Raw genomic sequence first — 452593 nt, 5'->3', positions numbered from 1 at the left:
CGTACGCGGCGAATACGCCATAGAGCAGCCCCACCGGCCATAGCCAGCGGGCATCCACCCCGCCGCGCCGGAACAGCCACCACAGGTAGACGATCGCAACGGCCGTCAGCGCGCCGGAAACGATCAGCGGCGTATCGAACAGCCAGGGCGTCGCGAATATCGCCAGCGCGCTGGGGATGGTGGCCTGGATCATCATGGCACCGGAAATGTTCGCCAACGCCAGGCGCTCCTTGCCCTGGCGCACCCAGATCAGCGCGTTGACGGTTTCGGGCAATTCGGTCGCCACCGGACTCAGCACCAGCGCCACCAGATGCGGCGGCAGGCCGAACGCCGTGCCGATCGATTCCAGCTGGCTGACAAACACACGCGCCGCCACCGCGATCACCGCCAGCGCCGCCACCGTCTGCGCCACCACCCAGCGCATGGCCGGCTCGGCATGGTGCGGGCGGAACTTCAGGGGGTCGAGGGATTCGTCTTCCGGGGCGCTGTCTTCGCTGCGCACTTCCCGCCACACGTACAACGCGTAGGCCACCAGAAACAGCACGCCGAGCGCCGGCTTGAAGGCGAACGCCACCAATCCCAAGCCCACCTTGACCACAAAGATCGCCAGGAACCATGACTGGTCGCGCGCAAGGCGTTGATGGTCGACCCGGATGATCCGGTCGGTCCGCCGCAACCGGTGCCGGTTGCACCACAACGCCACGCCGACGACGGCATAGGCGATCGTGGCCAGCACCAGCGGCCCGCCCATGGCGGCGCCGACGCCGATATCACGCGCCGATGGCGTCTTGCCGAATATCACGGCGACGAAAGTCACCGCACTTTCCGGCAACGCGGTACCGAAGGCCGCCAGCACCGTGCCGGTGGCCGTCGCACTCAGGTCGAGCTTGCGCCCGAACCATTCCACGCCGTTGACGAAGTATTCGCAGGCCAGGTAGATGGCCAGCGCCGAACCGAAAAACAGCACGCAGGTAAGCAGCATGGGTACCAACGAAAAGCCGGGCGAGCGGAATACCGATGGCGCAACGACACCGCTCGCCCGGCCGGGTAAGCATGTCGATGGCCAAAGGTCTCGCCGGGCAACGCCAACGCCTGGGCGGCATCAGCGGCTGTTCGCACCATGGCGCCGAAACACGACGACCAAGTCTGTTGATGCGAACGCCTCAGGGGAAAAGAGGCTGGCTACTCCCCAATGACAACGCGCGAATCCTAGCGGCAGCGCAGGAAGGGCACAAGCCCGCGGCACCTCATTGCGGTTGTCATCCGTTGCAGGATCTTATGGCGGCGAGGCGATCACGTCGTCGATCTGCCAATGGCCGGCCGGGCGGCTGCTCAGCCAGTACGCTGCCTGCAAGGCACCACGCGCGAAAATCGAGCGATCGGTCGCGCGATGGCCCAACTCCACCCGCTCGCCATGGCCGATCAACAACGCCGTGTGCTCACCCACGATGTCGCCGCCGCGCACCACCGCGAAACCGATGCTGCCTTCGGCGCGCGGACCGGTCTGGCCTTCGCGGCTGTAGACGGCGGCGTGATCGAGCGTGGTCTTGCGCGCGTCGGCAGCAGCATGGCCAAGCGCCAGCGCAGTGCCCGAGGGCGCATCCTGCTTGCGGTTGTGATGGGCCTCCACGATCTCCAGGTCCCAATCCGGCAACGCCGCGGCGGCATCGCGCAGCAAGCGCGTCAGCACCGCCACACCCAGGCTGAAATTCGCGGCACGCAACAACGCAATGCGCTCGCCGGCCTGCGCCAATCGGGCCTCCATGGCAGCGTCGAGGCCGGTGGTGCCACTGACCAGGGCGATGCCGTGGGCCAGGCAATGGGTGAGCGCGCCATCCAGTGCGGCCGGCCCGCTGAAATCGATCATCACATCCAGCGCTGGTGCTCCGGCCCAGTCGTGCGCAAAGCGCAACGCGGCACCAGGGCGGACATTCACCGGCTGCCCATCATCCGCCGAACCGGGCGCCACCACCGCATGCACCAGTTCGAACCGCGAGTCGTCGCGAAGCAGCGCGAGCAGCGCACTGCCCATGCGACCGGAAGCGCCGTTGATGGCGAGGCGGATCGGTGGCGTCGTCATGGCGAACGTCCTTGGCATGAATGAAATGAAAAGTTGAGGCGCAGCACCGGCGCCGGCTTGCGATGAACGTGATTACGAGGTCACCCGCGACCAGAACTGGCGCACGCCCTCGCCCCAGGTCTTGGCACGCGGCATGTGCTTCTCGCCATCGCCGTCGTCGAAGCTGGCTTCCAGTTGTTCCAGCAGTTCGCGTTGCTGCCGCGTCAATCGTACCGGCGTCTCCACCACGACCTTGCAGATGAGGTCGCCATGACGGCCGCTGCGTACGGACTTGACGCCGCGACCGCGCAGGCGGAACTCCTGGCCGGTCTGGGTCTCGGGCGGAATGCTGATCGGCACCTCGCCTTCCAGCGTCGGCACCGGCAGTTCAGTGCCCAGCGCCGCATGCGAGAAACGGATCGGCAGTTCGCAATACAGGTCGTTGCCTTCGCGCTGGAAAATCGCGTGTTCGCGCACGTGCACTTCCACGTACAGGTCGCCCGCGGGTGATCCGGCGGGGCCGGCTTCGCCCTGCCCGGTCAGGCGGATGCGATCGCCGTTGTCGACGCCGGCGGGGATCTGTACCGACAACGTGCGGGTCTCTTCCAGGCGGCCTTCGCCGTGGCACTTCTTGCACAGTTTCTCGATCGTCTGGCCGGTGCCGCCGCAATGCGGGCACGCCTGCTGGATCGAGAAGATGCCGTTCTGCATGCGCACGCGGCCATGGCCGCGACAGGTCTTGCACTGGCTGACCTTGCCGTCTTCCGAACCCGAGCCATTGCAGTGCTGGCAGTTGACCTGGGTGGGGATCTCGATCTGGCGACTGACGCCGAAGACGGCCTCCTCCAGATCCAGCTCCATGATGTAGCGCAAGTCGGAACCGCGTCGCGGACGGCCACGGCCGCCACCGCCAAAGATGTCGCCGAAGATGTCCCCGAAAATATCGCCCACGTCGCCGAAGCCGGCACCGCCGCGACCGCCCATGCCGCCCTCGAAGGCCGCATGGCCGTGCTGGTCGTACATCGCGCGCTTCTGTGCGTCCGACAGCACTTCGTAGGCCTCTTTGGCCTCCTTGAATTTCTCCTGCGCCGTCGGATCGTCCGGGCAGCGGTCCGGGTGGTACTTCATCGCCAGGCGGCGAAAGGATTTCTTCAGATCGCCTTCGGCGACCGTGCGCTCGACACCCAGGACCTCGTAGTAATCACGCTTGCTCATTCATCTACCCACAACCTGTTGACCTTGCGATGGCCCGCACACCGCGAACCATGTCCCTCTCAGCAAACAGCCCGCACCGCGGGAATTCCTGCGGCGCGGGCTGCGTCAATCGGCGGCGCCGACTAGCTGACGATCACTTCTTCTCGTCGTCCTTGACCTCGGTGAACTCGGCATCCACCACGTCGTCGGGCTGGGCGGAACCACCGCCCGGAGCCGTCTGGGCGCCATCGTCGGCCGCACCGCCACCCTGCGCGGCAGCCTGCAGTGCCTGCGACGCCTGCTCGAGCTTCTCGATCTTCGATTCGATCGCGGCCTTGTCGTCACCGTCCTTGGCTTTCTCCAGTTCGGACAGCGCGCCCTCGATGCTGCTGAGCTGATCCGCCGGCACCTTGCCGCCATGCTCTTTCAGCGCACTGCGGGTGGCGTGCACCAGCTGATCTGCCTTGTTGCGGGTGGCGACCAGCTCGTGGAACTTGCGGTCCTCCTCCTTGTTGGCCTCGGCGTCGGCAACCATCCGCGCGACTTCTTCATCGGACAGGCCGGAACCGGCCTTGATCTCGATCTTCTGTTCCTTGCCGGTTTTCTTGTCCTTGGCCGACACATGCAGGATGCCGTTGGCGTCGATGTCGAACGTGACCTCGATCTGCGGCATGCCGCGCGGCGCGGGGTCGATACCCTGCAGGTCGAACTTGCCCAGCGACTTGTTGACGTTGGCGCGCTCGCGCTCACCCTGCAACACGTGCACGGTCACCGCGGTCTGGTTGTCGTCGGCGGTGGAGAAGGTCTGCGAGGCCTTGGTCGGCACCGTGGTGTTCTTCTCGATCAGCTTGGTCATCACGCCGCCCATCGTCTCGATGCCGAGCGACAGCGGGGTGACGTCCAGCAGCAGCACGTCCTTGACGGTACCGCCCAGCACGCCGCCCTGGATCGCCGCGCCCACGGCGACGGCCTCATCCGGGTTGACGTCCTTGCGCGGGTCCTTGCCGAAGAAATCCTTCACTGCCTCCTGCACCTTCGGCATGCGGGTCTGGCCACCGACCAGGATCACGTCGTTGATGTCGGAAACGCGCAGGCCGGCGTCATTCAACGCAGTGCGGCACGGCTCGATGGTGCGCTTGACCAGCTCTTCCACCAGCGACTCCAGCTTGGCCCGGGTCAGCTTGATGTTGAGGTGCTTCGGGCCGGAGGCGTCGGCGGTGACGTACGGCAGGTTGACGTCGGTCTGGTGGTTGGAGGACAGCTCGATCTTGGCGCGCTCGGCCGCATCCTTCAGGCGCTGCAGCGCCAGCGGGTCCTTGCGCAGGTCGATGCCCTGCTCCTTGTTGAACTCGTCCACCAGATAGTCGATGACGCGCATGTCGAAGTCTTCGCCACCCAGGAAGGTGTCGCCGTTGGTGGCCAACACTTCGAACTGCTTCTCGCCGTCGACTTCGGCGATCTCGATGATCGACACGTCGAAGGTGCCGCCGCCCAGGTCGTAAACGGCGATCTTGCGGTCGCCGCCGCTCTTGTCCAGGCCATAGGCCAGCGCGGCCGCGGTGGGCTCGTTGATGATGCGCTTCACTTCGAGGCCGGCGATCTTGCCGGCATCCTTGGTGGCCTGGCGCTGGCTGTCATTGAAGTACGCCGGCACCGTGATCACGGCCTCGGTGATCGACTCGCCGAGATAATCCTCGGCGGTTTTCTTCATTTTCATCAGCACTTTCGCAGCGATTTCCTGCGGCGCCATTTTCTTGCCGTCGGACGTCTGCACCCAGGCATCGCCATTGTCATGGGCCACGATGCCGTACGGCACGACGTTCAGATCCTTCTGGACTTCCGCGTCGGAGAATTTGCGGCCGATAAGGCGCTTCACCGCATAGAAGGTATTTTTCGGGTTGGTCACGCTCTGGCGTTTGGCCGAGGCGCCCACGAGCACTTCGCCGTCCTTGGTGAAAGCGACGATCGACGGCGTGGTGCGGTCACCTTCCGAGTTCTCGATGACCTTGGCGGTGCCGCCGTCCATGACCGACACACACGAGTTGGTGGTGCCCAGGTCGATACCGATGATCTTGCCCATAACTATGCTCCAAATTTTTCGGCGGTCAGCCGCCGCGACTGGTTTTCAGAATGGGGTTGCAGCCTGCCGATTCAATGGCGGCTGCATCCCCGGATGTGGGGTGTTGACGATTGATCTGGCTGGCTATTCGCCCTTGGCCACCGCGACCAGCGCGGGCCGCAGCAGCCGGTCATTGAGCACATAACCCTTCTGCAGCACGTTCACCACGGTATTCGGCACCGCGCCCGGAGCGTCGACCATGCTGACGGCGTGGTGGCGTTCCGGATCCAGTGTCTGGCCCAATGGATCGACCTGCACCAGGCCGTTGTTCTCGGCGATCTTCAACAACGATTTCAACGTGAGGCTGATGCCCTCGCGCACCGACGCCACGTCGCCGGTTTGCACCGCCAGACCGCGCTCCAGTCCGTCATAAACCGGCAGCAGCTCATTCAGCAGTTTCTCATTGGCGAAACGGCGCGCCTGGTCCAGATCGCGCTGCATGCGGCGGCGCTGGTTGTCCAACTCGGCATGATCGCGCAGGTTGGCTTCGCGCAATTCGGCATTGAGCGCCTGCTGCTCGCTCAATTGCAGTTTCAGCGTCTCGATTTCGAGATTGCCGGCCTCGACATCGGGATTTTCGCCCTGCGCGTCGTGGGGTGCGTGCGGGTCGTTGTTGTGCATTTAGGAAACTCCAAAGCCTTGGCCATGGCCGGCGTGGCGGCCAGCCGTCAGTGAATTCGCGGAAAACTCCGTCCCGCAGCGGTTATAAGGTCGTGGCAGCGCGATTCAAGGCATCACTGAGCAATCCGGCGGTGGCCTTTACCACCGGGATCACCCGTTCATACGCCATCCGGGTCGGGCCGATGACGCCGACCGCCCCCAATACACGCCCCTGCGCGCCGTAACTGGCAGTGACCACGCTGCACCCGTCCAGTGCGGAAAAGCCGGATTCCTCGCCGATGAACAGCCGCACACCCGGTGCACGGGCGCACACTTCCATCAATTGCAGCAATTCGTTCTTCTGCTGGAACGCGTCGAACAGCTCGCGCAAACGCTGCAGATCGGCGAGTTCGGAGTATGCCATCAGGTTGGTCTGTCCACTCACCAGCACGTCGTCACCGCCCGCCTGCGGCGCGAAGGACGCGGCGGCCAATTCCACCGAACTGGCCAGCAGGCGGTTGAGCTCACTGCTGGTCTCGCGCAATTCGATCAGCAGCTGGGTGCGGATGTCGTCCAGCCGCAAACCGGCAAACTGGCTGTTGAGGTAATTGGCCGCCTGTTCCAGCTCATGGCTGGCCAGTGGCTTGGCCAGTTGCACGATGCGGTTCTGCACCTGATTGTCGGTAAACACCAGGATCACCAGCACCCGCGCGTCCGGCAGCGACACGAAATCGATGTGGCGCAGCGGGAAATCGGCCTGCCGCGGCACGCTGACCACACCGGCGAAACGGGTCATCGCCGACAACAGGGTCGACACGTTGCCGAGCAGGTCGCGCGTGGTGGTCGGCCCGGGCGGCAGTTCGCGCTGCAGGCGGATCATGTCCTCGTGCGGCAGCGGCTGCAGTTCGATCAGGCTGTCGACGAACAGGCGCAGTCCCCGCGGTGTCGGCACGCGGCCGGCCGAGGTATGCGGCGAGGCCACCAGCCCGGCGTCCTCCAGGTCGGCCATGATGTTGCGGATGGTCGCCGGACTCACGTCCAGCCCGGACGACCGCGACAGCGTGCGCGACCCCACCGGCTCGCCGTCGACGAGGTATTGCGCAATCAGCGTGCGCAGCAGCCGCCGCGCACGCGCATCGAGGTCGTGACCGTAAGGGTTGATCATGTGCTGTTGCAGTCCCTGAGACCGCATAGAAATAAGGTCTGCGCCCGCGCATTGCAAGAATGGCCGGGCAAGCGACCCCAAGGGAGTCGTTTGCAGGCTGGCTCCCTTTACAATCGCCTGATCCCCTTACGGCTTGGCTTATGCTCACCTCGCTCTATGTCCGCCAGTTCGCTGTCGTCGAAAAAGCCGAGATCGCATTCGGCCCCGGCCTGACCGTGGTCAGTGGCGAAACCGGCGCCGGCAAGTCGCTGCTGGTCGACGCCCTGATGCTGCTGGCTGGCGCCCGCGCCGACAGCGGCATGGTGCGCGCCGGCAGTGATCGCGCGGAGCTGGCGGCGGAGTTCGACCTGGCCGCACTACCGCTGGCGCGCGAATGGCTGCAGCGCGAAGAGCTGGACGAGGACGGCGCCTGCCAGCTGCGCCGTGTATTGCGCGCCGAAGGCAGCTCGCGGGCGTGGATCAACGGCCGCCCCGCCAACGCCCGCCAGCTGGGCGAGATCGCGGAGTTGCTGGTGGAGATCCACGGCCAGCACGAGCACCAGGCGCTGCTTTCGCGCAACCACCAGATGGCCTTGCTCGATGCGTACGCCGGCCACGACGCACTGCTGGCGCAAGTGCGTGACCGGGCCACGCAGTGGCGCGAACTGGGTGCCCGCGTGCGTCGCCTCAGCGGCGGTGAAGACCGTGACCACCGCATCGAGCTGCTGCGCCATGAAATCGGCGAACTGGAAAAGTGGGCCCTGCCCGCCGCCGCGCTGGCCGATCTCGAAACCAGCCACAAGCGGCTGGCCAATGCCGGCCGGCTGGCCGAAGGCGCCTCCGGCGTGGTGGACCTGCTCGACGGTGACGGCGAATTCGCGCTGCGCCGGGCGCTGGGCCGGGCCCAGGTGGAACTGGGCAAGCTCGCCACGCTCGACGAACGGCTGACGCCGCTGCTGGAACTGCTCGACAACGCGGAAATCCAGCTGGGCGAGGCGGTCGACGGGCTGGGCCGCTACGCGCAGGACGTCGACCTGGACCCGGACCGCTACGCCGAAGTCGATACCCATATCGCCCGCCTGCACGAACTCTCACGCAAACACCGGCTGCCCGTAGCTGAGCTGCACGACAAACTGGCCCAGATGCAGGCCGAACTGACCGAACTCGAAGGCGCGGGCGATGCGCTGGACAAGCTCGACGCACAACGCCACCAATTGCAGCGCGAATACACCGAGGCCGCCGAACAACTCAGCCACTCGCGCGCCGACGCGGCCATACGACTTGGCCAGGAAGTGGGCTCGTTGATGAGCGAGCTGGGCATGGCCGGTGGCGTGCTGCGCATCGAACTGGAGCCGGTCGCCGGCACCGACCCGGACCCGCTGGGCCAGGAGCGCTGCGAGCTGCTGGTCAGCGCCAATCCCGGGCAGCCGCCGCGGCCGCTGCGCAAGGTGGCCTCCGGCGGCGAGCTGGCGCGCATCAGCCTCGCCATCGAAGTGGCCACCCTGGGCAACGACGCCGTGGGCACCATGGTGTTCGACGAGGTCGACAGCGGCATCGGCGGCGCGGTCGCCGAGGTGGTCGGCCAGAAGCTGCGCGCGCTGGGCATGCAGCGGCAGGTGCTGTGCGTCACCCACCTGCCGCAGGTGGCTGCCCAGGGCCATGCGCATTTGCGCGTCAGCAAGCGCAGCGAGGGCGATTCGACCTATACCCACATCGAGACGCTGGATGCCGCCGGTCGTCGCGATGAGCTGGCCCGCATGCTGGGCGGCGTGGAGATCACCCGCGAAACGCGGGCGCATGCGAAACAGATGCTGGAGCGCGGGCAAGCGGTGGCGAAGTAACGTTCGCGGCGAGCTCCCATGCTGCGAAGCGGTGCACCGCGTTCAGCGCAACTGGCTGTCCTTGCTGCCACGGCGGTTGAACATCGCCGCGCTGGCCTGCTCCTTGTCGTGCAGTTCCTGGCAGGTCACACACAGGCGCACGCCGGGCACGGCCATGCGGCGCGCCTCGGGAATTTCCGCATCGCATTCCTCGCAGCGCATCAGGCCCGGCCCCTTGCGCAGTTGCCGGCGTGCCCGCGATACCGCGTCGTTGACGGTAGCGTCGATCTGATCCTGCACGGCGCCATCGCCGGCCCAACCCGTTGCCATGAGCGTCTCCGGATGACAGGGATGTACCGAGGATAGCCGCGCGGGGATGAATACGGCGGCGATCGCGCGTGAAGAACCGCTTCCCCGCCGTGGCGTCCGGAACAAACGCCTGTCACCACGGACCCGCCGTGGCGTTGGGACGATGGGTTTTCGCCTAGCTGGCGCGCACCGCGCGACGGCGCTTCCACACGTAGCTGGCACCCAGCAGCAGAAACCATATCGGGCTGGCCAGCAGCGCTTCGCGGGTATCGGTCTGCAGGGTCAGCAACACGATGACGAACGCGAAAAACGCCAGGCAGACCCAGCACATCACCACGCCGCCGGGCATCTTGTACTTCGAGGCCTGGTGCAGCTGCGGTCGCTTGCGGCGGTACGCCATGTACGCACAAAGAATCAACGACCACACGAACATGAAAAGCACCGCCGCCAGCGTGGTCACCAGCGTAAAGGCCGTGACCACGTCAGGGATCACGTAGACCAGGGTGGCGCCCAGCAGCAGGCAGAAACAGGAAAACAGCAGACCCAGCGACGGCACGGCCGCGCGCGACAGCCGCGCAAAAACGCCCGGCGCATGATCCTCCTGCGCCAGGCCGTACAGCATGCGGCTGGTCGAAAAAATGCCGCTGTTGGCCGAGGACGTGGCCGAGGTCAGCACCACGAAATTGATCAGGCTGGCGGCGGCCGGAACGCCGGCCAGCACGAACAGTTCCACGAACGGGCTCTTGCCCGCCTCCACCAGATGCCACGGCGTCACCACCATGATCGCCAGCAGCGCCATCACGTAGAAAATGATGATGCGCACGGGAATCGAGTTGATCGCCTTGGGCAGATTGCGCTCGGGGTCGGCCGTTTCAGCGGCGGTGGTGCCGACCAACTCGATGCCCACGAAGGCGAACACCGCGATCTGGAACCCCGCGAAAAACCCGCGCAGCCCTTTCGGGAAAACGCCGCCGTCATTCCACAGATTGGCCAGCGCCGCCTTGTTGCCAGTCGGCGACTCGAAGCCCCACGCCACCAGCGCAAAGCCCGTGACGATCAATGCGCAGATGGCCACGATCTTGATCAACGCGAACCAGAATTCCATCTCGCCGAACAAGCGCACCGTGGTGAGGTTCAGCGTCAGCAACAGCAGCACGCACAGCACGGCGGGAATCCACGGCGCCAGCCCCGGAAACCAGTATTGGGCATAGGCGGCAATGGCGATCACGTCTGCGATCGCGGTGATGATCCAGCAGAACCAGTAAGTCCAGCCGCAGAAAAAGCCGGCCCAAGGTCCCAGCAGGTCGGTGGAAAAGTCGATGAACGATTTGTAGCGCAGGTCCGAGAGCAGCAGCTCGCCCATCGCCCGCATCACGAAAAACAACATCACGCCGATGATCAGGTAGACCAGCACGATGGATGGCCCGGCCAGGCTGATGGTCTTGCCCGACCCCATGAACAAGCCCGTGCCAATGGCGCCGCCGATGGCGATCAATTGCAGATGCCGGTTCGACAGGCTGCGCCTCAGGTGATCGGGATGCTCCGGCAATGCGGTCATGCAGCGCGCCTCTGGCGTTCAGGATGCGCAAACATAGAAGAAACCCGGCGGCAAGGGAAATGGCGAAGCGGACATCCGCCAGCCATCGCCGCGCCTTCACGCGCGCCCCGCACACTGCGGAACATGGCCGAACCGACGTCAACCCGCCCCCGCATCCGTTTGCGCATTGGTTGTGCCGGCTGGTCGATCGCCACCGCGCAGCAACCGCTGTTCGACAGCGGTGCCAGCCTGCTCGAACGTTACGCGAGCCGTTTCGATGCGGTGGAAATCAACTCGTCGTTTTACCGCCCGCATCGACCGCAGACCTACGAACGCTGGGCCGCGGCAGTTCCGGCGGATTTCCGTTTCGCATTGAAGATGCCCAGGACCATCAGCCACCACGCCCGGCTGCGGAAAGCCGAGCCGCTGCTGGACGATTTTCTGGCCCAGGTGGCGCCGATGGGCCACAAGCTCGGCTGCCTGCTGCTGCAGTTGCCGCCCAGTCTGGCTTTCGACGGACGCGTGGCGGCCGCCTTCTTCAAGCGGTTGCGTGCTCGCTGGAATGGTGGCGTGGCCTGCGAGCCGCGCCACGCCAGCTGGTTCGCCGACCCGGCCGACGACCTGTGGCTGCGATATAGATTGGCCCGCGTCGGGGCCGATCCCGCGCCCTGCCCCGCGGCACGTCACGCCACCGGCGAACCCGCGCTGCGCTACTGGCGCCTGCATGGTTCGCCGCGGACGTACTACAGCGCCTACGACGACGATGCGCTGCGTGCCGTGGCCACGCAGGTCAGCGAGGAAACCCCCGACGGCGCCGAGGCGTGGGTCATTTTCGACAACACCGCGCATGGCCACGCCATTCCCGATGCGCTGCGGCTGCAGCAGTTGATGGCAATGCCGGAACCTGTGGAACAGACGCAACCGCGCGCCGTGCACACCCGCTCCCGCGATTGATCGGTGGCTGTAATCAACGGAACGAGGGTTTCGGCGTGCGATCGATCAGCCGATTCGACCATGCCGTAGAGGATCGAGCGCGTTGCCATCCCGCACCTTCGATCGCCTCCGTCATCAGCGCGCCCAGCCGGATCATCCGATCGGCCAGCCAGCGCGGCACGCGGCCGCCGTGCAGCGGCAGGTCAGCGCTTCCGCCGCGGTGAGTCAGCGGAAAGCCTCGTGCAAAAACGCCCTGCATCACTGCCTGGAACGTTCTGCCGCCAAGGCCAGCTGTGCGGCCGGGCAATGCAGCAACGCGGAGCGCGCCAGCCAGGCCTGTTCGGGGTAATAGGCAAACACGAACTGGCCGTCTTTCATCACGTCGATGATGGGGCGCGCCACCGCGCTGCGCAGCGCGGGGCAGCCCCAGCTGCGCCCCAATCGACCCATCGCCTTGTCGGCTGCCACGTTCACGTAATCGGCCCCATGCATCACGATGGCGCGATCCATGGCGGCATCGTTGAAACCCGGCTCCAGCCCATCCATGCGCAACGAGTAGCCGTTGCGGCCGGTGTAGGTGGCGCCGGTGACGAACAGGCCCACACTGGATGCGTGGCTGCCATCCTCATTCGAAAAATGCGTGGGCAGGTTGCCGCCCGAGCCGCTGCCGTGCGCCACCCATTCGCGGTACAGAAGCTCATGACTGCGCAGGTCGAATACCCACAACCGACGCTGCAGCGACGGCATGCTGTAATCGATCACCGCCAGGCGTTGTGCCGTCATCCCCACGCCACTGGCCCGCGCGCATTGCACCGCCGCCAGGGCCAGCGACAGCACCTGCGGATCGATCGCGGGCGCCTCGCGCGCCAGACGTTGCGTCGCGGTCAGCGGCATCGCGGCGGAAGGCATGATCTGATCGACGGCATCTGGCCGCACCGCCGCCAGCGCGACGCCGCACGCACACACGGCGATCGCCAGCATCAGCGCCGACATGAAGGTTTTCAACGACATGGGGCGCAGTCTAGCGGATACGGGTTAACCATATGTTGGGCCGTCATCGACAAAACAGCAGGCTGCCCGCCCGAACCATTCAGGCCGAACACGGACGCATGAGGGCGACACCCACCCCGGCGCTACGGCCCGATTATCCGGCCGTAGGGATTGATCGGCCTGCTTTGCCACCAGTGTTTTTCCGGACCGAGTACGCCGATCTCGAAATGCAGGTGCGGCGCATCGGCGCTGGCGTTGCCGGTGCTCCCCACGAAACCGATCGGATCGCCCCGATGCAGCATCTGTCCCTCGGCCAGCCCTGGCGCGTAGCGGTCCAGATGGGCGTAGTAGTAGACGACTTTCTGCTGCGGCCCGAACTGGTAGACGGCAAGTCCGCCGCGCACGCTGTCGAACAGCTTCACCACCTCGCCGTCGTTCACCGCCACCACCGGCGTGCCGCGCGGGGCCATGATGTCGATCGCGTCATGCACGCCCCGGACCTGGCGCGCCTGGGTGTAGGTGTCCACCAGGTCGCCGGTCTTGATGCCCACCACCGGCATCAGCAAACCGGAGATGGCGCTGGCGGGCAGGCCCGAGGTATCGGGCGCCGCTTCGATGACGGAGGCCGACGCGGCAGGCGCTGCCTCGTCATGCACGGTCGCTGTGGTTGCGGTGATCGCGGGGGGTGCAGCAACCTGCGGCTGGACGGTGGCCACCTCCGGCGGTAGTGGCGCGTCCATCGCTGCGGCGGCGCTTATCGCCTGCGGAGGGCTGTCCTGTACGACGAAGGGAATGGCCTTGCGCCCGCCCAGGCTCAGCATGGCCACCACGGCGCACACCGCGCCCAGCACAAAACCGATCAGCACTTTCATCTCAGTTCTTCAAGGTGGCGGTCATGCCGGGCTTCACCGCCTGGGCCACTTCCCGCGCGCTCCAGTTGGTGAGGCGGATGCAACCGTGCGATTCGGTCTTGCCCACTTTCGACGGCTCCGGCGTGCCGTGGATACCGTAGTGGGGCTTGGACAGGTCGATCCACACCACGCCCACCGGATTGTTGGGGCCTGCCGGCAGAATGGCCTTGGAATCGCCCGCGTCGGCATCCCAGAACAGCTTGGGGTTGTAGTGGAAGACAGGGTTTTTCGCCACGCCCTCGATCTTCCAGTCGCCGATGGGCAACGGGTCATGCCTGCTGCCGGTGGATGCGGGGTACTGCGCCACGACCTTGCCCGCCTCATCCACCAGCGAAACGGTGGCGTCGGATTTGTCCACCACCACCTTCGCCACGACGGGCAATGGCGTGGCGCTTTGCACGTTCGGTACCACCAGCGATTCGCCGGCATGGCTGAAATCCTTGCCGGGGTTCAACTGCTGAAGCAGCGCAGGGCTGGCGTGGAATTTCTCGCCCAACGCCTCCAGCGGCGAGGCGTAGCCCAGGGCATCCATCCCCGCCTTCGCCGCCGTGTCGTCAGGCACCGGGAGGAACGGTCCGGCAACGTCGCCGGGGCCAAGGGTGACCTCGACCAGCGCAGGTGCGCGATCCTGATCCAGCGCCGCCCAGGTGGGCGCGTCCATTTCGCCGGTGACGCCCAGCCCACGGCTGGCCTGGAACCCGGCAATCGCCTGGCGCAGGTTGGAACCGTAGGCGCCATCGATTTCTCCCGGCGAGAAACGGGCACGGTCCAGCAGGATCTGCGCACGCAATACGGCAGCACCCTTGTCGCCAGCACGCACCGGCGCAGCCAATGCGGCATCGTTGACTGCCGCGACGTCGAGCACGACCGGCACCGCATTCTGCTCGTCCGCAAGCGCGGGTGCGGCGATGGCAGTCAGCAGCGCGGCGAGAATCAAGCAGCGTTTTTCGATCATCGGCAAGCGACCTCCTGTGGGGAGATCAGAGCTTGCCGCAGCCTGCGTGAAGAACCGTTGGCACTACCAGCGCAACGCCAGACCGGCATCGGTCGCCGGGTTCGCGCCGACTACCGCACGTGAACGCACCGATGCGCGGAATGTCGCGTCGACGGTTGAACTATCCGAGCGGCCAATGCGCCAGCGGAATGTGACGCGTCTGGCCCAGCAGGCTGTGCACCAGCACGAACTCCTCCGCCCGCCACGCGATCGGGGCCACCGCTTCGGGAGCGACCACCCGACGGTCATACGCCAGCGTAAGGTGCGGCCTGAAACCCGTGGTTACGCAGCGGCCCAGCCCGGCCTCGCGCAAGCGCACGCCAAGCTCGACCTGAAAAGCGTGCAACGACTCGTTGCCATGATCGGCCGTCAGCACGAATGGCGACTTTTCCCGGTGCGCGTCAAAACTGGTGACCTGGTCGAAAACCACATCGAACGGCGCCGCCGTGACCTGCGCCGCCGCGGCACGGGCCGCCTCGACCACATCCAGGCGCAAGCCCACCGAATCGCCCAGATGGAACAGCGTGACGTGGAACCGGTCAGTCGCCAGCGGTTTGCCGCGCAAATCGTGACGGGCACATTGTGCGGACGCGAAGGCGGCGAGCCTTTCGGCGGTATCGCGATTCGGGAATATCGCCAGAAACAGGCGGTCGGTGGCCACGGGCTGCGCAAACCCGGGGAATGATGCTTGTTGCGACATGGTCGTCTCTTCGCCTGGCACGCAGGACGCGTGACGCGGCAATGCCTGGTCGATGGGCCGCCGAGAATAATCCATGCCGCGATAAGGCGGTACGCCCGCGCCCCCACGTCGGCCCCGCGGTATTACACTGGCGGTTCCAACGGAGACATACCTCTTGGCAAAGCCCAATTATTCATTCGAAAAGCGACAGCGCGAGCTCGCCAAGAAAAAGCAGCAGGAAGAGAAGGATGCGCGCAAGCGCCAGGCGCGCGAAGCGGAAAAAGCCGCCGTCGATGCCGAGAACAAGACTTCGCCCGACGAAGGCTGATTCACTGAATCCATGGCAGGGTTGCCGGCCGTGGACAAACTCCGCCGCCTAGCGGCGTGATCGATCAGGCCCCACAACCATCCACCGATCATGCCGGACGCGCCAGCCGAGCGTGGCGAAGCGCGCCCCCAGAAAGCCGAAGACAAAGGCGGCGGTGAGCCAGCCAAGCCCTGCCATCCCCACCGGCGCGATGACGAGAATGGCGACGGCCAGCGGCACGAAGACCGCCAGATTGATCACCCCGGCCACGGCAAGATAGCGAAGGTCGCCCGCGCCGATCAGCACGCCATCCAGCACCCACACCACGGCGCCGATGGGAACCGAAAGGCCGAGCATGACCAGGCTGGGCGGCAGCAGCGCCTGCACGCTGGCTGCGCTGGTGAACAGGCGACCCAGCACCCCATTGCCGATCACCACCAGCGCGCCGGACAACAGGCCCGCCAGCACACCCCACTCCAGGCATCGGCGCAGCACGGCCTTCACACTGGCGCGGTCGCCTGCCCCAAGATGGCGGCCGACCAGCGCTTGGGCGGCAATCGCCAACGCATCCAGCGCGAACGCCAGCGTGGCGAACAACGTCATCACGATCTGGAAGGCCGCCAGTTGCGGCGAACCCAGCCCAGTCGCCACATAGACCGCAAGCACCATCGCGATGCGCATCGTCAGCGTGCGCAGGAAAAGCCAGCCGCCCGCGGTCGCGCCCAGCAGCATGCCGGCGCGTCGCGGCCAAAGACTGGCGCCCTCGCGCCTCGCGTGGCTACTCACCACCACAAGATAAGCCGCCACCATCAGCCATTGCGCCACGATCGAACCGACCGCGGAACCGGCGATGCCCTGTCCCAGGCCGTAAATGAACCAGAAATTGAGCACGATATTGACGGCAAAGCCGACACCCGCCACGACCAGCGGCGTGCGGGTGTCCTGCAGGCCGCGAAGCAAACCGCTGGCCGCGAACACCAGCAGCATGGCCGGAATACCCGCCATCGATATGCCCAGATAAGTGACCGCCGCCGTGGATACCGCGGCATTCGCACCGAACGCCGCCACCAGCGCCGGGGTCGCCACCCAGCCCGCGCCGGCCAGGACGATACCGAGGCCCAGCGCAAACCACAGCCCATCGATACCTACCGCCACGGCACGACGACCATCCCCCGCACCCAGCCAGCGAGCCACCGCCGGCGTGGTGTTGTAGGCCAGGAAAACCATCAGCCCGATGATCGTCTGAAGGATCGCGCCGGCCAGCCCCAGACCCGCCAGCGGCTCCTCGCCCAGGTGCCCGACCATGGCCGAATCCGCCAGCAGAAACAGCGGCTCGGCCACCAGCGCACCGAACGCCGGCAGCGCCAGGCGCAGGATCTCGCGATCCATCGGTTGACGGGTGAAAACGTTGATGGGCTGGGCCTGGCCGGCAGAATCGACAGCGGGCCATCGTACAGGCCCGCACTTTCCACTGCGTGGGTGGGCGTGGAAATGATCTCCAAGCCCGCCCCCTCTTCAACTTCCCTTTCGCCGGAAGCCGCACGCTCAGCTCCCTCCCCTGCTCGCAGGGGAGGGCTGGGAAGGGGTCCGCTTTTGATCTTCCCCCAAGCGTGCAATGAACCAGCAGCCCGCCCCACTCCACGCTATCCTGTCGGCGCCCTGCGCGCCCCCGATAACCAAGGAGATCACCCCACGTGCCGCATTATTCCGGCCCACTGCTCACGCGCCCCGTCGCCGAAGCGCTATGCGCGGCGCGCGACGCGGGCTCAGACGAGTGGCAGGGCTCGCTGACGCTGGGTTTCACCCGCGACCACGCCCGGTTGTCGGCGCAAGGCTGGGAGTGGCGCGGGCAGCTTCATCCCTACCCCGGCAAGCTGAAAGACCGCACCATCTACTACCGCGATGGTGACGATTACGCGCCGGTGGCACGCTTTGCCGGTTCGCTGATCAAACTGGTGCCCACTGAATGGGGTGCACCCACGTTCGAGATCGACGGCATCAAGATGCTGCCCACGTCGAAGGAGTCGCCGTTCGAGGACGCGCGCCGCAAGGTGGCCCTGGTCGAGCCCGCCGGCAAGGTCGTGCTCGATACCTGCGGTGGCCTCGGCTACTTCGCGGCCTGCTGCCTGGAAGCCGGCGTGGCGCGTATCCATTCGTTCGAGAAGAACGCCGACGTGCTGTGGCTGCGCACGCTGAACCCGTGGTCGCCCGACCCGGACGCCGATACCAGCGCCGGCCGCCTGCTGCTGGCGCATGCCGATGTATCGCAGGCGATCGCGCAGTTCGCCGATGCCTCGGTCGACGCGGTGCTGCACGACCCACCGCGCTTCGGCATCGCGGGCGAACTCTACTCGCAGGCGTTCTACGACCAGCTCGCCCGCGTGCTGCGTCACGGCGGGCGGCTGTTCCACTACACCGGCAGCCCGAACAAACTCACCAGCGGCCGCGACGTACCGCGCGAAGTGGAGAAGCGGCTGGAGAAAGCCGGCTTCAAGGCGCAACTGGCGCTGGACGGCGTGCTGGCGGTGCGCCGCTGAAAGCGAAAAGCAGCGATGAACCGCTGCTTTTCGACTCCGACTCCCGAAGATGCTCAGTCCCCGTTCGGACGCATCCGGCTGAAGTTGACCGGCACCCACTGATAGGACGTGCCGGCCTTGCGCAGATGGCCAACGCCGGGGAACGGGATGTGCGCACCGGCGACCAGCGTCCTGTCCTTCGCCATCGCATTGAATACGCGGATGCGCGACGCCGCCGCTTCCTTCGGGTCGCTGTCGAAGGAGATGGTCACGTTCGGATGATCGAGCTGGACGGCGGGGACGTGAATGAGGTCGCCCATCACCAACAGCTTCTTCCCCTGGCTTTCGATCATGTACGAGGTGTGTCCCGCCGTGTGCCCGAAGCTGGTGTACGAGCTGACACCCGGCAGCAACGCCACGTCGCCCTTGAACGGCCGGAATTTCCCGGCCTTCACATACGGATCGACCTCGGCCATGGCGTCCTTGAAGAAGGCCTTCGAGGCGTCTGGTGCCTTGGCCAGGTTCGTCTCGCTCAACCAGTAATTCCCCTCGTCACGCTCCGCATGGACGATGGCGTTGGGAAACTGGATCACGCTGTTCTTCGCCAGGCCGCCGATGTGGTCCGGATGCATGTGGGTCAGCAGAATGTCGTCGACCTCCGCAGCGGTATAACCGGACGCTTTCAGGTTGCCCATCAGCTTGCCGAGCGTGGGCCCGAACAGGTCGCCGGCGCCGGTATCGATCAGGATCAGGCGCTTGCCGGTATTGATCAGGTAGGCGTTGTCCGAGGTTTCCTGCGGCGTCTTCTGGAAGGCGTGGTTCAGCGCAGCCACCGTTTTCGCGGCCGGCTCCTGCAGCAATTGATCCACCGGCAGATCCACCGTGCCGTCGCTGAGCGCGGTGACCTCGAAATTGCCCAGCATGAAGCGGTAATAGCCCGGCGCCGATGTCTGGGCCATCGGCGCCGCGGCGAGGGCGCTGGACGCCGTGAGGCCCAGCAGGATGGCTGCGGTGGTGGCGCGGAGGATGTTGCCGCGGAGGTGGGTACGCATGGTTTTCGCCTTGGTGGTTGAAGGTGGCGCCATGTTGGGCATTTGCGTATTTCACTACAATCAGTAAATGTGCAAGGGAGGTTTGCATTTTCAGCAACACGGGGCACCATGCTCGACGCCATCAGAACCTTTATCGACGTGGCCACCGAACGCAGCTTCACCGCCGTGGCGAAGCGCCGCGACGTGGCCGTGTCCTCGATCACCCGCAAGATCGGCACGCTGGAAACCGAGCTGGGCACGAAGCTGCTGGCGCGGCATTCGCGCGCACTGGTGCTGACGGATGCCGGCGAGCAGTTTCTGCCGCGCGCCCGCCACATCGTTTCGGAAATGGATGACGCCCGGCACAGCCTGGCGGATCTGCAGGCCGACCCGCGCGGCCTGTTGACGGTAACGGCGCCCGCCGCGTTCGGCCGGCTGCACGTCATTCCAGCGATGACCGGGTTCCTGAAGCGCTACCCGGCGATCGAGATCGACCTGCACCTCAGCGACCAGCGCGTGGACCTGCTGACCCAGCGCGTCGACGTGGCCGTCCGCATGGGCACGTTGCCCGACAGCGACTTGGTCGCCACGCGACTGGCACCGTCCCGGCGCATGGTCTGCGCAAGCCCCGAATACCTTGCCCGCCGCGGTCATCCCGCCACGCCCGAGCAACTGCTGGAGCACAACTGCCTCACCTTCGCCTCCACGCCGCCGCCCGAGTGGTGGTGCTTTTCCGGCATCAACCGGGAAGCCGCGCTTCCCGTGCGTGGGTCGTTGCGCACCGACGACGCCGAAGCCTTGCTGGGCGCCGCCGTCGCCGGCATTGGCATCGTTCACCTGGCCAGTTGGCTGGTGGGGGATCTGGTTCGTGCCGGGAAACTGGTGGTGCTGTTTCCCGATCGACCCACGCCGTCGAAGATGGCCCGATCAGCGATTCACGCCGTGCGCATGCCCGGCCGTTCGCACGCGGCGAAGGCGAAGCTTTTCATCGATCACCTAAAGAATTCATTTGGTGAGCCGCCATACTGGGATGGCTTCTGATCGCCGGCACCACATGGCTGATCAGCCACCGCCTAGCTGGAATGACGTCGTTCGGAGGTCGAGCCATGCACCGATCGCAAGCCGTTGTCGCAAGCGCATCCGGCCTTCGGTTCGGCTTCGACTGTCCTATTATCCAGCGATGATCACCACCCACCCGCCATCGATCGGGTCCCGACGCGGCAGTCTGGCGTGCGTCGGCATGGGCATGACGCTGGGCTCCCATCTCACGCCGTTGGCACGCAGCCATATCGCACAAGCCGATGTGGTGTTTGCGGGGCTTTCCGATGGTGCCGTGGAAATGTGGCTGCAACGGATGCATGCCGACGTACGCAGCCTTCAGCCGTATTACGGGGAAGGCAAATCACGAATGCAGACCTATCGGCAATGGGTCGAGTTGATGATGATCGAGCTGCGTGCAGGCAAGCGGGTCTGCGGCGTGTTCTACGGCCACCCCGGCATCTTCGCCTGGTCGCCGCACAAGGTCATCGAGGTGGCCCGCGCCGAAGGCTTCGAGGCGCACATGGAGCCTGGCATTTCCGCCGAGGATTGTCTCTATGCCGACCTGGGCATCGACCCTGGTCGTTTCGGATGCCAACATTTCGAAGCGAGCCAACTGCTTTTCTACGAGCGCAGAATCGATCCCACCGGCTATCTGGTGCTGTGGCAGGTCGGGCTGGTAGGCGATTTGTCGTTGACGCGATTTTCCACTGGCTCAGCCTACCGACAGGTGCTGGTGGATCTGCTGAGGCGGGACTATCCGCTGGATCACGAAGTGATCATTTATCGTGCCGCGACCTTGCCGATTCAGGCGCCGGAAATGCGCCGCATCGCGTTGCGTGATCTGCCGACCGCCGACCTGACAACAGAACACACCGTGGTGCTGCCACCCGCCGCGCCGCTCAAACCCTATCTCGCCATGCGTGAGCAGCTGGCGGCGCTGGATCGGGAAACCATCATGGCGTGATGCGGGATATCGCCGCACGATGCATTCGAGGCTGATGCCCGGCAATATCGAAAGCAGGGGGAGACATGTCGAACACGATCGAACTTCTGGCAACCATTGGCGGCGATGCATCACTGCGACATGCGCGGAGGCACGAGCTGGTGGGCCGGCTGCAACAGCTGGGCGCATCCGAGGCGCTCACAACCGCGGCATCATCCGGCGATGGGGCGGCGCTCTACGCGGAAATCGGGCACAGGCCGATGAAGCAACCCCAGGTCACGCATACGCCCGGGCACGAGGAGGATGAAACCGAACCCGGCGACCATGAGCCGCCATCGGTTCCCATTCCCGACCAGGGCAACCCCTGACGCACGCGGACAACGCATACCCATGCCTCCTCTGCCGATCCGCTATCGCTCATGGCCCGCCTGCGTGGGCCTGGCCATCTGCGTGATCGTCGGAACGACCCGGGCCAGCACAGCGATACCCGATCCCGCAGCGTTCCTTGCGCAAACCGACAACGCACGCACCAGCGATCACCCGCGATTCATGCGCATGCTGGCGCAGCTCCACCGCGAAGCGCCTCGCCTCAGCCCTGCCGAGCAATGGCACCTGCGTTATCTCGATGCGTGGCAAACCGGGTACCAGGGCGACTACACCAAGGCCGACGTGCAACTGCGCGCCGTCGCTGAGCACTCCGGCGATGCCACCTTGGCCGCCAGAGCTTCAGCAATGCGCCTGCTTGGGCTGGGCTTCACCCGCCGGTACGAGGAAGCCTTTGCCCTGGCCGAGCGCCTGGCGACCGACCTCCCCAACATCAAGGATCCGCTTGCGCGCTTTCAAGTCCTGATCAATCTGTCGCAATCGATGCTGTTGGCCGACAAGCGCGACCTGGCGTTGAAATACGCACGAATGGTTGAAGGCAAGCTTCCCCCCGGCGAGACCCTCTGCTCTCCTCGCACGCTGCAGATCACCATCCGATACGACAGCCCCCAGCTCACTTCGTCCAGCCCGGAGTTTCATCAAGCCATCGAGACATGCAGGGCGGCGGGGCAGCCGGTCTACGTCGAGACGCTGCATCTGGTCATGGTGGAGGCGTACCTGCGGGAGAAGCGGCCCTCGAAGGCTCTCGCCTTCCTCGACCGAATCGAGCCAGGTATCAAGAGCAACGGGTTCTACGCCCACATGGAGTCGGCCGCCATATTTCGGGCAAAAGCCCTGTTCGCGTTGGGGCGCCTTGCCGGGGCCCGTACTGCGGCTCTGACGGCACTGTCGCTCAATAATCCGAATGAAATCAGCGAGGCAAACAGGGACATTTACGAGGTGCTTTACAAGGCGGAGAAGAAGCTCGGCGACACCGCCGCTACCTTGTCGTATTTCGAGCGTTACGCGCTGCAGGACAAGGGCTACCTCGATGACGTCAGCGCCCGCGCGCTGGCTTATCAGACCGTGCAGCAGCACCTGCTGACCGGGAAGCTGGAAACCGAGAGGCTCAGCAAGCAGAACGCGGTGCTGCGGCTGCAGCAGGCGCTGGATGCCAAGGCGGTGGAAACCAGCCGGCTCTACATTCTGCTACTGCTGTTGCTGGTCGCATCCATCGCCTCCTGGCTCTATCGCCTGAAGCGTTCGCAACTGCGCTTCAAGCGGCTGTCGCATCACGACGGCCTCACCGGCATCTTCAACCACCAGCATTTCATCGGCGAAGCGGCCCGCCTGTTGCAGGCGATGAAGAAGAAGACGGAACACGCCTGCCTGATTTTCATCGACCTCGATTACTTCAAGCAGGTCAACGATACGCATGGCCACGCCATGGGTGATGCCGTGTTGAAGCAGACGGTGGCGATCTGCCAGCAGGAGCTTCGGCCCGCCGATCTGTTTGGCCGTCTGGGCGGCGAGGAATTTGGCATCCTGCTTGCCGGATGTTCCCGCCATCTGGGCATGGACATCGCCAACCGCATCCGGGTTGCGATCGGCGCCACACCGATGGGACACGACGACTGCGTGATAACGATTTCCGCCAGCGTCGGCCTGGCGTCCACCGAAGTGTCCGGCCACGACTTGCAGCGGTTGTGCATGGAAGCGGATATGGCGCTTTATCGCGCCAAGGGCAGTGGCCGCAATCGTGTCGTTGCGCATGCGGGCACGGGCGACCTGTTCAATGAGAGCACGCCTGCGCCGGGCCCGTCGTTGCGCAGCGGCGCGACCTCGAGGGGCGTTGCGGAATTCGAGTGAAGGCGAATCTGGCGCACCGGGTCGACCCGCACCGCCATGCAGGAGCGACTTCGGTCGCGACGCCCTGGCTCTGGGACGGGAGCGTCGCGGCTGAAGCCGCTCCTACAGGACGGCGGGCAATTGGAATCAGCCGCAACTGCCGCAGCAGGTGCTGCCACCGCTGATATGCACTTCGGTTTCCAGCGGCACGGCGTCGCAATCCATGGTGCGCAACACGTCCAGCACCTGGTTGCCGGTGGCGTTGGCCAGGACTTCCAGGCGGCCGCGCGGGGCATCCAGGGCAATCTGCACATTGGGGTCGAGCGGGCGCAGCGCGGCGGTGAAGGCGGCGGCGTCGTGATGACAGGTGGACAGCTGGTATTGCATGGTCTGCTCCGTAAGGGGTGGCCGTTCAATGGCTCGCCATGATGCGGAAATTCCCCGCGCCTTCCCCTGACCAGGATCAACCGCCCGGCGAACGCCTCCATCGCCGTCCTGCCATGTCACGCACCCGTGGCACTGAAACGCTCCGCCAGGAAATCGCTGAAGGCACGCACCAGCAGCGAGGATTGGCGATGCTGCGGGTAAACCACATGAACGTTGATGCCTTCGGGCCGAAATTTATCCAGCACGGGCACCAGCCGGCGATCGGCCAATGCAGCGGCCACGATGAAATCCGGCAGGCTGACAATGCCCAGGCCGGCCATCGCTGCGTCGCGCAACATCTCGCCGTTGTTGGCGCGCATCGGCCCGCTCACGGAAACCTTGCGGATGCGCCCCTCCACGCGGAACGTCCATTCACCACGACGCGCACGCCCGTAGGTCAGGCAGGCATGCGACGCCAGTTCGCCGGGTGCCGATGGCGTGCCGTGACGGCGCAGGTACCCGGGGCTGGCGCAGGTGATCAGTTGCACCGCGGCGATGCGACGCGCAACCAGGCTGGAGTCGGCCAGCGTGCCGATGCGCACGGCCATGTCGTAGCCCTCGCCGATCAGGTCGACCGCGCGGTCGTTGAGCTCCAGCTCGATTACCACCTCGGGGTGGCGCTGCATGAACGCGGGGATCACCGCCCCCAGGTGCAGCGTGGCGAACGTCATCGGCGCGCTCAGCCGCAACAGCCCGCGCGGCGCCGCGGTCTGGCTGGTGATCAACTGCTCGGCGGCATCCACCTCATCCAGGATGCGCTGGGCGCGCTCGTGGTAGGCCAGGCCCAGATCGGTAACGCGCAGCTGCCGGGTGGAACGCACCAGCAAGCGCGCGCCCAGCCGCTTCTCCAGCGCCGCAACCCGCTTGCTGACGAACTGCTTGGATAGCCCCAGCCGGTCCGCTGCCGCCGTGAAGCTTTGCGCATCGACGGTCTCCACAAAGATCCGCATGTCCTCAAGCTGGTTCAAATTGTCGCCCTCAAGTTGACAGTATTAAGCACTTCATCATCTTTATTGAACCGGATGGCGACTCTAATATCGCACTCCAGACGCAGCAACCGCCCGCTTCCGCACTTGATCGCGTGACACGCCAAAGCGGGCGACCCACGCTGCCACCCATCAACGAGGAGAGCACCATGATGCAAGTACGCAAGGCTTCCGACCGCGGCGTGGCGGAACACGGCTGGTTGAGCTCGCGCCACACGTTCTCGTTCGCCAGCTACATGGATCGCGCGCAGATGGGCTTTTCCGACCTGCGCGTGATCAACGAGGATCGCGTGGCGCCGGGCCAGGGCTTCGGCAAACACCCGCACCGCGACATGGAGATCTTTTCCTACGTGCTGGAAGGTGCGCTGGCGCACAGCGACAGCATGGGCACCGGCTCGGTGATCAAGCCCGGCGACGTGCAGTTGATGAGCGCAGGCAGCGGCGTGACCCACAGCGAGTTCAACGGGTCCGACGATGAGGGCGTGCATTTCCTGCAGATCTGGATCGCACCGGCAAAAGCCGGCGGCGAACCGGTGTACCAACAGCGCCACTTCGCAGAGGCCGACAAGCGCGGCCAGTTGCGCCTGATCATTTCGCCGGATGGCCGCGACGGGTCGCTGCGCATCCAGCAGGACGCCTCCGTTTACGCCGGCCTGTTCGACGCCGATGAAAGCGCCACGCTCACGCTGGACGACAACCGTCATGCCTACGTGCATGTGGCCCGCGGCAGCATCGAGCTCAACGGCGTGAAGCTGGAAGCGGGCGACGGTGTGCGTTTGCGCAACCCGCGCACGCTGCAACTGGGCAACGGCGGGAACGCCGAGGTGCTGGTGTTCGACCTGCGCCCGCAGGAGCTGCCGCAGATGCCGTGATGCACGGCGACGCGCCGGATGGCCAAACCGGCCATCCGGCGATGGCTGCCGTCGAGCTTCTACCGGCAACGCAATCCGGTGACAATGCGCGACCACTCCACAGGAAACCGCCCCATGATCCAGCGTTTCGATACCGGCCCGCGCATGTCCGAAATGACCATCCACAACGGCGTGGCATACCTCGCCGGCCAGGTGGCCGAAGACGCCGGCGCCGACATCGTCGGCCAGACCGAACAGGTGCTTGCCTCCATCGACGCCCTGCTGGCGCAAGCCAAGACCGACAAGCGCCACATCCTGCGGGCGGAAATCTTCCTGGCCGACATGGCCGATTTCGCTGGCATGAACGAAGCCTGGGGTCGCTGGGTACCGCAAGGCGCCACGCCTGCGCGCGCCACCGTACAGGCGCAGCTCGCCAGCCCCGGCTGGAAGGTCGAGATCGTGGTTACGGCCGCGATTCCCTGATCGACCCTAACGCCGGGCCGGTGGCGTGACCTGCAGTTGCCGCCACCACTGCCGTGCCCGAAGAACCGCCGACCTCACATGCCTGGCGAGTTGATCTGCCGAAGGCGCCGATGCCGCGGCGCCTTCGGTGGCGGGCGGCCAAACAAAGGTCGCCACGCTGCTTGGCGGCATGTCATAGGCGAAGTGCAGCGCTCCCTGGCTGACGGTCAGATGGTTGACCTTTGTATTGCCGTTGACCGCCACCAGCACCACCGAGCCATCGTCCAGATTCTGGAACGCCAGCTCGTGGATGCCGGCATTGGTGTTGCCCGACTTCACGCGGGCGGCGCCGGGCAGCACGAACCGGCTGAAATGACCGAACGCGTAGTACTCGTCATTGCGGCTGACCGCGCCGGAGGCCGAATCAATGGTGACCACGCCCTTGCATTCGTCGCAGCCGCCAGCGTGCGGGCCATGGTTCTCATCCAGCGCCAGGTTCCAGTAGACGACGCCACGCGCCCAGTTGCGCACGCTCTCCATCACGATGTTGCGTGCGAACAACAGCAACTCGCCGTTGCGGGCCGAGGGCCAGTCGCCGCCCGAACATTCGGTGAGATAGGCGTCCATTTGCGGGTAGGCGTCATGCACGGTGGATTGCGCGCTGGGGTTGCCGCGATAGCAATGCCAGGCGATGCCGGCCATGTGGCGCCTGGCGTCGGGGTCAGCCAGCACGCTGAGGGACTCGCCGGGCGTATCCCAGTTGTGATCCCAGCCGAGAATCACCGGCGCATTTTTCCGACGCGCCAGTGCGGGGCCAAGGTACTGGCCGATGAGGCGTGCACGCGCGGCGGCGGACAACTCCATCCCCGGATACGTCAGCGGCAGGAACGCCGGCTCGTTCTGCACCGTCAGCGCGAAAATGGGGATGCCGTAGCCCTGGAAGGCGTCGACGAAGCGCACCAGATAATCCGCGTAAACCGGCTCGTACTCTTCCAGCAACGCGCCGCCGATCACGTTGGCGCTGCTCTTCATCCACGCCGGCGCGCTCCACGGCGAGGCGATGATCTGCGCGTCGGGCCGGACCGCCATGATTTCCTGCAGCGCCGGGATCAGGTAGGCCTGGTTCGGGACCACGTTGAAGTGCTGCAAGCCGGGGTCGATCTCGCCAGCGGGCATGTCGTCCAGGGTGTAGTGTTGCAGCGAGAAATCGGAAGCGCCGATGGTGATGCGCAGCATGCGGAAGTTGAGCCCCGGCGGCGGCCCGAACAGCTCCCGCAACAAGGCGGCCCGCTGCGATGCGCTCATCGCGTTCCGGAGCAGCCAGGCCGACGAATCGGTCAGCGCCGCGCCGAACCCGACCATCGTCTGGTACTTGCGGCTGGGGTCGACGATCACGTCGGCCGGCGCCGTTTTGGCGTCGCCTTCGACGGCCATGACATCGAGCTGCCGCGCCAGGCGCAAACGGCGGTCGGCCGTACTCACCCACACGTGCACCATGACACCGGCCGGCTGCAGCACGCCGGCCTGGATGTTCGCGAACAGCGGCGGACGCGGCCAATGCAGCGCCAACATGGCCAGCAGCGTCAGCAGGATCACCGACAGGAACGGCGTCCAGCGCCCCACCCCCTGGTTTTCATCCATGGCCAGCGCGCTCGCCCCCGCCCATGGCCGATCGGCGCAACGCCGCCACACCGGCCATCATCGATTCATGGTTTCGCCGTACATGGCATCCATCTGCTCTGCGGCACCCGCGACGGTCAAACCACCGCGGCGGGCACCGATCGTGGGGGACTCTCATTTCGACCCATCAAGAACTCGCGTGCAAGCCCGCCAGCCTACAGCTTGTAGTTGATGCCGAACAGGATCGTGCGCCCCCAGGTATCGTAGTCCAGCGGGCGGGTCAGCGGCGCGTTGTTGGCCAGGGTGGCGACCTGCACGGTCGAATCCGCCGAATTGGTGAGGTTGGTGACCTGCAGCAGCAGCGACAGGCCGTTGAGGCTGCCGTCGGTAAACGCGTAGCCCAATTGCAGGTCGGTCTGCCGGTTGGCCCGGATCTTGGTGTAGCCCAGCTGATCGAACAGCGCCACGGCCTCGCCGGTGAACGATGAGCGGTAGCGCTCGGCCACGCGTATCGAGAAGCCGTAGCGCTCGTAGAACAGTGCCAGGTTGGCCACCTTGCGCGACAAGCCGGGCAAGGTCTTGGGGCCGCCGGGAATGGACGAGATGGACGACTTCGGAATCGAGCTGTTGGTCAGCGAGAAATTGGCCTGTGCGCCAAACCCTTCCAGTGCGCTCGCCAGCAGCCCACCTTCCAGCGCACCGGACAATTCCAGCCCGTCCATCTTGCCGCCGGTACCGTTCTGCGGCGTGGTGAACGAGCCGATGTTGCTGGTCGGCACCAGGGTGGGGTTGTCGTTGGTGTAGTTGGAAAAGTCGTAGTCCAGCACGGTCTGCTTGTAGATGTAGTTCAGCAGATTCTTGTGGAACACCGCCGCGGCCACGTAGCTGGCCTTGCCGAAATACTTCTCCCAGGACAGGTCGGTGCCGACCGCCACGTAAGGGCGCAGCTGCGGATTGCCGCCGCTCCCCGACCACAAGACCTGACCCGCGCCGGGCCCGTTGGTGATCTGCGACACATGCGCCGACGTCGCCACCTTCTCGTCGTCGATGCGACCGCGCGCCATGCTCTTGGCCAGTCCCAGCCGCAGGTACTGACGTTCGCCGATCTCCGCCACCAGGTTCAGGCTGGGCAGCACGTTGTTGTACGAGGCGCCGTCGCTGATGTTTCCCACCAGCGCATCGCCATTGGTCTGCAGCGCCCTCGACGATTGCTTGGTGCGCACGAACTGCACACCCAGGTTGCCGCGCAGCGGCACGCTGCCCAGGTGCGTGTCGAGGTTGAACTTCACGTAGGCCAGCGGCACCTTTTCCTCGACGGTGTAGTTGCGGCTCCAGTCGCCCTGCCCGTTCTTCTGCACGCGATAGAACTGGCCGCCGTACAACGCGCCCAGCACGTCGTAATTGAGGATGCCGTCGATGCCGCCGTAGCCCAGCGACGTGGGGCGATACAGCATCGCCGGGTCGACCGGCGCGCTGAGGTGCGCCTGGTACGTCTCCCTGGTGGAACCGTTGCCGTTGAGGTAGGCGAAATAGACGTCCGCATGCTTGGTCTTGGTGCGGTCCGACCAGGCCAGGCCCACGTCCATGTCGCTGAAGATCCAGCCCAGCGGATGGCTGGCCTGCAACCGGAACGCGTGGATGGTGTCGTCCTGATGGTCGAACTCGTCGCGGCCGTTGTAGCCATAGCCGGGCGGATCGCTCCACGGACTGCCGGGGTCGGTGAAAACCATCGTGGCCGGATCGGCCAGATCGACGCCGGGCGTGAAATGCGGATAGCCGAACGCGGCCGGCGTGTCGAAATCCACGCTGGTGAAGCCGCCGTCGGCCAGTCCGCTGAACAGGTAGGCGTCGTGCAATTTCACCCGCGCGCTGGATGAGGACAGGTCGGCCATCAAGGTCCAGTCGCCCAGGTACAGCTTGTTGTTCCAGCCGATGGAATAGAGCTTGTCGTGCTCGTGCGTGTATTCGTTCTGCAGGATCGGCGCCACGCCGAGGATCGTGCCGGAGGTGACGATCGGCAGCGGCTCACCCGGCGCGGTTTGCACGTTGTCATAGGACACATGGTCGTACGGGCTGCTCGACCACTGCGCGCCGTTGGTGTAGCGGCGCTTGCTGAAGGTGGAGTAGTACATGTCCAGCTTGGAGTAGTACACGTCGTTCGGCGCCCACTCCACCACGGCCATCACGCCATTGCGCTTCTGCTTCTGCGACTGCGCGCGCAGTTGCATGCCTTCCTGCGAGACCACGTTGTCGGGCATGCCGGGCGTATGCGGGCCGCCCCAGTTCTGGTCGATGCCGGCGCTGCCGTTGTCGGCGCTCCACCACCACGCCTGGTACTGCCGCTCCTGGATCGGCTGGTCGACCACGGAGACGCCCAGCGCGATGCCCAGGGTGTGGTCGAGAAACTGGTCGACGTACGAAAAGCTGGCGCGGTGTCCGCTGGTGCCCGTTCCCGTGCCGGGGTTCAGCGAGCCGTTGCTGTTGTGCGCGCCGCGCAGGTTGAACACGAACGTCCGCTTCGACAGGTCCAGCGGATTGATGGTGTGCAGGTCGACCGTACCCGACAGGCCCTGCCCGACCAGGCTGGCATCGGGCGTCTTGTAGATGGTGACGCCGTTGATCAGCTCGGCCGGGTACTGGTCGTACTCCACGCCGCGGTTCTCGCCCACCGTGGCCTGCTCGCGTCCATCCAGCGTGGTGCCGGCAAAATCGGGCGACAGGCCGCGGATGGAGATGGCGTTGGCGTGGCCGTCGGCGCGCTGGGTGGCCAGGCCTGGCACGCGCGCCAGGCTGTCGGCGATGCTGACGTCGGGCAGCTTGCCGATGTCCTCGGCCGAAATCGCCTCCACGATGTTGTTCGCGTTCTCCTTGGTCTTCATGGAACTGGCGATACTGCCGCTGATGCCGGTGACCACCACCTGGCTCATGTCGGTCACCGTTTTCGCGGGCTTCCTTACAGGCCTTGTGGACGCGGCGCTGGTGTCGCCGGTGTTCGCATCGCCGGCCTTCTGCGGCACCGGTGTGCTGGTGCCGGCGCTCGCCGTCGGCGGTGTACTCGACGTTGTCTGCGCCGATGCGCTCTCCATGCCGGTAATGGCGAGCAGGGCCGCCGCACAGGCAACGGCCAATGGACGGAAACGGGCATGCGCCAGGGATCCCTGCAATGCACAACGCGACTTCATGATGGACGCCTTCTTGTCGGTGGACCTTGTCAGCGGCGTCAAGCAGAGCTGGCGCGCGGCACCTGTTGCGCACGGCTTCGCATCCCGCATCCGGCATGCCGGCAAGTGGCGGAGCTACCCTTCCGCCAGCCACCGGGAGCGCATGCACGCGCCGCCCATGAGCAACGGCGACAAGACAGCACGAGCAATGTGGAGATTATGAAAAGAAAGGCGCCACGCCCGTCAGCGACCGAACTGCGCCACCACCGGGAAATGGTCGGAGGGATAACGCGGGCCGTCATGCGCGTCCACCGTCTGGACGTCCAAAACCCGGAATCCACGACTCAATATCCAGTCGATGCGCCGGTCCGGCGTGCCGGTGAAGTTGTGGAAAGTCCGGTCCGGGCCGGTGCGGTGCGGCGATGTCAGCCAGGCGTCCTGCAGCGTGCGGGTCAGCTCCCGATGCACCGGCGTCTCCGGCCCGCAATTGAAATCACCGGTGAGGATCACTCGCTCGTCCGCGGGAAGCCCGGCGATGCGCTGCAGGATCATGCCGGCACTCAGCATCCGCGCATGCACGTCCTCCAGCCGATACGGGAAATGCGTATTGAAATACGCGAAGCTGCCGCCGCCATCGCGAAAGCGGAACCGGGCCCAGGTGACCATGCGCGGATAAGGTTGCCCCCAGGTCTTGCTGCCGGGCACGTCAGGCGTGTCGGAAAGCCAGAAATCGCCGGAGCGCTCCACCTGCAAGCGATCGGTGCGATAGAACACACCCATGTGCTCGCCCTTGCTGCCGCCGTCGCGCCCCTGCCCGAACCAGGCGTAGCCCGGCAGATGCGCGGCCAGATACTCGCCCTGCTCCTCGGTCAGCTCCTGCGTGCCCAGCACGTCCGGCTGCTCCGCCAGGATCACCTTCACCATCAGCTCGCGCCGGTTCGCCCAGGCATTCATGCCGGTGTCCACCGGTACGCGCACGTTGAACGTCATGACCTTCAACGGCACTTCGGCGGCGACGCCCGTGTCGGCCATGCCAAGCATCGCCGTGCAGGCAAGCAGCGCAAACCAGTGGCGCAGATTCATCGCAAAACTCCGGCGTGGCGTGGGATCGAAGCGCCGAGACTAGCGCGAAAATCTGCGATGAAACATCGCGATCACACGAACGCCCAACCACTTTCGGCACGTGCATCCGCCCGCACCACCGACGTGCCGGGGAAATGCGAGCTGAAATACAGCCTGCCGTCGCGGATGGCGTCCAGCGCCCAGGCGCGCGATCGGCGCGCCTGCTCGCCATCGGCGCAGAACACGGAGTTCCAGTCCGGATGGTGCAGCTGTAGCGGGTGGTGCATCACGTCGCCGCCGAACAAGGCGCTCTCGCCGCCGGAGTTCAGGCTGACCGACATGTGGCCCACGCTGTGGCCCGGCGTGGGATGAAAGCGGAAACCCGCTTCGATCTCTCCGCCACGATCGCCCAGGCGTTGCACCAGCCCCGCGTCGATGATCGGCTGCACGCTGTCGTCGAAGATCATGCGGCGCGGCGCCGCGGCCGGCGTAGCGTAGAAATCCTCTTCCGCCTGCGCGTACACGTACCGCGCGTTCGGAAACGTCGGTTGCCAGCGGCCATCGACGAGACGCGTGTTCCAGCCGACGTGATCCACGTGCAGATGCGTGAGCAGCACGAGGTCGACATCCTCCGGGCGCACGCCCGCGTTGGCCAGCCGCTGCAGGTAGCCGGTATTAAGCCGGTCGAAGACGCGGTTGAACGGCCGCGACTTGCCGTTGCCGATGCCGGTATCGACCAGCACCACCAGCCCGTCGATGCGGATCAGCCAGCTGTGCACGCTCATGATCAGGGTCTGGTCGTCATCGGCGAGCATTTCCGGGTGCATGGCGCCGAGCCACGGGGCGACGGCGGATTCGCTCCAGTCGGGAAAGATCTTCGGCCCAGGCAACGTGGTGAGCAGGCGGTCGGTGATGCGGGTGATGTGGGCGTTGCCCACGCGATAGATCGTGCTTTCGGTCGTCATGGCGGCATCCGCGAAAGGGAGTGCACTACGATGGGGGCCCGCGCGCGATGAGCGTTAGCGCGTCGCTTGCATACCCGGTATCCAACCCATGGATATGAAACGCGCCGATATCGGCCTGTTGCTGTCGCTGGACGTGTTGCTCGATGAGCGCCACGTCAGCCGCGCCGCCGTCCGCTTGAACCTCAGCCAGTCGGCGATGAGCAGCCAGCTTGCGCGATTGCGGGAGTGGTTCGGCGACGCGTTGCTGATTCCGTCGGGCAAGGGTCGTGGCATGGTCCTGACGCCGCGCGCCGAGGCCTTGCAGGGGCCGCTTCGCGCCGCTCTCCAGACGTTGAACGAGGCCATCACAGCGAACGCGTTCGACCCGCAGCACGATGCTCGCACCTTCACCATCGCCGCCAACGACAATGCCTTTTCGGCGCTGGTACGGCCGCTGGCGCAGGCGGTGTTGCGGGAGGCGCCGAGAATCCGTCTGCGCTGCATCGCACCCGATTACGCCGACATGGCGCCGCGCATGGAGCGCGGCGACGTGGATCTCTACCTCGGGGCAGCGCGCATGGTGGCGCCCTCGTTGAAGCAACGGCTGCTGCTTCGCGACGACTTTTGCGTGGCCCGCCGCCATGACGATCCGGCGCCCATGGACATGGCCGTCTATACGTCGCGCCCGCACGTGCTGATCTCACCCGCCGGCCAGTTCTCCAGCATCATCGACGATGCGCTGGCCAACCTGCAGCAGAAGCGCCGCGTGGCCATGACGGTGGCCACGTATACGCAGGCGGCCAGCATGGTGGCCAGCTCCGACGCCGTGGCCACCTTGCCCAGCGCGTTCCTGCGCAGCCTGGGTTTCTCGCTGCGCATCGATCCCCTGCCCTTTGCGCTCGACGCGTTCGACTACGCGATGGCCTGGCATCCGCGCGTGCACGACGATCCCGCCCACCGCTGGTTGCGCGAGCGCCTCCTCGCCGGGCTGCACGACGGTCCCGGCGCATAGGCGGGAGACGAAGCCGCTTCACCTGGCGCGCCGGCATCCGTTATCGCTACGCCGTGACGGTCGCACCTTCCGCGTCGACGCGATGCAGGCCGGCGCGCATGTCCGCGCCGGTCGGCTGCTGGAACAGCGACAAGCCGAACTCGGGCAGGATCGCGATCAAATGATCGAAGATGTCGCCCTGCACGTTGTTGTGCGCCACAAAGCCGGTGTCCACGGTGTAGCCGTAGATCTGCAGCGGCAGGCCGGTGGGGCCGGGGTCCAGTTGCCGTACCGCCCAGAACAGGTCGGTGTTCACCCCGGGATGGGCCAGCACATAAGCCTGCATGTAGGCGCGGAAACTGCCGATGTTGCTGAGCCGGCGCTGGTTGATGGGCAGCTTGCCCGCCTCGCCTTCGGCGGCATTCCACTGCGCGATTTCCTCCTGCTTGCGCTCGAAATAGCCGTCCAGCAATTTGAACTGGCGCAGGTGCTCGATCTCCTCGGGCTTCAGGAACCGCACGCTGGTCAGGTCGATGTTGAGCGCCCGCCGTATCCGTCGCCCGGTGGCGTACATGTGGCGGTAATTGCGGTACGACTTGGAGATCAGGTGCCAGGTGGGCACGGTGCTGATGGTCTTGTCCCAGTTGACCACCTTGATCGTATGCAGGGCGATTTCCACCACGTCGCCGTCCACGTTGTCCTCCGGCAACGAAATCCAGTCGCCCACTTTCAGCATGTCGTTGGAGCTCAGCTGGATGCTGGCCACCACCGACATGATGGTGTCCTTGAAAATCAGCAGCAGCACCGCCGACACCGCACCCAACCCGGCCAGCAGCGACAGCGCCGAGCGATCCACCAGCACCGCGACGATCACGATGCCGCCGATCAGCCACACGAAGATCTTGACCAGCTGTACGTAGCCCTTGATCGAGCGCTCGCGCCCGCGCGGGCTGGCCTGGTAAAGATCCTCCAGCGCCGACAGCGCGGCGTTGAGCGCCAACACCACATACAGCGCGACCAGCGCCATCGTCAGCGTCGACACCAGCGTATCCACCAGCACGGGGACGCCCGGCACCCAGCCGATACCGCGATGCAGGACCAGCATTGGCGCCACCTGCGCCAGCCGGCGGAAAACGCCGCGCTTTAGCAGTGCGTCATCCCAGTGCCAGGCCGTGCGCCGACTCACCGTCGTCATCACCCGCACGAGCACATGACGCACCAGCCACGCCACCAACCAGGCCACCGCCAGCAGCGCCACGCCACCCAGCACGGTATGCACCCACGCCGGCGCCAACAAGACCTTCAAATCATCCATCAAGCCCTTCCGTCACGCTGAAAACCGCCCCCTACTGTAGGGGCATGGACCCGGAAGGCCAACGCGGCAACGCGACACTCAGGTCACGCGTTCGCCTGCCGCCACGCGAACGGCGATCACATCCGCCGGTGTCGGATGGATGGTCAAACGCAGGCGCCCGCCCGCCATCGACAAGCGCAAGCGCCGATGCCGGACCAGATAGATGACAGCCACCGCAGCCGCCGCCAACCCCGCCAGCGCGCCGACGCCCAACGCCCAGCGCGCACCGAAACGGTCGACCACCCAACCCACCAGCGGCGCCCCGATCGGCGTGCCGCCCATCACCACGGCAATGCGCAGCGCCAGCACCCGGCCGCGCATGGTGCGCTCGGTGGTGAGCTGCATCATCGAGTTGCTGGCAGTCATGAAAGTGAGCGCGGCCAGACCTACGAAAAACAGCACGATCGCGAACAGCAACGGGCTGGGCATCACTGCCGCCACTGCCACGGCGATGCCGAACGCGCCCGCGGACACCGCCATCAGCACCATGCCGGGGAACGGGCGGCTGGCGGAAAACAAGGCGCCGCACATGGTTCCCGCCGCCATCGCCGAGGTCAGCAAGCCGTACTGGCCGGCATCGCCATGGAACACGGTGACCGACATGGTCGAGATGAAGATGGCGAAGTTGAAACCGAACGTGCCCAGCAGCAAAAGCATCACCAGCACCGCGATCAGGTCGGGACGCTGGCCCACGTAGCGAAAGCCGGCCAGCAGGCTGCCACGCGTGCGCGGTGGCCGCGGCTCGACCAGCAATTCGTGCAGGCGAAGAAACCCCAGCGAGATCAGCACGGCCCCGTAGGAGCCGGCGTTGATCACAAACAACCAGCCCTCGCCCACCGCGGCGATCAACACGCCCGCCACGGCGGGGCCGAGCATGCGTGCCGCGTTGAACGAGGCCGAGTTCAGCGCCACCGCATTGGCCAGGTCGTCGTCGCTGACCAGATCCGACACGAACGCCTGCCGCGCCGGCGCGTCGAACGCCGTCACGCAACCGAGCAACAATGCAAAGCCATACACATGCCACAGCTGCACCACGCCGGTGAGGGTGACAAGCCCGAGGCCCAACGCCAGCAGGCCGGCCGCGCCCTGGGTGAGCATCAGCAGCTTGCGCCGGTCCATGTGGTCGGCGGCGAAACCGGACAACGGCAACAGCAACAGGGGCGGCCCGAACTGCAACGCCATCACCGTACCCACTGCCGTGGCGTTGTGCTGGGTGAGCACGGTAAGCACCAGCCAGTCCTGCCCGATGCGCTGCATCCAGGTACCCACGTTGGACACCAGCGCGCCAGCGGCCCACAGCCGGTAGTTGTAATTCCTCAACGAGTGGAACATGCGGTTCATTGCGTGCCTGACAACTCCATGGGCGCGTGGCCGCCGTTCAACCCGATGAAACCCGCGCCGCGAACGCACGACGAACGCCACCGACGAACGAAAGCATCGGACCCGTGAGCATGGTGTGCCCGCATGGCAGGCAGACGATGGAGCGGGGGCATGGGGACGGTTCGGGCGCAGGTGACGGCGGCAGGATCGGCCGCCATCGACAAGGTTACATGGTGTCCCCCGCAAGCTTCCCGTGCCAGACGTCGCGATGGGCAGCGGCGACGCCAGCATCCGCCGCGAACAAGCTGCTCATCCGACGCGCACTACTTCGCTGCGGCAGGCTCTTGCATCCCCGCGTTGTAGGAAGCCAGCACCGCCCCACTCGCCCGATCGAGCAAGACCATCGCGCCTCGCTGCGCGCCGAGGGTGAAATGGATCCTTGCACCGGTGACGGTGTCCTTGATGTCGACGGTCTGGTCCTGCAGCGAATCGGAGGCAAAGCTGTACAGCACGGCGTCGTCGAGCACGGTGGGGAACGCCAGCACGCCCGGCGACAGCGACTGCAGTTGGGTGAATGCGGGAGCGACGCCGGCCTGCGCCAGCGCCCACGCATACAGCGCCGCCTGCGTGTCGTAGCCCTCGGCGAACGCCACCGGATCGGCCACCCAGATCAGCTTGCCCTTGCCGTGGCGCACGACCTTCAGCGAGGCGCCGTCGTCGAACCGCATGCTTTCAATCGGCGCCTGCTGCACGCTGGCCGGATAGCTGAGCTGCAACGGATGCTCGCGACCCGGCAAGCTCAGCGTGGATTGCCGTACCGCGATGGGGAACACGTCCGCCTTCAGCTTCAGTGGGGCCAGCCGGTCGACCGCCTGCCAGTGCTCGTTGCGCTGCACCGGCCCGGACACCAGCAGGCAGCCACCGTCGGCCACGTAGTCGAGCAGGTGTTGCCATGCGTCGTCGGTCAGTGCCTGCGCCGCCGGCAGGATCACCAGTTTCGGCTGGCCGAGCTCGGCCAGCCGATTCTCGGGCAGCAACCGCGCAGGCGTGTGGGTGTCGTAGGCCAAGGCGCGCAGCGATTTTTTCTGGGTGGCCATGGCCAGGTCGCGCATGCCGCTGTAGAGCAGCGACTGCGAGGTCACCATGATGACGGCCGGCGCTTCGATGCGGGTGAAGCTCGCCGGGCTTGCCGCCACAAAACGGGCGAACCCGGCCAGCACCCGTGCCTCGGGCTTCTCGGTGCCGTCCACGCGGATCGCGCCGATCGGTGTCTCGTTGTCGTTGGCCATGCGGGCGTTGACGTTCCACACCCACTCGATGCCGCCCGCACCCTGGGCGAACGAGATCGCCATCTTGCGTTCGAGTTGCCAACCCTCGATCTGCGGGGAAAAGCGCAGCCGGTCGCGCTGGCCCAGCCGCCGCTGCTCACCCAGCTCCTGGATCAGCATCGGCTGGCCCGGCAATTTCGCCGACAGGCCCGCCCACAACGCGCTGTCGAAATCCCACCACAGATGCGTGGTGGTGAAATCCACCAGCGGCGAGAAAAACGCTGGCGACAAGCGCGTCGCCACGCCGCCCTCCTCCTGACCCACAACCACCAATTGATTGGAGCCGACGTCGCGGAGCGTGGCGCGCATGTGTTTCACCCAGTCCTTGAAGACGGACTGGGTGAACAGGTAATAGTCGTAGACCTTCAGCGGATTGGCGCCGGCGCGCACGCCATCCGGATCGAATGCACCGGCGACGGGCAAGGCGAACGGATCGGCGGCACCTGCCTCGGGCGGCGCCACGTCCGGTTTCGACTGCAGCGCCCGCCCCTTGCCGAACGACGGCTCCGACCACGCCGCCAGCAGCGCGGCCTGATCCGGGTAACGCTGCTTCAGCCAGCGCCGCCACGCCTGCTGCTCCAGAGCGTCGCCCTGCGGCAGCGTCTTCCACAAGTTGGTGTTGGCACTGGGTTCGTTGATCAGGTCCCACAGCAGAAACGGCACGTCGTGGAAGCGCTGCACCAGCGAATGGACGAAGCGATCCTGCATGGCCAGCGCGGCCGGATCGAGATAGGCATTGCCGGCGCCGAACGTCTCGGGAAGGAAGGCGAACAGGTTGAACTGCACGGGAAGGTCATTTCGCCGCGCCGTCATCAGCATGGCCTCGACCGCGCGCAGGGTCGCCTCGCTGGCCGACTTGTCCGGGTTCACCAACCGGTTCCAGGCCGACCAGATGCCGGTGCGGATCATGTTCAATCCACCGGCGCGGATCTGTTTCAGGTCCCGGTCCCACACCCACACATTGGGTTTGCGCAGGTAGTCGCGATCGACATCGCCCGCCATGTAGGTGGTGCCGACCACCGGCAGCGGCTTGCCGTCGAGCTGGAAATAATCGCCGTTGACGGTGAGCTTCGGGCCGCTGCGCAGATACGCCAGGTCGCGCATCCAGAAGCCCGAACGATACGTCCACACCGGCGCACCGTTGCGCTCCAGCGTGGCCTCGACCACATGCAGGCCCGCGCCTTCGGCCGCCTGTTTCGGCAAGGTCACGGGCTGCGTGGGATCGGCCTTGAAGCTGTAGTGCTGGGCCGCACCGGTGTCCGCATGCACGCTGACCTTGAGCGTGTCGCCGGCCTCTACCGTCGTTCCACGCGCCGGCTCGAACTGGAATTGCAGCGCTTCGCCCTGCACGAACAGCGGCATGCGCGGGCGGAACGTGAAGCGGTCATCCTGCCGCAACGCCAGCGCCTGCAGTCGCTGCAGCAAGTGGGAGTTGGCGAAGGCATCACCGTCCGGATCGCAGGCCAGGAAGATCCAGCGCCCGCCCACGAAACGATGCTGCACGTGATCGACCAGCAACGCCGGCGCCGCCAGCTTGTGACCATCGCGCGCGCCCCAGGCCAGCGTGGTCAGAAAGGCATCCTCACTGCCGTTGTTGGCCGCCGTGTCCTTGGGGTCCATCACCACCGAAAGGCGGATCACCGGACTCCACGCCTGCTTCCAGCCGAACGCTGGCAGCGCCGGCGCCACATCCGCATTCAGCTCGAACTGCAGCGCCTGCGAACCGGGCGTGGGCTGCCAACCCTGGATGAAAAGCTCCAGCGACGCCGCCACGCTGGACTCGCGCAACCGCCACTTGTTGCCGTCGCGATAAGCCGCCCGCGTGAACGGCTTGCCGCCCAGCACGATCAGGTTTCCACCGCGGTCGAGGTAACGCAGGATGGACGGCCACGCCGCCTCGGGATAGGTCGAGCCATAAGGCAGCACGAGCAGCTTCGTCTGCGCCGAGCCGAGCGCCGCCTCGAGCTGTGCCGCGTTCACCATGCGTGCGTCGGGAAATCCTGCCGCCAGCGCCGCGGTGGGCACCGGCGACGTATCGGCCGCGGGAAAACCGGGCTGCTGGAAAACCACCGTTCCGTCAGCGGCCAGCGCGGCCGGCACGATGCAGCCGCCAAGGACAACCAGCCACAGGAATCGCAGGAAGAAAGACATGGAACGTTCCCCGGAAAAGTCGGCGTCGGCCCGATCAGGAGCCTGCAAAAGGTAGCAGCGCTTGCGCAATCGCCGGACGGCCCAGCCCAACCACTTTCCGCCGCGATCATGGTAGATAACGTTACCATGCCATGACGGATCATGGGCAACGTGAAACCAGGCGTTCTCCATCGCGCCACGTTGAAGAAGACCGTGGCATCGTTGAGCCGCTTTCCCGACCGGCCTGCCCCGGCCCCACGGCATAGAAGCCCATGCATCCGAACGCGTTGTCGATGGTCGTGCGCTCGCGAATCCGCCATCTCAATCCCGGCTGCTTCGCGCTGGTGATGGCCACCGGCATCGTGTCGATCGACGTCAGCCAGCACGGCATGGCCCTGCTGGCGCAGGCGCTGTTCGGCCTGAATCTGCTGGCGTATGTCGTGCTGCTGGTGATGAGCGTGCTGCGCCTGCTGCACTTTCCGCGCGAGCTGCTGGCCGATTTCGTAAGCCCCGGCCGGGGTGCGGGTTTTCTTACCCTGGCGGCGGGTACCTGCGTGCTCGGCAGCCAATGCCTGCTGGTGGTGTCCCTGCCCCGGCTTGCCGATGGTTTGCTGGCGGTCGGCGCATTGAGCTGGATCGGCCTGGTCTACCTGTTCCTCGCCGCCACCATCACCGCGCGCATCAAGCGCGGCTTTACCCGCAGCATCAACGGCGGCTGGCTGGTGGCTGTGGTGGCAACGCAGGCGCTGGCCGTGTTGCTGGTGCTGCGCACGGCCAGCGGGTCGCCGCTCAGCCCGGCATGGTTGTTCACGGCGCTGTGCCTGTACCTGCTGGGCGCGGCGCTGTACTTGTTGATCATCACGCTGGTGGTGTATCGCCTGGTGTTTTTCCCCTTGCGTGCCCGCGATTTCACCCCGCCGTACTGGATCAACATGGGCGCGCTGGCGATCACCGCGCTGGCCGGCAGCCTGCTGGTGCGGCACATCCCGGCATCGGGTTCGCTGGCGCAGCTGTTGCCGTTCGTGAAAGGGTTCACGCTGTTCTTCTGGGCGACCGCCACCTGGTGGATACCGTTGCTGCTGCTTCTGGAAGGTTGGCGATACGCCTGGCGGCATGTGCCGCTGCGCTATGAAGCGGACGACTGGGACATCGTTTTTCCGGTGGGTATGTACACCGTGGCCACGTATGAACTGGCGCAGGCGCTGCAGCTGGATTTCCTGCAGATCATCCCGGACGCGGGCGTGTATGTGAGCCTGGCGGTGTGGTTGTTCTTCGCCGTCGCCGGCTTGCTGCGCGCTTTTCGACGCCGCGCCACACAGGCCTGACACGCGCGTATGCGGGGCCTTTTGTCGCACCGCGTGGTTTCGCCCCGAAGCAACCGGGCCCCGGCCCGCCAGACATGCTACAATCGCGCTGCAAATAACTGTAAACAAAGGAAAAAAGGAGGCACAAAATCAAAACTTCAATCATGTCACTGTTCTACCGTAGCCCACGGGCCAAGCGGTCTGGCACGACCTCTGATTCACCCGTCAATCGCGCAGTCCATCTGCCCGAGGGCTTTTTCATCCACCGCCCACACCGTCGCTCACGCATGCGCGACAGCAGCTACACCACGGGCACCTACGCCAGCCGTCCCGTCTACCGCAATGGTCTTGCGCGACAGCAGGCATTTCGCGTGATCTAGCATCACGCAGTGAACCACTCGACCTGAGCCGGTTCACCACATGTTTCATGCGGGGGATGCGAGGCGGCGCCACGGGCGGCTGACCATCGGCTGCAGAGGCACCAGCCACGCATCCCGAGGCGGATTCTCCGCATCGCGTTTCCACCACCACACACGGCTTCATCCTCGACGCAGGTGTCAGGGTGCGGCGATCGGTGCACGGGCTTGCAAAAGCGCGGCACCGAAGCCATGAGTGTCTGATCGAACACGTTGGCAGCATCCATGTTCAAGCTCATCCGAAACTGGCGCGAGCGGCGCGTCGTCGCGCAGCATCCGATTGCCGAAGACCTCTGGCGCAAGGCGCTGCAGCGCTGTGCGCCGGCACGTCGGTTGGGCGCTTCCGATCAGGCAACGCTGCGCGTGCTGGCCACGCTGTTTCTGCACCGCAAATCCATCGAGCCGGTCGAAGGGGTTGAACTGGACGACGCTGATCGCGTGCTGCTGGCAACGCACGCATGCCTGCCCATCCTGAAGCTGGGCCTGGACTGGTACGACGGCTGGCACAGCGTCATCGTGTACCCCGCCGCTTTCATCCCGCGCCACTCGCATATGGACGACGCGGGCGTGGTCCACCAATCCGATGCCGTGTTGTCGGGCGAAGCGTGGGGCCGCGGCCCGGTGATCCTGTCGTGGGAGGACGTGCTGCACATCGGGGAGACGCCCGGCCACAACGTGGTCATCCACGAAATGGCGCACAAACTCGACATGCTCAATGGCGACGCCAACGGCTTCCCGCCGATGCACCGGCGAATGGACCACCGCGTGTGGTGGAAGGTTTTCTCCAACGCCTGGGATCGCCTGAAGGATGCGCACCGCAACGGCGCCGAGTTGCCGATCGACCCGTACGCTCTGGAAAACCCGGCCGAATTCTTCGCAGTGGCCAGCGAGCAGTTCTTCGAAACGCCCGCAGCGCTGCGCCAGCACCTGCCTAAGGTGTACCGCCAGCTTGAGCTGTTCTATCGGCAGCACCCGTATTGAGCGTGAACTGTTCCTTCTCCCGCTGCGCGGGAGAAGGTGCCCGGAGGGCGGATGAGGGCGCTTTTGGCCGGTGCGGAAAGCAACAGCGCGGCTATGCCGCGCGCCCCCTTCCGCCTTCGGCACCTTCCCCCGCGCAGCGGGGGAAGGAATCAGGTAGGACGATTTATTGCGGATAACATGCACGCGAATAAATCCACGCCATCAGGACCCCACGTGCGCCGATCGATTCTCATGCTCCTGCTCGTGCTGTTCAGCACCTTCGCACACGCCGCGACCCAACCCGAACCACCCTCGATCACCTCGCGACAACCCGTCGTGCGCATCGACGATGTCGCGCGCTTCTATGCGGTCTACGACAAGGCCGAAGGCAAACCCTCGGCCGCGGCGCTCCAGGCGGGTTACCTCGACGCCGGGTCACCGGGCCTGCAGCAATTCGTGACGGCGCGGATTTCCTCCGCCCAAAAACTGGCGGATGCCATCGCCAAGTCGCCGCAGGATTTTCGCAACGCACGCCGCTGCGTACCGATGCTTCCGGCGGCGCGCGACCAGCTGCGGCAGGTGTTTTCCGAGTTGACCAAGCTCGATCCGCAGGCGACGTTTCCACCGGTGACGATCGTCATCGGCCGCAACAACACCGGCGGTACCACCACCGCGAACGGCGTCACCATAGGCCTCGAAGTGATCTGCCGATCGAACTGGCTGACCCCCGACATCACCCAGCGGCTGGTGCACCTGATCGCCCACGAATACGTGCACGTGCAGCAGCCGGCGGCGCAGGTGGCTCCGCCGGCCAATGCCACCGTGCTGTTTGCCTCGCTGGTGGAAGGCGGCGCCGAATTCATCGGCGAGCTGACCTCGGGCGAAGTTCTGAATGTCCACCTGAAGCGCTGGACGCAGGACAAGGCGTGCCGCATCGAACGCGATTTCCAGACGCACGCCATGGATACCGACATGTCCCACTGGCTGTACAACGGCCCCGGCACACCCCAAGCGCCGGGCGACCTCGGCTACTGGGTGGGTTACCGCATCGCGCGCGCATACTACGCGCACGCCAGCGACAAGCCGCGCGCGATCCAGGACATCCTCAACGTCAACAACGACAACGCGGCCAGCTTTCTCGAACGAAGCGGCTGGCGCGCGGATGAGGACTGCGCTGCTGCATCCGCTCAGTCCCGACGCGAATAATCCATGTGCTTGAGGTCGTCCATCAGGCTCGGCCCGGTCGGATGCCAGTCCAGCACGCGCCGCGTCCATGCGCTCGACGCGGACAGATCGAGGCCCACGAAGCCACCCAGCCAGCCGAAATGATCCGGCGCCTCACTGGCGTCGATCGATTTGACCGGCACATCCAGGCCCGCGCCAATCACCTGCGCAATGTCGCGAACGCAAACGCCCTCCTCGTCGACGGCGTGATAGCGCTCGCCGGGTTTGCACTTCTCGATCGCCAGCCGATACAGCCTGGCCACATCGAGCACATGCGCGGCGGGCCAGCGGTTCAGTCCCTCGCCAACGTAAGCCGACACGCCCTTCTCGCGGGCGATGTCGATCAGCGGACTGACGAGGCCCTGGCGAACGGTGTCGTGCACCTGCGGCAGCCGCATCACCGACACGGCCACGCCGGCGGCCAGCATTTCCGCACCGGCCAGTTCCGACGCCATGCGCGGGTTGGGGTGCTCCGGGTTGAAGACGTCCTCCATTGCAGGCTGGCCCGCCGCCGAGCTTCCCGCACCCGTGCCCGAGGTCAGCAACAGGGGCCGCGAGGATCCCGCCAGTGCCGAACCCAGCGCCTTGATCGCCCGCGCGTCCTTTTCGCAGTTGGCCACGAAATGGGCGAAATCATGATCGAACGCGGTATGGATCACCGCGTCGGCGGCGGCCGCACCACGCCGCAGGCTGTCCAGGTCTTCCAGCAGCCCGAAATGCGGTTCCGCGCCCGCGGCAACGAGTGCCTTGGCGCCCTCTTCCGACCGGGTCATGCCCACGACCTGATGACCGGCCGCCAGCAGTTCCGGCACGATGCGCGAACCGATGAATCCGGTGGCGCCGGTAAGAAAAATACGCATGGAATCGCCTCTTGTTGGGTTGTCAAAGCGATCCTATGCCCGAAAATATACGGGTAAAGTAGTTGCATTATCCTGGTATAAAAACCAACAGGAACGCCCATGCCCGCGACCACCGCCAATCATCTCGGCACCTATCTGAAGGATCGCCGCACCCGCCTCGACCCGGCGACGTTCGGCTTCGCGGGCGGACGCCGGCGCACGCCGGGCCTGCGCCGGGAAGAAGTCGCCCAGCGCGCCAACATTAGCCCCACCTGGTACACATGGCTGGAACAGGGGCGTGGCGGCGCACCGTCGGCCGAGGTGCTGGGCCGCATCGCGGACGGGTTGATGCTGACCGAGTCCGAACGCGAGCATCTCTTCATGCTCGGCCTCGGTCATCCGCCCGGGGTTCGCTACAAGGCCACCGAGGGCGTGACGCCACGGCTGCAACGCGTGCTGGACGCGCTGGAGGCGAGCCCGGCGATCGTCAAGACCGCGCTGTGGGATGTGGTTGCGTGGAACCGCGCCGCGGCGGCGGTGCTTACCGACTACAGCAAACTGCCTCCGTCGGAGCGCAATATCCTGCGCCTGCTCTTTTCCGATTCACGGGTACGCGCCGCGCAGCCGGACTGGCAACGCGTGGCCCGTTTCGTCGTGGGCGCCTTTCGTGCGGACGCGACCCGCGCCGGTGCGGGCGCGGAAATCGACCGGTTCGTGGACGAGATGTCCCGGCTCAGTCCCGAATTCGAAAAACTGTGGTTGGCCAACGACGTCCACGCCTATGGCGAAGGCGTGAAACGCCTGCGCCATGCGGAGCTGGGCCTGCTGGAACTCGAGTTCTCCGCCTTTGGCGTCGACGGGCGATCGGACCTGGGGATGATCGTGTTCAACCCGGTGAAGGCGAAAGATGCGCAGCGCCTGCGTGCCTACATCGAGGCCAAGGCGGCGTCGGCTTGAAGATGCGCATTCAAGCCGACGGCACCGGCTTCCGATCAATAAGCGCCGCGAATATGCTGCGCCACCTCGTTCCGGTAGAACGCGGCCAGGTCGTCATGCAAGGTCTGCGGCAGTGACGGCAACGCGCTGACCTTGGCGTTTTCGCGCACCTGCTCGGCGCGGCTGGCGCCGGGGATGATCGTGGTGACGGCGGGATGGTCAAGTATCCAGCGCATGGCCATTTGCGCCGTGGTGTACCCCTCGGGCGTCTTCGCCGTGATCGCATCGGCAAGCTGGACGCCTTTCTCGAACGGGATACCCGCAAAGGTTTCGCCCACGCTGAACGCCTGGCCATCCTTGTTGTAGTTGCGGTGATCCGTGCTGGCAAAGCGGGTGTTGCTGTTGTACTTGCCGCTCAGCATGCCGCTGGCCAGCGGAAGCCGCACGATGATGCCGATGTTCTTTTCCTGCGCCTTGGGCAACAGCTCGTCCAGCAACTTCTGCCGGAACACGTTGAAGATGACCTGCAGCGAGCTGACGTCGTCGTGCTGCGCGCAGACCAGGCCCTCTTCCACCGTCTCGACGCTGGCACCGAAGAACTTGATCAGCTTTTCCTGCTGCACGGTACGCAGCCAGTCGAAAATCTCGCCACGCTGCAACAACGCCAGCGGCACGCAATGCAGTTGCAGCAAGTCGACGCTGTCGCAGCGCAACCGATCCTGCGCGGTCCTGATCCGGTCGCGCAGGCTGGAAAGCGAATAACCGTTCGGATACGTATCCGCGGCGCGGCCGTATTTGGTGGCGATGAATGGGCGCGGCTTGCTCGCCGCCAGCCGCTCACCCAGAAAACGCTCGCTCGCCCCATCGCCGTACACATCGGCGGTGTCGAAGAAATTGATACCTGTTTCCTGCGCAGCGTCGATGATCCCGTCGACAGTGGCTTCGTTGATGGGGCCGAAATCGCCACCAAACTGCCAGCAGCCAAGGCCGACTTCACTGACGGCAAAGCCGGTGTTTCCCAGTATCCGGGTTTTCATTTACGTCTCTCTCCTTTCCTGAAAAAAAGTCGCGAACGGCATTCTCGCCGATTCGTTGCATCTCGTGCCTGCCGCGGTCACGGACGGTCCGTGGACCGGGTCGCATCCATTTGTGGTGATCCACCAGACCTTCTCACAGCGGCCGCCATATGTCGTTCGGCCACGTCGTTCTAGAGCTTAAGTCTGCGCGAACAAACACATTTTGCGATGTACGATCCGACGACGGCCGTACCTGAAGCTTCACATGACGGAGAGAAAAATCGGCGGATGCCGCTCTCCGGTCTCCGGGTGCGACCAAGCGTAAACGGGCGCTGCTCACGAACCTTCGCGTTCTACAGGTCGCCGGCGCGTGCCAATCGGCAGTGACGCGTCGCATTCCAACCAGGTACCTACGATGACGACGCACATGACGTCCGAGCCCACCGCCGTCGAGAGCGCAGAGGCGCCATCATGCTGGTTGAGCGTCATCATCCCGACCCACAACCGCCGCGAACTCACGCTGCGCGCCGTCAACTCGATACTCGAACAGCATCACCCACGCCGCATCGAGATCATCGTGGTCGACGATGGGTCCACCGATGGCCTGGCTGATGCCATCCATCAACGCTATGCCGCCAACGACAGCGTTCGCGTCATCACCACTGCGCGCGAATACACCAACGCCGCGCGCAACACCGGCTTCAGGGCTTCGTGCGGTGAGCTCGTCTGCTTTCTGGACTCTGACGATCTGTGGTTGGCGCACACGCTGACGGTGGTCGAACAGATCTTTGCGGAACACCCGGAGCTGGCCTTTCTCAGCGTCGAGGGCAGCACCCTGCCTTCACCGACTCATCCCCTGATCTCACGTGTGGTGTCGGAAGACGCGCCCGGCTGGTCGCATGCCGGCTTCCACAGCGCCCCGCTCGTCCACCGGTCATTGACCCTGGATGGCCCGCAACGCCACGCCACCCTGCTCTACGGCGATTACTTCCCGGCGATCATCCGCGGCGATCTGTTTTTGCTGAGCGGCCTGATTATTCGCCGCGACGCCATCGTGCGCGCCGGGCCGTTCACCGAGCACTTCCGGTTCTACAACGACTGGGAATTCTTCGCCCGGATGTGCCTGCAAGGTGTCGGCGGCTACATCGACTATGACGGCTTCCGGCGAGATGCCGGGCGAGGGGACCAGATATCGAGGGCACGCCCCGCCACCGCCATGCCGCGACGTCACGTGTACATTCTGCGAACGCTGGCGCGACGCTTTCCCGCGCGTTTGGCCGCCTATGCGAATCTGCACAAAGACGCTCTCAACGACGCGCAATACTGGATGGCCCGGTGCCTGCTGCACACGCACCACCGCCGTTTTGCCAAACGCCTCCTGATGCATTGCGTGCGCCAGCGTTACAAGGTGGCGCGCAGCCTGGCGCTGCTGGCCGTGGCCGACTTCATCTAGCCCCGCCAAGGCTTCTTTCACTCACCCTCGTAACGCATCCCGACCGCCTGGCGCCACGTATCAAGGGCGGCGATATTGCCGAGCGTGTCGTCCCACGTCATCGCCGGGACTTCGGTGGCACCGCTCGCCACAGCCTGGGCGACCGCGTCGGCTTCGTAGGTGTAGAGACCATGGGCAAGGTGGTCGATGGCGATTTTTTCCGGCGTGGTGTTGCCCCGCTTATGCAGCCAGATCACCTCGTCGCGGCCATCCCGCCCGGGCAGAAACGGGGTGGGTACATCGATCCAGCCGTCGGTGCCGTAGATCTGTGCGGACTGGTCGTCGAGGATCGTGGTGCCGCAGGAAAGTTCGGCCAGCACGCCGCCGGGAAAGCTCGCCACGGCGGAAGCAAACTCATCGGTTTGCGCGACGGAGTGAATCCGACCCACCCCATGGAGGGCCGTCGGGTTGGCGAAAGTCCGCCCGCTGGCCTGGCCGGCGATGAGTCGTGCGAACGACATCGGATAACAGCCGACATCGAGAATCGCACCACCACCGAGGCCCTTGTTGAACAGGCGATGGCCCGGATCGAAGTCGGCGGCAAAATTGAACGACGCGCGGATCACCCGCACTTCACCCACGTGCCCTGACCGCACCAGCTCCACGATTTTCAGCGTTTGCGGATGGAACCGGTACATGAAGGCTTCCATCAGCAACACGCCGTGTTCGCGCGCGGCCGCGATCATGCGCTGGGCATCGGTCAGGTTCAGCGCCAGCGGTTTTTCGCAGAGCACATGCTTGCCTGCGCGCGCGGCCTCGATCGCCCACTCGGCATGCCAGGGATGCAGCGTGCCAATGTAGACGGCCTGCACCTCGGGGTCGGCCAGCAGCGCTGCATAGCTGCCGTGGGCGCGGACACCATCGAACTCATTGGCAAAGGCCGCGGCATCGGCTTCATGCCGCGAAGCCACGGCCACGAGGCGATTGTTGCGGGAGGATTGAAGATCGGTGGCGAATTTCCGGGCGATGTGCCCGGCGGACAGGATGCCCCATTGCAGTGGTGTCGTGGTCATGTGCAAACAGGAAACGAAGGAATCCGCAGCCTATCCCGCCGCGCAGCCAATAGCCAAGGCGAGGCGTTCCGGACGAGGCTCCCCCGAAGCACGCGTAACCACCGCCACCGCCGCGACGAATGACAGGTAACGGAGCTGCCGCCTGACTCCCCGCCAGCGAGGTTCACCATGATTCGTCGCACTGCTTTTCGACTGGCTCCTTTTGCCGCCGCCGTAATGCTTGCCCTCAGCGCGTGCCAGGGCGCTTCCGCCACCATCACCGCCACCCGCCGACCGGCTCCCACGGTCGACGCCAGCAAGACCACCGCGCCCGGTGAGGCGACCGCGGTCATCGCCGGTGGTTGTTTCTGGGGCGTATCTTCGGTGTTCGAGCACGTCAAGGGCGTGCGCCAGGTCACCGCAGGCTACGCCGGCGGCAGCGCCGACACGGCCCGTTACAACATCGTCAGTGGAGGCGGCACCGGCCACGCCGAATCGGTGCAGGTGAAATACGACCCCAGCCAGATCACCTACGGCCAGCTGCTGCAGGTGTTCTTCTCGGTGGCCTTCGACCCCACCGAATTGAATCGGCAAGGCCCGGACAGCGGCACGCAATACCGTTCGGTCATTTTCTACAACAGCCCCGAACAGAAGAAGATCGCTACCGACTACATCGCGCAGCTGACCGCGGCCAAGTCGTATGCCGCGCCCATCGTCACCCAGGTGGTGCCGCTGAAGCACTTCTATCGCGCCGAGGCCTATCACCAGCATTACGCCGAACGGCACCCGGACAATCTGTACATCATGTACAACGATGCGCCGATGGTCCGGCACCTGAAAAAGCTGTTCCCCGATGTCTATCAGGCGCCGCAGGCGATGGTGGAAGTGCAGCTGCACTGAGCTGCGCGGCAAACCCGCGCGCATGCTCGCGCGCGAGGTCGCTCGATTTTCCACGGCGCCCACCCCAACAGTCCATGCCAGCGAAAAGAGGCCCGGCGGCTCCCGGGCCTCTCCTCTTCACCAGGCGCACCTTGGTACGCCAGGACTCACTTCGTGGCGACAGGCTCGTCGCACTTGATCTCGCCGCACTTGAAATCCACTTCGATGCCGCGGCCCACCGTCACCGGTACGTTGAGATGCTTGGCCACAGGCTGATCATCCTGCTTCAGCGTGACCGTGTACCTGCCGGGCTGCAGTTGAGCCGCGGAGTAGCGGCCGTCCGCATCCGCCTTTACCGTGCGGCCGATGCCCGTCGTATCGCTGTGCACCGTGATGCTGTAGCCCGCTGGCGCCTTGCCGAACACTTTGCCTGCCGTGGCCTGTGCGCTGGCCGTCGAGATACCGGCCACGGCGCACGCACCAACCACACCGGCCAAAGCCAGACCACGGGCGATGCGATGCAAGGCAGAACGGAACGAAAGAATGTTGTTCATGGATCATGTCCTAGGTTTGTGGGGGAGAAAAAAGCACGGGCACACCAGGGGTTTGGCCACGGCTGTGAAACGGGACGGACGAGGCCGACCCTCGCCGGCGTATAGCCGGTATTACGCGCGATCGACCGCCTACATCAGCAGCATGCTGCCGAGGGTCATCGTGCAAATCAGGACGCAGGCGCCGAACAGGCTCTGCAACAGCATGGTTTCGCGATTGAGGTTCATGGCGGCTCTCCATCGAATGAGGAATGAAGCTTTCAGGCTCGATATGGCAAACGTCGTGCCAACGCCAATACGCCTTGAAAACCACGCTGCCACGCTGTTTTCGCCCATCGCCGAAAATGAATAGCCGTCCGCGGACACTTCCCCTGCGGACATCGGACACAACGCCCGCCAGGCGCGCAGCGATGCCAGCGTCGCCATGCCTGTTGCCAGGGCCGTCTGCCCTGGTTCGAAAGCGCGCACTGTGTTCGGATGGAATACATTTCGCGCCGTTGCCCAGGTCTTCCAGGTATTCGCAGACCACGCTGGAGTCGAACAATGGCGGCGCGTCGTCGTCGATCAACACCGGCACTTTGCCAGTGGATTGAGCGCGAACATTCATCGTTTCGGGTGGGCTGCTGTCGTTCCTCGCCGCACCGGCGATGACGACCATGTGCTGGTCATGACTGCGCGGGACGTGGACGATTACGACGCGCTGATGCGACGCCTCGTCGCCGCCAACGCCAACGTAAAACGCCTCCGCACGCGCGTGGCGCTGCACGTGCTCAAGCGCGGCCTGGCTGTGCCGGTAGACGCGCTGCCCGCCTGAGGCACGCGCCGGCGCAGCAGACTGGTCGATTGGTTTCACCGCCCAGCGCTACGTTCACTGGTTCGCGCCTACGCCAATGGCGCTGCTTCGGCCACTGCCATCGGCGCTTTCCGCAAGCGCTTTACCGGCGCCGTCTCCGGCATCTGCGTGATGGCCAGCAAACCCACTGCCACCGCGCCGATCATGTACCAGGCCGGCGCCAGCGCGCTGCCGGTCAGCTGCGTGAGCCATGCCACCACGAACTGGGTGGAACCACCGAACACCGAGATCGCCACCGCATAGATCATCCCCAACCCGCCGGAGCGCACGTGAGCCGGCAACGATTCGGTCACCGCCACCAGCACGGTGCCGGTGGACAGCGTCGAGGCGATCGTCAGCACCGCCGTAATGCCGAACAACGCGATGCTGGAACGCTCGCGCCCCAGCAACCAGAACGCGGGAAAGATCGCCAGCAGCAACACCACCCACGGCACCACCATCACCGGCTTGCGGCCGATGCGGTCGGACAGCCAGCCACTGAGCGGATCGCACACCAGCCCGCACAAACCCACCATCACCGTGGCACCCAGCGCCAGGCGCTCGGGCATGCCCAGCGTGACGTTGGCATAGGTGGTCATGTAGTCGAGCACGTAATTGGTGGTGGTCGCGGCCGCCAGCATCGCCAAGCCCAGCAGGGCCACGCGCCGGTAGCCGGGCATTCGCGGGCCGGATGATGGTGCCGCAGTCGCGGCCCGAGTAGCGGCAACATCCAGCGTCTCCACCAGGCTGCGCCGCATGAACCAGCCAAACGGCACGATCACCGCGCCCAGCCCCAGCGCCACGCGCCAGCCCCACGCGTCCAGCGCCGCCGGACTGAGCCAGTGCGCCAGCAGCACGCCCACCAGCCCCGCCACCAGCACCGCCGCATCCGCGCTCATCGCCTGCATCGAGATATAGAAGCCGCGCCGCATCAGCGGCGCCGCTTCCATCAGGAACGCCGTACTCGGACCCACCTCCCCGCCCAGCGCAAAGCCCTGCAGCAACCGGAACCCCACCACCAGCACCGGCGCCCACAGGCCGATGGCCTCATACGAAGGCGTCAGCGGCAAGCCGATCACCGCGATGCCGATCAGCCCGAACGACAGCAACATCGCCGGCTTGCGCCCGCGCCGATCACCCATCCGCCCGATCACCCACGCGCCCAGCGGACGGGTCAGAAAGCCCGCACCAAACGTCGCCAGCGAAGCCAGCAGGCTGATCCCGGGTCGATCCGAGGGGAAAAACGTACGCCCGATCTGCGCGGCGAAAAAGGCGTAGGTGATGAAGTCGTAGAACTCCAGCGCATTGCCCAGCGCCACCGCGACCACATGCCGCCGGGGCAACACGCGCACAGCAGGCGGATCGAGGCCTGCGGCCTCCGCAACATGATCGGTCATCGAATTGCCCCCGGCAGCCCACGCTGCGACTGGCGCAGCATCGGGCATGGGTGGCATTCAAGGCAATCGCGAATGCGCCATTCAACTCCGCGCTGGCCGCTTCGTCGATGGATGACGAGCTTCCTCGCCAGTCAGCAGAAAGTGCTCCGCCGCTGCTAGCTCACCGGTGGCCGCGCTTCAATCGAAGTGCTCCATCTCGTCCGGCAAACCCAGCCAGGAATGCTTCCGTTCCTCGTAAACCGACACCTGCGGCGGCGGAAAGCCCGGGTCCGCAAACGCACCAACCGCCACAGTGACAAAGCCCGGCACCCCGTCGCTCTCCCAGCACACGGTGGCGCCGCAGTCGCCGCAAAACCTGAAGCGCGCGACGGCGCCGCTGTCGCCAGCCTGGACGTATTCCCTGCTCTGCCCCTCGATCGTCACCGCATCCAGTGGAAACCGCGCCTGCATACCGAACACGCTGCCCGTGCGTTTCTGGCAGGCGAGGCAATGGCAGATGGATACGCGGACCGGTTCGCCGCGGGTGTGGATGATGAGGTTTCCGCAGCGGCAGGTGGCTTGGCGGTTGGTCATGGAAGATCCTCGTGGAATTGAGCAGCAACCAGGCCGCCGAACTTATCGTTGGCTCTGCCGCGGCATGATTGCTTCGGCAATTCCCGGCGATTCAATCGCCGAATGATCGGAAGTCCCTTGCGGCGCTCAGGCGGCAAGCTTGAGGGAGAAAAATCGGGTTCCCGGAAGATGCGCCGTGTTGTAGGGCGGAATCTCGACAAAGCCAAGGCGAAGATACAGCGCGTGAGCCGCCCCCATGCTGGCCAACGTATCCAGGCGAAGCTCCTTGTAGCCTGCGCCACTCGCTATGTTTACGACGGCCTCCACGAGCCGGCGACCGAGGCCGGAGCTCCGGAAGCCCGAGCGAACATAGAGGCGCTTCATCTCCGCCACTTCCTCCGTCAATGGTCGCATGGCCACGCAGCCGGCCACCTCCGCTTCCACCCGTGCAATGAGCAACGCGCCGCGCGGCGGTATGTAAGGGCTGGGCAAAGCGGCAAGCTCTTCGGAAAACCCCTGGTACTCAAGGTCCGTGCCGATTGCCTCGGCATACTCGCGAAACAGGCCCCGAGCCATCTCGACGAGGCCCGGCGTGTCGGCTTGTCTCACTACGATGTCAGGTGTCATGACCGTCTAGCTTTGGGGCCGCAGAGTAGTGGCGCCTGCGATCACTCGCATGGTCAGAGCGAAGCCGCCCCCCGCTACCGCGCCAAGAAGTGCTCCGCGTAACCACACCGGAAAATTCAGTTGCATAGCGGCAAGGTACACAAGCCAGTAGATAACAGGTGTCAGCAACGCGATCGGTATGCTCAAGAGTGCCCTGACCGTGGGCCGCGCGACAAGTTGAGTGCGACAGCCTGCGCACTGAAAACGCGAGGACCTGATACCCGTCCCGCTTGAGGATTGGACAACGTCTTTGCATCCGCAGACTGGACAAGAGCGTTTAGCAATACACATGGGAGTTCTTCGCATAAGCCTGGACGACTACGTGACTCGTTCGCTCGCTCCGCAACAATTCAAGCGATCGTAAGTGAACCTGACCCCGCTTTTGCTCGCTCCGCAATAATTCAAGCGCTCGTAAGTGAACCTGACCCCGTTTTTGGAACGAATTGTTGGACGGCGCTTTCGCATCAATCATTGCTGAATTGATAGTAGCCATGGTGTTCGGCGTACTTATCCATTGTCTCGTGATCGTTCGGATCAACGAGCTCATAGTAGTCGGTCGGCGAATACTCCGATCTATGGGTGAAGTGATCGCCAACGCCGGCCGCCACTAGCTCTTGATACCCATTTAGTTTCAATCCGCACGCATTGCAGGCGAACTTGGTGGGGATAACACTTTCCCGGACGATGACCATGCCATCCCGGTGCTCAAGTCTCTCTCCGCCATATGTCGTGCCTTGAACAGTCGCGGTGCACTGACATGACGGGCATGCGACACGGTGGTGGCCACGATGAGAGAGCTTTTCGCTTTCTTCGTTTGACTGTTCAGCGAGAAGCGTTTTCTCACTAACGTCTTTACCCTCGAACACCTTCGCATGTGCCGCAATGGAAGACCTCACGTGTGATACGACCCCGGCCTCTGCCTTGCCTAGGATTTCCTCGGCAACGGTAGCCTCATCTACTCCGAACAGAGATGTGAGGGACTCACGCTGATGTTCCGCAAGCACCTTGCAACAGCGAAAAAAGCTGCCGATCCACGACTGCAGTGGAAACGTAGCGAACGCAGCAGCACCCGTATGGAGCTCTTCGTTTCGTCGGTTCAGCAGAGCTGATGCCGCTTTGAACTCATCCTCAGTGAAAGCGGGAACTAACGTTCTACAATGCGAAAGCACCTGGATTGTTGGTATCGACTTCGGGGCGTTGCTTGCGCTAACCCCAAGGGCGTGCAGAAGGTTGCGCTGCTCTTTATCAGGATCGGCGAGTAGCGCAGGGCTCGTCTGCGCGACTGCCGCCCTAGCTAGAAGTTCTAGGCCAAGTGATGCCCACAGCCCAAACTCGGGGCTTTCCTTGTCCTGGGCAGTCGCACGCTGCATGAACAGTACGGCTTTAGACCAAAGTGCGGCGCGATCCCAACTCATCTATTCGTTCCCCGGTAGAAGCGATAAAGCAAGCGATTGTCATCAGTGCAGCTCTCTCGGCCGTGCATCACACGCCAATTGTCAATCACCAGCGCTGTGTTCCCACGCCAGCACAAACGGTGCGAACGCTCCCCTGCCTTCAGCGTCGCTTCCTCGAACTCTAGGGCGGCAGCATTGACCGCGCGCATGCAGCACGGATCGTAGAGTGCGTTGAACTCCGTCGTATCTCCCCAAGGATGCGAGTAAACGGCGCCTTTGATGGTACTCCTCAAGAAAACTGGATTGTTACGACGAGCGCTTGCAATTAAGTCGTTCGTGTCGTTTGCGGATAGCACTCGCGTAGCACTGTGGGACATTACGCTTGAGAATAGAACGATGAACCGAGCAGGCTCAGCCCAGAACGCCGTATCCGTGTGGAGTGGAAAAGCATTGCGTCCATGCCGTCGGCTAAACGAGTTCGATTGGGTTTCCTCTATCTCTTTCGGAACAAGTCTTTGAACGCGTTGCCCGTTCAAGGGCAATAGCGGGCCAAGGCTTTCAGTGGCGGACAACGCGTGCTCAAGGCAATGGACGTCATGGAATTGCGCGTAGCCACGAGCCGTAAGTTCTGAGATTAATTCCACGATGATGTCGCCTGCGCCGCCCAACGCTTGAGTTAAGCTGCGGCAAAGCCGTCCGCCTTGAACGATTTGTTAGGCCGCATTGATGCGGTACTTGGAGATAAGAGGTTCTAGCTCTCGCGTTACAAGACTTAAACACTCATCTACTTCTTGCTCAGTCTTTGACAAGTCCACAACGTGGGCCTCCACATCTAACGCCAAGAGGTCTCGGATGAGGTCGTGACGATATAGCAAAGCACCATGAGCAATATCATTTCGCTTGTCACGGAGCTTGTTAATCCTTGACTGTAGCTCAATATTGTCATTGAGCTTTGTGAAAACATTCATAAGCTTTTCCAAAGGGAAGCGTTGAATGTCTTTATACGCGTAGCCGAAATGAACTGAACCATCCAATGACTGCTTGATTACAGCATAAGCGGTTGAAATGTACAGCTTGAGCGCGAACTCTAAAAGCTGGAATGCCCCAAGAACCCGTAACAACTGCATTTCATGTTCTGAGTGGAATTGCATGAAGTTCCCTGCGGCCTAACGCTTGAGTTAAGCGGCGCGCGGCGTTTCGCGCGTTCGCTTGGACGATTGGTTAGGTGCTTCGCTTTTCGGAGCGCACATATCCCCTTTTACGCTCGTCGAAGCACCAGACGACCAAGTGATTTCCTTACCCACGTACGGTGCGAGGCTCTGTATAGAGTCGTAGATGGCTTGGAAACCGTCCACATTATCGACAACGTGACACTCATCGAACAGTGTAGTGGAAGATGACGACCCGCTTTTGAATTTGAGCGAATAGTGCCCAAAGTCATAAACAATATAGCCCTTCCTAAGGACGGTATGAATGCATTCCGGAGGCCATTTCGTGAGCGTTCTGGCGACCCGTTTCATCTCGGCTGGAGGAATAGTTACCGTTTTGGTGATTGGTTTTTTCTTGTGCTGCTCGACCGTCACTACGGCTTTGCCGTTACTGGACAATAAGAGATTAACCGTACCAGTTCCCAGCATGATTCCGCCACCAAAGCTGTACTCAAGACTCCAAAGTTGACCGGCAGCTATCGATGTTGCGGTACAAGCCGGATTCTTTTCCCCCTCAGCTTGCGTCACCTGCTTTGCACGCGCTCCTTCCGCACAAGTGATGCTGAGTAGAATGGCTAGGATCGAAGTCACGTAAAGCATGAGCTGCGATGTCATGGTCGATTCCAAAGTCTAGCTGCCTTTTCAGATACGCCGAGGTCAGAAGCACCTAACGCTTGAGTTAAGCGGCGGCGTAGCCGTCCGCCTTGAACGAACTGTTAGCCCTCAAGCCCGTACCGCACCACCCACTCTCCATATTGCGATATCTGATACAAGATGCCGCCCGAGTCTGGATCGCCAAGGTCTCCGCCATCGAAACCTGCTTGGTAAAGGAAGCCGATAGACGATAGATTCTGAGCCTGGATTTCCTTGCGTGGCATGTTCCCCGACGAGAAGCCCCTGAGCAGATATAGGTCGTCTGTGAAGCTTCGCTCGACCATTCTTGCGAGACGGAAAAAGTCGTCTTGGGAGAAAGCTCCTTTGGCGTAAGCAACCAAGAGACGGCCCAAAACGATTGGCTTGGAGAGGTCATCTGCTCGGTCTAAGAGCACAACTACAAGACCACCAAACTCTTCAGCTTGCTCTTCATCGTGGAACTTACTTTTGAAGTCCAACCGCTCCTGATCCGTCAAGCTAGCAGTCTCACTAAGAAACCTTACCAGCTTGCGCACAAGGAACGCCTGCCTGACGTCGCGTGCGGCTCTCATTGCTCCGGTTGCGAGCCCAACGACTGGGATGCCGTCTAGGGCGCCGGAGGATATTGCTGCGTCAACAGCAGTGTCCGCGAGGCTGACCATAAGCTCAGCTACAGACTCTGACGCTATCGAAGGAACGAGCTGATTCTTTGGGTAGGTCGCCATTTTCTTGTTGAGAGCTAACGCCAAGTGGATTTCAAACTGCAGTCTAAACCCGCAGTCTATCGCCCAGGCGACCCGCTTTCGCGGCGCAAACGCGAGCTTGAAAATCAAACACTGGTTTGGCCAACGCAGCCTAACCGTGCGATGTAACCCGCAGTCAAGGTGAGAGCGGCAAAAGCTCGCTCTCACCCGGCAAGGACCCTTACCCCTCCAAACAATCAAACCGCCGATCCGCCTCAACCTCGGCGTCGTAATCCACGTCGTCGCGATCAAACCCGAACAACTTCAAGAACTCGTGCTTGTACCCCGCGTAATCGGTGATCTCGCGCAGGTTCTCGGTGGTGACGGTGGGCCAGAGGGTTTTGCAGGCGTCCTGCACCTCGTCGCGCAGTTCCCAGTCGTCCAGGCGCAGGCGGCCTTCGTCGTCGACCGGGGCGGGGGCGCCGTCGGCGCGATAGAGGCGGTCGTGGAACAGGCGGTTGGCTTGTTCGATCGGGTTTTCGTGGATGCCCTGCTCTTTCATGATCTTGAAGGCGATGGACACGTATAGCGGGATCACCGGGATGGCGGCGCTGGCCTGGGTGACGACGGATTTCATCACGCCGACGTAGGCTTCGAGGCCGGGGTGGCGGCTGCGCAGTTGCTTGGCGGTGTTGTCGAGGTGCTGCTTGGCCTGGCCCAGGGTGCCGTGCCAGTACATCGGCCAGGTGATTTCGGTGCCGATGTAGCTGTATGCGATGGTCTTGGCGTGGTCGGCGAGTACGCCGGCCTTGCTCAGCGCGTCGATCCACAGCGCCCAGTCTTCGCCGCCCATCACGGTGACGGTGTCCTTGATTTCCTGCTCGGTGGCCGGCTCGACGGTGGCTTCGATCACCGTGTCCTTGTTGGTGTCAACCGAGGTGTTGTGGAACGGCTCGCCGATGGTCTTCAGCGCGGAGCGCACGACTTCGCCGGTGTCGGGCATCTTGCGCACGGGTGAGGCCAGCGAGTAGACGACCAGGTCGATCGGGCCGCCCATGTCGTTCTTGATGATCTCGATGGCCTTGGCGCGAGTTTCGTGGGCGAAGGCGTCGCCGTTGATCGACTTGCTGTACAGGCCGGCAGCCTTGGCGGCCTTGTCGAACGCAGCGGAGTTGTACCAGCCAGCCGTGCCGGTCTTGTCGTCGCTGCTGGGCTTTTCGAAGAACACGCCCAGCGTGGCGGCGCCGTAGCCGAACGCGGCAGTGATGCGCGAGGCCAGGCCGTAGCCGGTGGAGGCACCAATCACCAGCACGCGTTTCGGCCCCTTGCTCTTGTCGTGACCCGCAGCCTTGGTGATCTCGATCTGCTCGAGCACGTTGCGCTCGCAACCGACCGGGTGAGCGGTGACACAGATGAATCCGCGGACTTTGGGCTTGATGATCACGCGATGGCTCCAGCAGTTATTTGGCAATGGGCCATAGTAACCAAGCGGGGCATCCATGCGCTGCGGTAGGGATCGCTTTGGGCTGGTGCTGCGACGCGGCTGCGGATAGTGGAGCCTTGTTGCGAGGCGCCCTTCGACTTCGCCGCGGGGCGGCTACGCTCAGGGGGAACGGGGTTGGAAGTGCGAGACTTCCGCGCTGGCTAACGCGGTGTTGCCGAAGGATCCAATGCCCGTAGGGCTTCCACCAACGCACGCACCTGTTCGACGTCGCTGCGCAGTTCGCCACCTTCCATGTCGCCCAGCGCTGGCCGCTGGTGACGCATGCCGGAAGGCCGCTGCCGCTTGGCGGAGGCGTGGAATTCTCGGGCGCCAGTGACTTGCGCCAGCGCAGCAATGTTTGGCGCGGTGATGCCGGCACCGGGCATCACCGCGATGCGCCCCGCGGCCTGGCGCACCAGGTCGCGGATCAACGCCGCGCCGTCGGGCGCGCTGGCGCAGGTGCCGGAGGTGAGGATGCGTTCGCAACCCAGCGCCACGATAGCTTCCAATGCCTGCGCGGGATCGCGGCCAAGGTCGAAGGCGCGATGGAAGGTGACGCCGAGTGTCCCTGCGGTGGCGACCAGTGCGCGGCAGCGTGCGCTGTCCACCTGCGCGTCCGCATCGAGTACGCCCAGCACCACGCCGTCGCAGCCCAGCGACACGCAGCTTTCGATGTCGCGCTGCATCGTCTCGCACTCGAGATCGGTGTAGAGAAAATCACCCGCGCGCGGACGGATCAGCACGTACAGCGGGATGCGCAGGTGGTCGCGGGCCAGCGCGATCTGCGCGTGGGATGGCGTGAGGCCACCCAGCTCCAGCGCCGTGCAAAGCTCGACGCGGTTGGCCCCGCCCTGCTGTGCGGCAAGCGCGGAAGCGAGCGAGTTGGCGGCTATTTCCAGGATCATGAATAGCTGGTGCTGTAGACGCTTTGCGCGGGAACCAGCCCATCCTGCTTCCGCGCGTCGCAGACGGCGTAGGCGAAGCCGTGCTGGATCGCGTACGCGCCGGCTTCGCCGTCGCGGTTCATCGCCAGGAAGCCGACCTGCAGCGTTTTGGAAGCTTCGCGGCGCTTGCGGACGATGCGCATCACCGCCTCCTTGCACGCCTCCTGCGGCGAGCGGCCCTGGCGCATCAGCTCCACCACCAGGAAGCTGCCGGCGTTGCGGATGACCTCCTCGCCCACGCCGGTGGAGGTGGCCGCGCCCACGTCGCCGTCCACGTACAGGCCGGCGCCGATGATCGGGCTGTCGCCCACGCGGCCGCGCAGTTTCCAGGCCATGCCGCTGGTGGTGCAGGCACCGGCCATGCGGCCGTTGGCGTCGATCGCCAGCATGCCGATGGTGTCGTGGTTGTGCGCGCCGCCGGGAAGGCCCGTGCCGTAGTCGCGCACTTCGCTGTTGATCGAAGGCTGGTATTTCGCTGTCTTCAACCACTCGCGCCAGGCCTGCTCGGCTTCGGGCGTGAGCAGATCCTGTTTGCTGAAACCCTGCTCCAGCGCGAATTGCAATGCGCCCTCGCCCACCAGCAGCACGTGCGGCGTGCGTTCCATCACCCGCCGTGCCACCGAGATGGGATGTTCGATGTGCTCGAGCGCGGCCACGGCGCCGCAACTGCCGTCGGCGTCCATGATGCTGGCGTCGAGGGTGACGTGGCCATCGCGATCGGGATAACCGCCCTTGCCCACGCTGTGGTTCTTCAGGTCCGACTCCGGCACCTGCACGCCGGTCTCGACCGCGTCCAGCGCATTGCCGCCCTTGCCCAGGATTCCCCAGGCCGCCTGGTTGGCGACGATGCCGAAATCCCAGGTGGAAACAACCCGCGCCGCGGCGGCCTTCGTACTACGGCGGGCGGGAGCCGCGCCGAGCCGACCGCCCCATGCCAGCATCGACGCCGACGCACCAAGCAGGGAGGTTTTGAGGAAGTTTCTGCGGTTGGGCATGGCGCGGTCCCGTTTGTAGGCGAGCCTGAAGAGCGACCCCTTCCCGACCCTCCCCTGCGAGCAGGGGAGGGAGAAAAGCGGCGGCGGGCTCGCGCGGAAAGAAAAAACCCCGCACAGGATGCGGGGTTTCAATCTTGCTGCACAACCCTCGCCTGCCGATCAGGCGACGGCTGGCTCGACGGCTGATGCCTGGGCGCCCTTCGGGCCCTGGGTTACTTCGAACTGCACGCGCTGGCCTTCCTGCAGGCTGCGGAAGCCCTTGGAATTGATCGCTGAAAAATGGACGAATACGTCATCCCCACCGTCCTCGGGCGCGATGAAACCGAAACCCTTGGCGTCGTTGAACCACTTGACCGTACCGAAACTCATGCGTCGACCTCTGCAATTGGGGAGTGTGGGTGGTGGAAACTTTCGAGGCGAAAAAGTGGCAGTGTGAGGACAGATTTTCGCCGTTTCGCCGACCCATGGTGGTTCCATGGGTCAAGAACCGGCGGAAATATGGACCACGCTGCCGCTTTTGCAGCCCGGAAGATTTCTACCGCCCACGCTCCTGGGGCTGGATGCACCAGATCTGTGCGCTGAACCACCGTATCCTTCGGCTCCCCGCATTGGTGCGGGGAAAAGTATCAGCGGGTTCGAGGGCAAAGCGCAACCTGCCATTCGGCCGTCCGTATGGAGCGGGCGGATATCGTCAATCTTCCAGCAGCGTTGAGAGCAGCCCGGGCACCTCGGCCGTGGCCGCCGCGAGATGGGCGAAGATTTCCTCGATGCTGATCTCGTCCTCGTCGCCGCAACCGGCGGCATGGTTGGCCACCAGCGCCAGGCAGGCGTAGTCCAGCCCCAGCTCGCGCGCCAGCACGGCCTCTGGCATGCCCGTCATGCCGACCAAGTCGCAGCCGTCGCGCTTCATGCGGGCGATCTCGGCGCGGGTTTCCAGCCGCGGCCCCTGGGTGGCACCGTAGCAGCCGCCGTCGATCACCGGTACGCCGCGCTTGCGCGCTGCCTGCAGCAGCGACTGGCGCAGGGATTCGGTGTACGGCTCGCTGAAATCGATGTGCCTGACCTCGGCGCCCTCGACATCGCAATAGCTGGTGTCGCGGCCGTGCGTGTAATCGATGAGCTGGTCGGGCACCACGATCACCCGCGGCCCCATGTCGGCGCGGATGCCACCGACGGCGTTGACACCGATTACCCGCCGCGCGCCCAGGCTGTGCAAGACCCACACGTTGGCGCGGTAGTTGACCCGGTGCGGCGGCAGGTTATGTGACTCACCGTGGCGCGCCAGGAACGCCACCCGCCGGCCCACGAAATCGCCGACCACCACGTCGCCGGACGCGGCGCCGTACGGCGTTTCCACGGCATGGCGCGTGGCGTTTTCCAGCCCGGAAAACTGGTAGAGCCCGCTGCCGCCGATGACGGCCAGGTCGATGGATGCGTGGTCGGAATGAGACATGGTGTTGTCCGTGTGGAGATGGTGGTTTTGCTCCCTCCCCTGCTTGCAGGGGAGGGTTGGGGAGGGGTGGCTTTTGATGTTCAAGTCAAACGCAAAAGCGCTACCCCTCACTGCCTCCCCTGCGACCGAAGGAAGTCCCCTTGAGGGACAAGCAGGGGATGAGTTGTCTACCGGTGGCGACGGGTCAATCGTCCTTCAGTGCATAGATCGCCGGCAGGTTGCGGCCCTGTTCGTGGTAGTCCATGCCGTAGCCGAAGACGTAGCGGTCGGGCAGCACGACGCCGTTGAAATCCGACGCGATGCCGTCGACCAGGCGATCGTGATCCTTGGTGGACAGGCTGACGATCAGCGCCTTCTTTGCGCCGCGCTGGTAGCAGTCGTCGCGCACGGCTTTCAGGGTGTGACCTTCGTCGAGGATGTCGTCGACCAGCAGCACGATGCGATCACGCAATGACACCTGCGGCTCGCGCAACCACATCAGCTCGCTGCCGGCGGTGTCGCCGCGGTAGCGGGTGGCGTGCACGTAATCGAACTCGAGGTCGGTGCGGATCGCCAGCGCCAGCTGCCCGGCAAAAACCAGCGCGCCGTTCATCACGGTGAGGAACACCGGCCGCTCGCCATCCAGCGCCACGTCGATCTGGCGACCCATGTCGGCAATCACGCTCTCCAGCGTGGCCCGCTCATAGAGCAGTTCGGCGTTGGCCAGCGCGACGGCAAGGGAAGGTACGGAAGGGCTCATAAGTGTCTCCATGGGAATCGGGGATGGTCGGTGCGGCGCGGGTTTCGCTTCTACGATTCCCCATTCCCCATTCCCGGCTCGGTATGCAAAGCAGTGATGCGCGCAACGAAGCGATCGCGCTGCGGGTTGTCGGTCAGCCCGTCCCAACCAGCGGCGATGGCGCCACGCAGGCTGGCCAGTGATGCACGGCCTGTCTCCCTGCCCTGAACCGCGGCGATGGCCTCATCGACCACGTCGGGGAAACAGGCCAGCACCAGGTCGCAGCCCGCATCCAGATGGGCCTGCACGCGCCCGCCCACGGAACCAGCCGCGCCGGCGGCGGCCATGCTGATGTCGTCGCTGACGACAACGCCGGTAAAGCCCAGTTCGCCGCGCAGGATGCGCTCGATCCAGACGCGCGAGTAGCCCGCCGGGTTCGGGTCCACCGCGGGATAGGTCACGTGCGCCATCATCACCGCTTCCACCCGCGCCTCGATGCATTCGGCGAAGGGCAGCAGATCGTCGCTGAGAATCCGTTCGAGTGGTCGCGGGTCGATCGCCGCGGCCTTGTGGGTATCGGTGGCCACCGAACCGTGGCCGGGGAAATGCTTGATGACCGCGGCCATGCCGGCCAGGTGCATGCCGCGCACATAGGCCTGCGCCAGTTCGGCGGTGACCGCCGGCTCGGCATGGAACGCGCGCAGCCCGATCGCGGCATTGCCGCGAGCCAGATCCACCACGGGTGCAAAACTGAAATCGACGCCGCTGGCGCGCAGCTCGCTGGCCATGACCCAGGCGTGCTCCTCCGCCAGGCGCACCGCCTCGTGCGGATCGTGCGCGTAGCGCTCGCCGATCGCCGACAGCGGCGGAAGCCGGGTGAAGCCGTCGCGGAAGCGTTGTACCGGACCGCCCTCCTGATCCACCGCGATCAGCATGTCGTCGCCGCCGGCCTCGCGAATCGCGTCGCACAAGGCGGACAGCTGATCGCGCGACTGGTAGTTGCGCGAAAATAACAACACACCAGCCACGCCGGGCTCGCTCAGCCAGCGCTTCTCGTGCTCGGCCAGCTCCAGCGCGGCCACGCCGATCATCAGCATGCGGCATCCTCGGCGGCACGTTCCGCCGGCGACCATTGCCGGTACGGATGCGTGATCAGGTTGACGTTGTAGTAGCGCACCAAGGAGCTCACCTCGCGACCCAGCCACGGTGGCCGGGAAAATGGCGCATCGACCGCCGGCAGTTCCACCTCCGCGACCACCAGGCCGCGATTCTCGCCTTCGAATTCATCGACCTCGAACAGTACGCCATCGACCCGCACATGGTGGCGGGTTTTCTGCAGCACGCCGTCGCACAAGGTGGCCAGCAAGGCTCGGGCATCGCCTGCCGGTATCGCGTATTCGAACTCGGCCCGCGCGATGCCTGGCGTGGCGGCCTTGATGTTGAGCCACGCCTGCTCGCCGGCCAGCCGCGCACGGACAGAGGCCCGCGCGCTGCCATCGCGCAGCGCCTGCGCGCCCACCAGATAGCCCTGCGCCATCGGCTCGCTGTGCTCGACAGCGGCGCGCCAGTCATCCGTGGCTACGAGGAATTTGCGTTCGATCTCGATCGGCATTGGAGTTGGCGTGAGTGGAGATGGAGGGAAAACACTTGGCGTGCTTCGGTTGAGGTAATGGGCAACGCATCAACCCCACCGTTCACGCTGAGCGTAGCGACCGCAGGTCGCGAAGTCGAAGCGTTCCCCAGCATCCTTCGACTTCGGGCCTGCGGGCCTACGCTCAGGGCGAGCGGCCGGGGGTGATCAGCCTCAACGTTCGAACAAGGCGATCGATTCCACGTGGGCCGTGTGCGGGAACATGTCCATCACGCCCGCCGATGCCAGCGTGAATCCATGCTGGTTGACCAGGATGCCGGCGTCACGTGCCAGCGAGGCCGGGTGGCAGGAGACATACACCACGCGTCGCGTCTTGCGATGCGGCAGGTAGGCCAGCAGTTGGTCGGCACCGGCGCGTGGCGGATCGAGCAGCACCTTGTCCCACGGCGTGCGCGCCCAGTCGCTGGCGCGCTGGTCTTCAAACAAATTGGCGACGTGGAAGGTGGCGTTGTCGATGCCGTTGCGCGCGGCGTTCTGCGCTGCCCGCTGCACCAGGCCGTGCTCGCCTTCCACGCCTACCACCTCGGCCACGCGACGGGCGATCGGCAGGGTGAAGTTGCCCAGGCCGCAGAACAGGTCCAGCACGCGGTCGGTCGGCTGCGGATCGAGCAGCGCCATTGCGTGCGCCACCATGCGCTGGTTCATGTTGGCGTTGACCTGCACGAAATCCAGCGGCTCGAACTCCAGCTCCACATCGGCGAAGCGCGCGTCGTCGCTGGCGATGCGGAACGCCAGCCGCGGCTGCGCCGGCCACAGCGGATGCACGCTGGAGTTGTTGCCGGGCTGCAGATAGATGGCCAACCCATGCTGCTGTCCGAACGCGGTCAGCGCGGCCAGATCGCCCTCGCCCAGCGGCTGCAGGTGGCGGAACACCAGCGCCATGGTGTCGTCGCCGCCGGCGAATTCGATCTGCGCGATGGCATCGACCGCGTCCAGCCCGTTGATCAGTTCGGCCAGCAGGCCCACCTTGGGGCCAATCGCCGGATGCAGCACTTCGCACTGCTGGATGTCGGCCACGAAACGCGGATTCGCCTCCTCGCGAAAGCCCACCAGCACGCGCCCCTTCTTCAGCACGTGACGCACCGACAGGCGGCCCTTGCGCCTATACGACCACGGCTCACCGGTGAGCGGCGGCAGCCATTGCTGCGGTGCGACCTTGCCGATGCGTTCGAAGTTTTCCGCTAGCACGCGCTGCTTGGCCGCGATCTGCGCTTCGGCGTCCAGGTGCTGCAGCGAGCAGCCGCTGCACTCGGCGAAATGCCGGCAGCGCGGCTCGACCCGATGCGGCGAGGGGGTGATCACTTCGACCACTTCCGCTTCGTCGAAATGGCGGTGGCGCTTGCGCAGGCGCACCATCACCTGCTCGCCCAGCAAGGCACCGCTGACGAACAACGCCTTGCCGTCCACGCGGGCGACGCCGCGGCCGTCGTGGCTCAGGTCGGTGATGGTGGCTTCGAAGGGAGTGGCAGGAACGGAGTTGGATCGGGACATGAAAACGCATCGGGCCGCAGCGGTAGGCCGCCGATTATCTCAGATCGGCGGCACCGACCGCGGCGGCTATTTCTGCTGCCAGGCGCCGGCGGCGTTCTGGTAGTACCAGCCCGCATGCGCGTGCTTGACCCAGCCCTTGGCGAAGGTGGTGCGGATCTGGTCTTGCCATTCCGGATGGCCATTGGCCTGGGCAATCTCGCGGTACAACTCGTTGCGATCGCGGTTTTCGTCAGCCACCGTGGCGTTCGCCTGCGCACGCTGGCTCAGCGGGACCTTGGCGGCATCGCGTAGTGCGACCAGGCCGTCGTTGGTAAAGCCCACGGCGCCGCTGTCGAGCAGGCCGCCCAACGCACCCTGCACGCGTGCGCGCATGCGGCCACGGATGGCCTCGGTGGTGGCGTTCTGGATCTGCAGGTTGGGCGCATCGGCGGCGTAAGCCGCGGGAATCAGCAAGTCCAGCAGCATCGCCGACGGCTGCGGGCCGTTGCCGGGGGGAGGGGTTTCCTTCTTCGGTTCGGCAGGCGCCTTTCCGGTGCCGTCGAGCACGTTGCCGATGAACTGGTCCGCCGCTTTCTGCGCCGCCGCTTCGGGGAAATACACGTTGATGGTGACGCAACCGACCAGCGCCACGGTCACGGTGGTCAGGATCAGATATACGAGCTTGCGCATGCGGCAACTCCGGCTGGGGTGTGGGGGGAAAGCATCAGCGGATTTCCGGGGCATTGCCGGCGATGGCTTCCTTCAGGCGGCGGACCAGGGTGGGCCAGTCGACCTCGGCCTGGTGGCCGATCACCTGCAATCGCGGCAAACCACTGCCTTCCACGATAGTGTATCCGCCCTGTTCGCGCTCAAGGCCGCTCATCCGGCAGACCGATCCCTGCAAGGTGCAATTGAGGCCGATGCGCTTGTAGCCGAAGGTCTTGAACAGCTTCAGCACCGCGCCCTGCAAGCCGGCGGCGATGCCACCGCCACCGACGGACGTGAGGTTGTTCACCGCGCGCTGGCTGATGCGGCCGCCGTCACCGGCCAGCAACCGTGCCTTGAAGGCTACCGGCTGCCAGTTGACCAGGCGCAGGTCGTCGATCGATCCGTCGAGCTTGCCGGTGATGCTGCCGAAGTCGAAAACGCTGGTGATGGCGCCCAGGTCGAGCTGGCTCAGCTTGATGTCGGCGGCAAGCATCGGGCTGTTGCCGAACGGCTGCTGCAGCGAAAGATCGGTGATGTCGGCAAATCCGCCAAACAAATTCACCGACAGTCCTCCGGCCAGCTCGACCCGGTCATCCACCCATTTCAGCGAGGGAATGGCGCCGCCCAAGGTGCCGGGGAATTTCGGCCAGCCCATGGCCTGGCTGAAGGCAGCCATATCGACCCCGGTCACGTTGAGCGCGGTCGAGAGCCGTTGCCCGCTGGCCGCGGCCGGGCGCCAGCTGAATTCGCCCAGATGCAACTGGCCTTGCAGCAAGGCCATGTCGATGGGCTGCTGCAGTGCCAGCGCGCCGTTGCGGCTTTGCCAGCGCGATTGCGTGCCGCCCACCGGCAGTCGATAGAACTTGAAGCCCTTCCATTGCAGTGTCGTGGCGGGACGATCGCCCGATGCGACCCAGTCCAGTCCACCGCGCAGGTCATTCACGCTGATGCGACCATCCGCCTCGGTCAGATCCAGCCCGTCGGTGGTGAAGGCGAAGGCGCGCAAGCCGTTCGCGCGCATGTCCACGCTGGCGTTCAACTGCCCGCTCAACTGCACATCGCGCAAACCCATCGTGGCCAGCCACGCACGGCCGTAGCGTTCGTAGGCGGCCGGAAACGCCGCATGCAGCCGGTCGAGCTTGAGTTGTTTCAATTCGCCCTTCGCGTCGAAAGCGAGCGCGCCCTCCAGTTGCAGGGCATCGGCGTCGTTCACGCGTAGATGCTCCAGCGCGAAGGCGCCTTGCTGGGCGGTGGCGTTCAACCCCAGTTGCACCGGATGATCCGGCAGGCTGGCGTAGATCGGCCCCAGCAGCAATTCGCCGCCGCGCAGGTTGGCGTCCAGGTCGATGCGCGAGGGCACTCTCGTCGTGTCCAACCCGAACCGGCCCGAGCCACCCAGGCCCTCGGCAGCCAGCGTGCCGGCGGGAGTGTCGAAGCCCACGCCGGCCAGGCTGAACTGGCCGGAGGATTGCAGGCCGCTATCACGCACATCCAGCGCCAGCTCGGCATCCAGCCGGCCGCCGGTGGGCCTCCCGGACCACACGGTACCCAGCAAACCCTGCAGCCAGGTGGCGGGCAACTGGGTGAGCGTGATCTGCGCGTGAGTGGGTTGATCCAGCGGCAGCGCGGCGCTGGCCTTCGCCTTGCCCTGTTCGATGTCGACCTGGATGGTGTTGGTGGTCTCGCTCGTGACCAGCCGCAGCGTGGCATCGCCCAGCGCACCACCCGGAGCGCCACGCAATTGCAGCTGGCCATCCAGAACCCAGCGCATGCGCGCGTCGCGCTGCAGGTCGCCATCCAGCGCCAGGCCAACCTTGCGCCAGCCCATGGCCGCCACATCCGCCTGCTTCGCGCTCAACTGCAGGTGGATGCCGCCATCGGCACGATCACTGAGATGCACCGTTACCGTCGACAGCTTCACCCCCGGCACGCTGATGGAACGGGCCGCGAAGACCACATCCGCACGCGCGGGCGCAGCCCAGCCGCCGGCAAGAAACAGCAGGCAAAAAACCAGCAGAAGATGGCTTGATGAAAAACACATGTCGGGCCATTCTGCCAAACTCAGCTGAACGATATGGATTTCGTCATGGCCGCCACTGTCACTCCCCCGTCTTCATTCCCGTTTCACGCCACCAGCGTGGATGTACTGGTAGCGGACGACGACCCGGCCAGCCGCCGCTTTCTGGCGGACGGCATGGGCCGGCTGGATGCCCGCGTGGTCACCTGCGCCGACGGCATCGAGGCGCTGGCGCTGGCTCGCGACCGGGCTTTCGACCTGCTGTTGCTGGATTGCCGCATGCCCGGCGCGGGGGCGCTGCAGATTCTGTCGACGCTGCGATCGGATGCGCGGGCCCGCTCGCGGCACGCCATCGCGGTGGCAAGCAGTGCCGAGATGGCGCCCAGCGAACGCTCCGCGTTGCTGATGGCCGGTTTCGCCGAGGTACTCGTCAAGCCCTGCAAGCTGGTGGACCTGCAACGGTTGCTGGGATCGCTGGCAAACCACCCGACCCCACCGCTTGACGATCAGGCCGGCCTTCTTGCCAGCGGCGACCCGGTCACCATGCAGGCGCTGCGCGGGTTGTTGCGGGGAGAACTGGAGCGGCTCAAGGACGAGCTCGCGAACATGGACGTCGACCGCATCGCGCTTGCCGAACGGCTGCATCGGTTGCGGTCCTCCTGCGGGTTTTGTGGCGCCGCCATGCTGTCGACCGAAACCGTGGCGTTGCAGGAAGCGCTCGCCCACGCGTCCATGGACATCGCGCCAAACCTGCAGCGCTTCAACCGGGCACTGGACGCGACCCTGCTGGCGCTGGATGCCTGACCCCGGCCATCAGCGCCACGAGGTGGTGCCACCGAGCACTCGCCAGGCGCGCAACTCGCCGCCACCGAGATGAAAGCGGATCACCTCGCGCATCATGCCGCGCAGCGCTTTCAGCCCTTCGTCGTCCGGCATGCGGTCGTGCGCCAGCGCCAGCAGGTCGCTGCCACGCAGGACATGCCTGCGACCCGGCAGGCACGCCACCGCGCCCTGTTCGACCCGGTATGCGTAATGCGCCTGCGGCTCCAGCAGCTCGCCCGTTTCCGCATCGTGCTCCAGCTGCAGGGCGTAACCCATCGCCTGCAGCAAGTCGCGCTCGAAGCGGCGCAGGCTCCAGGCCAGCGACTCATCCGTGGCCAGCCGCTGCAGCGCCAGTGCATAGGCATCAAACAACGCGCTCGAAGGATCCTGCCGTTCGCTGAGGCGTACCACCAGTTCGTTGAGGTAAAGCCCCGCCAGCCCGGCATTCCCGACCAGTCGCAGCGGCGTACCCGTGGTTTCCACCGACGTCAGCGTGGCCAACTCGCCGCGCAGCAGCAACCCCATCGCCAGCGGCTGGAACGGCTCCAGTTGCGCCCGGCGCAAACGCGTCTTCTCCCCCCGCACCCCACGCGCCACCACACCCAACCGCCCCTGATCACGGGTCAGGCATTCCAGCAATAGCGACGTCTCCCGGTACGGGCGCGAATGCAGGACGTAGGCGGGTTGCAGTTCGAGGCGCATGGCTTTGGGTGGGAATAGGGAATGGAGAATAGGGAATCGTTAGAGCAAAGCTTTTCCCATTCCCTATTCTCCATTCCCGATTCCCGGCCTCAATCGGTATACCCGAACTTGCGCAGCATGTTGTCGTCGTCGACCCAGCCTTCGCGCACTTTCACCCACAGCTTCAGGAACACCTTGCGTTCGAACATGCGCTCCATGTGGCGGCGGGCGCTGCTGCCGATGGACTTGAGCTGGGCGCCGCCGTTGCCGATCACGATGGCTTTCTGGCCGTCGCGTTCGACCCAGATGATGGCGTGGATTTCGGCGATGCCGTCGGGGCGATCCTCGAACCGTTCGATCTCCACCGTGGTGGCGTACGGCAGCTCCTGATCCAGCCGCAGCATCAACTGCTCGCGCACCATTTCGGCCGCCAGGAAGCGTTCGCTGCGGTCGGTGACCTCATCCTCGCCGTACACCGGCGGCTGGATCGGCAGGCGTTTCAGGATGGCCTGCTCCAGCTCCTTCAGGCCCTGCTCCTTCAGCGCGCTGACGTAATGGATTTCGTCATAGCTGTGCTTGGCCACCAGATCGGCCACGAACGGCAGCATCACGGTCTTGTCCTTGTTGAGGTCGACCTTGTTGATCACCAGCAGCCGCGGCGAGGTCTGCTCGACCAGCGCGGCGTACAGCGCTTCGTCCTCGTCGGTCCAGCGGCCGGCCTCGATCAGCTGCACCACCAGGTCGACATCGCTGATCGCCGAGCGCGCGGCGCGGTTCAAGCTGCGGTTTATGGCGCGTTTGGCGCCACGGTGCAGGCCCGGTGTATCCACGTACATGATCTGGCCCGCCTCGGTGGTGTTGATGCCGAGGATGCGGTGGCGAGTGGTCTGCGGCCGCGGGCTGATGATGGACAGCCGAAAACCGATCAGCGCGTTGAGCAAGGTGGACTTGCCCACGTTCGGCCGGCCGGCCAGGGCCACCGTGCCGCAGCGATAATTCTCGTGCGGCAGGACGGCGGCGGGATCCAGTTCGTGGTTCATGACAGAGTGCTCGGCAAGTTGGACGGCAAGTGTAATGCCTTGTCGCCAAAGGAAATGGCAGCCGCCGCCAGGCGATCGTGCGGCAGTGGAGAGGATTTTCGGGGAATGATGAAAACGTAGATCAGGCTTTGCGCTGCCCATCCAGCAATTGCGCCAGCACGATCTCGGCCGCATCCTGCTCGGCGCCGCGGCGGCTGGGGCCGGTGGTTTCGGCGACCAGCGTCATCGGCTCGCTGACGCTGCAGCGGATATCGAAGGTTTTGGCGTGGTCTTCGCCGTGGCTGGCGACGAGCTCGTAAAGCGGCAGCGGCCAGCCGCCAGCCTGCAACCATTCCTGCAGGCGCGTCTTGGCGTCCTTGGATGACCGGCGCAAGGCGGCGATGCGTTCGCCAAAAAGGCCGCGCACGGTTTCACGGCAGGCGTCGAAACCGCCGTCCATGTACACGGCGGCCACCATCGCCTCGAACGCGTCGGCAAGGATCGACTCGCGGCGGAAGCCACCCGTCTTCAACTCGCCGGTGCCCAGTTTCAACTCGTCGCCCAATGACAATTCACGCGCCACCACCGCCAACGCCTGGCCGCTGACCAGTTGCGCACGCAACCGCGACAGCTCGCCTTCGCTGGCCTTGGGGTGCGCCTCGAACAGCATTTCGGCGACGATCGCACCCAGCAAGGCGTCGCCCAGAAACTCCAGCCGCTCGTTGTTGGGCTTGCCCATGCTGCGATGGGTCAACGCCAACTCGGCCAGCGAACGATCGCGAAAACGGTAATTGAATTCCAAGGGATGCGCTGGCCGGTTACTGGTTCGGATTGCCCTGCAGCGGCACGCTCTTGTCGAAGTGCAGCAGGAAATCGATGTTGTACATGAACGGCACGACCTTTTCGTAGGCCACTCGCAACTGGGTCGGGCCGCCGTCGCGGTCGCGCACCAGGGTGATGTCGGACGGCTGGATGGTGGCGTCGTCGACGTACTGGAAGTTCATCTTGAACATCAGTTCGCGGCGAAGGTCGTCCAGCGATTTGCCATCGACGCCAGAGGTGGAGATCTGCGTCATCGCCTTCTCCACGCCCATGTATTCGCTGTACGACGGCGCCAGCCGCATCGCCATGTAACCCAGAAAGCCCACCACGGCCAGAATCACCAGGAACCCGATCAGGGTGATGCCCGATTGCCTCGATTTCATAGTCCCCTCGCTATGCCGCCTGCGCGGCTTGCCTGCCCGATATGCAGTCCGAAACCCCAATGCTCGCCGGGATCGGCGATGCCGGCGAATTCTCGCACCAATGGCACGTCCGAATCCGGGGCACCGATCAATGAATGACCGTGCCGATACGGGAAAAGTCCACGCCACCGGTACCCCAGCCCTTCCAGCTCATCCAGATCAGGAACGCCTTGCCGGCCAGGTTCTTCTCCGGCATGCAGCCCCACCAGCGGCTGTCCTCGCTGTTGTTGCGATTGTCACCCATCACCACGTAGCAACCTTCCGGCACCTTCGAGGGCACCTTGGCGTTGGGGATCGGGTTGGGAATGTTGTAGGCCGGCATGCGCGCGATCATGTGGTTGACCTTGCCCAAGTGCTCCTTCCAGACGGTGGCGCCCATGTCCAGCATCAGGCGGTCCTCCGCGCGCTGCGGGTTGCCCGTGTACGGCCCGATCTCCTCGGCCTGCACCGGCTTGCCGTTGATCAGCAGATCGGCGCCATGCACTTCGATGGAGTCGCCCGGCAGGCCCACCACGCGCTTGATCCAGTTCTGGCTGGGCACCTTCGCGTGGGGATCGCTGCAGCCCGGATCGCCACTGCGGATCAGCTTGCCGGTGCCGTCGTCACACAGGAAACCGGGGAAGCGGAACACCACCACATCACCACGTTGCGGCTCGCCCAGGTCCACGACCTTGTTGTTGAACGCAGGCAGGCGCAGGCCGTAGGCAAACTTGTTGACCAGGATGAAATCGCCCACGTCCAGCGTGGGCATCATCGAGCCGGACGGAATCCGGAACGGCTCGGCCACGAACGTGCGCAGCAGCAACACCACCAGCACCACCGGGAACAGCGAGCGCGCCCAGTCCACCGGTACCGGGTCGCTGTATTCCGTACCCGCGGCATCGAGCCGCGCCTTGCGCTGCTTGTACAAAAACAGCCGATCGAGCCCCCACACCACGCCAAACAGGACGGTGAGGCCGAGCAGGATCGCCGAGAAATCAAATTCCATGTGGGGCTCCTTGGGGAGCCGGGAATCGGGAATCGGGAATCGGGAATCGGAGCGGCAAGCTCTTGCGATTCCCGATTCCCGATTCTCCATTCCCGACCAAACTATTTATCCACTTTCAGCACGGCAAGGAAAGCTTCCTGCGGAATGTCCACCCGCCCGACCTGCTTCATGCGCTTTTTGCCTTCTTTCTGCTTTTCCAGCAATTTCTTCTTGCGGCTGACGTCGCCACCGTAGCATTTGGCCAGCACGTTCTTGCGCAGCGCCTTGACGGTGGAGCGCGCGATGATCTGCGCGCCGACGGCCGCCTGGATCGCCACGTCGAACTGCTGGCGGGGGATCAGATCCTTCATCCGCTCGACCAGCTCGCGGCCTTTGCGGTCGGCATGGCTGCGATGAAGGATCAGGCTCAGCGCATCGACACGATCGCCGTTGATCAGCACGTCGGTGCGCACGAAGGGGCCGGCCTCGAAACGCTCGAACTGATAGTCCATTGAGGCGTAGCCGCGCGAGACGGACTTCAGCCGATCGAAGAAATCCATCACCACCTCGGCCAGCGGCAGCTCGTAACTGATCTGCACCTGGGTGGCCAGGTACTGGATCGAACGCTGCACGCCGCGCTTTTCCTCGCACAGGGTGATCACGTTGCCGATGTAGTCGGGCGGGGTGAGGATGTTGGCCACGATGATCGGCTCGCGGATTTCCTGGATCAGGCTGGTGTTGGTGGGCAGCTTGGCCGGGTTGTCCAGCAGCATCGTGGTGCCGTCGCTTTTCAGCACTTCGTAGACCACGGTGGGCGCGGTGGTGATCAGGTCCAGGTCGTATTCGCGCTCCAGCCGCTCCTGCACGATTTCCATGTGCAGCATGCCGAGGAAGCCGCAGCGGAAACCGAAGCCCATCGCCTCGGACGACTCGGGCTCGAAGAACATCGCCGCGTCGTTCAGGCGCAATTTGTCCAGCGCCTCGCGCAGCGCGGGGTAGTCATCCGACGACACGGGAAACAGGCCGGCGAACACCCGCGGCTGCATGTGCTGGAAACCGGGCAATGCCTTGTCGGCGGGCTTGCCGGCATGGGTCAGGGTGTCGCCCACCGGCGCGCCGTGCACGTCCTTGATCGAGGCGTTGATCCAGCCCACTTCGCCCGCACCCAGCTTGGCCAGCTTCTTGCGCTTGGGCGTGAACACACCGACCTCGCCCACTTCATGGCTGCGCCCGGTGGACATCACCAGCAGCTTGTCGCCGGGCTTGATCTCGCCCTGCATCACGCGCACCAGCGACACCACGCCGAGGTAGTTGTCGAACCAGGAGTCGATGATCAGTGCCTGCAGCCGATCGGTGTCGCGCGGCTTGGGCGGTGGGATGCGGGCGATGATCGCCTCCAGCACCTCGACCACGTTGAGCCCCGTCTTGGCGCTGACCGCCACCGCGTCCGTGGCGTCGATGCCGATGACAGCCTCGATCTCGCCCTTCACCTTTTCCACGTCGGCCGTGGGCAGGTCGATCTTGTTCAGCACCGGAATCACTTCCAGCCCCTGCTCCACCGCGGTGTAGCAGTTGGCCACCGACTGCGCCTCGACGCCCTGCGCCGCATCGACCACCAGCAGCGCGCCCTCGCAGGCCGCCAGCGAGCGGCTGACTTCGTAGGAGAAATCGACGTGCCCGGGCGTGTCGATGAAATTCAGTTGATAGGTTTTGCCATCCCGCGCGGTGTACGGCAGCGATACCGATTGCGCCTTGATGGTGATGCCGCGTTCGCGTTCGATCGGGTTGTTGTCCAGCACCTGGGCTTCCATCTCGCGGTCGGCCAGGCCGCCACAGAGATGGATGATGCGATCGGCCAGCGTCGACTTGCCGTGATCGATGTGGGCAATGATGGAGAAGTTGCGAATCAATTCCATGGAACGCTGCTGGCCTGCCGAACGAGGGGATTTGTCGCCATGCGGGGAGCGCAGGCGCGCGTCGCCGGTATGGCGGCGCGAACCCGGCATTATCGCATGGAACCGGCATCTGCCAGCGTGGAAAACGCGACGGGCGCCACCGGTCGGATGGCGCCCGCGCGTGAAAGCGGTGGAACGTGGCGCTTATTTCCCGTCGGGCACGGTCAACCCCACAAAGTTGCTCTGCTCGCCGCGACGCACCAGCAGCAAGGCCGTGCTGCCGGGCTTCACGTCCTTGGTGGCGTCATGGAATTCGCCAACCGTGCCGATCCGTTTCTGGTTGACCATCAGGATGACGTCACCTGCACGCAACCCGGCCTGCGCCGCCACCGGACCGGTAATCTCGCCGATCACCACGCCCTGCCCCGACTTCAGCCCCAATTGCTTGCGGGTGTCGTTGTCCAGCGGCTGTACGGTCAGGCCCAGTGCCGCCGAGCCACTGCTCGCGGACGACGGGCCGCCGGTGCTTGCACCTACCGCGTTCTTGTCGCGCTCGGCCTCGCTGATGGTGACCTTGAGCGTCTGCCTCTTGCCGTTGCGCAGGATCTCCATCGGAACCGTGGTGCCCGGCTTGGTCATGCCGACCAGCGGTGGCAGATCAGCAGCCTGCTGCAGTACGTGGCCGTTGTACGTCAGGATGATGTCGCCAGGCTGCACGCCGGCCTTCTCCGCGCCACTGTCGGGCGTCACCGCCGCCACCGCCGCGCCAACGCCGTTGTCCAGCTTTAACGCCTTGACCATGTCGTCGTCGACCCGCTGCACCATCACGCCCAGCATGCCGCGCGACACGTAGCCCTTGCTCTTGATCTGCTGCACGGCGTTCATCGCCACGTCGATCGGGATCGAGAACGACACGCCCAGGTAGTCACCGGTGTTGGAATAGATCTGCGAGTTCACACCCACCACGGCGCCGGCGAGATCGAACAGCGGGCCGCCGGAATTGCCGCGGTTGATCGGCACGTCGGTCTGGATGAACGAGGTGTACGGCTGGTCGCGCTGGCCCAGGTTGCGGCCCACCGCGCTGACGATGCCTTGCGTCACGGTGTAGTCGAAGCCGAACGGCGAGCCGATCGCCAGCACCCACTGGCCGGGCTTCAGGCTGCGCGAATCACCGATGTTCACCGTCGGCAACTTGCCGCCCGCGTCGACCTTCAGCAGCGCGATGTCATACGTCGGATCGGTGCCGACGACCTTGGCGGTCAGCGTGCGCCGGTCCTGCAGCCGCACGGTGACCTTGTCCGCGCCTTCAACCACATGATTGTTGGTGAGGATGTAACCATCGCCGGAAATGATGAAGCCCGACCCCAGCGAGGTATGCCGTTGCTCCTGCGGCGACGGCATCATCGGCATGCCGAAGAAGCGCCGGAACAATTCGGCCTGCGGATCATCTGCCTGGCCCGGGCCTGGCGCCACGCCACGGCGGCGATCATTCGCGCCAGTGTATTTCGCCTCGACATGCACCACGGCGGGTGCATTCCTTTCAACGATCCCGGTGAAATCAGGCAGGCCTGCAGCAGCGGCCGGTTGCGCCTGCACCGCGAAGAACGCGGGAAAGCCGGTCAGCGCGAGGCACGCGACAACGCGCAAGATGGATCGATTCATGATTCCTCCTTGGGAGTGGGCAAACAGCTGGATACGCGACCGGTCGGGGCATGACCGGTCGCCAGCAACCGCGTCGGCCGGATCACGAACCGGCGACGCGTGAAAACAGGAAGTCCGCGGAGAGCAACACGCGGGCGCCGGTCAGCGCGGGAATGCGCGACTGTTCGCGGTATCGCGCTGTTGCTGCGGATCGAGCAACAGCAGATAGCTGCCGTCGTGGTTGTCGAGCGTGCGGTAGCGATGCATCGGCGTCCCGTCGCGGGCATATGGCACCAGATTGCCGTCGCCGGGCACACCCAGCGTGGCCGACGCGCGCTGGCTGTACAACTCGGCCGAGTTGCCGCTCAACCACGGTGGAACCGTGGCCGGCACCGCCGAGGACGGCAGCGCGGCATGCTCGGACGATGTGGTCACGCCCGCCGAATCGACCGCGGCGGTTTCGACGCGACCCGTTTCACCCGCCGGTTGCACCAGCAGCAATGCGGCCACCGCCACACTGGCGGCTATGGCGCCGCCGGCCGACCAATGCAGCCAATGGCGGCGTGCGCCTGGCGCCGGCACCGCCGAAACCGCGGCCGATTCCCGCTCGACGGCCCGCATGACACGCGCGGCAAAGCCGGCCGACGCCAGCGGCGGCATTTGCCGCCGGACGCCATCGCCGGCCAGGTGATACCGCGACCACGCCTGCGACAACGCGGCGTCATGGTCGAGGCGACGCAGCAGAAAGCGCAGCTCCTCCGCCGACAATTCGCCATCAATGGCGGCCGAGAGTTGCTCGCGGTGTTCCGGGTTCATGCCTGCCTGATTCATGTCTGGTCCTCGCGGTCCGACAACAGTGGCCGCAGTTTTTCATCGATCGCTTCACGTGCCCGAAATATGCGTGACCGCACCGTACCGATCGGACAGCCCATCGCCTCGGCGATTTCCTCGTAGCTGAGGCCATCCACTTCACGCAGTGTTATGGCGGTACGCAGCTCTTCGGGCAACGCTTGGACAGTGGAGAACACCGATTGTTCAATTTCCTGGCGCATCATTTCGCGCTCGGGCGTGGCGTTGTCGTGCATGCGCTGGGAGCCGGCCATGAACACCGCGTCATCGGCATCGATGTCGTCAGTGGGCGGTCGCCGGCCGGCGGCCACCAAGTGGTTCTTGGCGGTGTTCACCGCGATCTTGTACAGCCAGGTGTAGAACGCGCTGTCGCCGCGAAACGAGCCGATGGCGCGCCAGGCGCGGATGAACGCTTCCTGGGCGATGTCCTCGCATTCGGCATGGCTGCGCACGTAACGCGATACCAGCCCGATCAGCTTGTGCTGGTATTTGCGCACCAGCAGATCGAAGGCGGCCTTGTCCCCTTTCTGGACGCGCTCAACCAGCGCCTTGTCCAGTTCGTTTTCGCCCATGCGGGCCGTATCCATCATCAATGCCGTCATCCGCTGCGAAACTGTAGGAGCCGAACGCGCAGCTCAGACCGACGCCCGCCGCACAAGTTCAGCTTGCGCGCCGCACAGTGTAATGTCGCGCGCCGGATTGATTGTGGAAAAAACGTTGGCCCCCGCCATCCGTCCGTTCAGGCGGGCTCGGTGGCTCGCGTGCTCAGCAGCCGCTGCCGCTCGGCCAGCAGGTTGCCGAAGCTGACCGGCGTGGCCGGCCGGCAGAAAAGGTAGCCTTGCAACTCGTCGCAACCGTGGGCACGCAGGAATTCCAGGTGCTGCTCGATCTCCACGCCCTCGGCCACCACGGCACGCTTCAGCCGGTGCGCCATTTCGATGGTGGCGCGCACGATCGCCTCGTCATCCGGGTCGACGCCGATGTTGCGCACGAAGCTCTGGTCGATCTTGATCCGGTCGGCGGGCAGGCGTCGCAGGTAGTCGAGCGAAGCGGCTCCTGTACCGAAGTCGTCGATGGCGATGTGGCAGCCCAGCTCATGCAGGCCGTGCAGGTTTTCCACCAGGTTCGGCGCTTCCTTGATGCTGATGCTCTCGGTGACCTCCATCTCCAGCAGGTCGGGATCGAGCCCGGTATCCATCAGCACTTTCGCCACCGTGTCGAGCAGGCGCGGCTCCATCAACTGCACCGCCGAGAGGTTGACGCCAAGGCGCAGGCGCAAGCCGTAGCGCTCCTCCCACTCCCGTGCCTGGCGGCAGGCGGTGCGCATCACCCACTCGCCGATCGACACGATCAGGCCCGTTTCCTCGGCCAGTGGAATGAACACCGCGGGGCTGATGGTGCCCAGCTCCGGGTGCTCCCAGCGCAGCAGCGCCTCCATGCCGACGATGTCCTCGGTCTCGGTGTTCACCTGCGGCTGGTAGACCACGCGCAGCTCGCCGTTGCCCTCGGCGTGGCGCAGGCGCGTCTTCAGCGCCATGCCGTGCTCCTGCGCGTATTCCGGGCTGACTTCGTAGATCTGGAAGTTGTTGCGGCCCAGGTGCTTGGCTGCGTACATCGCCTCGTCCGCGTGCTTGAGCAGGGTCTCGGCGTCGCTGGCGTCGTCCGGGAAAAAGCTCACGCCCATCGAAACGGTAATCTGCAGCTCGGTGCCGTCGTCGAGGTACAGCGGCGTCTCCATCACCTGCACGATCTTCTCCGCCACGCGCAGCACGTCATCGTTCTTCACGATGTGGCGCAGCACCACGGTGAACTCGTCGCCGGCATAGCGCGCCACCGTATCGGACGCGCGCACGCTGCCGCACAGGCGCCGCGATACCGAGCGAAGCACGGCATCGCCGGCGGCATGGCCGTGACTGTCGTTGACGGCCTTGAAGCGGTCCAGATCCACGAACAGCACGGCGAAGCATTCGCCGTTGCGAACCGCCTCGCGGATGATGGTTTCCAGTCGGTCGTTGAACAGCAAGCGGTTCGGCAGACCGGTGAGCGCGTCGAGCAGACCTTCGCTGCGGCCCTGCTCGCGAGTCAGTCCGAGCTCCAGCATTTGCGCGAACCGCGCCGCGGCACAATGCAGTACGGGTTCGACGATGCCCGCCGCGCCAAAGCCACGACGACTGCCGGCCAGCATGGCACCCAGCACGGTATGCCGCTCGTCGTACAGCGGCATGCCGGCGAAGTCGGTCAGGCCCAGCACCTGCAGCAGTGGATCGTTGGCCACCTGGCTGCGCGCATCGTGCCTGTAGTTCACCGTGCCGCCGGCCAATACCTGGGCCAGCGAAGGCTGCGCCGCAGGCGGCGGCCAGCTTGGTTCGGGGCCGTTCCACAACTGCAGTTGCTGCACCGGTATGCCGGCGCTCCCGGAAGGCAACGACCAGACCGCGAGGTAATCGAGGCCGAGTTCATCGAACAGCAAACGCGCCGCCGCCGTTTGCGCATCGACGCCATTGGTCGAGGCAAACATGCGCGACAGCAACGACAGCGCCGCCTCGGCGCGCAGATCCGCGCGATCGCTGCGGAAAATCAACGCCACCGCATCGTGCCCGTCGTGGCTTACCAGCCGCGCGTTTGCCTGCCCGGTATCGCTGCCTTCGGCCGAACGGCGCTGGCAGGGATACCAGCGTCGATTGGCCTCGGTGATCACCTGCTCGATCGTCACGCCCTCGAAGGAAAGCACCTGCGACAGCGGACGTGCCTTCCAATGATCAGCCGGCAGGCGGCTATGCCGGATCACGGCGGAACTGACTTCGAGCAGCGGGCAGGTGGCAGACAACTCGGCGATCAGCCATTCGCTGTCGTCTTCCTGGAACGCATAACGGTCGCCAGCCGGTGCCGGCAGCGGCACCTGCGGCAACGCCGGCAAGGGCGCGCCAGCAAGGGCGCTGGCCCGGCGCCAGCGCGGCAACAGTTCCGCGGTAACGCGCGAGGCGTGCAACCAGTCCACGGTGCCAGCCGGCCAATGATCGGGATGGAGCGGTGCCTCGTCGGTCGTTATCACCATCAAGGGCACGTCGAGGGTCGCCGGCAGTTGGCGCAGCTGCCCGCAAGAGGCGCGGCCCTGCACGCCATCACCCTTGATGACGACCACCATCAACTGCAAGGGCGGGCGCCCCTCCAGCAGGATGGCCGCATGGGTGATGTCGCGTGCACTGTAGATCTGCGCGTAGCCCGCCTGGTCGAGCGCGTCGAACACCAGCCGGCGCAGCTCGCGCTGCTCGGCCACGATCAGGACACCGGCCATCATGCGCAAGCCCTCATATGAGCCAGCGACCATCGCGAAGACGCAGCCGACGCGGTGAGCTGTCGTCGCTGCGCAGGTGCACCGCCAGCGTACCCAGGTGCTCGGCCAGCGCGGGTGGCGCGTTCACCAGCACCACGCGACGCAGGTGGCCCTGCGGCATGCGTGCCAGTTGACGCAGCAAGGTGTCGTCCATCGCCGAGAGCGGCAACTCCAGGCCAACCAGCACGTACACGCCGAAATGCAGGCTTTGCTGCATGAAACGCAGCGCATTGCCCAGGCGCTGGCAATCGGGAACGCGCACGTGCGCATCACGCATACTGCCCAGGCCGGTGTCCGGCTGCCACAGGTAGACCGCCTGCCCGGTGTGGCGGGCGATCGAGCGGAACTGTTCGAGCAAGCCCGGGCAATCCTCGCTCTGCAGCAGCACCAGGCCGCTGGACGCGCCGAGGATCTGTTCGAACACCTCGGTGCCAGCCTGCGACGATGCAGTATCCATCGGCAAGATCATTGTGCCCACAGCATGCGTCTCGTCATTGATATCCCCGCCGGTGCGGCAACCAGGTCCTCCGCAAGTCTAGCCCGGTGCGCGCGCCATCGCCCAGCCACCGCACGCACTTTTTTGGATCCGTGCCGACGACAGCCGCCGCCAAAAAATTAACGTTTGACCGATCCCGCGTTCGCCCTCGCCCCTTCGTCCGGCGATGCCCGAATCGACGGGGGATGAGTCTCGCATTCACGGCGATGGAACGGTAAGGTTCGACATTCCCAAACCACGTCTGCAGATCCCATGTTCGAAGGATTACGCTTCAATCATTGGAAAGCCAACGAGGACGACAGCGGCATCGTCACCCTCGCCCTCGACCGCGCCGGCAGCAGCGTCAACGCCATTTCGGGTGCCGTGCTGGACGAGCTGGGGCAGATCGTCGAACGGCTGGCGATCGAGAACCCGGCCGGGGTGATCATTCATTCCGCCAAGCCCGCCGGCTTCGCCGTCGGTGCGGACATTACCGAGTTCAAGGATTACGCCCGGCGCGGCACGGTGCTGGAGAACATCGAGAACGGCCAGCGGATCTATGAAGCGCTGGCGCGCCTGCCCTGCCCCACGGTGGCGGCCGTGCACGGCGCCTGCATGGGCGGCGGCACCGAACTGATTCTGGCCTGCCGCCAGCGCATCGCCGTCGACGACGAGAAAACCCGCATCGCGCTGCCCGAAGTGCAACTCGGCATCCATCCCGGCTGGGGCGGCACCGCGCGCTTGCCGCGGCTGATCGGCGCGACCGACGCCTTGCCGCTGATGCTGACAGGCAAACCCTTGTCCGCCCGACGCGCCCTGAACCTGGGCGTGGTCGATCGCCTGGCCAGTGCCGACGAATTGCTGGCCGAGGCGCGTCACATGGTGCGTCGCCCCTCCGCTCGCCCGCTGGCACGACGCGCCAAGGCCTGGGCCAGCAACCTATGGCCCGTGCGCCAGATCCTGGCGCCGATGGTGCTGAAGCAGACGGCCGCGAAAGTGCGCAAGGAGCACTACCCCGCGCCGTTCGCCTTGATCGATGTATGGAAGCGCGGTGGGCCGGATATCCGCCAACGGCTGAAGCTGGAGGCACGTTCCGTCGCCAAGCTGGCCGAAACGCCGACGGCGCAAAACCTCATCCGCATCTTTTTCCTCAGCGAACGCCTCAAGAACCAGGGCGCCGGCGTCGAGCACGGCATTGAGCACGTGCACGTGGTGGGCGCGGGCGTGATGGGTGGCGACATCGCCGCGTGGGCGGCGTTGAAGGGCTTCCAGGTGACGCTGCAGGATCGCGAGATGAAATACGTGCAGCCTGCGCTGGACCGCGCCCGTGCGTTGTACGAGAAAAAGCTCAAGACGCCGGAGAAAATCGCCGCGGCCGCGCAGCGCCTGCGCGCCGACGTGGAAGGCAGCGGCGTCGCGCAAGCCGATCTGGCGATCGAGGCCATCTACGAGAACGCCGACGCCAAACGTGCGTTGTACGCCACGATGGAGCCGCAGTTCCAAAGCGATGAAATACTTGCCAGCAACACGTCCAGCCTTCCGTTGAATGAGCTGCGTGAAGGGCTGACCGCGCCGCAGCGTTTCCTGGGCCTGCATTTCTTCAACCCGGTCGCGCAGATGCCACTGGTGGAAGTGGTGCGTCACGACCGGCTCGATCCGGCGATCGAGAAGCGCGCGCTGGCGTTTTGCAAGGCGATCGGCAAATTGCCGGTGGCGGTAAAGGGCACGCCGGGCTTCCTGGTCAACCGCATCCTGATGCCGTACCTGCTCGAATCCATGCGCATGTATGCCGAGGGCGTACCCGGCCCGGTGCTGGATCGCGAGGCGAAGAAATTCGGCATGCCAATGGGCCCGATCGAACTGGCCGACACTGTAGGGCTCGATGTCTGCGCCTCGGTCGGCAAGGAGTTGGCGCCGTTCCTCGGGCTGGAACTTCCGCCCGGGCTGGATGACCGGCTCGGCGCCGGCAAGCGCGGAAAGAAGGATGGCCAGGGCCTGTATGTCTGGCAGGACGGCAAGCCGCAAAAACCCGAAGTCGACCCGGATTACGCCACCCCGCCGGACCTGCAGGAGCGCATGATCCTGCCGATGGTGAACGAGGCGATCGCCTGCCTCGACGAGGGTGTGGTCGACGACGCCGACCTGCTCGACGCGGGCGTGATCTTCGGCACCGGCTTCGCGCCGTTCCGCGGCGGCCCGATCCAGTATGCGCGCAGCGAAGGCGTGGACAAGCTCAAGCAGAAGCTGGAGCAATTGGCGCAACGCCACGGCGAACGTTTCATGCCCAAGAAAGGCTGGGACAACCCGGCCCTGGCGGTCAGTGCCAGCGCGGCACTCATGCCCGACGCATAGACTGGATTACCGGCGCGGCGCGCCGGTTGTTCCAGGCCGCTTCACCACATCAGATCGTCGGGCACGCCATCGTCGCCGACACCTGCCGCAGCGGGATCGACCAGCAGCGCCAGTTGCCTCGCGTCTACCGCCTTGACCTGCTCGGCGATGTCGCGGCTTACCAGCACGTAGCGACCACCCTGCTGCACCACGCCCAGCTCGCCCGCATTGAGCGCCGTCAGCTGCGCCGCATCGACGTAGATGCGGCGGATCTTGCCGCCATATTCGAAATTGCGTGGTTGGTCGGCATCCGCCTTGTTGAGCGCGTTCCCCGCCAGCAACTGCTGGACCTTCTGCTTCTGCTCGCGCCGCAGACGCGCCTGTTCCGCTGCCTCCTGCTCGGCACGTTTGCGCTCGCTGGCTTCGGTCTGCGCCCGCATCGCATACGCACGCGCCAGATTGATGCCGTCGGCATCGGTATCGGCGGCAGGTGAGCGGTGGCGTGGCGGCTTCGACGGCCTGCCTTTCTGCGCCGGCCTGGCGGATGGGGCAGCGGGGCGTTTTTCTTCGCGTACTTGTTTGACAATGCCGCTTTTCAGCAACTGGTCGCGCAGGGAATCGGCCATGGTCGGAAATCTCGATCGGTATCAATAATGCGGCGGTGGCGGCTCGCTATGCGGGTCCGGCGCCTGGCCCAGCCGTACCGACATCAACTCGCCGCGCAGCTCGCGCACCGCACGTTCCAGCGCCGCAATGCGCTGCGACTGATCAGCATCAGCCACCGCAAGCGCCTCGACGGTGTCGTCGATGAAGGTCAGCCGCACTTCCAGCTCGGCCAGCCGCTGCTCCAGCCCGTCGTTGCTCACTTCGCCACCTGCAGGCTGCGCCCGCGACCCATGCCGTAATACGCCAGCCCCGCCGCCTCCACCGCCGCCGGTTCATAGAGGTTGCGCCCGTCAAAAATGGCCGGGGTTTTCAGCAGGCCACGGATACGCGAAAAATCAGGGCTGCGGAAAGCCTTCCATTCGGTGACGATGGCCAGTACGTCGGCGCCTTGCAGCGCATCGTAGGCGTGCTCGCACAGGACCAGGTCGTCCCTCTCGCCGTACTGGCGAGCCGTTTCAGCCCGTGCTTCCGGATCAAACGCACGCACCTTGGCACCGACTTGCCACAACGCTTCCATCAGTCGCCGGCTCGGCGCTTCGCGCATGTCGTCCGTATTGGGTTTGAATGCCAAACCCCACAGCGCGATCGTCTTGCCCGCCAACTGGCCATCGAAGTGGCGCGAGATCAACTCGAATAGCTTGGCCTTCTGATCGTGGTTGACCGCCTCGACCGCCGCCAGCAGGCGTGCGTTGTAGCCATAGCTGCGCGAGGTCCGCTCCAGCGCCTGCACGTCCTTGGGGAAACACGAGCCACCGTAACCGGCGCCCGGGTAAATGAAATGGTGACCGATGCGCGGATCGGAGCCGATGCCCTGACGCACGAGTTCCACGTCGGCACCGACCCGCTCGGCAATATTGGCGATCTCATTCATGAAACTGATCTTGGTCGCCAGCATCGCGTTGGCGGCGTACTTGGTCAGCTCGGCCGAACGCTCGTCCATCACTACCATCCGGTCGTGACTGCGGTTGAACGGCGCGTACAAGCTGCGCAACACCGTCACTGCGCGCTCGCTTGAAGCGCCGACGATGATGCGGTCGGGTTTCAGGCAATCCTCCACCGCAGCCCCTTCCTTCAGGAACTCGGGGTTGGAAACCACGTCGAAAGGCACCTCGACGCCACGCGATTCCAATACCTGCGAAATGGTGGCGCGCACCCGGTCGGCGGTACCCACGGGAACGGTGGATTTGTTCACCACTACTGCGTACCGGTCGAGATGCGCCCCGATGGTGCGGGCGACGCTCAGCACATACTGAAGGTCGGCGCTGCCGTCCTCGTCCGGCGGCGTCCCCACCGCAATGAAAATGACTTCGCCATGGGCCACGGCGGACACCGCATCGGTGGTAAAGCCAAGCCGCCCCTCGGCGCCATTGGACCGCACGATGGGCTCCAGGCCCGGCTCGTAGATGGGAACTTCACCGCGCTGAAGGCGCTCGATTTTCGATGCGTCGATGTCGACGCATATCACTTGGTTGCCCATTTCCGCGAGGCAGGCGCCCGTTACCAGGCCTACATAGCCGGTGCCAAAAATCGTGACTTTCATCGCAAAGTTAATTCCTTGAAACCGAGCCGACTATTCTAGCCGGCTGCCGACGGCAACGTGACCCTTGTTGCCTCTCGAGAAAAGCAAAGGGCGCGAATCGCTTCGCGCCCTTGCCATGCCGCCATCGCGGGACTTGGGAGGCGATCAGCCGCCCGAGGCACCCGAACCGGCCGGCGTCGGGCCGGTCTTGACCAGCGTCACGTCGAAGATCAACGTGGCATTCGGCGGCATCGGCGGACGCGGCTCCGAGCCATAGGCCAGGGTCGAGGGGATGTACAACTTGTAATGGCCACCCGCCTGCATCAACTGCAGGCCCTCGCGGAAACCGGGGATCACGCCAGCCAGCGGAATCTTGGCGGCGCCCGGCGGGTTGTGCTTGGAAGAGGCATCGAACACCTGGCCGTCAATGAAGCTGCCGGTGTAGTTGATCTCGACCGTATCGTTCGCGCCCGGGCGCGGGCCGCTACCCTGGGTGATCACTTCGTACTGCAGGCCGGAAGCCGTGGTCTTCACACCCGGCTTGGACTTGTTCTTGGCCAGGAACGCGGCGCCTTCAGCCTTGTTCTTGGCACCGAGCTTGTCCATTTCGACCTTGTACTTGGCCTGGATCTTGGCCATGAACGCGTCGTGAACCTGCTTGGCCTCGGTGTCGGTCATGGTCGGCTTCTGGCCGAGCATGGCAGCCTTGACGGCGTTGGCAACGGCGGTCGGATCCAGCTCGTCGCGCATGATCGGCGGCACCTGCTCGCCCATCTGGTAGCCAATCACGTAGCTGGCTTTGGCCTTGTCGACCGTGCCGGCGGCGCCGGTGGCAGCCTGAGCGAACACGCTCGACGTCATGCCCAACGCAACGACCAGCGCAGTGGCGGTCAGCGTGGGACGCAGAAATTGCTTCATTCGAAACTCCCTCGTCATGGAATATGCCGGCGTCACCATCCGGGCCTCCCCGATGGAGGCAGGCCACGCATTGTGCGGTTCCTGTCCGGTCTTGGCAACGATGCAAACGTCCGACCTTCGGCAACGGTAAAGGTTCATTCGGCATGACACCGATTTCACATGCCGCCGACCGCCACCACGGTCAGGGTGTGTGTTCCGGCTTGTCGAGCGTGTCCTTCAGCGCCGCCTGCAGGCGCGCGTGCATTTGCACCAGGTTGCGCCACATCACCACCGCCAGCACCACACCCAGCAGAGCCAGGGACAGCGCCACTCCACGCGGCGGCAGGATGGTCGAACCCAACGCACTGACCAGCACCCCCAGCGCCAGCAAAGTCACCAGCGGAATGATCCGCGCCAGCACGTTGCGCATCGGCTGAGTATAGGCTCCAGTAAAGCGCTCGCTGATGCCGATTTCCGCCAGCAGCATGCCCAGCGCCTCGGCCTTGCGGTACACCGCGATCAGCATCGGCAGCGATAGGAACAATGCCGTCGCCCAAATCAGTGTGTGGCGCAATTCGCGCCCGATTCCGACCATCGAGAACCACGTCCAGTTATGCGCATTGACGTAGGCACCCAGCATGAAAAGCGTGACCACCAGCAGCACGTTGATGCCGATATGCCACAACAACCGGCGAAAGATCGCCGCCAGCGCCGCGTTCTCATTGACCGGCTTCAGGTTGGCCAGCCAGCCGCTGTAACTGGTGGCGAGCAACCGCGCCGAGCGTGGCGTTATCCCGGTCAGTCCGTTGGCGAGTTTGTCGGCCGAACGGTTCAGATAGGGCGAGACCGCCATGCACACCACCGACACCGCCACGGCGATCGGATAGATGAAGTCGCTGATCACGCCCAGCGACAAACCCAACGTGGCGATCACAAAGGAGAACTCGCCGATCTGCGCCATCCCCAGGCCGGCGCGCAGCGAGGTACGCGCATCGTGACCGACGGCGAAAATGCCCACGCTGCAGGCCAGCGTCTTGCCCAGGATCACCGCGCCGGCGATCAACAGCGCGGGCACGACGTAATGCAGCAACATCGCCGGGTCGATCTTCAGACCGATGGCCACGAAGAACAGCGCCGCGAACATGTCGCGCAACGGCTCGACCAGATGCATCACGCGGGCGACGCTGCGCGATTCCGCCACGATGGCACCCGCCAGAAACGCGCCCAGGGCCACGCTGAAACCCATCCACGCCGCCAGCAGGCTGGCACCGAAACAGATGCCCAGCACGCTGACCAGCAAGGTTTCGTCACGACCGAAACCGGCCACGTAATCCACCAGCCGCGGCAGCAACAGCAGCCCCAGGATCATGCCCACGATCACGAACAGGCCAAGGTGGCCAATCAGCGTAAACGCCGCTTCCGCCTGCACCGAGCCACCGATGGCTACGGCCGTCAGCAGGGTCAGCATGATGATCGCCAGCATGTCCTCTGCCACCAGCAAGCCCACCACCAACTGCGCAAACGGGTGGTGCCGCTGCCCACCCTCGGAAAGCATGCGGGTGGCCACCATCGTCGATGACAACGAGATGATTGCGCCCAGGAACAGCGAGTCCATGCCCTTCCAGCCAAACAACTCACCGATGCCGAAGCCGATCCACAGCATCAACCCGACCTCGGCCACCGCGACCACCAGCACGCCCACGCCCACCTGGCGCAACTTGCGCACGCTGAACTCCAGCCCCAGGGTGAACATCAGCAACACGACACCGAGGTTGGAAATGTCTTCGATCGCTCGCGGGTCCGCCACCAGCACACCCGGGGTATGCGGGCCGATCAGCACGCCGGCGAGGATGTAGCCCAGCAATACAGGCTGCCGCAGACGCTGGAACAGGATCGTGGTGGCACCGGCCACGATCATCACCATGGCCAGGTCGCGGATGAAACCGATTTCGTGCATGCCTTCTCTTCAACGCCGCGGGATTTCCCAGCTTAAACGAACACCCGCTCACTATTCGTTCGCGAAAGCACAAGCCGGAGGACCGAGTTGCCGGATGCAGTTCGCAGGGCTACGTCGATGTGAAAAAAATGCTTGACGGATATGACACTCGGACCTATTCTTCCGGGCTTCCAGCGGCGGGGCCATAGCTCAGCTGGGAGAGCGCCTGCATGGCATGCAGGAGGTCGGCGGTTCGATCCCGCCTGGCTCCACCAACTTGAATTGTCCCCATCGTCTAGAGGCCTAGGACACCACCCTTTCACGGTGGCGACCGGGGTTCGAATCCCCGTGGGGACGCCAAGTTGGCTCGCAACGCTGGAACGTACACGCTGTAAAACAAAATGTGGAGCGGTAGTTCAGTTGGTTAGAATGCTGGCCTGTCACGCCGGAGGTCGCGGGTTCGAGTCCCGTCCGCTCCGCCACTACACAACGGAAAACCCGCCTTGCGCGGGTTTTTTGTTGCGCGCGATTCGTGTGTGCGACCGTTTCGCACTCAGCCGATCGTATCCGCCGGATCGCGCTCCAGCGTACCGGTCGAATGCCCCTGCTCCGCCAGGTATTCCAGCCAGCGCGACAGGAAGCCGTTCATGCGCAGGCGATGCTGGAACACCGTATGCGCCGGAGCGAACGGACCCAGCACTTGCCACAGGTGTCGCCCGGGATGGCAATGCATCGCTTCGGCCACGTGCGCGTCGGTATACATGCGCAGCTGCGCCGATGGCGAACGCTGGCCGGTATGGGCGTCGACGAAATCGTAGGTGAGCTCCAGCTCCAGCGTGTACGGATGGCACTCCTGCACATGGAGATGCACGTTCAAGCCGTCATCCACGTTGGACAGGTAGCGGCCGGGCTCAAGTTGCTGCGGCGCGAACAGCCGCGTCAGCCGATGGTAATTTTCCGCATAAAGCCCCATCAGGAAGCCAAAGCGCCCCGGCAACAAGTTGGTTCGGCTGTCCAGTACGGCACTCATCGTTGTCACGAAACTCCTGCGTTCAAAACCCTTGCGTTCAAAACATGGTCCGCTCGATACCGAAGCGGGAAAAGATCTTGCTGGCGATTTCCTCGATCGACACGTGCGTGGTGTTGAGGCTGGGGATACCGGCCTGGCGCATCAGCCGGGCCGCCTGGTCCAGCTCCCAGCGGCATTGCTTCAAAGTCGCATATTTGCTGCCCGGACTGCGCTGCTCGCGGATCTGCGCCAACCGCGCCGGCTCGATCGTGAGGCCGAACAGCCGCGACTTGTAAGGACGCAGCAGCGCCGGCAATTCCAGCCGGTCCAGATCCTCCTCGGTCAACGGATAGTTGGCGGCACTGACACCATAGTGCAAGGCCATGTAGAGGCAGGTGGGCGTCTTGCCGGAACGCGACACGCCAATCAGGACCAGATCCGCGTCGGCATAGTTCACGTCGATGCCGTCATCGTGCGACAGCGCATAGTTGGTCGCGTTGATGCGCGCCTCGTATTTGCCGTAGTCCACCATGCCGTGCGCGCGGTTGACCGCGCCGGAGCGCTTGGCGCCCAGCTCGTCCTCCAGCGGCCCGATGAACGGCGCAAACACATCCATCATCAACGCCCCGCTGGCCGCGACGATGTCGCACAAGGCCGGCTCGGCCATCGTGTTGATCACGATCGGTCGCTGCCCGCTCTGCGCGTAATGGGTCTTGATCCGCACGGCGGCGGCCTCGGCCTTTTGCGCGTCATCCACGAACGACAGGCGATGCTTGTCGAACGTGACGCCCTCGAATTGGGTCAGGATGCTGTTGCCGATCGTCTCCGCGGTAATACCAGTGGAGTCGGATATGAAGAAAACCGTGCGTTGCATGCCTGCTCCCGGTTGGTCATGACCGCTATTACGACGCCATAAGTTGCGAGTAAATCATTGTACTTACTGCATCAAGGCTGACTGGTATGCAGTTGGAGTGGGGATCAACGGCAATGGTCTTCTTGTGCTGCACACGACCGGCAGCGGACAATACCACTCCTTTGCCGACCGTTCTGGTCAGTTTGCACCCTTCCCGTTGTCACACGAAAGCCTTCAGGAGATCCCCTTGAACGATCTGGTGCTTTGGCTCGATGCGCTGCGCATGACCGACCTTGGCAAGGTAGGCGGCAAGAATGCCTCACTTGGCGAAATGATCGGCAACCTGTCCCGATTGGGCGTGTCGGTGCCGGGCGGTTTCGCCACCACCGCCGAGGCCTTCCAGCAGTATCTGGAGAAAAGCGGCCTGGCGAAACGAATTCAGGATCGACTGACCTCGCTGGATGTCGATGACGTCGACGCGCTGGTGGTTGCCGGCAAGGAAATCCGCCAATGGATCGTGGACACCGCCCTGCCCGCCGAACTCGAGCAGGCAATCCGCGACGCGTACGCCACGCTGTGCAAGGACGCCGGCGCCAGCGACATCGCCGTGGCGGTACGTTCATCGGCCACCGCAGAGGATCTTCCGGACGCCTCGTTCGCCGGCCAGCAGGAAACCTTCCTCAACGTGGCCGGCATCAACGACGTACTGCACACGGTGAAGGAAGTCTTCGCCTCGCTGTACAACGATCGCGCCATCGCCTATCGCGTGCACCAGGGTTTCAAGCACGAGGAGGTGTTCCTCTCCGCTGGCGTGCAGTTGATGGTGCGTTCGGACGTGGGTGCGTCCGGGGTGTTGTTTACGCTGGACACTGAGTCGGGCTTCCGCGACGTGGTGTTTGTCACCGGCAGTTATGGCCTTGGCGAAATGGTCGTGCAGGGCGCGGTGAATCCGGACGAGTTCTACGTCTTCAAGCCGACGTTGAACGCCGGCAAGCCGGCCATCCTGCGCCGCAACCTCGGCGCCAAGCAATTGCGCATGGTCTATTCCGATGCGGCCGACGAACGTGTGCGCACGGAAGACACGCCTGCCGAACTGCGCAACCGGTTCTGCATCAGCGACGAGGACGTGCAGGAGCTGGCGCGGCAGGCGCTGATCATCGAGAAACACTATGACCGCCCGATGGACATCGAATGGGCGAAGGACGGTCACACCGGCAAGATCTACATCGTGCAGGCGCGCCCGGAAACCGTGAAATCACGCTCGCACGCCACCCAGCTCGAGCGCTTCCACCTGAGCGCAAAAGGCAAGGTCCTGGCCGAGGGCCGATCGATCGGCCAGAAGATCGGTGCCGGCAAGGCCCGCGTTGTGCGTTCGCTGTCCGACATGAACAAGGTGCAGCCCGGCGACGTGCTGATCGCCGACATGACCGATCCCGACTGGGAGCCGGTGATGAAGCGCGCCTCGGCCATCGTCACCAACCGCGGCGGCCGCACCTGCCATGCGGCGATCATCGCCCGCGAGCTGGGCGTGCCGGCCGTTGTCGGCACCGGCAACGCGCTGGAGCTGATCCCCGACGGTACCGACGTCACCGTGTCCTGCGCCGAAGGCGACACCGGCACGATCTACGAGGGCATCCTGAAGTTCGAACGCATCACCGCGGATCTGGGCGACATGCCCGAGGCCCCGCTGAAGATCATGATGAACGTGGCCAACCCCGAGCGCGCCTTCGATTTCGGCATGCTGCCCAACGCGGGCATCGGCCTGGCCCGCCTGGAAATGATCATCGCCAGTCACATCGGCGTGCATCCGAAGGCACTGCTGGAATATGCCAAGCAGGACGTCGAGACGAAGGCCAAGATCGACGAGCGCATCGCCGGTTATGCCGGTCCGGTCGAATTCTATGTCGACCGCTTGGCCGAAGGCATCGCCACCATCGCCGCCTCGGTCCATCCCAAGCCAGTGATCGTGCGGTTGTCCGATTTCAAGTCGAACGAATATGCGGGGCTGATCGGCGGCACGCGCTATGAGCCGCACGAAGAGAACCCGATGATCGGCTTTCGCGGCGCCAGCCGCTACGTCGATCCCAGCTTCGCCGACGCTTTCGCGCTGGAGTGCAAAGCCGTAAAGCACGTGCGCGAAGCGATGGGCCTGGACAATGTGTGGGTGATGATCCCGTTCGTGCGTACGTTGGGTGAGGGCCGCAAGGTGATCGAGGTGCTGAAGCGCAATGGATTGGTCCAGGGCGAGCACGGCCTGAAGGTCATCATGATGTGCGAAGTGCCTTCCAACGCGCTGCTCGCCGATGAATTCCTCGACATCTTCGATGGCTTCTCGATCGGCTCCAACGACCTCACCCAGCTCACCCTTGGCCTCGACCGCGATTCCAGCATCGTCGCCAGCCTGTTCGACGAGCGCGATCCGGCGGTAAAGAAACTGCTGGCGATGGCGATCAAGACCGCCCGCGCCAAGGGCAAGTACATCGGCATCTGCGGCCAGGGACCCAGTGATCACCCGGATCTCGCCGAGTGGCTGATGGAACAGGGGATCGAATCGCTGTCGCTGAACCCGGATACGGTGGTGGATACCTGGTTGCGGCTGGCGAAGAAGAAGGCGGGTTGAGTCTAGCCTTAGGCCTAGAAATCCGTTCGTCCTGAGCGTAGCGCAGCGGAGTCGAAGGACGTGCGTGGCTGGCGGAGAGGAGGGATTGTTTGGCCCATCCATGGGCCAAACCCCTCCGCGCTTCGCGCTGCGGGGCCAGCCTTCGGCTGTCCAAATTCGTTCCAGACAAATTCGTCGACTGCGTAGGCAGGACGCCAGAGCGAACATCGGCGCAGCCGATGGCCCGAAGGGTGAGGCCCAGGATGGGCCGAATAACCGGGAGGGTTCGTCCACACCTCCCTCTCCGCCAGAAACGCAAAAGGCCCCAGGTAGTGCGCAGCGCGGTTTGCATGACGTCCGCGGGGATTGTTCGACCCATCCATGGGTCGAACCCTTCCGCGCTGTGCGCTCCAGGGCCAGCCTGCGGCTGTCCAAATTCGCTCCTGGCGAATTTGTCGAACCGGGAGGGTTCGTCCACACCTCCCTCTCCGCCAGAAACGCAAAAGGCCCCGTTCGGGGCCTTTTGCGTTTCTGGCGGAGAGGGAGGGATTCGAACCCTCGGTAGGCTATTCACCTACGCCTGATTTCGAGTCAGGTACATTCGACCACTCTGCCACCTCTCCAGTGGGGCGCATGGTGGCTCATGCGAGCCGGGAATCATACGCGAGCCCATCTGTCGTGACAACACACCGCGCTTGCGGCATGCTGCGACGGCTCGCCCCCATTGAACGGCCATGATCGAATTCGGACACGCTACCCACGTCGGCCTGCGCCGCACGCGCAACGAGGACACGTATTACGCCGACGCCTCGTCGGGCCTGTTTCTGGTAGCCGATGGCATGGGTGGGCACCAGCACGGTGAGGTGGCTTCGGCGTTGGTGCGCGATGCCGTGGTCGACCTGGTCACGCGCGGGCATGGGCTCATCGAAGCCGTGCAAGGTGCCGGCGAACGATTGCTGGCGCTTACGCGTGGCAATGGCGATCGACTCCCCATGGGCACCACCATTGCCGCGTTGCGGATCATCGGCGACAACTACGAAGTTGCCTGGGTGGGCGACAGCCGCATCTATCTATGGCAACAGGGTTTGCGCCAGATCAGCCATGACCACTCGCTGGTACAGGCGCTGGTGGAAGCGGGCCAACTGGATCCCGCGCAGGCCTCGCAACATCCGCAGCGCAATGTGTTGACCCAGGCGCTGGGTGTGACGGCGGCGGATCAGCTGCACATCGGCATGAATCGCGGCACCGCCCTTCCCGGCATGGGCTTTCTGCTGTGCAGCGACGGGCTCACCGAGGATGTCACCGACGCGGCCATCGGCCGGCTGGTGGCGCGCACGGACCTGGCCGCGCAGGAATGCGTCGATCAACTGCTGCTTGGCGCGCTGGACGGCGGTGGCAGCGACAACATCACCGCGATCCTCGCACGCATCAGTTGATGCCTTGCTCGACGGTTTCGGCCTGCGGCGACGCAAGCCGGCGCCACAGGCTGCCGTCGGCTGCACTCTTGTCCAGTGCGGCAAGCCGGTTCTGGTGCGCTTCCACTTCCTCCGCTGAGGCACGGAGCACGCGCGGTCGCTCCTGCAGTGACAATGGCACGGCCACCGTTGTGCTGCGCGTATCGGCTTCGTCCTCGAAACCCAGATCGAACGCGACCTGACCCGAGGTCATGGCCAGATAGACGTCGGCCAGCAACTGCGCGTCGATCAGGCCACCGTGCAGATCGCGACGCGAGTTGTCCACGCCCAGCCGTTTGCACAAGGCATCGAGGTTGTTGCGTTGGCCGGGAAAGAGCTCCCGCGCCATCTTCAGTGTATCGAGCACGGCGCAGTGGTCGCCTACCCGCCCGGCCTGCTCGCCCAGGCGCGCCAGTTCCGCATCGAGAAAGCCGATATCGAAACTGGCGTTGTGGATGACCAGTTCGGCGCCATCGATAAACGCCAGGAATTCCTCGGCCACGTCCTCGAAGTGCGGCTTGTCCAGCAAGAACGCGTCTTCGATGCCGGTGACCATGCGCGCACCTTCATCAATGGCGCGGTCCGGGTTGAGGTAAGTCTGGTAATAACGGCCGGTGAGCCGGCGCTCGACCATCTCCACACAGGCAATTTCCACCAGCCGGTGGCCCTGGCGCACTTCCAAGCCGGTGGTTTCGGTATCGAGAACGACCTGCCTCATACGCTTACCCGCAGCAACTCGGCCTGCTCGCGCGCCGCCTGATCCACCCGTTCATTCTCGACGTGGCCGTTATGCCCACGTACCCACTTCCAGCGCACCTGGTGCGATGCCGCGGCCGCCGACAGGCGCTGCCACAGATCCTGGTTCTTCACCGGCTTCTTGTCCGCAGTGCGCCAGCCATTGGCCACCCACTTCGGCATCCACTGCTCGATGCCCTGCATCACGTAGCGCGAATCGGTGGTGAGCACGACCTGACAGGGGCGCTTCAGTGCCTCCAGCGCGCCGATCGCCGCCATCAGCTCCATGCGGTTGTTGGTGGTGGCCGGATCGCCGCCGGCAATCATGCGTTCGCTGCCTTTCGCCCTCAACAGTGCCGCCCATCCACCGGGGCCTGGATTGCCCAGGCAGGCGCCGTCCGTAAATGCTTCCACTTCGCTCATCATGGCTCGCTATGAATTGAAATCACGAAACCGCACTGCGTCGCGTGCCGGGTGAAAGCCTTCCACTGGCAACGTGCAGTCGGGTTGGGGCGGGGAGTATGCGCAATGGCGTCGCCCTGCGACACCTTTTCCGCGCCATCATCACGTAGCCACCGCCGCAGGGGTTGAACGATGCCGCATGCCCGGCCGCGTCACTGGGCCACGGCCCACCCACCCGCCGCGTCCATTCGATTTCCAGCCCGTGGCGTTCAAGCCGCCTGCCGAGTTGGCCCGGAAACCGCAGTATCCGCGTGCCACCGGATCGCCAATAGAACCAGGGCGCCCAGCCGCTCACGGGATGCACCCCGGTCACCACCAGCACGCCGCCCGGTGCCAGTACGCGCATGGCTTCGCCCAGCAGGATCGAGGGTTCAGCCACGACCTCAAGGGCATGGCGCAGCAACACCACATCGAAGGCTTCATCCAGAAAGGGCAACGGTGCGTCGATCGCGGCGCACACATCGCCGCGATAACCGCCCGCGGCGATCCACATACGGGTCCAGCCGCCGATCATCGGCAATGAGGGAACCGCGACATCGCCGGAAGCGCCCAGCGACAACGCACACGCGCCGGCACTGCGCTGGATATCCGGCAACATCGCGCGCGTCTGCTCATCGGCCAGCTGCCGCAAAGGCGCGCTGCTGTAGATCCGGTGATCGCGATGAAGCATGCGTACGTCCTGACTCATCTATCCGGGAAGTGTAGCTGCTGCCGACCATGCCGGCGGCGGAGGCCGTGGGCGCAACTGAACGGCAGAAACCGTTTAACACAAGGCTAACGAGATGCCGGCGCCGCCCCCTTATAGTCGGGCGTTTCCCGCCTCGGAAGGCTGCACGTCGGTTTCCGGATCACCCAACGCTGTGGAGTTCATCGTGCACCTGATCCCCCTACCGGCGCTTTCCGACAACTACATCTGGCTTCTGCATGACGACGCAGGCGACGCCATCGTGGTGGATCCGGGTGAGGCACAGGTGGTCGAAGACGCGCTGGTCGCGAACGGTCTGCAGTTGCGCGCGATCCTGCTGACGCATCATCACCTGGACCACATCGGCGGTGCCGCGGCGTTGGCATCGCAACATGACGTGCCCGTCTACGCCCCCGACGACGGGCGCATCACCGCGACCACGCATCCCGTCGCGGACGGCCAGCGCATTGAGCTCGCGGCGCCCCGTATCGGATTCGACACCATCGCCATTCCCGGCCACACCTTGAGCCACGTCGCCTACGTCGGCGCGGGCATCGTGTTCTGTGGCGACACCTTGTTCAGTCTCGGATGCGGCCGCCTGTTCGAGGGCACGCCCGCGCAAATGCTGGCATCCCTGGACCACTTGTCGACGCTGCCGGAAGACACCCTGGTTTGTTGCGGCCACGAATACACCCAGGGCAACGGACGTTTCGCGCATACGGTTGAACCGGCCAATGCCGCCCTCACGGCCCGATGCCAGGAAGTGGACCAGTTACGGGCGCAGGGGTTGCCCACCGTGCCGGTCTCGCTTGCCAGCGAGCTGGCCACCAATCCCTTCCTGCGGGTGGATAGCGACGACGTATCGAGCTGGTGCGAACACCATGACGGCCGCGACGACCGCGTTGCCCGCTTCGCCGCGTTGCGCCACGCCAAGAACACGTTCGCCGCATGAGTCGGCGGCTACTACCGCTCACGCTGACGCTGGTGCTGACAGCCTGCGCCACCGACCCTTCGCAGAAGACCCGTCACCCGGTGGTCACCACGCCGGTTGCCACCGATGGCAGCCGCCTGCTCCCGCCATCGGAAACCGCGCCACAAGCGCCGATCGATGTATGGCAACAACTGCGCAGCCGTTTCGAGATGGCCGATTGCGCGGCCGATCCGACGATCACCGCCTGGGCCCGTACCTACACGCGCCATCCGAAGCAGTTCGAAAGCCAATTGAGCGCGGTACTGCCACGCCTGATCTATGTGCAACAGGTCGCCGACCAGTACGACGTCGCCGGAGAGTTCGTGCTGCTGCCGTGGGTGGAGAGTCATTTCCAGCCCGTGCCGGGGCGGCACCGGAATCGGGCTGCCGGCATGTGGCAGATCATGCCGGCCACGGCGGGCGCCATGGGCCTGCGCGTGGACGACAACTACGACGGACGCCTGGACGTACCCGCGGCGACGCACGCGGTCATGAAAGAATTGCAGCGATACCACCGGCGATTCGACGATTGGCGGCTCGCCGATTATGCGTTCAACGCGGGCGAATTCGCGGTGCGCAAGCTGGTGAAGAAACACGGCGCACCCACCGAACTGCCAGCCATACCCGAGCTGCCGGTTCGTCGCGGGACTCGTGAACACCTCTCCAAACTGCTGGCCATTGCCTGCGTCGTGCGTGAACCGGCGCGATTCGGCGTGACCCTGCCGGCGCTGCCGCCCGAACGGCAGCTGGTCAAGGTGCCGGTCGATCAATCCTTGTCGATCACGGACGCGGCCAGCCACGCGGGGATGTCGGTCGATCGCTTCAAGCACCTCAACGCGGCATTCCGCAGCGACAGCATCGATGCCCAGGCGGCGTCCTACCTGGTGTTGCCTGCGAAGCACGTACGACAGTTTCGCACCGCACTGGTCAACGAGGCCTCCACCGCAGACGCGAATCGTGAACCAGCCGCATCGCTTTCGCCGGGTAGCGCAAGCACCAGCCAGCCATCGGCCGCGTCACCGCGCCACCACACCGTCCGTCCCGGCGACAGCCTCTGGGGCATTGCCCGCCACTATTCGGTCAGCGTCGACCAACTGCAGAGCTGGAACCACCTGCGCGGACAGTCAATCAAGCCCGGCCTGGTGCTGAAAGTGGGCAGCGCCCACTGAGTGGACGATCCGCAGCGTGGCTGGCCGAACGCGCAAGCCACCTCGACGGCGACCGGTACGCTCGCCAATAAACGACACCACGAAAAAGGCGGCCCATGGCCGCCTTTTCTTTTTCAACTTTGTCCACTGCCCGCCTGGCCTCGCGGCAAGGCTGCGGATCAGATTACAGGCGTTCCTTGTTGATCTTGATCTCGGTCCGCGACCGCAAAATCTCGATCAGTTCGCTCGTCGCTTCGGCACCGTAGGCCTGCGCCATCTGCTGCCGCAGCGATTCACGCTGGTCGGCTGTCACGTCGGACAGATCGCCGGGCTGCACCTTGTCCACCGCGAGCAAAGCGTAGACGCCCTTGTCCATATCGACCGAGGCGTACTGCGGCTTGCCATCGACCGGATGCGGCAAGAGGAACGCGCGGTCACGGACCGATGGCGGCAGATCCGCCTGGACGCGCAGCGCATTCTTGACGGTGGTCACATCGAGCTTCGAGGAAGCGGCTACGTCGTCCATCGAATCGCCCTTCTGCAAGCGGGCCAGCAACGCCTGCGCCTGCGTCTTCGCTTCAGCGGCGACACGTTCATCGATGATGCGATCGTGTACGTCGTCGCGCACATCGGCCAACGCCCGCGGCGTCGCCGGCAAATGTTTGTCGACGTGGATCACCACCGAGTGGTCGCCACCCAGATCGATCAAACCCGAATTATTGCCCTGGGCCAGCACGTCATCCGAGAACGCAGCGGCGACAACCTTGGGGTTGGCTGCGATGCCTTCACCACCCGTGCGGGAAAACAGGGGCGTTTCCTTGATCGGCAGCTTCAGGGCCTCGGAAGCAGGCTCCAGCGAGGACGGGTTCTGATACGTGTTGTCGGAAAGCTTGCCCGCCACTTCGTTGTACAACCGATCCTTGTCCGCCGCCGTCGCCTCCTTCACCAGCGTGTCGCGCACTTCCTCGAAAGGCTTGGCGTCTCCGCTGCGAACATCACGCAGCCAGATGATGTGGTAACCCTCTGGCGACAACACGGGCTTGGATATCTGGCCCTTGGTCATGGCGAGCATGGCCGACTCGAACGCCGGATTGGTCACACCCCGCTCCAACCAGCCCAGGTCGCCGCCCTGGCGCTTGGAGCCAAGGTCCTGCGAGTCCTTGCGGGCCAGCTCGGCAAAATCCTCGGGAGTCGCGTGGGCGGCAATATCGTTGGCCTTGGCCAGGGCGGCCTTTTGCTGCTCAGGCGTGGCGTTGGCGGGCACGTCGATGAGGATGTGCGAAACCAGGCGTTGCTCCGGCTGCACGAAGCGCTGCTTCTCATCGGCGTAGCGCTTGCGCAGTTCCTCGTCGCTGGGCGCCGATGCCGACGCGAGATCCGCACCGTTCACTTCGATGTATTTCACCGAAACACGCTCGGGGTCCGTGTAGTCGGCCAGATGCGCCTTGTAGTAGGCATCGATCTGCTCGTCAGTCACCTTGGTGTCGGAAATCGTCGGACGCGGCAACAGGAAATAGCGGACATCGCGACGCTGCATGCGCAGCGCCAGGAAACGTTCGGCGTCGGCCGCGGGAATGATGGTGCTGGCATCGATGGCGCGTGGGAGCAACTGGACGGCCAGATCGGAGCGAACCTCGGCCTCGAACATTTCGGGCGTCTTGCGCTGGCTGGCCAGCACCGCGCTGTAGGACGTCGGGTCGAAATGACCATCGACCTGGAACGCAGGGATCGATGCGATGTAATCACGCACGGCCTGGTCGGACACCCGCAGCCCGAAATCATCGTTGGCCTTGAGCAGCAACTGCTGATCGATCATCGAATTCAGCACGCGCAGTTTCATTTCCGGCTTTTCGAAAATGCTGGTATCGAACTGGTCGCCCTGCTCCACGTTGGCGCGCTGCCGCAACTGGTTCAGCCGATCCTGCATGTCGTTCTGGCTGATCTCATGTTTGCCGACCTTTGCCACCGACATGTCGCTGCTGGACGTCAGGTAGCCTTCCATGCCGAAAAACGACATGGCGAAAACGGAAATGCCCAGAAGGATGATGGCTGGCCATCCATGCATTTTGTTACGCATTGCCTGCAGCATTGGAATCTTCCCGCAACGTGGTTGTAGGCGCATGAAGCGCGATGCGAACACCAGGCTACCCCCGCATGCGATGCCACAAGAACATCGATCACACGCCGCCTGATGATCAGCCTCGCCTTGACGAAGCCTTGTGCCAAAAAACAAGGGCGCCACACGGGCGCCCTTGTGAACTGTGGCGGAGCGGACGGGACTCGAACCCGCGACCTCCGGCGTGACAGGCCAGCATTCTAACCAGCTGAACTACCGCTCCGCATTTCTGGTGGGTGCTGTAGGGATCGAACCTACGACCACCGCCTTGTAAGGGCGACGCTCTACCGCTGAGCTAAGCACCCGGAACCAAGCGTCAGCCGCTTAGTTTAGGGCATCCTTCAGGGTCTTGCCAGCCTTGAACGCCGGCACTTTGGACGCCTGGATCTGGATCATTTCGTTGGTCCGCGGGTTGCGACCCGTACGGGCAGCACGCGCGCGCACGGTGAAAGTACCGAATCCGACGACAGAAACGTCTTCGCCGCTCTTGAGCGTCTTCTGCACGGTCTCGAAGAACGCTTCGAGCGCGCGGGTTGCATCGGCCTTGGTCAGTTCGGCCTTTTCGGCGATGGCGTTGATCAGATCGGTTTTATTCATTGAGAAGCTCCTAGTTTTCGACCGGCGCGGTTCGTTTTCGACGAAACAACGCCAGCGTGGATGATTGGCTCGCGCCAGGTGCCGTGTCGCAACCGGAATCGCCGCGGTGGGCATGAAATCTGCGGTTCCGCCTTTATACCAGTGCGTTGCCGGACTTCGCAACACAAGTCACGGCAAGCGTTTTCGCGGAAATACAGCGCACGAAATGATGCGTAAAGCAAACGGCGAACGATGCCGATTCAGCATGGCCCGCCGTCTTGTCAGGTGAACAGGAGCCGGCCATGGAGACCGGCCAACAACTCAATGCGTGCGCGAATGGACCTCGGCGCCGTCCTCCGCTGGCGCGCCTTCCTTGGACGCATGAGCTTCCTCGGAATCGACCGCCTGGCTGGGCTGCAACGGACGCTCCAGCGCGATGTCGAGCACTTCGTCAATCCAGCGCACCGGATGGATCTCCAGCGACGTGGTGATGTTGGCCGGCATGTCGACAAGATCCTTCTTGTTGTCTTCGGGAATGATCACCGTGGTGATGCCGCCACGAAGCGCCGCCAGCAATTTTTCCTTCAGCCCGCCGATCGGCAGCACGCGTCCACGCAAGGTGATTTCGCCGGTCATGGCCACCTCCGAACGCACCGGTATCTTGGTGAGGGCGGATACCAGCGCGGTGCACATCGCCACGCCGGCACTCGGGCCATCCTTGGGCGTGGCGCCCTCCGGCACGTGGATGTGCACGTCGAGCTTCTGGTGGAACTCGGGATCGATGCCGAGCTGATCAACGCGCGCGCGCACCACCGACAGCGCCGCCTGGATCGACTCTTTCATGACGTCACCGAGTTGCCCGGTATTCACCAACCGCCCCTTGCCGGGAACAATCGATGCCTCGATGCTGAGCAGCTCGCCGCCGACCTGTGTCCAGGCCAGCCCGGTGACCAGGCCGATCTCGTTCTGGATTTCCTTGCGGCCGAAATCGAAACGGCGAACGCCGAGGTAATGGTCCAGATTCGCCGACGTCACTTCGACACCGGCAACGGCCTTCTTCTGGGGCTTCGCGCTTTTTGTTTTCGCCTTCCTGGCCTTGGTTACTTCACCCAGGGTCAGCTCCTTGACAACCTTGCGGCAGATCTTGGAGATCTCACGCTCAAGGTTGCGCACACCGGACTCGCGCGTGTAGTAGCGCACGATGTCCCGCAGCGCCTCCTCGTCCACCTGCAGTTCCTCGGGCTTGAGGCCGTTCGCCTTCAACTGCTTGGCAAGCAGATACCGCTGCGCGATCCCCAGCTTTTCATCCTCGGTATAACCGGGAATGCGAATGACCTCCATGCGATCGAGCAAGGGGCCGGGGATGTTCAGCGAGTTGGCGGTGGCGATCCACATCACCTCGGACAGGTCGAAATCGACTTCCAGGTAGTGGTCGTTGAAGGCGTGGTTCTGTTCCGGGTCGAGCACTTCGAGCAACGCGGACGACGGGTCGCCACGGAAGTCCATCGACATCTTGTCGATCTCGTCCAGCATGAACAGCGGATTGCGGGTGCCGACCTTGGTCAGGTTCTGCACGATGCGGCCCGGCATGGAGCCGATGTAGGTGCGCCGATGACCACGGATCTCGGCCTCGTCACGCACGCCACCCAGGCTCATTCGCACGAATTTGCGGTTGGTGGCCTTCGCGATCGACTGGCCCAGGGAGGTCTTGCCCACACCCGGCGGACCGACCAGGCACAGAATCGGGCCCTTCATCGTGGCCACGCGCTGCTGCACCGCCAGGTATTCGAGGATGCGGTCCTTGACCTTTTCCAGCCCGAAATGATCGGCGTCCAGCACTTCCTGCGCCACGCGCAGGTCCTTGTGCACCTTGCTGCGCTTCTTCCACGGCACGCCGACCAGCCAATCGAGGTAGTTGCGCACCACCGTCGCTTCCGCCGACATCGGCGACATCTGCTTCAGCTTGCCGAACTCCTGCCGCGCCTTGGCCAGCACGGCCTTGGGCATGCCGGCATTTTCGATCTTCTTCTGCAGCTCCTCGACTTCGTTGGTGCCCTCTTCGTTGTCGCCCAGCTCCTTCTGGATGGCTTTCATCTGTTCGTTGAGGTAGTACTCGCGCTGGCTCTTTTCCATCTGGGTCTTGACCCGGCCGCGGATGCGCTTCTCCACCTGCTGCAGATCCATCTCGCTGTCGACCAGGCCGATCAGCAGCTCCAGCCGCTGCGCCACGTCGGCGGTTTCAAGCACCTTCTGCTTGTCAGCCATGCGCACGGAAAGATGCGCAGCAATGGAGTCGGCGACGCGCGACGGCTCCTCGATGCCGGACAGGCTGGCCAGCACTTCGGGCGGAAGCTTGCGGCTCTGCTTGACGAGCTGCTCGAACAACGAGATCAACGTGCGCGACACCACGTCGAGCTCGCGCTCCTTGGCGTTGTACACGGGCTCAATCGTGCGCGAACGCGCCACCAGCATGCCGTCGGCTTCCCGACAGTCTTCGATAGTGACCCGTGACTGGCCTTCGACCAGCACCTTGACCGTGCCATCAGGCAGCTTGAGCAGCTGCAGCACGCCAGCCAGCGTACCGACCGTGTGCAGGTCGGCGGCTTCCGGATCATCGATATCCGGGCTCTTTTGCGCTGCCAGCAGAATCTGACGTTCGCCTTCCATCGCGCGTTCGAGCGCGCGCATCGATTTGTCGCGGCCGACAAACAATGGAATGACCATGTGCGGATACACCACCACGTCGCGCAACGGCAGCACGGGCAGCGCATCCAGCAATTCGGTTTTACGGACGGTCTTGGCCATCGAAAAATAGTTCCTGGTGAATCGACATACTGGCCCCGACACTGCGCCGGGGCCCATGACACGTCAAGTGGAGGCATCCGGCGCGATGCACAAGGTTTCCATGCCACCGTACCCAAAAAAATGGCCCCGGTAACTCACCGGGGCCGCTTTTTTTCACGGGGTATCGATCAGGCTGCGTCGTTACCGTCGCTGGCCACGCGCTGCTGCAGATTGCCACGATAAATCAGGTAGGGCTCGGCCTGGCCGTTGATCACCGCATCATCCACCACGACCTTGCTCACGTGCTCCAGCGAGGGCAGCTCGTACATGGTTTCCAGCAACACCTGTTCGAGGATGGTGCGCAAGCCACGGGCGCCGGTCTTGCGCTTGAGCGCCTTCTTGGCGATCGCCTGCAACGCCTCGGGGCGGAACTCCAGCTCCACCTCCTCCATCTCGAACAGCTTCTTGAACTGCTTGGTGACGGCGTTCTTCGGTTCGGTGAGGATCTTCACCAAAGCCGCCTCGTCCAGCTCATCGAGCGTGGCGACCACCGGAAGGCGTCCGACGAACTCGGGAATCAGGCCGAACCGCACCAGATCCTCGGGCTCGACATCCGCAAGCACCTTGCCGAGGTTTTCAGTGCGCTCCTTGCTGCGCACCTCCGCCGAGAAGCCGATACCGGTGGTCTCCGAGCGCTGCTGGATGACTTTTTCCAGCCCGGCAAAGGCACCGCCGCAAATGAACAGGATGTTCTTGGTGTCGACCTGCAGGAATTCCTGCTGCGGATGCTTGCGCCCGCCCTGCGGCGGTACCGAGGCCAGCGTGCCCTCGATCAGCTTCAGCAAGGCCTGCTGCACACCCTCACCCGAGACGTCACGGGTGATCGACGGGTTTTCGCTCTTGCGCGAGATCTTGTCGATCTCATCGATGTAGACGATGCCCGACTGCGCCTTTTCCACGTCGTAGTCGCACTTCTGCAACAACTTCTGGATGATGTTCTCGACATCCTCGCCCACATAGCCCGCTTCGGTCAGCGTGGTGGCGTCGGCGATGGTGAACGGCACATTGAGCAGCCGCGCCAGCGTTTCAGCCAGCAGCGTCTTGCCCGAGCCGGTGGGGCCGATCAACAGGATGTTGGATTTGCCCAGCTCGATGTCGTCGCTTTTCTGGCGCGACTCGATCCGCTTGTAGTGGTTGTACACCGCCACCGCCAGCGCCTTCTTGGCGCGTGACTGGCCCACCACGTACTGGTCCAGCGATTCACGGATCTCGCGCGGCTTGGGCAGCTGGGTGCGGCCCGAAGCGGCCTTTTCCTCGAGCTCCTCGCGGATGATGTCGTTGCACAGCTCGACGCATTCGTCACAGATGAATACGGATGGACCCGCGATCAGCTTGCGCACTTCATGCTGGCTCTTGCCGCAGAACGAGCAATAGAGAATCTTGCCGCTGTCGCTGGAACGCCCCTGCCGGTCGTCACTCATACTTTCGATCCCGCTGGTCAATCTGAATGCGTCGCGAGAATACCACAGGGCTCCGCGTCTGCCTGCAGACGCGGAGCCCTACCCGTGACAGTAAGGTTGGTGCTGGGAATCAGGCCGATTTCACCGTTTCGCCGGCGCGCTTTTCCAGCACTTCGTCGATCAGGCCGTAAGCCTTGGCTTCGTTCGCGTCCATGAAGCGGTCGCGCTCCATGTCCAGCTCGATTTTCGCCAGCGGCTGACCGGTATGTTCCGCGTACAACTTGTTCAGGCGTTCGCGTACATACAGGATTTCCCGCGCCTGGATCTCGATGTCGGTCGCCTGGCCCTGCGCACCGCCGGAAGGCTGATGGATCATGACGCGGGAGTTGGGAAGCGCATAACGCTTGCCCTTGGCGCCGGCCATCAACAGGAAGGAGCCCATGCTGCAGGCCTGGCCGATGCACATCGTGCTGACGCTCGGCTTGATGAACTGCATGGTGTCGTAGATCGCCAGGCCGGCGGTGACAGCGCCGCCGGGACTGTTGATGTAGAACTGGATGTCCTTGTCGGGGTTCTCGGACTCCAGGAACAGCATCTGCGCAACCAGCAGGTTGGCCACCTGGTCGTTGACCTCGCCAACCAAGAAGATCACGCGCTCTTTCAACAGGCGTGAATAGATGTCGTAGGAGCGCTCGCCACGGGCCGTCTGCTCGACGACCATCGGTACCAAATTGAGGTTCTGGATCTGATCCATGGCCATTAGCAGCTCTCCGGGTGATGTGCCTGACAGTATGGCATCCGGCCCGATACATCAGGGCCGGACTGGAACGGTACCGGTGGAATCAGGCACCTGCCGGGCGCATTACCTCGTCGAAACTCAGATCCAGGCTGGTGGTCTTGGCGTGTTCAGCCACCCACTCGGCCACCTGGTCTTCCATCACGCGATTCTGCAGCCCGGACATCAATTGGGGGTCGCCGTTGTAGAGTTCAATGACCTTTTCCGGCTCCTCGTAGGTCGAGGCAATCGCCGCCAGTTGCTCGGCGACGCGGGTACGGTCAATCTTGAGCTCCTGCTTGCGGGCGATCTCGCTCATCAGCAAGCCTGCGATCACGCGCTTGCGCGCCATCGGCATGGCCGACTCGATCAGCTGCGGTGACGGCTGCTCGCCACGCGGCACGCTGTTGGCCGCCAGGTTCTGCGCCTCCGACCGCACCAGCATCGGCGGCACGTCGAGATTGCTGTGCGCTTCGGCGACTTTCTCCGCCACCTCGGACTTCAACCGGCCCATCAACGCGGCATTCAGTTCCCGCTCGAGGTTGGCGCGCACTTCCTTGCGGAACGTCTCCAGGTTGCCGTCGGCAATGCCGAACAGCTTGGCAAACTCACCGTCGACCTCGGGCAGGTTCTGCGCCTGCACCTTGATGATCTTGAAACTGACCTTGGCGGTCTTTCCAGCCAGCATCGGGTTGCGGAAATCAGCGGGAAACGCGACATCCGCCTCGAATTCGTCGTTGGCACTGCGGCCAAGCAAGGAGTCGTCCAGCGCCTTGAACAAAGTGCCCGAACCCAGCACGCTGCCCGCCCGCTCCAGACCATCCGCCGGGAAGCGGTAATCGTCTACCGTGGCGGCATATTCGAACATCACAAAATCGCCCTCGATCGAGGCACGGGTAACGTCCTCGAAGCTGCGGCGCTGCTGGCGCAGGGTTTCCAGCATCTTGTCGATATCGGCATCGGTGACGCTGGCCACGGTGCGCGTGATCTCCAGCGCGGCCACATCGACCACCGGGAACTCGGGCATGATTTCGAACGTGGCGGTGTACGCAATCTCGCCGTTTTCCGGCACGCCAGTGGTGTCGATCGCCGGGTTCGCGATCGGCTGCAGTTTTTCCTGCGTCACCGCCTCGCGCAACGTGCTGCCGATCAGGTCGGACAGCACCTCACCACGAACCTGGCTGCCGAAGCGCTGCTTGATCACCGCGACCGGCACCTTGCCCGGACGGAAGCCCTTCAAACGCACGGTGCGGCCCATTTCCGCGATACGTGCGCTCACCTGCGAATCGAAACGCTCCGCGGGAAACTTCACCGTGAGCTTGCGCTCGAGGGTGCCGATGTTCTCAACCGAAACCTGCATGACGTCTCCTGGTACTACCTGATGTATGGGCCTGCCACAGGCACCATGGCGGCTGTGCCACCGCAAATGAAAAAAACCAGCTTGGCATGGTGCGAAAGGGGGGACTCGAACCCCCACGGGGTTAACCGCCAGAACCTAAATCTGGTGCGTCTACCAATTCCGCCACTCTCGCCTTGCCGCAACTGGCGCAACAAAAACTTTGCCCCGGCGCACCGGTCAACGTCGACCCGGATACCGCCACCACCCCTTGTCCACCGATGGCATTCAGGCGCTGGATAACGGGCCATTTTACGGTTGCCGCACCATGCAGCACAAGCGCGCCAGACCGCTTGCAGGTCGCGCCTTCGCGCCCGACGACAGCTGCGCCCGCGTCGGTCGAATTCCCTGCCATGGGCTGGACCGCATATAAAAAAACAGGCACCTACGTCGCCGTGAGGTGCCTGTTCTGATTGGTGGGCCGTGAAGGATTCGAACCTTCGACCAATTGATTAAGAGTCAACTGCTCTACCAACTGAGCTAACGGCCCATGAACTGACGTGACGCCGGAACCGGGTTTGAAACTGGGGTGGATGATGGGATTCGAACCCACGACAACCGGAATCACAATCCGGGACTCTAACCAGCTGAGCTACATCCACCATAAATCTTGCAACTGGCGCGCCAGACAGGACTCGAACCTGCAACCGTCGGCTTAGAAGGCCGATGCTCTATCCGGTTGAGCTACAGGCGCAGTCCCTATGGCAGAACGTATCGCTGGTCGGGGCAGAGGGATTCGAACCCCCGACTTTTGCGTCCCAAACGCAACGCTCTACCAGACTGAGCTATACCCCGCTTTCGAATCCCCGGCTGATCAAACACCGAAGCCTTGAATTGTTACGGGTGACGCCTCGCCCAGTCAATCCGTGTCGAAGCACACCATGACATCTGGAGCCCCTTTCAACAATCGGCAAAAGCACTTCCGTTCGTGAAAGGCACCGAGGTGCGAGCACCTCATCCAACAGTATAAAAATGGTGCGCCCGGAGAGATTCGAACTCCCGACCACCTAGTTCGTAGCCAGGTACTCTATCCAACTGAGCTACGGGCGCACTGAAAAAATTTTCATCTCACCGCTGCCGTGTTTGGGACACCGAGGCGGTGAAGCGAGAAGCGGAATTATTCAGATTCCGTCGTCTTGCGTCAACCTTTTTCGTGAATTTTTTTATTGCGCGTCATTCGACGTCGCTGAAATGGAGGCACGTCACGGCCTAAACGTGCCGAAGTTGCACAACCACGATCGTGGCGCGTGAATACCCGAGCGGGTCAGCGGGCACGCCAGCATAAGCACGCCCGTTTGGCCGTCCATTTCAATCGTCGATACCGGCCCTGTTCTGCGTCGCGGGATCGCCCACGTTGCCCACGGGTTGGCCGGCATCCCCTCTTGGCGGAGGCGGTGGCGGCGTGCTGCCGGTCGAGTTGTTCCTGCTCCAGTCCGCGGGCGGGCCGGGAATGCGCCCAGCCATGATGTCGTCGATCTGGTGGGCATCGATGGTTTCGTACTGCAGCAACGCATCGGCCATGGCGTGCAGCTTGTCCAGGTTCGCCGTGAGCAGCTCCCTGGTCCGCGCGAACGCACGGTCGAGAATGCTGCGCACGACCTCGTCGATCTTGCTGGCGGTCTCGTTGGAGATGCTCTTATGCTGGGTCACCGAACGACCGAGGAACACCTCGTCCTCGTCCTCGCCATAGGTGATCGGCCCAAGCTCGTCCGAAAGACCCCACTTGGTCGCCATGTTGCGCGCCATCTTGGTCGCGCGCTCGATGTCGTTGGAGGCACCCGTGGTGACCTTGTCCGCGCCGAAGATCAACTCCTCCGCCACGCGGCCACCGTAGAGGGAGCACAGCTGCGATTCGATCGCCACCCGGTTGATGCTGTACTTGTCCCCTTCGGGCAGGTACATGGTGACGCCCAGCGCGCGCCCGCGCGGGATGATCGTGACCTTGTAGACCGGATCGTGCTCGGGCACCAGGCGACCCACGATGGCGTGCCCGGCCTCGTGATAGGCGGTGAGCTTCTTTTCGTCCTCGCTCATCGCCATCGAGCGCCGCTCGCTGCCCATCAGGATCTTGTCGCGCGCCTTGTCCAGATGGCTCATGCGAACCTCGCGGGCGTTCTCGCGCGCCGCAAACAGGGCCGCCTCATTGACGAGGTTGGCGAGGTCGGCGCCGGAGAAGCCCGGCGTGCCACGCGCAATGGTCATGGCGTCGACGTCATTGGCGATCGGCACCTTGCGCATGTGCACCTTGAGGATCTGCTCGCGGCCGCGCACGTCGGGCAGGCCGACCACCACCTGGCGGTCGAAGCGGCCCGGACGCAGCAGCGCCGGATCGAGCACGTCGGGGCGGTTGGTGGCGGCAATCACGATGACACCCTCGGTGCCCTCGAAACCGTCCATCTCCACCAACAATTGGTTCAGCGTCTGCTCGCGCTCGTCGTGACCGCCACCCAGGCCGGCGCCGCGATGGCGACCGACGGCGTCGATCTCGTCGATGAAGATGATGCACGGAGCGTGTTTCTTGGCCTGCTCGAACATGTCGCGCACGCGGCTGGCGCCGACGCCGACGAACATCTCGACGAAATCGGAGCCGGAGATCGCGAAGAACGGCACCTTGGCCTCGCCCGCGATGGCCTTCGCCAGCAGGGTCTTGCCGGTGCCGGGCGGGCCGACCATCAGCACGCCGCGCGGAATTTTGCCGCCCAGCTTCTGGAACCGGCCCGGATCACGCAGGAACTCGACCAGCTCGCCAACCTCCTCCTTCGCCTCGTCACAACCGGCGACGTCGCTGAAGTTGACCTTGATCTGGTCCTCGCCCTGCAATTTGGCACGCGAACGACCGAAACTCATGGCGCCGCGGCCACCACCGCCGGACTGCATCTGGCGCATGAACCAGATGAACACGCCCACGATCAGCAGCACCGGCAGCCAGCTCACCAGCAAGCCGATCAGCGAGAAACCCTCAGCCGGGTCCTGGCGCACTTCCACGCCCTTGTCCTGCATCTGCTTGACCACCTCGTTGGTGGAAAAGCCCAGCATCGGCGCAACGGTGCGGAACGGGCTGCCGTCCTTCAGCTTGCCGCTGATGGTGGCGGGTTGATCGGCGCTGATCGTGGCGCTGGCCACGTTGCCGTTGTCGACGCTCTGCACGAAGCCGCTGTACGGCATTTCGGACGAGGCCGCGCCGTGCGGGCTGAAGCTCTGGAACACGGTGAACAACACCACCGCGATGATTACCCAGAGCAACACGTTTTTCGCTGTTTCATTCATGCACGGTTCTCGCCGGTGACGCTGCGGAAGGCTTGCGACCCACCGCCAGCGCGTAGACCTCGCGCGACCGGGCGCGCGAGGCTTTAGGTTTACGCATCGTTACGCGGGTGAATTCCGCGCGCAAGTTGCGCAGGTAAACGTCAAAGCCGGCTCCCTGGAACAACTTGATCAGGAACGAGCCGCCTGGCTTGAGCCATTGCTTGCTGAAATCTAGCGCCAGCTCAGCCAGAACCATGGCACGAATCTGGTCGGCCAGCGCCACACCACTCATATTGGGGGCCAGATCGCACAGTACAAGATCCAGCTTCTGCCCTTCCAGGCGCGATTCAAGCTCGCGCAGGACGGATTCCTCGCGGAAATCGCCCTGCAGGAAATCGACGCCGGCGATGCTCTGCATGGGCAGGATATCCAGCGCCAGCACCTTGCCGGTATCGCCCAGCCGGTTGCGCACCAGTTGTGACCAGCTGCCTGGCGCGGCGCCAAGATCGACCACGTTGATGCCCGGCTTGAGCAGATGGTCGCGATCGATCAATTCCTCAAGTTTGTAGACCGCGCGCGAACGCAAGCCGGCCGCCTGGGCCTTCTTCACATATTCGTCTTTGAAATGTTCGCGCAGCCAGACGGCGCTGCTCTTGCTGCGGGCCATGTCTTGAAGGGTCGCTTGTGGGCATGAGGAGGGCGCATGATACCCTTTGCGGTTCCCCCACCGCGAATCGGCCACCCCGCATGCCCCTCTCATCCTCGCAGAGCCGCTACCTGCGCAGCCTTGCGCACGACCTCAGCCCCGTGGTCCTGCTCGGCAACAAGGGAGCCACCGAAGCGGTGGTGAAGGAGCTGAACCAGGCGCTGGATATCCACGAGCTGGTCAAGGTCAAGCTGTCAGGCGGTGACAAGGACGAGCGGCAGGCGCAGATCGATGTGCTGACCGGCGGCACGCAAGCCGAAAAGATCCACCAGATCGGCCACGTCGTGGTGCTGTTCCGCCGCAACGCCGACGAGCCCAAAATCGCCCTACCCCGTTAACGCAGGAGGATCCGATGGATCTCTCGCTGGATCGCCCCGACGATTACCTTTATGTGCGCCACGTGGACGCCGGCGCCGTCACCCTGGCCGATCGGGAACTGCAGCACAGCTTCCTGCTGGCACCGAATCAGGTTGTCGAAAACTGGCCGGTGGAGAACGCCAGCGCGCTTGCGGCCGCTCACGTCGAGACCTTGCTCGCGCTGCAGCCTGAGCTGGTGCTGCTGGGCACCGGGGCGCGACAGGTCTTCCCTGCCGCCGCCTTCATGGCCGGCTTTCTGCGCAAGGGCGTGGGTATCGAGGTGATGGACAATGCCGCGGCCGCACGCACGTACAACCTGCTGGCCGGCGAAGGGCGCCGGGTGCTCGCCGCGTTCATCATCGGTGACGCCGCCACGGCTTCCTGACCACCAGCCTGGCGCCGGCGGTCATTGCGCCGGCAGATACTTCAGCGGGTCCACCGGGTTTCCGTCCTTGCGGATCTGGAACTGCAGCTCGTTGCGGCTGGCGCCAGTGGAACCCATCTCGGCAATCTGCTGGCCCGCGCTGACGTGCTGACCTTCCTTGACCAGTCGCTTGCGATTGTGGCCGTAGGCGGACAGATAGCTGTCGCTGTGCTTGATGATCACCAGCTCGCCATAGCCCACCAGCCCATTGCCGCTGTAGACCACCACGCCGCCAGCTGCCGCGCGCACGGGTTCGCCCGAATTGCCGGCGATCTCGATGCCCGGGATCGCATCGCTGGCCTTGAACCGCTTGATCACCGACCCTGATGCCGGCCAACGCCAGGTGATGCCGCCGGCCGAATGCGATGCACCCACGGCAGCAGGCGGAGCCGCCGGAGGCAGGCTGGGCGGCGCGGCCTCACCGGCGACAGGTACGGCGGCCACCGTCGCCGATTGAACCGTGCCGGCCCCAACCGCCCCCGCACTTGGCGTCGTGGCCGGCACAGGCGTGGCGGTAGCGGGCGGAATCGTCTGAAATACGGGTGCCGATGCCACAGCCGTAGCTGGCGGCGGTGACGATGGCGTGGCCGGCGCGGTGGCCCCTGCGCCTGCCGGGGGCGACAGCTTCAATGTCTGACCCGGCCAGATGGTGAACGGCGCAGCGACACCGTTCCATTGGGCCAGGTCACGAAAGTCGACGCCGCTGCGGAACGCGATCGAATACAGCGTGTCGCCATGCGCCACGACATACGTGCCACCCGGAATGGGCGTACGGGCCGGAGGCGCAACCGTCGATGCCACGGGAGCTTTGGTCGATACGGTTGGGGCTGTCGTGGGGGCCTGGCCGGCGGCCGGCTCGAACACCACCGAACTGCGCATGGTTCCGCAACCGGCCAAGGCCAGCGTCGCGAGCGAGACGAAGAACAGGTGCGGCATTCGATTCATGGTCATCAGCATAACGAGCCGTCCACTCCTTTTCATGATGCGCCGGTTCAACGCAACAACCACCATCCCAGCAATGCGGCAAGCACGATCAGCGCCGCCCAGCCGAACCACTCGATGTACTTGTGCAGAATGCGTTCGGCGCGATCGCCGAAGAAACGGATCAGCAACGCCAGCAGCCAGACCCGCTTGCCTCGCCCCAGCGCCATGCACGCCAGGAACGGCAGGATCGGCACGCCCACGATACCCGACGCCCAGGTAATGAATTTCATCGGCACCACCGGCTGCAGCGCGGCCAGGATCAGCACGCCGAACATGCCCCAGTGATGGGTTGCCATCTGGGTGCGCAACACCTCCACGCCGTGCTCGATCGGCGCAAGGAAATGCAGCGCCTCCAGCGCGGGTTTCAGGGCGTGGAAGGCCCAGTGACCCAGCAGATAGCCCACCAGCGCACCCAGCAGCGAGAACAGCAGGCTGATGTTCGCGAAATGGAACGCCCGCTGGCGCTTGCCCAACATCATCGGCGCCAGCATCACTTCCGGCGGAATCGGGAAGATGAACGCCTCGACGAAGCTCAGGCCGGAAAGGTAATAGATCGCGCGCGGCTCGCGCGCCCACACCAGCGCGCGGGCGTAAAGCTTCTCGAACAGGCGCATCAGCCGATCCCGCCAAGCAGGGGCACGAAACTCACGGCGCCCAGCTCTTCCTGGATAAAGTCGCCCTGCCCGTCGCCACGCAGGCGAATCAGCGTTTGGCTGCTGGGCGAACCCACCGGCGCCACCAGCACTCCCGTGGGGGTCAGTTGGTCGAGGATGCGGGTGGGCACGGTATCTCCTGCGGCGGTGAGGATGATCGCGTCGAACGGCGCCTCGTCGGCCCAGCCCAGTTTGCCGTCGTCATGCTTCGAGCGCACGTTGGGCAGCCCGAGCTGACGAAAGCGCCGCCGCGCCTGGCGCAGCAACTCTTCGATCCGCTCCACCGTGAACAACTGCGGTACCAGCGCCGCCAGCACCACCGCCTGGTAGCCCGAGCCGGTGCCGATCTCCAGCACCTTGCGCGGCATGCCCTCTTTGGCGTCGAACGATTCCAGCAGCGCCTCGGTCATCCGCGCCACCACCCACGGCTGCGAAATGGTCTGGCCGTGGCCGATCGGCAACGCCGTGTTCTCGTAGGCGCGCGCATGCAGCGCCTGGTCGATGAAATGATGCCGTGGCGTGTTGCGGATCACTTCGATCACGCGCGGGTCACGGATGCCGGCATCTTTCAGACTGTTGGCCAGCCGGTCACGCGCACGCTGCGAAGTCATGCCTTCGCCCTTGAAGGCCGCGGCTGGCAGAGGATAGGGATTCACCGTTCAAACAACCTCATGTTGGGTGGCGGATCCGTCCGCCAGATCATCGGTCAGTGCCTGCATCCAGCTGCTGACTTTCTCCAGCGCCTGGAACCGGGTCAGATCCACATGGATGGGCGTGACCGAGACAAAGCCACGGCGCACCGCATCGAAATCCGTCCCCGGCCCGGCATCATCAACCTCGCCCGCCGGCCCGATCCACCAGATCGGGCGGCCGCGCGGATCAGCCCGCAATACGGACGGCGCCGAACGATGGCGGCGGCCAAGCCGGGTGACCTCGAAACCGGCGATCTGCTTCCACGGCAGGTCGGGCACGTTGACGTTGAGAATGGTGTCGGCCGGCAGCGGATCGACCAGCAAGCGCTGCATCAGCAACAGCACCGCGCGCGCTGCCGACTCGTAATGGGTACCTTGGTGATCGCTGCTGACCAGTGAGACGGCGATGGCCGGCAATCCCAGGAAACGCCCCTCCATCGCCGCCGATACCGTGCCCGAATAGATCACGTCGTCGCCGAGATTGGCCGAGTTGTTGATGCCCGAAACCACGATATCGGGCTCATCATCCAACAGCCCCGACAGCGCCAGATGGACGCAATCGGTGGGCGTGCCGGCCACGCGGTAATAGCCGTCGCCCATCGGCAATACGCGCACCGGCGCGTCGAGGGTCAACGAATTGCTGGCGCCGGAGCGGTCGCGGTCCGGCGCCACCACGGTCACGGTGCCGACCGTGCCCAGGCAATCGGCCAGCACGCGGATGCCCGGTGCATCCACGCCATCATCGTTGCTTACCAGAACTCGCATGCTGATCCGTAGGAAACCGTTGAGCTGCAGCCGCCGAACCGGTGGGAGACGCGAGCCGGACAAGCTGCCAGGCCGCAAAATTTCCACCAGAAACGTTTATCCAGCGCCATGCGCTCCAAGCGTTCAAGTCTACCGTAGCGGGGCCTCGCATTCACATGGCGCCGGCCCGCGGCGCGACGCATTACCATGGCCGCATGAAACGCAAGCCTGCGCCGATCAGCGATGACGACAGCCGCCTGTTTCGCGAGGCGATCGGCGACACGCGACCGCTCGAAGCGGTGGCCGCGCCCCCGGCGGCGGCAAAGCCGGCACCCTACCCACGCATGTTCGAGGCCGACGAGGCGGCGGTGGCAGGCGATCTGCTGAAGCTCGATTTCGATCCAGCCGCCCTCGAAGTGGGCGAAGAACTGAGCTACCTGCGCGACGGCTATTCACCCAAGCTGCTGCGGCAACTCAAACGCGGCCAGTTCAGCGTGCAGGACCACATCGACCTGCACCAGATGAATGCCGCCGCAGCCCAGAGCAGCATCGTGGATTTTCTGGCCGAGGCGCGGCGGGAAGGCTGGCGCTGCGTGCGCATCGTGCACGGCAAGGGTTTGCGTTCGCGCGCAGCCGGCCCGGTATTGAAAGCGCTCACTGATCGTCTGCTGCGTCGACGGGACGACGTGATCGCCTTTGCCTCGGCGCGACCGGCGCTGGGCGGGACGGGCGCGGTGGTGGTTTTGCTTAAGCGGTAGACGGAAGCTGAAACCATCATCCGCAGCTCCTTTGCAGGAGCGGCTTCTGCGGGAGCGACTTCAGTCGCGATGCTCTTGCTGTGGAGCTCCAGAGCAGGAGCATCGCGACTGAAGTCGCTCCTACAACACAATGGCCAGTTCGCGCACCACAACGGTGGCGTAGGCGCCGGCGGGCAGCTCGAAAACCAGTTCCAGCGCTTCGTCATCCAACCAGCGCCATTTCAGATTCTGCGGCAACAATCGCAGCGGCCGGCGCTCCTGATCCATGCGCGCGGCCGTCAGGCCGTCGGCCAGATCCTGGTAGGCGGCACCGACTTCACGTTCCAGCGCGCCGGCTTCGTCCTGCGTCGGCGGTTCGCCCTGCCCCCACAGCGGGCCGGAGGGATGGATGTCGCCGCGGGCCAGGCGTTCGGCCAGCACGTCGGTAAAAGGCTCAGGCCCGAACCACGAGCGCGAGCCGGCCAGCGACCAGATCTCACCCGCCAGCGGCGTATCCCACGCCTGCCGTTCGACCCGCGCCGCCAGCACCTCGTTGAAGATCTGCGAACGCGCGGCGGACAGCAGGAACGAGCGCTTGCTGCGCTCGACCCGGCGTCCGGCAAACATCTGCCGCGCCTGCGCCAGATTGCCGCCTTCGCGCCCGAAGCGCTGCTCGCCGTAATAATTGGGCACGCCACGCACGGCGATCTGTTGCAACACCTGTTCCGCCGCATCGCGATCACCCTGCACCTCGCGCAACACCAGCACGAAGCGATTGCCGCGCAGGGCGCCGCGCTTGAGTTTGCGCGAATGCCGCGTCGCCGCCAGCACCTTCACCTCGGCATGCGGAAACGTCGACCAATCCGGATCGGGTTTGCCCGCCAGTTGCACGGAGAAGGTCTGGCGGGTGACCGCGTGGCGATCCTTCAGGCCCGCGTAGCCCACCGCGACCGGCGCCACTCCGGCAAACCGGGCCAGTTCGCGGGCCACCCAGTCGGTGTTGGCGCCGCGTTTCTCCACCCACAGCAGGACATGCTCGCCGGCGCCGTCGGCGTCATAGCCCAGGATTTCCTCCACCTGGAAATCCTCGGGGCTGGCACGCAGCCGCGCGGTCAAGGGTGGGGTGCCGCAGGCGTAAGGGAGTTCGGACATGAATATCCAGAGTGCGTGGTGCAGGCAGCGGGCGCTGCGTTACATCAGGAAAATCGAGGCCAGGCCGAGAAAGATGAAGAAGCCGCCGCTGTCGGTCATCGCGGTAATCAGCACGCTGGAACCCAGCGCCGGATCGCGTCCGAAGCGGGTCATCAGCACGGGAATGCCGACGCCCGCGAACGCGGCCAGCAACAGGTTCAACGTCATCGCGGCGGTCATCACCAGGCCCAGCGACAGGCTGTCGTAAAGCCACCACGCCACGACGCCGATCACGCCGCCCCAGATCAGTCCGTTCAGCAGCGACACGGTCAGTTCCTTGCGCCACAGGCGTTTGGCGCTTTCGGCGGTGATCTGGTTCAAGGCCAGCGCGCGCACGATCATGGTGATCGTCTGGTTGCCGGAGTTGCCGCCGATGCCGGCCACGATCGGCATCAGCGCGGCCAGCGCCACCAGCCGTTCGATCGAATTCTCGAACAGGCCGATCACGCGCGAGGCGATGAATGCGGTCACCAGGTTGATCGCCAGCCACGACCAGCGGTTGCGCAAGCTGGCCCACACCGAGGCGAAGATGTCCTCTTCCTCGCGCAGGCCGGCGCGACTCAACGCCTCGCTCTCGCCTTCCTCGCGGATCACGTCGACCATCGCGTCGATGGTGATGCGGCCGATCAGGTGGCCGTTGTCATCCACCACCGGCGCGGTCACCAGGTCGTAGCGTTCGAACGCCTGCGCCACTTCGTAGGCGTCGTTCTCCGGGTGGAAGGTGTTGACGTCGGGCGCCATCACCTCGCTCACCATCTTGTCGGGCGCGTTGACCAGCAGCCAGTGCAGCGGCAGCACGCCGGTGAGCAGGTTGTCCTGGTTGATCACGAACAGTTTGTCGGTTTGCGCCGGCAGCTCGTCCCAGCGGCGCAGGTAGCGCAACACCACTTCCAGGCTCACATCCTCACGGATGGTGACCATCTCGAAATCCATCAGCGCGCCGAGCTGGTCGTCCTCATAGGACAACGCCGACTGCACCTGCTCGCGCTGCTGCGCGTCCAGGCCCGCCATCAGCTCCGGCAGCATCGCCGTGGGCAGGTCTTCGACCAGGTCGGCCAGTTCGTCGGCGTCGAGGGTCTCGGCGGCGGCCAGGATCTCGTGGCGATCCATGTCCGCGATCAGCGATTCACGCACCGCGTCGGAGACTTCCAGCAGGATCTCGCCGTCGCGATCGGCCTTCACCAGTTGCCAGATCGCCAGGCGGTCATCCAGCGGCAGCGATTCGAGGATGAAGGCGATGTCCGCCGGATGCAGCTCGTCGAGCTGCTGGCGCAGATCCACCAGCACGTCCGCGGGCAAACGGCCGTCCGCCTCGTGCCGATGCAGCAGCTCAACGATGACGTCGAGCTGGTCGTGCAGCCGGCTGGCGGCGCTGCGGGCTTCTACCTCGGTCACGCGTGCTCCAGCAGGACGCACGCTTGCGCGGCAATCCCTTCGCCCCGGCCGCAGAAGCCGAGCTTTTCAGTGGTGGTGGCCTTGACGCTGATACGGCCGATGTCGCAGCCAAGGTCGGCGGCGAGGCATTCACGGATGGATGCCACGTGCGGGCCGACTTTCGGAGCTTCGCCGATCACGGTGACATCCGCGTTACCCAACGTGTAGCCCTGCCGTTTCATCAATTGCGCGGCATGGCGCAGGAACTGGCGGCTGTCGGCATCGCGCCAGCGCTCGTCGCGCGGCGAAAAGTGCGTACCGATGTCGCCCAGTGCCAGCGCGCCGAAAATCGCGTCACACAATGCATGGACCACCACGTCGCCGTCCGAATGCGCCACCAGCCCGCGCTCATGCGGCACGCGCACGCCGCCCAGCATGACGTGGTCGCCATCGCCAAATGCGTGCACGTCGAAACCCTGCCCGATCCTCATCGCGGCGTGCCGGGTGAAAGCGCGAAGTGCTCCATCGCGATTGCATTCATGTCACGGTCCTTGAAAGCAGGTACGCCGCCAGCGGAAAGTCCGCCGCGGTAGTGACCTTGATGTTGTCCTCGGCGCCTTCCACCAGCAATGGAGCGTAGCCCGCCAGCTCCATCGCCATCGCCTCGTCGCTGACGGCGCGGCCCTCTCTCGCCGCCGCCCGCAAAGCCGCCGCCAGTTGACCACGGCGGAACATTTGTGGCGTGAACGCGCGCCAGCGCTGGTCGCGCGGTTCCGTCTGCGCACTGCAACCGGCCGTGTCGGCGCGCTTCAACGTGTCGCGCAGCGGCGCACCCAGCAGGCCACCATCCTTCGCACATCCCCGCTCGATCAGCGCACTGATGTCGGCCAGGCGCACGCAGGGACGTGCCGCATCGTGCACCAGCACGAAATCGTCCTGCCCCACCGCGGGTGGCAACGCATCGATGCCGGCCAGTACCGAATCGCTGCGCTCGGCGCCACCCATGGCGGTCATCACTGGTTTGCCGTTGAGCTCGGTGATACCCGGCCAGTGCGCATCATCCGCGCCCAGCGTCACCAGCAGGCCGGCGATTTGCGGATGCGCGGCCAGACGCTCCAGCGTGTGTTCGATCAGCGGTCGACCGGCCAACGGCAGGTACTGCTTGGGGCAGCTGCCACCCACCCGCGTGCCGCGCCCGGCGGCCGGCACCACGCACCACAGCGGGCCGATCATTGCGCGCCCGCGGATGGCGCAGCGGGCGGCGGAGGCGGCAGCGAAACGCTGGCCGCCGTGGCCGGCCTCTCGTCCACCTGATAGAACGTCTCGCCAGGTTTGATCAGGCCCAACTCGTTGCGCGCACGCGCCTCGACCGCCTGCTCGCCATGCTTCAGATCGAGCACGTCGGCTGCCAGCGCCTGGTTGCGCTGGAGCAGCCGTGCGTTTTCGTCAGTCTGCTTCTTCAACGAAACACGCAAGGTGTCCACCTCGCGCAAGCCACCGCTGCCGGACCACAGTTTCAGCTGCAGCCCGACAAGCGTGACGATCAGGATCAGGGCAACCCAGCGCAGCATGGGATGTCGTGGCTCCCGTCAACCGGGCAGGCGCGTCAGGTTGGGGAACGCGTTGCGACCGGCATAGCGCGCGGCGCTGCCCAGGGCTTCCTCGATGCGCAGCAACTGGTTGTACTTGGCCACGCGATCGCTGCGGCACAGCGAACCGGTCTTGATCTGGGTGGCCGTGGTGGCCACCGCGATGTCGGCGATGGTGGTGTCCTCGGTTTCGCCGGAGCGGTGCGAGATCACGGCGGAGTACTTCGCCGCATCGGCCATCGCGATCGCTTCCAGGGTTTCGGACAGGGTACCGATCTGGTTTACCTTGATCAGGATCGAGTTGGCGATCTTCTTCTCGATGCCTTCCCGGAAAATCGTCGGATTGGTCACGAACAAGTCGTCGCCCACCACCTGCACGGAGTCGCCGATCCGGTCGGTCAGCAGCTTCCAGCCATCCCAGTCGCCTTCGGCCATGCCGTCCTCGATGGTGATGATCGGGTACTGCTTGGCCCAGCCGGCCAGCAGATCGACGAACTCGGCCGAGCTGTACTTCTTGCCTTCGCCGGCCAGGTCGTACTTGCCGTCCTTGTAGAACTCCGAGCTGGCCGCATCCAAGCCCAGCAGGATTTCGCTGCCCACCTTGTAGCCGGTCTTGTTGACCGCTTCGAGAATGGTGTCGAGCGCTTCGATGTTGGAGCGCAGGTTGGGTGCGAAGCCACCCTCGTCGCCGACGGCGGTGTTGAGGCCCTTGCCCTTCAGCACGCTCTTCAGCGCGTGGAAGATCTCGGCGCCGGCGCGCAGCGCCTCGGCGAAGCTGGGCAGGCCCACCGGCAGCACCATGAATTCCTGCACGTCGATGTTGTTGTCCGCGTGCTCGCCGCCGTTGATGATGTTCATCATCGGCACCGGCAGGGCACCGGGCTTGCCGTCCTTGGACAGGTACTTCCACAGCGGCTCGCCGCGCGATGCGGCCACCGCATGCGCCGCGGCCATCGAAACACCGAGCAGCGCGTTCGCACCCAGCTTGCCCTTGTTGGGCGTGCCGTCCAGTGCGATCAGCTTCGCATCCAGGCCCTTCTGGTCCGCCGCATCGAAACCCTTCAGCGTGTCGGCGATGCCGCCGTTGACGTTGGCCACCGCGTTCTTCACGCCCTTGCCGCCGTAGCGCGACTTGTCGCCATCGCGCAGCTCAACGGCCTCGCGCGAACCGGTCGAGGCGCCGCTGGGTACTGCGGCGCGACCGAAGGCGCCATCGGCGAGCGTTACTTCGGCTTCCAGCGTGGGGTTGCCACGCGAGTCGAGGATTTCACGGGCGTGGATGCGGGTGATCAGTGTGCTCATGTCAGTCCAGTTGGAGGGAAAATAGGAAGGTGGATACGTATTGCGTGTAGGAGCGCACCCTGTGCGCGATGCTTTTCGTTATTGAACGAAGAGCGATCGCGCACTTCGGTGCGCTCCTACACTGTCTGTTCCAGGAAACCGTGGCGCTTGGTGACGGCGTCGAGTTCCAGCAGGGTTTCCAGCAGCGCCTTCATCTTGTCCAGCGGCCATGCGTTGGGGCCATCGCTCAGCGCCTTGCTGGGGTCGGGGTGGGTCTCGGCAAACAGCCCGGCCACGCCCACCGCCACGGCGGCGCGCGCCAGCACCGGCACAAATTCGCGCTGACCGCCGGAGGTGGTGCCCTGCCCGCCCGGCAACTGCACCGAATGGGTGGCATCGAACACCACCGGGCAACCGGTGTCGCGCATCGCGCTGAGCGAGCGCATGTCGGAAACGAGGTTGTTGTAGCCGAAGCTGGCGCCGCGCTCGCAGACCATGATGTTGTCATTGCCGGCGGCCTTGGCCTTGGCCACCACGTGCTTCATGTCCCAGGGGGCCAGGAACTGGCCCTTCTTGATGTTCACCGGCTTGCCGGCGCGTGCCACCTTCTGGATGAAGTCGGTCTGCCGGCACAGGAAGGCCGGTGTCTGCAACACGTCGACCACCGAGGCCACTTCATCCATCGGGGTGTACTCGTGCACGTCGGTGAGCACCGGCACGCCGATCTGGCGCTTCACTTCGCCCAGGATGCGCAGGCCCTCTTCCAGTCCCGGCCCACGGAAGCTTTCGCCCGAGGAGCGGTTCGCCTTGTCGAAGCTGGATTTGAAGATGAAGTGGATGCCGAGCCCGCTGGTGATTTCCTTCAGCGTGCCGGCGGTGTCCAGCTGCAATTGCTCGGACTCCACCACACAGGGGCCGGCGATCAGGAACAGCGGCTGATCCAGCCCGATATCGAATCCGCAAAGCTTCATAGGACGTATTTCCCGATCAATAGGCAAGACCGCGTCATGCGCTGGCCTGCACGGCCAGCGGCTCGCCCTCGCGCACGGCCTTGTATTCGGCGGCCGCGCGGACGAAATCGCTGAACAGCGGATGGCCGTCGCGCGGTGTGGAGGTGAATTCCGGGTGCGCCTGGCAAGCCAGGAACCACGGATGCTTCTGCGGCGGCAATTCCACCACTTCCACCAGCAGGTCATCCATCGACTTGCCGGAAATCACCAGGCCCTGATCCTCGAACGACTGGCGATAGCGGTTGTTGAATTCGTAGCGATGGCGATGGCGCTCGCGCACCACCTCCTGGCCATAGAGCTGGCGCGCCAGCGTGCCCGCCTTGAGCCGGCATTCCTGCGCGCCCAGGCGCATGGTGCCGCCCAGGTCGGAGCGGTCGCTGCGCTGCTCGACTTCGCCGCTGGCGGTGGTCCATTCGGTGATCAGGCCGATCACCGGGTTGGCGGTGTTGCGGTCGTTCTCGCTGGAGTCGGCGTCGGCCAGGCCCGCCACGTTGCGGGCGAAATCCACCACCGCCGCGTGCATGCCGTAGCAGATGCCGAAGTACGGCACGCGGTTTTCACGCGCGTATTTGGCCGTCAACACCTTGCCTTCAAAGCCGCGCTTGCCGAAGCCGCCGGGCACCAGGATCGCGTCGACCCTGCCCAGCACTTCGGCGGCGCCCTCGGCTTCGATCTGCTCGGAGTCGATCCAGTCCAGGTTCACCCGCGTCTGCTGGCGGATGCCACCATGACGCAGCGCTTCGGCCAGTGACTTGTACGCGTCCTTGTGCTCCACGTACTTGCCCACAATGGCGATGGTGACCTCGTTTTTCGGGTGCTCCACGGCGTCGACCGTGCGTTGCCAACTGGACAGGTCCGCCGGGTCGGCATCCAGGCCGAGCCGCTTCACCACGATGTCGTCCAGCCCCTGGCTGTTCAGCCACAGCGGCATCTTGTAGATCACGTCGACATCCGGCGCGCTGATCACGGCGGACTCGGGCACGTTGGTGAACAGCGCGATCTTGCGGCGCTCGGCCTCCGGCAGGGCGTCCTCGCAGCGGCACAGCAGGATGTCCGGCTGGATACCGATCGAGCGCAACTCCTTCACCGAATGCTGGGTCGGCTTGGTCTTGATCTCGCCGGCCGCCTTGATGAACGGCACCAGGGTGAGGTGCATGAACACCACTTTCTCCGGGCCCTGCTCCACGCGCAGCTGGCGAATGGCCTCAAGGAACGGCAACGACTCGATGTCGCCCACGGTGCCGCCGATCTCCACCAGCGCCACGTCGAAACCGCGCGTCGCCTCGTGGATGCAGTGCTTGATCTCGTCGGTGATGTGCGGGATCACCTGCACGGTGGCGCCCAGGTAATCGCCGCGACGCTCCTTGCGGATCACGCTTTCGTAGATTTTGCCGGTGGTGATGGAGTTCTTGCCGGTGAGGCGGGTACGCATGAAGCGCTCGTAGTGCCCCAGGTCAAGGTCGGTCTCGGCACCGTCGTCGGTCACATAGACCTCGCCGTGCTGAAACGGGCTCATCGTGCCCGGATCGACATTGATATAGGGGTCGAGCTTCATCATGGTGACCGAGAGCCCGCGAGCCTCAAGAATGGACGCGAGTGACGCCGCCGCGATGCCCTTGCCAAGCGAGGACACTACACCGCCGGTGACGAAGATCAGGGGGGTCATGAAATTCAGCCGTGCTGGAAATCGGCATTTTAGCGGCATCGGCGTCCAGCCGCGAGGGATCAACGCAAATTACTGGCGAAAGATTCAGCTGGCACCGAAAAATGCCGCGCCATGGTGCGTGCGGCATGCGGCAAATCAGCCCAAAGCAACATGGGTCGGCTGCTAACATTGATGGATGAACCCACCTGTCCCGACCCGCCTGGCCGCCTTGCGCACCGCCATGCAGCAACGCGGCATTGCCGCCGTGCTCGTCCCCAGCGCCGACCCGCACCTGTCCGAATATCTGCCCGCGCATTGGCAGGCGCGCACCTGGCTTTCCGGCTTCGATGGCTCGGCCGGCACCCTCGTGGTCACCGCGACCAAAGCGGGGCTGTGGACGGATTCACGCTATTTCTCGCAGGCCGAGCAGCAACTGGCTGGCAGTGGCATCGCCTTGATGAAAGAACGCGTGGCGGACGTGCCCGACCACCTCTCTTGGCTGCAGCAGCAATTGCAGCGTGGCGACGTGCTGGCGGTGGCCGGCGACAGCCTTTCCGTCAATAGCCAGCGCCAGATCGAGCGCAAGCTGGCCGTCGGCGGCGCCACCGTACGCATCGACCTGGATCTACCGGGCCTCATCTGGCCCGACCGCCCCGCCCTGCCGCAGGCGCCGGTGTTCGCCCATGATCCCGCTTACGCCTGCGTGCCGCGCACCGACAAGCTGGCGCGGCTGCGCGAGGCGATACGCGCGCAGGGCGCCAGCCACCACCTGCTTTCCAGCCTGGACGACATCGCCTGGCTGACCAACCTGCGCGGCAGCGATGTCGAGTGCAATCCGGTGTTCCTGGCGCACCTGCTGGTCGCGGCCGAAGGTCGCGTCGTGCTGTTCGTCGATCGGGCCAAGCTCCACGATGCGCTGGTTGCCGAACTGGCCGCCGACGGCATCGATGTCGCCCCTTACGCAACCATCACCCATGCCTTGGGCGACTTGGCGGCCGACGACAAACTGCTGCTGGACAGCGGCCGCGTGGTCAGCGCCATCGCCGCCGCGATCCCGGCGCATGCGGCACGCATCGAGGCGGCCAACCCCAGCACGGCGTTCAAGGCCATCAAGACCGCGACCGAGCTGGACCATATCCGCGAGGTGATGCGCCATGACGGCGTGGCGCTGGTTCGCGCGTTTCGCGAACTGGAGGAGCGGCTGGCCGCTGGCGAATCGCTCACCGAACTGGACGTCGACACGCTGCTGCACCGGCAGCGTTCGGCGCAACCGGGCTGGATCGGCGAAAGCTTCGCCACCATCGCCGGCTACCTGGCCAACGGCGCGTTACCGCATTACCGCGCCACGCCCGAAGCGCACAGCAAGCTGCAGGCGAAGGGTCTGCTGCTGGTCGACTCGGGTGGCCAATACCTGGGCGGCACCACCGACATCACCCGCGTACTGGCGCTGGGCGAGACCACAGCCGAACAACGACGCGATGCCACCCTGGTGATGAAGGGCATGATCGCGCTGTCGCGCGCCCGCTTCCCCAAGGGCGCCAGCGGCCCGCAACTGGATGCGCTGGCACGCGCGCCGCTGTGGGCCAGCGGCATGGATTACGGCCACGGCACCGGCCACGGCGTGGGCTATTTCCTCAACGTGCACGAAGGCCCGCACGGCATCCGGCCACCCTCGGTCGGTGGCGCTCTGGTGCCGCTGGAGCCGGGCATGATCAGCTCGATCGAACCGGGCCTGTACAAGCCCGGTCGCCACGGCATCCGCCACGAAAACCTGGCGGTGGTAATCGCCGCCGACCAGACCGAGTTCGGCGAATTCCTGGCGTTCGAGACCTTGACGCTGTGCCCCTTCGACCGCCACGCACTGGAACCGGCCCTGCTCAGTCCCGATGAACGCGCGTGGCTGGACGATTACCACGCCACCGTGCGCGCCGCCCTGAGTCCGCTGCTGGATGGCTCCGACCTGGCCTGGCTCCATCAACATTGCGAGCCGTTGGGGTGAAATCCTGAAATGAGTGGCGAACGGCGGGAGGTGGCGACACACACTCCCGCTCCCGCCCTTGACCCGCCCGCCCCTGCCGCCCATCCTGCCCCGTTACCTTTCACAGTCATCGCCCCATGAGCAATCGTTACGACGCCGCCGATATTGAAGTCCTCTCCGGCCTGGATCCGGTCAAGCGCCGGCCCGGCATGTACACCGACACCAGCCGACCCAACCACCTGGTGCAGGAAGTGGTGGACAACTCGGTGGACGAGGCGCTGGCCGGCCACGCCAGCCATATCGAGGTGACCCTGCACGCCGACGGCTCGGTGGAAGTGAGCGATGACGGCCGCGGCATGCCGGTGGATATCCATCCTGACGAAGGCATTCCCGGCGTCGAGCTGATCCTCACCCGGTTGCACGCGGGCGGCAAGTTCTCCGGCGACAACTACAGCTTCTCCGGCGGCCTGCATGGCGTGGGCGTGTCGGTGGTGAACGCGCTGTCCACGCGGGTGGAGGTCACCATCCGCCGCGACGGCAACGAGCAGCGCATGGCGTTCGAGAATGGCGACCGCGCCAGCGAACTGGAACTGCTGGGCACGGTGCCGAAAAAGCGCACCGGCACCACGCTGCGCTTCTGGGCCGACCCCAAATACTTCGACTCGCCGAAGATCTCGCTGCCCAAGCTGAAACACCTGCTGCGCGCCAAGGCCGTGTTGTGCGCCGGGCTCAACGTAAAGCTCACCGATGCAGCCAGCGGCGAAGTCATCGAGTGGTTCTACGAAGATGGCCTGCGCGATTACCTCAGCAGCGAGCTCGATGGCGCCGAAGCGATGCCGGCGGAGTTGTTCGTGCATCACGTGGCGCGCAACACCGAAGGCCTGGACGTGGCGTTGGCGTGGCTGCCCGAAGGCGAGCTGGTGCAGGAGAGCTACGTCAACCTGATCCCCACTGCCCAGGGCGGCACCCACGTCAATGGCCTGCGCAGCGGCCTCACCGTGGCCATCCGCGAGTTCTGCGACATCCGCAACCTGCTGCCGCGCGGTGTGAAGCTGGCGCCGGAAGATGTGTGGGAACGGCTGTCCTTCGTGCTGTCGGCACGGCTGCAGGACCCGCAGTTTGCCGGCCAGACCAAGGAGCGGCTGTCCTCGCGTCAGGCCGCCGGCATGGTCGAGAACATCATCCACGACGCCTTCAGCATCTGGCTCAACCAGCATACCGAGGTGGGCGAACGCATCGCCCACCTGGCGATCGAACGGGCCAGCGCCCGCCTGAAAGCCTCCAAGCAGGTGGTGCGCAAGAAGATCACCCAGGGCCCCGCCCTGCCCGGCAAGCTGGCCGACTGCACCGCCACCGACCTCAGCCGCACCGAACTGTTCCTGGTCGAGGGCGATTCGGCCGGCGGCAGCGCCAAGCAGGCGCGCGACAAGGAGTTCCAGGCGATCCTGCCGCTGCGCGGCAAGATCCTCAACACCTGGGAAGTGGAATCCACCCAGGTGCTGGCGTCGGAGGAAGTACACAACCTCGCCGTGGCCATCGGCTGTGATCCGGGCAAGGACGATCTGAGCGGCCTGCGCTATGGCAAGGTGATCATCCTGGCCGACGCCGATTCCGACGGCCTGCACATCGCCACGCTGCTGTCGGCACTGTTCCTCAAGCACTTCCCCAAGCTGGTCAGCGAAGGCCACGTATTCGTGGCGATGCCGCCGCTGTTCCGCGTCGACGTGGGCAAGCAGGTGTTCTATTGCCTGGACGAGGGCGAGAAGGCGGCGATGCTGCAGCGGATCGAGCGCGAGAAGATGAAGGGCGCCGTCAGCACCACCCGCTTCAAGGGTCTGGGCGAAATGAACCCGCCGCAATTGCGCGAGTCCACCATCCACCCCGACACCCGCCGGCTGGTGCAGCTGACCACCGGCGAGGAAGACGGCACCGCCCGCGTGATGGATCTGCTGCTGGCGAAGAAGCGCGCCAGCGATCGCAAGGCGTGGCTGGAAGAAAAAGGCGACCTGGCGACGCTTGAGGTTTGACCGGCGTCAGGTTGCCCTTCGACTTCGCTGCGCTACGCTCAGGGAGAACGGCCTGGGGATGACGCATATCTCGAGCCGTTCTTCCTGAGCGCAGCGAAGTCCAAAGGCCGCGCCGCCAAGACACAACACGAACCGCAGGCCATCGCACCATGCCCAGCTGGACCCGCCGCTCCATCGAGATCCTCGCCGCCGAGGCGGCACGTTCGGCCGACACGCACCTGATCCGGCTGGATCTGCCCGCGTTTCCCGGCATTCCGCTGTATTTGAAGGATGAATCGGCGCATCCCACCGGCAGCCTGAAGCACCGGCTGGCGCGCTCGCTGTTCCTGTACGCAATCTGCAATGGCTGGCTGCATGAAGACCAGCCGGTGATCGAAGCCTCCAGCGGCAGCACCGCGATCTCCGAAGCCTACTTCGCGCGCCTGCTCGGCCTGCCCTTCATCGCCGCGATGCCACGGCGCACCTCGTGCGACAAGATCGCCCAGATCGAGCACTTCGGCGGGCGCAGCCACCTCATCGACGGCACCGACGTCTACGGTGCCGCCGAGCAACTGGCGCGCGAGTCCGACGGCTTCTACATGGACCAGTTCACCTTCGCCGAGCGCGCCACCGACTGGCGCGGCAACAACAACATCGCCGAGTCGATCTTCCGGCAGATGGAGCGCGAATTCGATCCGGTGCCGCGCTGGATCGTGGTTTCCGCCGGCACCGGCGGCACCTCGGCCACCATCGGCCGCTACATCCGCTACGGTGCCGCCCGCAGCGACGGCACCCAGCTGGCGGTGGTGGACCCGGAAAACTCCGTGTTCATGGATTACTTCAACAGCGGCGACGCCTCGCTGCGGCTGGATTGCGGCTCGCGCATCGAAGGCATCGGCCGGCCGCGGGTGGAGCCATCGTTCATCCGTGGCGTGATCGACCGCATGATTCGCGTGCCCGACAATTCCAGCATGGCAGCGTTGCGCGTGCTGGAGCGGTTGATGGGTCGCCGCTGCGGCGGTTCCACCGGAACCAACCTGGTCGGCGCCCTGCAACTGATGTGCGAGCTGCGCGCCAGCGGTGAAAAGGGGCCGGTGGTGACGCTGATCTGCGACGGCGGCGAGCGTTATCGCAAGACGTATTACAACGACGACTGGCTCGCCAGCGAAGGCTTCGACGTGGCCGGTGAGCAGGCACGGCTGGAGCAGGTCATTCAAAGCGGGCGCTGGCTAGACGCGTGATACCTGGCCGACGCACGTGTCTTTGACCCGCCATCGGATTTACCTAAAAAGATCCGTTCATCCTGAGCGTAGGCCAAAGGCCGGAGTCGAAGGACATGCCGCCTGGACCTCCCCAGCCGAGCGTCGCTTCGACTCCGCCCGCTGCGCGGACTACGCTCAGCGCGAACGGCCTGGGAGCCGGATGGCCATCAGGCAAGTGGCATTCGGCGCTGACCTCATTCTTCGGGAAACTTCGCATGGCCCTGCTACCACCACTCAACCTGCAACGCTGGATCGACGACAACCGCCACCTGCTGAAACCGCCGGTGGGCAACAAATGCATCGTCGATGGTGATTTCATCATCATGATCGTGGCCGGCCCCAACGCACGCACCGACTACCACTACGACGAAGGCCCGGAGTTCTTCCATCAACTGGAAGGCGAGATGATCCTGAAGGTTCAGGACGACGGCCAACCGCGCGACATACCGATCCGCGCCGGCGAAGTCTTCTACCTGCCGCCGCGCGTACCCCATTCACCGCAGCGGTTGCCCGGATCGATCGGCCTGGTGATCGAGCGGCGGCGCCTGGCCGGCGAAAAGGACGGCCTGCTGTGGTTCTGCGAGCGCTGCAACCACACCTTGTTCGAGGAGTACTTCGTGCTCGACAGCATCGAGCATGATTTCCCGCCGGTGTTCGACCGCTTCTACGGCTCGGTCGAGGCGCGCACATGTACTGCTTGCGGACACCTCAATCCGGCGCCGGCGAAGTATTCGTAGACCGATATGTGGGAGCGACTTCAGTCGCGATGCTTCTTCTTTGAGGCTCATGGAATTCAAGAGCATCGCGACTGAAGTCGCTCCTACGGGCTTTCTTGTCGCGCCAGCCATTTGCGCGCCATGCGGCGCAGCGATGTATCGAGGCTTTTGTCGGCAGCCACCTCCACCACCGGCCGCCATGCCAGCGCGCGTGATTCGCTGTTGACCACGAAGCGTTCGTCGCCCCCGGCCCGCACCACGTAGCGAACGTCGTAGTGCCAATGCTCCGGCTCGGCTCCGCGCAGTGGAATGCGATGACGGTCGATATCGAAGATGTCGCCTTCGACGCGCAAACCCGGCACGCCGGTTTCCTCCTGCGCCTCACGTAACGCCACCCCCGCCAGGTCGGAATCGCCATCGGCATGGCCGCCGGGCTGCAGCCAGCGATCGAGTTTGCGGTGATGCATCAGCAATACCCGTTCGCCGTCGCCGCTGACCAGCCATGCCGAGCCGGTGAAGTGCGCCACGGCGTGGCTCCGCTGGAAGATATCGGGGTGGCTTTGCAGGAAATTCTCGAATTGCGCGACGGTTTTTTCCTCCCCCTGCCATAAGTCACGGTAGCGACGCAGCGACTCGATCAGAAAGTTTTGTGGTGCCTGCATCGTCATCCGTCCGGTTCATGAAAGTGCGCTGCAGCAAGCCTTCGCAGGGCCTGAATCCAGCTTGTACAACCCCCAACGCTCGGCTATGTTGGCCCACTATTCGCATCTCCGCACCCGCGTCGCGCACTGCTGCAGCGCACTAGCGGACGCACTCATGCCAAGGGGCGTTTGATGATCAAAAATCTTTTTGCCACCCATCCCATCAAGGCCATGCCCCATGTGGACGCGGGCGAGCCGGTGGAGGGTAGCGCCGAAGGCGAGGTCACACTCAAACGCGTCCTGACGGCGCGACACCTGGTGATGCTCGGCGTGGGTGCCGTCATCGGCGCGGGCATCTTCGCCATCACCGGCACGGCGGCGGCGCAGTTCGCCGGCCCCGCGCTGATCCTCAGCTTCCTGATCGCCGCCGTGGCCTGCGGCTTGGCCGGCATGTGCTACGCGGAGTTCGCCGCGATGCTGCCGGTTTCCGGCAGCGCCTACTCCTATTCCTACGCCACCCTGGGCGAAGTGGTCGCCTGGTTCGTCGGCTGGGCGCTGGTGCTGGAATACCTGTTCGCGGCATCCACCGTGGCCGTGGCGTGGTCGGGCTACTTCGGCGAACTGCTGCGCATGCTCAGCACGATGACCGGCCTGAATTTCACCTTGCCGGCGGCGCTGTCCTCGGCCCCACTCACGTTTGCCGAAGGCGGCCACGCGCTGGTCACCACCGGCGCGCTGATCAATCTGCCGGCCATCATCATCGTGGGCGCGATCAGCTGGCTTTGCTACATGGGCATCACGCAGTCGGCGACGGTCAACGCAATCATCGTGGCGATCAAGGTGTCGGTGATCCTGCTGTTCCTGATCGTGATGTTCAACTACATCAACCCCGATCTGTGGCATCCGTTCATCCCCGAGAACGAGGGCGGCTCCAAGTTCGGCTGGAGCGGCATCTACCGCGGCGCCACGCTGGTGTTCTTCGCCTATATCGGTTTCGACGCGGTCTCCACCGCCGCCGGCGAGGCGAAGAACCCGCAGCGCGACATGCCGATCGGCATCCTCGGCTCGCTGCTGCTGTGCACCGTGCTGTACGTGGCGATGGCCGCGGTGATGACCGGCACCACGCCGTTCCGCATGCTCAACACGCCCGAACCGGTTGCCACCGCGATCAACTATGTACTCGGCACCGTGGCCGCCGGCAGCCCCTCCAGCTACATCCTGGGCGCGTTGAAGATCCTGGTGGTGTTCGCGGCGCTGGCCGGCCTGAGCTCGGTGATCCTGGTGATGCTGATGGGCCAGCCGCGCATCTTCTATTCGATGTCGCGCGACGGTTTGCTGCCGCAGGCGCTGGGCCGTCTGCACACAAAACACCGCACCCCGTACGTGGGCACGATCATGGTGGGCGTGATCGCCAGCATCCTGGCCGGCCTGTTCCCGGTAGATGTGCTGGGTGACCTGGTGTCGATGGGTACCTTGCTGGCGTTCGCCACCGTCTGCATCGGCGTGCTGGTGCTGCGCCGCACGCGGCCGGAGCTGCCGCGCGCATTCCGCGTGCCGCTGCCGTGGCTGGTCTGCCCGCTGGGTGCGGTTGCTTGCCTGTTCCTGTTCTGGCAGGCGTTTGAAGTGCGCTGGCCGCTGCTGGTGAGCTGGATCGTGATCGGCTTCCTGATCTACGGCTTCTACGGCTACCGCCACAGCAAACTGCGCCAGGGCGCGCGCTGAGACGCGGCGGCCGGCACCACGCCGGCCGCTCACACACGACGTGTCGCGCACGCGGCGCAACAACCATCCGCTCCCGACGACAAGTTGCCATGCTCAAACAGTTGCTCGCCCGCAAGACCGATTTCAGCGATGCCGACGACGCCAACGGCCCCACCCTGCGCCGCACGCTGGGCCCGATGGGGTTGACGGCGCTGGGCATCGGCGCGGTGATCGGTGGCGGCATCTTCGTCATCACGGGCCAGGCGGCCGCCGATCACGCGGGCCCGGCGGTGATCCTGTCGTTCCTGCTGGCAGCCATCTGCAGCACGTTCACCGCGCTGTGCTACGCCGAATTCGCCACTCTGATCCCGGTTTCCGGCAGCGCCTATTCCTATGCGTACGCCACCCTGGGCGAATTGGTGGCGTGGTTCATCGGCTGGAACCTGGTGCTGGAATACGGCGTATCCGCCTCGGCGGTGGCGGTGAGCTGGACGGGTTATTTCCTGAGCCTGCTCGACCATATCGGCCACACCTTCAACATGGACTTGAGCCTGCCGGCCGCGCTGACCAACGCACCGCTGGCATTCACCGCCGATCATCAACTGATCGCCACCGGCGCGCTGTTCAACCTGCCCGCGGTGGTGCTGGTGCTGTTGCTGACCTGGCTCTGCTACGTCGGCATCCGCGAATCGAGCCTCGCCAACGCGGCCATGGTGGTATTGAAAGTCGGCCTGATCGCGCTGGTGATCGTGGTGGGCTGGCGCTATGTCGACCCGTCCAACTGGCACCCCTTCATCCCCGAATCGCAAGGCCACTACAAGTACGGCTGGGGCGGCGTTTTGCGCGGTGCGGCGATGGTGTTTTTCGCCTACATCGGCTTCGAGGCCACGTCGGTGGCGGCGCAGGAATCGCGCAACCCGCAGCGCGACCTGCCGATCGGCATCCTCGCTTCGCTGGCCATCTGCACGGTGCTGTATATCGCCATGGCCGCGGTGATGACCGGGCTCAGTTCCTACACGCTGCTGGGCACCAACGAGCCGGTGGTGACCGCATTGCAGGGGCATCCCGCGCTGGGCTGGCTGCGCTGGCTGGTGGAAGTGGGCGCGATGCTGGGGCTGGCATCGGTGGTGCTGGTGATGATCATCGCCCAACCGCGCATCTTCATGATCATGGGTCGCGACGGCATGCTGCCGAAGGTGTTCACGCGCATCCATCCGCGCTATCGCACGCCGCACCTGAACACGCTGATCACGGGCGCCGGCATCGCGTTGCTGGCAGCCATCTTCCCGCTGGACGTGCTGGGCGACCTGGTTTCGATGGGCACCCTGATCGCCTTCATGGCGGTCTGCGCCGGGGTGTGGATCCTGCGCAAAACACGGCCGGAACTGCCGCGCACGTTCCGGGTGCCGTGGGCGCCGCTGATCTGCTCCCTGGGCATCCTCAGCTGCGCCGCCCTGCTCGCCACCATGGCCTGGTACAACTGGGGGCTGATGGTGTTGTGGACGGTGATCGGACTGGTGATCTACTTCGCCTACGGGCGCCGGCACAGCCATCTGCATCAGCAGGAAATGGCACGCAACAGCGCCTAAAAGACGCAAATTTCGCCCAATTATGGCGCCTGCGCGCAGTTGGCACCGACCATTGCCAGATATCGGATGCAGCCTCAGAGATATGCTGCAAGTGTCTGTTTTAGAAGAATTTAACGAAATATTTTTCCGGAGAATTCCGCCCGAGATTGCCCCAACGGGCTCACGCGGGGGTATCATGGCGATCCGCGGGTTGATCACTTGGCAGTGGGCCCCGGATCGCCGCCCGGCACGTCAGGCAGGGTCAGCTCCTCAACCTGGCGTGTCGGGCAGCACTTTCTCTGGCTCCCCCCCCATTCCCTGTTTGCGATTGCGCTGCTACAAGCGCGCATGCAAAAGAGGCCGGCTCCTTCGAGCCGGCCTCTTTTTTTGAATGGAGCTATCCGATCAGGCTTTCTTCGGCGTATGCGAAACGCACCAGCCCTTCGCATTGACCGACTTGCCGGGGAACAACTGGCAAGGTCCACGGCCGGTGGTGTTGGTGGCCGTATAGAACTGGCAGTTGTGGCACACGTCGCCGGCCTTGTACTTCGGATTGGTCGACTTGGTCGCGTCCTCCACGTAATCCAGCGCCTTGGCGGTCGGATCAGTGGGGCTCACCGCTGGCAGATCGGCGGCGCGTGCGAAGCGCGGCAAGCCGCCCATGACCACGGCAGCCGCGGTGGTGCCCGCCGCGATTTTCAGGAAGTGGCGGCGCGATTCGATATCGTTTTCTTTCGACATGGCAGAGTCTCCGTCGAGGTGACCGGCGCACCCTGCACCGGATCGCGGAAGTGTCACGCCATTTACCTCAACGCTTCCTGACTTGCGCGAATGGCTCGCATTACGCCCTTGGCGCGAAAGGCCCCGTGGTATGATGCCGATTCATTTGGACGGCCAAACCGTATGACCCAGCAGCTGCCCGCCACGATGCCACAAAGCCTGTTCGACAGCCGCGCCGACGCCATCGCCGAGGCCGCGCGGCAACTGGCGGCGCTTGGCTGGACGCCGGCTACCAGCAGCAATTTCTCGATGCGGGTGGACGACGAACATGCGGCCATCACCATCTCCGGCCGCGACAAGGGCCACCTCGGCCGCGACGACATCATGCTGATCGACCTTCACGGCCACGCGGTGGGCACCACGGCCAGGCCCAGCGCCGAAACCGCGCTGCACACGCAGGTCTACCGGCGCTGGCCGGAAATGACCGCCGTGTTGCATACGCATTCGCGTACCCAGAGCGTGGCATCGCGGCTCTACGCCGCGCGCGGCGCCATCCAGCTTCAGGGCTGGGAATTGCAGAAAGCCATCAGCGGCTACACCAGCCACGACAGCGTGCTGGAAATCCCGGTGTTTCCCAACACCCAGCACATGCCGGATCTGGTAGCCCAGGTGGATGCCTGGCTGGATGCGGGCAAACCCTTGCACGCATACCTTATCGACGGCCACGGCATCTACACCTGGGGCCGCGACATGGCCGAGGCCCGCCGCCATCTCGAAGCGCTCGAGTTCCTGCTCGAATGCGAAATGGACCTGAGGAGATTGTCATCATGAGTCAGCTGCGCATTTTCGACGAGGCACAACCGCAATCCGCGCTGGCCGAGTACCGCGACCATGCCGCCATCGCCCGCGAGTTGGGCAAGGTGGGGGTGCGCTTCGAGCGCTGGGAGGCAAGCCAGCCGATCGAGCCCGGCGCCAGCCAGGATGAAGTGATCGCCGCCTATCGCAGCGACATCGATCGGCTGATGGCGGAAAAGGGTTACCAGAGTGTGGACGTGATCAGCCTCACACCCGACCATCCCGACCGCGCCACGCTGCGCCAGAAATTCCTCAGCGAGCACACCCACAGCGAGGATGAGGTACGCTTTTTCGTGGCCGGCGCGGGGCAGTTCACCCTGCACATCAACGACAAGGTCTACGACGTGCTGTGCGAAAAGGGCGACCTCATCGGCGTACCCGACGGCACCCCGCACTGGTTCGACATGAGCGAATCGCCGTACTTCGTGGCGATCCGCCTGTTCACCAACAAGGAAGGCTGGGTCGCCCAGTTCACCGGCACCGACCTGGCCACTCGATTCCCACGGATGACGCCGCTGCCGCTGCCGTGAACGCGCACGGTTACTCGCCACGGTGCCAGTCGTTTATGCTGGCCAGCCGTTCCCCGTGGTCAAGGTCATGATCGAAATCCGCGCCGTCGTCACCGATATCGAAGGCACCACCAGCGCCATCACCTTCGTGCGCGACGTGTTGTTTCCGTACGCACGCAAGCGCTTGCCGGCCTTTGTCGAAACCCATGCCGACCAGCCCGACGTGCAGCACTGGCTGCATGAGGCGGCGAAGGAAGCAGGTTTCATCGAAGCCAGCCGCCAGGAAGTGATCGAACTGCTGCTGCGCTGGATCGATGAGGACCGCAAGTCCACCGCGCTGAAGGCCTTGCAGGGCATGATCTGGAAGGCCGGCTACGAAGCCGGCGACTACGTTGCCCACATGTACCCCGAGGTCGCCGCCCGCCTGCGCCAATGGCGCGCCGACGGCCTGCGTCTTTATGTCTATTCGTCCGGCTCGGTACCCGCACAGCAGCTGTTTTTCCGGCATAGCGAAGCGGGCGATCTCACGCCGCTTTTCGCCGGCTATTTCGACACCGAAACCGGACCCAAGCGCGAGGCGGAATCCTATCGCCGCATCGCGGCGGCGATCGACGAGCAGCCGCAACACACGCTGTTCCTGTCCGACATCGTCGAGGAACTCGATGCCGCCCGGGAAGCGGGTTTCCAGACCGGCTGGCTGGTGCGCCCGCCACTGGAGGCGCCCGCCCAGCCCCACCACCCGGTCTTTGCCGATTTCGACGCGATCGCGCTCTGACGGTTAGCGGAAGGCTGACCATGCGCTCGCTGTTGATCGCCCTGCTCGCTTTCGTCGCCGGTGTCTGGCTGACCACGTGGTGGCAGCCGGCCACACTCGCAGTGACGGCGGCACATCCCCCTGGTGCAACACCAGCGGCTTCTGTCGTCGCGGCGCCGGTGGCGACGGAACCCGTTGCCGACGATCGCTGGCCCACTGGCGGCCCGTCACCCGAACAACTCATCTACGCGCAACCACAGCTGGTCCGCAACGCGCTGGCGCAACTGACGCCGCGCATCGACGGCAAGCCGAACCTCTACCTGGTGGCCTTTGCCGGCGACGCCAGCGAGGACGTCTTTCGCAACGAGGTCGAATACGCCGCCAAGTTGTTTCCCACCCGCTTCGGCGCCGCCACCCACACGCTGGTGCTGGAAAACAATCCCGCTTCCCTGAGCACCCGCCCGCTGGCCAGCTGGAGCAACCTCGAAGCGACGCTCGACGGACTTGCCCGCGTAATGCATCCAGACGACATCCTGATGCTTTACGTCACCAGCCACGGTAGCGAGGACCACTACCTGCTGGTCGACATGGATCCCGTACCGCTCGACCAGATCGGCGCGAATGACCTCGCCGGCATCCTGCACGAGCATGCCTTCCGCTGGAAAGTCGTGGTGATGAATGCCTGTTATTCGGGCGGATTCGTGCCACCGCTGCGTGGCGATGGCACCCTGGTCATCAGCGCCGCGCGCAGCGACCGCAGCTCGTTCGGCTGCGGCAGCGATTCGGACATCACCTATTTCGGCAAGGCCTGGCTGGTCGATGCGCTGAACCACACCGACAATTTCATCGATGCCTTCCAGCGCGCCAGCACGACCATCGCGGGCTGGGAAAATCGGGACAAGCTCACGCCATCCGAGCCGCAGATCGATGTCGGCAAGGGCATCACCGCGCAACTGGACCTGTGGCGCAAGGGCGTCGCGCCCGGAGCAGAGGTTCCGTTCGCACCAGCAACCGGGTCAACGGATTCGGCAAACATCGCGCACTGATCGAGTGCGCGCCTCCCGACCCGCCGCATGCTTCACCGGCCGCCACGACCACGCGTGCTAGCTTCAGCCGCTGATTTCACCGGAGTGTGCACATGAAAACGCAGCCTGCGGCATCAACGACGGTATTTCGCGCAGTGCTGGTTTTGCTGTCGCCGTGCACGATCGCGGCATGCTCCTCGCACGCACCGGTCGTCAACCCGACACCCGCCACCACCACCTGCCATGCCTCGCAACTGGGCTTCGGCGTCGACAGTCGCAACGGTCAGTTCAACGGCATGTCCCACTCCGGCACCATGCTGACCGTGCGCAATACGGGAAGCGCTGCGTGCACCCTCCCCGCACAACCGCAGCCCGTGTTGACCAACGCCGACAAGCGCCCCCTGGACATCATCACGCAGCCACCGACCGCGCCCGCACCGTCGCCAATCCGGCTGGCACCCGGCGCAGCCGTGGAAAGCGAGATGCGTTGGGTGTCCGGCAATGTCTACGAGGATGGGCATTGCGAATCCCCTGCCCTCATCGATCTGGCCATCGGCGGGAAAAAGGTTTCGACGGCCTTCACCGGCCACCTGTGCGGCGCCGGTGGCAAGCCCACCACCTATACGCTGACACCATTCCGCGCCGTGGCAGCGCCGGTGCTTTCCTATGCCTGCGACGACGGCCGCAAGGTACAGGCCAGCTACCCCGATACCGCCACCGCCGTGGTCACGCTCGACGGAAACACCCACCACCTGCATATCGCCATCTCGGCCGACGGCGCGCGTTACGTGGGCGATCATTGGCAATGGTGGACCAAGGGCATGCACGATGCGTGGCTCTCGCCGCTGCGCAACGGCGAAACCTATCCGTCAGCCAGTGGTGTGGCATGTCACGCGCCATGATGGCGCGGGCTATTCCATCATGAGGATGCCGTGTTCGTACAACATCTTCAGCGCGAACAGCATCTCGTCACGCCCCGGACCACCCGGGTCCCGTTGCCATGCCAGAACGTCGGGGATGGTGAAGCTCCCCACCTGGGACGACAGCTGCTGGAGTACCGGCCCCATGGCGACGGGAAACTTGAGCACGCCGGTCTCGCACGGCACGACGATGTCGTCCTGCACCTGGACAAACCGCAGTGACGCGGACACGCTGAATCGTTGATCCGGTGCCATCTTCGGCACCGGCAGCAGCGGTGCCGCCTTCCATCCCGTGAAGGGCTCCTGCTTCAGCGATTTCAGCCAGGGCTCGGCGGCCACCTTGCTGATTTCGTCCAGGCATTCGCTGATATACGCAGCTACCGCGTCCGGCATGCTTCCCCGGGCTTTCTCCAGGGTGGCAGGCGGCCCACCTCGCCATTTCTCGCTCGACATCGAGAGCCGCTGAACCAGCGGTCCGAGGTCAAAAAGCAGATTACGGGGCGAAAAATAGACATTCAGCGCCAATGAATAGCCCACGCCGCGCGCCGAATGCCAGGCCCCGGCCGGGAGGCAGAGCAAGTCGCCGGGATTGAGCTCCACCTCGCCAAATTCCATATGTTCGGGCAGCGTGCCGACATCCGCACTGATGCCGGGTTGATACACGGCATTCTCGAGCGGCCACGGCTTGGCGGACTTCATGGAGAACCGCCAGCGCTTGCTGCCGGCGATCTGGATGCTTGTGGCAACCCGCTTGTCGTAATGCGTGGGCAGCCCCGAACCGTCGGGCGAGATGTAACAATTGGCGCCCACGAGACCATTGAAATTGAGCTGCGCGCGCACGGCTTGTGCCCACTGGCAAAGCACGGGATCGGCCAGGTGGATATCGGTAATGCAGATCGTCGCGCCCGCGTTGAGCAAGTCGGCGACCTGGTTATGGTCTGCGTCGATCATGCCCCGCGAACTTCCGGCCTCCTCACCACGCGTAAAGGCCGCTTTTATGTTGTAGCTGGTACCGGCCAGCGCCTTTCCGCGCGAAAGCGCCTGCCTCAATCTCGCCCAACCGAAAATATGGTCGAATTTTCCGGGATGTCCTTTGACGCTCACCGACGTGCGCGAGAAAAATGAATCCACGAACTCCCCGGCATCGAGCGGGCTCACCAGTTCCTGGAGTTCACGACCACTCAATGCCGCCGGTGCCGGCGGTTCTCCGGATGTGCCGGGATCGAGCAGGGAATGAAAATCTATCGGGTTCATGGATCTTCTGCCTTGGATTAATCGCAGGGCCGAAAGCTTCCCGCTGCGCGCCACCTAGTATTGCAAAAGGCCTGCAGTGCCGCACCGGAGCCTGCGTGCGGCGTGGCCACGAGTATTGCGCGAATGGTCGGCGTACCGACCTGCCTCCTCATTGACGCCAGTCAAGAATCAGACAGGCGTCCCGCGCCGGATCGTCGCACCCGCGGCGGAACCTGATCAGGATCAAGACGCTGGCCGTCCGGCTCGATGAAGATCGGCCCAGTAACCCAAGGATTTCATGAGCGAGACACAACGATGGAATTCCACATCGCCATTACCGACACACGCCCGCAACTCGAAGCCGTCGAAGACGCCATGTTCGATGTCGACTCGAACGCCCTCGTCGACCTCGACCCCAGCGGTTCAACCTTGCGCATCTCGTCGTTCGTGACCATCGAGGATCTGATCGACGTCATGCAGCGAACGGGCTGGACGATCGCGCCGGACCAGGTGGTCCAGTTGCCCACGATATGCTGCGGTGGTTGCGGCGGCTGAGCGGCCGCCAACCTCTCGCGGTCAGGGTTTGCGATGCCGCGCGACCAGCACCTTCGCCACATCCGCCAGCGACAAACCTCGTGCGCGCAAGGTCACGGTGAGATGGAACACCAGATCCGCGGCCTCGCCCAGCAGCTCCTCATCGCCCTGCGCCACGGCCGCCAGCGCGGTTTCGACACCTTCCTCCCCCACTTTCTGCGCGATGCGGCGGATGCCGCCGTCGAACAGTTTCGTGGTGTAGCTGCCTTCGGGGCGGTCGGCATGGCGTTGCGCGACCAGCGCGTCGAGTTCGGCCAGGAAACCCAGCGGCGGACGCACGTCGTCACCGTTGCCAAAACAGCTTGAGGTGCCTTCGTGGCAGGTGGGGCCGTGCGGGTCGGCCTGGATCAGCAAGGTGTCGGCATCGCAATCGATGCGGACCGATTTCAAGTCGAGCACGTGACCGGAGACTTCGCCCTTGGTCCACAGGCGCTGCTTGCTGCGGCTGTAGAACGTGACGTGGCCACTGCGTTGCGTTTCGGCCAGCGCCTCGGCATTCATGTAGCCGAGCATCAGCACTTCGCCGCTCAACCAATGCTGCACGATCGCCGGCAGCAGGCCTTCGCCCTTGGACCAATCGAGACGGCTGGTATCGGTGGTATCGCTCATCGCTGTGATTCCTCGTGCTACAGGCGTACCGGGACGCCCTGCTCGTGCAGATAGTTTTTCAGTGCGGGGATCGCGATCGCACCGGAGTGGAACACGCTGGCGGCCAGCGCGCCGTCCACGTCGGCTTCGACGAAGGCGTCGCGGAAATGTTCGGGTTCACCGGCGCCACCGGAGGCGATCAACGGCACGTTGCAGATCACGCGCGCGGCCTGCAGTTGCTCCAGGTCGTAGCCGCGGCGCACGCCGTCGCTGCCCATGCAATTGAGCACGATCTCGCCGGCACCGCGTTGCTGTGCCTCGGTCATCCAGTCCAGCGTGCGGCGCGGCAGCGCCTGGGTCTTGCTGGGGTCACCGGTGTACTGGCGCACGCGCCACTCGCCGTCGGCGTCCCGCAGCGAGTCGATGCCGACCACCACGCATTGCACGCCGAACGCGGCGGCCAGTTCGTCGATCAGCCCGGGCCGTTCCAGTGCGGGCGAGTTCACCGAGATCTTGTCGGCGCCCGCGTGCAGCACGGCGCGCGCGTCGTTGACCGAGCGGATGCCGCCGGCCACGCAGAACGGGATGTCGATCGCCCGCGCCACCTTCTCAACCCAGCCGCGATCCACGCTGCGCCCCTCGGGGCTGGCGGTGATGTCGTAGAACACCAGCTCGTCGGCGCCTTCGTCGCGGTAGCGCAGCGCAAGCTCCACGATTTCGCCCATCACCACGTGATCGCGGAAACGCACGCCCTTGACGACCTTGCCGTCGCGCACGTCCAGGCAGGGAATCAGCCGGCGGCTCAACATGCCAGTGCTTCCGCCAGGGTGAAGCGACCTTCCAGCAGCGCGCGGCCCAGGATCACGCCTTGTGCGCCGGCGTCGCGGGCGGCGCGGATATCGTCCAGCGAGCGCACGCCCCCGGACGCCTGCAACGCCAGTTGCGGCACGCTTTCGCTGAGGTGCCGATAAAGGCCGAGATTGAACCCGGCCAGCATGCCGTCGCGATCGATGTCGGTGCACAGCAGGTGGCGCGCACCGCGTTCGGCATACCAGGGCGCCAGCTCGTCCAGCGTGCGTGTTTCCACTTCGGTCCAACCGGCGCTGGGCAAAGCCCAGCGATCGCCGATGCGGCGCGTGTCCAGCGCGATCACCAGCCGTTCGGCACCGTGATTGTCCAGCCAGCGCGCCACCTGGTCGGGATCGCGAATGGCCACGCTGCCCAGCACCACGCGGTGTACGCCGGCATCGAACAGTCGGTGCAGATCCTCCTCCGCCCGCACGCCACCACCGGCCTGGATGCGCATGCCGCTGGCGGCGATCGAACGGATCACCGCCAGGTTGTCGAGGTTGCCCGAGCGGGCGCCGTCGAGGTCAACCAGGTGCAGCCAGTCCGCGCCCGCCTCGGCATAGCTCCAGGCCAGTTCGCGCGGGTCGGCGGCATAGGTGGTCTGCTGCGCATAGTCGCCCTGCTTCAGCCGCACTACCTGGCCGCCGCGCAGATCGATCGCGGGAATCACCGCAAAACTCGTCATGAGAACGCCGTCATAGCTTGAGGAAATTACCGAGCAGCCGCGCCCCCACGGCGGCGGAACGCTCGGGATGAAACTGCATGCCGTGGAAATTGCCGCGCGCGATCACCGCGGAAAACGCGCCACCGTAGTCGGCCGTGGCCAGCGTGTAATCGCCCACCGGCACCGCATAGCTGTGCACGAAATACGCCTGGTCGTCGCTGCCGAGGCCATCCACCAGCGGATGGTGCCGCGTTGTTTCCAGGCGGTTCCAGCCCATGTGCGGCACGCGCAAGCCGGGGGCTTCGACAAAGCGCAAAACCGGCGCGGGAATCAGGCCCAGGCATTCGGTATCGCCTTCGGCCGAGCGTTCGCACAGCAGTTGCATGCCCAGGCATACGCCCAGCACGGGCTGGGTCAGCGAGCGCAGCAGATCCACCAGCCCCAGCTCGCGCAAACGCGCCATGCCAGGCGCGGCGGCGCCCACGCCGGGCAGGATCACCTTGTCGGCGGCACGAATCGCCGCCGCATCCGCCGTCAAGGCAGCATCCACGCCAAGGCGCTGCAGCGCGTAGCGCACCGAGCCGATATTGGTGCCGCCGGCATCGACCAGCACGACACTCATTACAGCGTGCCCTTGGTGCTGGGAAGCTCGTTGCCTTCGCGACGGATCGCCTGGCGCAGGGTGCGCGCCACCGCCTTGAAGCAGCCCTCGATCATGTGGTGCGCGTTCTCGCCCTGCACGGTGAGGCGCAGGTTCGCGCCCATCGTTTCACACAGCGAGCGGAAGAAATGCGGCACCAGTTCGGTCGCCATGTCGCCCACACGCTCGCGCGGAAAACTGCCCTCGAACACGAAGTACGGTCGCCCGGAAAGGTCCAGTGCGGCGCTGACCAGCGACTCGTCCATCGGCAGCGTGAAGCCATAGCGGCCAATGCCGCGCTTGTCGCCCAGCGCCTGTTTCATGGCCTGTCCCAGTGCCAGCGCGGAATCCTCGATGGTGTGGTGATCGTCGATGTGGGTGTCACCGTCGCAGCGCAGCTCCAGCGCAAAACCGCCGTGCTTGCCGATCTGCTCCAGCATGTGGTCGAAGAAGCCCAGACCAGTGTGCACCTTGGGCTCGGCCACCTTGTCCAGGTTCACGCTGACGGTGATGCGGGTTTCCTTGGTGTTGCGGGTGACCGTGGCGGTACGCGGCGCATCCAGCAACTGGTGCGCCAGCTCCGTCCAGCTCACGCCTTGCGGCCCCACCCGGAAACCACGCACGCCCAGGTTGGCGGCGAACTGCAGGTCGGTTTCGCGATCGCCGACCATCGCCGACGCGGCGCGGCTCCAGCTGTCGTCGGCGAGGTAATGCCGCATCAGGCCGATGCCCGGCTTGCGCGTATCCAGGCCCTCGTGCGGAAAGCTGCGGTCGATCAACACCTCGTGGAACCGCACGCCCTGCGACGCGAGTATCCGCAGCAGCAGTTCATGCGGGCCGCTGAAATGCGCCTCGGGAAAACTGTCGGTGCCCAGGCCATCCTGGTTGGTCACCATCACCAGTTCGTAACCCGCGCCGACGAAGCGCTGAAGCGCGGCGATCACGCCGGGCAGCAGCGCGAGCTTCTCGTAGCTGTCGATCTGTTCGTCGGCGGGCTCCTCGATCAGGCAACCGTCGCGATCGACGAAAAGCAACTTGCGGCTCATGCCGCACCTCCCTGGAGAATGGCCAGCACGCGGGCGTTTTCCGCCGGCGTGCCGATGGTGATACGCAGCGCATCGGCAAGGTTGGGATAACGGCGAACGTCGCGCACCACGATGCCGGCGGCCAGCAGGCGCTGGTAGACCGCGCCGGCGTCATCGAAACGCACGGCCAGGAAATTCGCCTGCGACGGCAGTACCTCGCGCACGCCGGCAACCTGTGCCAGCGCCGCACGCATCACGCCACGCTGTTCGTCGATGAGCGCTATATGTTCGGCCGCGACAGAGGGCGCCGACAACGCGGCCAGCGCCGCCGCGACGCAAGGCAACGGCAACGGGTACGGCGGCATGATCCGACGCAGCAAGGCAATCACGTCAGCGTGCGCCAGCAAGGTGCCCACGCGCACGCCGGCCAGCGCCCAGGCCTTGGACAAGGTGCGCAGGATGGCGAGGTTGTCGTACTGGCCAATCAGGTCGGCCACGCTGCCCGCCTCCGCGAACTCCACATAGGCTTCGTCCACCACCAGCACCGCGCGCCCGGCCAACGCCTGCACCAACCGTTCCACGGCAGCGCGCGGCACCGTCTGGCCGGTCGGGTTGTTCGGCGAGCAGATGAAAACCAGCCTCACCGCAGGCGTCACCGCAGGCGTCACCGCCGCCAGCACCGCATCCACGTCCAGCGTGAAATCGGCCGCCAGCGCCACCTCGATCACGGCGGCGTTCTGGATGTGCGCGCACACCGCATACATGCCGAACGTGGGCGGCTGGATCAGGATCGCGTCCTCGCCCGCGCGGCAGAACGCACGCACCAGCAGGTCGATGGCCTCGTCGCTGCCGCGGCCCACCAGCAGCTGGTCGCGCTGCACGCCGTAGAGCGCGGCCAGGGCATCGATCAGCGCTGCGGGTTGCGGATCGGGATAGCGGTTGCAGCCGAGGTCGTCACCATTCGACGACCATGGCGATTCGTTGGCGTTGAGCAATATCTGGCCACCGCTGGCTTCCATGCGCGCCGACGAATACGGCTGCATCGCGCGGATTTCCGGCCGCGCCAGGTCGAGCACGCTCATGTCGATGCTTCCGTGGTCTGGCGCGCGTCCAGCGCGGCCAGCCGCAAGGTCACGGCCTGCCGGTGGGCTTCCAGTTGCTCGGCCGCCGCCAGCGTGGCCGCGCAGGGGCCGATGGCGCGCAGGCCGGCGGCGCTGACGTCCTGCACGGTGATCTGCTTCTGGAAGCTCGATACCGACACGCCGCTGTAGCTGCGCGCATGACCATAGGTGGGCAGCACGTGGTTGCTGCCGCTGCAGTAGTCGCCCAGCGATTCGGGCGCCCATTCGCCCAGGAAAATCGCGCCTGCCGATTCGATGCTGTCGAGCAGCGCGTGGGGATCGCACACCTGCACGATGAGGTGCTCCGGCGCGTAGCGGTTGCTCACTTCCACCGCCTGCGCCAGCGAGTCCACCGCGATCAGGCGGCTCTGTGCCAGCGACTTCTCGGCGATCTGGCTGCGCGGCAGCAATGCGCGCTGGCGCTCCACCTCGGCGGCCACCTTGGTAATCAGTTCAGTCGAGGGACTGAGCAGGATCACCTGCGAGTCCGGGCCGTGCTCGGCTTGCGACAGCAAATCGGCAGCCACGAACACGGGGCTGGCCTGCGCGTCGGCAATCACCAGCACTTCGGACGGCCCGGCCGGCATGTCGATCGATGCGCCACCGGCATCCACCGATACCTGCAGCTTGGCTTCGGTGACCCAGGCATTGCCCGGCCCGAACAGCTTGTCGCAGCGCGGTACCGAGTCCGTGCCATAAGCCATCGCCGCGATCGCCTGCGCGCCGCCGATCTTGAATACCCGGTGCACGCCGGTAACGCGGGCGGCGTACAACACCGCCGCCTCGCAGTTGCCATCGGCCCGCGCCGGCGAGCACAGCACCACGCTGCGGCAACCGGCTACCCGCGCCGGCACGCCCAGCATCAAGGCAGTAGAAGGTAGCGGTGCGGTACCGGCGGGCACATACAGGCCTACCCGATTGATCGGCCGCACGATGCGCTCCAGCCGCACACCGGGCGCGGTTTCCACGGCGACCGGCTTCGACGCAGTGGCGCGGTGGTAATGCTCGATGCGCGCGGCCGCTTCGTCGATCGCCGCCTTCAGCGCGGGATCGAGCGCAGCCTCGGCGACGGCAAACTCGGCTTCGGTCACTTCCAGCGCATCCAGCGCACAGCCGTCGTAAGCGGCGCTGAATTCGCGCAAGGCATCGTCGCCGCGCTCGCGCACGGCAGCGACAATGCGTGCCACGCCGCCGCTCAGGTCGTCAGTGCGTGACTGCGTGGGACGCGCCAGCGCCTCGCGCCGTGCGGATTCGTCCAGTTGATTCCAGTCCAGCTGTTTCATCGTTCAATACCCAGCTTCAATTTCACGCCAACATTTTTTCCACCGGCAACACGAACATCTCGCGCGCGCCGGCCTTCTTGATTTCTTCCAGCTGGCGCCAGCTGACTTCACCGGCGCACAGCGCCTGCAGCATCAACTGGTCGGGCTGGCCAGCCACGGGCAGCAGGGTCGGCTGCGGGCCGCCCGGCAACAGCCGGGTGACCGCCTCGACCGTGTGGCGCGAGGTCTGCAACAGCAGCAGACGCGATTCGCGCACCTGGATCACGCCGTCGAGGCGTTTCAGCAGCAGCTCGAGCATGTCGCCGCGCTCGTCGGCCGGTGGCGTGCCGGCGGCGGCCAGTACCGCTTCGCTTTCCAGCAGCACGTCCGTCTCGCGCAACTGGTTGGCCACCAGTGTGCCGCCACTTTGCACCAGGTCGCAGATCGCATCGGCAGTGCCCAGGCGCGGGGCGATCTCGACTGAGCCGGCCAGCGTCATCACGCCGGCATCCACACCGTTCTTGCGCAACCACGCAGCCAGCAACCCGGGATACGAGGTGGCGATGCGCGTGCCTTCGAGATGTTGCGGGCCCTGGTATTCGAACTCCTGCGGCACCGCGATGGACAACCGGCAGCGGCCGAAACCCAGCGGGCGCAATTCCGCCAGCGGCGGACTTTCCTCGCCGGCGGTGAGCTGGAATTCGTTCAGCACGTTGCGCCCGACGATGCCCAGGTCGCACACGCCCTGGGCGATCAGCGACGGGATGTCGTCATCGCGTACCAGCAGCAAATCCACCGGTTCGCCTTCACCGAAACAAAACAGCTTGTCGCGGCTCTGGCGAAAGCTCAGGCCGCAACGCTGCAGCAAATCCAGCGCGGGCTCGGTAAGCCGGCCCGATTTCTGCATCGCGATCCGCAATCGGTCACGTTCCTTCATGCCTCTGTCCTCTTCTGTGCCCGTCGCCGTGCGGCACGGGCGGCGGCGGCCACATAGCCGCCACTGCCCTGGTTGAGATAACGCGCCACCCGCCCGATCGTGGTGATGCTGACGGCGGTGCGCTCATGGATTTCGCGATACGACACACCTTCGAGCAGGTGCGGCACCACGCGCCAGCGGTCGACCAGCACTTCCAGTTCCGATGGCGTGCACAGGTCACGCAGGAAGGCGGCCATCTCCTCGGCGTTCTTCAGCGACAGCAACGCCTCGCAGAGACTGAGCTCGGCGGACTCGATGGGTGTCTCGGGATCCCGCGATCGACGCTTCATAATGTACTAACGCGTTAATACGTTGGGTCGGCATCATACGCAGTGTGCCGCAGTGCGGCAAGCGTTGAAAACGGGGATGCGCGTGTCGGGAAAACCCGCCAGACACGGCCTCAAACGAAAAAGCCCCACCGGGGTGGGGCTTTTCGTCAGGTGAAGATCAGGCCGACTTTTTCTTCGGTGCTGCCTTCCTGGCCGCCGCCGGCTTGGTCACCGTCGGCTTGGCGCCGACCACTGCCGGCTGCGCGGTGTGCGCGCGGCTGTTGCCATAGCTGCCGCGGTTGGTCTTGCCGCGCCGTGTCTTGCGATCACCCTTGCCCATGGAAACTCCTTGATGCGTATCGTGGGGAGGCTTGAATCATAGCAGCGCGGCAACGCCGGCCATAGCCACGAAGCCGCGGCCGGGTTCTAGTGCGGTACATGTTCGGCGCAGCCGCCGTGGCGGTCGAGGCAACCGCCGGTGTCGATCTGCACGGTCACGTGCTGCACGCCGAAGCGCTCGCGCAGCACGTCGTTGATCGCCCGCATCGCCCGGGCGCTGTCGGCATCCTCGCGCAGCTCGGCGTGGACGGTGGCCATCCGCGAACCCGAGGCCAGTTGCCACAAATGCAGGTGATGAACATCGCAGATGGCATCGTCAGCGTCGCGCAAGGCGGCCTCCACGGCGGCGGTATCCAGCCCCTCGGGTACGCCTTCCAGCAGAATGTGCGACGAACGGCGCAGCAACCGCCAGGCGCTGCCAAGCAGCAACACCGCCACGACCAGCGACAACGCCGGGTCGGCCCACAACCAGCCGAACCAGCGTATGGCCAGCGCTGCACCCACCGCCGCCAGCGAGCCGAGCAGATCGCCCAGCACGTGCAGGCTTGCGCCGGCCATGTTCACGTCATCGTGCGCGTGGCCGTGCAGCGTGCGCAGGACCACCGCGTTGACCAGCAAGCCGGCGATCGCCACGCCCAGCATCAACCCCGAAAGGATCGGCGTCGGATGCCGCAGGCGAACGACGGCCTCGTAGACGATCCAGCCCACCAGCGCGAACTGGCTCAGCGCGTTGACGAAGCCCACCAGGACTTCGATCCGTCCGTAGCCGTAACTGCGGCGCGCATCGGCGGGACGCACTGCCATCCACGCGCCGATGAAGGCCAGCAGCAGTGCCAGCGAATCCACCGCCATGTGGCCGGCGTCGGCCAGCAGCGCCAGCGAGCCGGACCACCAGCCGCCGACGATTTCCACCAGCGTCATCGCCACAGTCAGGCACAGCGCCCACATCAGTTTTCCGCGGCGGTCCGTGGTCACGGTGTGCGGGTGATCGTGATCGTGTGCGTGGTTGTGATCGTGGGAGTGCGGGTGGCTCATGCGCCCATGCTAGAAAGCGGGCCTGCCGTTACACAATCACTCTCACCGCCCGCGCGGGAGCTTGAAGAATCACCGGCGCTCAGTGCGCGCACTGGGGACCATGCACATGGCCATCGCTGCGGTGGTCACGGCGGAGATTGATGAAATGCGCCGCGGCCAGCAGCAAGCCGCCGCAGGTCACCAGCGCACTGTGCAGCACGATGGAATAGCTCTCGGCATACGTCACGCCGAGCAGCAGCAGGCCCAGCCCCGGCGCGGCCAGCAGCAACGGCAGCGACCACCGGTGCCGGCGGAAACCTCGCACCAGCACCAGCAACGCAAGCACGCAGGCAAACATCACGAAGCCGCGCTCGAAGCGATGGTCCGCCAGAAATTCCATGCCGAGGAAAGGCAAGGCCGCGATCATGAAAGGCAACAGCGCGCAGTGGATCGCGCACAGGAACGATGCAACCGCACCGACGCGGTCGGCCATGTGCCACCACCGGGTTTTGCTCGCTTGTTCGGAATTCATCGAGTTGCCGGGCGCCGCCGGAGATGGCCGCTTCTGCCTGTGCGGTAATGTTACTTTATAACATTACTGAGCGCCACTTCATTTTTGGACCGGCGGGAAAGGAGCATCGCGACTGAAGTCGCCCCTACAACAACGCGGGCGGTCAAAGCTTGAGGCAGCGCTTGCAGACGCCGTGCACTTCCAGCGTTTGCGCCTGCGGGCGAAAACCGAAGGCGCTGGCCTGGGCCTCGATGAGGCTTGCCACGCGTTCATCGCAGACTTCCTGCGCGCTGGAGCAGACATCGCAGATCAGGAACGGCACCTGATGGGCTTCATCGGGGTGATGGCAGGAGACGAAAGCGTTGATCGACTCCAGCTTGTGGATGAAGCCGTTCTCGAGCAGAAAATCCAGCGCCCGGTAGACCGTGGGCGGCGCCGCATTGCCGTGCTTCTCGCGCAGCAGGGCAAGCAGGTCGTAGGCCTTGATCGGCTTGTGCTCGCTGGCGATCAGTTCAAGCACCTCCTTGCGCAGCGGCGTCAGGCGCAGGCCACGCGCCTGGCTGGCCGCTTCGACCGCATGCACAAAACCCTTCGCATCGTGATGATGCGGGTGGGTGTGCAGGATGTCGGCGCCTTCGTGTGCCACGTTGATTCACCTCGTTGTCGATCATAGTGCCGGCGGCGGGGTTCAGCGCGGCAGCGGTGGCGGCAGGACCCGCTGTTTTCGGCGATGCCGGAACAGGACCACCAGCCAGCCGATCGGTCCCAGCACCGCCGCCCACGCCACGCCTTCCGCCGTGTGTCCCCGCCAGCGGCCCAGCAGGGCGCCGATGGCGATGAAAAGCAGGTTCCACCAGAACATGGCTGCCCACGGCACCAAATGCAACAGATTGGCGAAGATCTGCCAGAACGCCCCGGGGGCGTCGGGGTCGACGCCTTGCAGTGCCTTGGCGAGCAGGTCATTCATGGAGTTTGCCTGGAAAAGCGGAGAGCGCCCCCATCCATGCCACAACTCACCCCCGCGCGAGCCCCAGCGCATCATCGATGCGCTTGAGCGCCTCGGCGCGGCCGGCGAGATAGATGGTGTGTTCGATCGACGGCGACACCTGGGTGCCCGTCATCGCCACGCGCAAGGGCTGCGCGATCTTGCCCATGCCAAGTTCGAGTTTTGCGGCAACCTGAGCGATCACGTCGTGGATCGGTTCGGGCTGCCAGGTGCATTCGGCCAGCAACGCTTTCGCCGCTTCCAGCACGGCTGGTGCCGCATCGTTCTTCAAATGTTTGGCGACCGCCTTTTCGTCCCACTCGACGATCGGCGCGTACCAGATCTTCGCGCGCTCGGCCATTTCCTTCAGCGTGTGCACGCGGTCGCGCAACGCCACGATCACGTCGGTGGGTGCGGGGCCCTGGCTGAAGTCGATGCCGGCCTGCGCGAGATGCCATTCGAACTCGGCCGCCAGCGTCTGCGGCTCGTCGGTTTTCAGGTAGTGCTGGTTGAGCCAGGCCAGCTTCTCGGTGTCGAAGCGCGAGGCGGCCTTGTTGACGTCGGCGATGTCGAACAGCGCGATCATTTCCTCGCGCGAGAAGATTTCCTGGTCGCCATGCGACCAGCCCAGACGTACCAGATAATTGAGGATCGCGTGCGGCAGGAAACCGTCGACGCGGTATTCCATCACGCTGACCGCGCTGGTGCGCTTGGAGAGCTTCTTGCCCTCCTTGTCCAGGATCATCGGCAGGTGCGCAAACTCCGGCACGGTCGCGCCGAGCGCCTTGTAGATGTTGATCTGCCGCGGCGTGTTGTTGACGTGGTCGTCGCCGCGGATCACCTCGGTGATGCCCATGTCGATGTCGTCGACCACCACCGCGAAGTTGTAGGTGGGCCAGCCATCGGAGCGGAAGATCACCAGATCGTCCAGCTCGCTGTTGGCCCACTCGATGCGGCCCTTGACCTTGTCGTCGAACACCACCGAACCCTCCGCGGGGTTGCGGAAACGGATCACCCGGTTCGGGTCGTCACGCAGCGGTTCGTTGCGGTCGCGGTAATAGCCGTTGTAGCGCGGCTTCTCGCCCGCCTTCATGGCCGCCTCGCGCATCGCCTCGATCTCGGCCTTGGTCTCGTAGGCGTAATACGCCTTGCCGGCAGCGACCAGTTCATCGGCCACCTGCTTGTAGCGATCGAGGCGCTGGGTCTGGTAGTACGGGCCGTCGTCCGCATCGAGGCCAAGCCAGTGCATGGCATCGAGGATTGCCTGCACCGCCGCGTCGGTGGAGCGTTCGCGATCGGTATCCTCGATGCGCAACACGAATTCGCCGCCGCGACGACGCGATTCCAGCCAGCAGTACAGCGCGGTACGCGCGCCGCCGATGTGCAGGAAACCGGTGGGGCTGGGAGCGAAGCGGGTACGTACGGTCATCGGTGGCGTCGGCAAGGTGGGAATGAAGCCACCGATTTTAGCCGATCCGCCACCGATAACCGACGCGATGGCTCACTTCACGTGGATGGTGATCTTCTTCGACACCACGGCCGGATCGAACGGCACGTGGTTCTGGTCGCCCAGCTCCAGTTGCAGCGTGTGCGTGCCGGGCGCCAGCTTCAGCGTGGTCTGGGTCTGGCCGCCGCCGAAATGGACATGATGGGCATCAGCGGGGATCGGTTTGCCGGCGGCGGGCAGTTCGGTCACATCGACCAGCAGGTGATGATGACCGGTGTGTTCCTTGGCCACCCCAGCCGGCGCCACGCCCATGCCCTTGAGGCCGAAGCGCACGGTGACATCCTGGCCCACGGTGGCGCCGTCGCTGGGGGAGATGATGTAGACCTCGGCACCGGCGGGCGCCTTGGTGACGGGCAAGCCCGGCGCATCGACGGCCATCGCGGAACCGACCAGTCCAGTGAGGGCAAGCGCAAGCAGGATACGTTTCACATTCATTCTCCAAGCGTGATGACAATGGCCAGTGTAGGCGCAGTGTCGCCGCCAAAGAAACCGCACTCGCGTCTGGCGTCACCGTGATGTCATGCCCCCGCCATGCCGACGCAACGCCGCCCCGCGAAGCTGGGCCAAGCCAGCACGGGGCATGTCATGCGTATCGGTATCGTCAGCGAAACCTATCCGCCGGAAATCAACGGCGTGGCCCTGACCGTCCACAGCCTCGCCGCCGGCCTGGCGACGCGCGGCCACGATGTCGACCTGATCCGCCCGCGCCAGGCGCGACCGCAGCAGGACGAACCCGGCATCGATGTACTTGAGGTGCGCGGCGGCGCCCTGCCGCGCTACCCGGGTTTGCGCTTCGGCATGCCAGCCGGGCGCACGTTGAATCAGCACTGGAAGCTGCGGCGACCCGACGCGGTTTACGTCGCCACCGAAGGCCCGCTGGGCTGGTCGGCGATGCGGGCGGCGCGCCGCCTGGGCATCCCGCTGAGCAGCGGTTTCCACACCCGCTTCGACAACTACGCCGAGCATTACGGCGTGGGCATGCTCACGCCATGGGTTCGCGCGTACCTGTGCCGCTTTCACCAGCGGGCGGCCGCCACCCTGGTGCCCACCCACGCGCTCGTGCGGGAGTTGCACGGCATGGGCATCTCCAATGCGCGCCTGTTGCGACGGGCGGTGGACACGCAGCTGTTCCATCCTTCCCGACGCGACGACAGCCTGCGCGCCGCGTGGGGCGTCGATGCGTCCGCGCCCGTGGTCCTCTACGTGGGACGCATCGCGCCGGAGAAAAACCTCGACCTGGCGATAGATACCTTCCGCGCCATCCAGCAGCAACTGCCACAGGCACGCTACGTGTGGGTGGGCGATGGCCCGGCCCGCGCCGCGCTGATGGCGGCGCATCCGGACTTCATCCATGCCGGCGTGCAGCGCGGCGAAGCGCTGGGACGCCACTACGCCAGCGCCGACCTGTTTCCCTTCCCCAGCCTCAGCGAAACCTTCGGCAACGTGATCCTCGAGGCGCTGGCTGCCGGCCTGCCCGTGGTCGCCTATGCCCAGGGTGCGGCGCGCGAACACCTGGTCGACGGCATCAACGGCTATGGCATCGAGCCGGGCAACGCACCGGCCTTCACCGATGCGGCGGTGAAGCTGGCCAGCAATCCGGCGCTGATCCGATACATGGGCCGCGCCGCCCACGTCGGCATGGCCGGCCTGTCGCCCGAGGCCGTGATCTGCGATTTCGAAACCCTGCTGCGCGAGATGGCCGAGGAGAACCTGCATGAGCACGCCACCACCATCGCCCACGCCTGAGCTTTTGCTCGGGCCACGTTTTGCACTGGACCGCCGCGTCTGCGTGGCGGCCAACCGCTGGGGCGCTCGGCGCATGGTCGGCTTGTTCTTCGGCGCGATCAGCCGCCTTGGCGACGGTGTGTTCTGGTACACGCTGATGGCGGTGCTGGCCTTGTTCGGTGGACGCGACGGCCTCATCGCCGCTGCGCACATGGCCGTGACCGGGCTGGCCGCGCTGCTGTTGTACCGCCTGCTGAAACGCTGGACGCGCCGACCCCGGCCCTACCGCTCCTGCCCCGGCGTGATCGCGCACGTGCCGCCGCTGGACGAGTTCAGTTTCCCTTCGGGGCACACCTTGCAGGCGGTGAGTTTCACCGTGGTGGCGCTGGCCTGGTATCCGCCGATGGCGTCCCTGTTGCTGGGCTTCACCGCACTGGTCGCCGCCTCGCGGGTGATTCTCGGCCTGCACTATCCCAGCGATGTACTCGCCGCCATCGCCATCGGCGGGGGACTCGGCACCGCGTCGCTGTGGGTGATGCAATCACTGATCTGAGCCCTTCGCCTGGTCAGCAACTGCGCACGCCGTCGGCAGTTCCTTTGCGCTCAGACACATAGACTGGTTGTCCACAGGCTTTACCAACGGCGGTCCACAATCGCTGTGGAGAACTTCGCGATGAAGTATCGCGAACTGGGCAAAACATCGACACGCCGTGCCAAGTGATTGTCGGCAAAGGACGCGTCGGTGTTGTCCACAGGCTTGTACAGAAGCGGCGCACAACTGCTGTGGAAAACTGGCACCGCGCTGGCGACGCCGCGTGGAAAGCCGCTGCTCATTTCCTGCGCAATGCGTAGCAAGTGGCTGATGCAAAAGCCGTGGCCGCGGCTTGTCCACAGGCTTTACCGACCTGCTTCCACAACCGCTGTGGAAAACCCGTGTGCGGAAACGACGATGCCGCCCGAAGGCGGCATCGCATGGCGACAGCGTGGCGGTCAGGCCGCGCGTTGTTCGCGACCGAGTATGCCCAGCAGGTCGGCCAGCTTGTCGCGCATCTCGCGGCGGTCGACGATCATGTCGATGGCGCCGTGCTCGACCAGGAACTCCGAACGCTGGAAGCCCTCGGGCAACGTCTCGCGTACCGTCTGCTCGATCACGCGCGGGCCGGCAAAGCCGATCAGCGCCTTCGGCTCGCCGATGTTGATGTCGCCCAGCAAAGCCAGGCTGGCCGAAACGCCGCCGGTGGTGGGGTTGGTCAACACGCTGATGTAGGGCACGCCGGCATCGCGCAGGCGCGCCAGCGCGGCGGAGGTCTTGGCCATCTGCATCAGCGAGAACAACGCCTCCTGCATGCGCGCGCCGCCGGTGGCGGAGAAGCACACCAGCGCGCTCTTGTCGGCCAGCGCACGTTCCGCGGCGCGGGTGAATTTCTCGCCCACCACCGAACCCATCGAGCCGCCCATGTAGGCAAACTCGAACGCCGCCACCATCAACGGGCGACCTTTCAGCTTGCCGCTCATGGTCAGCAGCGCATCTTTCTCACCGGTCTTCTTCTGCGAGGCGATGATGCGGTCGCGGTACTTTTTCGAATCGCGGAATTTCAGCGGATCGGTGGGCTCCATGCTGGCCCACAGCTCCTGCCCGGAGCCTTCATCCAGCAGAGCACGCAACCGCGTGCGCGCCGCGATGTAATGGTGATGGCCGCACTTGGGGCACACCATCAGGTTGCGATCGAGTTCGGGCCGGTACAGCACCGCGCCGCAGCCACCGCATTTCTCCCACACGCCCTCGGGCACCGAGCCCTTGCCGGCGGTGGAGCTCTGGGGCCGCGTGCGCGGCGTCATGATTTTCTGCAACCAGTTCATGCAAACACCTCAAACGTTTCTGACCTGAAGCGGCCAGATGACCGCTCAGAGCTGGGAAGAAAACCACGTCCTGTGGTTTTCTTCCATCGCGCGCCCGCTACATGCCCGGACGCGCTCACGCGAATCAGTCACTTGCGTGACCGATCCGCGACCGGCCATCGTGGCCGGGCTGAGAGGTCGAAAAATCACAACCTCTCAGTGTGCGTCCAGCGCTGCCCGGATCGGCTGCAGGAAATCCTTCGCCCGGCCGGCAATGTCGTCCGGCTGGGAGGCTCCCGCCAACCGCGCGACCAGTGCGCTGCCGATCACCACCGCGTCGGCAAACCCCGCAATTTCCTTCGCGCTCTGTGCATCGCGTATGCCGAAACCCACCGCCACCGGTACCTTGGCGCTGGCCCGGACGCCAGCCACGCGCGCCGCAATATCCTGCGTGCTGAGCTGCCCTGCCCCGGTGATCCCGGCAAAGGACACATAATACAGGAAGCCCTCCGCGGCCTCGCACAACCGCTCCATCCTCACCGGTGCGGTGGTCGGCGCCGCCAGCAGGATCTGCTGCAAGCCAGCATCGCGCAGCGGCTGCAACACGGCCGCTTCCTCCAGCGGGCAATCGACCAACAACACGCCATCCACGCCAGCCTGCACCGCCTCCTGCGCGAAACGCGCGTAGCCATGGATCTCGACCGGGTTGAGGTAACCCATCAGCACGATCGGCGTCTCTGCATCGCGCTGGCGGAACGCAGCCACCCAGCCCAGCACCTCGCCGATGCCGACACCCTTGGCGATCGCCCGCTCGCTGGCATGCTGGATCACCAGGCCATCGGCCATCGGATCGGAAAACGGTACGCCGAGCTCGATCAGGTCAGCCCCGCCCTCCACCAGCGCATGCATCAGCGTGACCATGTGCTCGGGCGACGGATCACCGGCGGTGACGAACGGAATCAGGCCGGTGCGGCTGGCGGCTTTCAGGGCCGCGAAGCGGCGATCGATGCGGCTCATACTTCCACTCCTTCGCGCGCGGCGATCGTATGCACGTCCTTGTCGCCGCGGCCGGACAGGTTGCACAGGACCAGGCCGTCCTTCGGATATTCGCGTGCCAGCTTGATCGCCTGCGCCACCGCGTGGCTGGATTCCAGCGCGGCCAGGATGCCTTCGGTGCGCGCCAGCAGATGGAATGCCTGCAACGCTTCGTCATCGGTGACACCCACGTATTCGGCGCGGCCGGCGTCTTTCAGGAAGGCATGCTCGGGACCGACGCCGGGGTAATCCAGACCGGCGGAGACGGAATGGGTTTCGGTGATCTGGCCGTTGTCGTCGCACAGCACGTAGGTGCGATTGCCGTGCAGCACGCCGGGGCGGCCCGCCGCCAGCGACGCGGCATGATGGCCGGTTTCGATACCGTCGCCGGCCGCTTCGGCGCCAACGATGCGTACGTCGCGATCGTTGAGGAATTCGTGGAACAGGCCGATCGCGTTGGAACCGCCACCGACACAGGCGGTGAGCGCGTCGGGCAGCCGGCCGTAATCCTGCAGCATCTGCGCGCGTGCCTCGCGGCCCACGATGGCATTGAAGTCGCGCACCATCAGCGGATACGGATGCGGGCCGGCCACGGTGCCGATCATGTAGAAGGTATCGGCCACGTTGGTAACCCAGTCGCGCATCGCCTCGTTCAACGCGTCCTTCAGCGTCTTCGAACCGGAGGTCACCGGCACGACTTCAGCACCCAGCAGCTTCATGCGGTAGACGTTCATTTTCTGCCGCTCGATGTCCACCGCACCCATGTAGACCACGCATTTCAGGCCAAGCCGCGCGGCGACCGTGGCGCTGGCGACGCCGTGCTGGCCGGCGCCGGTCTCGGCGATGATGCGCGGCTTGCCCATGCGTTTGGCGACCAGCGCCTGGCCGACCGTGTTGTTGATCTTGTGCGCGCCGGTGTGGTTCAGGTCCTCGCGCTTCAGCAGGATGCGCGCCCCGCCCACGTGCTGCGACAGGCGTTCGGCGTGATAGATCGGGCTGGGCCGGCCGACGTAATACTTCAGGTCGCGGTCCAGCTCGGCGATGAATTCGGGGTCCTTGCGCAGGCGCAGGTAGGCCTCGGTCAATTCCGCCAACGGCGCCATCAGCGTCTCGGCAACGTAGCTGCCGCCGTAGTTGCCGAAGCGGCCGAGCTCGTCGGGCCAGGCGTGGAAGTCGTCGATGGTGGGCATGTTGAAGCTCGATATGACGGAGATGAGGCCGTCACCATAGCGCAGCACCGGCGCCGCAAAAAGCGATAAGATCGCACGCAACCTGTCAGTAAAACTCACACATACGAATGGCCCGGGAACTCCCCTCACTGAACGCCCTGCGCGCGTTCGAAGCCGCAGCACGACTGGAAAGCATCAGCCGCGCCGGCAGCGAACTGCACGTGACGCATGGTGCGATCAGCCGTCAGATCCGTGCACTGGAGGCCGAGCTGGGCGTACCTCTGTTTCAACGCCAGGGACGCGGCGTGAGCCTGACCGCCGCGGGCCTGCGGCTGAGGGATACCGCCGCCCTGTCGTTCGGCCAGCTCCGCGATGTCTGCGTCGAGATTTCGCGCGACCAGACACGCACGCCGTTTGTGCTCGGCTGCTCCGGCAGCCTGCTGGCGCGCTGGGTGATTCCGCGCCTGGAGCGCATGGGCCACGACCTGCCGGAAATCCCCTTGCACCTGTCGGCGCTGGAGGACTTGCCGCATGCGCTGGACGGCCTCGATGCCGCGTTGCTGCTGGCCGCGCCGCCGTGGCCGAAGGATTGGCAGGTGGAGGTGCTGGCGCCGGAAACCGTCGGCCCCGTGGTCAGTCCGGGTTACAGCGGCTGGCCAAAACTGAAGGGCCAACCCGCGTCCTGCCTGCTGGACGAACCCCTGCTGCATACCGCATCGCGACCGCAAGCTTCCCACGAGTGGGCACGTGCGGCGAAGCTGCCGGGCTCGCCGCCTTCAGGGCAGGGATTTCCCCATCTCTATTACCTTCTGGAAGCGGCTATCGCAGGCCTGGGTGTCGCCATCGTGCCGGCCCCGCTGGTCACCGATGAACTGACCGCCGGACGCTTGTTGGCACCATGGGGATTCATGCCGACCGATGCGGCCTGGATCCTGGCCGTACCCGGTCGCCGACACGATCGACGCGCGCCGGCATTGGCGGCGTGGCTGGCGAACGAGCTGGCCAAGGGCTGACACGCCCTAGCGGTCAGCGTCCGCCTCACGTACCGCCTGGATGAAGGCAGCCATCCTGGCGGGGTCCTTGATACCCGGCGACGATTCGACACCACTGGCGACGTCGACCGCCCACGGCCGCGCCTCGCGCACCGCGCTGGCTACATTCGCGGGCGAAAGTCCTCCGGCCAGGATCAACCGCGCCCCCATATCCGGCGGTATCAACGACCAGTCGAAGGTCTTGCCGCTGCCTCCGGCCTCGCCCGCACCGTGACCGTCCAGCAGCAAGCCGCGAGCGTGCGGATAAGCCTGCAACGCCGGCAACGCCGCGGCGCCCTCGCCCATCGCCACGGCTTTCAGGAAAGGCTGACCGAACTGCTGGCACCAGGCATCGGTTTCGTCGCCATGGAATTGCAGCAGGTCCGGACGCGCGTCGCGCAGCACCTGCCGCACCAGCTCCGCGTCGTCGTCCATGAACAACGCCACCGTGGTGACGAACGCGGGCATCGCGGCCACGATCGATGCGGCTTGATCCAGCGCCACGCGACGCTTGCTGCGCGCGGTAAGCACTACGCCAATGGCATCGGCGCCCAGGCGCGCCGCCAGCAGCGCATCCTCGACGCGGGTCATGCCGCAACATTTGATGCGGGTCATTGGCTTACCTCCGGTGGCAGGCCCCAACGGGCCTCGTAGCGCGGCCCGATAAACGTGAGGCCGGACGCCGGGCCGGTGGGGCCGGCCACCTGGCGGTCGCATCCGGCCAGCAGTTCAGCCATCCATTCAACCGGCCGCTCGCCACGGCCAACCAGCAACAGCGACCCCACGATATTGCGCACCATGTGATGCAGGAAACCGTTCGCCTCGATCTCCAGCGTGACGTATTCACCATCGCGCCGCACATCGACCGACAACACGGTGCGATGGGGATGTTTCGCCTGGCAGGACAGCGCGCGGAACGCGCTGAAATCGTGCAGCCCCAACAATGCCTGGGCCGCCTGGTGCATGCGCTCGGCATCGAGCGGCAAGCGCTCCCATGTCACGTAACGCGCTTCCAGCGCCGCCCGCACGGGACGGTTGAGGATGCGGTAGCGGTAGCGCCGGCTGCGGGCGGCGTAGCGCGCATGGAAATCGTCCGCCACCGGCTGCGCCCACAACACCGCCACGCTGTCCGGCAGGTTGGAGCAACTGCCCAGCACCCAGCCGCGCATGTCCCGCTGCGCCGGCGTGTCGAAATGCACCACCTGGCAACGCCCGTGCACGCCCGCATCGGTGCGTCCGGCACAGCTGACTTCCACGGGATGATCGGCCACCCGCGACAGCGCCTGTTCCAGTCGGGCCTGCACGCTGGGACCTTCCTTCAGCCGTTGCCAGCCGAAGAAATCGGTCCCGTCGTATTCGATGCCCAGGGCGATGCGCATGACGTGTGAAGCCGGAAAGAAAACAACAAAGATTAGCAGTACGCCAACGACAACGGGCCGGCAAGCCGGCCCGTTGCATCATGCGCGATTACCGCTCAGCTGAGGCTGTCGGACAACCGCTGTGCCACGTCGCGCTGCATCTGGGTGCCTTCCCGCAGCACTTCGTCGAGCATGGCGCGGGCGCCATCGGCGTCGCCCATGTCCATGTAGGCACGGGCCAGATCGAGCTTGGTGTCGACCGGGTCGTCGCTGAATTCGCCCGGTTCGGCACCCGCATCGTGATCGAACGACTCGGCCGGAGCGGCCATTTCATCACCATCGAACTTCCAGGTGGAAACAGGTTCGTCGGCGGCCGGTTCACCGATGTCCAGTGGTTCGAACTCGGCGGCGGGCGACGGAGGAAGGATGTCGTCCTCCGACTGGAATGACGCAAATTCATCCACCGGCGGCACTTCGGTATAAGGCGCCTTGGGCGACTCCGACGACGCAGGCGTCGGCGAGAGCTGGAAGTTGAAGTTGTACTCGCTCACCTTTTTCGGCGAAGCCGGGGCCACCGGCGCGAACTCGGTTTCTTCGCCGTAATGGTCGATATCGAATGCCGGACGCAATTGGGTCTCATCATCGGCGGGCATGTCGTCGTGAGCGGCGAACAACGGATGACCGGGCGAAAGATCCTCGCCCATGTGCACCACGTCCTGCCATTCCTCCTGCTGCGGATCGACGATATGCGCATGCATCGCCTCCGCCGCCGCCTCGAAATGCTCCACGTCGCGGCGCGAGTAATACAGGCTCACCAGTTCCAGGTGGAGACTCACGTCGTCCGGGTGCTCGGCCAGCTGATCCAGCAATTCGTTCTGGTCGACGTCATCGCCGCCATATTCATCCGTGGGCGCCGCCGCAAAGCGGTCGGCCAGCGATGACGATGCCGCCGCTGCCGGCAGTTTCACGGTTTTCTTGCGGCGACCCAGCAAGGCCAGCAACAACAACAGCACGATCACGCCGCCCGCGGCGAGCCACGCCACCTGTTGCATATACCAGGGCTGCTCGACCTCGGCCGCCTCGGGCGCCGACCTGGGCGCAGGATGCTGCGCCGCCGGCTTGGCCTTGGCGGGGGCTTCGGTCTTTGCCGGCGCCGTCATTGCCGTGGTCGTTGCCGTGGATGCGGCGGCGACGGGTGCCGGTGTCGGTTTGGCAGCGGCGGTGCCAGCCAGTGCGAGGGCGGCGGGTTCGGCCTTGCTCGCGGCGCTGGTCGTGGTCGCGAGGGCAGGCGCCGCAACGACGGCGGCGCTCTTCGGCGCGCCCTCCACCGGTTGGCCGGCGGCGGCAAGTTTTGCCTGCAATTCGGCGATCTGGTTGTCCTTCAGCGCCAGCAAGCGTTTGTTCTTGCTGTTGATGTCGGCCAGCTCCTTGAGCTGATCCTTCAGGTCGCCGCTTTGCTGCTGCAGGTTGGCAATGCTTTCCTGGCTGCGCAGCAGATCCTGCTTGAGCGCCGCCGATGCCTTGTCATCGGCACCCGAGGACGACTTGCCTGCGCTGGCCGGAACCAGCGCCAGACGATCGGCCGACGACGCCTGGCTGGCAGCCGGCGCGCTGCTGGTGGAAGCACGCGTGGCCGCATCGGCCACGGTGGTCGGCGTGCTGGCGGCGGTGGCGCGCCAGTCGCTGTTTTCGCGACGCACTTCGGCGACGGCAGCCGCACGCTCGGTCGACTGGATCTCCTCGCGCGTGGGCACGCGCAACACCTCGCCGCTCTTCAGCGCGTTGATGTTGTCGCGGTAGAAAGCGTCGGGATTGGCCCGCTTGAATGCCAGCATGACCTGGTGCACATCGGCGTCGGGCACCGCGCTGCGCGCGATCGTCGACAAGGTCTGGCCACGCTGGACCGGACCATAGTTGCCATTGGCCGCCACGTTCGCCCGAGGTGCGGGCGCGGCTGCAGGCGTGGCGGCGGCCGGTGCCGCGCGATGTACGGGTGCCGCCCGCGGTGCCGACGCCGGTGCTTGCGTGTACGCCGGTGCACCGGCGACCGAGCCTGGCGGATCGAGCAGCAGCGTGTACTCGCGCACGCTCTTGCCGGCGGCTCCATCGACTTGCAACAGCAGATCGAGGTAGGGATCGTCCACCGCCGTGCTGCTGGTGATGCGAATCACCTGGCGACCGTTGCCGAGGTCGACAACCTTGAATTCGAGCGGCAAGGTCGTGCGACCGCCCGCGATGCCGGCCCGTGCGAAATCCTCGCCCGAGGCCAGTTGCACCTTGAGGTTGCGCAGGTCGGCCGGATGGCTCGAATGCACCGGGATTTCCGCCAGCAAGGGCTGGCCGAGGGCCGACTTGACCTGGATCTGGCCGAGATCCAGCGCACCGGCCTGCCCACTGCCTTGCGCCATGACCTGGCTGCTACCCAGGGCCAGCGCCATCAGCACCGACCACTTCAACGAACGATTCATCACGTGTTCCCCCGAACAAACCTGGCACTTTCATATGGCCGCCAATACCGGCGGCTTCTCGAAACGCATGCCACTTTAAGTTACAAACTGGCCAATCAACAATAGGCAGGTCGAATACTTGCGACACATTTCTGTTACGCGTTCTCGCCCATGCCGTAGCGCGACGTTACCGGAAATACCGATGACGAAGCCCTTCGCCACCGCCCGCGCCGGTTTCATGGCCCGGTCAGGGCGGTGCCGCGCACGGCGGAAGGCTGCAGTTTCGCCTGGGGCCGCGGTCTATCGGTGCCCTGCAGAAAAGCAGAATGCCCACCGCGAATCCGCTTGTCTGCAGTTCACGGCGGGCACGGCTGCGGTGGTGCGTTTACAAGTAGTCGGCGATCAGCACTTCGGCAATCTGCACTGCGTTGAGCGCGGCACCCTTGCGGATGTTGTCCGACACCACCCACATGTCCAGGCCACGTTCGTGCGAGATGTCCTCGCGGATACGGCCCACGAACACGGGATCGGTGCCGGCTGCATCGCTGACCGGCGTGGGATAGCCGCCCGCTTCGCGCTGGTCACGCACCACCACGCCCGGCGCCTGCTCCAGCAGTTCGCGAGCGCGTTCGGCACTGATCTTGGCCCGCGTCTCGATGTGCACCGCCTCGGCATGGCCGTAGAACACCGGCACGCGCACGGCGGTCGGGTTCACCTGGATGGTGTCGTCTTCCAGGATCTTGCGGGTTTCCCACACCAGCTTCATCTCTTCCTTGGTGTAGCCGTTGGCCTGGAAGTCGTCGATGTGCGGGATCACGTTGAACGCGATCTGCTTGGGAAACTTCTGCGGCTCCGCGCTCTGGAAGTTCAGCAGCGCGGCGGTCTGCTTGCCCAGCTCGTCCATGCCCGAGCGGCCTGCGCCCGAAACGGATTGATAGGTGGCCACGTTGATCCGCTCGATGCCCACGTCATGGTGGATCGGCGCCAGCGCCACCAGCATCTGCATGGTGGAGCAGTTCGGGTTGGCGATGATGCCGTGGTTGGTGTACTCGGCGATGGCGTGCGGGTTGACCTCGCTGATCACCAGCGGGATGTCGTCCTGGTAGCGGAACTCCGAGGTGTTGTCGATCACCACCGCACCGGCCGCGGCCGCGCGCGGCGCGTGCACCTTGCTGACCGAGCCGCCGGCCGAGAAGAACGCGATGTCCACGCCTTCGAAATCGTAGTCGACCAGGTTTTTCACCACGATCTTCTTGCCAGCGAACGTGACCTCGCTGCCGGCGGTGCGTTCGCTGGCCAACGGCACCAGCTCGCTGATCGGGAAATCACGCTCGGCGAGGATCGCCAGCACGGTTTCGCCCACGGCGCCGGTGGCGCCGACCATTGCTACCTTGTAACTGCTCTTCTTGCTCATGGATGCTGTTCTTGGCTCAGGGGTGGGTGGTCGGGCTGGCCGCAGCCAGCACCTCGGGGTTGAGAATCGTGGGCGGATGGCCGGCGTGCGGACCGTGTCCGAACAACGCCAGCACATTGTCCACCGCCATCGTGGTCATGCCGCGGCGCGCATCGGGGCTGGCACTGGCAATGTGCGGGCTGAGCAGCACGTTGTCGAGTTCCAGCAGCCTGGGGTTCACCACCGGCTCGCCTTCGAACACGTCCAGCGCCGCCGCGGCGAGCTGGTGTTTCGCCAGAGCATCAGCCAAGGCCGCGTCGTCGACGATGCCGCCGCGGGCGATGTTCGCCAGCACCGCGGTGGGTTTCATCTGCGCCAGTTCGGCGGCGCCGATCGCATGCCGGCTTTCCGGCGTCAGCGGCAACGCCAGCACCAGGAAATCGGAGCTGCGCAGCAACTCGCCCTTGTCGACCCAACGCGCCCGGCATTCGCTTTCCAGCGCCTGCGGCAGCGGCGAGCGGTTGTGATAGATCACCTGCATGCCGAAGCCGACGGCGCGCCGCGCCACCGCCTGGCCGATCCGGCCCATGCCCAGGATGCCCAGCGTGCGCCCGCGCACATCCATGCCCAGCCAGTCGGTGAAACGGGTGCCGTGCCACTGGCCGGCGCGCAGCCAGCGTTCGGCCTCGCCCATGCGGCGGGCGGCACCCAGCAACATCGCCCAGGTGAAGTCGGCCACGCTCTCGTCCAGCGCGCCGGCGGTGTTGGAAGCGGCGACGCCGGCAGCCGTGAGCGCGGCCAGATCAAGATTGTCGTAGCCCACGCCCAGGTTCGCGACGATGCGCAAACGCGGGGCCTTGGCCACCTCGGCGGCGCCGATGCGCTCCTTGAGGCCGACGATGACGGCATCACAATCGGCAATCTTCGCGGCCAGCTCGGCCGCAGAAAACATCACCTCCCGCGGCTCGGCCACGACGTCGAAATGCGGGTCGAGGCGGGCGACGATGTCGGGAAACGTGGGGCGCGAAACCCACACGCGTGGCCTGGCCGTCATGTGTGTCGCCTCGCCGTCATGAGGTGATGCGCGGCTCGACCACGCCCACATCGCCGCATTGAGCGCGATGGCGCAGCGCCTGGTCCATCAATACCAGTGCCATCATCGCCTCGGCGATCGGCGTGGCGCGGATGCCCACGCAGGGATCGTGGCGCCCCTTGGTGACCACCTCAGTCGGCTCGCCGGCCAGGTTCACGCTGCGGCCCGGAACCAGGATGCTGGAGGTGGGCTTCAGCACGATCGACGCCGTCACCGGCTGGCCGTTGCTGATGCCGCCCAGGATGCCGCCGGCGTGATTGGACGCAAAGCCGTCCATGCTCATCTCGTCGCGATGCTCGCTGCCATGCTGGCTGACCGCGGCGAAGCCGTCGCCGATCTCCACGCCCTTGACCGCGTTGATCGACATCAGCGCCGAGGCAAGCTCACCATCGAGCTTGCCGTAGATCGGCTCGCCCCAGCCCGGCGGCACGCCGTCGGCAACCACGTTGACGCGCGCGCCGACCGAGTCGCCAGATTTGCGCAACGTATTGATATAGGTTTCCAGCGCCGGCACCTGGTCGGCGGCCGGCCAGAAGAACGGATTCTGCTCGACCACGTCCCAGTCGAAGGCGTCGGGCGTGATGTCGCCGATCTGGCCCATGTAGCCGCGCACGCGCACGCCGTGATGTTCGGCCAGCCATTTCTTGGCGATCACGCCGGCCGCTACCCGCATGGTGGTTTCGCGCGCCGACGAGCGGCCGCCCCCACGCGGATCGCGGATGCCGTATTTCTGCCAGTAGGTGTAATCGGCATGACCCGGGCGGAAGGTCTGCACGATGTCGCCGTAGTCCTTGCTGCGCTGGTTGGTGTTGCGGATCAGCAGCGCGATCGGCGTGCCGGTGGTACGCCCCTCGTAGATGCCGGAGAGGATTTCCACCTCGTCCGCCTCGCGCCGCTGCGACGTGTAGCGGCTGCGGCCGGTGGCGCGGCGCTCCAGGTCGTGGCGGAATTCCTCCGCGTCCAGCGCCAGCCCGGGCGGGCAACCATCGACCACGCAACCGATCGCCGGCCCATGGCTTTCACCAAAGGTGGTTACGGTAAAGAGCTTGCCAAACGCATTGCTGGACACGGTCGCGACTGCCTCGAAAGGTCGGCCACCCGTCGGGAACCGGCGGGTGCACCGGGAAAATCAACTTGCCATCATTTCACACGAGCCGTCCGGGCGGAAATAACCATCACGCATGTCGTGCTGCGGCTACGGCATGAATCGCCTCGGCGTGCTCCACCAGGTCACGCCGCTCCAGCGCGAAGATACCCATCTGGCCCACCTTGAACTCGATCCACACGAACGGCACCTGCGGCAGCAACGCCGCCAGCGCCTGCTCGCTTTCGCCCACCTCGACAATCAGCAGACCCTCGTCGGTGAGGTGATCGGCCGCCTCATCCAGCATGCGCAGGCACAGGTCCAGCCCGTCCGCACCGGAGGTGAGGCCGAGTTTGGGCTCGTGCGCGTATTCGCCGGGCAGCGCGGCGTATTCGTCCTCGGTGACGTAGGGCGGGTTGGAGACGATCAGGTCGTAGCGCTGATCCGCCACGCCGGCAAAAAGATCGGACTGGATCGCGTTGACGCGGCCGTCCAGATGCTGGAAGGCAATGTTTTCGCGCGCCAGCGACAGCGCCTCGTCGCTGATGTCCACGATGTCGACCTGCCAGTCCGGGTTGTACTCGGCCATGGCGATGCCGATGCAGCCCGAACCGGTGCACAGGTCCAGCGCGCGCTCGACCGGGCGCTCGTCCAGCCACGGCGCAAAACCCGACTCGATCAACTCGGCGATCGGTGAACGCGGCACCAGCGCACGACGATCACTCTTGAATTTCAGCCCCGCGAACCAGGTCTCGCCCACCAGGTAGGCCACCGGCAGACGCTCGCTGACGCGCCGCTCGATCAGCGACAGCACATTCGCGCGCTCTTCCGCAGTGAGCCGCCCGGCGCCATAGGCAGGCGGAATATCCGGCGGCAGATGCAGGCTCGCCAGCACCAGATGCGTGGCCTCGTCGATCGGGTTGTCGTGGCTGTGGCCGAAAGTGAGCTCGGCGGCAGCAAACCGGCTGGCCCCATAACGGATGAAGTCGATGATGGAGGCGAGTTCGGTGGTCACGATGGCATGCCAAACGGCGGGAGGACCGGAAAGTATACGGGAGGGGTGAGTCGTGAGGGAGGCAGGCGAGTGAAAATCCATACCTGCCATCCATCTCGCGACGAGTCCTTCGCCCCCTACGGGGGAGTCTTGAACAACGGTTTTTGCCACCCCCGCGAAAACCCGGATACCGTCTGGATCAGTAGCCAGTAGCCGAACGACAAGCGCCCCGCCCCGCCCCCTTCCAGCCGTTGGGACAGGCGCCAGTAGGTCGAAAGTTCGGAAAAATCCTACACAACATTCCACCCCGCGCGCTTTAAGGTACTCATCTCGAGCGGAAAGCGCGTGTCGTAAGTGACCCGACGGCCCTATTGGGAGACTTTGATGAAGACTGAACGAATCGTGCTTGGTGCTGTGCTGGCGATGCTCCTTTTGCCCGGCTTGAGCGAGGCAACATCCCAACCACGGGATGACCAGGCAGTGATCTCACGCCTGTACGGGTTGCGCCCTTCCTTTGATCGATGCCTGGATCAAGCGCAATCGGCAACGGCGCCCATACGCACCTGCTTAGCCGACGAGCTGGACTATCAGGACAAACGCCTGAACAAGGCGTACCACGCCCTCATGGCAAAACTCAATTCAGCGCTTCAAGCAAAACTCAAAGCCGAAGAAAAGACATGGATTCAATATCGCGACAATCGCTGCGCAACCGTGGTTGACGGAATCGAGAGGCCCGAGCTCGATGCGCTGAGTTGCAAAGTCAACGAAACCGGGAGACAGGCATCAGACCTCGAAGCGAGATTGTTCGTGCAGTAACGAACCGCGGTTTTTCCAGAGACGAAGCCATCAAAGGACGCGACCATGGCCAACGATGCCGAATATCGCTTGGGCGAAATCTCGGAGCGTCACGAAGGCGCGGGACCCGCCACCATCTCGACAGGCAGGGGCGATCACGGCGGTGTTTCCTATGGCACGTACCAACTCTCCACCAATACCGGGACGATTGGCGAGTATCTCGATAGCTCCTCCTACGGGGATGACTTCCGCGGCTTGACGCCCAACACACCGGCCTTCGACGAAAAGTGGCGAACCCTCGCTAACAGCGACCCGGAATTCGGCAGGGATCAAACCCGCTTCATCAAGGAAACCCACTACGACATCGAGATACAACGGCTAAAGAATTCCGGCATCGACCTGACCGCCCGGGGTCCGGCTGTCCAGGAGGCTTTATTCAGCACGTCCGTTCAATACAGAGGGCTCACCAAAGGAATTTTCGAGCGCGGACTCAAGTCCGCCTACGGCGATGACTACGTCCTGTCCCAACTTTCGGACAAAGATATCGTCGTCGCCATTCAGGACTACAAGATCGCCCACAACGATGTCTACTTCAGGAGCTCGTCGCCCAAAGTTCGTGAATCCATCCTTGATCGCGCGGCGAACGAAAAAGACGAACTGGTCGCCTTGTCCGAAGGGCGGGCACTGCCCGACCACAACACTTTGCAAGTCGGCAGCCGGGGCATGTCTGTCACCGAGTTGCAAGGCGATTTGACGCGCCTGGGTTATCCCCTGGAGCCGGATGGCTCCTTTGGCCCAGTCACGGAGGCTGCAGTTGCGTCTTTCCAGCGCGACCACCAGCTCACTCCGGACGGTGTCGTGGGTCCGACGACGCGACGAACACTCGACGATCAACTGCAGGCGCGAATCGCACCACAACACTCCCCGTCGCCAACCCGCCTGGACGACCCCACCCACCCTGATCACTCCCTGTTTCAACAGGCACGCAATCACGTATATCGCCTGGATCAGCAGTTAGGTCGGACACCTGACCAGATGAGCGACAACCTAGCGTCAGCCTTGACGGTGTCGGCCAGGGCCGGCGGCCTGGAGAGGATCGATCGGATCACGCTTGGCGACAACGGAAGTCGACTCTGGGCGACGCAAATGCCGCGTGGCCAGTTCGGCGCGATCCTGGCATCGCACGTCAATGTGCCCACCTCCGAAGTCAATACGTCCATGGAATCGAGCGGAGCGCGGTGGCCTTCGGCAATGCAACAGTTCCTGCTGCATCAGGAGCAGGTTACTCCCGGGCATCAGGCCCAGCATCAGACCACCCATCCGAATCAGCCGGCTGCACCAGCAATGACGCCTTGAAGCATCGCCGAAGCCAGCGACCAAAGAACAGAATCCATGCTGCGGAAGGGCGCCCTCGGCCCTGGTTGCTCGCTTCTCGTCCCTCCCTCATTTCGGCCACGTATACTGCCCGGATGACTTTCAACGTATTCGTGCAGTACATCCTGCCCCACCGCGCGCTGTCGCGGGTGGTCTACTGGGCCACGCGCTGGACCTTTGCGCCGTGGAAGAATTTCCTGATCAGCCAGATCGTGCGCCGCTACAACGTCAACATGGCCGAGGCGGTGCAGCCGGATGCGCTGGCGTACCAGCACTTCAATGCGTTTTTCACCCGCAAGCTGCGCCCTGACGCGCGCCACGCCGACGCCGACCCTTCCGTCCTGCTCTCTCCGGCGGACGGCCGCATCAGCCAGGCCGGCGCCATCGTCGACGGGCGCATCTTCCAGGCGAAGGGACAGGACTACACCGTCGCCGAACTGCTGGGTAGCGCGGAGGATGCCGAGGCTTACCGCTCGGGCAGTTTCGCCACCGTCTACCTGTCGCCGCGCGATTACCACCGCGTGCACATGCCGTTGAAAGGCACGCTGAAGGAAACCGTGCACGTGCCTGGCCGCATCTTCAGCGTGGCGCCGTTCGCGGTGGAAGCGATCCCGCGCGTGTTTGCGCGCAACGAGCGGCTGGTGTGCCATTTCGAGGGCGCGCACGGGCCGTTCGTGGTGATCATGGTCGGCGCGGTGCTGGTGTCGTCGGTGGCGACGGTGTGGGATGGGCTCGTGATCCCGCCGTACGCATCGGCGATCGGGCGCAAGTCGTTCGCGGGCCAGAACATCACGCTGGACCGCTTCGCCGAAATGGCGCGCTTCAACATGGGCTCCACCGTCATCGTGTTGTTGCCGCCGGGGGCGGCGGCGCTCGATCCGCTGGCATCGCAACAGGCGGTGAAGGTGGGCGAGCGGCTGGGTACTCTGGCGGCGGCCTAACCCTATTCACGCCGAAATGCTGACGCAGAACGTCGATTTGTGACGTTTTAGGCGCAATTGGCGAGCTTCGCTGGCTATGCTCGCCCTTCCGGTTCAGCCGAAGGGGAGCCATTCCATGTTCAGCCCACTCATCACGCTGCTGCGTGCGCGCCAGCTTGGCCGCCAATGGCATGACATCGAACGCAGCATCCGCGCGCTCTCGCGTCGCCATCGTCAACGTCTCGGGCTGTTGACCCTTCGCGAGCTGGGCCAGGCCTCGCGCAGCGAGTTCCCGCACCTGCACGGCACCTCGCCCGAGGCGCGTTACCTGCCTTGGGGCCAAGGCACGAGCATTGGTTACGAACGGGCGCGCTCGGGCAATCTGGAAGTCGCCTTGCGCGGCATCGCCCTGTGGCTGGCGGTGGCGTACCACGAAACCAAGCATTCGCCCGGCAATCGCCTGCTGCCGCAACATCGCCTGCTGCTGCAGTTGTTGCGCGAGCTGAAGGAAACGCAGGCCGAACCCGTCAGGACGGTCGGCCAGTCGCGGGTGAAGGCCGCCGCCTGAACCGCCAGGCGGTCAGCGAACAGGCAAGGCAATAGCCCCGGTTTCCGCTAGCGGCAAACCGGCACCTTGAGCACGTCGCCCGCGCGGATGCGGTGATGCCGCAACCCGTTGAGCTCGGCCAGCTCGCGCACGCTGGAGCAATGCAGCCGGTGCACGATGCCGATCAGCGTGTCGCCGTTACGCACCTTGTAATTGCGTGTACCGGTGGCACGCGCCGGAGCCCGGGCCGGTGCCGGTGGCGCCTGCACCGCTGGCGCCACGGCCTGGTGCAGGTCGGCGGCGAGAATCGGCCACGGCCCTTCGACACAGCGCGATGCATAGGGCTCTTCCAGCAGTCGCGGCAGTTGCACGCGCGCGCCGGCGGGCTGGGTTTCCTGCGGATTCAGGCGCGGATTGAGGTTGCGCAGGGTTCGAAACCACCCTTCCTCCATGCCACCGGCCGAGCCGAGGCAGACGCTGAGTTCAGCCAGCGACGCGGAGCGCTTCAAGGTCACCGCGCCAGCGGCACCGTCGATTTTCGGGAAACGCAGGTTGTAGCTGTCCGGATGCAGGAACAGCCACGCCGCCGCCAGCACCGAGGGCACGTATTCACGTGTTTCGCGCGAGAGCTTGTTGTAGATCGTCGGGTCGTAAAAACTGGTGTCGGGTCTGTCGCCCGCCAGTCGGCGCATGCGTCCTTCGCCACCGTTGTAGGCGCCCAGCACCAGCTCCAGATTGTTGTTGAAGATCTTCAGTTGCTCGTTGATGTACGCGGCGTTGGCACGCGCCGACTGCGCCGGGTCGAAGCGCAGGTCGAAGCCGTTCTCCGTGCCCAGACCAAATCGCAGACCGGTGGCGTACATGAATTGCAGCGGGCCGGCCGCGCCCGAGCGCGATATCGCATTGACCTTGCCACCGGACTCCTTCGCCATGATGCCGAACAGCAATGCCTCGGGCAGATCGGCTTTCTCGTATTGCGGCCACATCTGGTAGCGCAGGTATTGGTAGTTGACGTAGGCGTCGATGAGGTTGGGCCGCCACTGGGTCAGCCACATTTCCAGCGCCGCCTTCACCGCACCGTTCATGGCGATCAGCTCGCTGAGCTTCTGGCCGCGCAGCAGCGTGACGCTGCGTTGCGCTTCGGGCAGGCCGGCGACGCCGCCGGCCCCGTCGGCCAGGGTGGGTGACGGTTCGTCACCGAGCGTCTCGTCGCCCAGGAAGCTGCCGTCCTTCAAGCGCAGCAGGCGGTCGAACACCGAGAAAAACCGCTGCGGGTCGCAGCCTGGCGTGCTGCCGCAATGGGCCGCCGATTCCTTCAGCCGGTCCAGCGCCGCGGTAAGCGTTTTCTGCGACGCGGCATCGTCGCCGGCACGCGCCTGCTGCAGTGCGGTTTCGTAACCCTTGCTGGCCAGGTCGAGCTGGCTGTAGAGCGCATTCACCGGCGCGGTGGATTTGCTGCCGCCGGTACTGGAGCAGGCGGCGGCGAGGCCAAGTATGAAGAGGAGGGGGGCGGCGCGCAGCGGGCGAAACAAAGGGTACGACAAGCTCACAGACTTCATCCGCAAAACGACCACCATAGCGGCCGCAGCGCCGCGACTCAAACCCTTCACCGGTGGCGCAGGGCTCATGGTTACAATCCACCGACCACCCACGGACGACATCCATGACCAACATCCTGATCGGCCGCAACGATAGCGCCAGCGTCAGCCTGGACCCGCACTACGGCAACCGCCACGGCATGATCGCCGGCGCCACCGGCACCGGTAAATCCGTCTCGTTGATGGTGCTGGCCGAAGGTTTCTCGCGGCTCGGCGTGCCCTGCTTCCTGGCCGACGCCAAGGGTGATCTGGCCGGCCTGGCGATGGCCGCGAACGAACCGGGCGACAAGCTCAAGGCGCGGCTGGCCAGGCTCAAGCTCGCCGACTGGAAACCGCTGGCGAACCCGGTGGTGTTCTGGGATATCTACGGCAAGCTCGGTCACCCGGTGCGCGCCACCGTCAGCGAGATGGGTCCCACCCTGCTCGGCCGCGTGCTGGAGTTGAACGATACCCAGGAAGGCGTGCTGGAAGTGGTGTTCAAGGCCGCCGACGACCAGGGCTGGCTGCTGCTGGACCTGGCCGACCTGCGCGCCCTGCTCAGCTACGCCGCCGAGAACGCCAAGGCGTTGTCCACCCAGTACGGCCTGATCAGCACGCAGAGCATCGCGGCGATCCAGCGCGCGCTGCTGAAACTGGAAAGCGACGGTGCCGACCAGTTCTTCGGCGAGCCGGCACTGGAGCTGGCCGACCTGATGCGCCAGGACATGAGCGGCCGCGGCATCATCAACGTGCTCGCCGCCGACCAGCTGATCATGAAGCCGCGGCTGTACTCCACCTTCCTGCTGTGGCTGCTGTCCGAGCTGTTCGAGCAGCTGCCCGAAGTGGGCGACCTCGACCAGCCGAAGATGGTGTTCTTCTTCGACGAGGCGCACCTGCTGTTCGACGATGCCTCGCCCGGCCTGCTGCAGCGGGTGGAACAGGTGGTGCGGCTGATCCGCTCCAAGGGCGTGGGCGTGTATTTCTGCTCGCAGAATCCGGACGACGTGCCCGGCAACATCCTGGGCCAGCTCGGCAACCGCATCCAGCACGCCTTGCGCGCGTTCACGCCGCGCGACCAGAAGGCAGTCAGGGCGGCGGCGGAAACCTTCGTCGTCAATCCGAAGCTCGACGTCACCGAGGCGATCACCAAGCTCGGCGTGGGCGAGGCGCTGGCCTCGACCCTGGCCAACGGCGGCGTGCCCACCCCGGTGGAACAGGTGCTGGTGACCACGCCGTGCTGCCGCATCGGCGCTATCACCGACGCCGAGCGCGCCACCATCCGCCAGCGCTCGCCCGTCGGCGCGAAATACGACACCACGGTCAATCGCGAATCGGCTGCGGAAATGCTGGCCAAACGCACCGAAGAGAAGGCCGCCGATGCCGCCGTCGTGGCGGCCAACGCACCGGCCAAGGGCGCGGCAAAGGAAGAAGAAGGCGGCTGGAGCGGCGCCGTGCACGACGCGCTGTTCGGCACCAAACGCCGCCAGGGCATGATCGAAACCATGGGCAAGCAGATGGTGCGCACCGCCGGCAGCCAGCTCGGCCGGCAGATCCTGCGCGGCGTGCTGGGCGGCATCTTCGGTGGCAAGCGGTAGGCAGGGCGAGCGCCATGCCACGCGTCGAAATCGTCGCCGCCGACACGCCGTTCGCGCAGCGTTTGCAGGACGGCCTCGGCTATCCGTTGCGCGGACCCGCGCTGGCCACCTGTGTGGTGCTGGCGCTGGTCCATTACGTCGGCTTGCTCCCTGGCTTCGTGGGCGCCCTGGCCAGCGCGCTGGTCTGGGCAGCCACCTGGCGTTATGCCGCCGACTGCATGCAGCACACCGCCAACGGCTACGCCGATCCGCCGGACGTGGGTAGTGAGGGCAACAGCGCCAGCGGCTGGGGCCTCACCGCGATCCACCTGCTGGTGGTGGCCTTGTGCGTGGTGTCCATCGTGTTCTTCCCGAGCCTGCTGTGGCCGGTGCTTATCCTGGCCGCGCTGGTGTTGCCGGCGATCGACATGTCGCTGGCGTTCGACGGCAATCTCGCGCTGGCCATCAACCCGCTCAACTGGCTGCGCGTCATCGGCGCCTTCGGTACCGCCTACCTGATTCCCGTGGCGATCAACCTGCTGCTCGGCGTGCTGATCGTGATCGCCTCGGTCACCACCGCCCAGCTGCCGCGGGTATTCGCGCTGCCGCTGTTCGCGTTCGCCTACACCTACCTGATCCTGCTCGCCTTCCATCTCATGGGCGCGATGATCCACCAGCGCCACGAGCGCTTCGGCATGGTTCCCGAAGCACCGGCGTTGGCCAGGGCATCGGGTCAGGACGCCGACGAAAGCCTGATCGAAGCAGCGCGCCAGCAAGCCATCGATGACCCAATGGCGGCCTTGCGGCAACTCGCCGGCCGGCTGCGCGAACATGCGGCGCCCCCGGCCGTCCACCAGACCTACCGCGAACTGCTGCACCGGCAAGGCCTGCGCGACGACCTGCTGGTACATGGCCAGATCTGGATTGCCGCGCTGATCGCCCAGGGCGAATCCCGCCGCGCGCTCGGCGTGCTGCAGGAATGCATCGGCATCGATACCGGCTTCATCCCGGACGACCCGCAAACCTGCGGCGGTCTGGCCGATCTGGCCGCGCGCGTGGGCATGAGCCGCCTCGCGATCCACCTCGGCCAGGGTTATCTCGCGCACTGGCCGCGCGACCCGCAGGTACCGCACTACGGCCTGTTGGCGGCACGGGCCCTGGCCGCCCACACCGACCAGCACGCCAGTGCGGCCGCACTGCTCGACCGGCTGGCCACGACATGGCCCGAGCATCCGCTGCGCGGCGAGATCGACGCCCAGCGACGGCAACTGGCGCACACCGCATGAGTCGCTGGCGCCCACCCTCACCCAGCTCCACCGCGATCATCACCCGCGAGGGTTTCGAGCGGCTCAAGGCCGAGCTCGATCACCTGTGGCATACCGTGCGCCCCGAGGTGGTCAAGGCGCTGGCGGCGGCCGCGGCCGAAGGCGACCGCTCGGAGAACGCCGAGTACACCTACCGCAAGAAACAACTGGGCGAGATCGATCGCCGCGCGCGCTACCTCAGCAAGCGCATCCCCGCATTGAAGGTCGCCGAAGGCGCTCCCGCCGACCGTGAGGTGGTGTTTTTCGGCGCACATATCACGCTGGAAAACTCGGCCAGCGGCGAGGAAACCCGCTACCGCATCGTGGGCCCGGACGAAACCGACGCCAAACTCGGCTGGATCAGCATCGACTCGCCCATGGCCCGCGCGGTGCTCAAGAAACGGCTGGACGACGAATTCGAAGCCGCGCTGCCAGGCGGCCCCACGCAGTTCATCGTGGTCGACGTCGGCTACGACGCGTAACGCCTGAGCGCGCAGCCCATCGCGTCACCTGGCGGACTTGCGCGCCACCGCAGGCTTCCTCGGCTTGGGCAGCGGCATCAACGCCGCCGTTTGCAGGATCAGGCGCTGGATCTGCTCGGAATCATCCAGCAGCTCATCGGCCACCAGGTAATCCTTGGCACCGGGATACGGCGGCTTGCGGGGAAGCGTCGGCACGAACGCGTCGCCCGCCGCCGACGGCTTCACGAAGAAGCTGTTGTCGCAGGCAAAACCCACCACCTTCCCGTCCACGTAGAACGCGTACTCGCCGAACATCGGCTTGCGGCTCAGGCGATCGCCAAGCGCCACCTGCTCTGCCACGTAGTCGGCGAAATCCTGGTCGGTAGCCATGTCGTCTCCCACGTGTTGCGCGGCATTGGATGGTAGGGTCGAAATGAGCGCAGCGCGTTGTTCGCTATCCAGCGACAAGCCTGCCGGTGGCGCAGCTTTCATCAGCGACAGTGAACCTGACGGCCCCCGCCAAGTCCACTACTAGCCGCCATCGCCACCGGACGTTATCCGCGGCCCTGGCGCGACAAGCACCAGGCCGGCGGATATTGCCGCCCCTCACGGCGCGACTGGTAGCACGCCGTGGTGCGATGGAAAGCCTCGTCGCCATTGTCCGGGCGCCAGCCTGGCAATCCGGCCAGCGGTAGCGGGCGCAGCTCCAGCGGATCGTTCAACCAGCGGCCGCTGGCGATCATGTCTGTACCGGCGGCGACGAGATCCACGTCAGCACCAACGCGGGACGTATCGAACACCAGCGCCTTGCCCACCAGCAGCTTGTCGGGGTTCAAGGCATGCTCCAGCAAGGCATGCCCGAACAGCGCCAGACGGATCGAGCCATCCAGCCAAGCCTGCCGGCGGCGCCAGAACAGGCCATACCAATCGTGCGCGTCCCACAACGCCAGCAGCGACGGATCGCGCAGGCCGACGATCACGCCGCCTTCGTCGAAATGGGTCATCGCGTACTGCGCGCGCGAACGCCGCTTGGGGCCGATGCGGGCGATCTCGTCCATCTGGCGGTGGTTCAACGCCTGCTTCAACGCGGGATAGCGCAGCCACACCAGCGCATTGAGCAGGTCGTGCCAGTTGCCTTCGCGGGTGGCGATGGCGCCGTGTTCGGCGATGCGCTGCTCGTAGTGCTGGCCGTCGGCCAGCAATTGGGGCGTCTGCGCCACGAAGCCATGGGTTTCGCCGGGAGGCAGCCGGCGGTTCAGTGCATCGATGGACGGCCAATCGGCGCCCTCGATCAGGTCCGCGTAGTCACGCCACAGGGACAGCGGCGGCCGGCCGAACGTCGCCGGATCCACCGTGCCGCGCGGTGGCGCCACGTAACGCACGCGGCGGCCTTACATCACTTTCAGCGCGGGATATGCCAGCCGCGCATGCAGGTCGTGTTCGCCGGCATCCTCGATGACGACGTCGACGAACTGGCCCGGCTTCAATTGCTGGCCGTCGGCAATCAGCACCGTGCCGTCGATCTCGGGCGCATCGGCGGCGGAACGTGCCACCGCACCCTCGGCGCCGGCCTCGTCCACCAGCACCTTCATCGTGCGGCCGATCTTGCGCTGCAGTTTCGCGGCGGAAATTTCCGCCTGCACCGCCATGAATTGTTCCAGCCGGTCTTCCTTCAATTCCTCGGAAACCGGGTCGGGCAGCTCGTTGGCTTTCGCGCCGTCGACCGGCGAATAGGTGAAGGCGCCCACGCGGTCGAGTTCGGCCTCGCGCAGGAAGTCCAGCAGCTCCTGGAACTCCGCCTCGGTCTCGCCGGGAAAGCCCACGATGAACGTGCTGCGGATGGTCAGGTCCGGCACCACCTTGCGCCAGTTCTGGATGCGCTCCAGCGTCTTGTCGATGTTGCCGGGGCGCTTCATCAATTTCAGGATGCGCGGACTGGCGTGCTGGAACGGGATATCCAGGTACGGCAGGATCTTGCCGGCCGCCATCAGCGGCATCAGCTCGTCTACGTGCGGGTACGGGTAGACGTAGTGCAGCCGCGTCCACACGCCCAGTTCGGACAGGCCCTCGCACAGCTCGGTCATCCGCGTGCGGTAGGCCTTGCCGCGCCAATCGTGCTCGGCGTACTTCACGTCGACGCCATAGGCGCTGGTGTCCTGCGAGATCACCAGCAGCTCCTTCACGCCGCCCTTCACCAGCTTCTCCGCCTCGATCAGCACCTCGTCGACCGGGCGGGAGACCAGGTTGCCGCGCATCGACGGGATGATGCAGAAGCTGCAGCGGTGATTGCAGCCTTCGGAAATCTTCAGGTACGCGTAGTGCTTGGGCGTCAGCTTCACGCCGGTGTCCGGCACGATGTCGAGGAACCGGTTGCGCTGCGGCGGCAAGGCGGCGTGCACCGCACCCATCACGCTGGTGTAGTCCTGCGGACCGCTGACCGACAGCACCTCGGGGTACGCCTCGCGGATTAGGCTCTCGCGCTTGCCCAGGCAACCGGTGACGATGACCTTGCCGTTCTCGTTGAGCGCGGTGCCGATCGAATCCAGCGACTCCTGCACCGCCGCGTCGATGAAGCCGCAAGTGTTCACCACCACCGCATCGGCCGCGTTGTAGCTGGGCACGATCTCGTAACCCTCGACCTTCAGCTGGGTCAGGATGCGCTCGGAATCGACCAGTGCCTTGGGGCAGCCGAGACTGACGAAACCGATCTTGTGGGCAGGTTGGGACATGGGCGTCGATACCGTGAAACTGCGGGGCAACAGGCAATTATACGGGAATGCGGCATGACGCCGAGGGCGGCCTCGGTGGGTCATGCGTCATTCCCCGTCGCGCATGCCACGCCCTCCCCGCCCGAGGCCTAGAATCCCCTTTTCCCCACAGGAGCCAGCCATGGGTCAGCCCATCAACATTCCCACCTCCGGCACGCAGTGCATCGGCGGTTATCTGGCGCGGCCGCAGGGCCAGCCGAAGGGTGGCCTGGTGGTGATCCAGGAGATTTTCGGGGTGACCGCGCATATTCGCGACATGGCCGATCGCTTCGCCGCACACGGTTACGTGGCGATCGCCCCGGCGTTCTTCGACCGGCTGGAGTCCGGCGTGGAACTGGCCTACGACCGCGGCGGCGCCGCCCGGGGCAAGGCACTGGTCACCGAACTGGGGCTGGAGCGCGCGCTGGAAGACGTGGCCAGCGCGGCCGAATCCATCGCCTCGGCGGGAAAGATCGGTACCGTCGGCTATTGCTGGGGCGGCACGGTGGCGTTGCTGGCGGCGCTGCGCCTGGGCCTGCCGTCGGTGAGCTACTACGGCGCGCGCAACCTGCCGTTTCTGCATGAAACGCCGAAGGCTCCGGTGATGTTCCACTTCGGCGAGAAGGACCCCAACATCCCGCCCGAGGCAGTTGCCAAACACCGCGATGCCCTGCCGCAGATGGAAACCTTCACCTACCCCGGCGCCGATCACGCGTTCAACCGCGACGGCAACTCCAGCTACCACGAGGCCAGCGCGAAGCTGGCGATGCAGCGCACGCTGGATTTCTTCGCAACGCAATTGGCCGCCGCATGAGCTTCACACTCGACCCGCGGCTCGCCGCCGACACGTTTGCCGTCACCACCTTGCCGTTGTGCGAGGTGCGCCTGATGAACGACGCGCGCTACGCCTGGCTGATCCTGGTGCCGCGCCGACCGGGGTTGGCCGAAGTCACCGACCTGGCCGATGACGAGCGCGCACGGCTGTGGCGGGAGGTGGACCAGGCCGCCGCCGCGCTGCGCTCGGTGGCGCCCTGCGACAAGCTCAACATCGGCGCACTGGGCAACGTGGTGCGGCAGCTGCATGTACACGTGGTGGCCCGCCGCGAAGGCGACGACGCCTGGCCCGGTCCGGTGTGGGGCCATGGCACGTCCATGCCCTACCAGCCGGACGAGGCGACGGCGCGACTGGCGGCGCTGCGCCAGCACTGGGGGCACGAAAAAGCCCGCGACTGAGCGCGGGCTTTCGTTGCTGCGGGGAGCGACTCAGGGCTGCGGATTGGGATCGAAATCCTTGCCGGCCGCATCCTTGCCGCGCTGCTGCTTGTTCATCTGCACCGGCGCGTGGGTCTCCTGCAGCGGACGGGCCTCGGTCTCGATCGGGTTGATCCGCTTCAGCGTGCCGTCGTCATCGAAATACACCGTGAACTTGTAGTCATCCTGCATCCGCGCCATGTACTGCAGGTGCTGCTTGCGGATCTTGGAGTCGTCGCTGCGCTCGAGCAGCACGGTCTTGGGCAGCTTGCCCTGGTCTTTCAGGTAGGCAAAGTGGCTGCCGGTATCCAGCGCGGAAAGCACCGCGCCATCGACCAGGAACTGACCGTTCTTGTAGGCCTTGATGGTGGCGTCGAACTGCCCGCGCATGGCGTTGGTGCTGATGCCCTCCTTGGTGCCACCCAGGCTGCAACCGGCGAGCAATACCACACTGCCCAGCAAGGCCATGGCGGCAATTCGGGTCAGCAGGATGGAAAAACGGATCATCGGACTCTCCTGAAAAATCATCGTTGCACCGGCGAAGTGTAGCGGCCGCCGGCGGTCCTGCGGACCACCGGGCGTGTTTCGTTCACGTACGCGGCAAGGTCACGCCCTGCTGGCCCTGATACTTGCCGCCACGGTCCTTGTAGCTGGTCTCGCATTCCTCGTCGGATTCGAGGAACAGCATCTGCGCCACGCCCTCGTTGGCGTAGATTTTCGCGGGCAGCGGGGTGGTGTTGGAGAACTCCAGCGTCACGTGGCCTTCCCACTCGGGCTCCAGCGGCGTCACGTTGACGATGATGCCGCAGCGCGCGTAGGTGCTTTTGCCCAGGCAGATGGTGAGCACCTTGCGCGGTATCCGGAAGTACTCGATGGTGCGCGCCAGCGCGAAGGAATTGGGCGGGATGATGCAGACATCCGCCTCCACGTCCACGAAGCTGTTCGGATCGAACGACTTCGGATCGACGATGGTGGAGTTGATGTTGGTAAACACCTTGAACTCGCGGGCGCAGCGCACGTCGTAGCCGTAGCTGGAAGTGCCGTAGGAGATCAGCCGCTGCTCGTCCCGAACCTTCACCTGGCCGGGTTCGAACGGCTCGATCATGCCGTGCTGCTCGGCCATGCGGCGGATCCACTTGTCGGGTTTGATGCTCACGCTGTCTCCGGTTCGGTCGGGACGGCCCGGTCAAACCGGGCGCAAAGCGGCAAAAATACATGGTAGGAGTGCTGCTGCGCCAGCGCAGCGGGCTTGTGGGAGCGACTTCAGTCGCGATGCTCTTGCTGTGGAGCCCAGAGGCAGAAGCATCGCGGCTGAAGCCGCTCCCACAAGAACCAACGCGACTGCGCGTCTAAATAGCCGTGGCCAGAATGCCCAGCACCGCCCGCAATTCCGCGCAGCGATCAGCGCTGCCCAGTACCTGCGCCGCTGTGCAGCCAGCGCCCGGAAGCGCCACAGTCAACGGTTGCGAGGTCAGCAGTGGCGCCGACATGGTGGAGAGAATTTCCGCCAGCGACGCTTGCGCATGATACGAATCGCGCGCCGAGGTATTCAGCAACAGCACCGGCTTGCCGGGAAACTCCAGGCTGCCGACCAACCAGTCCAGCAGGTTCTTGAACGCGCCAGGTACGCCGTGGGCGTATTCCGGGCAGGCGACCAGCAAGGCATCAGCGGTGCCGACGGCTGCACGCAGCGCCAGCACCGAAGGCGGCAGCGGATCGACTTCATCGTCCGGATTGAACAGCGGCAGCGTGCCGAGCCCCTCGTACAGCACAAGCTCCAACGTCGGCGGTGCCAGTTGCTGCGCAGCCTGCAGCGCGGCGCGGTTCGACGATGCCCGGCGCAGGCTGCCGCAGAGGCACAACACGCGCCGTGGCGCCGTCATGCAGCGGGCGCGCCCTGCACCACGATCTTGCCCAGGCCCAACGACTTGTTGCGCGGCTGGCGCGACAGCCGGCCGGCCGCGTTGCGGGCGATCTCGCGGTAGCGCGCGGCAAGGTCGGACTCGGGCATCGCCACCACGGTGGGGTTGCCGCCGTCGGCCTGCTCGCGGATGCGGATATCCAGCGGCAGCGAGCCAAGATAGGCCGCGCCGTATTGCGTGGCCATGCGCTCGCCGCCGCCTTCGCCGAAGATGTTCTCCTCGTGGCCGCAGTTGGAGCACACGTGGGTAGCCATGTTCTCCACCACGCCCAGCACCGGCACTTCCACCTTCTCGAACATCTTCAGCGCCTTGCGTGCGTCCAGCAGGGCGATGTCCTGCGGTGTGGTGACGATCACCGCGCCGGCCACCGGCACCTTCTGCGACAACGTCAGCTGGATGTCGCCGGTACCGGGCGGCAGGTCGATGATGAGGTAGTCGAGCTGTTCCCAGCGGGTGTCGGTGATCAGTTGCATCATCGCCTGGGTCACCATCGGGCCGCGCCAGATCATCGGCGTGTCCTCTTCCACCAGGAAACCGATCGACATCACCGGCATGCCGTGCGCCTGCATCGGGATGATGCTCTTGCCGTCCGGCGACGCCGGCTTGCCGTGCACGCCCAGCATGGTCGGCTGGCTGGGGCCGTAGATGTCGGCGTCCATCACGCCGACCTTGGCGCCCTCGGCTTGCAGCGCCAGCGCCAGGTTGGCCGACACGGTGGACTTGCCCACGCCGCCCTTGCCCGAGGCCACCACGATGATGTTCTTCACGTTGGGCAGCGGGCCCAGCGTGCCTTGCACCTTGTGCACGTGGACGCGGCTGGTGATCGACACCGCCGCCGACTCGATCGCCGGGTTCGCTTCCAGGGCCTGCCGCACGCGCGCAGCAAGGCCGTCGATCGCTGTAGCGGCCGGGTAGCCCAGCTGGATATCCACCGAGACCCTCGCCCCGTCGACACCTACCGCCCGCACGTTGTCGGCCAGCGGCGCGCCGGTGTGGGGGTCGATCAGGTCGCCGAGAAGTTGGCGCACCAGCGCGTCGGTAGCTTGGGTCATGGGAACTCGAAGTGATGATGGGGACAACCCATTATGCCAGCGCACCCGCGCGCACCCGTTGATGCAGATCACTGGCGCCATGCCGGCGGCGGGTGCCGGCCGGTGCTTTGCGCAATGCAGCTTGACGCCCCCACGGATCAACGCCAGTCTCGCTTCCATACGCTTTCGTACGGGAGAAAAACGCCATGAAACACGCTTTTCGTCTCACCCTCGCAACCGGCCTGCTGCTGGCCGCCGGCAGCGTCTTCGCCGCCAACACCTCGCCCGTCGGCACCTGGAAAACCATCGACGACAACACCCAGAAGCCGAAGTCGCTGGTGCAGATCACTGAAACCGACGGCGAATTGCAGGCGAAGGTGATCAAGATCCTGCAGTCGGATGACGGCCCGAATCCGGTGTGCGACAAGTGCAGCGGCGAGCGCAAGAACCAGCCGATCGAAGGCATGAACATCATGTGGGGCGTCAGCAAGGATGGCGACGTATGGGACGGCGGCAAGATCCTCGATCCGAAAAACGGCAAGACGTACAAGGTGAAGCTGACCGTCAGCGACGACGGCCAGAAACTCGACGTGCACGGCTATATCGGTTTCTCGCTGCTGGGCCGCACGCAGACCTGGGAACGGCAGGACTGAAACCTTGCCCGCACGAATGAAAAGCCCCGGCCGGTCCGGGGCTTTTTTTTTGCGACGCGTCTCAGGCCGCCGCTGGCGCCAGCACGCCGAGGCGGCAAAGCTGTGCGCGCAGCGTTTCCGCATCCTGGAACCGCAAGCTGTGCATGCCGGCCTGGAACGCCGCCGCCACATTGCGCGGCGCATCGTCGATGTAGATCGTCTGCCGCGGAACCAGCGAGAAGCGCTCGATCGTGCGCTGGAAGATCACCGGGTCGGGCTTGGCCAGGCCTTCCTCGCCCGACACCACGATGCCGTCGAACCAGCGCAGGAACTCGTAGCGCTCGCGCGCCATCGGAAATGTTTCCCGCGACCAGTTGGTCAGCGCGTACAACCGCAGGCCGCGACCGCGCAGTTCATCCAGTATGGCCACACTCGGCGCGATGGCACCGCCCAGCATTTCCGGCCAGCGGGTGTGGAACGCACCGATCAGCTCCGCGTGCTGCGGATGCTGCGCGCTCAACATGGCCACGGCTTCGTGCCAGGAACGGCCGGCGTCCTGCTGGTGGTTCCACAGCGGCGTGCAGATTTCGGCCAGGAAACGCTCCATCGCCGCCTCGTCATCGAACAGGCGCCGGTACAGATAGCGCGGGTCCCAGTCGATCAGCACCCCGCCCAGGTCGAATACCACCGTGTCGAAACTGTTTTCCCTGTTCATCACCGCACCACCCGCGCCGATATCGAAACCATGATCAAAAGACCGCCCACCGCCGCCAGCGCGATCGGCAGGCTGCTGGCGTGGGCCAGAAAGCCGATCAGCGCCGGGCCACTGAGCAAGCCGGCATAACCCAGCGTGGTCACCGTGGCGATGGAAACCGCCGGCGATACGCCGGGCAACCGGCCCGCCGCGCCAAACATCACCGGCACGATATTCGCCGCACCCAGCCCCACCAGCACGAAGCCGAGCATGGCGGCAGCCGGCCACGGCACCGCCGCCGCAATCAGCAAACCCGCCGCCGCCGTGGCTGCACCCACACGCACGCTGGCCACCGGGCCGAAGCGGGCAATCGTGCGATCGCCGGTCAACCGACCCAACGCCATTGCCACCGAAAAACCGGCATAGCCCAAGCCTGCCGACGCCACCGACACGCCGCGGAAATCACGCAGGAACACCGCGCTCCAGTCCAGCATCGCGCCCTCGGCCATAAAGCTGACGAAGCAAACCAGACCCAGCAAAAGCACCGGGCCACGTGGCCAGCGGAACGCCGCACTGTGCCCGGCCGCGGCGGCGATCAGGCCGATCAGGTGGCGCCATTGGGTGATCACGATCAACGCCATCAAGCCCGCGATCACCAGCGCGCCAGCCAGTAGCGGCAAACCCAGCGCCAGCAGCGCGCTCATACCCGCGGCGCCACTCAAGCCGCCCACGCTGAACAAGCCGTGGAAGCCGGACATCAACGGCCGTTGCGCACGCCGCTCCACCTCCACCGCATGCGCATTCATCGCCACATCCACGGCACCCAGCGCCATGCCGAAATACAGCAGCGCCAACGCCAGCGACACGATGCCGGGCGCGAGCGCCAGCAGCGGCAACGCCGTGCACAACATCAAGCCGCCGATGCCGATCACCCGTCGACTGCCGAAGCGCTCGGTGAGCATGCCGACCAGCGGCATCGCCACCATCGAGCCGCCGCCAAACGCCAGCAGCACCAGGCCCAGCGTCGCATCGTCCAGCGCCAGGCGCGCCTTGGCATACGGCACCATCGGCGCCCAGGCCGCCATGCCGATACCGGACACCAGAAACGTGAGTCGCGTGGCGCGAGTCGCCGCTGCGAGGGGTGGCCCGTCGGTGACCATGGGCACCCTTGTCTGCATTGCGAGATTTCCATCAACAGCGAAGCGGCACAATGTAGACAGCTGCGCATCGACACGCAATCCGCGCCCATCGTTGACCGCGGCATACGCGTTCGGAACGGTGGAAACGCCATGCCATAATGTGCAGTCATCACCGGAAACCGCACACCATGAGTCGCCGCCTCCTCGTCACCAACGCCCTGCCCTACGCCAATGGCCCGCTGCACATGGGCCATCTGCTGGGCTACATCCAGGCCGATATCTGGGTGCGGGCGCAGCGAATGAGCGGCAACGAAGCGATCTACGTCTGCGCCGACGACGCGCACGGCACGCCGATCATGCTGGCCGCCGAAAAAGCCGGTGTGACGCCGGAGGTTTTCATCGACGGCATCCGCCAGGGTCACGAGGCGGATTTCGCCGCGTTCGGCGTGGCGTTCGACCATTACCACACCACGCATTCGGACGAGAATCGCGAGCTGGCCACGCTGATCTACACGCGCCTGCGCGATGGCGGCTCCATTGCGCGCCGCTCGATCCAGCAGTTGTTCGATCCCGAAAAGCAGATGTTCCTGCCCGACCGCTACATCAAGGGCACCTGCCCGAAATGCGGCACGCCCGACCAGTACGGCGACAACTGCGAAAACTGCGGCGCCACCTACGCGCCCACCGACCTGATCAACCCGTATTCGGTGATGTCCGGCGCCACGCCCATGCTGCGCGATTCGGAGCATTACTTCTTCGAGCTGGGCAAGTTCGAGACGCTGTTGCGCGACTGGTTCGCGGGCAAGTTCACCGACGGCAAGCCGGTGGCCAACAGCGGCGTCAGCGCCAAGCTGCGCGAATGGCTGGATGGCGGCCTGAAGGACTGGGACATCTCGCGCGATGCGCCCTACTTCGGCTTTCCCATCCCCGATGCGCCGGGCAAGTTCTTCTATGTGTGGCTGGATGCGCCGGTCGGCTACCTGGCCAGCTTCAAGGCGTTGTGCGACCGCACCGGCCTGAAGTTCGACGACTTCCTGGCCGCCGACAGCACCGCCGAGATGCACCACTTCATCGGCAAGGACATCATCAATTTCCACGGCCTGTTCTGGCCGGCGATGCTGCACGGCGCCGGCTTCCGCACGCCGACCGCGCTGCACGTCAACGGCTACCTCACCGTCAACGGCGCCAAGATGTCCAAGTCGCGCGGCACCTTCATCCAGGCGCGCACCTATCTCGACGCTGGCCTGCATCCGGAATGCCTGCGCTACTACTTCGCCACCATGCTCAACGACGCGCCGGTCGACGTGGACCTGGACCTGAAGGCATTCGAGGAGCGGATCAACTCGCACCTGATCGGCAAGTGGGTGAACATCGCCAGCCGCACCGCGGGTTTCACGCAGAAGTTTTTCGACGGCAAGCTGGCCAATCACTTCGACGCCGAGGAAGCCGCGCTGTGGCAGGAGCTGCTGTCGCACTACAACGGCATCGACGCGCTGTACGAAACCGGCGAGTTCGCCGACGTCACCCGCCGCTTCGTCGCCATCGCGGATCTGGTCAACGGCTACATCGCGGCCAAGGCGCCGTGGGTGATCGCCAAGGACGCCGCGCGACGCGAGGAATTGCAGCAAGTCTGCACGCTGGCGCTGCACGGCTTCCGCCTGCTTTCCGGCTTGCTGAAACCGATCCTGCCGACCACCGTGGCCGCGGCGGAAGCCTTCCTGGCCGCGCCGATCGCCGATTTCGACGATGCCCGCCGCACGCTGTTCGGCCACACCATCAACGCTTTCGAACCGCTGCTGGGCCGGCTCGATCCCAAGCGCATCGAGGCGATGGTGGAAGCGTCGAAGGAATCACTGGGCACCACGCCTGCCGAAGCACCCGTTGCCGATAAAAAGAAGAAGCCCATGAACGACAGCCCCAAGCCTGCCGCAAATCCCGAAGCCCAGGATTCCGCCACCATATCCATCGACGACTTCGCCAAACTCGACCTGCGCATCGGCAAGGTGCGGGCCTGCGAATTCGTGGAAGGCTCGGACAAGCTGCTGCGCTTCGAACTGGACGCCGGCGAACTGGGCACGCGACAGATCTTCTCCGGCATCCGCGCCGCCTATGGCGAACCGGAGAAGCTGGTCGGCCGCAACGTGGTGTTCATCGCCAACCTGGCGCCACGCAAGATGCGTTTCGGCCTGTCCGAGGGCATGATCCTGTCCGCCGGCAACGGCGGCAGCGACCTGTTCCTGCTGGATGCGGATCAGGGCGCCCAGCCCGGCGCCACCGTCCGCTGAATCGAGCGTTGCAGGAGCGCACCCTGTGCGCGATGCTTTTCTGTACGTGCCGAAGAGCATCGCGCACAGGGTGCGCTCCTACAGGGCTGTCACCTCGCGTACGTCACGAAGAAACCCACCAGATCGCCGTTCTCGCTGTACGGCGACATGGCCACGAAACGATAGCCGCGGGCGGCGTATTCCGCATGCGACTTGGTCAGCTTGTCGGCCATGTGCGCCTTGCGGAAACCGAAGGTCGCATCGACGAATACCGTGATCGTGTCGCCCGTTGGCGTTGCCGCCTGCGCGGATGTCGAATGGGTGAGCAGGATCGAGCCGCCGGCGCCGAGCACGGCAGCGAGCAGCAGGGACGCGAGATACGACGATTTCATGGCACGCTCCGTTGGATGAAAGTTGCGGGACAATACCGCAGTGACCACCCATTATTCCCGCTCCAACCCTTTCGCATGAGTGCGCCCATCGACACCCTGGCTGACCGCATCGACGCCTTGCTGCCGCAAACCCAGTGCGAGCAATGTGGCTACCACGGTTGCCGGCCGTACGCCGAGGCGATGGCCCGTGGCGAGGCGCCGATCAACCAGTGTCCGCCCGGTGGCGCGGCCGGTATCGCGAAGCTGGCCGCATTGCTCGATCAGCCCGTGCTGCCGTTGAATCCCGACCACGGCATCGAGAAACCGCGCACGCTGGCGCGCATCGTGGAGGCCGACTGCATCGGCTGCACCAAATGCATCCAGGCCTGCCCAGTCGACGCCATCGTGGGTGCGGCCAAGTTGATGCATACCGTCATCGCCGACGATTGCACCGGCTGCGAACTGTGCGTGGCCGCCTGCCCGGTCGACTGCATCGTGCTGGAACCGATGCCGCTGGCGCAGGCCGGCGACGTGGTCCATGCCGATACCGCACGCGAGCATTTCCAGCGGCGCGAGGCACGACTGGCGCGCGAACAGGCGCAGCGCGAGGCCGAGCTGGCGGCGCGCAAGGTCGCGGTCGAGACCAACCCGGTATTGGCGGCGCTGGCCCGCGCCCGCGCAAAACAGGGGCCATCCCGCCAATGAAGCGCGCCGACATCATCGAACTGTTCTCGCGCCTGCGCGAACTCAACCCGCATCCGAAAACCGAGCTGGTCTACACCACGCCGTTCGAGTTGCTGGTGGCAGTGGTGCTGTCGGCGCAGGCCACCGACGTGGGCGTGAACAAGGCCACGAAGAAGCTGTACCCGGTGGCCAATACACCGCAGGCGATCCTGGCGCTGGGCGAGGACGGGCTCAAGAAGTACATCAGCACGATCGGCCTGTTCAACGCCAAGGCAAAAAACGTCATCGCGCTGTGCCGCCTGCTGATCGAGCAGCACCACGGCGAGGTGCCGCGCACCCGTGCCGAACTGGAAGCGCTGCCTGGCGTGGGCCGCAAGACCGCCAACGTGGTGCTGAATACGGCCTTTGGCGAGCCGACCATCGCGGTCGACACGCACATCTTCCGCGTCGCCAACCGCACCGGCCTGGCGCCAGGCAAGGACGTGCGCGCGGTCGAGGACAAGCTGGAGAAAGTGGTGCCGACCGAGTTCAAGCTCGACGCGCATCACTGGCTTATCCTGCACGGCCGCTACGTATGCAAGGCACGCAAACCCGATTGCCCGAATTGCGTGATACGCGATTTGTGCCGGTACAAGGACAAGACGGTTTAGGGCCGGGATTCGGGATTCGGGATTCGGGATTCGGGATTCGCGAGAGCTTTTGCGCGCGGCATTCCCAAAAGCAAACGGCGGGCAATGCCCGCCGTTTTTCCTTCCCTGGGTAAAACTCCTTTCCGATAGCCGTCCGTTGTCAGCCACCACGCCCGGACAACAGCTTGCCCGGGACGTGTTGCATCAGAATGACAGTTCGCCGAACACGCCGATCTCGTTGGTCTTCACGCTCTGCACGTGCAGCGGCACCGGCGCGGTGACCGTCTTCTTGGCATTTTCGTGCTTCCACACGCCTGCCAGCTTGAAGCCCTTGGTGACCTGGAACTCGACGCCGGCGTTGTAGTAGACGTCCTTGTTGCCCTTGTCCAGATCCTTGCTGAGCTTTGCGTTGTCGTAGCGTGCGAACAGGTTCACCCCGTCCGCCACCGCCACGCTGGCCCACAGCGAGTACCCATCGGCCTTGTCGGAGATCGGGTTCAGCACGTTGTTCCAGTTCTTCGCGGTGAAGTACTCGGCGCCCACGCGGAACGCGTCGCTGGCATACGCCACCATCAGGTCGCCGCGGCTGGCGGTGTTGGTCGCGTTGATGTTTTCGGTTTCCTGACCGCGATGGCCGCTGTAGCCACCGACGGCCACAACCATGTTGTCGAACGGCACGAAACCCACGCGTGCCTCGACGTCCACACCCTTGCTGCGGCCAGGATTCTTATAGCCACGGCCGTTGACCACCGACACCGCGTAGCTGACCGTCTTGCCGGCCAGGTCGCCACCCATGTGCAGGCCCCAGTCAGCCGAGTTGCCATACTTCAGGCGATCGGTGAGCGTGTTCTCGACATAGCGGAAGCCGTAGAACTTCTCGGCGAACGGAATCCACGGCATGTCGGTCGAACCGATGCGCAGCACCGCCGCATCGCTGAACTTGCCCTGCGCATACGCCTTCTTGACGAAGACGCTGGTCTGGCCGTCGCTGCTGGCGTAATTGAAGTCGGTGGTGAGGCTGGCCGACCAGATGTCACTGAATTTGTGATCGACGCCGAGGTAGAAGCGCTTCACATCCAGGCCGATGCCGGAGGCGTCGGTCTTGCCGGTGTCGCTGTTTTTCTGGTCGATGTTGGTGAAGTCGAAGTACATCTTGCCGGACAGTTTGGTGTTGTTGACCGCCTTTTCCAGCGCCGCAAGCTTCTTGTCGCTGGCGCTGGTCAGGTTGGTCGCCTTCTCCACCGCCTGGCCGGTGCTGACGTTGATGTCGGACTGCGCATCGGTACGCTGTTCCAGCGCATCGACCTTCGCCTGCAAGTCGGCCAGTTGTGCCCTGAGCAACGCCACATCGCCGCTGTTGGTCGCCTGCGGTGCCGCGATGGAACTGAAACTGGCGAGGCCCAAGCCGGCCGCAATGGCTACCGCGATCAATCTGCAACGCATGGTGTACTCCGTCATAGGTGGGAAAGTTTTCGCCGTGCGCCCGCGTCATTGCGGGGTGCGCGACAAGCAGCCATGACAGATTGACGTGCGCGTTTTACAGCGCGATGCCGTTTTGATGACAGTACGGCGACAGGCGGCGCAACCCGCGTTGAAGCACTCGGCTGATATGCTTCGCCGATGCAAATCCCGAACAGCAAAACACCGCGCATGGCCGAGCGGTTCCGCGGTTTCCTGCCCGTGGTGGTGGACGTCGAAACCGGCGGCTTCGATGCACAGCACGATGCCTTGCTGGAGATAGCGGCGGTTCCGTTATCAATGGACGCCGAGGGTTACCTGCGGCTGCAGCCGACCGTATCGACGCATGTGGAGCCGTTTCCCGGCGCCAATCTCGACCCGCGTTCGCTGGAAATCACCGGCATCGACCCGTACAACCCGCTGCGCGGCGCACTGGCCGAGCGGCTGGCGCTGGACTTCATCTTTCAAGCCGTACGCGATGCGGTGCGCGGCGCCGAATGCCAGCGGGCGATCCTGGTCGGTCACAACGCCGCGTTCGACCTGGGCTTTCTCAACCAGGCGGTGCGTCGCTGCGGACACAAGCGCAACCCGTTCCATCCCTTCAGTTGTTTCGACACGGTGAGCTTTGGCGGACTCGCCTATGGCCAGACCGTATTGAGCAAGGCAGTACTGGCCGCCGGCCATCCATTCGACAGCCGCGAAGCCCATTCGGCCGTTTATGACGCCGAGCGCACGGCCGAACTGTTCTGCAGCGTGGTCAACCGCTGGCGGCAGATGGAGTTGTTCGAGCAGGCACACAGCGGTCTGAATGTGGCTTGAGGGGCGGTGCGGCGCCCTTTTCGCTCCCGATTCCCTGCGTCGTTTTCCCTGCCCCAAACCCCACTGTCATCCTGCTGCAACATTCGCATCATCCAATGGCAACACGAAAGACCTGAAATGACGCCGTCACCTTTGACGTCCTTCCAAGGAGCTAACCCGTGTTGACCCTTCGCAAAACTCCCATCCGCTTCGCCGCCGTGGCGACGCTGGCCGTCGCCTCGACATTCGGCATGGCCGCCCAGGCCACCGACATCACCGGTGCCGGCTCCAGCTTCGTCTACCCGGTGATGTCCAAGTGGTCGGCCGCGTACGCGGAGCAGACCGGCAACCGCCTCAACTACCAGTCGGTCGGTTCCGGCGCCGGCATCGCGCAGATCAAGGAAGGCACCATCGATTTCGGCGCGTCCGATGCGCCGATGAAGGCGGAAGACCTGAAGAAATTCGGCTTGGGCCAGTTCCCGATCGTGGTCGGCGGCATCGTGCCGGTGGTCAACATCGCCGGTGTGCAGGCAGGCCAGATCAAGCTGGACGGCACCACCCTGGCCAACATCTTCCTGGGCAAGATCAACAACTGGAACGACCCGAAGATCGCCGCGCTGAATGCCGGCCTGAAGCTGCCCGCCGGCAAGATCACGGTGGTGCACCGCTCGGATGGTTCGGGCACCTCGTTCAACTTCACCAACTTCCTGTCCAAGGTCAGCCCGACCTGGGCCAGCCAGGTGAAATTCGGCACGGCGGTGGAATGGCCGACCGGCGTGGGCGGCAAGGGCAACGAGGGCGTGTCGCAGTACGTGAAGCAGATCAAGGGTTCGATCGGCTACGTCGAATATGCCTACGCGGTGAAGAACAAGCTCAGCTGGACCGACCTGAAGAACGCTGCCGGCAACGTGGTGGCACCTGACGCGGACAGCTTCGCCGCCGCCGCGGCCACGGCCGACTGGGCCAGCACCCAGGATTTCAACCTGATCATGACCAACGCCCCCGGCGCCAAGGCGTGGCCGATCACCGCCACCACCTGGATGATCATGTACAAGACGCCGAAGAACGCCGGCAACAGCAAGACAGCCTTCGACTTCTTCAAGTACGCGCTGGAAAACGGCCAGAAGGCCGCCAGTGATCTCGACTACGTGCCGCTTCCCGCGGCCCTGGTGAAGCAGATCGAGGCGTACTGGGCGGCCGAGTTCAAGCACTGAGGTTCCGCGGCACGACGGGGCGTATCGCTGCAAACGATGCGCCCCACCGTGCTGTCAGCTTCACGCCGCATCGTTCGCCCTGAGCGTAGCGTTGCGAAGTCGTCCTCCCCTCGGCTTCGCTCCCTCCGCGCCTGCGTTCAGGGCGAACGGTGTGGCAGTACTGCCCAACCACGCATCAACCGAGTCCGTCCATGTCCATCGCGTCATCCACCGACATCCTCGAACAGCGCACCCGCCGCGATGCCCGCCACGAGCGGCTGTTCCGCTGGCTGTTGAAGGGCTGTGCGCTGATCGTGCTGGCCGCGCTGCTGGGCGCCGCCGGTGCCACGTTGTGGGGCGGGCGCGAGGCGTTCGCCACGTTCGGCTGGCACTTCCTGATCAGCTCGGAGTGGGACCCGGGCAACGACGTCTACGGCGCACTGGTGCCGGTGTACGGCACGCTGGCCACCTCGTTCATCGCGCTGCTGATCGCCGTGCCGATCAGCTTCGGCATCGCGCTCTATCTTTCCGAAGTGGCGCCGGCATGGTTGCGCACGCCGGTGGCATCGGCGATCGAGCTGCTGGCCGGCATCCCCTCGATCATCTACGGCATGTGGGGGCTTTTCATCTTCGCCCCGTTCTTCGCCGAACACCTCAAGCCTTGGCTGACCAACAACCTCGGCAACAAACCCGATGATGGCCAGCTGTCATGGGTGGCCGAACACGTGCCCGTCGTCGGCAAGCTGTTCGGCAGCGATTACCCCTTTGGCGCCAGCATCCTGGTGGCCGGCATCGTGCTGGCGATCATGGTCATCCCGTTCATTTCGTCGGTGATGCGCGAGGTCTTCCAGACCGTGCCCACGCCGCTGAAGGAGTCGGCCTATGCGCTGGGTTCCAGCACGTGGGAAGTGGCATGGAACATCGTGCTGCCGTACACGCGTTCGGCGGTGATCGGCGGCATCTTCCTGGGCCTGGGCCGCGCGCTGGGCGAGACCATGGCGGTGACCTTCGTGCTGGGCAACTCGATGCGCCTGTCGTCGTCGCTGCTGGATCCGGGCACGTCCATCGCCTCCGCCATCGCCAACCAGTTCAGTGAAGCGGTGGGCCTGCAGAAGTCGGCGCTGATGGCGCTGGCGTTCCTGCTGTTCGTGGTCACCTTCATCGTGCTGCTGATCGCGCGGCTGATGTTGCGACGGCTGGCCAGCAAGGAGGGGCGATGATGGATAGCCGGGATTCGGGATTCGAGATGGGGGATTCGCGGAAGCATCGCCTGCGAGCTGACTCCTGCAAGGACTGGGGGGACGCCGCATGAACGCCTTGTACCTGCGCCGCCGCATCACCAATGCGCTGGCGATGTTGCTGAGTACGCTGGCCACCCTGGTCGGGCTGGCTTTCCTGGCATGGATCCTGTGGGAAACCCTGCGCCAGGGCATCAGCGCGCTGGATCTGAAACTGTTCACGAAAATCACCGCCTACGGCGAGGATGGTGGCCTGGCCAACGCGATGGTCGGCAGCCTGATCATCAACTTCGTGGGCATCGCCATCGCCACGCCGATCGGCGTGCTGGCCGGCACCTGGCTGGCCGAATACGCCAACCGCACCAAGCTCGGCGAATCCATCCGCTTCCTCAACGACATCCTGCTGTCGGCGCCGTCGATCGTGATGGGCCTGTTCGTCTACACCATCATCGTGCTGCCCAGCACGGCGCTGACCAACGGCTCGACCACGTTCTCCGGTTTCGCCGGCGGCGTGGCGCTGGCGCTGATCGCCCTGCCGGTGATCGTGCGCACCACCGACGAAATGCTGCGGCTGGTGCCAGCCACGCTGCGTGAGGCCGCGCTGTCGCTGGGCGTGCCGCAATGGAAACTGACCGTGCAGGTGCTGATCCGCGCTGCGCGCTCGGGCATCGTCACCGGCGTGCTGCTGGCGCTGGCGCGAATCAGCGGCGAGACCGCACCGCTGCTGTTCACCGCGTTCGGCAACAACTTCATGGCCATCAACCCGATGGAGAAGATGTCCAGCCTGCCGCAGATCATCTACCAGTACGCCAACGACCCGGGCGAATCCATGCACGCGTTGGCGTGGGCTGGCGCGTTCGTGATCACCATGTTCGTACTGCTGCTGAGCCTCGTTTCCCGCCTGATCCTTTCCCGTACCAAGGTATCCCATGACTGATTCCGCGCCCGCCGCGTCAGCCGCCGCGACCAAGATCACGGTGCGCGACCTGCACTTTCACTACGGCGATTTCCATGCGCTGAAAGGCATCGACATGAACGTGCCGGAGAAGCAGGTCACCTCGATCATCGGGCCTTCCGGTTGCGGCAAGTCCACGTTGCTGCGCATTTTCAACCGCATCTACGCGATCTATCCGAAGCTGCGCGCGGAAGGCTCGATCGAACTGGACGGCGAAAACATCCTCGCGCCCGGCTACTCGCTGAACCGGTTGCGCAGCAAGGTCGGCATGGTGTTCCAGAAGCCGGTGCCGTTCCCGATGACGATCTTCGAGAACGTGGCCTACGGCATCCGCCACCACGAGAAGCTGTCCAGGCCGGACATGGAAAACCGCGTTGAGCAGGCGCTGCGCAGCGCCGCGCTATGGGACGAGGTGAAGGACAAGCTGAAACAGAATGCGCTGGGGCTTTCCGGCGGCCAGCAACAACGCCTGTGCATCGCCCGTGCGATCGCACTGAAGCCTGAAGTGCTGTTGCTGGACGAACCGACCTCCGCGCTCGATCCGATCGCCACCGGCCGTATCGAGCAGCTGGTGGAGGAGCTGAAAGGCGAATTCACCATCGTCATCGTCACCCACAACATGCAGCAGGCGGCGCGTTGCTCCGACCTCACCGCGTTCATGTACCTGGGCGAGCTGGTGGAATTCGGGCCGACGGAAAGGATCTTCACCAAGCCGGGCAAGAAGCAGACCGAGGATTACATCACCGGCAGGTTCGGCTGATAAAGCCCCTCTCCCGCTTTGCGGGAGAGGGGTTGGGGAGAGGGCCAGCGCAACCTGCAGCCCCGCGCTCCGCCCGCTCCCTCTCCCGCCCTTCGGGCACCCTCTCCCGCAAGCGGGAGAGGGGAAAAAACATACGAGGCAACCCATGAACACTGGCAAAGACCACATCATCAAAAGCTACGACGCGGAACTGGGTCGCCTCACCGGCGAGATCGTGCGCATGGGCGAACTGTCGGTGACGCAGCTGGAAGCGGCGATCGACGTACTGGAACGGCGCGACGAACGCGCCGCGCAACACGTGGTTGCCAACGACGAGGCGATCGACCAGCTCGAACAGTCCATCAGCCACGACGTGGTGCGCCTGCTGGCACTGCGCGCACCGATGGCCGGCGACCTGCGCAATGTGTTCGCGGCGCTGCGTATCGCCTCCGACATCGAGCGCATCGGCGACTACGCGGCGAACGTGGCGAAGCGATCCATCCCGCTGTCGATGGCGCCGCCCGTCGCTCCTACCCGCGGTCTGCGCCACCTGGCCGAGATGGCGGCCACCGCCACCCGTGACGTGCTGGCAGCCTATCGCGATGGCAACGTGGAGAGCGCCCATCGGGTGTGGAAAAACGACGTGGTGCTGGATGACGCCTACACCGGCTACTTCCGCGAATTGCTCACCTACATGATGGAAGACCCGCGCAACATCACGCCGTGCACGCACCTGTTGTTCATGGCCAAGAACATCGAGCGCATCGGCGACCATGCCACCAATATTGCCGAGAACACCTGGTTCCAGGTCACCGGCGAGACGCTGGACAGCCAGCGCAGCAAACGCGATTTCACCGCCAGCCCGCAGCTGGACCGACTGGGCCCGCCGGCGGACAACAACAACTAATCGGCGTGCCCGCCGCGGTAGTTTTTCTCGCCGGCGGTAACGCGCAGATCGAGCCGGTTTTCCGGCGGCGCCAGCGGACAGGTGGCGAACGCGGTGAAAGCGCAGGGCGGGTTGTAGGCCTTGTTGAAATCGAGCGTGACCTTGCCGTCCTTCGGCGGGTTGATGTACAGGAAGCGCGCCGCCCCGTAGGTTTCGCGGCCACTGGTGCGGTCGGCGAACACCACGAAATACTGCGCGTCGCCCGGCACTTCGATCACCGGCAGGATCTCGAACGTCTTGCCGTCGCGGCTGAAACGCGCCGTGCCGGGCACCGGGTATTTCTCGGTGGTGCCGATCACGGTACCCATCTCCAGCGTCTGGCCTGCGCTCGCCGGCACCCAGTCGGCTTCGATGCGCCACGCGGAGTCGATCGGAAAATAATCGATGCCGACAAAGTCGCGCCGCGTCGGCGCCTCGGTGTCCTTGATCCGCAGACCCTTGCGGCCCTCGCGATCGATCACCAGGAAGCTGACGGTGCCCATGCTCACCAGGGTGGGCGCGCCCTCGCCTGCCTGCACGTCGTCGACCAGGGTGGCCTCGCGCAGCGGCTTGCCATCGATCAACGCGCCGCTGTCGGCGGCAAGCGCCAGATGCACGCTGCCATCCGCGCGCAGGTTGACGACACCCAGATGCGCGGGCATCGCGCTGACCACGATGTCGTTGTCGGCGGCGCTGCCGATACGGTTGTCGCCCGGCTGCAGCCACTCCAGCCCGATCAGGCTCAGCCAACCGGCCGGCGCGGTCAGCCGCACCACGCGGTCGGCGCGCCATTGCTCCACGTCGCGGTGGTGATCGGTGCTGTTGGCGTGCACGGCGGTGACTCCCAGGATGGCGGTGGCGGCGAAAAGCATGAAACGTTTCATCATTGATCCAGATGTCGGGCTCAACGCCCGCGCATGAATAGTTTGTCCAGCTCAGCCAGGCTCAGCTGGGTCCAGGTCGGGCGGCCGTGGTTGCATTGGCCGGAGCGCTCGGTGGCTTCCATCTCGCGCAGCAGCGCATTCATTTCGGGAAGCGTCAGCCGACGCCCGGCCCGTACGGAGCCGTGGCAGGCCATGGTCGAAAGCAGCTCGTTCTCCAGCTCCTGCAGGCGACGCGAACTGCCGTGCTGGGCCAGCTCCGACAGCACATCGCGGCTGAGCTGGCCCACGTCGGCACCTTCCAGCAAGGCGGGGATGCGCCGCACCACGACGGTGGACGGACCGCTGCGCGACAGCTCAAGCCCCCACTCGGCCAGCGCGTCGGCATGTTCCTCGGCTGCCGCCGCTTCCTTCGCGCTGACCGCGATGGAGAGCGGCACCAGCAGCATCTGCGAGCGCAGGTTGCTGCTGGCGCGGCCGGATTTCAGTTTCTCGTAGGTGATGCGCTCGTGCGCCGCGTGCATGTCGACCAGCACCAGGCCGTGCGCATTCTCGGCCAGCACGAAGATGCTTTTCAGCTGGGCGATGGCGAAACCCAGCGGCGGCGTCTCGCTGTCGTCGGCAGCGGGCATCGACGGGGCTGCGGGCATTGAGGGGCTTTCACCCAGCAAGGCGGCGTAGCCGGCCAGCGGCGCATCGCGCACGCCCAGGCTCAAACGGCTCTGGCTGAACTGGCCCGGCCACGCTGGCGCGCTGCCGGTGGATGGCGTGACCGGGCTGGCGTACCCCGTTGCGGTGGCCAGCTCGGGTTCGGCCACGGGCAACGTCCCCAGCCCGGCACGGGTTTGCGCCAGCGCCTCGTGCAGCGTGCGGAACAGGAAATCGTGCACCAGCCGCTGCTCGCGAAAACGCACTTCGTGCTTGGCCGGGTGCACGTTCACATCCACGCCGGCGGGGTCGAGCTGCAGGTACAGCACGAACGCGGCATGCCGGCCGTGGAACAGCACGTCGGCATACGCCTGACGCACCGCGTGGGCCACGATGCGATCGCGCACCAGCCGCCCGTTGACGTAGAAATATTGCGAATCGGCCTGGGCGCGCGATGCCGTGGGCAGGCCGACCCAGCCGGACAGATGCAGCCCCGCCGCCGCATGGTCGATGCGCAGGCTTTGCGCGGGAAACTCCTCGCCCAGCACTTCGGCCACGCGTTGCAGCGCCGCGCGCTCGTCGCTGGCGGCTTTCCAGATGCGCACGGGCTTGCCGTTGTGACTGAGGCGAAATTCCACGCCATCGCGGGCCAGCGCCAGCGATTTCAGCAAGTCGTCGATATGGGCGAATTCGGTACGCTCGGCACGCATGAACTTGCGCCGCGCCGGCACGTTGTAGAACAGGTCGCGGATTTCGACGCTGGTGCCCTGCGGGTGTTGCGCCGGGCGCGCCGCCTGCAACTTCCCGCCATCGACCTCGATACGGAACGCCGCATCTTCACCGCTGGCGCGCGAGGTCAGCGCAAAGCGCGATACCGACGACACCGACGCCAGCGCCTCACCGCGGAAGCCCATGCTGGCCACGTGTTCCAGATCGTCGAAGCTGCCGATCTTGCTGGTGGCGTGCGACGCCACCGCCAGCGGCAATTCATCCACGGGGATGCCGCCACCATCGTCGCGTACGCGAATCAATCGCGCACCGCCGGCTTCGATATCCACCTCGATGCGGCGAGCGCCGGCATCAAGGCTGTTTTCCACCAGTTCCTTGACCACCGACGACGGCCGCTCGATGACCTCGCCAGCGGCGATCTGATTGATGAGTGCGGGGGGTAACAGGCGAATGGCAGTCATCCGCCAACTTTAGCAGCGAACAACGTCGCTGCCCGACCGTTCGGCCCTGCTGTCGTGCTTCAGCTGGTGGGAATGGCCAGCATCACGCCGGCGCGCACAGTGTCGCTGCTCATCTGGTTGGCATTCTTGAGCGCGCTGACACTCACGCCGTACTGGCGCGCGATGCTGCCCAGGCTTTCGCCACGATTGACCTTGTGCAGATCGCGCACGCCGGCGTCGGCGCGCGTGGACGATGACGTGGTCGACTTGCCGGTCGACGCCAACTGCACGCCACTGCGCTGCGCCGCCTGCGCCGCAAACCAGGTGCCCGGCGGCGGCGTGGATTCGAAATAGTTCTTTACCCCGCCCATCACGGCGGCCGCCAGCCGCTTCTGGTGTGCCGGGTCGCGCAGCTTGCGCTCTTCCTTCGGATTGCTGATGAACGCCGTCTCGACCAGGATCGACGGCACGTCGGGCGAGCGCAGCACCACGAAATTCGCTTTCTCCACATAACCGCGATGGGTCGGACCGAGCTGGGCCAGCGCCTTCAACACATTGCCGGCCACCACATCGCTGGCCTGCATCGCCCAGCCCTGTTGCAGGTCGAGCAGCACCTTGGCCAGGCCATCGTCCTTGTCATCCAGCGTGGTGCCGCCGATCAGGTCGGCGCGGTTCTCGCGATCGGCCAGCCAGCGCGCTGCTTCGCTGGTCTTGCCTCGCGGCGACAACACCCACACCGACGAGCCCTTGGCGTCGTCACTGGTAAACGAATCGGCGTGGATGGAGACGAACAGGTCGGCGTTGTTCTCGCGCGCGATCTTGTAACGCTGCTTCAGCGGGATGTAGAAATCGCTGTTGCGGGTCAGCACGGCCTTCATGCCGGGCTGGCGGTTGATCATCGCAGCCAGGTCACGGGCCACCGCGAGGGTGACGTTCTTTTCCTGGGTGCCACCGGGGCCGTGGGCGCCGGAATCCTTGCCACCATGGCCGGCGTCGATCGCCACCACCACCGCGCGCTGGCCGTTCAGCAACGCGGCGGCCTGCTGGGTCGATGCGCGGCTGCTGTGCTCCGATGTGGCCTTGGGCGCAGCCGCCGTAGTGACGACGCGATCAGCCGTGGCGCTGTCGGGATAAAGGTCGAGCACCAGGCGGTAATTGTCGCCCTTGCGCGGTTCCAGCACGAAGCTCTTCAGGTGGCTGTCCGGATGAACCTTGGCGGTGAGCTGCAGGTTCTTGCCGATGCGGGCATGGCTCATGCCGCGCAGCAGGCCTTGCGCGCCCGGATCGGAAAAGCTGCGGCTGAAGCCGCTGTCGGGCAAATCGACCAGGACCTCGCCACCCTTCTGGCGGATCTTGTAGTGCAGCGGCCCGGTCGCATCGATCACCACGCGGGTATATTCCGGGCCGGCCCAGACGCGAACACCTTCGAGATTGGCCGCGTGAACGGCACCTGTCGGCGCCACGGCGAGCGCCGCGACAACCATCGCGCCACGAAAAACGATGCTGTTCAGGTAACCGGCCATGGCCCGCATTGAAACGCACACGCCTGCGGATTGCAAGAGGTTTTCCCTTGAATATCCATAACCTGCGGTTGCTTTGTCAGGGAATGTCCAGCTATCGGACGCAAGTAGCGCATTTCGCACGGATCGACCACCGTGGCCACCCTGCATAATTTCGAACGAAAACGCGGGCTTAACGTAAACGGCGCCGCAGACGCTCGCCACGGGCGGTGAAAACCTGCAACGCGGCGCGGCGCCCATCGCCGGCGTAATCCATGTGCAGGGCCACATCCGCCGCCGGCAACGCGCCGGCACCGCGCTCGGGCCATTCCACCAGCACCAGCGCGGAAGGGTCGGCCAGCGCGTCCAAGCCCAGCCATTCCAGCTCGCCCGGATCGGCAATGCGATAAAGATCCAGATGCCACGCCGGCATCGCCTGCGCGTGGTAACCCTCGATCAGGCTGTAGGTGGGACTCTTGATCCGCTCACCCACACCCAGGGCCGTCAACAGCGCCCGCGCGAAACTGGTCTTGCCGGCACCCAGCGGACCGTGCAGATAGACCACCGCGCCTTCGTGGATCGCCTTTGCCACACGCGTGGCAAAAGCGATGGTGGCGGCTTCGTCGGGCAGGTTCCAGGCGTTCTCCGGCGAATCAACCATGGGAGGAAACCCCATCAGGCGGTGCGTTGCCCAGGATGCGCAACGGATCGAGCAGGTCGCTCGCCAACAGGCCACGCTCACCCTGACGTGCCGCGAGATCGCCGGCGCGCGCGTGCAAGCCCACGGCCAGGCAGGCCGCTTCCCACGGCTCACACCCTTGCGCCAGCATGGCGGCGACGACACCGGTGAGCAGGTCGCCCATGCCACCCGACGCCATGCCGGGGTTACCCCACGGACAGACGTCCAGACGTCCATTTGCATCGGCGATCAAGCTGCCCGCACCCTTCAAAACCACCACCGCGCCATAGCGGCTGGCAAGCTTGCGCACGGCGGAAAAACGGTCGCGCTCAATGGCGCCGACGGTTACGCCAAGCAACCGCGCCGCCTCGCCGGGATGCGGCGTCATCACCGTGGGCGTAGTGAACACGCGTGGTTCGCGGGCCAACAGGTTCAGGCCGTCGGCATCGAGCACGGTCGGTTTGCCGACATCCAGCGCGGTCAGCCACAACGCGTGGCCCCACGCGCTCTTGCCCAGCCCCGGCCCCAGTGCCAGCACACTGGCGCGTTCCAGCAGCGGTTCCAGCGTTTGCGGGCCGTCGACGGCATGCACCATCAGTTCCGGCCGCGCCGCGTTCAGCGCAAACACGTGCTCGGCGCGCGTGGCGACGCTGACCAGGCCGGCGCCAGCGCGCAAGGCGGCCTCGCCTGCCAGCCGCGCGGCACCGGCCATGCCGTGATCGCCACCGATAATCAGCACATGGCCGTTGTCGCCCTTGTTCGCATGACGGGCGCGCGGTGGCAGCGCCTCGGCGGCAAGCAGCGAGGCATCCGGCTGAAGCGGCGAATAGACGTGGGCCGGCACGCCCAGCGTGGCCAGCTCCAGCGTGCCGACCTGATCGACGGCACGCCCGGTATGCAGCCCGCGCTTGTGCGCGAGGAAGGTAACGGTGACATCCGCGCGGATCACCGCGCCGGGACAATCGCCGCTGTCGGCGGACAGACCGGACGGCAGGTCGAGTGCCAGCACGGGCGTGACACTGCCGTTGATCGCTTCGATGAGCGCCGCCTCCGCCGCAGCCGGTGCACGGTTGAAACCGATGCCGTACATCGCATCCACATGCACATCGACCTCAGGCAGCGCCTCGCTGTCATCCCAAAGCCGCACGCTTCCGCCGGCGGCCTCCCACGCAGCGCGTGCCTGCGCCGCCTCGCCACGCGAGCTTTCGGTGAGCACCACCACCTCGACCTGCAACCCCGCCTCGCGCGCCAGCACGCCCAGCAGGAAACCATCGCCGCCGTTGTTGCCGGGGCCGCAATGGATGGCGACCCGCGCCGCCTGCGGCCAGTGCCGGCGCAGGCTGTCGAGCGCGGCATGGGCCGCCCGCAACATCAGCTCGTGGTCGCCGACGGCCAGGGCGTCCAGTGCGCCACGCTCCAGCGCGCGCACCTGGTCGACGGTGTAGAGGGCACGGTGCGGTGAGGTAGACATCGGCGAATTATAAGCCTGCGCACGATTTACAATGACCGGATGTCCGCCGCCGATGTCCCTTCCACCACCGACTTTGCCGCGCTGGCCCGCGACATCAAGCGCTGGGCGCGGGAGCTCGGGTTCGCCAACACCGGCATCAGCGGCGTCGACCTCGACGAGGACGAACAACACCTGCAGCGTTGGCTCGACGAGGGCCATCACGGCGAGATGGAGTACATGGCCCGCCACGGCAGCAAGCGCACGCGGCCGGCGGAGCTGGAACCGGGCACGCAGCGGGTGATCTCGGTACGCATGGATTACATCCCGCCCGGCACCGCCAATGCGTGGGATGTGCTGGGCGATGCGCAGGCGGGCTACGTCTCGCGTTACGCACTGGGCCGCGATTACCACAAGCTGATGCGCGGGCGGCTGCAGAAGCTGGCCGAGCGCATCCAGGGCGTGGTCGGCGATTTCGGCTACCGGGCGTACGTGGATTCCGCGCCGGTGATGGAGAAGGCACTGGCACGCAACGCGGGGCTGGGCTGGATCGGCAAGCACACGGTGCTGATCAATCGCCGCGCCGGCTCGTATTTCTTCCTGGGTGAGCTGTTCACCGACCTGCCGTTGCCGGTCGACCCGCCGGCCAGCGCCCATTGCGGCAGCTGCACCCGCTGCATCGACGTTTGTCCGACCCAGGCGATCCTGGGGCCGTACCAGCTCGATGCGAAGCGCTGCATTTCCTACCTCACGATCGAGCTCAAGGGCAGCATCCCCGAGGATCTGCGCGCGCCGATGGGCAACCGCATCTTCGGCTGCGATGACTGCCAGCTCGTCTGCCCGTGGAACAAGTTTGCGCAGGAAACCAGCGAACCGGATTTCGCGCCGCGGCACAGCCTGGACGGTGCGAAGCTGGTGGAGCTGTTCGGCTGGACCGAACAGGAATTCCTCAAGCGCACCGAGGGCATGGCGATCCGCCGCACCGGTTACGAGGGCTGGCTGCGCAATATCGCGGTGGCGCTGGGCAACGCGCCCCGCTCAACCGAGGTTGTGGAGGCGCTGAATGCGCGGGCCGATCATCCTTCGCCGGTCGTGCGCGAGCATGTGGCCTGGGCGCTGGCGCGGCAGCGCGGGTAAAGTCACGCGCTGGTTCAGGAAACCTCGGCCATCTGCTTGGGAATGGCGCGATTGGTGTGGCTGATGCGGTTGTGCGCACCCACGTAGACCAGGGTCGGCTGGTACGTTTCCAGCTCCGCCTCGCTCAATTGCACGAAGGCCGCGATGATCACCAGATCACCCGCCTGCGCGCTGCGCGCGGCGCTGCCGTTGACCGAGATGATGCCCGAGCCCTCTTCTGCCCGCAGCGCATAGGTGACAAAGCGCTGGCCGCTGTTGACGTTCCAGGCGTGGATCTGCTCGTACTCGCGGATGCCCGAGGCATCCAGCAGCACGCCGTCGATCGCGATCGAACCCTCGTAGTGCAACTCGGCGTGGGTCACGGTGGCGCGATGGATCTTGGCCTTGAGCATGTTCAGTTGCATGACGTTCTGTTCCAGCAGGAGCTGCGTAAAGCGGCATTATACGGCCCGCGCGTCGCTGCGTCGCAACACGACGTCTGGCACGGGGCGTGTTTCGGGTATCAGTCGAGCAGCAGGTTGTCGATCAGGCGCGTGCTGCCCAGCCGTGCGGCCACCAGCGCCACCAGCCGCTCGCCGGCCTGGCCGCTGGGTTCAGCCAGATTTTCCACGTCACGGATCACCACATAATCCGGCGCAAAACCGGCACGTACCAGGCGTGCATGCGCCGCCTGCTCCACCGCTTGCCATGCGTGGCCCGCGTCCAGCAGCTCGCGCATCTGCAGCAGGGTGGAGTGGATGTACGGCGCGCGGCTCCGCTCCTCCGGCGACAGGTACTGGTTGCGTGAACTCAGCGCCAGGCCGTCGTCGGCGCGCAGGATCGGCGCAGAGACCACTTTTATCGGCAGCGAAAGATCGCGCACCATGCGCTCGATCACCCTCAGTTGCTGGAAATCCTTCTGGCCGAACACCGCCAGATCCGGCTGCACCAAGTTGAACAGTTTGCACACCACCGTGGCCATGCCATCGAAATGGCCGGGGCGATGCGCGCCTTCCAGCATCGTGGTGATCTCGGGCACGCGCAGCAGCACGGTGCTGGCGGGGCCGAACGGATACAGCGTGGCCACTTCCGGCGCAAACAGCAGGTCGCATTCCTGCTCGGTCAGCGCGGCGCTGTCCTGCGCCAGGGTGCGCGGATAGCGCTCGAAATCCTCGTTCGGCCCGAACTGGGTCGGGTTGACGAACACACTGGCCACCACCTTGTCGGCGCGGGCACGCGCCAGCCGGATCAGCGACTGATGCCCGGCGTGCAGGTTGCCCATGGTGGGCACGAAGCCCACCGTCTGGCCTTGTGAACGCCAACCACGGATGGTGGCACGGAGTGCAGCGGCGTCCTGGACGGTTTGCATGGGAGGGGTTCCGTCAGTCAGCTGAAGCAATGCTCGGGGCCGGGGAAGGCACCACTGCGCACGTCGGCGGCATAGGCACTGATAGCCGCGCCCACGGAACCGCTGCCGGCCAGGAAATCCTTGCTGAATTTCGGTCGCTTGCCCGGCGTGATGCCCAGCATGTCGTGGATCACCAGCACCTGCCCGTCGCAATGCGGGCCGGCGCCGATGCCGACGACCGGAATCTGCAGCGCGCCGGTCACCCGCTCGCCCAGCGCGGTAGGCACGCCTTCGAGCACCAGCAAGGCGGCACCGGCGGCCTCCACGGCCAGCGCCTCGGCGAGGATGCGGTCGGCGGCGGCCTCGTCGCGGCCCTGGATGCGGAAGCCGCCGAATTTGTGCACCGACTGCGGGGTCAGGCCCAGGTGTGCACATACGGGAATCGCGCGCGCGGTCAGGGCTTCGATGATCTCCAGCACATGCGGCGCGGCGCCCTCGATCTTCACCATCGCGGCACCCGCCTCGCCCACCAGGCGCGCGGCGGCCTCCATGGCGTGCACAGTGTCGCGGTCGGCCATGAACGGCAGGTCGGCCACCAGCATGGTGGCGGACAGCCCGCGCGCCGCGGCGCTCGTGTGGTAGACCATCTGGTCCAGCGTTACCGGCAAGGTGCTGCTGTGGCCTTGCACCACCATGCCCAGCGAATCGCCCACCAGCGCGATATCGACGCCGGCGTTTTCCAGGTGCCAGGCGAAACTGGTGTCGTAGGCGGTAAGCATCACGATGCGCTGGCCAGCCGCCTTCATGGCATGCAGACCCGGCACGGTGACCGGCTTGCGCGGCGGGGCTTCGGCATTCTGTACGTACACGGCACTTCCTGCGGCGGTCAAACGGCAATTATCCGGCGGATCGCGATCTTGCCTCAAGCCAGCGCTACGCAACCGTGAATATCGATCCGCGCCAACAGCTCCGCCACCGTCCCGGCTGGCAGTTGCAGCTCGGGCGCCACGTCGGCCAATGGCAGCAGCACGAAGGCGCGTTCGGCGATGCGTGGATGGGGCACGGTCAGCTGTGCGTAGTTGATGCGGACGCCATCCATGTACAGCAGATCGAGGTCCAGCGTGCGCGGGCCGTTGCGCTCAAGTCGAACGCGGCCGGCCTGCTGTTCGATCGCATGCAGGGCATCGAGCAAGGCATGGGGCGACAAGCCGGTATCGATGGCAACTACGGCGTTGATGAAGTCCGGCTGGTCGAGAACGCCCCACGGCGGCGTGCGATACAGCCGCGAGCGCTGCAGCACCCGGCTGTCCGGCAGCCGCTGCAGCGCATCCATCGCATCGAGCACCTGCTGGCGCGGATCGCCCAGGTTGCTGCCCAGGGCAATGAAAGCGCGGGTCACGCCGATCCCGCGTTACCCGATTTGCGCCGACGCCGCCGCGGACGCGGTGGTTTGCCGGCGGGAGCGGCGACCGGGTCGCTGGCCGCATTGCCACCGCCGACCGGCAAGGCCGCGGAGAGCACATCGGGCGGCAACTGCTGGGCGTGTGCCCACCACTGGCCCAGTTGCAGCGTCGCCGGCGATTCGTCCGCTCGCAGCAGCAGGAAATCGAACGCGGCACGGAAGCGTGGGTGCGCCATCAGGCGGAACACGCGCTTGCGCTGCACCTGTTCGAACCGCGGCTGCAGCGACCAGATCTCCTCCATCGTGAAGGTGAACCGGCGCGGGATGGCCACGCGCTGGCACTGCTCGCCCACCACCTGTGCCGCCGCGCGCGCCCAGGCATCGGTGCGCTCCACACCGCGACCGATCAGCTGCTGCGCCACGTCGCGCACCTCGCCCCACAACAGCACCGCAAACAGGAACGCGGGCGTTACCGATTTGCCTTCGCGCACCCGCGCATCGGTGTTGGCCAGGCCGTGCTCGACCAGCGCGCGCAATGCGGCATCGCCGCGCTTGAGCGCGCGCGCGGTGGCGGGAAACAGGAACTTCAGCAGGCCGCACTGTTCCAGCATGTGGAAACTCTTCAGCCCGTTTCCGCTCAGGAACATCTTCAGCGATTCATCGAACAGGCGCGCTGGCGCGGCATCGCCCAGCAGCGGCCCCAGTGCTTCGAACGGCGCCATAGCGGCCGCGTCGATGTGCATGTCCAGCTTGGCCGCCAGTCGTGCCGCGCGCAGCATGCGTACCGGGTCTTCGCGATAGCGTGTTTCCGGATCGCCGATCAAGCGCAATACGCGGTCGTGCAGGTCCTGCATGCCGCCCACGTAATCGCGGACGGAGAAATCGCTGATGTCGTAATACATCGCGTTGACGCGGAAATCGCGGCGGATCGCGTCCTCCTCGATCGTGCCCCAGATGTTGTCGCGCACGATGCGCCCGTCGACGATGCTGCGGTCGCCTTCGCAACCCTCCTCGCCCAGGCCCCGAAAAGTCGCGACCTCGATGATTTCCGGGCCGAACACCACATGCGCCAGGCGGAAGCGACGGCCGATCAGGCGGCAGTTGCGGAACAGGTGCTTCACCTCGTCCGGGGTGGCGCTGGTGGCCACGTCGAAGTCCTTCGGCGCCAGGCCCAGCAGCAGATCGCGCACGGCACCGCCGACCAGGTAGGCGGTGTAGCCGGCTTCATTCAGGCGATACAGCACGCGCAGCGCCGCCTTGCTGATGTTCTTGCGCGAGATGATGTGCTGATCGCGCGAGATGATCTTCAGCGCGGATGGGGCGTTGGTTCTTGAGTCGAGGTTCAAGCGGTCAGAATCCTTCCAGGTGCATGGCACCCATGACTATAACAATCAGGGCGCTCGATACCGCCGATGCGCCGCCGATGCATTGGACGCCCGATTGCCCACGGCAACCAGCGTGTTTGCGGCGGCGTGGACGAATGACCGGTTGCGAGGCATTGCCGCCCGAAACAATTTCGCTATACTAGCGCGCCTCGCAAGAGAACGCTCCCTTCGTCTAGTGGCCCAGGACACTGCCCTCTCAAGGCGGGAACACGAGTTCGAACCTCGTAGGGAGCACCATTTCGCTTTTGCAATCTTCCGTGATTGCTGTTGTCTGGAGAGGATTCCGACAACTGGACCAACGTGACGTTGGCTGGACCAGAAGCGGCCATCCATGGCCGCACTCTTCACAAGAGCGCTCGATCGACACACTCGTTCGAGCGCCGTTCCATTCAAAGCAGACCCGCGTTCATGACTTTCGTCGTCGTCGACAACTGCATCAAGTGCAAGTACACCGATTGCGTTGAAGTCTGCCCGGTCGATGCCTTCCGCGAGGGCCCCAATTTTCTCGCCATCGATCCCGACGACTGCATCGACTGCACGTTGTGCGAACCCGAGTGCCCCGCCAACGCGATCTACCCCGAAGACGACGTGCCAGCCGGCCAGGAAGCGTTCGTGGCGCTCAACGCCGAACTGGCCCGCGACTGGCCAGTGATCACCGAGCGCAAGGACGCCCCCGCCGACGCCAGCGAGTGGGACGGCAAGCCGGGCAAGCTCCCGCTGCTGCAGCGCTGAGCAAACCTCATCCATGAAAAAAGCCGCCCGAGGGCGGCTTTTTTCATGGTGCCTGGCCGGGTTTAGTCCGTCAGCTTCGCTTTCAGCGAATCGATGATCTTGCCCACGGCGTTGACGCCACCCTTGGCGCGAACCTCGCTGCCATAGGTACCGCTGTCACCCACGGTGACCACGACCTGCTGCGCCGCGCCGCCCGATGCGGTGGCATCGCTGCGCTTTTCGCGGTGGAACATGCGGCCGAAGAAGCCCCGCTTCTTCGCGGCACCGGCAACGGCAACCGTGTAGCTGTGCGCGGCATCATCGTGGCTGAGTACCTTGCCCACCTTGCCGTCCTGCAGTGCCTGCCCGACCCGTTGATAGACCGTGTCGATCGGGCCGGACGTGATGAAGCCGTCGGAAATCTCGCCGGCGGTGGGTCCGACGGAGGCCCTGGCGCCATTGGCGGTCGGCTGGTTGGCACCGGGCGGCGGAATGTTCAGCGCCGCGGTAGCCGATGGCGTGTCCAGGTTCGGCGGAATCTCCAGCGGCGATTCCTGCACGGCGGTCTCCCATGCCTTGTGCGAGCGGAACATGCCGCAACCGGCGAGCAGCAAACCGCAGAGGGCAAGCGCGGGCACGGTGACGAGGAGCGAGGTTTTCTTCATGTAATGGGATTCCGTGGAAGGATCGGGCCGCCGCAACGCCGCAGCGCTTCAGGCAGCAGTGGCCAAGGATGCCAGACTGGACAGTGCTTGGCGCAGTCGGACACGTTCCGGGCCTTCATTCAATTCAACAAGCGGCAACCGCGGCAACGCCAGACCAAGCCCCAGCTCGGGCAACCCCGCCTTCACCGCGATCGGATTCGGCGCGCAATTGAGCGCCTTCAACAACGGCTCCAACGCGGCAAAGCAACGCGCCGTCGCCTCCCTGTCGCCGCCGACCGCCGCGTCGCAAAGTGCACGGAACGCCTTGGGCACCAGGTTGGCCACCACCGAGACAGTACCGTTTGCCCCGGCGAGCATGGCGTCGGTGGCGGTAGCGTCGTCACCGGACAGGTAGACGAAATTCTCGCCCGCAAGTTCCGCAAGCGCGCGAATGCGCTCCGCATCGCCGCGGGCTTCCTTGATACCGATGATGGACGGATGGTCGCGCAGACGGGCAACGGTTTCCGGCAACATGTCGCAGGCCGTGCGGATGGACACGTTGTACAGCAGCAGCGGCAGGCCGCCGTGGTCGGCCACTTCCAGGAAATGGCGGCGCATGCCTTCCTGGGTCGGACGCACGTAGTAAGGCACCACCACCAGCGCCGCATCGGCGCCAAGTGCCTGCGCGCGTCGGGTTGCTTCCACCGTCTTGGCCGTGCCCGCCTCACCGGTGCCGGCGATCACCGGCACCCGGCCGTTCACATGACGAACGCCGAACGTCAGCAGGCGGTCGAACTCTTCGGGCTCCAGCATGTGCGCTTCGCCGGTGGAACCGGCCACCACCACGCCCTGCGTGCCACCCTCGAGTTGATAGTCGAGCAGGCGGCCGAACGCCGGCAGATCGAGCCCGCCATCAGCAGTAAACGGGGTGACCAACGCACAGATGCTTCCACGAATGTTCAAGACACGTCCCGCCCGGCAATCAGCCGTCTATGTTACTTGCGGGCTCGCCAGACGGGCAAGTAAGCTCGAACGGAGTCATTCCGCACCATGCGGACTTCCCACGGGCAAACCTCTTGAAATCTTCTTCCGCTTCTTCCGTCCGCGCGGGCGCCGACGAGCAACTGCTGATCCAGGTATTGACGCCGGCACTGCAATCGCCGCTGCTGACGCTGGCACGACGCATCGCCGATGCCGGCTGCAACCTGGCCGAGGCGCGGGTAGCCACGATCGGCACGGAAATCTCGCTGATGCTGCTTGCCACCGGTGCCTGGGATGCGCTGGCCAAGCTGGAATCGGCGCTGACCAAGCTGGCCCGCGACGAGAGCCTGCGGCTGGTGCACTACCGCACCCGACCGCGCGAAAACAGCTCGCATCTGCTGCCATATCTGGTCGAAGTGGTGGCGGCCGACCGCCCCGGCATCGTGGCGCGCATCGTGGAATTTTTCAGCCAGCATGAGATCAGCGTGGAGCAGCTGAACTCCACCCACTACCAGGCCATGCAAACCGGCGCGGAAATGTTCCAGGCCCAGTTCACCATCGGCATCCCTTCGGAAATCCACATCGCCGCGCTGCGCGACGACTTTCTCGAACTGTGCGACGGGCTGAACCTGGACGCGATCATGGACCCGGTGAAATTCTGAGAGGTTGTGATTTTTCAACCTCTCAGCCCGGCCATGGCGAGGGCATGGATGCCCGAGTTGAGGCAATGCATGGAGCAGTTGCCCTATGCCCGAGTTGAGGCAACGCAGGAGCGGTTGCCCGATGGCCGGACAAGCGCCGAGCATCGCGCGAACCATCCACGCTGGCAAGGTCTGTCATCCGCCGTACGGCAAGCGCTAGTCTTGGGCCATGCGGCCTCCGCCGCGATGGAGCGTCCATGCCCGAAATCGGCAAGAAAGTCCCACCGCTCACCGGGCCTACCGGCACCGGCGAGCCACTGAAACTGGCCAGCCTCAAGGGCCAGTGGGTCGTCCTCTACTTCTACCCCAAGGACAGCACCCCCGGCTGCACTGCCGAGGCGCAGGATTTCCGCGACCTCCACCCGCAATTCCGCCAGCGCGGCGCGCAGATCGTCGGCGTGTCGCGTGATGCCGTCGCCTCGCACGCCCGGTTTGCGGAAAAGCAGGCGCTGCCGTTCCCGCTGGTATCCGACCCCGACGAAACCTGGTGCAAGGCGTTCGACGTGATCCACGAGAAGGTGCTGTACGGCAAGCGCCACATGGGCGTGGTACGCAGCACGTTCCTGATCGACCCCGACGGCAAACTGTCACGGGAATGGCGCAAGGTGAAAGTCACCGGCCACGCGCAGGAAGTGCTCGACGCCATCCCGGCCGCGTGAGCGCACACCCCGCATCGCTTTTTCGGGCGTGGCACGCCACGCCTCTCCGCCCGCGACCGCAGCATCGCGATCCCTCCCCCACCACCCGCGAGGATTCTTCCGCATGACCGGAAGCAAGCGCATCTACGCTCTGGACACCAACGTTCTGCTGCATGACCCGACCTCGCTGTTCCATTTCGAGGAACACGACGTCTTCATCCCGATGACCGTGCTGGAGGAACTGGACGAGAAGAAGAAGGGCGCGTCGGAAGTGTCGCGCAACGGCCGCCAGGTCAGCCGTTTCCTCAATGAGCTGATCGAGCGCGGCAAGCAGCATGACCTGTCAGATGGGCTGGAACTGACCAACCCTGCCGGCATCAAGCTCAAGCGCGGATCGGCGGTGGGCCGGCTGTATTTCCAGCAGCGCATCAGCAACGGCCACGGCAAGGCCGACAACCAGATCCTGGCCGCGGTGATCGAGCTGCACGAGCAGCATCCCGACCGCACCGTGATCCTGGTGACCAAGGACATCAACCTGCGGATCAAGGCCAGCATCCAGGGCATCACCGCGGAGGATTACGAGAACGATCGCGCGCTGGACGATTTCTCGCTGCTCTACAACGGTGTGGAGGCGTTGCCGGAAGACTTCTGGGAGCAGCATCCGGAAGTGGAATCGTGGACCGAGCGCGGACGCACCTACTACCGCCTCGACCGCCACGAAAGCGAGGAGTGGTACCCCAACGAATGCCTGTACATGCCGGGCGAAGGCGGCATCGAGCTACGCGTACTGGAAGTCGGCGAGGACACCGCCACGCTGGTGTTGCTGGATGACCACTCGCATGCCAACCACCACGTATGGGGCATTGGCGCGCGCAACCGCGAGCAGAACTTTGCGCTCAACGCGCTGATGGACCCGGACATCGATTTCGTCACCCTGCTGGGCAACGCCGGCACCGGCAAGACTTTGTTGGCACTGGCCGCCGGCCTGGCCCAGGTGATGGACCAGCAGCGCTACCGCGAGATCATCATGACCCGCGCCACCGTCTCGGTGGGCGAGGACATCGGCTTCCTGCCCGGCACCGAGGAGGAAAAGATGACGCCCTGGATGGGCGCGCTCACCGACAACCTGGAAGTGCTGGCCAACCCGGAAGATGGCGGCAGCTGGGGCCGCCAGGCCACCAACGACCTGCTCGCCTCGCGCATCAAGATCCGCTCGCTCAACTTCATGCGCGGTCGCACCTTCCTGTCGCGCTACCTGATCATCGACGAGGCACAAAACCTCACCCCGAAGCAGATGAAAACCCTGATCACCCGCGCCGGCCCCGGCACCAAGATCGTCTGCCTGGGCAACGTCGAGCAGATCGACACGCCCTACCTCACTGAAACCACCTCCGGCCTCACGTACGCGGTGGACCGCTTCAAGCAATGGGAGCATTCGGCGCACGTCACGCTGCGTCGGGGCGAACGTTCACGGCTGGCGGATTTCGCGGCGGAGACGCTGTAAGCCGGGATTGGGGATTGGGGATTCGGAACGGCCCGAAGCCGGGCTTCATCGCTGAATGGGAATCCTCGCGCGACTGAATGTCGCGCGGGGAATCAGCGGGGTCGAGCGCGTAGAATGGCAGGCTCCGAAATCCCTGCCACGGCTGCTCGCGTTGCCATGATCCTTACGCCCCGCCTCATTCTGCTCGCCGTATTCATATTCTTCGCCCTGTGCGTGCTGCTGGTGCACCTGCGCGGGCGCGTGCGGCTGCGCTTCGATCGTCAGCTGGTGGACCATTCGGCGGTGTTCGCGCCATACAACCTGCTGATGTACGCGTTCTCCGCGGTGCCGGCGAAACCCATCCTGGATCGCCGCGGCTTTCCGGAGCTGGATCTGCTGCAGGCCAACTGGCAGACCATCCGTGACGAGGCGCTGCATCTGACCGACGCCGGCCATATCCGCGGCACCACGGCCAACAACGACGCCAGCTTCAACAGCTTCATCAAGCAGGGCTGGAAGCGTTTCTACCTGAAGTGGTACGGCGAGCCGCTGGCCTCGGCCCAGGCGCTGTGCCCCAAGACGGTGGAACTGCTCAACGCCATCCCCGGCATCAAGGCGGCGATGTTCGCCACGCTGGCGCCCAACAGCAAACTCAACCCGCACCGCGATCCGTTCGCCGGCTCGCTGCGCTATCACCTCGGCCTGATCACGCCCAACTCGCGTGACTGCCGCATCTTCGTCGACGGCGAGGAACACGCCTGGGGCGACGGCAAGGACGTGGTGTTCGACGAGACCTTCGTGCACTGGGTGGAAAACAAGACCGACCAGACCCGCGTCATCCTGTTTGCCGATGTCGAACGCCCGCTGCGCACGCGCTGGATGAGCGCGATCAACCATCGCGTCGGAGCGTTCATGGGCAAGATAACGGCCTCACCCAACAGCGACACGGGCGCCGAGAAAACCGGCTTCGTGAACCGTCTCTACGCGCTCAGCCAGCGCAAGGGCGCCACCCACCGCTGGAAGACGGAGTTCAAACGCCGCCACCGGAAACTGTACAAGGCTGCCAAGTACGTCGGCATCCTGTTCCTGATGTGGCTGATCTTCCTGGCGCCGTGGCCGCTGTTTCACTGATCCCGTCACACGACGCGGCCGTCGCGCGTCCTTGATGTTTTGACGGAGAAAACCTTTGGACACACAAACCGCGCTGTTCCAGCAACATCGATCCCGCCTGTTCGGGCTGGCCTACCGCATGCTCGGCACGCCGGCCGATGCCGAGGACGTGCTGCACGATGCCTGGCTGCGCTGGGATGCGCAGGACGTCGATGCGCTGGATGACGCCGAAGCCTGGCTGGTGACCGTGACGACCCGGTTGGCGCTGGATCGCCTGCGTCGGGCCAAGACCGAGCGCGCGCACTACCCCGGCCCATGGCTGCCCGAACCGCTACTGGCCGACGCCGACCAGCCCGAGGCGCGGCTGGAGCGCGCCGAAAGCCTCACCCTGAGCTTCCTGGTGCTGCTGGAGCGGCTCAGCGCCGACGAGCGCGCCGCATTCCTGTTGCGCGAGATCTTCGATTACAGCCACGCCGAAACCGCGGCCATGCTGGACATCAGCGAGGACGCCTGCCGCCAGCGCGTGCATCGGGCGAAGCAACGCCTGCGCGATGAACGTCCGCGCCAGGGCGCACCCGACCACCATCGCCAGCATCGTTTGCTGGAGCGTTTCGCCGAGGCCCTGCGCACACCGGACATGGACACCTTGCGCGCGCTGTTCGCCGAGGACGCCGTGCACATCTCCGATGGCGGCGGCCTGGTCACCGCCACGCTGCGTCCGCTGCACGGGGCCGAACGGCTGGCTCGCCTGTATCTGCAGATCGCACTGCATCAGCAGGCCGATGGCGTGTGTCATGAAATCCATACGCTCAACGGTGCGCCCGCCTTGCTCAGCTGGCACGACGGCAACCTGATCAGCGCCAGCTGGATCGACGACGACGGCACCGGCATCAGCGCCATCCACGCCTTGCGCCACCCCGGAAAACTGGCCCGGCTGGCAGCTGTCACAAAATCGAAAGGTTCTGCGTCCTTGTATTGAACGGCCACCTCGGCCGCATCCACCACCAAGGAGTTCCCCATGTCATCGCGTCAATCCTCCGCCCCCACCGGCGACGCCATCAAGCCGCTGCTCGCCTTGGTCAAATACCTGCAAACCGGCAGCATCGAACGCCCCCTGATCGAACTGGTACTGATGCGCGCCTCGCAGCTCAACGGCTGCGCCTACTGCCTGGACATGCACAGCAAGGATGCACGCGCCGCCGGCGAAACCGAGCAGCGCCTGTATGTGTTGCAGGCGTGGCGCGAAGCGCCGTTCTACAGCGACCGCGAGCGCGCCGCACTGGCCTGGTGCGAGGCGGTCACCCGGCTCGACCCCATCCACGGCGTACCCGACGAGGTCTACGAGCAGGCCCGCGCGCAGTTCAGCGAGAAGGAACTGGGCGACCTGAACATGGCGGTGATCCTGATCAACGCCTGGAACCGCATCGCGATCCCGTTCCAGAGCATGCCGGGCTCGTACCAGCCGCCCAAGCACTGAGCCCCAACCACGAAAAAAGCCCAGGCAGTTCCTTCCCCCGTTGACGGGGACAAGATGGCAGGACTGCCATCTTGAGCAGCGAAGCTGCCCGAAGGGCGGATGCCATGCCATGGAAGGCATTCGTTCAAGGTGCCCGGAGGGCGGAAGGGGGAGCGCGGCAAAGCCGCGCTGGCTTTCCAGGCCGCCAAAAAAAGCGCCCCCATCAGCCCTTCGGGCAGCTTCCCCCGCTGCGCGGGGGAAGCAAGAACGGGATCTTCAGAAAATCCTCAGCCCTTGATGCGCTTCACCAGGGCATCGGCGAAGCTGTCGGTGCTGCCCTTGCCGCCGATATCGGGCGTCACGCTGTCGCGGTCGTTCGTCATGGTGTCGCGGATCGCCTGGCGCAGCTGGTCGCCCTTGGCCACCATGTCCAGGTAATCGAGCATGTCGGCGGCGGCCAGCAGCAGCGCGCAGGGGTTGGCGATGCCCTTGCCGGCGATGTCCGGCGCCGAGCCGTGCACGGCTTCGAAGATCGCCGCGTGCTCGCCGATGTTGTCGCCCGGCGCCAGACCCAGGCCGCCGACCAGGCCGGCACACAGGTCGGACAGGATGTCGCCGAACAGGTTGGTGGTGACGATCACGTCGAACTGCTCGGGACGCATCACCAGCTGCATGCAGGTGTTGTCCACGATCATCTCGTTGAACTCGATCTGCGGGTATTCCTTGGCGATCTCGCGCGCCACGTTGAGGAACAGGCCCGAGCTGGTCTTCAGGATGTTCGCCTTGTGCACCGCGGTGACTTTCTTGCGACCCTTCTTCACCGCCAGCTCGAACGCGTAGCGCACGATGCGGCTGCTGCCCTTGCGGGTGTTGCGCGCCACCGATTCGGCGATTTCGCCATCTTCGGACAGCGTCTGCCCTTCGGAGCGGTACGCGCCCTCGGTGTTCTCGCGCACGGTGATGATGTCGATGTTCTCGTAGCGCGACTTGGTGCCGGGGAAGCTCACCGCCGGGCGCACGTTCGCGTACAGGTCGAAATGGCGGCGCAGGGTCACGTTGACCGAGGTGAAGCCGCCGCCGATCGGCGTGGTCAGCGGGCCTTTCAACGCGACCTTGTGCTCGGCGATCTTGTCCAGCGTGGCCTTGGGCAGCAGGTCACCGTGCTTGTCCAGCGCCACCATGCCGGCGTCGACGAAGTCGTACTTCAGGCCGCAGTCCAGCGCGTCGAGCACGCGCAAGGTGGCGGTCATGATCTCGGGGCCGATGCCGTCGCCCGGGATCACCGCGATTGTGTTGCTCATGGGGGAAACTCCTTCGAATGGGGATACGCGACATCCGGACCGAACCTCGCGCGAAACCCATCAATTATCGCTGATAGGAGTGGCCGCCACCAGCGCGAAGCGGGCGCAGCGCCTTGAAAATACTCGCACGCAGCGTTGCATGATCCCGCAGGGTCAGGCGTGGTCGGGGCAACCCGCGGCGCCCGTGTCGGCGCTGCCCTGCTCCAGCTGGTCGAGCAGATCCACGGCCCGGCGCAGGTGCGGGATCACGATCGACCCGCCCACCACGAGGCCCACGCTGAACACCTCGAAAAACGCATCGCGCTCCACGCCGGCTTCCTTGCACTGGGCCACGTGGTAGCTGATGCAGTCATCGCAACGCAGTACCAGCGAGGCGACCAGGCCCAGCATCTCCTTGGTCTTCACGTCCAGCGCGCCGGCCTTGTAGGTTTGCGTGTCCAGCGCGAAGAAGCGCCGCACGACCTGGTTGTCCTCAGCCAGGATGCGCTCGTTCATGCGCTGGCGGAAGGCGGTGAACTCGGCCAGTCGATCGTCGCTCACGCGGCGTCACCGAGCAGTTGCGCCAGCTTGCCGCTGCGGTCGGCGGCGACAAGGTCGTCGAAGCCGCCCACGTGCTGGTCGTTGATGAAAATCTGCGGCACGGTACGGCGCCCGCCGCTGCGCTGGAGCATCGCGTCGCGCTGCACCGGGTCGGTGTCGATGCGCACTTCCTGCCACTCCAGCCCTTTCGACTTGAGCAGGTTCTTGGCGCCCACGCAGTAAGGGCAGACGGCAGTGGAGTAGATCTCGATCTTCGGCATTACGGCGCTCCAGGGGACGGTCAAAATGGTTCAGCCCACACATGCGTCCACGCCGAAGCCAAATCAAGCATGTACAGGGTGGCCGCGCGGCGCGAACCGCGCCCTCACCAAGTGGTCTGAATGATATTGTCGACCCCTCATGACCATGCCAGCACACCGCCGCGCTCCACGCCTCCTGTCCGCCTTGACTCGCGCCTTGCTGTGCGCGGGTTTGCTTGAGCCGGTGGCGATGGCGCAGGACAACGTTCGCCTGCCAGATCTGGGCAGTTCGGCGAATGCACTGATTTCGAAGCAGGAAGCGCAGGCCTACGGCGCCTCCATGCTGCGCCAGATGCGCGCGCTGGACATGGTGGTCGACGACCCGCTGGTGGACGATTACATCAACGACCTGGGCTTCCGGCTGGTTGCCGCCAGTGCCAAGCCGGACGAGCATTTTTCGTTCTTCGTGGTGAAGGACCCGGAGATCAACGCCTTCGCGGCGCCGGGCGGCTACGTGGCGGTGAACGCAGGCCTGGTGGCGATCACCCGCAACGAAAGCGAGCTGGCCGGCGTCATCGCGCACGAGATCGGCCACATCACGCAGAACCATCTGGAACGGGCCTTCGAGGCATCGCGCAAGGATGCCCCGCTGATGGCGCTGGTGTTGCTGGGCGCGCTTGCCGCGGGCGCCGCCAACAATGCCGGAGACGCGCCGATGGCGGTGCTGGCCGGCGGCCAGGGGCTGATCGCGCAACGGTCGATCAACTTCACCCGCAAGGATGAGGTCGAGGCCGACCGCACCGGCATCCAGACCCTGGCCAATGCGGGTTTCGACCCGCGCGGCATGGCCGGCTTCTTCTCGCACATGCAGGACGTGCTCAGCGCCAACACAGGCGGCATGGGCAATACACCCAGCATGCTGCAGGATCACCCGGTGACCTCGGCCCGCATCAGCGACGCCAAGTCGCGCGCCGGCGGCCTGATCGCCGCACAGAAGCTGCGGCCGAGCGGCAGCACCCTGGTCAAGAGCCAGTGGGAAAGCACCACCGCGCCGATCCCGTTCGTGCACGATGTCACCACCTTGTTCAGCCCCTCGGCGCAGCAGCGTGGCGAGACGTATGCGCTGATGCGCGAGCGCCTGCGCGTGCTGACTGGCGACGCCTCCAAGGAAGCGCTGCGCTACCGCTCGAATTTCGACAAGCGCGGCTTCGACACGCTCGCCACGCGCTATGGCTACGCGCTGGCGCTCACCCGCAGTGGTGATGGCACGCAGGCCATCGCGCAGTTGCAGCCGTTGATCGAAAAGCAGCCGGAGAACCTCATCCTGCAACTGGCGATGGCGGACGCCCGTTTCCAGGCCGGCCAGCGCGCCGCCGCGCTGGCCCTCTACGAAAAGCTCAACCTGCACTCGCCACGCAATCGCGCGGTGGCACTGGCGTACGCCCAGGCACTCACCACCGGTGGCGCGCCCGCACAGGCGGCGACCGCCGCGGAACTGTTGCGACCCCTGCTGAGCAATGCGGTGGAGCCACAGCTCTACACCGCCTACGCCCGCGCCTGTGAGAAAGCCGGCGACACCGAGCGCGCAGGCGAAGCATTCGCGGATGCCAGCTACTACTCGGGCCGCCCTTTCGACGCGATGGAACAACTCAAGCGCCTGCTCAAGCGCGACGACCTGGACTACTACGCCCGCGTCCGCATCCAGGCCCGCATCGCCGAACTCACGCCGCTGGTGCTGGAACTGCACAAGCGCAAGATCCAGACGGCGGATCGGCCTGATGGCGGCCAATAAGCGGGCGGAAAACTTTTCGAACCAGCCTGCACAACGCGAACTGAGCCCGAAGGCACCGTAACCCCCTCTCCCCTGCGGGGGAGAGGGTTGGGGAGAGGGGGCTGGTGCTCGCGGGAAAGACCTGTACTGCAGCTTTTCGGCGTCTTGGGGGCAACTTCGCTGCGGCTTCCCCGCAGCGTGTCCCCCTCTCCCTGCCCTCTCCCCGCAGGGGAGAGGGGATTACGGCATCTTTCGGTGCTGAGGCGTAGCGTTTGCGGTCTTTGTTTGGCTTGCATCGCCACACCGGGGAGCCCGAAGGTACAAGGCTGAAGTGCGGTGATTGCGGCAGCCCGCAACATTCACGCGCCTGTTGTCATCCCCACGTAACATTCATCCCCTGAAATATCCCCGTCACAAGCCAACGGCAGAACCGTGCACAAACGTATTCTCATCGTCGAGGATGAAGCATCCATTCGTGACATGGTGGCCTTCGCCCTGCGCAAGGCTGGCATGGACCCGGCCATGGCCGGCGATGCGCGCGAGGCGCAACTGGCCATCGCCGAACGGGTGCCCGACCTGATCCTGCTGGACTGGATGCTGCCGGGAACCAGCGGGCTGGAGCTGGCGCGGCGCTGGCGCAAGGAAGAGTTGAGCCGCGAGATTCCGATCATCATGCTCACCGCGCGCGGCGAGGAAGTGGATCGCGTCAACGGGCTGGAGGCCGGCGTGGATGATTACGTGGTCAAGCCGTTTTCCACCCGCGAGCTGATCGCCCGCATCAAGGCGGTGCTGCGCCGCAGCCACGGCGATGATGGCGACGGCATGCTGGAAGGTGGCGGCCTGCGCATCGATGGCCCCGCCCACCGCGTGTTTGCCGGTGACGATCCGGTGCCTATCGGCCCCACCGAATACCGCCTGCTGCATTTCTTCATGACCCACGCCGAACGCGTCTACTCGCGCGCGCAACTGCTGGATCACGTGTGGGGCGGCAGCGTCTACGTGGAGGAGCGCACGGTCGACGTGCATATCCGCCGCCTGCGCAAGACGCTGGAGCCGTGGAAGCTCGACGACCTGGTGCAGACGGTGCGTGGCAGCGGCTATCGTTTCTCCACCCGCGCCTGATGCACTCTTCCGCGCCACCGGACTGAAACGCCCGATGCCTTCCACGAAACCGTTCTGGCAATTGCCTGCCCTGCTCCTCGCCGGCCTTGTTGCGGGCGCATTGGTCGGTTGGCTGGCGGGCGGGCGCGTCATGACCGGCATCGCCCTGGTCGCGATCGCTGAAATCCTGGTGTTGCTGATCTACATCCGTCGCTCGACACAAACGACAACCACCGTCGACGTATCCGCGCCGCGCAAGTCGCGCCTGCTGGCCAGCCATCTGCGCGACCTGCATGCCACCGCCCGCCAGTGGCCCGACGCAGTGGTGATACTGGACAAGGATCAGCGCATCCGCTGGTTCAACCGGGCCGCGGAAACACTGCTGGGGCTGCACCGCCCGACCGACCGCGCCGTGCGCTGGCCCGAGCGCATGGCCGGCACCGAGCTGGCCGCATGCCTGGATCCAGGCAGCAGTGGACTGCCGTACGAAGTCACCGCGCCCGGCCAACCCGAAAGTCAGCTCAGCGTCGACCTGCTGCCGTTTGGCGATCAGCAGCAACTGTTGCTGGCGCGCGACGTCAGCCACATCAGCCGGCTCGAACAGATCCGCCGCGATTTCGTGGCCAATGTGTCGCACGAATTGCGCACGCCGCTGACGGTGATCCACGGCTACCTCGAACTGCTCGATCCCGAGGATGTGCCCGAACTGGCACCGGTGCTGACCGAGATGCGCTCACAATCCCGGCGCATGGGCCAGATCGTGGAAGACCTGCTCACCCTGTCACGGCTGGAAACCCAGCACGAGGTCACCGACGAACGCGTGCCGATGGCCGCGCTGCTGGCGATCGTGCACAAGGAGGCGCTGGCGCTGAGCCAGGGGCGGCACCAGATCGCGCTGGAATCCACCGCGGGAATGGACCTGCTCGGTTCGCCACGCGACCTGCATAGCGCGCTGTCCAACCTGGTCAGCAACGCGGTGCGCTACACGCCGAAGGGTGGCAGCATCACGATCCGCTGGCAGCGCACGCCCGAGGGCGCGCTTTATTCGGTCAGCGACACCGGCTTCGGCATTCCCGCCGCGCACCTGGCGCGCCTCACCGAACGTTTCTACCGGGTGTCGTCCAGCCGCTCGCGCGAAAGCGGCGGCACCGGCCTGGGCCTGTCCATCGTCAAGCACGTGCTGAACCTGCACCAGGCGCGATTGCAGATCGACAGCACGCCCGGCGTCGGCTCCACCTTCGTCTGCCATTTCGGACGCGCCCGCCTGTTGCCGCCGGAGCACGCTTGATGCCACGTGGCGCGCCTGTGCGGAAGCCCGCGCCAGCGTAATTCGCCGCCCGGATGTGCCGGGCCGGTACATGGGCCAGAATGCACGTATGCCCGATCAAACTCCCCCTGTTCCCGCCGACGTGGACTGGTCCGCCCCCGAGCTGTTTTTCAGCCGCGAGCTGGCCGCGCTGGAATTCAACTTCCGGGTATTGGCGATGGCGCGCGACGCCACCGTGCCGCTGCTGGAGCGCTTGCGCTACCTCAGCATCGTGGCCAGCAACCTGGACGAATTCTTCGAAGTGCGCGTGGCAATGCTCAAGCATCACCACGCCTACGGCTCCGCCGCGCCGGGGCCGGATGGCCTGCTGTCGGGCGAGTTGCTGTCGCGCATCCGCAGCCGGGTGCTGGACCTGGTGGCGCTGCAATACGCCACCTGGCAGGAGCAACTCAGCCCGCAGCTCGATGCGGCGCGCATCCACATCCTTACCCGCCAGCAGTGGGAGCCGCGCCAGCGCCGCTGGCTGCAGGGTTATTTCGAGCACGAAGTGCTGCCGGTGCTGTCGCCGCTGGGGCTGGACCCGTCGCACCCGTTCCCGCGCATCCTCAACAAGACGCTGAACATCGCGGTGGTGCTGAAGGGGCGCGATGCCTTCGGCCACGAGGGTCACATGGCGCTGGTGCGGGCGCCGCGCTCGCTGCCGCGGATCATCCGCCTGCCCGACGAGGTATGTGGCGAGGGCGACCATTTCGTGTTCCTCGCCGAGCTGCTGCAGGCGTTTGTCGACCTGATGTTTCCTGGCTTCAAGGTGGTGGGCTCGTACCAGTTCCGCGTCACCCGCAACAGCGAGCTGATGGTGGAAGAGGCGGAGATCGAGAACCTGGCGCTGGCGTTGAGCGAGGAGCTGATCGGCCGCGGTTATGCGCGGCCGGTGCGGCTGGAAGTCGCCGACGATTGCCCGAAATCGATCACCGCCATGCTGACCCGGAATTTCCAGTTGGAGGAAGCGGACGTCTACCGTTGCGACGGCCCGGTCAACATCATCCGCGCGGGCATGATCTATGAATGGGTCGACCGGACGGAGCTGAAATTTCCCCACTTCGTGTCGGAATTGCCGCCCGCGCTGGACGCCAGCCACAACAAGTTCGACCTGATCGCGCAACGCGACGTGCTGCTGCACCACCCGTACCAGAGCTTCGGCGCGGTGATCGACCTGCTGCGCCAGGCGTCGGTCGACCCGCAGGTGCTGGCGATCAAGCAGACGCTGTACCGCGCCGGCGAGGACACGCCGCTGGTCGACCTGCTGGTGGAGGCTGCCCGTCACGGCAAGGACGTGACCGTGGTGATCGAGCTGCGCGCGCGTTTCGATGAGGCGGCCAACATCCACCTGGCCACGCGGCTGCAGGAGGCCGGCGTGCAGGTGGTGTATGGCGTGGTGGGCTACAAGACGCACGCCAAGATGCTGCTGATCGTGCGCCGCGAGGGCGAGGTCCTGCGCCGCTACGCGCACCTGTCCACCGGCAACTACCACCAGGGCAACAGCCGCGTGTACACCGACATCGGCCTGATGACCGCCAACCCGGAAATCGGCGAGGACCTGCACAAGGTGTTCCAGCAGCTGTCGGGCCTGGGGCCGGTGATCGAGCTGAAACGGCTGCTGCATTCGCCGTTCACGCTGTACCCCAGCGTGGTGGCGAAGATCGAGCGCGAAACCGAACACGCCCGCGCCGGCCGCCCGGCCCGCATCGTGGCCAAGCTCAATGCGCTGAACGACGCGCGGGTGATCGGCGCGCTGTACCGCGCGTCGCAGGCCGGCGTGGAGATCGACCTGATCGTGCGCGGCGCCTGCACCCTGCGGCCGGGGCTGCCCGGCATTTCCGAACGCATCCGGGTGCGCTCGATCGTGGGCCGCTTCCTGGAACACAGCCGCGTGTACTGGTTCGCCAACGATGGCGACCCCGACCTGTATTGCGCCAGCGCCGACTGGATGGAGCGCAACCTGATGCGCCGCATCGAGATCGCCTTTCCCATCCTCGACCCGGACCTGGCCGCCCGCGTGTTCGAGGAAACGCTGGCGAACGGCCTGGCCGACAACACCCAGGCCTGGCTGCTCGACAGTGATGGCCATTACGTTCGCGCCGAACCCGGCGACGATCCGCCGTACAGCGCCCAGCGGGCCTTGCTGCAGCGGTTCTGCGCATGAGCGGCTATTGCTGCATTGCGCCATCCGCGTGCGAGAATGCGCGCCCGGCACCCCACGGAGTACGCGCTTGAGCCCGGCGGAACAAACCCCCATTCGCGACGGCGAGCTGATCGCCTCGGTGGACATGGGTTCCAACAGTTTCCACATGGTGGTGGCCCGGGTCGAACACGGCGAACCGCGCGTGATCGACCGCCTGCGCGACACCGTGCGCATGGCCGCCGGCCTGCGTGCGGACGGTTCGCTCGACGCCGCCCACCGTACCCGCGCGCTGGCCTGCCTGGCCCGTTTCGGCCAGCGCATCGCCGGGCTTCCGGCCCTGCGGGTGCGTGCGGTCGCCACCAATACCGTGCGCCGGCTGGCGTCGCCGCAGGTTTTCCTGACCGCGGCCGAGGCGGCGCTGGGGCACCCTATCGAGATTGTCTCCGGGCGTGAGGAAGGCCGGCTGATTTTCCTCGGCGCCGCGCACGACCTGCCCGCCTCGCGCGAACCGCGACTGGTGATCGACGTGGGCGGTGGCAGTACCGAGTTCATCATCGGCCGTGGCCTGGCGCCGCTGCACACCGAGAGCGTGCAGGCGGGCTGCATCGCCTCGACGCTGCGCTTCTTCCCCGGCGGCAAGCTCACCCGCAAGCGCTGGCAGCGCGCCACCAGCGACATTGGCGTGCTGCTGCAGCAGTTTGCCGAGGATTTCCGCGAATCGGGCTGGCGCGACGCGTTCGGTTCATCGGGCACCGCCAAGTCGATCGGCGCGGTGGTGCAGGCGATGAAATTCTCCGACGACGGCATCACTCCCGCAGCGCTGGCTTCACTGCGCGATGTGCTGCTGGAACAGGGCAACATCAACGCGATCAAGCTGCCCGGCCTGGTCGAGGAACGCGTGCCGGTGATCGCCGGCGGCCTGGTGGTATTCGAGGCTGCTTTCGCCGCACTGGGCATCGAGCGCCTGCAGGTTTGCGAAAGCTCGATGCGCGAAGGCGTGTTGTGGGATCTGCTGGGCCGCGCCGGCGGCAGCGACCCGCGCACCGCCAGCATCGACGCCCTGGCCGCCCGCTACGGCGTCGATCGCGCGCAGTCACGACGGGTGGAAGCGACCGCGCTGAATCTGTTCGACCAGGCGGCCAAGCCCTGGAAACTGGCCGCCGATGCGCGCGAGTGGTTGTCCTGGGCCGCGCGGGTGCACGAGATCGGCCTGGCTATCGCGCACAGCCAGCACCACCACCACGGGGCGTACATTCTGCGCCACGCCGACCTGGCCGGTTTCTCGCGACAGGAGCAGCAACTGCTGGCCGCGGTGGTCGAACTGCACCGGCGCAAGCCTGACAAGAGCGTGGTCTCCGCGTTGCCACAGCGCTACCGGCAACTGGCACGCCATATCACCGCGTTGCTGCGGCTGGCCGTGCTGTTCCGTCGCGCCCGCCGCGCCGAGTCGCTGCCGCCAATGCGCCTGACCGCCACGCGCCAGCGCCTGCGGCTGGCACTTCCCGCCAGCTGGCTCGATCAGCACCCGCTGAGCGAAGCCGACCTGCAGCACGAGCAGGCGCCGATGACGGAACTCGGCCTCACCCTCGAAATCACCCGTAGCTGATCGACTCCCCAGCCCTCCCCTGCAGCGCAGGGGAGGGCTGGGGACAAGGCAGCTTTTGCTCTCCCCACCCAACCCAGGCAATCTCCTGCCGATCAATCCCCCGCGTCCGTGCCTTCCAGCAAGCCTGCCGCGTATCATGGCCGGCACGTCCCAAAACGTTGATTGCCCATGTTCAAGACCGTTCTCGCCGCCCTCCTGCTGCTCGTGCCGCTGTCCTTGCAGGCACAAACGGCCAAGCCCGCATCACCCGCCGAAGCCGCAACGACCGCCCCCGCGCCACCTCCGCAGGTGCTGCTGAAAACCTCCCAGGGCGACATCACACTGGAGCTGTACCCGGACAAGGCACCGAAAAGCGTGGCCAATTTCCTGCAGTACGTGCGCGACGGTTTCTACAACGGCACCCTGCTGCACCGGGCGATCCCCGGTTATCTGGTGCAGGGCGGCCTGTACACCCGCGACCTGCAGCCCAAGCGCACGCGCCCGGCCGTGGCCAGCGAGGCGGACAACGGCCTGTCCAACCTGCGCGGCACCGTGGCGGTGGCGCGCGGCGCCGATCCCAACTCCGGCACCGCGCAATTCTTCTTCAACCTGGTCGACAACCGCCGGCTGGATTTCGTGGGCAGCCAGAGCGGCCTGACCTGGGGCTATGCCGTGTTCGGCAAGGTCATCAAAGGCATGGACGTCATCGACAAGATCGCCGCCCTGCCCAGCCGCGCGCTGGGCCCGTTCGCGGGCGATGTGCCCAACCCGCTGGTGGTGATCGAGAACGCCCACGTGATCGGCGAGGAGCCACCGGCTTCGGCCAGCAGCGCGGCGCCGGCCGAGGCGGCACCCGCCAGGACGACCGCCAGCAAGGGGAAGAAATCCGCCAAGCCGGCCAAGGGCTGATCCGTCAATGACCACCCTGTTCATCGCCGACCTGCACCTTGACCCGGCCCGCCCGCAGATCACCGAACTGTTCGAACGCTATCTGGCCAGCGACGAAGTGCGCCAGGCCGACGCGCTGTACATCCTGGGCGACCTGGTGGAAGCGTGGATCGGCGACGACGATGACGCCGAACTCCCCGCCCGCATCGCCCGCGCCACCCGCGGCGTGCGCGACGTCGGCGTGCCGGTGTACTTCATGGTCGGCAATCGCGACTTCCTGCTCGGCCAGGATTTCGCCAACCGCGCCGGCTTCGAGTTGCTGGATGACGGCACCGTGCACACCCTGCATGGCCAGCCCACCCTGCTGATGCACGGCGACGTACTGTGTACGGATGACGTCGCCTACCAGGCCGTGCGCCAGCAGGTGCGCACGCCGCAGTGGCAAGCACAGGTGTTGTCGATGCCGCTGGACGCGCGCCGCGCCTTCGCCGCCAAGGCGCGCGAAGACAGCCGCGCCCACACCGGCAGCACCATGGAAACCATCATGGACGTCAACGCCGAAGCCGTCGCCGACAGCATGCGCCAGGCCGGCGTGACGCGACTGATCCACGGCCATACCCACCGCCCCGCCGTGCACCGGTTTCAACTGGACGGCCAAACCGCCGAGCGGATCGTGCTTGGCGACTGGTACGAGCACGGCTCGGTGCTGAAGGTCGATGCGAACGGCGCCACGCTGCACGGCCTGGGCGCTGAGTGAACCACCCGCGGCATCGCGTTTGCACCAGCTGACCGCGAGCCGAACGGCATCACCTTGCGCATACGCGCTGCTGACCAGCATCGGGACTCCACCGACAACGGAGTATCGACCCATGCCCATGGTTCGCTTTCGCCTGACCGGCGCCCGTGCCGACGCCGACGCCATGATCGCCGCCCTGCACGGCATCAACGACATCGAACACGTCGAGGAAATCGACGACGTGATGACCGGCATGCGCGATGATTCCAGCTCCAGCGACTCGATAAGCGACAGCGAAGCCCAGCTCTACCGCATCGAGGTCGAGGCGCCCAGCGACGAGCTCGCCGACAACGTCCGCGTCAACGCCGAAGCACTGGCCCACCAGTTGGACGCGGGCATCGAGTTCACCGACGAATTCTGAAGGCGCTACCCGACGCGCGCGCCCCCCGGCATGGCGGCCTCAGTCCGCCGCGCGCGGCACCAGCATGTGCTTGGCCAGATACCCGTGCAGCCGCCCGATCCCCCGTGCCAGGTGCAGTGTGGCAAAGAGCAGCAACACGCCAACCACGCTCGCCGCCAGCACATCTCCCAAGCCCGGCGGGTGCGAACCGAAGCCCCAGTCGATCATGACGCGGTGGTCCACATAGAGTCCGCCCAGCCAGTCGTGGCGGAAAAGCAGCGCCAGCGGAAATGCGATCAGCCCCACGGCGACGCCGAGCAAGGTTACGGCCAGCGTGAAATACGCCACACCCAGCGGCAGCATCAGCCACATGTAGCAAAGCGTGGTCCAGGTATGCACATCGCTGAACATGCGGCCGATCCGTTGCATCAGCGTCGTGCCCTGCGTGGGATACACCGGCCGGCGCGGCATGCGCACACCGAGCATGGCCTCCACGATGCGCCCTTCCACCAGTGACAGCACACGCACGCTGCCGAAGAACAACACGATGAACGGCAACCCGATGATCAGCACCGACAACCCCGCCGACAACGCCAACCCGGTCACCGTCCATGTGAAATAGAAAATGCCGGTCGCCAACGCCAGCACCATGTAGAACAGGGCGCCGTAGGTGCGCGCATCGACCGCCACACCAAAGAAACGCCCGATCAGCGAGCGCCGCCGCGGTACCGGTGGCGGGCGCAATGCACGCTGGATGGTGACCTCCTGGTCCCGGTAGATTTCGGCCACTTCATCCGGTGCGCCATAGCTGCCCACCACCTGTTCCAGCATGGTCGCTTCGTCACGGCCAGGCTGATCGGCCAGCTCCGCGCGTAGATGCTCCTCGGCGTCATACAACGCATCCTGGATCAACGCCGGGTCGGCGCCACGCAAGGCAGCACGCAACTGGCTGAGGTATTCGACGATGCTGTGTGGCGTACTCATGACACCCCTCCTTGCAAAACGTTGTCGACACAATCGCGCGTGGCACTCCACGCCGCGGCCCAGGCACGCAAGGCCTCGCGTCCCGGTTTGGTGATGCGGTAATAGCGCCGCGGCGGACCGCTGATGGACGGCTCCACCTCACTGGCCAGCAACCCCGCTGCCTCCAGGTTGCGCAACACCGGATACAGCGCACTCTGCTTGCCCGCCAGCACGCCCTCCCCCGATGCCTCCAGTTGCTTGGCGATCTGGTAGCCATACATGGGCCGGCGCGCCTGCCCCAGAATCGCCAGCAGCACCAGCGATACCGTCCCGCTGGAAAGCTCCTTCTGGAATTTCTTCAGTTGGTTGGCACTGTCATCCACAAGTTGGCCCTCCCCACCGAACTTGGTGGAGTCAACGATAGTATGAAGTTATGCATAGTGGATGAGCCGGAAGTCATGCGTGCGCTCACCATCGCATCAACTCTTGAGCGCGTTGAGCGAGAACACGAGTACGAATAGCGTGCTGAGGGCACGCGGTTTGATCGGCGCCGATCCCAACTCCGGCACCACCCAATTCTTCTTCAACCTGGTCGACAACCGCGGGCTGGATTTTGTGGGTAGCCCGAGCGGGCTGAGCTGGGGTTAGCCGTGTTCGGCAAGGTCACCAAGGGCATGATGTGGTCGACAAGATCGCCTGCCCTGCTGTGCACCGGGCCCGTTCGCGGGCGACATGCCCAATCCGCTGGTGGTGATCGAGAACGCCCACACGATTGGCGATCGGTCGCGCGGCCCGCTTTTCCCTTACCCGCTGGAGGCTACCAGCGAAAGCTTGGCGCCGATTCTTTCAGAAAATTTCTGGGCATTGCGGTAAATCGTGGTCCCACGCTGGGTCGCCACGCATACTTCCTTGATGTTGCCCTTGAACGGCAGCGCCGAGAACACGTGCGCTTCAAGCAGGCTGTAAACATCGGTCGTGTTGCCCAATTGTTTGCCGTAGTAGCAGGTCTTCACCAGGTCGGGTAAGTACTGTGCGCTGGTGTTGGTGGCAATGATGGCTCCGAGCGTGCCATAGGGCACCTGCAGGCTCGTATCCTGGCCCAGCGACTCGCTGTAAAACGTATCGCCGGGGAAATACAGTGCATTGACCTTGAACTTGGGATTGAGGACCAGAAAACTGTGCCCGTACGACACTGAGCTTCCGTTGGGCCTGAAGGCCCAATTGAGTGCCGCGAAAACCTGCTTGGTCTTGGGATTGAAGTACGGGTTTCCGGATTCGATGGTTTTCGCGATCTGCTGGCCAAAGTCGTCGGCGTAGACATCCTTTTGCAGATGCGGGTCCTGGCGACCAAACGCCATCTGGTTCCGGATACGCTGGCCGCTCTGCAGGCCAGGCATCAAGCCTCGGCGAGTGACAGCGCCCGGTGAAGGCTGGCTTGGCCGGGCGGGGCCATTCCAGGCCTTCGGCAACGTCACCACATCATCGACCCTGGCGCGAACGGCGGCGGGATCCTGGGCGGTCGATGCAAGCACGCCGCGGCCCAGGGCGGCGCTGTTCCGTTCGTAGGTCTGCGTGTAGGAGTCGTAGTTGTTTTCCTCGGTGAACCACGCGTCGGCCTTGAAGTTGATGGTGAGCTCCGAGCTCTGCAGCCGCTTCTGGATCTTGTGGTAGACCTCCAGCCACTTGTCGCCCTTCATATCCACCCCGGGCAACTCTTTTGCCAGAATCACCTTGATGCGCTCCTCCAGGGCCGGATCACGCCGGTAGAGTTCCGTCTGCCGCGCTTTGACGAAGTGCTGCTGCACCAGCCCCGCTGAAGGCCCCAGCGTTTGCGGCTTGTCCCAGAATCTCGACATGTTTGTCCCCTTGATTTGTTCGGCCTGCGGTCGCGCCCCACCCGCATTGGCAACGCTCAACGGGGATTCAGCCAAGCCGCCAAAACTACGCCGAAACTGCGATCCAGACAACGAGAAGAAGCGAACCGGGTGGGCAGCGACAACAAGGAATTGATGGCGGCTCGCCGCACAACAGTTCCATCGCTCAAGACCTGCCTCGGCGCAGCGAATGTCCCGTTGGTTTCAAGCGTCTGGATAAGCCACGTGGCACAAAGACGTCACCATTTGCCGAAGCCAGGCATGCGCGGGGTCGGCGTCCATTCGCGGATGCCACAGGGCCGAGATGCTTATTTCCGGCGTCTGCACCGGGAGTTCGAAGCTCTGGAGTCCGACTGTCATTGCCGGATGGTTCGCGAGCCCATGACCGAGACAGAAGCTCGGCACCAGGGCCACCAGGTCGGAATGACTTGCCAGCCGCATCGCATCGGCGTGTGCCGGCACCACGACGGATATCGTGCGATGCAGTCCCAATGCTTCGAGGGCGTCATCGACCGGCCCGGTGACGTGCGCCTTTCGTGACACGACCACGTGACGGCAGGCGGCGTAACGCCTGGCGGTCACGCTCCGTCCCGCCAACAGGGCATGCCCTGTGCGGACGACGCCGACGAAGCGGTCATGGAACAGGAGTTGGCTGCGCATCTCCGGTGCGGACGACTTGATCACGCCGATCTCCAGATCGATCAGACCTTCGCGCAATGGCGCGGCGTCCTTGTTCGGTTTCGGCGCAAAGCGCAGGCGAACGCGTGGAGACGCTTCCGCGATGGCGGCGCACAGAGGCACGGAAAAGAACTGGATGAAGGCTTCGTTGGCGCGGATGGTGAACGTGCGCTCCAGTGCGGCGACGTCCAGCGGATCGTTGCGCGGCCGCAGAGTTGTCTGCACTTCCCGCGTCAACGCATGGACGCGATCGCGCAGCGATGCCGCGTAGGGCGTCGGTACCAGCCCACGCCCCGCGCGCACCAGCAACGGGTCGCCGGTGGCCGCGCGCAGGCGCGTGAGCGTGCGGCTCATCGCCGATGTACTCAAACCGAGACGGCGCGCTGCAGCCGTAACACTGCCCTCGGCAAGCAACACGTCGAGTGCAACCAGAAGATTCAAATCCACGTTTTCCATGCGGCGAGCTTAAGTCATCCAGCTCGTAATACATGGCGTTTCACACAACCATGGGTTGCATCTGATGCGTCTGGCGCCTTCCCTGTTCACCTGCCACGATCGCCGCGGTCTACATCAAGCGGAGAAAATCATGGCAGCTGAATCCACCGGCGGCAGCGTGCTCATCATCGGCGCATCGCGCGGGCTGGGGCATGCGATGGCTACCGAATTTCTGGATAGAGGGTGGCAGGTGGTTGGCACGGTTCGGGGAGCGGGTCGTACGTTGCTGCACGAATTGGCGGATGAAAACCCGGGCCGGGTCGAGATCGCCTGTCTCGATATCACGGCGCCGCAACAGATGGCGGCGCTGCATGACCGCTTCGCCTCACGCCGCTTCGACATCCTGTTCGTGAATGCCGGCACAGCCAACAAGCATCAGGACGAGACGATCGCCGATGTCTCGACGGAGGAGTTCGTCGAGGTGATGGTGACCAATGCACTCGGCCCGATGCGTGTCATCGAAGCGCTGCAGGATCTGGTGACCGTCACGGGGTTGATCGGCGTGATGTCATCCGGCCAGGGCAGCGTTGGCAACAACGAAAAGGGCGGGCGTGAAATTTATCGGGCCAGCAAGGCTGCGCTGAACCAGTGCATGCGCAGCTACGCCGCCCGCCATGCGGGTGAACGGCGCGCCTTGTTGTTGATGGCTCCGGGCTGGATCCGCACCGACCTCGGCGGGCCGGATGCGCGGTTCAGCATGGAGGAAACCGTTCCGGACATCGTGGATGTGGTCATCGGCAAGCAGGGCAAGCCTGGCTTGGAGTATCTGGATCGGTTTGGTGAGGTGGTGGTTTGGTGAGGCTGCGAGCTTGAGGGGGCTCTATCGGTGAAGTGCCCCCATCCGCCCTGTCGGGCACCTTCCCCCGCGAGCGGGGGAAGGAAGCTGGCTGTTTCGAGGAGCCTGAAGGCTTCCTTCCTCCGTGCAACGGGGGAAGGTGCCCACAGGGCGGATGGGGGCGCTCTTTCCCAGCGCCCCCGAAAACATCCCCGCCTAGAACGTCATCCGCAGCGTCGCCGCGTAGCGACGATCATTCACGTACCACGAGGTGACGCGGCTGCCGGCGCCGTTCTGGTCCATGATCGTGCGCTGCTCGGCGTTGTTGAGGTTGTTCACTTCCAGGCCAAGCTGCAGGTGCTCGGTGAACTTGTAGAAGATCGAGCCGTCGAGCTGGCCGAAGTCGTCGCTGTACACCGGCAGTTTCCAGTCGATGCCGCCGTCGCCGCCGTTGTAGCCGTTCGGGCCCACCGAGAGCAGGTACTTGCTGCGCCAGTTGTAGGCCAGGCGGATCTGCCACGGACCCTTCTCGTAGAACGCCGCCACATTGAAGGAATTCTTCGACAGGCCATCGGCAGGAAGCGTGCCGAACAACGAACCATCCGTGTCACGCGGAACCGTGTCCGAGCTGTTGGGCACCTTGGTGGTGCTGTCGATATAGGTGTAGTTGGCCGACATGCCCAGGCCGCTGAAGGCGCCCGGCAGGAAATCGAAGAACTGGTTCCAGCCCAGCTCCACGCCCTGGATCTTGGCCTTGCCCACGTTGACCGGGCGGGTGATCAGGTAGTCGTAGCTGTTGCCGTCCGCGCCCGGGAAAGCCACCTGGCGGGCTTCACGGCGGAAATAGTCCTTCACGTCCTTGTAAAAGAAATTCGCCCATGCCATGCCGCCGTGGTCGGGGTCGAAGTACCACTCCAGCGAGAGATCGTACTGGTTGGCCCGCATCGGCTTCAGGTACGGGTTGTCGTAGGAGCTGCCGGCCAGGTCCAGCTGCGAGACCGGCAGGCTGCTGCCGTCGGTGGGTGCAGTGACGCCCTGCTTGGTGCCGGCGGTGAGCATCTGGTACGCCTGCATGTCGCCGAAGTTGGGACGGGCGATGGCCTTGGACGCCGCCACGCGCAGGATCAGGTTGTCCGCCATTTCCCAACTCGCGTTGAGGCTGGGCAGTACGTCGGTATAGGCGTTCTTGGCGTTGATCGGCTCGGACTGGCCGCTGCCGAGATAAGGCGCATAAGCCACGTTCGGATAGATCAGGAAGCCCTTGGCCTCATTCTCCGTACGCACCACGCGCACACCCACGTTGCCGTCGAAGCGCCATTCGTCCACGCCGAAATTGAGCATGGCGTACGCGGTCCGGGTGTTCTCGTGCTGGTCGTTGGTGTACTCGCCGCCCGGCTCGCGTTCGGCGAAGCCGTTCTCATAGCCGCTGCCCGGGACGTAATACGGGCTGGCCGCATCGTGGATCGCGTGGTAGCTGCCCGGATAGCCCAGCGCGGTGGCCAGCACCGGGGCGTAGAACGCGCCGGGCACGCCGGCGCCGCCGCGATAGAAGTTGTCGAAGGTGTCCAGGTGCACCAGGTCGGAGTTGACCTTGTCGTTCAGATCCAGCGAAGGCATCTGGTCGGTGGGCACTGCCCACCACGCCATCCAGGTCTGGAACACCGGCTGCCAGTTGTAGCCGGTGTCGATATTGGTGGCCTTGCGGGTGGTGGTGCGCACGCCGGCCTTGATCGAGCGGAAGAACGTGCTGTCGAAGCTCTGCTTGATGTCGGCGCGCCAGGCAAACTCGTCGGCCCGGTTTTTCACCACGTCTTCCATGGTGAAGCCCCAGTAGTAGTTGGCCGGGTTGGTGGTGAAGCCCTGATCCACGCCGATGGAGGGCACGCCACCCAGCCCCACGTCGATGTAGGGCACGTTGACGCCCAGCGCGATGGTGGAGTCCAGCGCCCGGGTATCGGCCTTGATGTACTGCAGGTCGGTGGAGAACTCGGTGTTGTCGGCGATGCGCCACTTGAAGTTGATCGCGTAATCCGTGGTCTTGGATTTGCGGTGCGAGGCGCGGATGTCCGTGCCCATCGGCACGCCGCCCGGCTGGGTGAGGTAGCCGGACTTGAACACGTTGCCGTCGAGGTCGTACGGGTGGCTGGTGTCCAGCGCCACCTGGGTCGGGTCGTTGGAGACGAAGATCGCATCCTCGTTCCACAGCTCGTCATAGCGGCTCTGGAAGACGGTGGCGGCGAGGTCCATGTCGTCGTTGGGCTTCCACTGGAAGGCCACGTAGGCGCCGTCGCGTTTGCGCTCGTACTGCAACGCGCGCCAGTCGGCGCCGCGGGGCAGCCACAGTTCGTCGCCGGTGCCGTCGCCATCCACGTCGGTGTTGGCGTTCTTGAAGAACGGCCGCACGAACAGGCCATCGGTGCGCGTGGCCAGCTCGGAGTGGGCCACATCGACCAGGATGCCGAACTCGCCGGCGTCGGTCTTCCAGCGGTTGCTGTACAGCGCCGAGGCGGAAGGCTTGTACTTCTTGACGAAGTCGCCGTAGTTCTCGCTGAGCGAGAAGCTGACCTTCTGCCCCTCGAAGTCGAACGGCATGCGCGTACGCAGGTTCACCGTGCCGCCCAGGCCGCCCTCGATCATCTCGGCGGTCTGGTTCTTGTAGACGTCCACGCCGCCCATCAATTCGGAAGGCACGTCCTGGAAGCTGAGGTTGCGGCCGCCGGAGGCGGAGAAGCTGTCGCGGCCGTTGAGTTCGGAACGCACCTGGGTCAGGCCGCGAACCTGCACGCCGTTGCCCTCGGCGGAGAAATGCTCCGGATCGCCGACGGAAAGAAAGTGGTCGATGGTGACGCCGGGAATGCGCGACAGCGTCTCGGTGACGCTGCGGTCCGGCAGTGCGCCGATGTCCAGCGCGGTGACCGAATCGACAAAGGTGTCGGCATAGCGCTTGATGTCCTGCGCCCGCTCCACCGATGCGCGGATGCCGGTGACGCTGACCGCGCTGAGCTCGGTGGCCTGCTTCTTTTCCTGCGCGGTCTTTTGCTGTGCGCCATCCTGCGACGTGGTTTGCGTGGTGTCTTGCGTGGTGTCCTGCGCATGTACAGGGCCACTGAGCACGAGGGCGATGCCCAATGCCAGCACCGTGGGTTGCAGGCCGAGCCTGGTGACACGACGTGCACGATAAGCGGCCGCAGAGCGGCCAAGACGCATTGACATGAATATTCCTCCCCGGAAATTCTGATTTGATCGGTGCGTTGACACCGGTGTGCCCGCTGGAAGCAACGCCGGCGCAGCCCCTCCGCTGCGGTCGTCGTCACCTTCCCCGAGGGGTTTTCGCAACGGTCACCCTTGCGGGGTGGCGCGCGCGATCAACCAGCGGTGGCTATGGCTGCCCGTTGGCGGCAGCCTTCTGCAGGGTAGAAGCCGGGCGCCATGCCATACCAATGAAATATTGGCCATTAACCATATTGAAAGGGAATACATCCCGCCCGCTCAAACACCGGGCCAATGGCTACCGCTGCGGGCCTGGTAGAGCTTGTGCGACGCCGCCCGCAAGGCCTCGAGCACCCGCTCGGCGCCGGGCGACAGCTGGTGGTTGCGTCGGCGCACGATGCCGAAGTACTCCATGCGCACGCCCAGGTTGATCGGCAGCACGCACATATGCCCCATCTGCAGGTAGAACTGCACCGACTCCGGCGGCAACGCGGTCAGCATGTCGCTGTTGCGCAGCAGGTGGACGATGATCGGCAGGGAACCGGTTTCCACGATGTTCTGCGGTGGCGGCTGGCCGTGTTCGAGAAACACCATGTCCAGTCGCGAACGCAGCACGCTGCCCGGCGGCGGCATGATCCAGCCGTAGGCGGCCAGGTCCGCATGGGTAATCTGCGACTGGTGTGCCAGCGGATGGTCGGCTCGCGCCAGTACCGCGTGCGGCTCGTCGGCCAGCGATTCGAAATCGAGCTCGCCCGCCCCTTCCGGCCCCATGATCCGGCCCACGACAATGTCCAGCTGGCCATCCAGCAGCTTGGCCACCAGCGGGCGGCTGTAATCCATCTCCACCTTGATCAGGATGTCGGGACAGTCGCGCTTGACCATCGCAATGGCCTGCGGAACCAGGTTGGTGCCCGGGTTCACCACCGTGCCTATCGATGCCTGCCCCATGAGGCCACTGCTCAACGCGGCGATCTCGTCCTGGGCGCGGCCGATCTCCGACAAGGCCGAACGCGCGCGCCGGATCAGCACCTGGCCGTAACGCGTCGGTTCCACGCCGCGTGCATGGCGCTCGAACAACGGCACGCCCAGCAGGCTTTCCATCTCCGCCAGCATCTTCGACGCGGCCGGCTGGGTCATGTTGGCGGCCTCGGCGGCGCGCAACACCGAGCGGTGTTCGTGCAGGTACAGCAGCAGCGACAAGTGGCGGGTTTTCAGGCGGGTGATGCCGAGACGGCGTGCGTCAGGTTGGATCATGGTGCTCTCCAGGCGGCAACCTATGCCCGCACAGAATAGTTGATACAAAAAGCTTCACCGCGGCATATAGGTTTCCTGTCAGGACATACCATCACCCTGTCAGGTGCCCTGCCTACCCGGGGCCGGCAGCCACCGCCACCCGCGCATAGCGCATCGGCGACTGCCCGACGTGGCGCGCGAAGGCCACGCTGAAGGTGCTGGCGGAGCTGTAGCCGACGCGCTCGGCCACGTCGGTCAACGCGCCTTCCCGACGCCGCAGCAGTTGCTTGGCCAAGGCCATGCGCCAGGCCAGCAGATAGGCCATCGGGGCGACGCCGACGGTGCGGTTGAAGCGATCGAAGAAGGCCGAGCGCGACAGGGCCGCCGCTTTCGCCAGCTGGGCCACCGTCCACGGACGTGCCGGGTTTTCATGCATCTGTCGTATCGCCCCGGCCAGGCGCACGTCGGCAAGGCCACGCAACAGGCCGGGTGATGCGGCCGTGACGGCGGCGGATCGAAGCGCTTCGATGAAGAGCACTTCCACCAGGTGGGCGAGAACGACATCGCGCGCGGGGCGCCCGGCGCGGGATTCGTCGGCAACCAGTTGCACCACGGTGGCCAGCCGGTGGTCGTCGCGCACGTGCACCAGTCGTGGCAGCAGCGAAACCAGCAGGGCCGCATCCGGCGAACCGAAACTGCAGTGGCCCACCAGCAACCGGACATCGGGCGCGCCGGTCGGGATGCCGAGCCGGAATTCACCATCGGGCAAGGGCGCGGGCGGCGCGTCGATGTCTCCCGGTGCCAGCAGCTCCTGGCTGGTCATGGTGAACTGCTGTGCGGCGGGTATCAGCACGAAATCGCCCGCGCGAAGCGCCATCGGCGCGTCGCCGTCGACCGTCAGACGGCATGCCCCGTCAATCACCACGCAGTAAAACGGTTGCCCGAGTTCCTCGCGATGCACGCGCCAGCGACCGGCGCCCACCACGACCTTGGAGAAACGGGCGGCCGGCTGCAGCAGCGTGACAATCTCCGCAAACGGATCGACCATGCCGGACTCCTGCGAAAGAAAAATGGATTCGCCATTGTAGCAAGTCCAGCCTCAGCCACCTATCGTTTCGACTCCGCCCATCACTTATGGAGTCACCATGAAAACCGTCCTGATCACCGGCTGCTCATCCGGCTTCGGTCTCGAGACCGCCCGCCATTTTCTCGATCGCGACTGGAACGTCATCGCCACCATGCGCACGCCGCGCCAGGACGTGTTGCCCCGCTCCGCGCGCCTGCGCGTGCTCGCGCTCGACGTCACCGATACGCAAAGCATTGCCGAGGCCGTGGACGCGGCCGGGCCGATCGATGTGCTGGTGAACAACGCGGGTATCGGCGTGCTGAACGCGCTGGAAGGCACCAGCATGGATATCGCCCGCGCCGTCTTCGAAACCAACACCCTGGGCACGATCGCGATGACGCGGGCGGTGTTGCCGCAGTTTCGCGAACGGCAGGCGGGACGCATCGTGAATGTCACCTCCAGCGTCACCCTGAAATCGTTGCCGCTGCTCTCCGTCTACACCGCCAGCAAGGCGGCCATCAACGCGTTCACCGAATCACTGGCGTTGGAGCTGGAGCCGTTCCAAGTGCAGGTGAACCTGGTGCTGCCGGGACGGGCGCCGGACACGGCCTTTGGCGACAATGCGCGGTCCCTGATGCAGGAGGGTTTCCCGGCGCCGTACGTCGATTTCGCGCAGAAGATCTTCGCCGGGATGGCGCAGTCATCGCTGATCACGACGCCGCAGGATGTGGCCGAAGCGGTGTGGCGTGCGGTGAACGATCCCTCGTGCCCGCTGCGCATTCCGGCCGGTGCGGACGCGGTGGCGGTGGCCGAGGCGCTGTAGAACCGCTCGCCGCTTGCCGCGGACGATGCACGCCGACGGGAACCGGGCCTACGATACGCAAGGCCTCGCGCGGGGCGGTGAACTCACCGCCAGCGAGGCCACGCCCCTTCGGCCACCCATTGGACTACGCATGATCCGCCACCTCACGATCGCACTCGCGCTGATTGCCGCCATGCCGGCTTTCGCCGCCGAGAAAGCCACCCCCACCGCCAGCGAATTGCTGGCCCGCTCGCAGCCCGCCGAATGGCGCACGCCCGACCCGGAAAACCTGCTGTACATGCAATTGCCGCAGGGGCGCGTGGTGATCGAGCTGGCGCCGGATTTCACGCCGCTGCATGCGGCGAACATCCGCACCCTGGTGCGCGAGCACTACTTCGACGGGCTGGCCATCGTGCGGGTGCAGGACAACTTCGTCACCCAGTGGGGCGACCCCAACGATGACGACGCCGGCGACAAGAGCAAGCTGCACTCGCTGGGCAGCGCGAAGGCCACGCTGCCGCCGGAATTCAGCCGCGCGATCGACCCGACCCTGCCGTGGACGCCGTTGACCGACGGCGACGTGTACGCGCCGGAAGTGGGTTTCTCCGAAGGCTTCCCGGTGGGGCGCGACCCGGCCAGCGGGCGCGAGTGGCTGATCCATTGCTACGGCATGGTGGGCGTGGCACGCGACGTGGCGCCGGAAACCGGCAGCGGCAGTTCGCTGTATGCGGTGATCGGCCAGGCGCCACGCCGGCTGGATCACAACCTCGCCATCGCCGGCCGCGTCCTGCAGGGCATGCCACTGCTGTCCGCCCTGCCGCGCGGCGCCGAACCGATGGGCTTCTATACGAAACCGGCGCAACGCGTGCCAATCACGTCCGTACGATTGGCCGCCGATGTGCCTGCCAGCGAGCGCGTTCCCATTGAAGTGCTGCGTACCGACAGCCCCACTTTCGCGGCGTTGATCGACGCAAAACGCCACGGCCACAACGCGTTCTATCCGACACCCGTGGGCAAGCTCGACGTGTGCGGCATCGAGGCGCCGGTACGCGAGGTGAAAGCGCCTTCGCGTTGATGCGGCCATCCTCGCCCCTGTAGGAGCGACTTCAGTCGCGACGCTTTTTCCACAAGGCCTCAGAGCAAGAGCGTCGCGGCTGAAGCCGCTCCTACAGGATTCCCGATTCCCATCTCACCGATAACCCGCCGCCTGCAGTTCGAACAACTCCGCGTAATGCCCATTCGCGGCCAGCAAATCGGCATGACTGCCGACCTCCTCGATCCGCCCGCCATCCAGCACGATGATGCGGTCGGCCATGCGCACGGTGGAGAAGCGGTGCGAGATGATCACCGCGGTCTTGCCCTGCGACAGCTCCTTGAAGCGCTGGAACACCTCGAACTCCGAGCGCGCATCCAGCGCCGCGGTGGGTTCGTCCAGGATCAACAGTGGCGCATCGCGCATGTAGGCGCGGGCGATGGCGATCTTCTGCCACTCGCCGCCGGACAGGTCCACGCCGCTCTTGAACAGCTTGCCCAGCATCTGCTCGTAGCCTTGAGGCAGTTTCGCGATCACCTCGTCGGCCATGCTGCGATGGGCGGCCTCGATGATGCGCGGCTGATCCTCGCGGGCGTCGATGCGGCCCACTGCCACGTTGTCGGCGGCGCTGAGGTAGTAGCGCACGAAATCCTGGAAGATCACCCCGATGTTGAGCCGCAGCTCCTCGAGGTCGTAATCCGCCAGCGGATGGCCGTCCAGAAGAATCCGGCCCTCGTCGGGGTCGTACAGCCGTGAGAGCAGCTTCACCAGCGTGGTCTTGCCCGCGCCGTTCTCGCCCACCAGCGCCAGCACCTCGCCGGCGCGCAAGGTGAAGCTGAGATTGCGCACGGCCCAGCGTTCCGCCTCCGGATAGCGAAAGCCCACGTTCTCGAACACGAAGCCTTCGCGGATCGGCTGCGGGAACGGCCGCGGATTGGGTGGCGACAGGATCTCCGGCTCGATGCGGAAAAACGAGAACAGGTCGTCGAGGTACAACGCCTGCCCCGCCACTTGCGAAAAGCCCACCAGCAGGCTTTCCAGCAGGTTGCGCAGGCGACGGAACGAGGCGGACAGGAAGGTGAGATCGCCCACGCTGAAATCACCGCTGACCGTGCGGTAGGCGATGATCACATAGGCCGCGTAATAGCCGATCGTGCCGATGGTGGTGAACAACCCGCCCCAGCCCGCGCGGCGCAGCGCGATGCGCCGGTTGGCGGCATAGATGGACTGCGACAGCACGCGGTAGCGCTCGATCAGGAAGGCGTTGAGGCCGAAGCTCTTCACCTCTTTCGCGTTCTGCGCGCTGGCACCCACTTGCCGCAGGTAATCCAGTTCGCGCCGCTCCGGCGTCCACTGGTAGTTCACCGCGTAGCTCTGCGCGTTGAAGTGGAACTCGCCCAGGAACGCCGGCACCAGCGCAATCAGCAACAGCACGATCAGCCACGGCGCGTAGACCAGCAGGCCCACCGCGAAACTCGCAATGGTGACCATGTCCTGCGCCTGGCCCAGCAGCTGCGACAGCAGCGAACTGCGCCCGGCCACCTGGCGGCGGGCGCGGTCCAGCTTGTCCTGCAGGTCGGCGTCCTCGAAATCCTCCAGGTCCAGCGAGGCGGCATGTTCCATCAGCCGGATGCTGGTGCTGTTGGCGTACAGCTCGGACAGCAGCGAATCGATCATCGAAACGATGCGGCCCAGGATGTCCGCTCCTACCGCCAGCGCAAACTCCAGCGCCAGCAGCAGCCACAGGTGATCGAGCACGCCACTGGCCAGCCAGTCGCCCACGCTGGCGTGCACGTTGCCGATCGCGAGCAAACGCACCACCTCGTCGATGATCAGCTTGCCCACATACAACGTGGCCACCGGCAGCAGTGCGCGCAGCAGCCGCAGCACGATGCTGGATGTGCTGAGCAGCCGGCTGGTCTGCCAGATGCTCTTCAGGAACGGCGGCAGATTGCGCAAGGCGGCAAACCGCTCGCGCAGGCTCTGCGCCGGCGGCGGCTCACCGTGCCTGCCCGGCTGCGCCGCGCCACGGCCAACCCGCCCTCCCATGCTGTACTCACGTGGCATTCGGCATCCTTGATGTGGCAACCGGGCGAGCATGCCATTTCATGCGAAAAGGCGTGGTGCCGGCGCGAAGGCGGCCCGGGAAAATCGACCGCCGGGGTATTGTTCAAGACATTCTTCCGATATATCGTAGAACACTCTTGATACGAATGGGAACTCATCATGGGCCTGCACCACTTCTTTCGCGCCATGCATCATCGCCGCCACCCCGACTGGTGCGGCCACGCCGGGCACACCGGCCACGAGCGCCACGCCAGCCCCGGTTTCGGCGGCCATCGCGGTGGCGGTTTCTTCGGTGGATGGGACGACATGCGTGGCGGCGGCCGGCGGGGCGGCGGTGGCCGGATGTTCGGCCACGGTGACCTCAAGCTGTTGCTGCTGGCGCTGATCGAACAACAGCCGCGGCATGGCTACGAAATGATCCGCATCATCGAGGAGATGTTCCACGGCCACTACTCGCCCAGCCCCGGCGCGATCTACCCCACCCTCACGATGCTCGAGGAACTGGGCTACGCACAGGTCGAGGACACCACCGGCAACCGCAAGCTCTATGCGATCACCGACGAGGGCCGCAGCTTTCTCGACGAGAACCGCGCCGAAGTGGAAGCGGTGACCTCGCGCACCGAGCAGAGCGCCCGCATGGCCGCAAAGATGTCCGCACCGATGACGGTGCGCAAGGCGATGCACACGCTCAAGTACGCCCTATTGATGCGCGGCACCCGCTGGGACAAGGCCGAGGCGCAGCGCGTGGCGGCGATATTGGAAAACGCCGCAAAAGACATCGCCAGCGGCGCCCCAGGCGAGTGACGAGTCGCGCGCGCAGCGATGCTTGTGGGAGCGACTTCAGCCGCGATGCTTCCTGGTAGAAACGGAGCAGCCCCACGGTCGCGAAATCAAAGGGTGTGGGTTGACGTGCCCTTCGACTTCAGCCTTCGGCCTACGCTCAGGGAGAACGGCTGAGGGAGCGGCGGCTCTGCTTTGTGCTTTGTGCTTTGTGCTTTGTACTTTTGCTTTGGCTCCATCCCGAGTGCGGGCCAGGATGGCCCGCTGCTCTACCCGGGCCCCTGTGCGGCGGTGAGTCGGGGCCGACAGGCCGCGCAGCGGGCGAGTCCAGGGATGGACTCGCCTTTTCGCGCGGGCAGGATGCCCGCTCGAAAAGCCCGGCCCCGGCTCACGGACTTGCCGCCCATGGAGGGGCGGCAAGCGCCAAGCGGGGTGGCCTTCTCTTTTGGTTACTTTTCTCTTGGCCACGCAAGAGAAAAGTAACTCGAGCGCCGTAGGCGATCGAAAGCTCTGGCTTTTGCTCGTGCTTTTGATCTGCTTGCGCCGAAGCGCAACCAAAAAGCATCGCGACTGAAGTCGCTCCTACAAACAGCAAAAGCATCGCGCACGACCGAAGGAAGTCCCTTGTGGACGGGTGCGCTCCTACAGAGTTCACGCGATCCGAAGGCCGCATACAACAAGCCGGCGCGATGAATCTCACCTGAGCCCACTCGCCTGCCACCACGTAATTTTTTCACGCCGCACGCTATTCGTTGACCTGGGCAGGCCGCGGCACATTCGCCGGCGGCCGGCAACAGGAGATGGCGATGACGCGCAGCCGGAAAATCGTGGCCTGGATCGTGGGCGTGCTGCTGGCGCTGATCGTGGTGCTGGTCATCGTGATCGCGCTGTTCGACTGGAACCGGCTGAAGCCGTTCATCAACGACAAGGTGAGCCAGGCGATCGGGCGACCGTTCGCCATCAATGGCGACCTCACCGTGGACTGGAAGCGTGAGCGCGATGGCGGCGGGATCGCCGCGTGGGTGCCGTGGCCGGAATTCACTGCGCGCGACATCACCATCGCCAACCCCGAATGGGCCGAGCAGCCGCGGTTCGCCACATTGCAGGCGTTGCGCTTCCGGTTGTCACCGCTGCCGCTGCTGGCGCATCGCATCGACGTGCCGTGGCTGCAACTCGTGCAACCGACCGTGGACCTGCAGCGCGACAAGCAGTCACGTGCCACGTGGGACTTCACCCTCCCGAAAAGCAGTGCGCCATCGGCGTGGCAGTTGAACCTGGGCACGATCGGGTTCGACCGCGGCAACGTGACACTGGATGACGCAGTCAGCAGCATCAAGCTGAAGGTGGCGATCGAGCCGTTGCAGGACGCGATCCCGTACGACCAGATCGTGGCCCAGCAATCCACCGAAGCGCGCGAACAAGCCAGCAAGACGGTTGGTGCCGCCGCGAAGAAAACCCTGGCGATCAGCGCAGACAAGGACGACGCCGACCACAAGATCGGCAAGCCGCGCGCTTCCACCGCTTATCTGTTTGGCTGGACGGCCACCGGGACTTACCAGGGCAATCCGGCCAAGGGCCACGGCAAGACTGGCGGCGTGCTGGCGCTGCAAGACGCCAGSGAGCCGTTTCCGCTGCAGGCCGACGCGCATATCGGCGACAGCCATATCGCGCTGGTGGGCACGCTGACCGACCCGATGCATCTGGGCGCGCTCGACGTGCGGCTGTGGTTCTCCGGCACCAGCATGGCCAAGCTCTATCCGCTGACCGGCATCACCCTGCCCGACACGCCGCCCTACGCCACCGAGGGCCATTTGAAAGCCACGTTGAAGAAGGGCAACAGCCGCTACAGCTATGAGGATTTCCGCGGCCGTGTGGGCGGCAGCGACCTGGCCGGCAACCTGTTGTTCGTCACCGGCGGCGAGCGGCCCAAACTCAGCGGCGACCTGCATTCCAGGCTGCTGCAGTTTGCCGACCTGGCACCGCTGGTGGGTGCCGACTCGAACGCATCCAAGCAGCGGCGTGGCGACGCCACCGCGCAACCGGCGGGCAAGCTGCTGCCGGTGGAACCGTTCCGCACGGATCGCTGGCGCGCGATGGACGCGGACGTGAAGTTCAGCGCCGATCGCATCGTGCACGGCGAAACCCTGCCGATCGATTCGCTGAGCACGCACCTGCAGTTGAACGATGGCCTGCTCCGGCTCAACCCGCTGCGCTTCGGCCTGGCTGGCGGCAGCGTCGGCAGCACCTTGATGCTGGATGGCAGCCAGTCGCCGATGCAGGGCGCGATCGATCTCAACGCACGCCACCTGAAACTGAAACAACTGTTTCCCACCTTCGAACCGATGCGCACCAGCTTCGGCGAAATCAATGGCGACGCCGCGCTGAAGGCGCATGGCAACTCGGTGGCTGCGCTGCTGGGCAGCGCCGACGGCGAGCTGAAGCTGCTGATGAATGACGGTGCGATCAGCAAGACCCTGCTGGAAACGGCCGGCCTCAACGTGGGCAACGTCATCATCGCGAAACTTTTCGGCGACAAGACGGTGCAGATCAACTGCGCCGCCGCCGACATGGCGGCGAAGGACGGCTTGTTCGACATGCGGCTGTTCGTGTTCGACACCAGCGACGCGGTGATCAACGTGGACGGCACGGTGAACTTCGCCACCGAGCAACTCGATCTGGACGTCAAACCCCACACCAAGGGTTTTCGCATCCTGTCGCTACGCTCGCCGCTCTACGTCAAGGGCACGCTGAAGAACCCGAACGTGGGCGTGCACGCGGGACCGTTGCTGGCACGCGGTGCCGGCGCGGTGGCGCTGGGTGTGGTGGCCGCACCGGCCGCCGCGCTGCTGGCGTTGATTGCGCCCAGCCATGACGAGGAAGGCGAGAACACCTGCCGCGCGGTGCTGGAACAGCTTCGGCATTCCGGCAAGATGCCGTCGACCAAGGGCACAAAATAGCGGCCAGCCCGGTGAGAGCGACTTCAGTCGCGATGCGCTTTCTTTGGAGTCCCAGAGCAGAAGCATCGCGACTGAAGTCGCTCCCACAAAAGGCCGCCAACCCGCCAGACCAGGCGCTAGAATGCCGCCACCTCTCCCTGTGAAATCCCCATGCAAGCCGTCAGCCGGGCCCGCCTGCAGATCCACTTCTGCGTAGTGCTGTGGGGATTTACCGCCATCCTGGGCAAGCTGATCACGCTGCCCGCGCTGCCGCTGGTGTGGTGGCGCATGGTGCTGGTGGCGGCGGCGTTGCTGGCGATGCCGCGGGTCTGGCGCGGCTTGCGCGCGATGCCGGCGCGGCTGCGCTGGGCCTACGCCGGCATCGGCGTGCTGGTGTCGCTGCACTGGCTCACGTTCTATGCCGCGATCAAGCTGTCCAACGCGTCGGTGGGCGCCACCTGCATTGCACTGGGACCGGTGTTTCTGGCGTTCATCGAGCCATGGCTGGCACGGCGCCGGTTCGACCCGCGCGAATTGCTGATCGGCGTGGCGGTGGTGCCGGGCGTGGCGCTGGTGGTCGGTGGCGTGCCGCACGAGATGCGCATTGGCCTGGCGGTCGGTGTGCTGTCGGCGCTGTTCGTGGCCTTGTTCGGCTCGCTCAACAAACGGCTGGTGGATCATGGCGACCCGCTCACGGTGACCTGCATCGAGCTGGGTACCGGTGCGGTGTTTCTCACCGCGCTGGCGCCGCTGCTGCCGCACGCCGGGCCGGCGTTCGTGCTGCCAGGCCTGCATGATTCGCTGTTGCTGCTGGCGCTGTCGTTCGGCTGCACCTTGTTGCCGTTTGCACTGGCGCTGGTGGCGTTGCGGCACATGAGCGCGTTCGGCACGCAGATGGTGACGAACCTGGAACCGGTCTACGCGATCGTGCTGGCGATCGTGCTGCTGGGCGAGCAGCGCGAGCTGGATCACGGATTTTATGCGGGCGTGGTGGTGATTCTGGCTGCAGTGTTCGTGCACCCGTTGCTGCACCGGCGCCAACGCGCCACCAAACAGCCGGAGCTGATGGCCACCGCCGAGCATCACGGCATGGTGGATTGAGCCGCCGGACCGTACCGGCGCATCAACCGGACATGAACTCCGACACGCGATCCCGGCCACGGTGCTTGGCCTGGTACAGCGCGGTATCCGCGCGGCGGATCACGTCTTCGACGGACGCCGCTTCGTCGCCGATCCACACCATGCCGATGCTCAGTGTCACCGTGAAGTGTTGCGCGCCCCAGCGATGCGGCTGGGCGCTCACCGCCGACTGGATGGTGGCCATGCGCTCGATCGCCGCTTTCCGGCTGATGTTCGGCAACACCACCAGCAACTCTTCGCCGCCATAACGGCCCACGCGGTCGCCATCGCGCAATTGCGACTGCAGGCGCTGGGCGATCGTCAGCAAGGCGGCATCGCCAGCCTGGTGGCCGAACGTATCGTTGATGCGCTTGAAGTGATCGACGTCGACAAGACCCACCGCCAGCCCGGCGGCATGCCGCCCTGGCGACTCCAGCCGGGCGGCGAGGCGTTCCAGAATGGCGCGGCGATTGTGCAGCCCGGTGAGGCTGTCGTGGGTGGCCTGCTGGTAGAGCTCGGCACGCGTGCGTTCGAGCTCGCGCTTCTCCTCGGTGAGCTCGGCCGTGCGCCCGCTCACCAGGGCTTCGAGCTGGCGGTTCTGGCGCAGCAGGCGGCGCGAATACCAGCGCCAGATGATGGCCAGCAACAGCGCCAGCAACAGCATTTCGACCAGATACACCCACCACATTTCCCACCACGGCCGTGGAATGTGGAAATCGACATAGGTCGACGCCGAGGTCGTGCGATGGTCGTCGTCCAGCGCCTGGATTTCCAGCCGGTAGTTGCCGGAGGACAAACCGGTGAAATTGATGACATACGAATGCGTGTCGACCCAGTCCGACCCGCTGAGCCGGTAACGGAAACGCGGATTGCCGTTGGCGGCCCCACCCAGCACGGCATAGCGCACGGTCAGCGGCGCGGCGTGGCCATCCATGTTCACCTCACCGCCCGCTTCCACCGGCGCGTCGCCTTGCGTCACCGAGGTGATGGCGACCGTGTGCGGGCTGCGCGCGACCATCTCCTGCGGATGCAGGATGTGGCTCACGCCGACGGGCGAACCGATCCACACCGAGCCGTCGGTATCCTCGAAAAACGCGTTCTGGTCGGCCTCGTCCCACAGCAGGCCCTCGTCGCGTGACAGGTGGGTCCAGTAGCGGCCGTCGAAAATATCCACGCCACCACCACCGCCCACCCAGATCCATCCGCGCTGATCGCGCCGGATGAAATACGCCAGCGTGTTGTCCAGCCAGGCGTCCACGATCGGGGCAATATCCAGTTGGTCGCCTTGCACCGACGCGCGCCAGACACCCGGCTCATTGGCGCCCAGCCACAGGCTGCCATCGGCATCCACCGCCACTGCGCTGAACCCGGCCACCGGGCCCTTGCCGCGGGTTTGCATGCGGCTCCATTGCCCGCCGGCATAGCGCAGCACGCCGGTATTGCAGGCAAACCACAGCGTGCCGTCGTCGCCCTCGGCAATGTCGGAGCATTGGCGATCGGTGGTCTGCGCCGCCGCAACGCGCTGAACGGCGGCGTCTTCGCCATCGAGGTAGTAGATGCCGTTGACGGTGGCGATCCACAGACGCTGTTGCCGATCGACGCGCAACGTCTTGATGAAAGCGGGCAGCCGCGCCACCAGCCGGGTGCCACCGCTGGCCGGGTCGAAACGCAGCAGCCGGTGATCGTACAAACCGATCCAGATGCCGCCGTCGGCCGCCTTGGCCAGCGACAGCGCCTGTCGCGGCAATGGATCGATGCGCACCGGCCAGGGTTGGAGCCGGGTTTTTCCGTGCTCCAGCACGCTGCCGCCCAATTCGTTGCCGAACCACATGTGGGTGGCGTCGGCACGCAGGATCGACCAGTTCGGCAGACCCTGCATGCCCTGTGTTTCTCCCCAGCCCTCGACCGTGCCGTAACCGGCCCAGCGCGCGATGCCGCGCCCGTAGGTGCCCAGCCAGAAACTTCCCTGCGTGTCGAACATCAACGCGTTGATGTTGATGTCGGGCAGGCCTTTGCGGCTGTCGATCAGCGTCCAGCCCGCGTCGCTCCAGCGCGCGAGCCCATGATTGACGGTGGTGAGTACGCGGCCCTGGCGGTCTTCGACGAAACGGCCATCGTCCTTGACCACGCCGGTCGCGCTCTCGGGCAGGTCACGCGCGGTGAAACGCGTCGCCCCGGCCAGCCGCACGCTGACATGCCGCGTGCCGCGCAGCCACAGGTTGCCCGCCCGATCCAGTAGCATGCCCATCCAGCCATCCGCGGGCACACCCTGCCGCGGCCCGTGCAACACGACTTGCCCATGGCCGGAAGCATCGAGGCTGCACACCGCCGTGCCACAGCCCAGCCACAACCGGCCCTGCGCCAGATAGGCGGTGGTGATGCGACGCAACGCCGGCAGTGCGGCGAGCTGCGCTGCGTCGAACATCGGCTGCAATCGCCAGGGCTGTCCTTGGCCATCCTTCCCTCGGCCATCGCCCGAAAGCGCCATCAGCTCGTCATTGCGCACCAGCAGCACGCGCCCGTCATCCAACATGACCAGCGGGCGCCCAACATCGACCACCAGCGGCTGGCCGTTCGGCTCGACCTTGGTGAAATGCATGCCATCACCCCGTCGCAGCCCCGACTGGGTGGCCACCCACAGCAGCCCGTCGCGCGGGTCCTGCGCCATGGTTGTGACGTACTCACCCTTGTCGAATCCCTGCGCAACGCCCATCCGCTCGAAATTGCCGCCGTTGAACCGGTACAGGCCCATTTCGGTACCCGCCCACACGAAGCCGCGCCGATCCTGCAGCAGCGCGGTGATGGTCAGGCTTTCCAGCCCGGCCTTGCGGTCGTAGTTCTGCAGTGAATACTGCTGCGCACGCAGCGGCGCGCCTGCCAGCAAAAGCAGCGCGACCATCGCCAGCAGCAGACGGCGCCCGGGCAACCTCATCAATAGCCTCTTCACTTCCGGCGGAAGGGTGGATGTGCGGGATAAGCAGATTACGTGCCATGCGCCGAAAATCCCCGCCCGCGGCGATTGCGCCGGCGCAGGGGGTAGCGGCCTGCGCCTCTATACTTGGGCACTCCCCGCCGCCGTGACCGCCCATGAACTACCGCCACGCCTATCACGCCGGCAATTTCGCCGATGTCCTGAAGCACACCGTGCTGCACGCACTGATCGAGTCGTTGCAGGCCAAACCTGCCCCGTTTTGCTACATCGACACCCACGCCGGCAGCGGCAACTACCCGCTGGAGGGCTTCGAGGCACGCAAGACCGGCGAACACAAGGACGGCATCGCGCGGCTGCATCCGGCGGAAAAAGTCCCCGCGCTGCTGCAACGCTGGCGCGCCGGCGTCCTGTCGGGCGAAGGCAACGAGGACGGGCTGAAGTTCTACCCCGGCTCGCCGCTGCAGGTGGCCCGCCTGCTGCGCCCGGACGACAGCGCGCAACTGTGCGAACTGCATGCCGAGGAAGCGGCCAAACTGCGCCACCTGCTGCACCGCGACCCGCGCATGCACGTGCACCAGCGCGATGGCTACGAGGCGTTGAAAGCCCTGCTGCCGCCGAAGGAAAAGCGTGGCCTGGTGCTGATCGACCCGCCGTACGAGGCGCAGGAGGCGGAGTACAAGGTGATCGAGCAGGCGCTGAAGACCGCGCTGCAGCGCTGGCCCACCGGCATCTATGCGGTCTGGTATCCGATCAAGCTGCGCAGCCAGGTACAACCGTTCCTGCGCGGCTTGCAGCGCATCGGCGCCCGCCGCGTGCTGCGGGTGGAGTTGCTGGTGCACCCGGACGATTCCCCGCTGCGCCTCAACGGTTCGGGCATGGCCATCCTCAACGCGCCCTGGAACCTGGACGACGTGCTGCGCGAACCGCTGCGCGCCTTGGGCGACCTGTTGGCGCAGGACAAACCGGCCGAGACACGGCTGGACTGGATCCTGCAGGAGGGCGCCGAGCCGCCCGCGCCCAGCCCGCTGCCGGCATCGCGCCTGTCCACCAACCAGCGCCCACCGCGCCCGCGCTGAACGGTCGCGCCACACATTTCCGCCACACCTTGCACCGTACCGTTGTCCGTGAAAACCACGCCGTCACGCCACAGGAGTTCGACCATGCGTATCGCCGCCCGCTCCTTGCTGTTTTCCGCCCCGCTGCTGGCGCTCGCGCTGGCCGCCTGCGCTCCGGCGCCGATCTACAAGAACACCGCCAACGCCATCGCCGCCACGCCGGCCCAGGTGGCGCAGTCGCCCGAGCGGTATACCGGCAACGCGGTGATCTGGGGTGGCCGCGTGGTCGACGTGAAGAACTTCGCCGACCACAGCGAAATCGAGGTGCTGGCCTATCCGCTCGATTCGTCCCAGCGCCCCAAGGCCAACGACACCGGCAACGGCCGCTTCATCGCCGTCACCCCCGGTTACGCCGAGCCGCTGAATTACCCGTCGGGCGCGTTGATGACCGTCAGCGGCACGCTCAACGGCAGCCGCAGCGGCAAGGTGGGCGAGGCGCCCTACGTGTTCCCGCTGATCACCGTGAACGAATCGCACGTGTGGACCGCGGAGGAAATGCGCAAGGGCCACAACAACGTGCATTTCGGCGTGGGGCTGGGCGTGGGCATTCGCTGAAGGCGCGATGCCGCCCGATGATTCCGTCGGGCGGCATCCATGATCGATTCCGCGGTGCCCGGTTGAAACCATCTTGAGCGCCGTCGGGCAACGCTAGAATTGCCGCCCTCACTTCCACTCCCACGATGGATACGCATGTCAGGCCACGCCAACTCACGCAAAGCGATCTTTCTGGCGCTCGGCGCCAACTTCGCCATCTTCGTCGCCAAATTGTTTGCCGCCATCGTCACCGGCTCGGGCGCGATGATGGCCGAGGCCGTGCACTCCCTGGCCGATTGCGGCAACCAGGGCCTGTTGCTGCTGGGGATGCGCCAGGCCAGGCGGCCCGCGTCGGATGAGTACCCGCTGGGCTGGGGACGCGCGCTTTACTTCTGGTCGCTCCTGGTCGCGATCCTGCTTTTCAGCGTGGGCGGCATGTTCTCGATCTACGAAGGCGTGCACAAGCTCACCCATCCCGAACCGCTGAAGTGGCCGTGGCTGGCGTTGGGCGTGTTGGGTTTCGGCATCATCGCCGAAGGCATCTCGATGCGAGGCTGCCTGCAGGAGGTGAACAAGGCGCGCGGTGAGCAGGACCTGTGGACGTGGTTTCGCCAGACCCGCTCCAGCGAGCTGCTGGTGATCTTCGGCGAGGATCTGGCCGCGCTGGTCGGCCTGTGCCTGGCCGCGCTCGCCGTCGGCGCCACCATGCTCACCGGCAACCTGATGTTCGACGCGGCCGGCACCATCGCCATCGGCGTGTTGCTGATCGTGGTGGCCGTGCTGGTAGCCATCGAGGTGAAGGCGCTGCTGATCGGCCAGGGCATGGAGCCCCGTCGCCGCGAGGAACTGCTCGACTTCCTGCGCCAGCGCCCGGAAGTGGCCGAGGTGCTGAACCTGATCACCCTGCAGATGGGTCCGGACGTGATGGTGGCGATCAAGGCGCGGATGCAGCGGACCTCCGGCGACCAGGCCCTGATCGCGTCGATCAACACCGTGGAAGCGGCGATGAAAGCCCGCTTCACCGACGTGAAGTGGAGCTTCTTCGAGCCCGACAACGCGGACTGAGCGGCGTGACCTGACGCCGCAGGGCCGGTCGAAGGCGGCACGTTACAATGGCGGCCCTCCGACGCCAGCAATCGACCCATGCGCAACCCTCTGCAAGAACAACTTCTCAAGGCCGGGCTGGTGAAGAAAAACCAGGTGGCCCAGGCGGTGCGCGAGCAGGCGAAAAAGCACAAGGGCAAGCAGCCGACGGCACCAAGTACCGAGCAATTGGAAGCGCAGCGCTTGCAGGCGGAAAAGGCCGCGCGCGACCGCGCCATCGCCGCCGAGCGCAATGCACAGTTGCGTGCCGCCGAGGCGCGGGCGCAGGTGCAGCAGATCGTGGAGGCGCACAAGGTGAAGCGCGAGGGCGAGATCGCCTACCGCTTCACCGATGGCGACCGCATCAAGGACGTGCTGGTGAACGAGGCGCTGCGCGCGCAACTGGCCGCGGGCACGCTGGTGATCGTGCGCCACGGCCAGGGTTACGAACTGCTGCCGCGCGTGGCGGCCGACAAGGTCTACGAGCGCGATGCCTCGGTGATCGTGCTCGATCACGGCCAGCCCGCGCCGGACCACGCGCCCGACGCGGACGACGCGTTCTACAGCAAGTTCGAAGTGCCCGACGACCTCATCTGGTAGCACGCCAGGCGTTTCCGTACCGCAGCAAATCAGTGGTGTATTGAGCTCGTCAAGCCTTTTCGCGCCGTTGCAATTTCATGCTGCATTGCACACAATACGCGAAAGTACGGACGTTCTCCATGAGCCTTGCCATCACGTATTCCGCGCCGCTCCGTTTTGCCCCGCTGCCACCGCGCAGCAGCGAGCGCTTCGCCCGCCGCTCCCCCAACGACGAACCGCGTGGCGAACGCGTCGCCACCCGCGACGGCCGCGAACTGGTACTGCGCCCGATCGAACCGGGCGATGTGGCCGCCCTGCAACGCTGCTTCTCGCGGCTGTCGCCGGAAGACATCCGGCGCCGTTTCCTGCACGCCATGTCGGAGCTTCCCGCGCAGATGGCGCAGCGCCTGTGCCAGGTCGATCCGGCGCTGGAAACCGCGTTCGTCCTGATGGACGAATCCACCACGCCGGCGGAGATGCGCGGCGTCGGCCGCGTCTATGTCGACCAGTCCGCCGACAACGCGGAATTCTCGGTACTGGTGGAGCACGACTGGACCCGCCTGGGCCTGGGCGCGCTGCTGATGCAGCGTCTGGTGGACGATTGCCGCCGCCGCAACCTGGCCGAAATCTGGGGCTACGTATTGCTAGAGAACCGTCCCATGCTGGAACTGTGCAAGGAACTCGGCTTCGTGCGCCGCTTGCTGCCCAGCGAACCAGGCACCGCGCAGATCTCACTGGCTCTGGCGCCGCGCTGACGCGCGCCGTCCCGAATCCCAGGGAGGTCTGATCAATCGGTTTTTTGCTCGTCATTCCTACGGAAGCAGGAATGACGAGCAAAATCAGAGCTTCCCCAATCCTTGCTCTCAGGGCATCGCGCCCCGACTCATCGGCGTGGGCGGCGTCGCCACGTTCACCAGTGGCGCCAGCCGCACCAGCCGCAGCGCGATCAGCAACCCGGCCAGCACCAGCACGCCCACGAACAAAGCCACGCCGTTCCATCCGTGCGATGCGTAGAACAGCCCGCCGCTGGCGCCCGCCACGCTCGAACCCATGTAGTAGCAGAACAGGTACACGGACGACGCCTGCGCCTTGGCCACGCCGGCACGCCGCCCCACCCAGCTGCTGACGATGGAGTGGCCGCCGAAAAAGCCGAACGTCACCGCCACGATGCCCAGCATGATCAGCGGCAACGGCCGGCACATCGTCAAAGCTACCCCGGCCAGCATCAGGGCGAACGCCGTCCACAGCACCTTGCGCCGCCCCAGCTTGCCGGCCAGGTGGCCCATCCACGCCGAGCTGAACGTGCCCACCAGATAGATGCCGAAGATCAACCCCACCACCGCCTGGCTGAGGTTGTACGGCGCCGCCAGCAAGCGATAGCCCAGGTAGTTGTAGACGGTGACGAAGGCACCCAGCAGCAGGAAACCCTCGACGAACAACCACGGCAGGCCACGATCATGGAACATACCGGCAAAGCGGCCGATCACCAGCCGCCAGCGCAACGGCTGCGCCACGAAATGCCGCGAGGGCGGCAGCGCGCGCCAGAAGATCGCGCCGGCCAGCACGCCGATGACGCCAACCACCATGACACCGGCGCGCCATCCGAAAAAGTCCGCCAGCACGCCGGTGATCAACCGCCCGCCCATGCCGCCGACTGCACTGCCGCTGATGTACAGCCCCATGCCCAGGCCGATCGATTCGACGTGCATTTCCTCGCCCAGGTACGTCATCGCCACCGCCGGCAATCCGCTAAGGGTCAAACCGAGCAAGGTGCGCACCACCAGCAGCGCCGTCCAGTTCGGCATCACCGCCGTCACCAGCACCAGCAGCGCCGACGACAACAGCGACGCCACCATCACCGACTTGCGCCCCCACGCGTCCGACAACGCCCCGGCGAACAACATCGCCACCGCCAGCACGCCGGTGGTCAGTGACAACGACAGCGCGCTGCCCGCCGCGCTCACGCCATAGTCGCGACTGAATTCCGGCATCAGCGGTTGTACGCAATAAAGCAAGCCGAACGTGGCGAACCCGGCCGCGAAAAGCGCCAGGTTGGTCTGGCGGAAGGCGGGCGTACCGTGGTGGATGAAGGGTGCGTGCGCCGCGTCATGTGGGGCTGACGCCGCGACGGAAACAGGCATCGTGGGGGATTCCATCCGACCCATGATACGACCGCCTGGATGGCTGCGGCCTAACCGCATGTCCCTGTGGGAGCGGCTTCAGCCGCGATGCTCTTCGATACGTCCGATAAGAGCATCGCGACTGAAGTCGCTCCTACATCATGTTACGAGAGTCGTGCCACGGTGCGCCGGTAGCGCGCGGCGATGCGCTCCTCATCGCGATGGCGAAAACCGCGTACTTGCCAGCAGCCACCCACCATCACATCGCGCACCAATGGCGTGTTGCCGGCAAAGATGAAGCTGTCGAGCAACGCGCGCGCATCGCGTCCCGCCAGCAGCGGCGACGTTTCATCCAGCACGATCAGGTCGGCGCGCGCGCCTTCGCGCAGTTCGCCGGCCGCAAACCCGGACGCCTGCGCACCACCGCGCAAAGCGGCACGCCACAGGGTTTCGGCCACACTGTCGCCCGGCTGCCGGGCGGCGACATTGCGGTGCCGCGTGACGAGACGCTGGCCGTATTCCAGCCAGCGCAACTCCTCCACCGGCGAGATCGAAATGTGCGAATCCGAACCGATGCCCAGCGTGCCGCCGGCATCCTGATACGCAGCCAGCGGGAACAGGCCGTCGCCCAGGTTGGCCTCGGTGGTGGGACACAGGCCGGCCACCGCGCCGCTGCGGGCCAGCTGTGTGGTCTCCGCCGCCGTGAGGTGGGTGGCGTGCACCAGGCACCAGCGCGCATCGACGTCCGCATGGTCGAACAGCCATTCCACCGGCCGCGCGCCGCGCAGGGCCAGGCAATCCTGCACTTCGCCAATCTGTTCGGCGATGTGGATGTGGATCGGCGCTTCCTTCGCGTCGTCGCTGGCCAGCACCTCGCGCATGGCGTGTTCCGGCACCGCGCGCAACGAGTGCAGGGCGATGCCGACGCGCAGGTCGTCACTCTGATGCCGGCGCAGCGTTTCCAGCAACCGCAGATAGCTCTCCACGGTGTGGCCGAAGCGGCGTTGGCGCGCGGCCAGCGCACGGCCGTCGAAACCACCGCTGATGTAAAGCACTGGCAGCAAGGTCAGCGCGATGCCTGCTTCACGGGCGGCTTCGATCAGCGCCAGCGACATGATCTCGGGCTGCGCGTAGGGCGTGCCGTCGGGCTGGTGGTGGAGGTAGTGGAACTCGCAGACCTGGGTGTAGCCGGCCTTGAGCATCTCGACGTAGAGCTGGGCGGCGATGGCCTGCAACGCGTCCGGGCCGATCGCCGCGGCGCAGGTGTACATCGTTTCGCGCCAGCTCCAGAAGCTGTCGTCGGCGCGGCCACGCCGCTCGGCCAAGCCTGCCATTGCGCGCTGGAAGGCATGCGAATGCAGGTTGGGCATGCCGGGCAACACCCAGTCACCCAGGGCTTCGCCAGTCGCGTCCGCGGCGCGCGCCACGCGCCCGCCGTCGATGCCGAAGGTGGCCGCCTGCTGCCAGCCGTCGGCCCGCCACAAATGGCCGGCCCGATAGGAACCATGGTGATCAGTCATCGGTGGACTCCACAGGCATCGCCGGCAGTGTAGCGGCGTCGACCGGTCTTCACCCGCACTTGGAACGCGCTGTGCATAATCGCCGCATGGCCAAGAAACCCAATGAAAACACGCCAAAACTGACGCTGCGCCAGGCCGTGCTGGCCGACGTGCCGCAACTGGCCGACCTCACCGCCCGCGTCTATTCGGACGAATGGGGTCATTCGCGCGAGATGCTGCGGTCCCAGCAGACGCACTTTCCCGAGGGCCAGTTCGTGGTCGAGTACGAGGGCAAGGTGGTGGGTTACTGCGCCACCTTCCGCATCGACGAGGCCACCGCGCTGGCACCGCATACGTGGATGCAGATCACCGGCGGTGGCATGGCCTCGCGGCACAAGCCCGATGGCGATTGGCTGTACGGCATGGAAGTGGTGGTGCACCCGGATTACCGCGGCATGCGCATCGGCCAGCGGCTGTACCACGCACGCAAGCGGTTGTGCACCGACCTGAAACTGCGCGGCATCGTGTTCGGCGGGCGCATTCCCGGGCTGGCCAAATACATCACTCGTTATGGCAGCGCCGACGCCTATGTGCAGGCGGTGCTGGATGGGCAGCGGCGCGACCCCACGCTCAGTTTCCAGCTGTCCAACGGTTTCGAGATGATCGGGCTGTTGCGTGCCTACGTGCCGTCCGACCATGAATCGCTGGGCTTCGCCGTGCACCTGGTGTGGCGCAATCCGCGCTTGCTGAACCAGCCGGACGTACCTTCGATCCCCTCCACCCAGCACCTGCCCGATTCCGTGCGGGTGGCGTCGGTGCAATACCTGCAGCGGCGCATTGCCTCGTTCGAGGAATTCGCCACCCAGGTCGAGTATTTCACCGACATCGCCGCCGACTACAACGCCGACTTCGTCACCTTCCCCGAGCTGATCACGCTGCAGTTGCTGTCGATCGAGAACACCGAGTTGTCGCCGGTGGAGTCGATCCGCAAGCTGAGCCATTACACGCCGCAGGTGAAGGAGCTGTTCAGCCGTCTGGCCGTCCATTACAACATCAACATCATCGCCGGCACGCACCCCACCGAGCAGGCCAACGGCGACATCCACAACGTCTGCTACATCTGCCTGCGCGATGGCTCGATCCACGAGCGTGAGAAGCTGCACCCCACGCCCAGCGAGCGCAATGTGTGGAACATCAGCGGCGGCGAGAGCGCGGCCACGGTGCTTACAGACTGCGGGCCGATCGGGGTGATGATCTGCTACGACAGCGAGTTTCCCGAAGTGGCGCGGCACCTGGTGGACCAGGGCGCGCTGATCCTGTTCGTGCCGTTCTGCACCGACGTGCGCGAAGGCTACCTGCGGGTGCGGTACTGCGCGCAGGCGCGGGCGATCGAGAACCAGTGCTACGTGGTGATGTCGGGCAACGTGGGCAACCTGCCCGGCGTCAACAATTTCGATATCCAGTACGGCCAGAGCTGTATCCTCACGCCCAGCGATTTCGGCTTCGCCCGCGATGGCGTGGCGGCCGATTCAACGCCGAACATCGAAACCGTGCTGTTTGCCGACCTGCGCCTGGAAGGCCTGGCCCGCGCGCGCAACGCGGGCGCGGTGACCAACCTCAAGGACCGCCGCTTCGATCTGTACGAGACCCGCTGGCGCACGCTTCCCGGCGCCACCTGATCGTACACACGCGCCTCCACCTCGCCGGCCACGCCAGCCTGCGATAATCACGCGATGGATGATTCTCCCGAACCCGTGGCCACCTCGTCGAATCCACGCCTGCAGGCGCTGCTTGGCCACGAGTTCTTCGCACCACACCAGTGGAAACGGCGACTGGTGCTGTGGGTGGGTGCGGTGCTGGTGGCGCTGGCGGCGATCCTGTTCGCCAAGGCCAGCGTGTGGTCGTACCACCTGTTCCTGCGCATCCTCGCGTTCGGCGTGTGGATTCCGCTGATCCTCACTCCGCTGGTGTTCGGGCTGCTGGCGTGGGTGACCGAAGGGCGGTTGCGCGCGACCCGCGGCAGCGGCATTCCGCAGGTCATCGGCACACTGCACATCGAGGACGAGGGCTTCCGCGCGCGCATGCTGTCGCTACCGATCGCGGTGGGCAAGATGTTGCTGACGCTGATCTCGCTGGCGGTTGGCGCCTCGATCGGGCGTGAGGGGCCGACCGTGCATGTGGGTGCAGCGCTGTTCTATTCGATCGGTCGCCGCTTCGGCTTCACCGATCCCAAGGCGGCCTCGCGCTTCATCCTGGCCGGTGGCGCGGCAGGTATCGCGGCGGCGTTCAATACACCGCTGGCCGGCGTGGTGTTCGCGATCGAGGAACTGGCCGGCACCTTCGAGCATCGCTTCAGCGGCTTGCTGCTGACCGCCGTGATCATCGGCGGCGTGGTCTCGCTGGGCATCATGGGCAATTACTCGTATTTCGGCGAAGTCGAGGCCAGCCTGCCGCTGGGGCGCGCCTGGCTGGCGGTGCTGCTTACCGGCGCCATCTGCGGCCTGCTCGGCGGCCTGTTCGCGCGCCTGATCCTGCTCAGCCGTCACGGTCCGCTGGCCCGGATCGGACGCCTGCGCGCGCGCTGGCCCGTGCCGTTTGCGGTGGGCTGCGGGCTGGCGCTGGCGCTGCTGGGGCTGTGTTCGCACAACGCCATCTATGGCACCGGTTACGACCAGGCCCGCGCCATCGTGCAGGACGCCGTCAACACGCCGGGGCAATCCTTCGGCATCGCCAAGTTGCTGGCCAACGTGGTGTCGTACTGGGCTGGCATCCCGGGCGGCATCTTCTCGCCGGCGCTGGCGGTCGGCGCCGGCCTGGGCCAGAACATCACCCAGTTCCTGCCGGACGTGCCCGCCGCCGCAGTGGTGTTGCTGGGCATGAGCGCGTACCTGGCTGGCGTCACCGGGTCGCCGCTGACCTCGGCGGTGATCGCCATGGAACTCTGCGACAACCAGGACATGGTGATACCGATCATGGCCGCCTGCCTGCTGGCACGCGCGGCCGCATCGCTGTTCTGCCCTACCCCGGTCTATCGCGATTTCGCCGAGCGCATGGTGCAGGATTACGAACAACGCCACGCCACGCGCCACCCGGCCGCCGAAAGCGATGACGACGCCGATGACGCCGGCAGCGAATCCACGCCGATCGGGCGCACCAGCGCCTTCGAGGAGCCGGCCGCACCCGGCGAAAGCGCGGCTCGCCGCCAACCATCGGACACGCAATAGAAGAAAACCACAGGACGTGGTTTTCTTCACAAGCCCTGAGTCAGCCACGGAGTCCGCACCACCATGAGCGAATCACGCTGGGATCGGCTGCTGTTGAACGTCACGCTGGCCACGTTTGCCGGCGATGCGCCATACGGATTGATCGAGCACGGCGCCATCGCGATGCACCATGGCCGCATCGCCTGGCTGGGTCGCATGGAGGCGTTGCCCGACGCGCCCGGTGCCCTGGCGGTGACCGTGGAATCGCTGGACGGTGCATTGGTGACGCCGGGCCTGATCGACTGCCACACCCACCTGGTGTTCGGCGGCGATCGCGCCCACGAATTCGACTTGCGCCTCAATGGCGCCAGCTACGAGGACATCGCCCGCGCCGGCGGCGGCATCGTCGCCAGCGTCAACGCCACCCGCGCCGCCAACGAGGAGCAACTGTTCGCCCAATCGCTGCCGCGGGCCCAGGCGCTGCGGGGCGATGGCGTCACCACACTGGAGATCAAGTCCGGTTACGGGCTGGATCTGGACAGCGAACGCCGCATGCTGCGCGTGGCCCGGCGTATCGGCCGCGAACTGGGTATCAGCGTGCGCACCAGCTTCCTGGGCCTGCATGCGTTGCCGCCGGAATACCGCGACCGGCGCGATGGCTACGTCAGCTTGGTCTGCGACACCATGCTGCCCGCGCTGGCCGCCGAAGGGTTGGTCGATGCGGTGGATGCGTTCTGCGAAAGCATCGGTTTCAGCCGCGAGGAAACCCGCCGCCTGTTCGAGCGCGCGAAGCAACTGGGCCTGCCGGTGAAGCTGCACGCCGAGCAGTTGTCCGACCTGGACGGCGCGGCGCTGGTGGCCGAATACGGCGGACTTTCCGCCGACCATCTGGAACACCTCGGCGAAGCCGGCATCCGGGCGATGGCTGCCGCCGGCACAGTGGCCGTGTTGCTGCCGGGCGCGTTCTACGCACTGCGCGAAACGAAGCGCCCGCCGATCGACCTGCTGCGCCAGCACGGCGTGCCGATGGCGATCGCCACCGACTGTAACCCCGGCACCTCACCGCTGCTGTCGCTGCGGCTGGCTGCGGGCATGGCCTGCACCTTGTTCCGGTTGACGCCGGAGGAAGCGCTGCGCGGCGTCACCGTCAACGCGGCGCGCGCGCTGGGCCTGCACGATCGCGGCACGCTGGCGCCGGGGCAACGGGCCGACCTGGTGATATGGAACGTGAAGCAGCCGGCGGCGCTGTGTTACTGGATCGGCGGCGCGCTGGTGCGGACCGTCCTTGTGGGCGGTGAATCAGCGGCGTGACAGCCGGCTCATGCGCGCGGCCAGCGCCTTGAAAAACGCCGCCGGCAGCTCCGCGCGCACCGGCACGCGCCACCAGTGCGGCTGGGCGAACGCACGGCATTTGACCGCATCCTTGTCGGTCATCAACACCGGCAGGCCATCGGCAAAATCCAGCTCCGCCGCCGCAAAGGCGTGGTGATCGGAGAACGCGTGCGCGATCACCTCGATACCCGCCGCCCGCAGGCTGTCGAAGAAGCGCTCCGGGTGACCGATCGCCGCCACCGCATGCACCCGCTGGCCGCCGAAGTCGCGCAGCGGTTGCTTGCGCGCATCGGTCAACGACATGGCCACCTGGCCGCGCAACCGCATCGGATATTCATCCGCCGCTGGCGTGCCACCGTTGCATACCCGAAAATTCAATCGCTCCCAGCGCTGCATCGGTTCGCGCAGCGGGCCGGCGGGCAACAGGCGCTCGTTGCCGAAGCGGCGGGTGCCGTCCACCACGCCGATCTCCACGTCGCGCGCCAGGGCGTAGTGCTGCAGGCCATCGTCGGCGACCAGCACATTGCAGCCGGCGTCGAGCAGCAGCTGCGCGGCGGCAGGACGATCGCGCCCCACCGCCACCGGCACGCCGCTGGCGTGGATCAGGCAGGGCTCGTCACCCACCTGCGCCGGATCGGGTTTGTCGCCCAGCAACATCGGCTCGCGCTGGCTGCCGCCATAGCCGCGGCTTACCACGCCCGGCCGATAGCCCTGCGTGCGCAGCGCCTCGACCACCGCGATCGTCAGCGGGGTCTTGCCGGTGCCGCCCACGCTGATGTTGCCGATCACGATCACGGGCGCATCCAGTTGCACGCGCCGCAGCCAGCCCAGGTGGTAGAGCGCCCGGCGCAGATGGATGACCGTGCTGTAAAGCGCCGCCAGCGGCCGCGTCCACCAAGGGGCGCGGGCATCGCCGTACCAGGCCGCTTCGAGCGTGTCGACCAGCGCCATGACGAACCCTCAGTCGCTGCCTTGGGCGGTGGCCTGCTCGCTGAACTGCATCCGGTGCAGTGCGGCGTAGTGGCCACCCAGTGCGATCAATTCAGGATGCGTGCCGCGCTCCACGATGCAGCCCTGATCCATCACCGCGATCTGGTCGGCATCCTCCACTGTGGACAGGCGGTGGGCGATCACCAACGTGGTGCGGTCGCGCATCAGCCGCTGCAGCGCCTGCTGGATCAGCCGCTCCGATTCGGTATCCAGCGCGCTGGTCGCTTCGTCCAGCACCAGGATCGGCGCGTTCTTCAGGATCGCCCGCGCAATCGCGATGCGCTGGCGCTGGCCGCCGGAGAGCATGTTGCCGCTCTGGCCGATGCGGGTATGGATGCCTTCGGGCATGCGCGCGATGAATTCCATCGCGTTGGCCGCCTCGGCCGCGGCGATGATTTCCGCCTCGCTGGCGCCAGCCAGTTCGCCGTAGGCGATGTTGTTGGCCACGGTGTCGTCAAACAGCACAACCGATTGGCCGACCCAGGCAATCTGCCGGCGCAGCGAGGCCAGCGTGTAATCGCGGTAGTCCTCGCCATCGAGCACGATGCGTCCGGCGCTGGGTTCGTAGAAGCGCGGCAGCATGCCCACCAGGCTGCTCTTGCCGCTACCCGAGCGGCCCACCAGTGCCGTCACGCTACCTGGTGCGCAGTGGATATCCACGCCGCGCAGCGCCTCGAAACCGTTGCGCGGGTAGACCAGCCGCACTGCCTCGAAACGCAGGTCGCCGCGGGTGCGCGACAGCTCGCGAACACCCTGGTCCACTTCCGGCGGCAGGTCGATCACCTGGAAGATGTCGTCGGCCGCGGATAGCCCGCGCTGGATGTTCGCCTGCACGCTGGTGAGGCGCTTCAGCGAAGGCAGCATGGTGCCCATCGCGGTGAGCACGGAGAAAAACACACCCGGCGACATCACGTTGAGCACCTGCGGTCGCGTACCCAGGTAGACCAGCGCCGCCAGCGCCATCGCGGCCACCAGTTGCACGGTGGAACTGGACGCCGCATTGGTGGCGGCGATCTTCAGATTGAGCCGGCGGGTGTGGCGGGTGGTCTCGTCGAAGCGCTGCGCCTCGTGCTGCTGTCCGCCATAGATCCGCACCTCGCGATGCGCGCCCACGGATTCTTCCACGGTGCCCGTGACCGAGCCCATGGTGCCCTGGATGCGGCGGCTGATCTGGCGATAACGGCGGCTCACAACGGTGGCCACCAGCGCGATCGCCGGCACCATCACCAGCAGCGAAAGCGTGAGATAGGGGCTGTAATAAAGCATCACGCCCAGCATCGCGATCACGGTGAAACCGTCGGTGATGGCGATCTTCGCGGCGCTGCTGGAAGCGGCGGCCACCTGCTCGCTCGTATAGGTGACGCGCGAAACCTGCTCGCCGGAGGGCTCGCTGCCGAAATAAGGCGCGGGCAGCCGCAGATAGGCGTCGAAGACATCGTGCTGCATCGCCTGCACCACATGCCGGCCGATATAGGAGACGCCGTAATCGCTGACGAACGTGCCGAACGAACGCACCAGGAAGATCCCGATGATCCAGATCGGCATCCAGAAGATCAGGTACGGGTCCTTGCGCGTGAACAACTCATCGATCATCGGCTGCAGCAGGCCGGTGAACAGCGCCAGCCCGCCACCGTCGACCAGCATGCCGACCACCGCCACCAGCGCGACCGGCCAGTACCGTCGCGTGTAACCGAGCAGCCGGCGATACACGCCCCAGCTGTCGGCCACCGGTGCCATGGCCGGGCGGTGCTTCACTCCGTGGCGCCCGTCGCCGTGGGCGTGGTGGCGATCGACAGCCGGCTGAAGCCGAGCTGGCCCAGCGCATCCATCGCCGTCACCACATCCTGGTGCGGCGTGTTGGCGTCGGCGCGAATCGTCACCGGCCGATCGCGGTCACTGCCCGCATGGCTGGTGATGGCCTGCTTGAGCGGATCGATGCCCTCGCCCATGACCTCGTCGCTGCCGACATAGAAGCGGCCTTCGCGATCAATCATCACGGTCAGCGTGGGCGCGTTCATGTCGCGATCGGACGTGCTGGCGTTGGGCAGGGTCACCTGCAGCCGCGAGTGCTGGATGAAGGTGCTGGTGAGCACGAAGAACATCAGCAGGGTGAGGAGCACGTCGATCAACGGGATCACGTTGATCTCGAAATCGTCCTGCCGACGGTCGTTGCCGATACGCATCGTGGTGACCTCAGCCCGCGCCCGTGGCCGAGGGAGCCGGTGCGCGGCGTGGCCGCGGCGTGGCCGCGGGCGTGGTCAGGGTCAGGTCGTCCAGCAGCGCGGTGGCCTGCTTTTCCATATCCACGCAATAACCGGCCACGCGCGAGCGGAAATAGCGATGCAGCACGTACGCGGGAATCGCCACGGTAAGGCCCGATGCGGTACAGATCAGCGCCTCGCCGATGCCGCCGGCCATTTTTGCCGGGTCGCCGATACCGCCGCCCATCACCTCCATGAACATGCGGATCAGGCCGACCACGGTGCCGAACAGGCCCAGCAACGGGCCGATCAGCGCGATCGTGCCCAGCGTGTTGAGGTAGCGCTCCATCCGGTGCACCACGTGGCGGCCGGTGTCCTCGATGCGCTCCTTGATCAGCTCGCGCGGACGGTTGCGCACCGCCAGCGCCGCGGCCAGCAGTTCGCCCAGCGGCGAGCCGTTGGCCAGCGTCTGCAGATGGTTGGGATCCAGTTGTCCCGCGCGCGCCCACTGGCGTACCTCCTCACCCAACCCGGGCGGCAGCACGGCCTTGCGGCGCAGCGTCAGGCAACGCTCCAGCACGATCGCCAGCGCCACCGCGGAACAGATCAGGATGGGCACCATCGCCCAGCCACCAGCCATCAGGATTTCCAGCACGTTGCGCCCCCATCGGACGACCTGTCGAGAGCGCGCATGATAGCAGTCCCGCTTCGCCCGACTGCGGCACAGGTGGCAGTAAGTGGCTCACTCGCGCCAGTAGCGGCGCTGACGCAAACGCCAGCCCGGTTCGCGCCGCGCGGGCGCATCGGCCGGAAATTCCAGCGGAATGGCGCCCTGGGTCGCGGTATTGAACAGCGGCACGCCAGCCGCCGCATAGCGCGCCACCACCTCGGGTTTCGGGTGCCCGAAACGGTTGCGCCAACCGGCCGAAACCACCGCCAGGGGTGGATGGATCGCGGCGATGAACGCCGCGCTGGACGAGGTCTTGCTGCCGTGATGCGGCACCACCAGCAACGGCGCCATACCCAGCCCGACCGCCGCAGCCACCTGCGGCTCCACCCGCGAACTGATGTCGCCGGCCAGCAGCAGACGGCCACGCGGACCTTGCACCAGCAGCACGCAGGAACTGTCGTTGTCGCGATCACCCTGACCGGGTGCCGGGTTCAGCACGCGAAAATCCACGCCATCCCAGCGCCAGGACTGCCCGCTGACGCATTGCTGCATCGGGATCTGCATCCGCGACGGTTCGCCGGCGTAGCGCGTTGCCTGCGGGAACGCCGTGGCAACTGCCTCCGCACCGCCCGCGTGATCGTTGTCACCGTGACTGATCATCAGCATGTCGAGCTCGCCGATGCCCAACGCATGCATCGCCGGCAACACCACCGCCTCGCCCAGATCGAAACCCGAGGGATAACGCGCGCCCGCGTCGTAAACCAGCACATGGTGTTGCGTGCGCAGCAACACCGACAAGCCCTGCCCCACGTCCAGCACCCACACCCGGAACGCACCCGCCGGCGGTGGCGCCAGCGCGGGATACAGCAGCGGAAGGAACAACAGTGCACCCAGCCAGCGCAGCGGCACACCGCGCGGCATGAACAGCCATAGCGCGCCGGCCAGTGCCAGCAACAATGCAAAGGGTTGTACCGAAGGTAGATACCACTGCGCGCCAGGCCAGGCAGCCGTCTGCTCCAGCAACCACCATTGCGCATGGGCCAGCTTCGCGGCCACCCACAACACTGGCGTGGCCGCAGGCGGACACAACCCCAACAACAGCGTGCCACCCAGCGCACACGGCACGATCGCGAAACTGACCAGCGGCACCGCGACCAGGTTGGACAACGCGCCCACCAACGAGGCCTGCCCGAAGAACCACAGGCTCAACGGCAACAGCCCCACCGTCATCACCATCTGCCCGGCCGACAACTCGTGCAGAAACGCGCGCAGCCCGCGACCGCGCGCCTGCAGGCACAACATCAGGAATGCCACACCCACGAACGACAGCCAGAATCCCGCCGCCAGCACGGCCAGCGGATCGACCAGCAGGATCGCCAGCATGGCCAGCCCCAGCGATTGCGCGCCGGTGCTGCCGCGTCGCCCGCAGCGGGCCAGCGTGACCACCGCGATCATCAGCAAGGTGCGCACGGTGGGCAGGCCGAACCCCGCCAGCGCGCTGTAGATCGTGGCCGCCAGCAAGGCAGCGGCCGCCTGCGCCTGCGGCCGCGGCAAGCGGTGGCCCAACTGTGGCAGCAGGCCATACAGCAGCGTCGCCAGGCCCAGCCCGAACACCGCCGCCACGCCCACATGGAAGCCGGAAATCGCGATCAGGTGCGATACGCCATTGGCACGCGCCACCGCCCAATCACGCTGCTGCAAGCCACGCGTGTCGCCTACGGCAAACGCGCGCAACAGTGCCGCATCATGCGGGTCGCGCACCCGCGCCGCGATGCCACGGGCGATCGCATCGCGGACACCATCCACGCACAAGGAGGGCTTGCCGAGCTGCGCATTGTCGACATCGTCGCGCACATAACCATGCGCCACGATGCCCCGCTGCAGCGCGGTGCGCTCGCTGTCCGCGCTGCCCGGGTCGAGCAGTCCGCGCGGACGTTTCAGGCGCAATTGCAGATGCCAGCGACTGCAGGGATGGAGCACTGGCGGATCGTCGTACCAGCTCACCGCAACGCGTCCGCGCCATGGAATGAGCCGGCCATCCAGCGTGGCACGATCCACCCGCAACTCGAAGCTGCTGGCGTAATCGCGCTTCAATGGCAGGTCCACGATGGTGCCGATCACGATCAGGTCGCGGCCTTCCAACGAACGCGGCAGGCGCGCATCCATGGCCAGGCCGCCGCGAAACATCGCCCACGCCACACCGATCAGAATGCAGCCGACCCACCGCCCGCGTGGCCACCGCCACGCCAGCAACAAAGCAAGAGCCAACAGCAGCAGCGCGAACCAACGGGGCGGCAACGACGGCAACCACTGGACGACCAGTACGCCCGCCAGCAAGGCGAGACCCATGCTTGCCGCGGGTATTGCCCCCATTCGTGCCACGCTGCGCTCCATGCGGTCGGATCATCGAGCGTAGCGCGACGCCAACCACACAGCGGACGAAAGACGTGTAGGCCCCCGCCTTGGCATGGGATATCAATTGTCGGAGCGGCCTTCAAGTGGGAGCGACTTCAGTCGCGATGCTCTTGCTTTGGGGTTCCGGAGCAGAAGCATCGCGACTGAAGTCGCTCCCACAGGCGTGGTGGCCTTTTCGGTCAGGTGGCGGCTTTTTCCTGCAACACGCCGTTATGCAACACCAGCGTGCGATCCATCCGGGCGGCGAGGCGCGTGTCGTGCGTCACCAGCACGAAGCTGGTGCCGATCTCCTGGTTGAGCTCCAGCATCAGGCCGTAGACCTGCGCCGCGTTGTCTTCATCGAGGTTGCCGGTGGGCTCGTCGCCCAGTACGCAGGCGGGCCGCGTCACCAGCGCGCGCGCCACCGCGCAGCGCTGGCGTTCGCCGCCGGAAAGCTCCGAGGGTTTGTGCTGCAGGCGCTTGCCCAGCCCCACCCGCTCCAGCAGCGCGGCCGACTGGCGTTGCGCCTCGGCAATCGCTGTGCCGCGAATCAGCAGCGGCATGCACACGTTTTCCAGCGCGGTGAACTCGGGCAGCAGATGATGGAACTGGTAGATGAAACCCAGCGAGCGGTTGCGCACGCGGCCGCGCTCGGCATCGGACAGCGTGGACAGCAGGCGTCCATCCACCTCCACCTCACCCGCGCTCAAGGTATCGAGCCCGCCGATGATGTGCAGCAGCGTGCTCTTGCCCGAGCCCGACGCGCCCACGATGGCCATCGTCTGGCCGCGCTTGAGTTCAAAGTTGACGTCGCTCAGCACGTCGGTGCGCAAGCCGCCTTCCTGGTAGGTCTTGGCGACGTGGCTGGCACGCAGCACGTTTTCAGTCGTGGAATTCATGACGGCCTTATTCATAGCGCAGCGCCTGCGCCGGCTGCGTGCGCGAAGCGCGCCACGCGGGGTACAAGGTGGCCAGCAGCGAGAACGTAAACGTGAGCAGGGCGACCCAGCCCACGTCATGCCAGTCCAGCCGGCTGGGGACCTCGCTGATGTAATAAACGTCGGGCGACAGGAAGGTCACGTGGAAGGTGTGCTCGATCCACTTGATGATGCCGGGCAATTTCCACGACAACAGCGAGCCCAGCCCCACCCCGAAACCGATTCCCACGAAGCCCACCAGCACGCCCTGCACCATGAACATGCCCATGATGCTGCGCGGCGTGGCGCCCAGCGTGCGCAGGATCGCGATGTCGGCCTGCTTGTCGGTGACCAGCATCATCAGCATCGAGATCAGGTTGATCACCGCCACCAGGATGATCAGCGACAGGATCACGAACATCACCATTTTTTCCATCGACAGCGCGGCGAACAGGTTGGCGTTGGTGTCCATCCAGGTCTGCACCCGATACACCTGGCCCAGCTGATCGGCCAGCTCGCGCGCCACCGGGCGGGCATTGAAAAGGTTGTCCAGGCGCAGCCGGATGCCGGTGGGGCCGGTGAGGCTGTTGAGCTTTTCGGCATCGCTCATGTTGACCAGCGCCAGGCCCGAATCGAACTGCTCCATGCCCAGCTCGAACACGCCCGCAACATGGAAACCGCGCATGCGCGGCACACCGCCCATTGGCGTGGCGCGCAACTCGGGAACGGCCATGGTCACGCGGTCGCCCACATTGACGCCCAGCGTCATCGCCAGCTCCTTGCCCAGCACGATGTTCCAGCTGCCCGGCTTCAGCGCATCGAGCGAGCCCTCCACCATGTGCTTGTCGATGTCGACCACCTTGGGTTCCAGCGAAGGCTCGATGCCACGCACCAGCGCACCGCTGGAACGCCGCGCCAGCAACATCGCCTCGCTTTCCACATACGGCGCGGCGCCCAGCACATGCGGATTGGCGCTGGCGACTTTCAGTGCGCGCGGCCAGTCCTCCATGCTCTGGTTCACGCCGGACACGGTGGCGTGCGAGATCGCACCCAGGATGCGCGCGCGCATCTGGTAGTCGAAGCCGTTCATCACCGACATCACCGTGATCAACGCAATCACGCTGATCGCGATGCACACGATCGATACGGTGGAGATGAAGGAGATGAACTGGTTGCGTCGCTTGGCACGCGTGTAGCGCAGGCCGATGAAGAGTTCTAACGGTCGGAACATGGCAACCTGATTCGTGGGAGCGGCAGGGAAAGCCGATACGGACGGCCGCCGGAACGGTATACGTTAGCGCATGGCGCACAGCGGCGGCAGGGGCGCCGAAACCCGGGGTTGTGACACGTTGCGCGCCAGTCAGATTCGCGGCAACGCTTCGCCAGGCTGCACGGTGGCCAGACGCATGCGCAGACGACGACGAATATCGCGATCGCTGTTGTCCGGCGCCAGCAGCAGGATCTGCATGCCGCGTTCCACCGTCAGCAAACGCAACAGGATGAAGCCGCCGAACACGCGGAACGTGGCCAGCGTGGCGGCGATGTCCTCGTGATCGGCGGTGCGCAAGGTCCAGCCGCCTTCGGCGTCCCAACCCGCGGCGGCCAGCGGCGACTGCGCCGCAGGCTGCAGGCTTTGCCATGTGGCCAGCACCACCGCCGCAATCAACATCAGCTTCAGGCTGATGGCCAGGCCCGAAAGCGCGACGGCAAGCGCGGCCAGTGCCGCGACCGCCATCAGGCAGCGTCGCAGCAGTCGCGATGGTGCGTATTCAAAGCCGATGGCGGGCGCGGATGTCATCGATGATCGCCTGCCAGTCGGGTCGCTCGGGCCGGGCGTGGCCCATCACCCAGTCCCACAGGTCCGGGTCCTGCACGTCGAGCAACTCGTCGAACGCCTGCTGTTCGGCCTCACTGGCGCCGTCGAAACGTTCGTCGAGCCAGCCGCCGAACAATGCGTCCAGTTCGCGAGTGCCTCGGCGGGCACGCCATTGGAGTCTGCCCTTATTCATAACAAATCCGCGCGCAGCGCCTCGTTTGCCTCCTCCCCCCATCGGGGAGAGGATTGAGGAGAGGGGGACAATCTTGCGAGATAGCCTCGTCGAAAGCTTCGATCGGCTTCCCCGCGAGCACCGCCCCTCATCCGCCCTTCGGGCACCTGAACTCGGGCCATCCATGGCCCTCGCCCTTCGGGCGGCTTGCGCCGCGCAAATCGGCAGTCCCGCCGATTTGTCTCCCAAAGGGGAGAAGGAATCACGCGCTGCGCCGCTCCACCATCAGCTTCTTGATCTCGGCAATCGCCTTGGCCGGGTTCAAGCCCTTCGGGCAGGTGCGCGTGCAGTTCATGATGGTGTGGCAGCGATACAGCTTGAACGGGTCTTCCAGGTCGTCCAGGCGCGCACCGGTGTCCTCGTCGCGCGAGTCCACGATCCAGCGGTAGGCCTGCAGCAGGATCGCCGGGCCCAGGTACTTGTCGCCGTTCCACCAGTAGCTCGGGCAGCTGGTGGAGCAGCAGGCGCACAGGATGCATTCGTACAGGCCGTCGAGCTTCTTGCGCTCTTCGGGCGACTGCAGGCGCTCGCGATCGGGGGCCGGGCTCTGGGTGCGGATCCACGGCTTGATCGAGGCGAACTGCGCATAGAAATGGGTGAGGTCGGGCACCAGATCCTTCACCACCGGCATGTGCGGCAGCGGGTAGATCTTCACGTCGCCGCCACCCTTGCCGGCATCGGCGATGGCGCAGGTGCACGCCAGCGTGTTGGTGCCGTCGATATTCATCGCGCAACTGCCGCAGATGCCTTCGCGGCACGAACGACGCAGGGTCAGCGTGGGGTCGATCTCGTTCTTGATCTTCAGCAGCGCGTCCAGAACCATCGGGCCACAGGCGGCCAGATCGACCTCGTAGGTATCGATGCGCGGGTTCTGATCGTCGTCCGGCGACCAGCGATAGATGCGGAAGGTGCGTGGCTTCTTCGCATCTTTCGCCGGGTAATGCTTGCCCGGCTGAATTTTGGAATTCTTCGGTAGCGCGAATTCACCCATGTCCTCGACCCTTCGGTTCGGCGGCCGGAACCACTATCCGGCCGCGCAACGTGTGATGTGATGCCACCTGCAAACGCAGGATCAGTAAACGCGTTTCGCCGGCGGCACGGCCTTGACCTCATCGGTCATCGGGTTCATGTGCACCGGGCGGAAATCGAAGCGCGACTTGCCCGCTTCATCCACCCACACCAGGGTGTGCTTCATCCAGTTGGCGTCGTCGCGCTCGGGGAAATCCTCGCGCGCATGCGCGCCGCGGCTTTCCGGACGCTGCTCGGCCGAATGCATGGTCGCCACCGCCTGCGCCAGCAGGTTGGAGAGCTCCAGCGTCTCGATCAGGTCGGAGTTCCACACCAGCGAACGGTCGCTGACCTTCACGTCCTGGAACATGTCGAACACTTCGGAGATCTTCTGCTTGCCTTCGGCCAGCGTCTCGCCGGTGCGGAACACGGCCGCGTCCTTCTGCATCGTGCGCTGCATGGCCATGCGGATCTGCGCCGTCGGCGTGCCGCCATCGGCGTTGCGAAGCGCGTCGAAGCGCGCCAGCGACTTGTCCAGCACGTTGGTGGGCAGATCCTTGTGCGCCGCGCCGGGTTCGATCAGTTCGGCGCAGCGATGCGCCACCGCGCGACCGAACACCACCAGATCCAGCAGCGAGTTGGAACCCAGCCGGTTGCCACCATGCACGGAGACGCAGGCCGCCTCGCCGATCGCGAACAGGCCAGGCACGATCGCATCCACGTCATCGCCGCGCTTCTGCACCACTTCGCCGTGATAGTTGGTGGGGATGCCGCCCATGTTGTAGTGCACGGTGGGCAACACCGGGATCGGCTCCTTGGTGACGTCCACGCCGGCGAAGATGCGCGCCGATTCGGCAATGCCCGGCAGCCGCTCGTGGATCACCTCGGGGCCGAGATGCATCAGGTTGAGGAAGATGTGGTCCTTGTGCTCGCCCACGCCGCGACCTTCGCGGATCTCGATGGTCATCGCGCGGCTGACCACGTCGCGCGAGGCCAGATCCTTGGCGTTCGGCGCGTAGCGCTCCATGAAGCGCTCACCGGTGGAGTTGGTGAGGAAGCCGCCTTCGCCGCGCACGCCTTCGGTGATGAGGCAGCCCGCGCCATAGATGCCGGTGGGATGGAACTGCACGAATTCCATGTCCTGCAACGCCAGGCCCGCGCGCAGCACCATGCCGCCGCCGTCACCGGTGCAGGTATGCGCCGAGGTGGCACTGAAATAGGCACGGCCGTAACCACCGGTGGCCAGCACCACGGCCTGGCCGCGGAAGAAGTGCAGCGTGCCCTCGTTCATGTCCAGCGCCAGCACGCCGCGGCAAACGCCTTCTTCATCGAAGATCAGGTCGATCGCGAAGTATTCGACGAAGAACGTGGCGTCGTGTGCCAGCGCCTGCTGGTACAGCGTATGAAGGATCGCGTGACCGGTACGGTCGGCCGCGGCGCAGGTGCGCTGCGCGGTGCCCTTGCCGTAATGCGTGGTCATGCCGCCGAACGGGCGCTGGTAGATCTTGCCTTCCTCGGTACGCGAGAACGGCACGCCGTAATGCTCAAGCTCGATCACCGCTTCGGGTGCGTGCTTGCACATGTACTCGATCGCGTCCTGGTCGCCCAGCCAGTCGCCACCCTTGACGGTGTCGTAGAAATGGAAACGCCAGTCATCCTCGCCCATGTTGCCCAGCGCAGCGGAAATACCGCCCTGCGCGGCCACCGTGTGCGAGCGGGTGGGAAACACCTTGGTGATGCAGGCGGCCTTGAGGCCCTTCTCGGCCAGACCGAACGTGGCGCGCAGGCCTGCACCGCCGGCGCCGACCACGATCACGTCATAAAGATGCTGCTGGATCTTGTAGCTTTCCATGAAATGGCGGCCTCGCGTATTCGTCTTAAGGGGTCAGCGCAATGCGCAGTACGGCCAGCACGCTGGCGAGCGCGCCGAGCACGGCGAGAAACTTGATCGCCACCAGCAGCAGCACTTCCTTCCAGCGGGTGTGCACGTAATCTTCCACCACCACCTGCAGGCCGAGCACCGCATGCCAGAACATGGTGAGCACGAACGCGATCAGCAGCAGCGCATTCCACGGCCGCGCCACCGCAGCGCGCGCGGCGGCGTAATCGGCATGCAGCAGACCGAGTACCAGGATCACGAACCAGATGCCCAGCGCCACCAGCGCCGCGGCGGTTACACGCTGGACCCACCAATGGTCCACGCCCGATTTGGCGGAACCCAGGCCGCGTGCGGCCTTCAGCGGATGGCGGCGATCCTTCACGACATCACTCTTCGCGTTCATGCCGCACCTCCGGCCATCAACACATAGGCCCAGACCAGCACGGTCAACACGATGCTGCCCGTCGCCGACAACCAACTCGAGCGCACGAACTGCACGATCTCGTAGCCGGCGCCCGCATCCTGCAGCAGGTGACGGATGCCGTTGCACAGGTGATAGAACAGCGACCAGCTCCAGCCGAACAGCAACACCAGCCCCAGCGGGTTGCCGGCGACGGTCTTGAAGCAGCCGAACTGTTCTTCGCCGGCGGCCAGCGCCAGCAAGCCTCCCACCACGACCAGGCTGCCAACGGACAAGGCGATGCCGGTGGCGCGATGCAGGATGGAACTGACCATCTGCACTTGCCATCGATAGACCTGGATATGGGGAGAGAGCGGTCGTTGCATATCTGCCATGGCGGCTATCCTGTGTGGAATCGCTGATGTCCGTGCCGTACCGCCGCTGCCAGCGGCGACAACGCCACAGCGGAATTCAGAAGTCGATGCAGCGCCCGTTCTTTTCCCAATCGCCGTAGCGGGTGGGATCCGGCGCCGGCCGTTCCGGCGGGGCCTTGTCCGCATCCGGTTTCGCCGGCACGACAGCCTCCGCCGGAGCGGATGCAGGTGAGGACGGTGCTGGGGGATGGGTTTCGGACATGGTCGTCTTGTTAGCCAGCGAAGGTTAATACTTGCGCAAAACCAGCACAACCTGGCCCCCTGCCCCGCACCGCGGGCGAACGCTTGTGTCGCGCCACGCACGCCCACACATCGACGACCTATGCCATCCAATACCCGCGACGCCCAAACCCTGTTGATCGAAGGCCCCGATGCGGTTGCATTTGCGCATGCGCAATTCAGCAGCAAGGTGAATGAACTGGCCGTTGGCCGATGGGCGTTCGGTGCGTGGCTCGATCCGCAGGGACGCGTGCGCGCCCTTTTTCACCTCGCCCGCATCGCTGACGGCAAACTGCTTCTGCTGTTGCGCGGCGGCAAGGCAGCGGACATGGCCGACGGCCTGCGCCGCTTCGTCTTCCGTTCACGCGTAACGCTTCGCGAAGCACCCGCCGCCGCCCTGGCCACCGGCGAAGCACAGACGCTGCACGATGTTCATATCGAAGGCGAGACCATATCGCTGGGCTGCGGCTCGCACGCCTTGCGCATCGTGCCATCCACGACGACCGGCGACGTGCAATGGCAACCCGTGCAGTTGAAGCTTGGCTGGCCATGGTTGCCCGATGAGGCCTTGAACAAGTGCCTCGCACCGATGCTGTCGTTGCAACGGCTGCAGGCCGTCGCCGTCGACAAGGGCTGCTATCCCGGTCAGGAAATCGTGGCGCGGCTACATTTTCGTGGCGGTTGCAAACGCCATCTCTGCAGCGTCACGGCATCGCGTGCCATCGCACCCGGCGAAACGTTGCGTCGCGGCGAGCAGGAAGTCGGCATCGTGCTGAACGTCGTCAATGGCGACGCCATCGAAGCACTGGTTGTGCTCAGCGATGACGTCGTTGATAACGCCATCGACGACAACATCACGCTGGGCGACGGCGACGACTCATTACTAATGACAACCATCGAACGCTGGCCCGCCTGAAACATCAGCCGTCCAGACGTCTATTTGTGTTTTTCAACGATGTCGACGGAATGTGAGGACACGCTGAACGGAACATCGCGGCACTTGCCTTTAGCGAAATCCGCCACTAGGCTCCGCCGATCGATTATCGCGGCATCCGGAAAACGGGGTGCCGATGTACGCGACGAACCGGATGAATCCGGATCGGCGCGACCCGGCCCAAAGCCGGATGGAATACCCAGCTGACGCCACAGCTGGCAGTTGCAGGCAACACGGCCCTACGGCACGCGCAGCGCCATTGCAGCAATCACCGATCGGCATGACCCCGCCGCTCGACCCGCCACAAACCCGTGGCAAAACGTTCAACCGCATACACCGGTTGGCGATCAATCCAGGTGGAACGGCCTGCCAGCCCGTCCACCGCAACGGCGTGTCAGGCCTGAAAGGCTGCGCGTACAGCACGTTGGAGGCAGATCCATGAAACTTTCCATGCTGTTGTGGCTCACCAGCTTGTTACCGCAACCCGTTGCGGACCAGGCTTGCCTGGCGACCACGGTCTACCTGGAAGCACGCAGCGAACCGACACTCGGCCAGCTCGCGGTCGCCGAAGTCGCCATGCGCCGACGCGAACGCGGGCGCTGGGGCGACACCGTATGCAAGGTCGTCACGGCGCCCCACCAGTTCGCCACCACCACGACCCCGGGTTCGTTCGACATCACCAATCTGGAAGCCTTCCACAAGGCATGGCAGATCGCCGGGCGCTCGATCCAGAACTGGCAGTTGCCCGTTGCCGAACGAAAGATGCTGGTGCCGCGTGCCGATCATTTCGCCACCGTTGCCATCACTCCGACATGGTCGGTCAACCGCGCAGGCACAACCATCGGCGAGCATCGTTTTTACGCCGTCAACTGACACTGCGAACCGCAACAAAAACAAAAAGGCCCTCGAATGAGGGCCTTTTGTTTTTCAGACGTCCAGACGTCTGGACGTCCATACCAAAGGATGATTACAGACGGTAAACGTGATCGCCACGTACCTGCACGTAATCACCGTTGCGCACGTCCGGGTTTTCCCGCTGCGTAACCGTGGCGTACTGGCCATTGTCCAGCCGAACCACGATGCGGTAGGCCACATCGCCACTTCCGCTGCGCTTGCCAACCTGGTTGCCGACAACGCCACCGGCTACCGCGCCGGCCACTGTCGCCGCCTTGCGGCCATCACCCTTGCCGACCTGGTTGCCCAGCACGCCGCCAGCGACCGCACCGATCACGGCGCCCAGCGTGCCGCCGCTGCTGTTGCCCTGGGTGTAGACCTGCTGCACTTCCTGCACCACGCCGCAGTTGTTGCAGCGCGCGTTTCTGCTTTGTCCGGTTGGCTGCCCTTGATAACCGTAGTTACCACTGTTGTTGTAGGGGGTGGCGCATCCAGCCATTGCGAGACCGCCAGCCATGGCCACTGCCAGCGCCAGTTTGCTCGATAGTGCATTCATGTCGATCACTCCTCAGGGAAAAAGCCTTCCGGTCGATGACATCGATCGACTCAGCGGGCGTCGGAAACCGCCGTCACACCTTCTTCCACCTTCACGCGATCGCCGGGATCGTGATCCATGCGGACAGTGCGGGTAACGCCTTTGTATTCGTAGCGCACGTCATAACCCACCAGCTTGGTGCTGGTGTTGTTGACGGTGTCGCAGTGCCGCTCCACGGTGGACGTGGTGTTGGCGTGCTGACGACTGGCCTGGATGCGGTTACCGGCGTAACCACCACCGATCGCACCGGCCACCGTCGCCAGCGTCTTGCCCTTGCCGCCACCGACCTGGTTGCCCAGCAGGCCGCCAGCCACGGCACCGATCGCGGTGCCCGCAATGCGGTGCTCATCCTTGGGTGGCGTGGTGTGGGTGATCACTTCGTCCTTGCATACCTGCTTGGGGTTGTTGACGGTCTTGCGTACCGGATCGACGCTCACCACCCGCGCATAATTGTCAGCCTCCGCCTGGGCCGCGGCGCCGCTGGCTGCCGTGCCGCCGTCAGCGGACGTGCCCGCGTCGGCATTGCGGTTGCAGGCGGACAGGCCCAGCGACAACGCCGCGGCCATACCGATGGTGAGTGCATTGATCGTCAAACTTTTCATCAGACCCTCTCCTCTGTTTTAACGGTTGTTTTCGAACGACTGTCCTGAACGACGATCCCCGGGGACGCCCATGCGTCGCCATAACCGTGTTTCCATTGAACATTGAATCAACTGAATCGGGGCTAGCTTGCACCCCTGCCTCATTTTCACATCGAATTCGCAGTTCGGGCCCTTCTGGATAAAACCATGATCGAAATTGTGGACAGCCACGCACATCTGGATGACGGACGATTCCAATCCGATCTCGATGCGGTAATGGCGCGGGCCACCGAAGCCGGTATTGCCCACGTCTTGATACCCGCCACCGACACAACCAGCTGGCCGCACATCCATGACCTGTGCAGCAACTACCCGCAGACGCACCCCGCCTACGGCCTGCATCCCATGTTCCTTGGCGAGGATGCGCCCGCGCATGTGGACGCACTGTCTTCATGGCTGGACGATCACCACGCCGTTGCCGTGGGGGAAATCGGCCTGGATTTTCATGTCGAGGGTATCGACCACGATCTGCAGCGGCGCATCTTTGCGCGCCAGCTGGACATCGCGCGTGCACGCGGCTTGCCGGTCATCGTGCACGCGCGCGGCGCGCTGGAGGAAGTGATCCTCACCCTGCGGCGCGTCGCCGGCCTGCGCGGCGTGGTGCACAGCTTTTCGGGCAGCGAGCAGCAGGCGCAGCACTTGTGGGACATCGGCTTCTGCCTCGGCATCGGCGGCCCGGTGACCTATGAACGTGCACAGCGCCTGCGCCGCATCGTCAGTCACATGCCACTGGAGTTCCTGTTGCTGGAAAGCGACGCCCCCGACCAACCCGATGCGGCGCATCGCGGGCAGCGGAACGAGCCGGCGCGGGTGGCGGACGTCTTGCGCTGCATCGCCGCGCTGCGCGACGAATCCGAGGCGGAGATCGCTGCCGCCACCACCGCCAATGCCCACCGGCTGTTCGGCTTGGCGCAGCGCAACGCCTGACCGGCGCGTTTGCACGAATTCGTCACACCTTGCTATGTTTACTTCACCGATGAAATATCCGCTGGTGAAATGGCCAAGCTGACAACATGCATCGATCTGATGGACGAAGGCATCGACCGCGTCAGCCAGATCATCCCCACTATGCCGGCCGTCGAGGCACGGTTGTGCCGGTTGCTGCTCATGGTGGGCGAAGGGATCGACCAGGAGCTGGCGTTCAAGCTCAAGCCGTACAAGCTCAACCACAGCGAATTCCTGACCTTGATGATCCTGTACAGCCGACCGGATGGCAGCTCCACGCCAGGCGAGCTGTGCGAATTCGCCACCCAGGGTGCCACCAACATGACCCGCATCGCCAACGCACTGGCCAGGCGCGGCCTGATCACGCGCGGCGCCAGCGAAGCGGATCGGCGGCGCGTGGTGATCCGCATCACCGCTGCCGGCCGGCGTTTCGTGAAAGAGATGCTGCCGCCGATGTTTCCCCGCATCGACACCATGTTCCAAAGCTTCAGCGCCACCGATAAACGCCACCTCGACCGCCTGTTGCGCAAACTGGCCGGCAACCTCGACCGGTTGAGCGAGCACTCCCATCCATGAAGGACATTCGATGAAGCATGCCCTGCTCCGCGGCCGGCCATTGCTGACCGCGACGATCGTGCTGGCGCTGGCCGCGTGCGCGCGGGCGCCCGCGAAACTGGATCACCCCGTATTGCGCGACGACGTGCCACTGGCCGGCCTGAACGCACCCGCCCGCGCCGGCTGGCCCGCGGCGCAATGGTGGCGCCACTACGACGATCCCCAGCTGGATGGCCTGATGGATCGCGCGCTGCAGCAGTCGCCGGATATCGCCCTGGCCCAGAGCCGAGTGCAGAGTGCCCAGGCGTCGGTGCGATTGGCGGCCGCGCAGATGGGCTTGTCGATCAACGGCAATGCGCAGGTATCGCGCCAGCGGATGAGCGAGCACGGGCTGATCCCCGCCGAGTTTCTGGGTTTCACCTGGTACAACCAGGCCGACATCGGGCTGCAGCTTCAATACGATTTCGACTGGTGGGGCAAGAAGCGCGCCACGGTGGAAGCAGCGCTGGACCAGGCCCACGCCGCCGAAGCGCAACGCAGTGCCGCCGCGCTGGCGATCCAGTACGCCGTCGCCGACACCTACTTCGGCTGGCAGGCCGACCAGGCGCGGCTGCAGTTGATCGATCGGTTGCTGTCCACCCAGCAGCAATTGGCGCAGATCGCGCAATTGCGCGTGAAGCAAGGCGTGGATCTCCCCGACGAAGCACAGCGGGCGCAGGCGCAGGTGGCCGCCATCCGCGGCATGCGCATTGCCATCGATGGCTCGGCGCAGATCCGCAAGGTGGCCCTCGCCGCCTTGCTGGGGATCGCCCCTGAGCAACTGCCCGAACTGCACCCGCGCCCATTGCCCAGCGTGGTGCGTGGCATTCCCGCCGACGCCCGCCTCGACCTGATTGCCCGCCGACCGGATATCGCGGCCAGCCGATGGCAGGTGGAAGCGGCGCTGAAGAAAACCGATGCGGCGCGGGCGGCCTTCTTTCCGGATATCGGCATTACCGCCATGGCGGGGTTGTCCAGCATCGACATGGGCAAACTGCTCACCGCCGGAAGCCGCACGTTCGCGCTGACGCCGGCCCTGCATCTGCCCATCTTCAACGGCGGCTCGCTCAAGGCCAATTACGGCTTGAGCAAAGCCCAGCTCGACAGCGCCGTGGCGCAATACAACAGCACCGTGCTGACCGCCGCGCGTGAAGTGGCGACGCAGGCCCTGGGCGCCGAACAGATCGCGGCACGGCGGCAAGCCCAGCAGTCCGAAGTGGATGCCAACCGGCAACTGCTGGCCAACGCCGAAGCCCGTCGCCGCCAAGGCGTGCGCGATGCCCGTGAAAGCCTCGCCGCGACAGCCCAGCTGCTGCAACAGCGTGATGCCGCCGTGCAATTGCAGGCGCAGGCGTTGAGCAACGACCTTGCTTTGATCAAGGCCCTGGGCGGCGGTTACCGGCGTGCCGGCACACCCGCCGCCGCCGCGCACACCGCCCCCATTTCCCCCATTACCGGAGCCGCCGATCATGAGCGCCACTGAGTCCGACAAGTCATCCCTGGCCGGCGACAGCGGCATGGCGGCCACCGACCCGCGCAAACGCCGGCGCGCTCTGCTGATCGTCGGCGCCGTGTTCGTGTTGGCCGGTATCGGCTGGTTTTTGTTGTGGTTGTTCGTGTTATCCACCCGCGTGAAAACCGACAACGCCTACGTCGGCGGCAACCAGGTGGCGATATCGGCACAGGTGCCGGGCACCGTGGTGGCGATCCTGGCGGACGACACCCAGCGGGTGGAAGCCGGCCAGGTATTGGTGAAGCTGGACAGCACCGATGCGGAAGTTCGCCTGCAGCAGGCACGCAGCGCGCTGGCGCAGGCCGTGCGCGGCGTGCGCCAGCAGACCAGCTCGGCCAGTGGCGCCGACGCCCAGCTCGCGGCCCGCCGGATCGATCTGAAGAAAACCGAAGCCGACCTCCAACGCCACCTGCCCCTGCTCGCCGCGCACGCCGAGTCGCCCGAGGTGGTGCAGCATCTGCGCGACGGCGTGGAGCAGGCCCGTGCTGCCGTCACCGCGGCCCAGGCTCAGGCGGACGCGGCACACGCGGCGATCGCGGGCACCGACGTGGCGAAAAACCCCGCCGTGATGCAGGCGCGTGCCAACTTCCGCGCCGCCTGGGTGGCGGCGCAACGCAACGCCATCTATGCACCGGTGTCCGGCTACGTGGCCCAGCGCAGCGTACAGCTTGGCAACAGCGTGCAACCCGGGCAGCAATTGATGACCGTGGTGCCGCTGCACAACCTGTGGATCGAGGCCAACTTCAAGGAAAGCCAGCTGCGCCACATCCGCATCGGCCAGCCCGCCACGATCGAATCGGATACCTACGGCAGCGACGCGGAATTCCACGGCAAGGTGGTCGGCCTGGGCGCCGGCACCGGCAGCGTGTTCTCGCTGTTGCCGGCGCAAAACGCCACCGGCAACTGGATCAAGGTGGTGCAGCGCGTACCGGTACGCATCTCGCTGGACAACACCGAGCTGGACAAGCATCCGCTGCGCATCGGCCTCTCCACCACGGTCACGGTGGATATCACGAATGACGATGGGCGCGTGCTGGCGGCGACGCCGGCGAACCAGCCGGTGGCGCAAACCACCGTCTATGAGCAGATGGCGAGCAAGGCCGACGCGGAAGCCGAACAGGTCATCCGCGCCAATCTCCCCGACGACATCCACTGAACCGGGTCGACCGCATGGCCGCCACACCCAACGATGACGCACAGCCACTGAAGCCGTTGCAAGGCGGCGCGCTGGTGCTGCTGACCATCGCCGTCGCCTTCAGCACCTTCATGGAGGTGCTGGACATGACGATCGTCAACGTGTCCGTGCCGCACATTGCGGGCAGCCTGGGCGTGAGCCCCAGCGAGGGCACCTGGACGATCAGCTCGTACGCGCTGGCCAGCGCGATCATGCAGCCGCTCACCGGCTGGCTGGCGCGCCGCTTCGGCGAAGTGAAAACCTTCGTGGGATCGGTGTTGCTGTTCGTGCTGTTCTCGATGCTGTGCGGCCTGGCCACCAGCATGCCGATGCTGGTGATCTGCCGGCTGATGCAGGGGGCCGGTTCGGGCCCGATGGTGGCGTTGTCACTGTCGCTGCTGCTGGCCAGTTATCCGAAGGCGAAACAGGGTATCGCGCTGGCGTTGTGGGCGATGACGGTGGTGGTGGCGCCGATCTTCGGACCGATCCTGGGCGGCTGGCTCACCGACAATTTCTCGTGGCCGTGGATCTTCTACATCAACGTGCCGGTGGGCGCGCTGGCGGCGATCGTCACCTGGGTATTGCTGCGCAAGCGCGAAACCAAGACCTTCAAGATGCCGATCGACGTGATCGGGCTGGTGCTGCTGGTGGTGGGCGTGGGCGCGCTGCAATTCATGCTGGACAACGGCAACGACAACGACTGGTTCGCCTCGCCGATGATCCTGGCGCTGGGCATCACCGCGCTGGTGTGCCTGACGTTCCTGATCGTGTGGGAGCTGTACGCCAAGCATCCGGTGATCGAGCTGTCGCTGTTCAAGAGCCGCAACTTCACCGTGGCGGTGGTGGCGTTGTCGCTGGGCATGATGGCGTTCTTCGGCATCAACGTGGTGTTTCCGCTGTGGCTGCAGATCACCCTGGGTTACACCGCCACCTGGGCCGGCCTGGCCAGCGCGCCGGTGGGTGTGCTGGCGTTCCTGATGGCACCGATCATCGGCGCGAACATCCAGCGACTGGAACTGCGTGCAGTGGTGACGTTCGCGTTCATCGTGTTCGCCGCCACCTCGTTCTGGTTCGCCAGCTTCGACAGTTCGGCCTCGTTCTCCACCCTGGTATGGCCGCGCTTCGTGATGGGCATCGGCATTGCGTGCTTCTTCATCCCGCTCAACCAGATGTATCTGTCGGGACTGGGAGCGGACCAGATTGCCAGCGCGTCGGGCCTGGCCAATTTCTGTCGCACGCTGGGTTCCAGCGTGTCCACCGCGGCCACTGTGACGCTGTGGCAGCACCGCGGCGACTATCACCACGCCGTGCTGACCGAGCACATCACGCCGGCCGCGCCGGCGGCCGACAGCTTCCTGCAGCAATTGCAGCACGGCGGCTTCTCACTGCAGCAAAGTCTGGGCGTGGTCGAGCAGTTGATCAGCCGCGAAGCGCTGACCCTGGCGGTCAACGATGTGTACCTGGTATGCGCCGTGATGTTCCTGGCGATGATCCCGCTGCTGTGGCTCGCCAAGCCACCTTTTGGCAACGCCAGCGGCGCTGCAGGTCATTGACCAACCACCAATTGCTGCGTTCGGCAAGTGCAACATGGACCACCCCGTTGGAACTGGTGCAATGCAATACCTTCTGTTAGCTTGTTCTGCATGGCACAAACCAAACGCATCATCAAGAAGTATCCGAATCGTCGTTTGTACGACACGGAAATTTCCAGCTACATCACGCTGGAAGAAATCCGTCAGTTGGTGCTCGACAATGAGGATTTCGAAGTCAGGGACGCCAAGAGTGGCGAGGACCTGACCCGCTCGGTCCTGCTGCAGATCATCTCCGAGCACGAGGACAAGGGCCAGCCGATGCTGTCGCCCGAGTTGCTCAGCCAGATCATCCGGTTCTACGGCAATTCGCTGCAAGGCTTCATGGGGCCTTATCTGGAGCGCAGCCTGCAGGTGTTTCTCGACCAGCAGACGCAGTTCCGCAGCCAGCTCAACAGCCTGATGGGGCAAACGCCCTGGAACACCCTGAACGACCTCACCGAGCGCAACATGGCCGCGTGGAAGGCGATGCAGGAAGGCCTGATGAACACCGCCGCGCAGGTCGTTCCGACCCCGTCCGGCAGCACCGGCCGCAGCGGCAAGAAAGCCGGCTGATCCGCGTCACCCGCGCAGCACGCCACGCGTGCTGCGCACCCGATTTCCCCTATCGCAACTGCAGCATGATTCGTGCTGCTTTGCGGCATGATCACGCGTGGAAAGCACCCCATGAACGAAGCGACTTCCCCGAAACGCGTTGCGCTGGTCACCGGCGGCATCGGTGGCCTGGGCAGTGAGATCTGCCGTCAGCTGGCGCAGGCGGGTCGGCAGGTGATCGCCATCGACCTGGCCGCGCGCGACGAACGCATCGCCGCCTTCCGCCAGGAAATGGCGGACGTCGCCGGCACGGTCACGTTCGAGCCGGGCGACATCAGCGACTTCGACAATTGCCAGCAGTTGATCGCCCGCATCGAGCAACAGCATGGCGGCGTGGACATCCTGGTCAATGCCGCCGGCATCACCCGCGACGCCAGCCTGCGCAAGATGACACCGCAGCAATGGCATGAATTGATGCAGGTGAATCTCGACGGCGTGTTCAACATGTGCCGCAACACGATCGATGGCATGACCACGCGTGGCTTCGGCCGCATCGTCAACATCAGCTCGGTCAACGGCCAGACCGGCCAGTTCGGACAGACCAATTACTCGGCCGCAAAAGCCGGCGTGCACGGCTTCAGCATGGCGCTGGCGCGCGAGACGGCACGCAAGGGCGTCACTGTCAACACGGTCTCGCCCGGCTACTGCGATACGCCGATGGTGGCCGCCGTTGCGGAAGATGTGCGCGCGCAGATCATCGCCGGCATCCCGGTGGGACGGCTCGGCTCGCCTGCCGATATCGCCCGCGCCGTATGCTTCCTTGCCGCCGACGACGCCGGCTACATCACCGGCGCCAACCTGCCGGTGAACGGCGGCTATTTCATGAGCTTCTGAGCACCGCGCCGCCCCATCCACGGACGGGCGGCACGAACGGCGTCCACGGCGGCATTGCAGTCTGAGCGCGCTTGCGGAACAGTGGGCGGATTCCCTCCACGGATCGCCGCATGTCGCAACACCCCATCACCCTCATCGGCGGCGGCCTGGTTGGCGCGTTGCTGGCGCAGCAACTGGCGCAGCGCGGGTTTGCGGTCGATGTGTTCGAGAAGCGACCCGATCCGCGCCAGGCGGGATTCCTCGGTGGTCGCTCGATCAACCTGGCATTGGCCGAACGCGGCCTGCACGCCTTGCGCAGCACCGGACTGGCCGACGACGTATTGCAACGCGCGGTGATGATGCGCGGGCGTATGGTGCACGACCGCGATGGCCAGCACGGCTTGCAGCGCTATGGCATCGACGACAGCGAAGTGATCTGGTCGGTCTCGCGCGGCGCATTGAACACGTTGCTGCTGGATGCGGCGGAAGCCGCTGGCGCGAAGTTCCACTTCGACCAGGCGCTGACCACCGTGGACTTCGACCGGCAGCGCATCCGGCTGGCGGACGCCAACGGCGTCGAGCGCGAACTGTCGGCGGGCCTGCTGATCGGCGCCGATGGCGCCGGCTCGGCCTTGCGCGCCGCGATGAACGCACACACGCCATTGGGCGAGCGGGTCGAGCCGCTGGATCACGGTTACAAGGAACTGGAAATCCCTCCCGCAAGCGAGCTGCCCGCGGCCGTGCTGCAAGCCGGTGAGGGCCGCGACGGCTTCGCGCTGGAGCCGAACGCACTGCACATCTGGCCGCACGGCAGCTACATGTGCATCGCGTTGCCGAACACCGAACGCAGTTTCACGGTCACCTTGTTCCTGCCGAGCCAAGGTGCCGCGCCAAGCTTCGCCACTCTGCCCGATGCCGCGGCGGCGGCCGCATTCTTCACGGAACAGTTCCCCGGCCTGCTGCCGCTGATGCCGCGTTTCGCCGAGGATTTCGAACACAACCCCATCGGCACGCTGTCCACGCTCTATCTGCAACGCTGGCACCTCGATGGCCGCGCCCTGCTGATCGGCGATGCGGCGCATGCGATCGTGCCGTTCCACGGCCAGGGCATGAATTGCGGCTTCGAAGACACCGTGGTGCTGGCCAACCTGCTGGCCGAAGCGCGCGACGACCACGCCGAAGTATTCGCCGAGTTCCAGCGCCAGCGCCAACCCAACGCCGACGCCATCGCCCGCATGGCGCTGGAAAACTACATCGAAATGCGCGACTCGGTGGCCGATCCGCATTATCTTGCCAAGCGTGAGCTCGGCGCCTTGCTGGCCGCACGCATTCCCACCCATTACATGGCACGTTATCGCATGGTGACCTTTACCCATCTTCCCTACCGTTACGCACTCGAACGCGGTCAAGCCCAGGACGCACTGCTGGAACAGTTGCTGCGTGAAACCCCCGACGTGGCGACGATCGACATCGACACCGCCGCGCAGCGCTTCGTTTCCACGCTGGCACCACTACCGGAGCTACGTCATGGATGAGATCCTGCTCGAAGCCTTCCGCTCAACCGCCTATCACACCTGCATCGACACCGTGAATTGGGCCACGGTGCGCGTCGACCTGCCGCTGCCCGGCACGCTGACCAACGTGGTCGGCATGCGCTCGTGGGCTTTCATCACGGCATGGAACCCACAGGCACGCCGCCGCTCACCCGAAGAAAACCTTGCCGCACAGCACGCGTTGCTGGATGCGTTGCAGCGCCAGCCCGATGCCAGCGTCTACCCCGCGATCGGAGTCGGCACCAGCGGATGGATCGAACCGACCCTGTTCGTGATCGGGCCCGACGTGACCGTGCTGGATCGCCTGGCGCGGGAACACTCGCAACTGGCGTATGTACATGGTCAAACGGGTAGCCCCGCGCAGCTTCGATTGCTGGAGTGACCCCATGGCGATGGTGCGGCCGACTCAATGCACCAGTTGGTTGATCTCCATGATCGGCAACAGGATGGCAAGCACGATCACCAGCACCACGCCCCCCATCACCAGGATCATGACCGGCTCGAGCAAGGTCAGCAGCACCGCCAACCGTCGTTCGAGCACCTGCGTTTCAAGCTGTGCGGCGCGCTCCAGCATCGGTTCGAGCTTGCCGCTGGCTTCCCCGCTGCCGACCAGGTGCAGCATGAGCGGTGGAAAGATCCGCGTTGCCGTCAGCGCACGGGCCAGGCCTTCGCCCTCACGCACGCGCTCAATGGCTGCCCTGATGCCGTCATGCATGACCCGGTTGGACATCGCGCGGGCGCCGTAATCGAGCGCCGCCAGCAACGGCACGCCACCACCGACCAGAATTGCCAGGGTGCTGGCAAAGCGTGAAGTATTCAGCCCGCGAACCACCGGGCCGAACCAGGGCATGCGCAACACCAGCGCATGCCAGCGACGTCGATAGCGCTCCAGCCGCAGCGCGAGACGCGCCCCCATCGCGATGCAAAGGCCTGCGCCAGCAAGCCAGGGCCCCGCGCCGCGCAGGAAATCGGAAACCGCGATCAAGCCGCGGGTAAGCAGTGGCAGGCTTTGCCGCGACTGCTGAAAAACCTGCACGATCTGTGGCACCACATACACCAGCAAGCCGGTAACCACGCAGATGGCGACAAAGGTGACCAGCATCGGGTAGAGCAGCGCGAGGCTGGTTTTCTGATGCAGCGCCTGGCGGGCGTCCAGGTAATCGGCAAGATGTTGCAGCACCACGGGCAGTGCGCCGGACTCCTCGCCGCCACGCACCAGCGCCCTGTAATAGTCCGGAAAGCTGCGGCCGTAGACGCCCAGTGCCGCGGCCAGTGAAAGCCCGGCAGTAACCTCGGCCTTGATGCCACCAAGCACTTCGCGCGTCCGTGGCGCGGTGACTTCCTCGATCAACGCTGTCAGCGCCTGCTCCATGGTCAAGCCCGACGCCAACAGCATGGCCAGCTGACGTGTCAGCAAACTCAGCTCGGCGGCGGGGATGCCGCGCGACCACGGCGACGTGGCGCGTTGCCGGTTGCGCACCCGCTCGACGCGCTCCGGATACAACCCCTGCGCGCGCAGCCATGCACGCGCCTGACGCGGCGAATCGGCCTGCAGCACACCGGAGCGCGAGTGGCCAGCAACGTCGAACGCGCGATAGAGGAACGCCTCCATGCCATCACCTCGCGCGGGTGACGCGCAACACTTCCTCGACACTCACCGTGCCTTCGGCCGCCAGTCGCATGCCGTCCTCGCGCAGCGAGCGCATGCCGTGTCCGCCAGCATGCTCGCGCAGCGTCTGTTCATCGGCCCGGTCGTGAATGAGCTTGCGCAGTTCATCGTCCACGGCCAGCAATTCATAAATACCCGTGCGTCCCTTGTAGCCGGATCGGTTGCATGCGGGGCAACCGCGTGGCCCATGGAAATGACCCGCCGTGGATACCAGCCCCAGGCTGCGCAGCTGCCCGGCGTTGTCATCCAGTGGCTCGCGGCACTTCAGGCACAGTTTGCGCACCAGGCGTTGGGCGCCAATGCCGATCAGGCTGGAAGCGAGCAGGAATGGCTCGACGCCCATGTCGACCAACCGGGTGACCGCGCTCACGGCATCGTTCGTATGCAGCGTGGTGATCACCAGGTGGCCGGTGAGGCTGGCCTGGATGGCGATCTCGGCGCTCTCCAGATCGCGGATCTCGCCGATCATGACCACGTCCGGGTCCTGCCGCAGGATGGTGCGCAAGGCGCGCGCGAACGTCATCTCGATGCGGCTGTTGATCTGCGTCTGGCTGATGCCGTCGAGGTCGTATTCGATCGGATCCTCGACGGTCATGATATTCAGCGCCTTGGGATCCAGGCGCGACAGCGCAGCGTACAAGGTGGTGGTCTTGCCTGAGCCGGTAGGGCCGGTCATCAGGATGATGCCGTGCGGCTCATGGATCAACGCATCCATCCGGGCCAGCGTTGCCGGAGCCATGCCCAGACGCGACAGGTCCAATCGCCCCGCCTGCTTGTCCAGCAGGCGCAGCACCACGCGTTCACCGTGACCGGTGGGAATCGTCGATACGCGTACGTCGATCGGCTTTCCCGCCGCGCGCAGCGCGATGCGGCCATCCTGCGGCAGGCGCTTCTCGGCGATATCGAGTTGCGCCATGATTTTTATGCGCGACACGATGGCCGTGTGCAGCGCCTGCGCCGGCTCAATCAGATCGTGCAGCGTCCCGTCGATGCGCAAGCGCACCACCGAGCGCGACTCGAACGGTTCGATATGGATGTCCGAAGCACCTTCGTGCAGCGCCTGGGTCAGCAACGCGTTGATCAGACGAATCAGCGGCGCATCGTTCTGGCTGTCCAGCAAGTCCTCGACGCGGGGGATTTCCTGCAGCAGGCGAGACAGGTCGAGGTCTTGCGCCAGGTCGTCCGCCAGCGCGGCGGCGCCTTCGCCGGCACCGTTGTACAAGGTGGAAATACGCTCGTCGAACTCACCGTCACTGATGCGCTCCACCCGAACCGGCACGCCCAGCGCGCGACGCAACTCCGCCAGCGCGCCGGCCGGCGCGTCGCGTCGCATGACCGCAGCGGCACTACTGCCGTCAAGCCCGGTTACCGCCACTCCATAGGTCTTGGCGAAGGCATAGGGTACGGGCGGCTTGCTCACTGCGGGTCGTCCGCGGCGACGGGCAGGTTCGGCAACAGGGGAAGTGGATCGTTGCGATGCACCGCACCGGGTACGGGATCGGCACGTAGTTGTTCGCCGCGAATGTAGTCATACCGCTCGCCGGCCAACGCGCCGGCATTTTGCGAGTCGCGCAGGATGGTCGGACGCAGGAACACCATCAGGTTGGTCTTGGTGCGCGAATGGTTGTTGTAGCGAAACAGGCCACCCAGCAGTGGAATACTCCCCAGCACGGGCACCTTGGACACGCCGCCGTTGACCGCGTCCTGGATCAGGCCGCCCAGCACGATGATCTGTCCATCGTCGACAAGCACCGTCGATTCGATCGAGCGCGTATTGGTGATCACCCCGGCTGGATTGGCGGTGTCGGCCACGCTCGAAACTTCCTGGTAGATCTGCAGGCGCACGACCCCGCCTTCGGATATCTGCGGACGGATTTTCAGGGTCAGGCCAACGTCCTTGCGCTCGATGGTCTGGAACGGCGAGGGCGTCGTCGCCGCCCCCGAGACCGCGTATTGGCCGGTGATGAACGGAACGTTCTGGCCAACCACGATCCGCGCCTCCTCGTTGTCGAGGGTAAGCAAGGTTGGCGTGGACAGGATGTTGGCATTGCTGTCCGTTTCCAGAGCACGCGCGAGCAGGCCCAGGTTGAGGATCTGCTCGCCGCCCACGGTCACGGTTCCGCGCATCGTGCCGATATTCAATCCGGGGCCGGCGCTGGCCGGGTTCTGCGCGATGCCGATGATGTTCTGCCCCACGCCGCCGAAGTTGGTGCCGCCGAACACTTGCGTACCCGACTTCCCGATGCCGCCGAGATCCTGCCACTGGATACCGAATTCGCCGCTCTTGCCCGCGCTGAGCTCGACGATCAATGCCTCGACATAAACCTGCAACCGGCGCGCATCGAGCTTCTCCACCACGGCGCGCAGGTTGTTGTAGATCGCGTCCGGCGCCGTGATGATGATCGAGTTGGTCGCCGCGTCGGCCTGGATGATGCCCGCCGTGCTGACCGCCACTGGCGAGGTGGCGTCACCCATGTCCGACATGCTGCTGCCACCGGCAGACGCCTGCAGGCTGCTGGTAAAACTCGCGCCGGCGCCGGCGCCCGTTGCGTCCGCGTCCGGCGGCATGGGCGAGCCCGAGGTCTGCACCGGCGACGACACGCTGCCCATGTGGATGCCACGCAGGGTTTCGGCAAGCTTCACCGCCTCGGCATTCTTCAGGTGAACCACATGCACGTTGCCGGCCGCGCTGGTCGGCGAATCCAGCATCGCCACGAACTGCCGGATCTGCGCAAGTCGCGCCGGATCCATCGCGCGCACCAACAGGCTGTTGGAACGCGCATCGGCAATAACCGCGATGCGCTGGGTCGGATCGCTACCCTGCAACGTCTTCAGCGCTTGCGCGGCCGGTGCAAACAGGCGGTTGATCGTCCGTGCGGCATCCAGCGCGGAGGCATGTCGCAGCACGATCATCGCGGCGCCCGCATCCTCGGGCTGGTCAATCGCCGCGATGATGCCGGCCAGCCGTTCAAGATTGCCGGCATAGTCGGTAATGATCAGCGTGTTGCTGTCCTGCAGCGCCGTGATGGTGTTGTTCGGTGCAACCAGAGGACGCAGCGTCGGCACCAGTTGCACTGCCGATTGATGACCCAGGGTGAATACCCGCGTCTGGATGGCGTCACTGGCGGCGGGCTGGCCGTGCGCCGCATTGCGATGCAGCTTGGCTTCGCCCTCAGGCAGGATCTTCACCAGGTTGCGATCCTCCACGGCGGTGAAGCCCTGCAGCCGCAACGCCGACAAGAACACGTCATATACGGCGGTACGCGCCACCGGCTGCGCGGAGATGATGTTGACGGTGCCCTTGACGCGCGGATCGAGCACGAAATTCTTGCCGGTGACTTCCGCCATCGCCTTGACCACGCCTTCGATATCCGCGTTGACGAAATTGAGCGTGACGGCATCTTCCGGCGCCAGCGGCGGATTGGCCGGCGCGGCTACGGTGGCACCCGCCCCTGCCGCCAGGGCGGCAACCAGAACGGCTGCCATTGCCTGCAACCAGTAACGTTTCATGCGGATCGACACGGGATGGATGACCTGCGATGTTTCATTGGACGGTGAGGTTTGAGGTGGCAGAGAGAGTTCGCGGCCAAGCCAACGTTTCACGTGCCCCGTTGCGGCGCAGAACCACCCGCTCCGGAAACACGCTTTCGACGCGGATACCCGGTGCGAGATCGCCACCAGCAGGCACCAACCGCGTCTCTTCCTTGCCGAGTTGCAGCAGCGCATGACCGGCCCCTGCCGGCGCCCCTGCCATGACGCCCAACAAGGTGACGGCCAGCGCCGTCGGCGCACCCGGATGAGTCTCGTCCTGTGCCTTGCCAAACAGGTCGCCCGCGTTCGCCAGGCGACCGGCCGGCTCGGAAACCTCCATGGCTTGCAGCAACGGCGACGGCGCGAACCACGCCCAGCCCCAGTACGCCCACACGAAACCAAGCAGCGCCAACGCACCGACCTTCATCGTGAAGACTATTGACGTTTGCGCGAGCGTGGATCGTCCGAATGGCACGGATGCGTTTTCCTCTGGTGACACGGGTTGGATGGTTACGGCGGCGGACGGGTTCCCGCCGCGTGTGCTCGTCATCGGGTTTCGGGCGAGTTCGCCGCGGATACGTTGCTGAGTGGAGGGCCGAATTGCAGTGCGAAATCACCGTTGGCGCGTTCGATGGCAATCAACCGCAGCAGCGGTGCGAGTTGCGCCTTGTCCTTGGCGTCGACGCGCGCGGTGACCGAGTAATCCGACAGCATCCCGCTGCGCCATGACCCACCGCCGCGCAGCTGCAACGGTCCGCTGCGGGTGTGCAAACTCGCATTCAACGCACCGGCCACGCTGTCGATGCGAAGCGCGTACGTGCCCAGCGGCGCCACCGTGGTAAGGGCGGAGCCGGCGTCTTTCCATGTCACGACGGCGTCTGCCCAAACGCCGTCGTCCGTGCGCGTGAACCGGGCGATCCGCACGGCGACATCACCACGCAAACCCAGTGATGCCATGCGCGGCACGGCCAGCCCGAGCGCGGCGGCGGGTACCGAGAAATCGACATCAGCGACGTCGACCCCGTGCGCGGAAAGGTGCAGCGGGAAGCCTGCAGCGTGGTCGATGCTCACCTGGTAGCCGAGACGTCCATGCAGCAGCGAGCGTGGACGCCACACCCAAGCAACGGCCTTGCCGATACCGGTTTGTCTGGCCGGGTCGCGAATCTCCAGCCGGCCGCTGCCCGACCACAACGTGCCTTGCGCCTGAGCCAACCGCAGCACACCGTGCGTTGCGCGCCGCAAACCGCTATCGATGAGCGTGGCGGGCGCCAGCACAACCAGAAACAACGCACACGCCGCCAGCACCACGCCGCCGCCGACGATGCCGCTACGCCATGTCCGGAGCCGTGTCATCGGTGCGACCGTTCGACGGTGGCACTGACACTTACCTGTCCGGGCGTGTCCTGCGACTCGATCCGCACCCGCGAAAAGCGCAGGTGTTGCGTACGCATGTCGTCCGCCCATGCCAGCCATCGGGCAAAGGCGACGTGACCGAACACCAGTTTTACGTGATCCGCATCCATCTGCTCCATGCTTGCCAGCGACTGGCCCAATCCACTGGCGCCCACCTGGCGCTGCACCAACTGGCGCAAGTCCGCCGTCGTCGACGCAGACGCTGGCGCCGCGCGGAGCCGCGTGATTTCCGCCGCCTGCCGATCCTGGCGACCGGCCTGCGCCTGCAACCGGACCACCGCCGGCAGCAGCTTTGCCCGCGCCTGCGTCGTCGACAGCAGCAGCCACCCGTACATCAACAGCCCAAGGCACAGCGCTACCGCAACCATCAACTGGCGTTCGGAGGGTGAACGCGATGCCCACCACACACCCAGCACGGGTTTCCAGGTGAGTTTTTTCATGGTGACCTCAGCGTCAATGTCACCGTGCCGTTGGTGGCGCGATGCGCCACTGGCACCGTGTCGACGGCAAACCCGGCCTCCGTCAGAAGCTGCTGGACCTGACGCGCAAGCGCATCACCGGGCGCCTTCAGTTCCAATGTCATGCGTCCATCCTCATAGGACAGAGCGCGCAATTGCGTGGTCGGCGCAGAAGCCAACGCCTCTGATACCTTGCCGAGCATGACCGGGAAATCACCGACATCGGGTTGGTTGGCACCATGCCGCGCGCGGGCCAGCTGCCGGCGCATCTGCAACACGGGGTCGGCCACGGCGACGGCATCGGGAAACAGCGCGCGGAAGCGCGCCTCCATTTGCTGGCGCAACTGTTGTTGTTCACTGGCCAGGCGCATCCGATCAGCAAACAGTGCAACCGAATGCAGCAACAGCGCCGCCAGCAGGATCCAGCCGACTTGACGCCAACGCGCAACCATCGCCACGGACAAATGCCGGCGCCGACGGCCCTGATCGAGTCCGGCCCCGGCCGACATCGGCGCCGCACGCGCCTCCGGCGCAGAAGCCATCCGCAGGCTTACGCCCAGCTCCTTCTGCCACGTCTCCAGATCGGGTTTTGCCTCGGGCACCGTCAGGTACAACGTGATGGTGGCCGGCACCGTGGCGTGCGCCCGCGCCTCCAGCAGCAGCTGTATCAGCATCAGCGGCGGAGTTTGCCGGTCGCCGCAATCGGTGGCGCCGCCTTCGAACTCACCGATCCGCACATGGCCTTCCTGCCCGTTCCAGCACAGGCTCCACCCGCCGTATTGCAACGGCAACATCAGCGTCTCGCAATGCAAGCTATCGACCAAGATACCGACGGCGGCAAGCGCATCGCGCCATGCCTGCAACCGCGACCGGTCCACCACCGCCAGCACGTCCTCGCCGTCCAGCCGCCCCAGGATACTCACCTGGGTGCTATCCGGGTCCGAGGCCAGTCGTTCCTCGACCGCGTAGGCCAGCAGCGCGGCGGATCGATGCTTGCCTGTCGACGGCAACCTCGCGCGCACGAGCAACACGTCGCTGGCCGCGAGCACCAGCTCGACCCGCGCGGCCCCCGGCGGCAATTGGGCCAGCGCGCCCGCACCAGGATGCGCACCGGCGTCGTTGAACAGTACCCATCGGCACGACGCGGGCGTCGCCGACAGCGAGCAAAAGATGCGCAGCATGTTCACGGGTATTTCCGCCAGACGACATCAGGCCAGCGCATCGCACGGGTTCGCGCCAGCAGCCATTGGCCGCGTGCTTGGGTCTTGCCGTAGCTCACCCGCACGCTGACCAGGAAGTAATCGCTACCGACGCGAATATCCCCTCCCGGTACGGCGGCATCCCTGCCGAGCTGACTCAGGAAGTCGGCGTTGTTGCGATAGAAAACACCGTCGCGGCGCGCCACCAGCATGCGCGCCGACGCCAGATCCAGGCCGTCGACGACCGCCGCCAGCACCTCGGCCGGCGCCGTGTTGACGTTGAGCGCGGTCGTGCCGGGCAAGGCCGCCACAAACGGTGCGAGCCGCGCACGCACATCACCGTCGAAACCACGCACCAGCGCCAGCTCATCCAGGTTGACCAGCGGCCGATTGGCGGTGAGGTGGGGATGGCCAAGCGATGCGTAGTACGCGTCCTCCGCGCCACCCGCCGGTTGCGGGACATCGTCGGCGTCAAGCCAGTCCGCCATGGCGCCGGCCAGCTCCACCTGCAGGCCGAGGATCGACAACAAGCGCTGGAAGCGCGCGTACTGGGTGAGATCGAGCTTGCCGTGGCGGATCAGGTTGTTGAGGTTGAACAGGCCTTGCTGGTCCTCGATGCGGCCACCGAGTTCACCGTTCTCGAACGGTATCGATGGCAGCTGCAAGGCCCACGGTTCCCCGGCATGGTCGATGGCGCCGCTGCGGCGGCGGTCGTCGTACAGCAGCGCCCGGGCCCAATCGCCGCCGGCATCGACCAGCTCTCGTGCCTCCACATGATCTGCAAGCAGTTCGGCCTGGCGCGACCAGGTACTCAAGGCGACCAGCATCGCCGTAGCCGCCACCGCTGAAAAAGCCATGATCGCCATCGCCATGAGCAACGCCGCCCCACGCTCGTGCTGGTTCATGTGCGCAGCGCGAACACGCGCACCACGGTTTCGCCGGAGTCGAACTCGATGCGCAGACGCACCGCCCGTGGCAGCGCCGGGTCACTCGACACGGTGGGCCAGCTGCGGCTCCAGGCCAGTGCCGGGCCCATGTATTGCAGGTCGAAACGACGCACGCCCCGCAGCACCACGTAACGCGCCGGCGGCGCGGCGCCGGCAAGATCCAGCCCGGGCCAGATCCACAACTCGACCTGATGGGTATCGTTGATGCCATAACCCACGCGGTGCGGGGTATCGATGCCGTCGGTCCCGGCGAAACGACTGAACTCCACCAGCGGCGCGCGCACCGCATCGCCCCGACCCAGCCACGCCGGCATGGTGCCCGACGCGTTGCGTACCGGACGCGGCGCGGCCAGCCGCAGGTCGCCTTCGAAACGGGTGAAGAACGACACGGTCTGCCGCCACCTCGTGGACTCCGTCTCGATGTGGTTGCGCGACGCCACCACCACGCCAAGCCCGCGATAGGCCATCAGCGACAGCAGCGACAGCACCAGCAGCGCCGCCAACAATTCGATCAGGGTGAAGCCACGCGCTTCGTCGACGGTCACCGTCCACCTCCCGCAGGATTCGTTACGAAGCCCACCGTGTGCGCGAGAGCATGGGCCGGACGTGCCGGCTCGAACACGAAGACGTCGATGCGCCGAAACGCCGGATTCGGCGTCGCGGATACCTGTTCACGCCAGCCAAGGTCCAGATCACCCTGACGCTGTATTCCCGTCCGCATGCCAACCGGCAACCAGTCGCCACGCGCGTGATGTTCGGCCAGGCGGTCGGTGGCAACCCAGCCGGCAAACAGGCGGGCGCGCAATTCACCGAGGTGATTGGAACCCTGCGCCGCCACCCGCAGCACCGCCAGCAGCGACACCGCGACAATGGCCAGGGCTACCAGTACCTCGACCAGGGTGAACCCGTGCGCGCTAGTTCGCCGCCATGTCGCCATAGGTTTTCCCCAGTCCCGGCGCAATGCGCAAATCGCCTACCGGTGAGGCCGCCACGCCGTAGTGTTCGTCGTCCAGCGCCAGGTCCAGCGAGAACGCGGACATCGCACCACTGGCGGGAAACTCCAGGCGCAACACCGCTTGCGGCGCACCAGCTTCATTGCGCAATTGCGATATCACCATGGCCTGCGGCAGCTGCCGGGCGCGCAGCACGTCGTCAGCGCGAATCGCCACCCATGCGCCATCGCCATCCTGCCGCCAGAACTCATAACCCAAGCCATTGGACGTCCAGACGATGGCGACACCCGTGATGCGCGCCTCCTGTCCGGCAAGCTCAAACAGTTGGGCGAGCCGCGCGGCTTCGACACGCAACACGTCCCGATGACCCGGCTGCAGCCGGGCACCGACCGTGCCAACGAGGATGCCCATGATCAGCACCACGACCAGCATCTCCAGCAAGGTGAATCCATCTGCGTCGTCATGGGTCGTGGGCTCGAACATCTGCATTCGCCCCTCACAATGTCCACGACCCAGGATCGGCATCGTTGCCTTCACCACCGGGCGCACCGTCGGCACCCAGGCCATAGACATCGATCTCCCCGTGCACGCCGGGATTCAAGTACTGGTAGGGCTGACCCCAGGGATCCCTGGGCAAGCGACCAACGTAACCCTCGGGATTCCAGTTGGGCGGCACAGGCTCGGATTCCGGCCGGCGCACCAGCGCCTGCAGCCCCTGCTCGGTGGTTGGGTAACGCTGGTTGTCCAGCCGGTAAAGCTGCAAGGCCTGCATCAGACTCGCCACGTCCTGGCGCGACGCGGCAGCTCGCGCCTCGTCCGGCCGACTCATCACCTTGGGCACCACCAACGCTGCCAGGATGCCGAGGATCACCACGACCACCATCAATTCCAGCAGCGTGAAACCACGTTGGGATGGAACACGGATTGACACGTTGGCGTCCCCCTGAATGCATGGAAGAAGTACGGCCAGGACACTCGATCATGTCGAGCATGCATGCGGACAAGAAGCCAGATCGGCTCCCGTGCCGATCTGGCTGGGTGGGTTCGACGAACGGCACATCGACGCCGTCTCGGGTTACAGGCTTGGGATGCACGCCGTCGCGTTGAGGTTCCCTGCAACGCAGGCGGGAACCTTCCCACCGCCGCTGCGTCTGCTGGTGAACAGGGGCAATGAATCCGACGCCGTGAAAGTCCGTCCGGATATCGCGCCACGTGGATCACACGGATCGTTGCACGTCGAATGTGTTTCAGGTGCCGGCAGGTATCTGCTGGCCGGGGCGTCTCGCCCGCAAGAAATGCTTCGCGCCGAGAGGTTGTGATTTTTTCAACCTCTCATGTCGGCCAGGGACGACCGATCGCGAGTCGGTCACGCAAGTAACTGATTCGCGTGAGCACGTCCGGGCATGTACCGGACGTGCGGTGGAGGAAAACCACAGGACGTGATTTTCCTGACAGGACCTGAGTGATCGCATCCAACAGAGAGGGAAAGCAATGAGCAGATACATGCGAAAGAAATGGTTGCCGGGAGCCTTGTCGCTCGCGCTTGGCGTCGGCCTTGCCGGTTGCGGCGGCTCCGGCCACAACGGTCAGGCATCGACGCCCACCGCGCCGCAAGTCCCTGCCCTGAAGGTGGTTTCCACCATGCCCGCCAATGGCGCCACCGACGTGCTGAACACCGCCGAGGTCAGCGCCACCTTCGACCAGTCGATCGATACAGCGACACTCAAGAACGCGAACTTCAACGTGAACTGCCCGGCCGACGCGGAACCGTTTGGCTCGGTCGTCTACGACGACGCCACCCGAAAAGCGACCTTCGTGCGCATCACCGAGTCACCCACCAATCTGCCGCAGTCGGAGGTAGCTGAACCGATGCAGGCGGACGTCACCTGTACCGCAACCATCACGACAGGCATCAAGGGGGCCGGCGGTGCCGCATTGGCGACGGATTTCGTGTGGACCTTCTCCACCGTGGCAGACACGGCGTTCCTCGACGAGGGCAAGCGGATCTTCCGCTTCGACACGTTCGGCGATGAGACCACCTGGACTGACACCTTGCAGATGAACGAGGTCATCCAGACTGCCGTCGACCCGGCCACCGCGCTGGCCGTCGGCCTGAAGGTCGACGCCGAGGCGCTGCCGCAAGCGGTGGTCGACGGCATCATCGACAAGAGCATCAGCCTGACCGATCCGCAGACCACTCTCGCCCTGATCAGCCTCGATGCGGTGGTCGGAATCAAGGGCACGGTGGCGACGGCCGCCGACGGCAAGATGACGCTGACGCGGGTCGGCATCACCTGTGCGCTGTGCCACTCCACCGTCGACAATTCATTCGACCACGGCATCGGCAAGCGGCTTGACGGCTGGCCGAACCGCGACCTGGACCCGGGCTTCATCATCTCCCTGTCGCCGGCACTCACCGTCGAGCAAAGGGCGGTCTACAAATCGTGGGGCCCGGGCTTCTACGACCCGCGCTTCAACATCGACGGGCTGAATGGCCCGCAGGTGATCACGCCGGCGTATGGCCTGCAGAACATCCACAAGATCATCGCAACCGGCGATGGCGACGACCTTGCCTACTGGAACCGCTATGTCGGCGTGACCCAGATGGGTGGCCACGGCAACTTCACCGACGCGCGCGTGGGCACGGGTATCGACATCACCAACGGAACCGACGACCTGATAACGGCCAAGCTGCCCGCATTGCAGGCTTATCAGCTGTCCATCGCGGCACCGCCCGCACCGGCGGGCAGTTTCGATACGGCCGCCGCCACGCGTGGCAAGGCGCTTTTCGAAGGCAAGGCCGGCTGCAGCACCTGCCACAGCGGACCGGAATTCACCGACGCCAACGAGCGCCTGCACAGCCCGGACGAAGTGGCCAGCGAGCCTGAGGCGACCGGTGTGCCGAGCTATGCATCGCGTACGGCAACCAGGATGTATCGCACGGCGCCGTTGAAGGGTGCGTGGCAGCATCCGCCGTACTTCCACAATGGTTCGGCTGACACACTGGTAGACGTGGTCAACAAGTACAACGCCAAGCAGTCGCTTGGCCTGACCGGCGCGGAAGTCGATGATGTCGCGCAATACGTGAAGTCGCTCTAGGGCGACTGGCGGCGCGTGACTGCGGGGAGATGAAATGGGGGCGACCTTGTACGGGTCGCCCCCGTTTCGCGGCCCGCAAGCGTCGGCTCGCACCTCCGTCATCAGGGCCGGCACGGATAGCCGCCATTTGCACAGTGGATCAGTCGTTGCCCGGGCAACGGAGGCTCCATGGGAGCAAAACGAGCGGTGTTTTCGCCATCGTCGGCGATTTCATATCCGGTCGTGCCGCAGGCGGCTGATCGTCGGAGCCAGAAGTGGCTTCTGCCACGAGCCGTGCCATCAGCGTGCTCGTCAAGCAAGCACAACGCACACCCAGGAACGGAAAGGTTTCCGACAGCATGTTGCCAAGCGTCTCGTCCAGCGATTTGCACAGCAACCGGCGCGCCCTGAACAGTCGCGTCTTTACGGTTTGCGGCTTGATCGACAGGCGGGCAGCGGTTTCCTCCACGCTGCACTCCTCGATCGCACGCAACCTGAAAACCTGGCGATACGGGTCAGGCAGATGATCGATCGCGCGCTTCAGCAAACGGCGAATCTCGACTTGGGCCGCGAGCGACACCGGATCGCCGTGCGCGGAACGGGACGGGCCAACCCAGTGCGGGTCCACGGGCGACGAATCGATCTGATCGATCCCGACCATGGCATGTCGTTTGCGCAAATGGGTGCGTGCCTCGTTGAGCACGATACTGACCAACCACGTACGCAAGGGCGCATCACCACGGAACGAATCAAACCGGTGATACGCCCGCATGAAAGACTCCTGCACGACGTCTTCCGCTTCCGCATCATCATTGAGCACGCCACGCGCGATGCGATGCAACTGCGGGCCATAGCGCTGCACGACGTGCCGAAACGCCTCACGGTCGCCACTTCTCACCAATGCAACGAGCGCGGCGTCGTCCAGCGCTGGGGTATGGGTCGATATGACATTCGCGGGCGGCGGCTCGGCTTGCTGCATGTTCCGTTGGATGCGATGGCGGCCCTGGCGGTTCCGCCATCGTTCCACCGTCATCGCGGATACCCGCTTTCATCGGGTCGGATTCGTTTGCCGCGGCCCCGGCTCAGGCACGCCGTGCCGGACGAGACCGATCACCCGACCGCCGCTCGTCGTTCAACCGTCGCGCTAGCGGCACTGCGCCGCATGGACAAGCGGCCACACCATTGCGGACAATCACGGAGATGACTGCCGCCCGTACCGTTGCGCCCCTGCTTGAAGCGCGGGCCGTGAGTTTCCATCGCCAGGACGAACCGGTGTTCGTGCCGCTGGATTTCCAGCTGCACACGGGTGAATTGGCCCTGGTCGAGGGCGACAACGGCAGTGGCAAGACCACCTTGCTGCGCATGCTCGCCGGCCTGCTCCACCTGGGTGCCGGCGAGTTGCTGTGGCGCGGTGAAGCGTTGCAACGTGACCTCTGCGCCGGCGACATCCTGTTCCTCGGCCACCAGCTCGGCCTCAAGGCCGACCTCAGCCCGCGCGAGAACCTGCGCGTCGCCACCGGCCTGCATGGCACCCGCGATGGCACGGACATCGCCTCCCTGCTCGCCGAGATCGGCCTGCGAGGTTATGAGGACGAACCCGTGCGCCGCCTGTCGGCCGGGCAGAAGAAGCGCGCGGCGCTGGCCCGGCTGGCGATGCTGCCGGCGACGCTGTGGCTGCTGGACGAACCCTATGCCAACCTCGACCGTGCCGGCATCGCGCTGGTGAACGACATGCTGGAGCGGCACACCGGTGCAGGCGGCGCGGCGATGGTGACCAGCCATGGCATGGTGAGCTTCCACGGCGGTGAGCCGCGACGGATCCGCATGCATGGTTGATGCACGGCACATCGGGCGCAGGCTCCTCGCCCTGCTCGCAGGGGACAAATCGGTAGGACTGCCGATTTGCACGGCGTCAGCCGCCCGAAGGGCGAGGGCCATGGATGGCCCGAGTGCAGGTTGGGAGGGGGTCGCGCTTCGCGGAAAAGCTGTACCCCTCCCCAACCCTCCCCTGCGAGCAGGGGAGGGAGCAGAAGCATGAGCCGGCCAAGCCTCACCACCGCCTGCGCCGCGATGCTGCGCCGCGACCTCACGCTGGCCTGGCGTCGCCGCGGCGATATCGCGATGCCGGTGCTGTACGCGCTGATCGTCACCATGCTGTTTCCGTTCGCGCTGGGGCCGGAGGACACCTTGCTGCAGCGGATCGCGGGCGGCGTGGTGCTGGTTACCGTGTTGCTGGCGATGTTGCTGGCGCTGGATGCGATGTTCGCCAGCGACATCGAGGATGGCTCGCTGGAACAACTGGTGCTGGCACCGCAGCCGCTGGCGCTGATGCTGGGCATGAAGATCCTGGCCCACTGGCTCACCATCGCCCTGCCGCTGATCGTGATTTCGCCGCTGATGGCGGCGCTGCTGCACCTGCCCGCGCCGGTCATCCCGGTGTTGTTGCTGGCCTTGCTGCTGGCCACGCCACTGCTCAGCCTGCTGGGCGCGGTGCTGGTTGCGCTGACGGTCGGCACCCGGCGCTCTGGTATGCTGCTCGCCTTGATGTTGCTGCCTTTGTGCGTGCCGGCCGTGATTTTCGCCGCGGGCGCGGTAGCTGCCGCCCAGCAGGGTCTGCCCTGGCTGGCACCGATCAGCTGGCTTGGCGCCGCACTGGTATTGGCTGTGGTGCTGGCGCCGCTGGCTTGCGCCGCGGCCCTTCGTATTGCCCTGGATTCGTGATCCCTATGGCTAACTGGATCCCCCTCTGGTTGCACCGGCTCAGCTCGCCGCCAACCTTCTATCGCTTCGCCGGAACGCTGCAGCCGTGGGCGATGACGCTGGCCCTGCTGCTGGGCGCGATCGCGCTCTATGGCGGCCTGGTGCTTGCGCCCGCCGACTACCAGCAAGGCGACGCCTACCGCATCATTTTCATCCATGTGCCCAGCGCGTGGATGAGCATGTTCATCTACGCGGTGATGGGCGTGGCCTCGTTCATCGCGCTGGTGTGGCGGATCAAGCTGGCCGAAGTGGTGGCGATGGAGTCGGCGCCGATCGGCGCGGCGTTCACCTTCATCACCCTGGTCACCGGCTCGCTGTGGGGCAAGCCGATGTGGGGCACCTGGTGGACCTGGGATGCGCGACTCACCTCCGAACTGGTGCTGCTGTTCCTGTTTCTCGGCGTGATCGGCCTGTATCGCGCCTTCGAGGATCGCCGCCAGGGCGCGCGCGCCGCGGCCTTCCTGGCCATCATCGGCATCATCAACGTGCCGATCGTGCATTTCTCGGTGAACTGGTGGAACACCTTGCACCAGGGCAGCACGGTCAACGTGTTCGGCCAGTCCAAGATGTCGTGGGACATGCTGTGGCCGTTGCTGACGATGACGCTGGCCACCAAGTTCTACTACGCCGCCAGCCTGTTCCGGCGCGCACGCACCGACCTGCTTGCACTGGAAGGCGGCAAGGACTGGGTGCGGCAAATTGCCCAGGACGAGGACGCGCGATGAACGCCGTGCAAAGCTTTCTGGCGATGGGCGGCTATGCGGCCTATGTGTGGCCCGCCTACGCGGTGTTCTTCATCGTGCTGATCGCCGACACGATCGCGCCGCGCCTGCGCCGGCAGCGTCTGTTGCGTGAACTTCGCGCCCGGTTCGCCCGTCAAAGCGCCCGCCAGCCGCGCGCCGGCAACGGTTCCTCTCCTACACCACCCGCCGCCATCGATGGTCAGTGAGCCTCATGAATCCCACCCGCAAGCGCCGACTCACCATCGTTGTATTGGTTGCCGTGGCCGCCGCCGTGGCCGCCGGCCTGGGCGTGTACGCGCTGCAGAACAACATGAACTACCTGCTGACGCCCAGCCAGGTGCAGTCGGGCCAGGCGGCGAGCTACACGACGTTCCGCCTGGGCGGCATGGTCAAGGCCGGCTCGATCCAGCGCAGCAGCGATTCGCTGAAGGTGACGTTCACCGTGGTCGATGCCGGCGGCGCCATGCCGGTGGAGTACACCGGCATCCTGCCCGACCTGTTCCGCGACAATCAGTCGGTTATCGCCACCGGCCACATGTCCAACGCCCGCTTCATCGCCACCGAAGTGTTGGCCAAGCATGACGAAACCTACATGCCCAAGGAGCTGAAGGACGCGATGGCGAAGGCGCATGCCGAGAAGCCGGGAATCGAGAAAGCCGGGAATCGGGAATAGAGAATAGGAAAAGCCATGTATGCCAACTCTTGTTGCCACTTCCTGCACCGAAGTACGCCGAAGCGGCGGAGCGCCTTGTTCTTGACCATTCCCTATTTCCCATTCCCCATTCCCGGCACAAACCCATGACCCCCGAACTCGGCCAACTCGCGCTTATCCTCGCCTTGCTGCTGGCGCTGGCGCAGGGCGTCTTGCCGTTGATCGGCGCGTGGCGTGGCAATCGCGCACTGATGGCGGTGGCGCGGCCGGCGGCGGCGGGACAGGCAGTGTTCGTGGCGATCGCGTTCGGCATCCTGGTGTGGGCGTTCCTGCGCTTCGATTTCTCGGTGCAGTACGTGGCCGACAACTCGAACCTGGAACTGCCGTGGTATTACCGCATTGCCGCGGTGTGGGGCGCGCACGAGGGTTCGCTGCTGTTGTGGATCATGATCCTCAATGTGTGGACCGTGGCGCTGGCGGCATTCAGCCAGAAATTGCCCGAGGTTTTCGCTTCACGCGTGCTGGCCGTGATGGGCCTGGTCGCGGTGGGTTTCCTCGCCTTCATCATCTTCACCTCGAATCCGTTTGGACGGCTGTTGCCGATGCCCGGCGATGGCGCAGACCTGAACCCGGTGCTGCAGGACCCGGGCATGACCTTCCACCCGCCGATGCTGTACATGGGTTACGTGGGCTTCTCGGTGGCGTTCGCGTTCTCGATCGCGGCCTTGCTGGGTGGTGAACTGGAACAGGCATGGGTGCGCTGGGCGCGGCCGTGGACCAATGTGGCGTGGGCGTTTCTCACCTGCGGCATCGTCGCCGGCAGCTGGTGGGCCTATGCCGAGCTGGGTTGGGGCGGCTGGTGGTTCTGGGACCCGGTGGAAAACGCCAGCTTCATGCCCTGGCTGGTCGGGCTGGCGCTGATCCACGCGCAGGCGATCACCGAAAAGCGCGGCAGCCTGCGGGCGTGGACGATCCTGCTGTCGATCTTCGCGTTCTCGCTGAGCCTGCTGGGCACGTTCCTGGTGCGCTCGGGCGTGCTGACCTCGGTGCACGCCTTCGCCTCCGACCCGCGCCGCGGCGTGTTCATCCTGGCCTTCCTGACCATCATCGTCGGCGGCTCGCTGCTGCTCTACGCGCTGCGCGCGCCCAAGGTCGCCGCGGGCAAGCCGTTCAACCTGCTGTCGCGCGAAACGGCGATGCTGATCGGCAACCTGATGTTTGCGGTGGCGGCCGCGATGGTGCTGCTGGGCACATTGTTCCCGCTGATCGGCGACGCGCTGCACATGGGCCGCATCTCGGTGGGCCCGCCCTACTTCGGTTTCCTGTTCCCGCTGTTGATGCTGCCGGTGGTGCTGCTGTTGCCGTTCGGCCCGTTCCTGCGCTGGGGCAAGGGCGATGCCGGCATGCTGAAAAGCATGCTGCTGCGCGTGACCATCGCCGCGCTGGCCTGCGCCATCGTGGCGGCGTTCTTCGTGGACGGTCACATGAAGGCGATCGTGGGCGTGGCCGCGGCAGTGTGGATCGGCGTGGGCGTGCTGTTGTACGCGTACAAGCGCTGGCGCGAAGTACCGCGTGGCCGCCGCTATCCGGCCGAGATGGCCGGCATGCTGCTGGCGCATTTCGGCGTGGCGGTGTTCGTGGTCGGCGTGTTGCTGTCCGAATCGCTCAGCGTCACCAGCGACGTGCGCATGGCGCCGGGCCAGACCCAGCACATCGGCAGCTACGATTTCCGTTTCGACGGCGCGCACCGCACCACCGGGCCGAACTGGCGTGCCGACCAGGGCGTGGTCACGGTCACCCGCGACGGCAAGGACATCGCCGTGATGCACCCACAGAAGCGCACCTATCCGCGCGGCCAGGTGCAGACTGAATCGGCGGTGGATGCCGGCATCACCCGCGACTTGTACGTGGCGCTGGGTGAGCCGATGGACGCGGGCAACATCGCCGGTGCATGGTCGCTGCGGCTGTACTACAAGCCGTTCGTGCGCTGGATCTGGGCCGGCGGCCTGCTGATGATGCTGGGCGGTTTTGTCTGCGCCGCCGACAAGCGCTTCCGCCTCAAGCGCACTGTCACCCGTGCGGAGCCAGCCATTGAAACGCGCCTGCAGGAAACCCGCGCATGAGTCGGCTGCTGCCCTTCATCGGCTTCATGCTGCTGGCCGCGCTGTTCGGCTTCGGCATCTGGTGGAACACCCAGCACGATCCGAACGCCATCCCCACGCCGCTGCTGGACAAGCCCGCACCCGCGTTCAACCTGCCCAAGCTGTACGAGCCGACGCAGACGGTGAGCAAGGCCGACCTGCTGGGCAAGCCTTACCTGCTCAACGTGTTCGCCAGCTGGTGCATCGAATGCGGCGTGGAGCACCCGGTGCTGCAGGCCGAGGGCCCGACGCTGGGCGTGCAACTGGTGGGCTACAACTACAAGGATGCGCCGGCCGATGCCAAGCGCTGGTTGGCGGAACATGGCAGCCCGTACGCCGTGGTGATCGCCGACGAACCCGGCCAGACCGCGATCGATTTCGGCGTCTACGGCGCACCGGAGAGTTTCCTGATCGATGCGCGCGGCGTGATCCGCTACAAGCACATCGGGCCGCTTACGCCGGAGGTGGTGGCGAAGGAATTGAAGCCGGCCATCGCGGCGCTGCGCAAGGAGACCCCGTGATGCGTCTTTCACCTTGCGGGAGCGGTTTCAGCCGCGATGTTCTTGGCATGCTCCGACAAAAGGCATCGCGGCTGAAGCCGCTCCCACAGGGATCTCTCCTGCGATTGTTGCTGGTCATCCTGTTCGCGTTTACCGGCACGTTGCACGCCCAGGCGATCGAGCCGATGCCGTTCGCCAACCACGCGCAGGAGTTGCGCTTCCAGCACCTCACCCATGAGCTGCGCTGCCCGATGTGCCAGAACGAAACGCTGGCCGACTCCAACGCACCGATCGCGCGGGACCTGCGCAACCAGATCTTCAAGATGATGCAGCAGGGCAAGACCGACGACGAGATCAAGCAGTACCTGGTGGCGCGGTATTCCAAGTTTGTGCTGTACGACCCGCCGCTGACACGCGGCACTTGGCTGTTGTGGTTTGGTCCGCTGCTGATCCTGCTTGGTGGCGCCGGCGTGGTGCTGGTGGCCATACGCAAACGCGGCCGCATGCCGGCCAATGGATCGTCGGGGCCACGCCCCTCGATCGACAACGGGGATGATTGGTGAAAATCGCTTTCTACATCGCCGCCGCGGCGATGATCGCCGTGGCGCTGGCGGTATTGCTGCTGCCATTGATGCGATACGGCCGCACGTCCACCCGGCCACGCGCGGTTTTCGCGCTGGCCCTGGTCATCGCGCTGATGCTGCCACTGGGCACCGCCAGCCTGTATCTGATGGTGGGAACGCCGGTGGCGCTCAATACTATCCAGGCCCAGGCGCCGGTCAGCATGGAGCAGGCGCTGGTGCAATTGCGCACGCACCTGACCGAGCAGCCCGATGACGTGCGGGGCTGGATGGTGCTGGCGCAGACCAACAGCATGCTGCACAGCCCCGCGGACGCGCGCGACGCCTACGACCACGTGCTCAAGCTCGCGCCCAACAATGCCGAGGCCATGGTCGGCTGGGCCGAAGCTGATTCGATGGCGCGCAGCGACCACCAGATCACCGGCCGCGCGCTGGAGCTGCTGAAGCATGCCGTATCGCTGCAGCCAGACAGCCAGCGCGGCCTGTGGCTGCTCGGTATCGGCCAGTTCCAGCAGGGTGACTACAGCAACGCCGCCGCCACCTGGCGGGTGCTGCAGCCGCAGTTGGAACCGGGCTCGAAGGTGGCCGAAGCGGTGGCCATGCAGATCGGGGTAGCGCAATCCCGCGCAGGAAAATCGCCGGCCGGCGCGTCTTCGGTCGGCGCCGCGGCAACCGCAGAGCAACCCGCGCTGCGGGTGCAGGTGTCACTGGCGCCGGCGCTGGAAAAGAAGCTGAAACCCGGCGACGTCGTGTTCGTCTACGCCCGCGCCGCGGGCGGTCCGCCGATGCCGCTGGCCGCGGTCAAGCGCGACGCCGGCAAACTGCCACTCGAAGTCACCCTTACCGACGCCATGGCGATGACGCCTGCCGCGCGGCTGTCGTCCGCGTCCAAGGTGGAAGTGGGCGCGCGCATCAGCCACGACGGCCAGCCCATCGCCCGCCAAGGTGATCTGGAAGGCAGCGCCGGCATCGTCGACGTGAACCGCCGCACGCCGGTCACCCTCGTCATCGACAGGGTGCATCCATGAAAGGCCCCGGCACCGCGCGCGACGCTCGCCGCTACTTCGCCCTGCCCTCACCGTTTCGCATGAAGCGTGGCGGCGAGCTGCACGGCGCCAGCGTTGCCTACGAAACCTGGGGCGAGCTGAACGCGGCGCGTGACAACGGGTTGCTGATTCTCACCGGCCTGTCGCCCAGCGCCCACGCCGCCTCGTCCGCCAACGACCCCGCCCCCGGCTGGTGGGAAGGCATGATCGGGCCGGGCAAGGCGATCGACACCACGCACTGGTTCGTCATCTGCGTGAACTCGCTGGGCAGCGACAAGGGCTCGACCAGCCCGGCCTCGATCGACCCGGCCAGCGGCGAACCGTACCGGCTGAACTTCCCCGACCTAGCACTGGAAGACGTTGCCGAAGCCGCGCACGCCACCGTCAGCAGCCTGGGGATCGACCAGCTCGCCTGCCTGATCGGCTGCTCGATGGGCGGCATGAGCGCGCTGGCCTACATGCTGCTGCACCCCGGCAGCGCGCGTGCGCACATCAGCGTGGACACCGCACCGCAGGCGCAGCCGTTCGCCATCGCCATCCGCTCGTTGCAGCGCGAGGCGATCCGGCTGGACCCGCGCTGGAATGAGGGCCGCTACGACATCCACGCCCAGGACGGCGACCGCTACCCCGACATCGGCATGAGCATCGCCCGCAAGCTGGGCGTGATCACCTACCGCTCGGCGATGGAATGGAACGGCCGCTTCGCCCGCATCCGGCTCGACCCGGAACAGCGCGACGACGATCCGTTCGGCCGCGAGTTCCAGGTCGAGTCCTATCTTGAAGGGCACGCTCGACGCTTCGTGCGCCACTTCGATCCCAACTGCTACCTCTACCTGTCGCGCGCCAGCGACTGGTTCGACATCGCCGAGTACGGCAACGGCAGCGTGCACGAAGGGCTGCAACGCATCCGCATCGAGCGGGCGATGGTGATCGGCGTCAGCACCGACATCCTGTTTCCGCTGGAGCAGCAGGAGCAAATCGCCAAGGGCCTGGAAGCGGCTGGCGCCACGGTGGATTTCGTGGCGCTGGACTCCCCACAGGGGCACGACGCGTTCCTGGTCGACATCGAAAACTACAGCCGCGCCATCGGCGGCTTCCTCGACCGATTGCGCGCGGATTGACCCGCTGGCGGGGCTCGACCGCGCCCAACGAACCCGGCATAATGCGTCGCTCACATGCCGGTGTGGCGGAATGGTAGACGCGGCGGACTCAAAATCCGCTGGCAGCGATGTCGTGTAGGTTCGAGTCCTATCACCGGTACCAATGATGGCATCCAGCGTTCTTCGCTGGATGCGCTGAAACGAAAAAGCCCGCTTTGCGCGGGCTTTTTCGTGTCCGGTGTTTCGCGGGCGGACTCAGCTCCTGGGGGCTTCCGAAGCAGCGCCCTTCAGCGTGGCGGCCAGCGCCAGCTCGTCGACCATCCGGTACAGCTCGTCGCGGTGATAGGGCTTCTGCAACGTGGGATGTTTCTGCCAGCGCTCCGCCAGGCCTTGTACGCCGTAGCCGGTGGAAAACGCAAACGGGATGCCGCGCTCCATCAGCACCTCCGCCACGGGGTAGATCTCCTGACCGTTGAGGTTGACGTCCAGGATGGCCAGGTCGAACGCTTCGTGCTGCGCCGCCTGCAACGCCTGGTCCAGGTGCGCCAGCGGACCGATCAGCGCATGGCCCTGGTCGATGAGGATGTCTTCGAGCAGCATCGCCACCAGCATCTCGTCTTCCGCCAGCAGGATGCGCCGCGGCGAGGTGGTTTGCGGTGGCAGGGTTCGCGAAGACGCCGTCATGCGTCGTGCCCGGTTGCAACGGTGGACGAGCCACATATCGAGAGCGTCGCGTCGAAACGTCCGCAGCGGACGGGGTGCGGTCGCAACGCAATGATCATCTCGGGAGTCATGGCACCTCCGTAAAAAACTGCAAGCGGGTGGATTCCACCAGCGTGCATGTACGACAGGGGTTGTCATTTTTGCAGATGCGGCAGGCCATGGGTAGCGGCGACGTCACAGCTCGCGCACCACCCGGAACCCCACCCTGCCGCTGCGCACGGTGGCGTCCACGCCTTGCCGATACGCCGAGCGCTCCTGATCCGGCGAACTGCCCCACGAACCGCCGCGCACCACACGCGCCGTGCAACCGGGGTTGATCCAGGCGCCGCCATTCACCGGTGCGCGGTTGTAGTTGTCGTGCCAGCAATCGGCGACCCACTCCGACACGTTGCCGTTGATGTCGTACAAGCCGAACGGGTTGGGTGCGAATTTCATCACCGGCGCCGGCCCCCAATAGCCGTCGCGATAACCGCGGAACGCATGGCTCCAGCGCCGGCCGCTGGGCGAGTGGTCGCCCGACCCGGTGAGGTTCTCCACCGTCTTGCGCGGCGTGCCGTCGCCCCACCAGTAACGCGTCGTGGTGCCGCCGCGCAGCGCGTATTCGAACTCGGCCTCGCTCGCCAGGCGATAGATCTTGCCCGTGCGCTCGCCCAGCCAAGCCGCGTAGGCGCTGGCGTCGTTCCAGGAAACATTGACCACTGGCAGGTCATCCGCCGCCTTGCGGCCGGCGTAGTCGTCCTCCCAGCTCGCCTCGGCATCGTCGCGCATGGTGCCGCTGCGCTCGTCGTAGACACTGGCGCCGCCGAGTTTCTCGGAGTCGGGGCGATAGCCACTCGCACGCACGAATTCGCGGAACTGCGCCACCGTGATCGCACTGCGGGCCATCGCAAAACCCGTCGCGATGGTGACGGCATGCTGCGGCGTTTCCGCATCGTTGTGACCGGGCTCGCTGGCCGGGGAACCCATCTGGAAGCTGCCGGTGGGGATGACCACCATCGTCGGCGTCTTGCCTGGCAAGTCGATGTAGTGGTCGTTGAACACCTGGCCCGGGCGGTAGCTTGCGTACAGGCGCGCGTTGACCAGCTGTTCGTCGAACTCGTCCAGCGACGACAGGTGGGGATCGACGTCACGCGCCTGCCGCGCCAGCTTTTCGGCCAGCGCAAGATTGCCGCCATCCAGCGCCGAGCGCCCCTGGGCCAGTATCCCGTTGGCGCGCTGACCGCGAATGTCGTCGACCCGCTTGCTCACGTCCTGCCACTGCTGCGAGCCGGGGTGGATCTCGGCCGCCCGCGCAAGTTCCTTGTCGGCTTCGTCGAACTTGTTCTGCGCCACCGCCGCCAGCGCACGATCCAGCACCACGCGCTGCACCTGGAAAATACCCTGCTCCGCCACCGCGTTCTGCGGATCGAGCTTCTGCACCTCGCGATAGGTATCCAGCGCGCTGTCACCCGCCGGCTGATCGGCCTTGCCCTGCTGCAACTGGCTGGCCGCCTTGGCCAGCATCGGGCGCATGGTGAGCAGCGTCTTCAGCTGGGTTTCCAGTTGTGCCACGTCATCGCTGGCATGCGGCAGCGTGCGCAGCGCATCGAGCAATTCCACCGCGCCTTCGGCGTCGCCCACGGCAATATCCTGCCCGATCTGCGCCACCAGCCGCGCACGCACATCGAACAGGCCTTGCGCGGCGCGGCGACTGTCCGGCTTTTCCTTCAACGCCTGGGTGAACAACGCGGCGGCGCTTTCCTTGGCGCCCACCAGCTCGCCGGCGCGCAACGCCTTGGTGGCCCGCGCCAACAGTGCGCGCACCGCCGGCGGGTCCTCGCTCAACTGCTCGGGAAGGTGCGCGTTGCCATGTTTCATGCGCGCGGCGATGACACTGGCCGGCGCCAGCGTCATCGGCGGGCCGGCATTGACCTCGGCGATCGCCGGTACCTGCTCGCGTTGCTGCTGCCCCGCGTTGGGGCCGCCCAGCGACATGCCGCGCGGAGTCGTCTGTTCGGGAGTGACGTGAAACAGCCGCGGAAAAAAGTGATAAGTCAGCGCGAACGCCAGCACCAGTACACCCAGCGCGCCACCCATGGCGCGCTGGCGGCGCAAGACGGTATTGCTTGGCATGGGTTGGGCGTCCTCGGGGCGGCCTGTTATGGTGCGCTGCTCACCTTAGGCACAAACTGCTGGCAGGGCAATCTGCCCGTCGCACATCCTGCCCGCAGCACATCAAGGATCTTGCATGCTCTTGCCCGTCACGGCTGACGCCGAATGGATCGATAACCGCGATGCACTGCAAGCGTGGCTGGACACATTGCCCGTCGCGGCGTCAGTGGGCGTCGATACCGAATTCATGCGTCGCAATACCTTCCATCCGCAACTGGCGCTGCTGCAACTGGGATGGAACGGTCGGCATGCCCTGGTGGACCCGCTGGCATTCGAGATCGGCGATGCACTTCAGCCGCGACTGGGCGATGGCACGGCCGTCACCGTGATGCACAGCGCCAGCGAGGATCTGGAAACGCTGGCGCCCCTGCTGCCCGACGGCCCGCGGCAATTGTTCGACACCCAGATCGCCGCCGCCTTTGTCGGCATGGGCCTGGGTATCAGCTACCGCGCGCTGGTTGCCGAACTGGCGGGCGTGGACCTGGACAAGGGCGAAACCCGCTCCGACTGGCTGCAGCGCCCGTTGACCGATTCGCAACGCGCCTATGCCGCGCTCGACGTGGTCTACCTGAAGACCATCCACGAACAGTTGAGCGAACGCCTGCAACAGCGCGACCGCAGCGCCTGGCACGCCGAGGACTGCGAACGACTGAAGCGTCGCGCCAGCCATCGCGACGGTGACCCGCAACCCCAACGCGCCCTGCGCGCCGCCGCCGAATGGCCGCGGGAGAAACAGGCGCTGCTCCGACGGCTGCTGCTGTGGCGCGACCGCAGTGCGCGCAACCTCGATCGCCCGCGTCCCTGGCTGATGGATGACACGCTGGCCCTGAGCCTGGCAGCGCAGCCGGCCACCACGCTGTCCGATCTTGAACAGCGCAGCCGCGGCCAACGCGCCTTGCGCTCGGCCCAGCGCAGCGAACTGTTCGAGCTGATGAGCCAGCCGGTCGAGGCCGACGAGATCGCCGCCACCGCCCGCATCCCCGCCCACCCCCAGGGCAACGCGAAAAAGGCGCTGGCGGCGATGAAGCAGGAGGTCGACGACCGCGCCACCGCCCTCGACCTGCCATCGGGCCTGCTGTGCCCGCGCAAGGTGCTGGAAGAATACGTGGTCACCGCCGAATGGCCGGAATTCCTGGAAGGTTGGCGGCGCGAGGTGCTGCACGACCAGCTGCCGGCCTTGCTGCCCGCATGATCATGATGCTTGGCGAATCCGGAATGCGCTGCTAATATTCGCCGCTTACGTGGGGCGGTAGCTCAGCTGGGAGAGCGTCGCGTTCGCAATGCGAAGGTCGTGGGTTCGATCCCCATCCGCTCCACCACTCATGTCAACAAACAACGCTTCATGCCCTCGTGGCGTGGAGCGTTTTTGTTTGGGCGTGTGATGGCCTCGAGCCGCCCGCCATCAGCCCTGTTCACGTGCCCGCAGGCTGACGCGATCACGCCGCCTGACACCGCGCATTCACCGCTGCGCGACGCGCGTTCAGCCGTCTGAACGTCCTAACGCAACGTTCCCGCCAAGCCGAGCCGTACAGGCGTGACATAACCGATGTAATCGACATGTGAATTCACATTTGTATTCACACTAATCATGACTATTGAATGGATCATTTGGCTTACATTCACTGTAAGACCGTTCGACCATGCAATCATCGAAGACCACATTTCAGCCACGCGATGACAAGACGGCCTTGCAACAATGCATCCACTTCTTATTCAACGTGAGACAACAAGATAATCAAGCTGGCACCACCAATCTTGTTGGCGTCGAACCCACCTAATTACCAAACTTGCATGCATCGACAATGGCAGGCCTTTGGCAAGCCATATATTTCCTTGCAATGCTTCACAGGGACGGAATGAAGCATGACTCCGCCACGTCTAGCGCCTGATCGACCCTGACCCGGACTGCGGGAGTGCTTCGATATTGTGTTCAAACGTGTACTGATCGTCTGCATGGGCAATATCTGCCGCAGCCCGACGGCGGAATACCTGTTTCGCCAGCGCATGGAATCGCGCGAAGTCAGCTTCAGCAGCGCCGGGATTGGCGCACTCGTGGGCAGGCCCATGGACGCGAATGCCCTGCAGTTGCTCGCCGAGGACGGCATCGACGGCAGCATGCATCGGGCGCAGCAATTGACGCCGCCAATGCTGCGCGAGGCCGACCTGATCCTGGGTATGGAAAAGAGCCATTTGGGCGCAATGATTCAATTTTCGCCGGAGATCAATGGAAAGGTCTATCTCCTCGACAAATGGTTGAACGGGAGTGACATCCCCGACCCATATCGACAACACCGAGCCGCATTCGAACATGTTCACCAGATAATCACGCAGGGTGTCAGCAGTTGGGAGCCCTATTTGTAATTCCCACCCATGCCACGAGTTGATTGCCCCTATGGCCGCCATTCAAGACCCTGTGCAGCGCGATGACGAGATTGACCTGAGCGAATTGCTCGGCACCCTCAGCGACCACAAATGGTTGATTGGCATCATCACCGGCGTATTCGTACTGCTCAGCATCGCCTACGCGATGTTGACGACGCCGATCTACCAGGCCACCTCGGTGGTGCAGGTGGAGCAGAAAGTGCCCAGCCTGCCGGGGCTGAGCGCGCTGACCCAGACCCTGGGGGCGTCCAGCCCCGAAGCCACGACGGAAACCGCGCTGATCACCTCGCGCATGGTGCTTGGCGCCGCGGTGGACGAGCTCAAGCTGGCCATTGAGGCGCACCCGCGGCGCATGCCCATCATCGGCAAGTACTTCGCGCGCAAATATGCGGCCAGCAACCCCGGCCTGGTGTCCCCGCCCCTGTTCAACAAGGTCGAATACGACTGGGGCGGCTCGAAGCTGGAGATTTTCCAGCTGGACGTTCCGGACAGCCTGCTGGATCAGCCGCTCACCCTGATCGCCGGCAGGAACGGTGCCTACGAGCTGGTGGATGCCGACGAGAATGTCCTGGTCTCCGGCAAGCTCGGCCAGACCTCCAGCGGCCACGGCGTCACCATGCAGGTCCGAACCCTGGTGGCGAACCCGGGTACGCAGTTCCGCGTGTTCCGCCATCGCCGGTTGACCGTGATCAACGGGCTGCAGAGCGCCATCAACGTCAATGAGGAGGGCAAGGAGTCGGGCATCCTCAAGATGACCTACGACAACCCGGACCCGCAGCTGGCCGCCAACGTGCTCAAGGAGGTCGGCGAGCTCTACGTGCAGCAGGACGTGAACCGCAACTCCGCCGAAGCGGCGAACAGCCTGAAGTTCGTGCGGGAGCAGTTGCCCAACGTACGCCGCGACCTGGAACGGGCCACCGCCGCGCTCAACGCGTATCAGATCAAGGCGCACTCGGTCGACATCAGCATGCAGACCCAGGGGCTGCTGGATCAGGAAGTGGACATACAGTCCAACATCCAGAAATTGCGCCTGCAGCTGGCGGACATGCAGCGCCAGTACACGCCCGAGCATCCGGCATACAAGGCGCTGGTCCAGCAGATCGGCCAGCTTGAGGCGCAAAAGGGCGGCATCGACAAGCGGGTGGGCGACCTGCCCGATACCCAGCAACAGCTGCTGAAGCTGAAGCGTGACGTGCAGGTCAGCAACGACACCTATACCGGGTTGCTCAACCAGGCCCAGCAGCTGGATATCGCGCGTGCCGGCACGGTGGGCAATGTGCGCATCATCGACAGCTCGGCGGTGGACATCACGCGACCGGTATGGCCGCGGAAAACCATCATCGTGCTGGGCGGCACGCTGCTCGGCGCCTTCGTGGCCCTCGTCTTCGTGTTCATCCGGCAGATGCTCAATCGCGGCATCGAGGACCCGGCCGTCATCGAGAAGATCGGCCTGCCCGTGTACGCCACCATTCCGATCAGCCCGCGCGAGCAGACGCTGCAGCAGAACATGCGCCTGCATGGGCGGGGCAAGCAGCGCCTGCTGGTCATGGACGCGCCCGCGGACCTGGCCACCGAAGCCCTGCGCAGCCTGCGCACCAGCCTGCATTTCGCGCGGCTGGAAGCGAAGAACAACGTGCTCATGATCTCCGGCTCCAGCCCGGACGTCGGCAAGACCTTTGTCGCGGCCAACCTTGCCACCGTCGTGGCCCAGAGCAACCAGCGGGTGCTGCTGATCGACGGCGACATGCGCCGGGGTTCGCTGCACAAGCTGGTCGGCGGCAGGGCCGAGGTCGGCCTTTCCGAACTGATCACCGGCCAGGCGGAGCTGGCGGCGGCGACGCGTCAGGTCGGGCTGATGGAGAACCTGCATTTCATCGCCCGCGGCAAGCTGCCGCCGAACCCCTCCGAGCTGCTGATGAACGCCCGCTTCTCCGCGCTGCTCGAACACCTGAAACCGCTGTACGACCTGATCATCATCGACACCCCGCCGATCCTGGCGGTGACCGACGCCGCCATCATCGGCCATCACGCCGGCACCGCCTTGCTGGTGGTGCGCTTCGGCATCAACCAGGCGCGCGAGATCGCGCTGGCAAGGCAGCGTTTCGAGCAGAACAACGTGCCGCTCAAGGGCGCCATCTTCAACGCCGTGGAGAAGCGCAGCCGGGGTTACTACTCCTACGCCTATTACGGCGTCGGCCTGCCGTCGAGATGACGCCTGCCGCAGCAACGCGCGCAAGAACAAAAACAGGGATCACGCAACACGCAGGACCATCCATGCCTAGCTCCAAGAACTTCGCCCTCATTGGCGCCGCCGGCTACATCGCCCCCCGCCACATGCAGGCCATCAAGACCACGGGCAACCAGTTGCTGGCTGCATTCGACCCCAACGACTCGGTCGGTGTCATCGACAGCCACTTTCCCAACGCCGATTTCTTCACCGAATTCGAACGCTTCGACCGCCACGTGGACCTGCGCCGACGTGCCGGCAACGGCGGCCAGATCGACTACGTCGCCATCTGCTCGCCCAACTACCTGCACGACTCGCACATGCGTTTCGCGCTGCGTTCCGGCGCCCATGCCATCTGCGAAAAACCGCTGGTGCTCAACCCCTGGAACATCGACGGCCTGCAGGACATCGAGCGCGACACCGGCAAGCGGGTCAACACCATCCTGCAACTTCGCCTGCACCCGGCCATCGTTGCCCTGCGCGAGCAGGTGCAACAAGGCCCGCACGACCACAAGCACGAGGTGGATCTGGCCTACGTCACCTCGCGCGGCCACTGGTACCTGCAAAGCTGGAAGGGCGACCCGAAAAAATCCGGCGGCATCGCCACCAATATCGGCGTGCACTTCTTCGACATGCTGCACCACATCTTCGGCGCGCTGCAGATGAACGTGGTGCACCTGGACAGCGAGACGAAGGCTGCCGGTTATCTCGAATACCAGAACGCCCGCGTGCGCTGGTTCCTGTCGGTGGACATCGAGGACGTGCCGGCCGCACTGCGCGAAGCGGGCCAGCGCACCTACCGCTCGATCACCGTGGATGGCCAGGAGATCGAGTTCTCCGGCGGCTTCACCGACCTGCACAACCGCAGCTACGAGGAGATCCTCGCCGGACGCGGTTTCGGCCTGGATGAAAACCGCGTCGCCATCGAAACGGTGTCGGCCATCCGCAACGGCAAGCCCGCCCCCCGCGCTGGCGAAGCGCACCCCTTCCTCGTACGGCAAGCCTGAAGAGAGAGCCGCATGGACTATTACCTGCACCCCTCCGCGATCGTCGACGAGGGCGCCCAGATCGGCGCCGGCTCCCGCGTGTGGCACTTCACCCATGTCTGCGGCGGCGCGCGCATCGGCAGCGGTGTTTCGCTGGGGCAAAACGTGTTCGTGGGCAACAAGGTCGTCATCGGCGACCGCTGCAAGATCCAGAACAACGTGTCGGTGTACGACAACGTGACGCTGAAGGAAGGCGTCTTCTGCGGCCCCAGCATGGTGTTCACCAACGTGTACAACCCACGCTCGCTGATCGAGCGCAAGAACGAATTCCGCGACACCGTGGTCAACCAGGGCGCCACCCTGGGTGCGAACTGCACCATCGTCTGCGGCGTGACGATCGGCGAGTTCGCCTTCGTCGGCGCCGGCGCCGTGATCAACCGGGACGTGCCCGCCTACGCCTTGATGGTCGGCGTGCCGGCGCGGCAGGTTGGCTGGATGAGTGAATTCGGCGAGCAACTGAACCTTCCACTGGAAGGCCACGCCGAGGATGTCTGCGCGCACACCGGCACGCGTTACGTGCTTGATGGGCGCACCTTGCAGCGGCAGGAGGCGGCAGCATGATCGACTTCATCGACCTCAGGACGCAGCAGGCGCGCATCAGGGATCGCCTCGACGCGGGCATTGCCCGCGTGCTGGCGCACGGCCAGTACATTCTCGGCCCGGAAGTGGGCGAGCTGGAGGAAAAGCTGGCCGCCTACGCCGGCGTGGCGCATTGCATCGCCGTGGCCAACGGCACCGATGCGTTGCAGATCGCGCAGATGGCGCTGGGCATCGGTCGCGGCGACGAGGTGATCACGCCGGGCTTCACCTATATCGCCACCGCCGAAACCGTGGCGCTGCTCGGCGCCAAACCGGTGTACGTGGACGTCGACCCGCGCACCTTCAACCTTGACCCCGGGCTGCTGGAAGCGGCCATCACGCCACGCACGCGGGCCATCATTCCGGTCTCGCTGTACGGCCAGTGCGCCGATTTCGACGCCATCAACGCGATCGCCGCGAAACACGGCATCGCGGTCATCGAGGATGCCGCGCAGAGTTTCGGCGCCAGCTACAAGAACCGCCGCAGTGGCAGCCTCGGCACCCTCGCCTGCACCAGTTTCTTCCCGACCAAACCGCTGGGCTGCTACGGCGACGGCGGCGCCGTGCTGACCGACGATGCGGAGCTGGCCCGCCTCGTGCGGCAGATCGCACGGCACGGCCAGGATCGGCGCTACCACCACGTACGCGTGGGGGTGAACAGCCGCCTGGATACGCTGCAGGCGGCGATCCTGCTGCCCAAGCTGGACATCCTCGACGACGAGATCGCGTTGCGCCAGCAGGTGGCGCAGACCTATGCCCGGCTGTTCGCCGACGCCGAGCTGGTGATCGCGCCCTTCGTCGAAACGCACAACCGCAGCGCCTGGGCGCAGTACACCGTGCGGGTACCCGAGCGCGACGAGGTGCAGGCGCGGCTGAAGCAGGCCGGCATCCCCACCGCCGTGCACTACCCGCTGCCGCTCAACCGGCAGCCGGCCGTGGCCGATCGCAAACGGCAGTTGCCGGTGGGCGACACCCTCGCGGAGCAGGTCATCAGCCTGCCGATGTCGCCCTACCTGGGCGCCGATCAGCAGCAGTCCATCGTGGCGGCGCTGGCGTCGGTCCTCTCTCATCTGCCGTCGCGCCGGGTTTGTCCTGCATGAAGAAAATCATTTTCGGAAAGTGTTATGCCTTTTCCTGCGACACGAGCCTGGAGGCGCCGCTGGCGGAAAGCCTGAGCCTGTATGCGGACGCGCCCGGCCGCGCGCCCGAGGTGAACATCCGCATCGTCGACGCCGTGACGGCGCGCCGTCCCACGGCGATCAACCCGCGCGTACATGAAGCCTTCGAGCACGGCATGCGCACCGTGTTTCCCGGTGTCGACGTCTGCTGGGAACGCTCCGCCGACGGCTGCCTCAATGTCGAGGTTGCCATCCGGCGTCGCCGCGGGATGCGGCGCGTGGTCCACAAACTGCTGTCGATGGAATACGCGCGCGAAACCGAGGCGTTCGAGCAGATCCTGCACGAGCTGGTACTTGTGCCGTCGGTGTATTTCTTTGGCGACATGGTGCCGATCCACGCCTCGGCAGTGACGATCGGCGACAGCGCCTGCCTGCTTGCCGGCACCGGCGGTGCCGGCAAATCGTCGGCGATGCTGGCGCTGCGCAATCATCCCGGCGCCAGCTTCATCAGCGACGACATCGTGGTCATGTCCGACACCGGCCGCGTCCACGGCAACATGGCCTGGCCGAAGATCTACGGCTACAACTGCGCCGGCAACCAGATGAAGCACGAGCTGCTGGCCGGACGCGGCTGGATCGACCGCGCCCACTTCGCCATCAAGAACCGCCTGAACCCCGCCAGCGTGCGACGCAAGATGTCACCCGACCGCCTGTACCAGCGCGTGGATTCCACGTCGGCCCCGCTGTCGCGTCTGTATTACGTGGTGCGCGAGGACGTGCCGGACATCCGCCTGTCGCAGCTGAGCCAGGCCAACGTCGTGGACATGACGATCGCCGTGGTCAGCGCCGAATACAGCGTCTTCCACGACCACCTGTACTGGGAGAAATACAACGCGCTGGCCACCGCGCGCACCGCCATGCTGACGATGGAAGAGGTCACCGCGAACTGGCGCCGGGTGCTCTCGGGCAGCCTCGCCGCGGTTGGCTGTTTCAAGATCAGCATTCCGCTGAAGGTGGACCACGCCACCTACCAGCAGCGCGTGACCGACATCATCACCTCGGGCATGGCCGCGACGTCGTGAGAATCGCCATCCTGACCAACGCCTATCCCTACCTCCCCGGCGAGCAGTTCATCGAGGACGAGATCGGCTACTGGGCCGCACGCGACGACATCAGCGTGACCCTGTTGCCTGCACTGGCAACGGGCACCCCGCGGCCCGTGCCGGCACGCATTGCGGTCGATACAGGCATGGCAGGCACCGTCGGGATCGGGCGTCTGTGGCATGTGCTGGCGGCGCTGCGTTCGGCCATCTTCTGGCGCGAGCTGGGTTATCTGCGGCGGTCGCGCAAGCTCCAGCCGCGCACCATCGGCCGCGCCCTGCTGCACACGTCCAAGGCGCTCGAACAAGCCGCACAACTGCAACGGTACGCCAAAGCCCACGGCCGCATCGACGTGGCCTACTGCTATTGGAACGACACCCAGGCCTGCGCCGCCGTGCTCGCCAGGGAAGCCGGCGCCGTGCGCAAGGTGGTCTCCCGCGCGCACGGTTACGACCTGTACGAAGCACGCCGCGATTCCGGCTACATGCCGCTCAAGCGACAATTCATCGCCGCCTTCGACGCGGTCTTCGCGCTGTCCCGCGAAGCGAAAACGTACCTGCAACGAACCTACGGCGCGCCAGCGGAAAACATCCGCATCAGTCCGCTGGGTGTACCGCTGGCCAACGCACTCAACCGTCCGAGCGCAGCCGGTTGCCTGCACGTGGTGTCGGTGGCGTCCTGCATGCGCGTGAAGCGGCTGGACCGGATGATCGGCGCGCTGCGCCTGCTCGCCGGCCAACACTGCGATATCCGCGTGACGTGGACGCACGTCGGCGGCGGCCCGCTGCTGGAAGAAACCCGGGCGCTGGCAGCACGGGAGCTGGGCGGCCTGGACAACCTCGATTTCACGTTCACCGGCGAATTGCCCCACCCCGCCGTCGCGGCGCTTTATCGCGATACAGCGGTGGACATGCTGGTCAACACCAGCGAGTCCGAGGGCGTTCCGGTGTCCATCATGGAGGCGATGAGTGCGGGCGTGCCGGTGGTTGCGCCTGACGTGGGCGGCATCTCCAGCCTGGTGTCCGGGCACTGCGGCGTGTTGCTTGGCCCGCAACCGGACACGGAGGAAATCGCCGACGCGATGGCGCGGGTCGCCTTCGCCGATGGGCACGCGCATTTGCGCGCCAACGCGCGGCAGGTGATCGAGGCGGGCTTCGACGCCGCCAGGAATTACCGCGATTTCGTCGCCGGCATCGTCGCCCTCGGCGCCGCCGACGACAGCCCCGCGCGCTGCCGGAAGCGCGCGGCACCGGCCATCCAGCATGCGGCGGGCAGGTAATTGCGACGCGCCCCATCGGATCGATCAACGGATGAATCTACGCACCGCTCTGGCATTTGCCGTTGGCCCCATCGCCACCGCCGCGCTCGGCCTGGTGACGGTGCCGGTGATCGCCTGGGTGTTTCCGCCAGCCGACGTGGGACGGCTGAACATCGTGCAGATCGCCGTCTCGTTCGGCGTGCTGCTGTTCGGCCTCGGGCTCGACCGCGCTTATGTGCGGGAATACCACGAATCGGCCGATCGCGCGGCCTTGCTGAAAGCCTGCTTCGCACCAGGCAGCGCGCTCCTGCTGCTGGCGATGCTGGTGACCGCGCCCTTCGACGACCGCATCGCCGAATGGCTGTTCGGGGTGGGCCATGTCGCCTACTTCTGGCTGCTGCTCGCCTGTGTGACGACGAGTTTCGTCTCGCGCTTTCTCTCGCTGATCCTGCGCATGCAGGATCGCGGTGCGGCGTTCTCGATCAGCCAGATCCTGCCCAAGGTGCTGCTCCTGCTGGTGGTGACGGTGATCGCCGCATCGAATATCCACACCACGTTCGTGGAACTGGAGGCGGCATATTTCATTTCGCTGCTGTCGGTGCTGATCACCTATGGCTGGAACACCTGGCGCGAATGGAGCCCGGCGATACGCGCGCCGGTGGCGCCTGCGCAGGTGCGCGGGGTACTCGCCTACGGCACGCCGCTGATCTTCGCCGGCGTCGCCTACTGGGGGCTGGACGCCACCAGCACCTTGACGCTGCGCTCGCTGTCCAGCCTCCCGGAGCTGGCGATCTATTCGGTCTCCATGAGCTTCGCCGGCGTGGGCGTGGTCTTCCAGACCATCTTCACCGTGCTGTGGGCGCCACTCGTCTACAAGTGGGTGGCGCATGGCGTGGACATGCGGCGGGTCGACACCATCGCCAAGCAGGCGCTGGCGGTGGTGTGCGCGATATGGGTGCTGACGGGCGCCTTCTCCTGGCTGGCCGATTTCGTGCTGCCGGCGCACTACGCGCAGGTGAAGTACCTGATGCTGTGCTGCATTGGCCAGCCGCTGCTCTACACCCTCTCCGAGGTGACGTGCGTGGGCATCGGCATCACGCGCCGCTCCATGTTGTCGCTGTGGTCGACCCTCGCGGCGCTGGTGGTCAATGTCGCGCTCAGCGTGTGGCTGGTCCCCGCGCACGGCGCGGCCGGCGCGGTGGTGGCCAACGCGATCGCATTCCTGGTTTTCTTCGTGGCCCGCACCGAAGCGTCGGCCTACGTGTGGCGGCCGTTCCCGCGCGCGCGGCTGTACATGTTCGTCACCGCCTGCGTGGGACTTTCCATTGCGACGCTGGTGTTCGGCCCGCGCCTGCCGGTGCATTTCAGCCTGGTCTGGCTGGCCCTGCTGCCGGTCGCCTTCGCGTGTTTCCGCGCGGAATGGATGGGCATGTACCAGTCATTGCGCGTGGCGCTCAAACCGCAGCCCGCCTGCCCGCAAGCCGAAGGAGGCCCCGGTGCGCTGCCGTGAGCGGGGCGACGCCGCGCCGTCTCGACGCCGGGGCGCGGATCAACCGGTTTCTCCAGCACACCTGATGGCGATGCCACCGACAGATTGAGGATTCATCGATGAAGAAAATCAATTTGTTCGTGTTCGCGGCGCATCACCTTGCCGGCAATATCGCCGCGCAACGGTTCAAAAGCCTGCTGAAATACCTGGACCCGGCGAAATACCGCATCTTCGTTTTTGCCCGCGAAGTGCCCTCGGCCATGACCGCAACAGTCACGCCGCCGGGTACCGACATCACCATCTTTCCGCTGCCCGGGCGCTGCGTGGGCAGCGAATCATCCGCCGCCGCTTCGCTGCTGGCGCTGGCGGCCACCTTCGTGCGTCCGCTGCCGTTTCTGCTGGGCGAAGGTCGCTCGCATGCGCGCCCATGGTTTGTCCACGCGCTGGCCAAGGCCAACGAGCTATGCACCAGGAAGCTGGCCGTCGGCGAGCAATGCGTGGTCATCGGCACGTATTCGCCGGTCGACGCGCTGGTAGCCGCGGCCGCGCTGTCCAGCAAGCACCACATCGGCTGCCTGCAGGACTTCCGCGACGGGTTGGTCTTCGAGCCGCTGGGCAAACCCGGCTGGTCGCGGAAAGTGATGCGCCAGTTGATCGAAGCGCGGGTGGTGGCCGCCAGCGATCTGGTCACGTCGGTAAGCGGCCCGCTGGTCGATGACTTCCAGCAACGCTATCCCGGCAAGGCCACGGCGATCCTGCCCAACGGCTACGACCCGGACGACTTCGCCGCGCTCGACGACGACGTGGTGGGCAGCACGCGCGCCGCCGCCATCCTCGCCCGCGAGGTACCGGCCAACACGTTGCTGATCGGCCATTTCGGGCGCATCGGTGCCAGCGACGGGTCGGCGTCGAGGAGCCTCGATTACCTGGTCGATGCGTTGAACGACTCGGTCGAAACCGACGCGAACCGCCACCTGATCTTTGCCGGCGAATTGACGGAAGGCGAGCAGGCCACGCTGCGGCGCGCCAACTTTCCGGTCAGCGTGTTGGGGCCGGTCGAGCGCACGCTGGCGCTGCAGCTCATGAAACGTTGCGACAAGTTGCTGCTGTTGACCGGCTCGCGCGCCAGCTGCGCCACCGGAAAACTGTTCGAGTATCTCGCTACCGGCGCCGACGTCGTCTGCGTTTCGGGTGTGAGCAACGAGGCCACCGCCATCCTCGCGCGGACCGGGGCCGGCCAAACCATCCTCACCGGCGCGGGCGTATCCGGCTACCAGGCGGTACGCGGCGCGCTATCGCCCCACCGCAGCGGCGCGCGACGCGACATCGCGATCTACAGCCGCGTGGCCCAGGCCGACATGCTCGACGGCTGGCTTTCCACCATGGTGTTGCCATGAGCCCCGGCAACGATTCGGCGCTGACGCCGGAGCCGTCGGTGTTCATGGCACCGGCAGCGCAGTCGTTCACGGGTCGCTACCGGTTCACCGTGCGCCACCTGTTTCTGGGCGTGGCGTTTGCGCTGCTGGTGCTGGCCGTGGTGGTGCCCAACTCGCTCCCCGACATCACCGCGGCGGCGATGGTGCTGGCCGCCATGCTGGCCTTGCCGGGGCTGCGCATCGGCCCCGGCTTCCGGACCTTGCTGGCGCTGTACGCCTGCACGGTGATCGTCACCCTGCTCTACATGGTCGTCGGTGGCGTGCACGACGCGCCGCAGGAGGCCCAGCTCCAGGTGGTGGCGATCTACATCCTTTCGCCGCTGCTGTGGACGCTGGTTGCCGATGGCCTGCTGCGACGGCTGGGAACCGACCGGCTGATCGACTGGCTCGCCGTGCTCAGCCTGCTGTGCGCGCTGAGCGTGGGCCTGTTCTTCTACCTGTACCTCACGCGCGGCGCCGCGGCGGTGACGTTCTTCTTCGAGGGCGCCAACGTCAATCTCACCGAGGGGTTCGCCGGCGCCACCATGCATGTGTACGGCTCGCTGATCTTCCTCTGCGGCGGATTCTTCGGTTCGCCCGAGCTCATCAGGAACCGGCTGATGCGCCTCGCGCTGCTGGCGATGCTGCTGGTCTGCGCGCTGACCTCCGGCCGCACGGCACTTATCCTGGCCGTGCCGCTGGGCTGGTTCCTCGGCTTGCTGTTGTCCTCGCGCACGACCGACACCCGGCAGAAATCGCCGATCTTCCGCCTCATCCGCTACGGCCTGCCAATGCTGATCGCGGTGACGACGGCGCTGTTCCTGCTGCAGGCCTATACGCAGATCAGCCTGCAGCGCGTGCTGGACGCCGTCTCGACCAAGCTCGCCTCCGGCGGCGGCAGCACGCGCGTGCAGATGGGCCACTCGCTGTTTGCCGGCATTCTCGCCAACGGTGGACTGGGTTCCGGCCATGGCGTCGGGGTGGATTTCGTCAGCGATACGGTCCACCCCTGGCGCTACGAACTGGTGTGGCTGGCCACGATCTACCGCGTCGGCATCATCGGCGCGATGATCTACGCCCTGCCGTTCCTGCTGTACATGGCCTCCGTGATTCGGCTGGCCTGGCGCCGCCGCCTGCCGCCACGGCACAAGTTCATGTTCTGCGGTTTCGTCTGCGCCTTTCTCGGCACCAACACCAACCCGTACATCGAGGCGTTCGTCTTCCAGTGGATGTACGTCATCCCGCTGGTGGCGCTGGCCATCGAGTATCCGAAGGCATTCAAGAAGGGCCGCGAATGAAGCGCCTCAAGGTTCTGCTGTTTTCCAAATACTCCCGGCGCGGACCCAGTTCGCGCCTGCGCAGCCTGCAATACCTCGCACCGCTGCGCGATCACGGCATCGACGTGCAGGTGCATGCGCTGTTCCCGGACGCGTACCTCGAAGCGCTGTACGGCGATCGCCCCGGAGCGGCCAAGAGCCGCGCATGGGGCTATTTCGGCCGGCGGTTCATGCAGCTCCTGCGTCGTCACGAGCACGACCTGGCCTGGATCGAGGGCGAACTTTTCCCCTATCTGCCCTATTGGATCGAGGCGACGCTGGCGCGGTCGTTCAAGTCGTACGTGGTCGATTACGACGACGCGTTGTTCCACAAGTACGATCAATCGACCAACCCGCTGGTGCGTCGCCTGCTGGGGCGCAAGATCGACCGGATCATGCGCGGCGCCGCCTGCGTGATCGCGGGCAACCGCTACCTTGCGGCACGTGCCCGGCAGGCGGGCGCGGCGCGGATCGAGATCATCCCCACCGTGGTGGACGAGCAGCGCTACACGGCGGCCAATACCGCGGACGACCAACCGCCAGTGATCGGCTGGATCGGCTCGCCCGCCACCGAGCACTACATGCTGGACATGCGCCGGACGCTGGAGCAGGTCTGCGCCGACGACCATGCGCGGCTGCTGCTGGTGGGCGCGCGGCCCGAAACGGCGAGCCTGTTCGCCGGCACCACGCCGGAAGTGGTGGCGTGGTCCGAGGCCACCGAGGCGGCGATGATCGCGCGGATGGACATCGGCATCATGCCGCTGCTCGACAGTCCGTGGGAGCGCGGCAAGTGCGGCTACAAGATCATCCAGTACATGGCCTGCGGCCTGCCGGTGGTGGCCTCGCCGGTCGGGGTCAACGTCAACATCGTGCATCACGGCGAAAACGGTTTACTGGCCACCGATGAAGCGGCGTGGCGGGACGCGTTGGAGCGGCTGATCGCGAGCCCGGCGCTGCGCCAACGCATGGGCGCGGCTGGCCGTGCCCGGGTCGAAGCGGAATACAGCCTGGGCGCGCAGGTGCCGCGGCTCGCGGACATACTGCGCCGCGCGGGGCATGCCTGATGTGCGGCATGACCGGCTTCTGGCAACGGCACGGTGGCGCGCAGGACGCGTTGCTGGCGCAGGCGCGGGCGATGTCGGCCCGGCTCAGCCACCGTGGCCCCGACGACAGCGGCGAATGGTGCGACGAAGCCGTCGGCGTGGCGCTGGCACAACGACGCCTTTCGATCCTCGACCTCTCTCCCGCCGGCCACCAGCCCATGCATTCGGCCGACGGACGCTATGTCATCGTGTTCAACGGCGAGATCTACAACCATCTCGCCCTGCGCGAACGTCTTCGCGCGGAGCACGTCGCACCGCCGTGGCGCGGGCACGCCGATACCGAAACCCTGCTGGCGTGCTTTGCCGCCTGGGGCGTCGAGCGCACCATGCAGGCCAGCGTCGGCATGTTCGCGTTCGCCCTGTGGGATCGCCAGCAGCGCACGCTGACGCTGTCTCGCGACCGCATGGGCGAGAAGCCGCTGTACTACGGCTGGCAGGGCGACACCTTGCTGTTCGGTTCGGAGTTGAAGGCGTTGAAGGCGCATGCGGCATTCCGGGCGGACATCGATCGCGGCGCGCTGGCGCTGCTGCTGCGCCACGACTGCGTCCCCGCGCCTCATGCCATCTACCGCGGCGTGGCCAAGCTGCGGCCCGGGCACCTGCTGCGCATTTCGGCGGACACGCCGCGCGAGGCGCAGCCGGTGCCGTACTGGCGCTACAACGACGCGGTAAGCGCGGGCCTGCGCGAGCCGCTCATCGCCACCGACGCTGCCGCCACCGACGCACTGGAAGCGCAACTGGGTGCCAGCGTCGATGCGCAGATGCTTTCCGACGTGCCGTTGGGCGCCTTCCTCAGCGGCGGCATCGACAGCAGCACGATCGTGGCGCTGATGCAGGCGCGCAGCGCGCGGCCCGTCAAGACCTTCACCATCGGCTTCGACGAAAACGGCTACGACGAAGCTGTGCACGCCAAGGCCGTGGCAAGACACCTGGGCACCGAACACACCGAACTTTACGTGCGGCCCGAAGACGCGCTCGCCGTGATTCCGCGGCTGCCCGGCATCTTCTGCGAGCCGTTCGGCGACAGCTCGCAGATCCCCACCTTCCTGATCAGCCAGCTGACCCGCCGTGCGGTGACGGTGGCCTTGAGTGGCGATGGCGGCGACGAACTGTTCGGCGGCTACAACCGCTACCTGGGCGCACGCACCACGTGGGAAAAGGCGCAGCGCCTGCCACCGCCCGCACGTCGCGCCGCGGCGGCTGCGCTGCACGCCGTGGCGCCGGCAACCTGGGATCGATGGTTCCAGCGCATCGGTCCACTGCTGCCCAAACGTTGGCAACTGGCCACGCCGGGCGACAAGGCGCAGAAGCTGGCGGACGTCCTCACGTTGTCGAGCGGCCAGGCGTATTTCCTCAACCTGGCCAGCCAATGGCAGGACCCGGCCCGCGTCGTGCTGGGCGCGCAGGAACCGCCCACGCTGCTGACCATGCCTGATGCGTGGCCGCCTACCGACAACCTGGCGCAATGGATGATGGCGATGGACGCACAAACCTACCTGCCCGACGACATCCTGGTGAAGGTCGACCGCGCCGCGATGGCCAACAGCCTGGAGACGCGCGTACCGATGCTCGACCACCGCGTGGTCGAACTAGCCTGGCGCCTGCCGTTGCAACAGAAGATCCGCCACGGCCAGGGCAAATGGTTGCTGCGCCAGGTGCTGTATCGGCATGTGCCGAAGGAACTGATCGAACGGCCCAAGATGGGTTTCGGCATACCGCTGGACAGCTGGCTGCGCGGCCCGCTGCGCGACTGGGCGGAAGCCCTGCTCGATGAGAATCGTCTGCGCCACGAAGGCTATTTCCAGCCGGACGCCATCCGGCAGAAGTGGACCGAGCACCTGAGCGGTCGCCGCAACTGGCAGCACCAGCTGTGGACGGTGCTGATGTTCCAGGCCTGGCTGGAACAGGAACGGAGGGCATCCGCATGATCGCTGCCGGCACCCACTCCGCTACGGCGCACGGGGCACGCTCATGAAGGCCGTGCTGTTCGCCAATACCGACTGGTACCTCTACAACTTCCGGCGCGCGCTGGCGCTGGCGCTGCAGCGGGCCGGCTACGACGTGCTGCTGATCTCCCCGCCCGGACCGTATGGCGAGAAATTGCGCGGCCTGGGCCTGCGCTGGGAATCCCTTCCCATGCAACGGCGCAGCCTCAACCCGCTGCGCGAGCTGGCGTTGCTGTGGCACCTGGTGCGCCTGCTGCGGCGCGAACAACCCGCGCTGGTCCACGGTTTCACCATCAAGTGTGCCGTGTACGGCTCGCTGGCGGCGCGACTGGCCGGCATCCACGCGCGGGTGAATGCGGTGGCGGGCATGGGTTACGTTTTCACCAGTTCGCAGTGGAAGGCGCGCTTGCTGCGGCCGGTGGTGCGCGGCTTGCTGCGGCTGGCGCTGGGCGGTCGCGATGCGCGGCTGATCCTGCAGAACGCGGACGATGTCGAACTGTTTCGGCAGGCCGGCCTGGTCGACCCGGCGCATGTGCGGCTGATTCGCGGCTCGGGCGTGAACTGCGCGCAGTTCGCCGGGATATCCCCGCAGGCACCCACCGACGGATGCCCGCGCATGCTGCTGGCCAGTCGCCTGCTGTGGGACAAGGGCGTCGCTGAATACGTCGACGCCATCCGGCAACTGCGCAAGCAGAGCCGCACCTTCCGGGCTCTGCTCGCCGGCACGCCAGACCCGGGCAACCCGGCCGCCGTGCCGGAGGCCACGATACGAGGATGGGTCGACGAAGGCCTGCTGACCTGGCTCGGCCACGTCGACGACATGGTCGGCCTGCTCGGCGCGGTCGACATCGTGGTGCTGCCGAGCTATCGCGAGGGATTGCCGCGAACATTGGTCGAGGCCGCTGCTTGCGGACTTCCGTTGATCACCACCGATGTGCCCGGCTGTCGCGAGGTAGTGACCGATGGCGTCGATGGACTGCTGGTGCCGATGGGAGACAGCGAGGCGCTGGCGCGGGCCATGGCCCGGTTGCAGGATGATCCCGCGTTCGCACGCCAGCTGGGTGACGCGGCGAGGCGCAAGGCGAGAGCGCAGTTCGATGAACGCATCGTGGTCGAGCGCACGCTGGCGGTCTACACGGAGCTTTGCACCGCGTCGCAGGCATCTGTTGAATCATCCGTCTAGACGTCCATATGCCACGTCTCGCACGGTCGGGTCATGTGCGGTTCATGGCCCCGGCATCTGCCGCAGTAGACTCGGCCGATGGCCCCAACGTAGCCACCACTCCCACCACGAAAGTCGCACAACCGGAGGCCGCATCATGCCATCCCCGTTGAAACAGGCGAACGTACTGGATTACCTCCCCGCCTCCGAACACGCTGCCCTTCGCGCCGGCAACAGCACATACGACTGCACCGGCGACATCCAGGCCGCGATAGCCGCAGCCGACAAGGTGTTCGTGCCCGCCGGCGTTTACCTCGTGAAGCAGCTGAACCTCAAGTCCGGCTTCGAGTTGTACGGCGAAGGACCGTCCAGCCAGCTGAAAGCCTACGACGCGTCACTGGCCAGCGAATTCATGCTCGTCACCCACATCCGCGACGGCGGCACCCGCCGGGTCGCGGACAACATGCGCGACATCCATCTGCACGACCTGAAACTCGACGGACGGGTGGCCGAGTTCGGCTATGCGCAGTTCTTCTACCTGCTCGCCGTCAATGCCACCTCGGACCTCACCGTCGAGCGGGTGACGTTCCACGGTTTTCGCGGCGACGGCATGTATGTCGGCTCGGGCACGCTCGCCCGTACCGAGCGCCACAACCAGCGCATCGTGGTGCGCGACTGCGTCTTCGACGGTGCAGTGAAGGACAACCGCAACGGGTTGTCCGTCATCGACTGCGATGGATTGATGGTGGAACGCTGCGTCTTCCGCAACATCGGCAACGCAAAACTTTCCCATTCGGTGGGCGGCATCGATTTCGAGCCCGACCACGACTGGAGCATCTATCGCAACGTGACCATCAGCGGTTGCCGGTTCATCGACATCGACACGGTCAACACGGCGGGCATCACGTTTTTCAACGGACACCAGACCGGCGACAACATCCACGACTGGACCGTGTCGGATTGCGAATTCACGAACTGCTACTGGGGCATCGATTCTTCCACCAAGGCGAAGACTGTCGCGAGCAGGCCGGACAATCTTCGCGTACTCGACTGCGACTTCCTCAATTCGATACGCGTCGACGTGGCGGTCAAGGGTTTGAGCGGGACGCAGATCAGCTGTTGCACCTTCCGCCGTTCGCCACCCGGCTCGGGACCTGGCGGCGACGCGATCCGTCTCGGCACCATCGCGTCGCGGACCAGCCGCAACGCCATCAACACGGTGATCACCGGCAACATGTTCAGCGGCATACGTCCGCAAATGGGCGCGATTGGCTTACTTGGCGCCGACGGCCTTGTATGTGCGGGCAACGTGTTCACCGACATCCATGCAACGTGCATCAATTTCGCCGACGACGGATCACCCGACGACAAAAGAGTCATCGACAGGATCGTGATCTCCGGGAACGTGGTAAGCCACGGTGCGCGCACCGGCTCCATGTCGTTCATGAGCACGAGCAACGACATGCGCATCAGCAAGGGCCGGCTGAAGCTCGAGCATTCCTTCGAATACGAGAACGACGTCGGGGGCAGCGTAAAGAAGATCGCCAACGGCGCGACGATCGAGTTCCGCGGAACGACACCAACGACGTGAGGGCCACGCCCCGGTAGCGCCGCTCGCCACACGAGCCATAGTGATCAACGACGCGACGACCGCCGCAGCGAATGGTAGACCTCGGCATGGTCGTCCTCCCTGAACATGAGCTCGTCCTCCGTCACGGGCATTCCGACTTCCCGGGCCGTCGCTTCCGACGCGACGGCGCCCGCGTCAACCATGGTTTGCGAATCAGCCGCCCCGTGCCGACGCGCTTCCTGGCGCAGCCACACATGTGTGACCGTGATGACGTACACACCGAGGGTCAGGCAGAACGTTGTCAGGTTGGTACCCGCCGAATGGGCCGCGCTGCTGAAGAAGGCGCCGATGAACGCCAGGCCGGTAGCAAGCAGGATCAACAAGGCCAACGTGGTGCGGGACGTCAGGCCGAACCCGAGCAGGATGTGGTGGATGTGTCCACGATCCGGCTTGAACGGCGACCTGCCCTGTCGCATGCGCCGATACATCACCGCAAACGTGTCGAACACCGGCAGCGCCACGCACCACAGCACGTTGACCGGCGACAACTGCGTGCCGGGTGTCTGGCTCATGCTGATCAGCGCCCAGGCCAGCAAGTACCCGATCAACATGCTTCCGGCATCGCCCAGGAAAATCTTCCCGCCCATGAAACCCTGGTTGGCGACAAGATAAGGCAGCGACGCCGCGGCCAGCACAACCAGCAACGCGATGACGCCATGCAGGGGCGACGGGTCGGCAAACAGGATGATGGCGGCGATGCTCACCAGCGCCAGGCTTCCGGCCAGGCCGTCGATACCATCCATCATGTTGAACGCATTCACCAGCCCGATCACGGCAACCACCGTCACCGGAACACCGAACCAGCCCAACGTCACTTCGTGACCGAAGATGCGCCCCAGCGTATGGATATACACACCGCTGCTGGCAATGACGGTCAGGATGACAATGGTCTGGATCAGCAGGCGATCCCGCACGCTGAGATCGAAGCGGTCATCCAGCGCACCGAGCAGCACCAGCACGGCGGCGGTACCCAGCAAGATCATCTCGAACCCCTGGAACTGCCCGTAGCAAGCCGCGCCCGCCGCCATGCCGATGAAGATCGCGAGCCCGCCCACCAGGGGCACGTCACCATGGTGCTGCTTGCGTTGATCAGGGTGATCCACCAGACCCCACACAACGGCGAACCGACGCAGCACGACAATGGCCATTGCCGACGTGCATGCAGCAACCAGGCAATCAACGACTAGCCGCGACTCGTGCATGGCATTCCTACCTCCGACCAACCTCGAACGGATCCCCCTGGTCCAGCCGAGCTCGAGTTGTGAGTGGTGCGGACACGCCAGAAACCCGACGCCCCGCATCTATTGATTTTGATGGACTGACGGATCGCCGCCTTTAGATGGCGGAAAGCGATCTGAAGCCAGGAGATAATCCGGCAACCATTTCCGATGAAACAAATCGGAGCCAATGCCGAACGGTGAACCTACCATCTTTGGACAGCGCCGCTTGCATGGTGAAAACCCTGATTCAGGCCCGCCATCGTTAGATGATGATTTTGTCAATCAATCATTCATATCGTGTTGCCATCCGAACTGAATGCCGCCTGTCCCTGCGCTGAATAGACGTCCAAATGATGAAACGACAAACGGCTCCGAAACCTCAAGCTGCACGCACGACATCGACCGACAGCCTTCGCTGCCGGTCGATGATCGCTTTACGTCATGCGCAACCGCGTCGCCTCAGTGAGTGGCGCTGTAGTTCGCATTGGCCGCACTGCTGAGTATCGAGGCCGACGGCAGCAACTGGCTCAACACGCGATTCCAGCGCGTCACACCAGCCGCACCCACAAACACCACGTCACCCGGCTTCACCCTGAATTGATCCCCCAGCGCGAACGCCGAAGGTGAACGGGCGTCAAGCTGAAAGACCTTGGCCGGCGTGTTTTCCAGGTTGTTCGCACCGCGAATGACATAGACCTCCTTGCCGTCCGACGTGACGGGGTTGAGGCCACCGGCGCGGCCCAGGGCCTGCGTCAGCGAGATGTCCGAAGCGCTCCTGAAGGTGACCGCGCGTGGACGCAGCACCTCGCCCAGCACGTAGATCTCCTGCGTATCGTTGTACGGGAGCATCAGGCGATCCCCCGGCTTCAGATAGATGCTTTGCGCGATGCTGTGGCCGTTGCTCAGCGCGGTCAGGTCCAGGTGATAGTCCTGTCCGTCACGCGTCAATATCAGATCGGACATGTTGGCCTCGTCCGCATTGACCGATGCCGTACCCAGCGCCTGCCCCAGGGTCAGAGGAACCGTCGTGATCGGTTGTGGATCGGTCTTCTTGAACGCACCTTGCAGCAGCACATGCTGGCTGTTGTAACCGACGACGCCGACGTCCACCTGCGGCCGCTCGACATACTTGGCGATCTTCGTGCTGATGGCGTCGCGCACCTGCTCGATCGTCATTCCGGCGACTTTCACCGCGCCCACATAGGGATAGAACATCGTGCCATCGGACCGAACCAGGCGGCCATTGGCGGCCGTCTGTTGCTGCGAACCCGCCGGCGACGTCAGCTCCGGGTGATCCCATACGGTGATGTAAAGCGTGTCGCCGGGGCCGACACGATAAGGCTCCGGCTTGTACGACAACAGCGCCTGCGGCACCGTGGCGGCCAGCGTTGTCGCGTTGCTCGTCGTCAACAGTTGCGGGGTGATCGTTACCAGCTGGATCTGGCTGCTGTCCGTCGGCGTACCGCGAACCAGTCCCTCGCTACGCATGCGTTGTCCCGGCGCCCAAACGCAACCGTTAACCAGCAACACGAATCCGAGAATGATAAAGGCGCGAGTTGTTTTCATGTTTAATTAGGCCTCGAAGATGGTGATCCACTAGGCATCCTGGAATAAACATTAAACAACACGTTCGCGTCGAATTCAGAGCTCGCATTAAAAATCGAGGTTATCGGTAAAGCGCAAATTCATTTTCCTGACACGGATGTATATGAATGGCACCATTCATATGTGAAGGGATAATCGGCAGAAAAAAATGGGATAGTAAATGCCACACGCCACGTGAAGAGAACATCACAGCGTCATCGGATCAATGGCGGCATCAACATGAATTGGACGGCCAAATGCCTTGCCCCGCAAGGCGCTGCGGCGATATCGGGATAGCTGAACCAAGCGGGATCAGCGTCGACACCGCCGGCGATCGCCACGCATGCCGAGACCATCCGCCCGCACAGCATTCAAACAACTTGAGCGCTCGTCGGGCGCATTCCCTTTCCGCCACCAAGGAAGGACGACCGCCATGCTTTTGTCACCTGGCACGCGGCGAAAGCGTCAGATCGTTGCGCTACCATGCGATTCGACGCACTCGGTCGTCCGCGGCCTCGTTCAGGCACAGGGGAAAAACTGCGGCATTCGTCCGATTCGCGTGTCCGGAACCACAATATTCGATACCCGACGAGGTCCGCGTCCTGATTTGGCACGATATTGGCTTTCGTCAGCAACCATCCACGTCGTGTTCGGCTGCCGCTCGTTACTGGTGCAAGAAAACATGGGAAACAACAAGAAAAAGCCCGTCTGGGAGAAAAATTCTCGAGGATTCTGGCTCGCTGTTTGTCTGGTTCTGAGCGCACTGGCCGGTTGGCTGATGTTTCATCTGGGGCTTCTGCGCTGACGGCGACCACCCAGTCCGCCGGCAAGGTTTCGCTCGACCCCGGCCAAGTCGCGCAAGCGCACTCACTTGACGCCGTGCCGCAGCCGCGTTTTCCAGTACCCGATCAAACCGGGGTGATACCACTGCCGCGACGGTCCCTCACCGGCGCGCGGAACCACGCGTCCGGCAGCGGCATCGCGCAGCGCGGCTTTCATCAGTGACAGCCCCTGCACCAGCTGCAGGATCGGGTAGGTGGCGAAATTGTCGTCCGCCTCGGGCGTGATGGTCGCCTGATACAGGATGCCGCCGGTATCGACGCCCGCGTCCACCAGATGAACGGTGACGCCGCAATGCGCGCGATCATTGTTCGCCAGCGCCCAATAGCCACCATGCACCCCGCGATAGGCCGGCGTGATGCCCATGTGCGTATTGATGAAAGGCGCATCCACGGCCGCCAACAATTTTTGCGACAGGATGCGTGTGCCGTTCACCACCACAGCCTGGGGCGCATGCTGGCGCAGACGATCCGCCACGCCGCGCCCGTTGGCGCTGGCGACACGACGGATCACCTGCGTGGGAATCGGTGCGTCCGACAAGCCGTGCCGATGCAGAAGCTGTTCGATACGCGAGCGGGACGCGCGAACAAGCAGCCGGCTGTACAGGATGAAACCGAGTTGTCCCAATGTCTGCATTACGCCGAGCTTGCGGGCGCGATGGCGCAGCATCCTGAGCGCCGAAGGTTTGTCTTCGAGCACCACCTCGACGACGTCGAACTCCTCCCGAAGGCCGTGGTACATCACCCGCGTGGACAACCCATCACCGGCGAGCAGCACGATCCGCGCCCTAGCCGACATGCATGCGTTCCAGCAGCGCCGCGACCTCACCCATGTTGCGCGACTGCATCCCGTGGCGCTGACGGAGCTGGTCGTAGTGGATCAGGATCTTCCGCAGAAAATCGAGGTTGCGCTTCACGTCGGCCCCGAAGTTGTGCGGATGCCACCACAGGTGGAACAGCCGATTTTCGGTCGCGGCCTCGTGCATGGCGCGCTTGATGCGATGCAGCCGCAGGCTCTCCAGCGGTGCGAGTGAACGCGAACACGGACGCAGGAATCGACTGGCCGGAATGTCGAACGGCCGGCTGCGCGCACACTCCTCCAGGCTGTAGGTGTTGTGGCCGCTGAGGTTGATGTAGGTATCCAGCAAGCGCAACGCGCGCACCAGCGGACTCTGCCCCTGCTGGTTTCTCGGCTTGTAGAACGACATCCTTTCGTTGCCCCGGTAACAGGCAATACCCAATTCGTCGAGCACCGGAAGGTAGGCCGGGTTCGCCTGGTTGCGCGGAAACACCAGGCTCGTGGTGGGAATGCCTACGCCCTTCGCAACCTCCACCGCGGCGCGCAGGTCGGCGCGGAATGACTCGATGGTCTGCCCTTCTTCCAGACAGTAGTAGTGCGAGAACGTGTGCGTGCCGACCTCCTGCCCGGGGCAACGAAGGATCTGCTCGATCGCGTCAGGCGCGAAGTGGTAGAGGTCGTCATCACCCCACGTGCGTTCGTCGATGTAGCGATAGGACGAAAGCTGCTGGTTTTGGTAATCCGGCAATACGCCCGGCAGTTGCTGCCGCAACTGCGCGATGTCCTTGAAGAACAGGAACCCGAGCGTGGCCCAGGTGGCGTGAATGCCGTGGGTCTGGAACAGGTCGAGAATGCCGCGAATGGCATCGCGTTCGCCGCGCAGGTTCGCTCCGTAGTCCTCGAAGCTGCGGCTGTCGCGCACGCCCCAATACAACTCCAGATCCAACGAGACAGTGAATACACCCGGCATATGTCAGCCACACCTCGTTAGTCAGGACGCCGTCTCCTGAAGCATTGGCGGTACCGACGCACGATCGAGTCAAGCCGCGATACCGCCGGCTCATCTCCCCGTGTTTATTCGCAAGGCGTGCGTCGAGCGAATTGATCGTATTCTCAGGGCAGAACCTGAAGGGGCGATGAGGGGCATCGCCGGCCTTGCCGTGGCCTCATGGCGATATCGCCGCGTTTCCAAGCTCCCATTGTTGGGCAGGTGGCGTGAAAATCGTGGGGTTGTCGGGAAATTGAGGTGAACGGGGGCTGTTGCTGGTTTTAGGGCGAGGCGCGCGCGGGATGCGTCGAGTGAGGTGGAAGAATCCGTCCGCGCCCCTTCACCACCAGCAAAACACGCGCTTTTCGATGCGCTGCACTGAGGCGTGAGGTCCGCGGGGATTGTTGGGGCCATTCATGGGCCCAACCCCTTCGCGCTGCGGGGCCAGCCTTCGGCTGTCCTTGTCGCTCAAAACGTCCGCTTCAATGCGCCGCACTGTTGCGTGACGTCCGCGGGGGATTGTTGGGCCCATCCATGGGCCCAACCCTTCCGCGCTGCGCGCTCCAGGGCCAGCCGTTCGGCTGTCCAATTTTGTTCCGGACAAAATTGTCGAACCAAGAGGGTTCGTCCACACCTCTCTCTCCGCCAGATACGCAAAACGCCCCTTTCGGGGCGCTTTGCGTATCTGGCGGAGAGAGAGGGATTCGAACCCTCGATAAGGCTTTTGACCCTATACTCCCTTAGCAGGGGAGCCCCTTCAGCCTCTCGGGCATCTCTCCGGATTTTTCGCCGCACTGCTGCGGAGCCGGCAAGGATACTGACCGGCGGGCTCGAGGTAAAGGCTTAATTCAGTGATCGTGTTCGGTGGGCGCGTCCGGCGTGCCGCCGGCATCGTTTTCGCCCTTGATCCGCTGATAGATTTCTTCGCGATGGACGGCGACGGTCTTGGGCGCGTTGATACCGATACGCACCTGATTGCCCTTTACTCCGAGAACGGTAACGGTCACCTCGTCGCCGATCATCAGGGTTTCACCGACCCTGCGGGTCAGAATCAACATGATTTTGCTACTCCATTAATGCTGTTGTTCACAGGCCTGCGGTGGGAGGAACCTCACCCCTGAGTTCCTCGTTGCGCAGTTCGACGATTGATCCGTCGAAGGCCCTCTCGCCTTCCCGGCTCACAGCCAAAACACTCCATGGCGTCCTGACTGGCGACACCACCGTTACCGGTGGCGCCGACACTGTCATTGATACTAACTGAGCGTCATTACCACGCGCAATGCGCGGCAACAGTAACTAATGGCATAGGCAAGCTCGCGTTCATGCTGGCTTATTGGGCCGACACCCATTGCGGCAAAGCCGCCAGCAAGGCAGGCAACCCGGGCGCATCAGAACCGCCACCCTGCGCCATGTCGGCACGCCCGCCACCCTTGCCATCGATCTGTGCCGCGACGTGGCCAACGACGTTGCCCGCCTTGATCCGCTGCAACGCCTTGCCGTGCACGCCCGCGATCAACGACACCCGGCCGTCGGAGGCGCCAGCCAGCAGAACAACGCAATCACCGAGCTGCTGCTTGAGCTGGTCGACGCTGTCGCGCAACGACTTGGCATCCAGCCCTTCCAGCCGCGCCGCCACCACCTTGATGCCGTCGATATCAACGGCACTGCCGGCCAGGTCCGCGGTAGCGGAACCGGCGGCCTTGCTGCGCAGCGCGTCCAGCTCACGCTCGAGTTTTTTCTGGCGATCGAACAACTGGCGCAGCTTTTCGACCGCGTCGTCACCACTGCTGGAAAGCAGATGCGCGAACTCGGCCAGACGGCGCTCTTCGTCCGCCACCCAAGCCAGCGCGCCCGCACCGGTCACAGCTTCGATACGTCGCACGCCGGAGGCCACGCCCGCTTCGCTGGTGATCTTGAACAGGCCGATGTCGCCGGTGCGGCCCACGTGGGTGCCACCACACAGTTCGGTGGAGAAATCGCCCATCTTCAGCACGCGCACTTCGTCGCCGTACTTCTCGCCGAACAAGGCCATCGCGCCGAATTCGATCGCTTCGTCGTAGCCCATGTTGTGGATTTCCGCGGTGGCGTTGCGGCGCACTTCGGCATTGACCATCGCCTCGACCCGCTGCAACTCCTCCGCGCTCATCGGCTTGAAATGGGAGAAGTCGAAACGCAGCCGCTCCGGTGCCACCAGCGACCCCTTCTGCGCCACGTGATCACCCAGCACCTGACGCAACGCCGCATGCAGCAAATGGGTGGCCGAATGATTGAGCACGATCGCCTGCCGGCGCGTGGCATCCACGCGCGGCGCCAGCAGATCGCCGGTGCGCAATGGCTGCGCGCCATGCCAGCGGCCGGCGTGACCGAAGAACACGCCGCCCATCTTCAAGGTATCGTCGACGTCGAAACGGCCGTGGGCGTGGATCAGTTCGCCCTGGTCGCCCACCTGGCCGCCGGACTCGGCGTAGAACGGCGTGCGGTCGAGAATCAGCAGCGCCTCCTCGCCTTCGTCCAGCTGGTCCACCTGGCGACCATCGCGAACGATGCCGAGCAGCTTGCTGCCTTCGCTGTGCAACGCCTCGTAACCCAGGAACACGGTGGGTTTCAGCTGGCTGGCCAGTTCCGCCGGCATCTGTCCCCTCGCTTCGAAGCGGCCGGCGGCGCGAGCGCGCTGGCGCTGTGCGTCCATGGCCTGCTCGAAGCCATCCATGTCCACATCGAGGCCGCGCTCGCGCGCGATGTCGGCGGTGAGATCGACCGGGAAACCGTAGGTGTCGTACAGCCGGAACGCATCGTCGCCGGCGATCGTGCGGGTGGATTTCTGCGCCACCTCATCGAACACGCGCATGCCGTGCTCCAGGGTCTCGCCGAAGCGATGCTCCTCGGTGCGCAGGGCGTCCTCAACGAACGCCTGTTTTGCGGCAAGCTCCGGATACGCCACACCCATTTCGGCGACCAGCGGCGCGACCATCTTCCAGAAGAAGTCGCCGCGCACGCCCAGCATCCAGCCATGGCGCAGGGCGCGGCGGATGATGCGACGCAGGACGTAGCCGCGGCCTTCGTTGGACGGCAGCACACCATCGACGATCAGGAAGGAGCAGGCGCGGATGTGGTCGGCAATCACGCGCAGCGACTTATTGGCCAGATCCGCCGTGCCGGTGAACTCGCCCGCCGCGCGGATAAGGTTGGCGAACAGGTCGATCTCGTAATTCGAATGCACGTGCTGCAACACGGCGGCGAGGCGCTCCAGGCCCATGCCGGTATCCACGCACGGTGCCGGCAGCGGGCTCAGCGTGCCATCGGGCGCGCGATCGAACTGCATGAACACCAGGTTCCAGATCTCAATGTAGCGGTCGCCATCCTCGTCTGGCGAACCCGGCGGACCGCCGGCGATGTCGGCGCCGTGGTCGTAGAAGATCTCTGTGCACGGTCCGCAGGGGCCGGTGTCGGCCATCTGCCAGAAATTGTCGGACGCATACGGCGCGCCCTTGTTGTCGCCGATGCGCACGATGCGCTCGGCCGGCACGCCGATTTCCTTGTTCCAGATGTCGAACGCCTCGTCGTCGGTCTGGTACACGGTGACCCACAACTTGTCCGCCGGCAGCTTGAACACTCCGGTCAACAACTCCCATGCAAACACGATCGCATCGCGCTTGAAGTAATCGCCGAACGACCAGTTGCCCAGCATCTCGAAAAACGTGTGGTGGCGGGCGGTGTAGCCCACCGCATCGAGATCGTTGTGCTTGCCGCCCGCGCGCAGGCAACGCTGCACATCGGCGGCGCGGACGTATCCCGGCTTTTCGCTGCCCAGGAACACGTTCTTGAACTGCACCATGCCGGAGTTGGTGAACAGCAGCGTGGGGTCGCTGGAAGGCACCAGCGAGCTGGACGGCACGATGGTGTGGCCCTTGGCGCGGAAATAATCGAGGAAGGTGGAGCGGATTTCGGAGGTTTTCATGCGGATCAGGAATGGCGGACGACAAAAGGCCACACCGTGACGCGCCCCGGCGGTTTTCTCCATGATCCCGCGGGGGTTTCAGGAAATATCGTCGGCGGCTTCGTCCACATCGGCGTGGGTAACACGTCGTACTGTGGCGGCGGCAAAGCCGCGGCGCAAGAGGAATTGCGCCCGGCGGTTGCGTTCGGCGGGGTCGGATGTGCCCGCGCAGCCATAGCGGCGGCGCAGTTGCGCGGCGGCGGAAGTGTCCCAGTCGACCTCGGCTTCGTCCATCAATTCGCGAATGCGGGCGTCGGCCAGGCCGTGGCTTTTCAGCTCCACCCGCAGGCGCATCGGGCCGTAACCCTGGCTGATACGGCTGCGCAACAACACTTCGGCGAAACGGTCGTCGTCCTGATAGTGCTGCTCGCCCAGACGATCGATCGCGTCGGTGGTCTCCTCGCCTTCATAGCCGCCCTGGCGCAACTTGGTTTTCAGCTCCTTGCGCGAATGTTCGCGGCGCGCCAGCAGGCCCAGCGCCTTGTCGTAGGCGCTGCGTTTGGGCTTGGCGGGATCATCCGGGCCGGGACGGCGTTTCATGTGCGTGCACATCCGATGGGGCTGGATCGCGCCAACCGTTCGCCCCGAGCGTAGTGCAACGGCGTCGCAAGAGGCTTGCCAGCCACCAAACGCACATGGCCCGGACGAGCCGGGCCATGTGCTGCAACGTATCGCTGCCGAACGGGGATCACGCTTCCTCGAGGGCCTCTTCGGCGGCAGCCGCGGCGGGCTTGCCGACCGGCACCAGCAGGCGCTCGCGCAGCAGGCGGTCGATCTCGTTGGTCATGTCCGGGTGTTCGCGCATGTACTGGCGCACGTTCTCCTTGCCCTGGCCGATGCGGTCGCCGTTGTAGCTGTACCAGGCGCCGGATTTCTCAATCAGGTTCTGCGCCACGCCCAGCTCGATGATCTCGCCTTCGCGCGAGGTACCTTCGCCGTAGAGGATCTCGAACTCGCACTGGCGGAACGGCGGCGCCACCTTGTTCTTGACCACCTTGACGCGGGTTTCCGAGCCGATGATCTCGTCGCCGCGCTTGACCGCGCCGATGCGGCGGATGTCCAGCCGCACCGAGGCGTAGAACTTCAGCGCGTTGCCGCCGGTGGTGGTTTCCGGGCTGCCGAACATCACGCCGATCTTCATGCGGATCTGGTTGATGAAGATAACCAGCGTGCCGGATTTCTTGATGTTGGCGGTGAGCTTGCGCAGCGCCTGGCTCATCAGGCGGGCGTGCAGGCCGACGTGGGAGTCGCCCATCTCGCCTTCGATTTCCGCCTTCGGGGTCAGCGCGGCGACGGAGTCGACCACCACCATGTCCACCGCGCCCGAGCGCACCAGCATGTCGGCGATTTCCAGCGCCTGCTCGCCGGTGTCGGGCTGGCTGATCAGCAGGTCGGCCACGTTGACGCCCAGCTTTTCGGCGTAGGTGGGATCGAGCGCGTGCTCGGCGTCGATGAACGCGGCGGTACCACCGGCGCGCTGGCAGCTGGCGATCGCCTGCAGCGTCATGGTGGTTTTGCCGGACGATTCCGGACCGTAGATCTCGACCACCCGCCCACGGGGCAAACCGCCGACACCGAGGGCGATATCGAGGCCCAGCGACCCGGTGGACACCGTCTCGATGGCCTCGTTGACGCGGTCGCCCATGCGCATGATGGCGCCCTTGCCGAACTGCTTTTCGATCTGGCCGAGGGCGGAGGTGAGCGCCTTGCGCTTGTTGTCATCCATCGTAGGTATTCCGGTTGGGCTGTGAATGGAAGCATGATGCCCGGGCGGTGTCTCACGGGCTGCGATAAGGGTTGATTATCCCACACCGGTCAAGCCGGCCTTGCGGGCCACGTCGCCCTATTCCGTCAGCGTTTTGCGCAAGCCCTTGAGCGCCGCCGCCACGGTTTGCCGTCGCACCGCCTCGCGGTTGCCGGAAAACTGGAAAAGCTGCGCATGCGCGTAGCCGCCGCGGCGTTTCCAGCCGATCCAGACGGTGCCGACGGGCTTGTCCGCGGTGCCGCCTGACGGTCCGGCGATACCGGTCACCGCCACCGCAACGCCCGCGCCCAGACGCGCCAACGCGCCAGAAACCATCTCCAGCACCGTCTCCTCGCTGACCGCGCCGGTCTGTTCCAGCGTGTGCGGATTGACGCCCAGCAAAGCCTCCTTCGCCTCGTAGCTGTAGGTGACCACGCCGGCATGGAACCAGGCCGAGCTGCCCTCCAGGTCGGTCAGCGTCTTGGCGACCCAACCGCCGGTGCAGGACTCCGCCGTTACCAGCATCAGCCGGTGCTGCAGCACCTCGGTGGCCACCTCGGCGGCCAATGTCATCAATTGGGCGTCGGTGGGAATGGACGACGATTCCATGCAACTCTCCGTACGGGAATGCGCGGTGCCGCGCATAAGCACGCTGTTCTACCCGCTCAAGGCGATCACGCCAAGCCCCGTCCCGTCCGGTGCCGCACCATCAACCGCCGAAACGCTCGCGCAAGCTGGCGCGATAGCGGCGACTGCAGGGGATCGTGGTGCCGTCGCGCAGTGTCAGGCGGGCGTCGCCGGTGTCCAGCGGCTCGATCTGCACGAGGTAATCCAGGTTGACGAAATAGCTGCGGTGCACCCGCGCAAAGCGTTCGGGGTGCAGCCGCTCGCTGATCGCCGCCATGGTCGTGCGCAACGGATAGTCGCGGCCGCGCACATGCAGGTTCACGTAATTGCCCGACGCCTGCAGCCACTCCACCTCGCTGGCGTTCAACAGGAATTCCCGGCCCAGCTTGCGCACCAGGAAGCGATCGGGCCGATCGACCGGCTCCGCCGCCTGGCCCTCATCCGGCTCGACCAGCAGTCGCGCCTCGCCCTGCCAGCGCATGAGCCACAACCGCGACAGGCAGATCAGCGCGATGATCAGGAAATAGGTGCGGATGTCCTTCAGGTACTCGTAGCCCCATTGCGCGCCGAAGCGGTATTGGGCGTCGGCCAGTGCGTAAGCCAGCTTGCGCAGCGCCACCATACCGGCCACATGCACCACGCTGAACGGGATGGTGGCCAGTAAATGCAGCGGCAGGCTGCGCCGCCAGGTGTCGAAGCGGACGGGCCAGCGGCGTTCCAGCGCCACCACCAGCGGGATCAGCGCCAGGATGAGCAGGCCGCTGCTGCATTCCGACACCCACGGCTCCCATGCGGCCGCGCGGGCATGGTCGATGCGCGCGACCAGACCGTTGAACACCGTATTGAGGACGACCAGCGTCACCCAGAAGCCGACTTCGATGGGCCGCCGCCAGCGCTGGAAGTCGCGGAAATCGAAATGCGGCTGCTGGTTCATGCTCGGATTCTACGCAAAGCATCACGCACCGTCCCCGCCGCCCGCGATCCGTCACCGGGACGGATCGATTGGTCACTTTGCCAGCGATGGCGCGCTTTCGCTGGCGCACCATGGCCCCACTTCTCCCGCGCCGGACATTCCCATGCATCGCCGTGACCTGCTCAAGGCCGCCCTGGCCGCCCCGCTCCTTTCGCTGTTGCCAGCCCAGCGCCTGTTGGCCAGCGCCCCCGAGTTCGTGCCGCTCCTGCAGCGCAAGGTTCGCCCCGGCGAACCGGGCTGGCCCAGCGAGGCACGTTGGGACGAACTGCGGCGCAAAACCGGAGGTCGCCTGCAGAAACTGCAGTCGCCATTCGATCCCGAAGCGCCGGCGGCCGTCAGGGCCGAGGCAGTGAAACACCTGAAGAATCCGTTCTACCTCGGCGACCAGCCGGCCCTGACCCAGACCAGCGGCTGGGCCGACGCGTGGATCTCCCGACCCAGCGTCTACGCGGTGGCTGCCGAGACGGCAGCCGACGTCGCCGCAGCCGTCGATTTCGCCCGCGAGCACCGGCTGCGGCTGGTGGTGAAAGGCGGCGGCCACAGCTATCAAGGCACCTCCGACGCTCCCGACTCGCTGCTGGTATGGACGCGGCACATGAACCAGGTGCAGATGCACGACGGCTTCGTTCCGCGCGACTGCGCCGTGGCGCCCCAACCGGCGGTGAGCGTGGGCGCCGGCGCCATGTGGATCGATGCGTACACCGAGGTGACCACGCGCGGCGGCCGCTACGTGCAAGGCGGCGGCTGCACCACGGTGGGTGTGGCCGGGCTGGTGCAGAGCGGGGGCTTCGGCAGTTTTTCCAAGCGTTGGGGCACGGCCGCGAGCAACCTGCTGGAGGTCGAAGTGGTCACGGCCGACGGCCGGGTCCGCGTGGTCAATGAAAACCGGGACCCTGACCTGTTCTGGGCCATCAAGGGCGGTGGCGGCGGCAGCCTGGGCGTGGTGACGCGGCTGACGCTGCGCACGTTCGAGTTGCCCGAGTTCTTCGGCGGCGCGTTCGGTCGCATCAAGGCATCCTCGCCCGCCGCCTTCCGCGCCTTGATTGCCGAGGCAATGCGCTTCTACCGCGAGGCGCTGTTCAACCCGCACTGGGGCGAGCAGATGACGCTGAGTGACGGCGACACGCTGGCCATCTCCATGGTGTTCCAGGGCCTGACCAGGGCCGAGGCGGAAACCTGCTGGGCGCCGTTCATGGCGTGGGTGGCGGCGCGCCCGGAGTACACCGCCGTCGAACCGCTGAAGGTGCTGGCCGTGCCGGCGCGGCATTTCTGGGACGCCGAATTTTTCCGCCAGCACGCACCCGGAGTAATGGTGGCGGACGACCGCGCCGACGCGCCGCGCAACCACGTGCTGTGGGCCGGCGACCAAGGCCAGGTCGGCTGGTTCATCCACGCCTATCAGTCAGCCTGGCTGCCCGCCACGCTGCTTGAAACCAACACGAAGCTGGTCGACGCCCTGTTCGACGCCTCGCAGGCATGGAACGTGGGGCTTCACTTCAACAAGGGTCTGGCCGGCGGCGCGCCCGATGCGATCAAGCGAGCCCACGACACGGCCACGCACCCGGACGTGCTGGGCGCGTTTGCGCTGGCGATCATCGGCAGCAGTGGCGATCCCGCCTTCCCCGGCCTGCACCGCACGCCGCCCGATCTGGCCAGGGCCCGGCGCGACGCCAGCGGCGTGGATCAGGCGATGGCCGCCTTGCGCAAGGTGGCGCCCGGCGCCGGCTCCTACGTCTCCGAAAGCGACTATTTCCTGCGCGACTGGCAGCAGGGTTTCTGGGGCGCGAACTACCCGCGGCTGGCGCGCGCCAAGCGGCGCCATGATCCCGATGGCCTGTTCGTGGTGCACCACGGCGTGGGCAGCGAGGCGTGGAGCGCCGACGGCTTCGTGCCCAACACGCGCAGCTAGTAGGTAAGAAGCCACGGCGGGACGAAACAACGGGCGGCCAGAGCGGCTACGATGGCACCCCCAATGTCGACCGCCACTGCCCAAAGAACGCGCTCTTGAAAGAACACACACCCTTCATGCGGCAATACCTCGCGGCCAAGGCCGAGCACCCGGACGTGCTGCTGTTTTTCCGCATGGGCGATTTCTACGAGCTGTTCTACGACGACGCCCGCAAGGCGGCGCGGCTGCTGGACATCACCCTGACCCAGCGCGGGCAATCCGCCGGCGCGCCGATCCCGATGGCCGGCGTGCCGTATCACGCGGCAGAGAATTACCTGGCGCGGCTGGTGCGGCTGGGCGAGTCGGTGGCGATCTGCGAGCAGATCGGCGACCCGGCGCAGGCCAAGGGCATCGTCGAGCGCAAGGTGGTGCGCATCATCACGCCCGGCACGGTGACCGACGCGGCACTGCTGGAGGACCGGCGCGACAACCTGCTGCTGGCCATCCACGCCGGCCACAACCATGCCTACGGCCTGGCCTGGGTGGACCTTTCCAGCGGCCGTTTCCTGCTCAGCGAAGTGCCCACCGCCGAGGCACTGGCGGCCGAACTGGCACGACTGCAGCCGGCCGAGACGCTGGTGTGTGAGGACGTGGCCTGGCCGCGCATGGTCAGCGCCCTGCCCGGCCTGCGCAAGCGTCCGCCGTGGCATTTCGACGTGGATGCGGCGCGGCGCGAACTGAACCGTTTCTTCCGCACCAGCAGCCTTGGCGGCTTCGGCGTCGACGGCCTGCCATTGGGCTTGGCCGCCGCAGGCTGCCTGCTCGGCTATATCGAGGAAACCCAGAAAAGCGCGCTGCCGCATCTCACCGGCATGGCGGTGGAAGCGGCCAGCGAAACCATCGCGCTGGACGCCGCCACGCGACGCAACCTGGAGTTGGACACCCACCCCAGCGGCCGCACCGAACACACCTTGCTGGGCGTGCTCGACGAAAGCGTCACACCGATGGGCGCCCGCGCGCTGCGCCGCTGGCTGACCCGCCCGCTGCGCTCGCGCGAAGTGCTGCGCCGCCGCCACCAGGCCATCGGCACCTTGATCGACGGCCGCCGCCATGAACCGCTGCGCGAACAGTTGCGCGGCATCGGCGACCTGGAACGCATCCTGGCCCGCGTGGCGCTGCGCTCGGCGCGCCCGCGCGACCTGTCCACCCTGCGCGATGGCCTGGCCACCGCGCCGCAGTTGCGCGAACAGATCGCCGCGATGGACAGCCCGCTGCTGCGCGACCTGGTCGAACGCATCGGCGACCACGCGCAAACCGCCGACCTTCTGGCCCGCGCCATCGTGCCGCAGCCACCCGTACTGCAACGCGACGGCGGCATCATCGCCGACGGCTACGACGCCGAACTCGACGAACTGCGGCGGCTGTCCACCCACGCCGACCAGTACCTGGTGGAGCTGGAGGAACGCGAGAAAGCCGCCAGCGGCATCACCACGCTGAAGGTCGGCTACAACCGCGTGCACGGCTATTACATCGAGATCAGCAAGGCCCAGTCCGACAAGGCGCCCACGTACTACACGCGGCGGCAGACCACCAAGAACGCCGAACGCTACATCACCGAGGAGCTGAAGAACTTCGAGGACAAGGTGCTCTCGGCGAAAGAGCGCTCGCTGATGCGCGAACGCGCGCTATACGAAGCGCTGCTCGACACCCTCACCGAAACGCTGGAACCGCTGAAATCCGCTGCCGCCGCGATCGCGGAGCTCGATGTGCTGGCCACGCTGGCCGAGCGTGCCGAGGCGCTGGACTGGAGCGCGCCGCGACTCACCGACGACCCCGGCATCACGATCGAACGCGGCCGCCATCCCGTCGTTGAGAAAGTGCGCGACGAACCGTTCGAACCGAACGACCTGGTGCTGGACGACCACCGCCGCATGCTGGTGATCACCGGCCCCAACATGGGCGGTAAAAGCACGTATATGCGGCAGAACGCGCTGATCGTGCTGCTGGCCCACATCGGCAGCTACGTGCCCGCGACGCGCGCGGTGATCGGCCCGATCGACCGCATCTTCACCCGCATCGGCGCCGGCGACGACCTCTCCCGCGGCCAGTCCACCTTCATGGTGGAAATGAGCGAAACCGCCAACATCCTGCACAACGCCACCGAGAACAGCCTGGTGCTGATGGACGAAGTCGGCCGCGGCACCAGCACCTACGACGGCCTCTCGCTGGCCCGCGCCGCCGCCGTGCACCTGGGCCAGCACAGCCGTGCGTACACGCTGTTCGCCACCCATTATTTCGAGCTGACCGAACTGGCCACCACGTACACCGGCATCGCCAACGTGCATCTAGACGCCGTCGAATACGGCGAACAACTGGTATTCATGCACGCGGTCAAGGAAGGCCCAGCCAATCGCAGTTTCGGGCTGCAAGTGGCGGCGCTGGCCGGCCTGCCGAAATCGGTGATTGCCGATGCGCGGCGCACGTTGGCGGAGCTGGAGAAGGGCATGCATCAGCATGCTGGTGCGCCAGTGTCGTCACCGGAAACATCGCCACAGTTGGGGTTGTTTGCATCGACGCAACCATCCGCCGTGGAGCGGGCGCTGGAGGATATCGATCCGGATGCCATGACGCCGCGTGAGGCGCTGGAGGCGTTGTATCGGCTGAAGGCGTTGGGGTGAGCTGAAAGGCGCCCTCATCCGCCCTGTCGGGCACCTTCTCCCGCGGAGCGGGAGAAGGGAGCGGTGAAGTTTCTTGAGGTCGTGGGGCGCGCGCCCCGAATCAGCGCAACCAAATCCCTTCTCCCGCTTGCGGGAGAAGGTGCCCGAAGGGCGGAAGATGGCCCGCTTTTTTGCGCCACCTCAGCGCCCATCCTTCATCCGCATCAACTCCCGCCGCGCATGCTTGTCCGGCCGCTTCACCGGCCCGCTCGCCCCCACCAGCCGCCGCTGCTCCCGCGCCGCCTCACGCAGCGCCATGCTGGCTGCCGTCTCGCCATACAAACCTTGCGCCACCGCTGCCGGCCCGCGCTTGTCGGCCAGCGCCAGCACATCCACCTCCAGCTTTTCTTCGCCGCGGCTGATGTTCAACCGGTCGCCCGCATGCAGCACCTTGGCCGGTTTGCAGCTGCCACCGTTGACCTGAATCTTGCCGCCATCGATGGCCTGCTTGGCCAGGCTGCGGGTCTTGAAGAAACGCGCGGCCCACAGCCACACGTCGACGCGCACTTCGGGGATCGGGGTCTGCGGCTTGTTCATGCCTGCCATTTTGGAGTGTTCTGCGCCCGCCGCAACCGCCACTTCTCGACAGTGCCGCCACGCGCATCAGTTATCCTGACGGTCCTTTTTCTGCGGCTCCGCATCGCCCGACCATGACCAACGGCCTCAACCAGCGCGATTTCACCCTCGATCCCGAAGACAACGCCCGCCTGGCGAATCTGTCCGGTCCGTTCGACGAACACCTGCGGCAGATCGAGTTGCGCCTGGGCGTGGAGATCAACCATCGCGGCAGCATCTTTCAGGTGATCGGCGAGGACGTGGCCACGCGCGCGGCCGAGAAAGTGTTACGCGCGCTGTACGCCAGCACTGAGGACGAATCGCTGACCGGCGCCCGCATCAACCTGCACCTGGCCGAATCCGGTGTCGACGCGATCACGGCGGATGCCGCCGAGAACACGCCCGAAGTGCTGATCAAGGTGAAGCGTGGCCTGATCAAGGGCCGCGGCGCCAACCAGGAGCGCTACCTGCACGCCATCGCCACCCACGACATCAATTTCGGCGTGGGCCCGGCCGGCACCGGCAAGACCTACCTGGCGGTGGCCAGCGCGGTCGAGGCACTGGAGGCGAATCGGGTGCAGCGCCTGCTGCTGGTGCGTCCGGCCGTCGAGGCCGGCGAAAAGCTGGGCTTCCTGCCCGGCGACCTGTCGCAAAAAGTCGATCCCTACCTGCGCCCGCTGTACGACGCGCTTTACGAGATGCTGGGTTTCGAGCGGGTGGCCAAGCTGATCGAACGCAACGTGATCGAGATCGCCCCGCTGGCCTATATGCGCGGGCGCACCCTCAACGATTCCTACGTGATCCTGGACGAGGCGCAGAACACCACCGTCGAGCAAATGAAGATGTTCCTCACCCGCATCGGCTTCGGCACGGTGGCTGTGATCACCGGTGACGTCACCCAGGTGGATCTGCCGCGGCAGACCAAATCCGGCCTGCGCCAGGCCGTGGAAGTGCTGCGCGACGTCAACGGCATCAGCTTCACCTTCTTCACCTCGCGTGATGTGGTGCGCCATCCGCTGGTGGCGAAAATCGTGCGCGCGTACGAGGCGTTCGAGCAGAAAGACGGGGACGCCGAATGAGCCACCACACCCCTGTAGGAGCGACTTCAGTCGCGACCGGCCCGAAGAAGGAAGCGTCGCGACCGAAATCGCCCCCACAAGAAAACGTACACCTCCATGTCGGCTACGCCGTACCCCGCGCCGGCGTACCGGCAGCGGCCAGCTTCCGCCTCTGGGTCGAGGCCGCGCTGCGCGGCGCACGGCGGCGCAAATCCACCGAGCTGGCGATCCGCATCGTCGACACCGACGAAGGCCGCGCACTGAACCGCGATTACCGGGGCAAGGATTACGCCACCAACGTGCTGTCGTTTCCCGCCGAACTGCCGCCCGGCGTGGCGCTGCCGCTGATCGGCGACCTGGCGATCTGCGCGCCCGTGGTGGCCCGCGAAGCGGCCGAACAGGGCAAGCCACTGCGCAACCATTGGGCGCATCTCACCGTGCATGGCGTGCTGCACCTGCTGGGCCACGATCACATCGAGGAGGCGCAGGCCGAAGCCATGGAAGCGCTGGAAACCCGCATCCTGGCTGGCCTGGACATCCCCGATCCGTACACTCCCGTGTAGGAGCGCATCCTGAGCGCGATCGGGAGCGCCACGCGGCCACCGAAGCCCAAACCCTTGCCCATGCCACTGAACCGTCAAAATTTTTCCGCTAGAATCGGCCTTCCGCCCGTTTTCGGGCTGAATTCAAACGAGTAATGAACGACGACCCTGGTAGTACCAGCGGCCCGGCCCACCGTACCTGGTGGGATCGACTGGGCCATCTTTTTGCTGGCGAAGCCCGCAACCGCGACGAACTGCTCGACGAACTGCGCGCCGCCCAGACCAACGGACTGTTGTCCGCTGACACCCTCACCATGGTCGAGGGTGCGATCAAGGTCACCGAACTGAGCGTGGACGATGTGATGGTGCCGCGCGCGCAGATCGTGATGATCGCCGCCGAGTCCACCCTTCCCGACATCCTTGCCGCCGTGGTCGAATCGGGCCATTCCCGCTTCCCCGTGCATGGCGAGGACAAGGACGAAATCCTGGGCATCCTGCTGGCCAAGGATCTGCTGAAGTTTTTCGGCAACGGTGCCGACTTCGATATCCGCGCCATCCTGCGCCCGGCCGTGCTGATTCCCGAATCCATGCGGTTGAACGTGCTGCTGGCCGAGTTCCGCCTGTCGCGCAACCACATGGCGCTGGTGGTGAACGAGTACGGCGGCGTGGCCGGGCTGATCACCATCGAGGATGTGCTGGAACAGATCGTGGGCGAGATCGACGACGAACACGACGACGAGGAAGAACCCGTCCTCATGTACGCCCAGCCCGGCGGCGATTGGCTGGTCAGCGCGCTGACCCCGATCGAGGACTTCAACGAAGAGACCGGCGCCGCGTTTTCCGACGAGGAATACGACACCGTGGGCGGCCTGGTCACCTCCGAGTTCGGCCACCTGCCGGAAGTGGACGAGGAAGTGGCCATCGACGATTACCTGTTCCACGTCACCCAGGCCGACGACCGCCGCGTGCAGCAATTCCGCGTCACCCGCCAGGCCGAGTAGATCCTTGCGGATGCCGCCCCTGTAGGAGCGACTTCAGTCGCGATGCTCTTTGCCCGATCAGCGAAAAGCATCGCGACTGAAGTCGCTCCTACAAGTACCGCCTCAACTACCGCAACCGGAACCCTGCGATGACACCCCTGCGCCACATCGCCCTCGCGCTCTTCATCGCCATGTCATGGCTGCTGGCTTCGCCAACCCACGCCAGCGTCGCCAACGCGCCGGCGGCCAATCTGGAGATCGCGCTGATCACCTACGGCCCGGGCGAAACCTACTGGGAGCGCTTCGGCCACGACGCGCTTCAGGTGCGCGACACGGTCTCGGGTGAGTCGGTCAATTTCAATTACGGCGAGTTCGATTTCGACCAGGAGAATTTCTTCCTGAACTTCGCCCGCGGCCGCATGAACTACATGATGGGCGCGGCGCTCAGCAACATCGACGAAAGCTATTACATCGAGACCGGCCGCTCGATCACCCGCCAACGCCTGGCGCTGACTACGGCACAGGCCGGCGCGTTGCGCGATTTCCTGCTGTGGAACCTGCGCCCGGAAAACAGCCACTACGGCTACGACTACTACGTCGACAATTGCGCCACGCGGGTACGCAACGCGCTGGACCAGGCACTGGGCGGCGCACTGAAGGCCCAGCTCGCAGCGCGGCCCGGTGGCATGACCTACCGCCAGCAAACGCTGCGCCTTATGAGCAACCAACCGGCGCTGATGCTGGTGCTCGACCTGGGCCTGGGGCCGTACGCCGACCACCCGCTGACGCTGTGGCAGGAGAGCTTCATACCGATGGTCTTGCAGCGCGCCGTCGAAAACGTGCGCATCGACGATGGCAAGGGTGGACTGCAACCGCTGGTGTCGGACAGCCGCGTCGTGTCGGCGAACCGTCTCGACACGCCGCCGGCCAGTGCACCCGACCTGCGCGGGCCATTGGCGCTGGCGGGCTTGGGTATCGCTTTGCTGATGCTGCTGGCGCGACGCTTCTGGCCCACCGGATTCACCCTGCTGGGGATGCTCTACGCGCTGGCCGCCGGAATCGTGGGGCTGGTGCTGCTGGTGTTGTGGACGCTGACCGCGCATCACTCGGCCTGGGCCAATGCCAACCTGCTGCTGTTCAATCCGCTGGCCTGGCTGTTGCTGCCTTCGCTGTGGCGCGCGCGCCGTGGCATAACCCCATCGCGTTTCATCGACGGCGTGATCGCGGTGCAACTGCTGGCGACGATCGTCGCGGTCGTGCTGCACCTGCTACCCGGCGTAGTGCAGCAGAACCAGCCCTGGCTGCTGTTTGCGCTGCCGATCTGGCTGATGCTGGCCTGGCGTTTGCGTCGCCCCTGCTAGGGCAACACCCTAAGTTTCATTGCCCCACTTGGGGCAGCGGGGCATCATGCGTCGATGAATCTCGCCCCGCCACCCGTTGCCCCGTCCACGCCGCCCGACCAGCAAGTGGTCAACTGCATCGCCTATCGGCGCGATGGCCAACGCATCGGCGAGATCACGCTGGATGAAATCAGCGACGTGCTGGTGCAACCCGACACCTTCGTCTGGGTTGGTTTGTATGAGCCCGACGAAACGCTGCTGGAAAAAATGCAGGAGGAGTTCGGCCTGCACGACCTGGCCATCGAGGATGCGCACAACGCCCACCAACGCACCAAGATCGAAACCTACGGCGATTCGCTGTTCATGGTGGTGCAGACTGCCCAACTCACCGGCGGCGAACTGACCTTCGGCGAGACGCATATCTTCCTCGGCCCGCGCTACCTGGTGACCGTGCGGCACGGCGCATCGATGTCGTACGCGCCCGCACGACGCACCTGCGAGCACACTCCCGAACTGCTGGCGCTAGGGCCCAGCTACGGCCTCTACAGCGTGCTCGACTTCATCGTCGACAACCTGTTGCCGATCGTGCGCGACTTCCGCGAAGAACTGCAGCAACTGGAACAGGACATCTTCGCCGAAACCTTCAAACGCACCACCGTGCGTCGCCTGTACGACATGCAACGCGACCTGATGACCCTGCGCCTGGCGGTGGCACCGTTGCAGGACATCATCAGCCAGCTGGTGCGGCTGCACCCCAACCTGATTCCCGACAAGCTGCGCGCCTATTTCCGCGACGTCTACGACCACGTGTTCCGCGTCAACGAGTCGATCAGCGCCATGCGCGAGATGCTCACCGCCGCCATCAACGTCAACCTCTCGCTGGTCACCTTCGGCCAGAACGAAGTGATGAAAAAACTCGCCGGCTGGGCCGCCATGCTCGCCGCCCCGACCCTTCTCACCAGCTGGTACGGCATGAACTTCACCCACATGCCCGAACTCAGCCGCCCCTGGGCCTACCCCGCCATCATCGTGGTCATGGGCTGCATCGTGGGCGGCATCTACCTGGGGTTGAAGCGGGCGAAGTGGTTGTGATGACGCTCCTACGGAACCTCAGCCCTCTGTAGGAGCGACTTCAGTCGCGACAGGACTACCAGGTCGCGGCTAAAGCCGCTCCTACAAAGAATCTCATGCCCTATGTAGGAGCGACTTCAGTCGCGACGGGACTGCGGGGTCGCGGCTAAAGCCGCTCCTGCAAAGAATCTCATGCCCGCTGTAGGAGCGACTTCAGTCGCGACCTGGCTGCGCTGTCGCGGCTGAAGCCGCTCCTACAGCGGCAACTTCGGCGCCACGACGGGTCAGTCGAGCCCCTCGATCGCTCCTTCTCCATCCATGAAGCACGCATCCCAATAGGGATAATCCATCACCGTTTCAGCCAACCCTGCGCGCACCGGATTGGCCACGATGTAGCGAGCCGCGCATCGGACGGATTCATCGCGGCGCAAAGCGCGATCATGAAACCCTTTCGCCCAGAGCGGCTTGACCTGTCGATCGTGTATTCCGGCTAGCCGCGCCGTCACACCCTTCATTCGCTGCATGGCGACAGCCAGTGTTTCGCCGCCCCCAAATTCCACCAGCCCATGCCAATGGTCCGGCATCAATACCCAAGCCAAGCAACGGCTGGGAAACCAACGCTCCGGAGATGAAAGCGAACGGGCCACCAACCGGGCCACGTCGGCATCAAGAAAATATGGCCTGCGCAGATAGGTGACCGTAGTGAGCAAATAAACCTGGCCAGCGAACGAACGGCGCCCGATCCGCAAGCTGTGGTGTCCCTGACCCGACGTCATGATCATCCGGTCAACGTGACGGAAAACCGATGACGCGGGAATGGGCCCAAGCGGTTCTGCCTGTGGTTACCGGAGGAAACTTGGGTAAGCGCAACGCTACGGGTGAACCTATCGGCCGCGGCCGCAGCCCCTCCTACAAAAAACCTCAAGCCGTTGTAGGAGCGACTTCAGTCGCGACGGAGGCTGCGGGGTCGCGGCTGAAGCCGCTCCTACAAAAAGCCTCGAGCCGCTGTAGGAACAACTTCAGTCGCGCCGGGGCCGAGGGGTCGCGGCTGAAGCCGCTCCTACAAAAAGACCTCAAGCCCGCTGTAGGAGCGACTTCAGTCGCGACGGGGCTGCCGGGTCGCGGCTGAAGCCGCTCCTACAATTTGGGCCGCCGGTCTCAGCGTGCCCCCTCCGCCGTCCACTTCTTCAACCACGCATTCACCGCGTCGTGCCATTGCACGCTGTTGTGCGGCTTCAGCACCCAGTGGTTTTCGTCGGGGAAGGTGAGGAATTCGCTGGGGATGCCGCGGCGCTGAAGGGCGGTGAATGCGCTGAGGCCCTGGGTGAGGGGGATGCGGAAATCCTTGGCGCTGTGGATGACCAGCATCGGCACGCGCCAATCCTTGACGTAGTTGATCGGGTTGAATTTCTCGTAGTTTTCGGGGTGGTCGAACTGGGTGCCGCCGTTCTCCATTTCCTCGAACCACAACTCTTCGGTTTCGTAGTACATGGCGCGGGTGTCGAACACGCCGTCGTGATCGATCAGGCATTTCCAGGGTTCGTTCCAGACGCCCGCAATCCAGTAGGTCATGTAGCCACCGTAGCTGGCGCCCATGGCGCAGGCGCGGTCGCCGTCGAGGAAGCTGTACTTGTCCAACGCGGCCTTCCAGCCCAGTTTCAGATCCTCCAATGGCTTGCCGCCCCAGTCACCGGAAATAGAGTCGGTGAATGCCTGGCCGTAGCCGGTGGATCCGTGGAAGTTCACCGTCACCACCGCAAAACCCTGGCCGGCGTAGGTCTGCGGGTTCCAGCGGTAGCTCCAGCCATTGCCCATCGCGCCCTGCGGACCACCGTGGATGATGAAGGCCACTGGATAGGTTTTACCGGGCTGGTAGTTCGCCGGCTTCACCACGTAACCCTGCACATTCGCGCCATCGGCACCCTTGAAGTTGAAGAACTTGGCGTCACCGACCTGGGCGTTTTTCAGGTCCGCTGCGTTGAAATGGGTGACTTGCTTCAAGTGGCTGCCATTAGTGCCCGCCAGGTACAGATCGGCAGGCCGCTTCAGGTCGTCGCGCGACAGCAGCAGCTTGCCCGCCGCCAGCGAATAGCCGCCCACCGTGCCATCGCTAACCACCTTGCGCACTTTGCCGCTGGCCGTGTCGATCGCAAACAGCGGATGCTGGCCCTCGTCATCGGCCGTGGCGTAAAGCGTCTTGCCATCGGCCGAAATGCCCAAGCCACCAGGCGAGCGATCCCACTTGGGATCGACCTCGTGCTTTGCACTCGTGGCCAGGTCCAGCGCCATGATCGCGAAACGATCGGCCTCGGCGCCCGGCTTCTTCATCGCGAGGTAATAAAGCGTCTTGCCGTCGGGCGATGCCACCGGAAAGCCATCCCACGCCTTGTTGTCCGCCGTGAGGTTGGTGGGCGCCGCCGAGCCATCCACCGGTACGCGATACACGTCGAAATTGGTCGACCACGGCTCCGTGGTGCCCGCGATGCGGACGTCGAAAAACACGCTCTTGCCATCCGGCGCAAAGGTGAATTCGCTGTCGTCACCGAACGGCTTGCTCGGCACATCGCCATCGATACCGCGAGTGAGCAAGGTCGGCTCCGCGGGCAACTGCCCCTTGCCGTCGAACCGCGCCACATATAGCTGGTTGCGCCGGCCATCGGCCCAGGTGTCCCAGTGCCGCACAAAGAGCTTGGTGTACAGCGTGCCGCTGGCCTTGTCCTTCTCCCGCGCAGCCAACCGCTCATGCGTGCACGCCAGGTTGGCGCAATCGGTGAACACCTCATACGACAGCAGCGCCCGCCCGCCATCGGGCGACAACTTGTAGCCACCCAGATCCAGCACGCCATGGCTCACCTGCACCGGCGCAGCGTGCCGGGCAAGATCAAGCCCATTTCCGCCCGCCAGATCCAGCCGCCACAACTGCGTCACACCCTTGGCCGCCGCCAGGAAATAAAGGCTGCGCCCATCATTCGACCAGCGCGCGGAACTGCCCTTCTCCACCACCTTCACCGGCTGGCCACCCTTGCCCAGGTCCAGCACGTACACCGCGGTGACACCCTTGTTCGCGGCGTAATCCGTACTGCGCACACCAAACGCCGCATAACGACCGTCCGGCGACAACTGCGGGTCGCTCACCCGGTCCATCATCACCAGATCACGCACGTTGAACGGATGCGCCCCCTGGACCTTGGCGAACGTGGTGTCCACCACATCGACATCCGCCGCCAGCGCAGGCGCGGACGCCAGCGCAAGCAGCAGGCAGGCAATCAGAGGTTTCATGGCGAGTCCTTGGTAAATAAAGCGCCAAGGTAACCGGCGCACGTGCGACGGGCAAAGGTTTGCGGCTTTTGGCGCTTCGATCGTACGTTTGGCGAACGAATCGTCGGCGACCCCGCCGATGGAAGTCACATATTCATGACATCGATTGCCCAATGTCGTATATTTGCGACATGGAAACCCAAGCGCCGCTTGCTCAACTTATTCGCCAACTCGGCGACACGCTTCGCGCCGAACGCCACGCACAGGGTTTGACGCAGGCCGAAACAGCGCGACGTGCCGGCATCGGCCGACAGAAATTGATTCAGGTGGAACAAGGCAAACCTGGCGTGGCTTTGGCTGCGTACGCCGCCGCCATGGATGCGCTCGGGTTGGCCCCAACGGTCAAACCAGCAGAAATTCGCATTGCCGAATTCCCCCAACTCGAACGATTGACCTGGAACCGACCGGGTACGGCGACCCTTACCGAACGCGACGCACTTGCTCTTTATGAACGCCACTGGGATCTGGTCGATAGCGACGAGATGCCGGCTCGCGAACGCGTGCTCATACAGCGGCTGGTGGAAAAATACGGAAACGGTGTCCTGCATGTTTGAGCGCCCGCACCATCAAAGGATCGCAAAGCTGCTCCATCTCATGGATGGCGAGCTACTCGCCAGAGCGGAGTGCTATTTCGGCGGAGGCACCGCCGTCGCACTTGAACTCGGCGAGTATCGCGAGTCGGTAGACATCGACTTCCTGTGCTCAAACAGGGAGGGCTATCGGCTGTTGCGCAACGCGATAACGCCGCCCACGTTGGGCGCCGTGCTGCGCTCCCCGGTAAAGCATCTCCGCGAGGTCCGCACACATCGCGACAAGATATCCGCGTTTTTGGAGATGGACGAGGTGCCCATCAAGGTCGAATTCGTGTTGGAAGGACGCATCGAGATCAGCGGCGCCTTGCACCCAGAGCTTGGTGTGCCATGCCTCGATCGTGACGATATGTATGCCGAAAAGTTGCTGGCCAACACCGACCGCGCCATGGATCGCTCGCAAATGAGCCGCGATCTGATCGATCTGGCCATGATGATCCGGGCCTGGGGGCCCATACCCGCAGCCGCCCTGAAAAAAGCCGAAGCCGCCTATGGCCAGGCCATCTACCGTTACTTTGACCGTGGGCTGGAGTTGCTGAGCGACGGCGGGTATCGCGATGAATGCTTGCGGACGATGGGCATGGCGCCGCAACTGGGCTCCATGATCATCGCGACGCTCGACAAACATCGCCCACGACCACCAACCGGTGGCTGAACTGTGTTATCGACACATATGGGGTTGAAATCGAACCGCTCGGTAGTGCTGGTGGTCAATGGTCATATACGACTTCATCCATGAGGCCACCATGTCGATTGAAAAGGTCACCGCCGCGCTCGCGGCTCATCCAGATATCGAGTTGGCGTTCGTCTACGGTTCGGTGGCTCGCGATCAGGCACGCCGCGACAGCGACGTCGACGTGGCAGTGCAGGCGTCTGCGCCGCTGGACGCGGACGAAAAGATGCGTCTGATCGAAGACATCGCCGCTGCCACTGGCCGCGCGGTGGACCTCGTCGATCTGCGCGTCGTAGGCGAACCGCTGCTCGGGCAAATCCTCAAACATGGCCTGCAGATTCGTGGCGAACCCGCCGACCGCGCGCTGCTGATGCAGCGGCATGTCTACGCCATGGAAGATTTCATGCCCTATGTGGAGCGCACGCTGGCGGAACGGAGAAAGGCATGAATCGGCTGATTGTCGAACGCAAGCTCGATTCGCTGCGACGGTGCCTGGACAGGGTGCGCGAGCGCTGCCCTGACGACGTCGCCACGTTGGCGAACAATGCCGATCTTCAGGACATCGTGGTACTCAACCTCAGCCGCGCGGTGCAGATCTGTGTCGCTGGCGCTTCACACATTGTCGAGCGTAGGACAATCCGTTCCCGACACCATGGGGCAAGCGTTCGATCGCCTGGTACCAACGGAGCACATATCGGCCGACTTGGCATCAAGGCTGAAAAAGGCAGTCGGTTTCCGCAACATCGCGGTACATAACTACAGCGGCATCGCCTGGGCGATCGTGCATGCCATCGCGACCAGGCATCTGGGTGATTTTGAGGCGTTTGCACAAGTCATGGCTCTGCAAGCCACGCCTCCCCAAAGGAATTCCCCGTAATCCGTGCCATTGCACCCACCAGCCGGTGGTCACAGGCACGCCGGATTCCGTGACGTCCATCTCATCTTCGAAGGCAATGTCCCTCCGCCTACGCCCCCAACCGCCCAGGCAACGATATTTCCACGCCCTTGGTACAAAACGTGCCTCCTCCGCTCAACTGACAGGGGAGTCCATCATGCGCCAACGTATTTCCGCCGGTTTTACCTTGATCGAGTTGATGATCGTGGTGGCGATCATCGCCATCCTCGCCGCCATCGCCATCCCTGCTTATCAGGACTATCTGATCCGCGCGCAGGTGACGGAGGGGATGAGTCTTGGTTCGGGGGCCAAGGCCGCGATCTGGGATTTCGTTTCCAACACCGGGCGTTTTCCACCGAACAATCACTCAGCCGGTTTGGCAAAAAGCACATCCATCACCGGCGCCTACGTATCCGACGTCGACGTCGCCAATGGACAGATCAAAGTGCTCTTCCAAGGTGCAAAGGCCAACACCCACATCAACGGTACCGACAAGTACCTCATCCTCTCGCCCGTCACCGGGGCTGGCAGCATCACATGGACGTGCACGCCGAGCACGGTCGACCGGAAGTACTTGCCCACCTCGTGCCGCCCATAGTTCGACACAGATAATCATGCACAAACTGACCATCAGCGTCACAACGTGACAAGCACTGACAGCCATTACACCCGACGCCGTCCACCGCAATAGGGTAAGTCAATGAGCATCTGCCGCAGCCTTGTGCGCTTTCGTGATCATGGGCACAATCCCTACACCCGCAGATATGCGCCAATACGTCAGCGGCAGACATGGCATGCAACCTGCTTTGTTTTGCCGCGAGCTTCCTGGTCATCCTGACCGCGAGTAAGGGGAGTCCCATCCCGCCTAGGGGGAACGGGACTGGAGCTCAGGGGGCATCACCGGTTAGCTAACCAGAACACAAGGGAACCAACATGAAGAGCATGCAGAAAGGCTTTACCCTGATCGAATTGATGATCGTGGTCGCGATCATCGCGATCCTCGCCGCCATCGCGATTCCAGCGTATCAGGATTACCTGATCCGCTCGCAGGTGTCGGAGGGCGCAGTGTTGTCGGACGGTGCGAAGACCGCAATTGCGGAGTTCTACAGCAATACGGGGCATTTCCCCTCGGAGAATGCATCTGCTGGCTTGGCTACGGCGGAAAGTATCTCCGGTAAATATGTGGCTTCGGTCGACGTCAGCACTACGGCTGGTGTCATCGCAGCGAAGTACAACAAGACCAATGCAAACACGAAGATTCAGGATAAGGTACTTCAGTTCTCGGCAATCACCCACGCGGGCAGTATCGAGTGGACTTGCAAGAGCGACGACGTCGACACGAAGTATCTGCCAACCTCGTGCCGCAAATAGTTCTGATTTTCCTGGATAGATCTGATTGCGCTGGAAGGGCCGCCACGTGCGGCCCTTCTTAATTTCGGATTGTTATTGATGCAAAAGCGCCATGGAATACTGATTGTTTTATTAATGCTTTTCAGTGCCGTGATCCTATGTTATTGGCCCGGCCTTCATGGCAGCTTCCTGTTTGACGATTTCGCGAATCTTCCCAGCTTGGGGGCGGCCGGCCCTGTAGATAGTTGGTCGACGTTCTGGCGCTATATCACCTCCGGCACAGCCGATCCCACAGGTCGCCCACTGACCCTGCTGACCTTTCTGATTGACGCCCACAACTGGCCAGCCGCCCCCTTCCCGTTCAAGCGCACCAACCTGACTGTGCACCTGGTCAACGGTGCCCTGCTGTACATCCTGCTGGCCAAACTCAGCCAACTGCTGACTGCCGACACCGCACGCTATCGAGCCGCCGCCTTGCTTGGCACCGCGCTATGGCTGCTGCACCCCTTACTGGTTTCCACCACGCTGTACATCGTGCAACGCGAAGCGATGTTGCCGGCTACCTGTGTGCTGGCCGGCTTGTTGACCTGGCTCCACGGACGCGAACGTTTGGTCACGGGGCATCTGCGCTCCGGCCTGATCTGGAGCGTACTCGGGCTGGGTGGATTCACCGTGTTGGGTGTGCTGTCCAAAGCCAACGGCATATTGCTGCCATGTTACGCATTGGTGATCGAAGCGATCCTGCTGAGTTCACGACGCCCTATCCCTCAAGCGCGGGAAAAGCGCGCACATCGTCTCGTAATGTGGCTCTTCGCCATCATTCCCACAACGGGCATTTGCCTGTACCTGGTGCGTGTTGGTGCAACCGGGATGCTCCACGGTGGCAATGCAGGCATCCGCTCGTGGACCTACGCACAACGTCTACTGACCGAGCCGCGCGTGGTGATGGATTACCTGTCACTGCTATGGCTACCCCGCCCGTTCTCCAGCGGTTTGTTCAATGACCAATACGCCGCATCGACTTCACTGATCCATCCGCTCTCAACCTTATGGGCGCTCTTGGCGGTGGTCGTACTCATCTCGGGGGCGTGGTGGTTCCGACGGCGTTATACGGCATGGTCTCTCGCCGTACTGTTCTTTTTCGCCGGCCACCTGCTTGAGTCCACTTCCGTTCCGCTGGAGCTGTACTTCGAACACCGTAATTACGTACCGGCATTGCTGATGTTCTGGCCCCTGGGCTTGTGGCTCGCGGACACGCGCAAGCTGAAACTACCCAAACAGATTCTGATGATTGCACTGCCGCTGGGTCTGGCGCTGATGACACATGCACGAGCCACCGTGTGGGGGAATGTGCGAACCCAGGCCCTGGTCTGGGCACAGATCAATCCGGATTCACCGCGTGCGCAGGCCAACGCGGCGCAAATCCTGATGCAATCGGGGCAACCAAAAGAGGCCGCTCAACGATTGCAGGCGCTTCTGGCAACCAAGCCCGATGAAAGCCAGTTGGCCTTCAACCTGATCGGTGCGCACTGCCTCACCGGTGGCATCACACAAGCGGACATCGATGCCGCGCGCGTAGCGATGCAAGGCAGCGCGAATACCGGCTCGCTGTTCGCCCACTGGTTTGAACGCACCCTGCCAGTCGCGATGGCGGGTAGTTGCCCTGGGCTGACTCCCGACGTACTTCTTGACCTCATAAATGCGGGTTTGCAGAATCCCAGGCTGGCTGGCGCAGGGCGGCAACAAGATCTGGTCTACCTGCGCGGCACAGTTGCACTGGCACGCCACCAGGCCGATGCGGCGTTGCTGGATTTCAAACGGGCGCTGGATCTCCAGGTACGCCCTGCGCTTGCTCTGAAGGGCGCGGCAGCGCTTGGTTCAGCCGGCTACCCTCAGCAAGGTCTGCAGTTGCTCGACCATTATGAACAGGTCAAAGAGCGAACGATGCCCGCACGTTTTGGTATGCCGATGCTGCACGAATGGGTTCTTTCATATCAGCACTACTGGCCCAACGAGCTAGCTCATTTACGTCATCAGTTGAACCTCGACGCACGTGCTGCAAACGTCAATACTGGGCCTTCGAATCCTGATCGGGGTGCCACTCGATAATGCGCGCTTCTACCCGCCGCTTGCTGCCCAATCTGATTTTCGCGGCGGCGATACTCGCCACGATAGCCGTCTACTGGTCCGGCCTCAGCGGTGGGTTCCTGTTCGACGACTACCCCAATATCGTCGAGAACCGTGGCGTGCAACCGCCCGATGCCAGCTTGCCTTCGCTGGTTCGCGCCGCGCTTTCCTCCCCGTCCAGCGAGTTCAAGCGTCCTTTGGCGTCGCTCAGTTTTGCCGCCAATTACCTGGCGACCGGGCTAGACCCGTACTGGATGAAGTTGACCAACCTGATCATCCATCTGCTGAACGGCTTGCTGGTGTTTTTGCTGGCGCGGGCGTTGGTGATTGTTGGAAGCAAAAGCATCGCGGCTGAAGCCGCTCCTACAACGGAAGTGAGTCGAGCTGGTGTCACGGCGGCACTGATTGCCGGAGCCTGGATGTTGCTGCCGATCAACCTCACGGCAGTGGTTTATGTCGTGCAGCGCATGGAGAGCATGGCGAACCTGTTCGTGCTGCTGGGCCTGATCGGTTACATGGCCGGGCGTCAGCGCATGCTGGCAGCTCGTACCAGCAAGGGAACCGGCACGGGGCTGTTGCTCTGCATTTCCAGCCTCATCCTGGGCACCGTATTCGGGTTGCTCGCCAAGGAAACGGCAGTGATGCTGCCGCTATACGCCTTCCTGGTCGAATGGATCGTGCTGAATTTCCGGGCGCCACCAGCAATGACCACCACATCAGAGGCAGGCGAAACGCACCCCACCCATTGCAACAAGCCGGACTACCGCATCATCGGCCTGTTCGTCGTGGTGTTGTTGTTGCCTTTGATCGTCGGACTGGTCTGGCTGTTGCCGGGGCTGTTCCACCCGAGTCAGTGGTCCACCCGCGATTTCACCATGAACACGCGCCTGCTCAGCGAAGCACGCATCGTCGCCGATTACGTCGTGTGGACCCTGTTCCCGACGCCTGGTGCGCTCTCGTTCTATCACGATGATTTCTCCGTCTCCACGGGTCTTCTGACACCGTGGACCACGCTGGCCGGCATGCTGTTTCTCGCCGGCATGGCAGCCCTGATGTTCTGGATGCGCAAGCGCAGGCCGCTGACGGCATTGGGCATTGCGCTGTTCCTCGGCTGCCACCTTCTCACCGGCACCGTGTTGCCGCTGGAATTGATCTACGAGCACCGCAACTACTTCGCCAGCTTCGGCTTGATGCTCGCCATCATTCCCTACCTCGCCGCCCCGCCCTGCCCACCTGTAGGAGCGACTTCAGTCGCGACCGCACACGACGAACACCCTGGCCAATCCCAACCTTTCGCCCTCCCCCGCTACACCCTGCTCGCCGGCCTGCTGCTGAGCTGGGCCGCCCTCACCGCCCTCACCGCGCATGCCTGGGGCAACCCGCTGCGGCTCGCCGAAGATCTCGCCGCCCGCGCCCCGCAGTCGCCCCGCGCGCAATACGAGTTGGGTCGCACCTACATCATCTATTCCCACTACCAACCCGACTCGCCGTTCACCCGGCTGGCGTATGCGCCACTGGAGAAATCCGCTGCACTGCCCAACTCCTCCATCCTTCCGGAGCAGGCACTGATCTTCATGAACGCGCGGATGAACCTGCCACTGAAGGACGCGTGGTGGGACAGCATGATCACCAAGCTGAAAGCGACCCAGCCCGGGGTACAAGACGAAAGCTCGCTAGGCGCGCTGACGCAGTGCGCCCGGGAGAAAAATTGCGACCTGCCCCCTGATAGGATGACGGAGGCGTTCATCGCTGCGCTCTCCCACCCCGGTCCCAGGCCCCGCCTGCTTGCCACCTATGGCGACTACGCCTGGAACGTGCTCCATGACCATGACCTGGGCGAGCGCATGACTGAAGAAGCCGTCAAGGCAAAACCGGACGAACCTGCATACCAGATTACGCTGGTGCGTATGCTCGCTGCCCAGGGCCGCAAGGCGGACGCCGAGAAGGCATTGCGACAATTGGAGGCGCTGAACATAGGTGGGCGGCTTGACGGTAGTTTGAGTGAACTACGCGCGATGCTGGCCCGCCAATAAGGAAGCAAATGTGGGGAACCTCAAATATCCGACTTTCGCTCTTCATCCCGGCAAAGGCCGGGCTCCAATGCCTTGGAAGCCAATGTCTTGCAAGCGCTGGGTTGACCAGTCCTTCGGACTAGGAACGGACGTTATTCGAGATTCCCAACAGGCACCCGCCTCGTAGAACAGCGGCCGCAGCCGCGAAACTTCCGGTCGCCTGACCCGACAAACCAGATACCTCATCACACCACGTGTAACCAAAGCAAAACAACGGCACACTTAGCCCGTTATCGCAGGCAATATGGACAGGCTACGCTGGCCATCCAGGCGCAGGTACACCGCGATTACCGAATGACGAACGACCTCAAAAAGATCTGGGCCATTTTTACTCCAGCCGAGCGGCGCAAGTCCGTATGGATGCTGATTCTGGTGGCCCTGATGGCGCTGGCCGAAACCGGCGGCGTGTTGTCGATTATGCCGTTCCTTTCCGTGCTTGGCCGCCCCGACGTAATCCACCAGAACCACTGGTTGCAATTGGCCTACGACCGACTGGGTTTCGAGGACGCACGCAGCTTCCTGATTGCGCTGGGGCTGGTATCCATCGCCACGGTGCTCGGTTCGTCCGTGTTCAAGACGATCGTGTTGCACCTGCTGAACCGCTTCATCCACCTGCTGCGCCATTCCGTGAGCGCGCGCCTGTTGTCGCGTTATCTGCGCCAACCCTACGAGTTTTTCCTGACACGCAATCCGTCGGTGCTCAGCCGCAATGTGCTATCCGAGGTGGATCAGTTGTTGTTCAACCTGATCCAGCCTCTGTCGCAACTGATTGCCCAAGGCGCAGTGGTGCTGGCCGTCCTGTTGCTGGTGTTTCTGTACAACCCATTGACCGCGCTGGCCATCGTGATGGTGGTGGGGCTGCTGTACGGCGGCATCTACGGCTTGGTGCGCAAGCGCCTGGTGCGCATCGGCACGGAGCGGCAAGCCGCCAACGCGCACCGCTTCCAGTCCTGCAACGAGGTGCTGGGTGGCATCAAGGACGTCAAGGTGACCCACGCGGCGATGGCCTACCAGGAAAAATTCAACCGGGCCTCGCGCCAACTGTCGCGGCACATGGCCACCAGCGACACGCTGAGCCAGTCGCCGCTGTACCTCGTGGAAGCCGTGGGCTACTGCGGACTGATCCTGCTGGCCTTGGTGCTGATGCTCAATCGCGGCGACATCGCCCACGTATTGCCAGCCCTCGGCCTATACGGCTTCGCTGCTTACCGCCTGCTGCCCTCGGCGCAAATCATGTACCGCGGCCTCGCCAAGCTGAAGTTTTCCTCGGCGGCACTGGATTCTGTCCACCACGACCTGGTGTTGCCCGACGACGAAACGGTCGCCTCCGGGCCAATGTTGGCGCCACGCAAGGAAATCCGCCTGCAGAATATCCGCTACGCCTACCCCTCCACGCCCAACAAACCCGTGCTGGATCACCTCAACCTGCACATTCCGGCGGGCACCAGCGTCGGAATCGTCGGCAAAACCGGCGCCGGCAAAAGCACGTTGATGGATATCCTGTTGGGCCTGTTGCAACCGCGGTCCGGCACCCTGTACGTAGACGACACCGCCCTCGATGCCGGCAACGTCGCTGCATGGCAGCGCGCCATCGGCTACGTGCCGCAACACATCTACCTGGCCGACGCCAGCGTGGCGGAAAACATCGCTTTCGGCGTCGCACGCAAAGACATCGATATGGCCGCAGTGCAACGCGCAGCGCGCGCTGCGCAGATTCACGACTTCGTCGTGGATGAACTCAAGGACGGCTACGACACGTCCATCGGCGATCGCGGCATCCGCCTTTCCGGTGGCCAGCGCCAGCGTATCGGCATCGCCCGCGCGCTGTACCGTGACCCGCCAGTGCTGTTCATGGACGAGGCCACGAGTGCCTTGGATGGAGAAACTGAGGATGCATTGAATGAGTCCATTCAAGAGCTATCCGATACAAAAACCATCCTAGTCATTGCACATAAAGAATCTTCCTTAAAATATTGCAAGAAAATAGTTCATCTATAAATCGTTGAAAAAACACATTCTTGTCGCACCCATAAAATCCTAAAAAATGCATCTATATATAAATAATCTCCGAGAGCTGCCCAACTTTGGATGCAGGACAACAGGCAATGCTCTTGAGGAGCTCCTTAAAATAAACAACATCATAGAAGAATATGATGCGACAGAAAGCGCCAGTGACCCAGGAGCCTGGGCTTCCTACGCAAAGATCCCACTCAAGGACGGCGGCATCATACCAAGGTCCATATACGACAAACTATTCAGCATAAGAAGAGATATTCCTAGAATATTTCGCGCAACTCAATGGATCGACAAAATATTCGGCGCAAGCCACGACTATATAACTAATGATCCGAATAAAAGCATAATTAAATATCGACAATTCTCTAAATCCATGCCGGAGTTGTCAAATTTAGAGAACAAAATCCTACAATCTGAAGGAATAATAATAAATGGTGAAGGAACCTTAATTCTCGGCCATCCCACACAGCGAGATGCACTTTATCTGCTCTTCGTTATTGCGCTAGCGAAGGAGCTAAAAAGGCCCGTATATTTGCTGAACGCAATGATCTCTTCATGTCCCTACAGTGGCGAAAATCTGGCCCTGCTTCGCTTGGCAAAGTCATTGCTAAAATACTGCAAATTAATCGCAGTGCGTGAATCAAAGTCGCACGAATACGTCGCCGCACTATCCGGGGAAAGTAATCTTCGTCTTATCCCAGACGCTCTCTTCACTTGGGGGCCGAGAATAAGATATTGTGTGGAAACAGTTCGAAGGGAACCGAAACTATGCATATCTCACCCGGATAATTTGCCAAAGACCGACCTAGTTTTCGACCGTCCCTATGTGTGCATCTCGGGAAGTTCAAGCGCTTGGCGCTACAAAGAAAAGATACATGACCAATTTGTTAAGCTCATAAACCATCTAAAGGAAGGTGGCCAAAGCGTGATCTGTGTTGAAACATGCGACGGAGACAACTTTTTAGAAAAGGCAGCAAAAGAATGTAATGTTTTCTTCCTCCCCAAGAGAACACCCATAATGGCCGCCATGGGCGTGCTGGCCGGCGCTCAAATATATATAACAGGGCGATATCATCCTGCCATTATGGCTAGCGCTAACGGCGTACCGTGTATCTTCTTGACATCCAACTCCCATAAAACCACATCGATCCAACTACTGCTCGGATATAAAAATATTCGCGAGTACCCAGTTTGCCCTGACGATGACGAAATCGCGGACATCCTGCAGCATGCGAAAGAAACGTTGGCTAATAGAGCTGATGTCTCTCACCAGATTTACAGCGATTTCGAACGTAGGAGGATTGAAGCTAACGAATACGTGAACATAGTTGAGTCTCGGTCATGAATGACGCGAAACGCTTAGTAACGGCTATCATCGTAACCTTTAATCGCCGCGAGCTTTTAGAGAGATGCCTGAAAGCCATCGCCAACCAGACCAACAAGCCACAACAGGTACTCATTATAGATAATGCGTCAACTGACGGGACGCAAGAATGGGTTGAAGATTGGTTAGTTGAGCACATTCCCCAAGGACGCCTGTCCAAGCTTGACTCAAATATCGGGGGAGCCGGCGGGTTCGCTCACGGCATGGAAATAGCTATGGACGGGAGATGTGACTGGGTATGGATGATGGACGACGATGCGGAGCCATGTCCGGATGCCTTGGAACAACTATTAAATGAGCCGCTCAATACCTCCAACATCTATTCCTCTGCGGCCGTTTCAGGAGAGAATTTAGCTTGGCCCATAATACCGTCCTCTAGCACATGCGGACCTCTATTGCGATCCTCTGACCTTCGTCCCTTTATGGAGGTAAGTAGCGTGCCATTTCTCGGCATATTGATAAGTGCTGAAATTATAAAGAAAATTGGATATCCCGACGCAGGATATTTCTTCCAGTTCGACGACGTTGAGTATTGCCTGCGATCAAGAAAGGTTGGAGCAAGCATTATTATAATTGGTTCAAGCCGCATTAATCACCCCCTAGCCACGCGCTATCCGGTGAAGATTCTTGGTAAAACGCTTTATACATTTCGAATGATGCCATGGAAGCGCTACTATTACGTCCGAAATCGCATTCTTCTGGCCAAGAAACATTTCGGCCTTTCTGCCTACTATAATACAGTGCCAGCATCATTTTTTCGCTTAATTGGGACATTGATAAACGAGCCTAATCGCATTTTGCAAACGTGGGCGACTATTGCTGGTGTCTGGGACGGGCTATGGGGCCGCAAAGGGCAGAGACATAAACACTGGGGATTACGCGCTTGACGACCCCACATCATAAAATGCCAAAGCTGCACATAGCGATGCTGATATCGAATCTACGCGGCGATGGTGCAGTTGGAATGCTGCTTTCCTTAGCAGAAGAACTGAGTAACCGTAATTACACCATCGATTTGTTGACAGTTCGTGAAGATGGCGAACGGGCTGAATGTTTACCAGCCAATGTCAGACAGATCAAACTTGGAGCATCCCGCCCACTCCGCGCTGTACCAGCCATTGCTCGCTACCTCCGCCAGGTTCGCCCAAGCGTGCTTATAGCAAGTGAACACTATACCGGGCTGCCCGCGCTATATGCGCTTTTCCTTGCACGAGTGAATACCCGATGTGTTATTCGACAGGACAATACTTGGGGTATGGACAGCCGACGATTCAGAGGAAGGCACCGCTTCCTTACGCCTTGGATGGTAGATCTATGTTTCCGATACGCTGAAATCATCGCCGTATCAAAGGGTGTCGCAAGAGATCTGATCGGACATTTCCCACATCTGCGAAAGAACGTAACCGTAATTTATAATCCCGTTCTTTCAGAACGCTTGATCGCTCGCGCACGCGAACCGTTGAGCCATCCTTGGTTCGCGCCCGGAAAACCACCCGTATTGGTTGCTGCAGGGCGCCTTCAACCGGCAAAAGGTTTTGATGTCTTGATCGATGCGTTTTCCCGCGTAGTTAAGGTGACGCCTGCACGCTTGCTGATTCTTGGCGAGGGGCCCGATCGCGAGCGCCTACAGCAGCAGATCATGGCAAACAACCTCACAGACGCCTGCGAGCTCGTTGGTTATCAATATAACCCTTACCCATACATGGCAAGGTCCCATGCTTTTGTTTTGTCTTCACGGTTCGAGGGCCTGCCAACTGTCCTTATCGAGGCACTTGCGGTTGGTGCTACCGTCATAGCCACTGACTGTCACAGCGGGCCTCGGGAAATCCTTGCGGATGGGGCATTTGGCACTCTTGTTCCTGTTGAAGATGTCAACGCATTAGCTGATGCCATGGTTGCCCAAATTTTGAATCCAAGAGCCATTCGAGCTGATTTGGGTGAGTGGCTTCACCAATTCGACGTAGACACCAGCGTGGGCAAACACGAGAAGCTCATACAAGCCACCCTTGCGTCCCCTCCACCTCGCGCAAGGCCAATCCCGCTTAGCATTGATGGCGGCACTCAAGATCGACACTGAGGGGCGAGGCAAAAGTCTTGCGCGGCGCCTCCAAGTCGGAGATCGATCCAGGCTCCCAGAAGTCCTGAATGAACTCACGGATCAGCTTGAACGGTGCGCTTGAGCAGACCGAATTTAGGGGACTCTTCCGGTATCAACCCGATACGCGAAATTGGATCCAACTTAGTACAACCGAATCTTCGCGTAGAACAAATCTTGATCGAAGCGCGGTTTCACGGCGCAACCGAATACACTATTCAAGGCACCAGAATTTGGTTCTGCTGGACAGCATCTTCCCAACACGAAGCAAGACATGACCACAACTCACGCCGTCGCCATTGTTCTGGCCTCCGGTTCGGGCTCGCGTTTCAACACGGAAACGCCGAAGCAGTTCCTGAAACTGGCCGGGAAGAGCGTGCTGGAACACACGTTGGACGCATTCGAACGCCATGTGCGTATCGGGGAAATCGTGCTGGTCGTGGCTGCTGAGCAGCGCCTTTTGACCGAGGAGATAGTGCGCAGAGCCGGCTATCGCAAAGTCACGAAGATCGTGCAGGGTGGCGCGACCCGCCAGTCCAGTTCTTCAGCGGGGGTCGCGACCGTCACGAACGATGGCGCAAAAATTCTTGTACACGATGCGGTGCGACCGCTACTGGATGCGGCCACCATCGATAGATGCCTGGACGCACTGGATGAATTTGATGCGGTGGACACGGGCATCCTTTCCCCGGATACGGTGATCGCGACGCGCGCCGATGGCTGCATTGCCTCCATCCCGGCACGCGCCGCCTTGCGACTGGGACAGACCCCGCAGGGTTTTCGCGCCGGTTTGTTGCGCCGCGCGCATGCATTGGCGGCCACGACTTCCGATTTGAATGTCACCGACGATTGCGGGCTGGTCCTGCATTTTGAGCTTGCTCCCGTAAAAGTGGTGGCCGGCGACATCAACAACATCAAGATCACCTATCCATCGGATATTTACCTTGCGGACCGACTTTTCCAGCTGCGCACGCGCACATCACCGCTTGCCGATAACGGCAAAGCCTTGGTAGGCAAGGTGCTGGTGGTGTTCGGTGCCAGCCGCGGCATCGGCCAACGCATCGCCATGCTGGCTGCCCAGGCTGGCGCGCATGTTTTTGCTGTATCGCGCAGTAATGGCGTAGACGTGGCCGACGAATCAGCGGTGCGCGCAACGCTCATTCGTGCTTGCGAGATGCACGGCCGTGTGGATTTTGTCGCCAATACGGCGGGCGCCTTGCACACGGGTCTGCTGGCCGGGCAGGACTATGACACCATCGATCAGCAGATCGCCACAAACGTCCGTGGCAGCGTGGTTGTGGCGCGCGAGGCATTCGAAGCGATGCGGGAAACCGGCGGCAGCATCGCGCTGTTCACGTCTAGCTCGTACACGCGTGGACGTGCCATGAGCGCGGTCTATTCAGCGAGCAAAGCCGCGGTAGTGAACCTGATGCAAGGTTTGGCGCAGGAATACCTGCCGTTCGGTGTACGCATCAATGCCATCAATCCGGAGCGCACAGCCACACCCATGCGTACCGAGAACTTCGGGAACGAGCCCGCCGACGCTTTGCTTGACGCGGATAGCGTGGCGCAGGCGACGCTGTCCGCGTTACTGGCGGATGCTACGGGTGAAGTGATCGATGTCCGCCGCTAGGTGGTTGCGCGAGCTCGGAACACTCGCGCTGTCGCTGCTTAACGCGCTACTGGGTTGGTTGCTGGTGGCACCGTTTGCGCTCCTGATCCCGAAACGGAGGGACTGGATCGCGGTGATCGGCAGACAGCATGGGCGATTTTTGGACAACGCCAAGTATTTTTTCATCGAAGCCTCGCTGGAGCGCGCAGACCTGGATATCCGGTTCGTCAGCGAATATCCAGATGCAGCAGTTGCGATCGCTGCCCACGAGCTTCGAGTGTTGCAATACCCACGACTCGAATCGATTTGGTTTCTGTTGCGCTGCAACTGCGCTGTGGTTGATTCTACGGATTGGAACGACCATTTCCGTCGGTTCCTTTTGGTTCGCGCCCAAATCGTGCAGCTATGGCACGGTGTCGGCTTCAAGCGTATCGAGCGCGACCGCTGGCGCCACGAGGTCGGCCGTGCACGATGGGCATCGAGATCGTGGGTTTTCGCGTTGCGTATGATCTTGTATCGCGTCAGCGGTCGGGCCGTCCGCTACGCGGCGGTGTGCTCGACCTCCGTGTTTTACCGAGACAAGGTCTTCTCGCACGCGTTTCTTGCACGGCATTTCCCGATCACGGGATATCCCCGCAACGGATTCGGGCGCGAACTGCACGGCAGGGCGCTCGACCTTGCATGGCATAACGTGGATAGACAAGTAAGTTCACGAATCGCCGAATGGACTGCCGCTGGCAAACGCCTGGTATTGATCGTGCCGACCATGCGCGATTCCCTGAAGGCGCCGATGGAACTGGATGCGGCCACAATGCAACGGTTGGGCACATTTGCCGGGACACATGGCATCGAATTCTTGTTCAAGTTTCACCCGTCTGAGCGCAATGCACAGGGCATCACGGGCGACCACTTGCATGTCTGCGCCCCGCATTCCGACGTGTATCCATTGCTGCCGCACTGCCATGCATTGGTGACGGACTATTCCTCCATTTATATGGACTTCCTGCTACTTGATCGCCCGGTGCTGTTCCTCGTCATGGATGGGGACAGCTACGCACGCGAAGATCGCGAAACGCAGTTCGACCCTTCCAGCATGATGCCCGGGCCACGGCTCGCTGATTGGGATGAACTTCTGGAGGTGTTGGTCGAGACGCCGTTTTCCGATATGAATGGCCCGGAACGCACCCGTCTGCGAAATATGGCCTTCGACGGCGTGGATCAATCCGAATCGACCGTACGCCTACTCGATTTCATGCGGAAACAGGGCTGGCTTCCCAAGAGAACACCCTCTTCTATGCCAAAACCAGGCCTCCCCGAATGAATCAGAAAGCCACCCTCATTGTCGGCGCCGGCTACGCCGGCAGCGTCATGGCGCGCGAACTGGCTGATGCCGGGCGCCGTGTCCACGTCATCGACAAGCGCCCGCACATCGCCGGCAATGCGTACGACGAGCTGGACGAACACGGCGTGCTGGTGCATCGCTACGGGCCGCACATTTTCCACACCAATGGCGAACGCATCTTCGAGTATCTGTCGCGCTTCACCGAGTGGCGGCCGTACGAGCATCGTGTGCGCGGCGTGGTGGATGGGGTTTCGTACCCTTTCCCGATCAATCGCGACACGTTGAACCAGTTGTATGGGCTGGACCTTGATGAAGCTGGGGCGGCGGCGTTCTTCGAGCGCGTGCGTGAACCGCGCGAGCCGGTGGCAACGAGTGAGGATGTGGTGCTCAACGCCGTTGGCCGTGACTTGTACGAGAAGTTTTTTCTCAACTACACCCGCAAGCAATGGGGACTGGACCCGTCGCAACTGAAGGCTGGCGTGGCGGCGCGCATCCCCGTGCGCACGAATACGGACGACCGTTATTTCACCGATACATTCCAGGCGATGCCGCTGCATGGCTACACGAAGATGTTCGAGGCCATGTTGGATCATCCGAATATCACTGTTGAGCTGGGCGTGGACTTCGCCGACGTACGGGCCCGCAACCATCACGGCCACATCGTCTACACCGGCCCGATCGATGCCTACTTCGACTATCGCCACGGCCGCCTGCCCTACCGTTCACTACGTTTCGAGCACGAACATCTGCCAGCTACCAACCAGTACCAGGACGTGGGTACGGTGAATTACCCGAACGATCATGCTTACACGCGGATCACCGAGTTCAAGCACCTGACCGGACAGCAGCATGCCGGCACGTCCATCGTGCGCGAGTATCCGCAGGACGAAGGCGACCCGTACTATCCGGTGCCGCGCGCCGAGAATGAGGCGCTGTTCAAGCGCTACGAGGAGCTGGCGAAGCAGGAGACCGACGTGACTTTTGTCGGACGACTTGCGCAATACCGTTACTACAACATGGATCAGGTGGTAGGCGCGGCGCTGGCGGCAGCGAAGAATTTTCTGTCACGCGAGGCCTGAGGGTACACACCGTAATGCAGATGCAGGCGCCGTTCCGTTGCCCAACCCTTTCCAGACTCGCGCTATCCGTGCGGCGGGAAGCTTGAGCATGCGCATAGCCTTTCTGTGCAAGCGGAAGTACATGGGCAAGGATGTCATTGCTGACCGCTACGCGCGGCTGTACGAGATCCCTTTTCAACTGGCTCGACTGGGCCACGACGTGCGCGGGTTCTGCCTCAGCTACCAGGGCCACGACGAGGGGCAGTGGCAGCATGATGCAACGCCGGGCAAGCTGACCTGGGAGTCGCGCTCGTTGGGGCGCCTGTATGTACCCGGGCTGGTCGGCTACCCGCACCACCTGCTGAAGCGCCTGCGCGGCTATGCACCTGACTTGCTGATCGGAGCATCCGACATCCCGCATGTCGCCCTCGCACGATGGCTGTCGCTGCGTCTGGATGTGCCCTACGCCGTAGACCTTTACGACAATTTCGAAGGCTTTGGACAGGCGCGCATACCCGGCATGGTGCCTGCGCTACGGCGTGCCGTGCGTGGCGCGGCGTTGGTGACCACCACCAGCGAACCACTGCGCGAACTGGTCGTTGGTGGCTACGGCGCGCAAGGCGAGATCATCGCCATGCCGAGTACGGTGGATCGATCCGTGTTCCGCCCGAAGGATCGATTGGCCTCCCGTCAGTCACTGGGGTTGCCCGCAGATGCACGATTGATCGGCACTGCGGGCGGTCTCTACCGCGACAAAGGCATCGGCACGCTCTATGAAGCGTGGAAGACTGTTGCGCAGCAGCGTGACGACGTTCACCTGGTGTTGGCTGGCCCAGTAGACCCGGGGTTTCCACCGCCGACCGGTCAGCGTGTTCACCATCTGGGCATGCTGCCCCACGTCCACACGGCAGATTTGTTCAACGCGCTCGATGTGGGAGCGATCTGCATTCGCGACACGGCGTTTGGCCGCTATTGTTTTCCGCAGAAAGCATACGAAATGCTGGCCTGCCAGCTGCCCGTTGCCGCCGCGGACGTTGGAGCGATGTCGCACCTGCTCGCGGGCATGCGTTCGTGCCTATACCACGCGGACGATGCCGCTGACCTCGCTCGTGCGCTGCTGCTCCAACTCGACCGGCCAGCAGTCGCTGATGTGCCCATAGACGACTGGGCCCAACTGATCGGCAGACTCGAACCACACCTGCTTGCGCTGGGCGCGCGCGCGCGCGATCGCCCGCGCTAAAAGGCCAGCAATCAATAACGTGGCGTCCGATGCCACCGCCATGCGGTTTCAATGATGGCCGGCATGGCGTCAAACGATGGCTGCCAACCCAACACCTCGGCGGCGCGCGAACTGTTGGCCACCAGCGTTGGCGGATCACCTGCGCGGCGTGGCTCAACGGCGAAGGGTATTGACCTGCCGGTAACCTGGCACGCGGCGTCGATGACCTCCATCACGGAGTAGCCATGGCCGCTGCCGAGGTTGAAGTGATGCGCGCCATCGTGGGCGTCGAGGTAGCGCATGGCCAACAGATGGGCCGATGCAAGATCGTCAACATGCACGTAGTCGCGCACACACGTGCCATCCCGTGTTCCGTAGTCGTTGCCGAATATCCGCAAGCCATCGCCTTCGCCCAGAGCATTACGCAGCACGTTGGGGATGAGATGGGTTTCCGGCGCGTGTGATTCGCCGATCTCGCCATCGGGGTCTGCGCCGGCCGCATTGAAATAGCGCAAGGCCACGGAGCGCAGCCCATAGGCCTGCGCGGCATCCGCCAGCATGCGCTCGACCATCAGCTTACTGGCACCATAAGGGTTGATCGGCAAGGTCGGGTGCGATTCGTCGAGGTAATCCGCCATGGGCAATCCATAGACGGCGGCGGTGGATGAAAACACCAGTCGATCGACACCTGCGAGGCGCATGGCCTCCAGCAGGTTCAACGTACCCGTGACATTGTTTTCGTAGTACGCGTACGGTCTGCGCACCGACTCGCCCACTTGCGACACGGCGCAGAAGTGCATGACCGCATCGAAGCGATGGGCCGCGAACAACTGGGCGAGCGCCACCTTGTCGAGCAGGTCACCCTCGACCAGGTCGCCCCAACGTACCGCCGCGCGATGTCCGGTGGAAAGGTTGTCGAATACCGTCACCCTGCAATTCGCATGCGCCAGGGCCTTCGCCATGTGCGCACCGATGTAACCGGCACCACCGCAAACCAGTACATGCGTCATGTGCGCGGACCTTTCGACGGTGTGTCGAGCGCGCAACGGGCAATCAAACCGGCATAGCCATCGGCAATGACGTCCCAATCCACGCGGCTGACAGCGGCATCGCGGATGCGCTTCGCGTGCTCGGCCGCCTGCTCCGGATCGTCCAGCGTTGCCAGGATGGCCGCGGCCAGGGCCTCTGCATTCTTTGCGTCGACGCAGACTTCGGCAGCCGCGCTACCAAGAAGGTCGTGAACACCGGCCACCTCGCCCACGACAACCGGACAGCCGCAACCAATCGCCTCCATCAGCACCACCGGCAGGCCCTCCTGGTTACCGGATTCGTCACGAATGAAAGGGGCGACGAAAACGCTGGCGCGACGATAAAGCTGCGGCAGCGATGCCTGCGGCATGGCGCCCAGAAAACTCACGCTGCTCTCGATACCAAGCCGCGAGGCCTGGGCTCGCAACGACGCCTCTTCCGGGCCGAAGCCCGCGATGTTCAATCGGACAGATGGCCGTCGGGCAAGCACCCGGGACATCGCGTCAAGCAAATACGGCAGCCCCTTCTTCGGCACCAGCCTGCCCACGAAAAGCAGCTCGTCGGTTGTGCACTTCTCCCCCGCGCCAGGGACGAAGCGTTCGCGCAGATCTACCCCCATGGGCAACACAACCAACTCTGGCGATTGAAGACCGATGGCCGTCGCCTCGTCGCGCATCGCACCGCTGACGACCGTCATGGCCGAGGACGCCGCCGCCACGCGCCGCTTCAACGCATTTAGCACGCGCCCGCGCAAACCGAACAAATCCCCGCCATGCGACGTCACCAGGTAAGGAATGGCGAAACGACGCTTCAGGCCAAGCGCAACCAGCCCTTGCGGAATCAGCCAGTGCGCGTGAATGACGTCAACGCGTCGCTCCTTGAGCAGCCGCCTCGCCGCCACGTACTGGCCCAGCACGAACCCCGGTATCAACAACCATTTCCACGCATGGCGCTGCAGGTTCGTGGCGATGCCACCGTTGTTGACCAATGTCTGCAGGCGACGGGGAGCATAGCGATAGCGGATGACTTCCACCCCATCGAGCATGCCACTGGAATCCGCACCCGGCGCATCAGGCACCAGCGCAATGACATCCATGCCGGCCGCCAGACGGCGGCACAACTCATGGACGAAACCCGGTTCAACGTCATTGGCCCACCGCGGATAGGTGGAAGCCAGTACCAGCACGACGGGCCTGCTCGGCTCAGACATCACGCCGATACGTCAACGCCGTGATTTGCTCGGAGATCAATCCGATCAGGAACACGATCACCGCCGCGCTCCACATCAACGTGCTCATGTTGGTCAGTCGCCCGTACAGGAAAAAGGTGCGCGCGTAGTTGGCCAGGCCCAGCAGGAAAAACACGCCGCTGGCCGGCACGAACAGCTTCAGCGGTGAGTACAGCGTGGCGATCTTGAAGATGATGAGCAGGAAGCGCACGCCGTCGTGCAGCGGGCGGATGTGGCTTTTGCCCACGCGCTGGGCGGCGGTGATCGGTACGTAGGTAACCGGGTAGGCGCTGCGGAAAAACGCCATGGTGCTGGTGGTGGGGTAGCTGAAGCCGTTGGGCAGCAGGTGGATGAACTCGCGGAATTTCTCGGCGCGCACGGCGCGGAAGCCGGAGGTGAGGTCGGCCACGTGGTGGCCGGTCATGCGGCTGGCGAGCCAGTTGTACAAGGTGTTGGCGACGCCGCGGCCGACGCCGGCCTGGCTGCTCCAGTCGCGCGCACCGACCACCATGTCGTAGCCCTGCTCCAGTTTTTCCAGCAGGCGTGCCACGTCGGCGGGGTCGTGCTGGCCGTCGCCATCCATGAACACCAGGATGTCGCCGGTGGCCATGCGCGCGCCGCGCTTGATGGCCGCGCCGTTGCCCATGGAATACGGGGAGGAAAGGCACTGCACGCCGGCGTTGGCACAGACATCGCGCGTATTGTCGGTGCTGCCGTCGTCGACCACGATGATCTCGGCATCGGGATGCATGGCGCGCAAGCGCGGCAACAACTCGGCCAGCGCGGGTGCCTCGTTCTTGGCTGGCAGGACGATGCTGAGGCGGTTCAAACGGCTACTCCCCCGGTGTGAGCGGGAATCATAGCGTGAAGGTGGGGCGGTTGTTTGGGGCTTGTTTGGAGTTTCTGTGGGAGTGGCTTCAGCCGCGATGTGTTTGGCCTGGCTTGATGAAGAGCATCGCCATGGAAGTGACTCCTGCCACGGCAGCGCTCTTACATGATGGACGGAAGCTCGGCAGGTGGCACACCACTCAGGGAGTTTGAGCGTAGCGTCACGCTCGGGAGATCACGCACCGCCTTGACCGCATCGATCAACGTCTGCTTCTCATCGGATGTCAGTGTTTTCAGGTCGCCATCGTTGAAATAGACCAGTGCTTTCAGGCTTTCACTCGGCTGGAAGTTTGGGCCATATAAACACCTGGCTGATGCCAGTCCGCGCGACAAATCCGCGCCTGCTTTGATCATGGTGGAAATGTCTCGATAGTCCTTGGCCTCCGCGCGCTGAAGTATCACTTTGACCTTGGTTGCCATCAGGTCGTCGAGGGAGGCCACCCGCACAACACCATCATCAGTAAGATCCGGCTCACCTACCCGCCCGAAGGCAATGGTGCCGAAGAAAGAAATCTTGACATGCTCGTGCCCTGAATCTGCATTGGGGGCAAGCACGACCCAGGTGTTGTCCTGATCTTGCAATGTGATGGATTGCGCCATGAACGGGAAAGCCGCCTTGATGGCGGTTTTGTCGAGTGGATCTTCCGAAAAGAAATCGAAATCCACGGAATCACGATGCCCCAATCGGAGTGCAATGGCGGTACCGCCGTAAAGCGTAAAACCGAGAGCCGGTGCATTCCCAAGCTGCGGCCACAGAATCCTCTGGGCGGGAGGCAATACGTCCAGGCAAGGCTTGAACCTTCCCGTCACTCGAATCTCCGCACGGGCAAAGCCGGCACCTCGTCCACGCCGGACAGGCCCAGACGATAGTGCCAGTAAGCCCAAGAGCGCTCATTGAACTGGCCTGCCTCCGCGTGAATCAGAACTTCGCGAAGTGCCTCATCGCCAACTTGCGAGGCAAGTGTCTGAACGTCGGCGTAGTCACCGATATTCATGACTTGGGCAATCACCCGCTCGGGCATGGCTATGGCGTCTTCCGGCGTTTTCCACCAGATGTACTTGCCGGCAAATGGCTTCAAGGACGCCTGATTGATCCCGACCATGATGACTCCGCAATGCGGGTACGTTGTACGCTGATTTTACTTCAAAAAGTCATATAAATCAATAACAAATGATCTTATGACGATGATGTCTACCGCGGTTTCGATGTGGCGAGAAAGGGATTTCCGTGAATACGGACAACGCGTTATGGAGGAAACCAGCTATGGGAGCGGCTTCGCGATGCGTTTGGCGTGACTTGATGAAGAGCATCGCCACTGAAGTGGCACCCACAACGGCGGCGCCTGCCTGTGGGAGCGGCTTAAGCCGCGACGCTTCTGACGGTTGAAAGGCCAGCCCAAAAGCATCGCGGCTGAAGCCGCTCCCACAGGGAATGCTGCAGATCGCGGGTTACCGAAACAGATCGTGCGGGTCGGGCATGGCGATATCGGGAATCGCGTCGTGCTCGAGTTCCGTATCCGTGTGGGCGGGCGTCTCGTCGTGGCTACGCTCGCGGATCACCAGCCGGCCGGTCTTGGTGAGGTGCTGGATGCGGGCGAAAACCTCGCTGCGGCCGAACGGCTTTTTCATGAAGTCGTCAGCGCCGAAACGCTGCACGTAGAACTGTTCGGTGGCCTGCAGGTTGCCGCTGATCATCACGATGGGAATGGTCTGCGTGGCCGGATCGCGGCGCAGTGCACGCAGTACCGCAAAACCGTTCATGCCGGGCAGCACGATGTCCAGAAAGATCAGATCGGGTTGCTCGGTCTGGGCCATTTCGAGGGCGGTCTCGCCATCGGGAGCCTTGAACACCACGTGGCCTTCCTGGCTGAGCATCTTGCCCAGCACGGCGCGGATGGTGGATGAATCGTCCACGACCAACACGCGCGCGCCACGGGGCAAGTCGGCACGGGGTACCGCGCGGCGATCGGAGGGGGCACCTCTTCCCAGCAATCGCTTGATCCGCTCAAAACCCGCCATAGCAAACCTGCCTCCCTTTGGATAGTGCGTTTAGTCTCGGTGCATAAGTGTCCGCACGCAAGGCAAATGAATCACGTCGCCAACCAGAGGTTGGCCAATGGCACGGTCAACAGCGAAATCAGGATGCCCACACCGAGCACGGTATTGGCCAGTTCGGGGTCAAGGCCGTATTCGTCGGCGAGGATAGCCGCCGACACCATCGGCGCCATCGCCGCCTGCAATACGCCCACGGCCAGCACCAATCCGCCGATACCCGTGGCAACGCCCAATGCCAGGCAAAGCAGCGGTGCCAGCAGGAGTTTCCAGCCCAACCCCATGCTGGCCGCAAGCCATTGCCCCTGCCCGCCACGCAGCTTGAACTGCATGCCCACGGAAAAAAGTGCCAGCGGTGTCATGGTGGCGCCGATCGGCGAAAACACGCCATCGAGCAGCGGCGGCCAGCCGCCGCACTGGCCGGCGATCGCGCCCAGCACCAACGCAATGAACGGGGGAAACAGGACCACCCGCCGCGCGATCAGTCGCGGGCTGGCGACAGCGCCGGCATAGATGGAAGCCACCACGATGCCCGCCGACGCCAGGATCATGAAGGTGCCCAACTGGTCCGCGACGATCGCCAGCGTCAGGCCTTCCTTGCCGCGCAGCGCCTGCAGCAACGGGTAGCCCATGAAGCCGGTATTGCCCAGGCCGCAGACCAGAATCAACGCACCGATACGCTGGCGCGACCACCCCAACCTGGCCCCCAGCACGCCGAAGAACAGCCACGCGCCGCCGAACGTCAGCCACATCGCGGCCACCAGGAACCACAGCTGCGGATCGAAGGTGACGCGCGGAATCAACTCCAGCACCAGCGCCGGCAGCGCCACGTTGAGCACCCACCAGTTGAGCGACGCGACCATCCCGGCCGGCGGGCGCGCATAACGCGCCACCAGCGCGCCCAGCACCAGGCACACGAACAACATCAACATCGCACTCATCAGCGGGGCACATGACCGAAACAGCCGTCCATTAGACGCGATGCGGGGGCGGCACGAAAGCGCGCCGTTGCGGCTTTCGGCCATAATCCTGCGCTTTCGTCCTGTCAAAACCGGATTGATGAACGACTCCTCCCACCGCGCCCACGGCCTAGCCGGCGACAGCACGCCGCCGGATTGGCCGGCGTTGACGACGGCCGAGGTCGAAACGCTGCTGGCCGGTTATCCGCAGGCCGGCCGGTTCGACGCCATCCGCTGGCACAGCCCGCGCCCGCTGTCGGCGGCCTGCCTGGTGGAAACCGCGCGCGGCAGTGTGTTCGTAAAGCGGCACCACCACCGCGTGCGTTCGGTCGCCACCTTGAGCGAGGAGCATCGCTTCATCGCCCACCTGCGTCACGCTGGCCTGCCGATTCCCGCGGTGTTGCACGATGCGCAGGCACGCACTGCCGTGGCCATCGGCGATTGGGTGTACGAGGTGCATGAGCGCGCCAAGGGCATCGACCTCTATCGCGAGGCGATCTCGTGGGAACCGCTGCCCGTCAGCAATCACGCGCTGGTGGCCGGGCGCACGCTGGCCACGCTGCACAACGCTACCGAAGGCTACGCCGCGCCCCAGCGCGATACGCACATCCTGGTCGCGCGCAGCGAGCTGATCCTTGCGGCTGATCCCATCGCAGCGTTGCAGACGCAATTGCCGGCACGGCCGGGTCTGGCCAGCTATTTTGCCGAGCGCAATTGGACGTCCGAACTGAGCGAACTGCTGGCGCCATGGCATGCCGCCGCGCAGCCGTTGCTGGCACGCCAGCCGCGGCTGTGGACGCACGGCGACTGGCACGTTTCCAACCTGTGCTGGAGTGACAGCAGCGCTGGCGCCCACATCACCGACGTGCTGGATTTCGGCCTTGCGGCGGCCAACTTCGCGCTGTTCGATATCGCCACCGCCATCGAGCGCAATGCGATCGCGTGGCTGGCTTTGGACGGCCATGCGGCGCATGCGGATATTGCCTGCGCGCTGATCGATGGCTATCGACAGGTGCGCCCGCTGGATGGCGCGGACGTCCACCTGCTGGCCAACCTGCTGCCGTTGGTGCATGTGGATTTCGCGCTGTCGGAAGTGGAGTACTTCCACGCCATCACGCAATCGCGCGCCAATGCCGACGTGGCCTACGACACGTTTTTGCGCGGGCACGCGGCGTGGTTCGGTACCCGCGAGGGTCAATCGCTGCTGCAGAGCATCCACGACTGCGCCTGAGCTGCGCAGCTCTGTGGGAGCGACTTCAGTCGCGATGCTCTTGCTTGTGAGGCACCAGAAAAAAGCATCGCGACTGAAGTCGCTCCCACAAGTCGCACCCACCCACAAGTCGCTCCCACAGTAAGGCCATCGGAAGCCATTCCATGGTTTAATACGCATTCTTGAAGCGGGGGTGCCTGGCGTTTGCCGGGCTGAGAGAGTCCCTTGGAACCTGATCCGGTTTGCACCGGCGTAGGGAGCTTGATACGGATCGATGCATCTTTCGTGGATGGGTCGATTCGCCGTCGCTTCGTGTGTCCACCGAATTCGACGACGACGATGACTCTTTCCCGCACTCCCCTCTTGCTTGCCCTGCTGGCCTCCCTTGGCGTGGCGCACGCCGCCGATATCCAGAACACGCAACCGCGCACCACCGATCTGTCGACCATCGACGTGAAGGCCATGGCCGACCGCGATGCCACGCCGGGCACCGGCCTGGACAGCTACGGCAACGCATCGCTGCATGACACGCCCGCCTCCGTCACCGTCGTCAGCCGCCAGCAGATCGACGACCGCCAGATCCGCACGCTGAGCGAATTGGCCCGCGAGGATGCCTCGCTGGGCGACAACTACGCGCCGGTTGGGTACTACCAGGACATCGCCATCCGCGGTTATCCGCTGGACCTGGCCACCGGTTTGCGCCTCAACAACCTCACCATCGCCGGCGAGCAGCCGGTGGCGATGGAAGACAAGCAGCAGGTACAGATCCTGAAAGGCCTGGCCGGGCTGGAAGCGGGCGTGATGGAACCGGGCGGCGTGGTGAACTACGTCAGCAAGCGGCCGGACAAAGTCCGCAACGTCACGCTGGGCGTCGACTCGCATGGCTCGCGCTACGGTGCGCTGGACGTGGGCGGCTGGTTGACGCCGGCCTTTGGCGTGCGCCTCAACGCCGCTTATGAAGACACCCATTCCTACGTGCAGCACGCCGATGGCCGGCGCAATTTCTACGCGGCGGCCATCGACTGGAACATCTCGCCCAAGGCCACGCTGCAACTGGACGGCAACTACCAGACCAGCGCGCAGCGTTCTGTGTCCGGCTATCAACTACTGGGCGGCAACACCATCCCCGCCCACGCCAGCGCCACCCGCATGCTGGGTTTCCAGCCATGGCAGAAGCCGGTGGCCATCCACGCCGCCAACAGCAGCGCGCGCTTCGCCTATGCATTCAATGAGGACTGGCGCCTGCGCCTTTCCGCCGGCCACAGCCGCAGCCTGATCGACGACAACGTGGCGTTTGCCTATGGCTGTTTCTACGCGGCCGATTGCGCCAGCGGTGCCACCCCGGGCAATTATTTCGCGCCGAACGGCGACTACGACGTCTACGATTACCGCAGCCCCGACGATACCCGCGTGGACAACGAGGCACGCGCGGTGCTGGAAGGCCGCTTCGATACCGGCACGCTGACCCACCAGATCAGCGTGGGCGCCAGCGCGTTCCAGCGCACCATCGACCGCCGCCAGGATGTGTACGACTATGTGGGCACCGCCAACATCGCCGATGTGGATCCACCGGTGTTCGCGCCCTCTCCCAATCAGCCCGGCGCCTCGGCACGGCGACTGACCAGCTGGCAGCACTCGCTGTTCGCGCTGGACCGCATCCATCTGGGCGAGCACTGGCAGGTGATTGTCGGCGACCGCTTCGTGCGCCTGCACGACCGCGCCTACGACAGCGACGGCGTGCCCGAACGCAACACCCGCCTCAGCAAGGCGCTGCCGCAGGCGGCCGTGCTGTGGCAGCCGACCGATCCGCTGACCGCGTACCTCAGCTACAGCGAGGGCCTTTCGCTGGGACAGGAAGCGCCGTACTGGACCAGCAACGACGGCAGCACACTGGCGCCGCGGCTGTCGCGGCAGGTCGAGGCCGGGGTGAAATACCAGGTGAGCGAGGCGCTGAACCTCACCAGCGCGGTCTACCGCATCCGCCAGCCGTACCAGTTTGCACGGCCGGACGATACCGAGGCAGGCTTCACCTTCGTGCAGCAGGGTGAAGAGGTGCACACCGGGCTGGAGCTGGGCGCCAACGGCAAACTCGGCAGCAACCTCAACCTCACCGCCAGCGCCAGTTTCATCCGCGCCCGCGCCGAGAACACCGGCGCCGCCGCCTACGAAGGCCACCAGGTGGTGAACGTGCCGCGCCTGCGCACGGCCATCCACGCCGATTACCGTCTGCCGTTCGCGCCCGCGTTGAGCGTGCTGGGTGGCTGGCGTTATGCGTCGTCCAACATCGCCACGCCGGACGGCCGCGAGCGCGCGCCCGCCTATCACGTGTTCGACGCCGGCCTGCGCTACACCGGGCAATGGCGCAGCCACCCGCTGGTCGCGCGCTTGGGTATGGACAACGTGTTCAACCGGTTCTACTGGCGCGACACCGGCAGTGCCGGCGGTGACAGCTACCTGTTTCCCGGTGCGCCACGGCTAACCCGACTGTCGGTGACGGTCGGCTTCTGATGAGCTGGATCGAGCTCATCGGGGCACTGGTCAGCGCCCTCGCCGTGTGGCTTACGGCGCGGCGGCGGCCCTGGTGCTGGCCGATCGGGCTGGTGTCGGTGCTGATCTACTCGTGGATCTTCATCGACGCCAAGCTGTACTCCGACGCCCTGCTGCAGGGCGCCTTCGCCGTGATGATCGTCTACGGCTGGGTGCGCTGGATGCAGCACCTGGACGACCACGGCCGGGTGCAACTGGCGCCGCTGCCATTCCGGCACGCGCTGCAACACGTCAGCGTCGGCGCGCTGGGGGCACTGGCGCTGGGCTTCGCCATGCATCGCTGGACGGATGCCGCGCTGCCCTGGCTCGATGCGGCGCTCACCGCTTTCAGCCTGGTGGCGCAATGGTGGCAGGGCCGCCGGCACATCGCCGCGTGGTGGCTGTGGATCACCGTCGATGTGTTGTACGTGGGTGAGTACGTCTACAAGTCGCTGCTGATCACCGCGGTGCTGTACGTGGCCTTCATCGTGCTGGCGGTGATCGGCCTGCGTGCGTGGCGCCGCTCGACGGGTGAGGCGGTGGCGGTCTAGGATCCGGGCGCCATCACGGTCGGATTGCATCGGTTCAGGCTGGCCACTTTTTCCTGACGCGTTTCGGTGCAGAATGCCGTTGCCATGAACACCTCGACCCTTGCCCGGTTATCGCCTTGTCTGGCACTGCTGCTTTCGGTAGCGGCGGGACCGGTGCTGGCGCAGAACATCTACAAATGCAGCCATGGCGGCCAGGTCGAATACACCGACAAGCCCTGCCCCAGCAGCGGCGAGTTGCTGCATCGCGCGGACGACACCGAAATCATCGACCGCTACCTGCGGCTGGGCCAACTCGACGCGGCGAAAAACTATGCCGACGCACGCCAACTGCAGGCGCTCTACCAGCAGCGTCTGGAGGCCCATGTGCAGGCGGAAAACGAACGCGCGCAACGCCAGGCAGACGAGGCCGCTGCCGCTGCGCAACAGCGCGAACAACAGGCGCAGCAACAAGCACTGGCCGACGCGGAGGCCAACCGCCAGCACCTGCTGATCGAGAACGAAACGCTGCGCCAGCAGAACGCCCAGTACCAGGATGAACTGACCCAGCCGCCCGGCATCTACGCCTCTCCGTATTGGGGCGCCTCACCGCGCTGGCCGCGCCGCCATGACGGGCACCGTGATCGCGACCACGATCGCGGCCATGACGGTGATCGTCCCATGGGGCCGAGGCCGCCGACGTTCCATCCTTGCGAAACGCTGGCCGGCGGTCGCCTGCGCTGCTGAGCGTCACCCGTCTTTCTGTAGGAGCGGCTTCAGCCGCGATGCTCTTCGGTGGAGATCCAGAGCAAAAGCATCGCGGCTGAAGCCGCTCCCACAGGGGTTGCTCCCACCATGGAAGCCCCTAGGACGGATCAGGCTTTTTCCTGCGCCGTGCGGCGGGCTTGGTAGCCACCGGCGGCTTGGTGTCGACGCGCGCCGCCAGCGACGGCCCCACGTAGCCGACGAACTTCTGCCGCAGTTGGGTGATGTCGCTGATGCGGCCCAGCACGTCGCCCATCTCGCGCGTCATCGCGCTGATCAACAGGCTGAACAGGGCGGTGAACGTGCCCAGGCTGTGCCAGGCGCGCTCGGCGCGCAGCGGCACCATCAGCACGTTCGGCGTCAGCTGGCGCGCCCAGTAGCACTGCGTGTCGGTGATGATCACCAGCGGAATGCCGCGTGCCGCCACCTCGTCGGCCAGCAGCCGGAAATGGCGCGAGTAGCGCCGCACGTCGATCAGCACCACGCAGCTTTGCGGGGTGGAGTCCAGCAGCAGCTCGGTGTACGCACCATCCGCACCGGAGTCGAACGTGACCCGCGGCCGCACGTGTTCCAGCAGGCTGGCGAAACCCAGGCCCAGAAAGCGCCCGTGCTGGAAACTGGCGATCGACACCTTGTCCGCCTCGATCAGCATCCTGACGATGGTTCGCCACTCCTCGGTGCGTGCCAATTCATGCACGTCGGTGAGCCCGCGGATTTCCGCCTGCAGGTTCTCGCTGACGAAATCCGCATCGCTCGTCGGCAGCGGCGCCTTGTACAGCTTCAGCCAAGGCGCCTCGCCGCGCAGTTCCTCCTTCAACTCCCCCAGCCCGGCGTAGCCCAGATTGCGCAGGAAACGGCCCACCGTCATCGCGCTCACGCCCACCTGCTTGCCCAGCGACGCGGCGGTTTCGAACGGGATGCCGCTGATGTTGTTGAGCAGGTGGGTGGCGATCTTCTGCTCGGACGCGGTGAAGCTGTCCCAGCGGCTTTTCAGTTTCTTTTGCAGGTCTTTGGTCATCGTTTTCTCATCGCGCCAGCACCACGGCCGCGGATGCATGGGTTTCCACGTCGCCGATGCGGCGGCCCAGCATATACAGAAGCGACGCCGACAGGCCCGCCACGGCGGCGATCAGGGTGAAGAACCACGCGTGGCTCAGCTGGCTCCACAAGGTCCCCAGCGCACCAGCCAGCAGGTTGCCGAAGAAGCCGGCGAAGAACCACGTGGCGATGCTGGTGGCGCGAAAACCTTCCGGCGCCATGCGCCCGAACAGGCCCAGCCCCACCGGCAGGATGTACAGCTCGCCCGTGGTCAGCAGCACGAAGAACGCGAACAACCACAGCCAGCTGGCGCGCGTGCCGTGCGCCGCGCACCACGCTTCCACCGCGGCCAGCATCAGGAACGAAGCGCCCACGATGAAGGCGCCGAATGCCATCTTGTCCAGCCAGGGCGTTTCCACGCCGCGCCGCGCCAGCCGCGCCCAGCGCGCCACCAGCAGCGGGGTAAAGGCAAACACCACCAGCGAGTTGATCGCCTGGAACCAGGTCATCGGAATGACCCAGTCCCCCAAGTGGCGATCGACGCCCTGGTCGGCCCACAGCGCGATGGTGTTGCCGGTCTGCTCGTAGGCGCCGCGGAACACCACCACGATGGCGGCGATGCCGATCAGCAGCATGAAGCGATCGATCACCGCACGATCCACCGGTGGCCGGGTAGCCGCGCGCTTGCGCCGCGGCGGTTCGGGCGGCAGGTAGCGGCAGCCGGCCAGATAGATCACCACCGACAGCACCATGCCGAGGCCGGCGGCGGCGAACCCCCAATGCCAGCCATACCACTCGCCCAGCGACCCGCACACCAGTGGCGCCAGGAAGCCGCCCAGGTTGATGCCCACGTAATAGATGTTGTAAGCCGTCTTGCTGCGCGGATCGCCGTCGCGATAGAGGCCTTCGATCTGGCTGGCCAGGCTGGGCAGGAACAGGCCGTTGCCCAGCGCGATGGTGGCCAGCGCCGGGTAGAACAGCGGCTCGGACGCCATCATGAAATGACCCAGCGCCATGGTGATTCCGCCGATCACCACCGCGTTGCGCCGGCCCAGCCAGCGGTCGGCGATCATGCCGCCGAACACCGGCGTGAAATACACGAACGCCGCGTAGGCGCCATACACCAGCGAGGCGTACTCCTGATCCATGTCCAGGTGCTTGGTCATGTAATAGACCAGCAGCGCCCGCATGCCGAAGAAGGAGAACATCTCCCACATTTCGGTGAGGAACAGCACGCTCAGGCCGCGCGGATGGCCGAACCAGTTTTTCTCGCGCGTGGCTGGAATCATGCTGTCTACTCTCTCCAGTTCTCACTTGTAGGAGCGGCTTCAGCCGCGATGCTTCTGCTCTGGAGTTTCAATAGAGGCAAGAGCATCGCGACTGAAGTCGCTCCTACAGGGCGGATTACGCACCGCCCCAGACGGCGTCGGAACACCACACATTGCCGTCCTCATAAACCACCGACGGGGCGTAATCGTCGATCAGGCTGATCGGGCCGTCCAGGTCCACCACGTCGCACAACTGGCCCACCACGAATGCCGGAGCCATCGCCAGCGACGAGCCGCCCATATTGCCCACCATCAAATCGAAGCCCAGCTTGCGTGCCCTGGCGGCAATTTCCAGCGCCTCGGTGAGGCCGCCGCATTTGTCCAGCTTGATGTTGATGACATCGACGCGGCCCACCATTTTTTCCAGGTCGCCGCGATCCTGCACGCTTTCGTCGGCGGCAACGCGTATCGGCCGATCCAGGCCGTCCAGCCAGTCTTCCTTGCCGACCGGGAACGGCTGCTCGACCACGTCCACCCGCGCCTCGGCCAACGTGGGCAGCAGGCGCGCGAAGGACTCGCGGGTGAAACCCTGGTTCGCGTCGACCATCAGCCACACGTCCGGCCGCGCCTCGCGTACGGCAAGCACGCGCTCGGCGCTGCGGCCGTCGTCGGTGAGTTTCAGCTTGATCGCGCGGGCGGCGGCATAGGCTTTTGCGCCTTCGGCCATGGCTTCCGGTTCTTCCGCGCCCAGCGTGTAGGTAGTACGCAACGGCCTGGGCGTATCCAGCCCGGCCAGTTGCCACACTGGCTTGCCGCTGCGTTTGGCTTCGAGATCCCACAGGGCGCAATCGAGCGCGTTGCGCGCGCCGCCGGCGGGCAGCAGTTTCTGCAACGTCTGGCGGTCGATGCCGGCCTCGATCTGCGCACGCAAGGCCTCGATCTGCACCTGCATGGTGGCCGGCGTGTCGTGGCGGTAATAGACGCCCTGCGCTTCGCCGCGGCCGGTCCGGCCCTGCTCATCCGTGAGCTCGACGATCAGCGCATCGAACGCGGTGAAGGTGTAGCCGGTGATGTGGAATGGCGCCTTGATCGCCCAGCTCTTCTGCGTCGCTTGCAGGCGCAACCGCCCGCACTCATGAACGTTCATGCGTGTATTCCCGGATAAAGCGCGGCGGCGGGGGTTCGCCGCCGCGCGGTGAGATCAATAGCGGACGTTGAAGCTGATCAACCCGAACACCACGATGAACCAGCTCAGGTAGATCGCCGCCAGCGCCAGCAGGGTTTCGCCGGCCAGCACCCAGCGGCCACGCCGCGGCGCCATCCAGCTGCGCACCGCATGCACCACCACCGCCAACGCGCCGAGCAGGGCCAGCACGCCCAGTACGTAGAGCAGGTACAGCCACGGCGTCATCCTGCCCTGCAGCAGCATGTCCTCGCTGATGGTCGAACTCACCAGCAGGGCGATCCAGCCGCCAATGTCGATGAACAGCGCCAGCAGGCCCAGCCGCGACAGCAGGCGCGAGCGCCGCTGCGCCGCGTTCAACGCGATCAAACGGCCATAGTGGCGACGTACCCAGCCACCGATGCCCCAGCTCAGCAGCGCGACGATCACCGCCAGGAACGACAGCCCGCCCCAGAGGCTCACCGAGCTCATCGAGCGTGCGGCGGAAACGCGCTGGAACACGAACACGGGCGCTTCGACGTCGGTGGCCCAGTACAGAATATCGCCCTTGTCGTCGGTGACGAATTTCAGATGCGCGTCACCGTTCACTTCGCGCCAGGTCAGCGGCCCCACTTCGCGCCAGTGCAGCGGCTTGCCGGCGTAGTTGTTCCATATCGAGACGACGATGGTGCCATCCGGCTGCGGCACCACGCTGGTCTGGCCCAGCAGATACAAGGGACGCAGCGCGCTGTCGTTGCGGCGGCTGGATTCGTACCAGCCGGCGACGCGTGCGGCATCCTTTTTCGCGCTGGCCACCGTGGGTTCCGCGGGTGCGTCATACGGGAAGTAGCGGTCGAGGAAGGACTGGAATACCGCCTTGCGGATCACATGCGCGCCGCCCTCGCTGCCGGCGCTGTTGAACGACATGAAGATGCCCACGTTCGCATCCAGCAGCAGGTGCAGATCGCTGTGGAACACCACCGTGTCGCCGCCGTGGCCGATGATGCGCTGGCCGTGGCTGTCCTCCTGGTAGAAGCCCAGGTCGAACCCGGGCAGGCCCGGTGCGGCGGTGTGCTGCGGGCTGTGCATCAGCTCGGCCGTGGCCTGTTGCAGGATGCGCGTGTCACCGAAGCGACCGCCCTGCAACTGGGCGATCATGAACTTCGCCATGTCGGTGGCCGAGCTGCTCATCGCACCGGCCGGTGCCGGGTCCACCGGCTCGAACGGACGCGGCTTGCCGTCGGACACGCTCTCGTAGCCCTTCGCCATCAGCGGCGCGAGATCCGGCGGCAACGGCTGCGCAAAGCTGGAGTGCTGCATGCCCAGCGGATCGAAGATGTGGTGCTTGATGTAATCGGCAAACGGCTCGCCCGATACCCGCTGCACGATATAGCCGGCCAGGCCGCAGCCGTAGTTGGAATACGCCACGACCTGGCCCGGCGGATAGATCCGCGCGGGGATGTGGGTCTTCAGGTATTTCTCCAGATCCACTTCATCCGTGGTCGCCGGCAGCAGGCCGCGGGCGGTGTCCTCGAAACCCGCGGTGTGGGTCATGATCTGGCGCAGGGTGATCGGCTTGCCGTCGCGCGGGGGGATCTTGAAGTCGAGATAGGTGTTGACGTCCTTGTCCAGATCCAGCTTGCCCTGCTCCACCTGCTGCATCACCGCGGTCCAGGTGAACAGCTTGGAGGTGGAACCGGGGCGGAACAGCGTGGTTTCCGGTGACGGTGGCTTGCGCGTTTTCAGGTCGGCATAGCCGTAGCCGCGGGCAAACAGCAGCTTGCCGTCCTTCACCACGCTGATGACGCCGCCGGCCACGTCGCCCCGCTTGAGCGCGTAAGGCACCAGGCCGTCGAAGAAGGTGGTGAGATCCGCTTCGGTCAGCGCGTGGGCATCACCCTCGGACGCGCTGGTCACGGCGGTGGCGGCCGTCACCTTGGCCGGTGCCGGCAACACGGTCGAGCCGGCGGGCGCCGGAACTGTCGGCGACGGCGGCACCTGTGCGGTGGCCAGGCCGGTGCACAGGCTGAGGGCCAACGCCACGGCGAGCTTCGCATAACGATTCATGGACACACTCCAGAAAGATGGCGATGACGGGACAGGCTCAGAAACTGACGCTGGCCGACAGGCCGACGGTGCGCGGCGTCACGTAGACCACGCCGAACGGGCTGCCAAGCGGATCGATGGTTTCCGACGCCATCGAGCTGATGCCGCGGTCGTCGGTGAGGTTCTTGACGTAGGCCTTGAGCGTCCAGTTGTTGATGTTCACGCCTGCGCGCAAGTCGACGCCGTTGTAGCCGGGTGCGTCGAAGCGCGGGCCGGGCACGGCCTGGAAATCGGTCTTGCGTTCGCCGACATGGCTGTAGCTGCCGCCGACGAAACCGGACCAGGCCCCTGCCAGCGGGAAGTCGTAGTCGATGCCGACATGGGCGTTCCATTTCGGCACCCACGGCAGGCGGTCGCCCTTGTAGCCGAACAAGCCCGGTGGCGTGTCCGCCGTCAACTCGGCATCGGTCCAGGTGGCATTGGCCGAAAGTACCAGGCCCGGTGCCGCGGCGTACTGCCAGTTCGCTTCCACGCCCTGGCTGCGGGCCTTGCCGCCGTTGCCCAGGAAGCTGAAACCGCCGGCGAAGGAGGTCAGCTGGATCTTGTCCCAGTCGATGTAGAAGGCGGCCACGTCCAGCGCCATGCGCTTGTCGAGCATGGTCGACTTCAAGCCCAGCTCGTAGCTCACCAACTTGTCCGGACCAAAGGTCTCCGGCGCACCAAGGCCCGGCGGCACCCCCACGTTGGGGCCACCCGGCCGATAGCCCGAGGCGACGCGCACGTAGGCCATCAGGTCGTCGCTGAACTTGAAGCTGGGGTTCAACAGGAAGGTGGTGGGGCTGTCCGAGCCCTTGATGGTGAAGTCGCTGTCGCCCACCAGGATGCCGGTACCGCTCTGGTTGAAGGTGGTGCGGTCATGCGTGTAGCGGGCGCCCAGCAGCAGGCTGAACTGCGACGTGGCATGCCAGGTGATGTCGCCATAGCCAGCCCATTCGGTGAAGGTCGCCGGGCCCACCGCGATGTGCCCCAGTGTGAAGGGCAACGCGATCGGTTCGCCGGTGGTGGCGTCGAAACTCAGCACGTCCTGCTGGTTGGTGGTGTGCTCGCGGGTATAGAACACGCCAGCGCGCCATTCGAGCGTCCGGTCCTCGGGCGATTGCAGCCGCAATTCCTGGGTGAACTTGCCCAGGTGAATAGGACCGTTGATCGAGTAGCCGCCGTTGTCCAGCCCGAGCGCGGGGTTGACGATGGGGCCATAGGCGACGGTCGCGTCGGGGTTGGATTGCCGATCCAGCGTGCTGTAGCTGCTCACCGAAACGAGCTGGCTCCAACCGAAATCCGCATTGATGCTGGCGTCGTACAGGCGATAGCGCACGCCGAAATTGCCGGTGCCGGGCGCGCGGCTTTGCTTGAGGTCGCCGTAGAGCGGTTTCAACGTCAGCGGATCCACATCGACGCCGCCGTTGGCCAGCGCATTGCCATGGAGGTTCTGCGCCAGTGCCGACAACCGCAGCGAGAAAGCCTCCGATGGCGTCCACATCAATTGCGCACGACCACCGCGCACTTCGGCGTCGTTGACGTCCTTCTCGCCGGTGGCCACGTTGTCGATATAGCCTGGATCGTGGCGCGCGTACGCATTCACGCGCAGCGCCAGCGCATCCTTGATCAGCGGCACGTTGAACATGGCGTGCGAATCCATCCCGCCTTCGCCGCCCGACACGCTGCTGCCGCCCACCGAAATGCGGCCGGCAACCGCCGTGCTGTCCGGCTTCACCGTGACGAATTTCAGCAGGCCGCCCAGGGTGTTCGAGCCGTAAAGCGTGCCCTGCGGGCCCCGCAGCACTTCGATCCGCTCCAGATCAGCCGGGTCGATATCCGGCGTCAACACGCTGCCCGCGGAATAGACCGTGCTGGAGCCGTAGGGCGTGTCGTCGATATACGTGCCCACCGTGGCGTTCGGCGTGTTGGCACCCGAGGTGACGCCGCGCAACGTGAGCTGCGTCTGGCCCGGTCCTTGCGACACGACATTGAGGCCCGGCACCTGGCTGGCGTAATCGGAAAAACCCTGCGCGCTCTGGCGCTGAAGATCGTTGCCCGACACCGCCGACACCGCCATCGGCACGTCCTGCAGGCGCTCGCTGCGCTTGTTGGCGGTGACCATCACGGTGCCCAGATTGGTCGTCGACGTATCGCCTGACGACGCGACAGGCTGCTCGGCAGCCGCCACTGCCTCGGGCTCACCCCGCCCCGCGCCCGCTTCAGTCGCCGCCAACGGCTGCCCCCACGCGCCCATCGGCATCAAGAGCGCCAACGCCACCGCAATGCTGATACGCCGGCTGCGATACGGATGATGCAATTCCATGACGTACTCCCCGTGATGGTCGTTGAAGGACAATCCACGGGTGCAGTGTTATCTTGTTATCATTTGAAAGTCAATGATAGTTTTCTATCATGAATATGCGCGTGGGAACGTCGGCCGCCCGGTAGCACTGTGCGAGTGATTCCCCGCACGCCATGTCGCCGTCCAGCCGTAAAGCCGTCCACTCAGAGATACGGCATGCGTGCGTCACTACGGGCGGCGGAGGGTCACTTGAAGGTGGGGTGAGACGCCGCAGGCCGTGCAACCGTCGGCTAGCGGCGAACGCTATCGGGGTCCGCGCACGGGCCAGACGTGCGCCGGGTAATAGCGCTGCATCATCCGCGCGACGTATTCCCCCAGATTCGGATGGGCTGCTGCCGCACGCTGCAGTGGCGTATCGAAGAAAGGCGTGAGCACGCCGGCCAGAACGCCCAGCGCCGTGGCATCCACACCGCTGGGTGAGGTGTCCATGAAATACGGCTGCTCTCCCAGCAACGCTGCCAAGGCATCGATCGAACGCACGCCGAGCGCGGCAATCCCTTCCGGGCTGTGTCGACCGATACCTTGCGCGTGCAGTTCGGCGCGCTTGCCAGCCTGCATCTGCTCGCGTCGTTGCGCGCGCTGCGGCTCGGGCACGCTGTCGGCGAACCGGGCCGGCCCCTTGGCGAAATTGTCCGGATCGATCCAGCGGAACCAGACCATCGCAAAGTAAAGATGATCCTCGAGCAGGCGCTCGATCGCCCACGCCTGCGCCCGCTGGCGCGCATCCAGGCCCGCATCCAGATCGACCCCGTATTTGCGTTCGACATGGGCGCGGATGAAGGTGGAATCGCTCACCACCTCGCCGTGATCGTCGATGAAGGGCAACTTCCCCAAAGGCGCCTGTGGCGGAATCATCGGCACCCGCCCGTACGCCAGCCCGGCCATTTTCAGCTGCACCTCGGTCTTGATCACGAAGGGGCTGGTGTCCGGCAACTCAAAGGCGGCGCGGGTAACGTACAAGGTGATGCTGGAATCGGACATGGCGGTGCTCGCTAGGGGAAGCATGTCAGCAGGGACGTTGTCCGAAACCCGAGAACGCGCCGGTGGCCACCGGCGCCTCCGTTGACTTGAGCGCCGGCCGGGAGGAAAGTAACCACTGCAGCCGGGATGATTCATCCCATGGTCATGGCAACACCCGGCTCCCCGGAGGGTCCATGAAACCGTTACTCCCACTCGCCCTTTTCACCCTGCTGGCCACCGGCGGTGCCGCCACGGCCTCCACCCAACCGCTCAACGAGTTCCCTTCCGCGATCCTGCCCGTGCTGGTGCAGGTGGATGCGCAAGGCAGAGTCACCGATGCCTCGCCCGCCACGAAACTCTCGCCGCAACTCGACCGCCTGTTGAGGAAGAATCTGGCCGAAATGGTCAGCAAACCGGCGACCGATCGCCACGGCCACCCGATGGCCAGCCAGGCCATCATCAATGTTTCCTTGCAGACCTCGCCCCGCACCGAGGGCGACTACGATGCCATTTTCGCCTACATCTCCACCAAGCCGGTGCCCGCGGGCTCTTGGCATTGGGTGCACATCGACGGGCACCGTTTGGCGCTGGCCAACCGGGACCATCAAAGGAATCGCAGGCTCTTCGAGTTCAGCCATTATCGAGCCGGTTTCCGTCCCCAACCCATTCCTGTTCGCCAGTTGCCGCCACCGATCCGGAACGCTTCGCATCCCGCGCCATCGCGTCCCACCCGGTAGGGTTGGCTTGCATCCGGGATAACTCCCGCAGAGAAAAAAAAAGCCCGCCGATGGCGGGCTTTTCGTTGGCAGGCGCGATGCGCCTACCCCAGCAACACCCGATTCATCCGCTGCACAAACGCGGCCGGGTCAGGCAACTGCGCGCCGGCCGAAATCTCCGCCTGCTCCAGCAGCAAGGTGGCCAGGTCTTTCGCCTTGGCCTCGTCGCCCTCCGTCTCGACCCGCTTGACCAGCGCGTGCTGCGGATTGATCTCCAGCGTCGGCTTGGATTCCGGCATTTCCTGCCCGGCTTCGCGCAGCAGGCGGGCCAGATGCGGAGCCATTTCGTAATCGCTCAACGCCAGGCATGACGGCGAATCCGTCAGGCGTGCGGACACCTTTACCTCGCCCACGCGATCACCCAGCAGATCCTTCAGCTTCTTCAACAGCGGCTCGGCTTCCTTGGTCGCCTCTTCCTGCTTTTTCTTGTCGGCCTCATCCAAAGGCACGTCGCCCTTGGCCACGCTCTTCAGCTTCTTGCCTTCGTACTCGCTCAAGCTGCCGATCATCCATTCGTCGATACGGTCGGACATCAGCAACACTTCGATGTCCTTGGCCTTGAACGCTTCCAGCTGCGGGCTGCCGAAGGCGGCAGCGTAGCTGTCGGCGGTGATGTACCAGATCGCGTCCTGACCGATCGCCATGCGGCCGATGTAGTCGTCCAGCGAGACGTTCTGCGCGGTGCCCTCACCCTTGGTGGAGGCGAAGCGCAGCAGCTTGGCGATGCGCTCGCGGTTGTTGGCGTCTTCGCTGATGCCTTCCTTGAGGGTGTTGCCGAAGGCCTTGTAGAACGTCTGGAATTTTTCCGGCTCGTCGCGGGCCAGCTTTTCGATCAGGTCGAGCACGCGCTTGACGCAGGCGGCCTTGATGCGGTCGAGCTGGCGGTTGTGTTGCAGAATTTCGCGGCTGACGTTGAGTGGCAGGTCGTCGGCGTCGACCACGCCGCGCACGAAGCGCAGGTAGTTCGGCAGCAGTTCTTCGGCGGCGTCCATGATGAAGACGCGCTTGATGTAGAGCTTGAGTCCCTTGCGCTCATCGCGGCCGCCCATCATCAGGTCGAACGGCGGTTGCGACGGCAGGTACAGCAAGGTGGTGAAGCTCTGGCTGCCCTCGACGCGGTTGTGCGTCCAGGCCAGTGCGTCGTTGAAATCGTGGCCGAGGGATTTGTAGAAGCTCTGGTAATCCTCGTCGCTGATCTCGGACTTGGGCTTGGCCCACAGCGCCGACGCAGCGTTGATGGTTTCCCACTCGTCGGTGGGCTGGTCGTCCTTCTCGACCGGCATGCGGATCGGGAAGGCCACGTGATCGGAATAGCGGGTGATCAGCGAGCGCAGCTGCCAGCGCTTCAGGAACTCGTCCTCGTCGGCCTTCAGATGCAGGATGACCGAGGTACCACGCTCGGCCTGTTCGACCTGTTCCAGCGAGTATTCGCCCTTGCCGTCACTCTCCCACTTCACGCCCTCGCCAGCCGGCGCATCGGCGCGGCGGCTGAGCACGGTGACCTTGTCGGCCACCACGAAGGCGGAATAGAAGCCCACGCCGAACTGGCCGATCAGCCGCGCATCGGCCTTCTGCTCGCCCGACATCGCTTCCAGGAAACGGCGCGTGCCGGAGCTGGCGATGGTGCCGATGTTGGCCACGATCTCGTCGCGGTTCATGCCGATGCCGTTGTCGCGCACGGTGACGGTGCGCGCCTGCGGGTCCCAGCTCACATCGATATGCAGCTCGCTGTCGCCGGCCGACAATTCGGGGTTGGCGATCGACTCGAAACGCAGCTTGTCGCAGGCGTCGGAGGCGTTGGAAACCAGCTCGCGCAGGAAGATTTCCTTGTGCGAGTAAAGCGAGTGCGTGACCAGATGCAGGACCTGGGCAACTTCGGCTTCGAACTTGCGGGTTTCGGTGGCGGGTGCGTTCATTGCAGGCTCAACTCCAGTAGGACATGGACATGTTTGATTGCCGCCGCGGGGGCACCGAAACGGCCGGCGGTGTGCGGCGGACAGGGTTGGGGAAATCGGGGCAGGTGCCCTCGGTTTCAAGGCGCGCATGACGCCGCGGCGGCGATAAACTGTACCGATGAGCTATCGCGGCCGATTCGCCCCTTCGCCCACTGGCCCCCTGCATTTTGGTTCGCTGGTCGCTGCGCTGGCCAGCTGGCTCTGCGCGCGCCACGCTGGCGGCGACTGGCTGGTGCGGATCGAGGATATCGACACCCCGCGCGAAGTGTCCGGCGCGGCAACGAACATCCTCGACACGCTGCACGCGTTCGGTCTGCTGGCGGATGCGCCGCCGCTTTTCCAGTCGCAGCGGCTGGCCGCCTACGATGCCGCGTTCGAAACACTGCGAGCCAGCGGCGCGCTGTTTCCCTGCTGGTGCAGCCGGCGCGCGCTGGAGCCGAGCGGCGGCATCCATCGCGATGGCCGTTGTGCAAGCTCGCACGAAGACGGCGTGGCGCCCGCATGGCGCCTGCGCGTACCCGACGACGACATCCATTTTCACGATGCACTGCAGGGACCGCAACAGCAGAACCTGCGCCAATACGTGGGTGATTTCGTGATACGGCGCGCCGATGGCATCTATGCGTATCACCTTGCCTGTGTGGTGGACGATGCCGACCAGCAGATCACCGAGGTGGTGCGCGGCCACGACCTGCTCGATTCCACGCCGCGGCAGATCTGGTTGCAGCGCTGCCTGGGCTTGCCCACGCCCGCCTATCGCCACCTGCCGCTGGTGCTGGATACCGACGGTCGCAAATTGTCCAAATCCACGCAGGCGCTACCGGTGGATGCGGGCGACCCGCTGCCCGCGCTGCGCAGCGCAGCGGGCTTCCTGGCCTTGCCGGTGGCAGGCTCGGCGGGCACGGTTCAGGAGCTGCTGGCAAACATGCTGGATCGGTTCGATCCCGATCGCCTGCCCCGCCGCAACCAGCGGCTGGACGGCCAAACCGTCATAGAAAATGGTTGCGAATGACTCTGCCATCGCGGAGAGTGGAGTCATCGACGTGGCCGTCCGGCATCGTCGATCGCGTACACCTACAGGAGAAAGGAAATGACGCAGCGCACGGCATTGGTTACAGGTGGCACCGGCGGCATCGGCAGCGCGATCGTGCGCTACCTCGCCGGGCAGGGTCATCGCGTGGTGACCAACTACCGTGACGCGGCGAAAGCCGAAACCTGGCGCCAGGCGATGGCCGCCGACGGCATCGAGGTGACCCTGGTGCCCGGCGACGTCAGCGACCCGCAGGCTTCCGAAGCGATGATCCGCGCCATCGAGGAAAAGTGCGGCCCGGTGGAAATCCTGGTCAACAACGCGGGCATCACGCGCGACTCCACCTTCCACAAGATGAGCTACCAGCAGTGGATGGACGTGGTGAACACCAACTTGAACGCCTGCTTCAACGTCACCCGACCGGTGATCGAAGGCATGCGCGCACGCAAATGGGGCCGCATCGTGCAGATCAGCTCCATCAACGGCCAGAAGGGCCAGTACGGCCAGGCCAACTACGCCGCCGCCAAGGCCGGCATGCACGGCTTCACCATCTCGCTGGCGCAGGAAAACGCGAAGTTCGGCATCACCGTCAACACCGTGTCGCCCGGCTACGTGGGCACCGACATGGTGATGGCCGTGCCCGAAGACGTGCGCGCCAAGATCGTGGCGCAGATCCCGGTGGGCCGCCTCGGCAAACCCGAGGAAATCGCCCACGCCGTCGCCTTCCTCACCGGCGAGGAAACCAGCTGGATCACCGGCGCCAACCTGGCCATCAACGGCGGACACTACATGGGTTGGTGATGCCGCGCTTTGAAACTGCCAGTGGCAGTTTCAGCGGCATCACCAGGTGAGGCATGGATGCCGAACGGGCAGCGCCGCATGGACGCCTGCTTGCCTCAGCTCCCAAAAAAGCCATCTACCAGTAGCAGCTCCAGCGGCATCACCAGGTGAGGCATGGATGCCGAACGGGCAGCGCCGCATGGACGCCTGCTTGCCTCAGCTCCCAAAAGAAGCCACCCACCAGTGGCAGTTTCAGCGGCATCACCAGGTGAGCATGGATGCCGAACGGGCAGCGCCGCATGGATGCTTGCTTGCCTCAGCTCCCAAAAGAAGCCGCGCCTCAGCGCCGAAAGAATCCGTAACCCCTCTCCCCTGCGGGGAGAGGGCAGGGAGAGGGGGACACGCCTCGGGGAAGCAGCAACAAAGCGCATCACGACGCCGAAAAGCCTCGCCGATCAGCGTCCCCGCAAGCACCCGCCCCTCTCCTCAATCCTCTCCCCACAGGGGAGAGGAGGTAGTCCGCGCCATCCATCGGTATCGAGCGTCACCCCGATTTTCCTTCCAGCAGCTTCTCCAACACCTTCCCCACCGCCGCAAACGCAAACGTACCGGTGACATGCGTCGCCGCACCCAAGCCGCCACCGCACGCCAGGTTCATCGCGTCGCCCCCGGGCGGACGCGTGCCACACACGCTGCCATCCGGCTGCGGGTACTGCACGTTCTGCAATGAATAGACGGCCGAAACACCGAAGTAACGATCAGGGTTGCGGGGGAAATTGAAATCCGTGCGCAGCTTCTTGCGGATCAGGCTGAACATCGCATCGTGCTCGGTGCGCGACAGGTCGCGCACGCGGATCTGGGTGGCGTCGGTACGGCCGCCGGCCGAGCCCACGCTGACGATGGGCAGCTTGCGGCGGCGACACCAGGCGATGGTCTCAAGCTTTACGCGAAACGCGTCGCAGGCATCCAGCACTACGTCGTAGCCGCGGTCGAGCAACTCGTCCAGCGTGGAGGGCGTGAGAAAACGCTCGATCGCCTCCAGCCGGATCGTGGGATTGATGGCATGCGCGCGCGTCGCGATCACGCCGACCTTGGGCTTGCCGAATTCGCCATCCAGCGCATGCAGCTGGCGGTTGGTATTGGATACGCAGACCTCGTCCGCGTCGATCAGCGTGAGCCGGCCCACGCCGCTGCGCGCCAGCGCCTCCGCCGCCCACGACCCCACGCCGCCCACCCCGATCACGCAGACGTGCGCCTCGGAAAAACGCTCGACACTGCCCGTGCCGTACAGGCGCTCGACGCCGGCGAAACGCTCGGCGGGAAAGGATGGCGCGCTCATGCGCAGGCGCCGGGGTGATGGAATTCGCAGGTGTGGTTCACGGTGACAACCGGTGATGATGCAGTGCGTATTTTATCGCGTCGACGTGGCCGGCGACGCACGCGGCGGGTTACTCTGGGGATTGTCGTCCATCATTCGAGGAATCTGTCGATGCGTGTTGCCCTGATGATCTTGCTGGGACTGGTGATTGGCGTGATCGGCACTGTCAACGTGATGAACACGCTGGCCGCCCGCAATCCGATGCCCAAGGCGGTGATGGACACGATGGGCTACCACATCGGCGAACTGAAGCAGGCGTTGAAGGCGAAGCAATGCAACACGCCGACGACGCAGCATCACCTGGCACGGCTGCAGTCCACCGCCAGCGACATCGTGCCGGTGTTCGGCATCGACGAGAAAACCTTCACTGACGACGCCACCCAGTTGCAGACCCGGCTGCAGCAGGCCGTGCAGGCCGCGCCCGCCACGTGCGAAGCCCTGGCCGCGGCCATCCAGCCGGTGGGCGAAACCTGCAAGAGCTGCCACCAGCAATATCGCTGAGTGTGGGAGCGGTTTCTGTGGGAGCGACTTCAGTCGCGACGCTCTTGTTTTGAAGCCCCAGAGCAGAAGCATCGCGACTGAAGTCGCTCCTACAAAAGCCGGGATCACCAGGCTCGCTGGTACTGCAACGGCACGTCGATCTGCGCGCCAAGCTCCTGCGCGGCACGCAGGGGGAAATAAGGATCGCGCAGGCTTTCGCGCGCCATCAACACCACGTCCGCCTCACCGCTGGCGACGATCTGCGCAGCCTGTTCGGCAGTGGTGATCAGGCCCACCGCGCCGGTGGCGACGCCCGCCTCGGCGCGGATACGCGCCGCGAACGGCACTTGATAGCCGGGCTGCACCGGAACCTTCACATGCGGCAGCAGGCCGCCGCTGGAAACGTCGACCAGATCCACGCCCAGCGCCTTCACCTGCTGCGCCAGTTGCACGCTTTGCTCGATATCCCAGCCGCGGGGGCCCTCGGCCGGCGCCCAATCGGTGGCGGAAAGCCGCAGCCACAAGGGCAGCCTGTCCGGCCAGACGTCGCGCACGGCAGCAATGACTTCGCGCACGATGCGGCTGCGGTTCTCGAAGCTGCCGCCGTATTCATCGGTGCGGTGATTGCTCAGCGGCGACAGGAACTGGTGCAACAGATAACCATGCGCCGCATGCAGTTCGATCAGCTCGAAGCCCGCCGCCAGCGCACGCTGGGCGGCGGCGCGGAAATCGGCGATCAGCGTGCGGATACCTGCGATGTCCAACGCCCGCGGCGCCGGCCAGTCGGCGTCGAACGGCAAGGCTGAAGGCGCTACGGTTTGCCAGTCGCCTTGTCCCATCGGCAGCGGACCACCGCCTTCCCACGGCCGCTGCGCGCTGGCCTTGCGCCCGGCGTGCGCCAGCTGCACGCCGGCAACAGCGCCATGCGCCTTGATGAAACCGGCGATCGGCCGCCACGCCTCCAGTTGCGCCTCGTTCCACAGGCCGGTGTCGCCCGGGGAAATGCGCCCCTGCGCCGACACCGCCGTGGCTTCGGCAATCACCACCGCCGCGCCGCCCACCGCACGGCTGCCCAGATGCACCAGGTGCCAATCATCGGCCAAACCATCGGTAGCCGAGTACTGGCACATCGGCGAGATCACCAGCCGGTTGCGCAAGGTGAGGCTGCGTTGGGTCAACGGGTCGAACAGGTTCATCGGATGCGCCGGGTTCGGGGACAAGGAGCAGAGATGCCGCCGCCCGACGCCATCATCAAGGGGCGGGCGGGCTTGCGTTTGCGGACGCCGCCTCCTGGGCAGCTATCCATGAGGCGATGCGCTGGGCGATGGCCGCTGGCGTTTTCATCCAGTGGAAATGATCAGCCGTGGCGCCGTCCAGATCCTGCGGCGTGATCACGTCGGTAGTCGCGCGGGCTTGCGGCATCTTGCCGAGCAGGAAATCCAGCGAGGCCTGCGGGCCCAGCCAGTCGTCACGGAGGCGCAGCGCCAGTACGGGCAGGTGCAGCGAGGCCAGGCGCTGTTCAAAATCCGGCGCCATGCCACGGGCCGCGTAACGGCCGCTGCGACCGCTGCGCGCCCAGTCGGCAATGACACCGCGCGCCTCGTTGCCGCCGAAACCGATCCGCCGCCCGGGCAGGTGCCCCACCGCGGCCGCCAGCCACGGCGCTACCACATAGGCCAGACCGACCAGCCAGCCACGCTGGAACCGTCGCCAGTACGGCGCACCGCTGGCCACCAGCACCAGCCCCGCGTACGCGGCGGGATGCAACGCGGCGTACAACGTCGCCAGCTGTCCACCAAGACTGTGCCCACCCAGCCAGCACGTGGCCTGCGGCCAGCGCCGGCCGACCTCGGCCAGCGCCGGTGTCAGGTCGTCCGTCAGCAGCTCGCGGTAGCCCCAATCACCGTGGCGACCGGCGCGCCGGTCGCTGGAACCGATGCCGCGCCATTCGTGCAGCACCACCGCCACGCCGCGCCCTGCCAGCGCCTGGGCCAACGGCAGGTATTGGCGGGCGGACACCCCCATCGCCGGCATCCAGTACAACAGCCGCTGCACCGGTCCGGGCCGATGTACGCACAACAGATCGAAACGCGCGCCATCGGACGCCGATACCGACACGGTCAGCGGCGCAATGGGGGCATCGGAGATGGGGGAAGTCACCCATTACACGCTAGCGGAGTTCAACCGCCGCGGCAAAGCGCTGGCGTGAAAACAACCCGCTTCGGCGCCTTGCGCGCATAAAAAAGGGGCCGGTTTGCGCCGGCCCCTCTCAATCGGGTGTCGTGGGTCAGACCGCCGTGACGTCTTCGGCCTGCAGACCTTTCTGGCCGGTGACCACCTTGAAACTCACCTTCTGGCCTTCCTGCAGGCTCTTGAAACCCGAGCCGGTGATGGCGCGGAAATGCACGAACACATCCGGGCCTGCCTCACGGCTGATAAAACCAAAACCCTTGGCATCGTTAAACCACTTGACTGTACCTACTTCACGATCCGACATAGCTCACTCCGATCCAATCCTGACGCTGAGACAAACCGGCCTCAACAGGCCGACGCTTACTGAGCATGCAGGGTCGGGTGAAACGATGCGGATTATGCAATCCATACCGGCACGCACGTGGCCAAGCAAACGCAGTCGCGCAAGCATAACGGATTTTTCGGGCGCAAGTAGTAGCCCAAAACAGGGCCTGGCAACGGCGCTTGGGACGTCATAAATCACCACCGGCCGCCGGGCAATCCGGCCGCCTCGAGCCTGCGGCAGCACTGGCCGCCACACCCATTAAACAGCGCCTCTTCATGCGCAATGTACAAAGCCGCGAAAACCAAAAGCCGGCCATGGCGCAAGCACCCGGCCTGATTCAGGTGACGGGCCGGTTATTCAGGTTTTTTTTACTTGCCGCTGTCTACTGTGCTTCGGTACCGCTCCGGCAGGGGGTTATTACCCGCCGCCTTCGATCGCCCAAGGAGAAGCCCCGATGACCATTTCAGCACGCCCGTTTGCAGCTTGTTCGGGATTGACCACCGCCCTGCTCGTCGGCCTGCTGTTGACCGGTTGCGCCACCCACGAGACGGCCCCGACCACCCGCACGACAACCACCGTCCGCGACACGACTCCCGCCGCCCGCCACCACACGCCGCAGGCGGCCAAGGCATCCAGCACCGTCGAAGGCACCCGCCACAGCAGCGGCACGTCGTCCACCAACCTGCCTGACCGCACCGGCATTCCCGCCTGCGACGATTATCTGGCCAGCTATATCGGCTGCCATCGCGCCGCCGAAATCTTCGCGCCCGGCCAGCTGCAGGACCGTTACGAGGCGATGCGCACCAGCCTGCTGCGCGACTCCCAGAACCCGGACATCCGCCCCCAGTTGGCCGCCCGCTGCAATTCGCTGGCGACCCAGTTGCGCACCGCCTTGCACGGCAAGTCCTGCGAAGTCAGCCCTGCCCCGGCCAGCACCACGCCCTGAAAACCCACAAGTGGGCGCCTGATGGCATTCAGCCCTCACGCCAGCGAGCCCGCAACCGGGAAGCCAGGGCGGCGGGCTCGCAGTGCGCCAGGCGTACTTGCGGCGTGCCATGCCAGCGCGCCGTGTCGCGGATGGTGTCGGCCAGCGCCTGAACCAGTCGCGGCGCCAACGCGGTACCCGGCTGCAGGAACAAGGCCTTGATCTCGAATACACCATCGGCACGATGCGCCTTGGCGTCGAGCCGGCCGATCAACTGGCCGCGATGCAGGATGGGCAGTACGTAATAGCCGTAACGGCGTTTCGCCGCGGGTACGTAGCACTCCAGCGTGTAGTCGAAATCGAACATCGCGCTTGCCCGCGCGCGATCCCATACCAGCGGATCAAACGGCGAAAGCAGCGCGGTGTGGGTGGCCCGCAGCCGGCCCTGCCGCGCCTTGTCCAGCGCGTCGGCGTGATCGCGATGGACGTAGCCAGGCGTTTTCCAGCCCTGCACCGGCTGCGCCAGCAGCTCGCCGCGTTCCAGCAGCGGCGACAGCTCCTGTTCGCTGACCGCCGGTTTCAGGCGATGGTAGTCGGCGATCCAGGCGGCGGTGGTGATCCCCAGTGCGCGTACGGTGTCGGCGATGAACCGCTGGCGCACAGTCAACGGCTCGGCCGTCTCGGTGGACGGATCCAGCGGCGGGTCGAGCCGCGCCAGCACGCGATCGGCGAGGTCGTACACGCGCTGGAAATTGTCCCGCCGCGCCACCATCAGCTCGCCCAGCGCGAAGCAGGCCTCCAGCCAGCGTTTCTCCGGTTTCCACTCCCACCACCCCGGCTTGCCCGCCACGCTGCCCGGTGCACGGGTGAAATCCGCGGCGCGCACCGGGCCGTTGGCGCGGATCCGGTCCAGCAGCGCATCCATCTCGGCGCGATGTTCCTGCTGCACGCGCAGGGCGTGGCGCTGGGCCCAGTGCTGCAGGCGCTGCGCGCGCCAGGCACGATGCCAGCCGATGTCGGAGGCACCGACCAGACTGGCCTCGTGCGCCCAGCATTCGGCCAGCTTGCCGGCGGCCAGCGCCTCGTCCAGCCAGTTCGTCGGGTAGTCGCCCAGGCGGGCATGCAACACCAGGTACGGGCTGCGTGCCACCACGTGGATCGTGTCGATCTGCAGCAGGCGCATGCGTTCGACCGCTGCCACCACATCGTCGCGGCGCGGCCGTCGCTGCAATGGTTGCAGCAACCCCTGTGCCGCCAACTGCAGCGCCCGCGCCTGCCCCGCCGTCAGCATGCCGCCTGCCGGGCGCGGCGACACGGTAGCTTCACGATGGCCTTATCAGCATAGGGAACCGGCATGTACGGAATCTCCGGGAGCATCCGCCGTGAAAGCGTCGCCATGAAACCTGGCGCGCATGCCGTGGGTGGATGACATGTGTCCACAACATTTGAGCACTCATTCTGGCATGGAGTATCGATCATGAAATCTCGCAAGCCATGGCTGTCTTTCGTCGCCGCCGGGTCGTTGCTGTTCACCGGTTCGCTGCTGGCGCAGAACCCGCCGCCGCCACCGGCACCACCACCGCCCCCCCCGGCCAGCATGCCGCCGGTACCGCCACCCGCACCGGTGCCGCCATCATCCGACATGCCATCACCCGCCGAAGCTGCTCCCGCCGCACCGGCAGCGCCAGCGGCACCAGCCGCACCCACCGCCGACCAGGCGTCCTACCCGACACCGCAAGGCGAACTGACCGTGCGCAGCACGCCGGCACCGGCGCCGCAAATCAGCCCGGCACCGGACTTTGCGCAATTGTCGGCCGGCGGCAAGGGCATCACCGAGGCGCAGGCGGTTGCCTACCCGCCGCTGGCCAATGATTTCCTGCATGCCGACAGCAACCGCAACGGCAGCATCAGCAAGGCGGAATACCAGCGATGGACCAAGCAACCCTGACGCGCTCCGCGCGTTCGCCGTTGCCATCGCACCACCCGCAGGCCGGCCACAAGTCGACGTGGCCGGCCTCTCTCATTCGCGATCCTTTACGCTTGCGGGCCCGACAGCGAACGACACCGCTGCCGTCCCCATCCCTTTCGGAGTTATTGATGAAGCCTCATTCCGCCGCGTGGCCGCTGGCCCTGGCCGCCGGCCTGGTCGCCGCACCAGGACATGCGCAGAATCCGGACCCCACCGATATCCGCGCCTGCACCGGCATCGAAACCGACTCGCAGCGGCTGGCCTGCTACGACCACGCCACCGGCCGGGTCAACCTGCCGACCGCACAAAAGCGGGCGGACACCGAGACCTCGACGCCCGACATTTTCAGCCACGACGCTTCCTCCTCCACCAGCACCGCCGTGGCGACCAACCCCGAAGTGGCGCGGCCGCTGTCCCTGCTGGACAGCCGCTGGGAGCTGTCGCCGGAGAGCAAGCTGGGCACGTTCAATGTGCGCGGCTACAAGCCGGTCTACGTGCTGCCGGTGTTCATCACCAACCACCAGAACAACATGCCGCAGAGCCCCAACCCGGACAACACGGTCACGCAAAACCAGCAGCTGGACAACATGGAGGCGAAGTTCCAGCTGAGCCTGAAAACCAAGGTGTGGCAGGGCGTATTCGGCGATGCGGGCGACCTGTGGGTGGGCTATACGCAATCCTCCCGCTGGCAGGTCTACAACTCGCAGCTGTCACGCCCGTTCCGCGAAACCGATTACGAACCCGAAGCGATGCTGATGTTCAACACGCATTACGAGGCGCTGGGCTGGACGGGCCGGATCCTGGGCATCGGTGTGAATCATCAATCCAACGGCCGCGGCAATCCGCTGTCGCGCAGCTGGAACCGCGTGATCGCCAACGTCGGCTTCGAACGTGACGGCTGGACCGTGATGCTGCGCCCCTGGTGGCGCATCCCCGAGCCGCGCAGCGACGACAACAACCCGGACATCAGCGACTACATGGGCCGCGGCGAGATGCAGATCGTGCACGAGGCGAACGGCCAGGAATTCGGGCTGATGCTGCGCCACTCCCTTCGCGGCGGCGACCGCAGCCACGGTGCCGCGCGCTTCAGCTGGACCTTCCCACTGGCCGGCAACCTGCGCGGCTATGCCGAGGTCTTTCACGGCTATGGCGAAAGCCTGATCGACTACAACCACAAGGCCACTTACCTGGGCCTGGGTATTTCGCTGCTGGATTGGTACTGAGAAAGGCCCCTCTTCCACCCTTCGGGCACCTTGCAAGTTGAACGCCTTCCCTCGCAAACGGGAAGGAAACAGCTCGCCCAGCAGCTACCAATCGCTTGCTTCCCCCGCTCGCGGGGGAAGCTGCCCGGAGGGCTGAAGGGGGGGGGCTTCGTTCTTGCGGGAAGCCCGGATCAAAAGCGCCCTCTTCCGCCGCCGGCATCTTCTCCCGCAAGCGGGAGAAGGAACAACCTGTTGCGCTTCCCGAAGAAGGAAGGCCAGGAGGGGTTAGTGGTGGTGACCACCCTCGCCGTGCACGTGGCCGTGTTCCAGCTCTTCGCCGGTGGCCTCACGCACGTTGGTGACTTCGATGTCGAAGTGCAGGGTCTTGCCCGCCAGCGGATGGTTGCCGTCGATGAACACCTTGCCGTCCTCGACCTTGGTCACCGTGACGTTGATCTCGCCTTGCGGGCCACGGCCCTGGAACTGCATGCCCGGCTGGATATCGTCCACGCCCTGGAACGCCTCGCGCGGCACTTCCTGCAGCAGCTCGGCGTGATGCACGCCGTAGCCTTCCTCGGGCGCCACATCGGCGATGAACTTGTCGCCGACGCCACGGCCCTCCATCTGCTTTTCCAGGCCCGGCACGATCTGGCCACCACCGTGGAGATAGGTCAGCGGCTCGCGTCCCTTTGAGCTGTCGATCACCTGACCCTCGTCGTCGGTCAGCGTGTAGTGAAAGGCGGCAACGGCGTTTTGGGCAATCTGCATGAGACTCTCGCGTGTAGGTTCAAATCCGCCAGCCAGATGCCGGCACGAAGTTCCAAGGTTAACAGAAGCGATGCCGCCGTCCGACGCGGCAGCTGATTGACGATACTGTGTGGATGAAGCCATTTTCGCGATTCGCGCATAACAAATTCGTGTCCGTTCTGTTGATGGCCGTTTCGCTGGCCACCACGGCGGCGCCACCGGCCACGACCACGCTCGCGGCACGGATCGACGCACATATCGGCGCACCGCGCTTTGCCGCTGCTGACTGGGGCATTGCCGTGGTGTCGCTGGACGATGGCCGCACGCTGTACGCCCACCGCGCCGATCACCTGATGCAGCCGGCGTCCACCACCAAGCTCTTCACCGCTGCGCTGGCATTGTCGACGCTGGGCGCGGATTACCACATGCCTACCCGCTTGCTGGCCGGTGGCGCCATCGCGAATGGACGTCTGGACGGCCCGTTGATTCTCCACGGCATGGGCGACCCGACCCTGGGCACGGCGAACACCAGTGCGGACTGGGCCGATCAACTGGCCGGCCAGCTGGCAGCCCGCGGCGTGCGGCGGGTGCATGGCAATGTGATCGCGGACGACAGCTATTTCCGCGGGCCATTGACCGGCTCCGGCTGGGAGGCAGGCGACCTGCAGAGTGCGTTCGCGGCACCCGCCTCCGCGCTCAGCGTGAACGAGAATTCGGTCAGGGTGACGGTGACGCCCGCCGCCCGCGTCGGCCAGCTGGCACACGTCACGCTGGACCCGGCCGACGCGGGCCTGCAGGTCGAAAACACCTTGCTGACCATCCCTGCGCGAACACCGGACGACATCAGCCTCTATCGCGCTCCGGGCGCCACGACACTGCAGGCATTCGGCAGCGTGGCGTTGGGTGCGACGCCACGGCACTACAAGTTGTCGCTGCCCGATCCTGCGGCCTCGGCGGGCGCGCAATTGCTGCAGGCATTGCGGCATCGGCATATTCAGGTCGATGGCAAACTGCTGGTTCGGCACTGGCCGCAGGGCGATGGCAGCTTGCCGGCAGACGCGAGCATCGTCGCCGAAGTATTTTCACCGCCGCTGGGCGAGATCCTGCACCGTGGTCTGAAACGCTCGCAGAACCTGTACCTGCAAAACCTGTTGCTGGCCGCTGGCGCCAGCCCGCTGGCCGACGCACCGGCGCCATCTGCCTTCGTCAGCAGCGAGCAGCGTGCGATCGAAGCGCTGCATCGGCTGCTGGGCAAGATCGGCATACCGCCATCGGCCAGTGCGCTGGTGGAAGGCAGCGGCCTGGCGCGGCGCGATCTCACGACGCCGAATGCACTGGTGCGGCTGCTGGTCTACCTGGCCGCGCAACCCCAGGCGGCGCTGCTGCGCGAATCGCTGCCGATTGCCGGTGTCGATGGTTCGCTCATCTGGCGCATGCGCGGCACCGCGGCGCAGGGGAATGTGCATGCAAAGACCGGTTCGATGGCGTACGTGCAGTGCCTGGCCGGCTACGTCACCACCGCTTCCGGCGAACGGCTGGCGTTCGCCATCATGCTCAACAACTACGTGCCGGCATCCGGTGCGCCGCGCTCCAGTGCGGAGGTCGACGCCATCGCGGTGATGCTGGCCAACCTCACGGGTGGTGGCTGAGGATCAGCCGCCCAGTCGTTGCAGCGTATCCTTGCCGATCTTTTCGGGTGTATCCGTCGAGGCATAGCGCTTCACCACCTGCCCTTCGGCATCGACCAGGAACTTGGTGAAGTTCCACTTGATCGACTCGCTGCCCAGCACGCCTTTGCCTTCGCTCTTCAGCCACTTGTACAGCGGGTCGGCGTGCTCGCCGTTCACCTCGATCTTGGCGAACATCGGAAACGTGACGTCGTAATTCGTGCTGCAGAACGTCTTGATCTCCGCCTCGCTGCCCGGCTCCTGATGGCCGAACTGGTCGCAGGGGAAACCCAGCACCACCAGTCCCTTGTCACGCTGGTCCTGCCACAACGTTTCCAGCCCCGTGTACTGCGGCGTGAAACCGCATTTGGAGGCCACGTTGACGATCAACAGGGTCTTGCCGCGCCACTCGGCCAGCGAGCGCTGGTTGCCATCGATATCGCGGACGCTGAAATCGTAGACACTGGTCATGCGAAGCTCCGTTGGGTGAACCTCTGGAGTCTACGCCATCGCCGCTGACGGCCCGCGGCCTACAATGGCGCTCCTCTCGCACTGCCCGGAATTTCACGTGATCCGCTTCGTCGACGTCCACAAGTCCTACCACGCCGGCGGTCGCGATATTCCCGCGCTGCAGCGGTTCAACCTCGACATCGCCGACGGCGAAGTGTTCGGCATCATCGGCCTGTCGGGTGCGGGCAAGTCCACGCTGATCCGGTTGGTCAACCTGCTGGAGCGGCCCAGCGGTGGCCAGGTGTTCGTCGACGACGTCGAAATGACCGCGCTGGCGGAGCCGGCGCTGCGCGCCCAGCGACGCAGGATCGGCATGATCTTCCAGCACTTCAATTTGCTGGCCTCGCAAACGGTGGCCGACAACGTGGCGTTTCCGATACGACTGGCCGGCGAGCGCCGCGCCGCCGTGGTGCGCCAACGCGTCGAGGAACTGCTGGCGCGGGTGGGGCTGGCCGATCACGCCGACAAGTATCCCTCGCAGCTTTCCGGTGGCCAGAAGCAGCGCGTAGGCATTGCGCGTGCACTGGCCAATCGGCCGTCCATCCTGCTATGCGACGAGGCCACCAGCGCGCTCGATCCGCAAACCACGGCGTCGGTGCTGGCCTTGCTGGCCCAGATCAATCGTGAATTGAAGCTCACCATCGTGCTGATCACCCACGAAATGGACGTGGTGCGCCGGGTGTGCGACCGCGTGGCCGTGCTCGATGGCGGCGCGATCGTGGAGCGCGGCAGCGTGGCCGACGTGTTCCTGCACCCGCAACATGCCACCACCAAACGGTTCGTCAACGAGGCCCTGCCGGAGGAATCCGCCAGCGCGCACGTGCCGTATGCGCAGGTACCCGGGCGCCTGCTGCGGCTGAGTTTCCGCGGCGACGCCACGATGACACCCGCGCTGGGCCGCGTGGCGCGTGAAACCGGCATCGACTTCAACATCCTGGCCGGCCGCATCGACCGCATCAAGGACCTGCCCTACGGCCAGCTCACCCTGGCGATGCAGGGCGATCGGGTGGACGCCGCGCTGGCCGCGCTGCGCCAGGCCGGTATCGAGATCGAGGAGCTGCCCCGATGAACCTGCTGCAACGCCTGTTTCCCAACATCGACGACTGGGCCGAGATAGGCCGCGCCTGCATCGACACCTTGCTGATGCTGGGCGGCTCGATGGCGCTTACGGTGGCGATCGGCTTGCCGCTTGGCGTGCTGCTGTACCTCACCGCCCCGAACCAGTTGCGGCCGATGCCGAAGCTGTACGCCATCACCTCGCTGCTGGTGAACATCCTGCGCTCGGTACCGTTCATCATCCTGATGATCGTGCTGATGCCGGTGACCTACGTGCTGGTCGGCACCAAGCTGGGCATTCGCGGCGCCATCCCGCCGCTGGTGATCGGTGCCGCGCCGTTCTTTGCGCGGCTGGTGGAAACCGCCCTGCGCGAAGTGCAGCAAGGCGTGATCGAGGCCAGCCAGGCGATGGGCGCCAGCCTGTGGCAGATCGTGCGCCACGTGTTGCTGCCGGAGGCCCGCGGCGGCATCTTCGCCGGCATGACCGTCACCGCCATTGCGCTGGTGGGCTACACGGCGATGGGCGGTGCGATCGGCTCCGGCGGCCTGGGCGACCTGGCTTACCGTTACGGCTATCTCAGCTACAAATCGGACTACATGCTGGTCACCGTGGTGCTGCTGATCGTGCTGGTGCAGTTGCTGCAGATGATCGGCGACCGCGTGGTGGCCCGCTTCGGCCGGCACTAAGAATGTAGGAGCGACTTCAGTCGCGATGCTCTTGCTTTGGGGCTCCAGAGCAGAGGCATCGCGATTGAAGTCGCTCCTACAAGTCGGTCCACAGTGAAGCTTGCCTTTTACACATGGCAGTATGGACGGCTATTCTTGAGCGCCGCGCCGACACTTCATCATGAAAAAAGCCCTCGCCCTTCTCGCCGCCCTGCTCCTGGCCGGTTGCTCCGCTCCCGGCGACGCCGGCAAGGACGCGCAAACGCTCACCGTGGCGGCCACCGCCATCCCGCATGCGGAAATCCTGAAGCAGGTGAAACCCATCCTGGCCAGGGAGGGCGTGAACCTGCAGGTCAAGGTGTTCGCCGACTACGTGCAGCCGAACATGCAGGTGGCCGAGAAGAACATCGATCTGAACTACTTCCAGACCAAGCCCTATCTCGATGCGTTCAACCGTGAGCGCGGCACCCACCTGACCATCATCACCGGCGTGCACATCGAGCCGTTCGGCGCCTACTCGCGCAAATACAAAAGCATCGCGGAGCTGCCCGACGGCGCCAGCGTCACCTTGCCGAACGACCCCAGCAACAACAGCCGCGCGCTGCTGTTGCTGGCGAAGAACGGCCTGATCACGCTGAAAGATCCCAGCAATGAAATGTCCACGTTGAAGGACATCACTGCCAACCCGAAACACCTGAAATTCCGCGAACTGGAGGCGGCCATGCTGCCGCGCACGCTGGACGAGGTGGACCTGGCGTTGATCAACACCAACTACGCGCTGGCCGCGGGCCTGAATCCCACGAAAGATGCGCTGCTGATCGAAGACAAGAACTCGCCGTACGTGAATTACCTGGTCGGTCGCCCGGACAACCAGAATGATCCACGCGTGCAGAAGCTGGCCAAGGCGCTGACCAGCCCGGAGATCAAGGCGTTTATCGAGCAGAAGTATCACGGGGCCGTGCTACCCGCGTTTTAAGCTCTGTTCGTTCCTTCCCCCGTTCACGGGGGAAGCAAGCATCGGGGTTGCCGGGAATCTCGATGGGAAAGATAAAGCCTCAGCCTTGCGTATCAGGAATCTCGAACACCTGGCGCAGGTACGCCACATAGGCCGGGTCCTCGCACATGTTCTTGCCGGGCGAATCGCTGAGCTTGGCCACGGGCTGGCCGTTGCAGCGGATCATCTTGATCACGATCTGCAGCGGCTCCGGGCCCGCGTCGTTGGTGAGGTTGGTGCCCACGCCGAAGGCCAGCTGGCAGCGGCCGCGGAAATGCGCGTAAAGCTGCATCACCCTGGGGATGTCGAGGCCATCACTGAAAACCAGCACCTTGCTGCGCGGATCGACGCGGTTGGCCTGGTAGTGGGCCAGCACTTTCTCGCCCCAATCGAATGGGTCGCCCGAATCGTGGCGGGTGCCGTCGAACAGCTTGCAGAAGTACATGTCGAAATCGCGCAGGAAGGCATTGAGGCCGTAGACATCGGACAGCGCAATGCCCAGGTCGCCGCGGTATTCCTTCGCCCATGCCTCCAGCGCCGCCACCTGCGAGTCGCGCAGCCGCGGCCCCAGCGCCTGGTGCGCCTGCAGGTATTCGTGCGCCAGCGTACCCAGCGGGGTGAGGTCGAGCTTGCGCGCCAGCCACACGTTGCTGGTGCCCGCCAGTTGGGCGCCCAGATCGCGGCGGAGCGTGGTCACCACCTCTTCCTGCCATACGCGCGAATAACGCCGGCGGGTGCCGTAGTCGGCGATGCGGCAATCGGCGTAATCGGGGTTGTCGCGCAGCAGGGCGATTTTTTCCTGTAGCCGCCGGCGGCCTTCGCTGAGGTCGAGGCCAGCGTTGGTGCGGCGGAAATACACCTCGTTGATGATCGCCAGCAGCGGCACTTCGAACAGGATGGTGTGCAGCCAGGGGCCGCAGATGCGGATCTCGATCTCGCCGTTGCCGGCCGCCGAGGGCGTGATCTCCACGTACTTCTCGTTGAGCTGGAACAACCCCAGGAAGTCGACAAAATCGCTCTTGATGAAACGCCAGGTGCGCAGGTATGCCAATTCATCGGGATGGAATCGCAACTGGCACAGCGCGGCCAGTTCGGTGCGGATCTCGTCGATGCACGACACCAGGTCGATGCCCGGGTTGCGGCACTTGAAACGGTATTCGACCTGCGCCGCGGGATACTGGTGCAAAACCACCTGCATCATGGAGAACTTGTACAGGTCGGTGTCCAGCAGTGAATCGATGATCATCGGATGCCCGGCAGGATTCGCGAATGCGTACGTCCATTATCCACGCTATGCGCGGACAGGTTTCTTGCGGGATTTTGTTTCGGGCAAAAAGAAACCCCATCAGCCAGGGGAGGACTGATGGGGTTTGTCAGGCTGGCCTCCAGGGGAGGAAGGGCCAGCCCCTCGGCGGCGGGATGTCGCTTGCCACCTCTGGTCGCCATCACGGCGATACACAACGTTAGTGTGGTCACGGTGGCGGTGGTTCAAGAGCTGCCTCGTAACCGTTCAGGTTATCGACAGCTGGAAAACATCCACCTGGCCCCACTACTAAAATCGTCTGGCTATTTTATCGGAGTCCACCGTGAATTTTCTGCGATTTTTTGTCACAGGCCTGCTTGTTTTTCCATTGATGACGCAGGCCGCGGAGCTGCGGGTGGAGACAAACCATGGAAACACCGTCCATGACACGGAAACGTTGCTGCAGCGCCCCGACGTTCGCGCCATCACGATTCCCGACGACGTGGCTTTCCACCGCACCATGCATTATCGCGCCGTGCCGCTGACCGCCCTGCTGCCGGGCATCGGCGTCGGCGACCATCTGCAGTTCACCGCGCTGGACGGGTTCGTGGCGGAAATCCCCGCGACCCTGCTGCTGCAACATGGCGGCAGCGAGGCGTGGCTGGCAATCGACGACCCGGCCCATCCCTGGCCAGCACTGAGCGAAAGTCACGGCGCTGCCGGGCCGTTCTATGTCGTCTGGACCCGGCCCCGCGCGGGCAACATCAATCCGGAACAATGGCCTTACCAAGTGGCGGCGATCCGCGTGCTGCCGCCCGTCACCAGCAGGTTTCCCGCCATCCAGCCAGCCGCGTCGCTACCGGCGGGCAGCCCGATCCGGCGTGGTTTCTCGGTATTCCAGCGCACCTGTTTCGCCTGCCATACGCTGAACGGCGAAGGCGCCGCCACGCTGGGGCCGGATCTCAACGTGCCCCACAGCCCCACCGAATACCTGCGCGCCGATCTGCTGCGCGGCTTTATCCGCAACCCCCAATCGCTGCGGCAATGGCCGCAGGCGCGGATGCCGGCGTTCAGCGAAAAGACGCTTTCGGATGCTGACCTGGACGCGGTGCTGGACTACCTGAAACACATGGCGGCACGCAGGCGATCGGCGGAGAAATGACGCGCGGGCAAACCCGCCCGCACGTTACCGGCGGTCATCGCGGTCATGATGGCGCCCGTGCCCATCCTGGCCGCGCCGGTCGGACCCGCCGCGATTTCGGCCGTGATCGCCACGGCCGCGGTGGTCGTTGTCACGGTAGGCGGGGCGGCGGTCTCCACCGTAGGCATGACCGCGATGCCATCCACCGCGGTCACCGTGGCGATATCGCGCGCCACCGTACCAGGTGTGGGTGACGCCGATGCTCACACCGGGTGCGTACCCATAGTCGTAGCAACAGCCGTAATAGTTGTAATAGCCCGGCGTCCCGTAATAGCCGTCGTCGTACACCGGGGCGCTGCGGCCGTAGTAAACGTCGCCCTGCGATCCGTTGTTGCGCACGTAGCTGTAGCCGGGGTCGTAATAGCAGCCAGACAACGACACCGCCGCAACAACCATGCCCAGAAGGGAGATTTTGCGTTTCATGAGCGGCCTCCGCAGGGTGATGTACCACGCTAGGCTGCGATGGTTGAACCCGTACTGAGCCGCGGGATGTACGACGCTGCCGCACTCCCGCTTGCCTGGCGCCTCGTTGCGAAATCTTCAGCTTTTGCGCTTGCCCAGATCATTGCGTGGCGCCGGCAGCGTATGGCTGTCGGCGACATCGCCGTTACTGGCCATCTCGCCGGATACGGGTGGATGCATGCCCGCGTTGCCGCCATGCGATTGCGGGTCGGCGTCAGGCCAGCTGGGCCCCTGGCGTACGCGCTCGTGCTTTACCTCCAGCAAGGCCTGGATGTGCGCCACCGCCTCCTCGGGAGTGATGTGCTGCACCGGAACCTCGACCGTACGCTCCGACTTGGCCACCGGCTTGGGCTGCGGCGCAGCTTTCTTCACCGCGGAGCGTTGATCGGCGACTTTCCGGGTGGTCGACTTGCGCGGCGCGGCTTTCGCCGGCGCGGCTGCCTTGGTGGTGGGCTTGTGAATGGCGGCGTTTTTGGTTGCCGTTTTCTTGGCCGCGGGACGCTTTGCCGCGGCCCGCTTCGCTGCAGCCTTCCGGGTTTCAGCCTGCCGAGTCGCGCTGAGTTGCGCGCCAGTCTTTTTCACCACCGCTTTCTTGACGACGGATTTCTTCGCGATGGCCTTCTTCGCGACGGTCTTCTTCACAACGGCTTTCCTGGCGACAACTTTCTTCGCTGCCGCCTTCTTCGCCACGACCTTCTTCGCAACCGCCTTTCTGGCCGTCGGCTTCTTGGCTACAGCCTTCTTCGAGGCTGCTTTCCTGACCGGGCTCTTCTTTGCCACCGACTTCTTCACGGCGGATTTCTTTGCCGCCGAACGCGGCGTGGCCGCGCCACCTGCGGCCGACTTGCGCGGCGCGGGCTTGCGGCTGGCGCTGCCTGCAGCTGCCTTCGAGGCCGCCTTCTTTTTGGTAGGTGTCGTCTTTGCCGCGGACTTCTTCGCAGCCGACTTGCGTGTCATAGCCATGCGTGGGTTCTCCTGCGGGTGATCGATAGGACCGCAGCCAGTATGCACGCCCACGCCGTGACAGGCATCTGAAGTCGCCGCTGCCGTTCACCCTCAGAACGAGGGATGGACCAGCTGGTTGAGGAAATACGGCAGCACGCGACCATCCATCAGCAAGGTGAATATCACGCCGTACGCCGCGCCCCACAGGTGCGCACTGTGATTGACGTTGTCCTGCCCGCGGCGATCCATGTAGATGGAATACGCGGTGTACAGCACGGCGTAGACGATCGCCGGCATCGGCACCACCAGCACGATAATGCGTTGCCAGGGCGCCAGCAGGATGAAGGCGAACAGCACCGCCGACACCGCGCCGGATGCGCCAAGGCTGCGGTAACTCGGATCGTTGCGGTGCTTCAGGTAGGTCGGCAGGATCGAGAACACCAATCCGCCGATATAGAACAGCACGAAACCGAAACTGCCCAGTTTTTGGGCAAAAAAACCTTCCATCACCCGCCCGAAGAAGAACAGCGTGAACATGTTGAACAGCAGGTGGCCGAAATCCGCGTGCACCAGGCCGTAGGTCACCAGGCGGTAGTACTCGCGCTGGCGAGCGATGGCCGGCGGCCACAGGATCAGGTCGTTCATCAGGCGCGGGTTCCTGAACGCAAGGTACGAAACCACGCAGGTGATGGCGATGATGATCAGGGTAATCGGCATGAAAGTGTCCGGTACGAGGGAACAAAGCCGGCATCTTGGCGACAGCCGCGCTGCTTGTCGAATGGGGCCAGGCCAGCCGCGCACCACCCGCCTCGCTGTCGCGCGGCGCCGGGCATGGTTATGATGCGCGATGGTTTACCGGCGGTCGATACGATGAGTGTTTTGCGTTACCTGCATATGGACGTCTTTGCGGCCACACCCGGCGGCGGCAACCACCTGGGCGTGGTGATCGGCGCGGACGACTGGAGCGCCGAGGAGATGCAGCGCTTCGCGCGCTGGACGGCGCTGGTCGAAACCACCTTCCTGCTGCCCCCGACCGAGCCGAACGCCAGCTACCGCGTGCGCATTTTCATGCCGCACAAGGAGATCCCGTTCGCCGGCCATCCCAGCATCGGCAGCGCCCATGCCGTACTGGCGTGCGGGGTCGCGCAACCGCGCGATGGAATGCTGTGGCAGGAATGCGGCGCCGGCGTGCTGCCGATCCGGGTCGAGGGCCACGGCGCCGAGCGTGAGCTGCTGTTGCAGTCACCGCCCTCGCGGATCGTGGCCACCGGCCACGAGGCACATCCCCTGCTGGCATCGACGCTGGCCCGCGTCGAGCCGGGCGCATTGCCACCTGCCCTGATTGACGGCGGTCGCCGCTGGTGGTTGGCCGAGCTGGCCGACGAGGCGAGCCTGCGCGCATGGCAACCCGACCACGCCGCGATCGGCGCATTGGCCCAGGCCAGCGACAGCATGGGCCTGTGCGTTTTCGCACGCAGCATGCACGCTGATTACCAACTGGCAGTGCGCGCCTTCCCTGCCGGCGTGGGCGTGGTGGAAGACCCCGCTTCCGGCGCCGCCAACGGCCTGATCGCCGCCTACATTGCCCACGCCGAACCGCACGGTTTGCTGTCACATGGGTATCGCGTCAGCCAGGGGCGCGAAGTGGGTCACGATGCTCTCCTGGTGGCGCGGATCGACGGCACGGCCACGTGGATCGGCGGGCGCAGTCACACAGTGGTGGACGGCAGCCTGGACTGGATCACTCGCGACGTGTCCGCGGCGCATGTCGTGGAGGCATCAGCGGAGTTGCTTGCCGGGCTGGGTTGAGAAGCCGGGCATCGCGCTGTTCTTCGGCAGGATCAAGAGCGCCCTCATCCGCCCTGTCGGGCACCTTCTCCCGCAAAGCGGGAGAAGGGAGACTTCGGGGGCGTTGTTTCGCACCCGGATGTGTCAGCCCTGTTCGCTTTCGTCGAGGTGCGCGCGGCGGGCGGCCACCAACGACAGTGCCGACCAGTCCAGCTCGGCGTCGCCGCCCGCCAGGGCCTCCAGCAGGCTGTCGCGTAGCACGCCGGCGAACGGCAACGGTACGCGGGCGGTTTCGCCCGCCGTCAGCGCCAGCCCCACATCCTTCAGGCCCAGCGGCAGGGTGAAGCCGGCGGGCTTGAAGCGCTGTTCCGCGATCAGCTTGCCGTAGCCCTGGTAGGCCGGCGCGGCGAACAGGGTCTGGGTCATCACGTCCAGGAAATCGGCGGCGCTGACGCCGTGGGCGCGGGTCAGCGCGGTGGCCTCGGCCATGCTCTCGATCGCCGCGGCCAGCATGAAGTTGCCGGCGATCTTGGCCACGGTGGCGCGTTGCGGCGCCTCACCCAGCGGCCACAGGCGGGTGGCCATCGCCTCCAGCACCGGCCGCACCCGCTCCACCGCCGTGGTCTTGCCGGCGACCAGCATGTTCAGCTGTGCCGCGGCGGCCACATCCGGACGGCCAAACACTGGCGCGGCGACATAACCGAGTCCGCGCTTTTCATGCTCAGCCGCAAGCTCTTCGGCCAGCGCCACCGAGATGGTGGCGTGGTTCACGTGCACCGTGCCGGCATCCATCGCATCGAGCAGGCCGCTGTCGAGAAACACCTCGCGCACCGCTGCGTCGTTGGCCAGCATGCTGCACAGCACCTCGCCCTGGGCGGCGCGATCCGCCGTTCGCGCCGCCTTGGCGCCCAGCGACACCAGCGGCTCGGTGGCCTCGGGCGTGCGGTTCCACACCGTCAACGCATGGCCGGCGGCCAGCAGATTGCTGGCCATGGCGCTGCCCATCGCGCCCAATCCGATAAATCCCACTTTCATGAAGCATCCTCGACAAGCATGGCCGCGCAGTGAACCACGGCCGGCGTTTAGCCCATGCGAAAGCTACCGGCAGCTACGCCACCGCACCTGCCGCCTGCCCCGACGCCCACGCCCACTGGAAGTTGTAGCCGCCCAGCCAGCCGGTCACGTCCACCACTTCGCCGATGAAATAAAGCCCCGGCACCCGCTTCGACTGCATGGTGCTGGACGACAGGCCGTCGGTATCGACGCCGCCCAGAGTCACCTCGGCGGTGCGATAACCTTCTGTGCCGCTGGCGGTGATCGGCCAGTTGGCCAGTTGCGCACCGATACCGGCCAGCTCGGCCTCGCGGTATTGGCGCATGGGCCGGCTTTCGAACCACTGTTCACACAGCCGCTGCGCCAGCCGTTTGGGCAACACGTCGGCCAGCACGGTTTTCAGCTCTGCCGCGGGGCGTGCCGCGCGCTGGCCGACCAGCCAGGTGCCGAGCTCCTGGTCCGGCGCGAGATCGATGCGCAAATCATCACCCGGCTTCCAGTACGAGGAGATCTGCAGGATCGACGGGCCGCTGATGCCGCGATGGGTGAACAGCAGGCCCGCGCGAAACGCCTGCTTGCCCACCCGTGCCTCCACCGCCGGCAGCGCCACACCGGCGAGGTCCTGGTAATGATCCTGGTGCTTGCCGCTCAAGGTCAGCGGCACCAGCCCGGCTCGCGTGGGCAAGACCTCGTGGCCGAACTGGCGCGCCAGCTCATAGCCGAAACCGCTGGCGCCCATGCTGGGAATCGACAATCCGCCGCAGGCCACCACCAGCGACTCGGCGTGCACTTCGCCGTGCGCCGTCGTGGCGCTGAAACCATGCACCATCTTGCGGACGCGCTGCACGGGGCAATCCACTTCGATGGTGACGCCCGCGGCGGCGCATTCGTCCAGCAGCATGCGCACGATCTGCTTCGACGACTCGTCGCAGAACAGCTGGCCCAGCTCCTTCTCGTGATAGGCGATGCAGTGCTTTTCCACCAGCGCGATGAAGTCGGCCGGCGTGTAGCGCGCCAGCGCCGATTTCGCGAAGTGCGGATTCGCGGAGAGGTAGTTGGACGGCCCGGCACCGGTATTGGTGAAATTACAGCGCCCGCCGCCGGACATCAGGATCTTCTTTCCGACCTTGTTGGCGTGATCGACCACCAGCACCCGCCGGCCGCGCTGACCCGCGGCGATCGCGCACATCAGCCCGGCGGCGCCCGCCCCCACGACCAGCACGTCGACATTGCGCACATCCCATTTCATCCGGCCATCGCCCGTCACCCGTTTTGCAGAACGCGGCATTATCCCTCAGCGGCCAGCTGCTCTTACACTGAACGACCGTTCGCCAGGAGTTGCCGCCATGCCTTCGTTTGACGTGATTTCCGAAGTCGACAAACACGAACTGACCAACGCGGTCGACCAGGCCAACCGAGAACTCGCTACCCGCTTCGACTTCAAGGGTACGGAAGCCACCTATACGCTGGACGACTACACCATCACCCAGGCCGCGCCCAGCGAGTTCCAGTTGCAGCAGATGCTGGACATCCTGCGTGGTCGGCTGGTGGCGCGGAAGATCGACATCCGCGCACTGGACGTGGCCGAGCCGGAAACCAACCTGGGCGGCTCGCGGCAGAAGATCACCGTCAAGCAGGGCATCGAGCAGCCGGTGGCGAAAAAGCTGGTGGCCGCGTTGAAGGCCGCCAAACTCAAGGTCGAGGCGCAGATCAACGGCGACAAGCTGCGCGTCAGCGGCAAGAAGCGCGACGACCTGCAACAGGCGATGGCGGTGCTGCGCGGCGCCGAGGTGGAGCTGCCGCTGCAGTTCGACAATTTCCGTGACTGATCAGCCGGCCCTCAGGCCTGGCTCGCCATGATGTTCACGCTCACCGCGATGATGAACATGTTGAAGAAGAACGCGATCACGCCGTGCAGCAACACCATGCGGCGCAGGTAGCGGCTGGTGACCTGCACGTCGGACACCTGGAACGTCATGCCGATGACGGTGGCGAAATAGGCAAAGTCCCAGTAATCCGGCTCCTTGTTGCCGGGAAAATCCAGGCCCTCGTGCTCCTCGCCGTAATCGCCGTAGAAGCCGTGCGCGTAATGCAGCGCGAACAGCGTGTTCATGAACAGCCAGCTGAGCACGATGCTGACGGCCGCAATGACCAACGCAAGCCATCCGCCGGCTTTGCCCATCTCGAGTTCGGTACCCAGCGCCACCATCACCACCGCCGACAGCGCCACCCCGCTCCACAAGATGCCCCAGCGACCAGCGTCCTGGGAACGCGCGCGTTCACGCATCTCGTCCTGGGTGGCGCGGCCGAACTGCCGCAACTGCGCGGCAAAGAAAACCAGCGCGCCCACATCGAAGCCCACCAGCAACGCCGGCGCCGGGTGCAGCCCGAAAAGAACCAGGCCCCCGCAGACCAGCACCATCAACCCGCCGCCCACTGCCAGCGACGGTCGGGTGCGCAGCACGTTCCAGGGCCACCAGCCGCCGGCCGATGCCAGGCGTTCGCCGCCCCGCTCGCGTTTCGCGCGACGGACCATGACGCCGATCAGGCCAGCAGGTCGGCCGCTTCCGGATGCCGTTTCATCCAGGCGGCCGCATAGGAACACGAGGGCTTGATCTTCCAGCCTTCGTCACGCGCCGCGTCGGTGGCGGCCTTCATCAGCGCTGATGCAATGCCGCGGCCTTCCACGGCGCTGGGCACGCCGGTGTGGTGAATGTTCATCACCCCGCCGGCCAGGGTGTAATCGATGGCGCAAACGGCACCGTCAACGGTGGTTTCAAAACGGTGGCCTGTGCGATCGTGCGTGATTTCCAGATCCATGACGGACTCCGCTGACGGAAGCCCAGCATAAGCCGCATTCGGGACAAACGCGCGTGAACAGCTGCCTTCTTCGCGCCGCTTGAATGAACACCCCGGCACACTGGCGATTCCCCCTCAGTCTGGAGACATCGCCATGAAGAAATCCGCATCGGCCAACTGGATCGGTGGCCTGAAGGATGGCCAGGGCACCATTTCCACCGAGACCGGCGTATTGCGTGAGGCACCGTTCGGTTTCAAATCCCGCTTCGAGGACGGCCCCGGCACCAACCCGGAGGAACTGATCGGTGCTGCCCACGCGGGCTGCTTCTCGATGGCGCTGTCGCTGGAACTGGGCAAGGCGGGCCTCACCGCCGACCGCATCGAAACCGACGCGGTGGTGACACTGGACAAGGACGGCGACGGCTTCGCCATCACCGCCGTGCACCTCACTTGTAAGGCCAAGGTGCCGGGCGCCGATGCGGCCACATTCGGGAAGATCGCGCAGGCGACGAAGGAGGGGTGCCCGGTGTCCAAGGTGCTCAACGCCGAGATTACGCTGGATGCCAGCCTGGAGGGTTGAACACCGTTCGCTCCCCCGCTTGCGGGGGAGCTGCCCGAAGGGCTGAGGGGGCTTTTGCATTTTTGCGTAGGGCAAGATCAAGAGCCCCTCTTCCGCCCTTACGTGCCGCTCCTGCGGCACGCCCTTCGGGCCGGCTTCGCCGTTCGCTTCGGCATCCTGCCTTCGCAGTCGGGCACCTTCTCCCGCGAGCGGGAGAAGGGAGAAAGCGGTGGCTCAGGCAGCTACGGTCGCCGCCGTCGTCGCTACCGCTTCCCGGCGTCGACGCACCGCTTGATCCAGCCGCTCCAGCACCTGCAATGAGCTGTCCCAGTCGATGCAGCCGTCGGTCATGCTCTGGCCGTAGACCAGCGGCTGGCCGGGGACGGGGTCCTGCCGGCCGCCCAGCAGGTGGCTTTCCACCATCACGCCGATGATGCGCTGTTCGCCGGCTTCGAGTTGCGTGGCGATGTCGTCGATCACGCGCGGCTGGTTTTCAGGCTTCTTGGAACTGTTGGCGTGGCTGGCGTCGATCATCACCCGCGCAGCAAGGCCGGCCTTGCCGATGACGGCGCAGGCCGATTCCACGCTGGCCGCGTCGTAGTTCGGCTGGCGGCCGCCGCGCAGGATCACGTGGCAATCCTCGTTGCCGGCGGTTGCGGCGATGGCGGCGCGGCCTTCCTTGGTCACGGCCATGAAATGATGCGGCTGCGAGGCAGCCTGCACAGCGTCCACCGCGATCTTCACGTCGCCGCCGGTGCCGTTCTTGAACCCCACCGGGCACGACAGGCCGGAGGCCAGTTCGCGATGCACCTGGCTTTCGGTGGTGCGCGCACCGATCGCGCCCCACGCCACCAGATCCACGATGTACTGCGGCGAGATCATGTCCAGGAATTCGCAACCGGCCGGCAGGCCGAGGTTGTTGATGTCGTGCAACACGCGCCGCGCCAGCCGCAGGCCCTTGTCGATGCGGAAGCTGCCATCGAGGTCCGGATCGTTGATCAGCCCCTTCCAGCCCACCGTGGTTCGCGGCTTCTCGAAATACACCCGCATCACGATTTCCAGCGTGTCGGCGTAGCGCTCGCGCTGCGCCATCAGCCGGCCGGCGTATTCCAGCGCGGCGCGCGGGTCGTGGATGGAGCACGGGCCGATCACCACCACCAGCCGGTCGTCCGCGCCGCCGATGATGCGGTGCAGGGCCGCGCGCGAGGCGGACACGGTTTCGGTGGCCGCTTCGCTGGCGGGGCAATCCTCGATCACCTCGGCGGGCGTGCTGAGCTGGGTAAGGCTGCGAATGCGCAAATCGTCGGTGGGCTGGGACACGGTGGCGGTTCCTTCGGTTGGGTGCCAGCGACGGCCACAAAAAAAGCCGCCGGTGGTAGCTGGCGGCTTTTCGGGAATGATCTTCAGGACTTCAAGATGATCGCGACCATGCCTCCGCCAGCAACTTCGGATAGGTATAAAACCAAAAGTACTGGTGGGCGTGGGTGCGATTCATGGCCGCTACAAATAGCACATCACCCGTGATCGTGCAACGCACCATGGCGCACGTTGACACGCTGTGCTGATCGGCTAACGTCCCGTGATCGGCTTTTTCAGGGACCTACGTGGCCACGCTCATTCCCACCCGCAACGGCTGCCTGCCGCGCATGACCGGCGGCGAGAAGCGTTTCTCCGAGCGGCTGGAACAGAAGCTCGAGGATGATTACCTGCTGTGGTACGACGTGCCCGTCGGGCTGAAGCAGCTGCGCCCGGATTTCATGGTGTTCCATCCGCGCCGCGGCCTGCTGGTGCTGGAGGTGAAGGACTGGAAACCGGACACCATCCAGCACGCCGACAAGACCCAGTTCACCCTGCTCACCGCGCGCGGGCTGGTGAAGGAAAACAGCCCACTGCTGCAGGCGCGTGGCTATGCCACCGAGGTCTACATGCAGTTGCAGAAGGACCCGGCCCTGCGCCAGCCGCACGACGGCCCCCACGCCGGCAAGCTGGTGATGCCGTGGGCCTACGGCGTGGTGTTCACTAACATCAGCCGGCGGCAGTTCACCGACGGCCAACTCGATGCGGTGATCCCGGCGCACCTGGCGATCTGCCAGGACGAAATCTACGAAAGCGTGGAGGCGGAGGATTTCCAGGAACGCCTGTGGGCGATGTTTCCCTACGTGTTCCCCACCGCGCTAACCCTGCCGCAGATCGACCGGGTGCGCTGGCATTTGTTTCCGGAAATCCGCGTGGCCTCGGGCGAAGGCCAGTTCGGCCTGTTCGACCGGGCGGACGCACCGGCGCCGAAACCGCTGGAAATCCCCGACCTGATCCGAGTGATGGACGCGCAGCAGGAGCAACTGGCGCGCTCGCTGGGCGACGAGCACCGCATCATCCACGGCGTGGCGGGCTCCGGCAAAACCATGATCCTGGGTTTTCGCGCGATGCAGCTGGCGCGCGAGCTGTCGAAGCCGATCCTGGTGCTTTGCTACAACAAGACGCTGGCCGCGCGGCTGGATCAGTTGATCGGCGAGCGCGGCCTGGGCGAGAAGGTGCAGGTCTACAACTTCCACAAGTGGTGCCACAAGATGCTCACGGCCTACCACGTGGAACCGCCGGCCAAGGGCAGCCGCGATTTCTTTGCGCAGATGGTGCAGCGGGTGATCGATGGCGTCGACCAGGAGCGCATCCCGCGCTTCCAGTACGGCGCCGTGCTGATCGACGAAGGCCACGATTTCGAGCCGGACTGGTACAAGCTGATCGTGCAGATGATCGATCCCAGCACCAACTCGCTGCTGGTGCTGTACGACGATGCGCAGAACATCAACGGCCGCACCGACCGGCGCAAATTCACCTGGAAAAGCCTCGGCGTGCAGGCGCGCGGGCGCACCACCATCCTCAAGCTCAATTACCGCAACACGCTGGAAATCCTCTCCGTGGCGCGCAGCTTCGCCAGCGAACTGCTGCTGGCACACGACGGCGACGATGACGGCGTGCCGCTGATCGCACCGGAAAGCGCGGGGCGGCGCGGCGCCGTACCCGAGTTGATCCGGGTGGACGACGACACCGATGAAGTCGGCGTGGTGATCGCGCAAATTCGCGACGAACAGGCCCGCGGCCGCGCCCTGGACGACATCGCCGTGCTGTACCAGCACGACCGCCAGGGCCGTGCTCTTCGCGATGCGCTGCAGGCGGCCGGCATCGCCTGCAAACTGGCCAACGGCGATGGCAAATCCACGCTGTTCCTGGTGAAGGACAGCGTGAAGATCGTCAGCATGCATTCCAGCAAGGGGCTGGAATTTCCGCTGGTGATCATCCCCGGCCTCGGCGAGATGCCGGCGCCCGACGGCGACGAAGCGGCCGAGGCACGGCTGCTCTACGTGGCCATGACCCGCGCCACCGAACGCCTGCTGCTGATCCACCAGCACGACTCGGTTTTCAGCAAGCGCATCCGCGATTCGATCAACGAAGTCCAGGCGCAGCTGGACAGCGCCGCCTGAACGCAACGCGGTTGCGCATCACGAGCCATCCACGCCTGCCGTAGCACTTTCCCCTGGCGCATCACCGCGCCGCCGCGGTGATGCGCCGCATCCATCCCGGATGCCATATCCACCAGGGAGAGCCGCATGAAAACATTGGTTGAGGCCTATCGCCGGGAGCTTGACCGGCAGAAGCAGAAAGGTGGCATCGGCTGGGTGCTGCTGTGGCTGCTGGGCATTCCCATCCCGGTACTGATCGTGTTGTTCCTGTTGCGCGGTTGCACCTGATCCGCGGCCGCGAAGGCATCTTCGATCCGATCACCCACCGCGGGAGAACGACATGGCACAAGTGGAAATCGAGCGCACGGAAATCGTGGAGCTGAGCCAGCCCTCGATGAACTGGGGCGCAATCATTGCCGGCTGGCTGGTCGCCGTCGGCGTCGCGTTTCTGATGTACGTGGGCGGACTGGCGATGGGCTTTTCCGCCTTCGACCCTTACGACGCTGAAGCGACGGCCAAGGGCATCGGCATCGGTACGGCGTTGTGGGTGATCGTCACCTGGATCGTGGCCTTGTTGCTTGGCGGCATGTTCGCCAGTTGGTTCGACAGCCGTGATGACCGGAACATGGGCGTCATGCACGGCATTACCGTCTGGGGCCTTTCGATTGCCGCGTCCGGATTGTTGCTGGCCCTGGGCATGGGCGGTGCCATCGGCAGCGGCGCCAGCATGATGGGCGGTGCCCGCCTGGGCGCGCATGCCCATGGCATGCCACACGGCGGCCAGCACACCGGGGCGGATGCCCGCGTGGCGTTGCAGGCGCAGCTGATGCAACGGGTGCGGCAAGCCGGTGGCGCGGCATCGGGCTCCATCTACGCGCCGACGACGGGAGGCATGGCCACGGCGCCGGTGCGACTGGATCCGCGTACGGCGAGCGTCGCGACGATGGCCTTGATCGCCGACCAGCCCGATACCGCCAAGGCGTTGCTGGCCGCCAACACCAACCTGTCGCCGGCCGATATCGACAGCACCGTGCAAGGGCTTTCCGCCCCTGCGGCGCGTGCCCGCAGCGACATCAAGGCTGCCGCCGACAGCGCCGCGCATTACATGGCGATGGCCATGTGGGTGCTGTTCGCCAGCCTGTTGCTTTCGCTGATTGCCGCGGCCATCGGCGGCAGCCTGGGTGCCGGCCACGTCCATCGGGTCTACCATGATCGCCGATACGCCCGCGGCGTGCCGTCACGCTGAATGAGTCGTCGGCCGTCGTTTCCACCGAAGCGGCGGCTGACCGGACATGCAGCGGTTCGCGCGCAGGTTGCCATGGAGTCAGCATGAGCACGATCGATCTTCCCTGCCCACATTGCCACGCGCTCAACCGCGTGCCAGCCGCCCGTATCGGTGAGGCGCCGCGCTGCGGCCGCTGCAAGGAGGCGTTGTTCCCAGGCCATCCGCTTGAATTGACCACAGCCAACTTCGACGCGCTGGCGGCGCGCGGCGACGTGCCCGTGGTGGTGGATTTCTGGGCGCCGTGGTGCGGCCCCTGCCTGGGCTTCGCGCCCGTATTCGCCAACGCTGCCAGCCAGTGGGAGCCACGTGCACGCCTGGCCAAGCTGGACACCGAGGCGCAGCCGCAACTGGCGCAACGCTTCAATGTCCGCAGCATTCCCACCCTGATCGTGTTCCGACGTGGCCGCGAGATCGCGCGGCAATCCGGCGCACTGAGCGCCGCGCAGTTGCAGCAGTTCATCGAAGGGGCGCTGGCACGCGGCTGATCAGCGCGCCGGTCGGCGCGACCCCGCCGCCTGCCAATGCAGCCAGTCGATCACGGCGGCCACCGCCGTACGCGGCTTTGCCTGCGGCCGCACGATCCAATAGGACGGCCCCAACGGCACCTCGAGTTCGCCGAATGGCCGCAACAAGCTGCCACCCGCCACGTCATCCGCGGCCAGCCGGTGACGTGCCAGCGCCACGCCCTGCCCCTGCGCCGCCGCGCGCAGGACGAGATCGGACGAGGTGTAGCGCGCACCACCCTGCAAGGCGAGCCTGGCCGGGCCATGGATTCGTCGCCAGGATTCCCAGGCCGCTTGCGGGTCGCGATCATGCAGCAGGCGCAGGCCGGCCAACTGCGCAGGTTTCGATGGGCGACCGGATGCCTGCCACAACGTCGGGCTGATCACCGGGTAGAGCGCATCGTCCATCAATGGCTCCACGTGCAGGGCCGGCCATGGCCCCTGGCCCATGCGTATGGCCAGGTCGACGCGGCCATCGTCCATGGCGTCCAGGCGCTGCTCCACCTGCACGGACAACTCCAGTTTGGGGTGCGATTTTTCCAGCGCAGGCAGCCGCGGAAGCAACCAGCGGATCGCAAACGAGGGCGAGGTGGACAGCGTCACCGCGTGGGCCGGCCGGCTTTCCCGCAGCACGGCCACAGCCTGCGCAATCTCTCCCAGGCCCGCCAGCGTGGCGCGACCCAGCGCCTCGCCCTGCGGTGTGAAAGCCGGGGCGCCGCGTCCTGCCTCGGCGCGCAGCAACGGCACACCCAGCCAACGATCGAGTTCGCCCAGATGGCGGCTCACCGAGGAATGGGCGATACCCAACTCGCGCGCCGCAGCACGCACGCCGCCGTGCGCATAGACCAAGGCGAAAGCACGCAAGGCATTCAGGGGAAGGTCTTTCATGGTCGAAATTCTAGACCATAAGGATCGCGGCACGCTCCATGGCAGGGCTTGACCATTCACATCTTCGACCATTGCTCCAGGTGTTGACGCACATGAATCACCTGTTCGCCCTGGCCGGCCTGCTCGGCATCTCCGCGATCACGCCAGGTCCCAACAATCTCGTTGTGCTGCGCGCTGCCATGCAGGCCGGCCTGCGCGGTACGTTGCCGGCCATTGCCGGTGTCGTGCTCGGAGGGCTGTTGTTGCTCGCCGTGATCGCGTTCGGTGCTGGCGGCTTGTTTACGGCATATCCGTCGTTTCAGCGCTGGACCGGGATGGCAGGTGCGCTGTATCTGAGCTGGCTCGGTGCCGCGCTGTTCGTCCGCGCGGTCGCGACGGGCAGCGAGGGTTCCGCCTTCGGACACGGTCTTCCCATCAGCACATTCGGGCTGATCGGTTTCCAGTTTCTCAACCCGAAAAGCTGGGTGATGGTGCTGACGGCGCTGGCGACGTGGCCTGCCACCGGCTTGCGGGGACACCTGCCACTGGCCGGTTTGTTCGTGCTGATTCCAACCCTTTGCCTGTTGCTGTGGGCCGTATTCGGCGCATGGCTGGCGCGCTGGCTGGCTCGGCCGGTCGTTCGTCGCAGCGTCGATGCCGTCATGGGCGCCTTGCTGGTGGCATGCGCGGTTTTCCTGATTCCCCTGAACTGACTTGCAAGGAGACACCCATGCCCACGCTCAGCCAACCCCGATCGGTACTGTGCCTGGCCGGCAGTTTGCGCCGTGCCTCGTGGAACCGCCGCCTGCTGCACGCCGCCACCTTCATGGCGCCACCGACATTGCGATTGGACGTGTTCGACGCGCTGTCGTCGGTGCCGCTGTTCGATGAGGATGTGGAACAGCGTGAGCCGGCCGGCCCCGCCGGCGTGCAGACATTGCGCGCGGCCATTGCCGCTGCGGACGGACTGATCATCGCCACGCCCGAATACAACCATGCCATGCCAGGCGTGCTGAAAAACGCACTGGACTGGCTTTCCCGCGAAGCGCCGGAGGGCGAAGTGCTGCTGGAAAAACCGATCGCCGTGCTCGGCGCGAGCGGCGGCCCGTGGGGCACGCGTCTGGCCCAGGCCTCGTTGCGACAGGTACTGCACGCCTGCGGGGCCTTGGTGATGCCCACACCCACGGTATTCGTGGCGAACGCCACCACCCGTTTCGACGACAGGGGCATCCTGACTGACCCGGCCACCGCCCAGTCGCTGCAACGATTCCTGCTGGCATTCGAACACTGGCTGCTCCGTGTGGTCCCGTCCGCCAGCGAGGCACAATCTGCCGGGGCAATGCCGTGAGCGACCGGCTTGTGCACATACTGCCCGGCCGCCCGCAACCTGACTGATTCCCTTCCCGACGGGTCGACACGCGGTACACCGCACGTCCGCTGGCACGTTCAACCATCTGTGTACCGGGCATCAGCGCGTTGATGGCAACATGACACCACTCACGTCATGAAATAACCCGCCATCAACGCGCGCTGCGCGCGATTTGGACGAAAGTCGGCACGATGTGTCACGCCGGAGTTTTGCGTTGCTCACCACGGGATGCCGGCAGTTGTCCGGTGCCACGTACAACACGGAGACCGCTCATGAAACGTCTGCGCTGGATCAGCCTCGCCCTGCTGCTGGTTGCACCGTTGTGGGCGCAGGCGTCGGACGGGTTTGTCACCGCCAACGTCAATCTGCGCGCGGGGCCGGATGTCGACTACCCGTGGATCGCCACGATCCCCGCGGGCAGCCGCGTGTCCATCCAGGGGTGCACGGATGGCTGGGGCTGGTGTGACGTGATTGCGTTCGGCAACCGCGGCTGGATGGTGGGCGATTACCTGCGCTACGACTACGACAACCGCCGCGTGCTGCTGCCCGAGTACGGTGCGCGCATCGGCATTCCCGTCGTCACATTCGTGATCGGCAACTACTGGGGCAGTTACTACCGCGAACGCCCGTTCTACCGGCATCGCAGCTACTGGTATCAGCGCCCGATCCGGCACCGGCCACCACCGCGTCGCATCTATCACTCGCCGGCCAGGCCGCGTCCGCCACACTACAACCGGCCGCGGCATTGGCAGTCACCGCCGCCGGTGCATCGCCCCTCGCCACCGCGGCGCTCGGATGGGCCCACGCAACATCGTGAGCGCCATGACCGTGGTCACTCCTTCACATCGACGCCGCCGCGACGCTCGTCGAGCTTCCGGCCCTCCACGACGGTACGTCCGGCGCAGAACATCAATCGCGCGTCGACACCGGCGCGGGCTGACCGCCAGCCACGCCGCGCCCCGTCCACCCATACCGGCCACCACCGTGGCGACAAGTCGTCGGCGGACGGCAAGCGGGAACGTCGCAATCGCGACTGAGGCGATGACCGGCCGCGCATACCGCAGCCGGGACGGCATGCGCAGACGCCCGGTTCACGTTCAAGCCGCGTGACCCGGTCATACTGTGGCGTGACCAAGTCCCCCGACAGCTACGCGGAAAGTGTGGATCCCACCGTGCATTGCACGTCGTGCGAGGCCGTGTGTTGCCGGCTCACCGTCGTGCTGATGCCCGACGATCATGTCCCCGACTGGCTGATCGAGCACGACGACCATGGCATGGAAACCCTGGCCAAGGGTGAGGACGGTTGGTGCGCCGCGCTCGATCCGCTGACCATGCGGTGCACCATCTACGCCGACCGTCCCGGGATCTGCCGCAAGTACGCCATGGGCAGCCCCAGCTGTCGCGAGGAGCGGCGCAAATGGTATGGAAACACGCTGCCCACGCCGGTCGTACTGAGCTAGCGCGGGCGCGCCATCGCGAGATTGACGACTCGGTGTTAGCGCGCGACCGTGCTGGCACGCACCAGATACTGCACGCTGAACATCTTCTTCGCGTCCATCCACACCTGTTCGACGGCCAGCCCGGCGCGAGCAGCCATGGCCGCGAAATCCTCGACCGAATACTTGCAGCTGTATTCCACCTGGATCGCCTCGTCCTCGCGAAACGCCACGCTGGCCCGGCCGATCTTCACCTGCTGCGCGCAACGGCTCACGATGTGCGTCTCGATGCGCCCGGCCATCGGGTTGTAGTGCGCGCGGTGGGCAAACTGCGAGAGCACGAAATCACTGCCGATTTCGCGGTTGAGCCGCTCCAGCATGTTCAGGGTGAAAGCGGCAGTGACCCCGGCGCGGTCGTTGTACGCCGCCTCGATCACCGCGGGATCCTTCTTCAGATCCACACCCACCAGGACGCCGCCGGCGTCGCCCATTTCGTTGCGGATCTTGCGCAGCAACGCGACCGCTTCGCGGCTCTCGAAATTGCCGATGGTCGAGCCGGGGAAGTAGACCACGGTGCGACGCGGCGCCCGTGGCGGAATCGGCAAGCGCAGCGATTTGCTGAAATCCGCACACAACGGCTGCACCGGCAACGACGGAAACTCCCTGGCCAGGCGCTCCACGCTCTGCTGCAGCGGCTCCGGCGAAATCTCCACCGGCACGTAAGCCACCGGCGCGTGCATCTGCCGCAGCAACTGGCTGGTCTTGCGCGCGTTGCCGCTGCCGTACTCCACCAGCCGCACATCGCTGCCGAGGCTGTCGGCAATGCTGGCCGCGTGCTCGTCCATCAGCGCGATTTCGCGGCGGGTGAGGTAGTACTCCGGCTGCTCGCAAATCTGCTCGAACAACGCGGAGCCACGCTCGTCGTAAAACAGCCACGACGGCAGGCGCTTGGGTTTCAGGCCCAGCCCGCGTTGCGCAATCTCCAGCAAACCATTCATCGGTGGCTGGCGATCGTCATCCTCGATGCCGCAAGGTTGCATGGTGTTCATCGATCCTGTCCCAGTCGTAGCCCGGAAAACTGCCAGCGGGCATGAGGTGGAAAAAAGTTGCGGTAGCTGGCGCGCACGTGATCGCGCGGGGTCGCGCAGGACCCGCCACGCAACACCCACTGACCGCACATGAATTTGCCGTTGTATTCGCCCAGCGAACCGGGCAACGGGCGAAAGCCCGGATAGCTGATGTACGGCGACGCGGTCCATTCCCACACGTCGCCATACATCTGAAGCATGTCATCGCCGGGCTCGGCCGGCGCCGGATGAAGACGCCCGGTTTCCTGCAGGTTGCCGGCAACGGCAACCCGCGAAGCGGCCGATTCCCATTCGGCCTCGGTCGGCAGGCGGGCGCCGGCCCAGCGCGCGAACGCGTCCGCTTCGTAATAGCTCAAGTGGCACACCGGCGCGTGCGGCGACAGCGCCTGCATGCCGGCCAGGGTGAACTCGCGCGCCAGGTCGTCATCCCAATACAGCGGGTGCTGCCAACCCTCGCGCTGCACGGTGGCCCAGCCATCGGAAAGCCACAGCCCCGGTTCGCGATAACCACCTTCGCGCACGAACGCCAGGTACTCGGCGTTGGTCACCAGCCGATTGGCCAGCGCGTGCGGGTGCAGCAATTCGCGATGGCGCGGCGTTTCGTTGTCGAACGCAAAGCCTTCCGCGTCGTTGCCGGTTTCGACGATGCCTTCGCGCCCGGAGATGAAACGCTGGGGCATCGGCGCACCGGCGTCCGCCGCGGGTGCGGCGTGGTAGGCCGGGCGCAGGGGATTGCACCAGAACGCGTGCTTGATGTCGGTCAGCAGCAATTCCTGGTGCTGTTGTTCGTGCTGCAGGCCCAGTTCCACCCGCGTGATCAGCTCGGCATCCGCGTGGCTTGCGAGCAGTTCGCCCACCGCGTCGTCGACGTAGCGCCGATACGCGAACACCTCTTCCAGCGACGGGCGCGACAGCAAGCCGCGCTGCGGCCGCGCGTGCATCGGGCCGACCGACTGGTAGTAGGAGTTGAACAGGTACAGCCACGCTTCGTTGCGCGGCTTCCAGGCCGGGTCGCGGGCAAGCACGAACTGCTCGAAGAACCAGCTGGTGTGCGCGAGATGCCATTTGCCGGGGCTGGCATCGGCCATCGACTGAATTTGCAGGTCTTCGGCGGACAGTCCGGCACACAGATCCAGAGTGCGTCGGCGCACGCCGCGAAAGCGCGCAGCCATGTCGGCCAGTTCGACCGGCGATACCACCACCGTCACCGCTGTCCGTCCCGGGAAATGGCAACCGCCGCAACAAGAAAGCCGGGCGGCGCAGCGAAGAAGGGGGATCGATCCATAGGGCGAAGGATGCCGCCCAACGCGTTCACTTTTTGTGACATGCGGCCACCGGCGGTGCTTCAGTATTCATCCTGGCGCAGACGGATGGCGCCACTGCGCGCCCTACCCCAAAAAAAGAAAAAGCCCGGACTGGCCGGGCTCGTTCTTCGCAATGTCGTGGTTCAATCGCCGTAGTAACCGTCGTCACGGATGTAGCGCGTGTTCGACGAATCGGTATAGACCGTGCGGGTCTCGACCACGCGACGGGTAACCACCGGCGCACTCTCATAGATCACCGTGCGCGGCTGGCTGTACACCACCGGCTGTTCGTAATACGTGGGCCGCGTGGCGTCGTTGATCAGGCCGATCACCGCGCCGGTAACGATGGCGCCGGCGATCCAGCGGCCGCCGCTCCAGTGCCCACCATGGTAACCATGGCCATAGCCGTGCCCGCCACGGTAGTAATGCCCGCTGTAATGACCGCCGTGGTAGCCACCGTAGTGACCTCCATGCCCGCGCGCCGAAGCGCCCAGCGGCATGGCCACGGCAGCCAACACTGCCAGGCTGAGGGCCGCGAATTTGCCGGTAACGCCGAAACGCTTGGTCATGAGGTTTTCTCCGTTGTACGGCGTAATGCTCATCCGCGAACGCTTAATATGGACTGAAAGGTTCACTTTTTGATGCGCGCCGTATCCCAGGGGTTGATACCCGGGTCGGGCTTGCGTCGGCGCAGCAGCCAGCAACCGTGGATATCGGTCCGGCGGGCGAAGTCGAACGGGATGCTGGGCGCGGTCCAGTCCTCGATCTCGAAGTGTGTTTCCAGCGCCTCCCGGTCCAGCTTGAAGCGGCGGAAATTGTTGGAGAACACGATCACGCCGTCGCGGGTCAACCGCTCGTTGCAGGCTTCGAGCAGCTTCACATGGTCGCGCTGCACGTCGAAATCCTCGGCGCGCTTGGAGTTGGAGAAGGTGGGCGGGTCAACGAAGATCAGCCCGTAATGGCCGCGGTCGCGCTGCAGGAAATCCAGCGCGTCGAACTGCATCAGCCGGTGGCTGGCACCGCTGAAACCGTTCAGCGCCAGATTGCGCGACGCCCACTCCAGGTAGGTCGCCGACAAGTCCACGCTGGTGGTTTCCAGCGCACCGCCCGCCGCCGCGTGCACGCTGGCGGTAGCGGTATAGGCAAACAGGTTGAGGAAGCACTTGCCGTCGGCCAGTTCGCGCACCTTCGCCCGCACCAGTCGATGGTCGAGGAACAGGCCGGTATCGAGGTAATCGGTAAGGTTGACCAGGAACTTCAGCCCATCCTCCTCCACCTCGATGAACTCGTTGCGCTGGTCGAGCTGGCCGTATTTGGAGCCGCCCTTGCCGCGCTCGCGGGTCTTGATCGCGATGCGTTCGCGCGGCACGCCCAGCACCTCGCCGGCCACGCGGGCGATCTCGCGCAAACGCAGGCGCGCCACATCGGGCGGCACGTCGGCAGGCGCGCGGTACTCCTGGATGTGCAGGTGATCGTCGCCGCTGGTGTCGCCGTAGACGTCGATCGCGGCGGCGTATTCGGGCAGATCCTGATCGTAGGCGCGCCAGCAATGGATGCCTTCGCGATTCAGCCGCTTGCGCAGGTGCTTGACGTTTTTCTCCAGCCGGTTCTTCAGCATCTGCGCGCCGGCCGACAACGGCTTGGGATCGCGCGGCGCGGTGTCGCGGGGCTTGAGGTCGAACGTCAGCAACACGGTTTCCAGCGCGCCGTTGTAAAGCACATAGCGCTTGTCCGCATGCAGTTGCATCGCCCGGCCCAGCTCCACGTCGCCGGCCAGCACGGCGCCGCGCCAGCCGTTGAAATGGGCACGCAGCGTTTCGCCCAGGGCGCGGTACAGCTTCGGCATCTCGGTGCGGTCGCCAAGCCGTTCGCCATACGGCGGGTTGGTGATCACCAAGCCCGACGTGAGGCCCGCGGGCGGCCTGGCGTGGGTCACGTCAAGCCGATCCAGGGTGAAGAACCCGGCGACGCCCGCTTCCTGCGCATTGCGTTTGGCCGTCTGGATCATGCGCGGGTCGGCGTCGCTGCCGAAGAACTCGCTGCGCAAGGCGCGCAGGCCCGTTTCAGCGCGCTGGCGCGCTTCGTCCAGCAGGCCGCGCCACAGCGCAATGTCGTGTTGTTGCCAGCCCAGGAAACCGAAATACTCGCGACGCAGGCCAGGCGCCACGTCGGCCGCCATCAAGGCGCCTTCGATCAGCAAGGTGCCCGAACCGCACATGGGGTCGAGCAGTGCGCCGCCGGCGGCATAGATTTCCGGCCAGCGCGCGCGCAACAGCATCGCGGCGGCCAGGTTTTCCTTCAGCGGCGCCTCGCCCTGCAGTTCGCGCCAACCGCGACGATGCAGCGGCGAGCCGGCCAGATCCAGCGACAACGTGGCGCGATCGCGGCGCAGCCGCACGTTGATGCGGATGTCCGGCTCGTCGGTGTCGATGCCGGGACGGTTGCCATCGCGCTGGCGGAACTGGTCGACCACCGCATCCTTCACCCGCAGCCCCACGAATTGACTGTGGGTGAGCTTGCTCAGCGCGGTACCCGCATCCACGGCGAAGGTGCCGTGCGCCGCCAGGTGCTGGCTCCAGTCGATCTGCTGCGCACCGCGATAAAGCGCATCCTCGTCGGCCGCATCGAACTCGGCCAGCGGCAGCAGGATGCGGCTGGCCAGGCGCGACCACAGGCACGCACGGTAGGCGGTTTCCAGCGTGCCGGAAAAATGCGAACCGGCCAGCGTCTCGCGCACGTCGCTGGCGCCCAGCGCGATCAGCTCATCGCGCAGCAGGTATTCCAGCCCCTTGGGGCAGGTGGCGAAATAAGCGCTCATGCGGTGGCCGCCACGGTGTCGAGCAACAGGCGGAATTGCGCCGCGATGGCCGGCATGCTGGCGCCCAGGCGGTGGTCGTCGTCCAGCATCAGCAACGGCAGCCGGCTGGTGGCGGCAAACGCCTGCACATCGCCTGCGGGGCAGACTTCATCGCGCCAGCCATGAATCAGCATCGTGGGCACGTCGCGGCGCATATCCAGCGCGTGCGCGTAACCGGGGATCGCCGGCGGCGTGGCCAGCAGCAACAAACCGGCCACCGGCACCGCCAGCGATACCAGCGCGGAAGCGAACGCGCCCATGCTGGAACCGACCAATACGGGGGGCGCGTCCAATGCCTCGATCGCCGCCCGCAGACGGGAGATGCGTGGTGCGACCGAACCGGCGTGGCCGTGCGCGTCATCGGCGCCGTAATCGGGTCGCTGGGTATGCCAGCCCAACGATTCGGCCAGCGCGGCAAGCGCGCTGACCTTGGTGGCATCCGGGCTGGAATCGGAACCATGCGAAAGTATGACGTGGCCGCGCATGGCGGGCTCCTGAAACGCGGAATGCAAGGCGCGCATGGTAACAGGCGGCGTTTGCGGCCGACCGCATGCGAAACTGCCGCCATGAACCTGAGTATCCACGAGCAGCCGCTGCCTTACATCGACCTGCTGCCCGCGCGGGCCGCCGACGCGATCGATCTGGTGGTGATCCACTGCACCGAACTGCCCGACCTTGCGATGGCCCGCGAGTACGGCGAGCGCGTGCTGCACGCCAGCGGCACGGGCAACAGCGGCCATTACTACATCGACCGCGACGGCGCGATCTACCGCTATGTGCCGGGTGATCGCGTGGCCCACCATGTGCGCGGCCACAACGAGCACTCGATCGGCATCGAGCTGGTCAACCGGGGGCGCTATCCCGACTGGTGGGATTCGCGGCGGCAGGCCATGACCGAGCCCTACCCCACCGTTCAGCTCGACGCCTTGCGCGCACTGCTGGCGCAGTTGCGTGCGGCGTTCCCCAACCTCAAGCGGATCGCCGGCCACGAGGATCTGGATACGGCGATGATGCCCGCGACCGACGATCCCGCGCTGGAAATCCACCGCAAGCTCGATCCGGGGCCGATGTTCCCGTGGGACGTGGTGCTGCGGGATGGCGCGCTGGAGCGGTGGCACGGTTGATCCGCCGTCCCAGGCCTCTCCGCGCCGCCGCCGAAACCCCTTTCCGTATAATCGGCGGTTTCGCCGCGCAACAGGTCTCCCCCGATGGCCCCGAACCACGTCACCGAACTGGTTGAATTGCTGCAACTGGAGCGGCTGGAGGACAACCTGTTCCGCGGCCAGAGTCGCGACATCGGCACCCGCTTCGTTTTCGGCGGGCAGGTGCTGGGCCAGGCGCTGGCGGCGGCGCAGCAGACGGTGGACGTGGCGCGCGAGGCGCACTCGCTGCATGCGTATTTCCTGCGCGCCGGCGACATCGAGGCGCCCATCGTCTACAACGTGGAGCGCACCCGCGACGGCGGCACGTTCTCGTCGCGGCGGGTGGTCGCGATCCAGCACGGCCAGCCGATCCTGAACGGGTCGATCTCGTTCCAGTTGCCCGAACGCGGCGTGGAGCACCAAACCACGATGCCTGAAGTGCCCGCGCCCGAGGACGTGGAGCCGCTGCATCCGCTGCCGCCCGATGAGCTGGAACGCCTGCCGGTAAAGCTGCAGCGCTGGCTGGGCATCGATGGCCCGTTCGAGTTTCGCCAGGTGTGGCCGCGCGACGAGCGCCACCCGGCCAAGCGGCCGCCGATCCAGCACATCTGGTTCAAGCTCACCTCGCCGATCGACGACGCGGCCATCCTGCATCGTGCGCTGCTGGCGTACGCCTCGGATTTCCATCTGATCGGCACCGCCACGCTGCCGCACGGCATTTCCTACCTCACCCACAACGTGCAGATGGCCAGCCTCGACCATGCGCTGTGGTTCCATCGCCCGTTCCGCGTCGACGAATGGCTGCTCTACTCGTTCGACAGCCCCACCGCCCAGGGCGGGCGCGGGCTGGCGCGCGGGCAGATCTTCAGCCGCGATGGCACCCTGGTGGCGTCGACCGCGCAGGAAGGCCTGATCCGGCTCCGGGCGGAGTAAACGCCCCCGGCATGTTGTCGCGCGGGTTGTTTTCAGCGGCCTGCTAGACTGCCCGGATGCGCCTGATCTATACCTCTCCCCGTGCCGAAAACATCGATCGCGTGGTCGCCTTGCTGGCCGAGAACGACATCGAAAGCTCGGTTACCAACCGCTCCAGGTACAACCGGCCCAGCTACGATCGCTTCAGCTATTCGCAGCAGTTCGACGACCGTGACCGCTGGCCGCAAGTGTGGGTTACCCGCGCCGACGACTACACCCGCGCCCGCATGCTGCTGCGCGACCTGGGCATCGAGCCGGTGATCCGCCACGGCGAGGAGCTGGCCCAGGCACGCAACCCCTCGCCCACCACGAAGCGCAAGAACGCCGTGGCGCGGGCGCGCCGGATCGCACTGGCCGTGCTGCTGGCGGCGTTCGCGATGGTAATGCTGCGCTACATGCACGTGATCTGAGTTCCGCCTCTTGTGTGGGAGCGGCTTCAGCCGCGATGCTTTTGGCTTGTCGCGGCTGCTCCTGCACATGCCGCGCGGAGAGAGGCATAGAATCAGCCGATGCGCTCCGAACAAGTCCGCCTGTTCCAGACCCTGCCGCACCCCTGCGGGTATTTCGCGGAGCGCAGCGCGCAGAACCTGGTGATCGACCCGGCCGCGCCGCAGCTCGATGCCTTGTACGGCCCGGCACTGGAACGCGGTTTTCGCCGCGCCGGCGGGCATCTGTATTTTCCCCACTGCCCGCAATGCAACGCCTGCACGCCGTGTCGCGTCGATGCGGAAAACTTCCGCCCGGACCGCTCGCAGCGGCGTTGCCTGAAGCGTAATGCCGACCTCACCGTGATCGAGGCGATGGCCGGCTACACCGACGAGCGCCACGCGCTGTACGCAACCTACCTGAAAAGCCGTCACCCCGATGGCGGCATGGACGATGCCGACCCCACCGATTTCAGCCGCTTCCTGACCGCACCGTGGAGCCCCACCCTGTTCCTGGAGCTGCGCCTCGGCCCGCGCCTGCTGGGCGTGGCCGTCACCGACGTGTGCTTGGGCGGACTGTCTGCGGTCTACACGTTCTTCGACCCAGCCGAGCAGGCGCGCAGCCTGGGCACCTTCGCCATCCTGCAGCAGATGGAACTGGCCCGGCGTCGCGCCGTGCCCTGGCTGTACCTGGGCTTCTGGATCGAAGGTCATCCGAAGATGGACTACAAGCGCCGCTTCCGTCCGCTGCAGGTGCGCCACGCCGATGGCTGGTCGACACTGCCGTAGGAACGCACCGAAGTACGCGAGCTCTTGCTTTAGCGAATCCCGAATCCCACGAAAAGCGTCGCGCACTTCGGTGCGCTCCTACACGGCGGTTTCGTTGGCCTTCGGATATGGGAACAGCTTTTCCAGCGGAATCGACAAGCCGTCATCACCCACCACGCGGCAATGGCCGCGGTTGAGCTGGCGCGGTTCGGCCACGCCGCAGCTGTGCGCGATGATGCCCACTTCGTGCATCACGTTGCGGGCGTAGTGGAAGACACGCTCGCTCTTGTCCGACACCACCAGGCCGCGCTGCAGCTTCGGGTTTTGCGTGGTGATGCCCGTGGGGCAGGTATTGCGGTTGCACTGCAGCGACTGGATGCAGCCCAGCGCCAGCATGAAGCCGCGGGCGGAATTGACGAAATCCGCACCTACCGACAGCGCCCACGCCACGTCGTAGGCGGTGACGCATTTGCCCGAGCAGACCACCTTGATGCGCTGGCGCAGCCCTTTGACGATCAGCATGTCCAGCAACGCCGGCAGTGCCTCGTGCAACGGCAACCCCACGCCTTCCATCAGCGTCTGCGGTGCCGCGCCGGTACCGCCTTCGGAGCCGTCGACGATGATGAAGTCCGGCGCGCTGCGGATACCGCGGCGGGCGATTTCGTCGCACATCTCGCCGATCCAGTCGGCGCCACCCAACACGGCCTTGAAGCCCACTGGCTTACCGGTGAGTTCGCGGATATGGACGATCGCATCGAGCAGCTCATGCACGTTGCCGATATCCAGATGACGGTTCGGGCTTTGCGAATCCTCGCCCATCGGAATGCCGCGGATGGCCGCGATCTCGGCGGTGACCTTCGCCCCCGGCAACAGGCCGCCCATGCCCGGCTTCGCGCCCTGCCCCAGCTTGATGCTGACCATCTTCACCTGTTCATGGGCGCAGACCGCCAGCAGCTTGTCGTCGTCCAGCTTGCCCTCGGGCGTGCGCACACCGTACTTGGCGGTACCGATCTCGAAGATGATGTCGCAGCCACCTTCCAGGTGGTACGGCGCCAGCCCGCCCTCGCCCGTATCCATCCAGATGCCCGCCTTGGCCGCGCCGCGTGACAGCGCGCGCACGGCCGGCGCGGACAGCGCGCCGAAGCTCATCGCCGAGATGTTGAAGAAGGCCGCGTGGCTGTAGGGCTGGCGCGCATACGGGCCGATGGTGACCGGCACCGGTTCGACGTGGTCCTCGCCCAGATTCGGGAACGGCGCGTTGACGAAAAACGGTACGCCTTCGCCGCGCAAGTCGCGGCTGGAGCCGAACGCGCCGGTGTTGTCCACGTTCTTGGCCGCGCGGTACACCCAGGTGCGTTGCGCGCGGTTGAACGGCATCTCCTCGCGGTCGCTGGAATAAAGGTATTGGCGAAAGAACTCGCCCAGGTGCAGGAACCAGTAACGGAAGTGGCCGATCACCGGGAAATTGCGCAGCACCGCATTGCCGGTCTGGTTGCGATCCACCAACCAGGTCACCAGCAGCACCACCACGAACAACGCCAGCAGCAACAGGAACAGTGCGGCAAAGGTCTCGACCAGAACGATCAGCCAATGCGCGAAACCGGTGGATGGCATGTCTTGCTCCCGTGCAGGTGAATCGGATGTGGCGGCCTACAGCTCGACGCGCAAACACGCCGCGGCGCGCACGGCCTTGGCGACCGCCGCCTCCAGTGTATCGGCTCGGGCCAGGGTGACCGCCATGCGGCGGCGCCCGCTGACGGCTGGCTTGCCGAACAGGCGCAGTTGCGTATCCGGTTCGGCCAGCGCCTCGGCCACGCCGTGGTAACGCGGCCCGGCACCATCGCCCTCCACCAGCACCGCGCACGACGCTGACGGGCCGAACTGGTGGATCACCGGGATCGGCAGGCCCAGGATCGCCCGCGCATGCAGCGCGAACTCGGAGAACTCCTGCGAGATCATCGTGACCAGGCCGGTATCGTGCGGCCGCGGGCTCACCTCCGAGAAGATCACCGTGTCGCCCTTGACGAAAAACTCCACGCCGAACACACCCCAGCCACCCAGCGCGCCGGTGATCGCCGCCGCCTGCCGCTGCGCCTCGGCATGGGCGGCCGGGCTCATGGGTTGCGGCTGCCACGATTCGCGGTAATCGCCCTGCTCCTGCCGATGGCCGATCGGCGCGCAGAAGCTCACGCCGTTTACATGCCGCACCGTCAACATGGTGATCTCGTAGTCGAAATCGACGAAACCCTCCACGATCACCCGGCCCTTGCCCGCGCGGCCGCCCGATTGCGCGTACGCCCAGGCTTGCGGCAATTCGCTGGCGTCGCGCACCACGCTCTGGCCCTTGCCCGACGAGCTCATCACCGGTTTGATCACGAACGGGTAGCCGATGGTGGCAGCCGCCTCGCGGTACTCGGCCTCGTCATTGCAGAAGCGGTACGGCGAGGTGGGCAGCTTCAGTTCCTCGGCGGCCAGCCTGCGAATGCCTTCGCGATCCATCGTGAGCCACGCGGCGCGGGCAGTGGGGATCACCCGCTGGCCTTCCTTCTCCAGCTCGATCAGGGTCGGGGTGTGGATCGCCTCGATCTCGGGCACCACCAGGTCGGGTTTTTCCAGCTCGATCACGGCCCGCAGCGCCGCGCCATCGAGCATGTCGATCACGTGGCTGCGATGGGCCACCTGCATGGCCGGCGCGTCGGCGTAGCGATCCACCGCGATCACCTCCACCGCGTAGCGCTGCAGCTCGATCGCCACTTCCTTGCCCAGCTCGCCCGCGCCCAGCAGCAGGACGCGCAAGGCGTGGCTGGAGTGCGGCGTACCGAATGGTTTCATGGGGTGTTCCAGGGTGGCAAACCGGCATTGTATGCGGCCACGTGCGTGTGGACAGCGGCCGGGAATGGGGAATGGGGAATGGGAAAAGCAAAAGACAAAGGCAAAAGCCTCGTCGCCGCGGCAGCTTTCGAACCGGCGAAAGAGCGCTCTTCCGATTCCCTATTCCCTATTCCCCATTCCCGGCGGCGCCATTGGCGGCACCCAGGCGGCGCAGCGGGCGGCCGTCGTTGGCGTCGTAGACCACCAGTTCGCCGGAAGCTTGATCGACGACCAGCAACCAGTCGTGATCCGCATCGCTCCAATGCATCAGCGGTGCTATCGGCGTTGCCGACGTCGTGTTGTCACTGCCGGTGACGGGCGGCCACAGAAGTTGCAGCATCCCTGCCGCCAGCAACGCAAAGCCGAGCCACGGTACGAGCCGCCAGAATCGCGACGGGCTGATCGTGTGCGCATGCCGAAGGGCGATCTGCATGTTCATGCCGACAGCGTCCCACCGCCGGATGACAGCACGATGTCACCCGCTGGAACTATGTGTTACCGCGGCGCAGCGACAGCCCCAGCGCGATCCAGCCCGCGATGAACGCCAGCCCGCCCAGCGGCGTCACCACACCGACCCAGCGCGGCGCACCCAACGCCAGCGCGTAAAGACTGCCGCTGAACAGCACAATGCCGAGCGCGAACGCGCCCACCGCGAAGCAGCCGCTGCGGCCGCGCCCCAACCCCACCGCCAGCACCAATGCCAGCGCGTGCCAGGCGTGGTAATCGACCGCGGTGCGCCACAGCTCGCGGTGTTGCGGGTCGAGCACCTGGCGCAAGGCATGCGCACCGAACGCGCCCAGCATCACCGCACTGGCGCCGGCCAGGCCGGCCAACAGCGCAAGCGGGGTACGGACAGGTTGTCGCGGCATGGGGAAATTTCCGGGTTGGCGGAGCCGGCGCAGGGGCCGGTGTCGTATGCTGGAAGGGATCAGAACACCGGATTTTCGCATGAAGCCCCGCTACCTGCTGTGCCTCCCCCTGCTGTTGCTGCTTGCCATGGGCGCCTTGCTCGGCGGTTGCCGCAGCGAACCGCTGCCCCTGCGCCTGACCAATATCAGCGGGCACATGCCGGATCTGGATTTCAAGCTTACCGACGACAACGGCAAGGCGGTGACGGGCGCGGATTATCGCGGCAAGGTGGTGCTGCTGTACTTCGGCTACACCCACTGCCCGGACGTCTGCCCGCTGACCCTGGCCCAGCTCCATGTGGTGATGCAGCGGCTGGGGCCATTGGCCGACGGTGCGCGCATCCTGTTCGTCAGCGTGGACCCGGCGCGGGACACGCCCGCCATCATGCACGCCTACGTCAACGCGTTCGACAAGCGCGCGGTAGGCCTGGTGGGAAGCGCGCGCGCGGTCGAGGCGCTGAGCAAGCGCTATCGCTCCGCCTTCACCCGCGAGCCGGGCGATGCCGACGGCAATTACGAGGTGAGCCACAGCTCGGCCATCTACATCTTCGATCGCGAGGGCAAGGCGCGCCTGCTGGCCACGCCATCCGCCTCGCAGGACGACCTCGTCCACGACCTGCATCTGCTGCTCGACACCGGAGCCACGCCATGAAGCCGACCCGACGGCCGTTCCTCAACGCTGGCTTGTTGCTGGCCGGCCTGTTGCTGGCCGGCGGCGTGCAGGCCACGGCGGCCGACCACGTCCACGCCAGCGATGCGTGGATCCGCGTGCTGCCCGGCGCGCTCCCTGCCGGTGCGTACGTGACGCTGCACAATGACAGCGCGCAACCCGTGGCGCTCACTGGTGCCACTAGCACGGCGTATGCCGAGGTGATGCTGCACCACAGCTCAACCGCCGGCGGGATGAGCCGCATGAGCATGGTCGACACGCTGACCGTGCCGGCACATGGCGAAGCGGTGCTGGCCCCGGCCGGCTATCACCTGATGCTGATGAAGGCGAAAACCCCGGTAAAACCCGGGGACACCGTCAAGCTCACGCTGAAGTTCAGCGACGGCAGCACCCTGGCCACCGACTTCGCGGCACGCCCGGCCAATGCCATCGATGCAGGCGAGCCACACGCGGGGCACTGAGCGGCAAAACCGTTACGCCGAACGGCTCGCCTCGACCCGGCGCGGTTGCGGCCTTCGCGGCAGCCGGCCATTGCGTGACAGCCGCAGCCACTGGCGCATGGCCATCATCGCGCCGATCGATTCCAGCAAGGCCGACGGCACCCAGATGATGACGCCGCCGATCAACTGCCCGGTGAGCACGTTGAAGGTGAAGGCGCGGCCGCAGATCTCGAAGATCGGGTACAGGTCGGTGTGCGAGAACGTGATGATGGCGCCGGCAATGATCTGCGGCGTCATGGTGATCCCCGGCGACAGCACCCGAAGCCCCGCGGTCATCCGCCCCGGCGGGTGCGGCCGGTGATCGAGCACCAGCGACCAGTAGGCGAAACCGCTGATCAACATGCTCCAGTTCATGAAGCGGTAGATGCGCCAGTCCAGCATCGCCAGCGTCTGCATCGAGGGGATCAGCCACACCAGGATGAAGCCGATGAACAGCACCGTCGCCACGGTGGGGTTCAGCAGCACGCCAGTCACCACGCGCCACGGCCACGAGCGACGCAACGGCACCCACAGGCGCATGCGCCATGAAAACGGCATGCCCGCACGCAACACCGTGCCAGGAAACGCGGTGACGATCAGCAGCGGCGCCAGATGATGCAACAGCAATTGCTGGATGCGATGCACGAAAAACTCGTGCTCGGCGAAGTAATCAAGATAGGTGTGCAGCGACAGGTAGATGATCGCCATGCCGGTCCAGAACGCCAGCTTGCGGCTGAAACTCACCGACATCCGGCGGCTGCCACGCCAGTACAGCACGCAGGTCAGCACGAAAGTCGCCAGGAAGATCCAGGAGAACTCCCACGGCACGATCCATTTCAACAACGTTGCAATCAACTCAGGCCACCACGACGAATCCGCGCACCGGCGAGCGCGATCCCGCCAGCATAGTCGGGCGCGGCGCCGGAATCCTCCCCGCGGCGCCCGCCACGTTGCGGCAGATTGCCGCCCTCACGAGCGCCGGCGCCGACTGTGCCGTGCGCGCCGCCAGCCGTACAGCAGGCCGATCAGGATCACCAGCGCCGGCACCAGCACGATATTGATGAACTTCAGGCGCAGGCCCAAGGCATCGATTTCGGCATTGAGCTGATGCTGGACGTTGCGCAGTTCGGTGTGGATCGCCATCTGGCGCTGGCGGAATTGTTCGATCTCGCGCCGCTGCTCGACGGTCACCGTATCGCCGCTGCCGCCCTTGGCCGGCTGCAGCTCCTCCAGCCGGCGGCGGGTATCGGCCAGCTCGCGCTCCAGCTCCTGCTTCTTCTGCAGGAATTTCTGGTTGGCCGCGTTGCGCAACGCCTCGACGCGGGTGAAGGGGCGTTGCGACGTGGCGCGGCCGCGGATCGAAAGCAGCGCCGACGAACCGCTGAGGTTGTCCACCATGTTGGCGATGAAATCACCGTTGTTGGCGAACGCGCTCAGCATCGGCTGGCCGAGGATGGTCTGTGTCTCCACCCACAGCCGGTCGCTGAGCAGGTCCGTATCGGCCACCAGCACCACCTCGGCGTTGCTGCGTGAACTGGCCAGATGGCCGGGCTCGCCGGCGCGCTCGGGAAAGGCACTCTGGAACGGCCCCTGCAGCCGCGCCGCCAGCACGTAGTGGATGTTGTCGGGTCGGTAATCCTGCAGCAGCGAGGCCGGGTCGGCGGTGGCCTGTATGGTGCGCTGGGTGGAAACCGCCTCGGCGTCGCCGGTGCTCTGCAACAACGGAATCAGCCGCGTGCCGGCATCGGGCGCAAGGTCGAAGTAACCGGCGGTGGACAGGTTCACCCGCTGCAGGCTGGCGGTGATCACGTCGTTGCGATTGAGCTCCTGCGCGCCCAAGCCCAGCATCGCCGGATGGTTGAGGCTGCTTCCGGCCAACTCGATCTGCAACGCACGCGAACGGTCGAGCACGACCTGGCGCGGGTCATACACCACCCCCCACGCCGCGAACATCCGCGGCAGGTCGGAGCTGTGTTCCGGCAACGCCGCGCCGACGTCGTACGGCGAGCTCTGCAGCTGCTCGGCATCGGGGTCCACAAACACCGCCAGGTGGCCGCCGCCGAGCAGGTACTGGTCGATGGCGTACAAGGCATCGCTCGACAAATGCGTCGGCTGGATCAGCCAAAGCATCTTCAGGTTCGGGTCAACCCGCTTCAATTGCGCGGGGTCCAGCATGCGCAGGTCGAACAACTGGCTCAGCTGCTGCACCGCCGCCCAGGGTTGCTGGCCCAGGACGGGTTTGCCCTCCACCGGCAACGAGCTGATCACGCCGATCGGCGGCTTGCGCGTCTGATCCAGCTCGTACAGCAGCTTGGCGATGTCGTATTCCAGGAACGCTTCGCGCGCCGGGTCGAAGAACGCGATGCTCAGCGCCTTCTCCGGCACCTGGTTGACCACCTCGTTGTCACCGTCGCCGGCCAGCCGGTTGCCGGCCAACCCGAAGAACACCCGTTCGCCGTTGCTGCCGCCGCTGGCCGCCGTCAACCCGCTGCCTTCGGCATTGGCCTCGTCATCGGAATACGGCACGGGGTCGATGATCTGCAAGCGGATGCGGCCATGCGCACGCGCCACCATTTCCTGCAGCATCTCGCGTACGCGCTGCTCGTAGCTGCGCAGTTGCGGCAGGTCGCGCGTGGCGTGCTCGGAAAAATACAGGGTGAGTTTCAACGGCTGCCGCAGACCATCGACGATGTGCAACGTGCCGGGCGAAAGCGTGTAGAGATGGTCGGAGGTGAGATCGATGCGCACCGCATGCATCCAGCGGCTGGTGGTGACGATCAACGGCACGAACACCAGCACCAGCAAAACCAGCGCGGCGTACAACAACGAGCTGCGCGTCAACTGGCGCGGCCGGGTCAGGAAGGCGGGAAGGTGCAGGCGCGGCATCGTTCAGCGCGTCCTTTTCAGGTCGAGCAGCAACACGCCGGCGGCGAGCCAGCCCACGATGCTGAGCAGGAAATACAGCAGGTCGCGCAGGTCGAGCACGCCGCGGGCGATCGAGCCGAAGTGGCGCAGCATGCTCAGGTGCGCCACCGCGTTGATCAACCGGCGCGGCAAGGTGCCCTGGAAAAACTCCAGCACCTGCGGCTGGCCGACCAGGATCAACAGCACGCAAACGAGCGCCGTGAGGATGAATGCGATCACCTGGCTGCGCGTCAACGCGGACAGGCAGGCGCCGATCGCCACGAACGTGCCGGCCATGAACCAGCTGCCGAGATAACCGGCCAGGATCACGCCGTTGTCGGGCGAGCCGAGGTAGTTGACCGTGATCCAGATCGGAAACGTCAGCCCCAGCGCCAGCCCGATGAACAGCCACGCGGCGAGGAACTTGCCCAGCAGCGCCTGCCACAACGTCACCGGCAGCGTCAGCAGCAGTTCCAGCGTGCCGCCCTTGGCTTCCTCGGCCCACATGCGCATGGTGATCGCGGGCACCAGGATCAGGTACAGCCACGGATGCATCACGAAAAACGGCTGCAGGTCGGCCTGCCCGCGTGCATAGAAATCGCCGGCATAGAACGTGAGGATGCCGGCAAGCACCAGGAAGATGACCAGGAACACATACGCCACCGGCGTCACGAAATAGCTGCGCAACTCGCGGCGCATCACCGCATTGATCGGGCTCATGCGACGTCCGCCGTGCCGGTGGTGATCTGCCGGAAAACCTC

The 452593-nt window shown here is 65.0% G+C and carries 428 protein-coding genes, 16 tRNA genes, 1 pseudogene and 2 riboswitches (2 of these 447 only partly in view); of the genes and pseudogenes, 193 read left to right on the top strand and 252 right to left on the bottom strand.

Annotated features, from left to right (window positions below; translation table 11 throughout):
* The 6 genes from ASD22_RS03075 to hrcA all read right to left on the bottom strand — a co-directional run.
* A protein-coding gene (locus tag ASD22_RS03075; protein WP_056078753.1) for a sodium:calcium antiporter crosses the window boundary here: on the bottom strand, positions 1-982 show its 5' portion. The gene continues 26 nt to the left of window position 1, outside the view; only the first 982 of its 1008 coding nucleotides appear in the window; the start codon lies at positions 980-982; the stop codon falls past the left edge of the window.
* 59 nt (positions 983-1041) lie between these two features.
* Positions 1042-1203, bottom strand: a riboswitch (yybP-ykoY riboswitch).
* Positions 1204-1276: 73 nt separating this feature from the next.
* On the bottom strand, positions 1277-2080 hold the full coding sequence (gene dapB / locus ASD22_RS03070; protein ID WP_056078750.1) for a 4-hydroxy-tetrahydrodipicolinate reductase: 804 nt from the start codon (positions 2078-2080) through the stop codon (positions 1277-1279).
* 72 nt (positions 2081-2152) lie between these two features.
* Positions 2153-3274 carry a molecular chaperone DnaJ gene (gene dnaJ, locus ASD22_RS03065; protein ID WP_056078748.1) on the bottom strand — a complete coding sequence of 374 codons (1122 nt, stop codon included), beginning with the start codon at positions 3272-3274 and terminating at the stop codon, positions 2153-2155.
* 133 nt (positions 3275-3407) lie between these two features.
* Positions 3408-5333, bottom strand: coding sequence for a molecular chaperone DnaK (gene dnaK / locus ASD22_RS03060; protein ID WP_056078745.1), 1926 nt, complete (start codon positions 5331-5333; stop codon positions 3408-3410).
* Between the two features lie 123 nt (positions 5334-5456).
* Complete coding sequence (gene grpE / locus ASD22_RS03055) at positions 5457-5993, bottom strand: nucleotide exchange factor GrpE (protein ID WP_056078741.1); 537 nt, start codon at positions 5991-5993, stop codon at positions 5457-5459.
* 82 nt (positions 5994-6075) lie between these two features.
* On the bottom strand, positions 6076-7137 hold the full coding sequence (gene hrcA, locus ASD22_RS03050) for a heat-inducible transcriptional repressor HrcA (protein WP_056078738.1): 1062 nt from the start codon (positions 7135-7137) through the stop codon (positions 6076-6078).
* Between the two features lie 140 nt (positions 7138-7277).
* Between hrcA and recN the strand changes: the two genes are divergently transcribed.
* Positions 7278-8957 (top strand): DNA repair protein RecN, encoded by a 1680-nt coding sequence (gene recN / locus ASD22_RS03045; RefSeq protein WP_056078735.1) that lies wholly within the window; start codon positions 7278-7280, stop codon positions 8955-8957.
* A gap of 42 nt (positions 8958-8999) precedes the next feature.
* Here the strand turns inward: recN and ASD22_RS03040 are convergent, their stop codons facing one another.
* Positions 9000-9266: a DksA/TraR family C4-type zinc finger protein gene (locus tag ASD22_RS03040; protein ID WP_056078733.1), complete on the bottom strand. Its 267-nt coding sequence runs from the start codon at positions 9264-9266 to the stop codon at positions 9000-9002.
* A 154-nt stretch (positions 9267-9420) separates the two neighbouring features.
* Positions 9421-10803, bottom strand: coding sequence for a D-serine/D-alanine/glycine transporter (gene cycA / locus ASD22_RS03035; protein WP_056078730.1), 1383 nt, complete (start codon positions 10801-10803; stop codon positions 9421-9423).
* A 123-nt stretch (positions 10804-10926) separates the two neighbouring features.
* Here cycA and ASD22_RS03030 point away from each other — a divergent pair, with 123 nt between their 5' ends.
* Positions 10927-11736, top strand: a complete 810-nt coding sequence (locus tag ASD22_RS03030; RefSeq protein WP_056078729.1) for a DUF72 domain-containing protein — start codon at positions 10927-10929, stop codon at positions 11734-11736.
* A gap of 237 nt (positions 11737-11973) precedes the next feature.
* Here the strand turns inward: ASD22_RS03030 and ASD22_RS03020 are convergent, their stop codons facing one another.
* From ASD22_RS03020 to ASD22_RS03005, 4 genes are all read right to left on the bottom strand, one after another.
* Complete coding sequence (locus tag ASD22_RS03020) at positions 11974-12624, bottom strand: murein L,D-transpeptidase catalytic domain family protein (RefSeq protein WP_235577574.1); 651 nt, start codon at positions 12622-12624, stop codon at positions 11974-11976.
* 224 nt (positions 12625-12848) lie between these two features.
* Positions 12849-13577: a M23 family metallopeptidase gene (locus ASD22_RS03015; protein WP_056078723.1), complete on the bottom strand. Its 729-nt coding sequence runs from the start codon at positions 13575-13577 to the stop codon at positions 12849-12851.
* A gap of 1 nt (position 13578) precedes the next feature.
* Positions 13579-14571, bottom strand: coding sequence for a L,D-transpeptidase (locus tag ASD22_RS03010; RefSeq protein WP_056078721.1), 993 nt, complete (start codon positions 14569-14571; stop codon positions 13579-13581).
* A 160-nt stretch (positions 14572-14731) separates the two neighbouring features.
* A complete protein-coding gene (locus ASD22_RS03005) occupies positions 14732-15271 on the bottom strand; it encodes a 2'-5' RNA ligase family protein (RefSeq protein WP_200946312.1) in 540 nt (179 codons plus the stop codon).
* A gap of 193 nt (positions 15272-15464) precedes the next feature.
* Between ASD22_RS03005 and ASD22_RS16900 the strand changes: the two genes are divergently transcribed.
* A complete protein-coding gene (locus ASD22_RS16900) occupies positions 15465-15617 on the top strand; it encodes a hypothetical protein (RefSeq protein WP_200946311.1) in 153 nt (50 codons plus the stop codon).
* A gap of 48 nt (positions 15618-15665) precedes the next feature.
* Here ASD22_RS16900 and ASD22_RS03000 read toward each other — a convergent pair whose 3' ends face one another.
* Positions 15666-16985, bottom strand: a complete 1320-nt coding sequence (locus ASD22_RS03000) for an MATE family efflux transporter (RefSeq protein WP_056078718.1) — start codon at positions 16983-16985, stop codon at positions 15666-15668.
* Between the two features lie 305 nt (positions 16986-17290).
* On the opposite strand from ASD22_RS03000, the gene ASD22_RS02995 reads away from it, so the two are divergent.
* Positions 17291-18133 (top strand): MnmC family methyltransferase, encoded by an 843-nt coding sequence (locus tag ASD22_RS02995; protein ID WP_056078715.1) that lies wholly within the window; start codon positions 17291-17293, stop codon positions 18131-18133.
* A 53-nt stretch (positions 18134-18186) separates the two neighbouring features.
* Here ASD22_RS02995 and ASD22_RS02990 read toward each other — a convergent pair whose 3' ends face one another.
* On the bottom strand, positions 18187-19164 hold the full coding sequence (locus tag ASD22_RS02990) for an MBL fold metallo-hydrolase (RefSeq protein ID WP_056080857.1): 978 nt from the start codon (positions 19162-19164) through the stop codon (positions 18187-18189).
* A gap of 108 nt (positions 19165-19272) precedes the next feature.
* Between ASD22_RS02990 and ASD22_RS02985 the strand changes: the two genes are divergently transcribed.
* From ASD22_RS02985 to ASD22_RS02970, 4 genes are all read left to right on the top strand, one after another.
* Positions 19273-20184, top strand: a complete 912-nt coding sequence (locus tag ASD22_RS02985; RefSeq protein WP_056078713.1) for a LysR family transcriptional regulator — start codon at positions 19273-19275, stop codon at positions 20182-20184.
* Positions 20185-20323: 139 nt separating this feature from the next.
* Positions 20324-21148: an SAM-dependent methyltransferase gene (locus ASD22_RS02980; RefSeq protein WP_056078710.1), complete on the top strand. Its 825-nt coding sequence runs from the start codon at positions 20324-20326 to the stop codon at positions 21146-21148.
* 65 nt (positions 21149-21213) lie between these two features.
* Positions 21214-21495, top strand: a complete 282-nt coding sequence (locus tag ASD22_RS02975; protein WP_056078706.1) for a hypothetical protein — start codon at positions 21214-21216, stop codon at positions 21493-21495.
* Between the two features lie 64 nt (positions 21496-21559).
* Positions 21560-23359 carry a GGDEF domain-containing protein gene (locus ASD22_RS02970; RefSeq protein WP_235577490.1) on the top strand — a complete coding sequence of 600 codons (1800 nt, stop codon included), beginning with the start codon at positions 21560-21562 and terminating at the stop codon, positions 23357-23359.
* A gap of 126 nt (positions 23360-23485) precedes the next feature.
* On the opposite strand, the gene ASD22_RS02965 is transcribed toward ASD22_RS02970, so the two are convergent.
* Complete coding sequence (locus ASD22_RS02965; RefSeq protein WP_056078704.1) at positions 23486-23725, bottom strand: hypothetical protein; 240 nt, start codon at positions 23723-23725, stop codon at positions 23486-23488.
* Positions 23726-23841: 116 nt separating this feature from the next.
* A complete protein-coding gene (locus ASD22_RS02960) occupies positions 23842-24714 on the bottom strand; it encodes a LysR family transcriptional regulator (RefSeq protein ID WP_082520097.1) in 873 nt (290 codons plus the stop codon).
* Between the two features lie 185 nt (positions 24715-24899).
* Between ASD22_RS02960 and ASD22_RS02955 the strand changes: the two genes are divergently transcribed.
* Together ASD22_RS02955 and ASD22_RS02950 are read left to right on the top strand one after the other, a co-directional pair.
* Positions 24900-25622 (top strand): pirin family protein, encoded by a 723-nt coding sequence (locus ASD22_RS02955; RefSeq protein WP_056078699.1) that lies wholly within the window; start codon positions 24900-24902, stop codon positions 25620-25622.
* A 114-nt stretch (positions 25623-25736) separates the two neighbouring features.
* Entirely contained in the window at positions 25737-26084 is a 348-nt protein-coding gene (locus tag ASD22_RS02950) for a RidA family protein (protein ID WP_056078696.1), read from the top strand.
* Between the two features lie 6 nt (positions 26085-26090).
* Here the strand turns inward: ASD22_RS02950 and ASD22_RS02945 are convergent, their stop codons facing one another.
* Positions 26091-27704, bottom strand: a complete 1614-nt coding sequence (locus ASD22_RS02945) for a glycoside hydrolase family 30 beta sandwich domain-containing protein (RefSeq protein ID WP_235577489.1) — start codon at positions 27702-27704, stop codon at positions 26091-26093.
* A gap of 194 nt (positions 27705-27898) precedes the next feature.
* Entirely contained in the window at positions 27899-30610 is a 2712-nt protein-coding gene (locus ASD22_RS02940) for a TonB-dependent receptor (RefSeq protein ID WP_235577488.1), read from the bottom strand.
* On the opposite strand from ASD22_RS02940, the gene ASD22_RS16990 reads away from it, so the two are divergent.
* Complete coding sequence (locus ASD22_RS16990) at positions 30591-31067, top strand: hypothetical protein (RefSeq protein WP_235577487.1); 477 nt, start codon at positions 30591-30593, stop codon at positions 31065-31067. The genes ASD22_RS02940 and ASD22_RS16990 overlap by 20 nt on opposite strands.
* 20 nt (positions 31068-31087) lie before the next feature.
* On the opposite strand, the gene ASD22_RS02935 is transcribed toward ASD22_RS16990, so the two are convergent.
* Positions 31088-31927 carry an endonuclease/exonuclease/phosphatase family protein gene (locus ASD22_RS02935; RefSeq protein ID WP_056078693.1) on the bottom strand — a complete coding sequence of 280 codons (840 nt, stop codon included), beginning with the start codon at positions 31925-31927 and terminating at the stop codon, positions 31088-31090.
* Positions 31928-31998: 71 nt separating this feature from the next.
* Positions 31999-32871 carry an MBL fold metallo-hydrolase gene (locus tag ASD22_RS02930; RefSeq protein ID WP_056078690.1) on the bottom strand — a complete coding sequence of 291 codons (873 nt, stop codon included), beginning with the start codon at positions 32869-32871 and terminating at the stop codon, positions 31999-32001.
* An 88-nt stretch (positions 32872-32959) separates the two neighbouring features.
* On the opposite strand from ASD22_RS02930, the gene ASD22_RS02925 reads away from it, so the two are divergent.
* The gene (locus tag ASD22_RS02925; RefSeq protein ID WP_056078689.1) at positions 32960-33862 is read left to right on the top strand and encodes a LysR family transcriptional regulator; all 903 of its coding nucleotides are present in this window, start codon (positions 32960-32962) and stop codon (positions 33860-33862) included.
* A 46-nt stretch (positions 33863-33908) separates the two neighbouring features.
* Here ASD22_RS02925 and ASD22_RS02920 read toward each other — a convergent pair whose 3' ends face one another.
* The 3 genes from ASD22_RS02920 to ASD22_RS02910 all read right to left on the bottom strand — a co-directional run bounded on the left by ASD22_RS02920 (position 33909) and on the right by ASD22_RS02910 (position 39994).
* On the bottom strand, positions 33909-35156 hold the full coding sequence (locus tag ASD22_RS02920) for a mechanosensitive ion channel domain-containing protein (protein ID WP_056078685.1): 1248 nt from the start codon (positions 35154-35156) through the stop codon (positions 33909-33911).
* Between the two features lie 78 nt (positions 35157-35234).
* Entirely contained in the window at positions 35235-36536 is a 1302-nt protein-coding gene (locus ASD22_RS02915) for an MFS transporter (protein WP_200946310.1), read from the bottom strand.
* A gap of 302 nt (positions 36537-36838) precedes the next feature.
* Positions 36839-39994, bottom strand: coding sequence for a cellulase family glycosylhydrolase (locus ASD22_RS02910; protein ID WP_056078682.1), 3156 nt, complete (start codon positions 39992-39994; stop codon positions 36839-36841).
* 251 nt (positions 39995-40245) lie between these two features.
* Here ASD22_RS02910 and ASD22_RS02905 point away from each other — a divergent pair, with 251 nt between their 5' ends.
* The 3 genes from ASD22_RS02905 to ASD22_RS02895 all read left to right on the top strand — a co-directional run bounded on the left by ASD22_RS02905 (position 40246) and on the right by ASD22_RS02895 (position 43859).
* Entirely contained in the window at positions 40246-41298 is a 1053-nt protein-coding gene (locus ASD22_RS02905) for a tellurite resistance/C4-dicarboxylate transporter family protein (protein ID WP_056078678.1), read from the top strand.
* A 620-nt stretch (positions 41299-41918) separates the two neighbouring features.
* On the top strand, positions 41919-42674 hold the full coding sequence (locus tag ASD22_RS02900; RefSeq protein ID WP_056078674.1) for a M90 family metallopeptidase: 756 nt from the start codon (positions 41919-41921) through the stop codon (positions 42672-42674).
* A 63-nt stretch (positions 42675-42737) separates the two neighbouring features.
* The gene (locus ASD22_RS02895) at positions 42738-43859 is read left to right on the top strand and encodes a DUF2268 domain-containing putative Zn-dependent protease (protein WP_235577486.1); all 1122 of its coding nucleotides are present in this window, start codon (positions 42738-42740) and stop codon (positions 43857-43859) included.
* Here ASD22_RS02895 and ASD22_RS02890 read toward each other — a convergent pair.
* Positions 43841-44737, bottom strand: a complete 897-nt coding sequence (locus ASD22_RS02890; RefSeq protein ID WP_056078669.1) for an SDR family oxidoreductase — start codon at positions 44735-44737, stop codon at positions 43841-43843. The two genes, ASD22_RS02895 and ASD22_RS02890, sit on opposite strands and share 19 nt — an antisense overlap.
* 99 nt (positions 44738-44836) lie before the next feature.
* Between ASD22_RS02890 and ASD22_RS02885 the strand changes: the two genes are divergently transcribed.
* Positions 44837-45673, top strand: coding sequence for a helix-turn-helix transcriptional regulator (locus tag ASD22_RS02885; RefSeq protein ID WP_056078665.1), 837 nt, complete (start codon positions 44837-44839; stop codon positions 45671-45673).
* A 35-nt stretch (positions 45674-45708) separates the two neighbouring features.
* Here the strand turns inward: ASD22_RS02885 and ASD22_RS02880 are convergent, their stop codons facing one another.
* A complete protein-coding gene (locus ASD22_RS02880) occupies positions 45709-46689 on the bottom strand; it encodes an aldo/keto reductase (protein ID WP_056078663.1) in 981 nt (326 codons plus the stop codon).
* Positions 46690-47083: 394 nt separating this feature from the next.
* On the opposite strand from ASD22_RS02880, the gene ASD22_RS02875 reads away from it, so the two are divergent.
* Positions 47084-48121: a glycosyltransferase family 2 protein gene (locus ASD22_RS02875; RefSeq protein ID WP_056078659.1), complete on the top strand. Its 1038-nt coding sequence runs from the start codon at positions 47084-47086 to the stop codon at positions 48119-48121.
* A gap of 17 nt (positions 48122-48138) precedes the next feature.
* On the opposite strand, the gene ASD22_RS02870 is transcribed toward ASD22_RS02875, so the two are convergent.
* Complete coding sequence (locus ASD22_RS02870; RefSeq protein ID WP_056078657.1) at positions 48139-49173, bottom strand: Gfo/Idh/MocA family oxidoreductase; 1035 nt, start codon at positions 49171-49173, stop codon at positions 48139-48141.
* 168 nt (positions 49174-49341) lie between these two features.
* Between ASD22_RS02870 and msrA the strand changes: the two genes are divergently transcribed.
* Positions 49342-50052, top strand: coding sequence for a peptide-methionine (S)-S-oxide reductase MsrA (gene msrA, locus ASD22_RS02865; protein ID WP_056078654.1), 711 nt, complete (start codon positions 49342-49344; stop codon positions 50050-50052).
* 146 nt (positions 50053-50198) lie between these two features.
* Here msrA and ASD22_RS02860 read toward each other — a convergent pair whose 3' ends face one another.
* Entirely contained in the window at positions 50199-50585 is a 387-nt protein-coding gene (locus ASD22_RS02860) for a carboxypeptidase-like regulatory domain-containing protein (protein WP_056078650.1), read from the bottom strand.
* A 10-nt stretch (positions 50586-50595) separates the two neighbouring features.
* A complete protein-coding gene (locus ASD22_RS16275) occupies positions 50596-51153 on the bottom strand; it encodes a hypothetical protein (RefSeq protein ID WP_235577485.1) in 558 nt (185 codons plus the stop codon).
* Between ASD22_RS16275 and ASD22_RS16985 the strand changes: the two genes are divergently transcribed.
* Positions 51052-51396 carry an Lrp/AsnC ligand binding domain-containing protein gene (locus ASD22_RS16985; RefSeq protein ID WP_235577484.1) on the top strand — a complete coding sequence of 115 codons (345 nt, stop codon included), beginning with the start codon at positions 51052-51054 and terminating at the stop codon, positions 51394-51396. The two genes, ASD22_RS16275 and ASD22_RS16985, sit on opposite strands and share 102 nt — an antisense overlap.
* A 68-nt stretch (positions 51397-51464) precedes the next feature.
* Here ASD22_RS16985 and ASD22_RS02850 read toward each other — a convergent pair whose 3' ends face one another.
* The 18 genes from ASD22_RS02850 to ASD22_RS02770 all read right to left on the bottom strand — a co-directional run bounded on the left by ASD22_RS02850 (position 51465) and on the right by ASD22_RS02770 (position 69410).
* A complete protein-coding gene (locus ASD22_RS02850; RefSeq protein WP_056078644.1) occupies positions 51465-52811 on the bottom strand; it encodes an MFS transporter in 1347 nt (448 codons plus the stop codon).
* Between the two features lie 177 nt (positions 52812-52988).
* Positions 52989-53384, bottom strand: a complete 396-nt coding sequence (locus ASD22_RS02845; protein WP_056078641.1) for a GFA family protein — start codon at positions 53382-53384, stop codon at positions 52989-52991.
* A gap of 126 nt (positions 53385-53510) precedes the next feature.
* Positions 53511-53990: a GNAT family N-acetyltransferase gene (locus tag ASD22_RS02840; protein ID WP_056078639.1), complete on the bottom strand. Its 480-nt coding sequence runs from the start codon at positions 53988-53990 to the stop codon at positions 53511-53513.
* A gap of 503 nt (positions 53991-54493) precedes the next feature.
* The gene (locus tag ASD22_RS16575) at positions 54494-55444 is read right to left on the bottom strand and encodes a hypothetical protein (RefSeq protein WP_156458926.1); all 951 of its coding nucleotides are present in this window, start codon (positions 55442-55444) and stop codon (positions 54494-54496) included.
* A 692-nt stretch (positions 55445-56136) separates the two neighbouring features.
* Positions 56137-56574 carry a hypothetical protein gene (locus tag ASD22_RS02830; protein WP_156458924.1) on the bottom strand — a complete coding sequence of 146 codons (438 nt, stop codon included), beginning with the start codon at positions 56572-56574 and terminating at the stop codon, positions 56137-56139.
* Positions 56575-56601: 27 nt separating this feature from the next.
* The gene (locus ASD22_RS16565) at positions 56602-57246 is read right to left on the bottom strand and encodes a hypothetical protein (protein WP_156458923.1); all 645 of its coding nucleotides are present in this window, start codon (positions 57244-57246) and stop codon (positions 56602-56604) included.
* Positions 57247-57347: 101 nt separating this feature from the next.
* Positions 57348-58097, bottom strand: a complete 750-nt coding sequence (locus ASD22_RS02825; protein ID WP_056078629.1) for a hypothetical protein — start codon at positions 58095-58097, stop codon at positions 57348-57350.
* 91 nt (positions 58098-58188) lie between these two features.
* Entirely contained in the window at positions 58189-59391 is a 1203-nt protein-coding gene (fabV, locus tag ASD22_RS02820) for an enoyl-ACP reductase FabV (protein ID WP_056078626.1), read from the bottom strand.
* Positions 59392-59591: 200 nt separating this feature from the next.
* Positions 59592-60335: a copper homeostasis protein CutC gene (locus ASD22_RS02815; protein WP_056078621.1), complete on the bottom strand. Its 744-nt coding sequence runs from the start codon at positions 60333-60335 to the stop codon at positions 59592-59594.
* Positions 60332-61369, bottom strand: coding sequence for a N(4)-(beta-N-acetylglucosaminyl)-L-asparaginase (locus ASD22_RS02810; protein WP_056078618.1), 1038 nt, complete (start codon positions 61367-61369; stop codon positions 60332-60334). The genes ASD22_RS02815 and ASD22_RS02810 overlap by 4 nt, the downstream gene beginning before the upstream one ends.
* Before the next feature lie 159 nt (positions 61370-61528).
* A complete protein-coding gene (locus ASD22_RS02805; protein WP_056078616.1) occupies positions 61529-61738 on the bottom strand; it encodes a cold-shock protein in 210 nt (69 codons plus the stop codon).
* 322 nt (positions 61739-62060) lie between these two features.
* Complete coding sequence (locus ASD22_RS02800) at positions 62061-62822, bottom strand: S-methyl-5'-thioinosine phosphorylase (protein ID WP_056078613.1); 762 nt, start codon at positions 62820-62822, stop codon at positions 62061-62063.
* A gap of 184 nt (positions 62823-63006) precedes the next feature.
* Positions 63007-63561 carry a hypoxanthine-guanine phosphoribosyltransferase gene (locus ASD22_RS02795; protein ID WP_056078610.1) on the bottom strand — a complete coding sequence of 185 codons (555 nt, stop codon included), beginning with the start codon at positions 63559-63561 and terminating at the stop codon, positions 63007-63009.
* Positions 63562-63611: 50 nt separating this feature from the next.
* Positions 63612-64637, bottom strand: coding sequence for a beta-N-acetylhexosaminidase (gene nagZ, locus ASD22_RS02790; protein ID WP_056078607.1), 1026 nt, complete (start codon positions 64635-64637; stop codon positions 63612-63614).
* A complete protein-coding gene (locus tag ASD22_RS02785) occupies positions 64631-65152 on the bottom strand; it encodes a CYTH domain-containing protein (RefSeq protein ID WP_056078605.1) in 522 nt (173 codons plus the stop codon). The genes nagZ and ASD22_RS02785 overlap by 7 nt, the downstream gene beginning before the upstream one ends.
* 192 nt (positions 65153-65344) lie before the next feature.
* Entirely contained in the window at positions 65345-66682 is a 1338-nt protein-coding gene (gene rlmD, locus ASD22_RS02780; protein ID WP_056078602.1) for a 23S rRNA (uracil(1939)-C(5))-methyltransferase RlmD, read from the bottom strand.
* Between the two features lie 66 nt (positions 66683-66748).
* Positions 66749-67351 carry a YdbL family protein gene (locus ASD22_RS02775; RefSeq protein WP_056078599.1) on the bottom strand — a complete coding sequence of 201 codons (603 nt, stop codon included), beginning with the start codon at positions 67349-67351 and terminating at the stop codon, positions 66749-66751.
* Between the two features lie 34 nt (positions 67352-67385).
* A complete protein-coding gene (locus ASD22_RS02770; RefSeq protein ID WP_056078596.1) occupies positions 67386-69410 on the bottom strand; it encodes a hypothetical protein in 2025 nt (674 codons plus the stop codon).
* A gap of 45 nt (positions 69411-69455) precedes the next feature.
* On the opposite strand from ASD22_RS02770, the gene ASD22_RS02765 reads away from it, so the two are divergent.
* Positions 69456-70190, top strand: a complete 735-nt coding sequence (locus ASD22_RS02765) for a response regulator (RefSeq protein ID WP_235577483.1) — start codon at positions 69456-69458, stop codon at positions 70188-70190.
* 9 nt (positions 70191-70199) lie between these two features.
* Here ASD22_RS02765 and recO read toward each other — a convergent pair whose 3' ends face one another.
* The 11 genes from recO to ASD22_RS02710 form a co-directional block, all read right to left on the bottom strand.
* Positions 70200-70910, bottom strand: a complete 711-nt coding sequence (gene recO / locus ASD22_RS02760) for a DNA repair protein RecO (RefSeq protein ID WP_056078590.1) — start codon at positions 70908-70910, stop codon at positions 70200-70202.
* Between the two features lie 89 nt (positions 70911-70999).
* Positions 71000-71929: a GTPase Era gene (gene era / locus ASD22_RS02755; protein ID WP_056078586.1), complete on the bottom strand. Its 930-nt coding sequence runs from the start codon at positions 71927-71929 to the stop codon at positions 71000-71002.
* A gap of 121 nt (positions 71930-72050) precedes the next feature.
* On the bottom strand, positions 72051-72710 hold the full coding sequence (gene rnc / locus ASD22_RS02750) for a ribonuclease III (protein ID WP_056078583.1): 660 nt from the start codon (positions 72708-72710) through the stop codon (positions 72051-72053).
* Positions 72711-72726: 16 nt separating this feature from the next.
* Positions 72727-73113: a DUF4845 domain-containing protein gene (locus ASD22_RS02745; protein WP_056078581.1), complete on the bottom strand. Its 387-nt coding sequence runs from the start codon at positions 73111-73113 to the stop codon at positions 72727-72729.
* A gap of 127 nt (positions 73114-73240) precedes the next feature.
* Positions 73241-74140 (bottom strand): signal peptidase I, encoded by a 900-nt coding sequence (lepB, locus tag ASD22_RS02740; RefSeq protein ID WP_056078578.1) that lies wholly within the window; start codon positions 74138-74140, stop codon positions 73241-73243.
* 101 nt (positions 74141-74241) lie between these two features.
* Positions 74242-76035: a translation elongation factor 4 gene (gene lepA, locus ASD22_RS02735; RefSeq protein WP_056080845.1), complete on the bottom strand. Its 1794-nt coding sequence runs from the start codon at positions 76033-76035 to the stop codon at positions 74242-74244.
* 183 nt (positions 76036-76218) lie between these two features.
* On the bottom strand, positions 76219-77676 hold the full coding sequence (locus ASD22_RS02730) for a Do family serine endopeptidase (RefSeq protein WP_056078573.1): 1458 nt from the start codon (positions 77674-77676) through the stop codon (positions 76219-76221).
* 141 nt (positions 77677-77817) lie between these two features.
* The gene (locus ASD22_RS02725) at positions 77818-78486 is read right to left on the bottom strand and encodes a sigma-E factor negative regulatory protein (RefSeq protein WP_056078570.1); all 669 of its coding nucleotides are present in this window, start codon (positions 78484-78486) and stop codon (positions 77818-77820) included.
* A complete protein-coding gene (rpoE, locus tag ASD22_RS02720; protein WP_200945315.1) occupies positions 78483-79076 on the bottom strand; it encodes an RNA polymerase sigma factor RpoE in 594 nt (197 codons plus the stop codon). The genes ASD22_RS02725 and rpoE overlap by 4 nt, the downstream gene beginning before the upstream one ends.
* Positions 79077-79243: 167 nt before the next feature.
* Positions 79244-81802: a bifunctional diguanylate cyclase/phosphodiesterase gene (locus ASD22_RS02715; protein ID WP_056078569.1), complete on the bottom strand. Its 2559-nt coding sequence runs from the start codon at positions 81800-81802 to the stop codon at positions 79244-79246.
* Positions 81803-81812: 10 nt separating this feature from the next.
* Entirely contained in the window at positions 81813-82295 is a 483-nt protein-coding gene (locus tag ASD22_RS02710) for a hypothetical protein (protein ID WP_235577482.1), read from the bottom strand.
* 291 nt (positions 82296-82586) lie between these two features.
* On the opposite strand from ASD22_RS02710, the gene ASD22_RS02705 reads away from it, so the two are divergent.
* A complete protein-coding gene (locus ASD22_RS02705) occupies positions 82587-84665 on the top strand; it encodes a 3-hydroxyacyl-CoA dehydrogenase NAD-binding domain-containing protein (RefSeq protein WP_056078566.1) in 2079 nt (692 codons plus the stop codon).
* Between the two features lie 41 nt (positions 84666-84706).
* On the opposite strand, the gene ASD22_RS02700 is transcribed toward ASD22_RS02705, so the two are convergent.
* The 5 genes from ASD22_RS02700 to ASD22_RS02680 form a co-directional block, all read right to left on the bottom strand.
* The gene (locus ASD22_RS02700) at positions 84707-85270 is read right to left on the bottom strand and encodes a DUF2058 family protein (RefSeq protein WP_056078563.1); all 564 of its coding nucleotides are present in this window, start codon (positions 85268-85270) and stop codon (positions 84707-84709) included.
* Between the two features lie 21 nt (positions 85271-85291).
* Positions 85292-85510 (bottom strand): SlyX family protein, encoded by a 219-nt coding sequence (locus ASD22_RS02695; protein WP_056078561.1) that lies wholly within the window; start codon positions 85508-85510, stop codon positions 85292-85294.
* Entirely contained in the window at positions 85507-86850 is a 1344-nt protein-coding gene (locus tag ASD22_RS02690) for a UDP-glucose/GDP-mannose dehydrogenase family protein (protein WP_056078558.1), read from the bottom strand. The genes ASD22_RS02695 and ASD22_RS02690 overlap by 4 nt, the downstream gene beginning before the upstream one ends.
* Before the next feature lie 144 nt (positions 86851-86994).
* The gene (locus ASD22_RS02685; RefSeq protein ID WP_056078556.1) at positions 86995-87747 is read right to left on the bottom strand and encodes an FKBP-type peptidyl-prolyl cis-trans isomerase; all 753 of its coding nucleotides are present in this window, start codon (positions 87745-87747) and stop codon (positions 86995-86997) included.
* Between the two features lie 181 nt (positions 87748-87928).
* A complete protein-coding gene (locus ASD22_RS02680; RefSeq protein ID WP_056078553.1) occupies positions 87929-89683 on the bottom strand; it encodes a cation:proton antiporter in 1755 nt (584 codons plus the stop codon).
* A gap of 178 nt (positions 89684-89861) precedes the next feature.
* On the opposite strand from ASD22_RS02680, the gene ASD22_RS02675 reads away from it, so the two are divergent.
* The 3 genes from ASD22_RS02675 (at position 89862) to ASD22_RS02665 (ending at position 90144) form a co-directional block, all read left to right on the top strand.
* Positions 89862-89937 (top strand) — tRNA-Ala (locus ASD22_RS02675).
* 9 nt (positions 89938-89946) lie between these two features.
* Positions 89947-90022 (top strand) — tRNA-Glu (locus tag ASD22_RS02670).
* Between the two features lie 45 nt (positions 90023-90067).
* Positions 90068-90144, top strand: a tRNA-Asp gene (locus tag ASD22_RS02665).
* Positions 90145-90215: 71 nt separating this feature from the next.
* Here ASD22_RS02665 and ASD22_RS02660 read toward each other — a convergent pair.
* Positions 90216-90692, bottom strand: a complete 477-nt coding sequence (locus ASD22_RS02660) for a DUF1249 domain-containing protein (RefSeq protein WP_056078550.1) — start codon at positions 90690-90692, stop codon at positions 90216-90218.
* Between the two features lie 37 nt (positions 90693-90729).
* Positions 90730-91545 carry a pyruvate, water dikinase regulatory protein gene (locus ASD22_RS02655; protein WP_056078546.1) on the bottom strand — a complete coding sequence of 272 codons (816 nt, stop codon included), beginning with the start codon at positions 91543-91545 and terminating at the stop codon, positions 90730-90732.
* Between the two features lie 226 nt (positions 91546-91771).
* Between ASD22_RS02655 and ppsA the strand changes: the two genes are divergently transcribed.
* Entirely contained in the window at positions 91772-94144 is a 2373-nt protein-coding gene (ppsA, locus tag ASD22_RS02650; RefSeq protein ID WP_056078543.1) for a phosphoenolpyruvate synthase, read from the top strand.
* A 511-nt stretch (positions 94145-94655) separates the two neighbouring features.
* On the opposite strand, the gene ASD22_RS02645 is transcribed toward ppsA, so the two are convergent.
* Positions 94656-94746, bottom strand: a tRNA-Ser gene (locus tag ASD22_RS02645).
* Positions 94747-94857: 111 nt separating this feature from the next.
* On the opposite strand from ASD22_RS02645, the gene ASD22_RS02640 reads away from it, so the two are divergent.
* On the top strand, positions 94858-95559 hold the full coding sequence (locus ASD22_RS02640; RefSeq protein WP_056078540.1) for a protein phosphatase 2C domain-containing protein: 702 nt from the start codon (positions 94858-94860) through the stop codon (positions 95557-95559).
* Here ASD22_RS02640 and dnaQ read toward each other — a convergent pair.
* Genes dnaQ through ASD22_RS02625 form a run of 3 tightly spaced genes read right to left on the bottom strand, consistent with a single transcriptional unit; the run spans position 95552 to position 97444 of the window.
* The gene (dnaQ, locus tag ASD22_RS02635; RefSeq protein ID WP_056078537.1) at positions 95552-96295 is read right to left on the bottom strand and encodes a DNA polymerase III subunit epsilon; all 744 of its coding nucleotides are present in this window, start codon (positions 96293-96295) and stop codon (positions 95552-95554) included. The two genes, ASD22_RS02640 and dnaQ, sit on opposite strands and share 8 nt — an antisense overlap.
* Positions 96292-96735, bottom strand: a complete 444-nt coding sequence (gene rnhA, locus ASD22_RS02630) for a ribonuclease HI (protein WP_056080836.1) — start codon at positions 96733-96735, stop codon at positions 96292-96294. Before rnhA ends, dnaQ begins: the two co-directional genes overlap by 4 nt.
* 22 nt (positions 96736-96757) lie before the next feature.
* Complete coding sequence (locus ASD22_RS02625; protein WP_235577481.1) at positions 96758-97444, bottom strand: class I SAM-dependent methyltransferase; 687 nt, start codon at positions 97442-97444, stop codon at positions 96758-96760.
* Positions 97445-97646: 202 nt separating this feature from the next.
* On the opposite strand from ASD22_RS02625, the gene gloB reads away from it, so the two are divergent.
* Positions 97647-98411: a hydroxyacylglutathione hydrolase gene (gene gloB / locus ASD22_RS02620; RefSeq protein WP_056080834.1), complete on the top strand. Its 765-nt coding sequence runs from the start codon at positions 97647-97649 to the stop codon at positions 98409-98411.
* The gene (locus ASD22_RS02615) at positions 98408-99598 is read left to right on the top strand and encodes a transglycosylase SLT domain-containing protein (protein WP_235577480.1); all 1191 of its coding nucleotides are present in this window, start codon (positions 98408-98410) and stop codon (positions 99596-99598) included. Before gloB ends, ASD22_RS02615 begins: the two co-directional genes overlap by 4 nt.
* A gap of 163 nt (positions 99599-99761) precedes the next feature.
* On the opposite strand, the gene ASD22_RS02610 is transcribed toward ASD22_RS02615, so the two are convergent.
* From ASD22_RS02610 to rlmE, 16 genes are all read right to left on the bottom strand, one after another.
* Complete coding sequence (locus ASD22_RS02610; RefSeq protein ID WP_255357396.1) at positions 99762-101654, bottom strand: SurA N-terminal domain-containing protein; 1893 nt, start codon at positions 101652-101654, stop codon at positions 99762-99764.
* Positions 101655-101839: 185 nt separating this feature from the next.
* Positions 101840-101916, bottom strand: a tRNA-Asp gene (locus tag ASD22_RS02605).
* Between the two features lie 7 nt (positions 101917-101923).
* Positions 101924-101998: transfer RNA gene (locus tag ASD22_RS02600), tRNA-Val, on the bottom strand.
* 19 nt (positions 101999-102017) lie between these two features.
* Positions 102018-102290 (bottom strand): HU family DNA-binding protein, encoded by a 273-nt coding sequence (locus ASD22_RS02595; RefSeq protein WP_007082749.1) that lies wholly within the window; start codon positions 102288-102290, stop codon positions 102018-102020.
* Between the two features lie 300 nt (positions 102291-102590).
* The gene (gene lon, locus ASD22_RS02590; protein ID WP_056078528.1) at positions 102591-105074 is read right to left on the bottom strand and encodes an endopeptidase La; all 2484 of its coding nucleotides are present in this window, start codon (positions 105072-105074) and stop codon (positions 102591-102593) included.
* Positions 105075-105241: 167 nt separating this feature from the next.
* A complete protein-coding gene (gene clpX, locus ASD22_RS02585) occupies positions 105242-106534 on the bottom strand; it encodes an ATP-dependent Clp protease ATP-binding subunit ClpX (RefSeq protein ID WP_007082751.1) in 1293 nt (430 codons plus the stop codon).
* Positions 106535-106643: 109 nt separating this feature from the next.
* Complete coding sequence (gene clpP, locus ASD22_RS02580) at positions 106644-107273, bottom strand: ATP-dependent Clp endopeptidase proteolytic subunit ClpP (protein ID WP_056078525.1); 630 nt, start codon at positions 107271-107273, stop codon at positions 106644-106646.
* Positions 107274-107355: 82 nt separating this feature from the next.
* Complete coding sequence (tig, locus tag ASD22_RS02575) at positions 107356-108648, bottom strand: trigger factor (RefSeq protein WP_056078521.1); 1293 nt, start codon at positions 108646-108648, stop codon at positions 107356-107358.
* An 87-nt stretch (positions 108649-108735) separates the two neighbouring features.
* Positions 108736-108820 (bottom strand) — tRNA-Leu (locus ASD22_RS02570).
* 278 nt (positions 108821-109098) lie between these two features.
* Positions 109099-109174: transfer RNA gene (locus ASD22_RS02565), tRNA-Lys, on the bottom strand.
* Between the two features lie 35 nt (positions 109175-109209).
* Positions 109210-109286 (bottom strand) — tRNA-His (locus tag ASD22_RS02560).
* 15 nt (positions 109287-109301) lie between these two features.
* Positions 109302-109378 (bottom strand) — tRNA-Arg (locus ASD22_RS02555).
* A 24-nt stretch (positions 109379-109402) separates the two neighbouring features.
* A tRNA-Pro gene (locus ASD22_RS02550) sits at positions 109403-109479 on the bottom strand.
* A 178-nt stretch (positions 109480-109657) separates the two neighbouring features.
* Positions 109658-109734, bottom strand: a tRNA-Arg gene (locus ASD22_RS02545).
* A gap of 258 nt (positions 109735-109992) precedes the next feature.
* Positions 109993-111951 carry an ATP-dependent zinc metalloprotease FtsH gene (ftsH, locus tag ASD22_RS02540; RefSeq protein WP_200946309.1) on the bottom strand — a complete coding sequence of 653 codons (1959 nt, stop codon included), beginning with the start codon at positions 111949-111951 and terminating at the stop codon, positions 109993-109995.
* Positions 111944-112597 carry a 23S rRNA (uridine(2552)-2'-O)-methyltransferase RlmE gene (gene rlmE, locus ASD22_RS02535; RefSeq protein ID WP_050982466.1) on the bottom strand — a complete coding sequence of 218 codons (654 nt, stop codon included), beginning with the start codon at positions 112595-112597 and terminating at the stop codon, positions 111944-111946. The genes ftsH and rlmE overlap by 8 nt, the downstream gene beginning before the upstream one ends.
* Before the next feature lie 80 nt (positions 112598-112677).
* On the opposite strand from rlmE, the gene yhbY reads away from it, so the two are divergent.
* Positions 112678-112974, top strand: a complete 297-nt coding sequence (yhbY, locus tag ASD22_RS02530; protein WP_007082756.1) for a ribosome assembly RNA-binding protein YhbY — start codon at positions 112678-112680, stop codon at positions 112972-112974.
* Positions 112975-112988: 14 nt separating this feature from the next.
* Positions 112989-113378: an Mth938-like domain-containing protein gene (locus tag ASD22_RS02525; RefSeq protein WP_056078518.1), complete on the top strand. Its 390-nt coding sequence runs from the start codon at positions 112989-112991 to the stop codon at positions 113376-113378.
* Between the two features lie 21 nt (positions 113379-113399).
* Here ASD22_RS02525 and ASD22_RS02520 read toward each other — a convergent pair whose 3' ends face one another.
* From ASD22_RS02520 to surE, 4 genes are read right to left on the bottom strand one after another with little or no spacing between them, the layout of a single operon-like run.
* On the bottom strand, positions 113400-114374 hold the full coding sequence (locus ASD22_RS02520) for a peptidoglycan DD-metalloendopeptidase family protein (protein WP_056078514.1): 975 nt from the start codon (positions 114372-114374) through the stop codon (positions 113400-113402).
* 35 nt (positions 114375-114409) lie between these two features.
* Entirely contained in the window at positions 114410-115015 is a 606-nt protein-coding gene (locus ASD22_RS02515; RefSeq protein WP_056078512.1) for a DedA family protein, read from the bottom strand.
* Positions 115015-115665, bottom strand: a complete 651-nt coding sequence (locus ASD22_RS02510) for a protein-L-isoaspartate(D-aspartate) O-methyltransferase (protein ID WP_056078509.1) — start codon at positions 115663-115665, stop codon at positions 115015-115017. The genes ASD22_RS02515 and ASD22_RS02510 overlap by 1 nt, the downstream gene beginning before the upstream one ends.
* A 48-nt stretch (positions 115666-115713) precedes the next feature.
* Positions 115714-116511 carry a 5'/3'-nucleotidase SurE gene (gene surE, locus ASD22_RS02505; protein WP_056078506.1) on the bottom strand — a complete coding sequence of 266 codons (798 nt, stop codon included), beginning with the start codon at positions 116509-116511 and terminating at the stop codon, positions 115714-115716.
* A gap of 194 nt (positions 116512-116705) precedes the next feature.
* Between surE and ASD22_RS02500 the strand changes: the two genes are divergently transcribed.
* Positions 116706-117248 carry a Smr/MutS family protein gene (locus ASD22_RS02500; protein WP_056080824.1) on the top strand — a complete coding sequence of 181 codons (543 nt, stop codon included), beginning with the start codon at positions 116706-116708 and terminating at the stop codon, positions 117246-117248.
* Positions 117249-117368: 120 nt separating this feature from the next.
* Here the strand turns inward: ASD22_RS02500 and truD are convergent, their stop codons facing one another.
* From truD to ASD22_RS02460, 8 genes are all read right to left on the bottom strand, one after another.
* Entirely contained in the window at positions 117369-118379 is a 1011-nt protein-coding gene (gene truD / locus ASD22_RS02495) for a tRNA pseudouridine(13) synthase TruD (RefSeq protein ID WP_056078503.1), read from the bottom strand.
* Between the two features lie 39 nt (positions 118380-118418).
* Positions 118419-119813 carry a magnesium transporter gene (mgtE, locus tag ASD22_RS02490; protein WP_056078500.1) on the bottom strand — a complete coding sequence of 465 codons (1395 nt, stop codon included), beginning with the start codon at positions 119811-119813 and terminating at the stop codon, positions 118419-118421.
* Complete coding sequence (gene ispF / locus ASD22_RS02485) at positions 119810-120283, bottom strand: 2-C-methyl-D-erythritol 2,4-cyclodiphosphate synthase (RefSeq protein WP_056078498.1); 474 nt, start codon at positions 120281-120283, stop codon at positions 119810-119812. Before ispF ends, mgtE begins: the two co-directional genes overlap by 4 nt.
* A gap of 46 nt (positions 120284-120329) precedes the next feature.
* A complete protein-coding gene (gene ispD, locus ASD22_RS02480; protein ID WP_056078495.1) occupies positions 120330-121025 on the bottom strand; it encodes a 2-C-methyl-D-erythritol 4-phosphate cytidylyltransferase in 696 nt (231 codons plus the stop codon).
* Positions 121022-121363, bottom strand: coding sequence for a cell division protein FtsB (gene ftsB, locus ASD22_RS02475; protein ID WP_056078492.1), 342 nt, complete (start codon positions 121361-121363; stop codon positions 121022-121024). The genes ispD (ASD22_RS02480) and ftsB overlap by 4 nt, the downstream gene beginning before the upstream one ends.
* 18 nt (positions 121364-121381) lie before the next feature.
* Complete coding sequence (eno, locus tag ASD22_RS02470; protein WP_056078488.1) at positions 121382-122683, bottom strand: phosphopyruvate hydratase; 1302 nt, start codon at positions 122681-122683, stop codon at positions 121382-121384.
* 116 nt (positions 122684-122799) lie between these two features.
* Positions 122800-123633: a 3-deoxy-8-phosphooctulonate synthase gene (gene kdsA, locus ASD22_RS02465; RefSeq protein WP_056078485.1), complete on the bottom strand. Its 834-nt coding sequence runs from the start codon at positions 123631-123633 to the stop codon at positions 122800-122802.
* A gap of 34 nt (positions 123634-123667) precedes the next feature.
* On the bottom strand, positions 123668-125338 hold the full coding sequence (locus ASD22_RS02460) for a CTP synthase (protein WP_056078482.1): 1671 nt from the start codon (positions 125336-125338) through the stop codon (positions 123668-123670).
* 175 nt (positions 125339-125513) lie between these two features.
* Here ASD22_RS02460 and ASD22_RS02455 point away from each other — a divergent pair, with 175 nt between their 5' ends.
* The 4 genes from ASD22_RS02455 to ASD22_RS02440 all read left to right on the top strand — a co-directional run bounded on the left by ASD22_RS02455 (position 125514) and on the right by ASD22_RS02440 (position 131300).
* Entirely contained in the window at positions 125514-127316 is a 1803-nt protein-coding gene (locus ASD22_RS02455) for an aminopeptidase P family protein (RefSeq protein WP_056078480.1), read from the top strand.
* A gap of 116 nt (positions 127317-127432) precedes the next feature.
* Positions 127433-129322 carry a DNA topoisomerase IV subunit B gene (parE, locus tag ASD22_RS02450; RefSeq protein ID WP_056078477.1) on the top strand — a complete coding sequence of 630 codons (1890 nt, stop codon included), beginning with the start codon at positions 127433-127435 and terminating at the stop codon, positions 129320-129322.
* Between the two features lie 149 nt (positions 129323-129471).
* Entirely contained in the window at positions 129472-130542 is a 1071-nt protein-coding gene (locus ASD22_RS02445) for a PLP-dependent cysteine synthase family protein (RefSeq protein ID WP_056078474.1), read from the top strand.
* 236 nt (positions 130543-130778) lie between these two features.
* Positions 130779-131300, top strand: coding sequence for a 3-hydroxyanthranilate 3,4-dioxygenase (locus ASD22_RS02440; RefSeq protein WP_056078472.1), 522 nt, complete (start codon positions 130779-130781; stop codon positions 131298-131300).
* An 83-nt stretch (positions 131301-131383) separates the two neighbouring features.
* On the opposite strand, the gene ASD22_RS02435 is transcribed toward ASD22_RS02440, so the two are convergent.
* A complete protein-coding gene (locus ASD22_RS02435; protein ID WP_056080821.1) occupies positions 131384-131941 on the bottom strand; it encodes an NUDIX hydrolase in 558 nt (185 codons plus the stop codon).
* 171 nt (positions 131942-132112) lie between these two features.
* On the opposite strand from ASD22_RS02435, the gene ASD22_RS02430 reads away from it, so the two are divergent.
* Both ASD22_RS02430 and ASD22_RS02425 read left to right on the top strand, forming a co-directional pair.
* Positions 132113-133642: an amino acid permease gene (locus tag ASD22_RS02430; protein WP_056078467.1), complete on the top strand. Its 1530-nt coding sequence runs from the start codon at positions 132113-132115 to the stop codon at positions 133640-133642.
* A gap of 89 nt (positions 133643-133731) precedes the next feature.
* Positions 133732-135210, top strand: coding sequence for an amino acid permease (locus ASD22_RS02425; protein ID WP_056078464.1), 1479 nt, complete (start codon positions 133732-133734; stop codon positions 135208-135210).
* 384 nt (positions 135211-135594) lie between these two features.
* Here the strand turns inward: ASD22_RS02425 and ASD22_RS02420 are convergent, their stop codons facing one another.
* Positions 135595-135930 (bottom strand): high-potential iron-sulfur protein, encoded by a 336-nt coding sequence (locus ASD22_RS02420; RefSeq protein WP_056078463.1) that lies wholly within the window; start codon positions 135928-135930, stop codon positions 135595-135597.
* Positions 135931-136092: 162 nt separating this feature from the next.
* On the opposite strand from ASD22_RS02420, the gene ASD22_RS02415 reads away from it, so the two are divergent.
* The 5 genes from ASD22_RS02415 to ASD22_RS16560 all read left to right on the top strand — a co-directional run bounded on the left by ASD22_RS02415 (position 136093) and on the right by ASD22_RS16560 (position 139954).
* Entirely contained in the window at positions 136093-136740 is a 648-nt protein-coding gene (locus ASD22_RS02415; protein WP_056078460.1) for a methylthioribulose 1-phosphate dehydratase, read from the top strand.
* Positions 136737-137294 (top strand): acireductone dioxygenase, encoded by a 558-nt coding sequence (locus tag ASD22_RS02410; RefSeq protein ID WP_056078457.1) that lies wholly within the window; start codon positions 136737-136739, stop codon positions 137292-137294. The genes ASD22_RS02415 and ASD22_RS02410 overlap by 4 nt, the downstream gene beginning before the upstream one ends.
* Before the next feature lie 67 nt (positions 137295-137361).
* Entirely contained in the window at positions 137362-138048 is a 687-nt protein-coding gene (gene mtnC, locus ASD22_RS02405; RefSeq protein ID WP_056080818.1) for an acireductone synthase, read from the top strand.
* A 20-nt stretch (positions 138049-138068) separates the two neighbouring features.
* A complete protein-coding gene (locus ASD22_RS02400) occupies positions 138069-139073 on the top strand; it encodes a C13 family peptidase (protein WP_056078454.1) in 1005 nt (334 codons plus the stop codon).
* A 92-nt stretch (positions 139074-139165) separates the two neighbouring features.
* Positions 139166-139954, top strand: a complete 789-nt coding sequence (locus ASD22_RS16560; RefSeq protein WP_156458921.1) for an MliC family protein — start codon at positions 139166-139168, stop codon at positions 139952-139954.
* A gap of 9 nt (positions 139955-139963) precedes the next feature.
* Here the strand turns inward: ASD22_RS16560 and ASD22_RS02390 are convergent, their stop codons facing one another.
* The gene (locus ASD22_RS02390) at positions 139964-141226 is read right to left on the bottom strand and encodes a cupin domain-containing protein (RefSeq protein WP_235577479.1); all 1263 of its coding nucleotides are present in this window, start codon (positions 141224-141226) and stop codon (positions 139964-139966) included.
* 294 nt (positions 141227-141520) lie between these two features.
* On the opposite strand from ASD22_RS02390, the gene ASD22_RS02385 reads away from it, so the two are divergent.
* Positions 141521-141760: a hypothetical protein gene (locus ASD22_RS02385; RefSeq protein WP_056078449.1), complete on the top strand. Its 240-nt coding sequence runs from the start codon at positions 141521-141523 to the stop codon at positions 141758-141760.
* 21 nt (positions 141761-141781) lie between these two features.
* Here the strand turns inward: ASD22_RS02385 and hisIE are convergent, their stop codons facing one another.
* From hisIE to ASD22_RS02310, 16 genes are all read right to left on the bottom strand, one after another.
* Complete coding sequence (gene hisIE / locus ASD22_RS02380) at positions 141782-142408, bottom strand: bifunctional phosphoribosyl-AMP cyclohydrolase/phosphoribosyl-ATP diphosphatase HisIE (RefSeq protein WP_056078446.1); 627 nt, start codon at positions 142406-142408, stop codon at positions 141782-141784.
* A gap of 17 nt (positions 142409-142425) precedes the next feature.
* Complete coding sequence (hisF, locus tag ASD22_RS02375) at positions 142426-143196, bottom strand: imidazole glycerol phosphate synthase subunit HisF (RefSeq protein WP_056078443.1); 771 nt, start codon at positions 143194-143196, stop codon at positions 142426-142428.
* Positions 143190-143921 carry a 1-(5-phosphoribosyl)-5-[(5-phosphoribosylamino)methylideneamino]imidazole-4-carboxamide isomerase gene (gene hisA, locus ASD22_RS02370; protein ID WP_056078440.1) on the bottom strand — a complete coding sequence of 244 codons (732 nt, stop codon included), beginning with the start codon at positions 143919-143921 and terminating at the stop codon, positions 143190-143192. The genes hisF and hisA overlap by 7 nt, the downstream gene beginning before the upstream one ends.
* Before the next feature lie 10 nt (positions 143922-143931).
* Positions 143932-144522, bottom strand: a complete 591-nt coding sequence (gene hisH / locus ASD22_RS02365) for an imidazole glycerol phosphate synthase subunit HisH (RefSeq protein WP_056078437.1) — start codon at positions 144520-144522, stop codon at positions 143932-143934.
* Positions 144522-145586, bottom strand: coding sequence for a bifunctional histidinol-phosphatase/imidazoleglycerol-phosphate dehydratase HisB (gene hisB, locus ASD22_RS02360; protein ID WP_056078435.1), 1065 nt, complete (start codon positions 145584-145586; stop codon positions 144522-144524). The genes hisH and hisB overlap by 1 nt, the downstream gene beginning before the upstream one ends.
* Entirely contained in the window at positions 145583-146647 is a 1065-nt protein-coding gene (gene hisC / locus ASD22_RS02355) for a histidinol-phosphate transaminase (RefSeq protein WP_056078432.1), read from the bottom strand. The genes hisB and hisC overlap by 4 nt, the downstream gene beginning before the upstream one ends.
* Positions 146644-147969 carry a histidinol dehydrogenase gene (gene hisD, locus ASD22_RS02350; protein ID WP_056078429.1) on the bottom strand — a complete coding sequence of 442 codons (1326 nt, stop codon included), beginning with the start codon at positions 147967-147969 and terminating at the stop codon, positions 146644-146646. The genes hisC and hisD overlap by 4 nt, the downstream gene beginning before the upstream one ends.
* Positions 147970-147991: 22 nt before the next feature.
* Positions 147992-148885 carry an ATP phosphoribosyltransferase gene (gene hisG, locus ASD22_RS02345; RefSeq protein ID WP_056078426.1) on the bottom strand — a complete coding sequence of 298 codons (894 nt, stop codon included), beginning with the start codon at positions 148883-148885 and terminating at the stop codon, positions 147992-147994.
* Positions 148882-149214, bottom strand: coding sequence for a YerC/YecD family TrpR-related protein (locus ASD22_RS02340; protein ID WP_056078423.1), 333 nt, complete (start codon positions 149212-149214; stop codon positions 148882-148884). The genes hisG and ASD22_RS02340 overlap by 4 nt, the downstream gene beginning before the upstream one ends.
* A 157-nt stretch (positions 149215-149371) precedes the next feature.
* Positions 149372-149533, bottom strand: a complete 162-nt coding sequence (locus tag ASD22_RS16260; protein WP_082520091.1) for a 30S ribosomal protein THX — start codon at positions 149531-149533, stop codon at positions 149372-149374.
* 86 nt (positions 149534-149619) lie between these two features.
* Positions 149620-150567, bottom strand: a complete 948-nt coding sequence (locus tag ASD22_RS02335; protein WP_056078421.1) for a cation diffusion facilitator family transporter — start codon at positions 150565-150567, stop codon at positions 149620-149622.
* Positions 150568-150646: 79 nt separating this feature from the next.
* Positions 150647-151078 (bottom strand): MerC domain-containing protein, encoded by a 432-nt coding sequence (locus ASD22_RS02330; protein ID WP_056078418.1) that lies wholly within the window; start codon positions 151076-151078, stop codon positions 150647-150649.
* 142 nt (positions 151079-151220) lie between these two features.
* Positions 151221-151703, bottom strand: a complete 483-nt coding sequence (locus ASD22_RS02325; RefSeq protein ID WP_056078415.1) for a transcriptional repressor — start codon at positions 151701-151703, stop codon at positions 151221-151223.
* Between the two features lie 42 nt (positions 151704-151745).
* Positions 151746-152024: a hypothetical protein gene (locus tag ASD22_RS02320; RefSeq protein WP_056078412.1), complete on the bottom strand. Its 279-nt coding sequence runs from the start codon at positions 152022-152024 to the stop codon at positions 151746-151748.
* Positions 152025-152070: 46 nt separating this feature from the next.
* Positions 152071-153471 carry a glutamate--tRNA ligase gene (gene gltX, locus ASD22_RS02315; RefSeq protein WP_056078409.1) on the bottom strand — a complete coding sequence of 467 codons (1401 nt, stop codon included), beginning with the start codon at positions 153469-153471 and terminating at the stop codon, positions 152071-152073.
* Positions 153472-153543: 72 nt separating this feature from the next.
* Positions 153544-153978: a DUF4399 domain-containing protein gene (locus ASD22_RS02310; protein WP_056080813.1), complete on the bottom strand. Its 435-nt coding sequence runs from the start codon at positions 153976-153978 to the stop codon at positions 153544-153546.
* A gap of 156 nt (positions 153979-154134) precedes the next feature.
* On the opposite strand from ASD22_RS02310, the gene ASD22_RS02305 reads away from it, so the two are divergent.
* Positions 154135-155295 carry a glycosyltransferase family 1 protein gene (locus ASD22_RS02305; RefSeq protein WP_056080809.1) on the top strand — a complete coding sequence of 387 codons (1161 nt, stop codon included), beginning with the start codon at positions 154135-154137 and terminating at the stop codon, positions 155293-155295.
* Positions 155264-155827: a phosphatase PAP2 family protein gene (locus ASD22_RS02300; RefSeq protein WP_056078406.1), complete on the top strand. Its 564-nt coding sequence runs from the start codon at positions 155264-155266 to the stop codon at positions 155825-155827. The genes ASD22_RS02305 and ASD22_RS02300 overlap by 32 nt, the downstream gene beginning before the upstream one ends.
* 437 nt (positions 155828-156264) lie before the next feature.
* On the opposite strand, the gene accD is transcribed toward ASD22_RS02300, so the two are convergent.
* The 3 genes from accD to trpB all read right to left on the bottom strand — a co-directional run bounded on the left by accD (position 156265) and on the right by trpB (position 159338).
* On the bottom strand, positions 156265-157134 hold the full coding sequence (gene accD / locus ASD22_RS02290) for an acetyl-CoA carboxylase, carboxyltransferase subunit beta (protein ID WP_056078394.1): 870 nt from the start codon (positions 157132-157134) through the stop codon (positions 156265-156267).
* Between the two features lie 195 nt (positions 157135-157329).
* Positions 157330-158130 carry a tryptophan synthase subunit alpha gene (gene trpA, locus ASD22_RS02285; protein WP_056078392.1) on the bottom strand — a complete coding sequence of 267 codons (801 nt, stop codon included), beginning with the start codon at positions 158128-158130 and terminating at the stop codon, positions 157330-157332.
* Positions 158127-159338, bottom strand: a complete 1212-nt coding sequence (gene trpB, locus ASD22_RS02280; RefSeq protein ID WP_056080806.1) for a tryptophan synthase subunit beta — start codon at positions 159336-159338, stop codon at positions 158127-158129. Before trpB ends, trpA begins: the two co-directional genes overlap by 4 nt.
* Positions 159339-159445: 107 nt before the next feature.
* Here trpB and ASD22_RS02275 point away from each other — a divergent pair, with 107 nt between their 5' ends.
* Positions 159446-160330: a LysR family transcriptional regulator gene (locus ASD22_RS02275; protein WP_056078389.1), complete on the top strand. Its 885-nt coding sequence runs from the start codon at positions 159446-159448 to the stop codon at positions 160328-160330.
* A 6-nt stretch (positions 160331-160336) separates the two neighbouring features.
* Here ASD22_RS02275 and ASD22_RS02270 read toward each other — a convergent pair whose 3' ends face one another.
* The 7 genes from ASD22_RS02270 to prmB form a co-directional block, all read right to left on the bottom strand.
* Positions 160337-160963: a phosphoribosylanthranilate isomerase gene (locus ASD22_RS02270; RefSeq protein ID WP_056078386.1), complete on the bottom strand. Its 627-nt coding sequence runs from the start codon at positions 160961-160963 to the stop codon at positions 160337-160339.
* On the bottom strand, positions 160960-161727 hold the full coding sequence (truA, locus tag ASD22_RS02265) for a tRNA pseudouridine(38-40) synthase TruA (RefSeq protein WP_056078383.1): 768 nt from the start codon (positions 161725-161727) through the stop codon (positions 160960-160962). Before truA ends, ASD22_RS02270 begins: the two co-directional genes overlap by 4 nt.
* 95 nt (positions 161728-161822) lie before the next feature.
* A complete protein-coding gene (locus ASD22_RS02260; RefSeq protein WP_056078381.1) occupies positions 161823-164174 on the bottom strand; it encodes a FimV/HubP family polar landmark protein in 2352 nt (783 codons plus the stop codon).
* A gap of 364 nt (positions 164175-164538) precedes the next feature.
* Positions 164539-165567, bottom strand: coding sequence for an aspartate-semialdehyde dehydrogenase (locus ASD22_RS02255; protein ID WP_056078378.1), 1029 nt, complete (start codon positions 165565-165567; stop codon positions 164539-164541).
* Positions 165568-165583: 16 nt separating this feature from the next.
* On the bottom strand, positions 165584-166600 hold the full coding sequence (locus ASD22_RS02250) for a D-glycerate dehydrogenase (protein ID WP_056078375.1): 1017 nt from the start codon (positions 166598-166600) through the stop codon (positions 165584-165586).
* A 16-nt stretch (positions 166601-166616) separates the two neighbouring features.
* Entirely contained in the window at positions 166617-167708 is a 1092-nt protein-coding gene (gene aroC, locus ASD22_RS02245) for a chorismate synthase (RefSeq protein ID WP_056078373.1), read from the bottom strand.
* Positions 167709-167814: 106 nt separating this feature from the next.
* Positions 167815-168738, bottom strand: a complete 924-nt coding sequence (gene prmB / locus ASD22_RS02240) for a 50S ribosomal protein L3 N(5)-glutamine methyltransferase (RefSeq protein ID WP_056078369.1) — start codon at positions 168736-168738, stop codon at positions 167815-167817.
* A gap of 363 nt (positions 168739-169101) precedes the next feature.
* Here prmB and ASD22_RS02235 point away from each other — a divergent pair, with 363 nt between their 5' ends.
* From ASD22_RS02235 to ASD22_RS02220, 4 genes are all read left to right on the top strand, one after another.
* A complete protein-coding gene (locus ASD22_RS02235) occupies positions 169102-169533 on the top strand; it encodes a lysozyme inhibitor LprI family protein (protein ID WP_056078368.1) in 432 nt (143 codons plus the stop codon).
* Between the two features lie 45 nt (positions 169534-169578).
* Entirely contained in the window at positions 169579-170868 is a 1290-nt protein-coding gene (locus ASD22_RS02230; RefSeq protein WP_056078365.1) for an XVIPCD domain-containing protein, read from the top strand.
* 113 nt (positions 170869-170981) lie between these two features.
* A complete protein-coding gene (asd, locus tag ASD22_RS02225) occupies positions 170982-171827 on the top strand; it encodes an archaetidylserine decarboxylase (protein WP_056078362.1) in 846 nt (281 codons plus the stop codon).
* A gap of 115 nt (positions 171828-171942) precedes the next feature.
* Positions 171943-172374, top strand: a complete 432-nt coding sequence (locus tag ASD22_RS02220; protein ID WP_056078359.1) for a hypothetical protein — start codon at positions 171943-171945, stop codon at positions 172372-172374.
* Between the two features lie 47 nt (positions 172375-172421).
* On the opposite strand, the gene ASD22_RS02215 is transcribed toward ASD22_RS02220, so the two are convergent.
* Positions 172422-173912 carry a transglycosylase SLT domain-containing protein gene (locus ASD22_RS02215; RefSeq protein WP_056080803.1) on the bottom strand — a complete coding sequence of 497 codons (1491 nt, stop codon included), beginning with the start codon at positions 173910-173912 and terminating at the stop codon, positions 172422-172424.
* A gap of 104 nt (positions 173913-174016) precedes the next feature.
* Here ASD22_RS02215 and ASD22_RS02210 point away from each other — a divergent pair, with 104 nt between their 5' ends.
* From ASD22_RS02210 to greB, 3 genes are read left to right on the top strand one after another with little or no spacing between them, the layout of a single operon-like run.
* Entirely contained in the window at positions 174017-175525 is a 1509-nt protein-coding gene (locus tag ASD22_RS02210; RefSeq protein ID WP_056078356.1) for a helicase HerA-like domain-containing protein, read from the top strand.
* 14 nt (positions 175526-175539) lie between these two features.
* On the top strand, positions 175540-176790 hold the full coding sequence (locus ASD22_RS02205) for a hypothetical protein (RefSeq protein ID WP_056078354.1): 1251 nt from the start codon (positions 175540-175542) through the stop codon (positions 176788-176790).
* The gene (gene greB / locus ASD22_RS02200) at positions 176787-177290 is read left to right on the top strand and encodes a transcription elongation factor GreB (protein WP_056078350.1); all 504 of its coding nucleotides are present in this window, start codon (positions 176787-176789) and stop codon (positions 177288-177290) included. Before ASD22_RS02205 ends, greB begins: the two co-directional genes overlap by 4 nt.
* A gap of 24 nt (positions 177291-177314) precedes the next feature.
* On the opposite strand, the gene ASD22_RS02195 is transcribed toward greB, so the two are convergent.
* The 3 genes from ASD22_RS02195 to rimO all read right to left on the bottom strand — a co-directional run bounded on the left by ASD22_RS02195 (position 177315) and on the right by rimO (position 179998).
* Entirely contained in the window at positions 177315-177659 is a 345-nt protein-coding gene (locus ASD22_RS02195; RefSeq protein WP_056078346.1) for a TfoX/Sxy family protein, read from the bottom strand.
* A 164-nt stretch (positions 177660-177823) separates the two neighbouring features.
* On the bottom strand, positions 177824-178651 hold the full coding sequence (locus tag ASD22_RS02190; RefSeq protein ID WP_056078343.1) for a DUF3025 domain-containing protein: 828 nt from the start codon (positions 178649-178651) through the stop codon (positions 177824-177826).
* 9 nt (positions 178652-178660) lie between these two features.
* Positions 178661-179998: a 30S ribosomal protein S12 methylthiotransferase RimO gene (rimO, locus tag ASD22_RS02185; protein WP_056078340.1), complete on the bottom strand. Its 1338-nt coding sequence runs from the start codon at positions 179996-179998 to the stop codon at positions 178661-178663.
* A 160-nt stretch (positions 179999-180158) separates the two neighbouring features.
* Between rimO and ASD22_RS02180 the strand changes: the two genes are divergently transcribed.
* Positions 180159-180830, top strand: coding sequence for a dienelactone hydrolase family protein (locus ASD22_RS02180; protein WP_056078337.1), 672 nt, complete (start codon positions 180159-180161; stop codon positions 180828-180830).
* Complete coding sequence (locus tag ASD22_RS02175) at positions 180827-181249, top strand: HIT domain-containing protein (protein WP_056078331.1); 423 nt, start codon at positions 180827-180829, stop codon at positions 181247-181249. Before ASD22_RS02180 ends, ASD22_RS02175 begins: the two co-directional genes overlap by 4 nt.
* A 30-nt stretch (positions 181250-181279) precedes the next feature.
* Here ASD22_RS02175 and ASD22_RS02170 read toward each other — a convergent pair whose 3' ends face one another.
* The 4 genes from ASD22_RS02170 to apbC all read right to left on the bottom strand — a co-directional run bounded on the left by ASD22_RS02170 (position 181280) and on the right by apbC (position 184241).
* Positions 181280-181774 carry a hypothetical protein gene (locus tag ASD22_RS02170; protein ID WP_056078328.1) on the bottom strand — a complete coding sequence of 165 codons (495 nt, stop codon included), beginning with the start codon at positions 181772-181774 and terminating at the stop codon, positions 181280-181282.
* Positions 181775-181856: 82 nt separating this feature from the next.
* Positions 181857-182423 carry a dCTP deaminase gene (gene dcd / locus ASD22_RS02165; protein WP_056078325.1) on the bottom strand — a complete coding sequence of 189 codons (567 nt, stop codon included), beginning with the start codon at positions 182421-182423 and terminating at the stop codon, positions 181857-181859.
* A 193-nt stretch (positions 182424-182616) separates the two neighbouring features.
* On the bottom strand, positions 182617-183150 hold the full coding sequence (locus ASD22_RS02160) for an NADPH-dependent FMN reductase (RefSeq protein ID WP_056078322.1): 534 nt from the start codon (positions 183148-183150) through the stop codon (positions 182617-182619).
* Complete coding sequence (gene apbC / locus ASD22_RS02155) at positions 183147-184241, bottom strand: iron-sulfur cluster carrier protein ApbC (RefSeq protein WP_056078319.1); 1095 nt, start codon at positions 184239-184241, stop codon at positions 183147-183149. Before apbC ends, ASD22_RS02160 begins: the two co-directional genes overlap by 4 nt.
* Before the next feature lie 185 nt (positions 184242-184426).
* Here apbC and ASD22_RS02150 point away from each other — a divergent pair, with 185 nt between their 5' ends.
* The gene (locus tag ASD22_RS02150) at positions 184427-184873 is read left to right on the top strand and encodes a DUF2147 domain-containing protein (RefSeq protein ID WP_007082697.1); all 447 of its coding nucleotides are present in this window, start codon (positions 184427-184429) and stop codon (positions 184871-184873) included.
* 61 nt (positions 184874-184934) lie between these two features.
* Here the strand turns inward: ASD22_RS02150 and ASD22_RS02145 are convergent, their stop codons facing one another.
* Positions 184935-185567: an HAD family phosphatase gene (locus ASD22_RS02145; RefSeq protein WP_056078317.1), complete on the bottom strand. Its 633-nt coding sequence runs from the start codon at positions 185565-185567 to the stop codon at positions 184935-184937.
* The gene (locus ASD22_RS02140; protein ID WP_056078314.1) at positions 185567-186724 is read right to left on the bottom strand and encodes an MFS transporter; all 1158 of its coding nucleotides are present in this window, start codon (positions 186722-186724) and stop codon (positions 185567-185569) included. Before ASD22_RS02140 ends, ASD22_RS02145 begins: the two co-directional genes overlap by 1 nt.
* 107 nt (positions 186725-186831) lie before the next feature.
* Between ASD22_RS02140 and metG the strand changes: the two are divergent.
* Positions 186832-188970: pseudogene (gene metG, locus ASD22_RS02135) on the top strand (methionine--tRNA ligase); the annotation flags it as partial.
* Between the two features lie 89 nt (positions 188971-189059).
* Here metG and ASD22_RS02130 read toward each other — a convergent pair.
* Positions 189060-189341: a hypothetical protein gene (locus tag ASD22_RS02130; RefSeq protein ID WP_056078308.1), complete on the bottom strand. Its 282-nt coding sequence runs from the start codon at positions 189339-189341 to the stop codon at positions 189060-189062.
* Between the two features lie 75 nt (positions 189342-189416).
* Between ASD22_RS02130 and ASD22_RS02125 the strand changes: the two genes are divergently transcribed.
* On the top strand, positions 189417-190025 hold the full coding sequence (locus ASD22_RS02125) for an RnfABCDGE type electron transport complex subunit B (protein WP_056078306.1): 609 nt from the start codon (positions 189417-189419) through the stop codon (positions 190023-190025).
* A complete protein-coding gene (nth, locus tag ASD22_RS02120) occupies positions 190022-190654 on the top strand; it encodes an endonuclease III (RefSeq protein WP_056078303.1) in 633 nt (210 codons plus the stop codon). Before ASD22_RS02125 ends, nth begins: the two co-directional genes overlap by 4 nt.
* A gap of 183 nt (positions 190655-190837) precedes the next feature.
* On the opposite strand, the gene ASD22_RS02115 is transcribed toward nth, so the two are convergent.
* Positions 190838-192076 (bottom strand): porin, encoded by a 1239-nt coding sequence (locus tag ASD22_RS02115; protein WP_056080800.1) that lies wholly within the window; start codon positions 192074-192076, stop codon positions 190838-190840.
* Positions 192077-192253: 177 nt separating this feature from the next.
* On the opposite strand from ASD22_RS02115, the gene rnt reads away from it, so the two are divergent.
* The 6 genes from rnt (at position 192254) to phoU (ending at position 197921) form a co-directional block, all read left to right on the top strand.
* Entirely contained in the window at positions 192254-192910 is a 657-nt protein-coding gene (rnt, locus tag ASD22_RS02110; RefSeq protein ID WP_056078300.1) for a ribonuclease T, read from the top strand.
* A 161-nt stretch (positions 192911-193071) separates the two neighbouring features.
* Positions 193072-194103 carry a phosphate ABC transporter substrate-binding protein PstS gene (gene pstS / locus ASD22_RS02105; protein WP_200946332.1) on the top strand — a complete coding sequence of 344 codons (1032 nt, stop codon included), beginning with the start codon at positions 193072-193074 and terminating at the stop codon, positions 194101-194103.
* Between the two features lie 191 nt (positions 194104-194294).
* Positions 194295-195302 (top strand): phosphate ABC transporter permease subunit PstC, encoded by a 1008-nt coding sequence (gene pstC / locus ASD22_RS02100; RefSeq protein ID WP_056078294.1) that lies wholly within the window; start codon positions 194295-194297, stop codon positions 195300-195302.
* An 88-nt stretch (positions 195303-195390) separates the two neighbouring features.
* Positions 195391-196257, top strand: coding sequence for a phosphate ABC transporter permease PstA (gene pstA / locus ASD22_RS02095; RefSeq protein WP_056078291.1), 867 nt, complete (start codon positions 195391-195393; stop codon positions 196255-196257).
* Complete coding sequence (gene pstB, locus ASD22_RS02090; RefSeq protein WP_056078288.1) at positions 196250-197035, top strand: phosphate ABC transporter ATP-binding protein PstB; 786 nt, start codon at positions 196250-196252, stop codon at positions 197033-197035. Before pstA ends, pstB begins: the two co-directional genes overlap by 8 nt.
* A 145-nt stretch (positions 197036-197180) precedes the next feature.
* A complete protein-coding gene (gene phoU, locus ASD22_RS02085) occupies positions 197181-197921 on the top strand; it encodes a phosphate signaling complex protein PhoU (protein WP_056078285.1) in 741 nt (246 codons plus the stop codon).
* Here phoU and ASD22_RS02080 read toward each other — a convergent pair.
* The 5 genes from ASD22_RS02080 to ASD22_RS02060 form a co-directional block, all read right to left on the bottom strand.
* Positions 197918-198823, bottom strand: coding sequence for a DUF1684 domain-containing protein (locus ASD22_RS02080; RefSeq protein WP_056080798.1), 906 nt, complete (start codon positions 198821-198823; stop codon positions 197918-197920). The genes phoU and ASD22_RS02080 overlap by 4 nt on opposite strands.
* A 20-nt stretch (positions 198824-198843) precedes the next feature.
* Positions 198844-200658, bottom strand: coding sequence for a DNA mismatch repair endonuclease MutL (gene mutL, locus ASD22_RS02075; RefSeq protein ID WP_056078282.1), 1815 nt, complete (start codon positions 200656-200658; stop codon positions 198844-198846).
* A 59-nt stretch (positions 200659-200717) separates the two neighbouring features.
* Positions 200718-202160: an N-acetylmuramoyl-L-alanine amidase gene (locus ASD22_RS02070; protein ID WP_056078279.1), complete on the bottom strand. Its 1443-nt coding sequence runs from the start codon at positions 202158-202160 to the stop codon at positions 200718-200720.
* Positions 202161-202329: 169 nt separating this feature from the next.
* Positions 202330-202797, bottom strand: a complete 468-nt coding sequence (gene tsaE, locus ASD22_RS02065; protein WP_156458919.1) for a tRNA (adenosine(37)-N6)-threonylcarbamoyltransferase complex ATPase subunit type 1 TsaE — start codon at positions 202795-202797, stop codon at positions 202330-202332.
* Entirely contained in the window at positions 202790-204286 is a 1497-nt protein-coding gene (locus ASD22_RS02060) for a bifunctional ADP-dependent NAD(P)H-hydrate dehydratase/NAD(P)H-hydrate epimerase (protein WP_056078274.1), read from the bottom strand. Before ASD22_RS02060 ends, tsaE begins: the two co-directional genes overlap by 8 nt.
* A 39-nt stretch (positions 204287-204325) precedes the next feature.
* On the opposite strand from ASD22_RS02060, the gene queG reads away from it, so the two are divergent.
* Positions 204326-205399 (top strand): tRNA epoxyqueuosine(34) reductase QueG, encoded by a 1074-nt coding sequence (gene queG / locus ASD22_RS02055; protein WP_056078269.1) that lies wholly within the window; start codon positions 204326-204328, stop codon positions 205397-205399.
* Between the two features lie 14 nt (positions 205400-205413).
* Here the strand turns inward: queG and panD are convergent, their stop codons facing one another.
* From panD to pcnB, 5 genes are all read right to left on the bottom strand, one after another.
* Positions 205414-205803 (bottom strand): aspartate 1-decarboxylase, encoded by a 390-nt coding sequence (gene panD / locus ASD22_RS02050; RefSeq protein ID WP_056078266.1) that lies wholly within the window; start codon positions 205801-205803, stop codon positions 205414-205416.
* A gap of 98 nt (positions 205804-205901) precedes the next feature.
* Positions 205902-206747 carry a pantoate--beta-alanine ligase gene (gene panC / locus ASD22_RS02045; protein WP_056078263.1) on the bottom strand — a complete coding sequence of 282 codons (846 nt, stop codon included), beginning with the start codon at positions 206745-206747 and terminating at the stop codon, positions 205902-205904.
* Positions 206748-206764: 17 nt separating this feature from the next.
* Positions 206765-207595, bottom strand: a complete 831-nt coding sequence (gene panB / locus ASD22_RS02040) for a 3-methyl-2-oxobutanoate hydroxymethyltransferase (RefSeq protein ID WP_056078260.1) — start codon at positions 207593-207595, stop codon at positions 206765-206767.
* 53 nt (positions 207596-207648) lie between these two features.
* Positions 207649-208125 carry a 2-amino-4-hydroxy-6-hydroxymethyldihydropteridine diphosphokinase gene (gene folK, locus ASD22_RS02035; protein ID WP_056078258.1) on the bottom strand — a complete coding sequence of 159 codons (477 nt, stop codon included), beginning with the start codon at positions 208123-208125 and terminating at the stop codon, positions 207649-207651.
* Positions 208122-209474 (bottom strand): polynucleotide adenylyltransferase PcnB, encoded by a 1353-nt coding sequence (gene pcnB / locus ASD22_RS02030; RefSeq protein ID WP_056078255.1) that lies wholly within the window; start codon positions 209472-209474, stop codon positions 208122-208124. The genes folK and pcnB overlap by 4 nt, the downstream gene beginning before the upstream one ends.
* A 200-nt stretch (positions 209475-209674) precedes the next feature.
* Here pcnB and ASD22_RS02025 point away from each other — a divergent pair.
* Together ASD22_RS02025 and fdxA are read left to right on the top strand one after the other, a co-directional pair.
* Positions 209675-209750, top strand: a tRNA-Glu gene (locus ASD22_RS02025).
* A 171-nt stretch (positions 209751-209921) separates the two neighbouring features.
* Positions 209922-210245, top strand: a complete 324-nt coding sequence (gene fdxA, locus ASD22_RS02020) for a ferredoxin FdxA (RefSeq protein WP_007082672.1) — start codon at positions 209922-209924, stop codon at positions 210243-210245.
* A gap of 62 nt (positions 210246-210307) precedes the next feature.
* Here the strand turns inward: fdxA and ASD22_RS02015 are convergent, their stop codons facing one another.
* Both ASD22_RS02015 and dapA read right to left on the bottom strand, forming a co-directional pair.
* The gene (locus ASD22_RS02015; RefSeq protein ID WP_056078252.1) at positions 210308-210889 is read right to left on the bottom strand and encodes a hypothetical protein; all 582 of its coding nucleotides are present in this window, start codon (positions 210887-210889) and stop codon (positions 210308-210310) included.
* A 48-nt stretch (positions 210890-210937) separates the two neighbouring features.
* Positions 210938-211831 carry a 4-hydroxy-tetrahydrodipicolinate synthase gene (dapA, locus tag ASD22_RS02010; RefSeq protein ID WP_056078249.1) on the bottom strand — a complete coding sequence of 298 codons (894 nt, stop codon included), beginning with the start codon at positions 211829-211831 and terminating at the stop codon, positions 210938-210940.
* Positions 211832-211944: 113 nt separating this feature from the next.
* Here dapA and ASD22_RS02005 point away from each other — a divergent pair, with 113 nt between their 5' ends.
* From ASD22_RS02005 to ASD22_RS01980, 6 genes are all read left to right on the top strand, one after another.
* Positions 211945-212511, top strand: a complete 567-nt coding sequence (locus tag ASD22_RS02005; protein ID WP_007082669.1) for an ACT domain-containing protein — start codon at positions 211945-211947, stop codon at positions 212509-212511.
* 236 nt (positions 212512-212747) lie between these two features.
* Positions 212748-213209 carry a peroxiredoxin gene (locus ASD22_RS02000; RefSeq protein ID WP_056078246.1) on the top strand — a complete coding sequence of 154 codons (462 nt, stop codon included), beginning with the start codon at positions 212748-212750 and terminating at the stop codon, positions 213207-213209.
* Between the two features lie 103 nt (positions 213210-213312).
* The gene (locus ASD22_RS01995; RefSeq protein WP_056078243.1) at positions 213313-214692 is read left to right on the top strand and encodes a PhoH family protein; all 1380 of its coding nucleotides are present in this window, start codon (positions 213313-213315) and stop codon (positions 214690-214692) included.
* Between the two features lie 156 nt (positions 214693-214848).
* Positions 214849-215802: an aspartyl/asparaginyl beta-hydroxylase domain-containing protein gene (locus ASD22_RS01990; RefSeq protein WP_056078240.1), complete on the top strand. Its 954-nt coding sequence runs from the start codon at positions 214849-214851 to the stop codon at positions 215800-215802.
* 55 nt (positions 215803-215857) lie between these two features.
* Positions 215858-216760, top strand: a complete 903-nt coding sequence (gene sigJ / locus ASD22_RS01985) for an RNA polymerase sigma factor SigJ (RefSeq protein WP_056078237.1) — start codon at positions 215858-215860, stop codon at positions 216758-216760.
* Between the two features lie 39 nt (positions 216761-216799).
* Positions 216800-217258 carry a carboxymuconolactone decarboxylase family protein gene (locus tag ASD22_RS01980; RefSeq protein ID WP_056078234.1) on the top strand — a complete coding sequence of 153 codons (459 nt, stop codon included), beginning with the start codon at positions 216800-216802 and terminating at the stop codon, positions 217256-217258.
* Between the two features lie 266 nt (positions 217259-217524).
* Here ASD22_RS01980 and ASD22_RS01975 read toward each other — a convergent pair whose 3' ends face one another.
* The 3 genes from ASD22_RS01975 to grxC all read right to left on the bottom strand — a co-directional run bounded on the left by ASD22_RS01975 (position 217525) and on the right by grxC (position 219338).
* The gene (locus tag ASD22_RS01975) at positions 217525-218538 is read right to left on the bottom strand and encodes an isocitrate dehydrogenase (protein WP_056078231.1); all 1014 of its coding nucleotides are present in this window, start codon (positions 218536-218538) and stop codon (positions 217525-217527) included.
* 153 nt (positions 218539-218691) lie between these two features.
* Positions 218692-219033, bottom strand: a complete 342-nt coding sequence (locus ASD22_RS01970; protein ID WP_235577570.1) for a carboxymuconolactone decarboxylase family protein — start codon at positions 219031-219033, stop codon at positions 218692-218694.
* A gap of 41 nt (positions 219034-219074) precedes the next feature.
* On the bottom strand, positions 219075-219338 hold the full coding sequence (gene grxC / locus ASD22_RS01965) for a glutaredoxin 3 (RefSeq protein ID WP_007082660.1): 264 nt from the start codon (positions 219336-219338) through the stop codon (positions 219075-219077).
* A gap of 139 nt (positions 219339-219477) precedes the next feature.
* Between grxC and ASD22_RS01960 the strand changes: the two genes are divergently transcribed.
* The 8 genes from ASD22_RS01960 (at position 219478) to ASD22_RS01925 (ending at position 229268) form a co-directional block, all read left to right on the top strand.
* Entirely contained in the window at positions 219478-221109 is a 1632-nt protein-coding gene (locus ASD22_RS01960; RefSeq protein ID WP_056078226.1) for a M48 family metalloprotease, read from the top strand.
* Positions 221110-221520: 411 nt separating this feature from the next.
* The gene (gene phoB / locus ASD22_RS01955; protein WP_056078223.1) at positions 221521-222210 is read left to right on the top strand and encodes a phosphate regulon transcriptional regulator PhoB; all 690 of its coding nucleotides are present in this window, start codon (positions 221521-221523) and stop codon (positions 222208-222210) included.
* Between the two features lie 34 nt (positions 222211-222244).
* Positions 222245-223477 (top strand): phosphate regulon sensor histidine kinase PhoR, encoded by a 1233-nt coding sequence (gene phoR, locus ASD22_RS01950; protein WP_056078221.1) that lies wholly within the window; start codon positions 222245-222247, stop codon positions 223475-223477.
* 88 nt (positions 223478-223565) lie between these two features.
* Positions 223566-225659, top strand: coding sequence for a polyphosphate kinase 1 (ppk1, locus tag ASD22_RS01945; RefSeq protein WP_082520152.1), 2094 nt, complete (start codon positions 223566-223568; stop codon positions 225657-225659).
* 67 nt (positions 225660-225726) lie between these two features.
* On the top strand, positions 225727-227244 hold the full coding sequence (locus ASD22_RS01940; RefSeq protein WP_056078215.1) for a Ppx/GppA phosphatase family protein: 1518 nt from the start codon (positions 225727-225729) through the stop codon (positions 227242-227244).
* A 168-nt stretch (positions 227245-227412) separates the two neighbouring features.
* Entirely contained in the window at positions 227413-228132 is a 720-nt protein-coding gene (locus tag ASD22_RS01935; protein ID WP_056078212.1) for a peptidylprolyl isomerase, read from the top strand.
* Between the two features lie 7 nt (positions 228133-228139).
* On the top strand, positions 228140-228868 hold the full coding sequence (locus tag ASD22_RS01930; protein WP_056078208.1) for a UDP-2,3-diacylglucosamine diphosphatase: 729 nt from the start codon (positions 228140-228142) through the stop codon (positions 228866-228868).
* Between the two features lie 112 nt (positions 228869-228980).
* Positions 228981-229268 (top strand): hypothetical protein, encoded by a 288-nt coding sequence (locus ASD22_RS01925; protein ID WP_056078205.1) that lies wholly within the window; start codon positions 228981-228983, stop codon positions 229266-229268.
* 39 nt (positions 229269-229307) lie between these two features.
* Here ASD22_RS01925 and ASD22_RS01920 read toward each other — a convergent pair whose 3' ends face one another.
* Both ASD22_RS01920 and ASD22_RS01915 read right to left on the bottom strand, forming a co-directional pair.
* The gene (locus tag ASD22_RS01920; protein WP_056078201.1) at positions 229308-230231 is read right to left on the bottom strand and encodes a sensor domain-containing protein; all 924 of its coding nucleotides are present in this window, start codon (positions 230229-230231) and stop codon (positions 229308-229310) included.
* Complete coding sequence (locus ASD22_RS01915) at positions 230228-230593, bottom strand: PadR family transcriptional regulator (protein ID WP_056078198.1); 366 nt, start codon at positions 230591-230593, stop codon at positions 230228-230230. The genes ASD22_RS01920 and ASD22_RS01915 overlap by 4 nt, the downstream gene beginning before the upstream one ends.
* A gap of 79 nt (positions 230594-230672) precedes the next feature.
* Between ASD22_RS01915 and ASD22_RS16895 the strand changes: the two genes are divergently transcribed.
* Positions 230673-230858, top strand: coding sequence for a hypothetical protein (locus ASD22_RS16895; RefSeq protein ID WP_200946308.1), 186 nt, complete (start codon positions 230673-230675; stop codon positions 230856-230858).
* Positions 230859-231013: 155 nt separating this feature from the next.
* On the opposite strand, the gene ASD22_RS01910 is transcribed toward ASD22_RS16895, so the two are convergent.
* Positions 231014-232126 carry a hypothetical protein gene (locus ASD22_RS01910; protein ID WP_156458917.1) on the bottom strand — a complete coding sequence of 371 codons (1113 nt, stop codon included), beginning with the start codon at positions 232124-232126 and terminating at the stop codon, positions 231014-231016.
* A gap of 162 nt (positions 232127-232288) precedes the next feature.
* Positions 232289-233218 (bottom strand): LysR family transcriptional regulator, encoded by a 930-nt coding sequence (locus ASD22_RS01905; protein WP_056078194.1) that lies wholly within the window; start codon positions 233216-233218, stop codon positions 232289-232291.
* Positions 233219-233348: 130 nt separating this feature from the next.
* Between ASD22_RS01905 and ASD22_RS01900 the strand changes: the two genes are divergently transcribed.
* Positions 233349-234056: an SDR family NAD(P)-dependent oxidoreductase gene (locus ASD22_RS01900; protein ID WP_056080796.1), complete on the top strand. Its 708-nt coding sequence runs from the start codon at positions 233349-233351 to the stop codon at positions 234054-234056.
* A 192-nt stretch (positions 234057-234248) separates the two neighbouring features.
* Here the strand turns inward: ASD22_RS01900 and ASD22_RS01895 are convergent, their stop codons facing one another.
* The 3 genes from ASD22_RS01895 to ASD22_RS01885 form a co-directional block, all read right to left on the bottom strand.
* Positions 234249-237245 (bottom strand): TonB-dependent receptor, encoded by a 2997-nt coding sequence (locus tag ASD22_RS01895; RefSeq protein WP_235577478.1) that lies wholly within the window; start codon positions 237243-237245, stop codon positions 234249-234251.
* 276 nt (positions 237246-237521) lie between these two features.
* Complete coding sequence (locus ASD22_RS01890; protein ID WP_056078191.1) at positions 237522-238496, bottom strand: LysR substrate-binding domain-containing protein; 975 nt, start codon at positions 238494-238496, stop codon at positions 237522-237524.
* Positions 238497-238608: 112 nt separating this feature from the next.
* Positions 238609-239523 carry an AraC family transcriptional regulator gene (locus ASD22_RS01885; RefSeq protein WP_056078186.1) on the bottom strand — a complete coding sequence of 305 codons (915 nt, stop codon included), beginning with the start codon at positions 239521-239523 and terminating at the stop codon, positions 238609-238611.
* Positions 239524-239620: 97 nt separating this feature from the next.
* On the opposite strand from ASD22_RS01885, the gene ASD22_RS01880 reads away from it, so the two are divergent.
* Together ASD22_RS01880 and ASD22_RS01875 are read left to right on the top strand one after the other, a co-directional pair.
* Complete coding sequence (locus ASD22_RS01880; RefSeq protein ID WP_056078183.1) at positions 239621-240364, top strand: SDR family oxidoreductase; 744 nt, start codon at positions 239621-239623, stop codon at positions 240362-240364.
* A gap of 130 nt (positions 240365-240494) precedes the next feature.
* Positions 240495-241418: a peptidylprolyl isomerase gene (locus ASD22_RS01875; RefSeq protein ID WP_056078180.1), complete on the top strand. Its 924-nt coding sequence runs from the start codon at positions 240495-240497 to the stop codon at positions 241416-241418.
* A 114-nt stretch (positions 241419-241532) separates the two neighbouring features.
* Here the strand turns inward: ASD22_RS01875 and ASD22_RS01870 are convergent, their stop codons facing one another.
* Positions 241533-243443, bottom strand: a complete 1911-nt coding sequence (locus ASD22_RS01870) for an ABC transporter ATP-binding protein (RefSeq protein WP_235577477.1) — start codon at positions 243441-243443, stop codon at positions 241533-241535.
* A 159-nt stretch (positions 243444-243602) separates the two neighbouring features.
* Between ASD22_RS01870 and ASD22_RS01865 the strand changes: the two genes are divergently transcribed.
* From ASD22_RS01865 to ASD22_RS01855, 3 genes are all read left to right on the top strand, one after another.
* Positions 243603-244247, top strand: a complete 645-nt coding sequence (locus ASD22_RS01865) for a PadR family transcriptional regulator (RefSeq protein WP_056078177.1) — start codon at positions 243603-243605, stop codon at positions 244245-244247.
* A 782-nt stretch (positions 244248-245029) separates the two neighbouring features.
* Positions 245030-247180 carry an AsmA family protein gene (locus ASD22_RS01860; RefSeq protein ID WP_056080787.1) on the top strand — a complete coding sequence of 717 codons (2151 nt, stop codon included), beginning with the start codon at positions 245030-245032 and terminating at the stop codon, positions 247178-247180.
* 150 nt (positions 247181-247330) lie between these two features.
* Positions 247331-248260: a DMT family transporter gene (locus ASD22_RS01855; RefSeq protein ID WP_056078174.1), complete on the top strand. Its 930-nt coding sequence runs from the start codon at positions 247331-247333 to the stop codon at positions 248258-248260.
* A gap of 22 nt (positions 248261-248282) precedes the next feature.
* On the opposite strand, the gene ASD22_RS01850 is transcribed toward ASD22_RS01855, so the two are convergent.
* Positions 248283-251210, bottom strand: a complete 2928-nt coding sequence (locus tag ASD22_RS01850) for a ligand-binding sensor domain-containing diguanylate cyclase (protein ID WP_235577476.1) — start codon at positions 251208-251210, stop codon at positions 248283-248285.
* A 155-nt stretch (positions 251211-251365) separates the two neighbouring features.
* Between ASD22_RS01850 and rlmJ the strand changes: the two genes are divergently transcribed.
* From rlmJ to ASD22_RS01825, 5 genes are all read left to right on the top strand, one after another.
* Positions 251366-252286 (top strand): 23S rRNA (adenine(2030)-N(6))-methyltransferase RlmJ, encoded by a 921-nt coding sequence (gene rlmJ, locus ASD22_RS01845; protein ID WP_056078172.1) that lies wholly within the window; start codon positions 251366-251368, stop codon positions 252284-252286.
* Positions 252287-252370: 84 nt separating this feature from the next.
* A complete protein-coding gene (locus ASD22_RS01840) occupies positions 252371-252880 on the top strand; it encodes a Slp family lipoprotein (protein WP_056078167.1) in 510 nt (169 codons plus the stop codon).
* A 135-nt stretch (positions 252881-253015) separates the two neighbouring features.
* Positions 253016-253924, top strand: a complete 909-nt coding sequence (locus ASD22_RS01835; protein WP_056078164.1) for a cation diffusion facilitator family transporter — start codon at positions 253016-253018, stop codon at positions 253922-253924.
* Positions 253925-254002: 78 nt separating this feature from the next.
* Complete coding sequence (locus tag ASD22_RS01830) at positions 254003-254542, top strand: DUF2058 domain-containing protein (protein ID WP_056078161.1); 540 nt, start codon at positions 254003-254005, stop codon at positions 254540-254542.
* Between the two features lie 119 nt (positions 254543-254661).
* Complete coding sequence (locus tag ASD22_RS01825) at positions 254662-255276, top strand: GNAT family N-acetyltransferase (RefSeq protein ID WP_056078158.1); 615 nt, start codon at positions 254662-254664, stop codon at positions 255274-255276.
* 108 nt (positions 255277-255384) lie between these two features.
* On the opposite strand, the gene ASD22_RS01820 is transcribed toward ASD22_RS01825, so the two are convergent.
* Both ASD22_RS01820 and ASD22_RS01815 read right to left on the bottom strand, forming a co-directional pair.
* On the bottom strand, positions 255385-256662 hold the full coding sequence (locus ASD22_RS01820) for an MFS transporter (RefSeq protein ID WP_056080781.1): 1278 nt from the start codon (positions 256660-256662) through the stop codon (positions 255385-255387).
* Positions 256663-256805: 143 nt separating this feature from the next.
* Complete coding sequence (locus ASD22_RS01815; protein WP_056078154.1) at positions 256806-258161, bottom strand: formimidoylglutamate deiminase; 1356 nt, start codon at positions 258159-258161, stop codon at positions 256806-256808.
* A gap of 86 nt (positions 258162-258247) precedes the next feature.
* Here ASD22_RS01815 and ASD22_RS01810 point away from each other — a divergent pair, with 86 nt between their 5' ends.
* From ASD22_RS01810 to hutI, 3 genes are all read left to right on the top strand, one after another.
* Positions 258248-259819 carry a bifunctional GNAT family N-acetyltransferase/carbon-nitrogen hydrolase family protein gene (locus ASD22_RS01810; protein WP_056078150.1) on the top strand — a complete coding sequence of 524 codons (1572 nt, stop codon included), beginning with the start codon at positions 258248-258250 and terminating at the stop codon, positions 259817-259819.
* A gap of 54 nt (positions 259820-259873) precedes the next feature.
* Entirely contained in the window at positions 259874-261364 is a 1491-nt protein-coding gene (locus tag ASD22_RS01805) for a chloride channel protein (RefSeq protein ID WP_056078148.1), read from the top strand.
* Positions 261365-261427: 63 nt separating this feature from the next.
* Positions 261428-262654: an imidazolonepropionase gene (gene hutI, locus ASD22_RS01800; RefSeq protein WP_056078145.1), complete on the top strand. Its 1227-nt coding sequence runs from the start codon at positions 261428-261430 to the stop codon at positions 262652-262654.
* Here the strand turns inward: hutI and lpxK are convergent.
* The 14 genes from lpxK to ASD22_RS16255 form a co-directional block, all read right to left on the bottom strand.
* The gene (gene lpxK, locus ASD22_RS01795) at positions 262643-263626 is read right to left on the bottom strand and encodes a tetraacyldisaccharide 4'-kinase (RefSeq protein WP_056078143.1); all 984 of its coding nucleotides are present in this window, start codon (positions 263624-263626) and stop codon (positions 262643-262645) included. The two genes, hutI and lpxK, sit on opposite strands and share 12 nt — an antisense overlap.
* Before the next feature lie 9 nt (positions 263627-263635).
* Positions 263636-265402, bottom strand: coding sequence for a lipid A export permease/ATP-binding protein MsbA (gene msbA, locus ASD22_RS01790; protein WP_056080779.1), 1767 nt, complete (start codon positions 265400-265402; stop codon positions 263636-263638).
* Between the two features lie 14 nt (positions 265403-265416).
* Positions 265417-265848: a biopolymer transporter ExbD gene (locus tag ASD22_RS01785; RefSeq protein ID WP_056078140.1), complete on the bottom strand. Its 432-nt coding sequence runs from the start codon at positions 265846-265848 to the stop codon at positions 265417-265419.
* A gap of 10 nt (positions 265849-265858) precedes the next feature.
* Positions 265859-266506, bottom strand: a complete 648-nt coding sequence (locus ASD22_RS01780; RefSeq protein ID WP_056080776.1) for a MotA/TolQ/ExbB proton channel family protein — start codon at positions 266504-266506, stop codon at positions 265859-265861.
* Positions 266507-266608: 102 nt separating this feature from the next.
* A complete protein-coding gene (locus ASD22_RS01775) occupies positions 266609-268885 on the bottom strand; it encodes a DNA internalization-related competence protein ComEC/Rec2 (RefSeq protein ID WP_235577475.1) in 2277 nt (758 codons plus the stop codon).
* Positions 268886-269130: 245 nt separating this feature from the next.
* Entirely contained in the window at positions 269131-269829 is a 699-nt protein-coding gene (gene lolD, locus ASD22_RS01770; protein ID WP_056078139.1) for a lipoprotein-releasing ABC transporter ATP-binding protein LolD, read from the bottom strand.
* Positions 269830-269836: 7 nt separating this feature from the next.
* Positions 269837-271078 (bottom strand): lipoprotein-releasing ABC transporter permease subunit, encoded by a 1242-nt coding sequence (locus ASD22_RS01765; RefSeq protein WP_056078136.1) that lies wholly within the window; start codon positions 271076-271078, stop codon positions 269837-269839.
* Between the two features lie 129 nt (positions 271079-271207).
* Positions 271208-271645 carry a protein YgfX gene (locus tag ASD22_RS01760; RefSeq protein ID WP_056078134.1) on the bottom strand — a complete coding sequence of 146 codons (438 nt, stop codon included), beginning with the start codon at positions 271643-271645 and terminating at the stop codon, positions 271208-271210.
* Positions 271617-271856 carry a succinate dehydrogenase assembly factor 2 gene (locus tag ASD22_RS01755; protein ID WP_056078131.1) on the bottom strand — a complete coding sequence of 80 codons (240 nt, stop codon included), beginning with the start codon at positions 271854-271856 and terminating at the stop codon, positions 271617-271619. Before ASD22_RS01755 ends, ASD22_RS01760 begins: the two co-directional genes overlap by 29 nt.
* 241 nt (positions 271857-272097) lie before the next feature.
* Positions 272098-272886 carry a succinate dehydrogenase iron-sulfur subunit gene (locus tag ASD22_RS01750; RefSeq protein ID WP_056078128.1) on the bottom strand — a complete coding sequence of 263 codons (789 nt, stop codon included), beginning with the start codon at positions 272884-272886 and terminating at the stop codon, positions 272098-272100.
* Between the two features lie 81 nt (positions 272887-272967).
* Entirely contained in the window at positions 272968-274755 is a 1788-nt protein-coding gene (sdhA, locus tag ASD22_RS01745) for a succinate dehydrogenase flavoprotein subunit (protein WP_056078123.1), read from the bottom strand.
* 25 nt (positions 274756-274780) lie between these two features.
* Positions 274781-275185, bottom strand: a complete 405-nt coding sequence (gene sdhD, locus ASD22_RS01740; protein WP_056078120.1) for a succinate dehydrogenase, hydrophobic membrane anchor protein — start codon at positions 275183-275185, stop codon at positions 274781-274783.
* Positions 275182-275577, bottom strand: coding sequence for a succinate dehydrogenase, cytochrome b556 subunit (gene sdhC, locus ASD22_RS01735; protein WP_056078118.1), 396 nt, complete (start codon positions 275575-275577; stop codon positions 275182-275184). The genes sdhD and sdhC overlap by 4 nt, the downstream gene beginning before the upstream one ends.
* 76 nt (positions 275578-275653) lie before the next feature.
* Entirely contained in the window at positions 275654-275818 is a 165-nt protein-coding gene (locus ASD22_RS16255) for a DUF1674 domain-containing protein (RefSeq protein ID WP_082520090.1), read from the bottom strand.
* Between the two features lie 120 nt (positions 275819-275938).
* Between ASD22_RS16255 and ASD22_RS01730 the strand changes: the two genes are divergently transcribed.
* Together ASD22_RS01730 and ASD22_RS01725 are read left to right on the top strand one after the other, a co-directional pair.
* Positions 275939-276751, top strand: coding sequence for a folate-binding protein YgfZ (locus tag ASD22_RS01730; RefSeq protein ID WP_056078115.1), 813 nt, complete (start codon positions 275939-275941; stop codon positions 276749-276751).
* A gap of 456 nt (positions 276752-277207) precedes the next feature.
* Entirely contained in the window at positions 277208-277642 is a 435-nt protein-coding gene (locus ASD22_RS01725; protein ID WP_235577474.1) for a cell wall hydrolase, read from the top strand.
* Positions 277643-277736: 94 nt separating this feature from the next.
* On the opposite strand, the gene ASD22_RS01720 is transcribed toward ASD22_RS01725, so the two are convergent.
* Together ASD22_RS01720 and ASD22_RS01715 are read right to left on the bottom strand one after the other, a co-directional pair.
* Positions 277737-278219, bottom strand: a complete 483-nt coding sequence (locus tag ASD22_RS01720) for a glycine zipper 2TM domain-containing protein (RefSeq protein WP_056080771.1) — start codon at positions 278217-278219, stop codon at positions 277737-277739.
* Positions 278220-278269: 50 nt separating this feature from the next.
* Positions 278270-278860: a glycine zipper 2TM domain-containing protein gene (locus ASD22_RS01715; protein WP_056078110.1), complete on the bottom strand. Its 591-nt coding sequence runs from the start codon at positions 278858-278860 to the stop codon at positions 278270-278272.
* Between the two features lie 186 nt (positions 278861-279046).
* On the opposite strand from ASD22_RS01715, the gene ASD22_RS01710 reads away from it, so the two are divergent.
* The 9 genes from ASD22_RS01710 (at position 279047) to ASD22_RS01670 (ending at position 288056) form a co-directional block, all read left to right on the top strand.
* Positions 279047-279826 carry a TatD family hydrolase gene (locus ASD22_RS01710; protein ID WP_056078107.1) on the top strand — a complete coding sequence of 260 codons (780 nt, stop codon included), beginning with the start codon at positions 279047-279049 and terminating at the stop codon, positions 279824-279826.
* A gap of 69 nt (positions 279827-279895) precedes the next feature.
* Complete coding sequence (locus ASD22_RS01705) at positions 279896-280420, top strand: MarR family transcriptional regulator (RefSeq protein WP_056078104.1); 525 nt, start codon at positions 279896-279898, stop codon at positions 280418-280420.
* A 10-nt stretch (positions 280421-280430) separates the two neighbouring features.
* Positions 280431-281921: an efflux transporter outer membrane subunit gene (locus tag ASD22_RS01700; RefSeq protein ID WP_056078101.1), complete on the top strand. Its 1491-nt coding sequence runs from the start codon at positions 280431-280433 to the stop codon at positions 281919-281921.
* Positions 281908-283107 (top strand): HlyD family efflux transporter periplasmic adaptor subunit, encoded by a 1200-nt coding sequence (locus tag ASD22_RS01695; protein ID WP_056078098.1) that lies wholly within the window; start codon positions 281908-281910, stop codon positions 283105-283107. The genes ASD22_RS01700 and ASD22_RS01695 overlap by 14 nt, the downstream gene beginning before the upstream one ends.
* 14 nt (positions 283108-283121) lie before the next feature.
* Positions 283122-284678 (top strand): DHA2 family efflux MFS transporter permease subunit, encoded by a 1557-nt coding sequence (locus tag ASD22_RS01690; protein ID WP_056078095.1) that lies wholly within the window; start codon positions 283122-283124, stop codon positions 284676-284678.
* 90 nt (positions 284679-284768) lie between these two features.
* On the top strand, positions 284769-285269 hold the full coding sequence (gene phaR / locus ASD22_RS01685; protein WP_056078092.1) for a polyhydroxyalkanoate synthesis repressor PhaR: 501 nt from the start codon (positions 284769-284771) through the stop codon (positions 285267-285269).
* Between the two features lie 111 nt (positions 285270-285380).
* Positions 285381-286142 (top strand): acetoacetyl-CoA reductase, encoded by a 762-nt coding sequence (gene phbB / locus ASD22_RS01680; RefSeq protein ID WP_056078089.1) that lies wholly within the window; start codon positions 285381-285383, stop codon positions 286140-286142.
* 110 nt (positions 286143-286252) lie between these two features.
* Positions 286253-287656, top strand: a complete 1404-nt coding sequence (locus tag ASD22_RS01675) for an NAD(P)/FAD-dependent oxidoreductase (RefSeq protein WP_056078086.1) — start codon at positions 286253-286255, stop codon at positions 287654-287656.
* Positions 287649-288056: a DUF3293 domain-containing protein gene (locus ASD22_RS01670; RefSeq protein ID WP_056078083.1), complete on the top strand. Its 408-nt coding sequence runs from the start codon at positions 287649-287651 to the stop codon at positions 288054-288056. The genes ASD22_RS01675 and ASD22_RS01670 overlap by 8 nt, the downstream gene beginning before the upstream one ends.
* A gap of 24 nt (positions 288057-288080) precedes the next feature.
* On the opposite strand, the gene gspF is transcribed toward ASD22_RS01670, so the two are convergent.
* The 12 genes from gspF to gspG are packed head-to-tail and all read right to left on the bottom strand — an operon-like array spanning position 288081 to position 298727.
* Complete coding sequence (gene gspF, locus ASD22_RS01665) at positions 288081-289286, bottom strand: type II secretion system inner membrane protein GspF (protein ID WP_056078080.1); 1206 nt, start codon at positions 289284-289286, stop codon at positions 288081-288083.
* Between the two features lie 4 nt (positions 289287-289290).
* Positions 289291-290763, bottom strand: a complete 1473-nt coding sequence (gspE, locus tag ASD22_RS01660; protein ID WP_056078077.1) for a type II secretion system ATPase GspE — start codon at positions 290761-290763, stop codon at positions 289291-289293.
* Positions 290760-292853: a type II secretion system secretin GspD gene (gene gspD, locus ASD22_RS01655; RefSeq protein WP_235577473.1), complete on the bottom strand. Its 2094-nt coding sequence runs from the start codon at positions 292851-292853 to the stop codon at positions 290760-290762. Before gspD ends, gspE begins: the two co-directional genes overlap by 4 nt.
* A 34-nt stretch (positions 292854-292887) precedes the next feature.
* Positions 292888-293424 (bottom strand): type II secretion system protein N, encoded by a 537-nt coding sequence (locus ASD22_RS01650; protein ID WP_235577472.1) that lies wholly within the window; start codon positions 293422-293424, stop codon positions 292888-292890.
* A complete protein-coding gene (gene gspN / locus ASD22_RS01645; RefSeq protein ID WP_162245053.1) occupies positions 293421-294227 on the bottom strand; it encodes a type II secretion system protein N in 807 nt (268 codons plus the stop codon). The genes ASD22_RS01650 and gspN overlap by 4 nt, the downstream gene beginning before the upstream one ends.
* Complete coding sequence (gene gspM / locus ASD22_RS01640; RefSeq protein WP_056078066.1) at positions 294224-294727, bottom strand: type II secretion system protein GspM; 504 nt, start codon at positions 294725-294727, stop codon at positions 294224-294226. Before gspM ends, gspN begins: the two co-directional genes overlap by 4 nt.
* Positions 294724-295926, bottom strand: a complete 1203-nt coding sequence (gene gspL, locus ASD22_RS01635; protein WP_056078063.1) for a type II secretion system protein GspL — start codon at positions 295924-295926, stop codon at positions 294724-294726. Before gspL ends, gspM begins: the two co-directional genes overlap by 4 nt.
* Positions 295927-295928: 2 nt before the next feature.
* Positions 295929-296849, bottom strand: a complete 921-nt coding sequence (gene gspK, locus ASD22_RS01630) for a type II secretion system minor pseudopilin GspK (RefSeq protein WP_056078061.1) — start codon at positions 296847-296849, stop codon at positions 295929-295931.
* Positions 296846-297436 carry a type II secretion system protein GspJ gene (locus ASD22_RS01625; protein ID WP_056078059.1) on the bottom strand — a complete coding sequence of 197 codons (591 nt, stop codon included), beginning with the start codon at positions 297434-297436 and terminating at the stop codon, positions 296846-296848. Before ASD22_RS01625 ends, gspK begins: the two co-directional genes overlap by 4 nt.
* On the bottom strand, positions 297433-297828 hold the full coding sequence (gene gspI, locus ASD22_RS01620; protein ID WP_056078057.1) for a type II secretion system minor pseudopilin GspI: 396 nt from the start codon (positions 297826-297828) through the stop codon (positions 297433-297435). Before gspI ends, ASD22_RS01625 begins: the two co-directional genes overlap by 4 nt.
* On the bottom strand, positions 297806-298411 hold the full coding sequence (locus ASD22_RS01615) for a GspH/FimT family pseudopilin (protein ID WP_200946306.1): 606 nt from the start codon (positions 298409-298411) through the stop codon (positions 297806-297808). Before ASD22_RS01615 ends, gspI begins: the two co-directional genes overlap by 23 nt.
* Positions 298341-298727: a type II secretion system major pseudopilin GspG gene (gene gspG, locus ASD22_RS01610; protein ID WP_235577569.1), complete on the bottom strand. Its 387-nt coding sequence runs from the start codon at positions 298725-298727 to the stop codon at positions 298341-298343. The genes ASD22_RS01615 and gspG overlap by 71 nt, the downstream gene beginning before the upstream one ends.
* A 620-nt stretch (positions 298728-299347) precedes the next feature.
* Between gspG and ASD22_RS01605 the strand changes: the two genes are divergently transcribed.
* Positions 299348-300943: an Ig-like domain-containing protein gene (locus ASD22_RS01605; protein ID WP_056078050.1), complete on the top strand. Its 1596-nt coding sequence runs from the start codon at positions 299348-299350 to the stop codon at positions 300941-300943.
* Positions 300944-301082: 139 nt separating this feature from the next.
* Here ASD22_RS01605 and ASD22_RS01600 read toward each other — a convergent pair whose 3' ends face one another.
* Complete coding sequence (locus tag ASD22_RS01600; RefSeq protein ID WP_082520151.1) at positions 301083-301901, bottom strand: RNA polymerase sigma factor; 819 nt, start codon at positions 301899-301901, stop codon at positions 301083-301085.
* A gap of 221 nt (positions 301902-302122) precedes the next feature.
* Here ASD22_RS01600 and ccmA point away from each other — a divergent pair, with 221 nt between their 5' ends.
* The 11 genes from ccmA to ASD22_RS01545 all read left to right on the top strand — a co-directional run bounded on the left by ccmA (position 302123) and on the right by ASD22_RS01545 (position 310608).
* Positions 302123-302758, top strand: coding sequence for a cytochrome c biogenesis heme-transporting ATPase CcmA (gene ccmA, locus ASD22_RS01595; protein ID WP_056078048.1), 636 nt, complete (start codon positions 302123-302125; stop codon positions 302756-302758).
* Positions 302759-302956: 198 nt separating this feature from the next.
* Positions 302957-303643 carry a heme exporter protein CcmB gene (gene ccmB, locus ASD22_RS01590; protein ID WP_056078045.1) on the top strand — a complete coding sequence of 229 codons (687 nt, stop codon included), beginning with the start codon at positions 302957-302959 and terminating at the stop codon, positions 303641-303643.
* Between the two features lie 5 nt (positions 303644-303648).
* Positions 303649-304407 carry a heme ABC transporter permease gene (locus ASD22_RS01585; RefSeq protein WP_056078042.1) on the top strand — a complete coding sequence of 253 codons (759 nt, stop codon included), beginning with the start codon at positions 303649-303651 and terminating at the stop codon, positions 304405-304407.
* 5 nt (positions 304408-304412) lie between these two features.
* Positions 304413-304631 (top strand): heme exporter protein CcmD, encoded by a 219-nt coding sequence (gene ccmD, locus ASD22_RS01580; protein WP_200946331.1) that lies wholly within the window; start codon positions 304413-304415, stop codon positions 304629-304631.
* 5 nt (positions 304632-304636) lie between these two features.
* The gene (ccmE, locus tag ASD22_RS01575) at positions 304637-305098 is read left to right on the top strand and encodes a cytochrome c maturation protein CcmE (RefSeq protein ID WP_056078037.1); all 462 of its coding nucleotides are present in this window, start codon (positions 304637-304639) and stop codon (positions 305096-305098) included.
* A gap of 125 nt (positions 305099-305223) precedes the next feature.
* A complete protein-coding gene (locus tag ASD22_RS01570) occupies positions 305224-307200 on the top strand; it encodes a heme lyase CcmF/NrfE family subunit (protein ID WP_056078034.1) in 1977 nt (658 codons plus the stop codon).
* Positions 307197-307739: a DsbE family thiol:disulfide interchange protein gene (locus ASD22_RS01565; protein ID WP_056078032.1), complete on the top strand. Its 543-nt coding sequence runs from the start codon at positions 307197-307199 to the stop codon at positions 307737-307739. Before ASD22_RS01570 ends, ASD22_RS01565 begins: the two co-directional genes overlap by 4 nt.
* Positions 307740-307786: 47 nt before the next feature.
* Complete coding sequence (locus ASD22_RS01560) at positions 307787-308281, top strand: cytochrome c-type biogenesis protein (protein ID WP_200946305.1); 495 nt, start codon at positions 307787-307789, stop codon at positions 308279-308281.
* Entirely contained in the window at positions 308278-309327 is a 1050-nt protein-coding gene (locus ASD22_RS01555; RefSeq protein ID WP_056080765.1) for a hypothetical protein, read from the top strand. The genes ASD22_RS01560 and ASD22_RS01555 overlap by 4 nt, the downstream gene beginning before the upstream one ends.
* Complete coding sequence (locus ASD22_RS01550) at positions 309324-310466, top strand: homoserine O-acetyltransferase (protein WP_056078026.1); 1143 nt, start codon at positions 309324-309326, stop codon at positions 310464-310466. Before ASD22_RS01555 ends, ASD22_RS01550 begins: the two co-directional genes overlap by 4 nt.
* A 56-nt stretch (positions 310467-310522) precedes the next feature.
* Positions 310523-310608: transfer RNA gene (locus ASD22_RS01545), tRNA-Leu, on the top strand.
* 92 nt (positions 310609-310700) lie between these two features.
* Here the strand turns inward: ASD22_RS01545 and ASD22_RS01540 are convergent.
* Both ASD22_RS01540 and ASD22_RS01535 read right to left on the bottom strand, forming a co-directional pair.
* Positions 310701-311129, bottom strand: coding sequence for a response regulator (locus ASD22_RS01540; RefSeq protein ID WP_056078023.1), 429 nt, complete (start codon positions 311127-311129; stop codon positions 310701-310703).
* A gap of 213 nt (positions 311130-311342) precedes the next feature.
* Positions 311343-313280, bottom strand: coding sequence for an SUMF1/EgtB/PvdO family nonheme iron enzyme (locus ASD22_RS01535; RefSeq protein ID WP_056078020.1), 1938 nt, complete (start codon positions 313278-313280; stop codon positions 311343-311345).
* Between the two features lie 115 nt (positions 313281-313395).
* On the opposite strand from ASD22_RS01535, the gene ASD22_RS01530 reads away from it, so the two are divergent.
* From ASD22_RS01530 to ASD22_RS01455, 16 genes are all read left to right on the top strand, one after another.
* Positions 313396-314511 (top strand): HRDC domain-containing protein, encoded by a 1116-nt coding sequence (locus tag ASD22_RS01530; protein WP_056078017.1) that lies wholly within the window; start codon positions 313396-313398, stop codon positions 314509-314511.
* A 51-nt stretch (positions 314512-314562) separates the two neighbouring features.
* A tRNA-Ala gene (locus ASD22_RS01525) sits at positions 314563-314638 on the top strand.
* Positions 314639-315245: 607 nt separating this feature from the next.
* Entirely contained in the window at positions 315246-315680 is a 435-nt protein-coding gene (locus tag ASD22_RS01520; protein WP_056078014.1) for a low molecular weight protein-tyrosine-phosphatase, read from the top strand.
* A gap of 31 nt (positions 315681-315711) precedes the next feature.
* Positions 315712-317913: a polysaccharide biosynthesis tyrosine autokinase gene (locus tag ASD22_RS01515; RefSeq protein ID WP_056078011.1), complete on the top strand. Its 2202-nt coding sequence runs from the start codon at positions 315712-315714 to the stop codon at positions 317911-317913.
* A 62-nt stretch (positions 317914-317975) separates the two neighbouring features.
* Entirely contained in the window at positions 317976-318935 is a 960-nt protein-coding gene (locus ASD22_RS01510) for a Gfo/Idh/MocA family oxidoreductase (protein WP_056078006.1), read from the top strand.
* A gap of 12 nt (positions 318936-318947) precedes the next feature.
* Positions 318948-319535: a UDP-2-acetamido-3-amino-2,3-dideoxy-D-glucuronate N-acetyltransferase gene (gene wbpD, locus ASD22_RS01505; protein ID WP_056078004.1), complete on the top strand. Its 588-nt coding sequence runs from the start codon at positions 318948-318950 to the stop codon at positions 319533-319535.
* On the top strand, positions 319532-320653 hold the full coding sequence (locus ASD22_RS01500) for a DegT/DnrJ/EryC1/StrS family aminotransferase (RefSeq protein WP_056078001.1): 1122 nt from the start codon (positions 319532-319534) through the stop codon (positions 320651-320653). The genes wbpD and ASD22_RS01500 overlap by 4 nt, the downstream gene beginning before the upstream one ends.
* Complete coding sequence (locus ASD22_RS01495) at positions 320650-321753, top strand: hypothetical protein (protein WP_056077999.1); 1104 nt, start codon at positions 320650-320652, stop codon at positions 321751-321753. The genes ASD22_RS01500 and ASD22_RS01495 overlap by 4 nt, the downstream gene beginning before the upstream one ends.
* Positions 321750-323051: a glycosyltransferase gene (locus tag ASD22_RS01490; protein WP_056077996.1), complete on the top strand. Its 1302-nt coding sequence runs from the start codon at positions 321750-321752 to the stop codon at positions 323049-323051. The genes ASD22_RS01495 and ASD22_RS01490 overlap by 4 nt, the downstream gene beginning before the upstream one ends.
* Positions 323052-323082: 31 nt before the next feature.
* Positions 323083-324540, top strand: a complete 1458-nt coding sequence (locus tag ASD22_RS01485) for a lipopolysaccharide biosynthesis protein (RefSeq protein ID WP_056077993.1) — start codon at positions 323083-323085, stop codon at positions 324538-324540.
* A gap of 98 nt (positions 324541-324638) precedes the next feature.
* Entirely contained in the window at positions 324639-325916 is a 1278-nt protein-coding gene (locus ASD22_RS01480) for a glycosyl transferase (protein WP_056077991.1), read from the top strand.
* Complete coding sequence (locus ASD22_RS01475) at positions 325913-327232, top strand: hypothetical protein (protein WP_056077989.1); 1320 nt, start codon at positions 325913-325915, stop codon at positions 327230-327232. The genes ASD22_RS01480 and ASD22_RS01475 overlap by 4 nt, the downstream gene beginning before the upstream one ends.
* Positions 327229-328314, top strand: a complete 1086-nt coding sequence (locus ASD22_RS01470; protein WP_056077986.1) for a glycosyltransferase family 4 protein — start codon at positions 327229-327231, stop codon at positions 328312-328314. Before ASD22_RS01475 ends, ASD22_RS01470 begins: the two co-directional genes overlap by 4 nt.
* Positions 328314-330281: an asparagine synthase (glutamine-hydrolyzing) gene (gene asnB, locus ASD22_RS01465; RefSeq protein WP_056077981.1), complete on the top strand. Its 1968-nt coding sequence runs from the start codon at positions 328314-328316 to the stop codon at positions 330279-330281. The genes ASD22_RS01470 and asnB overlap by 1 nt, the downstream gene beginning before the upstream one ends.
* A 43-nt stretch (positions 330282-330324) precedes the next feature.
* The gene (locus tag ASD22_RS01460; RefSeq protein WP_056077978.1) at positions 330325-331482 is read left to right on the top strand and encodes a glycosyltransferase family 4 protein; all 1158 of its coding nucleotides are present in this window, start codon (positions 330325-330327) and stop codon (positions 331480-331482) included.
* Between the two features lie 136 nt (positions 331483-331618).
* On the top strand, positions 331619-333052 hold the full coding sequence (locus ASD22_RS01455; protein ID WP_056077975.1) for a glycosyl hydrolase family 28-related protein: 1434 nt from the start codon (positions 331619-331621) through the stop codon (positions 333050-333052).
* A 44-nt stretch (positions 333053-333096) separates the two neighbouring features.
* Here the strand turns inward: ASD22_RS01455 and ASD22_RS01450 are convergent, their stop codons facing one another.
* Together ASD22_RS01450 and ASD22_RS01445 are read right to left on the bottom strand one after the other, a co-directional pair.
* A complete protein-coding gene (locus tag ASD22_RS01450) occupies positions 333097-334392 on the bottom strand; it encodes an undecaprenyl/decaprenyl-phosphate alpha-N-acetylglucosaminyl 1-phosphate transferase (protein ID WP_235577471.1) in 1296 nt (431 codons plus the stop codon).
* Positions 334393-334770: 378 nt separating this feature from the next.
* Positions 334771-335799, bottom strand: a complete 1029-nt coding sequence (locus tag ASD22_RS01445; RefSeq protein WP_056077968.1) for a polysaccharide biosynthesis/export family protein — start codon at positions 335797-335799, stop codon at positions 334771-334773.
* Between the two features lie 529 nt (positions 335800-336328).
* Here ASD22_RS01445 and ASD22_RS16550 point away from each other — a divergent pair.
* On the top strand, positions 336329-336700 hold the full coding sequence (locus tag ASD22_RS16550) for a hypothetical protein (RefSeq protein ID WP_156458915.1): 372 nt from the start codon (positions 336329-336331) through the stop codon (positions 336698-336700).
* Between the two features lie 62 nt (positions 336701-336762).
* On the opposite strand, the gene ASD22_RS01440 is transcribed toward ASD22_RS16550, so the two are convergent.
* The 9 genes from ASD22_RS01440 to ASD22_RS01400 form a co-directional block, all read right to left on the bottom strand.
* On the bottom strand, positions 336763-337533 hold the full coding sequence (locus tag ASD22_RS01440) for a formyl transferase (protein ID WP_056077965.1): 771 nt from the start codon (positions 337531-337533) through the stop codon (positions 336763-336765).
* Positions 337523-338503, bottom strand: a complete 981-nt coding sequence (locus ASD22_RS01435) for a polysaccharide deacetylase family protein (protein WP_056077963.1) — start codon at positions 338501-338503, stop codon at positions 337523-337525. Before ASD22_RS01435 ends, ASD22_RS01440 begins: the two co-directional genes overlap by 11 nt.
* Positions 338504-339207: 704 nt before the next feature.
* Positions 339208-339300 (bottom strand) — tRNA-Ser (locus ASD22_RS01430).
* A gap of 69 nt (positions 339301-339369) precedes the next feature.
* A complete protein-coding gene (gene csrA / locus ASD22_RS01425) occupies positions 339370-339579 on the bottom strand; it encodes a carbon storage regulator CsrA (RefSeq protein WP_056077959.1) in 210 nt (69 codons plus the stop codon).
* 272 nt (positions 339580-339851) lie between these two features.
* Positions 339852-342479: an alanine--tRNA ligase gene (gene alaS / locus ASD22_RS01420; protein WP_056077956.1), complete on the bottom strand. Its 2628-nt coding sequence runs from the start codon at positions 342477-342479 to the stop codon at positions 339852-339854.
* 78 nt (positions 342480-342557) lie between these two features.
* Positions 342558-343058 carry a regulatory protein RecX gene (locus tag ASD22_RS01415; protein ID WP_235577470.1) on the bottom strand — a complete coding sequence of 167 codons (501 nt, stop codon included), beginning with the start codon at positions 343056-343058 and terminating at the stop codon, positions 342558-342560.
* Positions 343059-343206: 148 nt separating this feature from the next.
* A complete protein-coding gene (gene recA / locus ASD22_RS01410) occupies positions 343207-344244 on the bottom strand; it encodes a recombinase RecA (protein WP_056077948.1) in 1038 nt (345 codons plus the stop codon).
* A gap of 117 nt (positions 344245-344361) precedes the next feature.
* Positions 344362-344871 (bottom strand): CinA family protein, encoded by a 510-nt coding sequence (locus ASD22_RS01405; RefSeq protein WP_056077945.1) that lies wholly within the window; start codon positions 344869-344871, stop codon positions 344362-344364.
* Positions 344872-344971: 100 nt separating this feature from the next.
* Positions 344972-345823: a LytTR family DNA-binding domain-containing protein gene (locus ASD22_RS01400; RefSeq protein ID WP_056077942.1), complete on the bottom strand. Its 852-nt coding sequence runs from the start codon at positions 345821-345823 to the stop codon at positions 344972-344974.
* Positions 345824-345965: 142 nt separating this feature from the next.
* Between ASD22_RS01400 and ASD22_RS01395 the strand changes: the two genes are divergently transcribed.
* Together ASD22_RS01395 and mutS are read left to right on the top strand one after the other, a co-directional pair.
* Positions 345966-347771: an FAD-binding oxidoreductase gene (locus ASD22_RS01395; protein WP_056077939.1), complete on the top strand. Its 1806-nt coding sequence runs from the start codon at positions 345966-345968 to the stop codon at positions 347769-347771.
* Between the two features lie 116 nt (positions 347772-347887).
* Positions 347888-350428 carry a DNA mismatch repair protein MutS gene (gene mutS, locus ASD22_RS01390; RefSeq protein WP_056077937.1) on the top strand — a complete coding sequence of 847 codons (2541 nt, stop codon included), beginning with the start codon at positions 347888-347890 and terminating at the stop codon, positions 350426-350428.
* Positions 350429-350608: 180 nt separating this feature from the next.
* On the opposite strand, the gene ASD22_RS01385 is transcribed toward mutS, so the two are convergent.
* Positions 350609-351004 (bottom strand): S4 domain-containing protein, encoded by a 396-nt coding sequence (locus ASD22_RS01385; RefSeq protein WP_156458303.1) that lies wholly within the window; start codon positions 351002-351004, stop codon positions 350609-350611.
* 113 nt (positions 351005-351117) lie between these two features.
* Here ASD22_RS01385 and ASD22_RS01380 point away from each other — a divergent pair, with 113 nt between their 5' ends.
* The 5 genes from ASD22_RS01380 to corA all read left to right on the top strand — a co-directional run bounded on the left by ASD22_RS01380 (position 351118) and on the right by corA (position 356034).
* On the top strand, positions 351118-352101 hold the full coding sequence (locus ASD22_RS01380) for a PhoH family protein (RefSeq protein WP_056077931.1): 984 nt from the start codon (positions 351118-351120) through the stop codon (positions 352099-352101).
* Positions 352098-352643, top strand: coding sequence for an rRNA maturation RNase YbeY (gene ybeY, locus ASD22_RS01375; RefSeq protein WP_235577469.1), 546 nt, complete (start codon positions 352098-352100; stop codon positions 352641-352643). The genes ASD22_RS01380 and ybeY overlap by 4 nt, the downstream gene beginning before the upstream one ends.
* A gap of 134 nt (positions 352644-352777) precedes the next feature.
* Entirely contained in the window at positions 352778-353623 is an 846-nt protein-coding gene (locus tag ASD22_RS01370) for a transporter associated domain-containing protein (RefSeq protein WP_056077928.1), read from the top strand.
* 128 nt (positions 353624-353751) lie between these two features.
* Positions 353752-354963, top strand: coding sequence for a DUF4105 domain-containing protein (locus ASD22_RS01365; protein ID WP_056077925.1), 1212 nt, complete (start codon positions 353752-353754; stop codon positions 354961-354963).
* A gap of 54 nt (positions 354964-355017) precedes the next feature.
* On the top strand, positions 355018-356034 hold the full coding sequence (gene corA, locus ASD22_RS01360) for a magnesium/cobalt transporter CorA (RefSeq protein ID WP_056077921.1): 1017 nt from the start codon (positions 355018-355020) through the stop codon (positions 356032-356034).
* A 263-nt stretch (positions 356035-356297) separates the two neighbouring features.
* Here corA and ASD22_RS01355 read toward each other — a convergent pair whose 3' ends face one another.
* Positions 356298-356795 carry a transposase gene (locus ASD22_RS01355; protein ID WP_235577468.1) on the bottom strand — a complete coding sequence of 166 codons (498 nt, stop codon included), beginning with the start codon at positions 356793-356795 and terminating at the stop codon, positions 356298-356300.
* A 376-nt stretch (positions 356796-357171) separates the two neighbouring features.
* Complete coding sequence (locus ASD22_RS01350) at positions 357172-359292, bottom strand: S9 family peptidase (RefSeq protein ID WP_056077918.1); 2121 nt, start codon at positions 359290-359292, stop codon at positions 357172-357174.
* Positions 359293-359444: 152 nt separating this feature from the next.
* Between ASD22_RS01350 and ASD22_RS16250 the strand changes: the two genes are divergently transcribed.
* The 16 genes from ASD22_RS16250 (at position 359445) to ASD22_RS01285 (ending at position 377785) form a co-directional block, all read left to right on the top strand.
* Positions 359445-359885, top strand: coding sequence for a helix-turn-helix domain-containing protein (locus ASD22_RS16250; protein ID WP_082520086.1), 441 nt, complete (start codon positions 359445-359447; stop codon positions 359883-359885).
* Positions 359878-360576, top strand: coding sequence for a nucleotidyl transferase AbiEii/AbiGii toxin family protein (locus tag ASD22_RS01340; protein ID WP_056077903.1), 699 nt, complete (start codon positions 359878-359880; stop codon positions 360574-360576). Before ASD22_RS16250 ends, ASD22_RS01340 begins: the two co-directional genes overlap by 8 nt.
* A gap of 91 nt (positions 360577-360667) precedes the next feature.
* Positions 360668-361042 (top strand): nucleotidyltransferase domain-containing protein, encoded by a 375-nt coding sequence (locus tag ASD22_RS01335; RefSeq protein WP_056080760.1) that lies wholly within the window; start codon positions 360668-360670, stop codon positions 361040-361042.
* The gene (locus ASD22_RS16980; RefSeq protein WP_235577467.1) at positions 361039-361350 is read left to right on the top strand and encodes a hypothetical protein; all 312 of its coding nucleotides are present in this window, start codon (positions 361039-361041) and stop codon (positions 361348-361350) included. The genes ASD22_RS01335 and ASD22_RS16980 overlap by 4 nt, the downstream gene beginning before the upstream one ends.
* Positions 361351-361646: 296 nt before the next feature.
* On the top strand, positions 361647-362087 hold the full coding sequence (locus tag ASD22_RS01325) for a pilin (RefSeq protein ID WP_056077900.1): 441 nt from the start codon (positions 361647-361649) through the stop codon (positions 362085-362087).
* Positions 362088-362422: 335 nt separating this feature from the next.
* Positions 362423-362860: a pilin gene (locus ASD22_RS01320; protein ID WP_056077897.1), complete on the top strand. Its 438-nt coding sequence runs from the start codon at positions 362423-362425 to the stop codon at positions 362858-362860.
* A 78-nt stretch (positions 362861-362938) separates the two neighbouring features.
* Positions 362939-364948 carry a tetratricopeptide repeat protein gene (locus ASD22_RS01315; protein ID WP_056077895.1) on the top strand — a complete coding sequence of 670 codons (2010 nt, stop codon included), beginning with the start codon at positions 362939-362941 and terminating at the stop codon, positions 364946-364948.
* The gene (locus ASD22_RS01310) at positions 364948-366999 is read left to right on the top strand and encodes a hypothetical protein (RefSeq protein ID WP_056077892.1); all 2052 of its coding nucleotides are present in this window, start codon (positions 364948-364950) and stop codon (positions 366997-366999) included. Before ASD22_RS01315 ends, ASD22_RS01310 begins: the two co-directional genes overlap by 1 nt.
* 333 nt (positions 367000-367332) lie before the next feature.
* Positions 367333-369036: an ABC transporter ATP-binding protein gene (locus tag ASD22_RS01305; RefSeq protein ID WP_056077890.1), complete on the top strand. Its 1704-nt coding sequence runs from the start codon at positions 367333-367335 to the stop codon at positions 369034-369036.
* Between the two features lie 46 nt (positions 369037-369082).
* On the top strand, positions 369083-370399 hold the full coding sequence (locus ASD22_RS16245; protein ID WP_082520085.1) for a polysaccharide pyruvyl transferase family protein: 1317 nt from the start codon (positions 369083-369085) through the stop codon (positions 370397-370399).
* A complete protein-coding gene (locus tag ASD22_RS16240) occupies positions 370396-371325 on the top strand; it encodes a glycosyltransferase family 2 protein (RefSeq protein ID WP_082520084.1) in 930 nt (309 codons plus the stop codon). The genes ASD22_RS16245 and ASD22_RS16240 overlap by 4 nt, the downstream gene beginning before the upstream one ends.
* Positions 371322-372515, top strand: a complete 1194-nt coding sequence (locus ASD22_RS16235; RefSeq protein WP_156458914.1) for a glycosyltransferase — start codon at positions 371322-371324, stop codon at positions 372513-372515. The genes ASD22_RS16240 and ASD22_RS16235 overlap by 4 nt, the downstream gene beginning before the upstream one ends.
* Before the next feature lie 292 nt (positions 372516-372807).
* Positions 372808-374166 (top strand): 2-C-methyl-D-erythritol 4-phosphate cytidylyltransferase, encoded by a 1359-nt coding sequence (gene ispD / locus ASD22_RS01300; protein WP_056077887.1) that lies wholly within the window; start codon positions 372808-372810, stop codon positions 374164-374166.
* On the top strand, positions 374153-375466 hold the full coding sequence (locus ASD22_RS01295; RefSeq protein ID WP_056077885.1) for a CDP-glycerol glycerophosphotransferase family protein: 1314 nt from the start codon (positions 374153-374155) through the stop codon (positions 375464-375466). The genes ispD (ASD22_RS01300) and ASD22_RS01295 overlap by 14 nt, the downstream gene beginning before the upstream one ends.
* Positions 375463-376566: a UDP-galactopyranose mutase gene (gene glf, locus ASD22_RS01290; RefSeq protein WP_056077881.1), complete on the top strand. Its 1104-nt coding sequence runs from the start codon at positions 375463-375465 to the stop codon at positions 376564-376566. The genes ASD22_RS01295 and glf overlap by 4 nt, the downstream gene beginning before the upstream one ends.
* A 121-nt stretch (positions 376567-376687) precedes the next feature.
* Positions 376688-377785 (top strand): glycosyltransferase, encoded by a 1098-nt coding sequence (locus ASD22_RS01285; protein WP_082520082.1) that lies wholly within the window; start codon positions 376688-376690, stop codon positions 377783-377785.
* A gap of 11 nt (positions 377786-377796) precedes the next feature.
* On the opposite strand, the gene galE is transcribed toward ASD22_RS01285, so the two are convergent.
* From galE to ASD22_RS01250, 7 genes are all read right to left on the bottom strand, one after another.
* Positions 377797-378774, bottom strand: a complete 978-nt coding sequence (galE, locus tag ASD22_RS01280) for a UDP-glucose 4-epimerase GalE (protein WP_056077875.1) — start codon at positions 378772-378774, stop codon at positions 377797-377799.
* Positions 378771-379979, bottom strand: a complete 1209-nt coding sequence (locus ASD22_RS01275; protein ID WP_082520081.1) for a glycosyltransferase — start codon at positions 379977-379979, stop codon at positions 378771-378773. Before ASD22_RS01275 ends, galE begins: the two co-directional genes overlap by 4 nt.
* Before the next feature lie 16 nt (positions 379980-379995).
* On the bottom strand, positions 379996-380850 hold the full coding sequence (locus tag ASD22_RS01270; RefSeq protein ID WP_056077868.1) for a glycosyltransferase family 2 protein: 855 nt from the start codon (positions 380848-380850) through the stop codon (positions 379996-379998).
* Between the two features lie 161 nt (positions 380851-381011).
* Positions 381012-381719 (bottom strand): nucleotidyl transferase AbiEii/AbiGii toxin family protein, encoded by a 708-nt coding sequence (locus tag ASD22_RS01265; protein ID WP_200946303.1) that lies wholly within the window; start codon positions 381717-381719, stop codon positions 381012-381014.
* Positions 381716-382012: a hypothetical protein gene (locus ASD22_RS01260; protein WP_056077865.1), complete on the bottom strand. Its 297-nt coding sequence runs from the start codon at positions 382010-382012 to the stop codon at positions 381716-381718. The genes ASD22_RS01265 and ASD22_RS01260 overlap by 4 nt, the downstream gene beginning before the upstream one ends.
* A 346-nt stretch (positions 382013-382358) precedes the next feature.
* Positions 382359-382928 carry a response regulator gene (locus ASD22_RS01255; protein ID WP_056077862.1) on the bottom strand — a complete coding sequence of 190 codons (570 nt, stop codon included), beginning with the start codon at positions 382926-382928 and terminating at the stop codon, positions 382359-382361.
* Between the two features lie 71 nt (positions 382929-382999).
* Entirely contained in the window at positions 383000-383893 is an 894-nt protein-coding gene (locus ASD22_RS01250; protein WP_056080754.1) for an AEC family transporter, read from the bottom strand.
* Positions 383894-384020: 127 nt separating this feature from the next.
* Here ASD22_RS01250 and ASD22_RS01245 point away from each other — a divergent pair, with 127 nt between their 5' ends.
* The 4 genes from ASD22_RS01245 to ASD22_RS01230 all read left to right on the top strand — a co-directional run bounded on the left by ASD22_RS01245 (position 384021) and on the right by ASD22_RS01230 (position 388930).
* The gene (locus tag ASD22_RS01245) at positions 384021-385151 is read left to right on the top strand and encodes a phosphotransferase (RefSeq protein ID WP_056077860.1); all 1131 of its coding nucleotides are present in this window, start codon (positions 384021-384023) and stop codon (positions 385149-385151) included.
* 158 nt (positions 385152-385309) lie between these two features.
* Positions 385310-385406, top strand: a riboswitch (TPP riboswitch).
* A gap of 63 nt (positions 385407-385469) precedes the next feature.
* Entirely contained in the window at positions 385470-387638 is a 2169-nt protein-coding gene (locus ASD22_RS01240) for a TonB-dependent siderophore receptor (protein ID WP_056077857.1), read from the top strand.
* On the top strand, positions 387638-388207 hold the full coding sequence (gene pnuC / locus ASD22_RS01235; protein ID WP_056077853.1) for a nicotinamide riboside transporter PnuC: 570 nt from the start codon (positions 387638-387640) through the stop codon (positions 388205-388207). The genes ASD22_RS01240 and pnuC overlap by 1 nt, the downstream gene beginning before the upstream one ends.
* Before the next feature lie 84 nt (positions 388208-388291).
* Positions 388292-388930: a DUF4124 domain-containing protein gene (locus ASD22_RS01230; protein ID WP_200946302.1), complete on the top strand. Its 639-nt coding sequence runs from the start codon at positions 388292-388294 to the stop codon at positions 388928-388930.
* Positions 388931-389048: 118 nt separating this feature from the next.
* Here the strand turns inward: ASD22_RS01230 and ASD22_RS01225 are convergent, their stop codons facing one another.
* From ASD22_RS01225 to ASD22_RS01200, 6 genes are all read right to left on the bottom strand, one after another.
* A complete protein-coding gene (locus tag ASD22_RS01225; RefSeq protein WP_235577465.1) occupies positions 389049-389966 on the bottom strand; it encodes a MurR/RpiR family transcriptional regulator in 918 nt (305 codons plus the stop codon).
* A 7-nt stretch (positions 389967-389973) separates the two neighbouring features.
* Positions 389974-391275, bottom strand: a complete 1302-nt coding sequence (locus ASD22_RS01220) for a peptide MFS transporter (protein WP_056077848.1) — start codon at positions 391273-391275, stop codon at positions 389974-389976.
* Positions 391276-391390: 115 nt separating this feature from the next.
* Positions 391391-392401, bottom strand: coding sequence for a dipeptide epimerase (locus ASD22_RS01215; RefSeq protein ID WP_056077844.1), 1011 nt, complete (start codon positions 392399-392401; stop codon positions 391391-391393).
* Positions 392402-392455: 54 nt separating this feature from the next.
* Positions 392456-394483, bottom strand: coding sequence for a serine hydrolase domain-containing protein (locus ASD22_RS01210; RefSeq protein ID WP_056077841.1), 2028 nt, complete (start codon positions 394481-394483; stop codon positions 392456-392458).
* A 37-nt stretch (positions 394484-394520) separates the two neighbouring features.
* On the bottom strand, positions 394521-396824 hold the full coding sequence (locus ASD22_RS01205) for a TonB-dependent receptor (RefSeq protein WP_056077838.1): 2304 nt from the start codon (positions 396822-396824) through the stop codon (positions 394521-394523).
* Between the two features lie 282 nt (positions 396825-397106).
* On the bottom strand, positions 397107-397844 hold the full coding sequence (locus ASD22_RS01200) for a glutathione S-transferase family protein (RefSeq protein WP_056077835.1): 738 nt from the start codon (positions 397842-397844) through the stop codon (positions 397107-397109).
* A gap of 173 nt (positions 397845-398017) precedes the next feature.
* Between ASD22_RS01200 and ASD22_RS01195 the strand changes: the two genes are divergently transcribed.
* Positions 398018-398560, top strand: a complete 543-nt coding sequence (locus tag ASD22_RS01195; protein ID WP_056077831.1) for a hypothetical protein — start codon at positions 398018-398020, stop codon at positions 398558-398560.
* An 83-nt stretch (positions 398561-398643) separates the two neighbouring features.
* Here the strand turns inward: ASD22_RS01195 and htpG are convergent, their stop codons facing one another.
* The gene (gene htpG / locus ASD22_RS01190; RefSeq protein ID WP_056077828.1) at positions 398644-400515 is read right to left on the bottom strand and encodes a molecular chaperone HtpG; all 1872 of its coding nucleotides are present in this window, start codon (positions 400513-400515) and stop codon (positions 398644-398646) included.
* Between the two features lie 157 nt (positions 400516-400672).
* Between htpG and gluQRS the strand changes: the two genes are divergently transcribed.
* A complete protein-coding gene (gene gluQRS / locus ASD22_RS01185) occupies positions 400673-401566 on the top strand; it encodes a tRNA glutamyl-Q(34) synthetase GluQRS (RefSeq protein WP_056077825.1) in 894 nt (297 codons plus the stop codon).
* A gap of 78 nt (positions 401567-401644) precedes the next feature.
* Positions 401645-402385, top strand: coding sequence for an acetoacetyl-CoA reductase (phbB, locus tag ASD22_RS01180; protein ID WP_056077823.1), 741 nt, complete (start codon positions 401645-401647; stop codon positions 402383-402385).
* A 523-nt stretch (positions 402386-402908) separates the two neighbouring features.
* Here the strand turns inward: phbB (ASD22_RS01180) and ASD22_RS01175 are convergent.
* On the bottom strand, positions 402909-403703 hold the full coding sequence (locus ASD22_RS01175) for a tRNA threonylcarbamoyladenosine dehydratase (protein ID WP_056077821.1): 795 nt from the start codon (positions 403701-403703) through the stop codon (positions 402909-402911).
* Between the two features lie 150 nt (positions 403704-403853).
* Between ASD22_RS01175 and ASD22_RS01170 the strand changes: the two genes are divergently transcribed.
* Positions 403854-404243, top strand: coding sequence for a cytochrome c (locus ASD22_RS01170; protein ID WP_056077819.1), 390 nt, complete (start codon positions 403854-403856; stop codon positions 404241-404243).
* Positions 404244-404347: 104 nt separating this feature from the next.
* On the opposite strand, the gene ASD22_RS01165 is transcribed toward ASD22_RS01170, so the two are convergent.
* From ASD22_RS01165 to ASD22_RS01155, 3 genes are all read right to left on the bottom strand, one after another.
* On the bottom strand, positions 404348-405418 hold the full coding sequence (locus ASD22_RS01165; RefSeq protein WP_056077816.1) for an NADH:flavin oxidoreductase/NADH oxidase: 1071 nt from the start codon (positions 405416-405418) through the stop codon (positions 404348-404350).
* 55 nt (positions 405419-405473) lie between these two features.
* Positions 405474-406382 (bottom strand): alpha/beta fold hydrolase, encoded by a 909-nt coding sequence (locus tag ASD22_RS01160; RefSeq protein ID WP_056077815.1) that lies wholly within the window; start codon positions 406380-406382, stop codon positions 405474-405476.
* Between the two features lie 127 nt (positions 406383-406509).
* A complete protein-coding gene (locus tag ASD22_RS01155) occupies positions 406510-406719 on the bottom strand; it encodes a cold-shock protein (RefSeq protein WP_007079831.1) in 210 nt (69 codons plus the stop codon).
* A 475-nt stretch (positions 406720-407194) separates the two neighbouring features.
* Here ASD22_RS01155 and ASD22_RS01150 point away from each other — a divergent pair, with 475 nt between their 5' ends.
* Positions 407195-407686 carry a hypothetical protein gene (locus ASD22_RS01150; protein ID WP_056077812.1) on the top strand — a complete coding sequence of 164 codons (492 nt, stop codon included), beginning with the start codon at positions 407195-407197 and terminating at the stop codon, positions 407684-407686.
* A gap of 28 nt (positions 407687-407714) precedes the next feature.
* On the opposite strand, the gene ASD22_RS01145 is transcribed toward ASD22_RS01150, so the two are convergent.
* The gene (locus ASD22_RS01145) at positions 407715-408956 is read right to left on the bottom strand and encodes a crosslink repair DNA glycosylase YcaQ family protein (RefSeq protein ID WP_056077807.1); all 1242 of its coding nucleotides are present in this window, start codon (positions 408954-408956) and stop codon (positions 407715-407717) included.
* A gap of 186 nt (positions 408957-409142) precedes the next feature.
* Here ASD22_RS01145 and ASD22_RS01140 point away from each other — a divergent pair, with 186 nt between their 5' ends.
* The gene (locus ASD22_RS01140) at positions 409143-409613 is read left to right on the top strand and encodes a hypothetical protein (RefSeq protein ID WP_056077805.1); all 471 of its coding nucleotides are present in this window, start codon (positions 409143-409145) and stop codon (positions 409611-409613) included.
* 149 nt (positions 409614-409762) lie between these two features.
* Positions 409763-410857 carry a phospholipase A gene (locus ASD22_RS01135; RefSeq protein WP_056077802.1) on the top strand — a complete coding sequence of 365 codons (1095 nt, stop codon included), beginning with the start codon at positions 409763-409765 and terminating at the stop codon, positions 410855-410857.
* A gap of 264 nt (positions 410858-411121) precedes the next feature.
* Here ASD22_RS01135 and ASD22_RS01130 read toward each other — a convergent pair whose 3' ends face one another.
* A complete protein-coding gene (locus ASD22_RS01130; protein WP_056077798.1) occupies positions 411122-411604 on the bottom strand; it encodes a peptidylprolyl isomerase in 483 nt (160 codons plus the stop codon).
* A gap of 149 nt (positions 411605-411753) precedes the next feature.
* On the opposite strand from ASD22_RS01130, the gene dacB reads away from it, so the two are divergent.
* Positions 411754-413232, top strand: coding sequence for a D-alanyl-D-alanine carboxypeptidase/D-alanyl-D-alanine-endopeptidase (gene dacB / locus ASD22_RS01125; RefSeq protein WP_235577464.1), 1479 nt, complete (start codon positions 411754-411756; stop codon positions 413230-413232).
* A gap of 3 nt (positions 413233-413235) precedes the next feature.
* Here dacB and ASD22_RS01120 read toward each other — a convergent pair whose 3' ends face one another.
* Positions 413236-413721 (bottom strand): glutathione peroxidase, encoded by a 486-nt coding sequence (locus tag ASD22_RS01120; RefSeq protein WP_056077793.1) that lies wholly within the window; start codon positions 413719-413721, stop codon positions 413236-413238.
* A gap of 97 nt (positions 413722-413818) precedes the next feature.
* Between ASD22_RS01120 and ASD22_RS01115 the strand changes: the two genes are divergently transcribed.
* The 3 genes from ASD22_RS01115 (at position 413819) to ASD22_RS01105 (ending at position 416458) form a co-directional block, all read left to right on the top strand.
* A complete protein-coding gene (locus tag ASD22_RS01115; RefSeq protein WP_056080750.1) occupies positions 413819-414829 on the top strand; it encodes a methionine ABC transporter ATP-binding protein in 1011 nt (336 codons plus the stop codon).
* Positions 414826-415503 carry a methionine ABC transporter permease gene (locus ASD22_RS01110; RefSeq protein WP_056077790.1) on the top strand — a complete coding sequence of 226 codons (678 nt, stop codon included), beginning with the start codon at positions 414826-414828 and terminating at the stop codon, positions 415501-415503. The genes ASD22_RS01115 and ASD22_RS01110 overlap by 4 nt, the downstream gene beginning before the upstream one ends.
* A 160-nt stretch (positions 415504-415663) precedes the next feature.
* Positions 415664-416458: a MetQ/NlpA family ABC transporter substrate-binding protein gene (locus ASD22_RS01105; protein ID WP_056077787.1), complete on the top strand. Its 795-nt coding sequence runs from the start codon at positions 415664-415666 to the stop codon at positions 416456-416458.
* 79 nt (positions 416459-416537) lie between these two features.
* Here the strand turns inward: ASD22_RS01105 and pncB are convergent, their stop codons facing one another.
* Positions 416538-417722, bottom strand: coding sequence for a nicotinate phosphoribosyltransferase (pncB, locus tag ASD22_RS01100; protein WP_056077783.1), 1185 nt, complete (start codon positions 417720-417722; stop codon positions 416538-416540).
* 388 nt (positions 417723-418110) lie between these two features.
* Between pncB and ASD22_RS01095 the strand changes: the two genes are divergently transcribed.
* Positions 418111-418881: a cytochrome c gene (locus ASD22_RS01095; protein WP_056077780.1), complete on the top strand. Its 771-nt coding sequence runs from the start codon at positions 418111-418113 to the stop codon at positions 418879-418881.
* 24 nt (positions 418882-418905) lie between these two features.
* Here ASD22_RS01095 and ASD22_RS01090 read toward each other — a convergent pair whose 3' ends face one another.
* The 3 genes from ASD22_RS01090 to ASD22_RS01080 all read right to left on the bottom strand — a co-directional run bounded on the left by ASD22_RS01090 (position 418906) and on the right by ASD22_RS01080 (position 421044).
* Complete coding sequence (locus tag ASD22_RS01090) at positions 418906-419343, bottom strand: hypothetical protein (protein WP_056077777.1); 438 nt, start codon at positions 419341-419343, stop codon at positions 418906-418908.
* Positions 419344-419460: 117 nt separating this feature from the next.
* The gene (locus ASD22_RS16230; protein ID WP_156458959.1) at positions 419461-420339 is read right to left on the bottom strand and encodes a histone H1-like repetitive region-containing protein; all 879 of its coding nucleotides are present in this window, start codon (positions 420337-420339) and stop codon (positions 419461-419463) included.
* 99 nt (positions 420340-420438) lie between these two features.
* Positions 420439-421044: a rhomboid family intramembrane serine protease gene (locus ASD22_RS01080; protein ID WP_056077774.1), complete on the bottom strand. Its 606-nt coding sequence runs from the start codon at positions 421042-421044 to the stop codon at positions 420439-420441.
* A 153-nt stretch (positions 421045-421197) separates the two neighbouring features.
* Here ASD22_RS01080 and ASD22_RS01075 point away from each other — a divergent pair, with 153 nt between their 5' ends.
* Positions 421198-422136, top strand: coding sequence for a PhzF family phenazine biosynthesis protein (locus tag ASD22_RS01075; RefSeq protein ID WP_056080747.1), 939 nt, complete (start codon positions 421198-421200; stop codon positions 422134-422136).
* 123 nt (positions 422137-422259) lie between these two features.
* Here the strand turns inward: ASD22_RS01075 and ASD22_RS01070 are convergent, their stop codons facing one another.
* Positions 422260-423150, bottom strand: a complete 891-nt coding sequence (locus tag ASD22_RS01070) for an NAD(P)-dependent oxidoreductase (protein ID WP_056077771.1) — start codon at positions 423148-423150, stop codon at positions 422260-422262.
* A 73-nt stretch (positions 423151-423223) separates the two neighbouring features.
* Positions 423224-424417 carry an NAD(P)/FAD-dependent oxidoreductase gene (locus tag ASD22_RS01065; RefSeq protein WP_056077768.1) on the bottom strand — a complete coding sequence of 398 codons (1194 nt, stop codon included), beginning with the start codon at positions 424415-424417 and terminating at the stop codon, positions 423224-423226.
* 97 nt (positions 424418-424514) lie between these two features.
* Between ASD22_RS01065 and ASD22_RS01060 the strand changes: the two genes are divergently transcribed.
* Positions 424515-424997 carry a YajQ family cyclic di-GMP-binding protein gene (locus ASD22_RS01060; RefSeq protein ID WP_056077765.1) on the top strand — a complete coding sequence of 161 codons (483 nt, stop codon included), beginning with the start codon at positions 424515-424517 and terminating at the stop codon, positions 424995-424997.
* Between the two features lie 11 nt (positions 424998-425008).
* On the opposite strand, the gene ASD22_RS01055 is transcribed toward ASD22_RS01060, so the two are convergent.
* On the bottom strand, positions 425009-425704 hold the full coding sequence (locus ASD22_RS01055) for a DUF1345 domain-containing protein (RefSeq protein ID WP_056077762.1): 696 nt from the start codon (positions 425702-425704) through the stop codon (positions 425009-425011).
* Positions 425705-425712: 8 nt separating this feature from the next.
* Complete coding sequence (locus ASD22_RS01050) at positions 425713-425988, bottom strand: GNAT family N-acetyltransferase (RefSeq protein WP_056077759.1); 276 nt, start codon at positions 425986-425988, stop codon at positions 425713-425715.
* A 127-nt stretch (positions 425989-426115) separates the two neighbouring features.
* Here ASD22_RS01050 and ASD22_RS01045 point away from each other — a divergent pair, with 127 nt between their 5' ends.
* Complete coding sequence (locus ASD22_RS01045) at positions 426116-426547, top strand: OsmC family protein (RefSeq protein ID WP_304437630.1); 432 nt, start codon at positions 426116-426118, stop codon at positions 426545-426547.
* Between the two features lie 213 nt (positions 426548-426760).
* Here the strand turns inward: ASD22_RS01045 and ASD22_RS01040 are convergent, their stop codons facing one another.
* Entirely contained in the window at positions 426761-427846 is a 1086-nt protein-coding gene (locus ASD22_RS01040) for a 3-deoxy-7-phosphoheptulonate synthase (RefSeq protein ID WP_056077753.1), read from the bottom strand.
* Between the two features lie 284 nt (positions 427847-428130).
* On the opposite strand from ASD22_RS01040, the gene ASD22_RS01035 reads away from it, so the two are divergent.
* The 4 genes from ASD22_RS01035 to trxC all read left to right on the top strand — a co-directional run bounded on the left by ASD22_RS01035 (position 428131) and on the right by trxC (position 431754).
* Positions 428131-430005 (top strand): 3'-5' exonuclease, encoded by a 1875-nt coding sequence (locus ASD22_RS01035; RefSeq protein ID WP_056077750.1) that lies wholly within the window; start codon positions 428131-428133, stop codon positions 430003-430005.
* 126 nt (positions 430006-430131) lie between these two features.
* On the top strand, positions 430132-430272 hold the full coding sequence (locus ASD22_RS16885) for a hypothetical protein (protein ID WP_200945308.1): 141 nt from the start codon (positions 430132-430134) through the stop codon (positions 430270-430272).
* Between the two features lie 52 nt (positions 430273-430324).
* Positions 430325-431230, top strand: a complete 906-nt coding sequence (locus ASD22_RS01030) for a hypothetical protein (protein ID WP_056077747.1) — start codon at positions 430325-430327, stop codon at positions 431228-431230.
* Between the two features lie 83 nt (positions 431231-431313).
* Positions 431314-431754, top strand: coding sequence for a thioredoxin TrxC (gene trxC / locus ASD22_RS01025; RefSeq protein ID WP_056077742.1), 441 nt, complete (start codon positions 431314-431316; stop codon positions 431752-431754).
* On the opposite strand, the gene ASD22_RS01020 is transcribed toward trxC, so the two are convergent.
* Positions 431755-432660, bottom strand: a complete 906-nt coding sequence (locus tag ASD22_RS01020; protein ID WP_056077740.1) for a LysR substrate-binding domain-containing protein — start codon at positions 432658-432660, stop codon at positions 431755-431757.
* Between the two features lie 92 nt (positions 432661-432752).
* Between ASD22_RS01020 and ASD22_RS01015 the strand changes: the two genes are divergently transcribed.
* From ASD22_RS01015 to ASD22_RS01000, 4 genes are all read left to right on the top strand, one after another.
* A complete protein-coding gene (locus ASD22_RS01015) occupies positions 432753-433352 on the top strand; it encodes a LysE family translocator (protein ID WP_056077737.1) in 600 nt (199 codons plus the stop codon).
* Between the two features lie 17 nt (positions 433353-433369).
* Positions 433370-433987 (top strand): NADPH-dependent FMN reductase, encoded by a 618-nt coding sequence (locus ASD22_RS01010; protein WP_056077734.1) that lies wholly within the window; start codon positions 433370-433372, stop codon positions 433985-433987.
* 293 nt (positions 433988-434280) lie between these two features.
* Complete coding sequence (locus tag ASD22_RS01005) at positions 434281-435045, top strand: SH3 domain-containing protein (RefSeq protein WP_056077731.1); 765 nt, start codon at positions 434281-434283, stop codon at positions 435043-435045.
* Positions 435046-435135: 90 nt separating this feature from the next.
* A complete protein-coding gene (locus ASD22_RS01000; RefSeq protein ID WP_056077728.1) occupies positions 435136-435468 on the top strand; it encodes a YkgJ family cysteine cluster protein in 333 nt (110 codons plus the stop codon).
* A 35-nt stretch (positions 435469-435503) separates the two neighbouring features.
* Here the strand turns inward: ASD22_RS01000 and egtD are convergent, their stop codons facing one another.
* From egtD to ASD22_RS00975, 5 genes are all read right to left on the bottom strand, one after another.
* A complete protein-coding gene (egtD, locus tag ASD22_RS00995; protein ID WP_082520078.1) occupies positions 435504-436493 on the bottom strand; it encodes an L-histidine N(alpha)-methyltransferase in 990 nt (329 codons plus the stop codon).
* On the bottom strand, positions 436490-437704 hold the full coding sequence (gene egtB / locus ASD22_RS00990; RefSeq protein WP_056080742.1) for an ergothioneine biosynthesis protein EgtB: 1215 nt from the start codon (positions 437702-437704) through the stop codon (positions 436490-436492). The genes egtD and egtB overlap by 4 nt, the downstream gene beginning before the upstream one ends.
* A 275-nt stretch (positions 437705-437979) precedes the next feature.
* Positions 437980-438405 carry a hypothetical protein gene (locus tag ASD22_RS00985; RefSeq protein ID WP_056077723.1) on the bottom strand — a complete coding sequence of 142 codons (426 nt, stop codon included), beginning with the start codon at positions 438403-438405 and terminating at the stop codon, positions 437980-437982.
* 62 nt (positions 438406-438467) lie between these two features.
* Positions 438468-440654, bottom strand: a complete 2187-nt coding sequence (rlmKL, locus tag ASD22_RS00980; RefSeq protein ID WP_056077721.1) for a bifunctional 23S rRNA (guanine(2069)-N(7))-methyltransferase RlmK/23S rRNA (guanine(2445)-N(2))-methyltransferase RlmL — start codon at positions 440652-440654, stop codon at positions 438468-438470.
* Positions 440651-441178, bottom strand: a complete 528-nt coding sequence (locus tag ASD22_RS00975) for an alpha/beta fold hydrolase (RefSeq protein ID WP_056080739.1) — start codon at positions 441176-441178, stop codon at positions 440651-440653. Before ASD22_RS00975 ends, rlmKL begins: the two co-directional genes overlap by 4 nt.
* Positions 441179-441259: 81 nt before the next feature.
* On the opposite strand from ASD22_RS00975, the gene ASD22_RS00970 reads away from it, so the two are divergent.
* From ASD22_RS00970 to ASD22_RS00955, 4 genes are all read left to right on the top strand, one after another.
* On the top strand, positions 441260-441817 hold the full coding sequence (locus ASD22_RS00970; RefSeq protein WP_056077718.1) for an N-acetylmuramoyl-L-alanine amidase: 558 nt from the start codon (positions 441260-441262) through the stop codon (positions 441815-441817).
* A gap of 84 nt (positions 441818-441901) precedes the next feature.
* Complete coding sequence (locus tag ASD22_RS00965) at positions 441902-442768, top strand: acyl-CoA thioesterase II (RefSeq protein ID WP_056077716.1); 867 nt, start codon at positions 441902-441904, stop codon at positions 442766-442768.
* 56 nt (positions 442769-442824) lie between these two features.
* Complete coding sequence (locus tag ASD22_RS00960; protein ID WP_056077713.1) at positions 442825-443217, top strand: hypothetical protein; 393 nt, start codon at positions 442825-442827, stop codon at positions 443215-443217.
* Between the two features lie 99 nt (positions 443218-443316).
* On the top strand, positions 443317-444021 hold the full coding sequence (locus ASD22_RS00955; protein WP_056077708.1) for an arginyltransferase: 705 nt from the start codon (positions 443317-443319) through the stop codon (positions 444019-444021).
* A 78-nt stretch (positions 444022-444099) separates the two neighbouring features.
* Here ASD22_RS00955 and ASD22_RS00950 read toward each other — a convergent pair whose 3' ends face one another.
* The 4 genes from ASD22_RS00950 to ASD22_RS00935 form a co-directional block, all read right to left on the bottom strand.
* Entirely contained in the window at positions 444100-445614 is a 1515-nt protein-coding gene (locus ASD22_RS00950; RefSeq protein ID WP_056077705.1) for an FMN-binding glutamate synthase family protein, read from the bottom strand.
* A 36-nt stretch (positions 445615-445650) separates the two neighbouring features.
* The gene (gene purT, locus ASD22_RS00945; protein WP_056077702.1) at positions 445651-446832 is read right to left on the bottom strand and encodes a formate-dependent phosphoribosylglycinamide formyltransferase; all 1182 of its coding nucleotides are present in this window, start codon (positions 446830-446832) and stop codon (positions 445651-445653) included.
* Positions 446833-446998: 166 nt separating this feature from the next.
* Complete coding sequence (locus ASD22_RS00940) at positions 446999-447310, bottom strand: hypothetical protein (protein ID WP_235577463.1); 312 nt, start codon at positions 447308-447310, stop codon at positions 446999-447001.
* A 49-nt stretch (positions 447311-447359) separates the two neighbouring features.
* Complete coding sequence (locus ASD22_RS00935; RefSeq protein WP_056077698.1) at positions 447360-447740, bottom strand: DUF423 domain-containing protein; 381 nt, start codon at positions 447738-447740, stop codon at positions 447360-447362.
* Between the two features lie 79 nt (positions 447741-447819).
* Between ASD22_RS00935 and ASD22_RS00930 the strand changes: the two genes are divergently transcribed.
* Together ASD22_RS00930 and ASD22_RS00925 are read left to right on the top strand one after the other, a co-directional pair.
* Positions 447820-448431 carry an SCO family protein gene (locus ASD22_RS00930; RefSeq protein ID WP_056077696.1) on the top strand — a complete coding sequence of 204 codons (612 nt, stop codon included), beginning with the start codon at positions 447820-447822 and terminating at the stop codon, positions 448429-448431.
* Positions 448428-448910, top strand: coding sequence for a copper chaperone PCu(A)C (locus ASD22_RS00925; protein ID WP_056077693.1), 483 nt, complete (start codon positions 448428-448430; stop codon positions 448908-448910). The genes ASD22_RS00930 and ASD22_RS00925 overlap by 4 nt, the downstream gene beginning before the upstream one ends.
* Positions 448911-448922: 12 nt before the next feature.
* On the opposite strand, the gene ASD22_RS00920 is transcribed toward ASD22_RS00925, so the two are convergent.
* The 4 genes from ASD22_RS00920 to ASD22_RS00905 all read right to left on the bottom strand — a co-directional run.
* Positions 448923-449783 (bottom strand): cytochrome c oxidase assembly protein, encoded by an 861-nt coding sequence (locus ASD22_RS00920; RefSeq protein ID WP_056077690.1) that lies wholly within the window; start codon positions 449781-449783, stop codon positions 448923-448925.
* Between the two features lie 114 nt (positions 449784-449897).
* Complete coding sequence (locus ASD22_RS00915) at positions 449898-451814, bottom strand: Gldg family protein (RefSeq protein ID WP_056077687.1); 1917 nt, start codon at positions 451812-451814, stop codon at positions 449898-449900.
* Positions 451815-451817: 3 nt separating this feature from the next.
* Positions 451818-452552 carry an ABC transporter permease subunit gene (locus tag ASD22_RS00910; RefSeq protein ID WP_056077685.1) on the bottom strand — a complete coding sequence of 245 codons (735 nt, stop codon included), beginning with the start codon at positions 452550-452552 and terminating at the stop codon, positions 451818-451820.
* Positions 452549-452593 carry the 3' portion of an ABC transporter ATP-binding protein gene (locus tag ASD22_RS00905; protein WP_056077683.1) on the bottom strand. Its footprint extends 888 nt past the window's final position, so only the last 45 of its 933 coding nucleotides appear in the window; its start codon lies off the right edge, out of view; its stop codon occupies positions 452549-452551. Before ASD22_RS00905 ends, ASD22_RS00910 begins: the two co-directional genes overlap by 4 nt.

This window comes from Rhodanobacter sp. Root480 (assembly GCF_001426645.1).
Classification (GTDB): domain Bacteria; phylum Pseudomonadota; class Gammaproteobacteria; order Xanthomonadales; family Rhodanobacteraceae; genus Rhodanobacter; species Rhodanobacter ginsenosidimutans.
Note: the sequence above shows the minus strand (reverse complement) of the source record. Positions and strands in the feature narration are given on the sequence as shown.

What these genes read in the sequence shown, in the direction of transcription:
- dapB (WP_056078750.1), bottom strand. Translation starts at nt 2,080, where the DNA reads ATGACGACGCCACCGATCCGCCTCGCCATCAACGGCGCTTCCGGTCGC.
- dnaJ (WP_056078748.1), bottom strand. Translation starts at nt 3,274, where the DNA reads ATGAGCAAGCGTGATTACTACGAGGTCCTGGGTGTCGAGCGCACGGTC.
- dnaK (WP_056078745.1), bottom strand. Translation starts at nt 5,333, where the DNA reads ATGGGCAAGATCATCGGTATCGACCTGGGCACCACCAACTCGTGTGTG.
- grpE (WP_056078741.1), bottom strand. Translation starts at nt 5,993, where the DNA reads ATGCACAACAACGACCCGCACGCACCCCACGACGCGCAGGGCGAAAAT.
- hrcA (WP_056078738.1), bottom strand. Translation starts at nt 7,137, where the DNA reads ATGATCAACCCTTACGGTCACGACCTCGATGCGCGTGCGCGGCGGCTG.
- recN (WP_056078735.1), top strand. Translation starts at nt 7,278, where the DNA reads ATGCTCACCTCGCTCTATGTCCGCCAGTTCGCTGTCGTCGAAAAAGCC.
- ASD22_RS03040 (WP_056078733.1), bottom strand. Translation starts at nt 9,266, where the DNA reads ATGGCAACGGGTTGGGCCGGCGATGGCGCCGTGCAGGATCAGATCGAC.
- cycA (WP_056078730.1), bottom strand. Translation starts at nt 10,803, where the DNA reads ATGACCGCATTGCCGGAGCATCCCGATCACCTGAGGCGCAGCCTGTCG.
- ASD22_RS03030 (WP_056078729.1), top strand. Translation starts at nt 10,927, where the DNA reads ATGGCCGAACCGACGTCAACCCGCCCCCGCATCCGTTTGCGCATTGGT.
- ASD22_RS03020 (WP_235577574.1), bottom strand. Translation starts at nt 12,624, where the DNA reads ATGCCTTCCGCCGCGATGCCGCTGACCGCGACGCAACGTCTGGCGCGC.
- ASD22_RS03015 (WP_056078723.1), bottom strand. Translation starts at nt 13,577, where the DNA reads ATGAAAGTGCTGATCGGTTTTGTGCTGGGCGCGGTGTGCGCCGTGGTG.
- ASD22_RS03010 (WP_056078721.1), bottom strand. Translation starts at nt 14,571, where the DNA reads ATGATCGAAAAACGCTGCTTGATTCTCGCCGCGCTGCTGACTGCCATC.
- ASD22_RS03000 (WP_056078718.1), bottom strand. Translation starts at nt 16,985, where the DNA reads ATGGATCGCGAGATCCTGCGCCTGGCGCTGCCGGCGTTCGGTGCGCTG.
- ASD22_RS02990 (WP_056080857.1), bottom strand. Translation starts at nt 19,164, where the DNA reads ATGCGTACCCACCTCCGCGGCAACATCCTCCGCGCCACCACCGCAGCC.
- ASD22_RS02985 (WP_056078713.1), top strand. Translation starts at nt 19,273, where the DNA reads ATGCTCGACGCCATCAGAACCTTTATCGACGTGGCCACCGAACGCAGC.
- ASD22_RS02980 (WP_056078710.1), top strand. Translation starts at nt 20,324, where the DNA reads ATGATCACCACCCACCCGCCATCGATCGGGTCCCGACGCGGCAGTCTG.
- ASD22_RS02975 (WP_056078706.1), top strand. Translation starts at nt 21,214, where the DNA reads ATGTCGAACACGATCGAACTTCTGGCAACCATTGGCGGCGATGCATCA.
- ASD22_RS02965 (WP_056078704.1), bottom strand. Translation starts at nt 23,725, where the DNA reads ATGCAATACCAGCTGTCCACCTGTCATCACGACGCCGCCGCCTTCACC.
- ASD22_RS02960 (WP_082520097.1), bottom strand. Translation starts at nt 24,714, where the DNA reads ATGCGGATCTTTGTGGAGACCGTCGATGCGCAAAGCTTCACGGCGGCA.
- ASD22_RS02955 (WP_056078699.1), top strand. Translation starts at nt 24,900, where the DNA reads ATGATGCAAGTACGCAAGGCTTCCGACCGCGGCGTGGCGGAACACGGC.
- ASD22_RS02950 (WP_056078696.1), top strand. Translation starts at nt 25,737, where the DNA reads ATGATCCAGCGTTTCGATACCGGCCCGCGCATGTCCGAAATGACCATC.
- ASD22_RS02945 (WP_235577489.1), bottom strand. Translation starts at nt 27,704, where the DNA reads ATGGATGAAAACCAGGGGGTGGGGCGCTGGACGCCGTTCCTGTCGGTG.
- ASD22_RS02940 (WP_235577488.1), bottom strand. Translation starts at nt 30,610, where the DNA reads ATGAGCCAGGTGGTGGTCACCGGCATCAGCGGCAGTATCGCCAGTTCC.
- ASD22_RS02935 (WP_056078693.1), bottom strand. Translation starts at nt 31,927, where the DNA reads ATGAATCTGCGCCACTGGTTTGCGCTGCTTGCCTGCACGGCGATGCTT.
- ASD22_RS02930 (WP_056078690.1), bottom strand. Translation starts at nt 32,871, where the DNA reads ATGACGACCGAAAGCACGATCTATCGCGTGGGCAACGCCCACATCACC.
- ASD22_RS02925 (WP_056078689.1), top strand. Translation starts at nt 32,960, where the DNA reads ATGGATATGAAACGCGCCGATATCGGCCTGTTGCTGTCGCTGGACGTG.
- ASD22_RS02920 (WP_056078685.1), bottom strand. Translation starts at nt 35,156, where the DNA reads ATGGATGATTTGAAGGTCTTGTTGGCGCCGGCGTGGGTGCATACCGTG.
- ASD22_RS02915 (WP_200946310.1), bottom strand. Translation starts at nt 36,536, where the DNA reads ATGAACCGCATGTTCCACTCGTTGAGGAATTACAACTACCGGCTGTGG.
- ASD22_RS02910 (WP_056078682.1), bottom strand. Translation starts at nt 39,994, where the DNA reads ATGTCTTTCTTCCTGCGATTCCTGTGGCTGGTTGTCCTTGGCGGCTGC.
- ASD22_RS02905 (WP_056078678.1), top strand. Translation starts at nt 40,246, where the DNA reads ATGCATCCGAACGCGTTGTCGATGGTCGTGCGCTCGCGAATCCGCCAT.
- ASD22_RS02900 (WP_056078674.1), top strand. Translation starts at nt 41,919, where the DNA reads ATGTTCAAGCTCATCCGAAACTGGCGCGAGCGGCGCGTCGTCGCGCAG.
- ASD22_RS02890 (WP_056078669.1), bottom strand. Translation starts at nt 44,737, where the DNA reads ATGCGTATTTTTCTTACCGGCGCCACCGGATTCATCGGTTCGCGCATC.
- ASD22_RS02885 (WP_056078665.1), top strand. Translation starts at nt 44,837, where the DNA reads ATGCCCGCGACCACCGCCAATCATCTCGGCACCTATCTGAAGGATCGC.
- ASD22_RS02880 (WP_056078663.1), bottom strand. Translation starts at nt 46,689, where the DNA reads ATGAAAACCCGGATACTGGGAAACACCGGCTTTGCCGTCAGTGAAGTC.
- ASD22_RS02875 (WP_056078659.1), top strand. Translation starts at nt 47,084, where the DNA reads ATGACGACGCACATGACGTCCGAGCCCACCGCCGTCGAGAGCGCAGAG.
- ASD22_RS02870 (WP_056078657.1), bottom strand. Translation starts at nt 49,173, where the DNA reads ATGACCACGACACCACTGCAATGGGGCATCCTGTCCGCCGGGCACATC.
- msrA (WP_056078654.1), top strand. Translation starts at nt 49,342, where the DNA reads ATGATTCGTCGCACTGCTTTTCGACTGGCTCCTTTTGCCGCCGCCGTA.
- ASD22_RS02860 (WP_056078650.1), bottom strand. Translation starts at nt 50,585, where the DNA reads ATGAACAACATTCTTTCGTTCCGTTCTGCCTTGCATCGCATCGCCCGT.
- ASD22_RS02850 (WP_056078644.1), bottom strand. Translation starts at nt 52,811, where the DNA reads ATGACCGATCATGTTGCGGAGGCCGCAGGCCTCGATCCGCCTGCTGTG.
- ASD22_RS02845 (WP_056078641.1), bottom strand. Translation starts at nt 53,384, where the DNA reads ATGACCAACCGCCAAGCCACCTGCCGCTGCGGAAACCTCATCATCCAC.
- ASD22_RS02840 (WP_056078639.1), bottom strand. Translation starts at nt 53,990, where the DNA reads ATGACACCTGACATCGTAGTGAGACAAGCCGACACGCCGGGCCTCGTC.
- ASD22_RS16575 (WP_156458926.1), bottom strand. Translation starts at nt 55,444, where the DNA reads ATGAGTTGGGATCGCGCCGCACTTTGGTCTAAAGCCGTACTGTTCATG.
- ASD22_RS02830 (WP_156458924.1), bottom strand. Translation starts at nt 56,574, where the DNA reads ATGCAATTCCACTCAGAACATGAAATGCAGTTGTTACGGGTTCTTGGG.
- ASD22_RS16565 (WP_156458923.1), bottom strand. Translation starts at nt 57,246, where the DNA reads ATGACATCGCAGCTCATGCTTTACGTGACTTCGATCCTAGCCATTCTA.
- ASD22_RS02815 (WP_056078621.1), bottom strand. Translation starts at nt 60,335, where the DNA reads ATGATCCTGGAAATAGCCGCCAACTCGCTCGCTTCCGCGCTTGCCGCA.
- ASD22_RS02810 (WP_056078618.1), bottom strand. Translation starts at nt 61,369, where the DNA reads ATGCCCAACCGCAGAAACTTCCTCAAAACCTCCCTGCTTGGTGCGTCG.
- ASD22_RS02805 (WP_056078616.1), bottom strand. Translation starts at nt 61,738, where the DNA reads ATGAGTTTCGGTACGGTCAAGTGGTTCAACGACGCCAAGGGTTTCGGT.
- ASD22_RS02800 (WP_056078613.1), bottom strand. Translation starts at nt 62,822, where the DNA reads ATGTCTCATTCCGACCACGCATCCATCGACCTGGCCGTCATCGGCGGC.
- ASD22_RS02795 (WP_056078610.1), bottom strand. Translation starts at nt 63,561, where the DNA reads ATGAGCCCTTCCGTACCTTCCCTTGCCGTCGCGCTGGCCAACGCCGAA.
- nagZ (WP_056078607.1), bottom strand. Translation starts at nt 64,637, where the DNA reads ATGCTGATGATCGGCGTGGCCGCGCTGGAGCTGGCCGAGCACGAGAAG.
- ASD22_RS02785 (WP_056078605.1), bottom strand. Translation starts at nt 65,152, where the DNA reads ATGCCGATCGAGATCGAACGCAAATTCCTCGTAGCCACGGATGACTGG.
- rlmD (WP_056078602.1), bottom strand. Translation starts at nt 66,682, where the DNA reads ATGTCCCGATCCAACTCCGTTCCTGCCACTCCCTTCGAAGCCACCATC.
- ASD22_RS02775 (WP_056078599.1), bottom strand. Translation starts at nt 67,351, where the DNA reads ATGCGCAAGCTCGTATATCTGATCCTGACCACCGTGACCGTGGCGCTG.
- ASD22_RS02770 (WP_056078596.1), bottom strand. Translation starts at nt 69,410, where the DNA reads ATGTGTTTTTCATCAAGCCATCTTCTGCTGGTTTTTTGCCTGCTGTTT.
- ASD22_RS02765 (WP_235577483.1), top strand. Translation starts at nt 69,456, where the DNA reads ATGGCCGCCACTGTCACTCCCCCGTCTTCATTCCCGTTTCACGCCACC.
- recO (WP_056078590.1), bottom strand. Translation starts at nt 70,910, where the DNA reads ATGCGCCTCGAACTGCAACCCGCCTACGTCCTGCATTCGCGCCCGTAC.
- era (WP_056078586.1), bottom strand. Translation starts at nt 71,929, where the DNA reads ATGAACCACGAACTGGATCCCGCCGCCGTCCTGCCGCACGAGAATTAT.
- ASD22_RS02745 (WP_056078581.1), bottom strand. Translation starts at nt 73,113, where the DNA reads ATGAAATCGAGGCAATCGGGCATCACCCTGATCGGGTTCCTGGTGATT.
- lepB (WP_056078578.1), bottom strand. Translation starts at nt 74,140, where the DNA reads ATGGAATTTGATTTCTCGGCGATCCTGCTCGGCCTCACCGTCCTGTTT.
- lepA (WP_056080845.1), bottom strand. Translation starts at nt 76,035, where the DNA reads ATGGAATTGATTCGCAACTTCTCCATCATTGCCCACATCGATCACGGC.
- ASD22_RS02730 (WP_056078573.1), bottom strand. Translation starts at nt 77,676, where the DNA reads ATGAATCGATCCATCTTGCGCGTTGTCGCGTGCCTCGCGCTGACCGGC.
- ASD22_RS02725 (WP_056078570.1), bottom strand. Translation starts at nt 78,486, where the DNA reads ATGAATCAGGCAGGCATGAACCCGGAACACCGCGAGCAACTCTCGGCC.
- rpoE (WP_200945315.1), bottom strand. Translation starts at nt 79,076, where the DNA reads ATGGGCGAAAACGAACTGGACAAGGCGCTGGTTGAGCGCGTCCAGAAA.
- ASD22_RS02715 (WP_056078569.1), bottom strand. Translation starts at nt 81,802, where the DNA reads ATGATGGCCGGTGTCCTGATCGTGGCCGAGCAGCGCGAGCTGCGCCGG.
- ASD22_RS02710 (WP_235577482.1), bottom strand. Translation starts at nt 82,295, where the DNA reads ATGGATACTGCATCGTCGCAGGCTGGCACCGAGGTGTTCGAACAGATC.
- ASD22_RS02705 (WP_056078566.1), top strand. Translation starts at nt 82,587, where the DNA reads ATGTTCGAAGGATTACGCTTCAATCATTGGAAAGCCAACGAGGACGAC.
- ASD22_RS02700 (WP_056078563.1), bottom strand. Translation starts at nt 85,270, where the DNA reads ATGGCCGATTCCCTGCGCGACCAGTTGCTGAAAAGCGGCATTGTCAAA.
- ASD22_RS02690 (WP_056078558.1), bottom strand. Translation starts at nt 86,850, where the DNA reads ATGAAAGTCACGATTTTTGGCACCGGCTATGTAGGCCTGGTAACGGGC.
- ASD22_RS02685 (WP_056078556.1), bottom strand. Translation starts at nt 87,747, where the DNA reads ATGAAGCAATTTCTGCGTCCCACGCTGACCGCCACTGCGCTGGTCGTT.
- ASD22_RS02680 (WP_056078553.1), bottom strand. Translation starts at nt 89,683, where the DNA reads ATGCACGAAATCGGTTTCATCCGCGACCTGGCCATGGTGATGATCGTG.
- ASD22_RS02660 (WP_056078550.1), bottom strand. Translation starts at nt 90,692, where the DNA reads ATGAGTGCCGTACTGGACAGCCGAACCAACTTGTTGCCGGGGCGCTTT.
- ASD22_RS02655 (WP_056078546.1), bottom strand. Translation starts at nt 91,545, where the DNA reads ATGCAACGCACGGTTTTCTTCATATCCGACTCCACTGGTATTACCGCG.
- ASD22_RS02640 (WP_056078540.1), top strand. Translation starts at nt 94,858, where the DNA reads ATGATCGAATTCGGACACGCTACCCACGTCGGCCTGCGCCGCACGCGC.
- dnaQ (WP_056078537.1), bottom strand. Translation starts at nt 96,295, where the DNA reads ATGAGGCAGGTCGTTCTCGATACCGAAACCACCGGCTTGGAAGTGCGC.
- rnhA (WP_056080836.1), bottom strand. Translation starts at nt 96,735, where the DNA reads ATGAGCGAAGTGGAAGCATTTACGGACGGCGCCTGCCTGGGCAATCCA.
- ASD22_RS02625 (WP_235577481.1), bottom strand. Translation starts at nt 97,444, where the DNA reads ATGCTTCATCGCGATCACCGGATCTACAGCAGCGCGCCTTTGCGGCAG.
- ASD22_RS02615 (WP_235577480.1), top strand. Translation starts at nt 98,408, where the DNA reads ATGAGTCGGCGGCTACTACCGCTCACGCTGACGCTGGTGCTGACAGCC.
- ASD22_RS02610 (WP_255357396.1), bottom strand. Translation starts at nt 101,654, where the DNA reads ATGCGTAACAAAATGCATGGATGGCCAGCCATCATCCTTCTGGGCATT.
- ASD22_RS02595 (WP_007082749.1), bottom strand. Translation starts at nt 102,290, where the DNA reads ATGAATAAAACCGATCTGATCAACGCCATCGCCGAAAAGGCCGAACTG.
- lon (WP_056078528.1), bottom strand. Translation starts at nt 105,074, where the DNA reads ATGGCCAAGACCGTCCGTAAAACCGAATTGCTGGATGCGCTGCCCGTG.
- clpX (WP_007082751.1), bottom strand. Translation starts at nt 106,534, where the DNA reads ATGAGTGACGACCGGCAGGGGCGTTCCAGCGACAGCGGCAAGATTCTC.
- clpP (WP_056078525.1), bottom strand. Translation starts at nt 107,273, where the DNA reads ATGGCCATGGATCAGATCCAGAACCTCAATTTGGTACCGATGGTCGTC.
- tig (WP_056078521.1), bottom strand. Translation starts at nt 108,648, where the DNA reads ATGCAGGTTTCGGTTGAGAACATCGGCACCCTCGAGCGCAAGCTCACG.
- ftsH (WP_200946309.1), bottom strand. Translation starts at nt 111,951, where the DNA reads ATGAATGAAACAGCGAAAAACGTGTTGCTCTGGGTAATCATCGCGGTG.
- rlmE (WP_050982466.1), bottom strand. Translation starts at nt 112,597, where the DNA reads ATGGCCCGCAGCAAGAGCAGCGCCGTCTGGCTGCGCGAACATTTCAAA.
- yhbY (WP_007082756.1), top strand. Translation starts at nt 112,678, where the DNA reads ATGCCCCTCTCATCCTCGCAGAGCCGCTACCTGCGCAGCCTTGCGCAC.
- ASD22_RS02525 (WP_056078518.1), top strand. Translation starts at nt 112,989, where the DNA reads ATGGATCTCTCGCTGGATCGCCCCGACGATTACCTTTATGTGCGCCAC.
- ASD22_RS02520 (WP_056078514.1), bottom strand. Translation starts at nt 114,374, where the DNA reads ATGCTGATGACCATGAATCGAATGCCGCACCTGTTCTTCGTCTCGCTC.
- ASD22_RS02515 (WP_056078512.1), bottom strand. Translation starts at nt 115,015, where the DNA reads ATGCGCCTGTTCGAGAAGCTTTACGCCCGCGCGCTGGTGTGGGCGCGC.
- ASD22_RS02510 (WP_056078509.1), bottom strand. Translation starts at nt 115,665, where the DNA reads ATGACTTCGCAGCGTGCGCGTGACCGGCTGGCCAACAGTCTGAAAGAT.
- surE (WP_056078506.1), bottom strand. Translation starts at nt 116,511, where the DNA reads ATGCGAGTTCTGGTAAGCAACGATGATGGCGTGGATGCACCGGGCATC.
- ASD22_RS02500 (WP_056080824.1), top strand. Translation starts at nt 116,706, where the DNA reads ATGAAACGCAAGCCTGCGCCGATCAGCGATGACGACAGCCGCCTGTTT.
- truD (WP_056078503.1), bottom strand. Translation starts at nt 118,379, where the DNA reads ATGTCCGAACTCCCTTACGCCTGCGGCACCCCACCCTTGACCGCGCGG.
- ispF (WP_056078498.1), bottom strand. Translation starts at nt 120,283, where the DNA reads ATGAGGATCGGGCAGGGTTTCGACGTGCACGCATTTGGCGATGGCGAC.
- ispD (WP_056078495.1), bottom strand. Translation starts at nt 121,025, where the DNA reads ATGATCGGCCCGCTGTGGTGCGTGGTGCCGGCCGCCGGGCGCGGCACG.
- ftsB (WP_056078492.1), bottom strand. Translation starts at nt 121,363, where the DNA reads ATGCTGCGCTGGGTTGCCCTGATCCTGATCGTCACGCTTGTCGGGCTG.
- eno (WP_056078488.1), bottom strand. Translation starts at nt 122,683, where the DNA reads ATGAGCACACTGATCACCCGCATCCACGCCCGTGAAATCCTCGACTCG.
- kdsA (WP_056078485.1), bottom strand. Translation starts at nt 123,633, where the DNA reads ATGAAGCTTTGCGGATTCGATATCGGGCTGGATCAGCCGCTGTTCCTG.
- ASD22_RS02460 (WP_056078482.1), bottom strand. Translation starts at nt 125,338, where the DNA reads ATGACCCCCCTGATCTTCGTCACCGGCGGTGTAGTGTCCTCGCTTGGC.
- ASD22_RS02455 (WP_056078480.1), top strand. Translation starts at nt 125,514, where the DNA reads ATGAACCCACCTGTCCCGACCCGCCTGGCCGCCTTGCGCACCGCCATG.
- parE (WP_056078477.1), top strand. Translation starts at nt 127,433, where the DNA reads ATGAGCAATCGTTACGACGCCGCCGATATTGAAGTCCTCTCCGGCCTG.
- ASD22_RS02445 (WP_056078474.1), top strand. Translation starts at nt 129,472, where the DNA reads ATGCCCAGCTGGACCCGCCGCTCCATCGAGATCCTCGCCGCCGAGGCG.
- ASD22_RS02440 (WP_056078472.1), top strand. Translation starts at nt 130,779, where the DNA reads ATGGCCCTGCTACCACCACTCAACCTGCAACGCTGGATCGACGACAAC.
- ASD22_RS02435 (WP_056080821.1), bottom strand. Translation starts at nt 131,941, where the DNA reads ATGCAGGCACCACAAAACTTTCTGATCGAGTCGCTGCGTCGCTACCGT.
- ASD22_RS02430 (WP_056078467.1), top strand. Translation starts at nt 132,113, where the DNA reads ATGATCAAAAATCTTTTTGCCACCCATCCCATCAAGGCCATGCCCCAT.
- ASD22_RS02425 (WP_056078464.1), top strand. Translation starts at nt 133,732, where the DNA reads ATGCTCAAACAGTTGCTCGCCCGCAAGACCGATTTCAGCGATGCCGAC.
- ASD22_RS02420 (WP_056078463.1), bottom strand. Translation starts at nt 135,930, where the DNA reads ATGTCGAAAGAAAACGATATCGAATCGCGCCGCCACTTCCTGAAAATC.
- ASD22_RS02415 (WP_056078460.1), top strand. Translation starts at nt 136,093, where the DNA reads ATGACCCAGCAGCTGCCCGCCACGATGCCACAAAGCCTGTTCGACAGC.
- ASD22_RS02410 (WP_056078457.1), top strand. Translation starts at nt 136,737, where the DNA reads ATGAGTCAGCTGCGCATTTTCGACGAGGCACAACCGCAATCCGCGCTG.
- mtnC (WP_056080818.1), top strand. Translation starts at nt 137,362, where the DNA reads ATGATCGAAATCCGCGCCGTCGTCACCGATATCGAAGGCACCACCAGC.
- ASD22_RS02400 (WP_056078454.1), top strand. Translation starts at nt 138,069, where the DNA reads ATGCGCTCGCTGTTGATCGCCCTGCTCGCTTTCGTCGCCGGTGTCTGG.
- ASD22_RS16560 (WP_156458921.1), top strand. Translation starts at nt 139,166, where the DNA reads ATGAAAACGCAGCCTGCGGCATCAACGACGGTATTTCGCGCAGTGCTG.
- ASD22_RS02390 (WP_235577479.1), bottom strand. Translation starts at nt 141,226, where the DNA reads ATGAACCCGATAGATTTTCATTCCCTGCTCGATCCCGGCACATCCGGA.
- ASD22_RS02385 (WP_056078449.1), top strand. Translation starts at nt 141,521, where the DNA reads ATGGAATTCCACATCGCCATTACCGACACACGCCCGCAACTCGAAGCC.
- hisIE (WP_056078446.1), bottom strand. Translation starts at nt 142,408, where the DNA reads ATGAGCGATACCACCGATACCAGCCGTCTCGATTGGTCCAAGGGCGAA.
- hisF (WP_056078443.1), bottom strand. Translation starts at nt 143,196, where the DNA reads ATGTTGAGCCGCCGGCTGATTCCCTGCCTGGACGTGCGCGACGGCAAG.
- hisA (WP_056078440.1), bottom strand. Translation starts at nt 143,921, where the DNA reads ATGACGAGTTTTGCGGTGATTCCCGCGATCGATCTGCGCGGCGGCCAG.
- hisH (WP_056078437.1), bottom strand. Translation starts at nt 144,522, where the DNA reads ATGAGTGTCGTGCTGGTCGATGCCGGCGGCACCAATATCGGCTCGGTG.
- hisB (WP_056078435.1), bottom strand. Translation starts at nt 145,586, where the DNA reads ATGAGCCGCAAGTTGCTTTTCGTCGATCGCGACGGTTGCCTGATCGAG.
- hisC (WP_056078432.1), bottom strand. Translation starts at nt 146,647, where the DNA reads ATGAGCGTGCTCGACCTGGCGCGGCCGGAAATCCGCGCGATGCAGCCG.
- hisD (WP_056078429.1), bottom strand. Translation starts at nt 147,969, where the DNA reads ATGAAACAGCTGGACTGGAATCAACTGGACGAATCCGCACGGCGCGAG.
- hisG (WP_056078426.1), bottom strand. Translation starts at nt 148,885, where the DNA reads ATGAAGGAACGTGACCGATTGCGGATCGCGATGCAGAAATCGGGCCGG.
- ASD22_RS02340 (WP_056078423.1), bottom strand. Translation starts at nt 149,214, where the DNA reads ATGAAGCGTCGATCGCGGGATCCCGAGACACCCATCGAGTCCGCCGAG.
- ASD22_RS16260 (WP_082520091.1), bottom strand. Translation starts at nt 149,533, where the DNA reads ATGGGCAAGGGTGATCGCAAGACACGGCGCGGCAAGACCAACCGCGGC.
- ASD22_RS02335 (WP_056078421.1), bottom strand. Translation starts at nt 150,567, where the DNA reads ATGAGCCACCCGCACTCCCACGATCACAACCACGCACACGATCACGAT.
- ASD22_RS02330 (WP_056078418.1), bottom strand. Translation starts at nt 151,078, where the DNA reads ATGAATTCCGAACAAGCGAGCAAAACCCGGTGGTGGCACATGGCCGAC.
- ASD22_RS02320 (WP_056078412.1), bottom strand. Translation starts at nt 152,024, where the DNA reads ATGAATGACCTGCTCGCCAAGGCACTGCAAGGCGTCGACCCCGACGCC.
- gltX (WP_056078409.1), bottom strand. Translation starts at nt 153,471, where the DNA reads ATGACCGTACGTACCCGCTTCGCTCCCAGCCCCACCGGTTTCCTGCAC.
- ASD22_RS02305 (WP_056080809.1), top strand. Translation starts at nt 154,135, where the DNA reads ATGCGTATCGGTATCGTCAGCGAAACCTATCCGCCGGAAATCAACGGC.
- ASD22_RS02300 (WP_056078406.1), top strand. Translation starts at nt 155,264, where the DNA reads ATGAGCACGCCACCACCATCGCCCACGCCTGAGCTTTTGCTCGGGCCA.
- accD (WP_056078394.1), bottom strand. Translation starts at nt 157,134, where the DNA reads ATGAACTGGTTGCAGAAAATCATGACGCCGCGCACGCGGCCCCAGAGC.
- trpA (WP_056078392.1), bottom strand. Translation starts at nt 158,130, where the DNA reads ATGAGCCGCATCGATCGCCGCTTCGCGGCCCTGAAAGCCGCCAGCCGC.
- trpB (WP_056080806.1), bottom strand. Translation starts at nt 159,338, where the DNA reads ATGCCCACCATCGACGACTTCCACGCCTGGCCCGACGAGCTCGGCCGC.
- ASD22_RS02275 (WP_056078389.1), top strand. Translation starts at nt 159,446, where the DNA reads ATGGCCCGGGAACTCCCCTCACTGAACGCCCTGCGCGCGTTCGAAGCC.
- ASD22_RS02270 (WP_056078386.1), bottom strand. Translation starts at nt 160,963, where the DNA reads ATGACCCGCATCAAATGTTGCGGCATGACCCGCGTCGAGGATGCGCTG.
- truA (WP_056078383.1), bottom strand. Translation starts at nt 161,727, where the DNA reads ATGCGCATCGCCCTGGGCATCGAATACGACGGGACCGATTTCTTCGGC.
- ASD22_RS02260 (WP_056078381.1), bottom strand. Translation starts at nt 164,174, where the DNA reads ATGAATCGTTCGTTGAAGTGGTCGGTGCTGATGGCGCTGGCCCTGGGT.
- ASD22_RS02255 (WP_056078378.1), bottom strand. Translation starts at nt 165,567, where the DNA reads ATGAGCAAGAAGAGCAGTTACAAGGTAGCAATGGTCGGCGCCACCGGC.
- ASD22_RS02250 (WP_056078375.1), bottom strand. Translation starts at nt 166,600, where the DNA reads ATGACGGCCAGGCCACGCGTGTGGGTTTCGCGCCCCACGTTTCCCGAC.
- ASD22_RS02235 (WP_056078368.1), top strand. Translation starts at nt 169,102, where the DNA reads ATGAAGACTGAACGAATCGTGCTTGGTGCTGTGCTGGCGATGCTCCTT.
- ASD22_RS02230 (WP_056078365.1), top strand. Translation starts at nt 169,579, where the DNA reads ATGGCCAACGATGCCGAATATCGCTTGGGCGAAATCTCGGAGCGTCAC.
- asd (WP_056078362.1), top strand. Translation starts at nt 170,982, where the DNA reads ATGACTTTCAACGTATTCGTGCAGTACATCCTGCCCCACCGCGCGCTG.
- ASD22_RS02220 (WP_056078359.1), top strand. Translation starts at nt 171,943, where the DNA reads ATGTTCAGCCCACTCATCACGCTGCTGCGTGCGCGCCAGCTTGGCCGC.
- ASD22_RS02215 (WP_056080803.1), bottom strand. Translation starts at nt 173,912, where the DNA reads ATGAAGTCTGTGAGCTTGTCGTACCCTTTGTTTCGCCCGCTGCGCGCC.
- ASD22_RS02210 (WP_056078356.1), top strand. Translation starts at nt 174,017, where the DNA reads ATGACCAACATCCTGATCGGCCGCAACGATAGCGCCAGCGTCAGCCTG.
- ASD22_RS02205 (WP_056078354.1), top strand. Translation starts at nt 175,540, where the DNA reads ATGCCACGCGTCGAAATCGTCGCCGCCGACACGCCGTTCGCGCAGCGT.
- greB (WP_056078350.1), top strand. Translation starts at nt 176,787, where the DNA reads ATGAGTCGCTGGCGCCCACCCTCACCCAGCTCCACCGCGATCATCACC.
- ASD22_RS02195 (WP_056078346.1), bottom strand. Translation starts at nt 177,659, where the DNA reads ATGGCTACCGACCAGGATTTCGCCGACTACGTGGCAGAGCAGGTGGCG.
- rimO (WP_056078340.1), bottom strand. Translation starts at nt 179,998, where the DNA reads ATGTCCCAACCTGCCCACAAGATCGGTTTCGTCAGTCTCGGCTGCCCC.
- ASD22_RS02180 (WP_056078337.1), top strand. Translation starts at nt 180,159, where the DNA reads ATGGGTCAGCCCATCAACATTCCCACCTCCGGCACGCAGTGCATCGGC.
- ASD22_RS02175 (WP_056078331.1), top strand. Translation starts at nt 180,827, where the DNA reads ATGAGCTTCACACTCGACCCGCGGCTCGCCGCCGACACGTTTGCCGTC.
- ASD22_RS02170 (WP_056078328.1), bottom strand. Translation starts at nt 181,774, where the DNA reads ATGATCCGTTTTTCCATCCTGCTGACCCGAATTGCCGCCATGGCCTTG.
- ASD22_RS02160 (WP_056078322.1), bottom strand. Translation starts at nt 183,150, where the DNA reads ATGACGGCGCCACGGCGCGTGTTGTGCCTCTGCGGCAGCCTGCGCCGG.
- apbC (WP_056078319.1), bottom strand. Translation starts at nt 184,241, where the DNA reads ATGACCCAAGCTACCGACGCGCTGGTGCGCCAACTTCTCGGCGACCTG.
- ASD22_RS02150 (WP_007082697.1), top strand. Translation starts at nt 184,427, where the DNA reads ATGAAACACGCTTTTCGTCTCACCCTCGCAACCGGCCTGCTGCTGGCC.
- ASD22_RS02145 (WP_056078317.1), bottom strand. Translation starts at nt 185,567, where the DNA reads ATGAACAGGGAAAACAGTTTCGACACGGTGGTATTCGACCTGGGCGGG.
- ASD22_RS02140 (WP_056078314.1), bottom strand. Translation starts at nt 186,724, where the DNA reads ATGCAGACAAGGGTGCCCATGGTCACCGACGGGCCACCCCTCGCAGCG.
- ASD22_RS02130 (WP_056078308.1), bottom strand. Translation starts at nt 189,341, where the DNA reads ATGAAATCGTCGTATCTCGCGTCCCTGCTGCTCGCTGCCGTGCTCGGC.
- ASD22_RS02125 (WP_056078306.1), top strand. Translation starts at nt 189,417, where the DNA reads ATGAGTGCGCCCATCGACACCCTGGCTGACCGCATCGACGCCTTGCTG.
- nth (WP_056078303.1), top strand. Translation starts at nt 190,022, where the DNA reads ATGAAGCGCGCCGACATCATCGAACTGTTCTCGCGCCTGCGCGAACTC.
- ASD22_RS02115 (WP_056080800.1), bottom strand. Translation starts at nt 192,076, where the DNA reads ATGCGTTGCAGATTGATCGCGGTAGCCATTGCGGCCGGCTTGGGCCTC.
- rnt (WP_056078300.1), top strand. Translation starts at nt 192,254, where the DNA reads ATGCAAATCCCGAACAGCAAAACACCGCGCATGGCCGAGCGGTTCCGC.
- pstC (WP_056078294.1), top strand. Translation starts at nt 194,295, where the DNA reads ATGTCCATCGCGTCATCCACCGACATCCTCGAACAGCGCACCCGCCGC.
- pstA (WP_056078291.1), top strand. Translation starts at nt 195,391, where the DNA reads ATGAACGCCTTGTACCTGCGCCGCCGCATCACCAATGCGCTGGCGATG.
- pstB (WP_056078288.1), top strand. Translation starts at nt 196,250, where the DNA reads ATGACTGATTCCGCGCCCGCCGCGTCAGCCGCCGCGACCAAGATCACG.
- phoU (WP_056078285.1), top strand. Translation starts at nt 197,181, where the DNA reads ATGAACACTGGCAAAGACCACATCATCAAAAGCTACGACGCGGAACTG.
- ASD22_RS02080 (WP_056080798.1), bottom strand. Translation starts at nt 198,823, where the DNA reads ATGAAACGTTTCATGCTTTTCGCCGCCACCGCCATCCTGGGAGTCACC.
- mutL (WP_056078282.1), bottom strand. Translation starts at nt 200,658, where the DNA reads ATGACTGCCATTCGCCTGTTACCCCCCGCACTCATCAATCAGATCGCC.
- ASD22_RS02070 (WP_056078279.1), bottom strand. Translation starts at nt 202,160, where the DNA reads ATGGCCGGTTACCTGAACAGCATCGTTTTTCGTGGCGCGATGGTTGTC.
- tsaE (WP_156458919.1), bottom strand. Translation starts at nt 202,797, where the DNA reads ATGGTTGATTCGCCGGAGAACGCCTGGAACCTGCCCGACGAAGCCGCC.
- ASD22_RS02060 (WP_056078274.1), bottom strand. Translation starts at nt 204,286, where the DNA reads ATGTCTACCTCACCGCACCGTGCCCTCTACACCGTCGACCAGGTGCGC.
- queG (WP_056078269.1), top strand. Translation starts at nt 204,326, where the DNA reads ATGTCCGCCGCCGATGTCCCTTCCACCACCGACTTTGCCGCGCTGGCC.
- panD (WP_056078266.1), bottom strand. Translation starts at nt 205,803, where the DNA reads ATGCAACTGAACATGCTCAAGGCCAAGATCCATCGCGCCACCGTGACC.
- panC (WP_056078263.1), bottom strand. Translation starts at nt 206,747, where the DNA reads ATGCAAACCGTCCAGGACGCCGCTGCACTCCGTGCCACCATCCGTGGT.
- fdxA (WP_007082672.1), top strand. Translation starts at nt 209,922, where the DNA reads ATGACTTTCGTCGTCGTCGACAACTGCATCAAGTGCAAGTACACCGAT.
- ASD22_RS02015 (WP_056078252.1), bottom strand. Translation starts at nt 210,889, where the DNA reads ATGAAGAAAACCTCGCTCCTCGTCACCGTGCCCGCGCTTGCCCTCTGC.
- ASD22_RS02000 (WP_056078246.1), top strand. Translation starts at nt 212,748, where the DNA reads ATGCCCGAAATCGGCAAGAAAGTCCCACCGCTCACCGGGCCTACCGGC.
- ASD22_RS01995 (WP_056078243.1), top strand. Translation starts at nt 213,313, where the DNA reads ATGACCGGAAGCAAGCGCATCTACGCTCTGGACACCAACGTTCTGCTG.
- ASD22_RS01990 (WP_056078240.1), top strand. Translation starts at nt 214,849, where the DNA reads ATGATCCTTACGCCCCGCCTCATTCTGCTCGCCGTATTCATATTCTTC.
- ASD22_RS01980 (WP_056078234.1), top strand. Translation starts at nt 216,800, where the DNA reads ATGTCATCGCGTCAATCCTCCGCCCCCACCGGCGACGCCATCAAGCCG.
- ASD22_RS01975 (WP_056078231.1), bottom strand. Translation starts at nt 218,538, where the DNA reads ATGAGCAACACAATCGCGGTGATCCCGGGCGACGGCATCGGCCCCGAG.
- ASD22_RS01970 (WP_235577570.1), bottom strand. Translation starts at nt 219,033, where the DNA reads ATGAACGAGCGCATCCTGGCTGAGGACAACCAGGTCGTGCGGCGCTTC.
- grxC (WP_007082660.1), bottom strand. Translation starts at nt 219,338, where the DNA reads ATGCCGAAGATCGAGATCTACTCCACTGCCGTCTGCCCTTACTGCGTG.
- ASD22_RS01960 (WP_056078226.1), top strand. Translation starts at nt 219,478, where the DNA reads ATGACCATGCCAGCACACCGCCGCGCTCCACGCCTCCTGTCCGCCTTG.
- phoR (WP_056078221.1), top strand. Translation starts at nt 222,245, where the DNA reads ATGCCTTCCACGAAACCGTTCTGGCAATTGCCTGCCCTGCTCCTCGCC.
- ppk1 (WP_082520152.1), top strand. Translation starts at nt 223,566, where the DNA reads ATGCCCGATCAAACTCCCCCTGTTCCCGCCGACGTGGACTGGTCCGCC.
- ASD22_RS01935 (WP_056078212.1), top strand. Translation starts at nt 227,413, where the DNA reads ATGTTCAAGACCGTTCTCGCCGCCCTCCTGCTGCTCGTGCCGCTGTCC.
- ASD22_RS01930 (WP_056078208.1), top strand. Translation starts at nt 228,140, where the DNA reads ATGACCACCCTGTTCATCGCCGACCTGCACCTTGACCCGGCCCGCCCG.
- ASD22_RS01925 (WP_056078205.1), top strand. Translation starts at nt 228,981, where the DNA reads ATGCCCATGGTTCGCTTTCGCCTGACCGGCGCCCGTGCCGACGCCGAC.
- ASD22_RS01920 (WP_056078201.1), bottom strand. Translation starts at nt 230,231, where the DNA reads ATGAGTACGCCACACAGCATCGTCGAATACCTCAGCCAGTTGCGTGCT.
- ASD22_RS01905 (WP_056078194.1), bottom strand. Translation starts at nt 233,218, where the DNA reads ATGGAAAACGTGGATTTGAATCTTCTGGTTGCACTCGACGTGTTGCTT.
- ASD22_RS01900 (WP_056080796.1), top strand. Translation starts at nt 233,349, where the DNA reads ATGGCAGCTGAATCCACCGGCGGCAGCGTGCTCATCATCGGCGCATCG.
- ASD22_RS01895 (WP_235577478.1), bottom strand. Translation starts at nt 237,245, where the DNA reads ATGTCAATGCGTCTTGGCCGCTCTGCGGCCGCTTATCGTGCACGTCGT.
- ASD22_RS01890 (WP_056078191.1), bottom strand. Translation starts at nt 238,496, where the DNA reads ATGATCCAACCTGACGCACGCCGTCTCGGCATCACCCGCCTGAAAACC.
- ASD22_RS01885 (WP_056078186.1), bottom strand. Translation starts at nt 239,523, where the DNA reads ATGGTCGATCCGTTTGCGGAGATTGTCACGCTGCTGCAGCCGGCCGCC.
- ASD22_RS01880 (WP_056078183.1), top strand. Translation starts at nt 239,621, where the DNA reads ATGAAAACCGTCCTGATCACCGGCTGCTCATCCGGCTTCGGTCTCGAG.
- ASD22_RS01875 (WP_056078180.1), top strand. Translation starts at nt 240,495, where the DNA reads ATGATCCGCCACCTCACGATCGCACTCGCGCTGATTGCCGCCATGCCG.
- ASD22_RS01870 (WP_235577477.1), bottom strand. Translation starts at nt 243,443, where the DNA reads ATGCCACGTGAGTACAGCATGGGAGGGCGGGTTGGCCGTGGCGCGGCG.
- ASD22_RS01865 (WP_056078177.1), top strand. Translation starts at nt 243,603, where the DNA reads ATGGGCCTGCACCACTTCTTTCGCGCCATGCATCATCGCCGCCACCCC.
- ASD22_RS01855 (WP_056078174.1), top strand. Translation starts at nt 247,331, where the DNA reads ATGCAAGCCGTCAGCCGGGCCCGCCTGCAGATCCACTTCTGCGTAGTG.
- ASD22_RS01850 (WP_235577476.1), bottom strand. Translation starts at nt 251,210, where the DNA reads ATGAGGTTGCCCGGGCGCCGTCTGCTGCTGGCGATGGTCGCGCTGCTT.
- rlmJ (WP_056078172.1), top strand. Translation starts at nt 251,366, where the DNA reads ATGAACTACCGCCACGCCTATCACGCCGGCAATTTCGCCGATGTCCTG.
- ASD22_RS01840 (WP_056078167.1), top strand. Translation starts at nt 252,371, where the DNA reads ATGCGTATCGCCGCCCGCTCCTTGCTGTTTTCCGCCCCGCTGCTGGCG.
- ASD22_RS01835 (WP_056078164.1), top strand. Translation starts at nt 253,016, where the DNA reads ATGTCAGGCCACGCCAACTCACGCAAAGCGATCTTTCTGGCGCTCGGC.
- ASD22_RS01830 (WP_056078161.1), top strand. Translation starts at nt 254,003, where the DNA reads ATGCGCAACCCTCTGCAAGAACAACTTCTCAAGGCCGGGCTGGTGAAG.
- ASD22_RS01825 (WP_056078158.1), top strand. Translation starts at nt 254,662, where the DNA reads ATGAGCCTTGCCATCACGTATTCCGCGCCGCTCCGTTTTGCCCCGCTG.
- ASD22_RS01820 (WP_056080781.1), bottom strand. Translation starts at nt 256,662, where the DNA reads ATGCCTGTTTCCGTCGCGGCGTCAGCCCCACATGACGCGGCGCACGCA.
- ASD22_RS01815 (WP_056078154.1), bottom strand. Translation starts at nt 258,161, where the DNA reads ATGACTGATCACCATGGTTCCTATCGGGCCGGCCATTTGTGGCGGGCC.
- ASD22_RS01810 (WP_056078150.1), top strand. Translation starts at nt 258,248, where the DNA reads ATGGCCAAGAAACCCAATGAAAACACGCCAAAACTGACGCTGCGCCAG.
- ASD22_RS01805 (WP_056078148.1), top strand. Translation starts at nt 259,874, where the DNA reads ATGGATGATTCTCCCGAACCCGTGGCCACCTCGTCGAATCCACGCCTG.
- hutI (WP_056078145.1), top strand. Translation starts at nt 261,428, where the DNA reads ATGAGCGAATCACGCTGGGATCGGCTGCTGTTGAACGTCACGCTGGCC.
- lpxK (WP_056078143.1), bottom strand. Translation starts at nt 263,626, where the DNA reads ATGGCGCTGGTCGACACGCTCGAAGCGGCCTGGTACGGCGATGCCCGC.
- msbA (WP_056080779.1), bottom strand. Translation starts at nt 265,402, where the DNA reads ATGGCACCGGTGGCCGACAGCTGGGGCGTGTATCGCCGGCTGCTCGGT.
- ASD22_RS01785 (WP_056078140.1), bottom strand. Translation starts at nt 265,848, where the DNA reads ATGCGTATCGGCAACGACCGTCGGCAGGACGATTTCGAGATCAACGTG.
- ASD22_RS01780 (WP_056080776.1), bottom strand. Translation starts at nt 266,506, where the DNA reads ATGGCTGGTGGCTGGGCGATGGTGCCCATCCTGATCTGTTCCGCGGTG.
- ASD22_RS01775 (WP_235577475.1), bottom strand. Translation starts at nt 268,885, where the DNA reads ATGGGTCTCGCCTTGCTGGCGGGCGTACTGGTCGTCCAGTGGTTGCCG.
- lolD (WP_056078139.1), bottom strand. Translation starts at nt 269,829, where the DNA reads ATGAATTCCACGACTGAAAACGTGCTGCGTGCCAGCCACGTCGCCAAG.
- ASD22_RS01765 (WP_056078136.1), bottom strand. Translation starts at nt 271,078, where the DNA reads ATGTTCCGACCGTTAGAACTCTTCATCGGCCTGCGCTACACGCGTGCC.
- ASD22_RS01760 (WP_056078134.1), bottom strand. Translation starts at nt 271,645, where the DNA reads ATGACATCCGCGCCCGCCATCGGCTTTGAATACGCACCATCGCGACTG.
- ASD22_RS01755 (WP_056078131.1), bottom strand. Translation starts at nt 271,856, where the DNA reads ATGAATAAGGGCAGACTCCAATGGCGTGCCCGCCGAGGCACTCGCGAA.
- ASD22_RS01750 (WP_056078128.1), bottom strand. Translation starts at nt 272,886, where the DNA reads ATGGGTGAATTCGCGCTACCGAAGAATTCCAAAATTCAGCCGGGCAAG.
- sdhA (WP_056078123.1), bottom strand. Translation starts at nt 274,755, where the DNA reads ATGGAAAGCTACAAGATCCAGCAGCATCTTTATGACGTGATCGTGGTC.
- sdhD (WP_056078120.1), bottom strand. Translation starts at nt 275,185, where the DNA reads ATGAACGCGAAGAGTGATGTCGTGAAGGATCGCCGCCATCCGCTGAAG.
- sdhC (WP_056078118.1), bottom strand. Translation starts at nt 275,577, where the DNA reads ATGGCAGATATGCAACGACCGCTCTCTCCCCATATCCAGGTCTATCGA.
- ASD22_RS16255 (WP_082520090.1), bottom strand. Translation starts at nt 275,818, where the DNA reads ATGTCCGAAACCCATCCCCCAGCACCGTCCTCACCTGCATCCGCTCCG.
- ASD22_RS01730 (WP_056078115.1), top strand. Translation starts at nt 275,939, where the DNA reads ATGCCATCCAATACCCGCGACGCCCAAACCCTGTTGATCGAAGGCCCC.
- ASD22_RS01725 (WP_235577474.1), top strand. Translation starts at nt 277,208, where the DNA reads ATGAAACTTTCCATGCTGTTGTGGCTCACCAGCTTGTTACCGCAACCC.
- ASD22_RS01720 (WP_056080771.1), bottom strand. Translation starts at nt 278,219, where the DNA reads ATGAATGCACTATCGAGCAAACTGGCGCTGGCAGTGGCCATGGCTGGC.
- ASD22_RS01715 (WP_056078110.1), bottom strand. Translation starts at nt 278,860, where the DNA reads ATGAAAAGTTTGACGATCAATGCACTCACCATCGGTATGGCCGCGGCG.
- ASD22_RS01710 (WP_056078107.1), top strand. Translation starts at nt 279,047, where the DNA reads ATGATCGAAATTGTGGACAGCCACGCACATCTGGATGACGGACGATTC.
- ASD22_RS01705 (WP_056078104.1), top strand. Translation starts at nt 279,896, where the DNA reads ATGGCCAAGCTGACAACATGCATCGATCTGATGGACGAAGGCATCGAC.
- ASD22_RS01700 (WP_056078101.1), top strand. Translation starts at nt 280,431, where the DNA reads ATGAAGCATGCCCTGCTCCGCGGCCGGCCATTGCTGACCGCGACGATC.
- ASD22_RS01695 (WP_056078098.1), top strand. Translation starts at nt 281,908, where the DNA reads ATGAGCGCCACTGAGTCCGACAAGTCATCCCTGGCCGGCGACAGCGGC.
- ASD22_RS01690 (WP_056078095.1), top strand. Translation starts at nt 283,122, where the DNA reads ATGGCCGCCACACCCAACGATGACGCACAGCCACTGAAGCCGTTGCAA.
- phaR (WP_056078092.1), top strand. Translation starts at nt 284,769, where the DNA reads ATGGCACAAACCAAACGCATCATCAAGAAGTATCCGAATCGTCGTTTG.
- phbB (WP_056078089.1), top strand. Translation starts at nt 285,381, where the DNA reads ATGAACGAAGCGACTTCCCCGAAACGCGTTGCGCTGGTCACCGGCGGC.
- ASD22_RS01675 (WP_056078086.1), top strand. Translation starts at nt 286,253, where the DNA reads ATGTCGCAACACCCCATCACCCTCATCGGCGGCGGCCTGGTTGGCGCG.
- ASD22_RS01670 (WP_056078083.1), top strand. Translation starts at nt 287,649, where the DNA reads ATGGATGAGATCCTGCTCGAAGCCTTCCGCTCAACCGCCTATCACACC.
- gspF (WP_056078080.1), bottom strand. Translation starts at nt 289,286, where the DNA reads ATGGAGGCGTTCCTCTATCGCGCGTTCGACGTTGCTGGCCACTCGCGC.
- gspD (WP_235577473.1), bottom strand. Translation starts at nt 292,853, where the DNA reads ATGAAACGTTACTGGTTGCAGGCAATGGCAGCCGTTCTGGTTGCCGCC.
- ASD22_RS01650 (WP_235577472.1), bottom strand. Translation starts at nt 293,424, where the DNA reads ATGACGAGCACACGCGGCGGGAACCCGTCCGCCGCCGTAACCATCCAA.
- gspN (WP_162245053.1), bottom strand. Translation starts at nt 294,227, where the DNA reads ATGACACGGCTCCGGACATGGCGTAGCGGCATCGTCGGCGGCGGCGTG.
- gspM (WP_056078066.1), bottom strand. Translation starts at nt 294,727, where the DNA reads ATGAAAAAACTCACCTGGAAACCCGTGCTGGGTGTGTGGTGGGCATCG.
- gspL (WP_056078063.1), bottom strand. Translation starts at nt 295,926, where the DNA reads ATGCTGCGCATCTTTTGCTCGCTGTCGGCGACGCCCGCGTCGTGCCGA.
- gspK (WP_056078061.1), bottom strand. Translation starts at nt 296,849, where the DNA reads ATGAACCAGCACGAGCGTGGGGCGGCGTTGCTCATGGCGATGGCGATC.
- gspI (WP_056078057.1), bottom strand. Translation starts at nt 297,828, where the DNA reads ATGGCGACATGGCGGCGAACTAGCGCGCACGGGTTCACCCTGGTCGAG.
- ASD22_RS01615 (WP_200946306.1), bottom strand. Translation starts at nt 298,411, where the DNA reads ATGGCCTGGGTGCCGACGGTGCGCCCGGTGGTGAAGGCAACGATGCCG.
- gspG (WP_235577569.1), bottom strand. Translation starts at nt 298,727, where the DNA reads ATGGTGGTCGTGGTGATCCTCGGCATCCTGGCAGCGTTGGTGGTGCCC.
- ASD22_RS01605 (WP_056078050.1), top strand. Translation starts at nt 299,348, where the DNA reads ATGCGAAAGAAATGGTTGCCGGGAGCCTTGTCGCTCGCGCTTGGCGTC.
- ASD22_RS01600 (WP_082520151.1), bottom strand. Translation starts at nt 301,901, where the DNA reads ATGCAGCAAGCCGAGCCGCCGCCCGCGAATGTCATATCGACCCATACC.
- ccmA (WP_056078048.1), top strand. Translation starts at nt 302,123, where the DNA reads ATGACTGCCGCCCGTACCGTTGCGCCCCTGCTTGAAGCGCGGGCCGTG.
- ccmB (WP_056078045.1), top strand. Translation starts at nt 302,957, where the DNA reads ATGAGCCGGCCAAGCCTCACCACCGCCTGCGCCGCGATGCTGCGCCGC.
- ASD22_RS01585 (WP_056078042.1), top strand. Translation starts at nt 303,649, where the DNA reads ATGGCTAACTGGATCCCCCTCTGGTTGCACCGGCTCAGCTCGCCGCCA.
- ccmE (WP_056078037.1), top strand. Translation starts at nt 304,637, where the DNA reads ATGAATCCCACCCGCAAGCGCCGACTCACCATCGTTGTATTGGTTGCC.
- ASD22_RS01570 (WP_056078034.1), top strand. Translation starts at nt 305,224, where the DNA reads ATGACCCCCGAACTCGGCCAACTCGCGCTTATCCTCGCCTTGCTGCTG.
- ASD22_RS01565 (WP_056078032.1), top strand. Translation starts at nt 307,197, where the DNA reads ATGAGTCGGCTGCTGCCCTTCATCGGCTTCATGCTGCTGGCCGCGCTG.
- ASD22_RS01560 (WP_200946305.1), top strand. Translation starts at nt 307,787, where the DNA reads ATGCTCCGACAAAAGGCATCGCGGCTGAAGCCGCTCCCACAGGGATCT.
- ASD22_RS01550 (WP_056078026.1), top strand. Translation starts at nt 309,324, where the DNA reads ATGAAAGGCCCCGGCACCGCGCGCGACGCTCGCCGCTACTTCGCCCTG.
- ASD22_RS01540 (WP_056078023.1), bottom strand. Translation starts at nt 311,129, where the DNA reads ATGACGGCGTCTTCGCGAACCCTGCCACCGCAAACCACCTCGCCGCGG.
- ASD22_RS01535 (WP_056078020.1), bottom strand. Translation starts at nt 313,280, where the DNA reads ATGCCAAGCAATACCGTCTTGCGCCGCCAGCGCGCCATGGGTGGCGCG.
- ASD22_RS01530 (WP_056078017.1), top strand. Translation starts at nt 313,396, where the DNA reads ATGCTCTTGCCCGTCACGGCTGACGCCGAATGGATCGATAACCGCGAT.
- ASD22_RS01515 (WP_056078011.1), top strand. Translation starts at nt 315,712, where the DNA reads ATGGCCGCCATTCAAGACCCTGTGCAGCGCGATGACGAGATTGACCTG.
- ASD22_RS01510 (WP_056078006.1), top strand. Translation starts at nt 317,976, where the DNA reads ATGCCTAGCTCCAAGAACTTCGCCCTCATTGGCGCCGCCGGCTACATC.
- wbpD (WP_056078004.1), top strand. Translation starts at nt 318,948, where the DNA reads ATGGACTATTACCTGCACCCCTCCGCGATCGTCGACGAGGGCGCCCAG.
- ASD22_RS01500 (WP_056078001.1), top strand. Translation starts at nt 319,532, where the DNA reads ATGATCGACTTCATCGACCTCAGGACGCAGCAGGCGCGCATCAGGGAT.
- ASD22_RS01495 (WP_056077999.1), top strand. Translation starts at nt 320,650, where the DNA reads ATGAAGAAAATCATTTTCGGAAAGTGTTATGCCTTTTCCTGCGACACG.
- ASD22_RS01485 (WP_056077993.1), top strand. Translation starts at nt 323,083, where the DNA reads ATGAATCTACGCACCGCTCTGGCATTTGCCGTTGGCCCCATCGCCACC.
- ASD22_RS01480 (WP_056077991.1), top strand. Translation starts at nt 324,639, where the DNA reads ATGAAGAAAATCAATTTGTTCGTGTTCGCGGCGCATCACCTTGCCGGC.
- ASD22_RS01475 (WP_056077989.1), top strand. Translation starts at nt 325,913, where the DNA reads ATGAGCCCCGGCAACGATTCGGCGCTGACGCCGGAGCCGTCGGTGTTC.
- ASD22_RS01470 (WP_056077986.1), top strand. Translation starts at nt 327,229, where the DNA reads ATGAAGCGCCTCAAGGTTCTGCTGTTTTCCAAATACTCCCGGCGCGGA.
- asnB (WP_056077981.1), top strand. Translation starts at nt 328,314, where the DNA reads ATGTGCGGCATGACCGGCTTCTGGCAACGGCACGGTGGCGCGCAGGAC.
- ASD22_RS01460 (WP_056077978.1), top strand. Translation starts at nt 330,325, where the DNA reads ATGAAGGCCGTGCTGTTCGCCAATACCGACTGGTACCTCTACAACTTC.
- ASD22_RS01455 (WP_056077975.1), top strand. Translation starts at nt 331,619, where the DNA reads ATGCCATCCCCGTTGAAACAGGCGAACGTACTGGATTACCTCCCCGCC.
- ASD22_RS01450 (WP_235577471.1), bottom strand. Translation starts at nt 334,392, where the DNA reads ATGCGGGGCGTCGGGTTTCTGGCGTGTCCGCACCACTCACAACTCGAG.
- ASD22_RS01445 (WP_056077968.1), bottom strand. Translation starts at nt 335,799, where the DNA reads ATGCGTAGCGAGGGACTGGTTCGCGGTACGCCGACGGACAGCAGCCAG.
- ASD22_RS16550 (WP_156458915.1), top strand. Translation starts at nt 336,329, where the DNA reads ATGCTTTTGTCACCTGGCACGCGGCGAAAGCGTCAGATCGTTGCGCTA.
- ASD22_RS01440 (WP_056077965.1), bottom strand. Translation starts at nt 337,533, where the DNA reads ATGTCGGCTAGGGCGCGGATCGTGCTGCTCGCCGGTGATGGGTTGTCC.
- ASD22_RS01435 (WP_056077963.1), bottom strand. Translation starts at nt 338,503, where the DNA reads ATGCCGGGTGTATTCACTGTCTCGTTGGATCTGGAGTTGTATTGGGGC.
- csrA (WP_056077959.1), bottom strand. Translation starts at nt 339,579, where the DNA reads ATGTTGATTCTGACCCGCAGGGTCGGTGAAACCCTGATGATCGGCGAC.
- alaS (WP_056077956.1), bottom strand. Translation starts at nt 342,479, where the DNA reads ATGAAAACCTCCGAAATCCGCTCCACCTTCCTCGATTATTTCCGCGCC.
- ASD22_RS01415 (WP_235577470.1), bottom strand. Translation starts at nt 343,058, where the DNA reads ATGAAACGCCGTCCCGGCCCGGATGATCCCGCCAAGCCCAAACGCAGC.
- recA (WP_056077948.1), bottom strand. Translation starts at nt 344,244, where the DNA reads ATGGATGACAACAAGCGCAAGGCGCTCACCTCCGCCCTCGGCCAGATC.
- ASD22_RS01405 (WP_056077945.1), bottom strand. Translation starts at nt 344,871, where the DNA reads ATGGAATCGTCGTCCATTCCCACCGACGCCCAATTGATGACATTGGCC.
- ASD22_RS01400 (WP_056077942.1), bottom strand. Translation starts at nt 345,823, where the DNA reads ATGAACCAGCAGCCGCATTTCGATTTCCGCGACTTCCAGCGCTGGCGG.
- ASD22_RS01395 (WP_056077939.1), top strand. Translation starts at nt 345,966, where the DNA reads ATGCATCGCCGTGACCTGCTCAAGGCCGCCCTGGCCGCCCCGCTCCTT.
- mutS (WP_056077937.1), top strand. Translation starts at nt 347,888, where the DNA reads ATGCGGCAATACCTCGCGGCCAAGGCCGAGCACCCGGACGTGCTGCTG.
- ASD22_RS01385 (WP_156458303.1), bottom strand. Translation starts at nt 351,004, where the DNA reads ATGAACAAGCCGCAGACCCCGATCCCCGAAGTGCGCGTCGACGTGTGG.
- ASD22_RS01380 (WP_056077931.1), top strand. Translation starts at nt 351,118, where the DNA reads ATGACCAACGGCCTCAACCAGCGCGATTTCACCCTCGATCCCGAAGAC.
- ybeY (WP_235577469.1), top strand. Translation starts at nt 352,098, where the DNA reads ATGAGCCACCACACCCCTGTAGGAGCGACTTCAGTCGCGACCGGCCCG.
- ASD22_RS01370 (WP_056077928.1), top strand. Translation starts at nt 352,778, where the DNA reads ATGAACGACGACCCTGGTAGTACCAGCGGCCCGGCCCACCGTACCTGG.
- ASD22_RS01365 (WP_056077925.1), top strand. Translation starts at nt 353,752, where the DNA reads ATGACACCCCTGCGCCACATCGCCCTCGCGCTCTTCATCGCCATGTCA.
- corA (WP_056077921.1), top strand. Translation starts at nt 355,018, where the DNA reads ATGAATCTCGCCCCGCCACCCGTTGCCCCGTCCACGCCGCCCGACCAG.
- ASD22_RS01355 (WP_235577468.1), bottom strand. Translation starts at nt 356,795, where the DNA reads ATGATCATGACGTCGGGTCAGGGACACCACAGCTTGCGGATCGGGCGC.
- ASD22_RS01350 (WP_056077918.1), bottom strand. Translation starts at nt 359,292, where the DNA reads ATGAAACCTCTGATTGCCTGCCTGCTGCTTGCGCTGGCGTCCGCGCCT.
- ASD22_RS16250 (WP_082520086.1), top strand. Translation starts at nt 359,445, where the DNA reads ATGTCGTATATTTGCGACATGGAAACCCAAGCGCCGCTTGCTCAACTT.
- ASD22_RS01340 (WP_056077903.1), top strand. Translation starts at nt 359,878, where the DNA reads ATGTTTGAGCGCCCGCACCATCAAAGGATCGCAAAGCTGCTCCATCTC.
- ASD22_RS01335 (WP_056080760.1), top strand. Translation starts at nt 360,668, where the DNA reads ATGTCGATTGAAAAGGTCACCGCCGCGCTCGCGGCTCATCCAGATATC.
- ASD22_RS16980 (WP_235577467.1), top strand. Translation starts at nt 361,039, where the DNA reads ATGAATCGGCTGATTGTCGAACGCAAGCTCGATTCGCTGCGACGGTGC.
- ASD22_RS01325 (WP_056077900.1), top strand. Translation starts at nt 361,647, where the DNA reads ATGCGCCAACGTATTTCCGCCGGTTTTACCTTGATCGAGTTGATGATC.
- ASD22_RS01320 (WP_056077897.1), top strand. Translation starts at nt 362,423, where the DNA reads ATGAAGAGCATGCAGAAAGGCTTTACCCTGATCGAATTGATGATCGTG.
- ASD22_RS01315 (WP_056077895.1), top strand. Translation starts at nt 362,939, where the DNA reads ATGCAAAAGCGCCATGGAATACTGATTGTTTTATTAATGCTTTTCAGT.
- ASD22_RS01310 (WP_056077892.1), top strand. Translation starts at nt 364,948, where the DNA reads ATGCGCGCTTCTACCCGCCGCTTGCTGCCCAATCTGATTTTCGCGGCG.
- ASD22_RS01305 (WP_056077890.1), top strand. Translation starts at nt 367,333, where the DNA reads ATGACGAACGACCTCAAAAAGATCTGGGCCATTTTTACTCCAGCCGAG.
- ASD22_RS16245 (WP_082520085.1), top strand. Translation starts at nt 369,083, where the DNA reads ATGCATCTATATATAAATAATCTCCGAGAGCTGCCCAACTTTGGATGC.
- ASD22_RS16240 (WP_082520084.1), top strand. Translation starts at nt 370,396, where the DNA reads ATGAATGACGCGAAACGCTTAGTAACGGCTATCATCGTAACCTTTAAT.
- ispD (WP_056077887.1), top strand. Translation starts at nt 372,808, where the DNA reads ATGACCACAACTCACGCCGTCGCCATTGTTCTGGCCTCCGGTTCGGGC.
- ASD22_RS01295 (WP_056077885.1), top strand. Translation starts at nt 374,153, where the DNA reads ATGTCCGCCGCTAGGTGGTTGCGCGAGCTCGGAACACTCGCGCTGTCG.
- glf (WP_056077881.1), top strand. Translation starts at nt 375,463, where the DNA reads ATGAATCAGAAAGCCACCCTCATTGTCGGCGCCGGCTACGCCGGCAGC.
- ASD22_RS01285 (WP_082520082.1), top strand. Translation starts at nt 376,688, where the DNA reads ATGGGCAAGGATGTCATTGCTGACCGCTACGCGCGGCTGTACGAGATC.
- galE (WP_056077875.1), bottom strand. Translation starts at nt 378,774, where the DNA reads ATGACGCATGTACTGGTTTGCGGTGGTGCCGGTTACATCGGTGCGCAC.
- ASD22_RS01260 (WP_056077865.1), bottom strand. Translation starts at nt 382,012, where the DNA reads ATGGTCGGGATCAATCAGGCGTCCTTGAAGCCATTTGCCGGCAAGTAC.
- ASD22_RS01255 (WP_056077862.1), bottom strand. Translation starts at nt 382,928, where the DNA reads ATGGCGGGTTTTGAGCGGATCAAGCGATTGCTGGGAAGAGGTGCCCCC.
- ASD22_RS01250 (WP_056080754.1), bottom strand. Translation starts at nt 383,893, where the DNA reads ATGTTGATGTTGTTCGTGTGCCTGGTGCTGGGCGCGCTGGTGGCGCGT.
- ASD22_RS01245 (WP_056077860.1), top strand. Translation starts at nt 384,021, where the DNA reads ATGAACGACTCCTCCCACCGCGCCCACGGCCTAGCCGGCGACAGCACG.
- ASD22_RS01240 (WP_056077857.1), top strand. Translation starts at nt 385,470, where the DNA reads ATGACTCTTTCCCGCACTCCCCTCTTGCTTGCCCTGCTGGCCTCCCTT.
- pnuC (WP_056077853.1), top strand. Translation starts at nt 387,638, where the DNA reads ATGAGCTGGATCGAGCTCATCGGGGCACTGGTCAGCGCCCTCGCCGTG.
- ASD22_RS01230 (WP_200946302.1), top strand. Translation starts at nt 388,292, where the DNA reads ATGAACACCTCGACCCTTGCCCGGTTATCGCCTTGTCTGGCACTGCTG.
- ASD22_RS01225 (WP_235577465.1), bottom strand. Translation starts at nt 389,966, where the DNA reads ATGACCAAAGACCTGCAAAAGAAACTGAAAAGCCGCTGGGACAGCTTC.
- ASD22_RS01220 (WP_056077848.1), bottom strand. Translation starts at nt 391,275, where the DNA reads ATGATTCCAGCCACGCGCGAGAAAAACTGGTTCGGCCATCCGCGCGGC.
- ASD22_RS01215 (WP_056077844.1), bottom strand. Translation starts at nt 392,401, where the DNA reads ATGAACGTTCATGAGTGCGGGCGGTTGCGCCTGCAAGCGACGCAGAAG.
- ASD22_RS01210 (WP_056077841.1), bottom strand. Translation starts at nt 394,483, where the DNA reads ATGAATCGTTATGCGAAGCTCGCCGTGGCGTTGGCCCTCAGCCTGTGC.
- ASD22_RS01205 (WP_056077838.1), bottom strand. Translation starts at nt 396,824, where the DNA reads ATGGAATTGCATCATCCGTATCGCAGCCGGCGTATCAGCATTGCGGTG.
- ASD22_RS01200 (WP_056077835.1), bottom strand. Translation starts at nt 397,844, where the DNA reads ATGTCCGATTCCAGCATCACCTTGTACGTTACCCGCGCCGCCTTTGAG.
- ASD22_RS01195 (WP_056077831.1), top strand. Translation starts at nt 398,018, where the DNA reads ATGAAACCGTTACTCCCACTCGCCCTTTTCACCCTGCTGGCCACCGGC.
- htpG (WP_056077828.1), bottom strand. Translation starts at nt 400,515, where the DNA reads ATGAACGCACCCGCCACCGAAACCCGCAAGTTCGAAGCCGAAGTTGCC.
- gluQRS (WP_056077825.1), top strand. Translation starts at nt 400,673, where the DNA reads ATGAGCTATCGCGGCCGATTCGCCCCTTCGCCCACTGGCCCCCTGCAT.
- phbB (WP_056077823.1), top strand. Translation starts at nt 401,645, where the DNA reads ATGACGCAGCGCACGGCATTGGTTACAGGTGGCACCGGCGGCATCGGC.
- ASD22_RS01175 (WP_056077821.1), bottom strand. Translation starts at nt 403,703, where the DNA reads ATGAGCGCGCCATCCTTTCCCGCCGAGCGTTTCGCCGGCGTCGAGCGC.
- ASD22_RS01170 (WP_056077819.1), top strand. Translation starts at nt 403,854, where the DNA reads ATGCGTGTTGCCCTGATGATCTTGCTGGGACTGGTGATTGGCGTGATC.
- ASD22_RS01165 (WP_056077816.1), bottom strand. Translation starts at nt 405,418, where the DNA reads ATGAACCTGTTCGACCCGTTGACCCAACGCAGCCTCACCTTGCGCAAC.
- ASD22_RS01155 (WP_007079831.1), bottom strand. Translation starts at nt 406,719, where the DNA reads ATGTCGGATCGTGAAGTAGGTACAGTCAAGTGGTTTAACGATGCCAAG.
- ASD22_RS01150 (WP_056077812.1), top strand. Translation starts at nt 407,195, where the DNA reads ATGACCATTTCAGCACGCCCGTTTGCAGCTTGTTCGGGATTGACCACC.
- ASD22_RS01145 (WP_056077807.1), bottom strand. Translation starts at nt 408,956, where the DNA reads ATGCTGACGGCGGGGCAGGCGCGGGCGCTGCAGTTGGCGGCACAGGGG.
- ASD22_RS01140 (WP_056077805.1), top strand. Translation starts at nt 409,143, where the DNA reads ATGAAATCTCGCAAGCCATGGCTGTCTTTCGTCGCCGCCGGGTCGTTG.
- ASD22_RS01135 (WP_056077802.1), top strand. Translation starts at nt 409,763, where the DNA reads ATGAAGCCTCATTCCGCCGCGTGGCCGCTGGCCCTGGCCGCCGGCCTG.
- ASD22_RS01130 (WP_056077798.1), bottom strand. Translation starts at nt 411,604, where the DNA reads ATGCAGATTGCCCAAAACGCCGTTGCCGCCTTTCACTACACGCTGACC.
- ASD22_RS01120 (WP_056077793.1), bottom strand. Translation starts at nt 413,721, where the DNA reads ATGACCAGTGTCTACGATTTCAGCGTCCGCGATATCGATGGCAACCAG.
- ASD22_RS01110 (WP_056077790.1), top strand. Translation starts at nt 414,826, where the DNA reads ATGAACCTGCTGCAACGCCTGTTTCCCAACATCGACGACTGGGCCGAG.
- ASD22_RS01105 (WP_056077787.1), top strand. Translation starts at nt 415,664, where the DNA reads ATGAAAAAAGCCCTCGCCCTTCTCGCCGCCCTGCTCCTGGCCGGTTGC.
- pncB (WP_056077783.1), bottom strand. Translation starts at nt 417,722, where the DNA reads ATGATCATCGATTCACTGCTGGACACCGACCTGTACAAGTTCTCCATG.
- ASD22_RS01095 (WP_056077780.1), top strand. Translation starts at nt 418,111, where the DNA reads ATGACGCAGGCCGCGGAGCTGCGGGTGGAGACAAACCATGGAAACACC.
- ASD22_RS01090 (WP_056077777.1), bottom strand. Translation starts at nt 419,343, where the DNA reads ATGAAACGCAAAATCTCCCTTCTGGGCATGGTTGTTGCGGCGGTGTCG.
- ASD22_RS16230 (WP_156458959.1), bottom strand. Translation starts at nt 420,339, where the DNA reads ATGACACGCAAGTCGGCTGCGAAGAAGTCCGCGGCAAAGACGACACCT.
- ASD22_RS01080 (WP_056077774.1), bottom strand. Translation starts at nt 421,044, where the DNA reads ATGCCGATTACCCTGATCATCATCGCCATCACCTGCGTGGTTTCGTAC.
- ASD22_RS01075 (WP_056080747.1), top strand. Translation starts at nt 421,198, where the DNA reads ATGAGTGTTTTGCGTTACCTGCATATGGACGTCTTTGCGGCCACACCC.
- ASD22_RS01070 (WP_056077771.1), bottom strand. Translation starts at nt 423,150, where the DNA reads ATGAAAGTGGGATTTATCGGATTGGGCGCGATGGGCAGCGCCATGGCC.
- ASD22_RS01065 (WP_056077768.1), bottom strand. Translation starts at nt 424,417, where the DNA reads ATGAAATGGGATGTGCGCAATGTCGACGTGCTGGTCGTGGGGGCGGGC.
- ASD22_RS01060 (WP_056077765.1), top strand. Translation starts at nt 424,515, where the DNA reads ATGCCTTCGTTTGACGTGATTTCCGAAGTCGACAAACACGAACTGACC.
- ASD22_RS01055 (WP_056077762.1), bottom strand. Translation starts at nt 425,704, where the DNA reads ATGGTCCGTCGCGCGAAACGCGAGCGGGGCGGCGAACGCCTGGCATCG.
- ASD22_RS01050 (WP_056077759.1), bottom strand. Translation starts at nt 425,988, where the DNA reads ATGGATCTGGAAATCACGCACGATCGCACAGGCCACCGTTTTGAAACC.
- ASD22_RS16885 (WP_200945308.1), top strand. Translation starts at nt 430,132, where the DNA reads ATGAAAACATTGGTTGAGGCCTATCGCCGGGAGCTTGACCGGCAGAAG.
- ASD22_RS01030 (WP_056077747.1), top strand. Translation starts at nt 430,325, where the DNA reads ATGGCACAAGTGGAAATCGAGCGCACGGAAATCGTGGAGCTGAGCCAG.
- trxC (WP_056077742.1), top strand. Translation starts at nt 431,314, where the DNA reads ATGAGCACGATCGATCTTCCCTGCCCACATTGCCACGCGCTCAACCGC.
- ASD22_RS01020 (WP_056077740.1), bottom strand. Translation starts at nt 432,660, where the DNA reads ATGAAAGACCTTCCCCTGAATGCCTTGCGTGCTTTCGCCTTGGTCTAT.
- ASD22_RS01015 (WP_056077737.1), top strand. Translation starts at nt 432,753, where the DNA reads ATGAATCACCTGTTCGCCCTGGCCGGCCTGCTCGGCATCTCCGCGATC.
- ASD22_RS01010 (WP_056077734.1), top strand. Translation starts at nt 433,370, where the DNA reads ATGCCCACGCTCAGCCAACCCCGATCGGTACTGTGCCTGGCCGGCAGT.
- ASD22_RS01005 (WP_056077731.1), top strand. Translation starts at nt 434,281, where the DNA reads ATGAAACGTCTGCGCTGGATCAGCCTCGCCCTGCTGCTGGTTGCACCG.
- egtD (WP_082520078.1), bottom strand. Translation starts at nt 436,493, where the DNA reads ATGAACACCATGCAACCTTGCGGCATCGAGGATGACGATCGCCAGCCA.
- egtB (WP_056080742.1), bottom strand. Translation starts at nt 437,704, where the DNA reads ATGGCTGCGCGCTTTCGCGGCGTGCGCCGACGCACTCTGGATCTGTGT.
- ASD22_RS00985 (WP_056077723.1), bottom strand. Translation starts at nt 438,405, where the DNA reads ATGACCAAGCGTTTCGGCGTTACCGGCAAATTCGCGGCCCTCAGCCTG.
- rlmKL (WP_056077721.1), bottom strand. Translation starts at nt 440,654, where the DNA reads ATGAGCGCTTATTTCGCCACCTGCCCCAAGGGGCTGGAATACCTGCTG.
- ASD22_RS00975 (WP_056080739.1), bottom strand. Translation starts at nt 441,178, where the DNA reads ATGCGCGGCCACGTCATACTTTCGCATGGTTCCGATTCCAGCCCGGAT.
- ASD22_RS00970 (WP_056077718.1), top strand. Translation starts at nt 441,260, where the DNA reads ATGAACCTGAGTATCCACGAGCAGCCGCTGCCTTACATCGACCTGCTG.
- ASD22_RS00965 (WP_056077716.1), top strand. Translation starts at nt 441,902, where the DNA reads ATGGCCCCGAACCACGTCACCGAACTGGTTGAATTGCTGCAACTGGAG.
- ASD22_RS00960 (WP_056077713.1), top strand. Translation starts at nt 442,825, where the DNA reads ATGCGCCTGATCTATACCTCTCCCCGTGCCGAAAACATCGATCGCGTG.
- ASD22_RS00955 (WP_056077708.1), top strand. Translation starts at nt 443,317, where the DNA reads ATGCGCTCCGAACAAGTCCGCCTGTTCCAGACCCTGCCGCACCCCTGC.
- ASD22_RS00950 (WP_056077705.1), bottom strand. Translation starts at nt 445,614, where the DNA reads ATGCCATCCACCGGTTTCGCGCATTGGCTGATCGTTCTGGTCGAGACC.
- purT (WP_056077702.1), bottom strand. Translation starts at nt 446,832, where the DNA reads ATGAAACCATTCGGTACGCCGCACTCCAGCCACGCCTTGCGCGTCCTG.
- ASD22_RS00940 (WP_235577463.1), bottom strand. Translation starts at nt 447,310, where the DNA reads ATGAACATGCAGATCGCCCTTCGGCATGCGCACACGATCAGCCCGTCG.
- ASD22_RS00935 (WP_056077698.1), bottom strand. Translation starts at nt 447,740, where the DNA reads ATGCCGCGACAACCTGTCCGTACCCCGCTTGCGCTGTTGGCCGGCCTG.
- ASD22_RS00930 (WP_056077696.1), top strand. Translation starts at nt 447,820, where the DNA reads ATGAAGCCCCGCTACCTGCTGTGCCTCCCCCTGCTGTTGCTGCTTGCC.
- ASD22_RS00925 (WP_056077693.1), top strand. Translation starts at nt 448,428, where the DNA reads ATGAAGCCGACCCGACGGCCGTTCCTCAACGCTGGCTTGTTGCTGGCC.
- ASD22_RS00915 (WP_056077687.1), bottom strand. Translation starts at nt 451,814, where the DNA reads ATGCCGCGCCTGCACCTTCCCGCCTTCCTGACCCGGCCGCGCCAGTTG.
- ASD22_RS00910 (WP_056077685.1), bottom strand. Translation starts at nt 452,552, where the DNA reads ATGAGCCCGATCAATGCGGTGATGCGCCGCGAGTTGCGCAGCTATTTC.